Genomic DNA, 461,373 nt, shown 5'->3' with positions numbered 1-461,373 from the left:
CCTAATATAGCGTTGCCTTACAGACTGCGTCGGGACACAGCCCACACTTTTTGTTAGATTGTTTTCAAAAATGGGATGTACGTAATAAAAATCGAGGAAACACATGAAAACCCTACCCATCGTTTTCGCCAGCGCACTGTTGCTGGCCGCCACAACGAGTACTTCAGCACAAGCGACAACCGATAAAAATCATGAAGTTGCTGAAACGCTTGCCCAAAAAGCCCAGGCTTCTTCACTTGGCTTTGATATTGTGGAATCTCTGACAGTTGAAGTGGGCCCCAGACTGGCCGGCAGTGCTCAGGATAAAGTGGCCGTTGACTGGGCCATGGCCAAACTCACCGGCCTGGGCTTTGATAAGGTCTATAAAGAGCCGGTGACTGTGCCGGTTTGGCACCGCGGTATCGCCAGAGCCAGCATTAAAAGCCCTTTCCCACAGCCCATGGTGGTAACCGCCCTGGGCGGCAGTATCGCCACGCCAGAGGGCGGCATCAGCGCCCCTGTCGTCCGATTTGACTCGCTTGATGCGCTGAATCAGGCGCCAGCCGACTCTATGAAAGGCAAAATTGCCTTTATTGATGCCAAAACCGAGCGCCACCGCGACGGCGCAGGTTATGGCAAAACCGCCGGTGGCCGCAGCCGCGGCGCTGTGGCAGCCTCTGAAAAAGGCGCTCTGGCCATTATTATCCGATCCATCGGCACCGACCACGACCGCATGGCCCATACCGGCATGATGCGTTACAAGGATGGAGTTGAGCCCATTCCGGCCGCAGCCATCTCCAATCCCGATGCGGATTTAATAAACGCCATGCTAAAGCGCGACCCAAGCGTCGTGGTATCACTTGAGTTGGGTTCAGAGCGCCGCGGCGAAGCCACCTCCTACAACGTGATTGCCGAAGTCAGCGGCAGCAGCAAAGCCGAAGAGATTGTGTTGATTGGCGCGCACCTCGACTCCTGGGATGAAGGCACAGGCGCCATTGATGACGGCGCCGGTGTTGCCATTGTGACAGCCGCAGCCAAGCATATTCTCGACCTGTCACAAAAACCTGCGCGCACCATTCGGGTGGTGCTTTACGCAGCGGAAGAAGTGGGCCTGGTGGGCGGTAAGGCCTATGCCAGCGCCCATGAGGCTGAGCTTGCCAAGCATTACATTGCAGCCGAGTCTGATTTTGGCGCAGGACGTATCTATCAGATTGACTGGCGGGTTTCCGATAGCGCTCATCAGAGCATGGTGGCTGCCATGGCTGTCTCGGAAACGCTTGGTGTCGTGGCCGGCAACAACAAGGCCTCAGGTGGCCCGGATGTGTCTATGCTGCCTGCCCTTGGGGTACCGGTGGCGTCACTCAGACAGGATGGCAGCGATTATTTCGACTATCACCACACCCCCAACGATACCCTGGACAAGATTGACCCAGAGGCGTTGGCGCAAAACGTGGCTGTCTATGCCCAGTTCGCCTGGATGATGGCAAACAGCGATGTGGCGTTGCGCCCCTTACCTGCCAAGGAATAACTCCTGTTATCCCATAAAAAAACGCGGCCGATGGCCGCGTTTTTTATTACTTAACTCTAATCCCCATTACTTAACTCTATTCCCACTTTCGGCTGTTTTAGCGCTCTTCCCGCAAAAACACCGGCTGCAGCGGTTTTGACTGCTCGGGGCTGTAGTAGTAACCGTCATAATTGAAGTCCTGCAGCGCTTCAATGCTGGTTGGCCGGGTTGCCAGAATAAAGCGGGTCATTAGTCCCCTCGCCTTCTTGGCGTAGAAACTGATGATCTTGTACTGGCCATTCTTGGCATCTTTAAATACCGGGCTGACCACAGTGCCCTTAATATTTTTGGCAGACACCGCTTTAAAGTACTCATTGGACGCGAGATTCACCAGAATATCATCGCCCTGGGCCGCCAGTGCTTCGTTGAGTTTGTCGGTAATAATGGAGCCCCAGAACTCGTACAGGTTCTTGCCACGACCATTGGCGAGGCCAGTGCCCATCTCGAGCCGGTAGGCCTGCATCAAATCCAGCGGCTTAAGCAGCCCATAAAGGCCTGATAACATCCGCAGGTGGGACTGAGCATAACCAAGCTCGTCCGCGCTCAGGGTGTCGGCATCCAGGCCGGTATACACGTCGCCACGAAAGGCAAACAACGCCTGCTTGGCATTTTCCAACGTAAATTCAGGGGACCAGCTGGCGAAGCGCGCGGCATTGAGTCCGGCAATTTTGTCACTGACCGACATCAGGGAGGCAATATCCGCAGGAGTGAGGGCGCGGCAGACGTCGATAAGCTCACGGCTGTGCTCAGCCAACTCCGGCAGAGTGAACTCGCCCGTTGGGGCAGGATTTTCATAATCCAATGTTTTGGCGGGGGAAATAACAACCAGCATAGGTATCTCAGTCTCCTCTTGTCTGCGGTTATGATACCCAAGCGACATAAAAAAACCACGCTGGAGCAGCGTGGTTTTTTCAGATTAAGCTAATCGACTCAGCTTTCGCTTGTCTCAGCGCGGTCCTCGCGTGGCCAGATGTCGGTTTCAACCTGGCCATCAAGCTCAGGGAACTTACTGCGGTCGAATACCGGCATATCACCGTTTTTCAGCTGGTCACGGTAATCGTTGATCACCCGAATAGCCAAACCGGAAAGCAGTACCAGCGCGACGATATTCACAATCGCCATCAAGCCCATGGACACGTCGGCCAGATCCCACACCAGACCAATCTTGGCCATGGCACCGAACATCACCATACCAAGCACCGCCAGGCGGAAAACAGGCAGCGCGTTTTTACGGTTGCCGGACAGGAACATCACATTGGTTTCGGCGTAAGAATAGTTGGCGATGATAGAGGTAAAGCAGAACAGCAAAATCGCAAACGCGATAAAGGCGCCGCCCCAGTCACCTACATGGCTGGTTAAGGCATCGATGGTCAGTTTAATGCCATCGCTTTCGCCGCCCATATCACCGGCCAGCAAAATAATGGCCGCGGTGGCAGTACAGATCACCAGGGTGTCCACAAACACGCCCATCATCTGCACAAACCCCTGCGACGCTGGGTGATTTGGGTTAGGTGATGCACTGGCGGCCACGTTGGCGGCGCTACCCATACCGGCTTCGTTGGAGAAAAGACCGCGGGCGATACCGGCCTGCATGGCCTGAGCCACACTGTAAGCCACACCACCGGCAACCGCTTCCTGCCAGCCAAAGGCGCTCTTGATGATCAGCATGAACACATCCGGCAGCTTTTCAAGGTTGAAGAACACCACCACTGAAGCAATCAGCAGGTAGGCCAGCGCCATAAAAGGCACCACGATTTCAGAAACCTTGGCCACCTTGCGCAGGCCGCCCATGATCACAAAGCCACTGGCTATCACAATGGCAATGCCCACATACATAGGGTCAAAGCCGAATACCCGCTCCATGGCACCTGTGATGGTGTTGGCCTGTACGGCATTGAATACCAAACCAAAGGCAAGAATAAGGAACAGTGAGAACAGCACGCCCATCCAGCGCTGGCCCAAGCCCTTTTCCATATAATAAGCAGGACCACCGCGGAACTGACCGTCTTCATCTTTTACTTTGTAGATTTGCGCCAGGGTCGACTCAATCATGGCCGTGGCCATACCGAGCACCGCAATGGCCCACATCCAGAACACAGCGCCGGGGCCAGCCATACCGATGGCCACCGCCACACCGGCCATATTACCTGCACCCACCCGGGCCGCCATGCTGGTACAAAATACCTGAAATGATGACAAACCATCGTCGCCACCCTGGCGGCTGATGGTCATGACTTTAATACCGTGCTTGAAATGGGTCAGCTGAATAAAGGCGAGGCGAACCGTAAAGTAGAGCCCTGCACCTACCAGTCCGTAGACCAGCAGTTTTCCCCACAGCAGGGCATTCAGAAAATTGACAATAGTTTCTAACATAATGAGTACTTCTTTCCTTCTGCAACAGCCCGGAGATCCGTTCTTGGGCTGCTGTTGCGACTGATCTAAGCAAGATCATGATTAGCTGTAATTTTTATATCATTTTATCCTTTCCGTGCCTAAGTTTCAGCACGGTTACAGCTATGAGGCGCCCAACGGACGCGGCAAATTAGCACAGTATTTCAAAAAAACCGCGTGATCAAGCTCACAGTTGCGCATTTATACGACATGCGCATCACGCAACAAAAACAGAGATAAGATACTGTTAAAACTCGATTAACAATCGAATCACGACTATTTAAAGGGAGAAAGTCAGTGAATCTAACTTTGGAAAATTGGAGGTTGGGCACATTTTTGTAAAAAAATTACAAATATAGTAGCACCCAAGAAACACTTCCAATTAACCATTTTAAGCATCGAGAGGCTTATTATGACTCAACCGCACGAGATTAGCGCACTGAAGAAATTTGTGCGTGCCACCAACTTCCTGGCCACGTCGCAGATTTATCTCAAGCAGAATGTGTTGCACAAGCGGCCACTGGCCCATGGAGACATCAAACCCAGACTCCTCGGCCACTGGGGCACCTGTCCCGGCATCAACTTCGTCTATGCCAACGTCAACCGTCTCATCGTAAAACACAAGCGTCCTTTCCTTTATCTCGTCGGCCCAGGCCATGGTTTCCCAGCTGTACAGGCTAACCTTTTCATCGAAGGCTCACTGAGCCACTTCTATCCAGAAACCATCCCTTATAACGAAACCGGCATCGAAGATATCTGTAAGAAATTTTCAGCCGCATATGGTTATCCTTCACATGCCAACCCTGAAGCTCCAGGTCAAATCCTTGAAGGTGGTGAGCTGGGTTACTCCCTGTCTGTCGGTTTTGGCGCTGTATTGGATAACCCAGATCTGATTGCCACCGTGCTTGTGGGTGACGGTGAAGCAGAAACCGGTCCTCTGGCGGCGTCCTGGTATGCCAACCGTCTGATTAACCCGGCAACCTGTGGTGCCGTGCTGCCTATCGTGCACATTAACGGTTACAAGATCTCAGGTCCTACCCGCATGGGCCGCATGAGTCACGAAGAGCTGGACCTTGAGTTCCGTGGTCTGGGTTACCACCCAATTATTGTGGATGACCAGCAGGACGAAGATGTCTATGTGCAGATGACCAACGCCATGGACCTTGCCTACGACATGATTAACGACATCCAAACCCGCGCCCGCAGCGGTGAAGATGTGTGCAAGCCTCGCTGGCCTGTGATCCTGATGCGTACCGCCAAAGGCTGGACCGGAGTGTCAGAAGACAACGGTAAGAAGCTCGAAGGTAACTGTGAGTCGCACCAGGTTATTGTGAACAAGTGCGCCAGCGACAAGAAACACCTGGAAGCACTGGACAACTGGCTGGCAAGCTACGGCTTTGCTGATCTGTATAAAATCAACGACCAGGGCGTACTGGAATTCGATGCTGAAATCGCCAGCCTTATCCCACCAAAAGAACTGACCATCGGTCGTCAGCGTCTGTCTTACGGCGGTGAAGTGGTTCGTGCGCTGTCCAACCCGGATCTGACCAAGCTTGCCTATGGTCCTGAAGTACCACGCGGCCACCGCGGCTACTCCATGAACAAGATGGGTGAGTGGATGCGTGAAGCCTTCAAGCTGAACCGCGATCAGCGCAATCTGCGCATTTTCAGCCCGGACGAAACTTATTCCAACCAGCTGCAAGCGGTATTTGAAGAAACCGACCGCGCCTGGCAGTGGCCTATTGAGAGCTGGGATCAGGACATGGCTCGTGACGGTCGCGTACTGGAGCTGCTGTCAGAAAACCTGCTGTTTGGCATGATGCACGGTTACACAGTGACCGGCCGCCACGGTATGTTCCCAACCTACGAGGCCTTCTCTCAGGTTGTGTCCTCCATGGCTGACCAATACTGTAAGTACGTCTACGCAAGCCAGGGCGTGCATTTCCGTAAGCCGCTGCCATCTTGCAACGTGGTGCTGTCTTCACTGCTGGAGCGTCAGGATCACAACGGTTACTCACACCAGAACCCAAGCTTCCTCGGCGCCATGCTGGAAAAACACCCTGAGATTATCTCAGCGTACCTGCCAGCCGATGCCAACAGCACCCTGGTGTACACCGAACGTGCCTACGCTGACCGCGATAAGCTGAACATTATTGTAGCCGGTAAGAAAGAGCTGCCTCAGTGGCTGACTCTGGATGAAGCCCGCCGCCAGGCCAAAGATGGTCTGATGATTTGGGACTTTGCCTCAGATGAAGATCCGGATGTGGTTCTGGCCGGTTGCGGTGACTATGCGACTCAGGAATGTATGGCCTCTTTGGTTCTTATCCGCGAATTGCTGCCACGGGTACGAGTGCGCTTTGTGAGTGTGTCCGAGCTTAACTCCAATGGTCTGGGCAGCCGCAAGTTCCAGCAGAAGCCCTGGATGATGGATGAAGTCTTTACCAAAGATAAAGGCGTGGTGTTCAACTATCACGGCTATCCAAACACCATCAAGAAGCTGGTATTCGATTACAAGGGCAGCCACAGATTCCGCATCAAAGGCTACGAAGAGGAAGGTTCAACCACCACCCCGTTCGACATGGGCGTGCGTAACGGTACCTCCCGCTACCACCTGGTGATCGACATGGCTTACAAATTGTTCCAGCAAGGTGTGATTGATGAGACCCAACACGTGGCCATCACCACCGATATGCTGCAACGTTTGGTTGACCACAAAAACTATATTAAAGCCAATGGGGTAGACCCGATTCATATTGAAAATTGGGTATGGACTCGCTAATACAGTTAAAAAGATTATAAAACTGTGATCTGGAAGGCACTCAAATGGAGTGCCTTTCGTTTTTTTCCACTAAAAGAATGATGTACTGTAGAAATTCAGATATTTAGAATAGATAATATGTGCGGCTTGCTAGAAAAGAAAGGGATCACCACGCTAAGTGCAAGCTATGCTTTTTGAGCATTATGGTGGACATCATTAAACAATGGACTTGGAGAAATATGATGAAAAACTCATTGAAAGTTGCACTGCTCGCATCTGTACTGCCATTCGGTGTAATGGCATCTGATGAAGGCATGAGCCCTTGGTACGTGGGTGGCGGCGTAGGCGTTAACAACTACGAGCCTAACTGCGACCAAAAGACTATGATGACTTGTGGCGAAGACAGCCCTTATGCATGGGACGTATTCGCAGGTTATCTGTTCAATGACTACTTCGGTGTAGAGCTGGGTTACCGTGACCTGGGCCGCGCCGAGTGGACCGACTATTCTAACGCCCTGAACGACGTGGGCGCCAAGGGTACCACCCTGGGTCTGGTTGCCTTCTGGCCTTTCGCTAACAAGTGGAGCCTCTCTGCTGAAGCCGGTGCCATGAACTACCTGATCTATAACAACAAGCAGTGGGGTTCTGAATACTACAGCGACAGCGGTATTGCACCGTTTGTTGGTGCTGGTATCGGCTATAACTTCACCGACAACCTGAAGCTTTCTGCCAAGTATCGTCGTTATGAAAACCTCGACGAAGAAAAGTGGAACACCCTGGAAATGGAAAGCAACTACTGGGGTCTGGAGCTGAGCTACCGTTTCGGCAGCAAGGCTGCACCTGTGGTTGTCGCTCCTGTTGTTGTACCAGTTGACTCTGACAACGATGGCGTAAACGACGATCTGGACAAGTGCCCTGCCACGCCTTCTACTCACAAAGTAGACAGCTATGGCTGCACCATGTACACCGACGACGTGACTACCCACACTCTGGGCTCACTGCGCTTTGCCAACAACTCTTCTGTAATCCACTCTTCTTCTTACGATTCAGTTGAGAAGCTGGCTGGCTACATGAACCAGCACCCAGGTTCTACCGTAGAGATCGGTGGCCACGCCTCTAACGTAGGTAACCCAGACTACAACATGAAGCTGTCTGAGAAGCGCGCCAACGCCGCTGCCAAACTGCTGGTTGAAAAGTATGGCATCAGCGCTGACCGCGTAACTGCCAAGGGTTACGGTATCACCCGTCCAGTTATGGAAGGCAACACTGCCGAAGCTCACGCAGCCAACCGCCGCGTAGAAGCTGTTGTAACTGGTTCTGAGAAGGTACCTGTACTCAAGTAATCCTTGAGTAAGCCTTAAAAAGCCACTGCCCTGCAGTGGCTTTTTTCATTACCGCAACAGCGATACCAACCCAAGGCCGCCGCTTTTGGGAACTTTAAGTCGTTTTTGTAATTTTTTTTCATAGCGCGGTTGGAAAAAAGTGCAAAATCGCTTCTAATATTGTGTCTAGAACTCCGGCGCTCCGGCGGCTTTTCGAAAAGGACAAGATCCATGGCCAATACCTTAGAGCAACTCAAATCCTTTACCACCATTGTGGCCGATACCGGCGATATCGAGGCAATCAAGCGATCGCAGCCTGAAGATGCCACCACCAACCCATCGCTGATTTTGAAAGCGGCGCAAATTCCAGAATATGCAGGTCTTATCGACAACGCCATCGCCTGGGCCAAGACCCAAAGCGACAACCTGGAAACCCAGATTGAAGACGCCGCCGACAAACTGGCCGTAAACATCGGCCTGGAAATCCTTAAACTGGTGCCTGGCCGCATCTCCACCGAAGTGGATGCCCGCCTGTCTTTCGATAAAGCCGGTTCCATCGCCAAGGCCCATAAGCTTATCCGCCTGTATCAGGAAGCCGGTATCGACAAGAGCCGCATTCTGATCAAACTGGCTTCTACCTGGGAAGGCATCTGCGCCGCCAAAGAACTGGAAGCGGAAGGCATCAACTGTAACCTCACGCTGCTGTTTAGCTTTGCCCAGGCCCGCGCCTGTGCTGAAGCCGGGGTATTCCTGATTTCACCTTTCGTAGGCCGCATTCTCGACTGGTACAAGAAGTCTACCGGCAAAGATTACAGCGCCAGCGAAGACCCAGGCGTAGTGTCAGTTACTGACATCTACAACTACTACAAGCGTCACGGCTACAAGACTGTGGTGATGGGCGCAAGCTTCCGCAATACAGGCGAAATCATTGAGTTGGCGGGTTGTGATCGTTTGACCATAGGTCCATCGCTGCTCGAAGAAATGGCCACCAGCAACACCCCCGTGGTGCGTAAGCTGACCCCAGCAACCGAAACCATCGCCCCAGGTCCTGTGATGAGCGAAGCCGAGTTCCGTTGGGAGATGAACCAGGACGCCATGGCCGTTGAAAAACTGGCCGAAGGGATCCGTAATTTCGCAGTCGATCAAGGCAAACTGGAAGAAATGCTCAAGGCCAAACTGGCCTGATAACGCGGGGAAGCAACGAATGAGTCGAGTTACCAACACTCCTGAGTGGCAGAAACTGAAGGAATATTCCAACAATCTGCCCCATATGCGTGAACTTTTTGCGACTGACAGCGCACGTTTCAACAAAATGTCACTGAAAGCCTGTGGCCTGTTTTTGGATTACTCCAAAAACCGTGTGAATGAAGCCGTGCTCAGTGCCCTGTTTGGTCTGGCGCAGCAGGCTCAACTGCCAGCGCGAATTAAGGCCATGTTCGCCGGTGACATTATTAACACCACTGAAAAGCGCGCCGTATTGCACACTGCGCTGCGTGCCCCCAAGGGCGCTGTGGTGGAAGTGGATGGCGTTAATGTGGTGCCTGAAGTTCATGCAACCCTGGATAAAATCGAATCCTTCGTTGCTTCTATTACCTCTGGCGAGTGGCGCGGTTACACCGGCAAAGCCATCACTGATATCGTCAGCATAGGTATCGGCGGCTCCTTCCTCGGTCCTAAAATCGCGACTCAGGCGCTGCGTCCATACTGGACCGGTAAGCTGAACTGCCATTTTGTGGCCAACGTCGATGCCACCTCGCTGGTTGAGAAGCTCAAGCTGGTTGACCCGGAAACCACCCTGTTTCTGATGTCGTCCAAATCATTTGGTACCCAGGAAACCCTGACCAACACCCTGAGCGCCCGCGACTGGTTCCTGCAAAGCGGTGCAACTCAGGCGGATGTAGCCAAGCACTTTGCCGCAGTCACCTCCAACGTGGCCAAGGCAACCGAATTTGGTATCGATGAAGCCAATATCTTCCCGATGTGGGACTGGGTCGGCGGTCGTTACTCACTCTGGTCTGCCATCGGTTTGCCGATTGCGCTGATGGTTGGCATGGACAATTACCGCGCCCTGCTGGCCGGTGCCCGCGAGATGGATGAGCATTTCACCTCTGCACCACTGGCTGAAAATATGCCGGTTATCATGGGGATGCTGTCTGTTTGGTATGGCAACTTCTTCAATGCCCAATCCCACGTGGTACTGACCTACGATCACTACCTGCGCGGCCTGCCGGCATATTTCCAGCAGCTTGACATGGAAAGTAACGGCAAGTCCGTCATGCTAGAAGGCGAAACGGTCGACTTCAGCACCGGCCCCGTGATCTGGGGCGGCGAAGGCACCAACGGCCAGCACGCTTATCACCAGTTGCTGCACCAGGGCACAGCTCTGATCCCGGCCGATTTTATTATGCCGCTGCAAAGCCATAATCCGCTGGGTGAACACCACGCCCAGCTGGCGTCCAACTGCTTTGGCCAGACCCAGGCACTGATGCAGGGCCGTACCTTCGAAGAAGCCTTGGCGGAACTCGCCTCCAGCAAGCTTGCTGAAGAAGAGAAAACCCTTATTGCCCGCCACAAGGTGATGGACGGCAACAAGCCCAGCAACACCCTGCTGATGGATAAACTGACACCGGCAACACTGGGCGCCCTGATTGCGCTTTATGAGCACAGAACCTTTGTGCAAGGCGTTATTTGGGACATCAACTCCTTCGACCAATGGGGCGTGGAACTTGGCAAGACGCTGGGCAATGACGTGCTGGCCAGACTCGGCGCCGACAAGGCAGCCACCGAACTGGATTCATCCAGTAACGCCCTGATCAACCTGTTCCGCCAAGGACATATCTAAGTCCTTCTTCTGTATACAGAACCTAAAAAGCCGGCCTAGCCGGCTTTTTATTTATCAAGCGATATCAATTGATTAGTCTCAAACCGTACGAATTCACCCAAACGTCATACCTCCTTAACACACCTGAAACATTCTTCTTGCACCCTATTTGCGATGTGTGGTATTTAGTTGCTGAGAAAACATACAACAACAGGAGGTTGCCATGGATCGTTTAGATTATGGTAGTGCGCTAGATGAAGTCGTAGAAAGACCAGGTCGCTCCAAGGGCTCCAACAAGAAACGTAAATGGAGGGAAATCGAAGCGCTGAAGGATAAGCATCGCCTGCTGAAGGAATTGCAGGATATCGATTCCAACTTTGATTACGATGTCGACAGCCTCCTGGCATAAATCGCATTCAAAAAAAGAGCGCCTCAGGCGCTCTTTTTTAATGTCTGTTGGATCAGCAACAGAACTAGAACTCAACTGTTTAGTCGGACTGTGACAGGTAGTTTTTCAGCTCATCAAACAGCTGGTTATCGTTGTCGCTGAATAGCGGGTCTTCCACCAGCTTAATAAGACAACGCTCGTTGATTTGATGCCAGTCTTCGTCGGTCAGTTGCCGCGACAATAACGGAAACATTTCCCGTTCTTCAAACAGCATGTGCTCTTCCTGGCTTCGAACATAGCCAGACAGATCGTCAATCAGCTTCTCTTTGGCCACCACCACGTCACATAAAATAAGATTCAAGGTACCCATCAGGGCTGCCGAAGACTCCACCAGAGCCTGGTGTTCTTTACTTAAGCGGTCGAGCCTGGGTACCGACGGGTACTTTTGCAGGCAATAGTCGTAAATCACGTCTTCAAGGGGGTGATGGCTATGCTCGGCATAGCTTTGCATGTACTCCACGATGTCACGCACCAGGTTGAAATTAACGCTGTCCCCGTTTTCCAACATAGCGCGTTTCTTATTGAGGATCTTAAGCAAAATAGCGATATGCTTGTGATCTCTCATCAGTCGGTTGAGCATAGGTCGTCCCCCGTGCCAATGTCTGTTTCTCTAATACATAGTAGTCAACTGCCTGAACCTTAACCACTATAGCAAAGGCACCCAAAACCCCAATGTGATTGCGATCAAGCTTTTAGCCTACGCACTACTGCGTTCGAGCGCATCCACCACCGACTTAAGTGAGCCCTGCAGCCGCAGGAATGCATTACTGGCCGAGTTAGCCTCGCGCAGGTTTCGCTCCACCAGCCCGGTAAAAAAGTTCTCCTGCTCTTCGGTCATATCCAGCACATGGAAGCTGGCGCGGATTTCAGAAGTGATATTGGTCAGCGCATGGCAAAAGCGCTCATCGCTCTCCTGAATGCTGTTCGACAGCCCGCCAACCAACTGCTGGATATTGGCAATAGCCTTTTTCAGGGTTTGCTGGCGGGAGATGTCCAGGATCCGCGCCTCCAGCCCCTCTACGACCACCGCAATCACATCGCGAATTCGGCCGTAAAGCACCTCATCATTCAAGGGCATGTTTTTAATCAAAAAGGACACGTGCTTGTCGTTGCACACGGTGCGGGAGCCAAAGTCGTACAATCGTCCCTGATGGTCGAGCAGCTCAAAAATATTGGCCTCAATGGGGCTGATGGCGGTGTGCTCAGGCACAAAATACAGTGGCTCTTCCACCCGGATCTCAAGGCAGGTTTTCAGTTCCAGCTGATTCATCAAATCGAAAAAAGCATCCGCCAGCGAGCGATAGTCCTGACATAAGAAACACTGACGGAAAAACTGCAGTACGGCACCATACTGAGACGACTCATTCATCGACTGGAATGCCATATTGCGGGAAAAACTTTCCGCCTCGGCAAGCGAGCGCTTCTTGATTTGATAGGTCGCCACTGCGTGGGTTTTAGCCATCAGCTCTTTAAGTTCAAAGGGCTTGGCAATAAAGTCGACTCCTCCGGCCTCGTAAGCTTTCAGTCGCTCTTCAAGGGTATTCATACCCGAAACAAAGATAACTGCGCTGTCGATGCCTGCCTGCTGCAATTCACCGCAAAGGGCAATGCCCGAGGTGTCAGGCAGGCTGATATCCATCAAAACGATGTCGGGCTTTTTGCCGCTCAACGCCTTTTTGTAACTATCGGCATTGAAAAACAACTGCACCTCATAGTCATCCTGCAACACTTCACGCATCAGATGGCAATAATCGGTGTCGTCATCCACTATCCACACATTGAGTCGTTCCATCAGTTTACTTCTCCTTTTCCCGCAAATTTCACCCCGACTTCTGCCAGCGCATTGGCAAAGGCAGAAAGCTCGAAGGGTTTGTGTAGTACCTTGAATGGCATTTCTTCGTGTTTTTCCACGCCTATATCTTCAATAAAGCCCGATACCAGCAGCACCGGCATCGGGTGCAGCGCACTGAGTTCGCTGGCAAGCTCGTAACCGTTGATGCCACCGGGCATCAATACATCGGTTACCAGTAGCCCGGCGTCACAGGGATTGTGGAGGTATTTCTCGCGAATGCTGACCCCATCGCTGAAGGTTTCAACCTCCATGCCCATCAACTGACAATAATCACTGAGCACATTCAGCAGCTCCGGCTCGTCATCAACCAGCAACGCCCTGAGTGGCCCGGCTACCTGGGGTACGCTGGCATCGCGGGTAAGCTTGGGAGCAAGCGCCGCCTTTTTGGCCTTCACCGCAGGAAACCAGAGCCGAAACTCGGTGCCGCAGGGGCCGGTAGCGATGACATTCATATAGCCACTGGAGCGCTTCACAAAGCCGTAAATCATGGCAAGGCCAAGGCCGGTGCCTTTGCTTTTATCCTTGGTGGTAAAGAAGGGCTCGAAGATTTTCTCCAGCAAATGCAGCGGAATACCGTGACCCGAATCGGTAACTGAAATCCATACGTAACGGCCAGCCTCCACCATCACCTTGCCGCCAAGACCCGGCAAAAAACCAGCCAAATCCTGCTCGCCGGTGGAAATGGTCAGGGTGCCCTCGCCGTTCATTGCATCCTTGGCATTGATCACCAGATTAAGCAGCGCATCTTCCAAATCGCCACGGTCTACCATCACATCCATGGTTTGCGGGGCAGGCTCAAACTGCAGCCGGATCTGGCTGGTGAGCGATTTGGCGAATAGATCTTTCAGACTTTCAATAACTTCATTTACCTGACAATGCTGGGCATTAAACTGCTCCTGGCGAGAAAACTGCAGCAACCGACGGGTAAGCTCTGTGCCCCTTTGGCAGGACTTCAGCGCCGTATTCAGGTAACTCTCAAGCCGCTCGTCCCGGTTTTTGAGTTGCATCAGCTCGACATTGCCTTTGAGCACCCCAAGAATGTTATTGAAATCATGGGCAATACCGCCCACCAGTTGACCAATGGCCTGCATTTTCTGGGTGCGGGCGACTGTGTGCTCCATGGCGCGATACTCGGTGTAATCACGGCCTATCAGCGCAAACAAGCCTCCTTTATTGTCCTGCTCCAATGCCACCACGTGCATATGCAAAAAGGCGAGCTCACCGTTGGCTTTTCGACAATAAATCTCATCGTCAAAGTCCTGCCCGGCAGTTAATGAGGCACAGAGGTCCACTTCATTACCGTTGGCCTGGGTACCTTTGGGGAACAACTGCGCTAACGACATCCCCTGCAACTTGCTGCGCGGGTAGAGACTGATGCAAATAACCGCGGCATTGGCGTAAACGATTTCGCTGCTGCCTTCGTGGTACTGCTTTACCACCAGAATGAAATCATCGCTGTTGCTGACAATAGCGCGGAACATTTCCTGCTCTGACTCGCCCCCGGCGAGCTCCTGTAAGCGGTTGTGCCATTGCAGCGACTGGCGGGTAAGGATACCCATCAGGATATCGGCAATAAGCTCGCCGAAGCTCAGCATGAAGCCGAACCAGGCATCTTTGGGGGAATGGAAGAACACCAGCAAGTCGGTGTGTTTTACCGGCCATACCACGAACTTGTGCCAGCAATGCACCAGCCCTTCCTGCTCGGCGAAGGGCCAGTCTCGGATATCTTTCCACAGGGTGAGATAACGTACCGAGTCACGGCACCAGCAGGACGCAGATGGCGGCATTTCCTCGGCGTTAACATTGGATTTCTCGACCATCAATACGGCCTGGGAGCCGCTGTGTTCGGCGAGAATTCGACAAAGGGGCAGGATAACGTCTTCCCCGCGAATAAAGCGGGCCTGGAGCCGCCCCAGTTCAGCTAGCAGGGCAGGATCAAAAACGGCTTGTCGGGCATCGAGCAGCATATTGTTGGCACCAGAGTCCATTCCAGTCGTTTCCTGTTAACCTTCTTTGATTTAAAGCTTAGTCAACTTCTGCCGCTTTGCAGAACAAGGTTCTGTATCCGATAAAAATATCCATGAAAAAAGGAGGCCGCAGCCTCCTTTTGATTAAAGATGTTGAGCACGGTTACTGACGCAGCACGGCAAACAAATGGCCCTTGAGCGCAGCAAAATCCGGCTTAAGTTCGGCAGACAGCACAGGCTTGTGCTCCACCGCCGCCAGTTCGGCGGGCAGCGGCAGCTTCAGCGACAGCTCGCGGTCGACCACATCCTTGAATTTGGCCGGATGGGCAGTGGCAAGGAAGATACCGCGCTCGCCTTCACCAAGCTGACGATTAAGCGCCTCGGCGGCGATGGCCGCATGGGGCTCAGACAAATAGCCCTGCGCATGCAGCACCTTGAGTGATGAACTGGTTTCGGCTTCCGTCAGCGCCTCACCAACAACCTCACTCAGCGACCAACCCATGGCCTTGGCAATGGCTTCCACACGGGGCCAGTTGCTGGGATCGGCCACATCCATAGCGTTGGACATGGTGGCCACAGTTGGGTTGACCTGCCAACTTGCACTTGCCAGATAACGGGGCACAGTGTCGTTGCTGTTGGTGGCAGCAACAAAACGCTTCACCGGCAGCCCCATGGCCTTGGCAAAGAAGCCCGCCGTAAGGTTTCCGAAGTTGCCACTGGGCACAGCAATCACAGGCGCATCAGCGTGCTGCTTACGATATTGGGCCACGGCCTCGAAGTAATAACAGATTTGCGCCAGCAAACGGCTGATATTGATAGAGTTAGCCGAATTAAGGTGCAGCCCTTCGCGCACATCGGCATCATCAAATGCCTGTTTCACCAACGCCTGACAGGCATCGAAATCAGATTCAACCGCCACCGTATGGATGTTGTTACCCAAGGTGGTGAACATCTTTTCCTGCAGCAGGCTGATTTTGCCCTTGGGGTAAAGCACACACACCTGCACCTTATCCAGACCATAGAAGGCATCGGCCACGGCAGCGCCGGTATCGCCGGAAGTGGCAGTAAGAATGGTCAACCGCTCATCACCGGCAAGCACGTTCAGGCACTGGGCCATAAAGCGGGCGCCAAAGTCTTTAAACGCCAGCGTCGGGCCGTGGAACAGCTCCAGACTGTATCGGCTGTCATCCACCTTCACCAGCGGCGCCGGGAAGGTAAAGGCCTTGTCGACCAGCCCATCTACCGCCTCTTGACCCAGTTCGTCGGCAAGCCAGGCGCCCAGCACCTTTTTGCTGCGCTCAGCAAAGGGCAAAGCCAGCAGGGCTTCAACGTCGTCCAGCTCAGGAATGTGGGTTGGGAAAAACAGCCCGCGGTCTTTGCCAAGCCCCAGCTTTACCGCCTGGGAAAAACTCACCCGCTCATCGGGATGTTTAAGATTGTAAAGTTCCATTGCGTATCCTTAACCTTCGCTCGCTACGACTCGGGTGCCCTGCATATCCAGACGGCACACATGGGCAAATCCGCCCTCAGAAAGATAGTTGGCTTCCAGCCAGGCCTTGGCCGCTTCGGCGGTCTCGAGGCTGGAGGTCACAGAAAAGAGTGTTGGGCCGCTGCCGGAAATGCCGCTGGTCAGCATGCCAAGCTGTGCCAGCGCCTCGCGCGCCTCAACATACCCTGGGATAGCGGGCGCACGGTATGGCTCGGCCAGCACATCCTTGAGTACCGCCAGCGCCAGCGCTTCGTCCTGACGATACGAAGCGTGCACAAAGGCCGACAGGTGACGACCAAAATCGATAACCACCGACTTGTCGTAGCTGTCCGGCATCAAAGCCCGCATCTTGGCGGTAGACAGAGAAATCCCAGGATAAGCCACCACCCAATACCAATGCTCGAAGCTGGGAATTGACTCGCAGATCCGCCCGGGCAAATCCAGCATCAGCTGCATACCACCGAGATAACATGGCGCCACGTTGTCATAATGCACCGAGCCGCTGATTTTGCCCTCAAATTCGCCCATCAGCGCCAGCAGCGCCTGTTCATCAAACGGCTTGTCGAAGTACTCATTCAGGGCATAAAGTGCCGCCACCACAGAGCTGGCGCTGGAGCCAAGACCACTGCCAACCGGCAGGTTTTTCTCCAGCGTCAGGGCGATGCCCTGCTCTTCTTTCCCCAGCCGCTGCAAAAAGAACTCGGCGCACTGCCACACTATGTTCTCTTCTGGATTGGCTGGCAGCTTATGGGCCCAAACACCTGTGGTATTCAGGGCGAGGCCAGCATCGGCCCTGGTTATCATCACTCTGTCGCCGAGCAAATTGCCATCGATGGGCGCCAGCGCCGCACCGAGCAAATCGAATCCTACGCCCACATTGCCCATGGAGGCCGGGGCATACACGGTCAAACTCATAAACTCACCTCACGGGTCCAGTTCAGGGTACGCAGCAAATCGGCAAAGGCGCCGGCCGCAGTCACATCAGTACCCGCACCATATCCCCGCAGAACAAACGGAATAGGTTGATAGTAACGGCTATAGAAGGCGAGCGCATTCTCGCCGCCTTTCACGCTGAAAAGTGGGTCCTCAGGCCCAACAGCCTGAATGCTCACCCGGCAGCCTGACTCATCGATTTGCCCCACGTAGCGCAGCACCTTGCCCTCGCTGCGGGCATTTTCCACCATAGCGGCAATCTCGGCGTCCGCCTTGGGCAGATTCGCCATAAAAGTATTTACATCGCCGCTGGCATCGAAAGTGGCTGGCAGCACCGAATCCACCACCACATCCTCAAGTTCAAGCTCCATTCCCACCTCACGGGCGAGAATAAGCACCTTGCGGGCCACATCCATACCTGAGAGATCGTCTCTTGGATCCGGCTCGGTAAAGCATTTGTCACGGGCGATGCCGGTCGCTTCCGACAGGCTCATGCCCTCATCCAGCTTGCCAAAGATAAACGACAGCGAACCTGAGAGTATGCCATTGAATCTGTGCAACTTATCACCGGCGCAGAGCAGCTTTTTCAGATTATCGATAACCGGCAATCCGGCGCCGACGTTGGTCTCATACAGGAACTGACGTCTGTTTCTGAGCGCCGCTTCGCGCAGCGCCCGGTAGTAATCCAAATCACGGGTATTGGCCTTCTTATTAGGCGTCACCACGTGCATGCCCGCTTCCATCACCTCAAGATATCGGTCGGCTACGGCTGAAGACGAGGTGCAGTCCACCAGCACCGGATTCAGCAGCTGCTTTTCTTTGGCCCACGAGAGCATGGCGCCCAGATCGCAATCGGTTTCACTGTCAGCGAGCAGCCCCTGCCAATTGCCAAGGTCAATGCCGCGCGCATCGAGCAGCATCTTGCGCGAATTGGCGATACCACAAACACGGATGCTGATATGCAGCTCTTTGAGCGCTTCGGCCTGGTTCTTCACCTGTGCCAGCAGTCCGGCGCCCACATTACCTGCGCCTACCAGGAACACATCCAGATATTGCTGCACATCGAAGAAGCGCTGATGACAGGCGCCGATGGCATTCTGTACCTTGCGCTGCTCCACCACCGCAGAGATAGAGCGCTCAGAGGAGCCCTGGGCGATAGCAACAATGTTCACGCCCGACTGAGCCAGCGCCGAGAAAAACTTGGCCGCTACGCCCTTGTGGGTGCGCATGCCATCGCCGATAAGTGACACGATCGCCAGGCCGTCACGGGCCTCCAGCGGCTCAAGCAGTTCGCTCTTGAGTTCAAGTTCAAACTCGAGCTGCAGCGCCGATTTCACCTTGGCAGCATCGTTACCGGAAACGCAAAAGCTGATGGAGTATTCACAGGAGCTTTGGGTGATAAGCGACACAGATACACCGGCACGGGCGATGGCGCCCAGGGTGCGGCTGGCCATACCCACCATGCCTTTCATGCCGGGGCCGGACACATCGAACATGGTTTGGTTGTCGAGGCTGGAGATGGCTTTTACCTGCAGCCCGGTCTCATCGGCGGCGTTGGATACCAGGGTGCCCGGCGCCGACGGATTAAAACTGTTTTTGATGTAGCAAGGGATATGGAACTGAGCGATGGGCGCTATGGTCTTGGGGTGCAGCACCTTGGCGCCAAAGTAAGACAGCTCCATGGCCTCCTGATATGAGAGCTGCGACAACAGCTTGGCATCGGCAACCACCCGGGGGTCGGTGTTGTACACCCCATCCACGTCGGTCCAGATCTCACAGCTTTGGGCATCGAGGCAAGCGGCCAGCACAGCGGCGGAATAGTCAGAGCCATTGCGCCCGAGGGTCACGGTGCGGCCCTGCTCGTCGGCGGCGGTAAAGCCAGGCATTACCCACACACGTTTACTTTGCAGCGCCAGAGCCTTAAATCTTGGCTTACTGACAGCGATATCCACCACAGATTCCAGCGGTGTGCCATGGGCCAGAAACAGGGCTCTGGGGTCCAGCTTATCGGCGCCGGGGCCATCGGCATTCATCAGGGCAACCATCAACTCAGTGGACAGCCGCTCGCCGGAGACCACGATTTCAGCGCGCACCCCATCAGGGCACTCCCCCAAAAGCGACACCCCTTGCAAGCGGGTTTGCCAGACACTGACCTGAGATGCGAGCGCGTCGGCCAGCGCCTTGCTACAGACCTTGGGACGATGGCGACAGGCATCGGCAAACAGGCTCTCAAACACGCCCTTTACCCTTCCCAGCACGGCCTCAAAATCGCCGCCGGCCACGGCCACATCCACCATTTCCAACAAACCGTTGGTTACAGTAGCGGGTGCAGACAACACGGCCGCCACCTGAGACGCTTTAGCCGCATCGGCGACGATATTGGCCGCCATTTCGAAACGCTGCCAGTTGGCCAGCGAGGTACCCCCAAACTTCATGACTTTCATCTTTGCTACTCCAATCTGCCTCGCTTGCCCCAGAAACAAAAAACCCGCTCCTTTTGGGGGAGCGGGCCTTTGTTTTGAATTTTTCTTCAGGGTGTAATCAGCCCGCCCCCATTATGGTAATGGTGGTGGTAGTAATAATGGTGGTCACTACGAGCTGCTGATACATGTGAATAGTTCACGTCCTGATTAAGGTGTGGACACAGAATTGCTTGTTTTAGCCATCCTTGTCAAGCCCCGAAATCAAGTATTTTTTACAGATTGGCAACAATATTTCAGATACTGCAATCATTGCTTTCTTAAGATGAAAATACTTCAGTTTTTATCGTAAAAGATTGGCGCTAAACCCACTTAACGTAAAGGTTAACGAACGCCGCATGGAAATAGGTAATTTATTGATTATATTTAGGTTGTACTGTGGTTCGAAGCCGATAACCCACAGCCCCCTGGAGCACAGTCCGATCTGCAGCCAAATTCCCCACAATGCAGAAACGTAAAAAAAGCCGTTTAAGTTAACAATCACTGATGTAAATCATCGCCAGCCCCCGAAAAGCGGGGTATTATGCCGCCACATTGCGTATATGGAGGCAGTATGAAGATCACTAAGCACAGCGCGGTAACCATCCACTATCGCTTGAGCGATCAGCAAGACCAGCTGATTGAAAGTTCCTTTGAGGCCGACCCCATGGTGTACCTGCACGGTGCCGAGAATCTGATCCCTGGTCTGGAGTCCGCTCTGGAAGGTAAAGCTGCCGGCGAAAACCTGGAAGTAACCGTAGATTGCGAACAGGCCTACGGTCCATACCATGACGGTCTGCGTCAGGAAGTGCCACTGGAAGCCTTCGGCGGCATCGAAGACATAGTGCCCGGCATGCGCTTTATCGCTGAAACCGAAATGGGTCAGCGTCCGGTTCAGGTAACCGAAGTGCTGGACAACAGCGTGATTGTTGACGGTAACCATCCGCTGGCCGGCCAATCACTGACCTTCTACGTTGAAGTGGTTGATGTACGCGAAGCCAGCGCTGAAGAAGTTGCCCACGGCCATATCCACGCCCACGGCGGCTGTGGCGGTCACCACCATCACCATGATGAAGGCGGTTGCTGTGGCGGTCATGATCACGACCACGGTCACTGTGAACACGACCACGAAAAAGAAGCCAAGCCAGGCTGTGATGGCAACGGTGGTTGCGGCTGCCGGGGCTAAGGCGCCAACCATTAGTTGGAAATCCATCGAAAATACCGGTCATTTTTTGGCCGGTGTTTTTTTTATGGCGTAAACTCATTGTTGGCAGGGATTGCCAACTTAACCCGCAACAAGGAGTGTCCCATGTTGAGTCGAGCCCTTTACGAACCCCTACCCCACGCCTGCATGCTGGCTGCGGCCATCACCCTGATCTGGCATCAGTCGACTTTGAGCCTGGCCGCCGGATTGCTGCTGTTTTTTATGGGGGCGCGCATCTATATCATGCGCTCGGAAAACCGCCGCACCGATCCTGCACGCAAACGCAAAAAAGGTCGTCTGCCCAAGTTCATGTACGAGCTTTTTCCATTCGCCTGTTTGGCGCTCAGCGTGCTGTTACTGGGAATGAGTGGCAACGGATGGCACATAATGCCGTCGCTGGCTTTGATGGCCTACGGTCTTTACGTGTTGGCAAGCCGCGCCAACTACCGCCACCACCAGATACCAACCCCCTGAGCTGGCACTGCTGACGACAGTAAGACTATTGGCGTCAGCGAATATCGGCAGGATCGGTCACGATAAGCTTGGCAATGGCGGCGCGCTCGTCGTCGCTCATGTGCTTCAGGTAATTGGAGCAACGGGTGATGGTGGCAATACTTATCTGGTATTCAGCGGCAATCTGGCGCTGACTGAGCTCACCTGCCAGCAGCAACTGAAACACCTTTAAGCGGCCGGCAATCGCGCCGCGCTCTTCTTCAGTCAGCAAGAGTTGAAACAGGGTCACCAGCTCGCCCTTGTCAGGGTGAGTCAGGATTTTCTCCAATACCAGGTTCCAGGATGCCCGCATAATGTCCTCTTGCTTCGGCGTAGTGACCAGCCCAGAGTGTATCAAGCCCCCCCGCCACAGACAATTCCACTGCGCTCACTCCGGCATCACACAAAATCTAACAAATTGCGCTGTTTAGTTTGCCTTGGTTGTGGGTAGAATGGTGCGCTTTCATCCCTTGAATCATTCTGCACAAGGAAGAATAACAATGAAAAAAACACTGCTTTGCCTGAGCGCACTGCTGGCCTTCAGTGCCACCGCGAACAACTTTGAGAACACCGACGACGCCATCCACTACCGCGAGTCAGCTTTCGGTCTGATTGCTTACCAATTCGGTGACATGGGCGCCATGCTGAAAGGCAAAAAGGAATTCAACGCAGAGATTTTTGCACAGCGCGCTGCCAACGTGGCCGCCCTGTCAAAGCTGCCTGCCGAAGGTTTTATCGATGGTTCTGACAAAGGCAACACCGAAGCCCTGCCCAAAATTTGGGAAAACAAGGCCGACTTCGACAGCCGCATGACCGAATTCCAGAATAACGCTGCCAAGCTTGCCGAAGTCGCCCAAGGTGGTGACAAGGACGCCATCAAGGCGGCCTTTATGAACACAGGCAAGAGCTGTAAAGGCTGCCACGACAACTACAAGAAAGACTGATCTGACGTTGTCACATAAAAAAGCCTGCGAATGCAGGCTTTTTTATTGCGAAAAACAGTACTCACAAACTCTGAATCGCCGGCCACAGCAGCAAGTAAGCCACCGGCAAGGCCACCAGCAGCAACAGGATGGCGGCTTTCCACAAAGGCGCAAAGCTGATATCTGAGTTCACGTTAATCTCGTCACGGCGTCTGCGACCGGTCACCATGGCGCCAAGTAACTTATCGCCCTTGAGCAGATGCCACAGCACTGCCAGCACATGCACGCCAGCGAGAATAAGCAGCAAATCGAAATTGCGCTTGTGCAACCAGGTAAGCCAGGAGGCAGTATCGCTGCTGACCATGCTCACCAAAGGCCCTTCGGTAAATACTTCATCGGTAGCAAACAGCCCAGATACCAGCTGCACTGCCAAGCAAACCAGCAGCACCAGAACCATATAGCCACCGAGCGGGTTATGGCCATGGTGCCCCTTCACGCCGCGACTGAGGGTAGTTTTGGCATATTGCAGTACCGTCACAGGGTGGTGCAAAAAGTGTGAGAAGCGAGCTGTATCACTGCCGATAAAGCCCCAAACAATCCGAAACAGCAGCAGCGCCATCAAACTATAAGCAAATACCTGATGCCATTGCATCTCGCCCACTTCGGCACTCCACCAAAGCAAACCGAGCAAGGTCACCATCAACCAATGAAAAAGCCTGACTGGCAAATCCCACACCTTGGCGTGCGTCATTACGTCCTCCGCATACACAGGAAATAGCCTGAAAAAGTATCGGGATGGTAATCAAATCGAGGGGGAAAGAGAAGGAAATGAGTGTAAGCAGGGGTGAGTTATCCATTCGAATATGCGCCTCTTTTGGGGCACATTCAAGCAAATCAGAGGCTTTTTTCGGCTTTTTGATTCAAGCGTTCAAATATAAAGCGAACGATATTCAGGCCTTGATAAAACGTGATTTTACTCACGACTTTCGCAGGGCAGGTTGGTAGTCTGAAACCACGGAAACAGAAAAAGAGGTTCGACAATATGTTGAAAATCACCAGCAAACAGTTCGAAGTTACCACTCCCATCCGTGAACGCGTAGAAAGCCGCTTTGAAAAGCTTGAACGCCACGATGTCCAGCTGATTAACCCTCACGTGATTATCAGCCAGGAGAAAGCCCTCTTTAAAATCGAAGCCTCTGTTGGCGTACCTCAAGGAGATTTATTTGCCCAGGCGAAACACGAAAACCTGTATGCAGCCATTACGGCCATGGGACAAAAGCTGGAGAAACAGCTCAATCGCCTGATCCACAAACCCGAAGCCAAGCGCAATGAAGCCGCCCCTGCGGCACCCGAAGCCGACTTGGATGATGATTACGAGAAAGAATACGCAGCTTGACCGCATCTAGTCTCAACCACAGCGCACCTCCGGGTGCGCTTTACTTTTCTGCACAGGTTGCAGATTTTTTGATTGACACCCCAAGGCTCGCCCATTAGTTTTAAAGGCCATGAAAACACCCGTATTTGCAGTTTTTACTTTCTTTTTTATTCACTTCCCTTGAGGAGGCGGATTTTCTGTGTAAAAACGAAAGTGAAAATTCAAAAGCCTCCCGCCAAACCGGGGGGCTTTTTTGTTAGGCGATGCAGTTAACACAAACAGAGGTCAGCATGGAGAAACCACAGCCCCTGAGCGAAACCCGGGAGCAGATCACCGACATCGACAACACAGTGCTGCAATTACTGGCCAAGCGCCGGAACCTCAGCCTCGAAGTTGCCCGCAGCAAAGAGGTGGATGTACGTCCGGTGCGCGACACCCAGCGCGAGCGCGAACTGCTGTCTCGACTGGTGCAAAAAGGCCGTGAACAGGGTCTCGACCCCCACTTTGTGATGCAGCTGTACCAGAGCATCATCGAAGACTCGGTGCTGAACCAACAGGCCTATCTCCATGGCCGAGCCAATCCTGAGACCCAAAAGCAGCAATATTGCATCGCTTATCTGGGCGCCCGAGGCTCCTACTCTTACCTTGCCGCCAATCGCTACTGTCAGCGCCGTCAGGTCGACATGGTGGATTTGGGCTGCCAGAGCTTCGATGAAATCGTGCACGCAGTTGAGTCTGGCCATGCCGATTATGGCTTCCTGCCGATTGAGAACACCTCCTCAGGCTCCATTAACGAAGTCTATGATGTGCTGCAGCACACCAGTCTGGCCATCGTCGGTGAAACCACCATTGAAGTGGGCCATTGCCTGCTGGCCAAGCCCGGCACCAAGGCGAGCGACATCAAGACGCTGTACGCCCATCCTCAGCCCATCAGTCAGTGCAGTCGCTATCTGGCCCGCCATCCCGGGGTAAGGCTTGAATATTGCGCCTCCAGCGCCGAAGCCATGGAAAAAGTGCAGGCGGCAGACAGCAAGGATGTTGCCGCCATCGGCAGCGCCGAAGGTGGCGCCCTGTACCAGCTGGAAGCCATCGAGAAGGGGCTTGCCAACCAAAAGGTCAACCAGAGCCGCTTTATCGTTGTGGCCCGTAAAGCGGTGGCCGTGCCCGAGCAACTGCCCGCCAAGTGCACCCTGATCATGGCCACCGGCCAGAAGCCCGGCGCCCTGGTGGAAGCTCTGCTGGTACTCAAGGCCAATAACCTCAATATGAGTAAGCTGGAAAGCCGCCCCATTCCCGGCACGCCATGGGAAGAGATGTTTTATTTGGATATCGACGCCAATCTCACCAGCGCGCCTATGCAATTGGCACTGAAAGAGCTTGAGCGCATTACCCGCTTTATCAAAGTATTGGGTTGTTACCCCTGCGAAACTGTGGCGCCCACCCAGCTCTCCAATGCCCAACTATTGATAGAGCCTGAGCATTTCCGTGCCGATGCACCAGCGTCCGCCAAGGGCCAGTCTCAGATCACTGATGCTCCGGCCCGCCACAGCCTTGGCTATAAAGAATCTGTCAGTGAAGTGCAGGCAGGCCCGCTACTGATTGGCAATGGTAATACAGGTGCTCTGGCTCAGCTTGCGCTGCCGGACACCCTTAAGGGCTTCGAGCCTTTCCTCAAGCAGCTTAAGGCCGCCGGCTTTGCCGGGCTTGTGCTGGATAAGCTGTCGGAGCGGCCGGATCCCGCCAAAGCGCTGGATGCCTGTGCCAAAGCAGCCGAGAAGTTCGGCCTTGTGACGGCGGCAGCCGTGGACAGAGAAGAGGAGCTTGAGCATGCCATCTCCCGGGTCGAGCTTATCCTGATTAAAGGCAAGCAGATGTTCAACAGACCGCTGCTGGAGCGCGTAGGTAAGCTGCATCTGCCGTTGGTGCTTGAGCGCAATACCATGGCGGATATCGATGAGCTGCTGGCTGCGGCCGATGTGATCCTGGGCGCCGGCAATCAGCAGCTGATGCTGTGTGAGTCAGGGGTCAGTAGCTTTAATAGCAGCAGCTTGGCCACGCTGGATTTGGCAGGTTTGGTGGAGCTTAAAGCCCGCAGCCATCTGCCAGTGCTGGTGAATCCAAGCTATGCGGTCAGTCACGACGCCTGTCCCCGCCAGGCCAAGGCGGTAAGAAACCTTGGTGCCGATGGCTTGCTGCTGGAAGTGCCGCTGGATGCCGCTATCGCAGAAAGTCATTACAGCGATACCCTGCGACAGTTTTTTATCTAAGTCATGACCCGACTGTTTGTGAACTGAACATGTGAAAAAGGGGCCAATTGGCCCCTTTTGCTTAGTGCGATTATCCGTTACTCGATAGAGTTGGCCGCTTGCTCCCGGCGCATCGTCGACTGAATCGCAACCCCATCAATCAGGCTGACCCAGCCCTTTACAATCCGCAGCACAAACCAGGCAAGCACAGCCACCAAAGCCGTAGCCGCCATCCACCCTGTCGGCAACCAATACCAGGCAGCTGCACCAAGCACCAACCCAAACATGGAGTTACGCTGCCACTTAAGGTGGGTAATGCAGATACTGCAGCAATCACTTTTGCGCAGCGACAGATTGAGCACCAGCGCTGCCAGCACCGGCAGCAACAGGGGAAAGGCACTCATCAGCCCATACTGCAAATGAATAAGGCTGGTATCCTGGGCGGTGGCGTGGGGCAAACTCAATTGGGCCATGGCGTGCTCCGGTAAGGCTGACGAGAGTCGGTAAATTGAACCGTTTGCAACATATTGGTCACGGCCCTGATTTAACCTTACTTTCCCATTGGCAAAAGCGCAACCAAGGCCCGAAAAAACAGCCCGAGTATATCTTTCGATGCTGAGCGCAAACTTAAGCCAGTCGACGCTCAGCAACGGTATCAGCTTCTAGCTGCCCGTCGGTTACACCGACCGCATATCGTTGACCGATTGCAGCATGGCACGGCTTTCGGTGAGGAACTGCTGGGAGTAATTGCCAAACCAGTTTGAAACTTCGTTGAAGCGCGTGATAAAGCCTGCTCTGTCACCTGTTTTCAACAGCTCCAGCGCATCGCGGTAGTTATCGAGGAAGTCAGCAATGGCCGTCAGACTCTCTTGCTGGGCGAAGATAATGTCAGCATACAGCTCGCCGCTCTGGGCAAAAAGACGCCCTACCATCGCAAGCTCCAGCCGGTAAATGGGCGAGCTGAACTCGAGCAGGGTATCGATGTCCGCCTGCTCACGGCAAAGGTTCAAGCCATAGACGAACGACGAGAAGTGACGCATGGCCTGCACCAATTGCATTGCCTTATCGTGGCGACCGGCGTCGGCCTCCACCAGGCGTGCACCCCAAATGCCAATCTGCTCCATCAGCCACTGGTACTGGTTTGGCTCACGGCCATGGCACACCACCACCACCTGCTTGGCAAGGCTGCCCACATCCGGGCCGAACATGGGGTGTAGCCCGACAACCGGCCCTTTGTGAGTTTCCAGCATGGCCTTGAGTGGCGCCCCCTTGACGGAGGTCAGATCCGCCAGTATGCAGTGCTTTGGCAAATTACCCAGGCGCTCACGGATAAGCGAACAGGTAGCGGCAATAGGCACAGTCACCAGCACCAAACCGGCGCCTTGAAACAGCTCGTCGGCATGGTCCCAATCCTCTTTGTCCAAGAGGCGCACCTCATATCCAGAGAGCGCAAACATCTGGGCGAACAATCGCCCCAGCTGCCCCTGACCACCTATGATGACGATATGGCCAAGCTCAGGGTTCACCTGTTTGAAGCCCACATCCTTCTCGCTCATGTAGGATTCACGCATCAGCCGTCTCAAGATGTCTTCAATCAGCTGCGGGCTCACCCCCATGGCCTCGGCTTCGGTGCGGCGCTTGCCGAGCATGGCCGCCTCCCGCGCCGGGGCATAAATCGGTAGCCCAGCAGCGTGTTTGACGGTACCGACCTGGGCCACCAGATCGAGACGTTTTCTCAGCAGCGACAGAAGCTGGCTGTCTACACCATCAATAAGGTCCCGTAAATTCTCGAGTTCGGCGGTGGTCTTTTCGCTCATATCAAATATCCTGTCAGCCATTGGCGGCCCTTGGGATGGCAAAACGGCCTGGGATCACCCCGGCAAGGGTCTTGGCGCCATCACGAAGCAAGGTTTCGGTGGTCTGCCAGTCGATGCAGGCATCGGTAACAGATACGCCGTATTTAAGCTCAGACAGGGGTTTGTCACAAGGCTGGTTACCGGCATTCAGATGACTCTCCAACATCACCCCAATGATGGCGTCACTGCCGGCGGCAACCTGGTCGAACACGTCACGGCACACAGGGTCCTGACGGTTATGATCTTTGGAGGAATTGCCATGGCTGCAGTCAATCACCAATTTGGGATCAAGACCCGCCCAGCGCACCTGAGTTTCACATTCGGCTACGCTGACGGCGTCGTAGTTGGGCTTGCTGCCGCCGCGCAGAATGATATGGCCATCGGGGTTACCATTGGTTTGCAAAAGCGCCACCTGGCCCTGCTGGTTAATGCCCATAAAGCGGTGACCACTGGCGGCGGACTTCATGGCATTGATGGCCACATCCAGCTTACCGTCGGTGCCGTTTTTAAAGCCAACCGGCATCGACAGACCTGAGGCCATTTCCCTGTGGGTCTGTGACTCAGTGGTGCGGGCACCGATGGCTGACCAGGTGATAAGCTCTGAAATGTACTGGGGGCTGATAGGGTCGAGCGCCTCGGTGGCCACCGGCAGTTCAAGCTCGGCGAGGAAAATCATCAGCTCGCGGGCAAGGCGTAAGCCCTTCTCCACATCGAATGACTCATCCATATCCGGGTCGTTAATCATGCCCTTCCAACCTACTGTGGTTCGGGGCTTTTCGAAGTAGACCCGCATCAGAATGAAGAACTCGTCTTTGAGCTCATCATGGAGCTTTTTAAGCTTAAGGGCATACTCCTTGGCGGCGGCGATATCATGGATAGAGCAAGGACCCGCCACCACCAACAAGCGAGGGTCGCGTTTGTGCACTATGTCGGCCACGGTGCGGCGGGAGCGCAAAATATACTGGTACCCATGCTCCGACAATGGCAGTTCGCGTTTTAGCTCTTGTGGCGTGATAAGCACCTTCTCGGCGCTGATGTGCACATTGTTGATGGTATCTTGCTGCATGGGTTCACCTTTTATGTTTAACGGCGCTGACATTGCCCCATCGACAACCTCAGCTGACATCTATACATTCAAAACTGTATTTTTGTAATGCTACACCATTACACTTGAGAGCACAGTGTGCCTGTTTAGTCGGCGGCCTGCAAGCGCAGTTGATAAAAATTCATTCAAAATTCGTGGGGATGCCGTCAGAAGGCGGGAGGAAAGCCGTGGCAGCGGCAACTTTACGATGGCGACAAAAACAAAAAACCGCCACGAGGGCGGTTTTCTGTGCGAACACTTGCGTCTTTTTTGGGCGATTACTTGGTCGCCAGCTTCTCACGGATACGTGCAGACTTACCTGAACGCTCACGCAGATAGTACAGCTTGGCGCGACGAACGCGGCCACGACGCTTAACTTCGATGCTGGAAATCAGAGGGCTGTGAGTTTGGAAAGCACGCTCAACACCTTCGCCGTTAGAAATCTTACGAACGGTAAAGGCAGAGTGCAGACCACGGTTACGCTTGGCGATTACAACGCCTTCGAAGGCCTGCAGACGCTCTTTGTCACCTTCTTTAACACGAACCTGAACCACTACGGTATCACCTGGGCCGAAATCAGGAACGTCGTTTTTCATTTGCTCATCGTTGAGCATCTTGATGATGTTGTTCATGTAAACTCCATACTAGATTTAACTGAGCTACGACTACTGTGGATTATCCATTTCGTCGACAAACTGGGCCAAAAGGCGGGTTTGTTCGTCAGTCAGAGCTAGATTTTCAAATAATTCTGGTCTTCTTAAAAAAGTTCTTCCGAGACTTTGTTTAAGACGCCAGCGTCTAATATCTTCGTGGTTGCCACCGAGCAACACTGCCGGCACATCCAGTCCATCCAAAGATTCGGGCCGGGTGTAATGAGGACAATCGAGCAAGCCGTCGGAGAAGGAGTCCTGCTCCGCCGAAGCCTGTTTACCCAGCACGCCGGGCACCAGGCGGGACACTGCATCGATCAGGGTCATTGCCGGTAATTCACCGCCCGAAAGCACGTAATCACCGATTGACCATTCCTCGTCCACTTCAGTCTGAATGATGCGCTCGTCGATACCTTCGTATCGTCCACACACCAAAATCAACTTCTGCGAACCTGCCAGTTCAGTTGCGCCACGCTGTGTCAGCTTGCGCCCCTGAGGCGACAGATAAATTACCTTAGCACCTTCACCAGCCGCCTCACGGGCAGCTTGGATGGCATCTTTCAGTGGTTGCACCATCATCAGCATTCCCGGTCCGCCGCCATAAGGTCGGTCGTCCACGGTTCTGTGCCGGTCATGGGTGAAATCACGGGGATTCCACGTGTGCAACTCCAGCAGGCCATTCTTGATGGCCCGACCCGTGACCCCAAAATCAGTGATGGCACGAAACATTTCGGGAAACAGGGTTACTACCCCTAACCACATGTTTAGTACCTCGATTTAGAAGTCAGGATCCCAATCCACAATAATCTGTTTTTCCGCCAGTTTGACCTCAAGGACGAACTGGTCGGGAAGAAACGGAATCATACGTTCCGTTTTGCCGAAAGCATCTTTGGCGTTGGCCTTCACCATGAGTACGTCGTTGGAACCTGTTTCCAGGATCTGGTCAACCACACCCATGTTGTAGCCCTTGGTGTTGATAACGTCACAGCCAATGAGATCGCGCCAGTAGAACTCGTCTGAGGGCAACTCGGGCATTTGGTCCGCCAGGATCCCAATCTCACAGTTAGTGAGCATCTGGGCCTGATCCCTGTCATTCACGCCTTCAAGGGCAGCCACAACTGACTTCCCATGAAAACGCCACTGGGACACCTTCACTTCGCGCCACTTTCCCTGCTCGTTAAGAAACCAGGGAGAGTAGTCAAAAATACCTTCAACGGAATCGGTATAGGCCGTGATCTTCAGCCAACCTTTAACGCCATAGCAGGAGCCGATTTTGCCCACTACTACCGGCTGTTGGTTACTGCTCATCAATCTATACCTTTACGCCATTAAGCAGCAGCTTTACGGGCGTCTTTGATCAGCTTGGCTACGCGATCGGTAGTAGAAGCACCGTTGCCTACCCAGTGATCAACACGGTCCAGATCCAGACGCAGAGTTTCTTCCTGGCCTTTGGCCAGAGGGTTGAAGAAACCAACGCGCTCGATGAAACGGCCGTCACGGGCGTTACGAGAGTCAGTAACTACGATGTTGTAGAATGGACGCTTTTTAGCGCCACCGCGAGCTAAACGAATGGTAACCATGCGTTTTTTGTCCTCTAATGATTTGCACGAAGCAAAAATAAAAACTGGAACCCCGTGTTCGCGGAAGAGTCCCAGCAAGAAAGCCGAAGAATTTTACCTGAGTTTCAGGCGAATGCAACCGGATTTGGCCATTTTTCCGGCTGCACCTTACCGGGATTAGCGCCCGGGTAACTTCATACCGCCGGGCATCATACCGCCCATGGCGCGCATCATTTTCTGCATGCCACCCTTGGAAGACATCTTTTTCATCATCTTCTGCATCTGGGTGAACTGCTTGAGCAGACGGTTAACGTCTTGAATTTGTGTGCCAGAACCCGCTGCGATACGACGCTTGCGCGAGCCCTTGATGATATCCGGGTTACGGCGCTCACCCGGCGTCATTGAATTGATGATAGCTTCCATCTGACGGGTCATCTTGCCGTCCTGAATTTGTGCCATCGCCTCGGGCGGCAGCTGGCCAACTCCAGGCATTTTCTCCAGCAGGCCCATCATGCCGCCCATGTTCTTCATCTGCTGCAGCTGCTCGCGGAAGTCTTCCAGGTCGAAATTGCCACCGGACTTGACCTTGGAGGCAAGCTTCATCGCCTTTTCTTTATCAACGCCGCGCTCAACCTGTTCAATCAAGGAGAGCACGTCGCCCATGCCGAGGATGCGCGAGGCCACACGGTCTGGGTGGAATGGCTCGAGGGCATCGGTCTTCTCGCCAACACCGAGGAACTTAATAGACTTGCCGGTAATGTGGCGGATAGACAGGGCAGCACCACCACGGGCATCACCGTCGACCTTGGTCAGTACCACACCGGTCAGCGGCAGGGCTTCGTTAAATGCCTTGGCGGTGTTGGCCGCGTCCTGACCTGTCATGGCGTCAACCACAAACAGGGTCTCAATGGGCTTCACCGCTGCATGCAGTTCTTTGATCTCGTCCATCATGGCATCGTCTACGTGCAGACGGCCGGCGGTATCGAGAATGACTACATCGATAAACTTAAGCTTGGCGTGGGCAATGGCAGCATTGGCAATGTCGATGGGCTTTTGGCTCACATCGGAGGGGAAGAATTCCACTTCCACTTCATTTGCCAGGGTCTCAAGCTGCTTGATAGCGGCCGGACGGTAAACGTCGGCACTGACCACCAGCACAGATTTCTTCTGGCGGGTACGCAGGAACTTGGACAGCTTGGCCACCGAGGTGGTTTTACCGGCACCCTGCAGACCTGCCATCATGATTACGGCGGGTGGCTGGGCTGCCAGATTCAAGGCCTCATTGGCCTCGCCCATGGCTTTTTCCAGTTCGCTTTGAACGATTTTGACGAACACCTGGCCAGGGGTCAGGCTCTTGGCAACCTCCTGCCCTACCGCACGCTCTTTAACGGCATTTACGAATTCACGGACAACCGGCAAGGCCACGTCGGCCTCCAAAAGCGCCATGCGCACTTCGCGCAGGGTGTCTTTAATGTTGTCTTCCGTTAAGCGACCGCGACCACTGATATTCTTCAGCGTACGCGACAGTCTGTCGGTCAGGTTCTCAAACATCGTCCAGTGCTAACCTATAAGAATTGTCAAAGTTGGCCTGTATTATAGCGATGCCAGCGGTTTATGCTACCTGCCAAAAGCGACCAACACCCACCACGGCCAATAAAGCAGAGCTAACAATCAGAATTGGCTAAAATTTGCAACTCACATCACTGCCCATTTGTGCAAGGCTCGTGTTATTCTAATTCCCGAATCGCCAATCCCGCTTTCGCTACGCGAAGCCCAAGAGTAATGAATAAGTAGGTTGATACCCCATGGTTCTTTTTTCTGCGTCAGCCATGTTTTTTTACTGTATCGCCCTGGTACTGGTCACCAGTCGCCTGTTCCATGCAGAAGGCCCCAACCGCCGCGCGGTTGCCGCTGTGGCCTCAATTGCAGTGGTTCTTCACGCCGCCGCGCTGCAACAAGCCATCTTTACCGATGATGGTCAGAACTTCAGCCTCACCAATGTGATCTCCTTGGTGAACTGGATCATTGCCTTCACCTTCAGTGTGCTGATTTTCCGTCTCAAAGTGATAGTAGTGGTGCCGGTGGTGTATGCCTGCTCGGTGCTGTCGGTAGCGCTGCTGTGGCTGGTACCACCCAAGTACATCACCCATTTTGAGCACAACCCAGAGGTGCTGGCCCACGTGGTGCTGTCGCTGATGGCCTACAGTGCGCTGATGATTGCCGCGCTCTATGCCATTCAGCTGGCGATGATCCAGAAAAAGCTCAAGCAGAAACAGTTTATGTTGAGCCCGGCGATGCCGCCGCTGATGACAGTGGAAAAGCAGCTGTATCACCTGGTGATTATTGGGGTGATTCTGCTCAGTCTGGGGCTTGCCACCGGCTTTATTTTCCTCGATGACATGTTTGCCGAGGGCAAGGGCCACAAGGCCATTCTGTCGATTATCGCCTGGTTTGTGTACATCATTATGCTGTGGCAGCAGTACTCGGTAGGTTGCCGCATTCGCACCGCCATCGCCTACACCCTGACAGGGGCAACCCTGCTCTCACTCGCCTATTTTGGTGCCCGTATCGTCAAGGAACTCATCCTTCACTGATACTCAAGGCGGGGGCTTCAGGCCCCCGCTTCTCTTGACACCCCTTTAAAATGCCAGTATTTACTAACTTCGCCCGGCATTAATGGAGCCCCTGCTTGGAATCGATATCGACCGGAACACTTCTGCTGTCCCTGTTAGTGTTAATCCTGATCTCTGCCTACTTCTCAGGCTCAGAAACCGCGATGATGTCCTTAAACCGCTACCGCTTGCGCCATCTGGCAAGCAGCGGCCACAAGGCAGCCAAAAGGGCCTCCAAGCTGCTTGACCGTCCAGACCGTTTGATTGGTCTTATCCTGATTGGCAATAACCTGGTAAACATTCTGGCATCGGCCATTGCCACCATTATCGGCATCCGTATTTGGGGCGATGTGGGCGTGGCAATTGCCACAGGTGTACTGACTGTCGTGGTGCTGGTGTTTGCCGAAGTGACCCCAAAAACCGTCGCCGCATTGCATCCTGAACGTATCGCTTACCCGTCGAGTTTGCTGCTCAAGTGGCTGCTGGTGATACTGCAGCCGCTCGTGAAAGTGATGAACATCATTACTTCCGGCATTCTGAGGCTGATTGGTATTCGCAATGTGGCAACCAACGATGCCCTGAGTCAGGAAGAACTGCGCACCGTTGTACACGAGGCCGGCGCCCTTATACCCCAACGTCACCAGGACATGCTGCTGTCGATTCTGGATTTGGAGAAGGTGACGGTGGAAGACATCATGATCCCCCGCGCCGAAATCTACGCCATTAACGTCAATGACGATTTCAAAGTGATTAACCGCCAGGTGGTTACCAGTCCCCATACCCGGGTGCTGGTTTATCGCGACACCATCGACGATGCGGTCGGCTTTATCCACCTGCGTGACGCCCTGAGACTGCAATCCAAAGAGCAGTTCAGCAAATCCACCCTGCTGCGGGCGGTAAAAGAGCTGTACTTTATTCCAGAAGGCACCCCGCTCAATGTGCAGCTCGCCAACTTCCAGCAAAATAAAGAGCGCATTGGTCTGGTGGTGGATGAATACGGTGATATTCAGGGTCTGGTTACCCTGGAAGACATTCTTGAAGAGATTGTCGGCGACTTCACCACCTCCATGGTGCCCACCGCCAGTGACGAGATTTTCCAGCAGGAAGACGGCAGCTTGCTGATTGATGCCGGTATCAACATCCGTGAATTGAATAAAGAAATGAAGTGGGACTTGCCCACCGATGGCCCTAAAACCCTCAATGGGCTTATTCTCGAATACCTGGAAGAAATCCCCTCGCCCAACACCAGTATGCGCCTCGAAGGCTACCCGATTGAAGTGATTGAGGTGGCGGAGAACATGGTCAAAACGGTGCGGGTGATGCCAGACCTCTACCAGGCACCGATAGCAGCAAAAAAGACGCCTTGAGCGTCTTTTTTCTTATCTCTTTCCAGACAACGTTTCCAATCAGGCCAGCAGACTCAGCCGCCTTTTCTGGCCGCTTCCAACGCCCTGCGTGCAGCAATCGCCCTGGGAGTGATTTCCTTATCAAGCTCTTTTTCAAGCCCCATGGCAAAGTAAAGCTCGGCCATCAAAAAGAAAGGGCCTATCAGCAGCTGGGTTAAATCATCAATAAAGGCCGGCTTGGCTTTCTCGTATTGATGGCCAATTAGCTGAAACACCCAGCCAATCACAAACACCGCCGCGGCAATCCAGCCTGCGTGAGGTACAGCCGCCATCTTATCTGAGGTATAAAGCACCGGCAGGATAAAAATCAGCATGCCGACTGCGAGGCGCAGATGCAGCCTAAGGTAGTAAGCGAGCACTATCAGGGTAAACACCATGGCGGCACTGGCCTGGCCAAAGCTGCCAAGCTCAAACCGGATCAGCCCAAGCCAGACAAAGGCCGACCAGATGATAAGCGGAATGCCAACAAAGTGGGTTTTGATGTTGGTCGGGTTCAAATGCACGCTCTTGTAGCGCGCCAGCTGCTCGACAGCGGTCTTCATAATACTCTCCTTGGCATGGGTTCTTATTGTGGTTTTACTGCCTGACGGGCCGACTGCGCCCGTAACAAATGGTACGAATGTACCAGTAGAGCAAAGAAAGCCGTCATTGACAAGCCACCTTTCACCAGCCACAAAAAAGGGAGCCAGGCTCCCTTAATCTCATGCACTCAACAGAGTATGGCGGTTGCCACCGCATAATGCCGCTCATCGGCTATGGACAGGCGTATTTGACTGCCGCCGAGCTGCTGCATCCGCTCGAGCGCACCGTCGGTGAGGCGCACACAGGGCGCGCCAAAGTCGTCACTGTAGGTCTCGATATGCTGAAACGACACACCGCGGCCTATACCCGTGCCCAGCGCTTTGGCCACCGCTTCTTTGGCGGCAAAGCGTTTGGCCAGATACAGCTCCCGCTGACCGCTGGCAACAAAGATAGCCAGCTCAGACTCGGTCAGCACCCGCCGCGCAAGGCGATCGCCGCCGCGCTCAAGCTGACTTCGAATGCGCTCAATCTCAACAATATCCGTTCCCAGCCCCAGCACTGACATTACTCGCCCCGGCGACCTTCAAGCATCAGTTGTTTCATGTCGCGAACGGCTTTCTCAAGACCGTCAATGGCGGCGCGGGCCACAATCGCATGGCCGATATTGAGCTCATACAACTCGGGGATGGCGGCAATGGGCTTCACGTTGTGGTAGTGCAAGCCGTGACCGGCATTCACCGTGATACCAAGGCCGTGGGCGTATTTGGCCATAGAGGCGATGCGCTCAAGCTCGGCTTCGGCGTCTGCCTCGGTGTGGGCATCGGCGTAGCGGCCAGTGTGAATTTCGATATAGGGCGCTCCCACTTCATGGGCGGCATCGATTTGGGTCTTGTCGGCATCGATAAACAGCGACACCAGAATACCCTGGCCAGCCAGGCGCTCAACTGCGGCGCGGATTTTATCCTTCTGCCCTGCCACATCCAAACCGCCTTCAGTGGTCAGCTCTTCGCGTTTTTCAGGCACCAAACACACATAAGTGGGTTTTACCTCACAGGCGATATTGAGCATCTCTTCGGTCACGGCGCACTCGAAGTTCATCCGGGTTTTGAGGGTTTTGGCCAGCAGGTAAACATCGCGGTCGATGATGTGGCGTCTGTCTTCACGCAGGTGAATGGTGATGCCATCGGCACCGGCATGCTCGGCCACGGCAGCGGCGTGCACTGGATCCGGATAATTGGTGCCACGGGCCTGACGCAGGGTGGCGATATGGTCGATGTTCACGCCCAGAAGAATGCGGCTCATCGGGTACTCCTTCACTTTTGTGTTAGCGGTTTTGGCTGGCATTGTACTAAATACGCCCCCGCCCTTGATATAGCCAAGGGCGCAATTTGCCATCGACCTCAATGAGAGTTTTGCAGCTAAAGGCTTGCCATGGAGCCAGGGGGATTACTCCGGGCGGGCACGGCTGGCAAAAAGCTGGCGACTGACCAGCGGCTTGTCGCCAACAAAGGGCGCAAGCAGGCTGCGAAGAAGCTGCTTGGCGGCGGCAAAGTCCTCACTTTCCAGGGTTTGATTGGCGAGCGCCAGCAGTGTCCGGCCGGGAATGGCGTTGGCCTGCAATGAGGTCACCAGACCGCCTTCACTGCCGGGGCGATACCCGAGTGCGGCTTCAATGGCGTCGCCGCTGGCATCGCGGATAAGTGACGGACAGGCCCCAAGCTCGGTCAGCAGCTTCAGCTCAAAATAGCGCAGCTGCGGCTGACTGAAGCTTCTCGCCATGGCCATCAGGGTTTGGTGATAGTCGAAAAACAGCCCTTCTGCGCCGTGGCTGTGGCTTAGACAGCGCATCAACAGCTCGTTGAGGTACATGGCAGCGTAGAGGGCGTCGCCCTGCAGCGGAATGGCAGGTGCGTAGGCTTCGGGCTGGTTCAGGGTTCTAAGCTCCCCCTTGCCCGAGAGTGAAAACAGCAGTGGCTGAAAAGGTTGCAGCAGCGCCCGACTGGAGCGCTTGCCGCTGCCGAGCCGTGCCACCGCATCGACCCGGCCTGCGCCATCCACCAACAGGTTAACGATGGCACTGTTTTCCCGATATGGGCGCGAATGCAGCAGGTAACCCCTTTCCATCGCGGCCCCGGGATTAATCTTCGCCGTAACCCAGGCTGCGCAGCGCCCGTTCGTCATCGGCCCAGCCGGATTTCACCTTCACCCACACTTCGAGGAACACCTTGTTATCGAACAGGCGTTCCATGTCTTTGCGGGCCTCGGTGGCGATGGTGCGAATGCGCTCGCCTTTCTTACCGATCACCATGCGCTTCTGGCCGTCACGCTCAACCAACACCAGGGCGTTGATTTGATAAACGCCGTTTTCCATCATCTTGAACTGCTCGATTTCCACAGTGGCATCGTAAGGCAGTTCGTCGCCGAGGAAACGCATCAGCTTTTCACGGACGATTTCAGAGGCCATAAAGCGCTGGCTGCGATCTGTTACATAATCTTCCGGGAAGAAGAATACTGACTCAGGCAGTGACTCACGGGCCAAGTCCAGCAAACGCTCAACGTTGGTGCCCTGCTTGGCACTGATGGGCAATATTTCATCGAATTCGTATTTCTTTGATACTTCAATCAGATAAGGGAAAAGCTCGCCTTTCTCCTTAATGCCATCCACCTTGTTGATGGCCAGCACCGTCTTGCGGTGTTCACCGCCACGGCGCAGCTTGTTCAGCACCATTTCATCGTCGGCGGTCCAGGTCATGCCGTCCACCACGAAAATCACCATGGACACATCGGCCAGCGAGCTGGCTGCCGCACGGTTCATCAGGCGGTTGATGGCGCGCTTTTCTTCGATGTGCAGGCCGGGTGTGTCGATAAACACAATCTGGTTCGGCCCTTCAGTATGGATACCCATAATGCGGTGACGGGTGGTCTGCGGCTTACGGGAAGTGATACTGATTTTTTGATTCAATAACTTATTGAGCAAGGTCGATTTGCCCACATTGGGGCGCCCCACGATGGCGACCATACCGCAGTAGGTAACATCGTAATGCTCTTCGGGCTGATTCTGGCTGTTCATGCGTGCCAGCAGATCGTCCAAACTGGGTTCAGACTCGGGCACACCTGACTCGGGTTTCTTGCTCATTGTTTCAATAATTCCAACACTTGAGCCGCAGCCATCTGTTCGGCTTTGCGGCGAGAACTGCCTACGCCCACCACGGGCTCAGCAATATCGATAACACGACATTCAACGGTAAAGGTTTGGTCGTGTGCCTCGCCTTCCACCAGGGTAACCTGATATTCGGGCAAAGGCTTCTTAACGCCCTGCAAATATTCCTGCAGCAGGGTCTTGGCATCCTTTTGGCCAACGCCGGGTTTAATCTCGGCGAGGCGCTGCTGATACCAGTTCAGCAGCAGCGCGCGGCAGGTTTCAAGGTCGGCATCCAGATAGATGGCGCCAATGATGGCCTCTACCGCATCGGCGAGAATGGACTCGCGGCGAAAACCGCCGCTCTTGAGCTCACCCGGGCCGAGATTCAGGTAATCACCCAGTTTGAACTCCTTGGCGATAATCGCCAGGGTGTCGCCGCGCACCAGAGTGGCACGCATGCGGCTCAGATCGCCTTCGGTGGCCTTAGGAAACTGATGGAACAGCGCATCCGAAATCACGATGGAGAGAATGGAATCGCCCAAAAACTCCAGCCGCTCATTGTGCTGATTGGAGGCGCTTCTGTGGGTCAGCGCCTGCTCCAGCAGTTTGACATCGCTAAACTCGTAACCCAGGGTACGGCACAATCTGGGCAGATTTTTGATGGGCTCCATACTCACTGGATACCACCTACGCGGTTAAAGCGCACGCCGGAGGGCACCCAGGTCGGCAGGGTATCAGACGGCTGACGCTCGAACTCGAAGCTTATCCAAATAGCCACGGCCTTACCCACCAGGTTTTCTTCAGGCACGAAGCCCCAGAAACGGCTGTCGGTACTGTTGTCGCGGTTGTCGCCCATCACGAAGTACTGGCCTTCAGGCACCACAAACTCACCTGCTGGCAGGTTGCCTTTGCGATAAAACATACCACGCATATCGGGGCGGGCCGGGTTAATAAGAATATTGTGCTCAACCTTGCCCAGGGTTTCTTTGAACTGCTTGAGGCGCATTCCATCCTGCATAAACTCGCTGTCGCCATCGGCCACGCGGGTAACCTTGGCAGGCACGCTGTCGCACACCTCGCCTTCGATGCAGGCACGCTGAATGTAGAGCTCTTTATTTTGATAAAACACGCGGTCTCCCGGCAGGCCCACCACACGCTTAATATAGTCCTTAACCGGGTCTTCTGGGTACTTGAACACTATGATATCGCCGCGCTCAGGGCTGCCGGTTTCAATCACCTTGTTACGCCACATGGGTTCGCGAATGCCGTAGCTGAACTTCTCCACCAGAATAAAATCGCCCACCAGCAGGGTTGGCATCATGGAGCCAGAGGGGATCTGAAATGGCTCATACAGGAAAGAGCGCAGCACCAGCACAAAGGCAATCACCGGGAATACCGAATGGGCCGTCTCAACAATGTAAGGCTCTTTGGTGATGGCCTCAGCGGCCTCTTCAGTGAGTGAGGCATTGGACGACTGAGCCACCGCCAGCGCAGCCTTGCGCTTGGGGGCCTGGAACAGGACATCGAACAACCAAATCAAGCCTGAAACCAGGGTGACTATCACCAGAATTTGAGAAAAATACGCAGCCATTAACGGGGTTACTCCTTGGCGTTAAAAGTGATTGGCTTAACTCTTCATATCGCGTTATCGCCTGTGATGAAGAGCCAGTCGCTTTGGTGAGCATACCCACTGAACTTTCAATTCCTGTGTCGGGATTTGCTAACCAAAGCGCCGCAAACTGCGGCGCCTTATCGATGTTTTACTAAGCAGGGCTTAGGGGTGCAAGCAAAAGAATGTGATCAATCGTTAAGCTTGAGCACTGCGAGGAAGGCTTCCTGCGGCACTTCCACGTTGCCCAGCTGCTTCATCCGCTTCTTACCTTCTTTCTGCTTCTGCAGCAGTTTCTTCTTACGCGACACGTCACCACCGTAACACTTGGCGGTTACGTCTTTACGCAGCGCCTTCACGGTAGAACGGGCTACCACCTGGTTACCCACTGCGGCCTGAATCGCGATATCGAACATCTGCCTTGGGATTAGCTCTTTCATCTTCTCCACCAGGGCAATACCCTTGTGGCGGATGTTGGAGCGGTGAATGATCATCGCCAGCGCGTCAACGCGATCGCCATTGATCAGCACGTCCAGACGCACCATGTCAGCAGGCTCAAAGCGAATGAAGTTATATTCCAGCGAGGCATAACCGCGGCTGGTTGACTTCAGACGGTCGAAGAAGTCCATCACCACTTCGGCGGCAGGAATATCGTAAGTCAGTGCCACCTGATTGCCGTGGTACACCATGTTCTTCTGAACACCGCGCTTCTCCACACACAGGGTGATAACGTTACCCAGATACTCTTTAGGGACCAGAATGTTGGCCTGAACGATAGGCTCGCGCATCTCTTCGATGTGGTTAATGGCCGGCAGATCGGACGGGTTATCCACGTACACGGTTTCGCCGTTGGTCAGTACCACTTCGTATTCCACGGTTGGCGCCGTGGTGATAAGGTCCAGATCGTATTCACGCTCCAGACGCTCCTGAATGATTTCCATATGCAGCAGACCCAGGTAACCGATACGGAAACCAAAGCCCAGCGCAGAGGACGTCTCAGGCTCAAACTGCAAAGACGCATCGTTGAGGCTGAGTTTGTTCAGCGCATCACGGAAGCTCTCATAATCGTCGGTGGAGATGGTAAACACACCGGCATATACCTGGGGCTTAGCCTTCTTAAAGCCTGGCAGCGGCTTGTCGGCACCATGCTTGGCCAGGGTCAGGGTGTCACCCACGGGGGCGCCGTGAATTTCCTTGATGCCGGCGATAACATAGCCTACCTGACCGGTTTTCAGCTCAGCCTGGTCTTTCATCTTCGGGGTGAAGATACCAACGCGATCGGCGTTGTAAGTCTGGCCTGTGCTCATTACCTTGAACTTGTCGCCCTTCTTGAGCACGCCATTCTTGATACGCACCAGCGACACTACGCCGAGGTAGCTGTCGAACCAGGAGTCGATAATAAGAGCCTGCAGTGGCCCTTCCTGCTCGCCTTCCGGCGGCGGGATCTGCGCCACTATGGTTTCAAGCACATCTTCGATACCTACGCCGGTTTTGGCGGAGCAGCGCACCGCGTCCTGGGCTTCGATACCAACGATGTCTTCAATCTCGGCGGCAACGCGCTCAGGCTCGGCCTGGGGCAGGTCGATTTTGTTCAGTACCGGCACCACTTCCAGATCCATTTCCAGCGCGGTGTAACAGTTGGCCAGAGTCTGGGCTTCTACGCCCTGACCAGCATCCACCACCAGCAATGCGCCTTCACAGGCAGCCAAAGAACGGGATACTTCATAGGAGAAGTCCACGTGGCCAGGGGTATCAATAAAGTTCAGCTGATAGGTCTCACCATTTTTAGCGGTGTAGTCCAGAGTCACACTCTGGGCTTTAATAGTAATGCCGCGCTCACGCTCAAGATCCATGGAATCAAGGACCTGTTCAGCCATCTCACGGTCCGTCAGACCACCACAAACCTGAATAAGACGGTCAGACAGGGTGGACTTGCCGTGGTCGATATGGGCAATGATGGAGAAGTTTCTAATGTGTTTCATTCTTCGGTAATGACCAAACTAAAAATGGAAGACAAAATCAAAGGTGCGAAATTGTACCCGATTACGGGGGCAATACCAATCTGATCCGCAGGAAAGTCAGACTGCTTTGGTCAGGCAAGTAGGTTCCACAGCTTTGCCCAGGCGGGCGAGGATGACAGGTTGAGTTTGACGCTCAAGATTTTTGGCAAGCCGCTTGCCCCAAAGCCAGGCAACAATGGCGCCAAGCAGTGAAAACACCACACTGGCGGTTTCACTGCCAAAGCTTAAGGCTGAGCCCGCCAACTTGCCGCCAAGGGCTCCCAAAAGTAAACCCGCCAGTGGCAGCAAGTACACCAAGGCCGCAGCTTTCAGCAGGCTGGATTCCGGCAGGCCGAGGCGGATCAGCTCACCTTCTTCGAAGGCTTCGGCGCTTTTGATGGCAAACTGCTGGGTTTTACCGGCAAAGGCACTGGCAATAGCGCCAGTGCCACAGTTTTCGCTGGCGGCGCAGTGGCCACAGGCGGTTTTGACTTCCACCTCGACCCTGACCCAACCTGAATTTTCGACCCGAATGACCCGGGCCAGTTCTTCCATCATGAGGGGTTATCCAGCGCCAGACTGCGAATGATACGGCTCAAGGTCGCCATCGGCACCCGGCCAACAGCAACCACTTCGGCGTTGCCAACCTTTTCAGTCACCAGCCCCAGACCATTGCGGGTCATAAGCTCATCGGGCATGGGGATTTGCCCTGCACGGCCCACGTATACCGAAATGTTGGCCACACCGTCAGTAAGTGCCACATATTCAACCGGCTCCTGAGAGCCCATCAAACGGTGATGATCCCGCGCAACAATGCGGAAGCCTTCCGGCAGCCAGGAGAAAGTCCAATTCTGGCCATCGTGGCGGTCGAGCTGGCTTATTACCGGCGGCCAATCCTGCTTGGCGGCTTCCACCAGCAGCGGCGCGGGCTCTTCAAGTACTATCAGTTCCACCACCATGATCTGCTCAAGCAGCTCTTTCTCTTCAGTGAGCAGTTCGTAGCGTAGTGGCAGGAAGGTTTCCATATCGACCCAAACCTGCAGCGGATAGCGGTGCGGATCGTTGGGAATGAACCGGATCAGCTGCCCAGGACGCCCGGCAATACGACTGCGGCCACCAAGCACAAACTGATAGCCTGCCTCGATGTCGGCAATGTTCCCGGCAAACACAGCGGGCCACAACCCCTGAATACGGTCGGCATTGACGCTGAAAGCCGGCTGATCATGCTCGATAAAGGTAACTGTGTGGCCGATACGGACCGCATTTTTGATAGGGCCATTCAAGTGCTCAAGAAAGGCCACTTCCTCATCGGCAACCTTGCCATGCAGGTACACCAAGGGGCGGATATGATCGGCCTGCAAATGAATGACCGACATCTTGAATTGTTCTTGATTGAGCGCCCGGCTCATGGATTCGAGCCAGGCTTTGGCGGAGAGGTCCTCGGCCGCAGCCGGCAGGACCAAGGCCACGAGGGCCAGGAGAATGGATCGCAAGCTAACTCCTTCAGCGATTGACTGGAACTGGGGTCACCTCGCTATTGTCGTCCACAACCACACCGCTGTTCAATCTCTGCTGCAACATATGATCCTGCAAATAGGCATTAATGCGACGACGCTGCTCGAGAACCTGCTCATTATTGAAACCCTGATTCTGATTCACCACAGGACCTGTTTGCAGGCTAACTGGGGTGGCAGAGCCCACCAGAGGACGGGTGTTGAAGACCGGCATTGGCTGAGTTTCATCGGCAGCCTGATAATTTTGCACCCCAACCACGGCCATCAGCGCCACAGCGGCGGCAATGCCGTATTGGCCAATCTGGCGCATAAAGGGCACCACAGTGGCTTTCCTGGGCTGGGCGTCTTCCATGGTTTCAGTTTGCGGAGCCAGAATAGTTGGTTCATCTTCCAGCGCCGCAGCGATACGGGAAGACAAATCAAGATGCAGGCTTTCAGGCATATCACCGCGCATGGCATCGCCAATCAGATGATAACGCTGCCACTGGGCGCGAGAATCTGTATCTGCGGCAAGTTCAGCCAGGGTTTGGCGATCGGTTTCGCCATCAACACTTGCAGATACCCATTCCTGTCCAATCTTTTCCATTACTCATGTCTCTCTAAAGGGTGTAAAACATGGCTGATGGAGCCTGGGCTCCTCAGGATTCCAGCAGTGGCTGCAGCTTCCTGTCTATCACTTCCCTTGCCCGGAAAATCCGCGAACGTACCGTGCCCACAGGGCATTCCATCACGTTAGCGATATCCTCGTAGCTCATACCATCAAGCTCACGCAGGGAAATGGCCATCTTCAACTCCTCGGGCAACTCTTCCAACGTTTCAAACACCACGCGTTTGATTTCGTCGGACAACATCAGTCGCTCCGGTGAGGCAAACTCTTTTAATGCATCGCTGCCGTCATAATATTCGGCTTCCTCGGCATCCACATCGTTGGCAGGCGCACGGCGCCCCTGGGATACCAAATAGTTTTTCGCCGTATTGACCGCGATGCGGTACAGCCAGGTATAAAACGCACTCTCTCCACGGAAGTTGGCCAGTGCCCGGTAAGCTTTGATAAAGGCTTCCTGTGCTACATCGGCCACATCGGCCTGATTACGCACATACCTTGATATCAGGTTTATCACCCGGCTCTGGTATCGCAATACCAGCAGATTAAAGGCGTTTTTATCTCCCCGCTGAACCAGCTCTACGAGCTCTTGATCGCTTTTTTGTCCACTCATCCGAGCCGACTTCTCCCAAATCTAAAACACTGATTTTTCAGTCGCTCGAATCATAACTACCTATGTAGACCAGCGTATCTTGAAAAAGTTCTGCGATTTTTATTAAAAAATCCCCGACCGGGGCAAGTACCCTAAATACCCAACATTGTTTATCATAGCGGGACATTTGAATCCGTCATGATACCCGATGAAACAAGCAGTTGAACACCAGTCAGACATTCTGGTTATTGGCAGCGGCGCCGCTGGCTTGACCTTGGCTCTCCATCTTGCTGAAAAAGCAAAGGTTATTCTGATCTCGAAAGGTCCGCTCTGCGAAGGCTCGACCTACTATGCCCAGGGCGGTATCGCATCGGTATTCGATGAGGATGACACAATTGAGTCCCACGTGGCCGACACTCTGGTCGCCGGGGCAGGCATTTGCGATGAAGGGGTTGTGACCTACACCGCAGAAAATGCCAAAGCCGCCATGCAGTGGCTGATTGAATGTGGCGTGCCCTTCGATAAAGAAGAGAACATCACCAACGAAGCCCAGCCATATCACCTTACCCGTGAAGGCGGCCACAGCCACAGACGGATTCTGCACGCCGCCGATGCCACCGGCAAAGCGGTACAAACCACACTGCAGGAACTGGCGGCGTCGCACCCCAATATTCAGGTGCTGGAGCGTTACAACGCCATCGACCTAATCACCACCCGCAAGCTGGGCCGTACCGGCAACCGGGTGCTGGGCGCCTATGTCTGGAACCGCAGTCTGGAGCAGGTTGAAACCGTAAAAGCGCGCTTTGTCGCGCTCGCCACCGGCGGCAGCTCCAAGGTATACCAGTACACCTCCAACCCGGATGTGGCCAGCGGTGATGGCATTGCCATGGCCTGGCGCGCGGGTTGCCGGGTGGCCAACATGGAGTTCAATCAGTTCCACCCCACCTGCCTGTTCCATGCCGAAGCACGTAACTTTTTGCTGACCGAAGCCCTGCGCGGTGAAGGCGCTTTCCTTCGTCGCCCCGACGGCAGCCGCTTTATGCCTGACTTTGACGAGCGCGCCGAACTCGCTCCCCGCGACATAGTTGCCCGCGCCATCGACTATGAAATGAAGCGCCTGGGTGTCGACTGCATGTATCTCGACATCAGCCACAAACCGGCCGACTTCATCATCAAGCACTTCCCTACCATCCACAGCCGCTGCCTGGAATTGGGTCTGGATATCACCAAAGAGCCGATCCCGATTGTACCGGCCGCTCACTACACCTGCGGCGGCGTGATGACCGACCTGCACGGCCAGACCGATCTCAACGGTCTGTATGCAATTGGTGAAGTGGCTTACACCGGCCTGCACGGCGCGAACCGTCTGGCCAGTAACTCACTGCTGGAATGCCTGGTGTTTGCCCGCGCTGCCGCTCAGGATATCGAAAGCCTGATGGGCAAAATCCCCATGCCGGGCCCCTTGCCTGCCTGGGATGAAAGCCGGGTGAGTAACTCAGATGAAGAAGTGGTAATTGCCCACAACTGGCACGAATTACGCCTGTTTATGTGGGACTACGTGGGCATAGTGCGCACCGACAAGCGCCTGGAGCGGGCCCTTAGGCGGGTAACCATGTTGCAGCAGGAAATTCAGGAGTACTACTCCAATTTCCGCGTCAGCAATAACCTGCTTGAGCTGCGTAATCTGGTGCAGGTGGCGGAGCTTATCATCCGCTGCGCCATGGCCCGTAAAGAGAGCCGGGGGCTGCACTGCAACCTCGACCATCCAGAGAAGCTCGAGCACTCCGGCCCGACTATTCTAAGCCCGGAGCGCTGATGAGTAAGCGGCACAGGTCGCGATAATCGCCATCGGCGAGCATATCGGCAAACACCCATTCAAGACGGCGCCCGCCGTCTTGATTTTTTAGCATAATCAAACACACAAAAGGCGTCACCCACTGGCGGCTTAAGGTGTGTTTGCCACGCTCATCTTCAAGGCAGCCCAGGGCATCTACACTGAATTGCCACTGCCAGCGTTTAAGGCTCAGCAACTGATACGAAAAATAGAAACAGATAACGCCAAGAGCGCCAAACTGTAACAAGCGAAATGGAAAGGATAAATCGGCCGGCCAGGCAAGCAGGCTGGTGAGGAAAAGCGCCCACAGGATCAGCAGGCTGAAGTACTGATCCCGCGAGGCCTTAAGCGAAAATCTATGGCGCCTCGCGTCCACGAACCGTAACCACCATGGCGGCAAGCTCGGGATCCTGGCAAATTTCATGGCCCATAAACCAGGCAAACAGCTCAGGGTCTTCACACTCAAGCAAACGCACGAATGTCGCTTTGTCGGCGTCGCTCAAGGCTTCGTAGTGCTTTTCAACAAAGGGCTGAAACAACACGTCCAGCTCCAACATACCGCGGCGACAGGCCCAGCGAACCCTGGCGATACTCATAACTTCAGTCACTTGATGCTTCCTTAAACCTCGGAAAAACTGCGGCTAAGTCTAGCAGGATTGGCGGGGCCCTGACCAGCGGCTCAGAACTTTTGCACCTGACTGTCGAGGCCGCCGAACAGATCGATAAAATCGGTTTCCAGCAACCGCTTAACCGCCGGATGCTGGATCATCCGTTCGGCAAACATCACGTGGTATTCCTCGCGCACATCCAGGGTTTCCCCCAGTAACTGCATACCATGGCCAAGGATGTCCTGCCGGTAGATGGACGGCGCCACAAAAATCCCTTGCCCAAAAAAGCCAAAGGCTTTCATCATGGCCGCATCATCGAATTCACCGAGAATACTCACGGTCAGGTTTTTTTCGGCAAACCAGCGATGCAGCTGCTGGCCAAGGCTGGTGCGCTTGCCGGGGATCAAAAGCTTGTCCTGCTCAAGACAGGCGGGAAAGGGCTTGCTGTACTCACGGGCGGAGAAGAAGCTCACGCCACATTCACCGAGCTTTTTGGAGAGGATTTCCGGGTATTTGAGCGACTCACCGGCACAATCAGACAAAATCATATCCAACTTGTGCTCCCGCAGGCGCGTCATCAGGCTCTCGTGGGTCGCTTCATAACAGGCCAGACGCATGGTGCCGTCGGTAGGCAGCACACTTAACAGTACCCGGCTGGAGAGCGCCTTGGACAGCGCATCGGCAATGCCCACCTCAAACAGCATAGCGGCATCTTTGCGGTAATTGAGGATATCCAGAAGCTCATAGCTTAGGTTGAACATCTTGTCGGCGTAGCGGTACACCAGCTCACCCAGATCCGTGGGCTCCAGCTGGCGACCAACCCGTTTGAAAAGCGCGCCCCCCAGACGATCTTCCAGCGCTCTTATCTGGCCGGTTACCGTTTGCGGGGTCAGGCACAGGGCTTCGGCGGCCTTGGCCACCGAGCCCTTGCTTTGCACCATCCAGAAGTAATACAGATGGTTATAGTTGAGGTGCTGCATCAGTTAACCGGCAGCCTTACTTGAGGCGCTGGCAATCGAGCAGGCTGTACATGGCCTGGGTCAACCCCGCCTGGTCCTGCACTTCACCTGAGTTCACCGCTTCAGTAAGACCCTCAAGCAGCACCTGCCGGTCAGGGATGCGGTCGGCGCAGAAACGGCGATTGGCATCCTGGAAGCGGCTGCCGCCTCGGTACTTGAGCGCCCGGCTCTCAAAGCCATTGGTTTCGGGTCTGGCACCAAGGGCACTGGTTTTGTACATCAAGGCGCCATCCACCACACCACCCAGATAGCTTTGGCAGGCCTCACTCTTACTGTCTTTAACACAGGTATCCAGCGATGAGGCGGCCGCAACACCAGACACCAGGGACAGGGCGATAACAGAGACTAATTTGATCTTCATGCTTTTTCTCCCGCTTGAGGCAGTACTTTGGACAACCAGAAGTACCCGATTACGGCTGCAAACAGCGAACCGAGCAGAATGCCAAGACGCGCCAGGTCGCCATAGGCTTCGCCGCCATGTTCAAAGGCCAGCGAGGCGATAAACATCGACATGGTAAAGCCGATACCACACATCACGGACACAGGTGCAATCTGGCGCCAGCCAATGCCCTGAGGCAGCTCAGCCAAACGCAGTTTGACGGCGATATAACTGAACACCATCACACCAATTGGCTTGCCCAGCAGCAGACCCAGCGCAATACCGACAGGCACGGGCGATGTCAGGCTGTCCAGCCCCATGTTGCCAAGCGGCACACCGGCGTTGGCAAAGGCAAACACTGGCAGAATAAGGAAATTACTCCAGGGGTGCAGGCTGTGCTCCAGATGCTCTGAGGGCGAGCTGCCGTCTTTGGCACGCAGCGGAATACAGAAGGCAATCACCACGCCGGCCAGAGTAGCGTGCACGCCGGATTTCAGCACCGCGATCCACAGGATGATACCGAGCACGCCATATGGCGCGAGGGCAGTAACACCCTTACGGTTCAGCGCGACCAGGCCGGTCACTGCCACGGCGGCAATGATAAGGCTCAGCATCGACAGATCCGTGCTGTAGAACAGCGCGATAATCACAATCACGCCAAGGTCGTCGATAATGGCCAGCGCCAGCAGGAACACCTTGAGCGCCACGGGCACGCGATTACCCAGCAGCGCCATGATCCCCAGCGCAAAGGCAATATCGGTGGCGGCCGGAATGGCCCAGCCTACCTTGGTCGCAGGATCGGCATAGTTGAAGAACAGGTAAATGGCCGCCGGAACCAACATACCGCCGATGGCGGCAAAGGTAGGTAGCGATGCCTTTGACGGGCTCGACAGCGCGCCTTCCAGCAGCTCACGTTTAACTTCCAGACCAATGAGCAAAAAGAACAGTGCCATCAGGCCGTCGTTAATCCACAACAGCAATGGCTTATTGATGTCCAACGCGCCAAAACGCACCTGCATCTCGGTGTTAAGAAACCCCTGATACAGACCGGAAAGCGGCGAGTTGGCGAGCAACATGGCCAGTGCAACGGCCACCAGCAGCAAGATGCCACCGGCAGACTCCTGGCTCAAAAAATTACGAATAGCCTTATCCATTTCGTTACTCCCAAAGAAACCTAATGTCCTGAGTGTAGCGAAATCAGATTAACAAACATAATCGTAAGTTTCTGCCTGATACCTCGATATTTCCGAGGTATCAGACGAAAGTTTCATCAACTAGATGGCAACAGGGGCCTTGATGTGGGGATGAGGGTCATAACCGCTGAGCTCGAAGTCCTCGAAGCGGTAGTCAAAAATCGACTCGGGGCGGCGCGCTATGGTCATGGTGGGCAGCGGACGTGGCTCACGGGACAGCTGCAGCTGGGTTTGTTCCATGTGATTGCTGTACAGGTGAGTATCGCCACCGGTCCAGACAAAATCCCCCAGTTCGAGATCGCACTGCTGCGCCACCATCATGGTCAGCAAGGCATAGCTGGCAATGTTAAATGGCAAGCCCAGGAACACGTCGCAGGAGCGCTGATACAGCTGACAGCTCAGCTTGCCATCGGCCACATAAAACTGGAAAAACGCGTGGCAAGGGGCCAGTGCCATTTTGTCGAGCTCACCCACGTTCCATGCCGACACAATCAAACGACGTGAGTCAGGGTTGGATTTAATCTGTTCAATCACCTGGGTTATCTGGTCGATATGGCGGCCATCAGGAGTTGGCCAGCTGCGCCACTGAGCGCCGTATACCGGACCAAGATTACCGTTCTCATCGGCCCATTCGTCCCAAATACTCACTTTGTTTTCATGCAGATAAGCAACATTGGTGTCGCCCTGCAAAAACCACAGCAATTCATGAATAATCGAGCGAAGATGGCATTTCTTGGTGGTGACCAGCGGGAAACCTTCGTTAAGATCAAAGCGCATCTGATAACCGAAAACCGAGCGGGTGCCGGTACCGGTTCTGTCACTCTTATCGGTGCCTTTATCGAGAATGTGCTGCATTAAATCGAGATATTGCTTCATCAGCGCGCTTCCTGTTTACGCAAAATCAAATACAGGCCGAAGAGGATCATCGGCAATGAAAGAATTTGTCCCATGGTTAAAAAACCGAGGTATAGGCCGAGGTGAGCGTCGGGCTGACGCACGGTTTCCACCAAAATTCGAAACAGCCCATAACCGAGCAAAAACATCCCGGAAACCGCCCCCACCTTGGTGGTGCGTTTGGCATACCACCACAGCAGCAGGTACAGGGCAACTCCCTCCAGTGCAAATTGATACAGCTGCGAGGGATGGCGCGGCTCGGGGCCGCCCGTTGGAAATACCATGGCCCAGGGCACATCCGACACCCGTCCCCACAGCTCACCATTGATAAAGTTGCCGATGCGCCCTGCCCCCAGGCCTATGGGCACCACAGGCGCTACCATATCGGCCACGGCAAAGAAGGGCCGACGCTGACGCCAGGCAATGTACACCATGGCGCTAATCACCCCAATCAGGCCACCATGGAACGACATGCCGCCTTCGGAAATCTTAAACAGATACAGGGGGTCGGCCATAAACAGGTCGAAATGGTAAAACACCACATAGCCAATCCGGCCACCGAGCACTACCCCAAGGAAGCCGTAAAACAGCAGATCGGACACCTGCTCCCGACTCCAGACACCGCCGGACTGATCGGCCTTGCGGTTCAAAAGCCACAGCGCTGCCAAAAAGCCCACCAGGTACATCATGCCGTACCAGCGCAGTGCAGGCTCGAAGGTTTGACCAAAAAGCTCAAACGGCCCGAAACGGGCAATCACAGGGTCGATATCAGGAAACGTCAGCGGCATAACATACTCGGTTTTTTGGGTGTGGCGTCAGCCCACCACCAGGCGCAGTCCAATTATGGTCAGAAGCAGCGCAAAAATTTTCTTCAGGATAGCGGTTGGCCAGCTGCTGGCGGCTTTGGCGCCAACGGGGGCGGTCAGCACCGAGGTACACACAATCCCAACCAGCGCGGGCAGATAAACGTAACCCAAGGTGTAATCGGGCATGCCTTGGGCATTCCAGCCGGCAATCACGTAACCTGTGCTTCCGGAGAGTGCAATCAGCAGGCCGGTTCCGGCCGACACGCCGACGGCGGTGCGCATGGCAACACCAAAAAAAGTCAGTAGTGGCACCAACAGGACGCCGCCACCAATGCCCATCAATCCGGCAATCAGCGCGATGAAAAACACTATTACAAACAAGGCGGCCGCAGATGGCAAACTGCGGTTTGACTCCGTCTTGAACGGATAGGTCATTTGCAGCGCCATCAGGATGACAAAAATTGCGAAGGCCTGGCGCAGCTGCTCCGCCGGAATACGTTCAGACACAAACCCTGAGGCAAGTGCACCTAGCAGTACCGCCGGAGCCAGCACTTTAAGCAGTGAAAAGTCGATATTGCCACGGCCATGGTGGGCCTTGGCGGAGGAAAGCGAAGTAAGAATAATCGCCGACAGTGACGTGGCGATGGCAACGTGAGGCAAATAGTCGGCGCCAAAGCCCACGCTTGGCAGTAAGTAGAGCAGCGCAGGCACTATCATCAGGCCGCCGCCAATCCCCAGCAGCCCTGCCATAAAGCCAACAAAGGCTCCCAGGAGCACACACCAGCCTATCACCCAGATGACTTGTTCCACGGCAAAACCTTGTGATTCTTCAATGGCCAGATAGCTTAAAGCATTACGGCCTGTGACGCGACCCAAAAGCTGGGCGCGGTGGCAAACTCAAGCGGTCCTGAACGACTCGGTCGTGAACCAGGCAGTCCTATTCCAATCAGTCTTAATATAAAGAGCCTTAACCTGAATAGTCTTAGCCCAGAATGGACACCAGCTCGCGGGTATCCAGATATTCCCGCACCAATTCACGCACATCCTGACCATTGGACATCTGCAGCACCAACTCGAGCAAGGCTTCAAGCTCAGCACGCTCCACCCGCCGCAGCAGGTAGTTAATCCGTGCCAGACTGCCCTGGTTCATCGACAGCTGATCGTACCCCATGGCCACCAGCAGCAGCGCGCCCATGGGCTCACCGGCGAGCTCACCACAGACGCTGACTTCCAGATTGAGCTGACGACAGTCAACCAGTGCCCGTCTAAGCGCCCGCAAAATGCCGGGATGGAAGGAGTCGAACAGGCTGCTGACCCTGGGATTGTTACGGTCCACCGCCAGCAAATACTGAGTCAAATCGTTACTGCCCACAGAGACAAAGTCGACCCGCTTTGCCACTTCAGCAAGCTGGAACAGCAATGCCGGCACCTCAAGCATTACACCAATCGGCGGCCGTTTCAGCGCCGGATTCACATCGGCCTGAAGCTCACTGAATGCCTGCTCGAGGTACAACAGCGCCTCATCAATTTCATCGATACTGCTCACCATCGGCAGCAGAATTTTCAGGTTATCGCCATCACCGCCGGCTTGCATCATGGCCCGCAGCTGCACCAAAAACAGCTCAGGATGATCCAGCGACAAGCGGATACCACGCCAGCCAAGGAAAGGATTTTCTTCAGAAATCGGGAAGTACGGCAGCGGCTTATCCCCCCCCACATCCAGGGTGCGCATGACCACAGGGCGCCCGGCAGCCGATTGCAACACCGTCTGGTACACCTTGACCTGCTCGGACTCGGAGGGGAAGCGCTGCTGCAACATAAAGGGGATTTCGGTGCGATACAGGCCAATACCATCGGCGCCATCGGCAATTTCGCTGGCAACACCGCTCATCAGCCCGGCATTGAGGTACAAATGAATGCGGTGGCCATCTTTGGTGACCGCAGGCTCGTTAAGCTCCTCAGCATACTGACGTGCCAGCGCCTTTTGAGCGCTGATAAGATTGCGGTATTCATCCACCACCGACGGCGATGGCGATACCATCAGCAGCCCGCGGCTGGCGTTCAGCACCAGCTGTTTTTTATCAAGATTGGCCTGCAGCACCTGCTCAACGCCAATAATGGCGGGCACTCCAAGGGCACGGGCCAGAATTGCGGCGTGGGAGTTCACCCCGCCAAGCTCGGTCACTATGCCCGCCAGCTTTTGGCGCGGAAACTCGGCCAGCATGCTGGTATCGGCTTCACGGGTCACCAGGATCACCGGTTTGTCCGGGTCAAGCGCCATCCGGCCAGGTTCAATCAGTTGCCGCAGAACCCTTTGTCCAAGGTCTCGGATATCACTTGCCCGCTCACGAAGATAGCCATCTTCCATCGCCTCAAACTGGGCGATGTAACGCAGCGACACCCGACTGACCGCCGATTCGGCGCTCCAGCCACTGGCAAGCTCGCGCTGATATTCGCCGCCAAGGCTCATGTCTTCGAGCAGCGATTGCAGCGAGGTAAAAATAGAGCTCAGCTCGTCGTCCTGATCGCCATCGAAGCGCTGGGCAAGCGCGGTGAGTGCATCGCGGCTGCGACCGATGGCATGCTTAAGGCGCTCGGCTTCGATTGCGACATCATTTACTTTGATGTCCGGCTGCTGCAGCGAAATCTCACCGCCCAGCACCAGCGCATGGGCAATCGCCACCCCGGGGGAGGCACTGGTACCGGTAAACAGCACCTGCTCATCCAGCGAGTGCACTTCGGCGCGCCGTTTCAGGCCGCGAATGGCCATCGCAAGCTGCGCCGCCAGGGTCATCAGGAAGGCTTCTTCACCTTCAGTAAACTGACGGGCCTTGGCCTGCTGCACCACAATTACGCCAAGCAATTGTTTTTGGTAGATAATTGGAGCCGCAAGGAAGGCGCGGTATTCGTCTTCATTGGCTTCGGGGAAGAGTTTGAATCTGGGGTGCAGATGAGCATCTGCCAGGTTAATGGCTTCTTCGCGCTCGGCGACCAGTCCCACCAAACCTTCGCTGACCGGCATACGCACCCGACCAACGGCGGTTTTCTCAAGGCCATCGGTGGCGGACAACACCAGTTGTTGCTGCTCGAGGATATAAACAGAGCAGCACTCGGTCTCCATGGCGGCCTTGGTTTGAGCCACCAAGGATTCGAGCGCCAGCTCCAGCGTATGAGCCGAAGCGACTGACTGCGTAATATCCCTGAGCGTGTTGAGCACTGGCAGATCCCCCTTGACTGTCGGCGCGCTGATTAACGTCTGTTGTTGCGTTTGCCTCTGGGTGGCTCGCGGGATTGCAGGGCCAGCGCAGTGGGCGCGAACTCCTTCATTACCTTGCGATACACATCCCGCTTGAATGACACCACCTGGCGCACCGGATACCAATAGCTGACCCAGCGCCAATCATCAAACTCGGGATGACCGGATGAATTCAGGTTAATGGCATTTTCCGGACTCTTGAGCATCAGCAAAAACCACTTCTGTTTCTGGCCGATACACACAGGCTTGCTGTCCTGACGCACCAGGCGTTTTGGCAAACGGTATCTGAGCCAGGAACGGGTAGAGGTCAGGATCTGGACATGCTCAGGCCTGAGGCCAACTTCCTCATACAGCTCACGATACATGGCATCTTCGGCACTTTCACCGTCATCTACCCCACCCTGTGGGAATTGCCATGAATGTTGTCCAAATCGCCTGGCCCACATGACCTGGCCGAAAGAGTTACAGATGATGATGCCCACATTTGCGCGAAAGCCGTCGCTATCAATCACATGGACTCCAAAATACACAAATCGTAATAGAAGGATTGTTTCACAAAGCCAAGCTGGCAGCAAACCCCTATTTCTGCGCCACCTTTGGATAAATTTCAGTCCTTTTTGCGATTATCAACAGAGAGCGATATTAAAACGGGATCATATCCACAAAAACTGTGGATATCTCTGTAGGCAAGTCGAAGGAAACCGTGAAAATGTTCATTATTAGTGCAGATCGGCAAAGATCACTTTATTCATAAATGCCTTCTAAGTGACTATTTTATATGACTTACGCAAAATGATCGTTTCACAACTGCTGTAATTAACCACAGATCGAACAAAAATAAACCAGCCAATGATGAAGGCTAAATAACTGCGGAATACTGTCAGTTTTATACACAAGCCAAGGCAGTTTCGCCCTATTACAACCATAAAAATAGCGCACATTTTTCGTTGACAGTGATATTTAGCTGGGGTAATGGGCTGGATTTATCCCAGTTATCCCATGATTCTGTGGATAAATTTGTGGGGAATGTCGGGGAAATCAGCGGGTAACTTTAACGGCTGAGGATAATACGATATACACAAAGATAAATACCTTTATTTTACATGATGTTAGATAAGCAAAGTCAGTAAAAACTTATCCAAGCCAAATTTACGAACAAAAAATAGCCAAGTTGGATCTTATCCCCAAAGGGCGTAGAATCCGCCCCATGAATGCCCCCCGATCGCCACAAAGCCTGGAAGAACTATTGGATCGCGCCCACCAGATGGCGGGGTTAAGTCTTGGCCAACTGGCAGCAGGTCTCGGCTGGCCGGTTCCGGCCAATCTAAGGCGAGATAAAGGCTGGATTGGTCAGTTAATTGAGCAAGAGCTGGGTGCGCTGGCCGGCTCCCGCCCGGAGCAGGACTTTCTGCACCTGGGTGTTGAGCTTAAAACCATTCCCATCGATAGCCGTGGCAAGCCATTGGAAACCACCTATGTGTGCGTGGCACCGCTGATGGATGTCGGCGGCCTCAGGTGGGAGCAGAGTCTGGTGAAGCATAAGCTGGAGCAGGTGCTGTGGATCCCTGTGGAGGGCGAAAGAAGCATTCCGCTGACAGACAGGCGTATCGGCACCCCCGTGCTGTGGCGCCCTTCCACGACCGAGAGCGAGCAGCTCAGGCAAGACTGGGAGGAAATCATGGAACTGATTGCCATCGGCAAAGTGACTGGTCTTACCGCTCGCCACGGTGAAGTGCTGCAACTGCGTCCCAAGGCCGCCAACGCCGCGGCCAAAACCGAATGCATTATGGAAGATGGCACTGTCGGACTCACCAATCCCCGGGGCTTTTACCTGAAAACCAACTTCACTCAGGCCATATTGCGCCAGGCATTTGGCGAATAGTAGCCAATCACGCCAATATCGCCCCAAGCATTGATTCAGATCACGCCAAGGGCTGGTAATGAGGCACAGGTTTTCTATACACTAGCTCATTCTTCGTAATACCTTATAACTTCGGATACTGAAGCTACCGTGAGAGCGAGTCGTCAGGCTAAAAAGCTGTTATTTGCCATCCTGGCCTGGGGCATTGCCATGGCCGCGTTCGTCTTCTTTCGATACGCCCAGACTCAGGATCTGCCTCAATGGGCCGTAGGTTCGGCCGATCTTGCGACCCTCGCGATTTACATGGGAATTATTTTTGGCAGCCTGCATTGGATGTCGAATTTGATTGCCGATTTCAGCGCCATCAATCGCCTGCCTTATTTATTCTCGGTTTTGTTCAAGGGGCTGTTTTTGCTGCTTGGCGCCACCACCCTCGCCTATATCACTCAGTTTTTGAATATGTGGGCGATTGAAAACCACATGACCACCCTGCGACAGATGCTCACAGTGCATGTGCTCTACAGCCCTTCATTCCAGGCATTGATTGTGTATTTGGTGGTGGTGCGTCTGGGACTTGCCTTTATCGAGCAAATGGCGCTGCTGGTAGGTCCGCGGGTGCTTTTGAATATCGGCCTTGGCAAATATCACAAGCCAAGGTACGAGCAGCGACTGTTTTTATATCTGGACATGGTCGCCAGTACCACTCACGCAGAATCCCTCGGCGATTATCGTTTCAGCCGCCTGATCCAGGACAGTTTCAGCCTGCTGTCCGATACTGTTGCCAGCAATGAAGCCGAAATTTACCGCTACATGGGCGATGCGGTGCTTATCCACTGGCCGCTGCATGAAGGGGTGAAGAACGACCGCTGCATGAACATCTATTGGGAATTCAGTCAGCAGCTCAACTGGCAACGGCAGTATTTTGAAGAACATTATGGCTTTGTGCCCAAGTTCAAGGCGGCAGCACACTGTGGTCAGGTGGTGGCAGCCGTGGTGGGGGTGCAAAAGCAGGAGATCAGTTTCTTCAGCGACGTACTGAACACATTGGCGCGCCTGCAGGACCAATGTAATCCACTGGGACAGCGGATGCTGATTTCCGGTGCATTGGCAGCAAGACTTGAAACCGAAGACAGCGGTTATAACCTCTCCGCCCTGGGGCCGGTAAAGCTTAAGGGCAAGCAGCACTCCATTGAAGTGTTCGGTGTGACGCCCAAGCGCGTCGGCTAAGCCAACATCTACAGCCCCGAACACTTGCTCCTTGCTTAGCAGGCCAATCATATGGCTAAAAAACGGCGACTTCTGAGAGTCGCCGTTTTTTAGCTGTAATTAGCGCAGGCTCACGCCCTTTCCTTGCTGAGCAGCTTTTCTATTTCCAGCCCCAGGGTTCGGAAGGTACGGATCCGGCTCGTTGTTTGACGCCACACCAGGCCAATATCGCGATAAGGCGAGCTGCCGGGTGGGTCCATTACCTGCAGCTCGGTATCATTCAGGATACCGGCATCAATCGCCATTTGTGGCAGGAAAGTGGTACCCAGCTTACTGTTCACCATCTGCACCAGGGTGTGCAAACTGGTGGCAGCAAACGGGTTGATTTTGTTGGAATCTCCAAGCTGGCAGGCACTGATGGCATGCCCGGTAATGCAGTGCTCGCTTTGCAGCAAAAAGATACTCTCATCCGGCAGAGTCTGATAATCAATAGGCTCGTGGATCTCAGGTGACAGATCGCCATGCACTACCATTTTGAACGGGTCGACCCCCACCTTCATGCTGTGGAAACCACTGGTGTCCACCGGCAGCGCCAGCAGCAATAAGTCCAGCTCGCCCTTGCCGAGGGCATCAAGCAGACGCTCGGTGGTGTCTTCTTTCAGTAAGAGCACCAATTCTGGGTAGTTTTGTTGGCAGTGGCGTACCACCCGGCTCAGCAAAAACGGCGCTATGGTGGGAATACAGCCCAAGCGGATCTCGCCGGTCATGGGTTCGCCCTGATTGCGTACCAGCTCAACCAAGTCGTCCACATCGGTCAGAATTTTGCGGCAACGCCCCACCACCTCTTCGCCAATGGCAGTAAACATAAAAGATTTATGGTCGCGCTCAATCAATTGGTGCCCCAATTGTTCTTCAAGGTTTTGAATACCACTTGAGAGCGTCGACTGACTGACATTGCACACCTTGGCGGCGCGATTAAAGTTTTGTTCCTGATACAAATTCACCAGGTAGTAGAGATTTTTGAGGCTGGGGAGATGTTTCATTTTTTCGATTACCACCGCACGAATGGATTGAAACTACCAAGCAACTGTAACACAGGAACCCTGAGTGCGCATAAGACCTGCGTACAGTTATGTGAGCAATATCTGCCCAATCACTTGCCACTACACCCCAATGGGCTACACTTTTTCGGATTGGCAATTGAAGGATGCGCCGATGTCAGGGCTGAAAGGGATTTTGTATTTCCTGCTCTTGTTCCCGCTCTTACCCGTTTGGGGTGAGGGAATAACTCTGTCTGATGCCAACCGCCAATTACCCCTTGCACCCTTGTATCAAACGCCGCTACTGGCTTCCTTCGAGTCTCTGAACTTACCGACACAGCTCGACAGCCACGGCCACGAATTGCCGTGGCAACAGCTCCCCCTTAAAAATCAATCCGATGAAGTGAGCCATTGGGTTCTCACCCAGCCACTGTGGGTTCCGCCGGCCAAAATTTATCTGTTGCGGCACAGCTCTGGCAGCGTTTCTGAACTACCACTGGAGCAATTGCCCGCCCCGATGCCGGCACGGCAATTAGCGCTTACCCTTGACCCCGGTGAGTCAGTCACCTTTTACCTGCAAGGGAAGCAATTGCCGCAAACGCTTTGGAAGCGCAGTTGGTGGCAACATTGGGATCAGGTGCAGCGCAGCATCCTGTTGCTGATCTTCGGCGCCGAGCTCACCCTGATGTTGTGTCTGGGGCTGATGAGCTTACTGCCGCAGCTGCGTACGCCACTGGCGGCGGTGCCTTTATTGGTCTCCATTCCGCTGCTGCTGTTGATGCTGCCGCCCTCAGCGTTGCTGCCAACACCGCCATTCTGGCCGATTGCCCTCACACTTGCCCAAGCCTGTGCCAACTACCGTCTGTTCCAGCACGAGCAATTGTCCACCAGCCTGAAGAAAATGCTGATAATGCAGACCCTGTGTGGGCTCAGTATTGGCGTTGCCGCCCTTGGAAGCGTCGAATTTGCGCTGCCGCTGGTATTACCTGTGCTGCTGATTGGCTGCCTGCTGAGCGCCTTGTCGCTGCTGCAACTGCTGATGGTTGAGCATCAGGGGCAATGGCTGTTGCTGGCTGGATTGCAGCTGATGATAGGTACCCTCGCCACCAGCCTGGCATCAGGGCCGGAGCTTGAAAACTTTGCGCTGTGCGCAGCCCAGCCGCTTTTGATGTCCGTACTGGTATTTCTATATTTGTGCCAGCAGTTGATGCAGCCCAGGGCGCGCAGCGCCAATCCCAAGGCCACCCTCAAGGACCTGGTACGGCTGAAGGAGTCTCACCTGCTCGCCGAGCAGTTTGACCTGCTTCAAAACCAATATCGGGAGCTGGAACTGCAACACAGATTGCTGCAGGAGAAAAACGCCATCGATTTTCTCACCGGCCTGCGCAACCGGCAGTTTTTCGATGAGCGCTTCAGCGCCGAAATGGCCCGCAGCGCGCGGGAGTCAACCCCCATCAGCCTGCTGCTTATCGATATCGATCACTTCAAGGATGTAAATGACAAATATGGTCACAGAGTGGGAGACGAAGTGCTCAAGTCGGTTGCCAAGCGCTTTTATTACGTGTTGAAACGCCCATCGGACGCCATTTGCCGTTACGGCGGAGAGGAGTTTGCCATCATTTTGCCCAACACCCACGGGCAAGGGGCACTGCATATTGCCGAGCTTATCCTCAACAATATCCGCTCAAAACCGGTGACCACGGCCCAGGGCGAGATCCACTGCACCGTCAGCATAGGTATTGCCTCAACTGTACACAGCTATCAGCAAAACGAAGGCCGCCTGATTGAAGATGCGGACAAAGCCCTGTACAGGGCAAAGCAAAACGGCAGGGACAGAATTGAACTGGCGCCCTCCAAGCCCTATGTGGTCAAGGACGAGCGCCCGATGAAAGCCTGATCAGGCTTTGGATTGCAGAAAATCTTTCAGTGCAGCAAGGTCGTCAAAAGCATTACTTGAAATGGCCTGCAGCCATTCATTGTGACCGGTTTCCCAAGCTGAGTCTTCGCCGTGCTGCAACAGCTGAGCATATTGCTGGATACGCTTCAGGCCCACACTGCCGGCTGCGCCTTTAAACTTATGTGCTTCAGAACACAGGGTATCTTTGTCGCCTGCTTCCTTCGCCTTCACCAGGTTGCCCACATACTCGGGCATCAACTGTTCAAACAGTACCACACTCTTGAGCAGGGTCCCGGCACCGATAGCGCTGCAGTATTGTTCCAGCGTATTGAGATCCAGGATCTTGTCCAGTTCAGCAGTTGCCATCAAGGCCCCCTTAACAGTCAGTGAAGTTTTAAACCGGCGAGTTTACCGGTGATGCTATGGCACATAATACCCTCTCTGCCCCGCTGTGCAACCGTATGGCGTTTGACTTCGTTGGATATTTCCCGCTTTTAACATATATTTAACCATTTACCGTACTTCACACCCTAAATGTAGACTTTCGATTTAGGGTCAAGAAGATAGCCATTCTGTCGCCGCTATCAGGCTATTTTCAGCAGACAATCTCAGACTGAGTCGCGGCGATAAAAGGCCTGTCGGAGAGACTGCCCTGACCACCCAGTCTGGCCAAGCGTTCGGTGATGGCCGTCAGTCCCAACCATTTGTGGCCACACCAGTCGGGCGCCAGCAACAGTGGCGCACGGGCATGGGCAGTTACCCTGTGATAGATGATATTGGCGGGGGTGCGACGAATAAGCTCGGCGGCGCTGTCGGCATAGTCAGGCAGTGACAGGGGCGTCAGCCGACCGGCACGCCACTGCCTGGCCATGGTGCTGCCTTCAACAATATGCAGTGGATGTAACTTAAGCCCATCCACGCCCAGCTCCAGCACCCGGCGATGGCTGAAAAGGTAATCATCATGGCTTTCGCCCGGCAGCCCGAGAATAAGATGGGTACAAACCTTAATTCCCCTGGCGCGGGCGCGCAGCACCGCATCCTCATAGGCGGCAAAACCATGGCCACGATTAATACGTCTCAGAGTGTCATCGCGGGCAGACTGCAAACCAAGGTCGAGCCAGACATCAATACCGCAGTCACGGTAACTGCCGAGCAAATCCAGCACCTCATCGGGTACGCAATCCGGGCGGGTGCCGACAAATAACCCGGCCACCTTACCGAGCGACAGCGCTTCGTCATAGCGGGCTTTCAGTACCGAAACTTCATCATAAGTGCTAGTATAAGCCTGAAAATAAATGAAAAACAGCTCATCCTGGCGCTCTGCCATTTGCCGTTTTAACTGCGCGCTGATGTTATAACGCTCGCCATCGTCGCTGTTAAAAGAAGGCACATGGCAGAAGGTGCAGCCACCAATGCCAAGATTGCCATCCCGGTTTGGGCAGGTGAAGTGTGCATCCAGGGTCAGTTTTCGCACCCGGCGCCCATAACGCTGCCGACAATCATTGCCAAAGGTATTCACCAGTGCATCAAGGCCTGGAGACACAGATACAGATTGGGCCACGCCAAACTCCGCTAATTCGAACACATCAAAGAATAAGCGGGCACTCTAGCTGCTTCCCCTTGGCAGGATCCGGATCCAGGTCAATTGCAGCCGATTTAATCCCTTTTTGTGATACACATTCGCACCCAATGCACCCAAAAGTGGATCTTAATCACGCTTTTTGAATAGTTAATCAATCCAGATGTAACACAAGCGAATTACTGTATTTGCAAAAAAAATCACTATTCCCAAACCCAAAACAATGGCTCATTTTGTTACATTTTGGTAAAGCCAAAAATACGATATTTTTAAAATTCCTATTATTCATAATGTTATACATCAACTTTATCAGTTGACGTTAACGTAAAGCAATTATCAAAAGTGTATGAAACATGATTTTTTACCCATGTTTTATGCAATCTTTAGGTTTGACCTTTGTAAATTCTCGGGATAATTTGGGAAATTCGGGTGCATATCTATCAATGTTTTTTGCGTGATTCCCCGAGCAGTATCAATCAGAGGTTTTAGGTGGGGGATTTGTATGAGCTTGTATCATCCCAGTTTTGAGCGGGACAATTGTGGATTCGGTCTGATAGCCCAGATGGACGGAGAGGCCAGCCATCGCATTGTGCGTACCGCCATCACGGGACTGGATCGCATGAAACACCGAGGCGGTATTGCCTCAGATGGTCGCACCGGTGACGGCTGTGGCCTGCTCATGCAGCTGCCCATCAAGTTCTTTGAGGCCATTGCCGCCGAGAACGACTGGCACCTTTCCCGTAAATTTGCCGTGGGCATGTTCTTTTTAAGCCAGGATGAAGAACGCGTTGCCGCTACCCGTTTCCTGCTCGAGCGTGAGCTGGAAAAAGAAACCCTGTGCATTGCCGGTTGGCGCGAAGTGCCGGTTAACCCGGACGTGCTGGGTGATATCGGCAAATCCAGTCTGCCCCGCATTGTACAGGTGCTGATCAACGCCCCCATCGGCTGGCGTGAAAAAGATCTGGAACGTCGCCTCTATATGGCCCGTCGTCGCCTCGAGCAGCAAATGACTGCCGACCCCGACTTTTATGTGGCCAGCCTTTCCGGTCAGGTGATTGTGTACAAGGGCCTGATGATGCCCGCCGATCTGCCTGCCTTCTATCCAGACCTGGCCGACATTCGTCTGGAAAGCGCTATCTGCCTGTTCCACCAGCGCTTTTCAACCAACACCTCGCCCAAGTGGCCACTGGCGCAGCCATTTCGCTACCTGGCGCACAACGGTGAAATCAACACCATCACCGGCAACCGTCAATGGGCCCGTGCCCGTGCGTACAAATTCAACTCGCCACTGCTGCCCGATTTGCAGCAGGCAGCGCCCTTTGTAAACGAAACCGGCTCCGACTCATCCTCACTGGATAACATGCTGGAAATGCTGCTCTCCGGCGGTATGGATCTGTACCGCGCCATGCGTTTGCTGATCCCGCCCGCATGGCAAAGTAACCCAGAGATGGACGAAGAGCTGAAAGCCTTCTACGACTTTAACTCCATGCACATGGAGCCCTGGGACGGCCCGGCCGGCATTGTAATGACCAATGGCCGCCACGCCGCCTGCGCCGTGGACCGTAACGGCCTGCGTCCATCACGTTATGTGATCACCAAAGACCGTATCCTGACCCTGGCTTCGGAAGTGGGCATTTGGGACTACCAGCCCGACGAAGTGGTCGAAAAAGGCCGTGTGGGCCCGGGCGAACTGCTGGTGCTCGATACCCTTAACGGCCGTCTGTACCAGTCGTTTGAGATTGATAACGACCTCAAGCGCCGCCACCCCTACAAGGAGTGGATGGCGAAAAACAGCCGCACCCTGAAACCGGCCGAACAGATGACCGGCGAGCAGCACGGCGCAAGTGAGTTCAGCCGTGACACCCTGCTGCAATATCAAAAGCTGTTTGGTTACAGCCGTGAAGAACTCGAACAGGTGATTTGGGTTCTGGCTCGTCAGGGCGAAGAAGCCGTGGGCTCCATGGGCGACGATACCCCCATGGCAGTGCTGTCGAAAAAGCAGCGTTCCCTGTACGACTACTTCCGTCAGAAGTTTGCCCAGGTCACCAACCCACCTATCGATCCACTGCGTGAAAAGCACGTGATGTCGCTGGCCACCTGCGTTGGCCGTGAGCAAAACCTGTTTAACGAAACCACGGGCAATGCCTACCGGGTGATGTTCAACTCTCCGGTACTGCTGTACTCCGACTTCAACCAGTTGATGTCGCTCGATAAAGCCTACTATCGTGCCAATATCGTGGATCTCAACTACGACCCGGCCGAAGGCCTGGAAAACGCCATTCGCCGCATCACCGACGATGCCGAGCGTCTGGCACGTACCGGCACCACGTTGCTGGTGCTCTCAGACCGCGCTGTGGCCAAGAATCGTCAGGTGATCCCTGCCGCCATGGCCGTGGGTGCAGTGCAGCAGATGCTGGTGTCCAAGAGCCTGCGCTGCGACACCAACATCATTGTTGAAACCGCGTCTGCCCGGGATCCTCACCACTTTGCGGTATTGCTGGGCTTTGGTGCCACGGCCATCTACCCCTATCTGGTGTATGAATCAATCGCTGACATGGCCAAGCGCAACGACGCCGACGACATGGTCGCCCTGATGCTGAACTTCCGTTACGGCATCGAAAAGGGACTGCGCAAAATCATGTCCAAGATGGGGATCAGCACTGTGGCCTCTTACCGCTGCAGCCAACAATTTGAAGCCATTGGTCTTGCCCGTGACGTGATTGAGCTCTGCTTCAAAGGCGTAGTGAGCCGTATCGAAGGCGTCAGCTTCGATCATCTGGCCAGGGATCAGAAACAGCTGCATCTGGCAGCTTTCCGCCCCCATGTGGCGCTGCCTCAGGGCGGTCTGCTCAAGTACGTGGAAGGTGGCGAATACCACGCTTTCAACCCGGATGTGGTTAACACCCTGCAGGCCTCCCTCCATGGCCGCGACTACGACAAATACAAGGAGTTCGCCCGCCTGGTGGACGAGCGTCCGGTGGCCATGCTGCGTGACCTTTTCAGCGTAAAAGGCACAGACGCCGCCATCGAACTGGCCAAGGTAGAAGAGGCCAAGTCACTGTATCCGCGCTTTGACAGCGCCGCCATGAGTATCGGCGCCCTGAGTCCGGAAGCCCACGAGGCGCTGGCCATTGCCATGAACCGCCTTGGTGGCCGCTCCAACTCAGGTGAAGGTGGTGAAGATCCACGTCGTTTCGGCACCGAGAAAAACTCTGCCATCAAGCAGATTGCCTCTGGTCGCTTTGGTGTCACCGCCCACTATCTGGTTAACGCCGAAGTGCTGCAAATCAAGGTGGCACAGGGCGCCAAGCCCGGTGAAGGCGGTCAGTTGCCCGGCCATAAGGTGAGTGTTGAGATTGCCGGTCTGCGGTATGCGCGCCCCGGTGTGACCCTGATTTCGCCGCCGCCGCACCACGATATTTATTCGATTGAAGATCTGGCGCAGCTGATTTTCGATTTGAAGCAAATCAATCCCAAGGCACTGGTAAGCGTCAAGCTGGTATCTGAACCCGGCATCGGCACCATTGCCACCGGTGTGGCCAAGGCGTACGCCGATATGATCACCGTATCCGGCTATGACGGTGGCACGGGCGCGAGCCCCATCACCTCGGTGAAATATGCCGGCTCCCCCTGGGAGCTGGGTCTGGCCGAAGTACATCAATCTCTGGTGGAAAACGGCCTGCGCCACAAAATCCGCCTGCAGGTGGATGGTGGTCTCAAGACCGGCACAGACGTTATCAAGGCTGCGCTGCTGGGCGCCGAGAGCTTCGGTTTCGGCACTGTGCCCATGATTGCCCTTGGCTGTAAGTACCTGCGTATTTGCCACCTGAACAACTGCGCCACCGGCGTGGCGACTCAGGACAAGAACCTGCGGGACAACCACTACCACGGCTTGCCTGAGCGGGTAATGACCTACTTCGAGTTCGTGGCCGAGGAAGTGCGTGAGTGGATGGCCAGGCTGGGCGTAAGCCGCTTTGAAGATCTGGTGGGCCGCAGCGAATGGCTGCAGGCGCTTCAGGGCGAGACCGAGAAGCAACATGGTCTGGACTTGTCTCCGATCCTGTATCAGCCGGACGTGCGCGAAGGTTCTGCCCGCACCTGGCTGGAAACCAACCCGCCCGCCGACAATGGCGAGCTGAACCAGCGTCTGGTGAAAGATGCCGAAGCGGCCGTGGCCGCTGGCGAGAGCTTCAGCGCGGCCTACAGCATCAACAACACCGACCGTTCTGTGGGTGCCACGCTGTCGGGGATTATCGCCAGCCAGTGGGGCCTCAGCGGTGCCAAGGCGCCAATCAGCCTGTCGTTTAACGGCACCGCCGGTCAAAGCTTCGGCGTATGGAATGCCCCCGGCCTTGATATGAGCCTGTGCGGCGATGCCAACGATTACGTCGGCAAAGGCATGTCCGGCGGCAAGCTGTCTATCTACCCGCCTATCGGCAGCGCCTTCCAGAGTGAGCGCACCGCCATTGTGGGTAACACCTGCCTCTATGGCGCCACCGGCGGCAAGTTCTTTGCCGCTGGTCAGGCGGGCGAGCGTTTCGGCGTGCGTAACTCCGGCGCCGTCGCCGTGGTGGAAGGTCTGGGTGACAACGGCTGCGAATACATGACCGGCGGCATAGTGGTGGTACTCGGCAAGACAGGGGTGAACTTCGGTGCCGGTATGACAGGTGGTTTTGCCTACGTATTCGACCAGTTCGGCCGCTTTAACCGTCGGGTGAATACCGAGATGGTCGACACCCAAAAGGTGGAGTCTGTTATCCATCAGAAGCACCTCAAGGGGCTGATTGAAGAGCACGTGGCCGAAACCGGCAGCGAACACGCCCGGGCCATCCTGAGCGACTTCGATAACTGGCTCGATTGCTTCGTGCTGGTGAAACCCAAAAACGTGGCGGTGGCCGACTTGCTCAAGCTGGAAAAGCCAAACCCTGAACTGGCAGTAAAAGCGGGATAATGCACTATGAGTAACGATTTTCAGTTCATTGAAGTGGGCCGCAAGGATCCATCCAAGCAACCAATCAAGTTGCGCTCTACACAGTTTATTGAAATTTATCAGCCCTTTACTCAAGGCCAGGTAAATGAGCAGGCGGACCGTTGCCTCGATTGCGGCAACCCTTACTGCGAATGGAAGTGCCCGCTGCACAACTACATCCCCAACTGGCTCAAACTGGCCAAGCAGGGACGCATTATGGAAGCGGCGGATCTGGTGCACGAAACCAACACCCTGCCGGAAATTTGCGGCCGGGTTTGTCCTCAGGACAGACTCTGTGAAGGCGCCTGCACCCTGAACGACGACTTCGGCGCCGTGACCATCGGCAACGTGGAAAAGTACATCACCGACACCGCCATCGCCCAGGGCTGGCGCCCGGATATGAGCAAGGTCACCCCTCGCACTGAGAAGGTCGCCATTGTGGGTGCCGGCCCTGCCGGTCTTGGCTGCGCCGATATCCTCGCCCGCAACGGCATCAAGGCGGTAGTGTTCGACAAGTATCCGCAGATCGGTGGCCTGCTGACCTACGGCATTCCCTCGTTCAAGCTGGATAAATCGGTGATGCAAACCCGCCGTCAGGTACTCGAAGGCATGGGGATCGAGTTTCGTTTGGGGGTCACCGTTGGCAAAGACATCGCCTTCAGTGACTTGCTGAAAGACTATGACGCCGTGTTCCTCGGCATGGGAACCTACAGCGCCATGAAGGCCGGTTTACCCGGTGAAGACGCCGATGGCGTGCTGCAGGCGCTGCCCTACCTTATCGGCAACACCATGGAGCTGCTCGGCCAGCAGAGCGAGCAAAACCCCTACATCAACCTCGCCGGTAAGAAGGTTGTGGTGCTGGGCGGCGGTGATACCGCCATGGACTGTGTGCGCACCGCAGTGCGTCAGGGCGCAAGCCAGGTAACCTGTGCTTATCGCCGCGACGAACAAAACATGCCCGGCTCCCGCCGCGAGGTGCAAAATGCCCGCGAAGAAGGCGTAAACTTCCTGTTTAACCGCCAGCCAGTGGCCATCAAGACCGAAAACGGCAAGGTGGTGGGCATCGAATGCGTGGAAACCCAAATGGGCGAAGCCGATGCCAATGGCCGCCGCAGCGCCGAGCCCATCCCCGGCAGCGAGCAGCTGCTTGAGGCCGATGCCATCATCATCGCCTTTGGCTTCCAGCCAAGCCCCGCCCCCTGGTTTGCCGACTTTGGCATCCAGCTCGATGACAAGGGTCGGGTCAAGGCGCCCAAGGTGGCCGACAATCCATTCCAAACCAGCAACCCCAAGGTGTTTGCCGGTGGCGATATGGTGCGCGGCTCAGATCTGGTGGTAACCGCTATCGCCGAAGGCCGCGATGCGGCACTTGGGATCCTCAACTTCCTAGAGACGGCAACCGCCTGATCCGGCACCCTTTGCTTGTGTATTGCGCATCCGAAAGGTCTTCCTGAGGATGCGCTTTTTTTGAGCCTGTATACCAGTCATACCTGTGTGGTATATTGACTGCCATTCCCTATACACGCTCAAAGGCAAGTTATGAAAATCGGTATTATCGGCGCCATGGAGCCGGAAGTAGCCCACCTGATTGCGGCACTGCATTCCCCCAAGTCCAGCACCATCGCCGGCATCGAGTTCACCGAGGGTGAACTGCACGGCAAGCAGGTTATTGTAACCCGCTCCGGCATCGGCAAAGTGGCCGCCGCCCTCGCCACCACCCTGCTTATCGACAAGTTTGCACCTGATTTTGTTATCAATACCGGCTCTGCCGGTGGTTTTGTTGACAGCCTGACCATTGGTGATGTGGTGATTGCCAGCGAAGTGCGCTACCACGATGTGGACGTTACCGCCTTCGGTTATGAAATCGGTCAAATGGCCCAGCAGCCAGCCGCATTCGTCAGTGACGCCCGCCTGGTGAACGCCGCCAAGGCCGCCGTTGCCAGCCTCGGTGAAGTGAAAACCATTGAAGGCCTTATCTGCACCGGCGACAGTTTTATCTGCGACCCTGTGCGCACCGCCAAGATGCGCGCTGACTTCCCCACCATGGCCGCCTGTGAAATGGAAGGCGCCGCCATCGGTCAGATTTGCCATCAGTTCGGCACCCCCTTCGTGGTGATCCGCTCGCTGTCTGACAATGCCAATAATGACAGTCCGGTCGATTTCGACTCATACTTGGTGAAAGCAGGGCATCACTCCGCCCTGATGGTCATGGCGCTTATCGAGGGTCTTTAATGACCAACGGCCAGTTTGTAAACCAGCTTATCGCTCTGGATGGAGCCCTGTTTGAGGGCTTCCTTATCCTGTTGTGCGCCCTGCCGCTGGCCAGACTGGCCCCCCTGCCCCGTGAAATGCAGCCGCTGGTGTGGTTTGGCTTTTTGGCCAAAGAACTGGCCCACAAGGTCAATCACCCCGAGCGTGGCCCCAGGCAGCAAATGATTGCCGGTGTTATGGCCGCCGTGCTGCTGGTCCTGCCCTTCTGGCTGATTGTGACCTTTCTTTTGGATATGGCCGCCTTCCCGTGGTTTTTCGAGTTTCTGATCCTCTACCTTTGCCTGTCCGATGCAAGTTTTGTCCAGGTGGCCGATGAGGTGCATCGCACCCTGGCCCACGGCAATAAGGAGCAGGCAAAAAAGCTGCTGGGGCAGTATCTTTCACGGGATACTGCCGAGCTGTCCGAAGTGGGGATTGCCAAGGCTACTATTGAAAAACTGGTGACGGCGCCCATCTACGGCACCGCCTCGACAGTGTTTTTCTTTGCCATTGCCGGCGCTCCCATGGTGCTGCTGGTTCGCATGCTCAAACAGCTGGAACTGGTGTGGCCGCCGATGGTGCCGAAGTTTCGCTTCTTTTGCGCCCCCATCAACCTGCTGGTGTCGGTGCTGCTGTATATCCCGTCATGGCTGTGGAGCCTGAGCCTGGCGATTCAGGGCGGCCCTGCGGGCCTTGGCGCCCTGTTTAGCCACAGACGCTGGCAACCCCTGTCCAATGCCATTCGCAGCGCCTATGTTGCGGCCACAGTGCTGAATATAGAACTTGGCGGCCCGCAGAAGTTCCATGGCAGCCGCGTCGCCATCGATAAAGTGGGCGCCGGGCCTCTGCCGAGGGCTGCCAATATCGGCGATGCCATTAAGCTTTCCAACCGCGCCTGTTTTACCTGGTTTTTGTTCCTGGTATTTATGCCCATCGCCTGGGTGGTACTCAGGTATCTGCAAACCCTGTAGATTAGTGCAATTGGATGGAAATAAATCCTGCGCCTGCGCTGCATGAGGATTGTTAGCACCTTGTCCAAGTTGACACTATAATGTCGCCCCTTATGGCTCAGTCATTTTCAATTCGGTAACGGACATCAATCTTGTTAGAACATCTGCACATATCGCTGACAACTCCGGCGCTGCTGTTTCCAGCTATCTCCCTGTTGCTGCTGGCATACACCAATCGATTCTTTTCGCTGGCGGCCTTGATCCGCAGCCTCTCCAGCGACGACAAACCGGTGCACAAAAGCCAAATTGAAAACCTGAAAAAGCGCATCGTGATTATCCGCAGAATGCAGGAGGCGGGCGTTACCAGCTTTGCCCTGTGCGTACTCTGTATGATTTTTATCTATGTCGGCATGAATAAAACCGGCTCGCTTATCTTTGGCGCCAGCCTGCTTCTGCTGCTTTATTCGCTGATCCTGTCGGTGATTGAAATCCGCATCTCGGTGGATGCCCTCAATATTCACCTGAAAGAGATGAGCAAATGAGCTGGATTTACTTTTTTGACCTCTGCGGCACAGCCGTATTTGCCTTAACCGGTGCCCTGGCTGCCGGGCGACATCGCATGGATCCCTTTGGAGTGACGGTACTGGCGGCAGTGACTGCCGTGGGCGGCGGCACTATCCGCGATGCCATCATCGGCGCCACGCCGGTGTTTTGGCTTAGGGATCCCAACTACGTCATAGTGATCCTGGCTACAGTGCTGTTTACACTGATTTTTATCCGCCGTCCGCGCAAGGTGCCCCAGTACACCCTGCCGATTGCGGATGCCTTGGGGCTGGCACTCTTTACCTTCATCGGTGCACAAAAGGCGCTCAGCCTCGGCTTAAACGGCATGTCGGCCGTTATCATGGGCTTGATTACCGGCGTGGGCGGCGGCATTATCCGGGATGTGCTTTGTCGCCAAATTCCCATGGTGCTTCGCACCGAGATCTACGCGACCGCTTCCATCATCGGCGGCATCGCCTACACCCTGAGCCTGCAACTGGGCATGAATGCCAAAACGGCCATGTGGCTGTCGATGTTGAGTGCGTTGATGTTAAGGCTCGCGGCTATTCGCTGGCATCTGTCATTGCCGGCCTTTGACCTGAAAACCAAGAGAGACTGACGTGTGCGAAAGATAGGGTTACTGCTGTGGATGTTCTGCTTTGGGGCTGCTGCCAGCACTGGCGAGATGCCCCAGGAGCAGCAAATGGCAGTGAACTACATTCAGGCGCTCACTGAGCACGACTACGACAAGCTTGCCAGCTTCTACAACCGCGACAGCGTGTTTCAAGACCGCACCGCCGGGCGTAAATACAAGGGCGGCCGCTTCATTATCGAGTTTTTCGAGCGCGCCCATGCCGGGGTGCTGGAATACAGTTTCAGCATAGAGCACATGTACAACTCAGGCTCGCTGGTGGTGATGATTGGCAACTACCGTTTTAAAGGGCCGGGTGAGCAGTTCGGCAAACCGGGCAAAATCATCGACGTGGCAGTGCCTGCGGTAACCACCCTCAGGCTGGATATGCGTAACCACAGGGTAACCGAGCATACTGACCTTATCGACTACCAGACCATGGCTGATCAGCTGTCGGTGCAGTAGTCGCTTTTCAGGCATAAAAAACGGGCGCTGCGGGCGCCCGTATTTATTGGCAATAGCCTTTAAATCAATATCAGCTTAGCTCAGGGTCACTTTGGCAAACTTACGTTTACCTACCTGGAAGATGGCGCTGTGGCCCTGCTCAAACACCTGTTTGGTGTCATCAAGCTTCTCGCCGTCCATCTTCACGGCGCCCTGCTTAATCATACGCATGGCATCAGAAGTTGAGCCCACCAGACCGACTTCTTTGAGCAGATTGGCAATCGCCATACCTTCACCGGCGGCCAGAGTCACTTCTTCGATATCCTCTGGCATGGCGCCTTTTTGGAAACGATCGATAAAGTTCTGATGCGCTTTGTCGGCAGCGTCCTGGTCGTGGAAACGGGCAATGATTTCCTTGGCGAGTTCAATCTTAACGTCGCGTGGGTTGGCACCGCTTTCCACGTTGGCCTTGAACTGCTCGATTTCACCCAGCGGGCGGAACGACAGCAGCTCGAAGTAGCGCCACATCAGCTCATCGGAGATGGACATGATTTTACCGAACATTTCGTCCGGCGCTTCACTCACACCAATGTAGTTGTGGGCAGACTTGGACATCTTCTTCACGCCGTCCAGACCTTCCAGCAGCGGCATCATGATAACGGTCTGTGGCTTCTGGCCTTCGGCCTTTTGCAGCTCACGGCCCATCAGCAGGTTGAACTTCTGGTCGGTACCACCAAGCTCAACGTCGGCCTGCAGTGCAACCGAGTCCCAGCCCTGCAGCAGCGGATACATAAATTCGTGAATGGCAATCGGCTGACCGCTACCGTAACGCTTTTTAAAGTCGTCACGCTCAAGCATACGGGCAACGGTCTGGTGCGAGGCCAGACGGATCATCCCGGCCGCGCCCAGTTTTTCCAGCCAGCTGGAGTTGAACTCGATGCGCGTCTTAGCCGGATCCAAAATCTTGTACACCTGCTCTTTGTAGGTTTCGGCGTTGGCCAATACCTGCTCACGGGTCAGCGGCGGACGGGTGCTGTTTTTACCACTTGGATCGCCCACCATGCCGGTGAAGTCACCAATCAGGAAGATCACCTCGTGGCCCAGCTCCTGAAACAGGCGCAGCTTATTGAGAATGACCGTGTGGCCCAGATGGATATCGGGAGCGGTTGGGTCGGCACCCAGCTTCACCCGAAGCGGACGACCTTCCTTCAGTTTTTCCAGCAGATCCGCTTCAAGCAGGATCTCATCTGTGCCCCGTTTAATTTCTGCTAATACCTGGTCCAAATCAGCCATGTTGGCAGCTACCTCTGTCAGTATCCGAATTCAATCAAAGAGACTTATGTTACTTGTTAGCCTGGGCAAATGAAAGTGTGTACACTAGGCTCAGTTTATAGAGTCAGGGAATTGGTACCCGGGTCAAATGACAAAGGTTATTACGCTATTCAAACTGCTTCCCAAAAAGCACCAGATTGTTCTGAGTATTCTTGTACTGTTAACCGCAGTCACCCTGTTTTTCCCCTCTGAAGATGCCCAGGCATCGCGCCAGACTCCCGAAGCCAGCAGCGATATGGCATTTACCCTGCCACTGTCCCAGCGCGTACCCACGCCGCCCGCAGGCGAACCCTCCGAGGTTGATATTGCCGCGCCCAATGGCGAAAGCCAGCCTGAGCCAGCAGCCAGCGCTAACAAGGCCACGGCCACCAGCCAGGAACCCTCTTTGGAAGTGGAACACTTTGAAGTGGCCAAAGGCGACACCCTGGCGGCGCTGTTTCAGCGCGCGGGCCTCAGCAGCCGTGATGTCTATGAAATTACCAGGTTGCCGGAAGCCAAAAAGAACCTGCTGAAAATCATGCCCGGCGAAGAAATCGTAATTGCCAAGGACGATCAGGGGCAGCTGGTCAAACTGAGCTACCGTATCGATGCCATCACCACCCTGATGATTGCCAAAAGCGATAACGGCTACAGCGAATCCCTCGATGTGAAACAGCTGTCGACCCGCACCGACTTTGCCCAGGGCAATATTCGCAGCAACTTCTGGAACGCCGCCGTGGATGCCGGGCTGAACCCCGGACAAATCATGGATTTGGCCACTATCTTTGGCTGGGACATCGACTTCGCCCAGGACCTGCAAAAAGGCGACAGCTTTGCACTGCTCTTCGAGAAGCACTACGCCGACGACAAGTTTGTTCGAAACGGCGCTATTCTCGCGGCAGAATTTATCAACGACGGCCACAGATACACCGCCGTGCGTTACGATGACGGCAACTACTATTCCGAATCCGGCCAAAGCATGCGCAAGGCGTTTTTGCGCTCGCCGGTGGACTTCAAATACGTCAGCTCCAACTTCAACCCCAAGCGCCTGCACCCGGTTACCGGCCAGGTCAAAGCCCACCGCGGTGTGGATTATGTGGCCGCCATCGGCACCCCGATTAAATCGGCAGGCTCCGGCAAGGTAATTGAAGCGGGTTACAACCAATACAACGGCAACTATGTGTTTATCCGCCATAACGGCACCTACACCACCAAGTACCTGCACCTGAACAAACGCAAGGTGAAAAAAGGCGACTCGGTAAAACAGGGGCAGATCATTGGCACCCTCGGCAAAACCGGCCGGGTGACCGGCGCGCACCTGCATTACGAATTTATCGTTAACGGGGTACACCGCAATCCGCGCACCGTTAATTTGCCCAAGGCCGAGTCCATCGGCAAGAAAGAGCTGGGTAAATTCAGCCGCATCAGCAAGGATCTGATGGCGAAAATTGCCTTTAACAAACAACAGCAACTGGCCATGGCGCCAGAGGTAACCCAAACACCATGAGCCAATCCCTGTTTATCGGACTCATGTCCGGCACCAGCATGGACGGTGTCGATGCCGTGTTGGTCGACTTTGCCGGTCCCGAGCCCAAGCTTATCGCCACCCATACTGAACCCTTTCCGCAGCATTTGCTTAAGGGTTTGCAGCGGCTGTGTCAGCCGGGGCAGGACGAAATCAACCGCCTGGGCCGACTCGATCGCAGCGTTGGCAGCCTGTTTGCCAAAGCAGTGAACACCCTGCTGGCCAATGCCGGGGTTGATAAAAGCCAGGTAACGGCCATCGGCAGCCACGGCCAAACCGTGCGCCATATGCCAAACCTCGAAGTCGGCTTTACCCTGCAAATTGGCGACCCCAACACCATCGCCGCCGAAACCGGCATAGATGTAATTGCCGATTTTCGCCGTAAAGACATCGCCCTTGGCGGTCAGGGCGCGCCGCTGGTGCCAGCCTTCCACCAGCAAGTGTTTGCCAAGGAAGGTGAGTGCCGGGTCATTCTCAACATCGGCGGCATTGCCAACATTACCTGGCTGCCAGGCAATGCCGATGCTGTGCTGGGGTTTGATACCGGCCCGGGCAACACCCTGATAGATGCCTGGATCCAACAGGTGAAAGAGCAGCCCTTCGACATGGACGGCGAATTTGCCGAAAGCGGCACCACCGATGAAAAGCTGCTTAAACAGCTGCTGTCACATCCCTATTTTGCGCTCTCTTATCCCAAAAGCACCGGCCGGGAGCTTTTCAATGGCGCCTGGCTTGAGCAGCAGTTGGAGAACTTTGCCAATCTGGATGAGGCGGATATTCAATCGACTCTGCTGGACTTAACCTGCCGCAGCATTGCTCAGGACGTGTATAAGCTGTCCTGGGAGGGCGAGCTGTATGTGTGCGGTGGCGGCGCGCTCAACGCCGCCCTGATGCGCCGTTTGGGTGCATTGCTGCCGGGTTACAGTATTCAAACCACCTCGGCGCTTGGGGTCGACCCCAAGTGGGTGGAAGGCATCGCCTTTGCCTGGCTTGCCGAGCGTCATCATCGGGGACAGCCTGCAAATCTGCCCGCAGTGACAGGCGCAAGCCGCGAAGCCGTGCTGGGCGCCCGCTTCCCCGCCGCCTGAGCATTATTAGCTTTGGCAGCTCGAAGCTAAGCAGACCAAATGCTGACCTAACGAGCACACAATAAAAAACGGCCAAACGGCCGTTTTTTATTGCTGTTATCTGAGCTGCGCTACTGCAGCGCCGGGTGTCGCAGCAGCATCACATCCCGACGCGGGTAGTTCCAGGACACCAGGATCAGCTTCTCTTTGTCGGCTATCCAGGCCATGTTTTCCTGACGGCTGATGCTGTTGGGCGGCAGCTCGAGGAAGGGCCTGGTCTCGTCGCTGGCAAAATCGTGGAATCCCAGCAGCGTGGCACCCGAGCGGCGCATCCTGAAAAACACCCCGGTTTCAGTCACTGTCCAGTTATAACCGTCATACATTTCTTTCGATGCCAGTACCCGCTCAGGCACGGCGCCGCCGCGCCATGGCATACGCCACAATCCCTTGGGACCATCGCTGTAGCTGAAGTAGAGCCAATCCCCCAGCACCTGTAATCGTCGCAGCATCGAGGGTTTCATCAGCACAGGCGCACGGTTATCGAACTCGAAACGCATCAGGCCATCCACCGTGCTGGCCATCAAAAAGCTGTCATCACCGGACCACTCGGGTCTGCCGTGGTTAATGTAGGGCGAGGCAATCACCAGAATGCTGTTGTCGCGGGTATCGAGCACATGCAGCTTATTGCCTTCATGATTGGTATCGGCGGCGATAAAAGCGATGCGGGTGCCATCGTGGGACCAGGCCGGAGAGGTAGCCTGACGCCGCAGCTCGGTATGCATCTGCCTTCGGTTGCCGTCCACATCCGAGGTCCAGATTTCATTGTGGCCCGACTCGTTGGAGACGAACACCAGCCGACCGGCCTCGGCCGAATAATCCACATAGCGCTGGCTGAAGTTGCCGTAAATCATCGGAAACGGCGCCTGAGGTACCTTGGCAAAAGGATGCTGCGACACCAACTGGCGATGATTGTCGTAGTGATAAAACACCAGCTCATCCTCACCGGGCACAAATCTTGGGTAACTCAGGCCATCCACGTGCAGCGCGGTTATCTCACCGCTTTGCACATCCAGTACAAAGCCATCACGATTGCCGGCTTCTTCGGTGCTGAATGCCAATCTGCGGCCATCACGATGCCAGGACAAACCACGAATATCTTCAATGCCCTGGGTCAGGCGCCGCTCAGTGCCATCACTCAGGGTGCGTAAAAAAATGTCTTCCGAAATATCGCCAAACCGGCGGGCGATGGCGAGGTACTTGCCATCGGGGCTGAAGCTGAAATCGCGGTCACGGTAAGGGCAATCCACATCGCAGGACAGCCGCTGCGGTTTGGCGCCCTCCTGGTTCAGTTTCAGCAGGTATATGCCCGAACTTCGGTCATCTTTTTGCTGGGTGATATACGCCAGGGTGTCGCCATCAGGGGAAATTTCAATGGCGGTGGTCACGCTGGTGCAGGGCGCGAGGGATTCAAAAGTGCCATCTTTCAATGCCATGCGGGTGATATGGCAATCGCCGTTTGATTCACTTGGATAATAAAGCGACTTGCTGTCGCTGGACCACACGGCCCGCAGCTCATCGCTGGCGGAGGAAGTAAGTTGCCGTGGGCTGGCATCGGGCTCATTGAGTTCGAGCTGGAACAGGCTGCCTTTTTTGCCCGGTTGCTGGCCGCCATACACCAAAAAACGACCATTGGGCGATACCGCCGGAAAGCGCTCAGAACCGCCATCACTGGTAAGACGCTCGACCCCAAACGGACGATGCAGCGAGTCCCGGTACCAGTGGTTGGCAAATATTGCCACCAGGGTTGCCAGGCTCAGCAGCGCCAGTGACAGGCCCCTGCCAAGCATCTGCACCCGCCGTCTTAAGGTGAGCTGCAAGTCCTCAGTTACGCTCTCAAACTCAGGCGCAATACAAAGCCGGTAACCGGTCTTGCGTACCGTTTCAATCGGGTCGCCGCCTTCCAGCCGCGCCAGTTGCTGGCGTAAATGCCACACCGCGTTGGTCAGGGCTTTTTCGCCCACATAGGCATTGCCTTCCCAGATATGGGTGATCAGCTCATCCCTGGTCACAACTCTGGGATACTGACGGGCAAGATAAGCGAGCACCTCAATAAATTTGGGCTGCAGGGTGATGCGCTCGCACTCCTCCCCGGGCTGGGCTGGAAAGCTCAGGCTGTTGTCGCTGACATCCACCCGGCAGTAGCCAAGGTGGAAAACGCTCTGTATGGTCTCGCTCATAATCGGCCAATCAGGGTCTTGTGTTATAACAAGTATTCTAAATTTGCCAGCGGTGTTGTTACAAGGCAAATTACACTCACGCTCTATTTTCAAACTTATGTTTTTAAAAGAAATAGAGATTAAATAGAGATATAAACAAGCAAGAATCGAGGCCGGGGCAATTGCTGCAACCGCTGGATTTTTTTACAACCTTTTCATCTTATTGCTTTTATCAGGGTTTAACTCCCATGCGCCGCTCACCGTCCACCACAGCGATTGTCACAGCCAAAAGGCCTGCTGCACTCTTTTTTGCATCTCGTCGGCTTAACCGCGCCCCGGCGCCCATTACCAACATGATTGCCGCACTGATGAGCCTGTGGCTACCCATAGGCATGGCCTCAGCGGTGGATATCGACAACGAGTTCGACGGGAGCGGCGGCGCTGCATTCCAGCACAACCAGGCCGCCGCTCAGCTTACAGGCTATCAGATGCCGAGCGACCAGCTTGCCGCTGTGGTGAGTCAGCCTAAAACTGCCAGGGTATTGGTATCGCCCGACAATCAATGGCTGCTGCTGGCAACGCCCCAGGGCGCGCCATCGGTAACCGAGCTTGCACGGCCACTGCTGAAACTTGCCGGCGCTGAAATCGATGCCGAGCGCGCCCTGCCCGGCCGCCTGAGCCTTTACGATGATATGCGTCTGATGAGCACCGATGGTACCCGCCAGTTGCAGCTGCCGGGGCTCGCAGCCTTAATGCCGATAACAGCGCCCAAATTTTCCCCGGATGGCAAGCAACTTGCGCTGGTGAGTCTGGCGCGGGGAAGAGCGGTGCTGCATTTTATCGATTTGAGCCTCGGCACCATTCGCGCTCAGCCAAATTTAAAACCCAACTTCAGCCTCGGTGTTGATTATGTCTGGCTGCCAGACAGCTCGGCCGTGGTACTGCCGCTGACATCAGGCAGCCGCTCGGATGCGGGCATGAGCATTACCCCTGCCATTAAGCAAAGTCAGCCCGGGCAGGCCGCCAAACGTACCCACACCAACCTGTTGAAAAACGCCGCCGATAAGGCCCGTTTCGCCGCCCAAATCCGCACCCAGCTTACGCAGGTATCACCGCTGGGGGAAGTGAGCCCCATAGGTGCACCCGGCGCCATTGTTGATGCAAGCCCCTCGCCCGATGGTCGCTTTTTGCTTATCACTGAGCTGCGTGAGCCATTTTCGCTGCGGGTGCCTTATCGTGGCTTTGCCAAGACTTTTTCCGTGATTGAACTTGGCAGCGGCGATATTCGCTACCAGCTGCAAAGTCGCAGCAGCGAAAGCGAAGGTGACGATGATGAACATCCAGCGCCCAATCCACGCCTGCTGCACTGGCAGGGCGAGGCCAATCTGGTGTGGGCGCAAAGTGAGCCAGGCAGTAAAACGGATAAACAGAGCAAAGATCCGAAAGACAGCAACACCGGTTGGCGCGATAACATCTGGCAGCTGCCGCCACCCTTTAGCGCCAAACCCACGCTGGTTGGCAACACGCCCTGGCCTATTCGCAGCCTGCAGTGGCGCGACGATAACAAGCTGCTGATCACCCAATATCGTCGCAGCAAGCAGCAGATCCGCCGCAGCCTGCTGACGCCGGCAACCGCCAAGGCTCCATTCACTTTGCAGGATTGGTATCAAATCAGCAGCCGTGATACTTACCGCGATCCCGGCACCCTGCACAGCCACTGGCAAGCCGGTAAGCATGTACTCACCACCCAAAATGGCGCCCTGCTGCACTATGGCCTGGGTTACTCTGACAGCGGCATGCGTCCTTTCCTCAAGCAAACCCGGGTTGGCGAAGACAGCAGCCTCCTGTGGCAAAGTGAGGCTGATGCCTTTGAGCAGGTAGAAGAGGTTATTTCCCTTGCGCCTTTAACCCTGCTGATTCGTCACGAGACCCCCAACAGCCCCCCCGCCCTGTACTGGACCCGTCCAGCCAGCGGCGAGCGGCGCTTTTTAACAGCACTTGGCAAGCGTCAGCCCTGGCTTGAAGGCGTCAGCCGCGAGCAACTGCTGTTTGAGCGCGCCGATGGCCAGCGGCTTTCCGGCACCCTGTATCTGCCCGTCGGATACCGCCCCGAACAAGGACCGCTGCCGGTGCTTATCTGGGCTTATCCGAGGGAGTTTCGTGATAACAGCGTGGCCGGACAGCTGAGCTTTAACCCGCTGGCGTACCCCACGGTGTCGGCCAGCAGCGCCCGCGCCATGCTTGCCAGTGGTATTGCCGTGTTCGACAGGGTTTCCATGCCCATTATTGGTGAAGGCAAGGCGCTGCCCAACGACAGCTTTATCCAGCAGCTGACCGCCAATGCCGAGGCGGCGGTGCAGGTTCTCAAAGCACGTGGAATAAGTGATGGCAGCCAGATTGTGATTGGCGGTCATTCCTACGGCGCCTTTATGGTGGCCAACCTGTTGGCGCATACCGATTTATTTGCCGCAGGCATTGCCCGCAGTGGCGCCTACAATCGCAGTCTCACTCCTTTCGGATTTCAGAATGAGCGGCGCAGCTACTGGCAGGCGCAATCCCTGTATCAGGCCATGTCGCCCTTTAATGTGGCCGATAAAATCAACGAGCCATTATTGTTAATCCACGGCGAAGCCGACACTAACTCAGGCACTTATCCGATGCAGTCGACCCGCCTCTTTGATGCGGTATCTACTCTGGGCGGCAACGTCAGGCTGGTTACCCTGCCCTTTGAAGGCCACAGCTACCGGGCAAAGGAATCGCTGCAGCATCTGCTGTGGGAGCAGGAGCAACTTATCCGCTCAGTCTCCAAAAAATCGGCAAGTCACACAGAAAAAACCGCCAACAATCAGCAGGGTGATAATATTAACCACTGATTTTTATCACCATTAACAGCAAATCAAACCAAAGACTGATACCTCGATTGCCACGCAGGTGGCAATCATAGGACAGCCGGAAAGCGGTAGCCCAAAAGGATCCGGTCAGTGCGCTACATAAAAAGCTCCTGTGCCACCGGCACCACTTCTAAGGATGATTTGCGATGAACATGACACAGAAAATGCTGGCCGAGTTTCTCGGCACCCTCTGGCTGGTTCTGGGCGGCTGCGGCAGCGCCGTGCTGGCAGCGGCCTTCCCGGAACTCGGAATTGGTTTTGTCGGGGTCGCCCTGGCATTCGGTTTAACCGTGCTGACTATGGCGTTTGCCATTGGCCATATCTCAGGTTGCCACCTCAACCCGGCGGTGTCTTTCGGCCTCTGGGCCGGTGGCCGCTTCCCGGCATCTGAACTGCTGCCCTATATTGCCTCTCAGGTGGCAGGCGCCATTGCCGGTGCCGGCATTCTGTACCTGATAGCCTCGGGTCAGGACGGCTTCTCCCTCGCCGGCGGCTTTGCCTCCAACGGCTTTGGTGAACACTCCCCCGGCGGCTACAGCCTGACGGCGGTGCTGACCAGTGAAATCGTGATGACAGCCTTCTTCCTTATCATCATTCTCGGTGCCACCGACAAGCGTGCGCCCGCAGGCTTTGCGCCAATCGCTATCGGCCTTGGCCTGACCCTTATCCACCTGGTCAGCATTCCTGTGTCCAACACCTCGGTGAACCCAGCCCGCTCCACTGGTCCTGCGCTATTTGTAGGCGACTGGGCCATCTCGCAGTTGTGGGTGTTCTGGGTAGCGCCCATCGCAGGTGCCATCATCGCCGGTTTCATCTATCGCATGTTTGATGACAAGAGTACGAACTGACAGCGCCTTCAGTGCAGCTCACCAAGCGCCGCCTTTGCGGCGCTTTTTATTGGCCGCCATTTGCCAACGGCCACCAAGGCATGCTCTTTTGCATCCTGGCCACAAGTGGTACCATGCCGCCATTAAGCGCCTGGGCAATACACAGGCGTTGCACGGGCCAAGGCCCCCCAATGAGAGTGTTACCCATGAGCAAAAAGACGCTGGCGCAAATCACCACCCTGAATCCGGATGCCCGCTACGACTACCTGGTTGAACAGGTGAAAGCCAATCAGGAAATCTGGACCCTGCAGGATGCGGACGGTTGCGTTATGTTGACCACCGAAGAAGACGACTGCATTCCAATGTGGCCAACCGAAGAAGCCGCTGCCCTGTGGGCCGTGGATGAATGGAAAGACTGCGAGCCGCTGGCCATTCCGCTGAACGAGTGGCTGGAGCGCTGGGTGACCGGCATGGAAGATGACGAGTTGCTGGTTGCCGTGTTCCCGGTACAGGATGATTTGGGCGTTGTTGTGCCGCCCTGGGAACTGGAAAACCGTTTAAAGCCAAAAACCCGCCACTAATACGGAGCCAAGATGACTGACAACACCACCAACAGCCCGATGCCAAAACGCCTTATCGTATTGATGTTGCTGTATGTTGCTGCCGCCGTCAGTGGTCTGGTCGCCAAACAGGGCGTGCTGTTTTGTCTGCTCACCCTGCTGATGGTAGTCGCGGTGTTTGCGCGCCAGAAGGCCGGATTATGGTTCCTGCGAGGCTACACCCTGGTGCAGCTTGGTATGGTGAGCCTGCTGCCGTTTATTCTGGATCAGGGCGATGATGTGGCCACAGGCCCCAACACCCTAAACCTGGCAGGCATGCCTTTTGAGGCCTCGGATTACGCGATATTCGCGGTCCTGATTGGCTTTTGTGCCCTGCAGGTTTGGCTGGTATTTACCCCCAAGGTGGGTCAGTTTTTCAACCGGGCACAGAACTTCAATCTGATGAGCTAAGCCCTGCTGACGCCAAGCTGCCGACGCCAAGCCATGAAAAAAGCCGCCCTTGGGCGGCTTTTTGCTATTTATCTTTCTTACTCACTTACTCAGCGGCTTATTACTCAGCAGCTTACTCAGTTCTTACTCTGCATCTCAGCCAATCATTCAGGCTGGCTGAATAGCCGCTGGGCTTGCTCTGCTTGTCGGGGTTATACCGAGAAGCTGGCACCACAACCACAGGTGGTGGTCGCGTTGGGGTTTTTCACAAAGAAACGTGAACCTTCCAGGCCTGAGGTGTAGTCCACTTCGCCACCCATCAGGTATTGCAGGCTCATGGGGTCGACCACCAGCTGCACGCCCTGTTTCTCAACGGTGAAATCGCCTTCGTTCACTTTCTCATCGAAGGTAAAACCGTATTGGAAGCCAGAGCAACCACCACCTGTTACGTACACACGCAGTTTCAGGGCGTCGTTCTGCTCTTCGTCGAGAAGGGCCTTAACCTTGGCAGCGGCCGCATCGGTGAAAGAGATGGGCATGGCTACGTCAGCTTGTTCAGTCATTACTACCTCGTACTTCAGATTGCTGGTCGGAATTATCCGTTACCTGACTATTTTGTTCAAGTATTATACCGGGCTCTTTTGTCTCACCCGTGAGCATTGGCAAGCTGAATTCCTGTTCTGCCTGTGCCGCTTTGTTGTGCTGGCCTTTAGTGACTTTCAGTTTGGCCTTGATGCCGGTCAGCTGAAAGCCTTCAGGCAGGCTCACCGGTGTTTCCAGCACCTGGAAATAACGAAAATCAAAGGGTTCCAGCTGGCCACCCACATCTTCCAGCGCCAGATTGGACGGCTGGTTGTCTACCAGTCCCGTGAACGTCAGCTCCAGTTTGCCTTTGATGTTTTGCCGACGCTTTTGCAGCTGGGTGAGCACCACCTTGATACGCTGCTGGCCATCGGCCGCCGCAGGCAGCAGCTCCATCCCGTGGATAGTCACCCCTTCGGCGTTCTCATTGGGGGCCATTACCGCGCGGTAAAACGCTAACTCCCGCTCCAGCTCACGCTGTTTGGTGGCCTGCTCGGCAAACATGGCCTGCATCTGGCTGTTGGCTTCTTTCTCCAGCGACAGCTCCAGGGTACGGCTCGCCAGCAGCTGATTTTGCTTGTTGAGCTGCTCGGCCAATTGTTTGCTTTTACCGCCGCCCAAATTCAGTACTGGCTGATCCAGCGACAGCGTGAGATGGTAGCTGAGGGCACCAAGCAAAAAAGCGACCAGCATCAACAAAAATAAATACCAGCTCGAAGGGCGGAATTTGCGCTCCATCACTTGCAGCCGATCGAGCCAACGTTGATAATTCGCCATTGAATAACAGCCTCTTAGTCGAACAGTAAGGCTCCGGAACAATCCGGAGACGGGGCAGAATAGCAGCTAAGGCAGGGCAAAGGCCAGCGCCCGAGGCCACAAGGCAGGCATGAAGATCAAGACCCGGCTCGAGGCGATGCGCCGCCTCACCCACAGGTATGTTAACACTGAACTCAGAGACAAGCTGTCCGAGGCACGGATCAGCTTGCAGCTTTGTGCGCTGGCGCTGTGTTTCGCCATCATCGCCTCGCTGGTGATTATTGTGTTCCGGCTGATGCTGGAGGGAGCCAACCACTACACGGGTGTCGAGAACATGGACATCAACGATGTGGTCTATGACTGGCGGGCGCTGCTGCCACTGCTCGGCGCGCTGCTGATTTGGTTGGTGGCGACCATTGGCTCCAAACGTTACCGGCGGATGGGCATTGCCTATGTGCTGCACCGCTTCAAGATGCATTACGGCAAGATCCCGCTGCAATCGGCCCCGGGTCAGTTCTTCCAGGCGCTGTTTGCCCTTGCCACCAACTTCTCCGTTGGCCGCGAAGGCCCGGCTATCCACCTGGGCGCCGTCAGTGCCAGTGTGCTGGCCGAAAAATTCAAACTCCCCGATAACAGCGTGCGTATCATGTGCGCCAGTGGCATTGCAGCTGGTATCGCCGCCACCTTTAACGCCCCGCTGGCGGCGGTGGTGTTTGTGTTCGAAGTGGTGGTGCGGGAGTACAAAATCCACTACTTCTTCCCCATCATGATTTCTGCCATCTGCGGCGCGGTGTCGAGCCAGCTGGTGTTTGGCAACGTGCACGAATACGACAGCATTCAGGTTATTCATATTCCACTGGACCACTATCCACTGCTGGCATTGGGTGGCCTGGGGCTTGGGCTGGCTGCCGCGGCCTTTAACTGGACCTTGCTAAAAGTCACCGCCACCGGCCAGCACTGGCCCCTGATAGTCCGCTTGCTGCTGGCAGGCAGCATCACCACCATCATAGGCATAGCCCTGCCCCAGGCGCTGGGCTCAGGGGATTTGGCCATCAATGCGGTGATTGCCGAAAACCCCGGCCTGTTGCTACTGATTGCCGTGCTGATTGGCAAGATGGCCGCCACCATAGCCGCCATTGGCCTGGGTATTCCCGGCGGCCTTATCGGCCCCCTCTACGGCATAGGTGCGCTGCTTGGGGGCATTCTGGCGCTTATCAGTGCCATGCTGTTCCCCTCCATTGCGCCTTACGTGGGGCTCTACACAGTAATCGGCATGACCGCCATGATGGGGGTGTGTTTGAGCGCGCCGCTGGCGGCTTTGGTGGCGCTGCTGGAGCTCACCAACGATGCCTCCATTATTTTGCCGGCCATGTTTGTGACCATTCCGGCCTTCCTGGTCGCCTATCAGTGGTTTCAAACCGAGTCGGTGTTTTTCCGCCAGCTGGACATCATGGGCCTTGGCTACAAGGTGCCGCCGGTGAATCAGGGGCTGCAAAAAACCGGCGTGCGCGCCCTGATGGACAGGCGCTTTGTGGTGGTGAAAAATGATGATGAGCTGCTGCTGGAAGTGATGAAACGCGCCGAGGGTCGCCCGGTGATGGTGCGAAGCGCTGAGGGCGAAATTCAGATGCTGCGCCTCGAGATGCAATCCTTTGAAGACAGCACTACCTTGTCGCGCCAACCGATGCAGGGACTGCCGGATACCGCAACCCTCAACGAAGCCTACGAGATCCTTTCACCGAAACGAACTGGCGAAGTTTATATTTATCAGGGAGATAAAGATAATCTTGTTGGGGTGATCAGCTGGACCAAGCTGCAACAGGAAATCCGTTCCGGTCAGGTGTGATAACCCGCAGGTAATTTAGCTGCCGCCATTTCAAAGCGTGCGCCCTTCTGCTATAGTTGCGCCTCAGCCAAACCCTACATAACCCAGGGTCGGAATCGCCCTTGTGCGCTCCGGTCCGCAGCAATTGGAAAGCCGGCTGATGACTCAGTTCAAGGGATCTCACATCCTCTCCGTAAACCAGTTCAATCTGGACTCCATTCAAACCATTTTCAGTGTTGCCGAGCGTATGACGCCCTATGCGTTACGGGAAAAGCGTACCCGGGTGCTGGATGGTGCGATTTTGGGCAACCTGTTTTTTGAGCCAAGCACCCGTACCCGGGTCAGCTTTGGCTGTGCCTTTAACCTGCTGGGTGGCCGGGTGGCCGAAACCGTGGGTATGGCATCTTCGTCGCTGTCCAAGGGTGAGTCGCTGTACGATACCGCCCGGGTGCTTTCAACCTATTCTGACGTGATTGCCATGCGTCACCCCGATGCTTACTCGGTGCGTGAGTTTGCCGAAGGCAGCCGGGTGCCGGTGATCAATGGCGGCGATGGTCCCAACGAGCATCCAACCCAGGCGCTGCTGGACCTGTTCACCATCCAGAAGGAACTGAGCCACGCCGGTATGGGCATCGATGGTATGCACATCGCCATGGTGGGTGACCTTAAGTTTGGCCGCACAGTGCACTCGCTGTCGCGCCTGTTGTGCCTGTACAAGAACGTCAGCTTTACCCTGATTTCACCCAAAGAACTGGCAATGCCCGATTATGTGATAGCCGACATTGAAAATGCCGGTCACAAGGTCACAATAACCGATCAGTTGGAAGGCAATCTGGACCAGGCCGATATTCTGTACCTGACGCGCATTCAGGAAGAGCGCTTCCCGTCTCAGGACGAAGCCAACAAGTATCGCGGCAAGTTCCGCCTTAACCGCAGCATCTACACCCAGCACTGCAAATCCAATACGGTGATCATGCATCCACTGCCACGGGACTCACGTGCCCAGGCCAATGAGCTGGATAACGATTTGAACAGCCATCCTAACCTGGCCATCTTCCGCCAGGCCGATAACGGGCTGCTCATTCGCATGGCGCTGTTTGCTCTGACCCTTGGGGTAGATGAGCAGCTGGAAAAGTACGAGTGTCCGGTTAACTGGTATTCACGCAAGGCTGACTTCTAAGCGTCGGCCACTGACTTAAAGGATTGATACATGACCCGTTCCGAAACCTTGTTTGAACAGGCTAAAAAAACCATTCCCGGTGGCGTTAACTCACCGGTGCGCGCCTTCAATGGCGTGGGCGGTACCCCTCGCTTTATCGAAAAAGCCGATGGCGCATACATCTATGATGCCGACGGCAAGGCCTATATCGATTACGTGGGTTCGTGGGGCCCGATGATCCTCGGCCACAACCACCCTGCTATCCGCGAAGCCGTGCTCAAAGCCGTTCACAATGGTTTGTCTTTCGGCGCACCGACTGAACTTGAAGTCATCATGGCCGAGAAGGTTATCGAGATGGTGCCTTCGATGGATCAGGTGCGTATGGTGAGTTCAGGCACTGAAGCCACCATGAGCGCCATCCGTCTGGCCCGTGGTTACACCAAGCGTGACAAAATCCTTAAGTTTGAAGGCTGCTACCACGGCCACGCCGACTGTCTGCTGGTAAAAGCAGGTTCCGGCGCCCTGACTCTGGGTCAGCCAAGCTCACCGGGCATTCCGGAAGACTTTGCCAAGCACACTCTCACTGCTGTTTATAACGATCTGGAGTCGGTGCAATCTTTCTTCGACCAGTATCCTGAAGATATCGCCTGTATCATCATCGAGCCGGTTGCCGGCAACATGAACTGTATCCCGCCCGTGCCTGGCTTCCTGGAAGGCCTGCGCGCCCTCTGTGACAAGTACGGCGCCCTGTTTATTATCGATGAAGTGATGACCGGCTTCCGCGTCTCCAGAAGCGGTGCCCAAGGCCACTATGGCGTGACCCCGGATCTCACCACCCTGGGTAAGGTCATCGGCGGCGGTATGCCCGTTGGCGCCTTTGGCGGCAAAAAAGAAGTGATGCAGTACCTGGCGCCGGCCGGCCCTGTGTATCAGGCAGGTACCCTGTCGGGTAACCCTATTGCCATGACTGCGGGTCTGGCGCAGCTCGACGCCCTGTGCGCCGACGGCCTGTATGAAGAACTGGCCGCCAAGACCAAGCGCATCGCCGAAGGCTTCAAGGCCGCTGCCAACAAGCATGGCATCCCGATGGCCATCAACTACGTTGGCGGCATGTTCGGCTTCTTCTTCACCGACGAGCAGCACATCACCCGTTTCGACCAGGTGACCCGCTGCAACATGGATCACTTCCGCGCTTTCTACCACGGTATGCTGGATGAAGGTGTGTATCTGGCTCCGAGCGCCTACGAGGCAGGCTTCCTGTCCATGGCACACGGCGACAAGGAAATCGAAGAAACCCTGGCCGCCGCTGACCGCGTGCTGGCGAAGATGAAGTAACGCCGCGAAGCTTCTGCTAACACGAAAAAGGACGCCGATTGGCGTCCTTTTTTATTTTTAAAGATTTGCTTTTAAAGCTTTCGTTTTCAATTACTTGGTTTCAAACAAGCCTGATGGTTTCAGTCGGCTTATTTTTTATAAGCGCATGTTTGGCTTGCAGGCCACAAAGCCAGTACAGCCCTCAGTAGCTGTCTCGCTTACTCTTGCTGGTCAGGCTTCGCAGGATCAGCAAGGCGGCCACCAATTGCACCAACACCAGCAAATGGTCCTTCACAACCGAAGGGTTCTCCATCACCCCGAGAGCCAATAGCGTCTTGGCGCTGACAATCAGCCAGACCAAGGCTCCCAGCAGCAAAATGCTCTTCAGCAAAAATTGCATTCTCAGCGCCTCCCCACTACAGCTAGTGGTTTATTGATTATTGGAGGCACAATTTACCGCTCACTTATTGTGCGGTCAATATTTTGACGATGACAAATTTATGTCATTTCTGCGCAATTTTGCTGCAGTTGGAATAAGCAATTTTTACCGAACGAACAACCCTTTAGCAAACGACGGAAAAATAAAAATAAAGTTTTTTCAGGCGCGCACATGCAGCAGATCTGCCCGAGTGCGTCACTGCTCAGTTTTTCATCCAGCATAAGCTGCTGACACATCGGATGAGTTCAGGATCTTGTTCGGCATTGCTGCCAATTTTGCGTGACACTGATCACAAGACCCCGACTAATTGTGTAGAGGCTAACGGTTGCGTTATCCCAGCGGTTATGGTCTGATCCGCACGCCCGAGGCGGCTTTAGCATAGCCGGCTTAATCATTCCTTGATTTAATCCGGCATTTTGGCCCTCAACCGGGGCCCAATACGAACCCGTATCTGCAGCAGGACGTGCGTTATGCTCCATACCTTTTTGATTATTCTGGCGGTACTGGCATTGCTCAGTATCATTTTTGAAGAGGTGACTCACCTCAACAAAGCCAAGACCACCCTGTTTTTAGGCTGTGTGTCCTGGGTTGCCCTGTTTATGGCTGCCGGTGGCGGTGAACACACCGAGCTGGTCGCCCACGAGCTTAACGAAAACCTGCTGGAAATCGCCACTCTGTGGCTGTTTTTGATGTCGACCATGACCTTTGTGGCCTATCTGAACGCCAAAGGCATGATCCAGATTATGGTGCAGAAAATCTTCCCGCAGCGGGTGTCGGTGCGGATGCTGATGATCCAGGTGGCACTGTTTGCCCTGGTGCTGTCGGCCTTCTGTGATAACGTGACCGCCACCCTGGTATCCCTCGGCCTGCTTACCACCTTCAAGCTCGATAAACAGATGCGTCGACGCATGGCAGTATTGATTATCTTTGCGGTGAACTCAGGCGGTGTGGCCCTTATTACCGGTGACGTGACCACCCTGATGATCTTCCTCTCTGGCCACGTACATATCTCCGAGCTGCTTATTTTGTTTATCCCCGCCGCTGCGAGCGTGTTTTTGCTGGCAATCCTGTTCTCCATGAACGCCAGGGGCGAAGTGAGCACCACCCCCATCAATCGTGCTTATCAGCCGGTAGATATTGCCATTGCGGCCATTTTCTTTATCACCATCATCATGACCATGGTGCTGAACGTGCTCTTTGGTATTCCGCCGGTGCTGACCTTCCTTACCGGTCTGTCGGTGATGTTCCTGGTGGGCCACACCATTCGCTCCGATAAAGAAGAAACCAAGATCCTCGAGTACATACGTCAGGTGGAATACGACACCCTGCTGTTCTTCCTCGGGATCCTGCTGTTGGTGGGCATGCTTAAAGAAATCGGCACCCTGGAGCTGCTGACCGAGGTGTACGCCATGCACGACCCCAACATCTCCAACTTCGTCACAGGTATGGGTTCGGCGATTCTGGATAACGTGCCTCTGACCGCGGCGCTGCTGAAAGCAGAGCCTGTGCTGTCGACTCCTGAATGGCTGGGCCTGACCTATGCGGTGGGCGTGGGTGGTTCGCTGCTGGTCATTGGTTCTGCGGCCGGTATCATCGCCATGAGCAAGGTGAAGGAACTGACCTTCGTGACCTACCTCAAGTACGTGCCTTCACTGCTGCTGTCCTACGTCGTGGGTTACGCCCTGACGCTGCTGATTGCCTACCAGTTCTACGGCTAACCGCATGATACTACGCTAAAAAGAAAGGCGCCTTGGGCGCCTTTTTTGTTTGCTGGTGTTTGTTAATGCTTACTGATGCCAGCCGATGCTTAGCCGTTAAATGGCGGGCACCTTAAAGGCGGTGCCTTCGATATCCAGCACCACGTCTCTTGGACGAATTTCCACAATCCGCAGCTTGCCCTGAATGCTGTCACCCTCCTGCAGCTCCTTGCCATCCACATTGAGCCAACGCTGGGCTGGGTCGTTGGAGTACACATGGGCCATGATATTAAATTCAGGCACCATGAGTTGCAGTCCGGCAGGCAGGTCGCCATAGCGTGGATAATCTGAGGTTTTGGGGATTGTGGACAGCGGCTCGGGGGTCACATCCTGATTGACGGACTGGGAATATTCCACCTCTTTCAGCGCCGCTTCAAAGGCCTGTACCAAGGCATCACCACTGAGCGGCTTGCTCTGCTGAGGTGCCTGGCTTGGCGAAACCGGCTTGGGCTCAACCCGATGCAGCCCAAGTTCGGCGGCAGCTTTATCCACTTCGGCCTGCAGTGCCGCCACACCCTGCTCTTTTGGCGGCGTGGCGGTTTGCCGTTGAGTAAGCACCTGGCGGGGGCGCGACTCCTCTACCTGCATCACTTCATCAAAGGCGCGGCGCTGCTCGTCGGTCACACCGGCAGCCATCAGGGCTTCCAAGCGTGCCGCTCTGGCTTCTGCGGTTTCTTCTGCCACCTCAAAACTGAGTCCGGCGTTGGGATCCTGCAAGCCTGCATTGACCCCGGCATTATAGTTTGCCACGGGTGCCAGACTCACAGGCGCAGGCAGCGCCGATTTCCCGGCAAGGCGCACCCCATCTGCCTCAAAGCTGCCCTGAGACATCTGGGCTTGCTGCGATGAAGCCTGACTGACAAGCGCCTGAGCGGCTTGCCCGGTAGCCGGCTGCATCGCAACCATTTGCGGGCTACTCAACTGTGCCTTGTCCGGCACAGCCTGGCTCAGCGGTGAATTCATTACGGGCTGCAACGCCTGGGCTGGCATCAGCCACTGATTAACACCCCAAGCTGCGGCGATAGCGACGGCCAGCGCCCCTGGCAGCAGTAACGCCTTCCCTAGTCGGCGATTAGCGGCGGGCGCCGAATACAAAGGCCTCGGGCTCGAAATCGGGTCAAACTCGGTTTCGTGTTGCTGTTTACTGCGACTTACCGCATCGAGCAGGATGGACATCAGTAGCGTCCTCCCTGCACCAGCCGTGGACCTTCCTGACTCAGATACAGATTAAGCTGCGCGAGGGTTTGACTGCCGGCAATGCCATCGGCCTTAAGCCCATGTTGGCGTTGGAATATTTTCAAGCGAGCCTCGAGATCGGCATCGAACTGGGACACCAGTCGTGGGGTGGCATTTTCCACCCGGGCAAGGCCATTTTCGAGCCACTGCACTTCGGGTTGCGGCGATGAAACACTGATTTCCCGTGGGCTGTAGGAAGGCGCCTGCCACAACAGCTCAAAGGTGCCGGTGAAATGGCGGTTGAACCAGTCACGGTTTACCCACAGTTGCTGCTCGGCCAACTGCACCAGCAGTTCATCGCCATCACGCTCAATCACAGTGGCAAAAAACTCAGCGCCGGCATCGTCCATCATGTACGCCACCGCCGGGTAGTTCAGCTTAACCAGATTGAACCAGGTGCCCTGCTGCTGAAAACAGGACAATCCCTGTTCACGGGCCGACTCGCAGGGACTGAGATCCTGCACAGGCGCCAGCCCCCAGGCACCAAAGAGTGCGGCGAAGGCGGTATCCAGTCTGCGGCTTTGAGCCACAGCGTCACCCAGTACCCGGTCACGTACCCTGGCCTGACGGGCCTCGAGCTCGGCAAGCTGTGCATTAGCATCAGTGGCACGGGCAACCGGTGTAGATTCAATAGTCTGGCCCTGCTGACTCTGGGTGCCAGATTGCTCTTTTGGCTGTACTTGCTGGGCGACTTGCACCGAAGGGCTCTGCTCAGTCGATGCGCCACTGGCTTGCGTGCCGGTATTCGCAGGAGGCTGCGAGGTCTGCGGCGCCGATGCCATAGCGGCAGTTGGCTGGCCTCCTGGGCTATTGTTGGCCTGGGAACTTGCGGCGCCGGCCGAGCCAGCGCTCCCCAAATGATTAAAGCCGTAGAGCGCAGCGCCAAAGGTGAGCGCGGCCGCAACGCCAATTACCACCGGGCGTTCGTACCAGTGGTGTTTGGGCTCATCCAGCCCCAGGACTTCCACTGCCGCCTGACGCACCATCTGTTTATTGATAGGCACCTGACTACGGGCAAAGCCTGCCATCAGGGCTCGTTCACACAATAGATTGATGATCCTGGGTATGCCGCCACTGGCATCGTGCAGCGCCTTGATGGCAGCAGCATTGAACAGAGGTTCAAACCGACCCGCCACCTGCAGCCTGTGCTGCACGTAGAGGCCAACTTCTTCGGCGGTAAGGGGTAGCAAGTGATAACGGGCAGTAATGCGCTGTGCGAGCTGTCTGAGCTCCTGACGCTTAAGCAATTGCTGCAGCTCAGGCTGACCAATCAAAATCACCTGCAGTAATTTTTTGGTATCGGTTTCGAGATTGGTCAGCAGCCTCAGCTGCTCCAGCACTTCGGCTTTCAAATGCTGGGCCTCGTCGATAATCAATACGGTATTACGGCCGGCATCATGATTTTTAAGCAAAAATCCACTTATAAGGTCGGTCAGTTGCTTCAGGCTTGGTGACTCGCCATAGGGAATTTTAAGCTCATCGCAAAGGGTAGCCAGCAGCTCAAGTTCGGTCAGCGCCGGATTGAGGATAAAGGCGGTATCTGTGGTCTCGGGCAACTGGCGCAGCAAGCAGCGGGACACAGTGGTTTTGCCAGTGCCCACTTCGCCGGTAAGCAGCACAAAGCCACCGGTTTCGCCAAGGCCGTAGGTCAGGTGGGCCAACGCCTCCCTGTGCCTGTCACTTAAAAACAGGTAACAGGGATTGGGGGCGATGGAAAACGGGTTATCCTTGAGCCCATAAAACGCCTTGTACATGCCTTGCTATTCCTCCTAATAAGCCGTACCGCGCACCCTATATTCTTGCTTTTTGTGGTTATCGGCCTGCGCAGTGCAGCCAAGGTAATGCCAGCGCCGGGTAAAGTCAAAAACTCTGCCCGGGAGCCTCGGCGCTATCACGAAAGCGCGCCACGCCGTGTTAAGCTAAAACAAACCAGCTTTTGGAATTAACGCATTGAAAACATATCTGGTTGGCGGCGCCGTGCGCGACCGCTTGCTCGGCCTTGAGGTCAAAGACAGAGATTATATGGTGGTGGGTGCCAGTATCGATGACATGCTGGCCGCCGGGTTTCGCCAGGTCGGGCGCGATTTCCCGGTGTTTTTACACCCCAAAACCCAGGAAGAATATGCCCTGGCCCGCACCGAGCGAAAGTCAGGCACTGGCTACGGCGGTTTTGTCTGTCACGCCAGCCCAGAGGTGACTCTGGAACAAGATCTTAAACGTCGCGATCTGACCATCAACGCCATCGCCATGGATGATGAAGGCAAGCTTCACGACCCCTGGGGCGGACAGAAAGATATCGAGGCCCGCAGCTTAAGGCATGTATCTGAGGCCTTTGTGGAAGACCCGCTGCGGGTGCTGAGGGTGGCACGCTTCGCGGCCCGCTTTTCGCCCCAGGGCTTTACTGTTGCCCCCGAGACACTGGCGCTGATGCGGGAACTTGCCCAAAACGGTGAGCTTTTGCATCTGACCGCCGAGCGGGTATGGCAGGAGCTTGACAAGGTGCTTGGCTGCGAGCGGCCAGAGGTATTTTTTGAGGTGCTCAAAGACTGCGGCGCGCTGGAAGTGCTGTTCCCTGAAATTCATGCGCTGTTTGGTGTACCCCAACCTGAAAAATGGCACCCGGAAATCGATACCGGCATCCACACCCTGATGGTGCTGCGTGAGGCCGCCAGGCTTACCCCCAATCGCGCCGTACGCTTTGCCGCGCTGGTGCACGATCTGGGCAAAGCCTTGACCCCGGAGGCACTTTGGCCCAAGCATCATGGCCACGGTCAAAAGGGGCTGAAACCCATCAAGGCCCTGTGTGAGCGGCTACGGGTACCCGGCGATTACCGGGATCTGGCGCTGTGGGTCAGCGACGAGCATCAAAACATCCACAATGCCTTTGAACTTAGGGCTGAAACTGTACTCAAGCTGTTCGACAAGCTGGATCTGTGGCGCAAGGGAGAGCGGCTGGAATGGGTACTGCTTGCCTGCGAGGCCGATCTGAAAGGCAGAACCGGTTTTGAGCAATCGCCATACCCTCAAAAAGACTATTTGCAAGCCTGCTTCGAAGGGGCATTAAAAGTTGACGTTAGTGGAATAATTGACGCCGGTTTTAAGGGCGCCGAAATCCGAACGGAATTAAGTAAAAGGCGGCTGGCGGAAATAAGTTTGATAAAAAACTCTGTCCAATTTAAACCAAAAGCTTTACCCGTGAAAAATTCTGACCCAAAGTCGTGAAATTTCTGCTCAATCCCTACAAAATCAGGACTTGAAACTTGCAATTGACTGAATTTTCGATAAGGTAATTGGGCGAATCGATGGATATTCGTAGCAAAAAAAAATGGCTATGACATAATTAGCCGGCTTCAGTTGCCAGGCAGCTGAAATGTCAAATCCAACCTATCTTAAGGGATGTTTTCATGAAAAAAGTACTGCTGATCGCCGGTGTTGCCATGACTGCTCTGCTGGGTGGCTGTGCCAACACTACCGCTCTGGAAGAAAGCGTTGCCAACCTGAGCAACAAAGTAGACCAACTGTCTGCTGACGTGAGTGCTCTGAAGTCTGAGCAAGGCCAGATCGCTGCAGATGCCAAGGCTGCCAAAGCTGCTGCTATGGACGCTCAAGCTGAAGCCAAGCGCGCTAACGACCGTCTGGACAACGTAGCTTCTTCTTACAAGAAGTAATGTTATGTTGGTACCGGCAATGCTCTCGGGCGTTGCCGGTATTTTTTTGCCCAAAATTTGCCATAAAAAAATGGGCCGGTGCCAAGCACAGACCCAACAGTGTTCACAGCGATATCATCAGGCTTTTTTGCGGGCCACGATAATTCTGAAATCCATCTCCAGCGCCTCGAAGCTTGCCTTGGCAATGGCTTTACGCACGCCTTCTTTAACCCGCCACGCCCAAGGCGCCATATCCATCAGTACCATCGCATCCTGCGACTGAATGGCTAAAGGCCAGGACACAGCCTCTTCTGCCAGCAGTTCAAAGGCTTGCGGCAACTCCAGCGAAAACGGCTTTTCATCGAGCTCTGGATAAACAAACTCCCGCAACTGCCATAAGTGACGCGGCCCCGGCACCAACATCAGCAGCAACCCATCAGGCTTGAGAATTCTAAGCCACTCTTTGCCCTTAAGCGGCGCTTCAAGCATCCACACCATATCAACCGAGGCATCGGCAAACGGCAGGCCTTTGAGCGAAGTAAAACACACGTTTTCCATACCAGCCTTGGCGGCAGCAAAAGCTTCGTTTTCGGCTTCCAACGGACTGAACAGCGACACCTGGCAACCCTGTTCATCCAACGCCGCCTTGAGCTGCTTGCCAAGCCAGGCATGGCCGGCCCCCTGCTGCACGCACGCTGGCGCCTCAATAGCTGAATACTGACGCGCCGCCTTTGCCAGCGCCTCAATAGCGGCGTTGTAGATGCCCGATGTCAGCAAAAATTGTCTGGCTCTTAGGGTGTCGCGGCTTTCGGCGTTTTTGGGCTTACGGGTTGGGAAAAAGTCCCAGTAGCCGATGGCATGACGGTCAAAGTGATGTTTTCCATCGCAATACCATCCCTTGGACTCTTGATGGGCGTGCAGCGGCTGGCGGCAAAGTGGACACTGAAATTGCATTGGAACTCCTTAAGGAAGGTGCGAACAAGTCCTCGCACAGCTCTGGCTTTGATAGCGACGACAGTTCAAGGCATTCAACTGAAAGCATGCCGAGGCCTGCTGAAGTTGAATAACGCCGAAATGGTGTTGCTATTAAAGCCCCGTAGGGCGTGGCTTACAGCGGTATCTGCGACGTTACAGTTCTTGCGAAGGACTAGGGCCATTCGCTGCAAACTGTGCCTTGCATCTATCCACTGTAAGCTCACGCAGAGCAAGCACGGGACTTGTTCGCACCTTCCCTTAAACAAAAGAGGCGCCAGGCCGCCTCTTCACGCCTTAAACTCTCAATTACAGGAAGATAAACCCACAGAGAAATACCCCAAGGGCCAGGCGATAAATCACAAAAGGCGTCATGCCCATGCGGCTGATAATTTTAAGGAAGAAATAAATACAGGTATAGGCCGCCACAAAGGAAAGCACCACGCCCAGCCCCAGCGCATGCCAATCAACGGCATGACCTTCGCTGATAATATCCTTGGTCATCAGCAGCGCCGCACCCAGGATCACCGGAATAGACATCAGGAAACTAAAGCGGGCCGCCGCCTCGCGCTTAAGGCCGAGCATCAGCGCCGCGGTAATGGTGATACCGCTGCGGGAAGTACCCGGAATAAGCGCCATGGCCTGGGCAATACCAATCAGCAGCGCCTTGCGCCAGCCGGTCTGGTATTCGGTGAGCTCATCTTTGGCAATGCGATCGGCAAACCACAGCAGCAGGCCAAAGATGACCGTGGTCACCGCAATCACGCCGGGGCCGCGCAGGTGGGTTTCCACCAGATCTTTTGCGGCAAATCCCACCCCAACGGCGGGAATGGTTGCGAGGATAATCCACCAGGCGAGTTTGCTGTCGTCGCTTTGCTTGCCTTTGAAGATGCTGGCAAGCCAGGCGGTGAGCATGGCGACGATTTCTTTACGGAAATAAATCACTACCGCCAGCAGCGAGCCAATGTGCACCGCCACATCGAACGACAGCCCCTGATCTTCCCAGCCAAACAGCTGCGCCGGCAAAATCAGGTGAGCCGAGCTGGAAATGGGCAAAAATTCGGTCAGGCCCTGAATGAGGGCAAGAATGATGACCTGCAAGGTATCCATAATATTCCTTTATTGACTGAGGGAGTCGTTATCCCAGGAAAATGCCACCGGCCACAGGCGCTGGCTTTGTTTATCAAACGCCTGCCAAAGGGACTGGTAATCTCGTCCGGCGAGCGGGTGCACCTCAGCGGGCGCAATATCGGCCAGGGGCCAGAGCACAAAGGCGTTGTGCAAAATTTCGGCCCTTGGCAATTCAATCGGCGTCTGACAAACCCGGTCGCCATAGAGCAGCAAATCCAGATCCAGCGTCCGGGCGCTGAACTTTTTGGCGCCGGGCTTGCGGCCATTATCCAGCTCAATTTGCTTGAACAGGGCAACCAGAGCAGCGATATCGAGGTCGGTGTCGGCACCAATCACCATATTGAGGAAATGCTCGCCCTCAAAGCCCACGGCTTCCGACTGATACACAGGCGACAGACTGAGCGCACCCAGTTGCGCCTCAAGGGCTGTGCGGGCGTTTCTTAAGTATTTTTCCGGCTCTATGTTACTGCCGACGCTGATATAAATCCGGGCCATGCTCAGCGCTCCCCGGCGCGGCGCTCGATTTCAACGCCCACGGCTTCGGCCGCTTTCACGGCGCCGGGTTTCATCACTCTCACCCGCACCCAGGACACGTTGAATTCGTCCATCACACAACGGGCGGCCATGTCGGCCACGGTTTCAATCAACTCAATGGGCTTTTCAGTGATAAGGGCTGTCAGACGATTTGAGACAGTCTCGTAGCACAGGGCGTGGCTGTAATCATCGGTTGCCGCTGCGGGGGCGATATCCCACGCCATATCCAAATCCAGCAGCAGACTTTGCTGCCTGGCTTTTTCCCAATCGTAGATACCGATCACAGTATCGATACGCAGGGCGCGGATCAGCACTTTATCCATGGTATTTCCTGAGGTCTGACAAGCTTTGGCCCGCTTTCCCGGTATAATCCGCTCGCCGATGAGGGCAATCGATGGATTGCTCTTTCTCATTGGCGCCAAGGGCGTTAGGATAACGCCTTAAGAATCAATATTTACCGGCATGCGTGCCCAATAATGAATCGAGTCCATCACCGGACATATTTCGCTGTCCGGGGACAGGCGGCGATAATACCTTAAGACGCGTAAGGAAACCAATTTGACCAGCGAATTTGCATTGACGGCTTTTATGATCCTGTGCGCCTATCTGGCAGGCTCAGTATCCAGTGCCGTGCTGGTTTGCAAGCTGCGCGGCTTACCGGATCCCCGCACTCAGGGCTCGGGCAATCCCGGAGCCACCAACGTGCTGCGCATCGGTGGCGCCAGTGCGGCGGCCATGGTGCTGCTGTTTGATATGCTAAAAGGCGCAGTGCCCGCCTATATCGGCTTTAAGCTGGGTATAGATGCGGTATGGCTGGGGGTGATTGCCATCGCCGCCTGTCTTGGACATATCTTCCCTATCTTCTTCGGCTTTAAAGGCGGCAAAGGTGTAGCCACGGCCTATGGCGCTATTGCGCCTATCGATGGCTACCTGACATTACTGCTGATTGCCACCTGGGTTTTAACCCTGCTGCTGACCCGCTACTCGTCGGTGGCTGCGCTTGCGACCGCCCTGCTCGCCCCTGTGTACACCTGGTGGCTTGATGACAGGTTTACCATTCCAGTGGCCATGCTCTCGACTCTGATCCTTATTCGCCATAAGGACAACATTAACCGCTTACTCAAAGGCGAAGAGTCCAAAGTATCGCGCAAGAAAAAGCCAAAAGACTGAGCTTGGCAGCCGCCAGCAAAAGGTAAAAATAACAATGGCGCCCGAGGGCGCCATTTTAGTGTGAGCAATTAGCCTGAGCATAAGCCGCTTGAATTATACTGCCGGCAAGCTGTCCAGCGGCCAGCGGGGCTGACCTTTTACTGCCAGATCTTCAACCTGACCGGCTTTCAGGCGCTGCAAACCGGCGTAGGCAATCATGGCGCCGTTATCGGTACAAAACTCGCCGCGGGGGTAGTACACCTTGCCACCGACTTTCTCCATCAGCTCAGCAAGCCCGGCGCGCAGACGCACGTTGGCACTCACGCCACCGGCGATAACCAGGCGCTTGTAACCGGTTTGCTCCAGCGCGCGGCGACACTTGATAGACAAGGTATCCACCACGGCTTCTTCGAAGGCGCGGGCGATATTGGCGCGGGTCTGCTCATCGTCAGGCTCGGCGGCAATGGTGTTGGCCACAAAGGTCTTCAGGCCGGAGAAACTGAAATCCAGTCCGGGTCTGTCGGTCATAGGGCGCGGGAACTTGTAGTTGGCAGGCTGACCGGATGCGGCCAGCTTGGCAAGCCGCGGACCACCTGGGTAATCCAGGCCCATCAGCTTGGCGGTTTTATCGAAAGCTTCACCGGCGGCATCGTCGATAGACTCGCCCAGCACTTGGTACTGGCCAATACCATCAACCTTGACCAGCATGGAGTGACCACCGGAAACCAGCAGTGCCACAAAGGGAAACTCGGGTACATCGTCTTCCAGCATAGGCGCCAGTAGATGCCCTTCCATATGGTGCACGCCCACGGCAGGCAAATTCCAGGAAAATGCCAGCGAGCGACCCACACAGGCCCCCACCAACAGGGCACCAATCAGCCCTGGGCCCTTGGTGTAGCAGATCCCATCCAGATCCTCGATGCGGGTATCGGCGCGCTGCATGGCTTCGCGGATAAGCGGAACTATCTTGCGGACGTGGTCACGGGACGCCAGCTCGGGCACCACACCGCCATAATCGGCGTGCAGTTTTACCTGACTGTAGAGGGTGTGGGCCAGCAGGCCTTTCTCTTCGTCATAGATGGCAATACCTGTCTCATCACAGGATGTTTCGATTCCCAGAACCCGCATTTTCCGTCTTTACCTCCGCATAAAAGGGCGGCCAATTCTACCTGCTAAGCTACTATTACACCAGTAAAGCCGCGCTTCAGATCCTGTTGCGATCCTTTTTAAGGCGGGTAGGGCTTTACATTAAATACGGGTTCGGTTTAAAATTCCGCACCATTTTAATCCTTACTTGGAGAAGTTGTGGCCAAATGGGCATGACCAATCCAATGCAACTTACACCTAAGGGGTGATGGCGTATGCCAATCGTTAAAGTACGTGAAAATGAACCATTCGACGTAGCTCTGCGTCGTTTCAAGCGCTCTTGTGAAAAAGCAGGTATCCTGGCCGACGTGCGTGCTCGTGAATTCTACGAGAAGCCAACTACTGCCCGTAAGCGCGCCAAGGCCGCTGCGGTTAAGCGTCTGGCCAAGAAGCTTTCTCGCGAAAACGCACGTCGCGTACGTTTATACTAATCCCTTATGAACCTGACAGAGCAGCTTAAAGACGAAATGAAAAAGGCCCTTGTCGCCAAAGACAAGGCTCGCCTCGGTACTATTCGTCTGGCACTGGCCGCCATCAAGCAGATCGAAGTGGATACACGCGAAACGCTGAATGACGAGCAAGTTTTGGCTGTCCTGACCAAGATGGTTAAGCAGCGTCGCGACTCGATTGCCCAATATGAGGCTGCGGATCGCAACGATCTGGCTGAGGTTGAAGCGGCGGAAATTTCGGTTATCGAAACCTTCCTGCCAGCCCCACTGAGTGAAGACGAAGTTGCTTCACTGATTGAGGCAACCATCGCCGAAGTCGGAGCCGCCTCCATCGCGGACATGGGTAAAGTAATGGGAGCACTTAAGCCGAAAGTTCAGGGACGTGCCGATCTGGGGGCCATAGGCCAGAAGATCCGCGCCAAACTGCAATAATCGACTTATGTGTATGAACAAGCCGTGCATTTGCGCGGCTTGTTTGTTTAACTGAGCTTTTGGGGAATTGAAGCAAGCAACGTGGCCATACCTCGTGATTTCATCAATGATCTGATAGCCAGAACGGACATAGTCGAGCTTATCGACCGTAAAGTGCCGCTCAAAAAAGCAGGTAAGAACTATTCTGCCTGTTGTCCCTTCCACAGCGAAAAATCACCCTCATTTACTGTCAGCAGAGATAAGCAGTTTTATCACTGTTTTGGCTGTGGCGCCCACGGCAATGCCATCGACTTCGTAATGGAGTACGACCGGCTGAACTTTGTCGACGCCATTGAGGACCTGGCTGGTCAGCTGGGGCTGGAAGTCCCCCGGGAACAGGGCACAGGCCCGCGCCGGGATGAAGGACTGGCCCGCGATTTATACCAGTTGATGGAAGAAGCGGCCCGATACTACCAGACACAGCTTCGCCAACATGCCGACAAGCAGAAGGTGGAAGACTATCTGGCATTTCGCGGTCTGTCCAAAGAGGTTATCGAAGATTTCGGCATCGGCTTTGCGCCCGATGGCTGGGACGGTTTGCTCGGCCGTTACCGCCAGAGCCAGGATGCTCAGGACAAACTGCTCACCGCCGGCATGCTTATCGAGAATGACGGTGGCAAGCGTTACGATCGTTTCCGCGATCGCTTAATGTTCCCGATCCGCGACCGGCGCGGGCGGGTCATCGGCTTCGGCGGCCGAGTGCTGGGTGACGGCACACCAAAATATTTGAATTCGCCGGAAACGCCCATATTTCATAAGGGGCAGGAACTCTACGGTCTCTATGAGCTGAAGCAAAGGCATCGCGACCCCGAGCGGGTGATGATTGTGGAAGGCTACATGGACGTGGTGGCACTGGCACAATACGGCATCGACTATGCCGTGGCGTCGCTGGGAACATCCACCACCGCCGAACAGTTCCAACTGCTGCTGCGCAGTGCCAAAGAAGTTATTTGCTGTTACGACGGCGACAGAGCCGGATCTGAAGCTGCCTGGCGGGCCATGGAAACAGCCCTGCCACTGCTTAAACCCGGTGACAACGTAAAATTTATGTTCCTCCCCCAGGGAGAAGATCCGGACTCGCAAGTCCGCAAGGAAGGCAAAGACGCCTTCGAAGTTCGCGTTCAAAACGCACAGTCGCTGGCCGAATATCTGTTTGAGACCCTGTCGCAGAAATACGGTACCGACAAAGGCAATCTGGCCAAGCAGGCCATTGCCCTGATTGAAAAAATTAAAGACCCGGTGCTGACGAATCTGCTGCTTGAAAACCTTGCCCACAAATTGGGTATGAACAGCAGTGAGGATTTAAAGAAAAAGCTCGGCATTGGCGGTCAAACCGGCGGGGCAAAGGTGATGGCCCAAAAGGGACTCAAAGGACGCGGCACACCGCTGCGTCTGGCGATTGCCCTGTTGGTACAAAGCCCCGAGCTGGGTCATGGTCTGGCAGTGCAACCTGCACTGGCCCATATCCGTATGACTGGAATTGGGCTCTTGATAGAGCTGCTCGAACTGACCCGGGACAAGGCGCTGACCACAGCGCAGCTGTTGGAACACTATCGGGAAACCGAGCACTGGAGCCCCCTAACCAAGCTGGCCCAGTGGGAACACCAGATAGCCGAAGATAATGTGGCACAGGAATTTCGCAAAGCGCTGATATGGCTCAATAATCAATATATTGAGCAGCGCTACCAGGAGCTCAGCATCAAGCCCGACCTCACCCGGGAAGAAAAGCTGCAACTCCAAAAGCTTATCGTCGTGATGAAGGGCATGAACTAGGGCAAAAAACCGCCCTGCCCCTCTGGCACAGGCATAGGCAGATGGCTATAATTGACGATTTGCGCGACTTTGTGGCTCCACCGCAATCGCCATCGTTGTAACACTTACCCAAATTGGATGATATCTATGGATCATACTCCGCAGTCGCAACTCAAAATGTTGCTCGCCAAAGGTAAAGAGCAAGGTTACTTAACCTATGCAGAAGTGAACGATCACTTGCCTGCAGATATGGTCGATTCAGACCAGATCGAAGATATTATCCAGATGATCAATGACATGGGTATCCGCGTATTTGAAGAAGCGCCGGATGCCGATGACATGATGATGTCCGAGGACAACACCGACGAAGATGCAGCCGAAGAAGCTGCTGCGGCACTTGCCACAGTAGAAAGCGAGCTTGGCCGCACCACAGACCCAGTGCGTATGTACATGCGTGAAATGGGTACTGTTGAACTGCTGACCCGCGAAGGCGAAATCGTTATCGCCAAGCGCATCGAAGAAGGCATCAACACAGTTCAGAGCTCTGTGGCCGAATACCCACAGGCTATCGCCATGATCCTCGAGCAATTCGACCAGTTCGAAGCCGACGCGATCCGTCTGTCTGACATCATCTCTGGTTTCGTTGATCCCAACGAAGAAGACGTAGGCCCCACTGCGACCCATATCGGTTCCGAACTTTCAGAAGAAGAGCTGGAAGATGAAGACGATATGGACGAAGAAGAAGACGAAGACGAAGATGGCGACAGCAGCGACGACGACGGTGCCAAGGGTCCAGACCCTGAAGTCGCCCGTGAGCGCTTTGCTGCCCTGCGTATCGCCTACGACAACGCCCTGAAAATCATCGAAGTCAAAGGCCGTGCTCATCCTGAATCCACCGTAGCCCTGTTCGAGCTGGGTGAGATCTTCAAAGAATTCCGTCTGGTGCCCAAGCAGTTTGACCGTCTGGTCAAGAGCATGCGCGAAATGATGGACAAGGTTCGTGTTCAGGAACGTCTGATCATGAAGCTGTGTGTTGAACAGGCCAAGATGCCGAAGAAGAACTTCGTCAAGCTCTTCACTGGTAACGAAACCGATCTGACCTGGTTCCACAAAGAAATTGAAGCCGGTCGTCCATACTCAGCCGATCTGAAACTGGTTGAAGACGACGTGCAGCGCTGTCGCAGCAAGCTGGAAGCCATTGAAGTGGAAACCGGTTTGTCTATTGAAGCCATCAAAGACATCAACCGCCGCATGAGCATCGGTGAAGCCAAGGCTCGCCGTGCCAAGAAGGAAATGGTTGAGGCCAACCTGCGTCTGGTAATTTCTATCGCCAAGAAATACACCAACCGTGGCCTGCAGTTCCTCGACCTTATCCAGGAAGGTAACATCGGCCTGATGAAGGCGGTGGACAAGTTTGAATACCGTCGTGGTTACAAGTTCTCGACCTATGCGACCTGGTGGATCCGTCAGGCCATCACCCGCTCTATCGCGGATCAGGCCCGTACCATCCGTATTCCGGTACACATGATTGAGACCATCAACAAGCTGAACCGCATCAGCCGTCAGATGCTGCAGGAAATGGGCCGCGAGCCATCCCCTGAAGAACTGGCTGAGCGCATGGCCATGCCTGAGGACAAGATCCGCAAGGTACTGAAAATCGCCAAAGAGCCTATCTCCATGGAAACCCCAATCGGTGACGATGAAGATTCGCATCTGGGGGATTTCATCGAGGATACCACCCTCGAGTTGCCACTGGACAGCGCCACCAGCGAGAGCCTCAAGCAAGCCACCCACGAAGTGCTGGCAGGCCTGACCGCCCGTGAAGCCAAGGTACTGCGTATGCGTTTCGGTATCGACATGAACACTGACCACACCCTCGAGGAAGTGGGTAAGCAGTTCGACGTAACCCGTGAGCGTATCCGTCAGATTGAAGCCAAGGCCCTGCGCAAGCTGCGCCACCCAAGCCGCTCTGAGATCCTCAAGTCGTTCCTCGACGATTGATAGTCAGCGAAAGTCACACAAAGCCACCTTCGGGTGGCTTTGTTATTTCCGGGCAACAACCGAGGCTGATTACCCATTAACCAATTGAACATCAAGCTGGAATTTTGCTCCAATTGCCCCGTGACAAGCCCTGGCAAACTTCGTATACTGCAAACCGCTTGGGGTAAAGCCCCCGGCAAATCAGCAAGGCCCCTTAGCTCAGTTGGTTAGAGCACACGACTCATAATCGTTAGGTCCACAGTTCAAGTCTGTGAGGGGCCACCAAATTCAAAACAAAAAAGCCCATGTCATCATGGGCTTTTTTGTTTCTGTTTTTCGCGGTCGACGTTAATCGTCCCGGGTCAGCACTTCCAGCAATTCAATCTCGAAGCTCAGATCTGAGTTTGAGGGGGATCATAGCGCCAATCCTACGCCCGCCACAGGCCGGTAGGCCTTTTAATCATCCCGGGTCAGCACTTCCAACAATTCAATCTCGAAGGTCAGATCTGAATTAGGCGGGATCATATTGCCAATCTGGCGCTCGCCATAGGCCAGGTGCGCCGGCACCTGTAAGCGGCGCTTACCGCCAACCTTCATGCCGATAATTCCCTGATCCCAGCCCTTTATTACCCTGCCAGTACCAATCACACACTGAAATCCCTGACCACGTTTATGGGACGAATCAAACTCGGTGCCATCGGCTAGCCAGCCCCGATAATGGGTGGTAATAAGCGCGCCTTTTACCGCGGCCTTGCCTTCGCCTTCTACCACATCTTCAATCACAAGTTCAGACATGCTCTATCCACTCGTTTGCCTGTAAAGGCCTGAGTTTACCACAGTCCCTTAACTGAAGCGGAGACAGCGGACACAGCCGGACACTGCGGACAGTTTTTAGTGTCCACAAATGGTGAAATCGGCCAGATTTTAGTGTCCGCTATCCAGTGCCGCTAACCACTTAAATAAATTAGCCTTTTAAATCACACACATAAAACTTGGCACAGCCTGTGCTAACTAATATCCCACACAGTGACAACACATTAAGAACAAGGAATTCACCATGAAACTCAGCCTCTCCGTTATCGCCCTCTCACTGGCCATGTCTTCAGCTCTGGCAACTGCCGATGAAGAGCGCCGTGAACTCACGCTACCAACATCCGGGCTTTCAACCCTGAATGCCAGCACCGGCGCCGGTAAATTTGTCCTGGAAACCTCGGCAGACTCAAGCAGCATTGAAGTTGTGGCCATGGTTTACAACCCCACCGACAAGGCCCCGGAGTTGACGCTGGAAAAGCGTGGCGATACAGCCTATTTGGTGGCCAAGTTCCCAGATTCAGTCTCGAAGTTTGGCAGGTCGCCCTACATCGACCTCACACTAAAAGTACCTGCCAGCTTTAATCTGTCGCTCACCGATGGCTCCGGCGATATTGAAATCAGCGGCCTTGACGGCGATATCAAGCTCACCGATGGCTCAGGCGACCTGCGGATCCAGGGCGGTAACAGAGTCACCATCAACGACGGCTCAGGCGGCATCTGGCTTAGCCAGACTCAGGGAGATGTAAAAATCACCGATGGCAGCGGCGATATGCAGGTATCTGATATTCAGGGCAATGTCAGTATCAAAGATGGCTCTGGCGATATTGAAGTAAGCCAGGTGCAGGAACAGGTTGAAATCACCGATGGCTCCGGCGACATCGAGGTGAATGACGCAGGCCGTCTGCTGCTGCATTCAACTGGCTCAGGCCAGGTCACCAGCAAGAACATTCGCGAAGGCGTCACCCTTCCCTAACCCACGCTGACCCCACCTTCCCGGCGCTGAAGCGGTCCAGGGCTTGCCTTGGCCGTTTCGGCCCACCCTTTCGCCGTAGGCTTAGGCCATTGTTGTTCTCGCCGTGGCGGCCATGGTTGCTTGACCAGTGTTTGGAGTAACCATTAACGCTTGCGAATAACCAGGGTCACCTGGCCAACGGTGATGCCAAACTTATTGATATCGCTTTTGTTAAGCAGGGTGTTTTCATCTATCAGATAGAGCCAGTCGTCAAAAGCTACCTCAACTTCGCTGCCATCCACGGTAAGACGCATATCGTAGCGCCAGCGCAGGGCAAAGCCTTCGAGCTGCCCCTCTGCGACACCTAAAATATCATCGGCACGACCAAGCCAGCGGCCACCGCCCTGTGGTTCGAGTTGCCATACCCGGCGCTGCTTTTCGCCATCATCAAACACAAAGTCTTCTTCGAGTATGATGCGATTGTCTTCGAGTCGCCCCTGCATGGTGACCACAAAGCGGCGGGTGACCTTGCCACTGATATCCTGCACCATCCCATGGGCATCGAGCTCTCCCACGAAAAATTTATCCAGCTTCAGCTCGTTATTTACGCCGCGGTAATCGTCGATGTCAGCGCTCTCGCAGCCCAAAAGCAGGGTTGCACTCAAAAGTAACGCTAGCAGTCGCATGAGGATTCTCCCAAAAGCTGTGCCCTGAGGCTGGGCTCGCTGGTGTCATCTCTAAGCCAAATCCCCAAAAAGGCCTGCATCAAGCCTGTGTCGTTCACGCTGCCAAGGGATTGGCCGTTATGGAAAAACTCGCCCTGGCTTTCATTGTTCGCCACCAAAAGCAGGGTATCGCCGCGCTGCACATCCACCCACAAAGGCGCAAGTTTCGCCAGATAGGCCTGAACCTGAGCATCAGGAACCCCCTGCTTTTGCCACTCACTGCCGGTGGCATCGAGCAGGTCTTTGGCTTTGATGTCCCGCGAGTATTGAATCTCAAGCGCCTGGGGATAGCGGCCAATCTGATAGCGGCCATCCACGGTATAGAGACTGGCATGGTAGAGCTCAAGCCAAAGCCAGTTCATCTTGCCTTTGCCCACCCGGCTCATGCCATCGAGGGGACCTGAAGCGCTGCCAGCCGTAGCCGCAAAGGCACTGAGCGTTATCATCATTAGCGCTATCAGCAGCTTGGACCTTGAGGGGGTTCTGATGGCCTTGACGGCCGAGGTTATCGCCATGATGCGTAGTCTCCATTGCCTGGCAGTCGCTGCTGCAGCCAAAAGAAGCCGGGGATGACGGCTGCCCAGAGGGGCGCCAAAAGCAAAAAGGTGAGCAGGTTGCCAAGGGGCAGAACCACGGCGCCAAGCTCGGCTCCGGCTATGTAACTGCCCGCACCGCCCACGACACCGGCAAACGCCTGCACCCACAGGGGCTGATTGCCAAGCCAGGCAAGACAATGCCCCATCGCCAGCAGGAAGTGCAGCCACAGCAGCATCAGCCAAACCGGCATGGCGCTGAATTGGAACAGGCCCGAGTACATCAGCAGGGTGTCCATGGTCATGCCAATCAGCGCCAGTGGCAGCAACTGGAAGTCCTTAAGCCGTGTTGGGCTCAGGGCAAAATGCACCAGAAGTAATACACACAGCCAAATGAGCCCCTCGCCGCGCCACAGCACCGCAAGCCACCATGCGGCGGTGTAAATGGCTGCACTGACAAGCAAAAACCATTGCCGGGTCATAGGGGGCTCCTTTGATTTTTAAGGGCGCCAGCCAAGTCTTGCCGCCACCAGATGCACCGCACTGGTGGTACGTTCCCAGAAGCCGCCTTCGCAGTAACTCAGGTAGAATTTCCACAAGCGAATGAAGCGTTCATCGTAGCCCAGGCTGCGAATTTGCGGCAACTCACGGTCGACGTTCTCGTGCCAGTGCTTGAGGGTGCGGGCGTAATCCTCACCAATATCATCCAGGCTCAACATCACCATGTCGGTGCGCTGTGCCAGCAGGTTTGCCATCCGGCTGACCGAGGGCAAGCAGCCCCCCGGGAAGATGTATTTTTGAATAAAATCACAGCCTTTTCGGTAACTATCGTACCTTTGGTCGGCGATGGTAATGGCCTGGAGCAGCATCAAACCGTTGTCTTTGAGCAGGCTTTCAAGTTTGCTGAAGAACCCCGGCAGGTATTCGTGACCCACAGCTTCAATCATCTCGATGGAAACCAGACGGTCGTATTTACCCTCCAGCAACCGATAGTCTTTTTTAAGCAGCGTGATTTGACCTTCGAGCCCGGCCGCACGAATTCGTGCCTGAGCATAGTCGTGCTGCGCATCCGAGATGGTCGTGGTGGTCACCTTCACCCCGTAATGGCTGGCCGCGTAAATAGCCAGTGCACCCCAGCCGGTACCAATCTCCAGAAGCTCCATGCCCGGCTCCAGCTTCAGGCGCTCACAGATGGTGGCAAGCTTGTGTTGCTGCGCCGCCTCCAAGGTCGCGTTGACGTCGGGATAGATGGCAGACGAGTACAGCATCGACTTATCGAGGAAGCACTCGTACAACGCATTGCCCAAATCGTAGTGCGCCAGAATATTGCGCTTTGAGCCTTCAATACTGTTGCGGCTAAGCAGATGACTGATCCGGTTGGTGACTCCTGAGAGGAAGGCAAAGCGCTTCTCCAGTCGGTCCAGCAAGGGCAGATTGGCGGCAAAGAGACGCACGACCTCTGTCAAATCCGGGCTGTCCCAGTGGCCGTCGATAAAGGACTCCCCCGCCCCAACGGAGCCTGACAGCAGCACTTCGCGGAAGAATCGGGGCGACTTCACATGGATCACCGCCTGAGGCCCCTCATGGCTGCCAAACACCAGGGTTTCGCCATCACAAATCAGTCGAAGGCCACCGTATGATAAGCCTTTAAGCGCGGTCAGCAGGATACGCTGAGCCATAGATTCCAGAGTCGATGAAGTGCTCTTATTGGCAACTGCGGTATTGTCCATGGTTATTTCTCCACCGGCCCGGGGTGGGCCACAAAAGTCACACCTTTTCGAAACAGGCTCAGCGCCTGCCGATAAATGCCATACAGGATATAAGCTGTAAGAATCGGAAAACGTTTAAAAAAGCTTTTTAGGCCGGCCTTATCAAAAGCCTGACCGCGCAGCTGCAAACCGGCGCGAAACAGCCGCTCGCCACCTTCACGCTCGGTATCTATTTGAAGGTGAAAGCGTTCGTTATTGACCTCGACCTGCCAGCGATAGCGCATATCCAGGGTCATAAAGGGCGAGACATGAAATACCTTGTCGTTCAGCGCCTGGCCCTTGTCATGGGCTTCGTTGATATCAACCAGATAGCAGTGGCGCTCATTCCAGGGGGTATTGCTCACTTCCGCCAGCAGGTAGCGCTGCTTATTGCCATCACAAACAAAAAAGAAATTCACCGGGCTGAAATAAAAGCCGAAATGACGCACCTGACCGGCAAACACCACCCGGTTCAGCTCACCCGCAGCGCCAAGCTCACGGGCCTTATCGAGCACCCGCCCTTTTAACGCCTGCACGGCTTGCTCCGGGTCTGTTTGCTTGCGACCTGACTCAGCAGGGCCATTCGCAATCAGGTAGTCTTCAGCGCGAAATCGCAGCGGCCGAAACCACGACAGACCAAATACGCCACTCAGGTTTGCCAGCCGTGGCAGCTCATCCAAATCCATCACCAACATGGCCATGGGGTAACTGAAGCTGTGGCGCACCTCCCCCAGCCGCTGATGACTCACATGGCCAAAAAAGATGCCACTGTTCATGCGCTCTCCAGGCTGACACCAAAGCGCTGGCACACATCCAGCGCGCTTCTTACACCATCTTCATGGAAGCCGTTGTACCAATAGGCACCGGCGAAATGGGTGTGATGCTTGCCGCAGATATCCGCTCTGCGCGCCTGTGCGGCCATAGCGGCCGAGGAAAACACCGGGTGGGCGTAGTTGAACTGGCGCAGAATTTTGTCTTTGGCGATGGCGTCGGTCTGGTTCAGGGTGACCATAAAGTCCGGTGAACCTGCTGGCAGTCGCTGCAGGGTATTCATGTGGTAAGTCACGGCCGCCGGACGCTGATTGTCTTCATCGAGGCGATAATTCCAACTGGCCCAGGCAGCCCTGCGCGTTGGCAACAGCCTTGTATCGGTGTGCAGCACCACCTCGTTGCGTCTGTAGGGCAAGGCCCCGAGCACATCGCGCTCGGCCTCGGTGGCATCGGTGAGCAACCTGAGCGCCTGATCGCTGTGACAGGCCAGAACCAACTCATCGAAGTCGAGCCAGTCCTGACCATTTATCTCAATCGCCACCCCATCTTCGTGGCGTTTTACCGCCGTGATGGGGGTTGAGAGATGTATGCGCTCGGCAAAGGGCGCCACCAGCGCCGGAATATAGCTGCGTGAGCCGCCCTGAAGCACATACCATTGGGGGCGATCGCTGACATTCAGCAGGCCGTGATGGTGGAAAAAACGCAGGAAGAACTTAAGCTCGAACGCCGCCATATCATCCAGGCTCGATGACCAAATGGCCGCGCCCATGGGCAATATGTAGTGGCGGGCGAAAAATTCGGAAAACTGCTCTTGTGCCAGAAACTCTCCCAGGGTGTTGCAGGGGAATTGATCGGTTTCAATGCAAGCCTTGCCAAGCTTATTGAATTTGATGATTTCACTCAGGAACCCCCAAAACCGGGGATTGAGCAGATTGCGTTTTTGGGCAAACAGGGTTGCCAGAGTATGGCCGTTATATTCAAGGCCGCTGTCCAGGTTTTGCACCGAGAAGCTCATTTCGGTGGGCATAGGACTCACGGCAAGCCGCGACAGGAGCTTCAAAAAGTTGGGGTAGGTGCGGTCGTTAAAGACGATAAAGCCGGTATCTATCGCGTAATCTTTGCCATCGACGCTCACATCTACGGTGGCCGTGTGTCCGCCGAGGTAATCATTGGCCTCAAACAGACTCACCTCATGCTGGCCTGAAAGCAAATGGGCAGTGGTGAGGCCGGATATTCCCGAGCCGATAACGGCAATTCTTTTCATCTTATCTTCCAGTGTTGAATACTAACGCCCAAATGGGCCACATCGGATATCACGCCAAGGCCTATTTCAGGCCGACTGGCGACTGAGACTGCCTTTGGCAATCAGCCCCCAGAGGGCATCTGGCAGCAGGGCCAGCAGCCGCATCGGCCACAGCAGTCTGCGTGGAAACTGGATCCGGTCTTTCCCGTTTGAGAGTGCGCTGACGATACGGCGCGCCGCGTCTTCAACCTCAATCCGCCCAGGCATCGGGAAATCGTTTTTATCGGTGAGCGGCGTGCGCACAAACCCAGGCTCAATCAGGGACACGCCCACGCCAGTTTGCGCCAGATGCAGCCGCAAGGTACTGGCCAGATACGCCAGTGCTGCCTTGGAGGCTCCATAGGCTTCGGCGCGGGGCAGTGGCAGCAGCGCTGCACTGGAACCCATCAGTGCAACCCTGCCTTTGGCAGCCACTAGCGGTAAAAAGGCTTCCAGACAGAAACCGACTGAAACTAGATTGGTTTCAATAACCCTTGCGAAGAGCTTGCCGTCGAAGGCCCTGGGATTATCGATATACTCGCAGCTACCGGCATTGAGAATGACCAGATCAAGCTCGCCATCGAGCGCCGAAGCGGTCTCAAGGCAGGCAAGCCGGTCACAGACATTAAAAGTTAGACAGGACAGCTGGCTGGCATAGCGCGGATGTGCGCTCAGCATGGCGTCGAGACGGGCCTTGTCACGGCCGCAGGCAATGACCTGCCAGCCGGATTTAAGGTATTCAAGCGCCAAAGCCTGCCCTATGCCGGAGCTTGCCCCGGTAATCAGCACCCGACCACAGAGTGTTGTCATCACTTGCCCGCCCTGCGTTTAACCAGCCGCACCAAGGCGCCGAGCCCGGGAATATGTTCGTACAGCATGGCGCCCACATCGAAATAGTCGCGGTGGAAGTCCACCTTGTCGCTGTAGTCAATCTGGCTTACCCCTTCAACGCTGATGGGCTTGCCAGCGGCAAGCCTTGGGTAGGTGAACGTCATGGTCCACACCAACATGGCGTGCCTGCCATCATCCATCACCCGATGAAACTCAAAGTCGATACTGCCAAGGTTTTGGTACAGATTGGCAAAGTAGGCTTTCAGCGCAGCAATCCCCTCAACGCGGTGCATAGGGTCACAAAAAATCACCTCAGCGCCGTAAACCTCATCAAGCAGTTCGAGGTTGTTTGCACCGAGTTTTTGATAAAGGCCGATAAGCTTTTCGATTGGCGCCGACAGGGGCACACTCATGTCGCTCGTCTGCTGACGCTTATCAAACGCACTGCTATCAACTGGATTGTGCACACCTGCATTCATTCCCTAGCCCTTCTTCATCACGGCCATCACTTCCAGCGCCCGTTTACGGGCACTGGCATGCTCAACGATTGGCGCCGGGTAACCACTGGTATCAAACAAACCAGGGCCACTTGCCTGATGCAGCGACTTGGTAGGCCACTGCGCAATTTCTGGTAAGTACTTACGGATAAAGCGAGCGTCGGGATCAAATTTTTCCGACTGACTCATAGGGTTAAAGATGCGAAAGTAGGGCTGGGCATCACAACCTGTGCCGGCAGCCCACTGCCAACCGCCGTTGTTTGCAGCAAGGCAGCCATCGATAAGCTGTTCGCGGAAGTAGCGCTCACCCCAGCGCCAATCGATAAGCAAATGCTTGGTGAGGAAGCTGGCTACCACCATCCGCAGGCGATTGTGCATCCAGCCGGTTTGATTGAGTTGCCTCATGGCAGCATCCACCAGCGGGTAACCGGTGCAGCCGTTTTTCCATGCTTCAAACTCAGTTTCATCGTTTCGCCAGCGAATGCCATCGCCAAGCGGATTGAAATTCTTCGCCATGCTGAGCCCAGGAAAGGCCACCAGCAAATGACGGTAGAACTCGCGCCACACCAGCTCATTAAGCCAGGTGCGACCTGGCGAGGCTTCGTTTACAAACACATCTGGAAAGTCTTGCAGCAGCGCAGCCAAACATTGACGCGGCGAAATCACTCCAAGCGCCAGATAAGGCGACAGGCTGCTGGTACCGTCGATGGCAGGAAAATCACGCTGCTCACCATAGCGGGCCATGGCAAGCTCTCGAAAGCGGGACAGTTTTTCAAGGGCGGCTTCCTCGCCAGCGAGCCAGTTATCGAGCGCCGGGTCAGCATCGGCGTCGTTGCCCCAAAACGCAAATGGGGAAAACGCTACCGGCTCGGCAACCGGCGCGGGAGCTGGGATAGGCCACAATGGGCGAGAAGCGGCGATGTCACGCCAGCGGCGGGCGAAGGGCGTAAACACCCGATACATGGCGCCGCCCTCCCCCCGTTGTCCCTGGGTGACTACACTGCCTGGCGGCAGCATACAGTGCTCATCGGTCAGTTGCAGCGGAAAACCTTTGTCCAGCAACGCCTGATCGCGCCGACGCTCATCAATCTCGATTTGTGCCCCGGCAAAAATAGTCGAAATGCCATTGGCCTTGCAGAATGTCTTCAGCGCCGCCGCGGTTTGGTTAAAGAAATCCACCTTCAGCAAGGACAGCTCAATACCCAGTCTGGCAAGCGCCTCGCCAAGTACATTAAGGTTTGCCAGCAAAAAACGCTGCTGACGCTGCCCCATATCATGTTGTTGCCACTGCCCTGGGCTGGCAATAAAGAGCGCATAAACCTTGCCGCCACGTGCCTTGGCGTCCTCGCACGCCAAGGTCAGCGCCTGGTTATCCAGGGTGCGCAAATCCTGTCTGAACCAGACAAGTGTATTCATTCTTTTTTTCCGTTTTTCAGTATCTTGTCAGTAAGCATATCGCAAACGCAGAGAATCCGGGTGCGGATTCAAATACACCTGCGCCGCGATGTAGTCATTGGGGTGTTCCCGCAGGTAATGGCGGATAAGGGTAATGGGTACCAACAGCGGTTGCAGTCCCTGACGGTAGGCAAGTATCGCTTCGGTCAACTCGGCCTTCTGGCTGCCTGAGAGGAATTTTTTGAAGTATCCCTGAATATGCTGCAGTGCGCTGGTGTGGTTGCGGCGGCTCGCCTTGTGCTCCAGCGCTGTCATAAAGCCGTCGAAGTAAGCATCAGCCACGGCATCAAGCTCACCCTCACCGGCCAGCAAGGGGCCAAGGGTGCGATAAATCGCCGGGCTGTGTGACAGCAGCAGATACTTGTAACGGGCATGGAAGTCGGTCAGCGCCTTACGGCTTAGGCCCTTTAAGCGCATGCAGTGCCAGTCATGGAAGGCGTAAACCCGGGTGAAGAAGTTCTCGCGAATGACCATGTCATGCAGCCGCCCTTCTTCTTCCACCGGCAAGTGGGGGAAGCGGTTCATCAGCGCGCGGGCAAATACCCCGGTGCCTTCTTTGGAGCCGCCGGTGCCATCTGCTTTGTAAACGGTTACCCGCTCCATCCCGCAGGAAGGCGATTTGCTACAAAACAAAAAGCCGCCCAAAAAGCCAAGCTCAGCGCTCTTTTTTTCACTGAATTCGGTTAAAGCGTCAGTGACATCCAGGGTACCATCGCCACTGCGAACCCGGATTTCGTTGCCAATCCGCACCTGACGGATACTCTTGCGCGGCGCGCCCAGGCCAATGGCCATTTCGGGGCAAACAGGCACGAACTCAAAATGCTGTTTCAGCTCTTGCTGACAGTAGGCGGAATTTTTATGGCCGCCATCAAAGCGCACCTGTTGCCCCAGCAAACAGGCGCTGATCCCAATCTGAATTTTGTCTGGATTGAATGCGTGCATGATGTCTCTCCCGGCATTTTTGTTGTAATACGCAGCGCAGGAAAAAAAGATCACTGAAGGGAAAGCTTTTCATCCGCGGCAAGCCCCGCGGGAATGGCGCCTGGCGAGCAATTTTTGGCCGCTGAAACCAGGCTGAAAAAGTAAGGCTGGCCTAATGGGTCAGCCCGCTTGGCAGGGGAACCACCTTGTTGCTGCTATCTACCTTGTGGCGCACATTGAGCCAGCGCATCAGCTCGCCAAAAGGTTTGGGGCGGCACACCAGATAGCCCTGTACGATAAGATTGGGGATCCCTTCCAGGAAGGCGAAATCTTTGGGATCTTCCACCCCTTCAGCAACCACACTGACCCCCAGCTGATTGCCTATATCAAGCAGCGACTTAAGAATGGTCTGCGCCAGCGGATCCATATGGATCCCCCTGACCAAACTGATATCCAGCTTGAGTTCGCTGATTGGCAAGCGGCACAGCTGCGACAAATTGGTGTAGCCGGTACCGAAATCATCAATGGCTACACCGAAATTATGCAGCCGCAAGCGGGAAATACTCGAGTGCTGGGATTGTTTATCAAGTGCCTGATTTTCGGTTATTTCAACCGTTACCCGGTTCATGTCCATGTCCCACTTGTTGCAGTAACTAAGCAGCCTGGTTGGCCAGTAGCTCTGCCCTAGCTGCCGAGGTGTCAGGTTAATGGACATATGGGCTGAGCTGCAGTCGGGATGGCGGCCAATCTCGCCCCACTCTTTCAAAGCAGCGGAGATCAGCTGCTCCGACACCGCATTAAGCAAATTGTTTTGCTCAGCCAGTTCAATAAAGGTGTCCGGGGTCATCAATTTAAGCTGCTCCCCCTGTTGCAGGCGGCACAGCACCTCAAAGCCCTGAATGCGACCACTGCTGATTTCAACCTGGGGCTGATAATAGGGCACTACCTTACGGTGCATAATTGACTGGCGAAGAGAACTCAGCTCCATCGGCCGTTTCGGACTGGCGAGTTCAGGGGACATCATCAGCAGCCGCTCGATACAGATTTGCAGCTGGGTGCGACACACAGGCTTCATCAGCGCCCCAAGCAGCCTAAGCCTTGAGCCTATCACCACCTGAGACGCCGCCTCGATAATGCGACTCTCCATACCGGAGGCGATAATCACGCCGCCACGAAACCCCTGGCGTGCCAGCCTCCCCAGCAGTTCTATGCCATCCATGCACGGCATATGCAGGTCAACAACCAGAATTTGATACATATCGCGATGAGCCGACAACCTGGCCAGCGCCTGGGCACCGTCGTGACAGTAATCCACCTGATCCACATTGAGTGCGTTGAAATAGCTGGCAAGCAGTTGGCAACAACTGAGGGAATCATCAATGATAAGAACGTTTAACGACATGCTGCGGCTCCGCTGTAGGTTTGTTCTCGGGCCACAGGAGTGGACAGTTTCTTCCATGAAACCCGAACTCACGAACAGGTACGCTGTACCTTATACAGCAAAGCCTAGTTCAGCCCCCTGGCAAGTCAAACACTCAGGCTTGATAAAAGGGCGAGCCGGGAACAAAAAATCTGCTATAATTCGCGCCCCTTTGTGAAAAGGCATATTCCGACCAAGGCTGGGATTTACGTAAAACGCCTTGTTAATCGTCTGTTTACGCCCAGGAAAGACCATGAAATTCGAATCTTACAGTTTTGCACCCGAAATTCTGAAGGCCGTTGCCGAATGCGGCTACGAGACCATGACCCCGGTTCAGCGACTCGCTATTCCACCGGTACGCCGTGGCCAGGATGTGCTTGCTTCTGCCCAAACCGGCACCGGCAAAACCGCAGCCTTTGCCCTCCCTATTCTGCAAAAGCTGTTTGAGAACCCCAAGCCGCTGGAAGCCACCAAGGCTCGGGCGCTGATCCTCGCCCCGACCCGCGAGCTGACCGAGCAAATCGCCAAAAATATCCAGGCCTATGCCCGTTATCTGGAACTGTCGATTGTGACTGTGTTCGGTGGCGGCAAAACCGATACCCAGGCGCAAAAACTGCGTAAGGGTGCCGACATCATAGTGGCCACACCGGGCCGTTTGCTTGAGCATCTGCTGGCGGGCAATTTATCACTGGCGAGCATCGAATACCTGGTGCTGGATGAAGCCGACCGTATGCTCGACATGGGCTTTATCGCCGATATTCAAAAACTTATTCAGGCCGCCAATAAAGAGCGTCAGACGCTGATGTTCTCAGCCACCTTCTCTGGCGGCGTGCGCAAGCTGGCTGATGAGATCATGAAAAAGCACAGCGTGCTGACCGCCGATCGCCACAACACGGCTGCCATTACCGTTAGCCAGGTGGTGTATCCGGTCGAGCAGCGCCGCAAGCGCGAGCTGCTGTCTGAACTCATTGGCCGTAAAAACTGGCAACGGGTACTGGTGTTTTCTGCCACCCGCGAAGACTGTGAAAAGCTCACCGAAGAGCTGAATCTTGACGGTATTCCTGCCGCGGTGATCCACAGTGAAAAGACCCAGGGCACCCGCCGCCGGGCGCTGAAAGACTTTAAAGAAGGCAAACTGCGGGTATTGGTATCCACCGAAGTAGCCGCCCGTGGTCTGGATATTCCCGACCTTGAATACGTGGTGAACTACGACCTGCCCTTCCTGCCGGAAGACTATGTGCACCGAGTGGGCCGTACCGGCCGCGCAGGAAAGAGTGGTGTTGCAATCAGCTTTGTCAGCCGCGAAGAAGAGCGCACCTTAGCCGATATTGAAAAACTTATCGGCCAGCGCCTCAAGCGCATCGTGATGCCAGGCTACGAAGTATCAAACCGCGACTTGCTGCTCAAGCAGCTGCAAAAGCGTCGCAGCTTTGCCAAAAAGACCCGGGTTGAGAGCGATGCCATCGCACAGGTTGCCGCCGAAAAGAGCATGGCCGGTCGCCGCGTGAAGGTGAAGGTAGGCTCAAAAGGCAGCGACAAGAAAATTAAATAACCACCTGATACAGTTTGATAAAAAAGCGGCCTTGGGCCGCTTTTTTATTTTCCGCTGAGGCTTTTTTCCCGTCTGCTGAAAGTCTTGCCAGCCAGCGCCGGTCTTTTGGGCAAACACAAACCATGCCCAGGGGATTTTTACATGCGCACCTTAACCCAACCGCTTCGCCGTCTGGCAAGCCGCTTTGGCTCTTTGGCCAATCTCAGTTCCAGCCTGCTTGCAGGTGTGTTATCACTCGGCCTGCTGATGCCTGCCTCAGCCAATCCTATCGCCAGCGATGAAGTGTCCGTCTCGCCGCTGCTCAACGGTGAAACCATTCCCGACGTTCGCCTCAGCGACAGCAAGGGCAAGACCGTCAGCCTCAAAGCCCTCACCGAGAGCAAGCCCACGGTGTTCTTTTTCTATCGCGGCGGCTGGTGCCCATTTTGTAATAATCAGCTCGGACAGCTGAAAGAAATCGAGCCCAAGCTGATTGAACTTGGCTATCAACTGGTGGGAATAAGCCCCGACAGCCCTGAGAAACTTGCCGCCTCAGCGGGCGAGCGCAAGCTCGACTACCTGCTGTTGTCAGATGCCAATATGGAAGCGGCCAAGGCCTTTGGTCTGGCGTTTTTCACCAGCGAGAAAACCACCCAAACCTATCTGAGCCGTATGAAGCTTGAAAACCCACTGTTCAAAACCCCGCAGGGGGATGAGCGTTTGGTGCTGCCGGTTCCTGCGGTGTATATCGCCGATAAAGACGGCCTTATCCACTTTCAGTACGTGAACCCCAACTTCCGCGTACGCCCTGCGCCCAAACTCATTTTGACCGCCGCCGAGCTGGCGCTTCAGTAACCCCACCCGCCGCCCGCTGCTGCGGCGCGGCTAAGTGCAATAGCCGCTTTACAGCCGGGAGTCGCTGTTCCTAAAATAGGCCGCCTTTTCAATTTGGATACGCCTATGTCGACTCCCGGTTATAACCAAACCCTGCTCAGTATGGCCAGCGATGCCCTGGATGCCCTCGCCGCCTCCAGCGCCGGCAGCAGCCATGCCACCGCCGCTCAGCAGAGCCATTTTCTCTGCAGTTGGATGGCACAGGCCCTGAAAGACAGACGCTACGCCAAATGTATCGCCGACGATCTCACCCAGTGGGTACGCCAGGGTCGAAGCCAGGGCGCCGGTGCCAACCTTACTTCACTCCTGGAGCGCATTCGCAGCCAGTACACAGCGCTGATGCAATCGCCAACTGCCCTGGGCAGCGCGCTTGCAACTATGCTGGATGCCGCCCGCGAGCAGGACTTTATCGTCTACAGCGACACCCCGATTAAAACCAAACTTAAACTCGATGCCGATGGCCAGTCCTCCATGATTGTCTGTGCCGATGAGTTTGAAGCCAACATTCACGCTGGCGAACTTATCAAACCCATTACCCTTTACGTTCGCTGTGACGAACAGGCGCTCGCCAGGCTCGCGTTTGAACATGGGTTGATGCTGACTTTGGGCGATAAAAAAGCCTCTTTGATTAAACATCACAAGGCATACCGGCTGTATCCGGGCAACGAGCTTCCCTCACTGGCACTGCTGACAAATCATTAACAAAGGCGTAGAGTCGGATACAGTACTTCTGACAGGAGCCTTGTGGATGAATCGCATTTTGTTACTCTGCATTCTGCTGATGCCGGTGTTCGCGTTTGCAAATAGTCCTGTTCATCCCATTTTGAAATACAGCGTCTCCGGCTCAAGCAGCTGGTACCCTTATTACATTCCCAATAACCCCGAGAGCCCGGGGCTTATCTCCGAGTTATTGCCCAAGCTGTTGGCCCATGCCCACATTCAGGGGCAAAACATTCCCCTGCCCCCCAACCGAACCAACCAGGCGCTGGATAAAGGCACGCTGGATTTCGATATTGTCAGCCCCAGCTGGTTCGAACAGGGAGATTTTGGGCCACTGTTTGTAAAATCAGACCCAATAATGACCATCACAGAGCGCATTATCACCCTGCCCAAACACCAGAGCCGCTGGATGGACATTGCCAATATCAAAGACAAGGAAATCGGTACCGTAATGGGGTATCTGTACCATGATGATGGCGACTTTATCCGGGCGGATTTCAAGTCGGAGCAGGAGCTTATCAAGGCCTTGCACAGGGGGCGGATCCAGGCTGCCATCAGTGGCGATTACACCGCGCTCTACTGGTCGGCCAAGTTAGGGCTGCCGATTGCCCTGGCCGCCGAGCATTCCACCGGCGATCTGGTGTTTCGCTTACGAAAGGAGCGCGCCGAATTGCTGCCCGCCATTAACAACGCCATTGCCGCGCTGAAGGCTGACGGCACCATAGATGGGCTGATAGACAAGTACACCCATACTTTGGAGACCAGCGAGCACAGCAACTGAGGTGATATCGTTTGCCTAATATGAGTGCATTCTTGGACGAATAAACAGGATAGCTATTGAGCAAAAAGCCCGGCACCAATGCCGGGCTTTTCAGTCATGGAGTTCAAGTTCGCTGTAATCCGGCTGCGACTGCCTCAGCACCAGGCGCTTGCCCTGATTGAGCCAGGTGGTACAGGCCACCCGCAGCAGTGAGGCAAAGTTATTCACCTTGCCTTCCCGGGCGATTACCTCGCGGTAAATGCGGGTCAGGAATACGGCCACACTGATGTCCGCATCCTCGGCAATCTCTTCAATTAACTGCCAGAAAATAGCTTCCAGCCGGATGCTGGTAACCACCCCATCGATACGGATTGAGCGGGTCCTGAGCTCAAACAGTTCAGGCTCCGCGCCGGAATAGATTTCACACATCACTTATCTCCCTTAAGCCTGTAGCCACGTTAGCACAGGCCGGGAGCTTATTTCAGCTGTGCGTTGAACTGTTTCAGCCACTCGGGGTGAGCCGGCCACGCAGGCGCCGTCACCAAGTGACCATCGGTAATGGCATCCGTGACCGCAATATCGCAATACTCGCCGCCAGCGAAGCTGACCTCCGGGCCACAGGCTGGATACGCCGATACCTTTTTGCCCCGGATCACGTTGGCAGTGCACAGCAGTTGAGCGCCATGGCAAATGGCAGCCAGCGGTTTGGCAGCCTTGTCGAAATGACGTACCAGCTCGACAACGGCGCTGTTCAGACGCAGATATTCCGGGGCGCGGCCACCGGGGATCAGCAGGGCATCAAAATCTTCACCCTTGATAGCGGCAAAACTGCCATTGAGGGTAAAGTTGTGGCCAGGCTTCTCTGTGTAGGTCTGGTCGCCTTCAAAGTCGTGGATGGCGGTTTTAATGGTCTCGCCGGCGAGTTTGTCGGGACACACGGCAATCACTTCATGCCCCATGGCCTGCAGCGCCTGAAACGGCACCATCAGCTCGTAATCTTCCACAAAATCACCGGCAATAATCAGTACTCTGGCCATAGTTCACTCCCGAAGCTTCAATTGGACTGGGTTACCCACCCAAGATACGCAAGCCACCTGTTGGCGGGTAACAGCCCACTACTACGGCGACAATTAAGCCAAGGCCAAGGGCAAGCCATCATAAAAAAAGCGCCCACAGGCGCTTTTTGCTTTGAGTTTAAATCCGTGCGGGTTTAATCCGTGCGGGTTTAATCCGTGTATGTTTAATCGCGCGGCTCGTCGAGCTTCACCTCTGCCTGGTACCCGTTGAGATGCACCTTCGCCTGTTCTACCACCTGCATTGCCTGGGTGGTCAGGACATTGTTGCCGGTGAGCAAATCATTCAGGCCGCCTTTGTCTTTGTCCACCAGCCCGAGTTCACGCAGCATGGCATCCACCACAGGGGCATTGGCACGATAGTTCAGTGCCGCCTGAGTCACCTGCTCGGCAATGCCGCCATTGGCAGCGCCTTCGCCGTTAGCCAAAGTGGCACCATTTGCACCATAACCCTGCAAAATCTTAATCCCTTCAATGTTTTCCAGAGGCTTAACCGCATTAGCCACAATTTCCGGCAGGGCACGCAGAATCGCAAGCGACTTTTGCAGCTCTATCTGTTCGTCACGCAGCACGTTTTCGGCTTCGTACAGAGCCTGCTTACCGGCCGCTTCCACCGCATACACCTTCTCATCGGCCTCGGCCTTGAGCTTCTTGGCATCGGCATTGGCACGGGCTTCGGTGAGGATGGCAGACGAGCGGTCTTCTGCAGCGCGCTTTTCCGCTTCGGCCTGAACAGTAACGCCCACGGCCTCACGCTCAGCTTCTTTACGGGCGTCAATCACTTCGATTTCTTTGCGACGGTTGGCCTCGGCCACCTGACGCACAGTAATAACCGCTTCTTCTTTTTCCACTTTCAGCTTTTCAGCTTCGGCGGCGCGGGCACGGGCGGCGGACTCTTCTTCCGACTTGGCGGCTACCGCGATTTGTTTTTCCTGCTCTGAGACTTCGATGTCGCGCTGCTGTTGAATACGCGCCTGCTCGATGGTTTTGCGCTTTTCAATTTCGCGGGTTTCGATTTCGCGGGTCTTTTCAATCTCGGCCGCTTCTACCGCACGTTCTTTGGCGATTTCCGCTTCGCGCTCTTCACGGGCCTTCTGCTCCCGCTGCTTGATAATTTCCGCCTTCTGCTCGGCGCGCTTGAATTCCAGCGCCTGCTGCTGAACCAGCTTGGCCTCTTCTTCCGACTTCTTGATTTCCAGCGACTCTTTTTCCGCCTCGAGGTTTCTCATCTCGATCTTGATGCGGTTTTCCTGCTGAATATCGTTGGTTTCTTTACGCTTTTCTTCGATGATTTTGGCCAGACGCGCACGACCTTCAGCGTCGAACGCATTATTTTCATTGAAGAAATCAAGTTCAGTCTGGTCAAAACCGGTCAGGGAAACCGACTCCAGCTCCAAACCGTTTTTCTCAAGGTCGTTGGCCACGTTGTTTTGCACCCGCTGCACAAAGTCAGCGCGCTGCTCATGCATCTCGGTCATGGTCATTTCAGCGGCCACGGCACGCAGCACGTCAACAAACTTGGATTCCATCAGCTTTTTCAGCTCTTCTACCCGGGTAGTACGGGTACCCAGGGTTTGCGCCGCCATGGAAATGCCCTCGGCATGGGGCGCCACCCGCAGGTAGAAGTCCGCTTTCACATCCACCCGCATGCGGTCTTTGGTGATAAGCGCATCTTTCTGGGTCTTTTCCACTTCAATGCGAAGGGTATTCATATTCACGTGGATGGTTTCATGCAGCACCGGCAGCACTATGGCGCCGCCATCCTTGACCACCTTCTCACCACCAAAGCCGGTCCGCACAAAGGCGGTTTCTTTGGTGGCACGGCGATAGAGCTTGGCAAAAATCAGCCCGATGACCAGCAGTCCGAGCACAGCCACACCGGCCATCACGAACATGAAGGTGCCACTGTCGGCAAAATATTGAGTGTTTTCCATGTAGCTTCCTTGTTATCTACAGCAAAGTATTTTTACAGCAACTTATTGATTGTTATTGATCGAATTTACTGGCAGCCCACACGCGCCCTTGCCGGCGCAGCAACACTACCTGGGTGCCCTGGATAAACTCCGACTCCTGTTCGTCGGGCTCAACCAGCACATAATGTTTTTGTTGATAGCGGTCGCGCACCAGGGCTTCGGAAGGATTGCCCTTGACCGCCCGGCCCAGGGTAATAGTGGCAATGCAGCCACTGAGGTCGTCAATGGAGACGGCACTGGTTTCATTTTTTGGCAGCAATCGTGCCAGCGGCGAGCCCAGATAGCGACAGCCAAAAGCGGCCGCCAGCAGCGCCAGAGGCACCGACATCCAGGTGGGCAGGAAGTAGCCCAGTACCCCCGAAAACAAAAAGTTCAGGGTAAAGCCTGCGATGACAAAGCAGGTCATGGCAAGCACCAGCCAGATAAGCAGCGGCAAGCGATTGAGACACAACCAGCCCAAAAGTCCGGTCAGACCGCCCCCGGCCACATCGGCATCGACATCGGCCAGATCCAGGTCTTTAAGCATCCCCATCAGACTTAAGCCTGTCACCAGCGCAAGCGCTTCGATAATCCCGAGCAGTAAAATAACCGTCAGGACTATGCTGAAAGGAAGGTTGGCATCAGAAAAGAAAAAGCCAAGCATTATCAACTCCTTGTACAGAATGCTGTTCCATGGCTACAACTTTGTATTTAACAAGGGTCGAGCATATCAAAGCCTGAGTCTTTGCCAAGTGTTTTTACCCGCGGCCGGGAGATGGATTATCATGGCGCTATTCTTTCTGCTCCATAGTGCCGAGACGCTCCCATGACCCAGGATTACCAGTCCCTTCGTAAACACTTTGCCCAAATTGCCCACTTCGAGCATTTCAGCGCGCTGGGCGATTGGGATCAGGCCACCATGATGCCCATGGGTGGCAGTGAAGGCCGCAGCGACGCCATGGCCACCCTGGCAGGCCATATCCACGCCATGCGCACCGCGCCCTGGTTGATGGACGCCATAGCGGCAGCAGCCGATGAAACGCTTAGTCTGGCCGAACAGGCAAATCTCAGGGAAATGAAACGCCAGTGCCTGGAAGCCACCGCCGTGCCCCAGGCATTGGTTGAGGCTAAAACCAAGGCCGCCTATCAGTGCGAGAACGCCTGGCGCAGCCAACGTAAAGACAATGACTGGCAAGGGTTTAAGCCCAACCTCGAGGCCGTGATGGCACTGGTACGTGAAGAAGCCGCTCACCGAGCGGCCGCAACCGGTCTTGCCCCCTACGATACCCTGCTGGATAAATTCGAACCCGGGATGACCGCCGCCAAAATCGAGTCCACCTTTGCCCAGGTGCGCCAGTTTCTGCCGGGGCTTATCCAGGAGGTGTGCAGCCGTCAGGCCAACGAGCAACAGGCCACTATCGAAGGCCCTTTTGATATTCAGGCGCAGGAAGCTATTGGCCGCGAAATCATGCAAATTCTCGGCTTTGACTTTGAACAGGGGCGGCTCGATGTGTCCAGCCATCCGTTTTGCGGCGGCGTGCCCGGCGATGTGCGCCTGACCACCCGCTACCGCGACGATGACTTCACCGGCGCCCTGCTTGGCATCATCCACGAAACCGGTCACGCCCGCTATGAGCAGGGGCTGCCGCTGTCGCTTCGCGGCCAGCCCGCCGGCGCTGCGCGCTCAATGGGGGTGCATGAAAGCCAGAGCCTGTTTTTCGAGATGCAGCTTGGCGCCAGCCAGGCCTTTGTTGAGCTCATTACCCCCAATATCAACCGTCACCTGAAGCGCGACTTCAGCCCGGCGCAGCTTATCCATCAGGCCACCAGGGTAAAGCCAGGGCTTATCCGGGTGGATGCCGATGAAGTGACTTATCCGTGCCATATTCTGCTGCGATTTGAGGCCGAAAAAGCCCTGGTGGATGGCAGCCTGAGCGTGGCCGACCTGCCCGACTTCTGGTCTGCGCAAATGCAGCAACTGCTCGGGATAAACACCGACGGCGACTATCGCAACGGCTGTATGCAGGACATCCACTGGACTCTGGGCGAGCTCGGCTACTTCCCCAGTTACACCCTGGGCGCCATGTATGCTGCCCAGCTGAGATTCGCCATGGAAGCAAGCCTCGGGCCCCTCGATGGCCTTATTGCCAATCGTCAGCTCGAGAAAGTGTTTGCCTGGCTGGATACGCACATTTGGTCGCAAGGCTCACTGCTTGAGACCGATGCCCTTATCAGCGCCGCCACCGGCGAGCCCCTTAATGCCCGTTTTCTTGAGCGCCATCTCAGACAACGTTATCTGGGCGAGTAAGGCGCATTGGGGTATAATCGCGCCCTTTGCAGTGGTTTATCAAAGGGCAGCAGATGCAACTCAGGGCAATTCGGGCCGAAGATTGGCCGATGATCCTCGATATTCAGGACGAATGTTATCAGGCGGTGGATCCAGAGCCGTTACATGTGCTTAAAAGCAAATGGAAAGTCTCGCCAGACTCTTGTTTTGTAATGGAAAAAGACGGCCAGGTGCTGGGTTATTGTTTGGCACACCCCTGGGTGGAAACCACACCGCCTCCCCTGTATCACGCCCTGACCGAGCTGCCCACACCCAATACCCTGTATCTGCACGATATGGCAATTTCTGCCCGCGCCCAGGGCCTGGGTGCCGGTGGCAAGGCACTGTCCAAACTCAAGCAGCTGGCAGAGCGCTGGTCACTGAGCTCTCTGTCTCTTGTGGCGGTTCAGGGCGCCGACAGCTACTGGCGCCGTCAGGGCTTTGCCGACAGCCAAAGCCTCAAATGCCTTGGCAGCTACAGTGACGATGCCAGCTATATGATACTGCCCCTGTGAGGCAATAATGCACCCAGCACTCACCACGGTTGCTCTGCTCTGCCTGTCGAATATCTTTATGACATTCGCCTGGTATGGGCACCTCAAGTCGCTCAACCATAAACCATGGATAATTGCGGCACTGGTCAGCTGGGGCATCGCCCTGTTCGAGTACCTCTTGCAGGTACCGGCCAATCGCATTGGCTACACGGTAATGAACGTGGGCCAGCTTAAAATTTTACAGGAAGTGATTACACTGAGTCTGTTTGTGCCCTTTGCCTATTTCTATCTCAAAGAGCCATTGAAACTCGACTACCTCTGGGCAGGCCTGTGCATCCTCGGGGCTGTGTATTTTATTTTCCGCAGCGAATTCAGCTAAAAACAACGAAAGGGTTTTACCATGGCACGTCAGGTTGCATACACCTATAAAGGCCAGGCAAAAGTGATTAACTTTGCCTACGACAAGTACCACGATATGTACGAGGCCGCAGCCGCCGCCGAAGGGGTGGACCTCACCCGCTTTCTGGCCATGGAACAACAGGTTGCCATGACTGCCAAGGGCAAGGGCGCGCTGAAAAGCTATCGGTTGAATGAGTTTGCCCGCATGGGATTTAAAGATATCCGCATGCTGCGAGACGAAGAACAGGGTTAAACAATGATAAATCATGAACATGCCAACTTTCCCCGCGCCGGATTCTTCCGTCGCCTGGGTGCCATGGTGTACGACCTCATGCTGGCCGCAGCCGTGTGGATCCTGGCGGGTATCGTCAGCTTCGTGGTGTTTGCCGTATTGGTGAATGTGGGGCTTATCGACCGAGCGGGTCATGAGCATGTGATTGATGTGCTGAACGGTAACGAGCTGTATCGTAACCTCAATTTTGCCTGGATCCTGTTTTGCGTGGCCAGCTTTTACGTGGTGTTCTGGACCAAGGGCGGCCAAACCCTGGGCATGCGTGCCTGGCGCCTGAAGGTGCAGCATCCCAACGGCCAGAATCTCAGCTTTATCGCCGCCGCAGCACGCCTGGTATGGTCACTGTTTGGCTTGGGTAATCTGTTTATCCTTATCAATCCCGACAAACTGGCGCTGCAGGACAAGATGACCCGATCAGAAGTGGTGGTGTTATCGGCGGAAGCCAACCAAATGCGCAACTGGCACGGCATGAGCTAACCCCTGCTCAGCCCTTGGTTTACAGCTAAGCCGACCTGCCCGCGGGTACCGAAGCAAGCCTGGTACCCGCCTTCTGAGTCGTTTCCAACTTAAATACCGACATCAGCTTCGCGAGCCGTTCAACCTGCGACTGCATACTGGCAGCGGCAGCCGTCGCTTCCTCCACCAGCGCCGCATTATGCTGAGTCACGCTGTCTATCTGATCGATAGCGCCCCGTACCTGCACCATGCCCTGCCCCTGCCGTTGGGATGAGGATGCAATCTGCTCCAGCAGCCCTGCTACCGCCTGCACACTGTCATCGATTTCCTTCATGGCGCGTCCCGCCTTGGCGGCCTGATCATTGCCGGCAGCGATTCGGCTGGCGGCAGCGTCGATAACTTCACGGATTTCCCGCGCCGCTTCGGCAGAGCGACTCGCAAGGCTTCGCACCTCGGCGGCCACCACACCAAAACCGCGACCCGAATCACCGGCCCGGGCTGCTTCCACCGCTGCATTCAGTGCCAGAATGTTGGTTTGAAAGGCAATAGAGTCAATCATGCCGGTAATATTGGCAATCTGTGCCGAGGTTTCACCTATGTTGCTCATGGTGTTTTCTACGTCGGCAACAATTTTGGCCCCCAGAGATGCCTGCCCCGCCGAGGCACTGGCAAGACCCGCTGCCCGCACTGCGTTGTCGGTGTTGGCGCCTATGCTGTCGCTGAGACTGCGGAAATTGGCCACAGTCTCTTCCACTGAATGCGCCTGGGCCTCGGTGCGGTTGGAAAGATCCATATTGCCCGAGGCAATTTCCCGCGCCGACACCTGCAATGTTGCCGCCGCATCCTGAATTTCCCCAACCATGTTGCTCAGTCTCACCACAGTGCCATCGAGTGCGCTCAGGGTTTCGCCAAACAGTCCCGGAAACTGGCCGGACGCTTTGGTGGTCAGCTCCCCGTCGGCGATGGCGCTGGCAATGCGTTTCACCTGGGTCAGACCGTCACGGGTCACCCGGGCAAGCTCGTTTAGACGGGTCGAGAGTTCCAGCAAAAAGCCTGAGCGGCCCTCCAGCGGGATCTGACCGCTGAAATCACCGTGACGGGCGGTGGCGTTGACCATGGTGTCTATATCATTGACGAAATCCGCCAGCGCATCCACGGTGCCATTGACCCCAGCCTGGGTTGCGCCAAACAGTCCGGGGTAGTTGCCTTCCATGCGCCTGTCGAGCCGGCCGGTAGAGAGCGCGCTGACCACGGCGTTGATTTCCTTGAGTCCCGACTCGGTCACCGCCGAGAGACTGTTAAGCTGCCCGGCAAGACGTAACCGATACCCCGCCAGCCCCTGCTCTGCCATACGCTTGCCAAAGTCGCCCTGGCAGGCCGCAGCCACCATGGTATCGACATCACCCAGCGTTTGCCTGAGGCTGGCCAGGGTGCGATTAACCGACTGCGCCGCCGCACCAAATACTCCGGGGTACTGGGCCTCGATGCTTTGGCTTAAGTCTCCATCGGACAGGGCTTCTGTCACCCGGCGAATATCGCCAAAGCCCTTATCGCAGGTGGCGAGCAGGCGATTGAGATCTTCAATGGTTTCCCGAAACAGGTATTGATAGCCGGAGGCATCCACCCGGCAGGAAAAGTCACCATCGGCTCCGCTTGCGGCCATCTGTTTGATGTTGCGACTTATCCCAAGCAGGGCCGCTTTTACTTCAGCTAAGGCCTCCGTAATCGCCGCCTGCTCGCCGGGCAGCGCATCCATGTCGACACTGAAATTGCCTTTGGCGTACTCGCGGCTGACCGCCACCAGCTTGTTTTCTACATCCAGATGACAGGCCACCAGCGCGTTCACTTCGCTGGCGATATCGGCATAAGCACCATCGAACTGACTGGGATCAAGCACGGCACTGACCCGGCCTTCGCGGTGGGCACGGGCCATATCCTGCTGACCATGGATGATGGCGCTCACGGCGTCCTGCACCTGACCGAGTGCTGACAGCAGCTTGCCTGCTTCGTCTTTGCCGCTGCGATCGATTTGGTTATTCAGATTGCCGCTCGCCACGGCATTAGCCAATCTCAGCGCCTGTTGCAGCGGTGAAATCACAAATCTGAACAGTACCCAGATAGCGGCAATGGCAAGCAGACCGCCGGCTAGCATCAGTCCAGTGCTGAAGGTGCGCACCTCGGCGTAGACCGCTTCTGAGGCATCAAATTCGGCCCGGGCCACGTCCAGTTGCAGGTTGATAAGCTCACCAATCTTGTTACTGATAGGGTCGATATCCTGGTACAGCTCGCCATCAAAGTCATCGAGCTGACCGCTGATGTTACCACTGAGATTGGCGGCGAAGCGGCCAAGGCGCGCCATGGCGGCATCGGCCTTTTGGAACAAAGCCCTGGCCTCATCGGCAAGCAGGGCTTCTTCGGTGGTAAGTTGGGTAGCCGAGTAGGCCTGCCATTCGCTCGCAATAAGGGTGCTGGCGGACGTCAGTTCGGCGCGCAGCTCCTCGGCACTCATCAGTCCGGCATTGGCCTTGTTCACCGCATCAATCACGCTCACCGCATAGGCATCGGCAATCAATTTCAGCTGCTTTAAGGGAACGACTCTGTCCTGATAGACGGTACCGAGGGAGTTATGCATGCTGTCGGTGCCACGCATGCCCATGGCTCCGATAAAAAGCAGAAACAGCGTCATCAAGGCGACTATGGCGATCAGCTTGGCTTTGATACTCATGGCACGACTTCCTTGTGTGAAACCAGAATCCAAGTTAAACGAGTGATGATAAGCCAAAGCCTAGTACAAGGCGGGAAATTGCCCAGTTATCAAACGCAGGAAAGCGTTATCCGGGCCGAGGTTCATGCAAAAGCATGAGGGCGCCAACCGGCGCCCTCATCGTTAAGTCTCATCCTGCTCACAAGTCTCAGCGGCGAATGTAGTACACCGCAGCACCGGCAAAGATAATCGCGGGCGCGCCCGCACCTATGAAGGCTGGCAGCTGATATACCAGTGTCATGGGACCAAAGATTTCGTTGCAGATATAGAAGCCAAAACCGGCCACCACACCCAACAGCACCCGCGCGCCCATGGTTACAGTGCGCAGCGGCCCGAACACAAAGGAAAGCGCCACCAGCATCATCACGGCAACTGTCACCGGCTGCAGCAGCTTGCGCCACAGCGCCAGCTCGTAACGGCTCGGATCCTGAGTGTTGACCTTCAAATACTCAAGATAGCCAAGCAAACCCTGCACCGACAGCGACTCAGGCTTAACCGATACCACGCTGAGCTTGTCCGGAGTCAGGGTCGACTCCCAAGGCTCGCTGGCCAGCTCATCGCGGATAATTTTATCGTCCTGAATATGGGTTTTGCTGACATCGCGCATCATCCACACCTTGCCGTCAAACTCGGCGCGACGGGCGTTAACAACGTGGGTGAGATGCTGTCTGGCATCGAACTCATACAGGGTGATATTGCCCAGGGTGTTGAGGTCTTCCACCTCACCGATGTTCACAAAGAGGTCGCCGTCTTTGGCCCAGATACCGCGGTGAGATTTAATCAGGCTGCCGCCGGAAATCATGGTGGCCTTAAGCTCATTGGCGCGCTGTTCGGCCGCAGGAGCAACCCACTCACCCAGCGCCATCACCAGCAGCATCAAGGGTACCGCGGTCTTCATCGCCGACAGGGTAATTTGCAGCCGCGACTGACCCGAGGCCTGCATCACCACCAGCTCAGAGTTGGCGGCCATCATGCCAAGGCCAATCAAGGCGCCCAGCAGCACCGCCATCGGGAAGAACATTTCAATATCACGGGGGATAAGAAACAGCACATATATCCCGGCATCCATCATGGTGTAGGTACCGCGGCCAACCAGACGCAGCTGATCCACCCACTTGATAATGCCGGAAAGACCGGTCAGCACCAGCAAACACAGCGATGAAGTGCTGATAAGTACCCGGGCAATATACCAATCAAGAATACTCATGCGGTGGCCCTCCGCTTGAAGCGACCACTGAGACGGGCCCCTAAAGGCCGCTCCTTGCCAAGCAGCATTATCCCCATCACCAGGGCCGACAGGTGTATCCACCACATCCCCAGGAAGGCGGGCACGACCTCATCTTCCAGCGCCTTGCGTCCGGCCACCATCAGGCCGAAATAGCCCAGATACAGCAAAATCGCCGGCAGCATTTTGGCAAACTTGCCCTGACGCACATTCACCCGCGCCATGGGCACAGCAATCAGGGTCATCAGCGGAATCGCCAGCGGAATAGCCAATCGCCAGTGCAGCTCTGCCACAGCTTCAGGGGTGTCCTGATCCATCAGCTGCCCCAGCGGCAAGGCCGACATCTTACGTCTGCGCTCGTCCACTTCCTGCTCTTTGATTTGCATGCCGTAGCCGCCAAACTCCAGCACCTGATAATCGAGGCGACTGGGCGAGCCCTGATAACGCACGCCATCACTGAGTTTCAGTTGCTGACCGCCACTGGCATCTTCCACAACCTTACCGCCCTTGGCAGACACCAGATTAACCTGGCCTTGCTCATCTTCTGGGTCCGGCAGTTGTGCCACGAATACTTTTTCCAGCTCGTTGTCTTTCCCAATCTTTTCAACAAAGAGCACCGCACGGCCATCGGGACTGGTTTGAAAACGCCCCTGCACCAATGCGGCAAGACCAGCTTCAGACTGAGCCTTTTCCAGCACCTGATTTTGGCGCTCTTCCGCCCAGGGGGTAACAAACAGGGATAAATAGCCGGTAAACAGCATATTGAGCACGGCAAGCAGCAGAGTGACCCGGGTGACATACCACTCACTCACCCCCACGCCATGGAAAACCACCATTTCGTTTTCGGCGTACATACGGCCGTGGGCGAGCAAGATCCCCAGAAACAGGCTGAGCGGCAACACAAGTACCGCAAGATAGGGCAAATTAAGCCCTAATAAGGTAACAACCAGAGAAGCAGGAAACTCACCGTCCGATGCATCGGCGAGAACGCGGACAAAATGCTGGCTGATAAAGATAGTCAACAGCACCAAAAGTACCGCGATTTGTGCCTTGAAAACTTCTCGGAACAGATATCTAAATACAATCACAGGCAGGATCCGGTATCAAAACTTATCATTTTGCTGGTATCAGCCTAACTTTCATGTAAACTGTCTACTTTTGATAGTTTTCTGACCAATACCATCGCAAGGCGCCATTGAAAAAAGGCGCTGATATCAGGCCTTGGCGCGGAAACTTAGGCCCAAATTTGGGCACAAGCAGGCATTATCCAATAAATATAAAAATTTGTCTTTAAGAATCTAGGAGTGCTCATGGAGTTTAGCGTAAAGAGCGGCAGCCCGGAAAAACAACGCTCAGCGTGTATCGTGGTGGGAGTTTACGAACCCCGCCGTTTGTCCGGCATTGCAGAGCAACTGGACAAAATCAGCGAAGGCTACATCAGTAATCTGCTGCGTCGTGGCGATCTGGAGGGAAAACCCGGTCAGATGCTGCTTCTGCACCATGTCCCCAACGTGCTCAGCGAGCGTGTTCTTTTGGTGGGCTGTGGTAAAGAGCGTGAACTGGATGAGCGCCAATACAAGCAAATCATTGCCAAAACCATCAACACCCTCAACGAAACCGGCTCTATGGAAGCAGTGTGCTTCCTGACTGAACTGCACGTTAAGGGTCGCGACACCTACTGGAAAGTCCGTCAGGCCGTAGAAACTACCCAAAACAGCCTCTACAGCTTCGATGCACTCAAGAGCCGCAAAGGCGAAACCCGCCGTCCACTGCGCAAACTGGTATTTAATGTACCAACCCGCCGCGAGCTGACCGTGGGCGAGCGTGCCATTGAGCACGGCGTGGCCGTGGCCTCCGGTATGCACCTGTGCCGCGACGTGGCCAACATGCCACCGAACATTTGTAATCCTGCTTATCTGGCTTCTCAGGCGCGTCAGCTGTCTGAAGTGTATGAGAACCTGAAAGTCACCACCATCGGTGAAGAGCAAATGGCCGAACTGGGCATGAACTCTTACCTGGCCGTGGGCCGCGGCAGCGCCAACGAGTCCATCATGACTGTAATGGAATACAAGGGCGCCGTGGACAGCACCGCCAAGCCTATCGTGCTGGTGGGTAAGGGCCTGACCTTCGATTCGGGCGGTATTTCCCTCAAGCCAGGCGAAGCCATGGACGAGATGAAGTACGACATGGGCGGCGCTGCAGGCGTTATCGGTACCATGAAAGCCATCTGCGAAATGAAGCTGCCACTGAACGTAGTCGCAATTCTGGCCGGCTGTGAAAACATGCCTTCCGGTAATTCATATCGCCCCGGCGACATCCTCACCACCATGAGTGGCCAAACCGTGGAAGTGTTGAACACAGACGCCGAAGGCCGTCTGGTACTGTGTGACGTGCTGACCTATGTTGAGCGCTTCGACCCTGAGCTGGTAGTGGACACCGCCACCCTGACCGGTGCCTGTGTGATTGCCCTTGGCAAACACGCCTCTGGCCTGTTCTCTTCTCACAACCCGCTGGCCCATGAACTGCTGAGCGCCGGTGAGCAGAGTGGCGACCGCGCCTGGCGTATGCCGCTGTGGGATGAGTATCAGGACATGCTCGATAGCCCCTTCGCCGACATGACCAACCTCGGTGGTCGTCCGGCTGGTTCTATCACCGCGGCCTGCTTCCTGTCGCGCTTCGCCAAGAAGTACCACTGGGCTCACCTCGACGTGGCCGGTACTGCCTGGAACAGTGGCGCCAACAAGGGTTCTACCGGTCGTCCGGTACCTTTGCTGAGCCAGTTCCTGTTAAACCGCGCTGGTGTAGAACAGGGCGAATAAGCCTATCGCCAAAGATGCACATAAAAAAGCGAAGCCTCGGCTTCGCTTTTTTGTTGTGTTCAATCCGTGATTGTCAGGAAGCCTTGTCGATACGCAGGTCCTGATCATTGCCGGCACGGCGACGGCAGGCCTCACCAAAGGCCTTGAAAATCTTGATTGAATCAGGGTTTTCCATGGCTTTCCACTCCGGATGCCACTGCACGCCCAAGGTGAACTGTGGCAACGCAGGCACATGAATTGCTTCCACCAGGCCATCTTCGGCGTGTGCCAAAGGCTCAACGCCCTCACCCAGGTTATTCACGCCCTGGCCGTGGAGCGAGTTCACCGAGATGGTGTCGCCCAGCAGCTTATGCAACCATGTTCCCTTCACCATGGAGATGCTGTGGCTTTCGCCGTACTGCACTTCCGGTGGCGTCTCAGGATCTTCACGGTGATCGTCCAAATGCTCCTCGGCATACACCTTCTGGTACAGGTCACCGCCAAAGGCAATGTTCATTTCCTGCATACCACGGCAAATACCAAGCAAAGGTAATCCGCGTGCCACAGCGCCTTTAATCAGCGCCAAATCCACCAGATCGCGAGCCTGATCCTGCTTTTTCTCCGGGGTCAGGTTTTCCTGGCCATAGAGTGTCGGGTCAATATTGGAGGCGGCGCCCGACAGATAAACCCCGTCGGCCATATCCAGATATTGCTCAATATCTTCAGCACCAAAGCAGGTAGGTACCAGCAGAGGAATGCAGTCTGAGATTTCCACCACGGGCTGCATATATTTGTGGGTCATCACCTGGTAGGGGTGGCCATTTCTGTCCTGTTGCCCCATGGACATCAATATAACCGGCTTGTTCTTTCTTCCACTAACTTCTTGTTTTAAAGGCATAGATCACCTGATAGTCAAAACGCTTGAGTTCGCGTTTTGGGCATAGCCTGCTACTGCAAAAACTGGTCAGGACATGCGCAAAACCCGTACCTGCTACGTCCTCTTCAGGACGGCAATCACAAATCCAGCATGCCCAAAGGTGTTCAATATGTCAAACGTATAACAATATATTATTTACAACAGCAGACTGTAACCACGCAGGAATAAGCACAGGGTGAAGCCAATATCGGTGCAAAGAGGATAAAAAATGTGCGCCCTGGTTAAATAACATTGAATATTCCCGCTGATTCACCAATATTCGGCTTCGTATTCCGCAAGGAATCAACAAGGATAGCCGGGACTGTCTTCGCAATCAGCGCCAGAGTGATGCGAAGACCTGTTCGCACCTTCCTAACACTGCACGGAGCAAAAATTATGTCTCTTGGACTTAAAATCAAAGACTTCCGCCAGACTGCTGGCATGAGCCAGCCACAGCTTGCCGAGGCAATCGGCATTGAGCAGTCCTATCTGTCAAAACTGGAAAACGATAAGTCATTGCCCTCTGCCGACGTGCTCAGTCGGCTGTTAAGTGCCATGGGGATAGATCTCGAGACACTGCTCAGCGATCCCCTGCTTGGCACCGATAAGCAACGTTTGGCGCAGCTGCCGGAGGTGGCTGACAACCTTAAACAACAGCGTGGACGCAGGCTGAACGAGCGCAAAGGTATTTTGCTCGCATCAAGCCTGTTGGTTGCCATCAGCAGCGCCTTATTTTATGCCGGTGAGAGCAAGTTGCTGTTCAGCGAGGATATGCATATTTACAGCTCGCGCGGCATTGAGCTGGCGGGCGAGCCTAACGGCATATTCGACGAGGATGTGTTTTTGGCAATGGTGCGCGCCACTGACGCAAAGGACTACCGCAAGGAAATGGATGTAACACGGGCCCAGATGATGAGCCGCGAAAGTCTTGAGACCCGCATGCTGGCAACTTTCCAGGGCAAGCGCTTTACAGAAGCAGTCGAAGGCGGTAAACGCACCTTTGGCTTCGACGGAATCAAAAAGATATCCCGTCCCGTCAACGCCTGGTTGAGAATGGTGGGCGTTTTCGGTTTTTGCCTCGGCCTGCTTGGCTTCTTTATCGAGTGGCGCCTGGGGCGCATGGCCAAAGGCTAATCGGCGCACATCCCTTCGCGCTGGGGCTCACTGCGAAGCTCCCAGCCAGCCCATGAACGATAGCGCCTCGCACCAGGCGATAGACTGGGCCGAAACACTCAGCGTGCATCCAGGATTTCGCCACGGGTGTTAACGTCAGGGATTTCGCCGGCTTGCTCAACCATGGCGAGATTCCACCACTCCCGGCCTTGTCCGGGCGTTTGCAAACTCAGTGCCTCACCAAAAATGGGGGTGGCAATTTTTACCGACCGCTCCCAGGCCAGCGCCCGAATACGCTCCAGCGGTTCGAACCAATCGTGCAGCGCCAAATCGAAGGTGCCGTTATGAATGGGCACCATCACCAGCCCTTTCACGTCCAGATGCGCCTGCAAACTTTCTTCTGGCATCATGTGAATATCACGCCACAGCTCGTTGTAGGCACCGGTTTCCATCAGAGTCACATCGAATGGGCCAAGGCGCTCGCCAATCTCGGCAAAGCCTAGGAAGTATCCGGAGTCACCACTGAAAAACACCCGCGCCTGCTCCCCTCGAATCGCCCAACTCGCCCACAGGGTCTGGTCCCGGTCAAACAGACCCCGACCGGAGAAGTGCTGCGCGGGAGTTGCCGTAAGCTCTATGCTGCCAAGGTGCGCCGACTGCCACCAGTCGAGCTCATCAATGCGCGAGGCTGCAACCCCAAGTTTAGTGAGCCGCTTACCAAGCCCCAGCGGCACAAAGAAACGGGCCTCGGTTTTTGCCAGATAACGGATAGCATCGCTGTCCAGATGGTCGTAATGGTCGTGACTCAGCACAATCGCATCGAGGGCCGGTAAGTCTTTAAGGGCAATCGGGCTTTGATGAAAACGCTTGGGACCAAAGGCGCGAAACGGCGAGGCGCGTTCGGCAAATACAGGATCGGTCAGCAGGTACTTGCCATCAAGCTTTATCAGCACTGTGGAGTGCCCAAGCCGATACAATCTGGGGCTTGGATCGGCAAGTTCGGCTGCTGTGATTGGCGCAAGCGGGATTGCCTCTTTAGGGACAGGCGCCTCACGCTTGGCACCGAGGTAAGCTGCGATGATGCGAAACAAGTCAGACAACCCGGATTTATAGGCTTTTTCACCGTTCACAAAGCGGTTTTTGAGCCGTTTGGCGCCCGGGCGGCCCGCACGAACCGGGCTATTGCCATTGATTGAAACCGCTTCGCTCACCAATCCTGCGTCGTTCTGCGCCGGGCTCTTGCCTAAGCTGTTCATTGCCACACTATCCTTCACTTCACTGTTGCCGCTTACTTCACTGTTACCGTTCACTGGGCTTGTGCTGTTCATACAGCCTCCGACAAATGTAAACTACACTGTGCAGTTTACATTTGAATTTGGAAAAGTAAACTACTCAGTGTAAAATTTCTCCACCAAGGGCACACAGACTGGAAAACTCAGGTGCAAACTCCAAAGCGAAATCGCAGTGAAATCAAACGTGAAGCCATAATGCTCGCCGCCAAGGAGCTGTTTCAGACCCAGGGCGTGCAAGGCACCAGCATGGATGAGCTGGCACGGGTGGCCGAGGTTTCCAAACGCACCGTGTATAACCACTTCGCCAGTAAAGAGGCGCTGGTGCTGGAGCTGGTTGCCGAGCTGTGGCAATCGGCCAATGCCGATATTCAATTTAGCTTCGCCAAAGACACCCCCGTGGGAGAGCAGCTGCTTGAGGTGCTTAACGCCGAAATAGCCATCATGACCAACCCGGATTATCTCGAGCTGGTGCGGGTCGCCATTGGCCACTTTATGTTTCATCCCGGCGCGCTCAAATGTGAGCTGGAAAGTAGGGTCACCCACGAATCGGCGCTGCGCCGCTGGCTGTCTGAAGGCATCAAGTCCGGCGCCCTGCCCAAGCTTGATGTGGATGAAGTGGAAGCGACGCTGCACGGCATGATAAAGGGCGTGTGTTTTTGGCCGTCGCTGATGCAGCTGTGTGAGCCGCTGCCCAAGGGCGAGCTTGAGAGCCTTGGCGCCGATATTGCCGCCTTTTTCGAGTTCAAATACTTAAGCTGCCGCCGCTAATCAGCAGCCAGGTCGCTATTAACGTTGGCACCCCACACCGATCAGCCACGCTGCTTTATGTCGGGCGTCTATCTAAGTTAGAATGCGGCTTTCGTTTTCTTTAGCCGGAAACTCCATGACCCAGGCACTTTTTTACGTACTTCCGCCATCCCAAATGAGGGATGCTGCCGAGCTGCTGGCCTGCCGTCTGGCGGCGTTTCATTACCGCCGCGGCGCCTGGGTCTATATTCACTGCAACGATGAATCCCAAAGCTTTGCCATCGATGAGCAACTTTGGCAGTTTGACCCCAACGATTTTGTGCCCCACAACCTCAAGGGCGAAGGGCCTCAGGGGGGGGCACCGGTGGAAATCGGTCACGATCGCCTCGGGCCGTCAAAAAACCGCGGCATTCTGATAAATCTTGCAGAAAAAGTACCGCCTTTTGCGGTACACTTTGGCCACTTTATCGACTTTGTCGCCGGTGACGAGGCCACCAAGGCACTGGCACGGCTGCGCTTTCGCGAGCTTCGCGGCCTTGGCATAGAGCCATCCACTCAGGATTTGGCGACACAACCCCTTAATCTAGTTTGAGAAAATCTGATCCCCATGGAAAAGACATACAATCCACAATCCATCGAACAGGCCCTCTACCGCGTTTGGGAAGAAAAGGGTTACTTCAAGCCACACGGTGATGCCAGCCAGGGCAACTACTGCATCATGATCCCGCCGCCGAACGTCACCGGCAGCCTGCACATGGGTCACGCCTTCCAGGACACCATCATGGATACCCTTATCCGCTATCAGCGCATGAAGGGCAAAAACACCCTATGGCAAGTGGGTACCGACCACGCCGGTATCGCCACCCAGATGCTGGTTGAGCGAAAGCTTGAAGCCGAACAGGGCAAGAGCCGCCATGACCTTGGCCGCGACGCCTTTATGGAAAAGGTTTGGGAGTGGAAAGCCCAGTCCGGCGGCACCATCACCAGCCAGCTGCGCCGCATGGGCGCCTCTGTGGATTGGGACCGTGAGCGCTTCACCATGGATGAAGGCCTGTCCAACGCGGTGCAGGAAGTATTCGTGCGCCTGTACGACGACAAACTGATTTACCGCGGCAAGCGCCTGGTGAACTGGGATCCCAAGCTGCACACCGCCATTTCCGATCTGGAAGTGGAAAACAAAGAAAAGCAGGGCCACATGTGGCACTTCCGCTATCCGCTGGCCGGCACCGAGCTGACCGCCGATGGCAAAGACTATCTGGTAGTAGCCACCACCCGTCCTGAAACCATGCTGGGCGACAGCGCAGTTGCGGTACACCCCGAAGATGAGCGTTACGCGTCACTGATTGGCAAAGAAATCATTCTGCCTATCGTGAACCGCCGCATCCCCATCATCGCCGATGAATACGTGGATAAAGACTTCGGTACCGGCTGCGTGAAAATCACCCCGGCCCACGACTTCAACGACTACGAAGTGGGCAAGCGCCACAGCCTGCCGATGTTCAACATCCTGACCCAGGATGCCACTATCCGCGCCCTGGCCGAGGTACTCAACACCGACGGTAGCCACAACAGCGAGCTGGATGCCAGCCTGCCCGAGCGCTATGCTGGCCTCGACCGCTTCAAGGCCCGCGATGCTATTGTTGCAGAGTTTGAGACTCTGGGTCTGCTTGAGAAAATCGAGCCACACGCCCTCAAGGTGCCTTATGGCGATCGCTCAGGCGTAGTGATTGAGCCGCTGCTCACTGACCAGTGGTACGTTGCGGTGCAAAAGCTTGCTCAGCCTGCCATCGAAGCGGTGGAAAACGGCGACATCAAGTTTGTGCCGCAGCAGTACGAAAACATGTACTTCTCCTGGATGCGCGACATTCAGGACTGGTGTATCTCCCGCCAGCTGTGGTGGGGTCACCGCATTCCTGCGTGGTACGACGAAGCCGGTAAGGTGTACGTTGGCCGCAGCGAAGACGAAGTGCGCCAGAACCATAACCTCGGCGCCGACGTGAAACTGCGTCAGGACGATGACGTGCTGGACACCTGGTTCTCTTCTGCCCTGTGGACCTTCTCCACGCTTGGCTGGCCGGAAGAAACCCCAGAGCTCAAGACCTTCCACCCCACCGACGTGCTGGTGACAGGTTTTGACATCATCTTCTTCTGGGTTGCCCGGATGATCATGATGACCATGTACTTCGTTAAAGACGAAGACGGCAAGCCGCAGGTACCGTTCAAGACGGTATACGTGACCGGTCTTATCCGCGACGAACAGGGCAACAAGATGTCCAAGTCCAAGGGTAACGTCCTCGATCCATTGGATATGATTGACGGTATCGACCTTGAATCCCTGGTTCAGAAGCGTACCGGCAACATGATGCAGCCACAGCTTGCCGCCAAGATTGAAAAGAGCACCCGCAAGGAATTCGAAAACGGCATCGAGCCACACGGCACAGACGCGCTGCGCTTTACCCTGGCGGCCATGGCCTCTACCGGCCGTGACATCAACTGGGACATGAAGCGCCTCGATGGCTACCGCAGCTTCTGTAACAAGCTGTGGAATGCCTCACGCTACGTGCTGATGAACACCGAAGAGCAGGATTGCGGCCAAGGCGGTGGCGAGATGAAGCTGTCGCTGGCCGATCGTTGGGTCATCGGCAAGTTCCAGGAAACCGTCAAGACCTTCGATGAGCACATCAATGCCTATCGCTTTGACTTGGCCGCCAACACCCTGTACGAGTTCACCTGGAACCAGTTCTGTGACTGGTATCTGGAGCTGACCAAGCCAGTACTGCAAAACGGCTCTGAAGCCGAGCAGCGCGGCACCCGTCATACTCTGGTGACTGTACTTGAGCAGCTGCTGCGCCTGATGCACCCCATGATGCCGTACATCACCGAGACCATCTGGGATCGCGTTAAGCCGCTTGCCGGTGTTGAGGGCGACACCCTGATGCTGATGTCCTTCCCCGAGTTCGATGCCGCCAAGGTAGATGCCAAGGCAATGGCCGATCTCGAGTGGGTTAAGCAGGTGATTGTGGCCGTGCGCAATATTCGCGCCGAGCTCAACATTGCGCCAAGCAAGCCGCTGTCAGCCCTGCTGCGTGGTGTAAGCGATGAAGACAAGGCCCGCATCGAAGCCAACCAGGCTTTCTTCGCCACCTTGGCCAAGCTTGAGAGCATGACCATTCTCGCCGAAGGCGAAGCCGCCCCCATGGCCACCACTCAGCTGATTGGTGAAATGGAGCTGCTGATTCCTATGGCAGGCCTGATTGACGTTGCCGCCGAGATGGCCCGTATCGACAAGCAGCTGGAGAAGCTGACCGGTGAAGTGGCCCGTATCGAAGGCAAGCTGTCCAACCAAGGCTTTGTGGCCAAGGCCCCGGCCGAAGTGATTGAGAAAGAGCGCGCCAAGGCCGCCGACATCAAGCGCGACATGGACAAGCTGACCGAGCAGAAAGCCGAGCTTGCCAAGCTGGAAGCCTGAGACGGTGTAAAGCCAAGTCTCTGACGCCGTAAAAAGCAGTAAAAAAGCAGCCATCAGGCTGCTTTTTTTATTGGTCAATTTTTACTGAGATCAAAAGCCTTTGTCAGTGCGCCGCTCAATCAATGCGCCTTGGCACCAAGGCCAGTCAGCTCCACCGGCGTAACCATGGCGGCCGGGCTTAAGATTTGGCTTAAGGCATCGTCGCTCAATAGCCCATCGCGGCGCACCAGTTCCGCCACACCGGCGCCACTCAGCAGGGCTTCACCGGCGATACGGGTGGCGTTCTCATAACCGATATGCGGCACCAGCGCCGTGACTATACCGATGCTGGTATTCAGGTGCTGCTCGCATTTGGCCTCGTTGGCTTCGATACCCTGAATACAGCGGCTATCGAGCATGGCGATGGCGCGGGTCAGCAAGGCGCAGTTATTCAAAAGGTTATAAACAATCACCGGCTCCATGGCGTTCAGCTGCAGCTGCGCCGCCTCGGCCGCCATGGTGATGGTCATGTCGGTGCCAATTACCTGAAACGCCACCTGATTCACCGCCTCCGGAATAACCGGGTTTACCTTGCCCGGCATAATGGACGAACCCGGCTGCATCGCAGGCAAACGGATTTCCCCAAGGCCGGTGCGCGGACCGCTGGAGAGCAACCGCAGGTCGTTACTGAGCTTGGAGAGCTTCACCGCCAGGCGCTTCAGCACAGATGATAAAGTCACAAAGGCGCCCATGTCGGTGGTGGCATCGATAAGGTTATCAGCCTGAGTCACCGGCAAACCCGTGATATCGGCAAGGGCCTTCACCGCCAGCACGCCGTAGGCCGGATGGGTGTTGATGCCGGTGCCAATGGCCGTGCCGCCAAGGTTCACCACGCAAAGCTCAGCGCAGGCATCATCGATGCGGGCGATGTCCGACTTGAGGCTTGCAGCAAAGGCTTCAAATTCCTGCCCCAGGGTCATGGGCACGGCATCCTGCAGCTGGGTGCGGCCCATCTTGAGGATATGGCCAAACTCGCGGCCCTTGACCTCAAGGCTTAAGCAAATGGCCTCGATGGCAGCCTTGAGTGGCTCTACCGCTTCCACCATGGCCAGACGCGCCGCCGTCGGGTAGGCATCGTTGGTTGACTGGGAGCAGTTCACATCGTTGTTGGGGTGCAGATGGCGATACTCGCCCTTGCCGTGGCCAAGCTTGGCAAGGGCCAGATTGGCAATCACTTCATTGGCATTCATGTTGGTGGAGGTGCCGGCGCCGCCCTGAATAAGGTCAACCACAAACTGGTCGTGCAGCGCGCCCTGGATAATGTCATCGCAGGCGGCGGCAATGGCGCTGGCCTTGGTGTCAGATAATAGTCCCAGCCCATGGTTGGCGCGGGCGGCAGCGGCTTTTACCCTGGCGAGCGCGCGGATAAGCTCGGGGAAGGCGCTGATGGGGGTGCCGCTCAGGCTGAAGTTTTCCAGCGCCCTCTGGGTTTGAATGCCATACCAGGCGTGGGCAGGAACCGGGGCATCCCCCAGCAGGTCGTGTTCAATACGTGTATCCATCTTTATGGTGCGCTCCCGGACGCGGTTTGAGCAGGGCTTGTTTCAAGTGGGCTTGTTCTGGGCCAAGCCTGATTATTTCGCGCTATTACAGCAGCCTGCGCTGCAATAAGGGAGTTGACGCACTGATGCAAATTGGCGCTGATTGGCGCAGTTTTGGCGACAAACAACATCTGACGCAGTCTGTCGCACTTTGCCGCTTTTAGGTACACTGGGCGGACTGTTTCGAGCGATCCGCGCGCCAATTGCCGCCGGGAATAATCACAGGTCTGCCATGCATCAGGAATTTGCCAAAAATCTTCGCCTCCTTTGCAGCTACTACCGTTCGGTGGCCGAGGTCTGTCGTCGCCTCGATATCAACCGGCCGCAGTTCAACCGCTATTTAAGTGGCAAGTATCGCCCCTCGGCCCATAGTCTGCGGCGCCTGTGCGACTTCTTCGGGGTGGAAGAGCATGAAATCCTTATGCCCCACAGCCAGTTTCAACTGCTTATTCAGGTGCGGCCGCGCCCCAGTGAGCCTGTGAGCGAGGCACCCGAGCTTGAGCATCTGGCCAGGCTGCAAAGCCTGAGTCAGGGGCTCGATAAATACCTTGGCTATTACTTCGAATACCACCTGTCGATGGCCTTTCCTGGCAAGATTTTGCGCAATCTCATTTGCCTTGAGAAACAAGGCGGCAAGGTGTACTACCAACGCACCGAGCGCCTGCAGCAGGGCCCCGGTGAAAAGGTCTATCACAGCAAGTATTTCGGGATGGCACACCTGTTGGCTGACCGAATCTTTTTAATGGATTATGAGTCGCTTACCGGCAATCAGCTGACCCAGACCATCCTTATCCCCACCTTCAAGAGTCGGGTTGGCCGCTTAAGCGGTTTGCGCCTTGGCGCCTCGGCCAGCGGCGAGCGGATCCCGAGCTGCACCCGGGTGGTGTTCGAATATCTGGGGCATCAGCTGGATATCCGCAAGACCCTGAAGCTTTGCACCACCTTAGACCCCGACAGCGGCCAGATAAGCCCCCGGATCCTGGAAGCCATTCAAAACGATATGGCGCCGGGCGAGCGCCACTTTCGCGCCCGCCACAGCTTCTAACTGGCATTTTATGCCTGTGCCTATACACAGCGGGAAAACTGGCGCCGATACTGGCTGGGCGTAATGCCCAGCTGCTTTTGAAAATGCAGCCGTAAATTCAGCGCCTGACCAAGCCCCGCTTGAGCTGCCACGGCATCCAGCCCCAGATTGGTTTCTTCCAACAGCCGTTTGGCCCTATCCAGCCGGTGCTGCAACAGCCACAGCTTGGGGCTGGTACCTGTGGCAAGCCTGAAGCGCCGGTCAAAACTGCGGCGCGACATATGGCTCTTTGCCGCCAACTCTTCCACACTGATGGCGTTATCGAGCCTTGATAACGCCCAGTCCAGGGTAGCGGCAAACGCATCGGGGCGACTTGGCATCGGGGTTTGCACAAACTGCGCCTGACCGCCACTGCGGTGGGGCGACAGCACCAGCCGCCTGGCTACCTGATTGGCCACCTCACGGCCAAAGTCGTGGCGGATCAATGCCAGCCCCAAGTCCAATGCCGCCGCGCTGCCGGCCGAGCAGCCGATACGGCCATCGAAGGTGTAAAGCACCTCATCCTGCACAGTTACATTGGCAAACCTTTCCCTGAAAGCTGCGCCATAGCGCCAATGGGTGCTGGCGACTTTGCCATCAAGCACCCCAGCTTCGGCCAGCAAAAAGGCGCCGGAGCAAAATGAAATCAGCCTGCCACCGCCCTCAAAAAAGCGCCGTATGGCCATCAGCAGCGATGGGGGCGGCGCCACATCCACAGGCCAGCTCGGCACCACCAGGATATCGACCCCATCGAAGCGATTACCGCTTTGGACGCTTAGCCCAAGGCCGCCGGTGGCGGGCACCGGCGAGCTGCCAGCATCGCCTGCAAGGCCGTCTTCATCCTGCCAACGCATAAAGCGTGTTTGATACCAGTGGTGCAGTTCGGGCCTTGGCAGCGCAAACAGCTCGGCGGCGCAGCCAAGCTCGAACAGCGACACCTGCGGCGGCACCAGGATCAGCAGCTGATGGCCAGCAGCTGAATCAACTTTTACAACGCCAGAACGCATGGCACCTCCTCATTGTTCCCAGATTCTATGATCTGGATTCTAGGATCTGGATTCCAGGATCTGGATTCAGGGATTTAGGGGTTGGGACGCCAAACGTCGAAGCCTGGTGCCCAGACAGTTATTTTCGGGGTTCACTCGGGCGACACAAGTCGCCTGCAACGCATTGGCTTAAAACTATCTAACAATGGCGATAAAGCCAATCACGATTGATGCCCGGGTGGCGCAAACTGACAACATTCCCCAAGACCAAGGAGCTTTGTATGTCATCAGTTGTCAGTCGTCCGCCCGCCGCCGAATCGCAGCGCGCCGCCAGCCATTTCGCCGCCCTGCTTGCCTTTGAAACCGATTGTTGGGATGTAAACCACGCCATCACTCAGGGGCGGCAGGACTTTGTTCTTTTGGACGTGCGCGGCGAGGCGCTGTACGGCGAAGGCCATCTGCCCGGCGCCCTCAGTCTGCCCCACAGCCGCATCAATGAAACGACCCTTGCAGACTTTCCTGCCGATACCCTGTTTGTGGTGTACTGCGCCGGGCCACACTGCAATGGCGCCGACAAGGCAGCACTCAAGCTTGCCAGCCTCGAGCGGCCGGTGAAAAAGATGATTGGCGGAGTAACGGGTTGGCTCGATGAGGGTTTCAGCCAGAGTGCTGACTGACCCAGCGCTTATGTACCGCTCACCTGTGAGCGGCTGTCTGCGGGCTTGACCCGCAGCACAGGACAAGGGCAAACTCCTAAAAATACTGAATTTTTATAGAGTGGCCTTATCGTGCCAGACAATGCCCCAATGACCGCCAAATCAAGCCCTGCTTTGGCCAGGCCTTTGGCACTGCCGCTGACCAATCTGCTGGCCGAAGGCGGCTACACCGCCAGCCTGACGATCGGCAGCGAAGCCCAGCCCGTTAACCTCATCATAGATACCGGCAGCTCGACTCTGGTGGTGCACGAAAGTGGTTATCAGGCGACCAGGGACACTGAGCTTAAAGCCACCACCCTGGCGCAGGAAGTAAATTACGGCCTCGGTGGCTGGCTTGGTGCCGTGGTGCACACCCGCATACATGCCGGGGAGCTTGCCATGGCCGACACCCCGCTGGCACTGGTGCACGCCGAGGCCGAGCACACCTTTTTGGATGCCGATGGTATCTGGGGTATGGCCTATCATCCGCTCAATCGCGGCTACGACCTGACCACTTACCTCACAAGCCACGGCATAGACCCGGCCAGCACCTTCCCCTGGCCCTTTCCCGATGAGGCGCATCCGCTGGTTAAACAGCAGCTGGATGACTTTAAGGCGCTGCTCCCGCAACTGCCCGAAGAAGACGTGGCCACCTGCTTTACCCTGATGGAGGAGCGGGGCCTGTGCGCCAACCGCTTTACCCTGATAACCCGCCGCTCCAGCATCCATGTGGCGAGCGAAAATGCCTGTGCGGATAGCCTCGCGGCCGATCCCCTCAATCAGGGGCTGTTGATTTTGGGCAGCCATGAAGAAGATGCGGCGCCCAACCATGGCAGTGCGGTCGACCTCAAGGTGGTGCACGACCGCTATTACAACGTCAACCTAAAGGCGGTGCGCTGGCAAAACGATATCGATATTGCGCTGCCAACGGCGCAGGCAGCCCACCTGCAACGGGGCTCCAGCAATGCCATTGTCGACTCTGGTGCTTCGCTTATCAGTCTGCCTGCAGTGGCCTTTACCCCGCTGATGCAGCGGCTGTGGGCACTGTTACCAGACAGCAAGCAGCTGACTTCGCCTTTTCTGGGCGATATCAGCCAGATAATTGCAGCGCAAAAACAGGGCATCGACAGCAAGCTGCTCAAGCTCGAGAGCTGGCCACAGCTTGAGTTGGTATTTGAGGGCGCCAACGGCGAAGAGGTCAGCCTTGGCGTGGATGCCCACCACTACTGGCAAGTGAATGCCCCAGGTCATGGCAAGGCGGTGTTTAAACTCATGGGGCAGTTGCCCCACTGGCCCGCTCAAAGCGTACTTGGACTGCCGCTTTTCAATCCCTACCGGGTAGTGTTTCGCCGCGACCTTGGCGAGCAGGGCGTTATTCGATTTATTCCCTGGACTGAATAGCATGTACTCAACCAACAGACTCACCATCAGGCCCATGCAGCTGCAAGATGAAGCACTGTTTTGTGAGCTTTTTTGCAGCAACCGCATCATGGCCAATATCGACACAGCCTTTCATCTCGAACGGGCGCAAAAAGCCTTTAAATGCACGCTTAGAGAATCAGAAAAAACCACGTCAGCCACCCTTTGTTGGGTAATACAACTGGGGCACAGTTCGCTGGGACTCGTCAGCCTGAACAACATTGAGCCAAATCAGGGCGCGGATGTGGGGATCATGATGCTGACATCTGCCCAGGGCAAATTAATTGCAGATGAAACCATTGATTGGCTGGCAAAACACGCCTTCGGCCAGCTTGGGCTAAAGTATCTTAGAGCCGAGTTTTCATCCAACAATTTCGCAACAAAAAGAATTACCAAAAAGTTTGGATTCTCAAGCCCAGTCAATCTCACTGGAAAGACCAGCTGGCAAGAATGCATTCTCCGTAATGAAAACTTTAAACCAATGTTTTAATTGCATAAAAAAATTGATAACTTCGGACGGTCTATTATTCAACATCGAACGCCAATGACAGGAAGCCTCGTCTGTGTCGGCACCGGTATCTTGCTGGGCGGACACCTAAGCCCCCTCGCCCAAAACCTGATTGAACAGGCCGATGTGGTATTCAGCGGCATGTCAGATGGCTTTACCGAACTCTGGATTGAAGGGCTCGCCAAGGATACCCGCAGCCTGCAACAGCACTACGCCGACGGCAAATCCCGTAACCTCACCTACAAGGAGATGGTCGATGCCATGCTCACTGAGGTGCGCTTGGGTAAAAAGGTAGTGGGCGCCTTTTATGGTCACCCCGGTATTTTCGCCAAGGCGCCCCACGAGGCCATTGCCACCGCCCGCGCCGAAGGCTTCGATGCGCGGATGATCCCCGGCATTTCTGCCGAAGATTGCCTCTATGCCGATTTGGGGCTGGACCCCGGCAAGACCGGCTGCCAACACTTTGAAACCACCCAGCTGATGCTGTATCAGCGCCGAATAGACCCAAGCGCGCTCCTTGTATTGTGGCAACCGGCACTGGCCGGTGACCTGAGCATGGGCATTCGCCCCACAGGCAGCGCCGAGCGCGAGCTGTTGGTGGAACTCTTAAGCCAGGACTACCCGCTTAATCATGAGTGTATTCTCTACGAGGCCGCCACTACGGCGCTGCATCACACCCGTATCGAGCGCCTGCCATTAAGTGCCCTGCCCCAGGCCAAACTGGAGCTGCACACCACCCTGGTGCTGCCTCCAAGTCAGCCGCTCACGCCCAACAGCCAGCTGCGTGCCCGGCTGCAAGCGCTGGCAGACACACAAACGCAAGGAACCCCGCAGGGCGCCACTGTACTGCCCTTTTCACGCAAAAAAGCGAACTAACCATAAGGAAGATAAGATGAATCAAGCTGTTGAAATTTTAGCAAAACTGGGCACAGACACTACTGTGTCACTCGATACTCTGCCAGCCCACATCGCCGCCATGATCGAGGCCAAAGACATTCAAGCTCTAAAGGCTGAGCTGGATGTAGTGCCTGACGTCGTTTGCATCATGCTCCCAGCCGAAGATGAAAATGACCAAGGCGAAGATGAGCAGGAAGAAGCACCGTCAAAACAAGAGATTTCTGCTTGTGCTTAAGCAATTGGCATTGCTACTGATAACCGGGCTCAGCCTGGTTATCAGCAATTGGTCTCTTGCAGATGGCTGGTACCGAGAACTCGAATTAATCGATGAGGTTCGCTCCGCCGACCCTGCAACATTCGCTAAAAAACTCACTGCGATTGAAGCGCATCTGCAGGAGATGAATCAAAGTGAACTCGACTACTTTGAATATTTAAAAGCTTACGCACTGACTTATAAGGGTGATTTAGCCAAGGCCCTGGAGATACAGAGTGGGCTATCCCAAAATGCTGAATCGAAGGAGATGAGATTTCGGGCCCTGCTTACAGTAATTAATATCCATGCCATCCAACGCAACTGGAATGATGGTCTTTCATCTTTAAATCATGCGCTTACCATACTTCCCGAGATAGAGAGTGACAAACTGAGAGCGATGGTCTTTGGAATCGCGAGCATCTTTTACAACCAACTCGGCCAATATTCCCTCGGTCTGGAATACAGTCAACGCTTTAAAGAGACTAAAACCGATCTCAGAAACCAATGTGCAGCCGAGCAGTTGAGACTTGAGGCCATGCTGCAATTGGGAGAAGCCCCGAAAGAACTCGCCAGCATTTACAATAGCGGCATCCAGCTCTGTGAAGCCGCTAATGAAAAGGTAATACAATCAAATATTGTCCGTCTCTATGGACGACACCTGCTCGAAACCGATAACCAACCCTTGGCCTCCAAGGCCCTATTGGATGAAAACGAAGCCCTGGTACTGTCCGCCAAATATGCTCCTGTAATAGCCAGTTACCAAAGCCTGCAAGCCAAGGCGAACTGGGAGCTGGGGCAGCAGGAAAAAGCCTATCAACAGGCGTTGGCGGTAAACCAATCGCCGGCGGCTGCCAATGCGCTGGAAGCTCTTATTCGTGCCAACAAGGTGCTGTTTGACTATCACAGCAGCCGCGGCAACAGCGAGGCGGCCCTGGAGGCCTATATCAAGTACGCCGAGGCCGACAAGGCCTATCTGGACGAGGTGAAAGCCAAGACACTGGCGTTTCAGTTGGCCCAGCACCAGAGCCTGGAGCAGCAAAACAAAATTGCCCTGCTGGATGAGCAAAACAAGCTGCTCAAGGTGCAGCAGCGACTCGACACCGCCGAGAGGTTCAATAGCCGGTTGATGATAGGCGCGCTCCTGAGTGTGATTTTGGGGCTTATTACCTGGGGTTGGCACTCTCTTAAAAATCAAAGGCGTTTAAAGCAGTTAGCCGAATACGACAGCCTGACAGGCCTCCTTAGCCGAGGCCACTTTACCCAGGTGGCCCAAAGCGCCCTCACCCATGCCCAAACCCTCAAGGCACCGGTCAGCTGTGTGCTGTTCGATGTCGACCATTTCAAGCGGATTAACGACTGTTTCGGTCATGCCACCGGCGACTGGGCATTGAAACAGGTGGCGAGCCTGTGCCGCGAACAGGTACGGGAATTTGAGATATTTGGCCGTATTGGCGGCGAGGAGTTTTGCCTTATTCTGCCGGAATGCGACAGTGCCCATGCGCGGGTGATTGCCGATAAGCTGCGCCGAACTCTGGCAAGCTGCGACACCAGCGCCAGCGGCAATGACTTTGTGCTGACGGCAAGCTTCGGCCTGACCGACTCCCAACAGGCGGGTTACTCGCTGGACCAATTGCTGGCCCAGGCCGACAGAGCCATGTACAGCGCCAAACGCGCCGGACGTAATCAGGTAAAGGCCTACAGCCGCGACGATGATGAAGCGTCTATTGACCAGACGGACGAGGAGCAGACTCAGGCTGGCCCAGGCCGACAGAGCCATGTACAGCGCCAAACGCGCCGGACGTAATCAGGTAAAGGCCTACAGCCGCGACGATGATGAAGCGTCTATTGACCAGACGGACGAGGAGCAGACTCAGGCTGGCGATGCGCGAACCCAAACAAGTGCAGATGCGGAACTCGGGCACAGCCCGATACGTTGAAACAGTGAATTCAATAAGACTTAATGAATAAGACTTTGAGTACATTAAGGGTTTCATTGCCTAAGTAAAGGTACAAAAAGGCCGCTCAGTGAGCGGCCTTTGAATTGCTGCTGCAGTACTTTGCAATGTCAGTGAAAAGCGGCTTAGTCTTTCAGCAGCTCTGCAATGGTCAGCACCCCGTGGGTGGTGGCACCGGCGGCCCACAGAGGGCCTGCGCTGTCTTCAAAGGAGCCGGCAAGGTCGATGTGCAGCCACTTGGCATCTTCACGCACAAAGCGCCACAGGAAACCAGCGGCATTGGACGCACCACCGGCGCCGCCACCTTTCACAGGGCGGCTGTTGGCAGTATCGGCATAGGCTGATGGGCACATGTCTTTGTGCCATGGGTCCAGTGGCAGCGGCCACACCCGCTCGGCCACAGCGCTGGCCTTGGTTTTGGCAAGCTCAAGCACGGCGGTATCGGGTGAGAAAATAGCGTTGTAGTTACCGCCCACCGCCATCACGGCGGCGCCGGTCAGGGTAGCGGCATCGATAATAAAAGGCGCGCCTGTCGCAGAAGCCGCCTGCAGGCCATCGGCCAGCACCAGACGGCCCTCGGCGTCGGTGTTGACCACTTCCACGGTCACGCCGTTTTTGTAGGTGAGTATGTCACCCAGCTTATAGGCGCGGCCGCTGACCAGGTTCTCGGCGCAGCACAAAAACAGCTTCACGCGCTTGTTCAGGCCGTTTTTGATTGCCAAACCCAGCGCGCCGGTAACAGTGGCGGCGCCGCCCATGTCACACTTCATGTTAAGCATGCCTTCACTGGCTTTAAGGCTGTAACCGCCCGAGTCGAAGGTAATGCCCTTGCCAACCAGTGCCACAGACACAGGGGCGTCGTCGCCCAGCGGGTTGAAGTCCAGCTCCAGCATCGCCGGTGGACGCTCGCTGCCGCGGCCAACCGCATGCACGCCAATCCACTGCTCTTCGAGCAGCTGCTCTCCTTCGATAATACGGAAACTCACCTTGTCACCGCCAAGCTGTTTCAGCCAATTGGCAGCCAGAGTCGCCAGCTTCACCGGCGGCAGGTTTTCCGGGGTTTCGTTGGTGAGCTGACGCACAAAGCGGGCAGCTTCCATACGCTGCTCCAGCGCTTCGCGGGTGGCGTCATCGCCGGTCCACTCGATGCTCCAGCCGGGTTTGGCAGTCACAAAGCCCTGAGCGAACACCCACTGACGGTTTAAATCCCAGCCTTCGCCATCGAGTACCACGGCACTGATGCCCTGAGCACGCAGTTTGCGGGCCGCCATCTGGATTTGACGCAGGGTATCTGCCCCCTGCAGGTGGATACGGGCAATGTCACCTTCGAAACTGATATCGGCTTTGCCCCAGTGGGCGGCAGCGGCTTCAGAGGTGAGACAAACGCGCATTGCTTGAGTCATCTTACATCCTTCTTATGTCGTTCTTATATCGTGGTGGCGGGCAAACCGGGAGCCGCAAGGGCCATCGAGAGTGCTTGCCGAGTCTGTCAATCAGTGTACCCCATCGGCCCTCTTGCCCCAAGGGGCCAGACACAAGCGCCAAAAGGCACTGAATATGGGGTACACTCACGGCCTTGGTTTCAACTTCCCAGGACAACCCATGAAGTACCCGGCGCCGCTGACCGAGGCGACACTTATCACCCGCTACAAACGCTTCCTGGCGGATGTCACCCTGAGTGACGGCAGCCAAATCACCCTGCACTGCCCCAACACAGGCTCAATGAAAAACTGCCTCTACCCCGGCAAACGGGTGTGGTTTTCCACCTCGGATAACCCCAAACGCAAATACGCCAGCACTTGGGAACTTGCCGAAGACGACAATGGCCATTTGATTGGCATTAACACCGGCCGCGCCAACGCCCTGGCCGAAGAAGCCATTGCCACAGGTGCAATCAGCGAGCTTTGCGGTTACCAACATATTCGCCGTGAAGTGAAGTATGGTAATGAAAACAGTCGCATAGATATTCTGCTCAGCGCTGATACCAAAGCGGACTGCTATATTGAAGTGAAGAGCTGTACCCTGCTGGAAGGAGAGATGGGCTTTTTCCCCGATGCGGTGTCGGCCAGAGGCCAGAAACACCTGCGGGAACTGATGGAAATGAAAGCCCAGGGATTTCGGGCAGTACTTTTATTTGTAGTGCAGCATCAAGGCATTAAAGCAGTAGCCCCCGCCGACCATATTGATGCCAAATACGGTGACCTGCTTCGGCAAGCCATGGCGGCCGGTGTAGAAGTTCTGGCCTATGGTTGCACCATGAACAGTGAGTCGCTGCTGCTTGAGAACCCCTTGCATTTTCAACCACAAATCGTCGAAAAATAACCGTTAGAATTTGAAAAGTTCAGGATAAGCGCACATCATCAAAGAATTCGCTGAACCGTGGGTAAAAAGTTTGCCACCCCGTTTTTATTCTGATATAGATAGCGGCCGTTCTAATTGACGCCCGAACAACGCAAAGAATACAGGAGATGCGTTATGCCTGAAGGCACTAAAAAACTTGGCGTACTCGCTATCGCAGGTGTTGAGCCTTACCAGGAGCAACCTGGCGAGGAGTATATGAACGACAAGCAGATGGGCCATTTCAAGAAGATCCTTGAAGCTTGGCGTAACCAGCTGCGCGAAGAAGTCGACCGTACTCTCTCACACATGCAAGACGAAGCCGCCAACTTCCCCGACCCAGTCGACCGAGCCGCTCAGGAAGAGGAGTTCAGTCTGGAGCTGCGTGCCCGCGACAGAGAACGTAAACTGATCAAAAAGATTGAAAAGACGCTGCAGAAAATTGAAGACGACGATTTCGGCTTCTGTGATTCCTGCGGTGTTGAAATCGGTATCCGCCGTCTCGAAGCCCGTCCCACTGCGGACCTGTGCATCGACTGTAAGACGCTGGCCGAAATCAAAGAAAAGCAGATGGCCGGTTAATCTTAACCAGCATGCAATTGAGCGGGGCTTAGGCCCCGCTTGGTATTTCTGCGCTTTACATCATGATTAACACTGCATCCCCCGCGCCCATGCCATCCTCAATCTCCAGCCCCTATATCGGTCGTTTTGCCCCATCGCCCTCCGGCGCGCTGCATTTTGGCTCTCTGGTCGCCGCCCTTGGCAGCTACCTGCGAGCCCGCTCGCTTGGCGGTAAGTGGCTGGTGCGGATTGAAGACATAGACCCGCCGCGGGAAGTCGCCGGTGCCGCCGATGACATACTGCGCACTCTGGAAGCCTTTGGACTTTGCTGGGATGACGAGCTTGTTTATCAGAGCCGTCGCACCGAGGCCTATCAGGCCAAAATCGATGCGCTGCTGGCGAGTGGCGACGCCTACTATTGCCAGTGTACCCGCAAACAAATTCAGGCAATGGGCGGCGTTTACGATGGTCGCTGTCAAACCCTTGGTCACGACAGCGGCGCCATCCGCATTAAAAATCGCGCCCGGGTGAATCATTTTCACGATGGCTTGATGGGCGAGATTGTGGTGGCCGATGAGTTTGCCGCCGAAGACTTTATCATCAAGCGCAGCGATGGCCTGTATGCCTATCAGTTGGCGGTGGTGATGGACGATGCCGACGTTGGCATTACCGAGGTGGTGCGCGGCTGCGATCTGATTGAAGCCAGTTGTCGTCAGCTCAGTCTGTTTGCCCAGTTCGGTTTCAAGGCCCCCGGCTATATTCACCTGCCGCTGGCCTGCGCCGATGTGGGATTTAAGCTGTCAAAACAAAACCATGCCACGCCGGTTGATAAGGCCGCGCCCATGCCGGCACTGCGCGCGGCACTGGCATTTTTGGGGCAAAAGGTGCCCGATGCTTCCAGCCCCGACAGCCTGCTGGCACAGGCGGTATTGGAGTTTTCCCTCGACCGCATCCCAACCCAGCGCGAAATCCTGATTGGCAGCGGCAGCTAAGGCGCTGGCACGCTGTCAATTGACCCCATTTGGGGTTATCATAGCCGCCAGATTTTTAACCCCTAGTTAAGCTCAAGAGGTGTACCATTTTTCGCCGTATCACTCAGTTCTGTAAGCAACTGTTCACCGAGGGTGAGCAGCATCCAACGACAGAATCGATTCAGCAGGGTGCCGACCTGGCACAAGGCCTGAGTCTGAGCATCACGCCCCGAAATGCCCACACCATCTCGCGCAAGAACATCAGTGAAAATGCGCTCAAGGTGCTCTATCGCCTGCACAAAGCCGGCTACGAGGCCTTTTTGGTTGGCGGCGGTGTCCGCGACCTGCTGCTGGGCATGGAACCCAAAGACTTCGACGTGGTAACCAACGCCACCCCGGAAGACATCAAAAAATTGTTCCGCAACTGCCGTCTGGTCGGTCGTCGTTTCCGTTTGGCCCATATTGTATTCGGCCGTGACGTGATTGAAGTTGCCACCTTCCGTGGCCACCATTCCGACGAAGCAGGCGACAAGATTTCCAAGGCCAACGCCCAGGGCCGTCTGCTGCGTGACAATGTCTACGGCAGCATCGATGAAGATGCCGAGCGCCGCGACTTCACAGTTAACGCCCTTTACTACGACATCAGCGATTACTCTATCCGCAGCTATGGCGGCGGCATGGAAGATCTCAACGATGGCGTGCTGCGTCTGATTGGCGATCCTGAAACCCGCTACCGCGAAGATCCGGTGCGGATGATCCGCGCCGTGCGCTTTGCCACCAAGCTGGGGATGCGGATTGAAGAAGTGACCGCTGCGCCTATCCGCAAGCTGGCCCCGCTGCTCAAAGACATTCCCGCTGCGCGCATGTACGAAGAAGTGCTCAAGCTGTTCTTCGCCGGTAAGGCCCAGGCGAACCTGCAAATGATGCAGGAATACAACCTGTTTGCGCCGCTGTTCCCGCTGCTGGACGACATGATGCGCGAAGCGCCCAAGGGTGACTGCGCCCGTATGGCAACGCTGGTCATGCGCAGCACCGACCTTAGGGTAATGGAAGACAAGCCGGTGACTCCGGCCTTCTTCTACGCTGCGCTGCTGTGGTATCCACTTAAGCGCCGCGCCGAAGAAATTGCTCACGAGAGCGGTCTGAGCCTGTACGACGCCTACTTCGCCGCCATGGGCGATGTGCTCGAACAACAGTGCCAGTCCATTGCGATCCCTAAGCGTTTCAGTGTGCCTGCCCGTGATATCTGGCAGCTGCAGCTGAGATTTGAGCGCAGCCAGGGCACCCGTGCCTTTAAGCTGATGGAAAATCCGAAGTTCCGCGCCGCCTACGATCTCTTGCTGATGCGCGCCGAAATTGAAGGCGGCAGCCTGAAGAAATCCGCCCAGTGGTGGCAGAACTTTGTGGAAGCCTCCGAAGATGAGCGCGGCGACATCGCCCGCAGCGGCGCCAAGTCTGATGCACCACGTAACCGCAAGCGCCGGGTGCGCCGTCGTCCCCGCAGCGAAGGCGGCAAGGGCGAAGGTTCAAAAGCCCAGCACAGCGGCAGCGAAGCATGACCAAGGTTTTCGTGGCCCTCGGCGCCAACCTCGCCGAGCCCGTGAGCCAATTAAACAGGGCCTGTGAGGCCCTGTTGTCTTTAGCTGCGCCGGGTAGTTTTGCGGTGTCGCCCTATTACGCCAGTAAGCCCATGGGCGAAGTGGTTCAGCCTGACTATGTCAATGCCGTGGCAAGTTTCGATACCGAGCTTGCGCCACTGGCACTGCTGGACGCCCTGCAAGCCATTGAGTCGCAGCAGGGCCGCGAGCGTCTGGTTCGTTGGGGCGCCCGTACCCTGGATCTGGATTTGCTGCTGTATGGCGATATGGTGATGGACAGTGAACGCCTCACCCTGCCCCATTACGGCATGAAAGCGCGCAGTTTTGTGCTGATACCACTTGCCGATCTCGACCCCGGGCTGATCCTGCCCTGCAACACCGCTGTAAGCGACCTCATCACGGCTTCAATGCGCGATGAACTTCAACCATTGGCCAGCGAAGATTGAAGTCCGACCTCAGTTGGCTTATAACTCCACTTCTCTACCGTTGTTAAGAAAGAAGATTATGTCCAAAGTCACCACCGCAACCCTGTTGAAGTTCAAGCAGGAAGGGAAAAAGTTCACGGCACTGACCGCCTACGACGCCAGTTTTGCCGGCGCCTTCGACAGCGAAGGCATCGACGTGCTGCTGGTTGGCGACTCGCTGGGCATGGTGCTTCAGGGCCACAGCGACACCCTGCCAGTGACCGTTGAGGATATTGCCTATCACACCCGCTGTGTGCGTCGTGGCATTGAGCGTGCACTGCTGATAGCCGACATGCCTTTTATGAGCTATGCCACCCCTGAGCAGACCATGACCACCGCCACAGTGCTGATGCAGGCCGGTGCCAATATGGTCAAACTGGAAGGCGGCGAGTGGCTGCTGGAAAGCGTGAAAATGCTTACCGAGCGCGGCGTGCCCGTGTGTGCTCACATTGGCCTAACTCCCCAGTCGGTGCATGTATTTGGTGGCTTTAAGGTACAGGGCCGCGATGCCGACAACGCCCAGCGCATTCTGAACGAAGCCAAGGCGCTCGAAGCCGCCGGTGCCCAGCTGCTGGTAATCGAATGTATTCCTGCTTCACTGGCCAAAACCATCAGCGAAGCCCTGACCATTCCGGTCATAGGTATTGGCGCAGGCAAGGATACCGACGGCCAGATCCTGGTAATGCACGATGTGCTTGGGATCTCCAGCGGCTACATTCCGCGCTTCTCCAAGAATTACCTCAAGCAGACCGGCGAAATCCGCGCCGCCGTGCGCGCCTATGTCGACGAAGTCGCCAACGGCAGCTTCCCCGGTCCAGAACACACTTTCAACTGAGCCCAAGATGTACACAACCGCTGTAATCGCTGAAATTCGTGCCCAGGTGCGCGCCTGGCGCGCCAAAGGGGAAACCGTGGCCTTTGTGCCAACCATGGGTAACCTCCATGCAGGTCACATCACCCTGGTAAAAGAGGCCAAGCGCCGCGCCGACCATGTGGTGGCCTCCATCTTCGTTAACCCCATGCAGTTTGGCAAAAACGAAGATCTGGATGCCTATCCGCGTACCCTGGCCGACGATCAGGCCGGCCTTATCAGCGCAGGCTGTGAGCTGCTGTTTACCCCAACGCCGGACATCATCTACCCCAAAGGGCTGGACGCTCAAACCTTTGTGGAAGTGCCGGGTATTTCAGATGAGCTGTGCGGCGCCAGCCGTCCGGGGCATTTCCGCGGCGTAGCCACGATTGTGCTTAAGCTGTTCAACATAGTGCAGCCCGATATCGCCCTGTTTGGCCGCAAAGACTTCCAGCAACTGCTGGTGATCCGCACCATGGTTGAAGACCTGTCGCTGCCGCTGGAAATCATTGGGGTTGAGACAGTGCGCGAGCCAAGTGGCCTGGCCATGAGCTCACGCAATGGTTATCTGAGTGCCGATGAAAAGCATCGCGCTGCTGCGCTCAAGGCCGCGCTGGATACCCTTGCAAGCCAGATTGGCGATGGCGGTCAGATTAGCGAGGCCATTGATGACGCCAATCAGCGTCTGATAGATGCCGGTTTCCGTCCGGACTATCTGGAAGTCCGCAGTGCCACTACCCTGGCCCCTGCCACCGATGCCGATAAAGAACTGGTGGTGCTTGCCGCCGCTTACATGGGCAAGGCCAGGCTGATTGATAATCTGGTGTTTAGCCGCTGAAGGCGGCAGCAACTTAAGCAAAGGGAGCCTGGCTCCCTTTTTTGTTGCCTTTTTCAGCAAACCACTCCAATTACGCAACAAGTGTATACATTTTCTGGATATTTCGGTCGTCATACGTCATATTATTGACAGCTGTGCCCGGTTTATGACGGACGATGTCGGGTGCTATTTTCACACCAATATCAAAAGGATGTGCCATCAATGCGACCCTTTGCCCTGTGTTTGCTATTTGCCCTGCCGCTGTCGGCCTCAGGGGCTGATACCATCTACAAGTGCATCAAGGGTGACAAAGTGGTGTATTCCCAGTCCGTATGCCCCACCGAATACAATCAGCGCGAGCTGGAATTTGAACTCGGCCTGACCCGCGAAGTTGATTCAGACCGCCTCAAAGATCCCGACGATCCCCTGATGGCGCTGATGAGTGGCAAAACCATCTCCACCGAAAAGCTGTTGCTGCTTATCGACGGCGAAATCTACCGCCTAAAGCAGGAAAACAGCTACATCGAAATTCTGCGTACCAGTGAAAAACAAAAGCTCGACCGCAAGCGCTTCTGGCGCGGCGCGCCTGAGAATGATCCTGAGTATTTAAAAGACGTGGATGAGATGAATCAGCGCTTCAATGAAATGAAGACCAATAACGAAGGCACAATTGCCATGCTCAAAGAGCGGCGCCAGCAGGTTGCTGACGCCGAGAAAGAAAACGCCAAGCCCTGATTAGCTTCTAAGGCCTATGCCTCTGGAAATCAGGTAATAGGCCAGATACCAAAGCCCCGCGCAAAAGCCCAGCATCACCCCGAACGACAGCCACAGACTCAAATCAGCCGTGCCCAGAAAGCCGTAGCGGAACAGGTTTATCATGTAAACCACCGGGTTCAGCGCAGAGACGCCGCGCCAGAAGTCAGGCAGCAGAGACAGCGAATAGAACACCCCGCCAAGGTAGGTCAGCGGCGTCAGCACGAAGGTCGGAATAATGCTGATGTCATCAAAGCTCTTGGCAAACACGGCGTTGATAAGGCCGCCGAGGGCAAACAGCACCGAAGTCATAAACACGGTCACCGCCACCAACCCCAGGTGCTGCACGCTTAAATCCACAAAGCACATGGCCACCAGGGTCACGATAAAGCCCACACACAGGCCACGGGCCACACCGCCGCCCACATAGCCCGCAATCATCACATAATGAGGCACGGGCGCGACGATAAGCTCTTCGAGGTTGCGCTGAAACTTGGCGCTGAAAAAGCTTGAGGCCACGTTGGAGTAGGAGTTGGTGATCACCGACATCATGATAAGACCCGGCGCGATAAACTCCATGTAGCTTACGCCGCCCATCTCGCCGATACGGCTACCCACCAGATTGCCAAAAATCAGAAAATACAATGTCATGGTGATCGCGGGTGGCACCAGAGTTTGCACCCAAATGCGGGTGAAACGGGTGATTTCCTTGATAAGGATACTTTTGAATGCGGTCAGGTACAGCGCCTTCATGATACGGCTTTCTCCCCTTGTTGCTGGCTCTGATTTTGAACGCCTGGGGAAGGCTTGTTTTTGGCGCCTTCCACCAGCGCTACGAACAGCTCTTCCAGTCGATTGGCCTTGTTGCGCATCGACAGCACTTCTATGCCCTGGGCCGACAGCTGAGCAAACAGCTGATTGAGGCTGTGCTCCTTGGCAATATCCACTTCCAGGCTATGAGCATCGGTGACACGGCACTGAATGCCCTCAAGGGCGGGGGCAGCCTTAAGCTCCTGACGGATATCCAGCACAAAGGTTTCCATGTTCAGCTTGGACAGCAGCTTTTTCATGCTGGTGCACTCCACCAGCTCACCCTTGTCTATGATGCCGATATTGCGGCACAGCATCTCGGCTTCTTCCAGGTAGTGGGTGGTGAGGATAATGGTCACGCCCTGGCGATTAAGCTCGGTCAAAAAGCTCCACATGGAGCGGCGCAGCTCAATGTCCACCCCGGCGGTAGGTTCATCCAGAATAAGCAGCTTGGGTTCGTGCATCAGCGCGCGGGCAATCATCAGTCGGCGCTTCATACCACCTGAAAGCTGGCGTGATGGGCTGTTCCGCTTCTCCCACAAATCCAGTGCAGTAAGGTATTTCTCGGCACGTTCCAGCGCCAGCGGGCGGCTCACACCATAGTAACCGGCCTGATTGACCACAATTTGCAGCACGGTTTCAAACTGGTTGAAGTTAAATTCCTGCGGCACCAGCCCAATGCAGAGTTTGGCGGCTTCGAGTTCGCTGTCGAGATCGTGGCCAAATACCTGCACCTTGCCGGCACTCTTGTGTACCAGCGAACTGATAATGCCTATGGTGGTGGACTTGCCCGCCCCATTGGGGCCAAGCAGGGCAAAAAAGTCGCCCTGGGCAACCTCCAGGCTAATGCCTTTAACGGCTTCAACGCCGCCCTTGTAGGTTTTTTTAAGCCCCGCAATAGCAAGCGCGGCTGGTGTGTCTGTCATCTTTATCCCCCAACAACAGGCTTAAACCAATTCAATTGAAACAAAAACGGGGGCCAAGCCCCCGAACTGCAACCGCACAGATGTTATTCCAGCGGAATTACCTTGGCGATATAAGGCAGATTGCGATACTGCTCAGCATAGTCGATGCCGTAACCCACAATAAACTCGTCCGGAATGGTAAAGCCGACGAAATCTACGTGCACATCCACTTCGCGGCGCTCAGGCTTGTCTAGCAGGGTACAGAGCGCCAGGCTCTTTGGTTCGCGAACCATCAGCAGCTCGCGTACCTTGGACAGGGTGTTACCCGAGTCAATCAGATCTTCCACGATCAGCACATCGCGACCGGCGATATCTGACTGCACATCCTTGAGGATTTTCACGTCACGTGAGCTGGACATGGCATTGCCGTAGCTGGAAACGCACATAAAGTCGATTTCCACGTGGCCATGAATACGGCGACACAGATCCGCCATAAAGACCGCAGAGCCCTTGAGCAGGCCTACCATCAGCAGGCGTTCGCTGTTTTGGTAATGGGCGTTAATACGCTCGGCCAGTTCATTGAGTTTTTGGTCAATCTCGGCGGCCGAGATCATCTCTTCGATGGTGTGTTTCATAATACTCTCAATTATCAGATGCTTGTGTGGCACCTTCGCCACCATAGCCCCAGCGGTTGGTCAGGCTGTGGTCTATGCCCAAATGGTCAAGTATGCGTGCGACCAGGAAGTCTACCAGATCCTGCACCGATTTGGGATTGTGGTAAAAGCCAGGCGCTGCCGGCATCACTACGGCGCCAAGCTGGGTCAGCTTTAACATATGCTCAAGATGGATGGCATTAAAGGGGGTTTCCCTCGGCACCAGCAGCAACTTGCCGCGCTCCTTGAGCACCACATCGGCGGCCCTTTCCAGCAGATTATTGCTCATGCCGGTAGCCACTGCGGCCAGTGTGCCGGTGGAGCAGGGGCAAATCACCATCTGTTTGGGCGCGGCCGAGCCAGAAGCTGGCGGCGAGAACCACTCATCCTTGCCAAGCACAATCAGCTCACCAGCCTCAGAGCCAATAAAGCTGCGGATCTGCGCCTCAGCCTTGGCGCCATCGGCCGACAGTTTCAGCCCTTCTTCGGTGGCGAATACCACCCGGGCGGCGCTGGAGATCATCAGAAATACCCGATAATCGGCCTCGAGCAGACATTTGAGCAGCGTCAAACCATAGGGCGCACCAGAGGCGCCGGTCCAGGCCAGGCTGATGCTGTTTTTCTTGGGTGTGAGCGGCGCACTCATGAATCGTCCTCTTAAACCTTATCCAGCGTCTCGGCGATAGCCTGTTTCAGCTTGCCATGAATACCGCCAAAGCCGCCGTTACTCATCACCACCAGATGATCGCCGGAACGCACCTCTGAGGCCAATTTGGCCACCAGGGTATCAATATCATAGTCCACATCCACCGGCAGCGGCGCGGCATCCATAGCCTGACGGATATCCCAGTCGATATTGTCGGCCTGATACAAAAATGCCTTGTCGGCCAGAGTCATCGAACGGGCCAGGGTATCCTTGTGCACACCGCGCTTCATGGTGTTGGAACGAGGCTCCAGCACCACCAGAATACGGGCATTGCCGACCTTGGCTCTAAGGCCCTTCAGGGTAGTCTCAATGGCCGTGGGATGATGGGCAAAATCGTCATACAGGCTCACGCCGGCCACTTCGCCCAGAAGCTCCAGACGACGCTTGGGAGGGGCAAATGCACTGAGCGCCTCGATGGCAGCGGCAGGCTTCACGCCGACATGACGCGCGGCCGCAATGGCCATAACGGCGTTTTCCATGTTGTGGGCACCAATAAGCTGCCAGTCCAGCACGCCCTGCACTTCAGCGCCGAACAGCACCTCAAACTCGTGGCCGTCCGCCGCAAGGGGGCGCACCGACCAATCGGCACCATCGTTGTGACTGAAAGTCTCCTGCTCGCTCCACAGGCCCTTGTCGATAACCTCGGCCACAGCCTTGCTGTCTTTGGGCCAAATCACCTTGCCACTTCCCGGTACGGTACGAATGACATGATTGAACTGGCGCTGAATATCAGCCAAGGAGTCGAAGATGTCGGCGTGGTCAAACTCGAGGTTGTTAATCACCAGAGTGCGCGGCTGATAGTGGACAAACTTGGAGCGCTTATCGAAAAAGGCGCTGTCGTACTCGTCGGCCTCCACCACAAAGAAGGGTGAGTTACCGAGGCGTGCCGACACGCCAAAGTTTTGCGGCACGCCGCCAATCAAAAAGCCCGGCTCATAGCCACAGGATTCCAGAATCCAGGCCAGCATGCTGGAGGTAGAAGTTTTGCCGTGGGTGCCGGATACCGCCAGGACCCAGCGGCCCGGCAGAATATGATCGCGCAGAAACTGTGGCCCTGAGGTATAGGCAAGGCCCTTATCCAGCACAGCTTCCACACAGGGGTTACCACGGCTCATGGCGTTGCCAATCACCACCAAGTCCGGCGCAGGTTCCAACTGAGATGGGTCAAAACCCTGAATTAAATCAATGCCCTGCTCTTCAAGCTGGGTGCTCATTGGCGGGTAGACGTTGGCATCCGAACCCGTGACCCTGTGGCCCATGGCCCGTGCCAGCAGCGCCAGGCCGCCCATAAAGGTTCCGCAAATTCCGAGAATGTGTACGTGCATAGATACTGTCCATAGCGGCCTTAAGGCCCAACGCAATGAAAAATCAGCGTCATTGTACAGACCCGAACCGGCAAAGGCGAAACTTGTCGGCAGAAATGCCGCCCACCTCCCCCGCGCCCAGAATCACAACCCTAAGCCAACGGGTTTCCCATATGGTCATATCCTGTTCCCCAAATCGGGAAAAACCAGACTCACTAAAACTATAACCAACTGTTTTATTAGCAAATATTTTTTGGCATAGAGTTTGTCTTTATTTATGGAAGGTGCGAATAAGTCCCGTGCTTGCTCTGCGTGTGCTCAAAGTGGATAGATGCAAGGCACAGTTTGCAGCGAATGGCCCTAGTCCTTCACAAGAACTGTAACGTAGCAGATACCGCTTTAAGCCACGCCCTGCGGGGCTTTGATAGCAACACCATTTCGGCGTTATTCAACTTCAGCAGGCCCCGGCATGCCCTCAGTTGAATGCCTTGAACTGTCGCTGCTATCAAAGCCAGAGCTGTGCGACGACTTGCTCGCACCTTCCTTAACTTTATTCAAATGAAAAGGAACCTTCATGAAAGTCGTCTTGTCCATGCTGCTGATAGCCTCAGCAGCCAGCACTAGCCTACCGATTAACGCTTTGGCCACAGAACTACAAAAGCAATCCACCTCAGAAGGCATCAATCTGTGGACCGATGGCACCGGAGACAGCGAGCAGCTGAGCCATGATTTGCAGCAAGCAAGAACCAGCTTTGCCAAATACCTTATGGAGCCAACGCCGCTGGATGTGGTGTTGGTGAAAGACAGTGCAGCCCTGCTGAACCTGAAAAAAACCTCCGAAAGCACAGCTTCGGTTTTGCATCTCACCGGGGAGATGCTGGCGATCAAGCCAGACCGACAAGCGCAGATAGTCCGCCATGAAGCCTGTCATGTGATGGCTATAAATGGTTGGGCTATGGCGGGGTTGGCAACGGGGGACACCAAAGGTCTGGCTTATGGTCATCCCGAGGTTGCCGATTGGCTGGATGAAACCTTGGCAGTAATGTGTGAACCCGAAGGCAGCCGCCTCCGAGAGGAATTCAGCCCCATCCCCCTGGAAAAGTTTATGGCAATGCCCCATCCGGTTATGGCGCAGATGCAGCAACAAATACTGGCCATGCAACAGCAGAGGGAAGACGAAAACAGCCCCATGGTCATGGTGTTTGAGCAGCAAAAGACCACCAACAATGCAATAGACTTCTATATACAAAGTGCCTGGATAAGGGAGTTCATCCTGGCCGAGGTGGGCACTTCGGGCCTCAAATCCCTTTACCTTGCCGTGGCACAGGGGCAGGACCCGGCCGAGTATTTAAAGGCAGCCATGAATGCTGACAATTGGCAACGCCTGGATCAGAGATTCCACGCTTTTCTTGCTGATAAGGCCAGACTCAGCAGCCCCGACCCAATAGAGACGAGTCTGCAATCTGCACTCTGACCCAAGCTCTCAATAAAGCAATACACAAACTGCCCTTTGTGCTGCCCGTCGGGAGACTCTGTTTCCCGGCGGACACCGCGTGATGGGGTAGCGCAGCAACATCGGCACCAAGAGTAAGCAGCCGATTTGAACGTGATCGCGGCTGTGGCAAAGCTGTCAAAAGATTTCAGCCCCTGAGCGTACGTTCAGTACGTGATGGGGTGAAATCTTGCAGAGAAAGCAGTCTCATACACCAGCTGCGGGTAACATTCAGCACAGTGATTGGTGTTTTTGGCAAAGCCGCCGAGCGGCGACAGACCTGAGCGTGGCAGCGCTGGGTGATGGGACAGAGTGACGAAGACAATGACGTCAGCCGCGAGAGTAGGCAGCACAAATAAACGTCATCAATGGGAAGTGAAACATCCTGCAAGCTGATCTCCCGACTGACAAAGCCGTCGAGTCAATGTGGCCCTGAGCGTAGCAGCGCTACGTGATGGGACAGAGTGACGAAGACAATGACGTCAGCCGCGAGAGCAGGCTGCAGGATCAGTAGTCAAAGCCGGGCTGGGCTTTTATCCCTGCCTCAAACGCATGCCTCACACACTCAATCTCACTCACCGTATCTGCAAGCTCCAGCAGCTGCCGGTGGCAGTTGCGACCGGTGACTATCACATGCTGCATTGGCGGGCGGTTTTTAAGGGCACTGAGCACCCGCTCCAGATCCAGATAGTGGTAACTGAGCATGTAGGTGAGCTCATCCAGCAGGATAAGGTCGATGCGCTCGTCTTTAAGCCAAATCTCGGCCTGGGCCCAGGCCTTTTCGGCCGCCTGGGTATCGGTTTCGCGGTTTTGAGTATCCCAGGTAAAGCCGGTGGCCATCACTTCGAAAGGCACACCTGCGCCTTCGAGCAACTTACGCTCACCGCAGTCCCAGTTGCCCTTGATAAATTGCACCACAGCCGCCTGTTTGCCATGGCCAACAGCGCGGGCAACAGTACCGAAACCGGCAGTGGTCTTGCCCTTGCCGTTGCCGGTAATCACCATCAGCACGCCTTTCTCTATGTTGGCGGCGGCCACCTTGGCGTCCACGGCCTCTTTCACCTTCTGCTGGCGAGCCTTATGGCGTTCATCTCCACGGGCCTTGGCGTTGTTGTCGGTCATGCTGTTTCCTAACTGGTTATCGCGTTGATAATTATAAAAAGATGGCCTTAAGCCGGTTCATATCCAGATGCTGCTCCAGGGTATCGGCGAGGCGATTGAGCTGCTGCTCACGGTGCGCATCCAAAGATACTGCTACTTCTTCGCCCTGATAACCCGCCCAGGCAAGCACAGCACTCAGCGCCTCGGGAGTATCAAAAATACCGTGCAGGTAAGTACCGAACACCGCCTCATCGTCGCTGATGCGGCCCCTGTCTGAGGCCGGGTTACCGGCGTCATCGGTCAAAAACAGCGGCCGGGTCAGCTTGCCGAGCACACTGGTGTGGCCGCAGTGAATTTCATAACCCTTCAGCGCCACATGGCACTCGCCCAGAGTCAGTTCACCGGTCACATTGGCCAGCACCTTGCCGGGCTTAAGCTCAGTGATAAGCGGCAAAAACTCCAGCCCCTCGCTGCTGCCGGGGGCCTCCTCTACGCCCAGAGGGTCATCGATTTCCAGCCCCAGCATCTGATAACCACCGCAAATGCCCAGCAGTTTGCCGCCGTACCTTAAGTGCTTTTTAAGCGCCTTATCGAACCCCTGCGCCTTGAGGCATTCAAGATCCGCCCGCACATTTTTGCTGCCGGGCAGTATCACCAGATCGGCACCCGCCAAGGCATCCGGGCTGGCGCTCTGGATCTGCAGATAATCGAAATCCACCCCGGGGTGCAGCCGCAGCGGGTCAAAGTCGGTGTGATTACTGGTTCTTGGGTACACCAGCACCCGCACTTTAAGGCGCTGGGCTTCGCGCTTCTCCGGCGTAAAAGGCACCAGCGCATCTTCGGCATCCAGCAGCAAATTATGCAGATAAGGCACCACACCCAGCACAGGCTTACCGGTATGGGCCTCAAGCCAGTCGAGCCCGGATTGAAGCAGGCTGATATCACCGCGAAAGCGGTTGATGACAAAGCCTTTAACCCGCACACGCTCCGACTCGGACAAGAGCGCCAGCGTGCCCACCAGCTGAGCAAATACCCCGCCTTTGTCGATATCGGCCACCAGGATCACCGGGCAATCCACCGCCTCGGCAAAGCCCATATTGGCGATATCGTTTTCACGCAGGTTAATCTCGGCAGGACTGCCGGCACCTTCCACCAAAAGGCAATCATATTGCCCGCACAATCGTTGATGGGAGTCCAGCACAGCCTCCATCGCCATGGCTTTATAACCCTTGCCAGCCGGGCCAAAAAACTCGGCGGCTTCCAGATGAGATAAGGCCTTGCCCTGGACTATCACCTGGGCGCGGCTGTCGGAGGCGGGTTTGAGCAGAATCGGATTGAAGTCTGTGTGTGGCTCAAGGCCACAGGCGATAGCTTGCAGCGCCTGGGCGCGGCCAATCTCACCGCCGTCCTGGGTGACGGCACTGTTGAGCGCCATGTTCTGTGGCTTGAAGGGTGCGACCTTAATGCCCTCGCGGGCGAGTATTCGGCACAGACCGGCCACCAGGGTGGTCTTGCCGGCATCCGAGGCTGTGCCCTGGATCATGAGTGTGGCGCATGCCATGGGTTATCCTCCCATTTGGGGCAACTTCTTTGCTTTCCTGATAGTTACCGTTTCATCCTTGAGGCTTAGCGGCAATCCGGCCACCACCAGGGTGACCTTGTCGGCGAGGGCGGCGATGGCCTGATTAAGCCTGCCCGCTTCGTCCACAAACTGCCTGCTGAGCTCGCCAAGGGGTACTATGCCCGAGCCCACCTCATTGCTGATAAGAATAAGCTGCCCCTGAAATCCTGCCAGTGTGGCCAGCAGTGTATCGCGGGCATCGGCAATACCATTGGGGTTCGAAACAAGACACTGGGTGAGCCAGAGCGTCAGGCAATCCACCAGTACCGGTTTCTCGCTACGTGCCAGCTCATCGAGGCGCTTTGCTAAATCAAATGGCGCTTCAATTACTTGCCAGTTAACGCCCGACTCGAGCCTATCGAGTTTATGGCGCTCGATGCGTGCGGCCATCTCGCCATCACCGGCAAGCGCAGTGGCAAGATAAATGCCTTCATCCGCCAGTTCGCGGACACAGTTTTCGCCAAAACGGCTCTTGCCGCTGCGGGCACCGCCAAGCAACAGATGGATCACGACTGGCTCCAAAGAAGCAGCAGCACCAGATACAACGCCAGTTCGAGTATTTGCTGGCAGGCTCCCAGGGTGTCACCTGTGTAGCCGCCGATATGACGCTTCTGCCAGCGGCCAAGCAGGCTGCGGGTGATAAAAAGGGTCGCCAGAATCACCAGTGTGGCACCAATGCCGGTCAGCAGCAGACACACCACGGCGGCGCTCAGCATCAAAAACAGCACCTCGTCCCAGTGCATTGACTGCGCCAGCGGCTTGGATTTACTGGCATCGTCATCCCGCACATAGGTGTGGCTGAAAATAAAACTCGCGGCAAAAGCACGGCTCAGGGTATGGCCCAAAATCAGCGCGCCCACCACGCTGGACGCTGAATAGAGCGCGAGTTCACTGAGTAGCTGAAACTTAAACAGCAGCGCCAATATCAGCGCCAGAGCACCATAACTGCCAAGACGACTGTCTTTCATGATGTCCAGCTTGCGCTCACGCTCAAAGGCACCGCCAAAACCGTCGGCGGTGTCGGCAAGGCCATCTTCATGAAACCCACCTGTGATGAGCACCGACGCCACCATGGCCAGCACCACCGCCACGCTGGGCGGGAACGCCAACTGCGCCAGATAAAACACCAGCGCCGACAGCAGCCCAACCAGGGTGCCCACCAGCCCGAAATAACGGCTGGCGCGGCTAAGACCTTCGAGGCTGTATTCCAGCCGTACCGGCACCGGGATACGGGTAAAAAAGGTGAGCGCCAACAAAAACAGCTCGAGTTCACGCTTGAATGACATACGTCTTATACCTTCTCAATCCCTGCATCATCGAAACTGGCCATTTCGCGGTAGAAGTTGGCCGCCGCCTGCACCAAAGGCAGCGCCAGCGCCGCGCCAGTGCCTTCGCCCAGTCTGAGCCCCAAGTCCAGCAAGGGTTCGGCCTTGAGGTGCTCAAGCATCAGCCCGTGGGCACGCTCGCCGGAGCGGTGGGCAAAAATCAGATAATCGCGGCACTCAGGGTGCATCTTCACCGCCGCCAGCGCCGCGGCCGTGGCAATAAATCCATCGATAATCACCGGGACGCCAAGCTCTGCCGCCGCCAGTACCGCGCCGGTCATCTCCACAATTTCAAAGCCGCCGACACAGGCAAGCACAGATTGCGGACTGGTTAAGGTGTCCAGATGTAACAGCAGCGCCTGCTCCACCAGCATTTGCTTGCGCTTGAGGGTGGCGGCATCCACGCCGGTACCGCGGCCGACGCAGTCTTTGGCTTCAAGCCCCAGCAGCGCGGCCATCATAGCCGCAGCGCTGGAAGTGTTGCCAATGCCCATCTCGCCCAGACCAATCAGGTTGGTGCCCTCGGCAACATGGGCTCGGACCCGCTCGCGGCCGAAATTAAGGCCGTGCTCCACCTGACCCAGGGTCATGGCAGCACGCTTGTGGATAGGGCCAGTGCCCGCCCCCAGACGACAATCTGTTACCCCAAGACTTGGGTCCGGCGCCGTTAATATACCGGCATCGATGATTTCGATTTCCCAGCCAAGCTGGCGGCAAAACACATTGATGGCCGCCCCGCCACGGGCAAAGTTCGCCACCATCTGCGCCGTCACTTCCGGCGGTGCAATCGACACGCCGGCATTGGCTATGCCATGGTCGGCGGCAAACACCAACATGGCCGGCCGACGGATCTGCGGCTCATCCCCAAGCAGACGCACCAGCGAAGCGGCGAGCCCTTCAAGTTGCCCCAAGGCGCCGGGAGGCTTGGTTTTGCCATCAATGCGCGCCTGAATGTCCGCATCCCTTTGCCTGTCCGGCGGTGTTATTTCAAACATTGCCTATCCTTATTCAAATCCTTTTTAGGCTTGTTATTGGCCTTTGCGACCAAGCAACAGCAGCAGGAAAAAACCACTGCCTATCACGGCGGTAATCACGCCCACCGGCAGTTCCTGAGCGGGCAGCAGCGAACGGGCCAGCACATCCACCCACATCATAAACAGGCCGCCCATCAGCACCACTATCATAAGCGACTGGCGCCCGGGAAACATCAGCCGGGTGATGTGCGGGATCATTAAGCCGACAAAGCCAATGCCACCGCAACTTGCCACCAGCACGGCAGTCATCAAGGAACACATCAGCAGACTGATGATCCTGAGCCTCGCCACCGGCACCCCAAGACCATGGGCGGTTTCATCCCCGGCCGAAAGCGCCAGTAACTGGCGACGCATCACAGATAAAAAGCCAACAAACACCCCGAAGATGGTCCAGGGCAACCAGAGCAGATCCCAACTGGCGCGGGCAAAACTGCCCAGACTCCAAAAAAGCAGTGAAGCTGTTACCTGCGGGCTTGAAAAATACAGCAGCAAACTGCCAAGGGCGCCAAACAGAAACGAGATAGCCACCCCCGAGAGCAACATACGCTCCACCTGACTTTGCAGCCCAAAGCCACTTAAGGCCAGCACCATAAGCACCGAAGCCGAGGCGCCGGCAAAGGCTCCCAGCGGCAAGCTGATACCATCCGCCGCTTCCACAAAGGCGCCGCCGAGCAGGCTGCCTAGGCTCATTACCACGATGGCGCCGAGGGATGCCCCTGAGCTGATGCCAAACAGGTAAGGGTCGGCAAGGGGGTTACGGGTCACCAATTGCAGCGCCCAACCGGCCAGCGCCAGACCTGCGCCGCAGACAAATGCCAGCAGGATCCGTGGCAATCTGAGTTCCAGCAGAATACGGCTGTCAAGATATGGCACGTCCGCCGGGCGCTCACCAATCAGGGCATGCAGGTACACCGACATGGCTTCGCTGAAGTGAATATCCGCAGCGCCAAACATGCTGGCGAGCGCAGGGGAGACCAAACAGGCCAGTACCAGAGCGGCCAGCAGATAATCACGCCGCCCGAGGGGCGTAAACAAGGCGCGGATGCCACTCATATGTGCGCCCCCAGGCTTCGGTCGTAACCGTAAAAGTAATGAATAAGCGGCTTGCCGTGCTGAGGATGGGGCTCAACGGTACAGCACACCCCAAATACGTCGCCAATCAGGGATTCGGTCAACACCTGTTTTGGCGTACCTTTGGCAATCAGCCGGCCGTGATCCAGCAGTAACAGCTCATCACACAGGGCACTGGCAAGGTTTAAGTCGTGAATGGTGCAAAGCACAAACACATCGAGCCGTTTCAAAAGCTCCAGCACTTCAATTTGATAGCGCACATCCAAATGGCTGGTTGGTTCATCGAGGATGAGAATCGTCGGCCGCTGCACCAGCGCCCTGGCAATCAGCGCCCGCTGCTTTTCGCCGCCGGACAACTTGCCAAAGGGCTGCTTGCCGTAACCTTCAAGACCAACCTTGGCAAGCGCTTCGGCCACAGCCTTCTTGTCAGCGGCGCTGTCGGCGCCTAGCCAGCCCTTGTGGGGGATCAGCCCCATGGCGACCACGGTTTCGGTGGCAAGATCAAAAAGCGGCGGCAACTCCTGGGGCACCACGGCCACCAGCCGGGCAAAGGCCTTGCGGGAAAAGGCATCGATGTCCTGACCATTAATCACAATGGTGCCGCTGTCGGGGCGGATAAAGCGGTATAAACAGCGCAGCAGCGACGACTTGCCCGCACCATTGGGGCCAATCACGCCGTACATGCCACGGCCGTTCAGGGTAAAGCTGAGCGAATCCAGCAGCGCCCGGCCGTTCACCTGCCAGCACAGCTCATTCACCGTGATGGCGGTGTTCATAACAGAAGATCTCCCACGGTATCGCCCGGGGGAGCAAAATTGATAGGCATAAAACTCCTCCGGATAACCCGTCCGGATGCATAGGTTAAGTTGCGACAGATAAAGGCAGGTATCCTGACTCGAAGCACGGCTATTAACCCATAGCACACTCGCTTCACACAGTTGCGGGCACAGTCCGGGCTGGCACCAACAGGCACTCCCCGGTTCCCTTTTCACGTCGGGTTGGCTTAGCCCCCGACACCTTTACCCAATAATGTTCAAATTTGTGGCGACCACACGGCCACTAAACTGCAGATTATCCGCGCTTTAGCGCACAAGTTCCATATCCTGCCAGATAAGCTGCCCCTGCCAACCCTGTGCAGTGGCAAACCAACGGGTTCGGACACAGGCGCCATGGGGAATATCAAGGCGGTTATAAAAACCGGCGACTCTGTTCGCCCCAAGCAGGGAGGCCATCATGCAGCGGATCACGCCGCCGTGGGTCACCAGCCACAGCCGCTCGCCATCCCGTGCAGCCAAGAGTATTTGCGTAATGGCATCATCAACCCGCGCCTCGAAGGCCTGCATGGTTTCACCATTGGGGGGCAGCTGGTTGCTCGCATTCTGGCCCCATGGGTCCTGCCACCAGGCTTCCATGGGTTCGTGCTGCCACAGCTCATTAAGACTGCGGCCATCCCAGTCGCCAAAGTCCATCTCGGCAAGGCGGGGCTGCAATTGCACCGCTTGCCCCAAAGGCTGTGCCATCGCCTCGGCCAGCTCACGGCAACGACGCAGTGGCGAACTTAAAATGGCATGGGGCGCAGGCATGTTGGCGGCGCGCCCGGCAATGGCTTCAATCGCTGCTGCGCTGGGTTTACTGTCGGTTTTGCCCCGCAGCACGCCCTCATCTTCGCAGTTGCCGTGGCGCCAAAATATCAGCTCACAGGAAATCATACTGACGCTCGCCTCTGGTTGTTTATCCGCACTCTTTATCCGCGCTGTTTATCCGTGCTGTTTTTCTGCGCTGTTTTTATGCGCCGTGGCCTGCTTGCCCGTTACTTGCTCCGGGGCGGACTTTTCGCGTATTATGGACGTCTATACGTATAAATGTCCAAATCAAATTTCTGCCCCGGCCAAAGGCTGCGCAGAAATCCAGCGCAGCAGCCTCGCCACAGCCTGTTTCAGGTCGTAAACTGGCTTTTGGCTCCACCGGCACTGCCGTTTAAGCAGCCAAAGCCCCACGGGGCGGCGCATTCAGGACTGAACCTTTTTGTACTTTGCAGGTGTTTTTATGGCAACTCCAGTGTTATCCCAGGCGACCAAGGCGCTTGCCCACAGCCGTCAACAGCGACTGAACGAGGATCTCTCCAAACGCATTCTTATCCTCGACGGCGCCATGGGAACCATGATCCAGGGCCACAAACTGGAAGAAGAACACTATCGCGGCAGCCGCTTCGCCAACTGGCACCGCGACGTAAAAGGCAATAACGACCTCTTGGTGCTCACCCAGCCTGAGATAATCAAGGGCATCCACCGCGAGTATCTGCTGGCCGGTGCCGACATTATCGAAACCAACACCTTTAACGCCACCACGGTCGCCATGGCCGACTATGAGATGGAGGCGCTCTCGGCCGAAATTAACCTTGTTGGTGCCCGCATCGCCCGCGAAGTGGCCGATGAAGTGGAAGCCCAAACCGGCATCCCCCGCTATGTGGCCGGGGTACTTGGCCCGACCAACCGCACCTGCTCCATCAGCCCGGATGTGAATGACCCGGGTTACCGTAATATCCATTTCGATGATCTGGTGGCTGCCTACCGCGAGTCCACCGCCACCCTGATTGAAGGCGGCGCCGATATCATCATGGTGGAAACCATTTTCGATACCCTGAACGCCAAGGCGGCGCTGTTCGCCATCGAATCGATTTTTGATGAAGTTGGTCTGCGCCTGCCGGTGATGATTTCCGGCACCATTACCGATGCCTCCGGCCGCACCCTTACCGGCCAGACCACCGAAGCCTTTTATAACTCGCTGCGCCATATCAAACCCATCAGCATGGGGCTTAACTGTGCGCTGGGGCCAAAAGAGCTGCGCCCTTATGTAGAGGAACTTTCCCGCATCAGCGAATCTTATGTGTCGGCCCACCCCAATGCGGGTCTGCCGAACGAGTTCGGCGGCTACGATGAAACGCCCGAAGAAATGGCCGACATCATAGTGCAGTGGGCCATCGAAGGCATGCTCAACATAGTCGGCGGCTGCTGCGGCACCACCCCGGATCATATCCGCGTTATCCGCGAGGCCGTTGGAAAACACGCCCCCCGCAAACTGCCGGATATTCCGGTCGCCTGCCGTCTGGCCGGGCTTGAACCCCTTACCATCAGTGCAGATAGCCTGTTTGTAAACGTGGGTGAGCGCACCAACGTCACAGGCTCAGCCAAGTTTTTGAAGCTGATTAAAGAAGGCCAATACGAGACCGCGCTGGATGTGGCCCGGGATCAGGTGGAAAACGGCGCCCAGATCATCGATATCAACATGGATGAGGGCATGCTGGACGGCGAAGAGGTGATGACCACCTTCCTCAATCTGGTCGCCTCCGAGCCCGAGATCAGCAAGGTACCCATCATGATTGACTCCTCCAAGTGGGAAGTCATAGAGGCGGGCCTTAAGTGCGTGCAGGGCAAGTGCATCGTAAACTCCATTTCCCTTAAAGAAGGCGAAGACAAGTTTATCGAGCAGGCCACTTTGGTGAAGCGCTACGGCGCCGCCGCCATCATCATGGCCTTTGATGAAACCGGCCAGGCAGATACCCGTGCCCGCAAAATTGAAATCTGTACCCGCGCCTATCGCATTCTGGTGGACAAAGTCGGCTTCCCGCCGGAAGACATCATCTTCGACCCCAACATTTTTGCCGTGGCCACCGGCATCGAAGAGCACGACAACTACGCGGTGGACTTTATCGAGGCGGTGCGCGACATCAAGGCCACCCTGCCCCATGCGATGATTTCCGGAGGCGTGTCCAACGTATCCTTCTCGTTCCGTGGCAACAACCCGGTGCGCGAGGCCATCCACGCCGTGTTCCTCTACCATGCCATTAAAGAAGGCATGGACATGGGCATTGTCAACGCCGGGCAACTGGCGATTTACGACGACATTCCCGCCGAGCTTAAAGAGCGGGTGGAAGCCGTGGTGCTTAACCTGCCCTGCCCGGTGGCCGACTCAAGCAACACTGAGCAACTGCTTGAGATTGCTGAAAAGTATCGCGGCGGCGGTGGCGGCAGTGCCGGTAAAAAAGAAGATTTGGAATGGCGCAGCCTGCCGGTGAACAAGCGCCTTGAACATGCGCTGGTAAAAGGCATCACCGAATTTATCGACGCCGACACCGAAGAAGCCCGTCAGCAGGCCACCCGGCCGCTGGATGTGATTGAAGGCCCGCTGATGGACGGGATGAACGTGGTGGGCGACCTCTTTGGCGAGGGCAAGATGTTCCTGCCCCAGGTGGTTAAATCCGCCCGGGTGATGAAAAAGGCCGTGGCCTATCTAAATCCTTTTATCGAGGCCGAAAAGGTCGCCGGCCAAAGCAACGGCAAGGTGCTGATGGTCACGGTAAAAGGCGACGTGCACGACATCGGCAAGAACATCGTCGGCGTGGTGCTCGCCTGTAACGGCTACGAAGTGATTGACCTGGGCGTTATGGTGCCGGTGGAGAAAATCGTCGAAGTCGCCAAAAAAGAGCAGGTCGACATTATCGGCATGTCGGGGCTCATCACCCCAAGCCTCGATGAAATGGTGCATAACGTGAAAACCTTCGAGCGCGAAGGGCTCACCATTCCCGCCATCATCGGCGGCGCCACCTGCTCGAAAATCCATACCGCGGTCAAGATTGCGCCCCACTACCCACACGGCGCCATTTATATTCCGGATGCGTCCCGCGCCGTGCCCATGGTGAGCAAGCTCATCAACGATGAGACCCGCGATGCCACCATCAAGGCCACCTACGATGAATACCATGTGATGCGCGAAAAGCGCCTGTCACAGGCCAAGCGCAAGGAGATTGTCTCCATCGAGGCGGCGCGGGAAAACCGCTGCCAGCTCGACTGGGCCAACTACCAGCCAAAAGTGCCCAACAAGCTTGGCATTCAGGTGTTTGAAGACTACCCACTGGATGACTTGGTCGACCGCATCGACTGGACGCCGTTTTTCCGCGCCTGGGAACTCCACGGCCACTTCCCGCGCATTCTCGACGATGACGTGGTAGGCGAAGAGGCCCGTAAGCTGTATGCCGACGCCAAAGCCATGCTGCAAACCATCATCGATGAAAAGTGGCTCACCGCCAAAGGGGTGATTGGCCTGTTCCCGGCCAATACCGTGAACCATGATGATATCGAGCTTTACACCGACGAGAGCCGCAGCGAAGTGCTGATGACCACCCATCATTTGCGGATGCAAATCGAGCGAGTGGGTAACGATAACTTCTGTCTGTCGGACTTTGTTGCCCCCAAAGACAGCGGTGTGGCCGACTACACCGGCGGCTTTGCGGTGTGCGCAGGCCACGGTATCGATGAGCATCTGGCACGCTTTGAAGCCAACCACGACGACTACAACGCCATCATGCTCAAGGTGCTGGCCGACCGTCTGGCCGAAGCCTTCGCCGAGCGCATGCACGAGCGGGTGCGTAAAGAGTTTTGGGGTTATGCCGCCGACGAAAACCTCGACAACGAGGCGCTTATCCGCGAGAAATACCGCGGCATCCGCCCCGCCCCCGGCTACCCCGCCTGCCCGGATCACACCGAGAAGGGACTCTTGTGGGATTTGCTGAAACCCAACGAGTGCATTGACCTCAATATCACCGAAAGCTTCGCCATGTACCCCACTGCTGCGGTAAGCGGCTGGTACTTCGCCCACCCACAGGCACGCTACTTTGGCGTGACCAACATCGGCAAGGATCAGGTAGAAGACTACGCCCGCCGTAAAGGGATGACAGTAGCAGAAGCCGAGAAGTGGTTAACACCAGTGCTCGATTACGATCCTGAGTGATCGAGAGCACTCTTTGAAGCGGCCAAGCTGCGCTTGGCTAAGATCGTGGGGCTTCACCCCACACCCGAGGAAAGGGGGCAGTTTCGACTAGCCCCCTTATCCAATCCCCCTGCGACCCGCAACGAAGCGGACAGCCCCTCCGGCACTCGATGCCTTCCCGCTAGCGCGTCAGACGCTCATCCCTGATTCGACTGACGCTGCCTCGGCTTCCTTGCCTCGGCCACGCTTCAGGCATCAATGCCCTCGGCCGCTTCGAACGGGATTGGTGTATTCCTCAGCAAAAGTGTTTAGGGTGTCCTAGCTCTTGTTCTTGTCTTTTGTGTATCTTATTTTCTGTCCTTTTCATTTTTTATACTTTTATAAATTAACTCTCTCTCTGGCAAAGCACTTGACATAAATAACCAAAAACGCCCACTCGTATGCTGGAACTGTTTGTAAATCCTATAGGATTGATAAATATCAATAGGCAGAAATAACAATGACACTATAGAGAACGTGCAAGACAAATATATCCACGCCATAAAATGTAGTGTTAACGACTTTTCTGAGTCATATGACAAAAAAACAATAAACGCACATGTTAAGCTAATTATAAATATAAATGTAATAGTATTCGTGAATAAATTTATAATCAATCTAAGAAACTTAATGAAGATCACTTCAGAAATTCCTCTACTTTTTCGGCACCAAATTTAACAAAATCACCGGAGTTACCGACACAACTTCCTGCTGCCTCTGCCACTCCCGTTCCAATATTTGTCATTTCATTTGCCCTTCCCCATACCGAACCTGTAGCTCTCATCGCAGACTTAGTCGCCAAAGCACCCGCTGCAGTAGCCGCCGCGGAATATAACGCCCCGTCTTTTGCACTTTGTCCCAATTGACTCAAAGTTAGTGTGCCATCTGAATCACCTTGCAAACCATCTATACCTGCATTTGCAATCGCAGATGTCGCCCCTAAACCAGCACCAACTGCTGCGTTGGCACCGACATTTGCAGCAAGTGCACTTACTCCTGTTCATCCGGCATTGGTTACCAATAACTGAGACGCCCATAATTGTTGATGTCTGATGGCGTTGGCTTGAAACTGCCGTTGCCATCCTAAATGCCGTGCATAATACCTATAGAATAATACCTATAGAGTGATGACTGTCCTCATTCTTCGTCATTCTTCGTCATTCTTCGTCATTCTTCGCCACACAATCAACACCATAGCTACAGTAAACAACAGGGAAGAGAGGACTGCCAGACCGTTTTGAAATTTCGCAGCCCCAACTGGACGAACTTTGAAAATTGAGAAACAGGTAAAGGGGTCGGAGTGAATTAAAATGCGAAGGAGACAGGACAGGCATAGCCTTCCTGCGCCCCAACTAGAGCTTCTGCAGCCAGGCTATTTCCCCGAGCGGTTGAGTACGACTAGTGCGATGCCGCCGAGGACTGCGGTGGAGCAGAGGATGAGTCTGAGGCTGAGTGGTTCGCCAAGCAGTAACAGGCCGCCGAATGCGGCTATGATGGGTACGCTGAGCTGTACGGTTGCCGCAGTGGTGGCTTCAATGCGCGGCAGTACCGCATACCAGAGTGCATAACCTAGCCCGGATGCAATAGCGCCTGAGCCAATGCCGTACAGCACGCCAATGGCGGAAACGCTGAAAATCTCTCCCCCGCCTCCCTGTCCGGCGATTTCTCCGTGAGAATCAAAGCCCACCGCCGCTATCACCCCATACAGCAGCAATGCCAGGGGGACGCTGCGGACAAAGTTGCCGGCAGTGGCGCAAAGCGGCGATGCAGCGCCGCGCCCTAGTAACGAATAAACGCCCCAGCAAACGCCTGCCAGCAGCATTAACAAGGCGCCGACGCTGTCGGGCGCTGCAACCCCCGGCAGTAAAAACCAGCCCAAGCCGAGCAGGGCCAGTAGCATTCCAAACAGCTGCAACCGATTTGGCCGCTCACCCGCCCAAAGTCCATAGCCAATCATGGTGGCCTGCACCGCCCCAAACAGCAGCAGGGCGCCGGTGGCCGCAGTGAGACTGTGGTAGGCAAATGAAAAGGCTGCTGCGTATCCCAGCAGCGCCAGCGCCGAGCGCCAGTTGCCGCCAAGCCACGCCTGCTTTGACTCTTGTTTTGGATCTGGCTTTGGTTCTGGCGCCGAAGCGGTTCTTGATTGCAGAAAAGCAAGCAGCATAAGTACCAGAGCGCCGCTCACCATCCGCACCAGGGTAAAGCTCGCCGCATCGATACTGCCGGACACCAACGCCTCGCGGCAAAGGAGCGAGTTGGCCGCAAAGGCAAGCATGGTCAGCGCCGTGAGCAGCCACAGCCGACTGTTATCCTGGGTTGATGCAATCTCTGGCTTTTTGTTCATTCGGCCTTTCTGCTCAAGTGGATTTGCTGGTTATTGACGCTTTCACCTTTTGAAGATGACGACATCTGGCGATAAGCATAATGACAATGGCATCGGCCATGTCTTTGATGTTAGCCCGCTTCTGGCGGCAAATTCCTGGCGTAAGGAAATCAGCCCGCATTATTGCTACAATAGCCTCGCCCCGGGCACATGCCCAACCCGATTAAGCACATTTGCTGCTGACACAGGCTAAGCACACAGGTGTAGAGTCAGACCGGCCAAAAGCAGATATAATTCCGGGGCAAGTCGCAAGACGACACAGTAACAACCGATTCAGTTGAATCATTGCAGTAACCGCTATTTCAATAGCTTTCATCAGCCGTGCCAACGCCCGGTTAGCCACCACAGGACACCTTCCTTGAGCAATTCAGATCTCCAGCCGTCACTGGCTTTCTCCACCCTTAAGCTTAAACCCGAACTGCTTGAGAACCTGTCCTCCATGGGCTACCACGAGATGACCCCCATTCAGGCCCAGAGTCTGCCGGCCATCCTGGCGGGTGAGGATGTGATTGGTCAGGGCAAAACCGGCTCGGGTAAAACCGCCGCCTTTGGGCTCGGGCTACTGAACAAGCTGGATGTGAAGCGTTTTCGCATTCAAACCCTGGTGCTGTGCCCAACCCGCGAGCTTGCCGATCAGGTAGCGCAGGAAATCCGCACCCTCGCCCGTGGCATCCACAACGTGAAAGTGCTTACCCTGTGCGGCGGCGTGCCCATGGGGCCACAGGTGGGTTCGCTTGAGCATGGCGCCCATATCATTGTGGGGACGCCGGGGCGGATTGTGGACCATCTGGAGCGCGGCCGTCTGGATTTGAGCAACCTTAATATGCTGGTGCTCGATGAAGCCGACCGCATGCTGGAAATGGGCTTTCAGCCTCAGCTGGATGCAATTATTGCAAACGCCCCGCGCGAGCGCCAAACCCTGCTGTTCAGCGCGACCTTCCCCGAGCAAATTCAGTCTATTGCCCAGCAGGTCATGTACAAGCCGGTAATGGTAAAAGTGGCAGTCACCCACGAGAAGAGCACCATTGCCCAGCACTTTTTCCATCTGGAAGACGATAGCGCGCGAATGCAGGCACTGCGACTGTTGCTGCTTGAGCATAAGCCAGAGAGCGCCGTGGTGTTCTGTAATACCAAGCGCGAAACCCAAAAGGTGGCCGATGAGCTCAGCAATGCCGGTTTCAGCGTGCTGGCGCTGCATGGTGACCTGGAGCAGCGCGACCGCGATGAAACCCTGCTGCAGTTTGCCAACAAGAGCGCCTGCGTACTGGTGGCCACTGACGTAGCCGCCCGAGGTTTGGATATCGATGCCCTCGATGCGGTATTCAACTACCACGTGGCCCACGACACCGAAGTGCACATTCACCGCATTGGCCGCACCGGCCGCGCTGGCAGCAAGGGCGCCGCCTTCACCTTCTATAACGACAAAGATGGCTACAAGATGGCGCTGCTGGAAGAGTATCTGGAGCGTGACATTCAAAGCGAGCCGCTGCCATCATCGAGCCTACTGGGTAAAACGCCCCAGGCGCCAACCATGATCACCCTGCAAATCGATGGCGGTAAAAAGGATAAGCTGCGCCCCGGCGATATCCTCGGTGCCCTAACCGGCCAGAACGGTATCGAAGGCGGTGAGGTGGGCAAGATTTTAGTGACCGACTACCGCGCCTATGTGGCGGTGAACCGTAAGGTTGCCAAAAAGGCACTCGGTAAAATCACCTCTGGCCGCATTAAAGGCAAGTCGTACCGCGCCTGGCTGATGAAGTAAGCCAATGCCGCCACTTGCTCAACATAAAGCCCGCATGAAGCGGGCTTTATTTTTGTGTTGGCTTTGGGCGCTTATTCAGAAGCAGGCGGGCTATCGAAACTCTTTAACGACCGTAAAAACAGCCCCAGGCCACCGAAACTCAGCACCAGGATCACGATTAAATCGAAGGCGGTTATGGCTCGTAAGCTGAAATGCACCGAGGTGATCACCCCGAACAGCAAGGCTGCGAGGGAGCCAAAGGTCAACAGCCAGCCAAAGGGATTCTTGGCATTGTAAAACATGATGCCCACGCCAAAGATAAAGGGCACCATCACCATGCCAGTGGTGATACTGACATTCATCCCCATGGTCTGAAACCCATAAAGCGACATGCCAAAACCAAAATGTGACCTGACCTGAATGGCATTGAGCAGCAAATACACACCAATCACCATCATCGCCAAGCCAATAAAAAAGTGGCCCAAACCACCATTGCTGCCGCCTGCACCGCGCATGCCCCTCTCCCTTTTCCGCTGAAATTATCCCTGAACTCTATCGGTTCGCTGAGATAGGGGTTGTACCCCTTCAACGGGCGGATGTAAATAGCGCTGGCAGCTGAGATGACTCAAGGACGAACGTCGCCACCTGCACTCACGGGCCAAGTCTGTTAGAATCCGCCCATCTTGATGTTTGACCGATGTTGAAGGAAACGCGATGAACCCCATTATTGCGCTGCTCAAAGAGCACAATGTGAGTGATGAGCAGGTTAAAAGCCTGTTCCAAACCCTGACCGAGAGCCCACTGATGGCCATGGGCGTGCTGGGTCAGCTTGGTATTGCCCCCGAAAAACTGCAGGGCATGATGATGCTGGTCATGCAAAACCCCGGGCTGATTAAAGAAGCAGTTGAAGAGCTGGGGCTGGATTTCTCCAGGGTGGAAGCGGCCAAAGCCAAGATGGATGAGCAGTCTGGCGCAGGCAACTGATCTGCCGCTGTGAGCTGAAGCAGTCCGGTGCTCCCTTTAAGTTGAAAGTTAAGCGCATCTGAGTCCAATCTTATGCACCCAGTGCAAACAGCCTTAACTCAGCCGGACTGGTTCTCCCTTTAATATCAAAACATTAAAACCTATCGCCAGCGCTTATCAAGCGTCTGCCTCATCCCATTAAATCTCTGGAAAATACGGTTTAAGCAAGGCCTCAAGTTCAACCACCTGAGCGGCAGCCTGCTCCAGAGCCGCCAGCACCCGCGCATCGGCAACCACCGGCTCGTTGCTGCTTTTATCGCACTGATGCTCCGCTTCCCGCAGCAAGGCTGACAAGGCACCAAAACCACAGGTTGCGGCGGCGCTCTTCAAACTATGATATTGAATTCGCGCATCTTTCATATTCAGTTTTGGCTGTACCAATAAGGTTTGCGCAAGCTTGATATCGGCCAGAAACTGGGTCAGTACCATGCTGTAAAGTGCGGTATCCCCCAGCCGTTTGCAGGCCACATCCAGCTCCAGTCCGAGTCGTTCACTGAATTGCAGCACCTCTTCTGGCAGGCCATCTGCCGCCAGCGGCACTGATGTGCCTGTATCCGATGTTGCTGCCAACGCGGCAGAGGAGCCCTGGCCATTACCGCTGGATTGGCTGGGTGAGGCGCTTTCAAGATACTGGCGCAATTTGTCAGCAACCTGTTCAATATCAAACGGTTTGGCAATGTGGTCATTCATGCCTGCCTGCTGGCAAGCCTGTTTGTCCTGGGGCATGGCATTGGCCGTCATGGCGATAATCGGCAGCGCGGTGAGTTTCAACTGCTGGCGAATACGGCGGGTGGTTTCATAGCCATCCATACCCGGCATCTGAATATCCATCAGCACCAGGTCAAAGCTCATCGACGCCAGGCGTTCCAACGCCTGAAAGCCATCCACGGCATCGGTCACCCGGGCGCCAAGCTGCGTCAGTAAGGTGGTGGCGACCAGCCGATTGGTGGCATTGTCCTCCACCAGCAGCAGATGCTTGCCCTCAAGCGACGCGCCGGGCAGTGCCAGTTGCTGGCCGTCTTTGGCTTTGGGGTGCTCACCGGCCACATCACGCAGGGTGGTGTACAGCATCTCCCGGGTTATGGGTTTAATCAGGGTGGCATCGTAACTGCCATCGGCCTGCTGCAATTGGGCCTCAAGGATCCTTTCACTGAAGGCGGTCACTATCACAATCGCCGGTTGCTTGGGCAGGGCGGTTAATCTGCGGATGGTGGCCGCCAGCGTCAGACCGTCGATATCAGGCAATTGCCAGTCAATGAGCAGCACATCAAACCCGGCGGTCTCCGGCGCCTGTACGCTCCAAAGCGCCGACTCGGCATCTTTGCAAAGGCTAATGTCACAGCCAAGCTTTTGCAGCATTTCCTTCAGTACCAGCCGGGACGTGTCGTTATCTTCCACCAGCAGCACCCTGAGATTGGGCAGCTGCGGCTTTTGCGCGGTTTCAGCAGGGATGTAACCCAGCGGCACCCTCAGGGTAAAGGTGCTGCCCTGACCAGGGATGCTGGCGACCTCAATATCACCATGCATCAGGCTAATTAATTCGCGGGTGATGGCAAGCCCAAGGCCGGTGCCGCCGTAGCGGCGGGAAATAGAGGAATCGGCCTGCTGAAAGCCTTTAAAAATAATCGCTTGCTGCGACTCCGTCATGCCGATGCCCGAGTCCTGAATGGCAATATTCAGCTCACAGCGCTGCTCATCGTCGAACCGCACACCAATCCGGGTTATCACATCGCCTACCTGGGTAAACTTAATGGCATTGCTGAGCACATTAAGCATCACCTGCCGTAGCCTCAGGCTGTCCCCCACCAGGGTATCAGGCACCTCATCGTCCACCTGATACACCAGCTCAATGGCCTTGTGCTGCGCCTGGGACGACAAAATACTGCCCATCTCGGTTAAGAGCTGCTGCAACGAGAACGGATGCTGCTCAAGCTCTATCCTTCCTGCCTCGATTTTGGAGAAATCCAGAATATCGTTCAGCAGCGCCAGCAGTGATTTGGCCGCCTGCTGTGTCTTCAGCAAATAGTCACGCTGCTGCGGCTCAAGTTCGGTGTACAGGGTCATCTGCAGCAGCCCCAGCACCGCATTCATCGGGGTGCGGATTTCATGGCTCATATTGGCCAGAAAGTCCGATTTGGCCTGACTGGCCTGCAGCGCCTGCTCCCTGGCATCGGCCAGTTCCTGCTCGCGGGCAAGCTGCTCGGTAAGATCGTAGGCAATACCAAGATAACCGCTCAGCTCACCGTCTTCACTGCACAGGGCCGTCACACTCAACCGCACCGGGATCTGCCTGCCGCTCTTGCTGATGTAGGTCCAGTTATTGGTATCGGGCTTGCCACGCCTGGCCTTGGCCACAAAGGCCTCGAAACCGGGCTCGACGTTTTGCCCAAGCTCCTTGCTGAGCACGGCGGCACGGCGCACAACCTCTTGTTCTACATGGAATATGGCCGGGGTTTGCCGACCTATCATTTCATCAGCACTGTACTCCAGCAGCCGCTCGGCGGAGGGGTTAAACACTGTGATAATGCCCTCGGGATCTGAGGCGATAATGGCGTAAGCAGCGGCATTAAAGATGCTGCGCTGCATGGCAGCCATCTGCTCAAGCTGGGCGGTACGCTGTTGCACCAAGACTTCCAGCTCGGCCTTGGCAGCAATCAGGGCATCTTCCTTGGCTTTGGCAAGCTCGGCGCTGTGCCTCAGTACCGTTAAACGCCTGAGCCACATCAGCTGCGCCAAATACACCAGCACGGCCAAAAGCCAGCTCGAGATCCAGGCATTCCACAGCCGGGCGCGGGGCGCAGGCAGTGCCATGGCGCTGATAAATGCCTGGGTCGGGGTCAGGTTAAGCTGCCAGTTGCGTCCAAAAAGCGAGATGGACTCACTGACTTCCAGCGCAGCGAGGGTATCCAGTTGCTCGCCGCGAACAAAAAACAGCTCTTTGCCTTCAGGGGTGACATCCACAATCGACAGCGCCAGATTGTCATCAAGCCCGGTCACAGTGCTCAGCACTTCATCAATCAATATCGGCGTATAGGTCCAGCCCACCAGGTTCGCTGGCGCTTCGCCACTGGCTGCCGGGCTACCCGTCGCCTGCTCATCCAAAGGGCTTGGCATGGAGCCTGTCGCCATGGCGGCCTCCGGCCGGTACACCGGCAGCAAAATCAAAAAGCCATGTAAGCTTTTTTGGCTTGCCTGCACCAGTGTAATCGGGCCGGTGATCCGGGCGGTGTGCTCCCGCGCCGCGCCCATGGCAGCCTGGCGCCGATTGGGCTCAGAGCCAATATCCAGTCCCACCGCCTGCTTATTGCGATACTCGGGCTCAATAAAGCGGATCACCAGCACATCGTCGTTATGGGGCTGCAGTTGCCGCAGATTAAAGGTGCCATCGGGCCGCTCTGCCGCCGCTTGTTCAAGGAATTCAGTAAGTTGGTTTTGGGGCACATATTGCACAAAGCCAAACCCTCTGGCGCCGGGGAACTCCACATCGTAGTCCCGGGTGCCGGTGTAGGTTTGCATATGTTGATAATTGAAGTTGTCGGGGCCAACGGTCACCATGGTGCCCCTGAGTCCGCGCAGGCCGTGTTCGTACAGCGAGACCTTTTCGGTCACCCCGGCGGCAATTTCCTGAACCCGGATGTGCAGGGTCTGGGCTATTCTGGCGTCGTTTTCAGCATGCTGACGGGCGGCAAGCTCGCTGCCCATCCAGTATCCCAACAAAATGATCAGCAATGGCAGCCACAGCGACAATAAGGATTGCTGCGAAAAAGAGCTTTTGAACAGTCCTGTGCCTTGCATGAATTCCTCTGCCAGTGTTGCCTGAGTGGGTAGGGGAAAAGCGCTTTAAAAACATGTGGTTTTTAAATACAAAGCATAGTCGGCTGAGCCGATATCGCACTGATTTTTTCGCCCCCTGCTGATTTCCCTTTGAATTTCATAGTCCTGCCGGCAAGCGCCTCTGAGGCGAATACAGCCAGGCGGTGCCCAAGGCCAATTGTGATGGCTGCGGCAAGTGTTGCAAAAGCCAACTCAAGGCTGACTGAATCCTGTAAAAACATACAAATACATCGACTACACTCTTAAGAGATATGCCTAAGGACGGTCTATGAAAGAGCGCATCCAACAAACCCTGCTGGAGCAGTACAAGATCTCAGAGCTTGAGATCCAAAGCCGCAAAAAGCTGTTTGAACTCAGCGATCGCGAGCTTGAGGCGCTGCACGACTACCGTTTTTTGATTGAAGAGCACTCGGGCTCGATCATCGGCCGCTTTTACGAACTGGTATCGCAGGATGAACATGCCACCCTGCTGATTGGCGACACCGACACCTTTGAGCGGCTCAAGTTGGGGCTGAATAAATACATTCTCGATATGTTTTCAGGCTTTTACGACAGCGAATACGTTAACAACCGCCTGCGTATCGGGCTGGTGCACAAACGCATTGGGCTGGAACCCAAGTACTTTATTTCGGCCCAGCGTTACCTCACCAGCGTAATTCAGGAGTCCATCCGGCAGATCATTGCCGATCCGGACGAAGCCTGGCGTATAGGGCTCCTGGTCGAGCGGCTTATCTCCTTCGATACGTCCTGGATTTTCGATACTTACATCACCTCGCTGGTCGATGAAATGCGCTCGCAAAACGCCAAGAATGACCTTTACGTGCGCTCACTCGAAAGCAAAATCAAATACCTGGAAGGGCTTGCCAATAAGGACGTGCTTACCGAGCTTTACAACAAACGCGCGTTCCGCGAACTACTCAGGCGCGAGATGCTGCTGTCGAAGCGCACCAATAGCACCATTTCCATCATCTATATCGATGTCGATTCTTTTAAGGGCATCAACGACAGTCGCGGCCACGAAACCGGCGACAAGGTGCTGGGCACACTGGGGCAAATCATCAAACAGGTGGTACGGGAAACCGATATTCCTTCCCGTCAGGGCGGCGATGAGTTTTGTATCGCCCTGCTCGACTGCGCCCTGAAAGAAGCCAAAGCCAAGGCAGAGCTCATTATCGAGCATTTCAGCAGCACCTTCGCTGAGTACAGCATCAGCATTGGCATTGTGGAAATGCTCGACAAGGTCGATGTGGATGTCGACAGCCTGCTGCACCGCGCCGATCAGAAGATGTATCTCGCCAAAAAGAGCAAGGGCAACAAAATTTGTGAATAGCCCGGCAAGCGCACAAAAGTCTTGTTTAATCAGCCACTCTTAAAGCGCTGCTTTTAGGTGTGAGTAATCCAAACCGCTGACTGCCTTTAACAAAGCCGCCTGCAACTAGTCGCTTTCGATATGAGCTGCCAGACAGGCAAACTCGGCCTCCAACCGCTGCTCGCTGAACCGCGGCGCCAGTTTCAGCAGCCACTGCTGCCACAGCCTGCGGGCATCCAGCATCTCTCCCTGCCAGAAGAATCGCGCCGCCATGCCATGTCGCACCGCCTGCCAGCGGTTTTCGCGCAGTTGCCAATCGGCAAGCGAAAGCGGCAGCTCGCCATCCAACAGACCCCGCAGCAACTCGGTTGCCAACAAAGCGCATAGCGTTGCCACTGAAGATGCCAGCATGGGGTCGGGCTGCATATCCATCACCCTGATTTCTATGGTGCGATGCACAGGATGCAGCCGCGCGTCGGTCCAGATACAGGTAGGTTTGTGAATAAGCCCGGCATTCAGTAATTCGCTGATGGTTTCAAGTTCGCGCTCAAAGGAAACCACCTCTGGCGGCGTGCCGCCGCGGGGCAGTTGCCCGAGTGCGGCACAGCGATAACTGGCAAGCCCGGTGTCACGGCCTGCATACATCCGGGAGTTGGCACAAAGTGCAATCAGCGGCGCCAAAAATGGCCGCAGTGCATTAAAAAGTCGGCTAAGCCAGGGATCGGGGCAGGAGCCAATATGGCAGTGCATGCCAAAGGTGAAGAGCTGACGCAGCAGCTCCTGCAGCTCATCCACACTGGCTCGATAGCAATCACGAATGGCCATCTCCCGCCAGTCCAGAGTGGGATGGGCGCCGCCCACAAAAAGCCGCAGCTGCGGTTTACCGAGCCGCAAGGTTAAAAAGTCGCGGCAGCGCCGCAGGTGCAACGCCTGCTCGCGGGCATTGTGAAACACAGGACTGCTGTGCTCAAGCATGCCAATATGGGCTTCGGGGCTCCACAGCCCAGGCGGCCCATCCGTGCAGATAAGCGCCTCAAAGGGCAGCTCAGCCACCTGCCCGCTGGCATCCAGCAGCAAATACTCTTCTTCGAAGCCAAAGCTCAAACCGGCCAGCAGCGCTTTTGCATCCATTGCCGTATCGAGTTTTGTACCAACATGGCCCGCGTTTCCCGGAATGTCGCCCTGTATTGAAAGCCTTTCCATGGCTCATTCACCCCAGCCGATAGCTGCAGGACCCGTCACCAAACAGGCACCAGCCAAAGGATGGCGATGACGGGTGGCGCTGACCATGCCCTCCACCGAAGTGCGACCCATCAGCCCTGAAATTTGTGGGCCTGGTGCGCCTTTGGGCCACAAACACAGGGCTCGTACTTCAAGGCGCAGACTCAGGTCTTCCGGCGCCAGATACACGCAAGGCGCGTACTCTACCCGCTGCTGAGCAAGCACAGGGCCACGGGGTAAGTCATCAGCTGGTGTCAGCGCGGGGTTTAGCACCACACCTGCACCGCCATAGCCAAAAAGCGGCTTGATGACCTGCTGTGGTGCAATAGTATCTCCGGGCAAATGCAGCATGCGGCAAGGCAGCACACTTGGATCATCCAGCAGCGGTAGCATGGATTTGGCAAGCAAGTAGTACCAGTCGGGGTGCCCGGCAAAACTCACTTCAGCGCCGAGAAACAACTCTCGGCAATGGGCCGCTTGCTCGGGGCTGGTGACTATCAGGCGATTGTAAATGCGCTCAATCGGCTGCAGTGCGCCGCCTGCCTTGGGGCTGTGATAGAAAAGCCGGTTGCCGCGGCGCACAATATTTGAGAGCGGCTGCGGCGAAATGCCGTATTGGCGCGCCATCAACTCAAAACAAAACCCTGTGGCCTGCGTCAAAGGCGCCTCATCAAGCATGACCACAGCATCGGTAGAGGCAGCCTGCCCCAACACAATTTGCCCAAGGGCACGGCGTCGCTCGCTCAAGGGGGCAAGCCCAAACGCAGCGCATGAAAGCGCGGCTTCCTGGCTGTGTGCCCAGGCATAGAGAGATGGAAAGGCCTGCAACTCAATCAGTCGATGGCTGAGGGTACCGGCAGTTTCACAGATGGCAAAATCGACCGCAAAGAATTCGCACCAATCCGGCGCATCGCCAATCAGCAGCGCTTTGGGTACCCACTGACGGGCCCTGGCAAGCCGCTCAGGCGCCATGGCCTGCTGCAACAGCGCAACGGCACTTTGGCAAATCCCCTTAAAAAGCGGCCCGGGAAGCTGCAAGGCATAGGGCGCCAAGTGGCCAGATGAAGTTTGAACACAGGGCAAAACCCCGTGCTGCCCGGCGCTGCGGACAACGGATACGTGATGCATGGTGTTGGCCTCCCCTGGCCCAAGATCCTTTTCCCTGCAACAGGGCGGCCGCTTACAGCGGTTTCAGGTAGACGTGGCTGGTTTTGTTGGCTTCAAAGCCGATGGCGCGATAAAAACGATGGGATGCTTCGCGGCGGATATCTGAGCGCACCAGCAACCTTTCCAGTCCTCGCTGACGGGCCCAGGTCTCGGCCTGAGCGACCAGGGCTTCCCCCAGTCCTTGCCTGCGGGCATGGTTCCCCACCACCAGGCCGGTGATCTCGGCCTTAACGCCGGTTTCGAGGGTGAGTCGTTGCTCAACCACCAGCCAGGCGGCCACCCGCCCCTGCCACTCGGCAACAAAAATAGCGTGGTCCTGCGAAGCAAGGAGCGCAGCAAGACAGACGCCGGTTTCCATCACAGTGGTTTGATAGCCAAGCTCCAGAGTAAGGGCGGCAATTGCACTGACATCGGCTGGGGTGGCGGCGCGGCAAGGCACCTTGGCGAGGGTCTCGGTCATGACACTTCTGCCGCCGTCTTTTTGGGAAGGGTGTCGTTGATGCTGACCCAATCGACATGGGTATCGTAAAACACATGGGCCATTGGCTCGGTTTCGATGGCCTGGTGCAGGCAGGCGCGCACTATGTGCAGTTCACCTGGCCAGCGGCTGGATGTGAAAAAGAGGCTGCTGCCACAGCGGCCACAAAAGCCCCGCCGGGCAGGGGCGGAAGAGGCAAACCAGATTAACATGCCTTCAGGGTCGCCAATCTGAGCCTGCTGCTCATCGACCCCAAGCCAGGTGACAAAGGCCGCACCATGGGCGCGCTGACATTGGCTGCAGTGGCAGTGAGCAACCCACTTCACCGGCGTATCAAAGGCCACTGTCACAGCGCCGCACAGGCAACTGCCGCTAATCTTGTCGTTGGCCATAACCTTCCCCCAAAGGCGATACATACTGGAGCCATTGTTGGCAGACTGGTCACTGATTGTCCAGCCTGCCGTTATCCAGGCGGGGATCCGGCGTCAGATTAACCTGCGCCCCGGTCTGGCATACGCTGTCAGTCCAGTCCTTTCATCAGATCGTTGCCAGCGGCAATGCGTTCCTGACGAAGTTGTTCGCCAAGTTTTCTAAGCTCTGCCTCTTCGCTGGCCGTGGGCTCACGCTCGCCGATTTTGTCCATCATTTCCATCAACTTGCGCTCAGTAGGGCTCATTTCGGCCATGTGCAGCCCGTTTTCCGCATCATTGAGCCTTTGCCCCAGCGAGTCATACTGAGCTTGCAATTGCTCAAGGCGCGCATCATCAGCCTCGCTCCTGTCTTCCATGTCATAGAGCGCATCTATACTGGATTGCAGTGACATCATCTGCTCACGGAGCGCTTCCACATCTGACGCCAGCTGTTCTTCGGCTGTTTCCTCTACAATGAAGCCTTTTTTAGCCATACAGGCGTCGATTTCCTGCTCAGACAAGCCCAGCGCAGTTTGCGGGCCTTTATCCAGACATTGCTCAACCTGGGTGCCGTCACCGGTCTTCAGATATTGGTCGTAACACCCCCTGAAGGCTTTTTCCAGCGCCTTACCGGCTTCTTGCTTGCTCATGCCGGCACAGGCGGCAACGGCTTCAAAACCAGGCTGGTTCATGCCCTGGGCAATCATGGATTTCAAGGTGTTCTCAAGATATTCCGGGGTCAGCCAGGAGGTATCATCTTTGGCAAAAACCGCTGTGCTGACCAAGGGGGCCAAAACCAGTGCGGCAATGAGAGTGCGATTTTTCATGCTGTAAATTCCTTTTACTCAGGGAGCGGGACATGGGCTGCCCCTATGGGAATAGGATCCTTCTAAGGCAGGGCAACTGCAAAGGGCAAACTAAACAAAGTTAACGGCTTTGCCTATCAGTCATTTGTATGAGAGTCATCAGGCGATGCTGCGGGCGACAGTGCCAATCACTGTACGTTCGAGCCAACGCGGAGGCTGACGTTAGGCTATGCTTTAGGAGTCGCAAACACTGTCAGATTGCGGCCGAAACTGTCTTCACATGCCCGACAAAGAGACAACACCATGGCCAAATTCGGCATTGCCCTTCTGTGGTTGGTAAGCTGCTTGTCGCAGGCGCAAACCCAGATCCTGGTCTTTGCCGATCACCCGATTGATATTCATCTCAGCCAGGAAACCCTCAATGCCAATATATTGAATGCACTTGAAAAACATGCGGACGGCCAACTGCGCTTCAGTTATCAGCTGGTACCCCAGAACCGCAGTTGGCGCATGCTTGAGAAAATGCCGGCCTGCCTTATCAATCAAATCAAGACCCCGGAGCGGCAAGCCAAAGCCTATTTCACACACTTCCCGCTGACGCTGTATCCGCCGCTGCGCTTGATAGTGGCACAGGCTACAGCCACAAGCTGGCCGGCAGAATTTACCCCAGCCAATTACAACCTGCCGGGCGATAACCTTATAGGGCTGGTAAAAGGCCGCAGCTACGGCGAGGCGCTCGATAGTGCCTTTGCCGCCACGCCGCAACATTACTTTGTGCGGGGTGGCACCGAGCCTGCCGAGCGCACTTTGGATATGTTGATCGCCAGGCGCATCAGCGCCACCGTTGATTACAGCCGTTCGGTGCGGGTGTATCTGGATGAAATCCAAAGCCCTTTTGCATTCAAAGCGATACCCATCGCCGGTGAAACTTCTGCGGTGGCAGGTTTTATTGCCTGCAGCAAGGATAATCAGGGCAAAGCCATGGTGGAGGCGCTTGATATGGCCTTTGCCAAGGACGCCATGCTGGAAGACTACATTAAATTTCACCGCGCTTTTTTTGGTGATGAAGAAGGCGCGTTTTTGGAAGCCGATATCCGCGCACGCCACCTCAGTCTGAAAGCCTCCCACTGAGACAATGCACCCAGACTCGACTGGCATCAGGCTCGGCTTGCTTCAGACTTGGCTGGGCTAGGCTGGGCCAGACTCACCGCTATTTGGCATTCCCCCTGCCAAATAGCGGTAACATACTGCAATTACAGCTGCTTTTTCAGCGCTTTGACTTCTTTGGTGAACGCCTTATCATCGGGCGCTATCTGCGCGGCGCTGTCGAGCCAGGTGCGGGCTGAGGTCTTATCCCCCATCAGTGCCAGCAGCTGCGCCCGACGAAGCTGAGCCCAGGGACGGTACTTATCCGGCAAGTTGGCAAACAGTGGCTCCATGCCTTCGCTCGCTTCCTTCAGATACACCCCGCCCTTTACCGCATGTTTTAACAGCTGGTATCTGAGCTGTGGATCCAATTCGGCATCTTCATCGGGCTGCTTGCCCCAACCAATGGCTTCACTGAGCACAGCCGCCGCCTTTTCATGGTCATCACCCATGCGCACCGAGTGGCGCAGGCTCAGCTGCCTGTCAGTGCGAAACGCCTTGCGGGCTTCGGCGAGCTGAGCATCGAAGGTCTTGTTATCCTCCTGCTTAAGGGCAACATCCAGTAAAGCCAACTGTCCTTCCAGTGGAGAAATAGCAGCGATATTCAACGCCACTTCCCGCGCCTTGTTTTCATCGCCCCCCACAATGCCGGGGGCATGAAGGTAGAAGCCAAACAATGCCTTGGCAATCTCCATATCCCCGGGGGCAAGTTGCTGCGCGCCCTGATAATGTTCGAGGGACTTTGATGCCAGCCCCGGCGCCGAAAACACCGAGGCACGCATCGCCATATTGGCGTAAATATCGCCGGCCATTTTCAGCCCCTGCGCCCTGGCAGAGGTCGGTGCCATGGCATTGCCGGTAAGCCAGGCTGTGAGCTCATCTTCGGCCTCATCTTCACGCTCGAGTTTAATCAAACTTTTTAAGCGAAAGGCCATCAGATTGGCGGGTGCATCGGCATCAATCAGCCCCAGCAGCGCCTGGTATTCACCTGCCTGATAACGGCTCTCAACGGTATCTATCTCGGGGGGAGGCAAGTCGGTAAGTCTGGCGTGGGCAATGGTGGAAGCGCCGCAAAGAAGCAGCGCTGAAAGCAGCGAGAAACGCAGAGTGCGACGCTCAAAAAGGTTCAAAGTCAGCATAGGGTGGCCAGGTTAATTATTTTGGCTTTCGACCCATCGCCAAGAATTAGAGTTCCATGAACTAACTGAGATCAGTCAAAAGCATTAACCCCAATCACCGCAGCAAGCTCGCCGCTAATCCAGCTCCTTCAGGGTGGCGGCACCAAGCTGTCCCATCTGGCGGCTAATCCAGTCGGCACGGCCGGACATATATTCGGTGGGCGGACTGATACGGTATTCCCAAGGGTTTGGCAACAGCGCCGCCAGCAGCGCCGCTTCACGTACACTGAGCCTGGAAGCACTCTTGCCAAAGTAATGCACCGAGGCAGCCTCGGCGCCATAAATGCCGGGGCCAAACTCCACAATATTCAGGTAAAGCTCCAGCGTCCGGCGTTTACCGGCAATGGTATCCAGCAGCAGCGCAAACCAGGCCTCAAGGCTCTTACGCAGCAAACTGCGGGATGACCACAAAAACAGATTCTTGGCTGTTTGCTGGGTCAGAGTGCTGGCGCCGCGCAGTCGCTCTCCGGGCTCCCTGTCTGCCAAAGCGATTTTTATCGCTTCAAAATCAACCCCATAATGCAGTGGAAACCGCTGATCCTCAGAGGCAATCACCGCCAGTTGCAGATTGGGGGAGATATTCTCCAGCGGCCGCCAGCTGTGGCTGACCTCTATCCCCGCCTTGGGTGGAAACAAGCTGCGGTCGATACGCCAGGCCCAGGTGGGCGGGTCGAAGAAGGTAACGGCCGCAACCAGTGCGACGCTGAGCAGCACAAAAATTACAGTCAGCTTAAACAGCCAACGCCAAAGGCCGCGCCAGATGCGGCTTAAAAAGGATCGTTTCGGCTCGCTGGGCACAGGGACATCACTTCCATTCATCGCATCACCAGACATGGGCAAACTCCCTTTCTACCTTCCGCTTGTGTCGCATTAATCAGACGGGCAAACAATAAAGATCCACTTGGGATCCCGGCTCCATGGTTTGATAATTTTACGCTTTTTATCTTTGGTATAGAAACACTTGCCGAACAGGATAATACCGGCGCCCTCAAACTCCCGACGCTCTTTGATGCCGAAGCGTTTAAGCAGGCTGTCACGGCTCTCTGAAATGGCGATGCCGGTTTCACGGCTCTCGCTGGGGTTAAGCCAGTTCATGTCTTTATCTGAGTGCGACAGTGTGCCCCAATACATCCGGGGCGCACCGTTTTCGGTCGGCTCAGCGTCGGCAAAATTCACAAACAGGTTTTTTGCCCGCCAGCGGTGCACTTCATCGGTATAAACCCACAGATCTGAGCTGGCAAGTTCACTGCCGCGCAGCAAACTTTGCAGCACTTTCTTCAGCCCCAGCTTGGGCGCTGAGACAGCGGCTTGTGCCACATCGGCGGTTTGGGGCTCAGTTTTGCCTGTCTGGCGGGAGGCGGGTTGATAATCCGCTTTAGGTTCACGAACGCCTTCATCACGGGCAGCCGCTCTCTTTTGCCGTGGTAAACGCACAGGCGCATCAAAGTCGATACTGAGGCCATCTTCCCGCTCAATGGCTACCCGCACTTCGGCAGCCGCGCCTTCTTCCTCTTTACGCGCCGTCGATGGCCGGTATTCGGGGCAATCATCGGCGTGGTAGAGCGAGCCAAAACAGGCCGCCTTACCGTCGCTGGAGGCACGGCGAAAGTAAGCACGCGCGCCGCAACCGATGCAAAAAAGTGACTGACGCAGCAGCTCCTGCGTGGCTTCATCAAGCTTGGCAAAGCCATAAACGGAAAACACCCGTTCGACTTCACCTTCCGGTTCACAGCGTACGTCCAGCACCTTTCACCTCCAAGCCACCAGTCCAAATACAGGGCCTGAGCATGATGGTAAAGACTGCTGATTAATCAGGCAAATTGTTTGAGCCACTGGGTAAATGCCTGCTTGGGTAAGGCGCCGGCCTGCTGTGCCAGCACCTTACCACCCTGGATCACCATCACAGTGGGAATGGAGCGGATCCCAAACCTGGCCGCCAGCGCCTGCTGACTTTCGGTATCCAATTTGCCAAAGCGGAACCTGGGTTCAAACTCGGCCGCCGTCTGGACAAATACCGGCGCAAAGCTCTGACAGGGGCCGCACCAGGCCGCCCAAAAGTCCACTACCAGCGGCAACTCGGATTTAACGGCATGGGCGTCGAAGTTGGCAGCTGTCAGCTCAAGCGGCTTACCAACAAACAGGGGCGATTTACAGCGGCCGCAACTGGGGGCGTCGCTGAGTCTGTCTTCAGGCACCCGATTAAGGCCGTGGCATTGGGGGCAAGCAAGGATCATGGCTATGGCTCCAAAAATAAAGGCTGGATAAAACCACACATGGGGGCGCTGTAGCGCCATTACAAGGCGAAAAATCCAGCATCCTTCACTTTTGACGCCAACTCTGGCAGGGTAAAACACTGGATATAAGATGATTACAATAACAAGGACCTCAGATGACATCAGGAATTCAGCCGGGCAAGTGGCAGTATCTGCCCCGCAGCTTGCTCCTTGGGCTGCTGCTGACCACTGCCGCCCCCCTGGCCACTTTCGCCCAAGCCGAAACTGCCGAAACCAATAACTCTGCCAGCGCCGCCATTGCCATGCCACTGACCTACGGCAACAGTTATCAGGCCCCATCACGCCATTTTGGCGAAGACAGGCGCTTTATGGTGGCGTTGCCCGAGCGCTATCAGGCCAGCGAACGCCGCTATCCCGTGCTCTATGTTATCGATGGCGATTTTCAGTTTCGCCATGTCTCTGCGGCGGTAAATAACCTCACCCGCATGGGCAAGATCCCGCCCATGATAGTAGTGGGCGTTGCTACCCAGGGGCAGGCGGACTATATCAAATCCACCACCTGGGCCTCCGAGCGCGAAGGTGATGAGTTTGGTGGCGCCGAAACCATGATGGCCTACCTGAAAGACGAACTGGTGCCGCTGATTAATAGCCGATTTCGCACCAGCGGCAAGAACGCCATCGCGGGCTATTCATTGGGCGGCCTCTTTACCCTCGAGGCCTTAATGGCCGACAACACGCCCTTCTCCGCCTTTTTGGCCATGAGTCCCAGCGCCTGGTACGACGATTACGGCATCAAAGGCCGCATGGCGGCTTACATCAAAAAGCACAAGTCGCTGCCACCGCTGTTTTTATCGGTCGCCAACGAAGAAGGTATGGGGGTGCAGCCGCTGTTTAAGTTGATTGAAAAGTCAGTGCCACACTCCGGGGTGGTGTTCAAGCGCTACCCGGATGAAACCCACTACAGCACCGCCATGCCTGCGCTGTTGGATGCCCTGGAATACCTGGCTCCGGCCTACTACACCGACCTGGACGTGCTGGTGCCAATGGATAACTACAAAGACGTGTTGAACCACTTTGAGGCCAAGCGCAGCCAATGGGCCGGATTTCGCTTCGAATGGTTACAGTCCTACTATCTGGCCAAGTATTTTTTCATTACCAAACAGCAAGATAAAATAGGTATCTTCCTCGATGAAGCCCAAAAGCGCTTCCCCGAATCCAACACAGAGTTATGCGTTGCCATGGCCAAAGCCTATTTGAAAAAGCAGCAGCCAGAGGAAGCGCAAAAAGTGCTGCTGCGGGCACAGAAAGAAGGCGAGCAAAGCGCCGACTGGCTGGCACAAATGAGTGAGGCCAAAAAGGCCATGGGCGCCATAGCCGAAGCCCAGGCCCTGCACAGTCGCGCCATGGCGCTGGCCGAAGCTCAGGGGCTGGAAAGCTGGGAATACTGGGAGCTGAACCCAAGGCGCTTTTAATATCCGGCGCAGCCCAAATGGCAACAGGAGCATTAAAAAAGGCGCCTTGGGCGCCTTTTTCATTGAGCTTAACGGCTCACCCTCACTTCCGGTGAGTTCATCAGCGCCAACATGGGGTTGGCGGCCATCACCTGCTGCTGCATCAGCTTTCCGATGATAAGCCCCGCCACAAAGCCGCCGATATGCGCCCAATAGGCCACGCCCTCACCCGCCATGTACAAGCCAAAGATATTGAACGCCAGCCAAATGCCGAAGAACACCAGCGGCGATACCTTCTTTTGGTAGACGATGAACATAAAGGTCAGGCTCGCGTAGCGGAACCACAGCAGATACATACCGAACAGACCGGCGATGGCACCGCTGGCGCCCACCATGTAGATATCGCTGCCAGGCTCGGAGATGATCTGCGCCGCCGCAGCCGCAAGACCACACACCAGATACAGCCCCAAAAAGCGCGCCCGACCCAGGGCATCTTCCAGGTTGTCTCCCACCACATAGAGGAAGTACATATTGCCCGCCAGGTGCAAAAAGTCGCCGTGGAGGAACATGTGGCTCACCAAAGTCCACACATGGCTGCCGTGGAGGACATCCCGCGGCACCAGGGCAAAGTTTTCAAACATGGGGTCGGTCATCGACAAGTCGAAGCCGTAAATGCCGAAAATCACCATATTCAACGCCAGCAGCCACCAGGTAACCACAGGTTTGGACTTGGGTTTGAGGTTAAACTCCACCGGCATTTGCGACAAAAACTGAAACAGCCAGGTTTTTACACTCACCTTGCCATCCAGTTCGGTCAGCGCCTGACGCACCAGGGGTGATTGCACCACCTTGTCGCATTCGGCCTTGTCGAGCCACACGCCTTTACAGCTTGGGCACACATCCACTTCAATCTCGAACTCGTTCATCAGATGATAACGCTCAAGGGTGGTGTCGCAGCTGCAGCAGCGACGGCTCGACTCGCCCAGGTGGCGCCCCAGGCTCTGCTCCAGCGCCACGTTACTGTCGCCGTTATCGGCACTGGACAGTGCCTTGTTCAGCTCACCGTGCTCAAACCACAGCCCACCGCATTGCTGACAGGCATCCACCTGCTCGCCATGAAAATCAAACTCACGAAACACATCATGGCCGCAGCCGGGACAACGCATCTTCTTCATGGCTTACTCCACCATCACGCCGGCGTCTCTGAGGCTCACGCCCAACGCCTCATAGTTTTGCTTAAGCTGTGGCAGGGTATCCTGCTCGAGTTTGAGGGTCACTTCCCGCAGCAGTTTTACCCCATGGGTGGGGCCATAAAACTTGGATTCCATCTTGCTCACCACGTCGTCGCTGTTCGCATAAAAGCGGCGCGCGGCAGACAGAATATCGGCGGGAGTCTCCAGCGTTGCCTGAGAAAAGCGCATGTTTTCCCAGATAAAAGTGGCGACAGCCGGATGATGCTGTTTGATGTCGTAGGGGCGCTCTTTTTCCACCTTGTCGGCATAGGCGTTGAGAATGGCTACGTTGTCCGACAGCTCTTCATACAGCGCCCGGCGCAGGTGGTAGTTGTTCTGCTGACTCATCAACGAGTCAAAGGCGATGGCCTGACTCAGACCTTCTTTGGCGGCCAGATAGACACCGGCCACGGTGGCGATAATCATAAAGATCTGGCTTATCCAAAAGCTGCTTTTTACCAGCTCCTGATTGTCCAGACGCACGTTGTGGCGCGCCGTGCCAGTGGCCGTTTCAGCGGGCCTGACCTTGTTGTCGACTTCCATATCCATGAACTCCTAAATTATGGATTTATATAAGAAATTAATCTTGCTTCGTGCAAAGGCATAAGGATACCCATCCACGCCGCACAGCGCCACCCTTTGGCGAAAGTTACGCCAAACTGATAAGACCAGTACGGACACGGCGCCAAACAGCATTATCCACCAACAAAACCAACAAGATAGCCAGTTTCATCCAAACCAGCCCGACACTGATAGTATTCAGCGCCAAAATCCCTGTTTGCCCCGTCGGTTGGTTGGGGTATAACAGAAGGACTGCCACGGCAGTGTTTGGGGTCATAGTTGGAGGCACGACATGATGCAGGTAAGCACCAACCATGGCGGCCACAGGGAGAAAGGCGACCGCCGCAGCAAGCCCCTGTCCAGTTTGGAACATTGGAACAGGTTATCCACGGCTCAGAGGTTTGCGTTTTATACGCTGGCCAAACTGGGTTACCAACTCTTGTTCGTTCGCAGCCAGGGTGACAGGGCATTGGCGATAGCGCGCCAGGATGCCCGACTGGCGACCATAGACGAATGGGGAGAGGTAAACTTCGAGCCCGTGATCACGCTGAGGCCTTAGCCGGAACGTAAAAAAGGAGCCAATTGGCTCCTTTTTTATCTCATCACGTCGAAGTTCAAGCCGCCTGGCTGGTCACCGCGGTTTCAGATTCGGCCAACAACATCACCGCTGTGCGACCCAGCAGTTGGTTGATGGTCTTTTCACCGATGGCACCCAGCTCAATGACTGCGCTCTCGCGGGCACTGCTGATGGCACGGAACAGCGTAATGTCTTTATCGTTGCTGCCACACAGGCTGAAAAACAGCTTCAGCACGGCACGGTAATGCGATTCACGCATCGCCGTCATCCATGAGCGCTCCAGCGCTTCAGGACCGGAAAAATCCAGTGCAGCCAAAAACAAACGACCAATACGCGCATCTAACCTGACCAGAAAGTCCGTTTTCTTGGGGAAATGGTGACTGATACCAGTCCGACTGATCCCTGTCGCTTCAGACAAGGTAGTGTAGGACATAGCATCAAAACCAATACTCAGGATTTGCTTGAGCGCCTCATCCATAATCTGATTGATGGTTTGCTCAGTCTGTACTTTGGAACGTTTCGCCATGAAATGTATCCCCCCTTGTTATTTTTGTTGCAGAGAGCTTATCAAAGCATTAGAGGGATTACTGCCAAAAAAACGTCGTTCCCAAGAGTATCTGACTTTTGTTCAGCTAGGGTTCAGCTTGAAACAGCATAGCGTACGCCTGCGTTAACCTTTGATTAACAAGTGTTGCTTTGCGAGCCAATCAGACGCCATTGAGGGTCCCATCAGCTGATTCAGGGTGGGCTCGAGCACCGGAGCCAGCTCAGGTTTTCGCCAATACAGGTAGTCCGGCAAAACCGGCAGAGTGGCCGAGCCGAACAAATATTGCAGCAGATGGGAAAACTCGGTCAGATCCGCGTCAGACCAGCGTCTTAGCTTTGGATAGAAACTCTGGCAAAACTCGCCAAAACCAGTGAATAACACCAGATCTTCAACTTTATAGCTGTTAAGCAGAGGAAGGAGGTAAAGCGAACTCCAATGAGACAAATGACTGACATCATTCATCACTTGCAGGTTGCGGCGGTGAAATTGTTGCCAGGCCAGTTGCAGTGAACCCTGCTCTTTGGCGAGATGCCAATAGAGATACGCATCGGCCAGCCATTCCTGCTCCCTGAGGCTCAGCCGCTCGGGCAGCACCTTACCCTGCAGCGCCCCCACCTCAAGGTGCCCGACCTCGTGCCAGAAGGTCAGCATCAGCTGCTGGCTGAGCTCAAGCTCCAGCAGTTGACTGCCCACCAGCGCGCTTTGGGAAAACTGCTCGCGCCAGGGTGCCCACAGAATAAGCCCTGCCACCTCGGCGCTGCTTAAGGGAAACACCATGGCCGAGCGATAACCCAGACGGAAGCTGATATCGTCCGGCAACTGGGCGCGGGTCGATTCAGGCAGACGTTGCAAACAGGCTGGCAGAGTCGCCGGCTCACAAATGAGTACCGGCTTGCCCGCCACCTTAACCTCAGGCGGGCTAAAACCTTGTTGGCCCCATGCCAACCAGGGCGCTGCAAGCAGCGCCAGCGTCAGCATCCAGGGCAGCCCCCACGCCAGCACAGACCATTGCGTGGGAGCAGGTCGCATCAGTGACGGCTCATGATGTTTTGAATAATGGCGGTGGTGGACACCCCGTCTTCAAAACCCAGCACCTTCACCTGACCGCCATTGGCAAGCACTTCGGCGCCGCCGGCAATGTCTTCCACTTTATAGTCGCCGCCTTTCACCAACAAATCCGGCAGCAAACGGGCGATAACCCGCTGGGGCGTATCTTCACTGAAGGGCACCACCCAATCCACAGAGGCAAGCCCGGCTAGCACCGCCATGCGTCTGTCCACCGAGTTCACCGGGCGGCCATCGCCCTTGAGGCGACGCACAGATTCATCATCGTTTACAGCCACGATCAGGCGGTCACCCAGCGCCTTGGCCTGGGCAAGATAGCTCACATGGCCGGCATGCAGAATATCGAAGCAGCCGTTGGTCATCACCACCCGCTCGCCGCGAAGTCGTGCCTGCTCCAGTGCATACACCAGCTGATCTTCACTCACCACGCCCACACCGGACTCACCCTGATGGCTTTTAAGCGCCTCAATCAGTTCAATACGGCTGACGGTGGATGTACCCAGCTTGCCCACCACCACTCCGGCGGCGGTATTGGCAATGGCACAGGCCTGGGGCAGCTCGGCCCCGGCGGCAATGGCGGTAGCCAGCGCCGAAATCACGGTATCGCCAGCGCCGGTGACGTCGTACACCTCGCGAGCCACGGTGGGAATATGTAGCTCAGGCGCATCCGGGGTGATTAGGGTCATGCCTTTTTCAGAGCGGGTCACCAGCAGCGCATCCAGCGCTAAATCGTTAAGCAGCTTATGGGCTTTTTCCACCAGATCCGCTTCGCTGGTCACAGCGCCCACCACGGCCTCAAACTCGCTCATGTTGGGGGTCAGCAAAAAGGCGCCGCGATAGCGGGAAAAGTCGCTGCCCTTGGGGTCCACCAGCACCTTTACCCCCTGAGCACGGGCACTGGCGATAAAGTCTGCCGGCTCGGCAATGGCACCTTTGGCATAGTCAGACAGCACCACCACATCCACATTATTCAGCGAGGCTTCGGCCTGACTCAGCAGCGCCTGGCTGTGGCTTTTGTCGAACGACTCTTCAAAGTCGAGACGGATAAGCTGCTGATTGCGAGACAATACCCTGAGCTTAGTGATGGTGGGTTTGTCTTCAACCGCCAACCAGCGAGGCTCAACGCCAAGCGCCTGCACCCCTCTGGTGAGCGCAGCGGCTGTGTCGTCCTGGCCGACCAAACCGGCCAACTGCACCTGACCACCCAGGGTGGCGATATTCAGCGCCACGTTGGCCGCGCCACCGGGCCTGTCTTCAATCTGATTGATACGAACCACGGGCACAGGGGCCTCGGGGGAGATGCGGCCGGTTGGTCCCACCCAGTAGCGGTCCAACATCACATCGCCCACCACCAGAACCCGGGCCTTTTCAAACGCTGGCAAGGTAACCTTCATATCTCTCACATCAAATTCGGCTAAATTAATGCTGGATTGTACCCAATTTTCTCCGGCTGTTGTGTGTGTTTTGCGTTAGAATAGCCACTAATTTTTGTCTGTGAGTGAACCCCAAGTGGTAGAAAGCGCGCAATTTTCCAATCACCTGTATCACCCCAAGTATTGGCTGCTGTGGCTGGGCGTTGGCCTGATGAGGCTGTTATCGGCTTTGCCTTTGTCATGGCAAATGAAACTCGGCGCCGGTCTTGGCACCCTGGTGAGAAAGCTCGCGGGCAGCCGCAGCAATACTGCCAGACGCAATCTGGAGCTTTGCTTCCCCGATATGCCCGCCGCTGAGCGCGAAGCCTTGTTCAAGCGTAATTTTGAAGAAACCGGCAAGGCAGTGTTCGACACCATCAGTGCCTGGTGGTGGAGCGATGAGCGCATTCAACAGCATATGACCATCAAGGGCACCGAGCATGTGGAGCAAACCATTGCCAATGGCCAGGGGGTTATCCTGTTTGCGGTGCACTGTTTGCCGCTGGAGATGGGCGCGCGGATTTTCGGTCAGTTTCAGCCGGGAATTGGGGTTTATCGCCCGCATAACAATGCGGTGATGGAATACCTGCAAGTGAAGGGACGCTTGCGCTCCAACAAGGGGCTGGTACCCAAGCGCGACCTGCGTCAGATGGTGCGTTGCCTGCGCAGCGCTGAAGTGATTTGGTATACCGCCGATCAGGACTTTGGCCGCTCATCGGCGGTGTTTATTCCGTTTTTTGCGGTACCAGACGCCGCCACCATCACAGGTGCCACCACCCTTGCCAAGCTCGGCAAAGCCAGGGTGCTGCCGTTTTTTGTGCAACGTAACGACGATGACAAGGGCTACCACATCGAGATCATGCCGCCGCTGGAAGACTTCCCCGGTGAGGATGAGGTATCAGATGCCATCCGTGGCAATCAGGTGGTTGAGCAGCTGATTTCACGCAATCTGCCGCAATACATGTGGCTGCACCGCCGCTTCAAAACCCGCCCCGATGAGAACGCGCCGTCGCTGTATAAGTAACGCGACTCAGCGTCCTGCCTGCAGCCTCAGGCCCAGGCAGGACGGACAATCCCCCTCAAGCTGTGCCACCACCCATTCACGTCCCTGCCAGACAAACACGTCACCTTCGATGGGAGTTTTGCCCAGCATCCGCTCGCAAAGCTGCGCCAGCGTCAGCTCACTTTCATCCTCGGCCAGCGCCAGTCCGTACAAGGGCGCAAGCTCGGCCAGCCTAACCCGGGTATCCAACATAAAGTCGCCGAAAAAGCCCGACATGGCAGCCGTTGCAGGCGCTTCACTGAACAGCTGACTCAGCGCCGCCAGATCTTTCTCCTGACCGAGCACACACAGCACATCGTCCGCTTCCAGCACAGTGCTGCCCGAAGGGTGCAGCAGGGTGTTGTGGCGAAACAGCGCGGCAATACGGGTTCCCTCAGGCATGTCCAGCCGCTTCAACGGCTCGCCCACACACCATTTGTGCGCCTTGAGGCGATACACAAAAATCTCCCACTCGCTGGCGGGGAAGATATCCACCCCGGCGCGGCTGATGGGCTCAGGTCTGGCAGGCAGCTCTACCTTTGCCAGACGCATCGCCAGCGGCAGGCTGGTTCCCTGCAGCAGCAAGGACACCAACACCACACAAAACGCCAGGTTGAAGTAAAGCTCCGCATGGGGCAGTCCGGCCATCATAGGGAACACCGCCAGAATAATGGGCACGGCGCCTCGAAGCCCCACCCAACTGATAAACCAGCGCTCCCGTGAGGTAAAACGCTTAAATGGTGCCAGGCTCAACCAGACCGCCAGTGGCCGGGCGAACACTATCATCCCGATTGCCAGCGCCAGCCCAGGCAGCAGCACATCCAGCAAAGAGGACGGCGTCAGCAGCAGTCCCAGCACCAGGAACATACCGATTTGTGCAAGCCAGGTCAGGCCATCCATCACCGCCAGGGTGCTGTGTTTGCCGCGCATGCCACGATTGCCCAAAAACAGGCCATAGAGGTAAATCGACAAAATACCACTGCCGCCGAGGCTGTTGGACAGCGCAAACAGCAACAGGCCACCCGCCAGCACCAGAATGGGGTAAAGCCCATCGGCCAGCACACTGCGATTAACCAGACGCCACATCAGATATCCGCCACCGAGTCCGGCGGCAAGGCCCACTCCCGCCTGCAATATCAAGCTTTTCAGCAGTACAGGTAAATCGAAGTTGCCGCCAGCGGCTATCATGGCAATCAGGGTAACGGTTAAGAACACCGCCATGGGATCGTTACTGCCCGACTCGATTTCCAGCGTCGAGCCCACCCGCTCGTTGAGCGCCCGCCCCTTGAGCAGTGAAAACACAGCGGCTGCATCGGTACTGCCGACGATAGCGCCAATCAGCAGGCCACTGAGTAAATCCAGATTAAACAACCAGGCCGCCAACATGCCGGTCAGCGCCGTGGTGACCGCCACGCCAACCGTGGCCAGCGACAAGGATGGCCACAGTGCCAGTCGAAAGCTCGCCATCTTGGTTCTGAGGCCGCCATCGAGCAAAATCACCGCCAGCGCCAAATTACTTACCAGGTAGGCGGTCGAGAAATCATCGAACTGAATACCGCCGGGGCCGTCCTCTCCGGCCAGCATGCCCACCCCCAAAAATACCAGCAGGATCGGTACCCCAAGGCGCGAAGACAGGGGACTGAGTACCACACTGAGACCCACCAGCGCAGCGGCTACCAGAAAAAACAGATTCATATTTTCAGCGCCCATATCCCCTCCTATAAAAATTACGCGGCAATTATACCAGCCAGCATCATCATTAAGCTGTGGGTTAACGATTTTTAATTAAAATTTGAAGTCAGTAAAACCCAATTTATTTAAGCCATTAAGTGAATTTTATCTAAAATATTCAGCATTCATTCAAGAAGTAAACGTAGAGCAACAAAATCAACAAATTACACAAAAAGCATCTTGGTATCAAAATGACAATCAAAGTGTAATTTGCACAATAAAAATCACTGTCTTAATGACACCATTTGGTTAAGCAAAAACCTCATCACATTGTTATTTATCACTTTTTCACTTTGGCACACAAACTGCCTTGTAGGAATGACATTAGAACAAGCGCTAGAGAGGCCAGAATGAGTTCACTTCGCAAAACGGCTATCGCACTGTTAGTAGTGCTGATTGCCTCCTTCACAGTACTGCTCAGCTTGGGCAGCGAGATTTATCGGGAGATGCCCCCCATCGCCGATGCCTATACCAGCGAAAGCGGTCAGGTGGTATTTGATAAGCAGGACATACTGCGCGGCCAGCTGGTGTGGCGCTCCATGGGCGGCCATCAACTGGGTTCCATTTGGGGCCACGGCTCTTACGTTGCCCCCGATTGGTCAGCCGATTGGCTGCACCGCGAAGCCCAGGCCTGGCTCGATATCAGCGCCAAGGCACAGTATGGCAAAGACTTCGCCAGTCTGGACAGCAGCCAGCAAGCTGGTCTGGAGCAGGCGCTGCGCGATGATATGCGCCGCAATAGCCTGTTCAAAAACGGCGACAAACTGGAAGTGTCTTTAAGCGCTACCCGTATCAAGGCTATTCAGACAGTGGCAGATCACTATGTTGCCCTGTTCGGTGACGATGCCGCCATGCAGCCACTGCGTGAACAGTACGCCATGAAAGAGGCCACTGTACCCGATTTGGAGCGCCGTCAGCAGCTGACGGCCTTTGTGTTCTGGAGTGCCTGGGCCGCCATCACAGAGCGTCCCGGCGAGACCTACACCTACACCGCCAACTGGCCGTACGATCCCCAGCTTGGCAATACCCCAACGTCGGACAACATCGTCTGGTCGATTCTGAGTATCGTTACCCTGATCGCCGGGATTGGTGGTCTGGTGTGGTATCACGCCGCCGGCCGTGAACAGCCGCTGCCCACTCCGGCCAAAGAAGACCCGCTGTTCCGCTTTAAGCCCACGCCGTCACAAAAGGCGGTTGGAAAGTACTTCATTACCGCTATTGGGCTGTTTTTACTGCAAATAGTGCTGGGTGGGATCACGGCGCACTATGCGGTGGAAGGTCAGCAGTTTTATGGTATTCCGCTGTCTGAAATTCTGCCTTATTCGGTCACCCGTACCTGGCACACTCAGCTGGCAGTGTTCTGGATTGCCACCGCCTGGCTTGGCACCGGCCTGTATATAGCGCCGGCGCTTTCGGGCCATGAGCCCAAGTATCAACGCCTTGGCGTGAACGTGCTCTGGGTTGCCCTGGTGGTGGTCGTGCTCGGCTCCATGGCCGGTGAATGGCTGGGTGTTCAGCAATACTTCAACCTCGACAACAACTTCCTCTTTGGCCATCAGGGCTACGAGTACGTGGATTTGGGCCGGGTGTGGCAAATCCTGTTGCTGGTCGGGCTGATGATCTGGCTGGCGCTGGTTACTGCGGCCATTCGTCCTGCGCTCAATGATCAGGGCGAAATGCGCCCCGTGGTGTGGGTGTTGTACGCATCCTGCGTGGCCATCGGCCTCTTCTACGGCGCCGGTCTCTTTATGGGCAAGCACACCAACCTCGCCATGGCTGAATACTGGCGTTGGTGGGTGGTTCACCTGTGGGTAGAAGGCTTCTTTGAAACCTTCGCGACCTCAGTTATCGCCCTGCTGCTGGTGCGTCTGGGACTTATCCGTGCCCGCAGTGCCAACGCAGCCGTGCTGTTTACCACGGTGATCTTCCTCACCGGCGGCCTTATCGGTACCCTGCACCACCTGTACTTCACCGGCACCACCAACTCCATTATTGCCTGGGGTGCTATCTTCTCGGCGCTGGAAGTGGTGCCACTGGCTCTGATTGGTTATGAGGCTGTAGAAAGCTATCGTCTGCGCAATGCCGCTCCCTGGATGCAGCGCTACCACTGGGCCATCATGTTCTTTGTGGCTACCGCCTTCTGGAACCTGGTTGGCGCCGGTATGCTTGGCTTCCTGATTAACCCTCCGATTTCGCTCTACTTTGTGCAGGGTCTTAACACCACAGCCACCCACGGCCACGCCGCCTTTATGGGGGTATATGGCATGCTGGGGATCGGCCTGATGCTCTCCTGTGTCCGTGGTCTGACACTGGAAATGCAGTGGAACGAGAAACTGCTCAAGGGCGCCTTCTGGAGCCTGAATATCGGTCTTGCCGCCATGGTGTTCATGTCGCTGCTACCGGTGGGGATCACTCAGTTCTTCGCGGTGATTGAAAACGGCTACTGGTTTGCCCGCTCCCCGGAAGTCATCCACAGCAGCACAGTAGAAACCCTGGTGTGGCTGCGGGTGGTCGGTGATGTGATCTTTGCCTTCGGCGGCATGTTGCTGGCCATGTTCCTTTGGGATGTTGTTCGCAAAGCCTTTGCCGGTAAAAAAGCCGCGGCAACCCGCCCGGTAACAGCCTGACAAAGCCTGAGCCAGGTAAACAAAACCTAAACTCAACCCATCAACACTGGTCAAATAGACAATGGGGGCGCCCAGTGCGCTCCCTGTCAAAATGACAATTCAGAATGATAAGCGTATGCTGACAGACACACTTTTCCCCAAGGGTCAGCATACGCCCATGTCCTTAAGTCAAACCCTGCTTACCCGTATTGCCCTGGATATCACCTCGGGTCTGTCCCATCGCGACCGCTTTGCCCGCCTGGTCGATACGGTGAAAACCAATCTTGGCTGCGATGCCACCGCACTGCTGGAGTTTCGCGACCGTCACTTTGTGCCGCTTGCCACCGCAGGCCTTGCCGAAGACGTGGCCGGGCGCCACTTTGCCATTGACGATCACCCCCGACTTGAAGCTATCGCCCGCGCCGGCGATCTGGTGCGCTTCCCCGCCGACAGCGAACTGCCCGACCCTTACGACGGCCTCATTCCCAATCAGGACGACCGCCTGCACGTGCACGCCTGCATCGGTCTGCCGCTGTTCGATGGCGAGAAACTGATTGGCGCGCTGACGCTGGATGCCTTTTCCCCCGAGCAATTCGACAATCTGGGGCTGATGGATCTGCGTGCTCTGGGGGCGCTGAGCGCCGCCTCCCTCAAGAATGCGCTGCTGCTCGACAAGCTTGAACGGGTATCCCTGCTTGGACCCGCCAGCCGTGAAACCACCGATGACAGCCAGCCGATGGTGGGCAATGCCGCCGCCATGGAAAGCTTGCGCCAGGAGATCCTCGCGGTGGCAGGTACCGACTTGAGCGTGCTTATTCTCGGCGAAACCGGTACAGGTAAAGAGCTGGTAGCCCGCTCGGTCCATCAGGCCAGTACCCGCGCCGCCAAGCCGCTGGTGTATTTGAACTGCGCCGCCCTGCCCGAATCGGTGGCCGAAAGCGAACTCTTCGGCCACGTCAAAGGCGCCTTTACCGGCGCCATCAGCCATCGCAGCGGCAAGTTTGAAACCGCCGACAAAGGCACCCTGTTTTTGGATGAAATTGGCGAGCTGCCCCTTGGGCTGCAGGCCAAGCTGCTGCGGGTGCTGCAATATGGCGATGTGCAGCGTATTGGCGATGACAGAAGCCTCAAGGTCGATGTGCGCATCATCGCCGCCACCAACAAGGATTTAAAGCAAGAGGTGCTGGCGGGGCGCTTTCGGGCCGATTTGTACCATCGCCTGAGCGTGTTTCCGCTGCATGTGCCAACGCTCAGAGAGCGGGTGGAAGATATTGGCCCGCTGTGCGGTCATTTTCTTGAGCAAAGCCGCAAGTCATTGGGGCTGTCGGTGCTGCGCCTTAGCCCCGAAGCGCTGTCGCGGATTAAAAAGCATGACTGGCCCGGCAATGTGCGCGAGCTTGAACACGTAATCAAACGCGCAGCCACCCTGGCGCGGGCGGCATCGGAGCAAGGGGAAGTACTGATTTTGCCACAGATGCTGGCAATTGGCGGCGCGCCTGTATCCCCCCAGAGCCTTGGCAGCAAGGCCGCCGAGCCCGAATTTGAAGGTAAGGCATTGAAAGAAGCGACCGATGGATTTCAGGCGCGCTATATCCAATCCTGCCTGAATGCCCACAAGGGCAACTGGGCTGCCACCGCTCGGGCGCTGGGACTGGATCCCGGCAACCTGCACCGGCTGGCACGCCGCCTTGGCTTAAAATAGTGATTGCGGCCAGAGTTCAAATAAGAGTTGAAATTCTGGCCGAATTCTATGAGGATGCCAGCTTTGCCACGGAGCGAAAACAGGCGAGTCGCAGGCTCAGGACAGAGCGAATGCCAACAAAGAGTCAGATGAATTTAATGAAGCGTTTTTTACAGTTAGCCGTATTTATTGGACTCACCGGTCTGTGCCAGGCGGCGCTGGCGGTTGTCTATCCCTTGCCGGCCAAAGATAGCCGTCTGGTGGGCGAAATTCAGTATTATGTGGTGCCGGACGACAAGCGCACCCTCGAAGACATTGCCGCCCAGTTCCAACTGGGGCTGTCGAACATCATGGAAGCCAACCCCGGGGCAGACCCTTTCCTGCCACGTCCCGGCAGCACCCTGATTATTCCCCATCAGTTGATCCTGCCCGACGCCCCCCGCGAAGGCATAGTGATCAACATCGCCGAGATGCGCCTGTACTATTACCCCAAGGGTAAAAACATCGTCGAAGTGCTGCCTATCGGCATAGGTCAGGTGGGTCGCGATACCCCGGAAAACTGGGTCACCAAGGTGCAGCGCAAGCGCGCCAACCCAACCTGGACTCCCACCGAGCGCATTCGGAAAGAATATGCTGCCAAGGGTGTGACCCTGCCACCGGTGTGGCCGGCCGGTCCGGATAACCCCATGGGGCTATTTGCGCTCTACATCGGTAACCTTTACGCAATTCACGGCACCAACGCCAGCTTCGGTATCGGCCTGCGGGTAAGCCAGGGCTGTGTGCGTTTGCGTGACACCGACATCGAACACCTGTTCAACAGCGTGCCCGTGGGCACTCGGGTGCAATTCGTGAATCAGCCTATCAAGGCCACCGAAGAGCCCGACGGCGCCCGCTACCTTGAAGTGCACCAGCCGCTGTCACGCACCCAGGAAGAGTTTGACTCGGCCACGCCTGTGCCCCTGTCACTGCCTGCCAACATCACCCGTTTTGTGGCCCACGCAGAGACCAACTCCTTCGTGCTCAAACGTCTGCTCGAGCAGCGCACCGGCATGCCAACCCGCATCAATCCCTGATGCGGATTGCTGGATAACAAAAAAGCCGCCCTTGGGCGGCTTTTTGTTTTAAAATCTGTCACTTAGTGACTACATCCAGCTACGTTCACATCCTTTTTAAACACCAATACCGCTACAAAAATCAATGCTAAAGGAGGAATAAGTGAAAGTAGCATACCTAAAACAGCAGTCAAAATCGGGGTCTGAGTTTTACGGCAGCCCAGGTAATAACTCACAGCGCCCATGAGCAGCGCGAAGACCAAGATAACCAGGCCTGCTAAAGTGGCATCAATATTCAACGGAACTCTCCCTGTAGTTGTAAGTGCCACCAACCCGGCGGCAACTGATTGTTAAACTCTTGTGAACTCAATCTATCGTAAACATCTCTCTAAGTACATGCCAGCAAAAACCTCCGCAAAAAACTGGAAATTTAATCTGCGCTGATATGCACGCTAATCATGGGACAAGCAACAAATAGAGTGTAGGTCAAAAGCACCTCTGGCTGAGATAACATCTGCCGACCATTGTCTTTCGCGGCTACCGATGCTTAATGAAGGCACTCAACACTCTACTCCCCACCGGTTTAGACCAAGTATCACGTGTATCATTCAGCCGCTGCCAGCATATCCAAAAATGCGCCCATGGCGGCGGCATTGGCGAGAATACGCTGATCCAGATTCTGCTGCCCGGGGGTCTCACTGCAGCAGCCAACACGTGCACCGCTGCGCACCAGGAAAGACTCGAACGAGGTATCGAAGTGATTGAAGATTACCCCGTCACGCACCGGGCAATCGTCAATGCTGCCATCCTGGGCAATCGGGAAGTAATGCCCAAGCGCATCCCGCAGGGTATGACTGAAGCGGCCCGGCGCCTGGCTGGGCTCGAAGGTGTACACGTAGGTGTCTTTCAGCAGCACGTCTTCATGGCAGGTGAGAATGCCATCGCGGCTCGCAACCTGCAGCAGATGGGCGTGTTCCAGCAAAATCTTGCCTTCATAAGACGTATCGTCACCCGCTTTGGCCTTACCGTTTTCAACGAAGAAACCACGATTGGGGTTTTCGCCCAGCTCGTTGAACCTGTGCCCTTTGGCAAAGCCCGTGGGGTTCACCAGTGGCAGCAGGCTCAGATTCACCCGCTCGAACAAACTGGCGTCGAGCTGCGACAATAAATACAGCAGCCCCCATGGGCCCGCAGCCTCTTCGCCGTGAAAGCCTGCGCTGATGAGCAGGTTTGGCAGTCCCGCTTTTTGTCCGGGCGATTGCATCAACCACAGTGGATGGCCTCCGGCACTGCCAAGTTTTTTGGCACTCAACCCCAGGCGGGTCTTTTCCTGCTCCAACAAGGCGTAAAAACGGCTGATATCCGTGCTGTTGCACTCGAAAATCTCGCTGTGCCAGACAAAAGACTCGAAAGGGGAGCGGCTCATTGAACACATCCTTGCAATTACAAAAGGCGAAAAGGGAAGCCTTGCCATCATATCAGCAAAGATGAAAAACTGAATGACATGCCTAGGGACTGTTTATCTTTCGCGGTTAAATTTTGTTCGATGCAAAAGCGTTTTAATCAAGGTGAGTGCTCTGCCGCCCAGAATCCTAAGCAAGGAGCGCTCAACACAGAGTACAACGCTTTTAGCCGAACCCTTCGGGCAGCGTTTGTGGGTCCTTTCTACGGCGTTATCGGCTTATGAGGTAGAATAACTACCTTTCAAACCCTCTGCCTTGTATAAAGAACCCACAAACCGCTGCAAAATCAGCTCAAAAGATAAACAGCCCCTTGGCTTGGAAATAACAACCATGAACCTGCTTGGCCGCCTTCGCCCGCTGTTGCCGACATCCCTGCCAGCCATGCCACTGGCCATGCTGCTAGCTGTGCCCGTTGCCGCACATGCAGGCGAGTGCCGCCTGGACGACAGCCACCTCAGGCAACTGGACCAGGCCATCAGCTACAGCCAACTGGAGAATGGCATGGGTCTGTATCTGCTGCCCCGCGAAGGCAAGCAGAGCATCGCCATGGCGAGCCGCTTCGCGGTGGGTTCGCGCCACGAACTGGTCGGGCAAACCGGCTGGGCGCATCTTTTTGAGCATCTGCTGTTCAAAGGCAGTGCGCTGGCGCCGGGGGATGATTACAGCAAGCTGATGAATGCCATGGGCGCCAGTTTCAATGCCAGCACCAGTTTTGATGATACCCGCTACTACAGCCGCATTCCCGCCGAAGGGCTAAGCTTCAGCCTGGCATTGGAGCGCGACCGCTTCTCCCGCCCCGAGCTTTCCGAACAGGCGGTGCTCAATCAGCAAAAAACTGTCCTTGCGGAAATGGCACAGACCATTGATAACCAGCCTTATTTTCGCGCTGCAATGGAATACCTGCTCACTCAGGCAGCCGATACCCCCTACCGCCATGCGATTATTGGCACCAAAGCCGATATTCAGGCCGCCACGCCCGAGCACTTACAGGCATTTCACCGCCGCCATTATCGTCCTGCCGCCATGACCCTCGCTCTGACAGGTAAACTGCCGGACAACACAGGCGCCCTGGTGCAGCAGTACTTTGGCGACTGGAGTAATCAAATTGACTCTGACACCGGCGACAATGCCAGCCCAAACGTCAGCAACAACGCCACCGCCTCGGAACCCCCGCTCTGGCGGCCAAGGCCTGCAAGCCATGGCGAAGTGGTGGATGAACGCGCTCCCTGGCCTGGATTGCTGCTCGCCTGGCACACGGTCGGTCGCAGCCACCCGGATGCTGCTGCCATTCGGCTGCTGGAACTGCAGCTGTTTCAGCGCATTGCATCCAGCCTTGAGCGCGCCGGCATCAAGGGGGATCAAACTATGTTCAGCCAGTCTCTGCCGCTGGACATGGACCTGCACGGTATGACCAATCTGGTGTTGGTACCAAGGGCGCGGGTCAGCCTGGACACGCTGGCAAAGGGCGTTGGCCAACTGCTTCAAGCCGCCGCAGACAAGCCGCTGAGCGAGTCAGAACTGTGCGGGCTTAAATCGCTGTGGCTGACTCAGTACCAGCAGCGACTCGAGCGGGATGAGTTGCTGGCGCAGCAACTCGCCGCCACCCCAGCCGCAGACAACCCAAGCCCGCTGCAGGCGCCGTGGCGGGCAATTGAATCTGTCACGGCCGCCGATTTACAGCGGGTGGCCGAGCAGTATTTCAATGGCCATACCGTGAGACTCGATTTGCTGCCCGCCTGGCATACCCGCTTTGGCAAGGGGCTGCTGGAATGGCTGCCGGATGGCTGGGCCGATGGACTAGAGGAGCTGGCACTGTGAACGCTTTTGTGAATCCGCGCCGGGCGCCGGGGTTCCGGACGTTGCAGACAGCTGTGCTGCTGATAGCAGCGCCACTGCTTTGCAGCTGCCAACAAACCCAGCTGAGCTTTGAGCCGGTGGCAGCGCCTACGCTGGCCGACTTTGCCAACACCGGCGGCAGCGCCAATCTTGCCATCGAAACCGGCTTGGCCGATGCCAGCAGTGACCGTCAGACCAAGCCAGTTTCCGGGCTGCCACCATTTCCACAAATTGGCGCTGAGCCGCTTGACGAGCAACAAACTGAAACTCTTATGCGCTCAGGCATCCGCCAACAGGGCGCAGTCACCGTCGATGCTCGCCTAAAGGCTGCCCATTTCATCTTGGTTAGCCCAGGCAGCACCCTGGCCCACGGCGACTTGCTTGCCCGCGCCCTGAACGCCCAAGCAAGGCATGCCGCACTGAATGGCGACGCCTGCGCCGAAAACCTTGTCGTTGTGGCAAGGCTGCACAGCTTAAGCTTCTCAAGCCGCTGTGACTCGGCAGCTGTACTTAAACAGCGGGCACTTGCATTGATGGACGGTCTTTGCCAAATGACCAGCGCCGACTTTAACCGTATCGTGCGGGAACAGAAGCTTGCGCGTCACATAGATGCCTTCACCGGCGCCGATATCGACCGGCTGTGGGCGCAAAAGGTGCTGGGTGAAGGCCACCCGTATCTTGGCTACAACCGCCCTTTTGATGGCAACCTGGATGAGCTGAGCGCAAGCCTGCAGGCGTTCCGGGCGCAGGCCCAAACCCATTTACTCAGTCATAGCGCAGCGACCCAGGATGACAATGCGCCTCACTCTTTCCGTGCTCAGGCGGAAATGATTGCCCCGCCACAGCGCCACGCCGAGCCCGATAAGCCAGCTCTGCTGACCCCGCTGTCTCAATCGGGCAAACGCCTCTATTTGCTGGACGCCCCCGGACAGGTTCAGGCCCAGGTCCGCATCGGCTACGGCCTTAGCCCCTCAGGCGACAGTAGCAGCTGCAAGGCGGCTGCCGCACTCCTTGGCCGCAGTCAAAGTGGCAGGCTGTTTTACGATCTTCGCAGCCAGCGAGGCCTGACCTATGGCGTGTACGGCAGCTGCATCGACAACCCACTAAGCCGCACCCTCAAGTTTTACGGTGCCAGCGCCAATGAAAGCAGCGGCGCTTTCGTGCGCGGCATTGTTGACCACCTGGCACTGCTGGCAAAAGACGACGCGGGCACAGAGGAGCTCAATGCGCTGCAAAGCTATCTGGCCGGACAGCGCATACTGAGGGCCGACAGCCCGGGTGCCGCCCTGGCTGATTGGCTGGATGCACTGGAGCGGGGGCAATCGCAGCCAAAGGCTGCGGGCACCTTGCTGAATCGCCCTGCTCTGGCCGGGTTCAACCGGCTGGTGTTCAGTCAGGCGCCGCTGATTGTGGTCAAAGGCGATGCCAGCGTGATCCGCGCCGATCTTGGCGCCAAACTCCCCGATTGGCAGATAGAAGTGCTCGAGAATATTCCTTAAAAAGCCACCAACCCCAAATGGAATACCATACGGCAAAATGCACACCAATTTGTATCCTCAAACAGACCGAATCCCGCTATGGGCAAGGGCTAAAAGTCCAAAAGGGTATTTAGTCAGGCTGGTGGCAGCACACTAAAATTGCCTGAAAGGGAAATTTAGCCACCACAGAGGAAATCCAAATGTGTCATTTTTCACGGGTCCTCGTTGCCACCGACGATGGGCTACACGCCAAGCCTGCGCTCAGAAAAGCAATTCACTTTGCTAATCAAAGCCATGCAGACCTTACGGTACTCAGGGTTCAGCTCCCAAAGCAGGCGGCTATCAGTCAATGGTTACAGCACTTGTTGATGATGGCGCCCGGCATCAGCCATCAGCGACAAAAACAGCCCAGCTACCCGGACAAAGACCTGCATCTGATCCTCAAACACTGCCATGCCGCCACCCTGGCCAATGCAGTGCTGAATGAGCTCGAACACAACGAATACGACTTACTGATCCTGGAACACCACGAATACTCCACCTTCAGGTGTGAATTCAGCCACACCGATGATTGGCTGCTGTTGCAACAGGCGCCGCTGCCGGTATTGTTTGTCAGCCGCGAGCCCTGGGAAAACGACGGTAAATTACTGACGGCGCTGGAAGTAGACGAAGAGAGCGACCCCCATCGTCAATTCAATCGCCAGCTGTTGGATGTGTCAGATGAACTGGCCAAACTCTTTAGCATGGAGCTGCATTTGCTGACCTGCTATCAGGCGCATGATTTGAGTGTGTCGTTTGAAAACAAAGATTTGAATCATCACACCTGGGTTGCCGAGCAGTGGCGACGACTGCGGCAAACCGCCGAGCCGTTGGCGCTGGAGGATAAACGCCTGCATCTGGCCGCAGGCCTGCCCGACGACATGGTGCCCGAAGCCGCCCGCCGCTGGCACAGCAATCTGGTGGTCATGGGCGCAGGTGAACACGCCAGTTTACTGAGCTCGCTAAAAGGCCGTGCCTCGGAGCAACTGCTGAATCAACTGAGGTGCGATGTGCTGGCCTTAAAACCTCACGCCCAGCAGGCGCTGCTGCACTGATAAAGCGCATCATGGCAATAAAAAACGCGGCTTAAAGGCCGCGTTTTTACTCGACAAGACAATGGCTTACATGCGATTAACCGGTGCATTCACAGGTACATCGGCTGCGCCCTGGGTGCCAACTGCACTGGCGTCGCTATCTACCACCACAGTGCCGCTGCCAGTCACATTGGCGGCAGCGCCTGTCGCAAGACTGTCGGCAGCAGTGCTTTCTTGCGCACTGTCTGCGGTTTCACCTTCCGAAGGCTGAGGCTGCAAGCCCTGTTCTGCTTCGGCATCAGCATCGGCGGCGCTGTTTTCGCTGAAGGACTGCTCCAGCAGCATGGCATTGGCAGCATCCATGGCTTCGCTGTCTTCAGCAAAATAACCGGCTGCCGGCAGAGAGCCGGAAGCTTCAAGCACAATCCCCGCCTGCGATGCATCACTCTGAGCCATACCTGCCGAGGTTTCGGTGGCAATCAGGTTATCGAGTACGGCCCTGGCTTTCTCATCACCGGCGTCCGTGTTGGATGCACTCAGCGTCTGTAAGCTGTGGCTGATATTGGCAATCAGCGGCGTTTTGGCCACCACCAGCCAACCAATACCAATGGCGGCGGCAAGTCCCACAACCAACTTCAGATGGCTCTTGCCACCTTCCTGTGGCAACACGGCATTGGCCGGCATGGGCATATCCACTGCATCCGGACCACGGGTGCGGCTGCCCACAAACTGGCCACCGTCGAAAATTTCCATTTGATTGCTGGCCACTTCACCTTCGACCACACCACCGTGGACTATGGTGAGTTTCTGGCAGCGCAGCTTACCGCGAAAGGTGCCGCAAACTCTGAGTTCGTGGCAATTCAGTTCGCCATCAATCAACCCTTCCGGCTCAATTTTGATTTGTCCGGCGGAGCTGATTTTGCCTCTGAGCTCGCCGGAAACCAGCGCGGCGCTTTCCAGCGTCAGCTCGCCTTCCAGGCGGGTGCCGGCGCCAATAAAGGTGATCCCTTGTCCCTTGTTCATTATCCCGTTACTCGTACTTTCGTCAGGCTGTTATTTTTGTGGCGCAAATGTTAAACACATTTGCCGTCAAGGGCAAAGAATAAAAAACGTACATTTTATACTCTGGCGTCTCAGCCTTCGGCAATCGCCTTGTCGCTGAAGTCGGCCAGCTGGTTCCCTGCCGCTAACATGGTGGATTTGTGGCCCGAAAGCAGCTCAACGCGCTCACCATTTTTGCACAGGGCAATCAGCACGCAGCGGCGGCTACTAAGGCCGTTGGCCACCATAAAACCCTGAATATCATTGAGCTTTAGCTGCATCACCCAAATCGGGTACAGGCTGCTTATCCGCCGGGTGAGCAGCCCTTTGCCCTTATCGAGAACAATCTGATGCCGGGCAAACAGACAGTGCCAGCTCAAGCTTGCCGCCACCGCCCAAATCAGTACCCGCTCGGTATCACCATCAAACCCCAGCAGTCCAAAAATCAGCGTAGGGATAAGCGGTATCGCCCCCACCACCAACAAGGCGGCGCGACTGCCAAGTTCCAGGCGACCTTGGGCCGAATTCTCTGACGTCCATTTCATACAGGTATTCGCTCTTGTCAGTGGCCAAGCAACATCAGTGCAAAACCGAGGGCAAAAAACAGCGGAAGCGGCAACAGCAGCAGCCACAGGGAACCGGCGCGCCAGGCAAGGGACTGACCAGACTGTGGACCTTCCCCCACATAGCAAGCGGCCACAGATGCTGACGAGCCGATATCCGCCTCAGCTGCTGCCAGCGGGCACAATTCGGGCCAGCGGCTTATCCGCTCGAACCCTTTGGCACCGGTCGCCTGGGCCAGCGCCCGCACCAGGGCCTGCGTTTGGGCCTGCTCGCCTATGCTGTAACGGGCTTTGGATTCTCCGGCATAAAGACTGAGCCAACAGCCCTTTCCAAGGGCGCCAATAGGCTCGGCCACCAGTTGCACCTCGGCCATGGGCCAGCGCTGCTTTACCCTGGTGGACAGGCCGTAAAAGCTGCGCTCGCGCACCAGCGCATCAGTGCGAAACACCCAGTGTTCACGTAATCCAAGCAGCCCCAGAGCCAGCAGCAACAGCAGCGGCGCAATAACGCCATACATGCGTGCCTCACTGCCATCGAGCACCAGCGCCATGACCAAAGACGAAGCCATGGGCACCAAGGCAATCACCCCAAAGGTTATTGCTTTGATTTGCCACTCGCTGCGCAGGTACAGCTCGCCGCTGCGGCTGCGTTTAAGGTGCATTCGTGCTCCGGGTCCCAATACCTGAATATTCAAATCGGCGGCCGCTGGGCCTGACTGGAACTGGTTCACCGCTTGGTCCCTCCCGGCAGCTCTGCCAGCTTTGCGGCCCCGAAACTACAGCGGGTCATGACAGTCGCCACACCCGACTGCTCCGAGCGCGCCATGCGCCCGGCGAGCTCGCGGCTATCAAGCCCTTTATGAATAAGCACCAGATCGTCCCGACCATCGAGAGCAGCCAGGTCGTCACAATTGCCGGACTTGATACTCACAGTTGTACCTTTTAGCGCTGTCAGACTCAGCCAGTCGCTAACGTCGGCATTGGCAAGCTGTATGCTGCTGACATCGTGAAGACCCTTGAAACCAGCCAGGGTGACGTTCGACAAAATCAGGTTATCGATACCTGATAGCGGCGTGAGGTCGTCGATGTGGGCATTTGACAGCGCCAGCATCGACAAGGCAGGAAACTGGCGTAAATCCGCGAGCTTGACTGATTTTCCGCTCAAATCGCATCGCAGCAACTCAAGTTCGTCCGTCATGGTCACTGACATCGACCTGGCAGCCTCCTTAATGCAGCCGCCCAGCGCAGCATCCGTAAACGTCACTGCACTGACTGGCTGAGGTGAAGCAGCCGAACCAGAGGGCGCCTGCGGCGCATCTGCCACGGTATTATCTGCGACGGTATTATTGTCTGTGCCTTGAGTGTTCTGCCCGGCAGCGTCTGGCCCTGCCGTCAAAGACTTGGCCATCAAGGGCTGGGCTATCAAGGGCTTGGCTATTGAGGCGTTGGTCTTATCATCGGCTGGCATCTGCCCGGCTTGTGCTGCCATCAGCGCCGCCAGCACTTCGGCGTTGTCGCCCTGGCCTGCCTCGGCCATCAGCGCAGACATATCCTCTGCGGCCAATGTGGAAATTAGATTGATGGCAAGGGCATCACCTTCCTCACCACTGAGCCCCCTGGCAAGCGCAGGCGCCTCATCCAGCAGCACGCAATGTCTGAAGGTGGCACCAAGGGAGATGACCGACACTACCCGGGCGTGGCTGATATTCATATCCATTACCGCCGGATAAGCTTGTTCCAGACTGCTTAGCCCCTGATAGCCCTGGAGGCGCTGAATATAGGCATCAATGGCCGCAAGTTCGGTATCCATTTGGGTAAGCGGGGCCTGACTTTTGCAATGGCTGCCAGCCGGCATAGCGGCAATCATGCTGCCAAGATGGGCGCGATACTGACGCGCCAACTGCTGCTGGGCATTGGCATCCTGCAAAAAGCGGCTGACCCAACCCTCCCGCAGCAGCGCTGTTGCATCACCATTGTGACGCTCAAGTCCATTACGAAACGCTTTGTCATCCCAGCCATGCTCAATGGCCTTGCTCTGGCGCACCAAAGGCGCAGTGCTGGCATCAAACTCGGCAATCAAGGCATCGCGATCGGCAGCAAAAGCAGTGCCCGCCAGCAGCATGAATGCCAGCGTAGCGAAAGTGGGAGGGCGATTTGGCATAGTGTCATCCTTGATATTGCAATGCCCAAAGGCATACTCAGGGGCTATTGGTATTCGGCTTTCCATAAAGCCAAAGGCTCTGCTGAGCACCATTGCCAGAAGCTTTTCTCTACCAAATCACTGGCCTCGGTCGCATCCCGCCCCTCAAACAGGCGCCAGTTTTCCTCGGCAGACTTAAGCGCATGTTGCCTTAAATGCCCGGTAACCCTTTCGAAGTCAGCCGCTTCCAGCAAAAACATGCTGCCATCGCGATAAGATTCCCATGGCACTTGATCTTTGGGCGCTCTTTGGTGGTTTTGAAAGAATGCCTCGGCGTAGATACTGGCCGAACCGCCTGCAGCAGCGCAGTCATTCCAACGTTGACAGCGGTAGAAGAACTCTTCTTCCTCTTCCTCGGTTCCGCTGAGTTCCTTATAAGGACAACTGGTTTCAAAAATGTCCCAGGGGCGTTCGATATGGGTTTCAGCCATGCGTTTGCGGGCAAGCTCTAACTCATTTGCCTTGGGCAAGGTATCCATCATAGCGCCTAAAAGGGCCTTGCCCTCATCTGCCATCGATGTGGACTGCGCCAACAGCAGCAGAATGCCAGCCAAAGCCCTGATGACCAGTGTCTGGGGAATTGAATGTTCATGATTCGATTTCAACGCTGGCATCCTTATTTTCCACACTTCAATGAAAATCAGGCGCCTGAAGTAAGGCGCCTTTAAATTACAAGCCGTTCAGATGAGCACGGATGACAGGCGTAAAGGCGGGGTCATAACTTAACCACAACCAATTAAGCGTCTCGGTATTAAATGCCTTGTTCAGATCAACTTCACCGATTACGCCCGCTTCTACCAGCCAATATTCGCCTTCATCCAGGGATAATGCCTGCTCAGGCGCACCACTGATGGTTTTCAGATGCACCAGGGTTTTACCCGCCACACTGTTATCAAGTGCCCAGCGATAGCCGATATCTTCACCCGGCCCCATGGCATCTTTTATCACAAACTCATCATCACCCTGGATTTCATATAACCCATCGGCAAACTCGTAAGGCCACAAGGCCGCCACTATAGCTTCGCCGTTAATCTCGGCCGCAGCAACGGTAAAGGGATAGCTGATAGCCCCTTGCGATCGGCACAGCACATCGGCGGTTTGATGGTAATTAAGACGATAAACGGTATTTGGCCAGTCCAGCGAGCCCAGTTTAAGCTCAGGCGGCAAAGCTGCTATCAGGGTTTGGAACTCACTGTCATCGCTGCGGAATTTATCCACTGTGGTCTCAACCGCTACCATGGTTCCTTCATACACCCGGGTCAGGCGGTTGTCCTGAAAAATTGGTTCAGGCATTTGATACCCTTGGGCCCCCTCTTCCCCAACCCAGCGGGAAAGCTCGGTATTCCAGCACTCAGATGCCAACTCATTACCATCCAAAGTGGTCCGCATAAGCTGGCCGTTGATTAGGGTCAACCAAAGCCCGTTCGCTTCGGCGCCCGCGCGCAGTTCAACCACCTTGGTATCCCCCAGTTGGGCGATACTGAGCAAATGGCTGTCGCCGTCATCATCACTTTCGTTGTCCAAAAGTTCAGACCAATTGGCCTCAGACATCAGCCGCTCGTCAATTGGCGAACTGATATAACCGAGATTTTTAAGCACATCGCTGACCCGATAACGCAGGTTCAGCGGATCGCTCGCCAGCCAATCGGTCACACTCAGGCCAGCCTCATCGGCAAGACCGGTAAAGAGACTTTTGCCAACAAACATGACTTCTTCAGCCGCCAGTATTTGCGGTAACTGGCCATCTATCAGCATTTCAATATGGTCCAGCAGCGCCAACGCGTCTTTAAATTCCGGCTTGGCCGTGTCGGCTGCGGTGATTTGATAAGGGCTGGTGGCAGAAACGGTGAAAATACTGGGCAGAAGCAACCCAAGGCGCGCTTCAACAGCGGCCTTATCATCACTGCCAGCAGCATTCATCCGCCTGGCTTCAAGATCGGTCAGCGGATTAATAGTACCGCTATGCTTGCTATGGGCGAGCAAACTGGTGCGTGTGCCGGCGGCAGAAGCCTTTGCAGCCCCCACAGACGATGGCATTGCCAGCCGCAGCGGCTGTTTAACGGCGCTTGCCACCGGCAGCACTGCAACCAGTTGATATGCTTCTGTTTCATTACTGCTTTGCCAGTTCAGGGTAAAAGCACCATCGCTATCGGTGGTAGCGCTGGGCTCCCCGCCGTCGCAGCTGGCATTGAAATTAAGATCTGCGCAAACCTGTGCACCAACCAAAGCCCCGGCAAAACTGGCTGTGCCCACTTGCTCATGCGCAAACTCTACAGGAGGGTTTGGCTCAATGGCGTCGGGGGCATCGGTATCGGAGCCGCCACAGGCGGACAACATAAGGGTAGCGGCCGCTATGGCCGTCAGGCGAAAATCTGGGGGATTCATGAAGACTTCCTGTTGGGCGATAAAGCCCTAATCCATTTCTCTCAAAAGGTGCTGCCGGAGGAAGCCCTCCGGCTATCCGCATCACAAACTGCGGTTAGAAGTACAGATTTTCAACCTGCTTGCCGTTCACCACCAATTCGCACTTGTCCGCAGTGCTGTTTTTGGAGGATTGAATGGCACCGGCGATGGCACCGAAGGCGCCGCCTTGCTTACCAAGTACAGAGCCAAAGTAGCAGTTACCCTTGATATTCATGTCCTTGTATTTGGCATTCAGGTTCTGGGTGGGGGTGTATGGAGGGAAAGAGCCCTGCATGATGGGGTCACCATTAACCTTAAGCACCAGCAAGTTTTTGCGCTCATCGAAACTGCCACCGAAGGTCAGGTCAACGCCGTCAATGGCAACCTTTTTCTCCTGCGCCACCCGAGGCGCCGGCTCAGTGGAAGAACAGGCTGCAAGACCCAGAACAACTGCGACCAAAGAAACATACTTCAACTTCATCATTTTCACTTCCTGTTGTTAAAAAACTTATCCTTTTAAAGCACCACCGGTAGCGCGGATTACTTGTAAAAATGGCGCTAGCGGGCAAATCCAAACATCTTATATTTCATAGAAATACCAGTTACCTTCAGACTCAAACCAGTTACAAGAGTAAGTCCCAACGGATTTGACCTCATACTTATACTTAATCCTCACCATTCTGGTGGCATTGGGATACAGTTGCATAAGTTTCTTGGGCAAGGGCATGATTCCAGAGTTTGAAACATCCAAGGTAAAACTTTCCAATGGCGCTTTAATCACATTAAAGTGCGCGATTTTACGAGCGACCATTTTCTTGGCTGATTTCCCTTCGTTCCATGACTGCCGCATTGGATAATCGGTCAAAGATGGCCTGCTCATCTTTGGCTTTAAGGTCAAGCATCACCTGATCGCAACGGGGTTTAAAAACTTCAATAAGGGTTTGGTCATCAGTCGCAGCCCAGGTATTGAAAGACAGAGCCGCCAACAAGATAAAATATCTCATCGCCGCGACACTCCAATACTGAAAACGGGGCATACAGGTGAGCTCGGGGCCCAGGCAGCATTCGATGCCCTTGAGCCAAAGCAGGCAGATAAGGGGCCAAAGAAAGCCCCTTTGAGGATTCGATTCATTTAACACACTTCCATGTACTGCGCAGGCGCGCTAATTCCAGTAAGTATTCCCTACAACCCAAACCTCTGTGCAATCAAGTGCCTTTGCAACCAGGCAGCTTTGAAAAGAGAGGGTAAAGCGGCCAAGAAATGATTACCTCAAGATGGAACAATGCAACACCTAAAAAACAGCCTAGTTGTTTCAGTTGAGTTGTTCCAATCAGGTTAACCCATTGTTCGCCTCTTACCTAGTCAGCCCCAATTTATACAGCCGTAAAACACACCCTAAGTAATTAGGTCGTTAGCATGACGATATTAACTGAACCCGCCCTCTAAGATTATTTTTACGGTATATATTCTGTAAGTGCATTTTTACAGTATTAGGCGAAATATTCAGAGTATCGGCAATCTCCAGGTTACTCATTCCTTTTAATAGGCAATCAACCACCCTGCGCTCCTTTTTGGTCACATCGAGGGACACACCTCTGGCATCTAAAACATCGCTATTATCGTTCATTTCAGTAATGAACAATGACATCGCCTTCCTGGAAAAATACATTTCGCCACGGATCAAACTGTCAATAGCTGAGAGCTGCATAACCAAAGAACTTTTCTTAATTATCAATCCATTAAAGCCAGCCCTCAATATGCTTAGCTCAGTATCCAAGTCCTGATGCTGGGCTATAGCGATATATGCTGTTAATGGCTTACGCGCTAGAGTTGTTGAAATTTTGTTGCCACCTGTGCAGTCAACAAAAATAATTCTGACACAGTGTTGCTCGTCCGTGTTTAGCAGCGCCTTTCGTAAACACCCACCATTTGCAAGGTAAAGTTGTTTCAACTCAGGTAATAAGTCGAAGCCCTCGCCTTCCAGGTGAATGCTGGCACGGGTTTGTATATCCATATTGCGTTTCTCAGGGGTAAAATTACTACTGGGTACTACGACTACAAGAGGCGGACATTTTAATTGTTTTGTCGTATCATCCTGCTCTCTTAATTAATACGCTAAAGTAAGATTCGCCCGCTGAAAAGGATTTTTTATGGGACAAAATACTTTATTGAGTGCTGTATTTTTGGCTGTTACCGCCTTCAATGCCTCTGCCAGTACGCTTTTCAGCACCTTCCCGGATGCCAAATATCCCGCAGAAAAACGCATTCATTTTACGCCGCTCGATCTCATTACCGCCGTTGATGATGGCAAGCTCTCGGTTTTGCCGGTGTCAGGCAAACTTACCCAACAGAGTTTCGAGCTGCCAGACAGCTATACGCTGGAGCTGGTTATCAATAACTATCTGGCTCAGCTTAAAAAACTAAATGCAGAAATCCTGTTTCAATGTCAGCAGCAAGCCTGCGGCGATCCCTATGCTCTAAGGGATCGGTTAGCACCGAGGATAAGCGTAGATACCAGTTATCCGGGGGCCTACGTGGCGGCAAAGCTCAATGGTGCCAGCGGGGATGTTTACAGCGTCATTTATGCCTTTCATCGTGAAGGCAGTTACACCAAGGTGCAGCTTGTTACCCTTGAGGGCATGCCCGAGCCACTGGGTCTGATTGAAGCAAATCAGGCGTTTTTGCAGCAGGCTCCAACAGCCGTGGAGATAAAAGACAGACGCAGTGAAGATAGTAAGGACTCGGCCGATCATCCGCTGCTTGGCCGCATGCACGGCAGTTTTATCAGCCGCTATAAGCAAACCAATTTCACCCAAGTCCCTGTGATTGTGGGTGTATCTGCAGCCGGTTATCAGACCCGGCCACTCGATGCCAAACTCACCGAGATCCGTTATCGGATGCCCGAGGAATACTCGCTGTTTGAAATCAGCAGTAACTACGCCGCCGCAGCCAACAAGCTGGCCGCTGAGCCTGTGTTCCATTGCAAGGGTAAAGCCTGTGGTGACGACGCAGCACTGATAAAGGCCATGGGGTTACATCAGGATGATGAAACCGATGAATGGCAAGACTATCAGCTATTTAAACTAAGCCACTCTGGCGGTGACCTCTATTTCGATATCTACGCCCAGGGCCGCTACGATGGCACGCCGGCCGACACCACTGTGCGAGTGATGGAGCTCTCGGTACTGCAAGATGACAGGGTTGCCATTGACCTCGACGCCCTCACCAAGGCCATTAGCCAATCCGGCAAGGCTACTCTGGAAGGCCTGCTGTTCGACTATGACAGTGAGCAGATGCTGCCGGAGTCCAGGGGCATACTGGAAGTACTGGCAAGCTACCTTAAGCAGCATCCGAAGCTGGATTTTTACGTGGTCGGCCACACCGACGATAAGGGCGATAACGGCTATAACCAGAGCCTGTCTCAGCGCCGCGCGGCAGCAGTGATAAAGCGGCTCACCGAGCAATACCAGATCCCCTTAAGCCAATTAACCGCCCATGGCAACGGCGAGTACAGCCCCGTTGCCAGCAATGCCAACGAAGCCGGTCAGCGGCTGAACCGGCGGGTGGAACTGGTGCTCCGCTCTGATAAAAAGTAATTGTAAATCAAAATAATACTAAGGATATAAAAGGATGCGTACCCTTGGATATTCCCTCGCCTTTGGCCTGCTGATGGGCCTTGGCGCTACCCCGGTCATGGCAACCGATGCAGCCGAACTTTTTAGCACGCCGCCCGATGTGCAATCGACGAAGAAGGAGCTGCGCCACTACATCCCCTTCAGGCTTATCACCGATGGTGATGGCAAGGGATTTGGGTTTACCGAAGTGGGCGGCGTACTTAGCCGTACCAGCTTTGAGCTGCCACGCAGCTACGAGCCGCAGCACCTTATCAACAACTATAAGGCCGAGCTGCAAAAGCAGGGCGCCGAGATCCTGTTTGAATGTGCTGAGGAAACCTGTGGCAACGATGAAAAGTTCAAGCGCATGATTGCGCCGCTGTTTTCGGTCAGCAAATACCAACCGAACTATCTGTCAGCCAAGCTCAGCCGCCCAAATGGTGCCATCTATGTGGGGCTTTATGCCGCCAATTGGCATAATGGCACCGACATTCAAATCGATGTGTTGGAAGAGACGCCCGAACCATTGGATCTGGTGCAGATAAACGGAGCACTGCTTAACGCTCAGCCCACTGAAATTACCATGGCGGACAACAGTAAAAAGGACGCCCGCAACAGCGCCGACCATCCGCTGATGAAGCGCCTCCCCGGCGCTTATATTTTTGAATACACCCAACAGGGCTACGCCAAATCGCTGGTACTCACAGGTTTTAACGACAACAAAGCCGTGACCGAGGCGCGGGAAGGCAAACTGACCCAAATCGCTTACAGCCTGCCACGCACTTACTCGGAGTTTGAAGTCAATGCCAACTATGTGGCCGCATTGAAAAAACTCGGGTTTCAGGAGGTTTTCAGCTGCGAAGGCAAGGCCTGTGGCAGAAAGGATTCGCTCTACTATGCGCTAAAGCCCTTAGTCTCCAATGGCACCGACGAGAGCCAGTTCTACGGTCTGTATCGCCTCAGTCGCCCCGAAGGCGACATCACAGTGTCCAGCTACACCCTTGGCTTCTCCGGGGCGCTGTGGAACGAGCTCAAGGTAATTGAAGAAACCGGCCTTAAGGACGACCGGATTGGCATTAATCTCGAAGCCCTCACCGATGCCATCAGCCAAACCGGCAAGGCTACCCTGGAAGGCCTGCTGTTCGACTACGACAGCGACCGCATGCTGCCAGAGTCCAAACCGGTTCTGGAAGTGCTGGCAAATTACCTCAAGCAAAATCCGGCACTGTATTTTTATGTGGTGGGCCACACAGACGATCAGGGTGACAAAGCCTACAACCGCAGCCTGTCGGAGCGACGTGCCGCAGCCGTGGTTAACGCCCTGGTGAAGGACTATCAGATCAAGCCTGCGCAGCTCGAAGCCCATGGCATGGGCGAATTCAGCCCTGTTGCCAGCAACGCCAACGAGGCAGGTCAGAGCCAAAACCGCCGGGTAGAGCTGGTACTGCGTTCTGATAAAAAATAGCCCATTAACGCTTCGCAGCCGATTGCATTGTGCTGCCATCAGCTGCGAAGATAGCCCGCTGGTTACATAGGGAAATAGACCATGAGATTACAGATCACTTTGCTCGGACTGATATTAGGCCTGAGCCTTACCCAGGCCGCGCAGGCAGAAAACGTCTACAAGTGGGTCGATAAAGACGGCAAGGTACACTTTGGCGACCGGCCACAGGCAGAAGAAGCTGAAGAACTGAAAGTTACTGATAAATCAGCTCCGGTTCGCGCCAGCAGCCGCTATAACAGAGTAGATGATGAAGCCGATTTAGATGAAGCCAGCCCTGGGGCAAACCTGATGGCCGATGCCAGCGATACAGCTCCTCAAGGCTCCTTCGATGCCAAACAATTGGTGGGGCGTTGGCAGGACGATATGATGGACGACGCTATTGATACCTTTGCCGCCGATGGCAGCTACACCCGCAATGCGAGTATTTTTGGGGCAAGCATTACCTTGAAGGGTAGTTGGAAACTGGTTGGCGATCAGCTGCATATTCAAATTAACAGCGAGTCCATGGCGTTGCCAAACGGCAAGACCAAAACCGAAGCCAAATCTCAAAGCCGCAAGTGTAAGCTGCTGAGCCTTTCTGGAAGCGAAATGACAGTGCTGCAAAATACCAAGGGCGGCGAACTCGAGTTCACCTATAAAAAGGTGGGTAGCTGAACCATATCATTCCCCATAAAAACAAAAATGCCCTGTATGACAGGGCATTTTTAGTTGCTCCCAATAGCGGGCTCAGCTCGCGTCAGGCCGCTTTGGCCTCTGCCACTGGTACCACAGTTGCCTTCGGCTTGAGCTCGCCAATCGGCAGCACAGTGCGGCCATACTCACCGTTGATCACCTGCGCCATGGCAAAGTAAATGGCCGATGCGCCGCAGATAATGCCTTCCCACGCGGCTATGGTGCCAATCAGTTCACTGCCGGTGAAGTCGCGGGCCGCCAGCAGGAAAAACAGCAGCGTCAGCGAGCCGAAAATAAACTGCTTGATGCGCGCATAACGCAGCGAGCCGATAAACATAAAGCCAGTGAAAACGCCCCACAGCGCCAGATACCAGCCCATAAAGGACGCTGGGCTCGCCGCTACGCCTGCGTTTGGCATCAAAATCAGCCCAACCAGGGTGAGCCAGAACAGGCCGTACGAGGTAAAGGCTGTGGTGCCAAAGGTGTCACCACGCATAAAGCACATAATGCCAACGATCACCTGCCCCAAACCGCCGTAAAAAATCCCCATGGCCAGGATCATGGCATCGATGGGAAAGAAACCGGCATTGTGGATATTGAGCAAAATGGTGGTCATGCCAAAGCCCATCAGCCCGAGGGGGGCGGGGTTGGCCAGAGGGGTGGACATAGTTAACTCCTGAGTAAAATAACCGCCGGCAAGCTGACGCCAACGGTCGGGATCTGCTGTGCCTGCTCCAAGCTGGGAAGGCTTGAAGGGCGGCGCATTCTAGAGGAGGGGCAAGCAAAACACAATTGCAGAAAGCAGTGGCATTGATCTATCTCAAATCACACAATTTCAACAAGTTAGATACATGTGTATTTATGTTTTCAAAATCATCAACCTGCACACAGAGCAGCTGAAGCCCAGTGCCCGTCACTTGCTGAAAAGGCCGGTGCAGGCAGGCGAATAAGCGCCCAAACAGCGACCCGCAAAAAGCCGCCTTTGTCGATACTCATCGCAGATATCTTGGTCATCCAGCCACAAAAAACGCCCATGGCGGGCGTTTCGGAAGTTGGCAACAGGCTATTTTCGTGCCCCCACCGGCACCATGATGTGGGCGTAAGGGGTTCCCTTCCACATCACGTAGGGGCCGCCCTCATAGGGGTCAGTGGGCAGGCTGTCCAGCATGGCTGGATCCGGCACAATAATCATCAGGTGCGGGCCTTCAACAATCCATTGATTATCATCCGTTTTACCTTCGGCGAAGGGGTCGGTATTGCTGGCACCGCCGTCACCTCCCAGCATGTAGGAAATCCCAATGGATTTGGCCTGAAACGGCTTTTTATGGGTCCAGGCATCGGCCCACATCATCTAGGGACCATCCATACACATGGGCGCCTTGCCGGTTAAACTGGGCGGCGTGGGGAAACAGGTATAGTTGCTGCTGCCCTGTTGCAGCACATTTTGCTGCCAATCCATTACCGTGACCTTATCACGCAGGGTGGGTGGTGCGGCGCTGAGCGCATCCTCCAGCAATGCCTGATTGTCGGCGGCCTGGACAGGGGTGATTCCAGCGGCCAACGCCAAGCCCAGAACGCAGGGCAAGCTGTGCCGCAAGGGGTTCTTGATGGTCATAACACTATCCTCTGATAAGTGAAACGTCCGTGACCAAGCGTCCCTGAGCCCGTTAAAATCCGCATCAGGTTGGGGTTTCCGGCGTTATGGCATGCAAAACGGCAACATGGAGACAAAACGGACCGGCGCAAGCGCGGGCTGCCGTTTCAGGCAGGACTCGATGGCGGCGCTGAGCCAAAGATTGCACGCTGAAGTATAGTCGCCACCGGCTTATACAACCAAAGTACGAGCATGCTGAATCAGCGGGTTTGGGTAAACACCTGATCCAGCGACTCAATATTGTCGGCCACGTATCTGGGGTCGATACAATCCCCCAGATTTTCGGCCATAAAACGGATAAGCCGCAGCGCACTCTGGGGCAAACGCTTATCGCGTCGAGCCACCAGATACCAGTTGCTGCGCAGGGGAAAATCCGCCACATCCAGTACCGTGGGTTTCTCCGGCCCCATGTCCCCTTCGCTGAGGGTATGGGCCGAAATGACCGACAGCCCAAGCCCCGAAGCCACGCTGAGGCGTATCGCTTCGTTGCTCTCGATTTGCATGGTGTCACTGAGCTCAATCCCTCGGGCACTGAGCCAGCTTTCAAACATCATCCGGGTTGCCGAGCCCGGCTCGCGCATAATAAAGCGCTCAGTCTTAAGAGCATCAAAACTCAAGCCTTTTTGCCCCACGGCCCAGTGATCCGCCGGTGCAATCAACCTCAGCGGGTTGGAAATGATCCGTGACGCCAACACCCGCTCACCGGCCGGCGGGTGACTGAAGAGGTACAAATCGTCTTCCTGCTGCTCAAAACGATTCAGCACGTGGGCACGGTTACCTATGCTCAGGGTGACCTGCACCCCGGGGAAGCGGCGATAAAAGGGCCCCAGGATCCGTGGCATCACGTACTTGGCGGTGGTTACCAGCCCAATGCGGATATGGCCGGAGCTACCTTCGCGGATCCCGCCAAGGTAGCTGTCCAGATCATCCAGCCGCGACAGCACATCGCAGGCCGCCCTATATACCTCCGCGCCCACTTCGGTGGGCACCATGTTGCCATCGCGGCTCTCAAGCAGTGGCTCCCCCACCAGCTCGGCCATTTTTTTCAGCTGCAACGACACTGTTGGCTGGGTAAGGTGCAAGCTGCGCGCCGCTGCCGACACCTTGCCAAGACGAACCACAGTAATGAACACTTCCAGCAACCGCATGCTGAGGTGTTTGAGTCGGGGATTGATCATAGATATTTATCTATACATGACTGACTTAAAATTTATTTTTCAATATAACCAATTCAAGGCAGAATCGCCATCCGCTGAACCTGAGTCTTTTACCAAGCCATGCAAGCTGTGGCACCAGAAACAGAGGATAAAGAGAGACAGTCATGCCGGATATCGTTATTGCCTTTTTTGCCCTTGGTCTGCTGGCCGGGGTGATCAAATCGGACCTCAAGGTCCCTGAGTCCATTTACGAAACCCTGTCGATTTTGCTGATGCTGACCCTGGGTCTCAAAGGCGGCATGTCGCTGCACGGCCAAACCGCCACCCTGGAACCGCTGGAACTGGTTGCCGTGGTCGGCCTGGGTTTTGCCATCCCGCTGCTGCTGTTTCCGGTGCTGAGGCTGCTGGTGAAACTGAGCACCTCAGATTCGGCCAGTATCGCGGCCCACTACGGCTCTGTGAGCGCAGGCACCTTTGCGGTGGTCATGGCGCTAACCGAAGCGGCAGGCTGGGAACTGAGACCCGAAACCACCCTGTATCTGGTGCTGCTGGAACTACCTGCCATCGTCATCATGCTTTGGCTGCACCGCAAGCTGAGCCAGAACCAGCAAGATGCAACAGCAGGCAGCAAGCCCCAGGGCGGCAACATCCTGCATGAGGCGCTGACCAGCCGCGGCGTGGTGCTGCTGCTCGGTGGCGTATTTATCGGCTGGCTGTACGGTCCGGCCGGTCTTGAGCCACTGGCACCTATGCTGCTGGGCGGATTTAAAACCCTGCTCGCACTGTTCCTGCTGGAAATGGGTCTGGTTACCGCCAAAGTGTTTATCCCGCTGCCGCTGAAACAATGGCGTCTGCTGGCATTCGCCGCCACCGTCCCCTTTGTGCTCGCCTGGGTCGGCATAGGCACAGGCATCACCCTCGGGCTGCCTGCGGGCACAGTGCTGGTGTTGGCCGGCCTGACCGCCAGCGCCTCCTACATTGCCGCACCGGCCGCCATCCGCGCTGCGATTCCCGATGCCAATATCGGCCTGGCGATGCTGGCCTCCCTCGGCATTACCTTTCCGGTGAACGTGCTGATAGGGATCCCACTCTACAAACACTGGATTGAGGCGCTGATGTTCTGACACGGGTAGCCTTTCGTACAAATCATCGCGAGCCACTGGCTCGCGATTTTGTTTTCATGCTAGGCTGATTCCCTTGCTAATCAACCTGATGGAAGACAGTGGATGTCTGAAGTTCGCCGTACTCGAAACCCCAGTATCGATGCCGTCCGTGGCCTTGCGGTGCTCGGGATCTTTTTCATGAATATCCTGTTTATGGGCAACAGCCTGTTTGGCTATGGCGCCACCGACCCGGCTGCGGCCACGGATACTGCCGTTGAGCTGTTTTCGCGGGTGTTCCTCGAAGGACGCTTTATCGGGCTGTTTACCCTGCTGTTCGGGGTGGGATTGGCTATCCAATTCGCCAGTTTCAGCCGCACCACAGACAACCCCTTTGTTCCCATCAAAAGGCGGCTCAAAATACTGATGCTGTTCGGCCTGCTGCACGGCGTGTTTATCTGGCCCGGTGATGTGCTGCTGACTTACGGCCTGTCGTCGCTGCTGGCCATCAGTTATCTGAACGCGGATATGCACACCCTGCGCGCCCGCTCGGCACTGTTTATCGGTATTTCGCTGGTGTCCATGGCCGCCCTTTCTCAGATAGATATCGAATCCATTAACCAAATCCGTACCAGTGAAGAGTTCCAGGAAATGCTGGCGCCCTGGGTTGGCAGCTATCCCGATCAACTGCTGCAACACCTGATGATGATGGCGACCATGAACATGTTCATCCTGCCGCTGGCGATGCTTTGGTATGTGGCAGGTATGATGCTGCTGGGGATGTACTTGTATCGCTCGGAGTTTTTCAGCTATGGCTTCTCCAGCAGTCACAGGAGCCGGGTGTGGGCGCTGGCCTTGCTTCTGGTGGCCATCGACCTGATGCTGTTTTTAAGTGATTCACCGCGGCTGCATTCGCTGTCTCAGGCCTCGGTGATTTACAGCGCAATCCCGGTTGCCCTGCTGTATGCCGATGCCATTATTCGCCTTTGCACTTCTGGCCCCTTGCGGTTATCCGCGCTGCAGGTAGTGGGTAAGCTTGCACTGTCGCTGTATATTTTGCAGTCTGTGGTGGGGATTTTGTGTTTCCGCTACCTGTTCCCCGAGTGGCTGATGGACTTCGATCGCATCCACTATTTGGCCGCAGCCATCGTCTGGGCTCTGTGTCAGTTGCTGCTGGCGAGCCTGTATCTGAAAGTGTTCAAGCAAGGGCCGCTGGAAACCTTGTGGCGCTATCTGGCCTTTGGCAGACAGGCAGGTCGCAGCGGCACCTCTGAGGTAAGTTCATGATAGTGTTTGCCTTGCTGTTCTATTTGTTGCTGGCCATCGCGGTGGCACTCAATCTGCTGCCGCTGTGGCTGCTGGTGAGCTACGGCGTGCTGGGGCTGTTTACCTTTGCGGTGTACGGCCTCGACAAACGCGCCGCCAAAAAAGAGCTGCAAAGAACCGCCGAGGTCAAACTCTGGCTGCTGGCGCTTATCGGCGGGTTTGCCGGTGCCATGTTGGCCATGGGGCTGTTTCGCCACAAAACCAGCAAGCGCAGTTTTTTATGGCCGTTCTTTGTGGCAACCGCAGCGCATTTGCTGCTTGCCGCCGGGCTGATGTGGTATCTGCATGGGCAGGGTAGCGTCAGTTAACTCTGCTGGCACAGGCTGGTTGTAATCCCAGCCCAGCATAGCTCAGCCCATATCAGCAAAGCATCAGGGCAAAGCACTGGGGCAAAGTATCGAGGCAAAGTGAAGTCAATTGCACCTGAGATCTGCAACCTGAGCCCCGCCGCATCCAACAATAAAAAAGCCACCCAGAGGTGGCTTTTTCGCACTGGTTTCACGCATTGCACGGTTTCAGACCTTGCCCCTTTCAAACCGCTGCAGCAAATGCACAAGCAGCGGCTTTAAAGGCACTGATTTATCAGGGCACTGACTTATCAGAGCAGTGGCTTATCAGGGCTCTTATCTATCAAGGCAGTACTGTGAGTTTCGCCTCACCCGTCACCATATCGAGGCGCGCCCTCAGTAGGGTTTCACCAGGCGCCAACCCTTCAAAGGTGCCATTGCCGTACACATTCACCAGGGTGTCATCGTCGGCTGTCACCTCAATAAAGCGGGTGTAATCCTCTTCATGACCATCATCGAACACTGCCCACAGGATATAGCTGCCAACCTTGCCGACTTGCACTTCAAGCGTGCTGGGCTCGAAGCGGAAGTAGTCAATCGGCTGAACGTACACACTCACCTCAGCAGTATCGGTCATTCCCTTATAGGTGGCGGTTATGATGGCATACCCGTTGTCCTTGATGCCGGTGACCAAACCGGCCTGGTCGGTGCCGGTTTCAACCGTAGCCTCCTGCGGATCGTCACTCTGCCAGCTGGACTCGAGGGTGACATCACGGCTGCTGCCATCGACATAAAACACGGTCGCCGTAAGCTGGGCCTGCATTCCAGGCTCAACCCCCAGGTAATCTGGAGTCACTTCAAAACGCTCGGCCACTGGCTCGTATACGCCAACATCGGCCGAGGCACTCATGCCGCCATACTGGGCAGTGATGGTGGCCGAACCTTGTTTCAGCGCAGTGGCGTCACCGCCGCTCACGCCAGAGGTCACCACATGCACCACGTCCGCCGCACTGGATGACCAGGTGGCGTATTGGCTCACATCGAAATGATAATAACCATCGAAGGTTGCCGTCGCGGTAAAATGCCCCTGGGTGCCCAGTGGTACCTGTGCCGAATCCGGGGTGACCTTCAGCGCGGTCAGCACGCCCGGGCGAACCACCAGCTCGGCAGTCGCCTGCTTGCCAAAATAGGTCGCCCAAATCTGGCTTATCCCTTCACTCAGCCCGGTGGCACGTCCCACCTTGTCGATGCTGGCCACAGCGGGGCTGCGCGATTCCCACAGGACATTGAACACTTCTTCCTGACTGCCATCACCGTAGACGGCGTAGGCGTGAAATTGTCGGCTGGAGCCGATAAATACCGACGAGTTGGCAGGCTCAATCAACAGACCATTGAACACCTTGTCGGTAACCGTCAGCTGGGCGCTTGCGCTCATGCCAAGGTAGTCTGCCCAAATGGCGGTGCTGCCCGCAGCAAGCCCGGTCGCCTTACCGGCATCGGTGCCACTGGCAGCGATTGAAGCTATGGCGCTGTCATCCACGCGCCAACCCACCACGCCGGTTGCATCCTGAATATAACCGTCACTGAAAATGGCACTGGCCTTATACGCCTGCATACCATTTACCGGTACCGAAGCCTGTGCAGGTGTCACCTGCAGCTGAACCAAGACCGGCTCGGTTACCGTGAGCTCGCCAAGGGCCGTGTAGCCAAGGTAACGTGCCTGCACCTGGGTTTTATCGGCATACAGGCCCTCCGCCAGACCGAACTTATCGATACGGGCGATATTGCTGTCTGCCGTGATCCAGGCGGCTTCCCGGGTGACATCTTTACTGCTGCCATCGGAGAAGCGGGCAAAGGCCTGATATTGAAGCGTCAGGCCAGTTGGCACCTGTGCCAGCGCCGGGTTCAGTGTCAGCTCCACCAGCGTGGCCGGGGTCACTTCCACCGAGGCACTGGCGCTCAATCCGGCAAAGCTCACTGTCACTTCGGTCGTGCCGACCGCCAGCGCCTGGGCACTGCCGCCGCCAACGCCGTTGACCACACTGACCAGCACAGGGTTAGCCACTGTCCAGGCGGCAACATCGTTCACCACCTCCTGATGGCCATCGGTATAGATGGCGGTAGCCTCGAATTGCCCTAGGGTGCCAACCGGCACCTTCACGCTTTGCGGGGTGAGCAGCAGTTGGCTCACCTCGGCGGCTGTGACTGTGAGAGAAGCATCATCGGCATAACCTCGATAGCTGCCGTGGATGCTCACCTCGCCTGCCACATAGCCAGTTGCCGCGCCTTTGCTGTTGATGGACGCTATGCCTGTATCGCTGCTGAGCCAACTGGAGCCCTGGGTCAAATCCACCACAGAGCCATCGGTGAAGACACCGGTCGCCTGAAAGGACTGGCTCAAACCTGCCGCAACAGTCGCGGTGGCCGGGCTAATGCTGTACTGCTTAAGCTCGGCATTGGTAACAGTAACATCGCTGCTGGCGGTCAAACCGGCAAAGCTTGCCGTGACCTCAGTGGCGCCAACGGCAACGCCCTTGGCACTGCCGCCAAATTCCCCGAGGGCAACCAGAGTCACCACAGACTCATCGCCACTTTGCCAAAGGGCATCCTGGGTTACATCCTGACTGGTGCCGTCACTGAAATGAGCATTGGCACTGAAACGTCCTTCATACCCCAGCGGCACCCGCGCTTCGCCGGGCGTGACCACCAGCGATGTGGCCACCGCATCGGTTACCGTAAGCTGCGCCTGAGCGCTGAGCCCCTGCACACTCGCCTGGATTTGTACTGAGCCGGTTTGCAGCCCAACTGCGATGCCGGCCCCCTTTACCGTGGCAATGACCGGGTCACTGCTTTGCCAGCTCGCCACCTGCCCAAGGGGATGGATGCTGCCATCGCTGTAGAGCCCCATCAGTTGATAACTCTGAGTACGGCCAACCGGAATACTCGCCTGCGCCGGAGTCAGCGACAAGGATTCAAGCACTGCGTCTGTGACTGTAATGCTCGCTGAGTCAGTTAAAGAGCTCCCGGCAAAGCTGAGGGTGGCAGTCACGGCGGTTTGGCCAGGCTGCTGTGCCGAGACGAAGCCGGCATTGTCTACCGTCGCCACAGAAGGCGCGGCCGCTTGCCACTGGCTTTGCGCTGTGACATTCAGGCTTAGGCCATCTTCGAGCAGCAGATCCGCTTGCAGCGCCACACCCGTGCCTTTGGGCAGAGTGTGATTTTTGGGGCTGACCACCAGGGCTTTAGGCTGGCTCGCCAGCACGATAAGCTCGCCGCTGGCAGCCTTGGCGCCGAAACTCGCCTGGATAAGCGCATCCCCCACGCTGATACCGCGGGCCACCCCCTTACTGTTTTCGCTGTTGGTCACAGTGGCAACGGCGCTGTTCAGGCTCGACCAACTGGCATCCTGAGTGACATCCTGACGATGGCCATCACTGAAAAGCGCCTCGGCCATAAAGGCCTTATCGAGCCCGACCAGCGTCAGCGCCTCTGCCGGTGTTACCACCAGCGCGTCCAGCGCAGCATCGGTAACACTGAGATTGGCATCGTCCGTCAGGTCGCTGGCACCTGGCGTTGTGGATGTGAGGGTTGCGCTGATACGGGTACTGCCTGCGGCCAGCGCCAGTGCCTTGCCACCGGCGGCTATGCTGGCCACATTAGTGTCAGCAGCTTGCCAGCTGACACTGGTGGTCACATCTTTTTCGCTGCCATCACTGTAGGTAGCAAGTGCCTGATATTGAAGCGATGTATTCACCGCAAGCCGACTTTCCTTCGGGCTCACACTCAGGGAAACCGCATAGGGTGGGCAGGGATTGTCCGGCCCGCCACATTCGGCGGTGGGGAAGCCGTCGTTATCACCACCGCAGGCGCCAAGCAGCATCACCAATGGCAACAACAGGTGTTTTTTCAATCGATTGAACAAAGTCACCCAAGCCTCCTTAGCGTGCATTGGCATCGTTGCTGACCGGAGTCACATCGACTTCAATCACAATTGACGGCGAAAACACATCCACCCGACGATTCAGGTGACGGTGCTCGGCGCTGTCGTTGGCCGCTGCGGGGAAGTCTTCACCAAAGGCCTGGGTTTGGATACGCTCGGCACTGACTCCCCTTGCCATGAAATAGTCGGCCACCGCCTGCGCCCGCCGCTCGGAGAGCTTAAGGTTGTAGGCATTGCTGCCTTTGGCATCGGTGTAGCCTTTAAGCTGCACCTTGGCGGTGGGGTAACGCTGTAATCTTTCGAGGGCGACATCGAGCGCTGCGGTATCGGTCAGGGTGCTGCTGTCGAAGGCGAACAGGGTCACCAAATGCAGCGCCTCCAGAGTGTGATTGACCTTGGTCGGCATCACCGCCACTGGCTCAGGGACAGGTTCCGGCGTTTTGGCCACCACGGGCTGAGGCTCGGCGCCAAAGCGATAGATAACCCCAAGGCTGGTAAAGTGGCCGTTGCTGCCGCCCAGCTTATCGCTGCCGAGGCTGTCGATATATTGGTATTCGAGCCGCGCACTCCAATGCCTGGCAAACTGATATTCAAGGCCAACACCAGCCATGGGCGCCGTGCCTGAGTCGGTGTCGGTGCGTCTTGGGCCCTGGTTTTCACCATCCCAAACAAAGGCACCGGCCTTGATAAAGGCATCGAGGTTATCGGTCAGCCCAAAACGGCCCAGGAACGAGAATTCCCACCCGGCCATGGCGCCTGTGTAGGTTTGGTTGACCCCGCCCTCTGGGTAAATCCCCACGGCATTACCCAGATCAAGCCAGGCTGCTTCAAAGCCGAGGAACGGGGTAATCTGGTAACCGGCAAAGCCACCGAAGGCATTGTCATCGCCATCGCAGCCAACATTCCAGTCTTCGCAGGCATGTTGATAATGCATCCAGCCGGCTTTGGCTCCCACATAGGGGTACGGGCTGAAGGAAGTGTCATCGGGGGTGTCGGTCAGTTCTCCTGCGCGAAGGGCGCCGGACGTGAGCAGCGAACAAAGAAGCAACAGATGTAATACTGCATTTCCTGTGGGGCGCAACATAGGTAAAATCCTTGCAACATACTGTTTGAATGGAATATTTTACACCAACAGCCAGTATTATCCAAATTCACTGGTCAAAGTTTCAACTTATCATACTCCCGTACCTACCGCAGACGAATACGTCGGCAGATGGCTATTCCAGATATAAATGCCGGGGCTGAGCCCAAGCCAATACCCGATAAAAAGGCAGAATAGACAAGCCGCAAACGTTCAGCGCCAGCTTCAGGTTCGCTGCGACAACCGCTTCTAATTAAAGGCTTGTTCGCTCTTCATTCCCCCCGTACCATACTGCACAGGTTATTAATCCGGACACTGGAACCCACCCATGAGAATTGCCCTCGCTGCTGTCGTTATTGCCTGCGTTATCTTTTACTTTTTCACCACCATGAACGGCCAAAAGGCCGCCAAAGCCAACGAAGAAAAAGGTGCCCTGTATCTTGCCGACAACGGCAAACGCGATGGCGTGGTAACCACTGCTTCCGGCTTGCAGTATGAGGTGTTGGTTGCAGGCAATGGTGAACGTCACCCCAGCGCCAGTGACACAGTACGGGTGCACTACCATGGCACCTTGACCGATGGCACAGTGTTCGATTCTTCGGTTGATCGCGGCGAAACCATCGCCTTCCCACTGAACCGGGTTATCAAAGGTTGGACCGAAGGGGTGCAACTGATGAAAGAAGGCGACAAGTTCCGCTTCTTCATTCCGGCAAGTCTGGCATACGGCAGCCGCAGCGTGGGCAAAATCCCGGGCGGCTCGGTACTGATTTTCGATGTCGAACTGATTGCCATCGAGTAATTACTGACTGACGCAAAATAAAAACGGAGGCCTGAGCCTCCGTTTTTTGTTTACCGACACTTGCGTGCAAGATGCGCTAATTTAGCTGCACGTTAAGCTCACTTAGCTGCAATTTACACCACTGACAACTTACAACGCTGACGACTTACAACGCCTGCCAGGCATCGCTCCAATAGGCACCTACCCCTGGCTCATAGGCCCAGGCTGAACCACTGCACCAGCCGCTGTAAGGGTATGGCTTACACTCATAGTTTTTGCCCTGATTGCTGACCCGGCTGCCGGCCTGATAATTCGCGCCTGGCTGATAGCCAGGATAGGCTGGTGTTTCCCCGGTGCCCGCCTTCAGCAGCAGCCCATGGCTGACACTGTGGCTCGCGCCTTCGGGATCTGCGACTGTCACACCTATGTTCAAGCTGGTATCGGCGCTTACCTCAGGCAACGACAGGGTGATGAGCGCGCCATCGACACTGTCTGCCGTCACGCCCGCCGGTAAACTCCAGGCGAAGCTTAACGCTTTGCCTTCAGGATCGCTGGATTGCTTCGCCGACAGCTGCACCGAAGCGCCGCTGTCAGCCTCGGATGGACCACTGATTTTCGCCAGTGGTGGCTGATTGGCTGGCTCACCGCCGCCGTTATTCCCACCGCCATTGTCTCCACCGCCACCGGAGCCATCGCCTGCCTCAATCACCAGTTCCGGGAAGAAGTGGCTCAGACAGCGGCCATAATCCCCATCGCGGAAGGCGCTGAAACGGGTTTGATAGCCCACCAGCTTACAGGCATAGCTCTTGCCGCCATTGGGATTGCCGGGCACATAACTCCAGTCCTGCTCCCAATAGATGTTCATGGCGCCGCTGCCGCCCACGGCAAAGGCCTTCATATCCTTACAGCCCAGCACCTCAGAATCGGCAACCGGCACACCGAGATTGGCCGCATGGGCACGGTAATACTCGATACGGTTGGCAGACTGAGGCTTCTCTGTGCCCTGCCCGCACTCGATGCCACCATTGATAATCATGGTGGTCACGCCAAATCCCGGGGTCAGATTGGCGGCCAGATCCTGGGCATTGGGCTGCCAGGTGCCATCTATCACATGCAGCATCGACGGCTTGGGCGGCTGGGGATAGCTAAAGAAAAACACCGCGCTGGCGAGGTTGAGCCAGCTGTCAGCCACTAACTCCGGGCTGTCGAGCAGGGTGCGCACAGTGCCGAACATGGCCTCTGAGAAGGGGCCATAGTTATAGTTGTACGACAACTGCTTGGCGCCGCGGCCAAAGTAACTTTTGTATTCACCGTTGGCGAAGGTGCCACAGGGCCACTCCTGCCCCTGCCAGGTACCCGGGCTGCACTCGGCGTTGTAGCCGCCACGCTTGGTTTCATCCCAGCCCACTTCCCGCACCCAATAAAGCCCCTGACGCCACTCTGGCTCAGGGCGCCACACATCATGGGCACCGGTTTCCTGGGCAAAATGGGCGAACATGGTTGCCAACGACTTGCGGCAAATGGCCTCGGCATTACGGCCATCATCATAGTCACCGCAGAGCGCCGGAAACTTGGCCGCCGCCTGCAACAGGCCGCGGTAGCTATACTCCGGCGCCCGGACCGGGAAGATAAACTCAAACTCGGCTTCAGGCAGTATCGCCTCGAGCCGCTTCACGTTGGCTGGATTTTCGGCGCGGCCGGGGAGAACAGCCTCAACAATGGCATTGTCGCGGGTGGCGATGGAGGCTTTAACGGCATGCATCAGGGGGAAGTCGGTAAGACTCGCCTCTTTCGCCGCCACCTCGGCAGCCGTCATGGTAACAGTGCCATCGGCATTGGCGCCGCCACTACCACCTGCGCCGCCGCTCTCTGTGCCACCGCCGTTCTCTGTGCCACCGCCAGAATCTGTACCGCCGCTCGCGCCGCCGGTATCTCCCGGGTCGTCCCCAACCAGGCTCCAGGGATTATCCCATTCGTTGGGATAGCTGTTGCCCGGACTTTGTCCGGGGTTGGCATACCATTTGGCCTCATAGAGCTTGCCATTGAAGCTGACCTGGCTGCCGCCGCCATAGGCTTTATTGATGTCGTACAAGTCAGCCGCATACAGGCTGGCCGTGAGCAGTGCGCCCATAGCGCCTGCCAAAATCGATAATTTATTCATGATGTTATTCCCACGAACAGCAAGCCCGGCCGAAGCCGGGCTTGTATTGGGTTAGTCGTTATCGCTCAGGTCTCAGTTGCAGCTGGCAGGGCCCACATCGACCCAAACGCTGGCAACACCCGGCTCTTCGCCCTTGGTCCACCAGGACGCTTTCCAGTTGCGGCCATTGTGGGAGGTCACAGCGCCGCCGTTGTAGGCGACAGCCGCATCCCAGCCGAGGTCAACATTGCTCTCCAGCGCCCAGGCATCGGCGCTGCGGCTTGGCTCGTTGCCCTGAGTCCAGTACTTGGCGCGCCATACCAGCTGGCTGTGGCTCACCTTGTCACCGCCGTTGTAGATGGTAGTTGCTGACCAGGCAGGGAAGTTACCGGCGTTGGGGTCGGTGGCATTACAGCCGCCGTTGTCACCACCGCCTGACTTGGGCTTCACGGTCAGCACTGTAGCTGCACTGGCATCGAGCGCACCATCAGACACCAGCACGCTGATGTTGTACTGGGTATCGGCAGTCACTTCAGGTGCAGTCACCAGCAGGGTGGCACTGTTTTGGCCGGACACACTGAGGCCCGCAGGCACTGTCCACTGATAAGTCAGCGCATCGCCATCGGCATCAGCAGCGCTGGCCGCTATGCTCACAGCGGCGCCGGACTCAGCGCTGAAGGCTGCATCCACAGTCACTTCAGGGGCACGGTTTGGCGTTTCTGCCTTGTTGATGACAGTCACTGAGTCAGTGCTGGCAAGCCCCTGTGGGTCTGTCACTGTCAGGCTGAAGACATAGCTGACGTCTGCCTCGGTTGAGCCAAGGGAAATACTGGCATTGGCACTGTCGCTGCCGCTGATGGCGACAGCCGGGCCTGAGGTTTGGCTCCAGGCGTAGCTCAGCGCGCCGCCTTCAGGGTCGCGGGATGCTGAACCATTCAGCGCGACATCGGCAGGGCCGGTAACACTGACGTCAGCACCTGCATTGGCAATGGGCGCCTTGTTGGCGGGCGGGTTGGTGCCTTCGCCGTGGCCCAGGCCTTCGTGCATGGCATTGAGGATATCGCCATTATCGGCGTCGATTTCCCAGGCAAACAGACCACCCAGCTGATTGGCAAGCACATACTGGCCCTTGGCTTTGACCGAGCGTTCGTTATCGAAGGTGATAAGGTCGCCACTTGATGGGTTAAACAGCCATGGTGCCTCGGCCGCTTCGTCATAACCTTGTTGCCAACCACTGCCCATACGGTTGTTGACTATGTCGCGGTAATCCACCACGCCATTTTCCCAGGTGCCTTTTACCGGTCCGCTGGCGGTGCCGGTGAAGGGGTTGTCGTTGCTATAGTTGCTCACGCCGGTCCAGCCGCGGCCATACATGGCGGCGCCCACCACCAGCTTGCCCGGAGTCACACCCTGTGCCAGCAGTGCCTGCACGCCCTTGTCGGTGGTGTAACGGGTGTTGGGATCCCAGGAGGCATCGTAAAGCGCAGTCTGGTGGCCAAGCTCGGTGTTGCTCCAGGCGCCGTTGAAGTCATAGCTCATCACAAAGATGTGGTCCATGTACTGCTGCGCCTGCAGGTAATCGACCTTGGCAATCTTGTCGTCACCGGCGCTGATGGCCGAGGTCAGTTGGAACTCGCGGCCGGTTTCGGCTTCCAGCTCATCGAGCATGGCGCGCAGCTCTTTCATCAGGGTCACGTAGGTGGCGCCATCTTCGGGGCTGCCAAGGTTGGGGTTGGCGCCCAGGCCACCCGGGAATTCCCAGTCGATATCCACGCCGTCGAAGAACTTCCAGGTTTGCAGGAACTCCTTCACCGAGGCGACGAAGGTGTCGCGCTTGGTCTTGTCACCAAGGAAATAGAAAGGATCGGACAGGGTCCAGCCACCGACGGACGGCAGAATTTTCAGGTCCGGATAGGCCTGTTTCAGCGCCATCAGGTTGCCAAAGTTGCCCTTGTAAGGCTCGTCGTAGGCCGACAACTCGCCCTGTGGCATCTGCACTGCCGCCCAGGGGTCGTGAATCGCCACTTTGAAATCTTCACGGCCGGAACAGGCGCGCTGCAGCGCTTCAAAGCTGCCTTCGATTTCTTTGAGGCTGTCGTTGATGCCATTGCCGCCACAGATTGGCGTAAAGCCGTACAGCAGGTGAGTCAGGTTTTGCGCCGGAATATCGTCCACGGTGAACTTGCGACCATAGACGCCCCACTCCACGTAGTAGGCGCCCACCACCTTGCCGGACTTATTGGCGTAGGGTTTGTTATTTTCCTTGAGCGGCGCAGTCAGTGGCGCCAGATGGCTGCCATCGGTATCGGCAACCAGAATTTCACGGGCATCACTGGCGGTGCAGCCATCGGCATTACACAGAGCCACGGTGAGCTGATAGCGGCCGCCCTGGCTGACAGGGAAGGTTGCGGTGCCGGACGCGCCCGACGGGCCGCTCCAGTATTCCACGCCGTCCAGCAGCACCTTGGCGGTATCACCCACATCGCCGCTCCACAGGTTCCAGCTTACCGACACATTGGCGGCATCCTTAACCGTGACCAGCTGATTGTAGGCGGTGGCCGCCTGATTGATTTCGATGATGGAAAACTTGGTTTCGCCCCATGCAAGAGCCGGTTTTCCAGGTTTGGCGGCCATGGCAGGCGCGGCCAGCGCCGACGCCACCACGAGCGCGGTTACTGAGGGTTTAGTTAGAAACATGTCTTTGTCCTTATTGGTTTTTATTCTTTTCAATAAGGCAAGGCAAAGCGCCTTCAGGAACGGCAGATGCCGACAACAAGCATGGGGTGCGACCAAACACCCGCTTAAGACATCATCCTGTGGTATCCCCGCTGTCGTAGCCTCTGTCTTTACAGAGCGCCCTTAGACCGGTGGCTTTGCGTCCCGGCCTTTCGACCGGTTTGCCTTTTTCACAAATGACTATTTGGCAGAACCAAATGACAACGTTGTCATTCATAATTCAGCATAGGCTAATTATTTTTAAGGCGGCAACAACTTATTTACAGAACGCTATCTGTTTTGGTGAAATTCAGCGGAAAGTGGATATAGGTTGGAGTGAAAGCTTTAAATAATATCGATTTTATTCATAAGCTTAAAAACAAACGGCGCCGATTGGCGCCGCACCGCATAACTGGTCAGACCTCGAGTCCGAACGGGTCATCAATGGAGTAAGAAGGCTGAGTAAACCACTTTGGCCCCAACGCCGTCATATAGAAGTGATCCTCGTGGCGCACCCCAAATTCCCCCGGCACACACAACATGGGCTCGTTGGAAAAACACATGCCCGGCGCCAGCGGCGTGGTGTCGTTTGCCACCAGATAAGGCCATTCGTGAATATCCAGCCCTATGCCATGGCCGGTGCGGTGTGGCAGACCCGGCACGGCGTAGCCGGGGCCAAAGCCTGCGGCCTCGAGCACACTGCGGGCGGCCTTATCGACGCTGCCACAGGGCGCGCCCAATCTTGCTGCTTCAAAAGCCGCTGCCTGCACCTGCTTTTCCAGGTTCCACAGCTCACGCTGACGCGCACTTGGGGTGCCATAGACATAGGTGCGGGTGATATCTGAGTTGTAACCATAGAGCTGACAGCCGGTGTCAATCAGCACGGTATCGCCCTCAGCCAGCGCTTTGGGATCCTTAACGCCATGGGGATAGGCGGTGTCTTCGCCAAAAAGTACGATGCAGAAATAAGAGCCCGCCGCCGCCCCAACCTTGCGGTGCGCGGCATCGATAAAGGCTTCCACTTCACCAACGCTAATGCCGGGGCGCAGCATGGCCGCAGCCGCCTTGTGCACTTCCAGGGTCATGTCCTTGGCACGCTGCATCAGCGCAAGCTCAGTGGCGGATTTTTGCATCCGGCATCCGGCAGTCACGCCCTTGGCACTGACGACCTTAAGTTCCGGGTTGGCATCACGAATGCCTTCGCTGATAAAAAAGGCCGCCGACTCATCCATGCCCACCCTGCCCTGCGTGAGACCGAGGCGCGCAAGCACTGCGCCAAACAGCTGATATGGGCTTTCATCCTCATGCCAGGTGTTTACCTCACCCTTTATGGCCATGTAGCCTTTGAGGGTATCGAGCTCAAAGGCCGGCGCTATGTATTCCAGCGCCCCTTCGGCGGGCAGAATGGCACCCACCATGCGTTCGCTGGCGTACCAGCGGGTGCCGGTGAAGTAGTAAAGATTGGTGCCTGCATTGAGGTAAACCGCATCCAAACCCAGCGACTTCATCAAGCCCTGCGCCTTGTTGATACGCTCCTGGAACTCTGCCACCGCGATGGGCTCAACCCCGTGGGTCATGTCACTGAGCCTGGCCAGTGCCTGCTCTGCGGTTAACCCGCCTACACCTATGGTCATACTTCACCTCTTGTTAGCGTTACGAAAGGCCGCTGGTCGCGCTTCCTGATTGCCGCCTTTTTAGCATAAAGTATACAAACAGTGAATCAGAATTCATTTCATCAAGGCCGATTTTGGGTGTCAGCCGCTGGAGATTATCACCTTGAGGTATGATTTTCGGTCAGATTTCACCTGAGTGGCTCACATATCCATCGCCGTCTGCTGGCACAGCGCTGCGCAAGCTGCTAAAAGGTCAACAGGGTCACGATTTGTTAACCCTGACAAGCGGCGACAATCCGGTACCAACGAACTGCTAATCGCTGCCTTCACAGAGGCTTGCGATAAGCCACAAAGCAGAGGATTCAGGCAATCCCTGCCACCCCAAACGGGGCTTTTGTGCGATAAATCGGCGCCGGAGATCACGCAGGGCAATCCAGCCCCGTTCAGGGGCCAATTTCGATTGCCAGATGAAGCGCTTGTGGGTATTGTGACGCCAGTGTTGCGTGGTTCGACCATTCAGGGCCGAAAACGCTGCGCAGTTACCCCGGGGGAAAAGGTGTCAGAGGGAGCCATGGCGGCCAATTGGTTCAGGTACAGCCTGTGTTTATCAGCAGCTGATGGCGAGCGCGCCAGGCAGCAGGTAAACGCGTTGACGCCAATGCAGGCTCTGGATCTGCTCGGGCTGTCCCAATGGCTCGACAATCATGAAACCCTCGACGATTTCAAAGCCTTCAGTAATCACCTCAGACTCGATATTTCCAGCGACGCCGGGATCAATTTCCGCCTGATGCGGGCCGCCAAAGCCCTGGGGGTGGAATTTATCAAGGTTCACGCCCGTTGCGGTGCCCTCGAAGCCAGTCAGGACAGTTTTTTCTTTCACGGCCGCCGGCCGCAGGATGCCGAACTTGCATCGCTGCTTGCGCGCTATCTACCTGAAGATACGCTGGAATCCCTTATACGCGAGCACAGGGCCGATGAGTTGGCGCGGCTGCTGACCCAGGGTCTGAATCCCAATACCCCCATTGGCGATGAGCCACTGATTTTCAACGCCGTTTTGCATCGCAGTCTGGAGATATTCACTCTACTGCTGCGCCGCGGCGCCGACCGGGAAGAGCGCGACCGTCAGGGACAGGATTTAATGGCCCACCTGTTTGCCCTGGCCGACAAAAAGCTGGCTCCCTTTATTCAGGCGTTAATCGATGCCGGCTGGGACAAGGCGCGGCGCCTGGACGATGGCGGCTCGATTTTATGGCACAGCTTTGCCCTCGACTATGAACTGGCGGGCAGCCTGCATCGTCAGGGTTTTCCCTATTTACGCCCGGAAGCGGCCTACCGCGACGGCAATGTTGAGCAGCAAATCAAGCGCGCCATCCGTCATCACGATAAACCCGTGCTGGAGCGACTGCTGTCGACGCTGGTGCTCAATCACGATCAGCTGATGGTGCTGGCGGGCATTTGTGCCCAGGTCGACAATCTGGTGGGCTTTAAACATCTGGAGTCGCTCGGACTGGAGTTTGGCGGCCATGGCGATGACATGGTGGAACTGCTGCAGGGTGCGGCGTCCAGTGGCGCTTTCCGGCTGGTGGCCTATTTGCTGCTCAAGTCAGAATCTCTGGGGCTGAATATCGATGATTGCTGCGCCGATCTGGTGGAATATCTGGTGGCAGACGACAGAGCGAGCCGGCTTATCTCCATCATCACCCGCCGCATCCAGCACTTCGACCACAACCGGGCGATTGGCACGGCAATTCATCACAACGCACTGAATAACCTATCGATTCTGCTGAAGGCTAATAAGCCGTTTCGCTACCGCACGCCGCTGCTGCACGACTATCTGGAAGAGTTAAGCCCCATGGCCGCGCGGATGCTGCTGGCCTCGGGAGAAAACCCCGCCGAAACCAATTTCGATGGCGAAACCGTATTTGAAGCCATGCTGCGGCTGCGTCCCAAGGATGACGAGCTGCATCAGGTCTTTCACGATGCGCTGTTTGAGCTGCCGGTGAGCGAGCATATCTGGCTGGTGATTGCCCTTGGCGACACCGCCGCGTTCGAGCGCAGCTGGCTAAGGCTCAGAGACAAACGCATCATCAATCATCAGGGCGATACCCTGCTGATTCACGCCTGTCGCCACGGCGCCCGCGAGATAGTCGCCTTTTTGGTGGGCAAGGCGCAAAGCCTCAACCACGCCAACCATGAGGGCAACACGGCACTGGCAATGGCGGTGATAAGCGGCAACACCGACATCTGCCGTATGCTGCTCGATGCCGGTGCCAGCACTCGCGATCTGCTCAGGGTGCCCAGGCTCAAGGCCACCGGCAGCCATCGCAGCCTCGAGGTGTTATTGGGCCCACTGAGCCGTTTACGTCAGGAAGCCGATGCACTGCGCGAGCCCTTAAGACCACAGGGACGTCAGGCGCTGCTGAGCTGGGCGGCCTATTTGGGGGATGTCACCCTGGCGCGGCTGTTGGTCAGCCACAAGGCCCGCCTCAATGCCCGCGACAAAGATGGCGCCACCGCGCTCTATTTTGCGGTGGCCAATGGCCATTTGGCCCTGACCGAATACCTGCTGGCGGAGGGCGCCGATCCACACAGCTGGTTTGAGGGAGAATCCTTACTGCACACCGCCTGTTATCGTGGCCATGGCGAACTCATCCCAACTCTGCTGTCGGCGGGCTTGTCGCTGGATATGCCGAGCGAGCATGACAAAGACACCCCGCTGCACCTCGCAGCCCGCATGGGTGCGATGCACGATGAGGATCTTTGCCCCTTGTTGCTGGATGCCGGTTGTGATGCCGACGCCCTCAACCGCGAAGGCCAGACGCCGCTGATGAGCGCGGTGCTGATGCTCAACCACAAGGGCGCTGCCTCGCTGCTGGCCCGCAGTGTGGATATTGGCGTGCTGGATAAAAGCGGCAAGAGCGCCTTCGACCACTATGAGGCCCTGGGGATCCCATCACCACTGATTGATATCAACGCCTTGAAACCAAGAGGTTTTTGGTATCGGCTGCATAAACTCACCCTCGGCCTTGGCCACGTGAGCCTCTGGTACCTGCTGCCGGGTTCTGTGCTGATGGCACTTATCTGGTATTTCGCCCCCGATTGGCTGCTGTACACCGGCCTTGGGGTGTTTGGCTGGTGGCTGGTGAGCCTGATAGTTGGCCTCAAACACAGGGCACAGGAAGAAGCACGACGGCCAAACCTGCTGTCGCCCCTTGGCAACTTCAGCCGCGACGAAGATGAAATTCGCTTTATGGCCAGCTGGGATGACGAGCGCCAGGATCTGCCGCTGGAGCCGCCCCGGCTGCAGGCATAAAAAAACGCCGCGATTGCGGCGTTTTTTCTCACTTTAGCTTTCCTGCTTATCCAGCATGGCGGCCAATCCGCGGCACACCAGGGTTTCCATATCATCCACCCTGTGCACCTGGCAGTTGGCCATGGGCGCGCCCAATGCCATATCCCGCAGGCTGCTCATACAGCCCTTGTAGAAATCGGCACTGTTCATCATGCTGCCCGCCAGCCAAATCCGGTTGGGATTGAACAGGTTGACCACCCACGCCAGCCCCATACCCAGGTACATACCGCCCTGGTTGAGTTCATCGGCAGGTGCCTGTTTGCGGCCACGCAGCAGTTCGGCCGATGCCAGCTGCTCAAGGGAAAATTCACCGCCTTCCGTCATGATCCGGCAGTGTCCCAATTCGCCTGCAAAGCCGCTGGCGCCGCTGAATACCCGGCCGTTCATGGCAATCGCCATGCCCAGCCCGGCGCCGCACATCACCAGCACTTCGCAGTCGTGACGGGGATCGGCAATGGCTTGTATACCCGCGTCCATATCGTTGACGATAAAGGCGAGCTCACCACTGCATTGGATGTGTGATGGATTCAGCCCGGTCAGCCCGGGCAGCGACTTGCAGGTGACCAGGCGGTTGTCCCGCACCAGACCGGGCACGGCAATGGCGAGGCGATAATTGCCAAGGCCAAAGTCCTGCTCGAACGCCTGGATCTGCTCGTTCAAATCACGGATTGAGAAACCATCACCGGTGGGGAATTTGTATTGTTCTGTGTGACCTTCGTGCCTGAGTTCAAACAGGCCGTTGGTTCCCCCCACATCGAGTGTTAACCTTTGCATCATTTACTCCACTGATACGCCCTGCTCTGACCCCGAGCAGGGATAGTGAAGTTTAACACAGTGTTGTGGGTAAGGAGATTGAATAAATCAATTGTTATCACCCTGTAACACCCTGCTTTTACTGAGTTTCCACCAAGCCATCAACATCAACTGCACCCCAATGAAGGGCAGACAGGCCACCAGCAATATCTGCCAGCCAAGGCCGGTCAGCAGCGCCCCGGCCCCCAGCGATGCCATCGCCTGAAAACCGAATACCGAGAAGTCGTTAAACATCTGCACCCTGAATTTCTCGCCGCCGCGATAACAGGACGGCAGCAGCGAGGTGCCGGAAACGAATAGGAAATTCCAGCCAATACCGAGCAGTACAAGCGCCGTCCAGTAGTTCAGCAGCTCACTGCCCGACAATGCCATGGCGATAGTTGCGCCGTAGGCCGTCAGTCCCGCCAACATCATATTGCCGTGGCCGAAACGGGCAATCAGCACGCCACTGAACAGCGACGGCAGATACATGGCCACGATATGGCTTTGGATAACCCACTTGGTGTCTACCAGCGAGTGGTGTTCCATATGATGCATATGCAGCGGCGTGGCGGTCATAATAAGGCTCATCATGCCGTAGCCTATCGCGGCCGCTCCGAGGGCCACCCATAACTGGCTCTGCCCAAGCAGCTCAGTCAAACTGCGATCTGCCTCGGTGGCAGACGCCAGGCCGCTGGCTTGCCACTGGGATTCATTACGGTAGGCAAGCAGCACGCCCCCTGCTGCCAGCGACACACAGGACAATAAGAGGAAGGCTCCGGCATAGGAGCCTTGCACCAACTCGGCCCCCAGCACCGCAAGCTCAGGCCCGAGGAAGGCCGCCACCAGACCACCAAGCAGCACCCGCGATGCCGCTTTGGGCGCAAGCTCAGGTGACACCGCCTCCATGGCGGCAAAACGGTATTGCTGCACCACTGCCCCTGCCGACCCCAAAAACAGCGCCCCTAAACAAAAGAGCGCAAAATTCTGCTGATGTACCCCGGCCGCGGCGGCAAGCCCGGCAATCGCGCCGAGCACACTGCCGAGCAGAAACACCCGCCTGCGACCATACCTGCGACCAATCAGCCCCACCGGGATAACCGACGCCGCCAGCCCCACAATCATCATGGCGATGGGCGCGGTGGCAAGCTCCGCTGAAGGCGCGATTTTGGCACCCACCAGGCCCCCCAGCAGCACCATAATAGGGGTGGCGCTCATGGCCAGCGCCTGGGCCAGCGTCAGCAGCCAAACGTTTAGCGGCATGGATTCTCCAAAAAGCAGCAACAAAAAGACCACACAGCATAAACACTCCTCCAAGTGGAGAGTCAATAGCCATAGACAGTCTCAATACTTTTCACGTTCGCCTTGGTTGCAGCCGTCAACATCGGTTGCGATAATCCCTGCATATCTATAAGCCCCGGCCGAAGCCTGTGGGCAACTCACAAGCAGTCAAACAAAAAGGTCTCCCATGTCAGCCATCCCAACAACCGAAATTGCCAAGCGCCTCGATGCCATTCGCACCGAAATGGCCGCTTCGCGCCTCGATGCTTTTATCATTCCCCGCGCCGACGAATATTTGGGTGAGTATGTCCCCGAGCATAACGAGCGCCTGCTATGGGCCACCGGCTTTACCGGTTCGGCTGGCATGGCGATTGTGATGAAAGACACTGCCGCGATTTTTGTGGATGGCCGCTACACTGTGCAGGTGCGCGATCAGGTTGCCCAGAGCCTGTATGCCTATGAAAGCCTGACCGATACTCCGCAGCCACAGTATCTGGCCGAGACCTTGGGCGAAGGCGCCCGGGTGGGTTTCGATGCCCGCATGCATACCCTCGCCTGGTATGAGCAGGCCAAAGCCGTGCTGGAAAAAGCCGGTATCGAGCTTGTGGCCGTCAGCGAAAATCCAGTCGATAAACACTGGCAGCAACGCCCCATCCCCGAGGCCAAGCAAGTGATGCTGTTTTCCGATGCTTCTGCGGGTAAGACCAGCCTGGAGAAGCGCCGCGAAATAGGCGTGCTGGTGAAAAAGGCCGGCGGCGATCTCGCGCTTATCACAGCGCTCGACTCCATCAGCTGGCTTTTGAACATTCGCGGCTTCGACGTGCCCCGCTTGCCGGTGGTGCTGGGCTCGGCGCTCCTGTGGCAGGATGGCCGGATGCAGCTCTTTGTTGATACCGCCAAAATTCCGGATGGTTTCCATCAGCACGTGGGCGAAGGCGTTACAGTGGCCGCAGAGGCCAATCTTGAAGCCGAACTCAAGGCGCTGGGCGGTAAAAAATTATTGGCCGACCCGGCCAGCAGCAACGCCTGGGGCCAGTTGATTGCCCGCGACGCCGGTGCCAAGCTGCTTGCTGTACTCGATGTGGCTGCGCTGCCCAAGGCCGCCAAAAACGATTCTGAGCTTAAAGGCATGCGCGAATGCCATATTCGCGATGGCGTGGCCGTAAGCCGCTTCCTCGCCTGGCTCGACGCCGAAGTGGCTGGCGGTCGTCTGTATGATGAAGGCGAGCTTGCCGATAAGCTCGAAAGCTTCCGCCTCGAAGATCCACTCTACCGCGAGCCCAGTTTCGACACCATTTCCGCCGCTGGCGCCAACGCAGCCATGTGCCATTACAACCACAACAATGGCACCCCAGCCAGGCTCACCATGAACAGCATCTATCTGGTGGACTCAGGCGCCCAGTATCTGGACGGCACCACAGACGTGACCCGTACACTCGCCATTGGCGAAGTGACAGACGAGCACAAAAAGATGGTGACCCTGGTGCTCAAAGGCCATATCGCACTGGATAAGGCTCGCTTCCCCAAGGGCACCACCGGCCAACAGCTGGACGCCTTTGCCCGCCAGTATCTGTGGCAGCATGGCTTCGATTATGACCACGGCACCGGCCATGGTGTGGGCCATTTCCTCAGTGTGCACGAAGGGCCACAGCGCATCGCCAAAAACAGCAATGGCGTGGCCCTGCTGCCGGGCATGGTGGTCTCAAACGAGCCGGGTTACTACCGCGCCGATGGCTTTGGCATCCGTATCGAAAACCTGATTGTGGTGCGTCACTGTGACGCCCTTAAAGGTGCCGAGCGTGAAACCTATGAGTTTGATGCGCTGACGCTTATTCCTATCGACACCCGCCTTATCGAGAAGGCGCTGCTGAGCGCAGAGGAAGTCAGCTGGCTCAACGATTATCACGCGAAGGTGTACGCCACCCTGTCGCCGCTGATGTCCGGAGATGAGCTGGCCTGGCTTAAACAGGCCACCCAAGCAATCTGATGAAAAGCGCCTGCGGGCGCTTTTTTATTGCTGTTTTAATGGAGGAAAACCATGTTTGCCGTGATCTTTAAAGCCACTGCCCGCGCCCAGGACAGCCAGTATTCCGCCATGGCGGCGAGCCTCAGGCAGCTGGCATTTGAGAAATTCCGTTGCCGCGACTTTATCGCGGTCACCGAAGGGGAGCAGGAAATTGCCATCTCCTACTGGGACAGCGAAGCAGACATCGAGGCCTGGAAGCAGGAGAGTCGGCACCTGATGGCACAAAAGCTGGGTCAGGATAAGTGGTACAGCGACTACACAGTGGAAGTGGTGGAAATTAAGCGCCGCTATCAATCCCGCTGAATAGGGGCTGCTGACGTTTCGAGATTAAATTTTGTTCGCTCTGGCAAGCCCGTGCTCACGAAGCGAGAAATGATGTGTAGTTATTCTACTCAAATGACGAGTGACAAAGAGCAAGGGCGTACCAGACGAACCCTTCGGGCACCATTTGGCTGACGTTTCTGCTGCGTTAGCGCCCGTTTATGTAGCGTCACTACACTGCACGGACTTCGCCTTGCATAAACACCAGCCAAATTGCTGCAAAAATAACCGTGAAACGTTAACAGCCCCTAAACACGCCACCTCTCGGTGGCGTTTTTGTTTGCGTTAATGAAATTCAGCGCAGATGGAAGCGGCTTAAAACAGCCCCAATGAAGGCAGGCAATAGTCGCTGCCATCTTTGGCGGTAAAGCGGCGATCGTGGCTCTGGCGGCAACTGTCGTTGCAAGGCTCGGTGTGCAGCAAGCTCAACCAATTGCGGCACTGGCTCACGGCTTCCGTGGCACACTCATCGCTGTCACGCAGACAAAAGCCGGGAGATTCAACCTGAATATCGTCGATGTGAGCCGGATTGGCGGCGCCCATGGAGCCGTTTTTATCCAGGGTCATTTCAACGTGAATGTCGCCGGATTTCAGTAAGATGGCTGCTGGGCTTTCCTTGTGGCCACACAGGGCGACAAACTGCGAAGGGGTTTCCAGGCCACTGTGGCTGCCATCTTCAAAGAAGGCCAGCAGGTGCTGATAGTAAACGACATAGCTTTTTACGGCCTTGTGGGAGCCTCGGGTCAGCGGAAAGCGTCTATCCAGAAACTCGGTAGCACTCTCCAGGCTCACGCCCCGTTTGGCGCCATTGACCACGGCGGCAATGGCTTCCCCGATGAAGTGTGTCAGATGTTGCTGATTGCTATGGGTATTCATCATGGTCATATTCATTGCCTTGTCCTCTGTCACAGGAGTAAATGTCAGGTCTTGTTCGGTCTGGGTAAAATCCGGCCTGTTTTGCTGTCGGGCGGCCTGTCGATTTCGCTTGATTTTTAGTCTAGGTTATTTTTTACTACAATTTCACAATAAAAATTTCACAATGTGAATTTTACAAAATGGCCAGTGAAAAAAGTCTGATGCGCAAGTCCCATTTTATGGGCACAAAAATTAGAAACTTAAGGAAACGCAATCACTTAACCATGGAGGACTTGTCTTCCCGTTGTGTGCGAGTGGATCCTGAGTCGGCGCCCTCTGTGTCTTATCTGTCGATGATAGAAAGAGGCAAACGGGTACCCAGCGCCGCCATGCTGGAGGTGATTGCCAAGGTTTTTGAAAAGTCACCTGACTGGTTTTTGGACGATGCTCCCGAAGAAGAGGCCATTACCCCGGACAAGGGGCGCCGTGGCGGTATCAGCGGCATGGCACTCGAACCAAGCTTTTTGTTCTCCAGGGATATTTTGCAAATCGCCATTCCGGAGATGCTGTCGCAAACCGGGATCAGTGGCCGTCAGTTTGCCCATCTGCTCATTCGTGCCCACCAGGAGCATCATCAAAACCATTTTCCGGATCTGGAGCGGGCCGCCGAAGAGGTGGGTGACAAGCAACTCAATCTGAGCGGCGAGGATCTCAGCGCCATCTGCAAACGCATGGGCATGAAAATTCGCTATTTTTCAGAGCCATCTCAGCAACAGGTAGACGATTACGGCGTTCCGACCCATCAGCTGGTGACCTCCTATTTCGAGCCACCGGGCACCATTTTTATCAATGAAGCGCTGAAGAAAAACCCCGAGCGCCTAAAATACGACCTGGCGGTGCACATTGGCCACAGTGTGCTGCACAACAAAGACGGCCTGAAGAACGTGCTGGCGGTGGGCCGGGGCATAGGCAGCACCCAGGAGCTGGATACCCTGTCCTCCACCGTGAATGCCCAGGATATTCTCAGCGCCTGGCGTGACTTTGAATCCAGCTTCTTTGCCGGCGCCCTTTTGTGCCCCAAGGTGCCATTCCGCCAGCTGTTGGAGCGTGGCGGCTATGAAATTGATACTCATAAGAAAATTGGCGTTTCTGCCTCGGTGGCAATGCGCCGGATGACGGTCGTATCGCCCTATCCGCACTGGCATTACTTTGATGCTTATGCGCCGGGCAAGCTCAAGGCGGTGTACCGTGGCAACGGCATTCCCCTGCCCTGGGGCAATATGCGCCAGGTACCGGATCCCTGCCAACACTGGGCAGTGTTTCGGATGATAAGCGAGCCCACCAGCGGCAGTTCGGCGCAGATTTCCATTTTGGATGTGGAAGGCAGCCCACGCATCTACTGCTGTGAATCCACCAAGGTGGTGGATCTGGCCGGTAACCACCATGTGCTGTGTGCCGGTATCGACTTAAACCCTGCCATCGATGCCCAGGGCACGGATGCGCTGACACTGGCCGAGTCCCTCAAAACCCATTGTATTGAGGCTGGCGGCCAGGGCGAAATCCCGCCCACTATACGACGCCAACTGATGAGCATTGCCCGCATTCTCAATATCAACTGGGTCGAGCGCGGCATCGAAAAAGGCGCCAGGCTTATCTGTTCCCGGGGCGCCGTGTGCCCGCGCAAACCCAGCTGCTATGGGGGGCAGTGCCAGGGACTATAAGGCGCAATGACGTTTCAGGTTGGTGTTACAAGCCCTTACTCAGTGTCATTTTTAATTTGTCATTTGAGTAACTGCAGATACTTCCCCAACGCGCGAGCACGGGTTTGCCAGAGCAAACCCAATTTAATCTCGAAGCTGCGGTACGCCCTTAACTGGCGTCCCCAGAGACGCTCTGGCACACTGAAGCGATTTTCAGTGCGCCGGGGCTTTTATGCTGACCACCTTAGCCATTCAACATTACCGCAGCCTGCGGGATCTGGTATTGCCACTTGGGCAACTCACCCTGGTCACAGGCCCAAACGGCAGCGGTAAATCAAATCTATACAAAGCCTTACGACTGCTTGCACTGACCGCACAGGGCGGCGTGACCTCGGCACTGGCGCGGGAAGGCGGCATAGACTCCTGTTTTTGGGCAGGCCCTGAATATTTCAGCCGCGCGGTAAAGCAAGGGGAATACCCCATAGAGGCAACCGTGAGGCAAGACAGCAAACGGGTGCGCCTCGGCTTTGCCGGCACCGACTACAGCTATCTGATTGAGCTTGGGCTGCCAAAGCCCGACGGCACCACGCTGTTTGGCCTCGACCCGGAAATCAAGCGTGAGGCCATTTGGCACGGCCCCAAGTATCGCCCCTCCAGCGCCTTGATTGAACGTCGTGGCCATGTGGTCAAAAGTCGCGATGCCCAGGGGCGTTGGGAAGTGCTCAGTCAGCACCTCGCCCTGAGCGACAGCATCTTTACTGAACTTGCCGATCCGCATAAGGCACCTGAGCTGTTGCGCCTGAGGGACGATATCCGCGCCTGGCGCTTTTACGATCACTTTCGCACCGATGCTGCGGCGCCTGCCCGCCAGGTGCAGCTTGGCACCCGCACCCCGGTACTGGCCCATGATGGCAGTGATTTGGCCAGCGCCATTCAGACCATTTTTGAGATTGGCCACGGCGATACCCTGCACAGGGCCGTGAATGACGCCTTTCCCGGCGCCCGGGTGAGCATAGCCGCGCTGGAAGGTGGCATGCTGGAGCTGCGCTTTCATCAGCAGGGGCTGCTAAGGCCATTGAGAGCCGCCGAACTCTCGGACGGCACCTTAAGGTATCTGCTGCTTACTGCGGCGCTGCTGACCCCCAGACCTCCCGCCTTAATGGTACTTAACGAGCCGGAAACCAGCCTGCACCCGGATCTGCTGCCCGCACTGGCACGGCTTATTCGCCACGCCTCGGGAAAAAGTCAGCTGTGGGTGGTCTCCCATGCCCAGCGGCTGATTAATGCGCTTTCAGAAGATGACAACTGCCAGACGTTGATGCTGGAGAAGCCCCTCGGGGAAACAACGCTCTACGGCCAGGATTTACTCACCACCCCCAGCTGGAACTGGCGCCTGGACAACAGATAAAAAAAGACCGCTTCCCGGGAGATGTGGGAAGCGGTCTTGCGCTTGCAATAACACTTTTATTCAGCGGCAAGGACCTTACTGCCCTGCCGCTCCACTATCAGAACTTGAGTTCGGCACCCAAGTAGGCGTAGCGACCCACACCACCGCCGTAGAGGCTGTCGTAGTTGCCGCGGCCTGTGTTGTACACTCCCGACGCGGGGATCCATGGCCCCTGATTATCAAAGATGTTACGCACACCGCCGTAAAGGCGAAGCTCTGTTTGCTTAGCCACATCCATGGTGTACGAAACGCTGAAGTCATGGGTGATGTAGGAACCATAATCATAGAAAGCCAGTGTTGTTTCTGGATCTTCTACACCGCCAGTGCCCGCATCCAACGCCTGTTGGTTTTCCACCAATGCCTCTTCCAAAGACTCCATACGACGATAGTCATCAACCATTGGCCCTTTGTACTTGGTGGTCCAACGCAGACGCAGATCTTCGTACTGCCAGGTAAGCGATACCGTGGCCTTGTCTTCAAAGATGCCACTGCTGAGCTCACCAACATAGTCTTCTTCAAAGTAAGTGCCATCTACCGCTGTATATGCCACTTTGTAGGAGAGGACATGGGTCCAGTTAGCTCTGAGCTTCAAATCGCCCCATGAGTCCATGTCGAACTTGTAATCCATGGCAACGTCATAGCCGCGCGTTGAGATCTCATCCAGATTCTGTTCACGTTGAATAATTTGAGTCAGTTGCCCTTCTTCATCGCGCTTGATGTCTGCGCAATAAGGATTCTCTGCTCCATAAGCCAGATCTGAGTCATAGCAAAGCGCCTGGATATCTTCATTTGAGAATGAGCTAATGGCGTTCGTTACAGTGATGTCGTAGTAATCCACCGCAAACTTGAAGCCAGGCAGAAACTCTGGGGCCATGGTAAAGCCCAAAGTATAGGTGTCTGCTTTCTCCTCAATCAGCTCTTCATTACCCGCGTTAGGCGAGTATTTTGAGCCGCCCTCATCCTCATACACTCCGTTGGCAGCAATTGCTGCAGCAACACCGGGGTCTTTGCGACAGTTCTCTGCAAATCGTCCCTCGGTGCCAGCTTCCACACCGTCACAGATATCGGTAACAGAGTCATAGTCGCCACGGGGAGGTGACATAAGCTCTGTGATACCTGGAGCACGGTGCGCGGTTGCATAGTTTGCGCGAAGAGCATAGTCGGCAGCAGGTTCCCAGAAGAGGCCCAATTTATAACTTGGCAGAATGCCATCAATATTTTTCTGGCTGTACTGTGCCAGACGCAGCGATACGTCCAAATCCAATTTGTGCGCTGCGGTTACATCTCTGAGTAAAGGCAGGGTTGCCTCACCGAACGCTTCATAGACCTCAACATCACCTTTAAAGGGAGGAACATCGTTGAAGGTTATTGCGAGGCTTCTCAGCTCATTGTCTACCTTAATTTCCTGAGTATCTTTGCGATATTCGACACCGAAAGCTGACTGAACTCCACCAGCTGGCATTTCGAATAGCTCGCCACTCATATAGGCCAGGAAGTTGAGTTGACTGATATCGGTGTGAATATAAGGATTTACACGAATGTAATCGGCAGCGTCAGCGGTAATAGAGCCTTCACCGAATATGTTGATAGGCACACAGCCATCGGCCTGAGCTTCTTCACCAATACATTGAATAGTTGTGCCATCTTCCGCGTATTCGGCTTTCAATGCACGGTTTAGCTTAACAATACTGATTTCGTTATAACGCTGCTGGCGTTGTTTGAAGGTGCCGTAGCCAACGGAAGCATCCCAGGTCCAGTCGCCAAACACATAGCCCTGCAAGCCAGCCCAGGTACGAATGGTTGTCCGCTCGTTCTCTGTCTCAACGGGACCGACTTCATTGAAGCGTCTGTCCCAGGACACACTGGAGCCAGCCATATCACCAATCACACTTGGTACAAAGGGATTGTTTGGCTTGATGGAGCCAGGAGCAATCGTTTTGGCCTCTCCCGTTACAGGGTCAAAATACAGTTCGGCATCATTGTAATCCTGCCCCTCGGCATCACCGCCTCGGAAGGAGTTGTTCTTACTGAACTGTACCTGCGCATACGACTTCAAATCATCAGTTAAGTCGAAATCCACTTTAACTGCTGCTGCCAGAGAGTCTTCGGGTACTTTAAGGATCACGTTTTCGAAGGTGTTGAAGCCGTCTCGTTCCTCTTTAAAGCCTTCTTTAAGCTCAGTGCCGTCATACCACCATGCATTACTTTCGAAACGACCACCGGGAATATCGTTGCTGCGCTCACGCCAATCATCGGGGGTGATATCTCGCATACAACGATAGCCATCTTCGGTCTTCATGGCATTACACATTTCATCGGTATCATAGGCATAAACAGACTCGTACAGGCCACGATCCCTGTCAGAGGCCATCAGACCTTTCTGCTCTTCATAGGTAGCGCTCGCGTACAGATAGCCCCTATCGCCCGCAAAATCAGTACCATAGCCTAAGTCGAATGTGTACTCTCGACCGCCGCCATTCGTGGTTTCACCACCACGGGCATTGAACTCAAAACCCGTTTTGTCTTGCTTGGTGATGATGTTTACCACGCCGGCAATCGCGTCAGAGCCATACACAGCAGAAGCGCCGCCGGTGATGATTTCCACTTTTTGAACCATTGCGGTTGGGATAGTGGACAAGCTTACATAGTTGCCTGAGTAACTGTTGGACACCACGCGGCGACCATCGATAAGAGTCAAGGTTCTGTCTGTACCCAAATCACGCAGATCGATGGTCGACAGACCCGTGTTTTGCACGCTTGACTGGGAATTGGTGTTACTCACCCCTTCAGCAATTGAGGGCACCTGATCAACCAAAACTTCAGCCAAAGACCCCAAGCCCGCATCTGAAATATCATCCGATGTCAGACCCACGATTGGTGTGGTCAAAGAAAAGCTGTCCCGCTTAATGCGCGAGCCGGTTACGGAAATTTTTTCAATGGTTTGCTGTTCAAGTTCAGCGGTTTGCTGTGGCTGATTTCCCTTAACCTGGGAAACCTCCACTTCGTCGGCCGCCAGTGCAGTCATGGACACGCTGCCCAATACCGCCGCCTGAATGGCCATTGTCAGAATGGTTTTCTTCATGCTTCACCCTTCCCTGCTTGTCTTTGCTTGCAGTGTTTTTGCTGTTCGTTTTCGATGCGCATAAGGGCACGGCAACAAATGACGGCCCCCTCCCCGCCGTTACATTCATTAACCTGATTAACAAAGAGGTAACGGTCTGAGTCGTTTTTACGGGTGCAGCAAAGTGAGGGCAATCAATGGGGAGTCGTTTCTATCCCACTTTTATCTCTATTTAAAATCTATTTTTTTATATTCAGTCAGTTAAGTTAAATTCACTACAACTTTAAAAGCGGAGGTTCAGGGCGATAGAGATAAAATAGAGACGCACTAAAGCAGCAAAAAGCCGCCCTGGGGCGGCTTGGGTATCGGCGGGTACTACTGACTTATCCGAGGATAAAGCGGGCAATGGTCTTTTGAATGCCAACCACGTCGGTGCCACGCTTAAGTTCTTTCACCAGCGGATCGTGCTGGCCTGAGATCCACAGTTTCAGTTCAGCATCCATATCGAAGGTCCCGGCGGTTTCCACTTCAAAGTGAACAATCGCCTTGTAGGGGATCGAGTGGTAGCTCACCTTCTTGCCGGTCATGCCCTGCTTATCAATCAGGATCAGCCGCTTGTTGGTAAATACAAACATATCGCGGACGATTTTGTACGCCAGCTGCAACTCTTCGTTATCCCCCATAATGGGCGACAACTCGGCGGTCAACTCCGCCAAATCCACTTCACTGGCATTCCCCATCAGGGCATTCAGAAATCCCAAGCTACACCTCCCTTGTCTTGCATTATGCATTCTGCGGCAGTTCTTGGCCGCGTAAAGCCACAGCATACTGCAGATAGGGCCATGGATTCAAAGCGGTTAAAAACCAATCGCAATATATTATATCCAATCGATATATATCAGATTTAACTTGAGAAACTTTCACTGTAAGCCAAGGCGTACGCTTTTTACACAATCCGCAATGGGCCCAAAATGGCGGCTAAAACTGCCTTTATCCTGATGAGCATAAAAGCGGCACGAATTTGTTACACATTTGTAAACAAGAGCCTACACCCAACCTGCCCCAGCATAAAAAATACAATTTGATGAATTTTTATGTCAGGCATATGGTAAAAACCGCTTCCATGCTGAAGCGTCCCGGGCTACCCGGGAGTCACTATAAATCGGCCTCGGCCGTTATAATTTGCCTTTTATCAGTTGCAGTTACGGATGACGGCATGTGGTTTATTTCGGTTTGTGCGCCCAATAACAACAGCAAAAATCGGAGTCAAACATGCATTTCCATTCAAGGCTCGCACTCTGTGCCCTCGCAGTAACCAGTATCCTTTCCACTCAGGCCGTGGCCGCAGAGCGGGTGAAACTTCACCAGAGCAATGCCGCCAACAAGGCCTCACAGGCCCACAAGATGTTTGCCGCGGTCGATAGCGGCGATTATCAAGCGGTCACCTTTGCCGCCACTCCCGGCGGGGATGAGAAAGGTCGTTTTCAGCAGTTCCACCAGGGCATCCCTGTGTATGCCGCATCAGTGGTTGCCAGCCGCTCGGCCATGAAGCAGCTTCATGGCCTCTATGGCGAGCAAATCGTTGGGATTGAAAAAGATTTGCCGTCACTCAAGCCCAAGTACGATCTGGAAGCCGCGGTGGAGCAGGCCCTGGGTCACACCGGGGTACAGCTCAGCCGCGATGAAGTAGAAAACCTGCAAAGTCAGTTATTTATCTGGCTTGATAACAAAGATAAGGCGCACCTTGCCTGGCAGATTTCTTACGTCCACCTTCAGCCCGGTCAGGCCCCGGTTCGCCCTATGCTGTTTATCGATGCCCACTCAGGTGACGTGCTCGACAGCTGGGATGCCATGGCGTTTGCCTCTGGTACCGGCCCTGGCGGTAACCAGCGCACCGGCCGCTATACCTTCGGCCCCAACGGCACCTTCCCGGCGTTTGAAGTCACCGGCAGTGGCAGCAGCTGCCGCCTCGACAGCACCAATGTGGAAACCTGGGACATGAACCACGCCACCTCAGGTGGCAGCGTGCATACCTTCCCCTGCTACGAAAACACCGCCCGTGAAGTGAATGGCGGCTACTCGGCGCTGAACGATGCCCACGCCTTTGGTCAGGTCACCTTCAACATGTACCGCGATTGGTACAACAAAGCCCCCATCAGCCAAAAACTCAGAATGCGGGTTCACTATGACCGCAATTATGAAAACGCCTTCTGGGATGGCCAGCAGATGACCTTTGGCGATGGCAACACAGTGTTCCACCCACTGGTTGACCTTGGCGTAGTAGCCCACGAAGTCAGCCACGGCTTCACCCAGCAAAACTCCAACCTTGAATACCAGTATCAGTCAGGCGGCCTGAACGAGTCCTTCTCAGATATCGCAGCGGCAGCGGCCAGCTACTACCTCACCGGCAGTTTCAGTTGGCAGATTGGCGACAAGATCAAAAAAGGCAGTGGCGCCATGCGCTACATGAACAACCCACCCCAGGATGGCCGCTCTATCGACCATGCCAGCCAATACAACAGCAGCATGGATGTACACCACAGCTCAGGCGTGTACAACAAGGCGTTTTATCTGCTGTCGACTACCTCCGGCTGGAACATCCGCAAGGCATTCGACATCTATGTGCGCGCCAACCAGCTGTACTGGACTGCCAACGCCACCTTCAATAGCGCGGGCCAGGGCGTCTACAAGGCGGCCAAGGATCTGGGTTACTGCGTGGATGATGTAGTGGCTTCACTCGAAGGCGTCGGCATCAGTGGCAGTGGCGCCAAAGATGGCTCAGGCTGTGGCGGCGGTGGCAGCAATCAGGCGCCCAATGCCAACTTCAGCTACAGCATCAATGGCCTGACCGTCAGCTTCAGCGACAGCTCCAGCGACGACAAGGGGATCAGCAGCCGCAGCTGGAACTTTGGCGACAACAGCAGCAGCACCGCCACCAACCCAAGCCACAGCTATGCCAGCGCGGGCAGCTACACAGTAACCCTGAAAGTGACCGATGCCGAAGGCCTCAGCGACGAGCATCAGGTAACCATCAGTGTTGGCAGCACCACTCCGGGCGAGTGTACAACCGCAGCCTGGAACGCCACGACCGCCTATAACCTTGGCGATCGCGTGTCATACAAGGGCTACAACTACGAGGCCATCTGGTGGTCAACCGGCGCTGCGCCCGATGTGTACACCAACGTGTGGCAAAAGCTGGACAAGTGTGACGGCGGTAATGGTGGCGACAATCAGGCCCCGCTAGCCGATTTCAGCTACAGCGCCAATGGCCTCGCGGTGGATTTCACCAGCCTGGCACAGGACGACAAAGGTGTGGCCAGCCACAGCTGGAACTTTGGTGATGGCAACGGCAGCTCGGCCACCAACCCAAGCCACAACTACGTCGCCGCAGGTAACTATCAGGTACAGTTGACCGTTACCGATGCTGAAGGCTTAAGCCACACTGCCAGCAAAATCGTCAATGTCAGCGGCGGTGGCAACGGCAGCTGCAGCGCCCAGCCATGGGACGGCGTGACAGTATATCTGGCAGGCGATATGGTTTCACAAAACGGCAAGGAGTACTTTGCCAACTGGTGGAACCAGGGCCAGAGCCCTGAGGTGTTCTCAGGTCCATGGGACGTGTGGACCCTGCTGGGAAGCTGCCAGTAATACTCTGAAGTAATGCTGTAAAAGTAAAAAGGGCGGTGAAAATTCACCGCCCTTTTTGTCGTTTTAATCCATGCTTGCTGCCGGAGTTAACCCACCACCAGCATTTCGCACTTGTGGCAGTCGAATACCAGCTTGAATTGCTTGCCGCCAAGCTCCATTTCCAGCGGCTCGGCCTTGATGCCTGGTACTTCCTTGGGGCACATGTTGTAGCTGTAGCGGATACAGTGCTTGGTGATCATCAGGGGCGCATCACCTTTTACCGGCCGCACTTCATAGGCGTCGCGAATCGATACCACCCCATGACGGGTAAAGAAGTCCTTGGCCTTTTGGTTAGCCACGTTGGCAAGGTAAGTCATGCTTTTTTGTGGATAGCGCACACTGTCGTCACGCTCCCAGGGGGTTGGCCGCTGATAGCCATCAATCCGCGCCTTGGACAGCGCTTCTACCGCATCACGGCGCAAGCCATTGATAATGGATGCTGGCGCAAACACGCCGCCGGCATTGCCCACATTCACCTTGCCCAGCATAAAGTCGGTGTTGCCCAGCTTGCCGAGGTTCTTTTTCAGCCCTTCGCAGTTGCGGGCAACATCGTTGGCCTGCTGCTTTTCAAAATCGGCGCTCACAGTCACGCAGTGGCCGTGGCGATCGGCGGCGGTCAGGCTCAGGCCAGTGGCGGTTTCTTCCAGCGCGAAATCGACCGTAACCAGACGCTCGGCAGACTCTTTGGCCAGCAACATTTCAAATTGCTGATCGTGGTTGCGATACAGGGTCACACCCACCCGCAGCTCTTCTGGAATACTCTTCAAATACAGCTGCTTGCCTTCGGCGCGGTTTACCCGAAACCCGGTAAGCTTATCGTCCGACAGACGCGCCTTTTCATAGTTGCGGGCAAAGAAGCCAAGGCCATCGCCATTGTGAAACTCGGTATCAGAATCCACAACAATATGATCTTTGGCGATTTTACTGACTTTACCTACGGCAACACCCAGGTACTTAGGGGTGCGGAAGTCGGCAATCTCGGGCTTGCGCTCATGAACAAAATAGTCGGTCTTGCCACGGTTAAAGCTTTTGTCCGGGTCCGGTACAAAGCTGTAGCTGCAACGACCGTGGGAGGCGCTCTCAAACTCAGGGCGACGGGCGATAATGGCATCGAGCTGCTGACGATAGTGGGCAGTCACGTTCTTCACGTAACTTAAGTCTTTAAGACGCCCTTCAATCTTGAACGAACGGATACCGGCATCAATCAGCGCTTCGAGGTTTTCGGTCTGATTGTTGTCTTTAAGCGACAGCATGTGCTCGTTGGTGGCAATGGTTTCACCCTGACGGGTCTTGAGATTCCCAGGCATACGGCACTGCTGCGAGCATTCACCGCGGTTGGCACTGCGGTTGTCGGTATAGGCTTCACTGATATAGCACTGGCCGCTGAAGGCCACGCACAGGGCGCCGTGGATAAAAAACTCGAGGCGCAGCTTGGTTTCGGCGGCCACATCGCGGATCTGACTCAGACTAAGCTCACGGGCAAGCACCGCCTGGGAGAAACCCACGTGCTCCAGAAAGGCCACCTTGGCTGGCACCCGGTTGTCCATCTGGGTACTGGCGTGCAGCGCGATTGGCGGCAGATCCATTTCCAGCAGACCAAGATCCTGCACGATAATGGCATCGGCACCGGCTTCATACACATCCCAGATCAGTTGACGGGCTTGTTCCAGCTCAGAGTCAAACATGATGGTGTTGACGGTAACAAACACCTGGGCGTGGTAGCGGTGGGCAAACTCGCACAGACGGGCGATGTCGGCAATGCTGTTGCCGGCGGTATGTCGGGCACCAAAGGCAGGGGCGCCAATGTACACAGCATCGGCACCGTGACGAATGGCTTCAATTCCGTAGTCGGCGTTTTTTGCCGGGGCCAAAAGCTCCAGCTTATTGTCGGCAAGTTTTACCGGCTCAGGGGTCGCCTGGGCCTGTGATTTGCCTGGAATGAAAATCTCAACGCCTTCTGTACTCATGAATCAAACTCGTCTGCTGGCCTGACTGAATGGCCCGGTAGAAAAATCGGACGCAGAGTATAGCAGAGCCAGTCTTTCAGAAAAGACTTATGAGCCGGCGTTTAAAAAATAATCAGCGGTCGTCTGCGCCGGATGGACTGTAAAACACCGCCAGCCATACGCTGGGGCTATCCTTTGCCGTGGCTTCGACTCGGTGGCGCACATGGGCGGGGATATTGACATAGTCGCCGGGTGCCAATGTCAGCCGGCTGCCATCTGCATAGGCCAGCACGGCACTGCCACTGAGCAGGATCACCCACTCGTGGTCGTCCTGATCGTACCATTGGCCTTCGGCGGTGCTGTGACCAAAAGAGACAATCCGCTCGATGCGGCAAGCGGATGAGCTGGCGAGGGTTTCAAAGACTTCGTTGGCAAGGTTGCTTGGCAGCGGTGAGAAGAGATTGGCCATTATCCGGGAGTTAAGTCCTTGTAAAGGTCGGCATAGAGTGCCCGGTGACGTCCAAACAGGAAGCGCCTGAGGGCTTCGCGGGCTTCCCGGCTTGCCAGAATACGGGCGGCGACCACGCCGTTTTCATTGCGTACCGGCTCAACGGCCAGAGGCACCAACTCGCCGCCGGGCAGCTCCAGCTGCATCTCGCTGGCACTTTCCAGCTCACCCTGCTCTTTCAGGGTAACTCCGGAGCTCGACAGCGACAGCACCTGCAGCGGTTTACCACCCTCGGCGGCCTTCACCACAACACCATCCAGATCTGTCAGTCGCCAGCTGCGCTCGCTGCCACGGGTATCCAGCACTTCGGGAATGCCCAGTTCCGGGCTGAACTGCCCCAGTTCGTCTATGTGCATCGACAGCGGGAAAAAGAGTTTGTAGTGACTGACTTCCGCCAGCAGGGTGAGTTTGGCCTTCCCGAGCAGGCGCGCAACCAGTTCAGGCACTTCTGTGGTAATTGTCAGCCGATGTGCATCGGGTAATTCGTCTCCCTGATCGATGGCAAACAGCTCTTTAAAGCTGTCCAGCTCTTCGCTAGAGAGTTTATATCTGTCCATGGTCGCTTTAATCGCAAAGTGTTTCGCTAATCCGCTTTCAATCTACCATGAGCCATCATTTGTGTTCAAATTTCCACCAGCAAGCAGTCATAAATATCCATAGTAGGTTGTAAATATTACACAGGTGTAATACAGCTGGCCCCGGTCAGGATTTGCCAAACTCCCGGTAAGAGCGATAAGGGATACGGAAGAAAATCAGGTAAAACACCGGCACTATGATAAGGGTGAGGATGGTCGCTACCCCCAAACCAAACATCACCACCGCCGCCATGGATTCAAAGAAGGCGTCGGTGATCAGCGGCAACATCCCCAAAATGGTGGTAATGGCCGCCATACACACAGGTCGCACCCGGCTGACGGTGGATTCAAACACCGCCTCGAAGGGCTCTTTGCCTTCATTGATTTCAAGGTTTATCTGATCCAGCAGCACAATACCGTTTTTCAGCAGCATTCCCGACAGACTTAACATCCCCAGCAGCGCCATAAAGCTGAACGGCTTATCCAGCACCAACAGCCCCAGGGTGATGCCTATGATGGCCAGCGGCACACAGGCCCAAATCACCAGCGGCTTACGCACCGAGTTGAACAGGAACACTGTGATAAGGAACATAAACAAAAAGCCCAGCGGCAAGGTGGCGAACAGCGACTCCTGGGCATCGTGGGAGGACTCAAACTCACCGCCCCACACCAGCTCGTAGCCTACCGGCATCTCGATGGCTTCCACCTCAGCACGCATCTTCGAAAACAGCTCGGCTGGCAGAATGTCGTATTCAAAATCCGCATCGGCAAACACAGTCAGAGTGCGCTTGCGGTCACGGCGCTGCACTATGGGGTCTTCGAATTTCACTTCAAAGCCATCCACCACCTGCTGCAAAGGCACCAGAGTCTTCAGCACCGGACTCCAGATGCGGATACTTTCCAGCGACTCGATATCCACCCGCTCATCATCGGGCAGGCGGCCAACGATGGGCACCAGATTCGTGCCTTCGCGGTAAACCCCAATCTGCAAACCTGCGAATGCAAATTTCAGTGCCTTGTCGACTTCGCTTTTCACAATCCCAAGGCGACGGGCCTGGGTTTCGTTGAACTTGGGCGCTATGTATTTCACCCGCTCACGCCAGTCATGGCGCACGTTTACCGTGCCAGGCGTGGCGGCAAACACCGCCTGAACCTGAGCCCCCAGGGTGCGCAGCACATCCGGATCGGCCCCGGAAATACGGGCCTCAATCTTGGCATCGGTGGAAGGTCCAACTTCCAGACGCTTGAACTTAAGCTGGGTCTGCGGGAAGCCCTGCTCCATCTCACCGCGGAAGGTAGTCATCACGCTCACCAGCGTCTCAAAGTCACTGGTGCGAATGGCAATCTGGCCGTAGGCGGCGTAGTTTTTCTCGGGTGAGTAGGTAAGCATAAAGCGGGGGAAGCCGCGGCCAACCGAGGTGGCCACAAACTCCACGTTTTCAAGCTTGGTCGCCTTTTGCTCCATGGCGCCCAGCACCTTTTGGGTTTCGCGGATGTCGGTGCCCTCTGGCAGCCACACGTCTACCAGGAAGATGGGCGTGGTGGATGGCGGGAAGAAGGACTGCTTCACATAACCAAAACCCACCACAGCGGCCACAAAGGCGATGATTACCGCAATCACGCTGACATAGCGGTAACGCATGCACACATCCAGCATCGCCTTGTAGAAGGTGAAGAAAGCGCCGCCGTAAGGGTCTTTGGCCTCGCCTTCGTTTTGTGGCTCCCCTGCTTCACCGAAAAACAGCTTGGCAAAGAAAGGAGTAATGGTGATGGCGGTGATCCAGGATAAAAACAGCGAAAACAGCAGTACCCAGAACAGTGAACCGGCAAATTCGCCGGTGGAGTCAGGCGACAGGCCGATGGGGGCAAAGGCGGTAATGGCAATCACGGTCGCCCCCAGCAGCGGCCACATGGTTTGCTTAACGATAGCTTCGGACGCTTCCAGGGTGGTTTTGCCCTGCTGGCGACCGATAAGAATGCCCTCCACCACCACAATGGCGTTGTCCACCAGCATCCCCAGCGCAATAATCAGCGCCCCGAGGGAAATCCGCTGCAGCTCGATTTGCGCCTGCAGCATCAGGATAAAGGTGCCAAGACAGGTTAAAAACAGTATAAGGCCAATCAGGATGCCGCTTTTTACGCCCATAAACAGCAGCAGCACCCCAATCACAATCACCACAGCGGCAATCAGGTTCCACACAAAGCTGCCAACGGATTTATCCACTTCCACCGGCTGGTTGTACATGGATTCGATTTTCATCCCCGCCGGGCGGGCCGAATCGATTTGCGCCAGACGCGCATCCACCGCCTTGCCCACTTCCACCACGTTGACACCGCTGGAGAAGGAAATTCCCAGATTGATCGCGCGCTCCTGATTGAAGCTGAGCACATTGGTGGGGATCTCCTGATAACCGCGGCGAACTGTGGCAACGTCTTTAAGATACAGCAGCTTATCGCCTTCAGTGCCGGGGATAATCAGCTCCTGCAATTCTTCGACGCTGCGGGAACCGCCGCTGGTGCGGATCCGCAGGTTGTCGCCTGACACCTGAATATTGCCCGCATCCGACACCATGTTCTGTGAGTTCAACAGATCGGAGATCAGGTTCGGATCCAGATTGGAACTTGCTGCCTTGTTAAGGGACATCTCAACAAAGATTTGCTCTTTCTGCTCCCCGGCCAGCGACACCTTGCCCACGCCGGGCACCAGTTCCAGCTCGCGCTTCACGTAGTCGACATAGTCTTTCAGATCGCGGTAGCTGTAGTCTTTGCCGGTGATCATCAGCATGATGCCAAACACATCGCCAAAGTCGTCATTGACCATGGGGTGCTGTGCTCCCGGCGGCAGGCTGGAGGCCATATCATTGACCTTGCGCCTGAGCTCATCCCAAATCTGCGGCAGCTCTTCGGGACCATAGTTGTTTTTCATAGTGACGGTGATCTGCGACAGCCCCGCCGTGCTCAGCGACTTGATTTTGTCCACGTAGGGCAAGGCCTGAATGGCCTTTTCCACCGGATAAGTCACTTCTTCTTCCACCTCGGTGGAGGTGGCGCCGGGGTACAGGGTAACCACCACGGCGTCCTTGATGGTAAATGGCGGGTCTTCCAGCTGGCCAAGGCCAAGGAAGGCAACGCCGCCACCAATCAGCAGAATAAGGGTGAACATCCAGCTGATGACCGAGTTTTTGACGAAATAGCCTGCAACGCTCATGGTCTGTCCTTATCCTTCGATGAGTTCTACTTTCTGACCGTCGGTCAGGCGAGATTGGCCCTGCACTACCACCACCTGGCCATCTTCCAGCCCTGAGGTGACTTCGATGCTCTGCCCAACGATGACGCCGAGGGTCACGTTTTGAAAACGCACCGAACCTGTGGCGGGGTCAAACAGCCATACACCGGCATCCTGCAGGTCGATGTCGCTGCCATCGCGCATGATCACCGCACTCACAGGGATAAGGTATTCGCGACTATAGGTGTAGGTGACCTTGCCCAAATCCACTGTTACCTTGGCGGGCATACCTTCGAGAACCTTAAAGCCAGGCTCGAGGTCTGCGGCAATGGTGGCAACATAGGTGTGGGAAACCGGGTCTTTTTCCGTGCTGACTTCCAGCAGACGCCCGGCAAAACGTTTGTCGGGAAAGGCTTCGAAGGAGACGTCAAACACCTGCTTATGCTCCTTGGTGTCACCGCGGCGTGACACAGCAATCAGCAAATCCGGCACCTGCACATCCACTTCGATGCGCTCGGTGCGGTGAATACTCATCACCGCCGTACCTGGCTGGACGTTCTCGAATGAGTCGAGGAACACATCACCGATAACACCATCAAATGGCGCCTTGAGTTCGGTGTAATCCAGCATCAACTCGGCCTGACGGGCCTCGGCGCGGGCCACCAGATACTGGGCATTCATCTGATCGTATTCCGCCTGCGCCATCAGCTTTTGATCCACCAGCACCTTGGCACGCTCTGCCTGCTTGCGGGTGACATCCAGCCGGGCTGCGCGATCGTTAAGCACAATCTGAAAATCGCTCTTTTCCAGCACCGCCAGCACATCACCGGCCTTCACCTGCTGGCCCTTGGTCACAGGAATGCGGGCAATACGGCCCTCAACCCGAAACGCCAGTGAGGTCAGATCCTGAGCACGGGCCACGCCATTGAAGACGCGATTAACCTGATTGTCAGTGTGCGGAATGGTATAAACCGCCACCCGAACCGGCTTGGCTTCAATCTCAGGCGCCTGGCGGCAACCTGCGAGTATCATCAATGGCAATGCCACATAAAACCATTTCATCATTACAGCCCCCGCTCCTTGACCCAGCGCACTGCGGCCTGGCCATCCTTGAGTTCATCGGCACCGGCAATAACCAGAAAATCGCCGTCCTGAAGGCCGGAAATCAGCTTACCGTCCTGCAACAACACCTCGACTTTCTCGACTTTTTGCTCTTTGGCGAGCCAGCGGAACACCCAGGTTTTGCCCGCTTCTTCCAGCAGAGCCCCGGCGGGGATTTGCGGCCCCTGCATACCGGATTCGGCCGGCAGCGACACCCTGACCGACGCCGACATTCCCGGCAGAATGTTAAGCTGCTCCGGCATCGGCAAGGTCAAAATCACCGTGTAACTGCCGGTGCCGCTGTCGGCCACAGTACTCATTTCTTTCAAACTGGCGGTGTACCAGGCATCGCGGCTGTCAAAACGCACTTCCGGCGGAAGGATGCGGCCGGTATTGGCCTGATAACGCTGGATGGCGCCGATAAACTGCTCCGGCAGCTGGAAGCTCACATCAATCAGGTTTTCGCTGCGGATCCCCAGCACAGTTTCCTGAGCGCGGACATATTCATACTGGCGCTTGTCGCGCTTGGAGATAACCCCATCGTAGGGCGCCAGCAGGCGGGTATAGGCCAGCTCAACCTCGGCCTTATCGAGGGCGGCTTTGGCCACATCATGGTTGCTCTTGGATTTATCAAAATCGTTGCGGGACACCACCCCTTGCTCCACCAGGCTCAAGTTGCGCTGATACAGCACCCGGGCGAGTTCATATTGGGCGCGGGCCACTTCGAGTTGCTGATCGTAAAGCGCAGGATCCAGCAGCGCCAGCACTTGCCCCGCTTTCACCTCTTCACCGGGGCGCACCTGAATGTCCTGAATTTCACCACTGACCCTGAAAGACAAGCCCGCCCGCTCGGAGGCGCGGACCTCGGCAGGCAGCAAGCGCTGGCTCATGCCGTCGGCGAGGGCAATCTGAGTCACCTTTACCGGCCGCGGTGCCTGGGTGACGCTGGCGCTGACACCTGCCGCGCCGCACAGGCCCAGCAGTACCCCTATTCCCAATCGGGAAAACCGCCTGAACTTGGTCATTGAAAACTCCTGTAAATTTGGGCTGCCCCATGGCTGTGGCTGAATAACATTTCAACAACAATGCTAACAGCTTTGCCGGATGATGCACACAATACCAATCTATATAGGAGGTTAGTCACTCGGCGGGTGTGTAAAAGCGTGACGGTAATTGGGAAATCAAAGCGCTGCCCGGGTAAATCAGCTGTGGATTTAACATTGGATTCGGTGATGGTCCGCGCCTTTACAAGGTGCCCTTCGTGGCCTGTCAGGCCTGGCAAATTTGAGGCATAAAAAAACGGAGCACCAGGCTCCGTTTCTTCACATCTGCAAGACTTACTTAACGAAGTCTACACCCAGCTGGATGTCACCCTTCAGGGTATCCAGCATGGCGTCGCGGGCGTTGGCTTCGAACGCGCTCACATCGCCATAAGGCAGTACTTTTTCTACGCCGTTTTTACCCAGCAGCACTGGCTGAGCGAAGAACACAGCGTGCTCGCTGCCGCCGTCAACATAGGCACATTCAACCACGTTGGCTTCGCCCTGCAGACCACGGATAAGAGACATACCGAAACGGAAAGCCGCCTGACCCATAGACAGGGTCGCGCTGCCGCCACCGGCCTTGGCTTCAACTACTTCAGTACCGGCGTTCTGGATGCGCTTGGTCAGAGCAGCCACTTCTTCATCACTGAAGCTTACGCCTTCGATTTGAGACAGCAGAGGCAGAATGGTCACGCCACTGTGGCCGCCAATCACGTTTACTTTCACGCTGGCTACGTCAACGCCTTTGGCTTCAGCAACGAAGGTCTCAGCGCGGATAACGTCCAGAGTGGTCACACCGAACAGACGGTTCTTGTCGTAAACACCGGCCTTTTTCAGCACTTCAGCAGCGATGGCAACAGTGGTGTTTACTGGGTTGGTGATGATACCAACCAGCGCCTTTGGACAGGTAACCGCCACTTTTTCAATCAGGTTACGCACGATACCGGCGTTGATGTTGAACAGATCAGAACGGTCCATGCCAGGCTTACGGGCAACACCGGCAGAAATCAGTACCACATCGGCACCTTCCAGCGCAGGCGTTGGATCTTCACCGGCAAAACCTTTTACCTCAACGGCGGTAGGGATGTGGCTCAGATCTACGGCAACACCTGGAGTCACAGGAGCGATGTCGTACAGAGACAGCTGTGAGCCGGCAGGCAGTTGGGTTTTCAGAAGTAGGGCGAGAGCCTGGCCGATACCACCGGCGGCACCAAGAACAGCAACTTTCATAGTAATCTCCGTTATATCTCGGAATTTGTGAGGTAGATCCGTATTTGATGGCGCAACATTAAAGCATAGTCACACAAATTTCAATTATCCCTTAGTCGCGCAGGCTGCGGGTTTGTGGCATTTTGGACGCGTATTGTCAGCATTTTGAAACACCTGTTTGACCAGCCGTCCGGATGGCCGCACAAACCTGCATTTTTATTCACAAAAATTGGTGCAATGTTGACTTTTCGCCGAAAAATATGCAGAATGCGCTGGATTTTTGAATAACAACAAAGCCGCCCACTATGCAAAAAAATCAAGATGATCTCGTCAGAACGTTCAAGGCGCTGTTAAAGGAAGAGCGCTTTGGTTCCCAGAGTGAGATAGTCAATGCGCTGCAGGCCGAAGGCTTCAGCAATATTAACCAATCCAAAGTCTCCCGAATGCTGAGCAAGTTCGGTGCTGTGCGCACCCGCAATGCCAAGCAGGAGATGGTGTACTGTTTGCCCGCCGAACTTGGCGTGCCCACCGCTGGCAGCCCGCTGAAAAATCTGGTGCTGGATGTGGACCACAATCAGGCCATGATTGTGGTGCGGACCAGTCCGGGCGCGGCACAGTTGATTGCCCGTCTGCTGGACTCCATCGGCAAGCCCGAAGGGATCCTGGGTACCATCGCCGGTGACGATACCATTTTTATCTGCCCATCCAGCATTAAAACCATCGAAGAAACACTGGATACAGTGAAGTCGCTGTTCAACTACACCGACTGACACAAGGCAGCCAACAAGACCTAAAAAAAAAACGCCTCCACACGGAGGCGTTTTTATTTAGGCTCGCTTTCGCAAACGTATTGAGCCGAGGTTTGGCTGCTTCAGTCGAGTTCGCGGATCAGAAAATCCAGCGATGGCGCAAAGAACGAAGAGCCCGATACCGCTTTGGTAAAGTGCATCAGGTGGTCGTGGTTACCCTCTCCGTCGCCGTGCACCATAGAGGCGAGCATCTTCTCAAAATGCCCCGGAGTGCGGCACACAGAGATAAACATCAGCCCCTGCTCTTTTACCGAACCAAAGGGCATGCTCTGGCGCAGGATTTCCATCGACTTGCCATTCTCGTCTTTCAGGTTCACCCGCTTGATATGGCTGGTGAGCGGCTTGTCGGCGGAGGCGTACTCGATATTATCGACCTTGGTGCGGCCAATGATATCTTCCTGTTTTTTCACCGGCAGACGATGCCACTTCGACAGGTTGTGGGCGTACTTTTGCACATGCACATAGCTGCCACCGCGAAACTCAGGGTCTTCATCGCCCACCAGCGCCACGTCCTGACGCTGACGACCCTTGGGGTTTTCAGTGCCGTCGACAAAGCCGGTCAGATCGCGATTATCCATAAAGCGGAAGCCGCGCTCTTCTTCAATCAGTTCAACCAAATCTTCCAGCATCTGGTTCACTTCATTGGCCACCAGGTGCAGGATGTCCAGTCGGTCGCAGCGCAGATGTACGAACAAATCGTACTCAATCGCCGGCGCATCGCGGTTACCTTCATGCATCGCCGGAAACGGCTTGAGCTGCGCCGGACGACCATCGGCGAACAAATTATCCCAATAATTGGCGCCCACCGCCACAAAGCCATTGAAGGCACTGTCGGCATACTGATCTGTGAGGTCATAGAGGTACTGGGCAACGCTGGCCAGAGAAGAGCGCAGTGACGCCTCAACGCCATCGTTGGCATTGAACATCAGATAAACGCTGTGAAGATTCCCCTCAGCGCAAACCCCCAATTGTTCACGTGGCATAGCCTGTTTATCCATACTATTAAGACCTTACTGAATATGTCATTGTCGGTCGTATTATCCCTTACTTTAGCGAAAAATATCACCGACCGACGCACATTACACTAGATTGGTTGAGATTCATCCTAGAAGCCGGCCGCCTGACCGTCTTTGCGGCTCTCGGATGCGCCGCGGTAAACGCCGGTTTTCACATCCACACCAATGGCCTGATAGCCGCCAAATTCCCCCAGCGCATCCCGAAGCACATGGCCTTTCTTCACCAGCTCGCGGCGGGTTTCCATGGAAAATCCTGACTCCAGGCTCACATAGCCGCCATCGCTCATCACCTCACCGGTAGGCTCGCTGGAGCCAGAGTGCAGAATACGCGGCGCATCCCCGGCTTCCTGCAGGTTCATACCGAAGTCGATAAGATTGATGATGATCTGCGCATGCATCTGCGGCTGGGTAGCGCCGCCCATCACCCCAAAGCTGAGCCAGGGCTGGCCATCTTTAGTGACAAAAGCAGGAATAATAGTGTGGAACGGCCGCTTGCCCGGGGCGTAGGAATTGGGCCTGCCGGGGGTTAAATCAAACAGCTGCCCGCGATCCTGAAGCACAAACCCCAGATCCGGTGGCGTCATCCCCGAGCCCATACCGCGGAAATTGCTCTGAATCAGCGACACCATGTTGCCCTCGGCATCGGCGGTAGTGAGATACACGGTATCCCCCTGCTGCAGATTGGGATTGCCGGGCTCCACCGACTTGGCGGCGCGGGGGCCAATCAGGGCGGCACGCTCGCGGTTGTATTTCTCGGAAATCAGCTCGGCCACCGGCACCTTGGTAAATGCCATATCGGCATAGAAGCGAGCCCTGTCGGCAAAGGCGAGCTTCTTGGCTTCCACAAAATGATGCACATATTCAGGACTGTCGTGGCCCATGGCGGCTATATCAAAGCCTTCGAGGCTCTTTAAGATTTGCAGCGCAGCTATGCCCTGACCATTGGGCGGCAACTCCCACACATCATAGCCACGGTAATTGACCGACACAGGCTCAATCCACTCACTGCTGTGGCTCGCCAAATCGTCATAGCTTAAGTAGCCGCCGTTGGCCTTGATATAAGTGTCTATGCTGCGGGCGATATCGCCTTTGTAAAAGGCATCGCGGCCACCTTCGGCAATCTTGCGGTAGGTATTGGCAAGGGCAGGATTTTTCATGATTTCGCCCACAGCGGGCATCTTGCCGCCGGGCATATAGGTTTCTTTAAAACCAGGAAACTGCCCCAGTTTACGGGCACTGCCCGCCAGGTAATAGGCGATAAGTTCTGAGACGGGGAAGCCCTGCTCAGCATAGCGAATCGATGGCGCAAGCAGCTGTTTCATCGGCATGTGGCCAAAGCGGTCATGGAGCTCAAACCAGCCATCCACTGCGCCTGGCACCGATACCGGCAAAGGACCATAAGGGGGCAGAAACTCAAGCCCCTTTGCCTGCAACATCTCCAGAGTCAGGGACTTGGGGCTGCGGCCCGAGGCATTGAGGCCATAAAGCTTTTTGTCCCTGGCACTCCAGACAATGGCAAAGAGATCGCCGCCGACACCGGCCCCCGTGGGCTCTACCAGCCCGAGCATGGCATTGGCCGCAATGGCCGCATCCACGGCATTACCACCGCCTTTAAGCACATCCAGCGCCACCTGAGTTGCCAGTGGCTGACTGGTGGCCGCCATCCCGCCGGTGGCGTATACCTCAGAGCGGGACGCAAATGCTTTTCCGGTGATCCTGTCCATGGCGCAAACACCTCCTGAAACCAATACCGAGCCCAGAGTCAGGGCTGCGGTCAGCGTAGAAAATCTGTTCATGCGAGTACCTCCGTGCTCACAAACTACACAGTTTTCAGCTGTAAATCACCTGTTTAAGGAAAGATGACCGGCGAAACTGCCTCCGCCTTCAGTCGTACCCGACTGCCGGTGGCCAGATGGGCCAGATGGCTGTGAATATCCAGCACCTGCTCCCCAAGGCGCACCAGATAGTGGCAGCCATTACCGAGGAAGCGCCGTTCAAGGATTTCACCTTCGCCATCATCTGCCGCTTCAATCTCAATCTCTTCCGGCCGCAGCAGCCACTGACCGGCAGCGGGCAGATTGTGCTTGCCCCCGCCAAGCTGGTGACTGCCAAGGGGGCTATTAAGACCATGGTCACTGACGGTAACCGCCAGATAGTTGCTGGCGCCGAGGAAGTCGGCCACATAAGGGGTTTTCGGCTGCTGATACAGCACCTCCGGCACCCCGTGCTGCACTATGCGGCCCTCTTCAAACAATGCCAGGGTGTCGGCAAAGGCAAAGGCTTCATCCTTGCTGTGGGTTACGAATACGGCGCTGACATTGCGGGCCTTGAGGATGGCACGGATTTCGAGCATCAGTGCCCGGCGCACCTGGGCATCGATGTTGGAAAAAGGCTCATCCAGCAACAGCAACTGCGGCTCATAAGCCAGCGCACGTGCAATCGACACCCGTTGCTGCTGGCCGCCGGACAGCTCGTGCGGGTAACGACTGCCGAGCCCATCGAGCTTGACCAGAGCGAGCATTTCATCGAGCCGCTGCGCTCTGGCTGCTTTATCAAGGCCCCGTACACCAAAGAGAATATTGTCGGCCACTGTCAGATGAGGAAATAGCGCATAATCCTGAAAAATCATACCAATACCGCGCTTCTCCGGCGGTACAAATACCCCATCACCACTCACAGCGGCGCCATTGATGGCAATCTTGCCCTGGCTGATATCCTGAAGTCCGGCAATGGCACGCAGCAGCGTGGTTTTACCGCAGCCACTGGGGCCAAGCAGGGCGACGATTTCCCCCTGGGCCAGGGTCAGCGACAGCCCTTTGAGCACGGCGGCGCCGCGGTAGTCACTGTGCAGATTGTCGATTTGCAGGGTGGACATTTCAGCCCTCCTTCTCAAGACTTCGATTCAGGAAAATCAGTGGGATAAGCCCCACCAGCACGATCACAACCGCGGCAAGGGCCCCCTGCTCAAGCCGCTCGTCCGAGACGAACTCAAATACATGGGTGGCCAGGTTTTCAAAGCCAATGGGCCTGAGCAGCAGCGCCGCTGGAAGTTCTTTCATGGCTTCGATAAACACCAGCAGCAACGAGGCCAGGATCCCGGTGCGAAGCAGCGGTAAATGCACCTTGAAAAAGAGCGCCACCGGTCCCTTGCCCATGGAGAGCGCCGCCATATCGAGCGACGGCGACAGTCTGCGCCAGGAGTTCTCAATTCCACCAATGGCGATGGCGGCAAAGCGCACACAAAAGGCAAACACCAGCGCCGCGCTGCTGCCGGTAAACAGCAGCCCCGGGCCATCAAGGCCCAGCCAGGCACAGAGGTCGTTGATGCCGAAATCAAGCCAGGTCAGCGGCCCCAATACCCCAATAGCCAGCACTGTGCCCGGCAGCGCATAGCCAGTGGCACCGAGCCTGGCAGGCCAGCCGTCCTGCGGCCTTGGGCTTATCCTTCCGACAAACAGCAGCACCAACGCCAGCACCACACACAGCAGCGCCGTCAGCGCCGACAGAGAAAAACTGTTCCAGCTGTATTGCCAGAACGCGCTTTGCCAACTCACATCGAAGTAATCGATGGCGTAGCCAATCAGGATCCCGAGCGGCAGCAGGAAAGATGCAAACAGCAGCGCCCCGCAGTAAGCCGCCCCCAGCCAACGCCAGGGGCCAATGTGCAGACGGGGGATTTGCCCGGTCAGCGCTTGACGCTGAAACAGCTGTTGCCGACGTCTGGCGAAGCGCTCAAGGTAAATCAGTAAAAATACTGCCACCAGGATAATCATCGACAGTTTGGATGCCGACGCCAGGCTGCCGTAGCCAAGCCAGGTGTCGTACACCGCTGTGGTGAGTGTAGGCACCGCAAAATAGCTGACGGTAGCGAAGTCGGCGGCGGTCTCCATGGCCACCAGAGCGACACCGGCGGCGATGGCAGGCCGTGCCATCGGCAGTGCCAGTCGCCAGAAACTGGCCTTCTCGCTGGCGCCCATGATGCGGGATGCCTGCAGCAGACTTAACGACTGCTCCATGAAGGCGGTGCGGGCCAGCAGGAACACATAAGGGAAGAGCACCAGCGCCAACATCACAGTAGCGCCGCCAAGACTGCGGATTTCAGGGAAGTAATAGTCGCCGGGACCAGTGGCATCCAGCAGGCCCCGCACAAAGCGCTGCACCGGCCCGGGGTAATCCAACAGGTCGGTGTACACGTAGGCGACCACATAGCCGGGCATGGCGAGGGGCAACAGCAGCGACCACTGGAAAAACTGCCTCGCAGGCAGTTCGCAGCGGGCCACCAACCAGGCGGCGGGCACGGCGAACAGCACCGACAGCAGCGATACCCCCAGCATCAGCAGCGCCGTATTGGCCACATAGGTGGGCAACACAGTTTCCAGCAGATGCGAAAAAACCTCGCCATCGGGCAAGGCAGCGGTGACCAGCAGAGCAAGCAGCGGAGTCAGCAGCAGGAATGCAATAAAAAAACCCAGAAACGACCAGCGCTTGGGCAATCCAACAACCATAGAAATTTCCGGTTACGGCGCCTTCCCGTGGCGCCGCCATGAGTTGGGGAAGGCCTAAGCCCTCCCCTGGCTATCCCGCCATTAAAGATCGAACTTCACTTCATCCAGCAGCTTCACCGCCGCACCATGGTATTCGGCCAGTTTACCGATTGGCAGGCTATCGGCCTTGAACTCGCCCCAGGAGGCCACCATCTCAGATGGCTTAACATCTACCTTCACCGGGTATTCCATGTTCACTTCGGCGTAGGCCTGCTGAGCCTTGTCAGAGGCCAGGAACTCCATCAGCTTAACCGCCTGCTCGCGGTGGGGAGCATGCTTGGGCAGTGCCATACCCGACACATTGATGTGGGTACCGCGGTTTTTCTGATTGGGGAAGTTAATGTAAACGGCTTCGGCCCAGCTTTTTTGCTCGGGGTTTTGCATCATGGCGCCGTAGTAGTAGCTGTTACCGATGGCGATATCGCACAGGCCTTCTTTCACCGCCTTTACCTGCGCCCGGTCATTACCCTGAGGCTTACGCGCCAGGTTGGCCTTCAGACCTTCAAGCCAGGTGCGGGTCTCGGCCTCGCCTTTATTGGCAATCATGGATGCCACGAGGGAGATGTTGTACGGATGCTTGCCGCTGCGGGTGCAGATTTTGCCTTTGTACTCAGGCTTGGCCAGATCTTCATAGTCAATATCCAGCTTGCCCAGACGCTCTTTCGAGGAGTAGACGCTGCGGGTACGGACGGTCAGGGCATACCAGTCGTCATCGCCGGAGCGCAACTGCGCCGGAATGTTCTCTTTGAGCACCTCGCTGTCGACCTTATCCACCAGCTGCTTATCCACCAGCTCCATCAGCTTGGAAAATTCGGACGTCAGCACCAGATCGGCTGGCGACAGGCGTCCTTCACGCTGCAGACGCTCAGCAATGCCGTCTTTGGCAAACACCACCTGAGTTTCAATCCCGGTTTCCTTGGTAAATTCCGCCAGAATCGGCTCAATCAGGAATGCCTGACGATAGGAATAAACAGTCAGCTTGTCAGCAGCCATGCTCGAGCCAGCAAAACAGGCCAGACCGGCCAGCAGAACTCCCTTGGATATTTTCATGACGAACTCCGGTGATAGGTGTGCCAGTGAAAGACGAAGCTGCGGATCGGCCCATTCGGCCCAAGCGAACAGCGCAATCTCCGTCCTCTATCAATCTAACTAATGATAATTATTATCACTTCGATAAAGGGTAATTCAAGGGCTGGAACCTGGCAACAAAAAAACGCCGAAATGTTATCTTACGTCATGATTTAAAAAGATTTTGATCTGAATCTTTTGGGAAGGGTAAAGCCGATAACCGCACAGTATCGCAAACTAAACTAAACTGAAGCTTAATTGTTTAGGACTCAGGAGTGAGACCCCATGGCACTGTCGTTGCTGATCCTGGCCTCGGTGCTGACACTGGGCTGGTTTCTCTACAGCCGCTACCAGTCAGATCACTGGCATCAGCGCCACCGCAAACACAGGCACAATCATCATCAGCAGGATGCGCACGCCGCCAACCACTTTAAAGACCATGCCCTGTGTGAAACACTCGAGGACGTAAAAGAACACGTGCGCCATAGCGAAAGCATCCCTCAGGGTGAGCATCCGTTTCACTGTGTTGCCGTGGCACCCGGCAATCAAGACTGCGATGCCAGACAAGCCATAGATGGAAAACGTTTTTTATCCGCCGATGCCCCGCCCCTGCCCTTACCGGGTTGCCAACAGGCCCATTGCCAATGCCATTACGAACACTATGAAGACCGGCGGGTGCCCGGTTCTGACAGGCGGGCACGATATGGCCTCACGGAAGAACTCTACGGCCACTTCGGCGAAACCAATAAGCGGCTGATGCCAAGGGGGCGCAGGCGCAGCGATATGTAGCCAGCACCGTTAAGGGCGCAAACAGAATCTGTCTCCAAAACACATCAGGCCTGCATATCGCAGGCCTGATGTGTTATCCCAAGGCAGCGCTAAACGCTCAGTTCGGCCGGGTTTCGGCAAAAATAGGCAGCTCGCGGATATCGTCAAACCACAGCGCCAATGCCGGAGCCAGGTTGCGCCACTCCAGCGAGGGGTGGCGGAACTCGACATATTCAATCAAACACACCAGCGCCATGGCGCGGATATCGATACGCCCTGAACTGCCGGCTCCCTGACGCTCAAGCTCCCTGAAGCCCCGCAGCAACGCCTGCTCAAAACGGGCTGTCCAGAATGGCGAGCGAACGCCTTCATCTTCGCGCATTTGCTCCTGACGCAACTTCACCGCGCTGTCGATAAGGCCTTTTATCAGCGAAAACTGACACTGCGCCTGCCAGTCGGCGGCCGGGTCGCCAAACAGCTGTCCCTTGGCATAGGTCACATCCAAATAGCGACTGATCACTTCACTGTCGTACAGGGCGGCGCCATCGCTCAAAAACAGGCAGGGGATCTGCCCAAGCGGATTGCCAGAGAGCAGTTCATCGCTGTTATCAAAGGGGTTGGTGCCAATCTCTTCTACCTTCAGATCCAGATAGCGCACCACAATGCGCACCAGGCGGGAATAAGGTGAAGGCGCAGAGCACAGAAGTTTCATGGTTATATCCTTATTTTGGAGCATGTGGACTTTTCACAGATGTTTTACAGCAACTTGGTTGGTGTTTCTGCAAGGTTAGAACGAGGACCCGCCAGTGCAAACAACACTTAATCCCGAAACGTCACAACGCACTAATTACCAATATTTTTCGACCGTGATATTGCCGGGCGCCCGGCGCAGGTTTTTGGCCAATCCGCGCTCAAGCAGCAGTGTCTGACACTCGGCCACCATGCCCGGATTGCCGCAAATCATCACCTGAGAGTGTTCGGCCGAGAGGGTAAGCCCGGTCATGGCCTCCAGTTCACCCGAGCTCAGCGCCTGCGGGATCCTTTGTTGCAGTGCCCCCGTCATAGGCTCACGGGTGACGGATAGCACCAAATGGAAATCAGGGTTGGCCTTGGCAAGTGCCTGTAAATCCTCGAGGTAGGCCAGGTCCTCTGCGTACCTCACACCATACACCAGCACCAGATGTTCAAAGCGCGCAGCAGGCTCTGGGGTCTTCAACATTGAGATAAAGGGGCCAACCGCGGTACCGGTGGCCAGCATCCACAGCTGACGCCCGGCGCTTTCGGCCTTGGGCAACTCATCAAGGGTCATAAACCCAGTGGCCGTGGCCGAGACTTCCAGCGTATCGCCGACGTTCAAATCCTGAAGTTTAGGGGAGAGTTGGCCGTCTTCAACGGCAACGGCAAGAATTTCGAGATAATCGCTGCCGGGAGGATTCACCAGTGAGTAAGCCCGGGCCACCCGCCGCTCCTCGTGCTGAAGGCTGAGCTTGATAAACTGCCCGGCAATAAAAGGGGATATGTCTGCCGCTATCTGCAGACTGAAGAGTTTGTCAGTCCAATCACGCCGCGCCAGAATGGTGCCTTCAACCCACATGTTCGCTCCCGCTACTGTGTACCAGGCTTCCAGCATAAGCACAGGGCCGCGAAATAAAAACCCTTTTTATTGAAGACCTTTATTTACGCAGCCCGACTGCCGACGCAGGCCAAAGTTTACTCTGTTTGCTCCGGCGACTCTTCGGTGCTGAAGCTGTCCGCAAAGTCTTTCAGCCCTTGCTGCACCAGCTCATAGGTTTTGTCGACTCCGGCAGCAATATCGCCTTCAAGCACCTTAAGACCCGAGAGGATGTCGCGGGCTTCTTTAAAGCCCTGGTCGATAGCGCCGCCTATGATGTCCATAAATCCACTGAGCTGTTCATCAAAGCTTTGGCTGGCATTTTGCGACTGATGCAAGGCAAAGAACTGGGTGGCAAAGTCGACGATGCGACCAGCGGTGGCCTCGGGCGAGGTATCCACACCTTCGTCCGCCAGACGCTGAATGGCCTGCTCCCCCATGGCGGGGGCCAGTTCCTCGTTGATGGCCTCAATGGCGGCACGGTACAAGAGTACCATGGGCTCGTCGGCGGCACTGAGGTTAACTTCTTGCTGCGCCGAGAGGATCGCGGCATTCATCAATGCCCGGCTGGAATGGGCAGCGGTTTTTTGGCTGGCAACCACGGCCACGTCCTGGCCATGATTGCGGCCGGTCTGGGTCGATTTGTCCTTGGCAACGGCCGATACTTCGGCGCCGTGATTTTGCGGACTGGGACGGATTTCCATAACTCACCTCGATAACGGGATCGCATATCAACTTATTATCGGCGATTTTTTGCACAACTTTAGCGATTAACGCTGCAAAGTGGCATATCGCTGGTGATTTGGGGTTTAGAGTTTAGACTTAAGTTTTAATTTAAACTTAATTTCGCTTGGGTATAATGTGCGGCCTATGATTGATTTGCCTCACATGAACGGATTAAAGTGAGAGGTGGATCAACAACAATCAGCTCAGGATCCTGTTTGTGAACAACCCAAAGTTACCCGAGGCAAAAACCCGCAGTAACAGTTGCAAGAATTGTGACCGACTGACGGAAATCGAAGGTGAGCAGCTGTGCTTCAGGGATGGCCGCATTATCCGCCTGCTTCCCGCCGATGACAGTAAGCAGCCCCCTATTCTGTGTGAGGGATGGCGCCAGAATCCGCCCCTCACCCGCAAAACCGATTAATAAAAGCTGACGCTGGCCTGCCGTGCAGGCTGGCTGTCGCGAATAATACCGTCCAACATCAGGTCGGTATTCAGCTTCGCCAGGGTTAACCCCCGGGTCGACACCTTCAGTCCGGCACACAGTTGGGCATAAATATCCAACAGACCTTCCTGAGTTACCTGACGTTTTTTTAAGGTTGCCGCAACCGCGTTCCAATCCGTGGTTACTTTCTCCGGCATGCCTTCCAGATTGACCAACAAAGCGATATTTTTCATAGCGACTCCGTTACAACTCCCACGTTTTTTAAGGGATTATGCGAGCCGCTTGCTGAATCGCACCTGAACTTCACTTCATCTTTTGTTCATGCTGAATGTGCCACAGACGGCTGTACAAACCGCCTTTGGCGAGCAGTTCACTGTGGCTGCCCTGTTCAGCAATTTTGCCCTGACTGAGCACCACAATACGGTCGGCATCCACTATGGTCGACAGCCTGTGGGCGACCACCAGACTGGTGTGCCCCACCGCCACTTCCCTGAGGGCATCAAGAATGGCTTTCTCGGAGCGGCTGTCCAGCGACGAAGTGGCTTCATCAAACACCAGAATGGGCGAGCCCTTGAGCATGGCCCTGGCAATGGCCACCCGCTGCTTTTCACCGCCGGAGAGTTTAAGTCCTCGCTCACCCACCTTGGTCTCGAGCCCTTGGGGCAAGGAGGCCACAAACTCGGCCAGATGGGCATGTTGAATCACTTCCCGCACTTCATCATCGCTGGCGCCCGGGCGACCATAGCGGATGTTTTCCAGCAGCGAGTCGTTAAACAGCACTGTGTCCTGGGGCACGATGGCGATGGCGCGGCGCAGGCTGTCCTGGGTCATGTCCCGGATATCGACGCCATCGATTAAAATACGCCCGCCACTGACATCGTAAAAGCGGAACAGCAGCTTAATCAGGGTAGATTTACCGGCGCCGCTGTCGCCGACCACCGCCACCTTTTCGCCCGGAGCCAGGGTAAAACTCACCTCGTTGAGGATAGGGCGCTCGTCATAACGGAAGGACACCTGCTCAAAACGCACCTCGCCGCGCCGGCACTGAAATGCCTGTGCTGTGTCTTTATTCAAAATCTTCGGAGTCTGATCCAGCAGCCCAAACATGCGCTCGATATTGGCAAGCGCACCGCGGATTTCACGGTACACAAATCCCAGGAAGTTCAGCGGCATAAACAGCTGCATCATAAAGGCGTTTATCAGCACAAAGTCACCGAGGGTCATCTTGCTCTCGGTGACCTGAGATGCAGCCAGGGCCATCATGGCCGTCATGGCGGCGGCGATAATAAAAGCCTGACCACCGTTCAGGGCAAACAGCGACAAACGGTTGTTACGCTTGGCAGTTTCCCAGGTTTCCAGCGCCTTGTCGTAGTGATCGGCTTCGTACTTTTCGTTGTTGAAGTATTTTACGGTTTCGTAGTTCAGCAAGCTGTCGATGGCGCGGGTGTTGGAAATGGAGTCGGCCTTGGCGGCCTCGCGCACGTAGCCGGTACGCCACTCGGTTGCCACCACGCTGAAACCGATGTAGGCCACCACGGATGCCAGGGTAATGGCGGCGAACTGCCAGCCATATTTTACGAAGAAAATGCCCACCACCAAGCCGATTTCCAGCAAGGTCGGCACTATGTTGAACACCATAAAACGCATCAGGAAGCTAACGCCACTGGTGCCACGTTCTATGTCCCGCGACAGACCGCCGGTGCGCCGCTCAAGGTGAAAATCCAGGTCCAGCCGGTGTAAATGCTCAAACACCGCGAGCCCCAGCCGCCGGATGGCCCGCTCGGTTACCCGGCCAAACAGGGTGTCGCGGATCTCCCCGGTCAGCGCCATCAACAAACGCGCGCCGCCATAAGCCAGCACCAGGCCAATGGGCACAGCCACCAGCGCCTGAGCCCGTCCCTCATCCATACCATCCACCAGCTCCTTAAGCAGGAACGGCATGCCAACACTGGCAAGCTTGGCCACCACCAGACAGGACAGTGCCAGCAAAATGCGCCCCTTGAACTCCAGTAAATACGGCCAGAGCAGCTTAAGCACTTTCCAATTGAGTTTATCGATGGGACCTTCGAAATAGGCAGATGGACGCATGGCTCATTCAGCTTGGGAATTTGACAGGCATTCTATCATCCCGCCGAATACTTGCCTCTAGTTCGAGTCACGAAATGCCCGCCACCTTTGGTATGAGCAAAACCAGCTGACAAAGGCACTTTATAGAACTTAGTACTGTATAATGCGCGACATCATCATACTTTTGACTTATTCAAAATGAATTTGTATAACCACTTACTACTAGCTGATGCATTTTTTTTCAGTATCGCGGCAGTTCGTGGTTATGCAAAAAAAAAGAATTTGCTAATCTGTGACCACTTCAGCGGGTCGCTCAGTGTTCCCTACTGACGCCCAGAGCAATAAACAGAATTTATTTCTGTTAGATACAAAGACTTAAGGAAGTTTTATGTTGGATTCTTCAAAAGTTCAGTACCCGCCGCTTACGTTGATCCAGACTTGGGTATGGATGATGATGGAATCAGGCAATCCCGAGATCCAGGAAAAAGGCCGCCGAAACCTGATTAACTCCTTCGGCAGTCTGGCCAAAGCCAACGAATATCTGGCTGAACATTTAAAGAAGTGATACTCACAAAAAAGGCGCCCAGGGCGCCTTTTCGGTTTTTGAAGAACCGCTTCTGATTAACGGTTTCTGCGGGCCAGTACGGCCTGGTTCAGTATCTCCAGCAGGCGGGCACTGTCGTCCCAGCCAAGGCAGGCATCGGTGACACTCTTGCCGTATTCCAATGGCACACCGGGCTGATGATCCTGGCGGCCTTCTTTGAGGTGGCTCTCCACCATCACCCCAAAAATACCCTGATTACCCGCAGCCAGCTGCGCGCCAACATCTTCGGCCACCAGCATCTGGCGGGCAAACTGTTTGGAACTGTTGGCGTGGCTGAAATCAATCATCACATTGTCGGGCAAACCAGCCTTAACCAGCTCGGCCTGAATTTGCGCCACGTGCCCGGCACTGTAATTTGGCTCGCGGCCACCACGCAGGATAATGTGGCAATCGGGATTGCCCTTGGTCGATACAATGGCGGAATGACCAAACTTGGTCACCGACAGGAAGTGGTGCGGCGCTGCCGCGGCGCCAATGGCGTCGATGGCAATCTTGATGGTGCCGTCGGTTCCGTTTTTAAAGCCAACCGGACAGGAAAGACCTGACGCCAGCTCACGGTGAACCTGAGACTCTGTGGTGCGTGCCCCGATGGCACCCCAGCACATGAGGTCGGCCACATACTGCGGCGTGATCATATCCAGAAACTCACCGGCGGTGGGCATGCCCATGTCGTTCAAATCCAGCAACAGCTTACGGGCGGTGCGCAGACCATCATTGAGTTTAAAGCTGTTGTCCATGTAGGGGTCGTTGATAAGCCCTTTCCAACCCACTGTGGTGCGCGGCTTTTCGAAATACACCCGCATCACGATTTCAAGCTGGTCGGCGTATTGCTCTCTGAGCGCCAACAGCCGCTGGCCATATTCCAGCGCTGCAGCCGGATCGTGAATGGAACAAGGACCAATCACCACCAACAGGCGATCGTCTTTTTTCTCCAGCAGACGATGAATATTGCTCCGGGCATTAAAAACAGTGGCAGATGCGTTCTCTGATGCAGGAAATCGCTCGAGGATAGCGATAGGGGGCAGCAATTCTTTTACTTCATTAATGCGAACGTCATCATTTTGGTAATACATAGGCTTTATCAGCTCCGGAGTAAGTTAAATCGAAAGTCTCTCTATCTGTTATGACTCAGCCAATTTAGCCATTAATAACCTCCATAGCAATCAAGATATGATTTATTTAAAAATTCTTTTTTAGTCATCTGAATTTAATCACTTTTTCTAAGTTGAAAATTCATAATTTGCTAATTTCCCTTTTGCGGTAGCAGCTTGCATTCCCCCATACATGAATTGAGGCCATGCCCAGCGCATGGCTCTGAGCATGAGTTGCCAACGGGATCGAGTACATAGACCGAGTACATGGAGCGAATGCCAGAACACAGCCCCTGTAGCGGCCCTGGGCAAAGCCATTAAAGTGTATGGCCATTTCAGGGTAAAGCGGTTACAGCACAAAACCCTGTATAAATTTTACTCAGGGGAGGCAGCAAGTTTTAAACGCCAGCATGAATGTTGCCGCCAAGGCTTGGCTCGGCAACATATCGCAAAACAACCACAGCTCACAGCGGTCATGACTCCTGTCCTTAGCGGCCTGTCATCCCTGCGAGCGCAAGCCAGATCAGGCTGTTTCTCGGCAATTAGAGTAAATACCTAAAACCTATATATTGAGCGAACACCCTAATATGGACAAACGTACCAATTAAAGTGCTTGCGCCAGTGAAAATGTTAGCGATAGGTTAACGAAGCAGGTCGGACGTCCTACCTGTTCAACAAGACCATACAAGAAGAAACTAAAGAGATCAGACAAATGAAGACAGCCAAAACGCTTATGCTTCTGGGTCTGTTTGCCGTCAGCCCCCTGAGTCTGGCCGCGTCAGGAATAGCTTTTATTCATGGCACAGGTCATCAAACCGATGCGCTTAACGATTACTGGACCTCAGAGTTTGTGAACTCGGTGCGCCAGGGTCTGCCAAACAGCGCCAACTACACCGTTATCAATTGCGACTTCGACCAATACATGTGGGACGAAGCCGCAGCCGGTTGCCTGGCCACCCAGCTCGGCAGCTTTATCGACAGTAAAAACATCACAGATCTGGTGCTGCTCACCCACTCCAATGGTGGCAACGTAGTGCGCTGGGTGTTGTCCAACCCCACCTGGGATGCGCGCTACCCCAAGGTGATCAACGCCACCTCGCGGGTGATTGCACTGGCGCCTTCCAGCGCTGGCACGCCGCTGGCGGATGCGGTAACCGAAGGTAATATCTTCGAAACCACCCTGGGCTGGATTTTGGGTTACGGTAGCGATGCCGTAAAACAGCAGCAAGTGAGCTGGATGGCCTACTACAACGCCAACTGGCTCAATGGCACCGCAGGTCGCCCCGGCCTCGGCAAGCCGTTCGAGGCCATGGTGGGCTCCGATGTGGACTCCGCCTTCTGGGACAGTGACAGCTACTGTGGTGGCTACCAATATCAGGTCGCGCTGGAAACCACCCAGAACTGGCTCGATGACTGCTCCGACGGCTTCCTCGAGTGCAGTTCGCAAAGTGCCGCCGGTACCGTCTGGTTCAAAGACAAGCAGAAGACCTGGGGCTCTGAGCCTTTGAGTCATCAACAAAGCCGCCGCGCCTGTTTTGGCCTGGACGTCTTTATCCGCAACCGCATCTAGGAGACAGCCCATGAATAAGCATAATAAGCTGGCCGCTGCGGTGCTGATGGCGCTGCTGCTTGGCGGCTGCCAAAACGACGGCGACACCAATGTGGCCGAGGCCATCAGTGTACAAACCACTTCCCTGAGTGCGCCCATTTCATCGGATTTCGCCCCGATGCAGGTGCAGGCGCCAACGTCGGTCGGCATCAATACCAGCCGCGATACCATTGGCTTTGTTACGCCCTTGTCCGGCGAATACCAGAGCAAGCTGCCGCAAACCAGCCAAAGCCTTGCCAGCAATGAGTACTGGTTCAGTGTCAGCGGCGAGGAGCTGAACCGGGGTGTGATGCTGAATGTCAGCCAGGGCGGCGCGGTGATCCGCATTGCTCCCCGCGCCGACATGAGCTCAGGCGCCCTCTATCACGCCGACCCCATCAGCCCCGAACAGCTTGAGTTGCAAGCCCCCAAAGGCGCCAAGGTGCCTAATCTGTTGCGCTCCATGGCAAGCAGCGAGGCACTGGCCACAGCGGGGATGACGGATAACTCCAGCGCCCTGCTGTTGTCGGCAGCGGCACCTGCAGGCGACTACCGCTTGAGCGCACGTCAGGCGCTCGATAGCCGCGCCCGCTATCTGGTCAATGTGAAAGAGAAAGGCAGCCCCTATAACCTGACCCTCTCAAGCCCGATGCTGGTCAGCACCAACAGCGACCGCCTCGAGCTGGCCATGGGTCTTGATGGCATGAACGCCGGCATGAACGCCAGCGCCCGCCTCAAACAGGGCGACAGCGAACTGCAACTGGCACTGGAGCAGCAGGGCGATAAGCTGATGCTGAACCTGCCTGACAACCTCAGCGCCGACTCACCCATGGGTCTTAACGAGCTGGTGGTTGATGTTGAAGCCAGCGACGGTAATCGCACTGTACGGCGCACCATCAAGAGTGCCTTTAAGCTGTACACCCCGAGCGCCCGGATCAGCCCAGAGGTGGAAACCCAGTGGCAGGATGGCGTGCCGGTGGGCCTGAACCTGAGCCTGGAGCTGGCAGACGCTGGCCGTTTTGCCGCCTCAGCGGTACTGACCGGCACCGATGCCAGTGGCAGGGAAGTGGCCATTCTGCGCACCGAAGCCGCCGCCTGGCTCGATGGCAGTGGTAGCCTCAGCTTACCCCTCAGCAAAGAAATGATTGCCGCCTCAGGCGTTGGCGCCCCATTCCATGTGCGGGAGCTGGAGCTCAAAGATCAGGGCCAGATGGCAAGGCTTTCATTCCAGGATAAGGCTTTGAGCCTGTAATCCTGGTAAGCAACTGCAGTAAAAAAAGGCGCCATCCGGCGCCTTTTATTGTGGCATTTCGCTTATTCAATAACTTTCTATCAATGGCTTGCCATGGCATTCAGCTTGGCCTGATAGCGACGTTTGTTGTTTTCATCGCGGCTGAGGGCCATGGCCTTTTCCATGCTTTGCTTGGCCTTTTTGGCATTACCCGAGGCCCAGTAAGCCTGGGACAGGCCAAAATAAAACTCGTGCCGATAATCGGCCTTTTCCACCGCCCGCAAATACCAGCTCACGGCCTGCTGGTATTCATGTTCCGACAACGCCTGCTCGGCCATATCGTAGTAGTAATAAGGGTTTCGAATACGCGCCAGCTCCAGCACCTTGTGTACTTCGGCCCACTCGTCCAGGCGGTCCTGGGCCGACAAAATCAGCGCCAGATTATACAGGGTGGTCATATTATCGGGCTCAAGCCGCAGCGCCTCGCGGTAAACCGCCTCGGCCAGGTCTTCCCGCTGATGGTAACGATACAGGATTGCCAGGGTATTCAGCGCAGGCACAAACGCCGTGCTCTGGGTCAGTGACATGCGGATAAGGCCATAGGCGCGGTCATGCTCGCCTTTCACCAGCGCCTCGGCAGCAAGGTTGTTGTAAAACATGGCCAGCAGCATCTGCCGGTCGATACGCACCCGCTCATAGCCGCGCACTGCACGTTCGGGCAGGAAATCCACCAGAATGGGACCTTTGAAATGCACTACATTGGCCTGGGTCGGTGCCAGCAAGCGCAGGTTCACGTGGCCATTGACCAGGTAGAAGTCGCCCTGTCTGTCCCACACCGGCTGCACCAGTACGTCCTGAAAATCAACCTGCACCCCAAGCGCATCGGCCATGGCAGCAGCGAGCACCACCAGCGACATGCAGTTACCGGCCCGGTCGTAATAGGTGTCGGCGGCAACGCGGGTGTCATTGTCCTGATAACGGAAACCACCTTTGCTGGCATTGAGCTGTTCAGACAGCCAGGTATGGGCCAGTTCGCTATCGCCGGGCGCCATCCGCTGACGTTCAAACTCCCGCTTCAGGTTTTGGGCAACACCCGGGGGTAAGGCAAAAACCTGCTCAGGCGTTGGCAAGCCACTGACAGCGCTGAAAATATCGTCATGAAATAAGGTGTTGGGATTAGCTTTGGGAGGTGATTTTTCGGTGGAGGCGCAGGCCACCATCAGAGGCAGTAACAGACAAAGCAGCATTCTGGCAGACATGGCGGCCTCCCGGTTTCAACTTTCCTTAATCTGAGAGTACGCCAAAAAGTCGCCAAAGACCCAGTCAATAAGTAACAAAAGATTAACGCTGCTCCCGCGCAGGCTTGCTGTTTTTGTGCTGAGGATGGTCGCCCTGCTGTGGATTGGGCACCGAGATATACAGCTCCTTGTCGTGCCAGGGATAGGGGCGGTAAAACAGGCCATCGCAGCGAAAATGTCGATATGGAGTGGGTAGCAGCAGGCAACCCACTGGCAGGCGCTCAAGAATTTGCAGTTGCTGCTGGGCTCTGATGGCCTCCTGCCAGTCGTGCTGACGGGCCAGTTCATCCCGCACCGCAAAGGCATCGAAGGGCTCGTCACTGTTTCGCACCACCACCTGCCCGGCCAGGGCTGGCAGGGTCGAACCCAGGACAAACATTACTGGCATCATTCGCGTAAGCCGTTTCATGGGGGCTCCTGTGTATGCGCTTTGAGCCAGTATCCCGCTGCCAGGCAGTAGCGGCAAGCCTTATTCCCCGCCTTAACGCAAAACAGCAGGCCAATTGCGTGGCCTGCTGTTATTGCTGAGACTGTTGGTGCTTAGCCTGCAGTCTTAACCGTCACAAACTCAGGATAGGCATCGATACCGCAGTCGGACGCATCCATGCCGTTGTACTCTTCCTCTTCGCTGACGCGGATCCCCATGGTCTTTTTGAGCACCAGCCACACCACAAAGGAAGCGCCGAACACCCAGGCAAAGATAGAGACAATGCCAAACAGCTGACCTGTGAGGGTGGCGTCGCTGTTGGACAGAGGTACCAGCAGCAGCCCGAAGATACCGGCTACGCCGTGCACCGAAATGGCGCCCACTGGGTCATCGATACGCACACGGTCAAAGCCCACGATGGAAAAGACCACCAGACCACCGGCCACCAGACCAATCACTGCCGCCAGCCCCAGTGAGGGTGACAAAGGATCGGCTGTAATGGCCACCAGACCAGCCAGGGCGCCGTTTAAGATCATGGTCAAATCAGCCTTGCCCCAAATCATTTTGCACACCACCAGCGCCGAGATGGCACCAAAAGCCGCAGCCGAGTTGGTGTTCACGAAAATCTTACCTACCGAGGTAGCGTTGGCCGCATCAGATACCATCAGCTGCGAGCCGCCGTTGAAGCCAAACCAGCCCATCCACAGGATAAACATACCCAGCGTGGCCATCGGCAGGTTGGAGCCAGGAATAGGGTTTACCTGGCCTTTGGGACCATATTTGCCTTTGCGTGCACCCAGCAGAATCACCCCGGACAGCGCCGCTGCCGCACCGGCCATGTGCACAATGCCGCTGCCGGCAAAATCCACAAAACCTGCCGCGCTGACAAAGCCGCCACCCCAGGTCCAGAAGCCTTCAACAGGATAGATAACCGCGGTCATCACCACAGAGAAGGCCAGGAAGGCCCACAGCTTCATGCGTTCAGCCACGGCGCCGGAGACGATGGACATGGAGGTCGCCACAAACACCACCTGGAAGAAGAAGTCAGATTCCAGCGAGTGGTCGGCATCTGCCGCCTGGCTGCCAATCAGGGCACCAAAGCTTGGCAACCAGCCGCCTTCAGGGTTGTCCACGTACATGATGTTGTAGCCCACAATCAGGTAGGTGATACAGGCAATGGAGTACAGGCACACGTTTTTGGTCAGGATTTCAGTGGTGTTTTTGGAGCGCACCAGGCCAGCCTCCAACATGGCAAAACCCGCTGCCATCCACATTACCAGCGCGCCGGATATCAAAAAGTAAAAGGTATCCAGTGCAAATCTCAGTTCGGCCACGGTCAGGCCCAGTTTGCTTAACTCTTCCATTTCCCCTCCCCCTTACAGTGCTTCGTCGTCGGTTTCGCCGGTACGAATACGCACCGCCTGCTCGAGATCGATAACAAAAATCTTGCCGTCGCCAATCTTGCCGGTGTGAGCCGCCTTCACGATGGCTTCCACCAACAGATCAACGTTTTCCGCCTTGGTGGCGATATCCAGTTTGATCTTGGGCAGAAAATCCACCTGATATTCGGCGCCCCGATACAACTCGGTATGCCCCTTTTGACGGCCAAATCCTTTAACCTCGGTTACCGTCATTCCCTCTATTCCCATGCCCGCAATGGCTTCACGCACATCGTCGAGCTTGAAAGGTTTGATGATTGCACTCACCAGTTTCATCCCGGCCTCCAGTTTTCGTTGTCAGTCTGTTCTGGCATAGGAATTACAAGCATCAGGCCAAGATTTCATCTCACTGTTTTTATTGAAAATACCTTTTACCCACCCCAAAGTTGGTGCATAAAAACGCACATTTGAAGTGCAGCTATGCAGCCTATGCACCAAGCTGGTGCATATGACTTATGGCTTATTGGCATCGACGGGGAAAAGGAGTTTACTGGAGCAAAAAAGGAGATAACCCATGCTGACCCCAAACGAAACGGCCCTGGTTGTGGTAGATGTTCAGGGAAAACTCGCCCGCCTGATGCAAGGCTCGGAAGCGCTGCACCAACAACTGATCACCCTGATAAGCGGCGCGCGTATTTTCGATATGCCCATACTGTGGCTGGAGCAGCTGCCCGAAAAGCTCGGCCCCACCTCAGAAGAGCTGCAACTGGTGCTCGAAGGCCTAAGCCCCATCGCCAAGGAACACTTCAGCGCCTGGCCCTGCGATGCCTTTCGTGACGCGCTGCAGGCCAGCGGCCGTAAGCAGGTACTGCTGTGCGGCATCGAAACCCATATCTGCGTGTATCAGACCTGTCGCGACCTGTTAGACAATGGTTTTGGGGTGCATCTGGTGGCCGATGCCATGGGCTCTCGCACCAGCGAAAACAAGGCGTTGGGACTGGAGATGATGCGCGAGGCCGGTGGCCTGCTCACCAATGTGGAATCGTTGCTGTTTGAGCTGCAACACCACGCGGTGGGGGACAGCTTCAGAGCGCTGCTGAAACTCATTAAATAAAGCCTGCACGCCACAGGCCCGATGTGGCAGCGCAGCCAAAGAAAAGCCCCCGCAATGCGGGGGCTTTGAGTATGCAGGCTTGGGGTTTGCTGCTTACTTATAGGTCGCTTCGCGAGCCTTGGCTTCTTCTTCCCACTTGGGCAGCAGTTCTTTCTTGAACTTCTCTTTCTCAGCCTTCATCTTGTCCATGTCCATACCCAGGGCAGCCTGAGCTTTGGCCTTGGTAGAGATATCAGGCAGTTCGATAGGCTGTTTCACACCCTTGGTGGCCAGCAGCTGCGCCAGCTGTACGCGGGCATTGGCCGCCTTGTCTACCGCAGTACCCAGGACACGCAGGGCTTCGGCAGGAGCGTGAGCAGACACACCGTGAGAAGCAATCGCGTAGTCCCAGCGCCACTGAGCGTGACGGATGTTGGTCAGGATTGGCTTCATTTCTTCTTCGGTCGCACCAGCTTTCCAGGCGGCACCGGCTTCGAAGTGTGCGGCTACCAGCTGAGTTTCAGCTTTGCCTTTGAGCTCCATCACTTTTGACTTGTTGTCTTTGTAGACGGTCAGCATGTGCTCTTTGTCCTGGCTGTGACAGGTACCACAGGTTTCTTCGAAGCGATCGAATGGGTTACCCACTTTGTGATCGGTGAACTTCTTGCCCTGCTCGTTGGTCACTTTTGGCATGTGACAGTCAACACAAGACACATTGTTCTGACCGTGAGTACCCAGCTTCCAGGTTTCATAACCAGGGTGCTGCGCTTTCAGCATGGGGGTCTTGGATACCGCGTGGGTCCAGTCAACAAACTGGATAGCATCGTAGTAGGCTTCCATGTTTTCAACAGTGGTGCCACCGTCCCATGGGAACTTCACGAAGCCCTTGCGGCCGTCAACTTTCTCGAAGTAGTACTCAACGTGACACTGGGCGCACACCATGGACTCTTTGTCCTGCTTGGAGGCTTTGTCGAATGGAGTACCAATGGCTTCCATCGCGCGCTCAGCGAATGGGCGGGACAGACGCAGTTTAGGTGAGCCTTTCTCGTGGCAGTCGGAACAACCAATGGTATTGGCCACTTCGGCGCCGCCCTTGGCCCACTTACCGGTAAAGTAGCCGTCCTCGCCCTGCTCTTCGATCAGGCGGGGTACGTCAGGGCTCTTACAGCTCCAGCACGCCATTGGCATTGGGCCGTCTTCTGCAGAAGTCGGGCCGCCGGTACGCAGGGTGTTACGTACGTCGCTCAGGGCATACATGTGACCGCGTGGTGCATTGTAATCTTTGGCAAAACCATAACCGGCCCACAGAATAACCAGCGCAGGATCCTGACCAAGGGCGTCGGTCAGAGCTTCGCTTTCGGCAGTGGCATGCCAGCTGTTGTATTGCTTACTGAATTTGTCTTTGTATACTTCACTGCGTGGCTCGGTTTTTTCACTGGCCATCGCGCCGGCAGCTACAAAGCTGGCGGCGACCAATGCGCTGAGCGCAAAGGATTTTCCGTTAAGCTTTTTCACCATCTCATCTCCGTGTTGCGTTATTGTGTTTCTGAATATCCACGACATCTCCAGGGTCAAAGTTAGACCCGATCCCCCCCTTATTACATACCCCATAAGGGGTATCAGAGCTAAAGTTTGCACAAGATCAACATATGGATGTGTCTTTGTTCACACTTTTGCTGCTTAAGGGATGTGATAAAGAAAAAGCTAATGTAGAACATACACTTTAGTCGTAAACACTCCGACACCGAATTACAGGGAGCGCCATGAAACGCGGCAGCCTGACGTCCAAAATTCTCGGCCTGATGATGATCCTCATCCTGCTCTCCAGCGGCCTGTCGATTTTCGCTCTCGCCAACCTGTCTTACAGCTTGGGCGATGCCCGCGCCATCAACGCCTCGGGCTCGCTGCGGATGCAAAGTTACCGGCTGATGTTCTACGCCAATTCCGGCAGTGAAGAAGCCGCCGAGAAAATCCGCGAGTTCGAAACCACCCTGTATTCTCCCGCCCTGAAACGTTCGCTGGACTGGAGTACGCCCCAGCGGCTGAAAGACCAATACCTGCTGGTTATCGATAAATGGAAGGTGATGAAGTACTTCATCGAAGAGGAAAACTCACGCCTGTACGCCTCATCGCTGAAGGACTTTGTCGACACCATTGACCTGCTGGTGCTGGAAACCGAGCACCACGCCGCCTTTAAACTGCGACTGCTGGCGGCCAGTCAGCTGATTGGCCTGGGGCTGATGCTGGCCATCGCCCTGGTGGCGGTGCGCTACACCAAGCGCAAGGTGGTAGAGCCTTTGAATCAGTTGATGATTTCGGCCAACACCATCTCCAAGGGCAACTTTGATGTGGACATGCCGCAGACCGAATACATAGAGTTGCAGGCGCTGGCCGATGCGCTGGACTCCACCGCCAAGGAACTCTCAGCCCTGTATGGTGACCTCGAATCCCAGGTGCAGGAAAAGACCCTCGCCCTCACCCGCGCCAATCAGGAGCTGAGTTTCCTGTACGATAATCTGGTGATGCTCCACGGCAAGAGTCTCGATTACAAGGCGCTCAAGGGCGCGCTGGATCAGCTCAAGGAATATGAGCATCTGGATCATCTGCGCCTGGTGATCCAGTACGAAGACGATACCGACGAAGCCATTGAAGCCGACGGTGGCTGGCCTGCGGATACAGAGGCGTCCTGCCGCTTCCCGCTCACCTTCGAGCATACGGATCTGGGGTACCTCGAGATGGTCTCAGATAAGACTCCCAACCGCCCCTTATTTGAAAACTTCGCCATCATGCTGGCGCGCTCCATTCTGATCCATCAATCGGCCGAGCAGCGTCAGCAACTGGCACTGATGGAAGAGCGTGGCGTGATTGCCCGCGAGCTGCATGACTCCCTTGGCCAGGTATTGTCGTTTCTGAAAATTCAAATCAGCCTGCTGCGCAAAGGCCTGGATGACAGCTGCCGTAATCCGCAGGTAGAAGAACAACTTAACGAGATTAACGAAGGGGTCAACAGCGCCTATGCTCAGCTCAGGGAACTGCTGTCGACCTTCCGTCTGACCATCAAGGAGCCCAACCTCAAGCACGCGCTTGAGACCATGCTCGAGCAGCTTCGCAGCCAAACCGATGTGAAACTACGGATTGATTACGGCATTCGCGAGCAGCTGCTGGGTGCCAACCAACACATTCACATTCTGCAGTTAACCCGCGAAGCCACACTTAATGCCATCAAGCATGCCAATGCCAGAGAAATTGTGATTCAGTGCTGTAAAAACACCGAAGGTATGATTAACATCAGCATCAGCGATGATGGCATCGGTCTTGAACATCTGAAAGAACGTGACCAACACTTTGGCATTGGCATCATGCACGAACGGGCCAGCAAACTGGATGGTCAACTGAGTTTTTCAAGCAACGAAGCCGGGGGCACCACAGTCACCCTGACGCTTCCCCCACATCAGGAGCCTAGTCAACATGGGTAAACCCTATTCAGTTCTGGTCGTTGACGACCATCCCCTGCTGCGCCGCGGTATTTGTCAGCTTATTACTTCTGATAAGGATTTTACCCTGTTCGGTGAAGCTGGCAGCGGCCTTGATGCCTTAAGCGCCGTGGCCACCGATGAGCCGGACATAGTGCTGCTTGATCTGAACATGAAAGGCATGTCGGGGCTCGACACCTTAAGCGGTCTGCGCCAGGAAGGGGTGACGTCACGCATAGTGATCCTCACGGTATCCGATGCCAAACAGGACGTTATCCGCCTGCTGCGCGCCGGCGCCGATGGGTATCTGCTCAAAGACACAGAGCCGGATCTGCTGCTGGAAAAACTCAAAGAAGCCATGCTGGGCCACCGGGTGATCAGCGAAGCAGTTGAGGAATATCTGTTTGAGCTTAAGAATGCCACCGACGAAAACGAGTGGATTGACTCCCTCACCCCGCGCGAGCTGCAAATTCTTGAGCATCTGGCCGAAGGCATGAGCAACCGCCTGATTTCAGAGCAGCTGCACATCAGCGAAGGCACGGTAAAGGTGCACGTGAAAAACCTGCTGCGTAAGGCCGGCGCCAAGTCCCGCACCGAAATGGCCGTGCGTTACTTAAACCGTTAACAAAGGTTTTTCTAATACCACAAAGGCAGCCGAGGCTGCCTTTTTTATTGAGTCTGCTGTAAAGCGGCTTATGCGCCCGCAGCGCAATTTCGTCGGCTCAGCGGCTGTCTTTTAAAAATTGCTGCCAGCTTGTCAGCGCCGTCTGTAAATCCTCCAGACCGCAGCTTGCTTCCAGCTCGCTGTCGTACAGCGCCATGCCGTCATCCAGCGCTTCATCGTGGCTGACGCCCAGCACATTGGCAAACACTCTGGCCTGCTCGGTATCCAGCTCAACGCTGAACTCGCGGCCGGTTTTGCGCCATTCGCGCTCACCGCCGTTGAGCAACGCCTCGATGGCCGTCAGCACCTCGGTAATTGCCGTTTGATTGTCACCGAGCTCTTCACCAAACCAGCGCCCCATGACCTCATGTTCCATACTGAAACGCGCCAAAACCGAGCCATCCAGCCCGTTGCGGCGAAATTCATACTCCATCGGAATATCCACAACCATTAATCAATAAGCCAATTTTATCCCATTGCGGCCAAGCTTTCCTCCATCGCCATCACGCAGGTCGCTTGAAACCTGGCGCCGGTATAGGCTAGTGTCTGAAAAACCGTTGAAAAGGAATGCACTATGTCCCATGGCTTTGTGTACAGTCTGTGGCTCAGTGGCGAGCGGGCCGGTGAAGCCCTAAGCGCCGAGGCACTGGCACAGTGGACGCCGGAGCAGGGCAATATCTGGGTTCACCTGAACTACCACTCCAAAGATGCCCGCGAATGGCTGCAGGGCACAGATCTGCCGCCGCTGGAAATTGATGCGCTCTTGTCCCGCGATACCCGTCCCCGCGCCATCGCCAATGAAGGCGGCATTCTGGTGGCTTTGAGGGGCGTAAACCTGAACCCGGACGCCGCGCCGGAAGACATGGTGGCGCTGAGGCTCTACGCCGATAAGCACCGTATCGTTAGTGCCTGTCGCCGTGGCTTGCAGTCGGTTAAAGAACTGGCCGAGCAGATTGGCAAGCGTGCAGGCCCAGCCACGCCGGCAGACTTTATTTTGTCACTGTGCGATAAGTTAACTCTCAGAAAAACCGACTTTATCAATAGTCTGGAAGAGAAGCTTGACGATCTCGAAGAGCAAATCGTCACCGGCAACAGCCGCGATCTGCGTAACGACATTGCGGAGCTCAGACGCCAGACCGTAATGGTGCGCCGCTATCTCGCGCCCCAGCGGGAAGCCTTCGCCGCGCTGCAAACCGAAACCGGCCACCTGTTTAAAAAGACTGAGCAGCTGAAAATGCGCGAGATCCGCGATCGCCTCACCCGCGCCATTGAAGATCTCGATGCCCTGAAAGACAGAGCCAGCGTAACCCACGAAGAGCTGATGAGCCGCCAGTCAGAAGAGTTAAACCAGCGACTGTACTTCCTGTCACTGGTAACGGCGGTGTTCCTGCCTCTGGGCTTTTTGACCGGGCTGCTGGGGGTCAATATTGGTGGCATCCCAGGCGCCGATACCCCCTGGGCCTTTGGTGCCTTTTGCTTACTGCTGCTGGTATTGGTGCTGGGGCAGCTGTGGCTGTTTTACCGCAAACGCTGGCTGTAGCCGCCGGGGCCTGGCGCCATCACCTGAGCACCAGCCACAAAAAAGACGCCATCAGGCGTCTTTTTTATTTCAGCTCAGTGAGTTATCAGTGAGCGTGAGTATCTTCAGCTTTGGCTTCAACAGCTGGGGCTTTCTCGATAGACACCAGCTCAACTTCGAATACCAGGGTAGAGTTGGCAGGGATGGTGCCGTTGTCACGCTCACCGTAAGCCAGCTCAGCAGGGATAACGAAGCGGTACTTTGAGCCTACTGGCATCAGCTGCACGCCTTCAGTCCAACCGGCGATAACGCGGTTCAGCGGGAACTTGGCAGTTTGGCCGCGATCGTAAGAGCTGTCGAACTTGGTGCCATCGATCAGGGTGCCAACATAGTGCACTTCAACCACGTCTTCGGCGGCTGGCTTGTCACCGCTACCGGCAGTCAGCACTTCGTACTGCAGACCGGATTCAGTGGTGGTTACGCCTTCTTTGGCCTTGTTGGTTTCCTGATACTTCTTGCCTTCTTCCAGGTTCTTGGAAGCCATGGCTTCAGCTTGTTCGATACGCTTATCGTTCAGCTTCTTGTCCAGGTTTTGCAACACGGTCTGCATTTCTTCTTCGGTCAGCTTGAGGTTGCTGTTCAGGCCATTGGCGAAGCCTTCGATGATCAGAGCGCGATCAACTGGCAGACCCAGATCTTCCTGCTCTTTGATGTGACCAGACATGTAGCTGCCGATAGAGGCACCCACGCTGTAAGCTTCTTTTTGCGCTTCGGTGGTCAGGGTAACAGCTGGAGCAACTTCAGTTGCTTTTTCTTCTTGATTACAAGCAGTTAAACCTACTACGGCCAGGGCGACCAGTGAGTATTTATAAATAGATTTCATTGAAGCTTCCTTAGCATCCTCAAGTGGTTACAATAACCTTTGTAATAAATCGAACCGACCCACTTTATACTAGTTACTAAGCTTATGCCATGGGCAGCGCCAAGTGAGGGCCGTCCGGGAACCCAGACAGCAGTGAGACCGAGGCATGTGGAATAAGTTCATCACTTTTTTTCTGTGGCTGCCCCTGCTGGCAAGCCTGCTTTTTGGCTGTGCCCCCAGAGACGCAGACAAGGTCATTACCCTGACCGACTCCCCCCTGTACGGCGCGGCGCTCAGCAAAGATGCCTCGCTGGCACTTATCAGCACCGAGAGCGGAGGCGTTGAGCTGTGGCAGCTCGCCCCGCAAACCCTCAAATATCGCTGGCAACATGGTGAGGCCAGCAACGAGTCGATGGAGCTGGCGCTGTCGGATAACGGCGCTTTCGCCGCTTCGTTAAGCCGGGATTCAGTTGCCCTGTGGAGGATAGAGGACGGCACCCAGGTGGGCTGGTGGAGCTTACCTTCCCCAGGGCAAGCGGTGGCCGTTGCCGATCAGGGTAGTCTGCTGGTGGGGCTGATTGATGGCTCAGTGATGTCACTGGTCGCCGGACAAACCAAGCTTATTCGTTTTCTAGGCCACAGCGAAAAGGTCAACAGCGTGGCCCTGTCTGCCGACGGCACCCTGGCCCTCAGCGGTGGAAACGATTACCGCGCCATTCTGTGGCAGGCCACCACGGGTCAGCCCTTGCATGAACAAAGCTTCGATGCGCGGGTATTGTCAGTAGCACTCTCATCCGATGGCGAACTGGCCTTTGCCGCCGACGCCAAAGCCAATGCACGGATTTTTGCCAGCCGCAGCGGCAAAACCGTCAGCGATCTTCGGATAAAACAGCGCAGCATGACCTTCTCGGCCACCCGCTTTACCAAAGACAATCAGATATTGCTGACCGGCACGCCCTTTCGCGAAGTGCTGCGTTGGCAGACAAAAGATGGAAAATTGGCCGGTCGCTGGCAAGTTAGCCTGGCAACCCGCCCCCAAATCAAAGGTGCCGTTGTATACTCGGTAGCCGAAACCACCCAGCCAAGTCCTGTTGTCAGTATCAGCAGCACGGGCAGGGTCGAATATTGGTCACAGAGGTAGTAATGCAAACAGATTTACAGGCACTGCAACGGGAAATTGAAGAGCTGCAAACCAAGCTCGCTTTCACCGAAATGACGGTAGAAGAGCTGAATCAGGAGGTTATCCGCCTCAATGATCTGGTGGCCAGGCAGACCTATACCCTGGAGTTGGTTGTCAACAAACTCAAGGCCATGGAGCCGAGCAATATCGCCTCAGAATCTGAAGAAACGCCCCCACCTCACTACTGATTGGAAGAAGGCCAGGGATGACCCAAGTTCAAGTCGCAGCCATAGTTACCACAGGTGCCGAGGTGCTCTACCGCCAGGCACTGCCCGTGACCGAGTTCAACGCCGCTCTTGGTGAGCTGGCAGGTACCCTGATGTTGACCATGGAGCAGGCCAGTGGCGTAGGGATTGCCGCGCCGCAGATTGGTGTCAGCCAGCGGCTGTTTATCGTGGCGTCACGTCCGAACGAGCGTTATCCCGATGCGCCGGAAATGGCGCCACTGCTGATGGTAAACCCCGAGCTGCTGGGTCATAGCGAGGAGACTGAGGATGGTGAAGAAGGTTGCCTGTCGGTGCCGGGCACCCGCCTCAGTATTGCGCGCTACCGCTGGGTAGATGCCCGTTGGCAGGATGCGCAGGGTAAACACCACCAGCAAAGGCTCGATGGCTTTATTGCAAGGATTTTCCAGCATGAGCTGGACCACCTCGACGGCATCACCTTGCTGGAGCGCATCCAACTGCAGGAGCGCAGCCCGGCATGAAGCGACTTTCCTCGGTACTGCTCACCCTCACATTGCCCTTTGTGCTTGGCGGCTGCGCCATGGGCAGCCTGTTTATCAGCTATCCCTCGCAGATGGCACCGGTCAAACAGGCGCTGTCCGGCCCCACTCCCTTGGCTGCGTTGCCGGAGCTCGCATCTGAAATCAGCTCCCGCGATGGCCTTCTGTATGCTCAGGAAGCAGGACGGGTGGCCCAGGTGGGCGGCGACTTCAAGGCCAGCCAGAGCTACTACCAGGCCGCCATTGCCGCCTATGGTCGCTTTGATGACAAAGCATTGGTGAGCGTAACTGATCTGGGGGCCAGCGCTGGCAGTCTGGTGCTGAACGATAATGTTATCCCCTATCGCGGCCCCGGCTTCGAGCGCATCATGGTGCACCAGTATCAGGCGCTCAATTATCTGATGCAGAACGACTTTGATGGCGCTTTGGTGGAAGTACGCCGCGCCAACGAGCTGCAGGCGCTGGAGCAAAAGCGCTACGAGAAATCCAAAGATTCCGTCAAAGCCATGGCCAATGGCACTGTGGATGCCGAGATGAACCGTCTCGGCCAGCAGGCAGGCTCTGTCACCAGCTCTTTTCTGAACGCCTACAGCTACTACACCACGGGGCTGTTGCACGAGCTGCTGGGGGAAGAAAACGACGCCTTTATCGATTACCGCAAGGCGGCGCAGATTTTCCCTGGCAATCACTATCTTGAGCAGGATTTGGTGCGGCTGGCAAAGCAACTTTCGATGCCGCAATACGATGAATTCAAGGCCCGTTTTGGCGACGCCAGACTGCCAAAGCAGGACGAAGGCCAGCTGGTGGTATTGATGGAGCGCGGTTTTGTGCCCGAAAAGCAGGCGCTGACAGTGCCCTTTACCATCGACGGCAACTGGCTGACAGTCTCACTGCCAACCTACGGCCCCGGCTTTGGTGCGGTTCCACCGGCCAGCATTGCCGGTCTGGATAAGCCGCTCACCACGGCGCCCATCGCCAACATCGACGTCCTGGCCATCAACGCCCTGAAAGAAGAATTGCCTATGCTGCTTTTGCGTCAGGCCGCACGGGTTTACGCCAAGTCGGAGCTGACCCGCAGCGTCGAGAGTGACTCCAAGAAAAGGCGCAATGATTTTGATGGCGCGGCAGTGGCGATGCAGATTTTCAACGTGCTCAGCGAGCAGGCCGACAGACGCAGCTGGCTTACGCTGCCAAGGCAGGCACAAATTGCCAGAAGCTACGCCAAAGCAGGCCAATATCGGCTGAGCTTCGGCGGCGCCAACACAGATATCGACATCACGCCCGGCCAAACCACGCTGGTCTGGGCGATTGACACAGGCAACAACATCCGGTTTTATTCAATCAACATCAAGCGTAAATGGAACTGACTATGAAACACTTTAAACTGATTTTCATCCTGGCAGCGTCCCTGGGACTCGGCGCCTGTCAATCCAAGGTTGAGTACGGCGATGCCACCGAAGTGGAAACGGTGAACGAGAACTTCGGTTCCACCGATCTGCAGGCGATCACCTCCAAGATGGTCGACAGCATGCTGACCTTCCCACCTGTGGTGGCCATTACCGCCAACGAGCGTCCAATCATTTTTGTGGACAAAATCAAGAACAAAACCTCCGAGCATATTGATACTGAGTCAGTCACCGACTCTATCAGCAACAAGCTGCTGCGCTCAGGCAAGTTCCGTTTTATCGACATGACCAAGGTAGACTCAGTACGCAAGCAACTGGATTACCAGAACAATTCCGGCATGGTTGACCCATCCACCGCTATCCGCTTCGGCCGTCAAATCGGCGCCCAGTACATGCTCTATGGCAACCTGTCGAGCATTGTTAAGCAGGAAGGCAGCACCAAGGATGTGTACTACAAGATGACCATGCGTCTGATGGATTTGGAAACCGGCCTTATCGAATGGTCTGATGAAAAAGAAATCCGCAAGACCAAGTCCAAGTCATTCCTTGGCATGTAACTGGCTAACAGCTAAATAAAAAACCAGCGCAATGCGCTGGTTTTTTTATTGCTGTGGTTTACATGACTATCGCTACTTCCGCCACAACCTCAGCGGCTATATCCAAGCGGCTACAGCCAAAGGCCACCGACCAGCGCAAATCCTGCCACCAGCGCCAATATCGGCAACCTCAGCACTTTGAGTGCGGCAAAACCCGCTACCACCAGCGCCATGTCAATTGGCCCTGCGACCGCAGAGAGCCAAATCGGCTGATACAAAGCACTCAGCAGCAGCCCGACCACGGCGGCATTCACCCCCGCCACGGCGCCTGCAATTCTTGGACGCTGACTAAGCCCTTCCCAGGCGGGCAGGAAGGCCAGCAGCAACAAAAAGCCCGGCAGGAAGATGGCCAGGGTGGCAATCAATGCACCAAACACTGCATCGCCCGTGGCCGCATCGGCGCCCAAAAATGTCGCCAGGGTAAACATGGGGCCAGGAATGGCCTGCGCCGCCGCGTACCCGGTTAAGAAGCGGTCGGCCGACATCAGCTCGCTGAAGTGTCCTTCAAGCAAAGGCAGCACCACATGGCCACCACCAAACACCAGCGAACCGGCCTGGAAGTTCACCGCCCCCAGCCAGGCTTCGCTGCCGCCACTGAAGGCATCGACGCCATAAAACGCGCCGCCAAGCAGCAGGGCAAAGGCAAGCAGCCAGCCCCAGCCAATCCCGGCCAGTTTGCCGCCCGCTTCACCGGCCGGCGACAAATAGCCAACGCCCACCACAGCGGCAAGCCCCAGCACCACAAACTGCACCCAGCTGAGGCCAAACAGCAGCAGGGCTATGGTGCTGGCCGCCATAATCAGCCTGGCAACCGTGTTTTGGCAAAACTGGCGAAACATGCCCAGACAGGCATCCATCACCACCACTACCGCCAGGAGTTTCAGGCCGTGGATAAGCCCCTCAAACCAGGATTGCCCCAGAAGGTTGGCGCTGGTCACCGCCAGCAGGTACATCAGCATCGCCGACGGCAGCGTAAAACCAACGAAGGCGGCAATGGCGCCGCCCAAGCCACCGCGGGTCAGACCAATGGCAAAGCCCAGCTGGCTAGAACCAGGCCCCGGCAGAAACTGCGACAGGGCTACCAGCGCCCCAAAGCGGCGCTCATCGACCCAATTGAGTTCATTGACAAAGGTGTGTCTGAAGTAACCGATATGAGCGGCAGGACCGCCAAAGCTGGTGAGGCCCAGCATGAAAAAACGCACAAAAATCTGCCACATAAATACGCATCTCCCGCAAAGATTCGGCCTCAGATTATGACATCTTTATTGCATGGAGTTGACAGAAAAGACCACCGCCGAAGCGGTGGGTTCCAACATGGAATCACAGGACAATGAAATGCGGTTGCCAGGGACAACCCGGTGCAGTCGCTCCCTTGCCGTGCAACTGCCGACACTCACTACCGGCAGTGTGCCCAAAGCACATCCATTGCACTTTTTAGCGGGCATAGCCGGAACACACCGGCTGGCCCATAGGTATAAGGTGAACAGCATGGAAATTGCTGTAGCATTTTGTACGCTCTTTGTTAATTTTGCTTAAATTCACAGTCGGCGGTGGTAGGCTGTGCATAAGAAGGCGTTCAGAAAAGAAACGCCCACAGTTCCACATAAGGCACCGACATTAGATGAAGTATTTCCGATTGTTGTTGATCCTGCTGCCCCTGTGTAGCGGCGCCCGCGCCGAGGAATTGCAGCAGGTCACCCCGGGCGACTGGCAGGTTTCCCTGGCGCTGGGCTACGGCATGCTGGAAAACCCCAGAGCCAAAACCGAAAACATCACCACCTATGTGTTGCCGAGTTGGTATTACTATGGCGATCGTTTCTATGTGGAAAACTTCACCCTGGGTTACAGCCTGTATGAAAACGACTGGATCTCGGTCGATCTTCAGGGCCAGCTCAATGATGACGGCATCTTTTTCGAATACGACGGCGTAGGTAAGCTGCTGCTGTCCGACATCATGGGCTTTACCCCCATTCGCGAACCCATAACCCGCCCTGGCCGGGAAGTAGAGCCGCCACCTGCGGTCGAGCGCAAACTCTCTTACATGGCCGGAATAAGCGCCACCTGGTACACCCCGGCGTTTGATCTGACCACGGGCGTCTTTCATGATGTCACCGGGGTGCACAATGGCTATGAATGGCAATTGAGTGCCCGCAAAGCCTTCGGCTGGTCCTGGGGCGCCCTCGGGCTCGAAGCTGGCGGCGTCTACAAAAATGCCGACCTGGTCGACTACTACTACAACGTCCGCCCGGAGGAATTCGCGCGTCCCATTCGATTAAAACCGATGGAAGCGGCCACCAACTGGTATGTCAAAGCCGTGCTGAACGTTCCCATTACCGACAGCCTGACCTTTGTTACCACCCTTAAACACACCCAACTCGGCAAACCCATCCGCGACAGCGTCCTTATCGATGCTGACAGCTATTTCGCCGGGTTTGTCGGTGTCAGTTACAGCTTTTAAGGAGACTGCATGAAAAACATTGTCCGCCTTATCCTGCTGTTACTGAGTCTGCCGCTGACGGCGGGCGAGCTTCAGGTGGTGCCCAAGGCCTGCGCCACCAGCAGCGATCAACTGCCCTGCCGCTTCGATGTGTCTGTGTCTTACGAGGGCGAAACTGAGCAAAACCTGTGTCTGTGGCTCAGCCACGAAGCCAGCCCCAGACGCTGTTATATTGGACTCAAGGCTTTGAATGAACAGCTATCGTTAGCGCTGGAAGAAGACACCATGTTGGAAATCCGCGATATGAACTCACGGGTTATCATGCGCACCGAGATTTCGGTCGCCCTGTTCCAGCCGGCACCCAAACGCAAACGGAGGGGACTCAATTGGGATCTGCTGTAACTCATACCCTGCTGCTGATAGAAGACGATCTGCCGCTGGCAGAGCTTATTGTGACTTTCCTGTCGAATCAGGGATTTGAAGTACTTCATGCGCCCTCGGTGGAACTGGCACTCAAGCTGGTGCAAGGCAAAACCATCGCGCTGGCACTGTGCGATGTCATGCTGCCCGGCCAGGATGGCTTCAGTGCCTTTCCTACCCTCAGCGGCCACCTGAACGCGCCGATTATTTTTATGACCGCCCTTGCCGACAGCGAAGATGAAATTCGCGGCCTGGAGCTTGGCGCCGCCGACTACATCAGCAAACCCGTGGTGCCAAGCCTGCTGCTGGCGCGGATAAAAGCGCGTCTTAAAACTGCGCCCGGCGAAGATAAACAGCTTTGGCAGCGCCGCGGCCTGAGCTTACACAAGGCCCACCAGCAACTGTGTTTTGGTGAGCAAAACTACCCGCTGACTACCCAGGAAACCGAGCTGATGTGGATTTTTGTCCACCGGCTGGACGAGGTACTGAGCCGCGAATATCTGTTCGAGCAATTTATTGGCCGCGAGTATGACGGCCTCGATCGGGCGATGGATCTTAAGATCTCCCGCCTGCGGCGTAAGCTTGAAAAAATTGCCGTGCCCGGCCTCAGTATCCGCACCGTCCATGGCCGGGGCTACTTGCTGAGCTTCAGTCTGGATGAGGCAATATGAGGCGTCAGCTGATCCGGCTGTTTGTGCTTATCATTGCCTCCTGCGCGCTTATCGTCTGGTCATTCAACCTGATTTACAGCGCCTCGGAAGAGGCCTACGGCTACAGCCTCGATGTAGAAGCGCTGCTGGCAGAAGGGCAACTGGAATTCAAAACCCTGCCTGCCAATACCATCGCCTTCTCAAAAGAGCTCACCGATAAACTGGCAAACGGCAAAATCATTTCCCTGAGTCTGGATAGCGGCGAGCAGTATTTCTATCAGCAAAATCCAGACGGCAGCTTAAGGCAAATGGGGCCAGTGCCGATGCGCAATGGCAGCGGCGATATCACCCCGCTCATCCCCCTGCTGTATGCCAGTCTGGCGCTGGCGATATTGCTGCTGATTGGGCGGGTGTTTAAAGACCTAAGCCTGCTGCAAAGTCAGGCGGTGGATTTTGGCCGTCATCCCAAGCGGCTGAAAACCGGTATTGGCCCACGCTCGGCCATTTATCCGCTGGCGCAGGGATTTGAAACCATGACCGCGCAAATCATGGATTTTTTAAGGCTGCACAGGGATTTATCGCGCACCATGTCCCATGAGATCCGCACTCCGCTATCAAGAATGCGCTTTGTGTTGGAGCTGTCGAAAGACAATCTGCCGGGGGACTATTTAAACCGGCTCAGCCAGGATATCGACCAGATTGAAGAGCTCACCAAAAACTACCTGTCGTTTGCGCGGGTTGAGCATCAACAGGGCGAGCAAACCCGTGACTGGCAGGATGCCGATGCCTTTATCTCGGCGCTGCTGGAGAAGTTTTCCGTGTATCAGAGCGCGATAACGCTCGAAGGAGAAGTCGACTGCAAGCTGACGGCCGGCAAGGTGCTGCTTGACCCCCTCAGCATGGATTTGGCCGGCCAGAACCTGATTGCCAATGCGCTGAAATACGCCGATAAACAAATACGCATCACCCTGGTAGCCGAGCCGCGTCATTGGTGCCTTACCGTGGAAGATGATGGCCCCGGCATCGCCGATACCGACAAAGACCTGCGCCAGGCATTTCAGCGCGGCAGCAGCCCAAACAGCTCAGGCTACGGCCTGGGGCTCTATATTGTCCGCAAAATTGCCATCTGGCATCAGGGTAAGCTCAGGGTCGACAACTCAGGGCGCCTCGGCGGCGCCGCCATCAGCCTGCGCTGGCGCAGACCTGTATTTTAGTCAGTTGAAACGCGGGCTTTATTGCTGTTTGAGCAGCAGACACAGCACCTCAAAGTGGTCGCTGTGGGGGAACATATCGAAAAGCTGCACCCGGGCGATGCGATAGCCCGAAATCAGTGCCAGATCCTTGGCCAGGGTCTCGGGATTACAGCTCGAGTACAGAATGGCCCTGGGGGCAAACTCAGACAGGCTGTGGCACAGTGCCTCGCCAATGCCGCGCCGGGGTGGATTAACAATAATCACCTCGGGCACCTGCGCAGCTTGCTGCCCTTTGGCAAAGTCAGTGGAGTCGAGCGCGGCAAATGACAGGTTCTCAAGCCCCAGCGCCCTGGCAGAGGTTTTGGCACAGTCGATGGCTTCCGCCTCAATCTCGATGCCCGTTACCGGCAAGTCGGCACTGGCACAGTGCAGGCCAAAGCCGCCCACACCACAGAACAGATCCCACAGGCTTTGAGGCGCAAGTTCATCCACCCAATTTGCCGCAGTGGCATAAAGGCTTGCTGCCACTTCTGGATTGGTCTGGAAAAAGCTCTTGGGCCGGATAAACAGTGGCACCCCATTAAAGACTTCCTCCAGCCGGGTCGCTTCGGTCAGGAAGATTTCCTCGTCCCCTTCAAGCCTTGCCATATGAACCGGCTGCAGATTCACCGACACCACCTTGATGGCGGGAAACGCAGTCAGCAAGGCTGGCAGTTCCCGCTCAATACGGGCAATGGCATCTTTGCTGCGAAGCACAAAGCGCAGCATAAACTCGCCACGCACCGCACTGCGGGTCAGCAGAATAAATTTAAGCTCGCCCTTTGCCTTGTCGACCCGGTAAGGCGGGATCCCGGCGCGGCGCACAAAGCCCTCAAGCTCTGCGAGTAAGCTTTGCATATCAGATGGATACAGGGGGCACTGGGTCAAACTTACCGGCGTGCCATCAGGCCCTGGGATCCCCAGTACCGGCTGGTGCGCAGCCCCCATCACCACCATTTTGGCTTTGTTGCGAAAACCGAACTCAGCGCCGGACACCGCAGGCAAATACTGCTCCACCGGCAATTCAGCCAGCAAAGACTGCAGCCGCTGCTGCTTATCCTCCAGCTGTTTATCAACGCTGGTTGGCATTAAACGGCAGGACTGGCAAAGGCCTTTGGCAAAGTAATCACAGCTCACTGACGGTTCTCCTCACAAAATCGGCGCACACTTTAGCCTGTTTGCGAGGCAAAATCATCCCGGGATGGCGCAGCATGCAGCATCAGCTTATCGACATCGGCGACACTGGGGCGGGATCCCAGCCGCGCTTTAATCCAGTCGAGCACTTCAGCGCTGCTGGCTCTGAAGGTGGTGAGCTTACCGCCATAGATACTGAGCAGCCTGGGATGGGACACATTGGTGTGCATCAGGGTATCCCGCGGGGCGTTAAAGGCATCACCATTGACCTTGGGCAGCACCCGCACCCCACAGAAGCTGCCGCAAATCTTGCCCGCAACCTCGTCGGCACTGCCGGCGCCGGGGAAATAGCGGCAGTAAAGCGCCAGTAAATAGCGCCGCTCAGCCTCGGTGAGCTCGGGCCTGGCATCCAGGCTGGCCAGACGGGTTTCTGTGGTGCCAACCAGCGTTTTGCCGTACCAGGGCATCACAAACACCACCCGCTGATCGACCGGGGACTCCAGATACATGATGCCGCTCGGCGGCGCTATCTCCAACAGCAGATGCGAGCCCTGTACCCAGTCAATTGGCAAGCTGGTTGTGGGCGGCGACACGCAGCCAAGCAGCTCATTGACCCAGGGGCCGCAAGCGTTAACCACCAGTCCGGCAGAGATGGCGAGCGATTGGCCCTGAGCAAGGATATCGATTTCGCAGCCATCGCCGCGATGACGAATTTGCTCTACCCGGGATTGCTCCCATACCTCGGCCCCAAGCAGCCTGGCGCTGTGGGCTACCGCCTCGCACAACAGGCTGTCGTCGGTTTGCGCATCCCAATACTGAAATACGGTTTCAAGACCATCGGTGGCAAGCCCATCGAGGGTTTGCCATTCGCTGCGTGGCAGCTTTCTGAAGCGGCCAAGGGGGTCAAATTCAGATAAAAGCCCGTACAAAGACAGCCCGGCACGGATGGTCAGGGCGCCGCGCTGGCTGTGACGATAGATGGGAATATAAAAGGGAACGGCTTTGACCAGGCCGGGCGCAAGCCGAAGCAATGTGCGTCGGGCTGCGAGGGATGTTCGCACCAAATCAAGTTGGAAGCTTTCAAGATAACGCAGGCCGCCGTGGATGAGCTTGCTGGAGTTGCCCGAGGTTTCGCCGCCAACGCGCCCCCGCTCGACCAACAGCACGCTGTAGCCTGCGGCAGCGGCAAACTGGGCTACGCCCACACCGTTAATGCCCCCGCCAACCACCAGCACATCCACGTGTTTGCTCACGATATTTCCCGCTCCAGCAATTTGGCCGCTTTATCACACAGGCGCTTAAGTTCGGTCAGCTCATCCAGACCGGCCCCGACCATGCAGCGCATCCTGTCGGGAATATCCCTGGCGCCCAGTTTAAGCATGCGACCTTCATCGGTGAGGTGCAACACCCGCACCCGCTCATCCTGTTCACTGCGGCCACGACTGACCAGCCCCTTGCTTTCGAGCCGCTTAAGCAGCGGTGTCAGGGTGCCGGAATCCAGATGTAGCCGTTCGCCCAGAGACTTCACGCTGAGGCCCTCCTCTTCCCACAACACCAACATCACCAGATATTGCGGATAGGTCAGCCCCAAACCGTCCAAAATCGGGCGGTACGCCCGGATCATTGCATTGCTCGCCCGGTAAAGGGAAAAACAGACCTGTCGGTCCAACGCCAGAGAATCTTGCACCGTCTTGCCTCACATGCGTTAAGTTGTGCACAAATTAGTTGTGTTATAGCAAAAAAAACACTGGTCTGGCGAGTTTATTATCAAGGGTGTAAAAAATTTTTTTCAGCCAAAATAATGACACCTCTGTCGGCTGAAAAGCCTGCATCCCAACAACCATGGGATGTTCGATTTCTGACGTTTCAATTTAAGGGCACGTCAGACCCTAAACCCCTGTCAGACAAATTGAAATCAGCGAAGTGATCGCTTACATTGACTCACCAAAGAACAGTAGTTATACAGGATTTTGTTCTTTAAAGGTGAAGGATGTTAAAATATATTACCGCACTATTCTGTTTTGCAGCATTCACAGCCAGCGCAGCCTGCGAGGACAGCACAGTACTCGGCAGCGTGGGTTTTGATAAAAACAGTTCGTACTTCAATGCCGAGGGCAGCAATACCCTCAAGCAGCTGCTCGAAACCTACCAAAACAGCGCCGATACCCGCGAAGGCTATTTGCTGCTGGAGTTCGAGTTCAACCGTAATCAGGGTGACGAAGCGCTGCAGAAGTACAACATGTGGCTGGCCGAGCGCCGCATTGAACGGGTAAAAGAATTTCTGGGCAAGGAAGGTTTTGGTGGCCCCATGGTGAGCCGGATCCGAACCGCTGTGGATTCAGAAACCCGTGAACTCACCCTTAAGTGGTGCGCTCAGGAATCCCCTGCAACCCAAATGTTGGCGGGTTCCACCGCAAACGACAACGCCCTCTGACAAGATAAATGCAGCCAAATCACCCCATGCCTTGTTCGCATAATGGGGTGATTTTCTGATGCAATTTACAGTTTTGACAGGCCGATTTAGTTCGCCGGATGGTTTTCAGTAAAGTAAAGACAGAGAGTTTTGTCTTTGCTCCCCGCGGGAAGCGGGTTTGGAGGCCATATGGTCCGCGCACTGTTAATCCCACTGCTTTTCTTTATTTCTCTTTTCGCTTTACCCGTCAGCGCCCACGAAGGGCATGATGATAACGGGCCGATTTGGCATCAGGTCGATGACAACGGCAAGCCGGTGGTGAAGCTGTATTTCTTTTGGTCCAAGACCTGCCCCCACTGCGCCGAAGCACACCCGTTTATCGACGCCTTACCCGAGAAGTACCCATGGATTTCGCTTGAGTCCTATATGATCACCGCCCACGGCGCACGGGACAAATGGCTGGAGGTAGCCAAAGCAACAGGAACTGACACCCGTTCAGTGCCCTTCTTTGCCATTTGTGGCAAGGCCAGCGTGGGGTACAGCAGCGCCGAGGTAACCGGCCAGTTTCTGCTTGGCAGACTCAAAGACTGCTATCGCAGCCTGGGCGGCGTAGTTGCCGATGACGAAGGCGTGATGGCCACCACCGCCGGAAGCGGCTCCGGGCAGCCACTCTTTGGCACCTGCAGCTCATCGTCCGAGTCGGGCACCTGTGACTCAGGCGCCGATAGCGGCGGCAGTGCCAGCAGTGATGTGCAGCCGGTAGAGCTGCCCTTTATTGGGGTAGTGACCCCGGATCAGCTGTCGCTGCCACTGCTCACACTGGTGCTGGCCGGGGTCGATGCCTTCAATCCCTGCGCCTTCTTTGTGTTGCTGTTTTTGCTGTCGATTATGGTGAATGCCAAGAGCCGCAGCCGTATGTTGATTGTGGGCGGTATCTTCGTGTTCTTCTCAGGCTTTATCTACTTCCTGTTTATGACTGCCTGGCTGAACATGTTTGAATTGCTGGGCGCCGACGGCGATGGCGGCACCATCATACTGGCGGCGGGCTTGCTGGCCCTGGTGGCCGGCACCATCAACGTCAAAGACTTCTTCTTTGAGAAAGGCGAAGTAACACTTTCGATGTCGGCCGAAAAGCGCACGGGCCTGATTAAACGTATGGGCAAGCTCTCCAGCGCCAGCTCCATGACCGCCATGATTCTCGGCACCACAGTACTGGCCATTCTGGCCAATGCCTACGAGCTGCTGTGCACCGCAGGCTTCCCGATGATTTATACCAGCGTGCTGGCCATGCACGAGCTGCCTGCTGCCGAGCGTTATTTCTATCTGGTGATGTACAACATCGTTTATGTCATTCCGCTGGCGCTGATTGTGCTGGTGTTTGCCATGACCCTTGGCAAGCGCAAGTTGAGTGAGAAAGAGGGCCAAACCCTGAAGCTGATGTCGGGCATCATGATGGTTGGCCTTGGCGCCATGTTGGTGTGGGATCCAACCTCACTGCAAAATGTGGTGTTGGCCGTTGGCTTAATTGTCGGCGCTATCGTACTGACAGCTATCCTGATTTTTGGTCGCAAGCTGCTGGCAGGGCGTGAATCGGCCCAGTAACAGGCGCCCCGCGCTTGCAAACACAGGCTGCGGGGCTAAAGTTTAGGGATACGGAGCCGATAACTGGATCTGACCAAACGAAGAGGTAATTCATGGCTATCAGCATTAATTCAGGCAGTATCGAACCCAATCTGAGCCACGGAGCCATTGGGGTAAAGGTTGCTCAGATGGCAAAGGATCAGCAAAAGGTAGAGGGGCAAATTGCTCTCGATCTGATCAGCGCCGCCACCGCACCTGCACCCAAGTCAGCACCGGTTGGTAACATAGGCCACAATATCGATACCACCGCCTAAGCCCGGAAAGCAGCCGCCTAGCGCGTCCGCCGTCCAGATAAGGCTTCATTCAAAAGCGCCTGTTGCTCTGCATCCTGGCGCTTTTGCTTTTCTGCAGCCCGGCTATCCATATAGTCTTCCACTTCCTTTTCGCAGCTGCGGCGATCCGCTTCCGGATCGTATGGGTCTGTGTCGGTGCGAAGCTCACACAGGGCCTGCGCGCAGCCCCCCAACAAGGAGCCCATTATCATGACTGCGGCAAGCTGCCGAGCCGTTTGCATGGTTTTCATGTTTCACCCAATAGCAGAATTTACCGCCAGTAATAACAAACTCTGGCTGTATTCAGGCTGACTGGAATAACGGCTTTGGAAAAGCGGAACTCATCCCTGAGTTTCCACGGAGAGAAGATTAGAGTTTGAACTGAGAGGTGGCGCTTTGCAGCTCTTCAGCAAAATCAGACAGCCCGGATGACACCTGATGCACCTGATTGAGGATAATCAGGGTCTGCTCGAATGAAGCATTCATATCCACCACATTATCAACCACTTGTGAGGCAACCTGTGACTGTTCGTCGGTCGCCTTGGCAATATGGGTATTCATGGCATTGATACTGACAATCTGTTCCTGAATCGTCTTTAGTGCCTGACCGGTTTTCTGGGCGTGCTCTTCGTTTTCAGACGACTTGGACATGGCCACCGTCATGGTGCTGACCGAGGACTCGGCCGCCGTTTTAAGCCGCGAAAGCACTTCACGGATTTCCTTGGTGGCATCGGCAGTCTTGGATGCCAGCGCCCGCACCTCATCGGCTACCACAGCGAAGCCCCTGCCCTGCTCACCGGCACGGGCCGCCTCAATTGCTGCATTCAGTGCCAACAGGTTGGTCTGCTCAGCAATGGAGGTGATCACATTCAGGATGGAACCCACGCTCTCGGTATCTTTGGCCAGCTCATTGATGGAACTGGAAGCCACTTCGATTTCGGCGTTGAGTTCCTGAGAAATATCTATGGTGCGCTGCACCACCGACATGCCCTCCATCGCCTCACGCTCTGCTATCTGCGCCGCCTCAGCCGCCTGATTGGCATTGTGGGAAATGTCTGTCACCGAATGACGCATCTCTTCCATTGAGCCCTGCACCGCCTGAGCATCCTGGCTTTGGCGTTCGGTTGCTCCGGTGGCGACATCCATCTTGTTTTTCAGATCGTGGGCACTGTCCAGCAAGGGAGAGGTCACATTCACCACCCGCTGAATGGATTCAGCAAGCAGCCCAAGGAAGCGATTGAAATTATTGGCAACCTGTCCCAGCTCGTCATTGCCACTTACCGGCAGTTGATGGCTTAAATCGCCCTTGCCGTCGGCAAGTTCCCCCAAGGATCGGGCCACATCTTTGGCACTGCGACTGATGGCGCGGGCAATGGAAATGGTGACTATGGCCATAAGCAGCAGCAGCGCAATACCCACGCCCATGGTCATCCACAGGCTGTTTTCAGAGCGGTCTCCCGCCTCTTTAATGGTGTTTTTGAATTCGGCAATTTTGGCTTGTTTGTAAGCCTGAATTTTCCCCAGCACCCCTTCATAGGCGGCGGTTTTTTTCTGGCTTATCACGCCGATATTGGCCATGTCCGCAGTGCCATCAAGCATGCTTTTGGCCAGATCGAAGGTCATGCCGTTATAGGTACTCAAATCCGTCAGCATCGCCTGCAGCTTATCGGCTTCGCCCTTGTCCGTGCCCTGCAGCTGTTTCAAGTTGGTAGCAAGATTTTCATGCAGAGTACCGGCTTGCTCCAGCAAGTCTTCATCGGCAAATGACACGGCCTGGGTATACACCTCCTCCAGCCGCTGCACCAACATAACGTTTTGATTTGCCAGCTCAACCCTTTGATAAATCTTATCTTCCATAAAACCAAGGGTGTCGCGGTTTTTGCTGATAGATACAATGCTGATGCCGAGGTTCACCATGAATATGGCCACTGACAGCACAAAGATGACCCCGACCTTTTTGAAGATAGAAAGGTTGTTAAACCATGTCATAAGCAGCCCCTTGAGAGGGGTGCCGGCAGGCGCCGGCACCGGCAGTTAGAACTCGGCAACCACCTTCACCGAGCCATTTACCTGACTACTATCAATATAGCCAATAATGTTGGGGTTGGAGGAAACCAGGCCTATCACTTCATCGGCACTGGCAACTTCTTTTGGCGGGGTGCCTTTACCGGTAAATACCTTCTGCGACCAGTAAGACTTGAGCTGGCTGGACGATTTACCAAGCACATTGGTATCAAACGCCTCCCGAACCGGGCCAGTCTCAAGGTTTACCGGCACCGCCTGTCCGCCGCCGGGGAAGGACTTGGTTTTGCCGAGGTAAATGTTCTCGATGGCTTTTTTATCGATACTGTCGCCATTGCTGGGGTGAACTATCACTGCCACGCCAGCCCAGGCCTGCACTGAGCACAGGCACAATAGGATTGAGTAAATTACTTTTTTCATGGCTCTCTCCTAAAATACCAGGTCAACGCCGAAGCTGATGGACTTGGAATCCCCCGCTACACGCCAGGAATCAGGGGTGCCTGCGCCCGTGCCGTTGTCTTCCACATCGTCATACTGGATTTTAAATGCGGCTGATGGATGGAAATCCCAGCGAAGCCCCACAGAAGTGGTGTTGTGGATTTCGCTGCCATCATCGAAATCGGAATAAGACACGAAGGGCATAAAGTCTTTGATCCGATAGCCAACAGTTACCAGATAGGTATCCAAATCAGAGTCTTGCAGAGTCAGGCGGTTCATCTCGCTGAGCACCACCAGATTATTCCAGTCGATATTCACTGACAGGCCATAAAACTTGCCGTCGCGCTCAGTTTGTCCGTCCCATTCCACCTGCTCACCACCTATGTAGCGCTCATTGGTGTATTGCATGTGGGTGAGTCGGATATCGAGCCATTCGTAGTTCAGCTGGGCCACGATACCGACAATATCTTTCCAGATCTCCCGGGTGGAATCGCCGAAAAAGAACTCCGACAGCAGCTTGTTGGGTTCATCATCCTCACGGCCAAAGTACACCTGACCGGTCAGGGTCCAATCGCCAATCAAATAGTTATAGAGGGCACTCACGCCTGTGTAGTTGAAGATCTGCCAGGTGTAGTTATCTGCGGGCGGACGGATCCACGGATAGGCATAGCCCACATCGAAGAAGTCACTGTAGTAGTACAGCGGCAGGCGTTTTTTACCGGCCTGCACCGTCCAGTGTTCGTTAAGTTCGTAGGAAAGGTAGGCCCACTCAAAGTCGGCGGAGAAATCATTGGCCCCCCGCGAAACTATCTGCGCCGTGGCCGACAAGCCGTCCATCAGATCCGCCGATATCTGTATGCCAAACAGCGTATCGGGCTCGAAACTGATTTCTTCGGTATAGGCCCCCACCAGCGGATAATCGGCGAGGAACGTGGGTTCAAGCCCAAACTCCTCTACCCCACTGCCTTCCAATACCTTGCCCCCGACTACAGAGGCAAACCCAGAAATATTGACCTCAGCCGACGCCGTCCCGCTCAACATCAGCGCGCCGAGGCAGATTGCCAGCTTGTGCTTCATACAAAACCCTTTATTTGTCAGGTGTATCCGACTTTAAGACTAGGACACAGCAACAAATTGGCAAACTTTTGGGCTAGATTTTTGAACAAATCACCAGAGGGGATGTCTAAGGGGGAGAATTATTCTGCTGAAATGCTGGCCACCCGGTATTGGTTGCGGCCCATTTCCTTGGCTTCGTACAGGGCTTCATCGGCTGCGGCCAGCAGTTTTTCACTATCCATACCCGCCTGCCACTTCACCAGCCCCTGAGACACACTCACGCTCTGGCTTACGTCCGATGCCGGATGGGCAATATTGGCCTCAACCAAAAGCCGCGCCACTTTGTTGGCGATATCCTCGGCCCCGGCAAGGTTAGTCTCTGGTAACAGCATAGCAAACTCTTCCCCGCCGTAACGGACCGCCAGATCCCGCGGCCTGCTGGCGGCGCCCGACAGCAGTTTGCCCATTTTTTTCAGGCACTCATCACCGGCCTGATGACCCAGGGCATCATTCAGGCGTTTGAAGAAATCGATATCCATCAGAATAAGGCACAGCGAATGGCCGGTGCGGGTCGCGGCTCGAATTTCCTGCTCGAGGATTTCATCAAAGTGGCGCCTGTTACTGAGCCCTGTGAGCCCATCCACCAGCGCCATCCGGCGAAAGTGTTTGAGTAGCCGATGTTTTTCCACATCGCGGCGCACGGCTTTTCGAAACCAGCTGTAGATAACCTGACGACCGCTGAGCAGCAGCACGGTTAAACTTAAGGTGCGCACCAGGTTGAACAGCCAGCTTTCCGGCACCAATTGATAACGGTAAAACGCGGCAAACAGCAGCAGCGGCAACACCGCGGCCAGCATTAATGTCAGACTGGGGAACAGCGCTATTGCCATCAGCAGCGTCAGGATATCGCACAGGGTTTCCACCGCCGTCAGCATCGCAGTGCCGGCGTTGGAAAACAGCGCCATCACAATCAGCCAGCCGCACACCAGTGCCACCAGGTGACCATAGGCCCACTCTTTGCCGCCACTGTGTTGAAAGCGAGTCCAATAGAGCAAAATAAACAGCAAACACAGGCCGCCAAATGGCAGAATAACCTTCAGCGCTGCCAGGAACTCCACCCCCATATGGGGTGACAACAACACGCTCAGCAAGGTCACCAACAGCAACACCAGGCTGGCCGAGCTTAGCCAGAGCATGCCGCGCAGCAGATATTGCTGGGTTTCTTCCCTGAGGGCTTCGTCAAAGGAGCGGGCGTCTTTATCCACCTGAAGTTCCTGCATTTTCAACTCGATAAAACACAATATAGCACGAACGGCCGACCTCGCCTGTGCGACCGGGGAATGAAAAAGCCGGCACTGGCCGGCTTTTTCACTGCGCATCAATAAGCGGTTAAATCAGGCGGCCTGGGTTGAAGCCTGCTCACCGTGACGGATGAGGTAATCAAAGGCACCAAGACTCGCCGTTGCACCACTGCCCATGGCAATGATGATTTGCTTGTAGGCTGAGTTGGTGACATCCCCGGCGGCAAACACACCTGGCAAGGAAGTCTGGCCGCGCTCATCCACGATAATTTCACCGCGGGGAGTCAGCTCCAGAGTGCCCTTGAGCCACTCGGTGTTCGGCACCAGACCGATTTGCACGAAGATCCCGGCCAGTTCCACACTGTGGCTGTCGCCGCTGCGACGGTCGGTATACACCAAGCCGATCACCTTGTTGCCATCGCCGCTCACTTCAGTGGTTTGCGCCTCGGTGATGATGTCGATATTGCCCATGGAACGCGCCTTGCGAACCAGCACTTCGTCGGCGCGCAGCTTGCTGTCAAACTCAAGCACAGTCACGTGTTCCACAATATTGGCCAAATCGATGGCGGCTTCAATACCTGAGTTACCACCACCAATCACAGCTACGCGCTTGCCCTTGAACAGTGGGCCATCGCAGTGCGGGCAGTAAGCCACGCCGCGGCCACGGTATTCTTTCTCGCCGGGCACGTTCATTTCGCGCCAGCGGGCACCGGTTGCCAGCAGTACGGTTTTACCTTCCAGCGTCGCGCCGCTTGCCAGCTCAACCTGATACAGGCCATTGCCATCGGCAGACTGACTCAGACGCACCGCTTTCTGGCTTTCCATGATATCCACTTCGTAGTCACGAACGTGGGCTTCAAGGCTTGCCACCAGCTTGGGGCCTTCGGTCGCTTTCACCGAAATAAAGTTCTCGATACCGACGGTTTCGGTAACCTGACCACCAAAGCGATCGGCAACCAAACCTGTGCTCAGACCTTTGCGGGCCGAGTAGATAGCGGCTGAGGCACCGGCAGGGCCTGCGCCCACAATCAACACCTCGAAAGGCGCTTTTTGCGTCAGCGCCTCGGCTTCGCGGGCACTGGCCTGGGTATCGACCTTGGCCAGAATTTCTTTCAGGCTGATACGGCCCTGGGCAAAGAGTTCACCATTGAGGTAAACCGATGGCACCGCCATGATCTGCCGTGATTCCACTTCGTCCTGGAACAGGGCGCCATCCACCATGGTGTTGCTGACCTTGGGGTTAAGGGCGGCCATCATGTTCAGCGCCTGCACCACATCGGGGCAGTTTTGGCAGGTCAAAGACACAAAAGTCTCGAACTTAAGCTCGGTCGGCAGGGCTTTTATCTGCTCAATTACCTCGGCATCCAGTTTCAGTGGATGACCGCCTGTGTGCAGCAGCGCCAGCACCAGCGAGGTAAATTCATGGCCCATGGGCAGACCGGCAAAACGAATGTCAGTGCCCTGGTCATTGGTCACCTGCATGGCAGGGGAGCGCTCGAGCCTGGCCTTGGTCACTGAAACCAACGGAGACAAGGAGGCGATGTCGTTGGCCAGGTCGAGCATTTCCTGTGACTTTTTGCTGTCATCGGCAGACACCACGAGTCTGACGTGCTGCCGTAAATTTTGCAGATAAGTCTTAAGCTGCTGTTTCAAATCCGCATTTAACATAGTGGCTCCAGATGCAAGCAAAGAAATTTGGGGAGAAAAGCTCCGGGCCAAATCAGGGGGCGGCCCGGAGCAAGGGTTGACGCGGTTTAGGGCTTAGATTTTGCCAACCAGGTCCAGTGAAGGAGCCAGAGTTTCATCGCCTGGCTGCCATTTGGCTGGGCATACTTCGCCGTCGTGGGTAGCAACGTACTGAGCAGCCTGGATTTTACGAACCAGCTCGCTGGCGCTGCGACCAATACCCAGGTCGTGGATTTCAGCTACTTTTACCTGACCTTCTGGGTTGATGACGAAGGTACCACGCAGGGCCAGGCCTTCTTCTTCAATCATCACGCCGAAGTTGCGGCTGATGATGCCGGTTGGGTCGGCCACCATCGGGAATTCAATCTTGTTGATGGTGTCAGAAGTGTCGTGCCATGCCTTGTGGGTGAAGTGGGTGTCGGTAGACACTGAGTACACTTCAACGCCCATGGACTGCAGCTTGGCGTAGTGGTCAGCCATGTCGCCCAGTTCAGTTGGACATACGAAGGTGAAGTCGGCTGGGTAGAAGAACACCACAGACCACTTGCCCAGCAGATCCTGCTCGGTCACAGGCACGAATTCGCCCTTGTGGAAAGCTGTGGCTTTGAATGGCTTGATGGTGCTGTTGATGATTGATTGAGTCATGTTTTGCTCCTTTATAAACAAACGCTTGGTTCAGTGAATTTGTCAGGGCAACTGGCTGGCGCCCCGTCGATGGAGAGCATATTAGCCAAGGACTTCAATCATTGATAACGGATAAAAGCTATCACCTTAATCGATTTTTTATTTGAACCAATCGAAAAAAAGGGAAAACCCTGGTTTTCCCTTTTTAATGATTAGCGATTGCGGTTTCAGTTACCGGCTTGCCCGGTCAACCAGTGGCTCAGCAAGCGCACGCCAAAGCCGGTGGCACCGGCCGGGCTCAGCGGTTTTTCTGCAGAGGACAAAGCGTTACCTGCGATGTCGATGTGGGCCCAGGGCTGCTCCCCGGCAAAACGCTGCAGGAACATAGCGGCAGAGGATGCGCCCGCACTGCCTTCGGCGCCGGTGTTTTTCAGATCGGCAATGCTGGATTTGAGCTCATCACCATAGGCTTTATCCAGCGGCAGACGCCACAGCTTCTCACCCACGGCGGCACCGGAAGCCGTCAGACCTGCAATCAGGCTTTCATCATCACTGAACAGACCCGCATATTCACGGCCCAGGGCACGCACCTTGGAGCCCGTGAGGGTAGCCACATCTATCATCAGCTTGGGCTGATACTGGGTACGGGCATACCACATGCCATCGGCCAGAATGAGACGGCCCTCAGCATCGGTGTTCATCACTTCCACGCTCAGGCCCTGGGCGGTTTGCACCACGTCACCGGGGCGCAGCGCATCGCCGGACACCATGTTCTCTGCCAGTGGCAGCACCGCCACCAGATTGACCTTGGCCTTTTGCATCGCCATGGCTTTCACTGTACCCAGAATGGCAGCGGCACCGGCCATATCGGATTTCATGTGCGAAATAGAGCCGCCGGACGCCTTGATGTTATAGCCACCCGAATCGAAGGTGATGCCTTTACCCACCATGGCCACAGGTGCGCCTTCGGCACCTTCCCAGTGCGCCACCACCAAGCGAGGGCCGCGCAGGCTGCCCTTACCCACACCCATCAGGGCCCCCATGCCCAGCTTCTGGATGCCCTTGGGCTCGATCACTGTTACTTTTACACCCAGGGACTTGAGCTTTTTAGCCTCAATGGCAAAGTCTTCCGGCGTCATATCCCCGGCAGGGGTGTTCACCAGATCCCGGGCTAATGCGACACCGGCTTCAACTGCCGACAGGCGGGCATACTCAGCACTGGCAGCTTTGGCCTCGGTCAGAGCAAAGCGCAGCTTGCGCTCGCTCGCTTCTTTAGTGACATAACGGCCGAACTCATAACCCTTCAATTTGACGCCATGGGCCACTTCCGCAGCCAGATTGGCGGCATTGGGCGTTCCCTCGGCAATCAGGGTGATGCGGGTGTCTTTATGGGCTGCCAGCTTATCTGCGAGCTTACCGCCCAGATTATTGAGTTCGCCGTCGGTCAGCTTGCCATCACCCAGCCCCATCACCAGGATCCGGTTCAGCTGACTGCCGGCAGGCGCCAGCACTTCCAGCATTTTTCCCTCTTCGCCATCGAACTGATTAACCTGCATAGCCCGCTCGAGGTGAGTCAGGCTGCCGTCATTCAGCACCCGGGCGCCGGGGAAGTCGGTATTTTGTACTTTGAACAGCACCAGGGTCTCGCCCTGAGTATTCAATTCATTGGAAAAGCTCACTTTGTCGGCCAGAGCAGGCATGGACAACAAAGAAGCAAACAGCACAGCAAGTGTGGATTTGGAGGTTTTAAGCATGGGGTTCACACCTTGTTATTATGGGACGCGCAAGCATAACAAAGGTGTATTTTGAGGTTAACCCGCGAAGTGCCGCCCTTAACACCGGCTTACAATTTTCTACCTGGGCGTAACCTTTAACATCTGCCCCTAAGGATTAGCCGCCCCAGGGACCAAAGCTCATGGAAGCGCGTCCAACGGTGAAACCAAGACGATTGGACAGCTCGGCCCGGGCCTGTTTAAGGCCTTCTTCACGCAGCACGCCCGGGATTCTTGACGCAAATATTACCCAGTTGCCACCACTCGACAAGCTGGCATACACCTCAGCAAACTCCTGTTTCAGCAGCGTTTGCAGCGCCAAATTGTCTCTGTGCTCTTTCCAGCAATTGAGCACCAACATGCCATCGGCCTTGAGCAATCGCAGCGCGCCGGCAATAAAAGCCGGGCTCATCTGCTGCTCGTCCACCCCATCAGCGCCATAGATATCGGCATACACAATATCGACCCGTTTGTGCTCGGCTGACTCGAGAAAAACCTTCGCATCCCCTTCAAACAGCTGCAGTTTTTTACCTACCGGCAGGAAAAAGTAGCGCTTGGCCACGTCGATGACTTCGTGCCTCAGCTCCACCGCACTGATCTTCATCGCCCCATCGGCATGGCGTAATGCATGCACCAGAGCACCGCCCCCAAGGCCAAGCACCAAAGCGCTGCGGGGCGACTTATACATCAGGGATTCGAGCATCACCTGCACGTAGGAGTGTTTGGGGATATGAGGGGTACGGATGTCGAGCTTACTCTGCTCATCGTTATCGCCAAACGACAGCACCCGCAGGCCATCGCCTTCGAGTACCAGCACTGGCCCGTGGGCATCCTGGCTTTGGTAAATCAGCTTATAGTCGGACAATTTATCGCGGTTCCGGGCAAAAAAGCACTTCTCTATCGGCCGCAGCACTCAGTAAAATCTGCGCTTTATGCCAAGGGTTTTCGGGGCCTCCATTTTATGACAAATCAAATCCTTCTTGCCTGTTTTTATTTGGCTGCTTTCTATTTTATCCAACGAAACCTCAAGTATATGGTGCAGCGACTGGCGGACAAAAAGCAGGTCAGCGCGGCCCGCACCAGCATGGTGACCCGTTTTCTGACATCGGTGCTGTTTTTTATCACCCTGTCGCTGATGGCGGTGTCTTTGGGGCTGGGCTATCACGATGTGGCGCTGTTTGTGTCATCCGCCTTTGCGGTGCTGGGGGTGGCGCTGGTTGCCCAGTGGTCGATTCTCAGTAACCTTACCGCCGGTGTGCTGATTTTCTTCGTATTTCCGTACCGGATTGGCGATCGCATCAAGGTGGTGGACAAGGATGAGGACATCCGCGGCATTATCGAAGAAATCGCCCTGTTCCATGTGCTGATAAAAAGGGACGATGGCAACCTTATCACCTACCCCAACAGTCAGATCTTGCAAAAGTCGGTAATTAAGCTTTTAAATCCAGAAGCTTACGAACCCAAACCCCAGGTGCTGCCTCAGGTGGATGAAAAAAAGACCGAGAGTGCGCCTGCCGCTACAACCGCAAATGCAGCCAGCAACACAGCTTCTTCGGGTACACCTGTACCGCCATCAGTACCGCCAAGCGCCTCCTGAAACCACGACAAGGCATTCTGCTCAAACAAAAAACGCGGCCACCGGCCGCGTTTTTCATCAGGAAAGACTCAAAGGGTATTTTTAAACAGCGCTATCGCCTTTTGGTACATCTCCAGCGCCAATGCCGGGTCGTGGCGGGCATCGCCATCGCGCATAAAGGCGTGCTCTCCATTGACCTCAAGCCAGGTATAACGGCTCTGACAGTCCTCGAGATTTTGCTGAATGCGGCGCCGGCCTTCGGCGGGCACATGGGGGTCTTGCTTGCCAAACACCATATAAAGCTCACCGCGGATGTCTCTGGTGCGCGACAGCGAATCATTGCCCGCCTGGCTGGGAATGGTGCCTGAGTGAATGTCTGTGGCATACAAACAAAAAGCTGCTGCCACGTCCGGATTTACCGCAGCACGGTAAGCCAGATGGCCACCGATACACACTCCCATGGCGCCCACTTTGCCGCGGCACCAGGGCTGGCTGCGGGCAAAGTCGACCATGGCGACTGTGTCGCTGTCATGACTTTCCAGCGGCTTGGTGGCTTTGTCGCTGTTGCCCTTGTCCTTGCCGACATCATCGTAACCAAGCACGGTTCCGGCCGGATTAAGCTCGTGGAAAATCTCGGGGACCAGCACCGCAAAGCCATGACCGGCAAGCACCGTGGCCATGCGGCTGATGGGAGCGGTTTCCTGAAAGATTTCAGAGTAAAAGATGATGGCAGGAAAACTGCCTTCGGCCACAGGACGATAGACACGGGTCTGCATTGGACCCGTTGCCGTGGTGAGGGTGTAAAGTTCGCTAAGGACGCGCATAAGACCTCCAGGGCTTGAGATTGCCAACAATCTAGCAAGCCCAAGGTCTTGTGTCAGCGCAGAATGTCAGAAAAGTTCGTTTCCGCTGCGCTCGCCACTGAGTGCCGCCTGCACATTGGTTAAGGTAGTATGGGCGATGGCGCCCAGGGCTTCTTCAGTTAAAAACGCCTGGTGGCCCGAGAAAACCACGTTGTGGCAAGCCGACAAGCGGCGGAACACATCGTCCTGGATCACTTCGTTGGACTTATCTTCGAAGAAGAGTTCCTTTTCGTTTTCATACACATCCAGACCCAAAGCGCCGATTTGACCGGTTTTGAGCGCTTCCATGGCATCTATGGCATTGAGCAGCCCACCACGGCTGGTATTGATGACCATGGCGCCGGGCTTCATTTTAGCGAAGGTATCGGCGCGCAGCAGGTGGTGGTTCTCTTTGGTGAGCGGGCAATGCAGGCTGACCACATCACACAGGGGGAAGAGCTCATCGAGACTCAGATATGGCACGCCCAGCGCTTCAACCGCCGGGTTGGGGTATGGGTCAAACGCAAGCACCTTACAGCCAAAGCCCAGCAGGATGCGGATGGTCGCCAGACCAATCTTGCCGGTACCAACCACCCCCACGGTTTTGCCATGCATGTTAAAGCCAACCAGTCCTTCGAGGGAAAAGTTGGCGTCGCGGGTACGCTGATAGGCCTTATGGATCTTACGGTTAAGGGTTAGCATCAGCGCAACCGTGTGCTCGGCAACAGACTCAGGCGAGTAAGCAGGTACGTTCACCACTGTCATTCCCAGGCGTTTGGCTTCATCGAGGTCGACATTGTTAAAACCGGCGCAGCGCATGGCAATGACCCGGGTGCCATTGGCATGCAGCTCATTCAGCACCTCGGCCGACAGCTCGTCGTTAACGAAGGCGCAGATCACCTCAAAGCCATAGGCCAGTTTCACCGTTTGCATGCACAGCCGCGAATCGAAGTATTCGATGTGGGCACCGAAGCCCACATTGGTCCGGTCAAAGTGCTGCATATCGTAGTGTTTGGCGCTGAAGAATCCGATTTTCATGGGAAAGTCCTGAGAATTGCGTGAATGGCCGCAGTGTAAGCCAATTCTGCATGGCTGTCGTCGCCAGAAAGGTGAAGCGGATCACCTTTGCTGCGCAAGGGCCATAAAAAAGCGGCCCCGAGGGGCCGCCTGACGTTGGGCAATCGAATGCCCCTCCGTGCTAAGGGAGATTAGTGATCTTTGGCGTATTGGGCCGCCTGGGCACCGGCGATACGACCGAAGGTCACGATATCGGAGATGGCGTTACCACCCAGACGGTTGGCGCCGTGTACGCCACCGGTCACTTCACCGGCTGCATACATACCGCCGATAAGCTTGCCGTCTTTGCCGACTACTTCAGCCTTGGTATCGATTTTCACGCCGCCCATGGTGTGGTGCACCGCAGGCGCCACTTCGATTGCATAGAAAGGCGCAGTGGCCAGTTCACGCGGCAGGTTGGCGCGCTCGAACTGCTCATCCTTACCGGATTTCACAAAGCCATTGTAACTGGCAATGGATTTTTCCAGCTCGGCAGCTGGCATAGCCAGTTTATCGGCCAGCTCTTTCACGGTTTTGCCTTCGTTAACAATCTTCAGGTGGATGTAGCCTTCGATTTTGCTCAGGCTCTTACGCACTGAATCATCGAACACCAAATACGCACTTTCACCTTTCTGAGCCAGAATGGCGGCAGAGGCTTTGTCGCGGGTGGTGATTTCGTTGACGAAACGCTTACCTTCACGGTTCACCAGAATGGCACCGTTACCACGCACAGCTTCGGTCACCATCACACCGCCCACAGGGCTGTAGGTTGGGTGAGCCTGCACGTATTCCAGATCCACAGTGTCAGCACCGGCGTGGGTTGCCACGTCCAGACCGTCACCGGTCGCACCCGGATGGTTGGTGGCCTTGAAGCCTTTGAGTTTGGCATCGTACTTGGCAACGCGGTCGTTGTTCTTGGCGAAACCACCGGTAGCAACCACCACAGCGTCAGCCTTGATCACGTAGTAACCAGTGTAAGCACCCTGAACCAGTACGCCAGTTACCTTACCACTGCCATCTTCAAGAATGCGTACCACACGGCTGTTGAGGCGGATATCCGTGTCGCGGGCCACTGCGGCATCCCACAGCACCTGCGCCACGTGGGCACCCACACCGGCACCACCGGTTGGACGGTGACTGCGGTTAACACTGGCGCCACCCATGCGACCCACGTCGTTCATATCGGCACCCAGTGCGGTGAGCCAATCGATGGAGTCGGAAGAGTTGTTGGCCAGCACTTTTACCAGCTCAGGATTGTTGATGTTACGGCCACCTTTCATGGTGTCGTCAATCATGATCTGTTTCTTGTCCTGGATACCAAGCTTAGCCTGAGGCTTGGTTTCGGCGGCGTTCATACCACCGGCAGCCAGCTTGGTGTTACCACCTGGAACCGGCTCTTTTTCAAGCACAATAACTTTTACGCCGGCGTCACGGGCAGAAACAGCTGCGGCCAGACCCGCACCACCTGAGCCTATAATGACAACGTCGGTGCTCTCGCGTGGGCCAGCGGCAATGGCTTTGTCCTGGGCTGCTTTTTCAGCATCCACAGGTACAAACTTGCGTTCCCACTTGCCACCGAAAGGCATGTCATAACCGAAGTTATGGCAAGCATCACAGTAGGTCACTGATTTTTCGTGACCTTTGTGGCAGCTGGTACAAGCAATATCACCGATGAGGTGAGATTGGTGAGGAGACACTATGCCTTCGCGCTCTCCACCGGCCACTTCTTTCAGATCGCCGTGACAGCTCACGCACTGGGCGTTTTCATGGGTCAGGTTATCGTTGGTTGGGCCCTTGTCGGTTTGGTGACAGCTGTCGCAGCCGTTATCACCATGGAAATCGGCCAGATTGTCTGCATTGGCCCAGGCAGTGCCGGCCATGACCCCAGAGATCATGACAGCCAGCATGGTTTTTTTCATCGCTCCCGTGAACATAAGTGTTCCTCCAAAACTACTTATTAAGAGGTATTTTTGCGGCGTGTTTTACACTTAATTAATGGTTATATACGGAGTAAAACGCTAACCTGCGATGAAATGGTAGCACTATCTAAAGAGGTATTTTTCTCGGTGCCGTCACAGTCTTTCCCAACTTGTATCAATCATTGTCAGTATTTGCTGGGTACCCCGAGGTTTTGTCGTGTTGATTGAACAAGATCACAGCGACTTATATAAAAATGCCTGACAGGCAACACTTTACAAAGAAAAGATGGCTCGGAGTTCAGCAAACTGCCGACAACAACTCCCCAGCAATGTCTCATGCTGTTATGCTGCGTTTTTTAGCGCGTGGGGGCAGCACTGTGGCCGACAAAGAACTCTCTGAAAAACGCTTTTGGGTGCAACGGATAAGCAAAACCGCCTTGCGGGCCGTGCACCTGCTGGGGATTTGTGGCGTGGGTGGCGGAGTGCTCCTGGGAGTGGCCAAGCCCGAGTGGCAGAATTTCTGGCTGCTGGCCATGCTCAGCGGCAGTGCCCTGATGGGCTGGGAAATACTCCGCGACTGGCGCTGGCTTATCCAGCTCAAAGGCGTACTGACGCTACTTAAGCTCCTGCTGCTGAGCTTGTTTATTCCCTTCCCCGACCATAAAGCCGAGATTTTTGTGGCGATACTGCTATTGTCGGTACTGGTATCCCACGGCCCGGCGGGGCTTAGGCACTATTCAATCTGGCACAGAAGACGCATTGAAAGCCGGAAGGAAATCAAGGGATGAACGCGCCTGCATCCCCTCTGTTTGACAGGTTTGCACATCTGTTTTCGGCAGATACTCCCCTCACAGTGCTCGATGTGGCCTGCGGCAGCGGCCGCAATGGCGCCTGGTTTCTGGCGAGGGGCCACGAGGTGTGCTTTCTGGATATCGACCTGCAGCGACTCGAAGACGAGCTTAAGCAGCATACCCGCAGTCAACTGCTAGCACGCGATTTGGAAATGCCTCCTCAGGCGCCGCTTGGTCAATTCGACCTGGTCCTGGTATTCAACTATCTGCACCGGCCATTGTTTGCGCTGCTTGAAGCGGCGGTGAAACCCGGCGGCTTGCTGATTTATGAAACCTTTACTCATCAACAGGCGCTGATTGGCAGGCCGCGCAACCCTGATTTTTTGCTTGAAGACGCTGAACTCAAGCAGCGCTTTGCCCATTGGCAACAAGTGTATTATGGTGAGCAAACGCCGGTTGAAGGCGACGGTGCCTTCAAGGCAAGCATCATTTGCCGTAAACCCATGGACTGAACATGTTTCCTTACCCAGAACAATACCGAAACGCGCTGCCACCGCTTATTACCGCCTTTATCGTGGTGTGGGCCATACTCGGGCGCGCCATCACCGGCCAGGGTAACCCACTGTTTTACTATCCTCTGCTGGTGATGTACCCCGTCATCCTTTGCGCTCATCTTTGGCTGATTTGGCATTCCAAGGGGATGAAACGGCTCGATCAGGGCTTTTATGCGCTGGTACACGGCATCCTGGCATTTGTGGTCTGGACCTTTGCCATTATGCATCTGCGGGATATGGGGATTTAAACGCTGAAAATAAAAGTGGCACCCAGGTTACCCAAGGTGCCCACTTTGGCGGAAAGGGAGATTTAGTCGTCCTGTTGGTCAAGCAAACATGATTCCTCGGACGCAAGAACCACATTGATAAACACGTAGTAGATTATGAATAATCCACTCAGTGTCCCCACGACATAAAGACTGATAGACCACATCTGCTATCCTCCTGAATCTCGCAGGTATTTAATTAACAACCAAGGCCATTAACTAACATTCGTGAATAATTAAAATTACAGTTCGTTATTTACCGCTGGTGCTTCGTCAACACGGTAGATATAGCACTCAGGGAATGGCTCACACATAGAAACTTTTATCGTTTGCTCTTGCTCTGCAGCATCTTGCTTAACAAACATAAAAGGCATGGCTACGGCTGAAGTAAAAACTGCACCAGCCAAGAGGTGATTGATATACTTTTTCATTGCGTTGACTCCAACCGATTAATTTATAATTTACGAACAGAATTATTATATTTTTCGTAACATTCAACGCTTGCTGTTAAAGCGTTGAACGAAATTTAAGTGTCAACCAACTTGGCCACGGGGATGCGCCATTGCTTTTTGCGACCAGCGGATTAGCAAATCAAAGCGACTCAGGGTAAGGCGTCTTTGTTGTGCGCAACCAAGTCGGCTGACGGGGATAACGATAGGAAACCCAGCGCAGAAACGCGACAATGAAAAGATGATGAAAACCTTACTAACCAGTAACTAACTGATTAGTTTAAATAAACAACGTCAGTGTTTGAGTTGGTGAGAACTGAAAGTAAGATTTTCCTGTCCTTAGACATCGACATGTTTCGAAGAGAAAGGTGTTTTACATTGATGTCCACGCGAACTTTTTCGTTAGTGTTAACTGACTGGCGAGTTAGGTAGAATTGCCCATCATCCTTTTCCAGGTACCACATGTCTTTATTATCTACGAGCCAAGACTCAGAAAACACTGGTGTAAAATCCTCAGTAATAAGCTTCTCCACACCATTCTTCAGCGACCAAGTACCACGCACATGTTTCTTTGAGAAGTAGAAATCACCAGTAGCCCAATCATATTTTCCTGAGTAACCACCAATCACCAAAACTCTCAACTCTTCTCCAGAAAATGCATTTACGAGTTTTATTTTTCCGCTGGAGTCAGAAAGATCTGTCATGACTAATTCGCCATGCTTAATGCCAAAAGATATATTTCTTACCATTGTCATATTGGGGACCATATTTAAATGAGCCGTAGCCAGGTCTAACGTAAAGGCCGCGCCATTGATAGAACCTGCAACCATGCTGCCATCCATTGAGAAAGACAACTCATCAATATATGAGAAACGTTTTAAGTCTGTTAGCTTGTGCTCTACCCCATCAAACTCTCGCATCCAAATCTGAGGTAAGCCAGTCTTGGTGGAAACGAAGACTGCTCTGCTGCCATCCGGGCTTATAGCCCCTCTATAATCTCTGCGACTTGAAGAAATCCACGGTTTGGGGCTGGAGTCGGTGGTCATTGGGGAGTCCCACAGCCAGATTTCTTCTTCCACCAGTTCACCTACTACCGCTGTAACCTGCCCCCGGGCGTTGGACTTGGGTGAATTGATTTCCTGCAAAATTTTAGTAATACGGGTGACCTGGCCGGAGGCTAAATCATACTGGTGTAGCTGCCCTTCTTCAGCACGATAGATGAGGCTTTTTCCGTCACCACTCCAGGCGATACTGCGAAGTGGATAGCCCACCTTATGCAGGCTGCGCCACTCTCCGGATGAGAAGGTAAACAGCATAATTTGGGTATCTGACCAGCCCGAGTTACGCAGTACCGCCAGCTGGCTTCCGTCAGGAGACAAAGCAAAGCTCAGGTCTCCTCGTCCGGTAATATGAGGTTGACTTATCTGCTCTTTTTGCAAGGTATCCAAATCAAGACGGTAGATTTTCTTGAAGTCCTCGATACTGGCTGAGTCTATGTAAAACAGCTGCCGTCCGTTGAAGGTCAATGCGCTTGATTGATTGGTCGCTCCGCAGGAGCCCACTATCTGCTCATCTTGAGAAGCAATATCGACCAGCACTAACTCGCACCTTGCTACTCCATCATAGCGAAGGTAGGCCAGATGACGCCCGTCCTCCGCCCATGCCGGATATCGACCATTCATCTTTCCGAGAAAGCTGCCTGCTACGTGAGAAACAACGCCCGTACGTAAATCCTGGACCAGCACTCGCCATCTTTCTTCATTCAATGGCCGAAATGAAAACGCCAGCAGAGATCCATCCGGAGACAAAATCGGGTCAACCTCTTGCCCATCCAGCGAAGTCAGCGGCTCAAGAGAGGCAATCACATCTTTAATAGGGGAGATATTTTCAATCGGCGGCGCTTTGCTGAAATACTGAATACCACCCATGATAGCCAGTGACACCGTAAGGCCTGCCAGGGCATAACCCAACAATCTGCCACTGCGGGAACTGCCATGCCGGGGAGTTTTAACAGGAGTAGCAAGCTGCTGGTTGATATGGTTTGGTGCCTGGTCATAGGTTACAGCTTCAAAGGCAGGCTTGTTTTCGGTTTCAGCCTTGCCGGGAAGCGTCGCGGCTGTATGGCTCTCAGGAACAGAAACTGCCGGCTTTAGCAGAGGCGTATTGATTTGCTCAATCTCGGCCACCACCAGATAACCCACCTTGGGCACGGTTTTAATGACTTTCTGACTGCGGGCATCATCACCGAGGGCGCTGCGAAGCAGGGCAATGATTCGATTGATAGCGTTGTCAGAAACAACACCACCGCGCCACACTTCTTTAATGAGCTCATCCCGGCTCACAGGGCGACCGGCACGTTCAAGCAGGCACACCAGCACCTGCATTACGCGCAATTCCAGCTTGGTATCTATGCCTTCCCGAGAAACCACGCAACGCTCGGGCACAACAAGGTACTCGCCCAAGCGATATTTATTATTATTAAACATGCCGTTCGCTTTGTTACTTTAGTTTTATCTTTCTGTATTTAATCAATATCGGTGCCTGAGGGGAAGCGGCAGCACACATCTATCTTTTCATTGAACTTGCCGCTGTGGTTACCCTTGGGTATCTTTAGCGCCCCAAAGACCGTATCGAGACCGCAAATGGACGATTTTGTTTACAATCCACCCTGCGAACCCTGGCTGGAAATTTTGCACCAGGACAAGGACATCATCGTTATCAATAAGCCCAGCGGCATCCTCTCGGTGCCGGGTCGCGATCCTATTCATTACGACAGTATCTGGTCACGGATAAAGGCTGAACACCCCAACAGCCAGGTCGTGCATCGTCTGGATATGGCCACCTCCGGTGTCATGGTCTATGCCCTGCGAAAAAGTGCCGAAAGCGAACTCAAGCGCCAGTTCCGTGACAGGGAAACCCACAAAATTTACTATGCGCGGGTTGCAGGCCACGTTAAGCAAGACACCAGCGTAAATCTGCCACTTATCTGTGATTGGCCCAACCGCCCCAAACAAAAGGTCGATCACCAGATAGGTAAACCTTCACTCACCCATGTGGAAGTCGTCAGCTACGGCAAGCGCTCCACGCTGGTGAAGCTCACCCCCATCACCGGCCGCAGTCACCAGCTCAGGGTACATATGATGGCCCTTGGGCACCCCATCCTGGGTGATGGCTTCTATGCTGACCCGCTGGCGAAGTCTCTTGCAGACCGTCTGCTGCTGCATGCAGCCAGTCTCAGCTTCACACATCCTTATTCGGCCGAGCCACTGACCTTCGAAGCCGAAGTGCCGTTCGCCGAGCCGATTGGTGAGCAGTAAAGTCACCTTTTCGCTGGAAAATTCACACTAAAGCCCGTAAATTATTGTTCAATCATTTGGTAGTTAGAGCAGTAAGCAGTGGATACATCATTTCAGCGTGACCAGTTGGACAATCAGATCCTCGAGGCCCTGATGGCCGATGCCCGCACTCCCTTTGCCGAACTGGCCAAACGATTCGGCGTCAGTGCGGGTACCATCCATGTGCGGGTCGAAAAGATGAAGCAGGCCGGCATCATCACCGGCGCGCAAATTACGGTAAACCCCAAGGCACTGGGCTACGATGTGTGCTGTTTTATCGGCATTAATCTGAAAAGTGCCGGCGATTACCCTGCCGCCATAGCCAAACTCAATGCCCTCGAAGAAGTGGTAGAAGCTTACTACACCACCGGCAACTACAGCATTTTCGTCAAAGTCATGTGTCAGTCTATCGACAGCCTGCAACATGTGCTGATTAACCGCATTCAATCCATTGCCGAAATTCAGTCCACCGAGACCTTAATAAGCCTGCAAAATCCGATTGTCCGAGCGGTAAAGCCCTGATCCAACTCAGGCACTACAAGGCTTAAAAACAAAAACACCGGCACTATGTCCGGTGTTTTTGTTTAACTGACTCAAAGCTCAAAGACTTTGGTCATCACCTTATAAAGCTCGGTGCCCTGGTGTACCGAGGCCGATGCAAAATGCAGTATCGGCACCCCGTCCTCAGGCAATTTAAGCGGCGTCAGTTCCTCGCCGGTGCCGTACAAATCCAATCTGAGCAGATTCACCAGCGGCTCACCCGCCTTCATCGGCACGCCTACCTTTCCGAGATACTCCACCATCCCTGCCTTGGGCGCATGGAATTTACGGTAATTCTTCAGAAAGCAGCCAAAGCGCTTCATTGGCTTGGGCAGCACTTTCTCGGCAATCACCCCGCGGTGGCTAAGATACGCCAGAATACCTTCGGCATCTTCCAGGGCATCATCAAGATCGATACGCTCCTGACTGCCAAGCTCCAGAGTAAACGCCGAGACTTTCACCCCCAGTTCGCGGCCACGGCTCGAGGCCACCTCCGCCAGCGTCCACCAGGGCACAAAAGCCGCCTCATCCATGGCGCCGCCGAAACTGTTGGGGATCAGCAAGGTATAAGGAATCGAGAAAAACTGCGCCGCATCACGCTCATATTCAGGGCAATACAAGTGTTTGCACGACTTGGGGCCGGTATGCAAATCCAGCACTATATCGGCCCTGTGCGCCATCGACTGCAAGGTTACCGCAAGCCGGTGCCCTGTGGTCACGCCCCAAGGATCCCCAAGCTTTCGGGCGCACTCTTCCACCAAAGTGGCCCGAAACGCCGTTACCAGCGCCTCATCATCCAAATGGGCATGTTCCTGATACCAGACTTCGATATTAAAGCCATGGTCGAGATACTCGCGGTTCCAGTTCACGCCAGTAATGGGATCAAAGCGGCCCAGGGTAAACTCGCCACTCTTCTGATTTATTCCCAAAGGATTTGCCAGCGGCACCAACTGGATATCTCCCAGCAGCTCGTAGTGCTCCAGCAGCTTCATCAGCTGATAGATCACGGCGTTGCCCTGTACCTCGGCGCCGTGCACATTTGCCTGAATGTAAACACTCGGGCCCTTGCCCTTACCACTGAAACGGTAAACCGGCAGCGACAGCGGCTGACCTGCAGCCAGCTCGCCCACCCGGACTTCGTGCTTATCAACCCGCATCAGGCCTGACCTTCAAACAGATTTTCGTGCAGTGCTTTCACCACCTGCGCCGCTTCGCTCTCAGCCACCAGCACGCACAGATTATGTGGGCTGGCGCCCTGGCAAATCATCCGCACATTGTGGGGCTCGAGCACGGTAAACACCTGACGGCAAATGCCCGGCGTGCTGGCGATGCGGTTACCGATAATGGCCACCAGCGCCAGGTTATCTTCAACCCGCACCCGGCAATGCTGCGACAACTCCTGCAGCAGCGCCTCACTCAGCAGGCCGCTGCCGGTGGAGTCTGAACCGGTTTTATCCAGCGTCAGCGACACGTTCACTTCAGAGGTGGTGATAAGGTCAACCGAAATCTTATGACGCGCAAGAGTGGCAAAGGTTTCCGCCAAAAAGCCGCGGGCATGCAGCATCTGCAGGCTGTGCAGGTTCAACAGCGTCTGATCGCGGCGCACCGCAACGGCACGATAGGTCGGCGGATTGTCCACCTGATGACGGATCCAGGTGCCACCCTTTTCCGGCGCCTTACTTGAGCCCACAAACACCTGAATTTGCTGACGAACGGCTGGCAAAATCGTCGCTGGATGCAGTACCTTGGCGCCGAAGGTGGCCATTTCTGCCGCTTCGTTAAAACTGATTTCGGCGATAGGACGCGCATTGGGCGCAAGGCGTGGGTCTGTGGTGTAGATACCAGCCACATCGGTCCAGATCTCTACCGCATCGGCCCGCAGCGCCTCGGCCAACAAAGCCGCCGAATAATCGCTGCCACCACGGCCAAGGGTGGTGGTTTGGCCGTCGGCATCGGCACCGATAAAGCCCTGGGTCACCACAATCTGGCTTGCCAGTAGCGGCAATAAAAAGTCACGTGACAGCGAAGCAATGTCTTCAATCTGCGGCTCTGCGCGGCCAAAGTGGCTATCGGTACGCATCACCTGCCGCACATCGAAGCTAACACTACTGGCGCCCTTTTCACGCAGCACGGCGGCAAAAATCAATGACGAGCACTGCTCGCCCATGGACAGCAGCTCATCCATAATCGATTTGCTGCGATTAAGGATAAGTGACTCACTGAGCACAGAAATACGCGACAGCAGGCTGTCGAGCGCAGCAGCCACATCCTGTGGGCGGCTCAGTTTGTCGAGGATCGCGTATTGGATTTGGGCAATTTGCTTCAGCAGTTGCAACCGACGCTCATCGGTCACAGTGGCCTGGGTGAGTTCCACCAGCAGGTTAGTCACACCGCTGGATGCACTGACGACCACCAGCCGGGTCGCAGCATTGGCCAGCACTATATCGGCGCAGCGGGACATAGCGTCAAAATCGGCAACAGAGGTACCGCCAAACTTGGCAACAACAAGAGACATCAGCACACCTCCGTCGACGGCGAATAGACGAAAGCAGCAAATTGATTGGTAAGGGTTTTCATGTGTTAGCTCCGAACTGACTTCGTTCGAAGAGCCTGGTGCAAAGATTCGGCACCCCAAAAGGAGGGAAAAGCGATCGTCACCAGAAGCTCTCCACCAAATTACAGGTGACAATCGTCAGGATTCAGCCTGAACGACCGACATGGACCGCTTACCCCGCAGTGCACGCCTCGGCGCCAATCTCCCTCGCAAGCCGTCGTTGGAGTGGGTACTCCTCTGACTCGCTACCTAGTTGACGCTCCTCTTCTGTGCCTTCCATTGGAAGGGACGAAAAAAGTAGCAATAAAGACCTAATCAAGTCAATCCGAAATTACCCAACTTGATAAAAACTGTGTTTGGCTGAGCAATCGCGCTACCGGCCAAGATCCGGCAGCTCGCTCACCAGCCGCACCCGCTCGCTGAACGCCCCCATTGGCGCCGGCGTTGCCTGCATCAGGCATGGCAGCAGCTCAAGCTGGTTTTCGGCCACATAATAAATCGCGTTTTGTTGATGGCGTCTGGCAAGCGCCAGGCTATCTTCTCTGGACAAAAACACCGCCCAGCTTTTTTCCATATGGGACAAATCACGGCTCGCCCCTATCATGGCTCGGTAAGGCACCCCCAGAGATTCAATGTCTCTGAGCAGAGCCCGATCCCGCAAACGGTTCTGACAGGCAGTCAAAATCCGCCCCTGAGGATTGTGGGCTGTGATAATGGCGAACTGAGAAAAAGGAGAAAGTTGCTGAGTCAACAGAAATTCTGTCGACTGATAGAGATGCCAAAGCTGTTCGAAATGACTGTCCATGCGTGTGATAATCATTCAAAAGAACCCGATACAGTTTAGCAGACTCTTTTACGCTGCCTAGTCATGTGAGGGAGATCTCATTTACAAAAACACCCATCACCTTACATTTCATCGACTTAGAGAAAATTAATCATAATTAATCGGCCTTTCGGCTGGATTTGTTAACATTTCAATTGTTAACAAATGCCTAAAACGAGTACAATTGCCCCCGTTAGCCTTCCACCCATCCAGCCGTTCATTTGATACAGACTGTTACAAATTTTCCGCTGATGTCAGTGACTTGGCTAATCAACTGTACGAAATGTGATCCATATTCAATTTAACATTTATACTTTGCAAAAAACGGGTGTCTGAGGAACTTTAGCAAGGCATTGTTTATCAAAGTAAGTACAGTTCGCGTTCCCCAATGTGGGGCAACTATTGGACTAATCGTAGAGTGTGCCGGCTATCAGGCGCTGTCTCTTTACCACACAGGTTTTTCAGGTCCTGCCCAGCTAGCAAGCAGGCCCTGTCCGACAGTCGACCGGCACATCCGGTTAGCACAGAATTTGTTTTAAATTTAGGTACTTAATTATGCAAAATCCGCACATTCTGATCGTAGAAGACGAAGCCGTTACCCGTAATACCTTAAGGAGTATTTTTGAGGCCGAAGGATATGTGGTAACTGAAGCCAACGATGGCGCAGAAATGCATAAAGCCTTGCAGGAAAACAAGATCAACCTGGTAGTGATGGATATCAACCTGCCAGGTAAAAACGGTCTGTTGCTGGCACGCGAACTGCGTGAAATCAACAACATCGGCCTTATCTTCCTGACCGGTCGTGACAACGAAGTCGACAAAATCCTGGGTCTTGAAATTGGCGCGGACGATTATATTACCAAGCCGTTCAACCCACGTGAGCTGACTATTCGTGCCCGTAACCTGCTGACTCGCGTAAACAGCACAGGCACTGAAGTTGAAGAAAAGACCGCCGTCGAGGTTTATCGTTTCAATGGCTGGAGCCTGGAAATCAACAGCCGCTCTCTGGTCTGCCCATCCGGCGAATCTTACAAGCTGCCTCGCAGTGAGTTCCGTGCCATGCTGCACTTCGTCGAAAACCCTGGCAAAATTTTGAGCCGCGCCGATCTGCTGATGAAGATGACCGGCCGCGAACTCAAGCCACATGACCGTACCGTAGACGTGACAATCCGTCGTATCCGTAAGCACTTCGAAAGCCAGCCGGACACGCCAGAAATCATTGCCACCATCCACGGTGAAGGCTATCGCTTCTGCGGTAACCTGGACGAATAAGGGTTAACCCCTCTTTAAAAAAGCCAATCTTCGGATTGGCTTTTTTTATTCTATTTTCCGAAAGATACAAGCCTCTGCACTGTTCAGCACATGCTCGCAAAGCCAATAACGCCGCACAAAAAAGCCTGTCGATGACAGGCCTTTTTATTAGGGTTGGAGCGCAGTGTTCGCTCAGCGCTTAAGCTCGCTGTCGAGGAAATCTGCCAGGGTGCGATACAGGTGGGTACGCACCTTCTCACCGCGCATCGAGTGCTTGGAACCGGGGTAATCCACCATACGGAACAGCTTGCCTTCATCCTGCAGCGCCTTGTAAACCCGGGTCGAGTTTTCAAACAGCACGTTATCATCCGCCATACCGTGGTACATCAAAAGCCCGCCCTGATAGCCGCCGACGTGGGGGAACACGCTCGCCCTGTCGTAACCCTCGCCGTTGCGGTCCGGATGACCCATATAGCGCTCGGTGTAATGGGTATCGTACAGGCGCCAGTCGGTCACAGGGGCGCCCGAAATGGCCGCTTTAAAGTGGCTTGGCGCCTTAAAGAGACTCATCAGCGCCATGTAACCGCCATAGCTGTGGCCGTAAATCGCCACCTTATCCCCTGCCACAAAGGGCAGCGTGCGCAGGTAATCCACCCCGGCCATCTGGTCGCGCACCTCGGCATCGCCGAGGTTTTGATAAATGACGTACTCGAACTTAGTACCACGATTGGCCGAGCCGCGGTTATCCAGCTGAAACACCAGATAATCCTGTTGCAGCAGGTACTGGGTAAAGTAATCCTGCTCACTCCAGCTGTTGGTCACCAGCTGCGCATGGGGGCCGCCATAAACCCGTACCACCACGGGATACTTTTTGGCGACATCGAAATTCACCGGCTTGAACAGGCGGTAATGCAGCGCCTGACCATCGTCGGCCTTCAGAGTGCCAAACTCGGGCAACTGCCACAAACCGGCAAAGGGATACAGTGGGTGGCCAGCTTTAACGGCGTTTTCTTCCACCCAAGCCAGATGCTTACCGGCCGAATCGTGCAAACTCACCTGAGGCGGCTGCGACAGGCTGTTGAAGTAATCCAGATACACAGGGCTGTTTTCAGCAAACACAGTGCCGTGCATACCGGCTTCGGTTGACAGCCGTTCAATCTCGCCGCCCTTGAGGCTCACCCGGTACAGATGACGCTCGGTAACCTTATCCTTGCGGCCACTGAAGTACACAAGGCCTGCCTTTTCATCAACATAGGCAATACCATCCACAGTCCAGTGACCATTGGTAAGCTGACGCTTAACCTTGCCCCTGGCATCGAACAGGTAAATATGGCTGAATCCATCTCGCTCTGAGGTCCAGAGGAAATCGCCGCTATCTTTTAAAAAGCGCAGGTCGTTATTGAGGTTCACCCAAGCCTTGCTGGTTTCTTTTACCAGCAGCTCTGTCTTGCCGGGGGTTGCCACCGCCACTTTACGCAGCTCCAATGTCTGCTGGTCACGGCTTTGCCATTGGAAGCTGAGCTCAGAGCTGTTTGGCAGCCATTTCACCCGCGGCAGGTAGATATCTTTCTCTTTGCCCAGGTCCACCCACTCGGCCTTGCCATCACCCAGGGCAACAATGCCCAGGGCAATTTCCACGTTGGCCTTGCCGGCATAGGGGTAGCGCTGCTCGGTAAGCTTAATGCCGTCGGCATAAATTTCATTGCGGGTCACCAGCTCCACCGGCGACTCATCGATACGGGTAAAGGCAATGCGCGCTTCGTCAGGCGACCACCAGTAGCCAGTCATGCGATCCATTTCTTCCTGAGCCACAAATTCGGCCATGCCGTTTTTGATTGCGCCGCCACCGTCTTTGGTGAGCTGTGTGAGCTTATTGCTTGCCAGCTCATACACATAGAGGTTTTGCTCCCTGATAAAGGAGACATAGTTGCCCTTGGGCGACAACTTGGCGTCGGTGGCAAAACCTTCGCCGGTGGTGAGCAGACGCACATCGCCGCTCTTGGGGGTAAAGTAATACAGCTGCCCGGCGGCAGGGATCAGCAGCGCCTCGCCGTCTTTGGCCCAGAAGTACTCCATAATACCCTGGCCATAGATGCGCTGGCGCTCGCGGCGGGCCTTCTCTTCATCGGAAAGCTCACCGCCCGCCAGCTTGTCGGCATCCAGTAGCAGGCTGACTTTGCCGCTCGCCACGTCCATCTGCCACAAATCATAGAAGTGTTGATTGTCGTCGCGGCCCTTCAAAAAGGTAACCTTGCTGCCATCTGGAGACAGCGCCAAGCCACGTGGGCTGCTGCCTGCCAATGCAGGAGAAGCGTACATGCGCTCGATTGCCAGAGGTTCAGTCCCTGCGCCCGGAAAGGCCGGCGCCGCCTGGATGGAGGCTGCTACGCCCGCCAACATCAATGAAGCCACGATTTTTTTAATCATTGTTTTTTCCATGTGTGGTTCGTGAGGTGTGTATTTCAAATCAGTTATCGACTGTAAGCCAACCATTCTGCCCGAAAACTTTGCCGCTGCCAAAGTAATCGCCGATGGCAAAGCCACTGAAAATATCACCAATCTCAGGTATCATTAGCGCCAGAATTATTCCAAAGACCTCCCCAAATTTGTCTAACCAGAAGGACACAAGATGCAGACCCTGTCCCAATCCCTCAAACAAAGCGCTATCAGTGAGGAACTTGCCAGCCTGTTAACCGTGCTGGCCAATACCTCCAAAGACATCAGCCAGGCCGTGCGCCGTGGCGCCCTCGCTGGTGTGCTGGGTGTAGCCGGCACCGAAAACGTGCAGGGTGAAGATCAGAAAAAGCTCGACGTTATCACCAACGACATGCTGAAAGACGCTTTGGCTGCCCAGGGCTCGGTGAAGGCGCTGGCCTCTGAAGAAGAAGATGAGATAGTACCGCTGGCGCAAGATGGCCAGTTTCTGGTGTGCTTCGACCCGCTGGATGGTTCATCCAATATCGACATCAACTCACTGGTAGGCACCATTTTCTCGGTGCTGCCCGCCCCAAGCGGTGATGTGAGCGAGCAAAGCTTCCTGCAATCCGGTCGCAAACAAGTGGCCGCAGGTTATGTGCTCTATGGTCCTTCCACCATGCTGGCGCTTACCACAGGTCAGGGCGTGCAGCTCTTCACCCTCGACCCGGTAAGCGGCGACTATCTGCTGACCGTAGATGGCGTGCAAATAAGCCCAGACACTGGCGAGTTCGCCATCAATATGTCCAATCAGCGCTTTTGGGAGCCGGGCATGCAGGCTTACATTGCCGACCTGATTAAGGGCAAAGAAGGCCCGCGCGGCAAGAACTTCAACATGCGCTGGATTGCAGCCATGGTGGGCGATGTGCACCGGGTGCTGTGCCGCGGCGGCCTGTTCACCTACCCTACCGACACCAAGGACCCGAAGAAGCCGTTCAAACTGCGCCTGATGTACGAAGCCAACCCCATGGCATTCCTGGTTGAACAGGCAGGCGGCAAGGCCAGCACCGGCTACGAGACCATTCTGGATATAGCGCCCAGCGAAATTCACCAGCGCGTGGCAGTAATTTTGGGCTCGGCCAACGAGGTGGATGCCTGTCTCGGTTACCACAAATAAGGCTCAAGTTAGTCTTTAGTGCAATGGCGGCGGCCTTTGATTGGCAAGCCGTCAAATCGCGCTATAATACGCGCCAACCGATTTTCTGAAATCTGATTTCAAATACCGTTAAAGGATATGCAAATGAGCTTGAATGCAGTGCCAGCGGGCAAATCCCTGCCAGATGATATCTATGTAATCATCGAGATCCCACAGAACCACGATCCTATCAAGTACGAAGTGGACAAGGACAGCGGCGCCCTGTTTGTTGACCGCATCATGACTGCTCCTATGTTCTATCCTTGCAACTACGGTTATGTGAACCAGACTCTGAGCCTGGACGGTGACCCAGTTGACGTGCTGGTACCTACCCAGTACCCACTGCAGCCTGGCAGCGTGATCCGTTGTCGCCCTGTTGGCGTGCTGAAAATGACCGACGAGTCAGGTGAAGATGCCAAAGTGGTTGCCGTTCCTCATGAGAAAGTGTCTAAAGAATACGGCCACATTCAGGACGTGAACGACCTGCCAGCTCTGCTGAAGGCCCAGATCAAGCAGTTCTTCGAACACTACAAGGATCTGGAAGTTGGCAAGTGGGTGAAAGTTGAGAGCTGGGAAGACGCCGCTGCTGCCCGCGAAGAAATCCTCACCAGCGCCGAGCGCTACAACAAGCAAGCCTAATCGGCCTGTTTGCGACATATTGCGTAAAAGCCGACCTCAGGGTCGGCTTTTTTGTGCCTGCCGCTTGGTAACGTGCGGCATACTCACAGTAAAAAGCCGCCCTAGGGCGGCTTTTGGGTCAGGCATTATTGCCTTATACCGGCTCAGTCATCATCGCTGGCAACCTGATGGGGGCGCTCGGTCTGATCGACAATCGTCAGCACCGCGGTGTCGCCCACCACGTTACAGGAAGTCAGTACCATATCGATAAGCCTATCCAGCGCGGCCACCAGCGCAAAGGCTTCAACCGGCAAGCCCATCTGGTGGATAAGCACGCCAATCATCACCATGCCGCCGCCGGGTACACCGCCAGCGCCCACAGAAAGCAGGAAGATACTGAATACCAGCGCCGGCAGCTGCTCCATGGTAATAGGCATGCCAAAGGCGTTGGCGATAAAGAAAATTGCCACAGTAATGTAGATGGACACGCCGCCCATGTTCATGGTGGCGCCCAGCGGCACCCCAAATCCGGCCACGGCGCGATTCACCTTGAGTTTTTCGGTGAGGGTTCGCATGGTCACCGGAATGGTGGCATTGGAGCTGGCGGTAGAGAGGGAAAACAGGATTTGCTCCTGGGTTTTCTCACGAAACACACTGGCCTTCACCGGGGTGAACAGCTGCACAGCATAAGGGTAGACCACGAAAATCCACAGCAGCAGCAAGCCAAGAATAAGCACCAGATATTCCATCACACTGAGGAACACCCCGGCTTCCAGGGTAGCGCCCAGTTTGAACATCAGTGCGCCAACACCAATGGGCGCCAGATGCATCACTACTGAAATCAGCTTCATCATGATTTTATTGGCGGTTTGGAACGCCGATACGGCGCCGGCCACGTGCTCGCCCAGCGACTTGATGACACCGCCAAGCAGCAGCGCCATAAAAATCACCTGCAGCATATTACCCGACATAAAGGCCGCCACCGGATTGCGGGGCACTATGTCCACCACCAGCGCCATCAGGCTCGGCAGTTCGGTGGCGGTAATGGCCAGCTCTCCGCCGCCGGTCATGTCCACGCCCTTGCCGGGTTCCAGCAGCAGGGCCACGGTCAGGGCTGCGAATATCGCCACCAGGGTATTGATGATGTAAAAGCCGAAGGTCTTGCCGCCGAGACGGCCGAAGCTCGAGAGATCTTTAAGCTCACAGACGCCGCAAACAATGCTGACAAACACCAGCGGCACCACCAGCATCATGATCATGTTGACGAACATGGTGCCAAGGCCAGAGGCGATTTCAACCAGGGTGCCGGAGAAGAAATTGATATCGTGCAGCACATACTGCACCAGAGTGCCGGACAGGAGTCCGATAGCGAGGCCAAGGAAGATCCTGGCCGACAGAGATTTGAACATAGATTGCATGCCTGTGTTGTTATTGTGTCTGGGGTCTGCTGCCCCGTTCGCTCCCGGATAGTGAAACATGCCAGCGGCAATTTCAACGAAAATGTATGGACACAATCCTGCAACCCTATAACAAGTAGAACATAACCAGCTGAAATTTAACAGCTATCACTCAAAAGCAGAAATTTCTGCCTTTACACAGACGCAGCCAATGTTACCAATGGCAAACACTTCCAAAACAACCACTTAAAAACAGCCAGCAGATAAAACCAAAAACACCAAGCCATGCAGTCAATATCACCAGCCAAAACCCACCTTACTCAGTAATTCTCTACATCTACCGCCACAGCCAGCCCGGCACGCCATGTTGCAGCCAATAAAAAGGCCACACTGAGGTGGCCTTGGCAAGACAAGGGGATTAACTGAGCCACAGCTCCACGTCGCGGATAATAAAGTTGCCGGTATACACAGGATGAGGCTCACCCAAAGGCTCCAGTTCGAAGAAGGACTTATGCTCTTCGCTCAGGCCCTCAAAGCCGCCAATCACCTGATAAATCCAGCTTTCTGAATCCCATGGCAAGGCTTTTTCCTGCAGATATTCCAGCGCAGACTGGCGCTTGCCCGAATCGATGACCGCCACAAAGTAGTCTTCTACATCCTGCTTGAGCGGGTTTTCCGGAATATCGAAGTCTTCCGCCGCACTCAGCACCACGCTGGTTTCTGCCGCCTTGGCAGCAGGCTTCAGATCGAGGCGACTGATGGACTTGATGCGCGCCACCATCTCCATCAGCTCCTGCTCCTGGCTCTGGTTATGCACATCCACGTGGGCATCGGTCAGCATGGCCTCGGCGCGGTTAAACAGCATGGGCACCTTGCGGTGAGCCACATGCTCCATGGGCTCGTAGTCAGGGTGCATATCTGTGTACAAAAGCCAGCCCTTGAGCAGCCTGGTACGACCCTGAATTTGCCGGAAGCGGCCAAGCAACTCCAAAAGCCTTGCCTGCACCACGCTGAGCTCCTGAGTACAGTCACTCAGGGTCTCCTGCAGGGTAGTCACCAGCAGCTTTCGAAGCTCACGGATATCAGAGGCGATCTCCCCAAGTTCGCTGAACTGAAACAGCTCCAGGCCATTTAAGAGCTCAGACACCTGGCTCTGAGCCAGTTCGTTCTCGCGGATTTTAGCGCTGATGGTACCGACATAACCGAATTCGTTGTTAATCCGCCCCCACAGCACCCGAATTGAGTAGCGCAGGTTCTCGGTAAAGGCGTACACATGCTCACTGAGATCGGCCAGATACGCCTCGGCGGCGCTGTAGTCCGAGTGGCTGCGCGCCTCCTTGTAGTGGTCGGCCAGGGTCTTGATGGTGGCAAGCGCCGAGCCTACGTTGGCATTGATCTGGCGATTGCGCTCATCTTTAAGGCCCTCTTCGAGCAGTGCCCGCACGCTGCGGGTAAGCCTTAGGCCCTCATCTTCCTCGGGGCGCCACAGAATGCCCGCCTCGGTGAGCTTTTTCAGCACACCTGCATCGGCGTTGGCCTCGTCCACGGCGCCGCTCAGGTACACATCCATCACTGTCTCGGCGTGACGGCCAAGCATCCTCAGCAGCCGCACCCCGGACTGGTGCAGGTTGCTGCTCATATCAGCTCCCTCTGGGTGGCGGTTTCGGCCTGCGCCTCCAGGTTCAGCCCTTCGGTTTCATCGATAAAACGAATCACTTCATAGAGATAATCAAGCTTACCGGTGGCGATGTAGATTTGTTTTTCCACGTTGGGGCGGGTCAGGAAGCCAAGCTCCACCAGACGCTTGAACACCAACTTAAGCTGGGCATCGACGTTGCTTGAAGTGGAGCCGAACAGCCGGTACTGGCTGAGTTTGCCAAGCTGCTCGCGAAACGCCGGGGTTTCTTCGATACGGCCCTGAAGTTCGGTCAAACGCACTGGCGCGCCTTCGGTAAGGGGCGCATCCTGGCCGGAGGCTTCCTGCACCAACACCAGCCATTCCACCAGCGGAATCAGCGCCTGGCAGATGTCTTTAAACTGGCTGGAAATCACCTTGCGCTCAGCATCACCCAGCTGGGCATAACCGCAGAAAAACACTTCACCTTCGCCGGCGCTGGCAACGGTACGGTTGATTTGATTGAGGTAGGTTTCGATACGCTCGCGCACTGCAGGCGACTTGAGTGCACGCCAGCCGTCTTCATCAGTCACACGGCAGATAAACTCGCCCCGCAAAAGCCGTTCGATCAGGGCACCATGACCCACTAAGCCTGTACCAGTTCCTGAAAAGTTTGCGTCAGACATTACACCGCCTCCCTGGAAATACGGCTGGCCAGCTTATCGGCGATGGGGTTGCTCTTTGGCTTCACCACCTGCAGCTTGCGGGTTTGCTTGTTGATGATATAGCGGTTTTTGAACAGACTCAGCACCTCAGACTCGGGGTTCGGGAAGGCCCCCAGCACCGAGATATTGTTGTTCTCGCAGGCATCGAAAATCTTCTTCACGTTGTTGTGGTGCAGGGTACCCAGCTCGTCGATGGGCCAGTGCACTGTCACCTGGGCCGAGCCCCGCAGCAGACGGGTAAAGGCCAGCAGGAACTTACACAAAATCAGGTATGCCATACCGTGGCTCGAAGATTCATTCAGCTGACGGTCGGTGCGAATAATCAGATCCGAGTTACCTTCACGCAGGCGCAGCTCGATTTCCAGCAGCTTGGCGATACCGCCACTGAGCGCCGCCTTGCCGATGATATCCAGCGCCCGGCGCATACTGTTGGTGTAATGCTCGTCCGGCAGACCGGCAAAGCCATCGCTCTTCCAGCGGCGGAACGCAGCCACAAACACTTCCAGCTCAGGCCAGAACTCAAGCTCGCTGATCCGCGAGCGAATACGTACCGCAGATTCAGACACCCCATCGAGGAAGAGCTCTTCGCCCACCTCGCGGGTGATGCGGGCGCTTTGAGAAGCAATACGGCGGTCGATATCGGCCAGCACGTCGTAGAAGGCGGTGAGATCCACCCCGAAGATCCGGCCCTGCTCCCGCAGCGCCATAATCGATTGGGGCACCATCACGTTCAAAAGCTGCTCCAGACTTGGCACCAGCTTGCGGTAATCCAGAATACGGATGCCCTTGTCGTTAATGGAGGTGGCCTCTTCCCGGGCACGCTCCCAGGTTTCGGCAAGGCCAGAGCCCGACTTGGCGGCAATCACGGTATCGAAGTGCTCTACATATTGCTTCACCGAGCCCACCAAATAGTCGCGTTTGAGCAGCAACTCTTCACCCTGACGCAGTCGCTCGCCAATACTGCCCTGGGCCTCATCGTCGGTGGGCGCCAGCTTAAGGTCGGCAAGTTTACGCAGCAGTGAGCGCAGCTTGGTGAGGTTTTCCGAGGCTTCCACCTGGGCGGCATCGGAGGCCTTGCGGCCCGACTCCAGTTCACTGCGCTGGGTTTTCACCTCGCTTGAGAAACGGGCGAGCTGCTGCTCCAGCTCCGACTGGGCGCGGCGCACCTTGGCCAACTCTTCGGCGAGCCGTGGCTTGCGGCTAAGCCAGGTATGCTGATACCAGTCTTCGTAGCGCAGTACGTCGGCGCGGCGGCCTTCTGCATCGGCAATCCGGCGCTCGAGAGTGCGGATATCGGCCTTGAGACCCACAATCTTGTCTTCGTCCACACCACGGGACTTAAGCTCGTTTTTGTACCACTGCTCACAGGCCTTGGTTTCGGCCTTGGCGTTGGCGCGGCGGCTCTCGATACCCGTCTTGACCGAAGCAATCTGGGCATCCAGTGCGCCCACCACTTCCTGCCAGTAGGCATTCTTTTCCATCCGCGCTTCGAGGGACTCTTCTTTGGTCTCCTCCAGCCAGTCCTGATGGTCGCGGCCAAGCTGCTTAAGCTGATGCTCAATGGTCACCAAACGCTTACCGGCCAACTGCTTACGCTCGGCCAGCGCCTTGTTGACCCTGTCCTGCTCGGCGCGCTTTTCATCAAACAAACGGCGCAGGTCTTCGCGGGCGTTTTTAAAGGCGGTGCGGGCAAAGGTGAGTTCGCGGGAGAGCTTTTCCAGCTCGCCGTTGATTGTCACCAGCTGCTCTTCGGCGGCTTCCTGCACTTCGCGGGCACTGCCTAGGGCTTCTTCTGCCTTGGCAAGACGGCTTCTTAGCTCCTGCTCGCTCTGGGCATACTCGGGAATATCCAGCGCCTTTAAGTCCAGCCCTATGCCGAACAGGCTATTGCCATCGGCGCCGCTGTTGGCGTTAAAGGGATGCAGATCGGTGCGGTGCAACAGCTCCGGGGCAATCACCTTACCCAGGTGCTCTTCCCAGCCGGGGGCTTCTTTACGCAGAAACTCCAGCAGGGTGTGCGACTGAGGAAAGAGCATGGTCTTGAGCTCGTCCAGAGCATTCTGGCGCTCGCTGACACGGATGCTGGCGAGGCGCAGGGCTTCGCTGGCCTGATCGCGGCGGGAGCGCAGACGACGCTCTTCCAGCGCCAGACGCTCCACATTGGCGTTGCTGGCTTCCTGCTCTTCATCGGCACGTTCGATGCGCTCATCGAACACCGCCAGATTGAGCTTTTCCTCTTCGGTGTAGGTCACCGCATCCTGGCGCAGCTTTTCTTCAGAGGCGGCGAGCTTCAGCTCATATTCCTCTTCGCGGAAACGATTCTTGCCCGCTTCCAGCTGATCGCGCCAGAACTGCTCGAGTTTCTCAAGATCGCTGCGGGCAGCCGCGGCCTGACGCTCACGGGCGTCGCGCTGCTTATCCAGATCCTGATCCAGCACTTCCAGATCGCGGTTTAGCTGCTCAACAATCTTGGAGCGGCGGGCGTTATAGGCGGCCTCTACGTCCTGGTGTTTGTCGGTGAGCAGCTTATGGCGCTCGCTTAAGTTTTCAAGGTCGGTGCGCCACAGCGGCAGCTGCTCGAGGTCACCCTTGGCGGTTTCGATATCGGCATCGAGGAAGGCGCCGTGCTGATCTTCAATCACCTCAAGTTCGTGCTCGAACTTGCTGACATCACCACGGGCGGCGGAGATTTCCTGGTTCAGCTCGTCGCGCTTTTCCTTCCACTCGTCATCGAGCTGGCGCAGACGGAAGTTGCATTCCTTGGAGGCGGTCTGACAGCGCTCCAGGCGCTCGGCCTCCAGCACTTCGTCATCCTTATAGCCCTTGTGCAGCCCGGCCAGACGCAGCTCGGCAGACAGCAGCTGATTGAACTCCTGCTCCAGCTTGTCGAACTCGGGACGAATTTCTTCAAATCCGGCAATAAGTTGGCACTCGCGGATCCAGTTTTCCACCTGCTGCGGATTGATGCGCGAAGTAGGCGGATTTACCCCGTCTTCTTCCAGAATGGCGGCAATCATGGACTTCACAGTTTCCATCTTGCCTTCTTTGGAGTGCACCGCTTTGGCGAGTTTTTCGATGTGCCTTAGGGTGTGCTCGGCGTCGCACAGGGCAAACTGACGGGCATAGCTTCTGAGCTCAACCCTGTTGGTGCCGCTCGACAAAAGAGTGCGATCGTTTTGAATAATGGCGCGGTATTCGCGGGTATTGAGCAGATTGGTGTGGGCAATGCCGGCACGCTTCATTTCGCGGCCAAGCTCGGCGGCGGTGTGGCACACCAGGGCATCACCGTTACGGGCCTTAACATAATCGTCCAGCTCGAAGCCCTTGGCGATAAAGCGGTAACTGATGCCCTTGCCATCGCCGTTGGAGCTTAATACCGCCTGATACAGCATGCCATCGCCACGGCGATATTCGTAAATGATATAGCTGCTGTCGTGGGGCAGGTACCAGCGCTCAAAACTGTCACGGGTGGAGGGCACCACCCGGCTTGGGTATTCGCCATAAAACACCGGCACCAGTCGCTGCAGTGTGGTCTTGCCCGAGGCATTGGTACCACAGATATTGGTATGGCCGTCGAGGGCCAGCTCGACCACCCCAGGCAGGTGGGTGTCGATAAGCACGATTCGTTGCAAGCTAGACATCTTTATCCTTAAAGCAAAGCGGCCGCAATCTGGCGGCAAGAGGTCGGGATCACGACCAAGGCCCATGGATGGAATACACGTGTTTAGAGGTAAACACCTGAGCGGAGCGAACACACACGGGAAAGGATTATTAAGGTAAAGGAAAGCCCCGTGGATGGCAATCACACGGGGCCTTGAAGCGGCGCCATATCAGGCTTTGTGAGCTGTTTGGCGGGAATTTAAGCCAAGCTGTGCGTTACAGGGTGGCGCGGCGCTCTTCGTAGAACTGTGCCATGCCATCGAGGGCAGCTTCATCTAGCTGACGCAGGCCACTCATTACCAGGGTCTTAACGCCGGTGCCAACCTGCTTGCCGTCGCTGATAAGAGCAAATTCCAGCGTCACGTCACCACGCTTGCCATCCACGCTGAGGCGGGCATCACTGAGCTCGAGTGCTACCTGATCAAAATCCAGGGTAGTGAGATCGAACGCCATGCTCTCGTAGATAACCAGTGGACGGTCGGGGTTAATCATGACCCCGTGCTCACGCATCATGGGCACCAGCACGTGAATAAAGTTAAGCCCGGAGAAAGACACGTAGCTGCGCACGAAAGACTCGATTTGGGTCTCGCAGCGGCTCACATCGCCCTGGCGGCTGACACTGAGGTAGGTCTTATCGCGGCTGTCGCAGATAGGGAAGCTGTCGCCCACCTCGGCCGGGAAGTTCAGGCTCACGCCCTCGCCCACCATGCCTTCGAACTTGAATTGCATTTTCTGGCTGAGGCCATAGTGGCTCAGAACCAGCGCAAACAAAAGGTCGCCGGGCACACAAAAGCGCTTGGCACTTTCGTCGTGAATAGGGTTGAAATCTTCTGCGACCCGCTTGGCAAACTCGCTGGCCTGGAAAGGAGAAATCGTTACAGTTTCATCAGTTTGAGTAAAAAAAGGCTCGAGAAACATAGGCTGTGATACACCTGAAATCTTGTTGTGTCGTTTTTTTAGGCCAAGCAGTCTACCTCAATTATGACAATTAACTCACCCGATGACTTGCACCAGTAAGCAACACCTGCGATAGCGGCGAGATAAAAGGCTTTGCCAGCAAGGTTTTACCTTTTTATTACAAAGGTAAAGAAATCGGAAATTAAGCTAGTCTTAAGCACTACTCCCTAACCTCAAAACACAAATGATAACTATTGTCATTATCGACAAAAGGGAGAAACCATGACCACCATCGCCAAGCCAGCCATCAAGCTGAGCCTGCTGACCAGCGCCCTGCTGGCAAGCTTTGCCGCCACTGCAACCGCCAATGCCGACATCGAGCAGATCAGCATTTTCGGTAAAAAGAACCCCATCAACACAGTGCCAGGCAGCGCCCATCAGCTGAGCCAGGAAGAGCTGGATACCTTCAAGTATTCCGACATCATGCGCACCCTGGCCTCGGTGCCCGGTGTCTATATTCAGGAAGAAGAAGGCTATGGTCTGCGCCCCAATCTTGGCATGCGCGGCACGGGTCAGAACCGCTCAGAAAAAATCACCGTGATGGAAGATGGCGTGCTGGCAGCACCGGCGCCTTATGCTTCACCAGCGGCCTATTACTTCCCAACCTCTGGTCGCATGCAGCAGATTGAAGTGCTCAAAGGCTCTTCTACCGTGAAATACGGCCCACGTACCACCGGCGGCGTGGTTAACATGGTTTCTCGCCAAATTCCTGATGCCGAACTGGCTGGCGCGCTCGATGTCGCCCTGGGTCAGGACGGTTACGGCAAGCTGCACGCCCACGCCGGTGGTCAGGGCGAACGCATTGGTGCCGTGACCGAAGTGTACCGCTATCAGGCCGAAGGTTTTCGCGACATCAACGGCGTTGGCGGTGACACAGGTTTTGTGAAAAACGATCTGCTGGCCAAAGTGGCCATCGACAGCGTTAAAGATGCCAAATATGCCCAGCGTCTGGAACTCAAACTCAAGTACGCCGATGAAGTCTCCAACGAGACCTACATGGGTCTGAGCGATGCCGACTACGCAGCCAAGCCATTCAGCCGCTATTCGGCCTCGCAAAAAGATGAAATGACCACTGAACACAAGCAGCTGCAACTGAGCCATATCATCGACTTTGGCAGCAGTGTCAGCCTCGCCACTACCGCCTATTACAACGACTTCAAACGTAACTGGTACAAAGCCGACAAGGTTGATGGCAAGAGCCTGTCCAAGGGTGGCATTGACGCCGCCAGCGCCTTCGATGCCAACCCTGAAGGGGCGATTGATGTCAGCGTAAAGGCCAACAACCGTGGTTATCTGTCTCAGGGGATCCAGACCGAACTGGGGCTGCTGCTTGGCGATCACCAGTTGGATATCGGCCTGCGCCTGCATCAGGACGAGATGGACCGCTTCCAGTGGGCCGACACCTACAGCTTGGACGCCAATCAGCACATGAGCCTGACCAAGGCCGGTGTGCCGGGTACCGACTCTAACCGCATCGACAGCGCCGAAGCCATTTCAGCCTACGTACAGGACAGATTCACCCTGGGCGCCTTCACGCTCACCGCCGGTGTGCGCTACGAAGATGTGACCGTAGAGCGTGAAGACTGGGGCAAAACCAACCCAGGCCGTAACGGCGAAGGAAAGCTCAAGGAAAACAGCTTCTCGGCGCTGCTGCCATCGCTGTCTGCCACCTGGCAGCTGACCGACAACACCCTGCTGCTGGCCGGTGTGCAAAAAGGCTTTGCCCCTGCCGCCCCTGGCAACACTGAGGGCCAGGAAGAAGAGAGCTGGAACTACGAGGCAGGTGCCCGCTTTGTGAACGGCAACTTCAATGCCGAAGCCATCGCTTTCTACGGTGATTACAGCAACATGCACGGCAACTGCACCGCCGCCCAGGGCTGTGATGAAGACAAGCTGGACAACCAGTACAACGCCGGCGAAGTAGTAGTGAAAGGGCTGGAATTGTCAGCTGGCCACCAATTCAACACCGAAGGCGCTCTGAGTTTCCCGGTGAAGCTGGCGTACACCTACACCAGCACCGAGTTCCAAAACAGTTTCGACTCTGAGTTCGATACCTGGGGTTCAGTACAGGTGGGCGACGAGTTCAGCTATACCCCCAAGCATCAGCTGTACCTGAGTGCCGGCATCAGCGCCGAGCAGTGGCAGCTGACCCTGGCTGGCCGTTATACCTCGGATATGCGCGCCACAGCGGGTCAGGGTGAGATTGCTGCCGATGACCTGATTGCCGCCAAGACTCTGGTTGATCTGTCCGGCCGCTACTTTATTGATAAGCAGCAGGAAGTTTACCTGACTGTGGACAATCTGCTGGATGAAACCTACATGACCACCCGTGCCCATGGCTCGGTGTTTTCCGGCAAACCACGTTCGGTGACAGTCGGTTATTCATATAAGTTCTAATCATATAGACAAACGTTCTACAAGGCGGGGCTCAGGCTCCGCCTTTTTTATGCCTTAAAAATAAACCTTAAATTTCAATTAATTATCAATTAATGAAGGTTAAAAACAAAAAGCCTTACAAATCAAAAGGCTTTACTTTGGCTTTACATTTGTTGATCTGGATCATTAATCCCAATACGAATCGTTTGCATTTGCTTAATCGATTGTTAGAATCCGCTCCGTTCGATAACCCTCAGATAATAAAACGGGAAAGGGAAATGATGAAAAAGACTCTGATCGCCAGCGCCTTGCTGGGCCTGTTTGCCAGCCAAACTGCCATTGCCGCCGACGACACCGCCGAACTGCGTAAAGTGATTGAACAGCAGCAACAGGTACTGAAGGATCTGGAAAAGCGTCTGGAAGAAACCGAAAAGCGCGTTGAGCAAACTGCCGATGCTGCCGAAGCCAACGCTGAGGCCAAGAGCGCAACCACCATCGGTGGTTATGGCGAACTGCACTACAACAACATGGATGACGAGAAAGAAATCGACTTCCACCGCTTTGTGCTGTTCTTCGGTCATGAGTTCACCAAAAAGACCCGTTTCTTCTCTGAGCTGGAACTGGAGCACTCGCTCTCAGGCGAAGGCAAGAAAGGCGAAGTGGAACTGGAACAGGCTTATATCGAGCATGACTTCAGTGATGCCCTGACCGCCAAAGCCGGTCTGTTCCTGCTGCCAGTGGGCATCCTGAACGAAACCCACGAACCCAACACCTTCTACGGTGTTGAGCGTAACCCGGTTGAAAAAGACATTCTGCCTACCACCTGGTGGGAAGGCGGTCTGGCACTGAACATCAAGGCCGCCCCAGGCCTCACTTTCGACGCTGCCGTGACCTCCGGCCTGAAAGTAAAAGATGATTACAAGGTGCGTGGTGGCCGTCAGAAGGTGTCTGAAGCCAATGCCGACGCCCTGGCCTACACTGGCCGCGTGAAGTACACCGGCATTGCCGGTCTGGAACTGGCTGCCACCGCCCAGTACCAGAGCGACCTAACCCAGGGTAAAGACGGCGTAGATGAAGCCTCTGCCACCCTGCTGGAAGCCCACGGTATTTACACCATTGGTGGCTTCACCGTGCGTGCCCTGTATGCCCAGTGGAACATCGATGGCGCTGAAGCCGAACTCTTGGGCCGCGACAGCCAGAAGGGCTGGTACATAGAGCCTTCTTATCGCTTCAACAATGAATTCGGTATCTTCGCCCGTTACAACGAGTGGGATAACGAAGCCGGTAACGACGATGACACCACCAAGAAGGTGACCAGCGTCGGTATCAACTACTGGCTGCACGAAAACGTAGTGTTCAAGGCCGACTACGAGAAGCAGAGCGGCGCCCTAGATGCCGACGGCTTCAACCTGGGTGTTGGCTACCAGTTCTAAGTTTGTGATTCCAAGGGGCTTCGGCCCCTTTTGCTTTACAGGTCAACACCATGAAAAAACGGCTATTTCTTTGCCTTAGCTTACTCTTCCCCCTGGCACAGGCAGAAACGGTTTATCAGAGCAACGATGCCTTTATCAGCGCGAGTTTGGGCACCCTGCCCAAGGCGCAGGTGCTGTGGCTGAATGACACCCAAAAGGCCGACATCGAGTCCATTCTGGCCCACAGGTTCAATAAGCTCAGGTTGCGTTACTGGCGCGACGATGGCCAAACCGTGTGGATCATGGATGAAATTGGCAAGGAATCCCCCATTACTGTGGGTATTCATGTCAGCGACGGCAAGATTATCAAGACCCAGGTGCTGGTCTATCGCGAAAGTCGCGGCGATGAAGTCAGACACGACTTCTTTACGGATCAATTCAAATCCGCCACACTGACGCCCTCATTGGAATTGGATCGCAGCATCGACGGCATCACGGGTGCCACCCTGTCGGTAAAAGCCCTTACCAAGCTTTCCCGCATTGCCCTGTATCTGGATGCAGCCGTACAAACTCAGCCTTGATTGACCGGATGAATCGACGCCATCACAACCGGGCCGCCACCCACACAGGCCATCAAATACGAAAATCCATTCGCCCCTGGCATCGCCGCCTTGGCTTGCTCGGGGCGCTGTTCCTTATGCTGCTTACCCTCAGTGGCGTGGCCATTAACCATGCCAACGGCTGGGGGCTTGCCCATGCCAAGGTGCGCATTGGCTGGCTGCTGGACTACTACGGTATTCAGGCGCCTGCCCACAGCCGCCAGTTCGATGATTTAGGGGTAACCGATAATCTGCTGTGGCAACAACAGCGGCTGCTGTTGGAAGCCAGACGCCCGCTACTGGCTGCGGGGCACGTAAATTCTATGATTGTCGCCATCGATGCCGAGCAGCTGTATTTGCTGAGCAGCGACGGCGAACTGCTGGAAACCCAGGATAAGAGCACCGGCCTTCCCACACCCTTAAGTGGCCTTGCCATCGAAGGCAGCACCCAGGTGTGGCTTAAAGGCGAGAAAGGCCAGTATCTGGCCGATGAAGACTTTATTGAGTGGCGTCAGGCCACAAGCTTTGTGCCCCTTAACTGGCTTGAGGGCAGCGCCGCTTCTGAGTCGCTGCTGCTGCAGGCCCGCAGCGCCAACATGACCTGGGAACGACTGCTGCTTGACCTGCACAGCGGCCGCCTGTTTGGCAGCTGGGCCATCTGGCTTTGGGATCTGCTGGCAGCTTGCTTTGTCTTTTTATCCTTAAGCGGACTCTACATCTGGTGGAGCCAGCGCCCGAGACGCAAATAGCCGTCGGCAGGCAGATAAAAAAAGACCCGGCTGCAAGAGCCGGGTAAAAGCAACAGGGCACTAGGCCCAATTGAGGCGATGGTGGATGTGCGCAGCACATCAGGAGGCCGGAGTTGGCCGCCGCAGCAATCGACGCCACAGGGAAGGCCTGGTCACTTCCGAAGCATGAACTTCCAGAGCTTGCACTTCCTTTTTGGGCGAGGCCGCCAGCCACAGGCTGCTGACCCACACACTGCGATAGGCTTTCATCGAAAATCCTCCAAAGCTGAGATGTGGCTCAAGGTATCGCCGCCGCTGGAATAAGTAAAATGAATCTATTCCATTGCAGCCATTCCAAATCGGCATGAACATTCCTATCAAGAACTTACACTGCTTTGTGACCCTGGCAGAGACCGGCAGTTTTACTCAGGCCGCTGAAAAGCTGCACCTGACTCAGCCGACGCTCAGCAAAATGATCCAACGGCTTGAAGATCATTGGCAGCAACAACTGGTGATCCGCGCCACCCAGGGGCTGGCACTGACCCAGGCAGGAGAACTGCTGCTGGCGCGATCCCGTGAGATCCTTGGCCACTGGCATTTGCTCGATCAGGATCTGTCACACCTCAGTGGCGTACAGCGGGGATATTTGCGCTTGGGCGTGTGCCCCATGATGAGCAGCCTGGTGATAGAGCACCTCACCGCCTTTCGCGCCCGTTACCCCGGCATCAAGCTGGAAATGTTTGAATACGGCGGCTTTGGCTGCGAGCAGGCGCTGCTGGCCAACACCCTCGATATCGCCTTCACCGCCCTGCCGGCCACCCATGAAGATGAACTGACCGCTCAGCCGCTGACGGCCTATCCACTGCTGGCGTGCCTGCCACACTCTCATCCACTTGCAGAAAAAGCGGCGCTGGACTGGGGCGATTTTGGCTCTTACCCCTTCATCATGTACAACCAGGACTTTGCGCTGGCGAAACTGCTGGACAGGCTGGCAAAAAAGGCTGGAGTCGAGCTGAACGTGGCCTATCGCAGCGGCCAGTGGGACTTTCTGGCCACCATGGTGGAAGCCAAAATGGGGCTGGCGATTCTGCCTGCCCCCATTTGCGAGAAGTTAACCGATAAGGCGCTGAGCTTTCGGCCGTTAACCGGCGGCCACACCTGGGATCTGGCGCTTATCTGGCGCAGCCATATGCGCCTGACCCCAGCGGCTGACGCCTTCCTCTCACTGAGCCGCGAGCGGCTTAAGACCAGCGTCTAAAGCAGCCACTGCTCGTCAGGTGGCAGAATAAGCAGGTTGCAGCGCACCCTATGCACTATGGCCTCGGCCGTGCTGCCAATCATGGCGCCAAACAGGCCTTCACGCTTACGCGCCCCCAGCACCAGATACTTGACCTTGAGGCTCGAACTTAACTGATACAGGCACAGCTCAGGCGAGCCGGTCACCAGATGGATTTGCTCCGCCAGCAACCCGGTTTGCTGCAAAATGTGCTGATATTTATCGTGGGCGGCCTTCAGGATTTCCTGGGGCGCGACCAAATCCATATCGCGCAAAATGGTAGGCACTCTCACCACGCAGGCCAGATGCAGCGGTAAACCCTGCGCCTCGGCGAGCTGCTTGCCATGGCTCAGTACCAATCGATTGAGCAACTGCTTATCTTCACTCTGTGCACCCAGGTCCACTGCCATTAATACACAGCGGCCACGGGCGAGCGGATTGTTGGTCAGCAGCATCAAGGGAGTGCGGGTGTGGCGAATGAGGTGCCAGTCGTTAGGCTCGGGGGCCTCTGCGCCCTCGATGCCTTTGATAATCAGGGAATAACCCTCTTTGGCAGCGCAGTCGATGGCATGTTCGTGCAGCCGCTTGCACCACAGGGTTTCCAGCGGCGTATCGCCCTGTCCCAACTCACCGAGATGAGCAGCGACTTCATCGTGGCGCTGCTGGGTGAGTGTTTGCTTGGCAGCGCCAGCCAGGCGCGGATTATAGTATTCAGCTCCGGAAAAATAGGCGTGGGTGTATGCATACACCTTGGGTGCCATGTTCAGCGCGGCGGCGAGCGCCAACCCATCTTTCAGCGTATCGGTTTTGCCTTCCTGACACTGAGCTACAACAAATGCTTTGTCCATATGAATCCCTCCCGTACAACCCTGGTATTCAGGCGCCTGGCGCCCTCTCCGACGCGGGAATAGTCCTTCCCCCAGTATCCATACTAGGCGCAGTTGCTTGATTTAATCTGAATTTCCCTTGTTTATTTGTGGAAATTGGCCATAAAAAAACCCGCCACAGGGGCGGGTTTTTATTCGCGGAAGTATTAATTACTTCTTAGCGGCGTTCTTGGCCTTGGTCTCAGCAATCACAGTCTCAGCAACGTTGGCTGGACATGGGTTGTAGTGAGAGAACTCCATGGAGAACTGACCACGACCAGAGGTCATGGTACGCAGGTGACCGATGTAACCGAACATTTCGGCCAGCGGTACGTCTGCCTTAACGCGTACACCAGTCAGACCAGCTTCCTGATCCTTGATCATACCGCGACGACGGTTCAAGTCACCGATTACGTCACCTACGTGATCGTCTGGAGTGAACACGTCAACCTTCATGATAGGCTCGAGCAGCTGTGGCTTGGCCTTAGGCATAGACTGACGGAATGCACCTTTAGCGGCGATTTCGAACGCGATGGCAGAGGAGTCAACTGCGTGGTAAGCACCGTCAAACAGTTCAACTTCAACGTCCAGCACTGGGAAGCCAGCCAGAGGACCTTCGCTCATCATGTCTTCGAAGCCAGACTCAACAGCAGGCCAGAATTCACGAGGAACGTTACCACCTACTACGGCAGACTTAAAGGTGAAGCCGCTGCCCACTTCGCCTGGACGGATACGGTAGTCAATCTTACCGTACTGACCAGAACCACCAGACTGCTTCTTGTGAGTGTAGCTGTCTTCGATGGCGGCAGTGATGGTTTCACGGTAGGCCACCTGAGGAGCACCTACAGTCAGGTCAACACCAAAGGTACGCTTCAGGATGTCTACCTTGATGTCCAGGTGCAGTTCACCCATACCTTTCAGGATGGTGTCACCGGTTTCCTGGTCGGTTTCAACCTGGAATGATGGATCTTCAGCAACCATCTTACCCAGAGCAACGCCCAGCTTCTCAGAAGCACCTTTGTCCTTCGGAGTCACAGCAATAGAGATTACTGGAGTTGGGAAGATCATAGGTTCGAGAGTACATTCGTGCTTAGGATCACACAGGGTGTGACCAGTCTGAACGTTCTTCATACCTACAACCGCGATGATGTCACCAGCTTGTGCGCTGTCGATTTCGTTACGGTCGTTAGCGTGCATCTCAACCATACGGCCGATACGCTCGGTCTTACCGGTAGCAGAGTTCAGGATGGTGTCACCCTTCTTCAGCTTACCAGAGTAGATACGGATAAAGGTCAGGGCGCCGAAACGGTCATCCATGATCTTGAACGCCAGAGCGCGGAAAGGCTCGTCTACAGAAACAGTAGCAACTTCGCCAGTCTCTTCACCGGTGTCTGGGTTGGTCAGAGGCTGAGGCTCAACTTCAGTTGGAGAAGGCAGGTAGTCTACTACCGCATCCAACAGCAGCTGCATACCTTTGTTCTTGAACGCAGAGCCACAGAAAGTGGGGAAGAAAGACAGGTTGATGGTACCCTTACGGATACAACGCTTCAGGTCTTCGATAGAAGGCTCTTCACCTTCCATGTAAGCTTCCATCAGGTCGTCGTCCTGCTCAACGGCAGTCTCAACCAGCATTTCACGGTATTCTTCAACCAGGTCAACCATATCAGCTGGGATATCGGTCACAGTGTAGTTTTCTGGCAGACCAGAATCATCCCACACGAAAGCCTGACGGTTCAGAACGTCTACAACGCCGGTGAATTCGTCTTCGCGGCCGATAGGCAGAGTCATAACCAGCGGGTTAGCAGCCAGTACTTTCTTAACCTGGCCAACAACGCGCAGGAAGTCAGCACCGATACGGTCCAGCTTGTTTACGAAGATCAGACGAGCTACTTCAGACTCGTTAGCATAACGCCAGTTGGTTTCTGATTGTGGTTCTACACCGCCGCTACCGCAGAATACACCAACACCGCCATCCAGAACCTTCAGAGAACGATAAACTTCAACGGTGAAGTCAACGTGGCCGGGGGTGTCGATTACGTTAAAGCGGTGACCTTTCCAGAAACAGGTGGTGGCAGCAGACTGAATGGTAATACCACGCTCAGCTTCTTGATCCATGAAGTCCATGGTAGAGGCGCCGTCGTGTACTTCACCCAGTTTGTGGATTTTACCGGTCAGCTTAAGGATACGCTCGGTGGTCGTGGTTTTACCCGCGTCAACGTGAGCGAAAATACCAATGTTTCTGTATTTTGATAAATCGGTCATGATTCAACTTTTTTGCTTGGTTTATAAAGTAGACGGAGTATGCCACAAAAAAGCAGCAGACCACACATCAGGATTCGAGGCGCATATTGTAATTGGGAAGGACGCCCGGCGCAAACTGCTTAGGCATTTTTTAGCTGACAAAACAGAGGCTACAGAAAACAGCCAAATAAAAACGGTTAAAAATCAACCTTAAAGGCTGCTTGGACATACTAGAAATTTGGTGGAATTTTTAAGCAACACTGTGACAGGACACAGCTTTTCTCATGCTTTCGTTGCTGATCAGGCGGCACCGGATGAGATGCGGCCGAAGCGGAAGTTGCCCCTGCCCTGCTCTTTGACTTCGTACATTGCCACATCGGCAGCTTCCAGCAACTCTTCCAGACTGTGGCCATGATGAGGGTACACGGCGATACCGACACTGGCGCCAACATCGCAGGTAAGATTACCTCGTACCATTACCGGCTTGGACACCTGCAGCAGTATTTCCTGCGCTAACTGCCTGAGTTTGTTGTAATCCTTATCGACACCATTCACGCCAATCAGGAATTCATCACCACCCCAACGGATTGCCACGCCGTCACCGGCGAGCCGCAGTAATCTGTCTGCCACCGCCTTGAGCACGGTATCGCCAGCCTCGTGACCATAGATATCATTAATGGGCTTGAAGCGGTCCAGATCGATAAGCATCAGCCCCATCATGCCGCGGGTCTGGTCGGCTTTGCGCATCATTTCAGACAAAATCCGCTCACCGGCACGACGGTTTTTCAGCTGGGTCAGCAGGTCGTGTTCAGCCTCAAAGCGGATCATCCGCTCGCGGTAAGTGCGCTCGGTAATGTCGTACATCATGACTTCTATCAGCAGATCCGATACCCCTTCGGTATCCTCCACCTTGGAGAACAGGCAATGCACCCACTTAAGCGACTCGGCCTGCTCGGTACGCAGCTGCAGCTCCATCTCCACATGGTTTAAGTTGACGTTCTGCCGCAGCTCCTTAAGGAAGGTTTCAAGCTCGAACTCCTCTTCAAACCAGCTAACCAGAAACGGTTTGGATTCCAGCGACTTGGTTCCGCACAAACGCTCAAACGCCTCGTTGGCCACCAGCAGCTGATTCTGCTTGTCGATAAGGCATATCCCGGCGCTGGCACGTTCGAAAATCAGCCTGAATTTACGCTCCAGCAGCTCGGTTTTTTCCCGCATGCTGCGCTCTTTGTCGATGGACTGATTCAGGTTGCCAACAAGGGCATTAATCCCCCGTACCAGACTGCCAATTTCATCCTGCTCGTGATAACGCGGCACCTGCAGCGGGTCGTCCTGCCCCGGGCTGATTTGCTCAAAATCGCCGGTGAGCTTTTTTAAGGGCGCGGTCAGGGTTTTATGCACCAGAATCGATACCAGCACCGCAATCAAAGCCGATTGCAGCGCCAATACCCAGGCCTGTTTGAGCGCCACCTCGGTGGCCCGCGACTCAATGTAACGGCTGTTGGGCATCAGCTTCAGGCGGCCAAGCACCTCCCCGGCGAAGAAGGGATGGGGGATTTCGTATTCCAGCAGCGCATCGGCACCATCGCGGTTAAAGCCTTTGGAACTGACCCAATCTCCGCTGCCGGTGGTAAGCAGTGCGCCGGCAATCAAGTCGTTGACTTCAAGGCCTTCAACAATCTCGCGCCCAAGTTCTGCATCCTGCACATACAGGGCGATGGAGGCGGTTTTCTGCACCGTGAGGGCGATTTGGGAGATTTGACTGCGGGCCTCAAGGTACTTGCTGCTTTTGGCGTCCATAAAGAAATACAGACAGGCCACCACCGCGGCCACAAATGCTCCCAGGCCGATGGAAATTGCCACCTTGATGTACAGCTTCTGGCGATTAAGGATCAAACTTATGCACCACCTTCAAGCTCTGATTCAGCTCACTGCCACGGACAAAGGTAATGCCCGAGGGCGTGCTTTGCATCTTCTCGGCCAGCGCCTCATCCGAGTCCACTTCCTGGGGCTGGGTTACCCGCCCGGAAAACTGCAATCGGGCCCAATAGGCATTAACCTGGGCCAGGCTGCGGTCTACCAGCTGGCGATAAAACTCTTCCCGCAGCGCTTCATCACTGGCGTTGTCGAATACGGTCACTTCGTCACCATTGGGAAAGGTGTCGTAGCGGCCCATAAAAATATCCACCAGCTCATGGTGACTGAGCTGCTCAACCTTGCTGCCGGCATTGACGACCACGTAAAGCGAATCGTCTCCCCTCGCAGGAGCCGCGACCAACCAGGCAATCATGATATGCGTCAATAATTTCATGGCTAGAACGTAAAGCTCAGGTTGATTGAAAACAGATCCACCGAGTCGTCATGACCCATAGGTAAATCCCGCACCCACAAGCTGGAGCCCTTCTCGCCGACGATGGTGTGATCCCATTGCAGCTTGAGCGCCATATCTTCGTAAAAGTCCCAGCGTAACCCCAGGGTGTAGCTGGTTTGGTCCAGCCGTGACAACTCGTAGGTGTACTGCGCCGCCTGATACAAACCCATCAATTGCGCCTGCTGCTGTGCTGGCAGCAACGGCAATATTTGCGGCTGGGGCAATACATCCGCATCTTCGGTATTTTGGACACTGGCGACCACGCCGTAGAAGGTGAAATCCTCAACCCGTCGGCCCAGGCTCACATAGCCTGAAACATAAGCTTGTAACAGTTTCCAGTCGGTTTCTGTGTAACCGAGCTCAGATTGTAAAAGCCAGGTGCCATCATCGTACTGGGCACCCAGGGCGTAATAACGGGAAGTGCGATCTACGAACTCGATTTCGTCGGCGATGGCCGCAGCATCGGGCCACAACTGGGAAGGCAAAGTGCGAAGCGCATACAGCAACTGTTCGGCTTCATGGTTGGTGCCCGTGGTCGATGCCTCGGCCACGGCCGCCCTCACCAGCCAATCGGTGCCGGAAAGCGACAGGGTTAACGCCTTGATATCTTCAAGTTTCAGCTCGATTTGCTGCTCAGCGCCCTGCAGGGCGGCATCGGTATTGCCATAGGCGAGCTTGGCTTCAAACATGGTGTCGCCAAAGCGGGTGCGATAGCTGATGTCGGCGCCATCGTAGCGGGAGATAGAGGAGATAAGATTGTAAAACTCGGGCACAGGCCTGACCCACGGATAGGCGTAGGATACGTCCCGGTATTCGGTGAGCATGTAAAGATCCAGCCCCAGACGGCCGACCCGGAACGCCCAGTCACGATTGGGCCGATAGCGCAGAAACAGCCATTCGAGATTATCAGCAGTCTCGTCGCTGACTCTGTCTTTGAAAACCATTTGCGCGACTGCGTCAAAACCGGCCGGAAGATCGGCGTTCAGCTGCAGCCCCAACATGGTATCGCCGGCGGTGGACCAACCCTGTCCCACGGCTTCCATGGTGTAATCACGGTGAAAACCCAAACTATCACTGCTGTTGTACAGGGCGCCAATACTGCCAAAGCCACTGAAGCTGATGTTGGGTTCCGCGTATGCCATTCCCGCTGACATCGTGCCAAGCAGGCCGATCGTCAAGAATTTATACAAGGTGACTCTCCCCGGTAACAACGCGATCTTTATGTCATTCTTAAGCTTAGAAGCTTTCCCGACAGATGGGTAAAACTGTTAAGAAAAGACGCATCTTTGTGTCACGTTTTAACATCGAGTGTAAATGTTTGTTGCAACGGAAGAAAGTCAACGCTGTACGGTTTGTGCGCGATTCTGCGGAATTTTGTCACATATTTGACGAAGGATGGATAAATGGCGCGCCAAATCCCCACGCGCGCCCATAAAAAAGCCCGCCATCAGGCGGGCTTTTCAGTGAATGACGCTTAGTCTTCCACTGGCGATACCACAAACAGCAGATCGCCCTGAGACACCTGTTGACCATTGGTGTTCAGGATACGCTCGATGCGGTACTTCTTGTCTTCCGGATAGAGCACTGCGCCCTTGCGGTTGAAGCTTGCCAGAGTAACCTGGGAGAACATCTTCATCGCTTCGGTCAGCGCCAGGGTGGTGTCGGTGGTCACAATGTCACCTTCACGGACAAACTCCGGCTCGCCTGGAGCAGGTGAGCTGTAGAAGATACCCGCGCCCTGAGCCAGCACTTTCAGCTCGTTGGAGTCACCCACTCGCAGAGACTCGGTATCCACGCCCTGGGTTTCGGCAGCCGCTTCCATTTCGGCGATAAGCTCTGGGATATCCAGCTCAGCCATCAGACGAGGCAGGTAGTTGGTGTCGTACACGCCTTCGTTAAAGGTGGCATCCTTGAGGATACGCTTGAGCAGCGGAATGTTGGTCGCAATACCCTTGAGAACCACACTGTCCAGATAGTCGTACATCTTGGCTACCACGTCTTCACGGGACTCACCACGGATGATGATCTGGGCAATCAGGCTGTCGTAGTATGGCGATACTTCCTTGCCTTCGGCGGCGATGGAGATGATTTCCACATCGTCACGCTCTGGCATCACGCACTCGGTGATCTTGCCAGGGTTTGGCATCAGCTGCAGTACCCCGTTGCTGTCGAGGGCGGCCTTCTCGGCAGTCACACGCACTTCCATGGCGTAACCGATTTCCTGAGGCTCCAGGTTTTCGATGGAGCGACCGGCGGCGATGTCAAACTGGGCAGAAACGATGTCGATACCGGAAGTGGCCTCGGTCACAGGGTGTTCTACCTGCAGACGGGTGTTCATTTCCATGAAGTAGACTTCGTTAGCATCCAGGTTGTAGATAAATTCCACAGTACCTGCGCCCATGTAGTCCACGGCATCGCCCAGCGCCTTGGTGTATTCCATCACCTTCTGCTTCAGCTCTGGCGGCAGCATGGTAGAACCGGACTCTTCAATCACCTTCTGGTTGTTACGCTGCACCGAGCAGTCACGCAGACCCAGTACCTTGGTGTTGCCGAACTTATCACGCAGCAGCTGCACTTCGATGTGACGCAGTGAGGTCACGTACTTCTCGAGGTACAGGTCACCGTTACCAAACGCCGCAGCGGCTTCGGTAGAGGTCTTCATAAACAGCGGGATCATATCCTCTGGGCGTTTCACCACCTGGATACCCTTACCGCCACCGCCTTGTACCGCTTTGAGCAGCACTGGGTAACCGATTTCGCTGGCCACATTCACCGCCTGCTCGGCGTTGGACAGAATGCCGTGGGAACCGGGAACCACAGGCACGTTCTGCGCCTGAGAGGTCTTGATTGCGTTGGACTTGTTACCCATGGTGGTCATGGAGTGCACGCTTGGACCAACGAAGTTCACGCCATTGTTCACACACAAGGCGGCAAACTGTGGGCTCTCGGACAGGAAGCCGATACCTGGGTGCAGGGCGTCTACGTTTTCGTATTCAGCCACTTTCAGTACCGAGTAAGCGTTCAGGTAAGATTCGTCAGAGGTGTTACCACCCAGACACACCAGCTTGTCGTTTTCCTTGAGCATGTCGGCCGGTACGGCAGTCATGTCAGGGTCGGAGGCAACCAGCACCACGTTGATGTTGTTGTCGTGAGCCTTGCGGATAAGCTTCACAGCGGTACAGCCACGGGCATGTACCAGCACCTTATCGATTGGCTTCATCAGCGCACGTGGGTCGTCCTGATGCAGTTCATCGTCAATCACCTGCGCTTCTGGCACCAGGCTCGACAGAGCGCCCTTGATCACTTCTTCAATCTGCTGGTTAGGCATTGGCATCAGCGGGTCGATGCTGGACAGCTGAGAGTCCAGAGTATCGCTGAAGGGGTTAGCCACCAGACCGTTCATGGCGCCAGGCACCTTGGACAGGTAGTTAGACAGAGTGGCAGTTGACGGCAGATACGCAGGTACCACCATCTGACCGGCGAACGGCATGTTGGTGCCAGACATGTAATAGGTCTGTACCAGCGGGTGAGTCACGAAAGATGCCTGAGCACCACCGGTACAGTCACCGAAGCCGAACATCAGCACAGGCAGTTCGTTGTCACGGATAAAGCGGGTGATACGATCGTTCACCACCGCCATGGAGAACAGCGCCGCAGCACCTTCTTTGGTCTGCATACCACCGGAAGAGATAAAGCAGATCACTGGCATGTGACGCTTGGCACACTCGATCAGCAGCGCAGAGAATTTCTCGGCAGAGGCCATATCGAAGGCGCCGGCCTGGAAGGCGGTGTTGGACACAGCCACACCCACCTTGAGGGAGGTACCATTGTGTTCAAAGTCGGCCACACCGGTGATCAGACCGCAAGGACGAATGCCCTTGTCCAGCGCATCTTCAATCGACAGACGGAAACCGGGGAAGTTGAGCAGGTTGGCGCTCATCTTGTCGCTGTTCAGTTCATCGAAGTTGGCGAAGAAACGGTTGATGACGTTTTCCCAGGTCATCTTGCCGGCTTTCTTCTCGTCGCGCAGTACCTTCTGGATCAGCAAATCCTGATAACCCATGGTCAGACGGTTCCAGAAGTCCTTACGACGACCGATGCGCACCGGGTTGATGGCGCCCGTGTACTTGCCGGTGTCTTCTTCACTGTCGAAGTATTCAGGCAGCAGACGCTCGAAGAAGTAGGTCAGGATCACGAACAGAGAGTCGTTAAGCTGTGGGAAACCCACACTCTTCCACTGTTCGGTCTTGGTCAGCAATTCGGCACGGTTTGACTGAGACATGAAGTACTTCAGCCACTTGTAGAACTTGCTCTTATCGTTGGCAATGTCCTGAGTCGACAGGGCGCGGTCGATGGCCTTGTGCAGCAGGCTGTCTACCGAGGCGCGGGACAGGCTCTTGCTCATCATGGCTTCTTTGGCGATAGAGGCCAGGCTGCCCACCACGTTGTCGTACAGAGCGTTGAAGATCAGGATGTTGTAGCACTGCCAAATAAAGTCTTCACGCAGTTCTTTATTCACTACCACGTCCAGCACTGTGAGGTTGTTCAGCTCAGGCCAGTCGGCCTCAGTCACCTCGGCAGGCAGGGTTTCCAGATAGTGGATAAGACCCTTGAAGTTGTTGGCGGCATTGGCCTTCCAGCGGTGGTACAAAGACCAGCCGATGTTGAACAGCAGCGCCTTCTTGGCCTTCTTGTAGTTCTCTTTTGGTTCACCCAAAATCAAACGGGTCAGCATGTTACGTTCGGTGCTGACTTCGCTGCGCTTGTTAACGAAGTTATTCCACAGCTTGGACAGCTCTTCGTCGTAAACCACTTTATCGGGGCTTGAGAGCCAGGCCTGGAATACCTTTTCCTGTTCTTTCTGAATACGCTCCAGCAGATCGCCTTCAGGCACGCTCACCTTGGACAGACGACCATATTGCTCCATGGAGATGGAGTGGATACGGCTGCGCAGAGTCAGGTAACGCAGGTAACGGTAAGCGCTACCGAACAGGTTTAGGTGCATGGTTGGGCTGTTGGCCACGGCCAGATCAGCGGTATTTTCCAGCGCCTTGAGGTTCTTGGACGGGTTCAGGAAGCGGGTCAGACTGCGCTCGTAGTGCTCACGCAGATCTTTGGATTCTTTAACGAAGTTAACCGCAGCGCGCTCAACCGCTTCAATAGAGCTGATGATGGCACGGCGCAGGTTGTGCTGACGCTCATCACGGTCGGACGGCGAAAAGTCGATAATGCCATCGATACAACCGGCGGTGTACAGCTCCTCAGGAGACACACCCACTGACTTGGCACATTCCTGCCAGGACAGGTTGTATTTACGGGCAATACTCTGCAGACCCTGTGGCTGGATGGTGTTGAAGATACCATCACGCAGCGACAGCAGAATGTTGGCCGCAGCCAGAGGAATAGCACCACCCGAGTAACCGGCACCAATGACGATACCTACGGTTGGCACATCAACGTTGGCACTCTCGGCAATCGCCTTGGAAATGGAGTGTGCCTGGTTGTTGCTGTTGGCAATCTCACCGGCGTCCGCACCGGGTGTGTCGATGAGATAAACAATCGGCATGGACAGTTCGGCAAAATGACGAATGGCCTTGCAGGCGGCCAGGTGATGCTCAGGCATCCAGGCGCCGTTGGCGGTGGTACGCTCCTGGGCAACAAAACCCACGCGACGTACGCGGCTGCCGAAGTTCAAATCCACTTCAGCGCTGTAGAAGGAACCCATGTGGGTTTCGGTGATGACCTTACCCTTGAGATCGGCAATAATGCGCTTGGCGCCGGGGCGGCCCTTGTCCTGGGTTGGCTGGATAACCTTGGCAACATAGCCATCCACATCCAGATTCGCCAGTTCCTTCAGGTTGGCCTGGATGGCGGTGTCATCCAGCAGACCTTTAATTTCTTCTGATAAACTCTGTTTGCTGTGCTCAGGGAACAGCGAAAAATCCTTGGCCAGGTGCTCCGCTTGCAGAAACAGCGGATCAGGCTTTTGTGCTTGAGTCATGTTAGTGGGCTGCTTGTTGGTGGTCATTAAGAGATCCTCTGCTAAGCCTCTGAAAATTTTTAGCCATCAAATATACCTTTCTTCGGTTTGCAAATACCATTAAACTGCCTTGGACGCTTTGTTCCATTTTTGAGACGATAGAAAAAACATGCCAGATTTGAATGGGATGGCGCTGTTTGCAGCAGTGGTCAGATCTCAAGGATTCAGTCAGGCGGCCCGTGATACCGGCATGCCAAAATCCACCATAAGTCGCAAAGTTGCACAGCTCGAAGAAGAGCTTGGTGTACGTTTGCTACAAAGGGATACCCGCAATCTGAGCCTCACCCAGGTGGGCGCCCTCTTCTATCAGCACTGCGAAACCATAGTGAACGAGCTCGAAGCCGCCAAAGCGGTGATTGAACACACCCACGCCGATGTCTCCGGCTCACTGCGAATTGCCATTCCGGTCTCCTTCAGTCAGGAGCTTATCTCCAATCTGTGCAGTGGCTTTTTGCGCCTGTATCCCAGCGTAGAGCTCGATGTGCAGTTTACCGACTCTGACGTGGGTCTGGTGGGTGAAGGCTATGATATCGCCATCAAATACGGCCCACTGCAGCCGTCGGATAACGTTGCCAGACTGCTGTTTGAGCGTCAGCCGATTTTGGTGGCAAGCCCCGGTTATTTAAAGCAATTCGGCACCCCGGCTACCCCAAAAGAGCTGGGGCAGCACGCCGGCATTTTGCTTGGTACCACCCGCTCGGCGCCCATCTGGCCGCTGGGTAAAGGCGGTCGTAAGACCATGGTTGCCTTTAAGCGGCGGGTACGGGTAAACAGCGCCGTGATGGTGCGGCAGCTGGCGCTGGACGACTTTGGCATAGCCATGCTGTCCCATGCCCAGTGCAAAAAAGATCTCGCCAGCGGCGCCCTGGTACCCATACTGCCCGAGTGGCCAATGGAACCCTTTAAAGTTTACGGCGTGTATTCAAGCCGCAAGCAGCTCGCCACCAACATCAGCGTGTTTCTCGACTTCTTTACCAAGCGCTTTGGCAGCCAGGAGTCACTGCTTGGTCTGATGGGCTGAATTCAAAGACGGCAGAGACTCAGAAAGCCTGATAGAGGGTCAACTGCCATCTGCGTGACACGGCTGCAGGGACGCCAAAATCCAGCCTCCTCATACACAACACCTAATCCACCAAAAGCGGCAAAAAGTTGTATGCCAACCTCGCTTTTCCATGACAGCTGTGGTACCCCTGTTTTTCTACTAAAATCTGGCTAATCAACTGATTGAAACCGGCTGATTAAAACCGAGCCAACTGATAGAACCGAAATCATCGAGAAAAGGACGCCCCCTATGTTCAAGCGAATACTCCCTGCGCTCTTTATGGCCTCCCTCCCCATGGCCGCCATGGCCAGCCTCGACGTGGAAGAGCTCCGCGTTGATAAGGCCAAAGCCGAGTTCCCGGATGTCGCCAACCGTTATCAGGGTTTTGTGACGGGTCTGCAGGAAAAGCTTGCCGCAGGCAATGAAGAAAAGCAGGTGACCCAAATGACCGCCGCTCAGGGCATTCGTTTGTGGCAACAGGCGGTGCGGGATGTGCAGTCCGGCAACATTGACGATCGCAGCCTGTATTGGGCCAGACTGGCCATGCGCAGCCACCTGAAAACAAGCCCCGCAGGCTATAACATAGTGCCCTGGCAGCGCGACATTCTGGTGCGCGCCGTTGAAGCTGCATCACGGGGCTTCTCCGACATTCAGTTTGGCGACGATGTGCAAATCCGCATTCTGCTGACCGGCTTTGACCCCTTCTTCCTCGACCGCAATATTCAGCAAAGCAATCCCTCCGGCATCACAGCGCTGATGCTCGACGGTTATAAATTCAAGGTGGGCGGCAAGCAGGCACAAATCGAGACAGTGATGATCCCGGTACGCTTTGCCGATTTCGACCAGGGCATGATTGAGTCGCTGCTCACCCCCTTCTATCGCAAACGCTCCATTAGTGCGGTGTTTACCGTCAGCATGGGCCGCGATGATTTCGACCTCGAGCGTTTCCCCGGCCGCAACCGCAGCGCCGAGGCGCCGGATAACCTGAACGTGCTCACCGGCGCCAGCAAGACCCGCCCCATTGCCCCAATGCTCAACGGCAAGACCCTGAATGGCGATGAGTTTGTGGAGTTTTCACTGCCTGCCTCGGTAATGCAGGCCGCGCCCGGCAGTTACAAAATCAACGACAATCACAAGGTCACTACCCTGTCCAAGGGCAGCTTTGAGGCCCGCTCCTTGTCTGAGCTTTATAACGAAACCTCGGTCGAAGGTTCCGGCGGCGGCTACCTGTCCAATGAGATTTCTTACCGCGCGGTGCTGCTGCGGGATCAGTTCGGTTTGAAGATCCCGGTGGGCCATATCCATACCCCGAAAGTGGCCGGTTACGATGCCGAAGCGGGCAAAGCCATTGCCGAGCAGGTGCGCGCTATGGTGGAACTGGCGGCATCCACGCTCTGAATCAAGTAGCGCAGATAGCAACAGCGGGGCAAATGCCCCGCTTTTTTATGTTTGCTGTAGCACAGCCAAGCCCGTATTTGCCCCCAGTATATTTGCCCGCAACGGAGCCCCGGGGGTAAAATGTCAGCGCATTGGCTCAGGGATCTGTATGTTCAGCTTTTTACGCCCCAAAAAAACAACAAAGGCAATCAAACGCCCAGTAAAAGCCTTATCCGGCGTGCTCGCCAACTGTGAAAACATGGCGCCGCGCAGCGCCGTGGAAGAAGATGCCTTTTTGCATCTCGAAAGCGCCTGTCTTCGAGCGGAGGCGGGTCTTGGACTGAGTTTGCCCCGCCCTAATCTCAGGTTTGATGTTCGCGGCAAAACCGCTGGCATGGCCTATGGTCAGCTGAATCTTATTCGATTAAACCCCAAGCTGCTGGAAGAAAACCCCGACATCTTTTTTACCGAGGTCATTCCCCACGAGCTTTGTCATTTGCTGGCGCATCGACTGCACGGCAAGGTCAAACCCCATGGACATGAGTGGCAAACGCTGATGCGCACCCTGTTTGGCCTTTCCCCGCGCACCACCCACAGCCTGGATACCCGCAGCGTCAGCAAGAGCATCAGCTACCAGTGCGGCTGCGGCCCGGTGGAACTGAGCGTTCGCCGTCATAACAAAGTCAGCCGCGGTGATACCCGCTATCTGTGCCGCCGCTGCCGGCAATATTTACAGCCTGCCACTGCCTTGCCCACCTCAGTCGATTGATTTACCATCCAGCTTCTTTCAGAGCGGTCAAAGCCGCCTTTTTCACAATTAAAGTCATAGATTATTTTGCGCTATCTCATTGTATTACTGATTTTTATAGCAAGTTTCACCCAGGCTGCCAGCCACCCTGCCAACTTCTCAGACGCCAAACGCAAGGCACAGAAAATCTACCGCGATCTGCCGATGCGCAGCTTCTACTGCGGCTGCGATATTCGCCTCAATGGCAAACGCTGGGAGGTGGATTTGCCATCCTGTGGCTATCAGGTGCGTAAACGTGCCGAGCGTGCCGAACGGATCGAGTGGGAACATCTGGTACCTGCCTGGGAATTTGGCCACCAGCTGCAATGCTGGCAACAGGGTGGCCGCAAGGCATGTGCCGGCAACGACAAGCAATTCATGCGCATGGAAGCCGATCTGCACAATCTGGTGCCTGCCATCGGCGAGGTCAATGGCGATCGCAGCAACTTCCGCTTCAGCCAGTGGAACGGTCAGCGCGGCCAATACGGTCAGTGCGATATGGCCATCGACTTCAAAGGCCGCCGTGCCCAGCCACCGGCGCACGCCCGCGGCGCCATTGCCCGCAGCTACCTTTATATGAAGCAAACCTACGGGCTTAAAATTGCCTCCGCCCAATTAAAATTGTTCGAGGCATGGGATAAAAGCTATCCAGTTGATACTATTGAATGCCAGCGCGACGCCCTGATTGCCAAAACCCAGGGCAACCATAATCCCTTTGTCTCACGGGGCTGCGCCCAAGAGGCAAACAAGCGTGCGGCGGACTAGTCAGTAACCAGCGTCAGGACACCCAATGAGAATCCCAAGAATTTTTCAGCCCTTTCCTCTGTCTCCTTCACAACAGTTTGATCTGGATGAAGACGGCTTTGCCCACGTAGGCCGGGTGCTGCGCATGGGAGAAGGACAACACCTCAGCCTGTTCAATGGCGATGGCAAAGACTATCTGGCAGAAATCATCACTGCCGGTAAAAAGTCGATGACAGTCAAGGTGTTGTCGGCCACCGACAACCAAAGCGAGTCACCGCTTAATCTGCATTTGGGGCAGGTTATTTCCCGCGGCGATCGCATGGACTTCACCCTGCAAAAGTCGGTGGAACTTGGCGTAAACACCATCACGCCGCTGTTTTCAGAGCGCTGCGGCGTTAAGCTCACCGGCGAGCGGCTGGAGAAGAAAATCGCCCAGTGGCAAAAAATCGTGATCAGCGCCTGCGAACAATGTGGCCGCGCCACTGTGCCAGAGGTTCGTCCAGCAATGGAGCTGGCAGACTGGTGCGCCGAGCCTTCCAGCGCATTGAAACTGAATTTGCACCCCAGAGCCAGCCACGGCATTGCCGGGCTCAAGCTCGACAATCCCAGAGTCAGACTGCTGATTGGCCCCGAAGGCGGACTCTCGGCGGAAGAAATTGCCATGACAGAAACCCATCAATTCAGCGAGGTTCTGCTTGGCCCCCGGGTGCTTCGCACCGAGACGGCGGCACTGACCGCTATCACGGCACTGCAAATGACATTTGGCGATCTGGGTTAACCGGCTCGCTCAGCAAAGAGGACGCAAGATGATTAAGCTTGGCATAGTGATGGACCCCATCAGCGACATCAATATCAAAAAGGACTCCAGCTTCGCCATGTTGCTGGCCGCCCAAGCCCGGGGCTACGCCCTGTATTACATGGAGATGCAGGATCTTGCCATGGTCAAAGGCGAGGCCCGCGCCCGCATGCATCCACTCAAGGTGATGCAAAACGCCGACTGCTGGTTTGAGCTGGGTGAAGCCGTTGATGCGCCGCTGGCCGATCTTGACGTGATTCTGATGCGTAAAGACCCGCCATTCGATACCGAATATATCTACGCCACATACATGCTGGAGCGCGCCGAAGAAGCCGGTGTGCTGATAGTAAACAAGCCACAGAGCCTGCGCGACGCCAACGAAAAGCTGTTTACTGCCTGGTTCAGCGAGTTTACCCCCCTGACCATGGTTACCCGTGATGCCGCCCGTATTCGCGCCTTCCATGCCGAGCATGGCGATATCATCTTAAAGCCACTGGACGGCATGGGCGGCGCCTCGATTTTCCGGGTAAAACAGGACGACCCCAACCTCGGCGTTATCATCGAAACCCTGACCAACCACGGCAACTGCTACGCCATGGCGCAGGTGTTTATTCCGGAAATCACCGCCGGTGACAAGCGCATCCTGGTGGTGGATGGCGAGCCAGTACCTTACTGCCTGGCGCGCATTCCAAAGCAGGGCGAAACCCGCGGCAACCTTGCTGCCGGTGGCCGTGGTGTTGCCCAGCCGCTGTCTGAGGCAGACTGGCGTATCGCCAAGGCCCTGGGGCCAGAACTTAAGCGCCGCGGCCTGATTTTTGTCGGCCTGGATGTGATTGGTGACAAGCTCACCGAAATTAACGTCACCAGCCCAACCTGCATCCGTGAAATTGAAGCCGCCTTCGAGGTGGACATTACCGGCATGCTGATGAATGCCATCGAAGCACGCATCAAAAAATAACCAGTGCAGGGGCGCAACGCGCCCCATTTTGGGGAAGACTATGTCATCGAAATTCCTGGCAGTTTTATTGCTTTCGCTGCCGTTTGCCGTCACCGCCACCACAGATCCGCTCAAGACACCCGCCAAACCCAAAAACATGGTGATCATGGTGGGTGACGGTATGGGACCCGCCTACACCTCGGCCTACCGTTACTTTAAAGACAACCCGGACACCGAAGAAATTGAGCAGACCGTGTTTGACCGTTTGTTGGCAGGCATGGCCAGCACCTACCCGGCCAGTGTATCGGGTTATGTGACCGACTCAGCGGCAGCGGCCACCGCCCTTGCCACAGGTCACAAGAGCTACAACGGCGCCATTTCGGTGGATGTGAACAAGTCTCCCCTGCCAACCCTGTTTGAAAAAGCCCGCGAGGCAGGCCTTGCCACCGGCGTTGCCGTATCAAGCCAGATAAACCACGCCACACCGGCGGCCTTCCTGGCCCACAATGAAAGCCGTAAAAATTACGATGAGATAGCCAAAGCCATTCTCGACAGTAACGCCGAGGTGCTGCTGGGCGGCGGTCAGCGTTATTTCGATGACGCTTTGCTGGGGCAATTTGCCGCAAAGGGTTATACCCATCTGACGGACATTCAGGCCCTGAGCGCCGTTCAAAGCGGCAAGGTCATTGGTCTGTTTGCCGATGTTCAGCTGCCCTGGGTAATCGATAATCCGGGGGCCAATCAACTGTCCACCCTCACCGCCAAGGCACTGGAGCTGCTGGCACAAAACGACAAAGGCTTTGTACTGCTGGTTGAAGGCAGCCTGATTGACTGGGCTGGCCACAATAACGATATAGTGACTGCGATGGGTGAAATGGATGAATTTGCCCGTGCAATCGAAGTCGTGGAAGAGTTTGTGCGTACTCGCGGCGATACCCTGATGGTGGTGACTGCCGACCACAACACCGGCGGTCTCAGCATAGGTGCCGATGGGCAATATGAGTGGAATGCCGCGCTGCTGCGCGCTGTCAGCGCAAGCCCGGATCTGATGGCGAGTAAAGCCATTGAGTCAGATGACTGGCAAGCTCCGATGCAGGCAAGCCTGGGCTTTGAGCTGAGTGATGATGAACTCAATAGTCTCACCAAAGCCAGACCTCAGGGCCAGGGCGTGCTGGCCGATGCTATCAAGAAGATTATCGATACCCGCAGCTTTACCGGCTGGACCAGCGGCGGCCACACAGCGCTGGATGTGCAGGTGTTTGCCCAGGGACCGGCGTCGGGCCTGTTTATCGGTCATCAGGACAATACTGAGATTGCGCAGAAGATGATGAGCCTGCTGCCAAGGCCAAAGAAAGCCGCGGTGGCGCCAACCGCCCCCACTGTGACACTGCCTCCAGCCGTGGAAGAACCTAAAATGGACGTGGCTCCGGCGGCTCAGCCTGCTGCACCTGTGGCTGCACCTGCCGATATGGTAAAGCCTGCGGAAGATGTACAAAACGTGGCTGCATCAGAGGTGTCCCAAGCCGCGACTGGATCGGCGCAATCAGCGAAAGAGCCAGCAACAGATACAGCCGCCAATGCTGAGGGCAATGCTGAGGCCAGTACTGAATCCAAGCAGGCCGTCAATCTTTGATCTTTGGTCTTTGACCTCTAACCCGCCTTTTGGCCCAGGGGCACGTGATCGGCGCCTTTGGGCCAACGGCGGGTAATGGCAATCGATTCCAACACTTCCAGGGTTTTCTCTTCAGTGATGGGCTTGGAGTAAAGATACCCCTGCGCCAGCTCGCAGCCTGCCGCCTCCAAAAACTCGCACTGCAATTCAGTTTCAATCCCTTCCGCCACCACAGTTCTGCCAAGGTGGTGCGCCAAATCAATCACAGTAGTCACAATATGGGTGTCGGCGCCATTCTCCAGCACTCCCGCGGTAAAGCAGCGGTCAATTTTCAGCACGTCAAAGGGCAACTGCTTGAGGTAGCTGAGTGACGAATAGCCGGTGCCAAAGTCATCAATGGCGATCCGCACGCCAAGCAGCTTAAGCTCGCGCATGACCTCCATCGCCTTGTCGACCTGTTCGATAACGCTCTCTTCGGTCACTTCCAGCAGCAGGCTTTGTGGCGGCACCATGCTGCTGCTCAGCAGTTTTTTGATGTAGTCACTGAGGCCCGGCGTCAGGTAGTGGCGCGCCGACAGGTTAACGGCGATGTAGATATCATCCCAGCCCAGCAGCCTGAAGCGTTTGAGTATTTCCACCGCCTCAGCCAGCACATAGTTACCCAGCTTGATGATGGCGTCACTCTCTTCAATATGAGGGATAAAGTTGCCGGGCATGATTAGGCCCCGGCTTGGGTGGAACCAGCGCACCAAGGCCTCGAAGCCTTTGATATGACCATCTTTAAGCCCAACAATCGGCTGCAGGAACAGCGACAATTCGCGCTCGGCAATGGCACTGTTGATATCCTGCTCCACCATCAGACGGTTGTTGGCATGGTGCAGCATGTCTTCGGTAAACACCCGGAAATTGGAGCGACCGGCATCCTTCGCCTGATACATGGCAAGATCGGCATACTTGATAAGCTCTTCGGCATTCACCGACGGCGAGTCGCACATGGCGACCCCAATACTGGTGGTGACAATCAGCTTGTGATTGCCAAGCACCACAGGTTGCTGCAAGGCGGCAAAAATCTTATGGATCACCCGCCGAATGTCCTGCTCATCACGGATACCGCGCAGCAGGATCAAAAACTCATCCCCGCCCTGGCGGAACACCGTGTCCATGCTGCGCACGCTGTTACTGAGCCGCGAGGCGATAATTTTCAGCAGCTCATCCCCTTCGTTATGGCCCAGCGCATCGTTGATCCGCTTAAATGCATCGAGATCCAAAAACAGCAGCGCAATACGGTCGTGCACCCGCCCCACACAGGCAATGGCCTTATTGAGTTCGTGAATTAGCATGGCCTTGTTGGGCAAGCCGGTGAGCACATCCAGCATGGCCATCCGCTCAAGCTCGCGGGTGTAAACATCGACATCCTGCTCCAGGCTTTGCTGCCGGTCGGCCAGCTCCAACATGGAGCTGCCCATCATGTCTACTTCATCGAGAAACAGTGCGGTTCTGGGTTTCAGAGAAGTGCGCACCTCGTCGAAACGGCGCTCAGCGATGAGCGGCAGCATTCGGGTTTGGCCCTCAAGCCGCCGTATCGGAGACCAGGCTACCAGCGCCATCAGGGCGCCGGTCAACAGTAAGGCAATCAGCAGCAGCCCAAGAATGTTCTGCTGGAAGGCTTTTAACAGCTGATGCCATTCATCGAGCTGCCACAGCACCACTATGCCGGGACCATCATCACTGGCATCCAGCGAGAAGTACCACAGGGCATAGGGTTCGCCGTGTAACCGGTACAAACGCTGCTTGGCGGTAACATCCTGCCAGGACAAGCTGGCGCTGGCCTCTTCAAGCAGCGGCAGACTGGATTGGCGGTTACTGATATTGAAAAGCTTGCGGCCCCAGAAGCGGGTGCCATTGGTTGAGTCTTCACGACCACTCAGCACCGCCAGTTCAAACTCCTCCTGGGAGCGAAAACTGGTGAGCAGCGAAGTGAGTTCCATTTCAAGATAGAAGCGATGGGCAACCTTGTTTTTCAGCACAGGCACCTGCACTTGCAGCAAACAGCGCTCAACACAATGAATACGCCAGATGGGCACACTGGCGCGGCTCCAACGCTGAAACCATTTGTATTCATCATCCCCGGGCAGGCGTCCAAGGTAAAAACCACTGTGACTGTTTTGGGCTATGCGGCCAAAGGCATCCAGCCCCCAGGCCAGCTGCACCTCGCCCCAAAGCGCTTCAAATTCGCTGTGGCTGAGCTTGGACTCAAACACCCTCGGGCCCGCCAGCAGCAGCACCTGATGTGCACTGGAAACAGCCACGTCCACTGCCTGCGACACTGCATGGCTTAAGTTTTGTTGTAATGTGTGCTGCTGGGATTCCAGCAAAAAGCCCTGCTGGCGCCCCAGCTCACGGTAGGCAAAGTTGCCAAGCACCAGGGTCAGCACAGTCATCAGGAAGAATACGGTGATCAGTACCTTCCATCTGAGACTCAAAAACCAACTGCCGGGGGAAACTTTCGTCATAGGTTCACCACTGCATTCGGTAGGACACTTCAAGGGCCAGCACAGACCAGTGTTCGTCCTGGGTCATTGGGTCCTTGTTCAGAATGGGCGGCACCCAGGAGGCGCCCTCGACCCAATGATATTCAGCGCTGAGCAGCCAGTTGTCGGCAAAGCGCCAGCGGCCGCCCAGGGTCCAGTCACGGGCATAGCCAAAGTAGGCCGGGATCCCGGCCTCAGCCAAGAGTTTGCCGTCGGGATCATCAAGGTTTTCAACCGAATAGTCATAACGGACAAAGATATCCAGGGTGTCACTCAGCCCATAACGGGCATCCACATAATAACCCCGGTATGGCTGCTCTTGCTGCCAACCAGCCAGTGGTGTTCCCCGCAGGGTGCGCTCCCCCTGACTGAACTCCGAGGTCAGCTCCAGCGCGCCCACCCGGTACTGCGCCGACAACACCCAGGTCAACAGCTCAAGCTCGGCAAAGGCCCCCGGCAAGCCACCATCGTAGGTCAGTAAGGTTTGATACACATTGGCGCCAAGGCGCAGCGAGTCAGTGCTGTAGTCCAGATCGATTGAATAGAAGTAGTCGGAATCCAGGGTGCCGAAGTCGAGGGTGCCGATGGTGTTGCGGGTTAAATCGTCGGTGATATTGAGCACCCCGCCGGTGAGGTGCCAAGCAAGTTCTCCATCGGCCAGATGGTGGCGCCCAAGAATTTCACCGCCATTGATATGCAGCTGGGTATCACGATAGTAATCAGCATAAATGGATTGCGGCAGCAAAATGCCCGGGCGGGAAAAAGGCACGTCACGGGTGCTGGAGAAAAAGCCCACTTCATTTTTCACCCGCCCAAGACGCATCCCCAAAAAGCCCGACTCAATGGGGCTTAAGTATTCCAAAAACAGGTAATCGGCTTGCAGATGTTCGTCAATCAGGGTGCCACGCTGGCGATAACTGAGGGCACCGGCAAAGCGCAGGTTTTCCCAGGGCCGCCAGGAGGCCATCAGGGTTGCTTCTGTTAATTCGAGGCTGGTATCGTCCTTGCCGGTAAAAAACTCACTGCCATCCACTGCCACCAGCCCCTGGCTGATAAAGCCATTAAACTGCCACTCTTCTGCGCAGGAGACACCAGGCCCCAGCAGCAGCAAGCACAACAGGCCGTTATTGCTTTTCATGCGCATCATCCTGTGCAGTGATTTCATCCGGCAGATATCCAATTGCCCCTTGTGTTTGTTCCACCTTCACCCGCATTTCCGCCAGCGTGCTGACAATCTCGGGGCGGTCAGCGGTGCCGGAGTAAACCAGTCGATCCCAGTTCCGTTGCAGCACGTAGGGCAGGACTTCCAACGCATCGGTGCAAAAACGTTTGTGCAGTTCGGAGTCGGGGGGCAGCACGAATACCCTGATGGGAGTGCCATCAGGCCAAAACAGACGCTGCCGGGAAAATATGAGCCTTAAATCAGATACGGTCAGCGCCTCGGTCTCGACTTGTTCGTGGGCAATGATCTTGGCGTCCACACCAAGACTTATCATCATCAGCCACATCCATGTCATATAACGGCGCATCAAAACTCTCCGTAAGTTTGCTTGCGTTGCAGGCTTGTGGCCGCAGCACCTTCCGTCGGCGGTTAGCCTTAGCTAAAGCTTAGGCAAGGAATCGAGGCGCTGCACAGTAAAATTGGCTGATGCATCAAGGGGCATGGGGTATAATTGCGCCAAATTCTCAGCTCAAGACCCGGCCTTGCTTACCAATCCTTCGCAACTTCTCATCAGAAACAGTGAGTTACTCGAAAATCAACGGGTGCTCGTACTCAATTTTGAGTCAGATACACTCTGTAAAACGCTGCTGGAACATTGCCCGGAAGTGAGCGGACTTGCGCTGGATTTCAATCACTTCCTGCATCAGAACGCAGCCACCAATAGCAGGCTTAAGCTGCACTTTGGCCATGAGCTGAAAACCGATGACAAGTTCGATGCAGTGATAGTGTATTTCCCCAAGGCCAAGGCACTGGCGCCCTACCTGTTTGCCCTGGCGGCCTGGCATCTGGCACCGGAAGGCCTGCTGCTGGTTGTGGGTGAAAACAAGGGCGGGATCAAATCGGTAGACAAGCTCACTGGCGCGTACTTTTCCAAGCCGGTGAAACGGGACAATGCCCGTCATTGCCTGCTGTACACCGCGGTGCTGCTGGACGAAGCGGCGAAGCCGAAGGTCGATGATTTTGTCAGCCAATATCAGCTGAGCCTGCCCGGCGGCGATGTCACCATCTGCAATATGGTTGGGGTATTTTCCGATAAACGGCTCGATGAAGGCACGGCTCTGCTGCTGGATAATCTGCCCGCATTGTCGGGCCGGGTGCTGGATTTCGGCTGTGGCGCCGGCGTGATTGCCATTGCGCTGCTGAAAGCCAACCCGGCGCTGCAACTGGATTGCGTCGACATCAACGCCATGGCGCTGTTGTCCTGCGAGTTATCGCTTAAGGCCAACGGCATGAATGCCAGAGTGTATGCCTCCGATGGGTTGGCGCAGGTCGAAGGCCAGTTCGATGCGGTGATCTCCAATCCGCCATTTCACGACGGCCTTAGCAGTACCACAGATATCGCCACCCGCTTTGTAGCCGACAGCAAGGCCCAGCTTAAGCCCCATGGCGACTGGTGTATTGTCGCCAACCGCCACCTGCCCTATTCCGACACCATTGCCAAGGTTTTCGGCAAGGTACACACCCAAGCAGAAAACAACAAATACAAGGTGTATTACAACAAAAACAGTTGATACCACCAGCAAGCAGCATTGATGCAAAATTAGTCGCCAAATATCCCAAGCTGGTCAGTTTTAAGAAAAATAACTAAACTGAAAACCAGTGCACAAATTAGTCGCTGCACACTTTTTTGGCGAAAGTTTATCTTGTTATACTCCGAAGGCTTGATACTTTACTAACCCCCTACCGGGAATAAGTTTTTTAGGGTTAGTTGTGACTTAAACCGAAGAAAAATAACTACAGATAAACGGGTATACACTTATGTTGGCTCCAGAACTGCTTGAGCTGAGCTCGGATGGCACCAAGGCGGAACTTCGATTAATTCCCGCCGAGCACGGCCCCGTCACCGAAACCGATCTGCGGGAGTTACTGTCACTGCCGGGATTTGACGATTTGTACCCCCTCGATCCTGTCATTCAAAAAGCCGTTATCAGCATCAATAAACTCTGCGGTCAGGACGACGGAAAATTTGAGCAGTTTTTTGCCATTGCCGAAAAACGTGACGGCAAAGTTGAAATAAAAATCAGCCCCGACAGAATGCAGGCCGAAATGGTCATTACCGCTGCGTTCGGTGGCAAACAGATTTCCCTCCCCGATGTACTCATGGCTCTCAAATCCGAAGGGGTGTCCATGGGGCTTAGCAAGGTGCGCATTGAGCAGTTGCTGAAACAAATCCCTCTGCTCGAACCCGGCGCCAGCTGCCAACAGGTGATTGCTATCGGCAAACCGGCCGTTAACGGCGAAAACGCCATTCTCGAGCGTAAGGTGGCACTGGCCCGTGAGCGTTTGCTGCAACCCCAGGAGCGGGAAGACGGCACAGTCGATATGCGTAACCTTGGCTCGGTGATCACCGTAAAACCCAACGATGCGCTGATGGTTAAAATCCCCGCCACCGAGGGCAGCGCAGGTTACACAGTGAAAGGTGAAGTGCTGCAGCCCAAGCCCGGCAAGGATGTCGCTTTGGTGCCCGGCGAAGGCACGGCGATTTCACCCAAAGATCCCAATAAGCTGATTGCCACTGTGGCCGGCCAACCGGTGGAAACCCGTACCGGCATGCAGGTTGACGATGTGCTCCAAATCAAAGAAGTGGACGTGAAATACGGCCATGTAAACTTTAAAGGCTCGGTGCTGATCACCGGTGATGTGCACGAAGGCATGCAGGTTCGGGCCAGCGGTGACATTACCGTGATGGGCTTTGTCGACTCGGCCCAACTTGAAGCCGAAGGCGACATCATTGTCAGCAAAGGGGTCATTGGCCGTCAGCTCGCCGAAGGCAAACATTCCACTGTGCTTAAGGCCAAGGGGCAAATTGCCGCCCAGTTCGTGCAGTATTCCGATCTGATTGCCGACGGCGATATTCAGGTGACCAAACAGCTATTGCACAGTCACAGCCAAACCCGCAGCAAACTGATTGTGAGCGACAACAACGGCCGCCGCGGCGATTTGGTTGGCGGTCAGGCCCATGCCGCCAAGGGCGTGCGTGCCGTGGTGATTGGTGCTACCGCCGGTACCAAAACCGAAGTATTCTGCGCCATGGATCTTGGCCAGCTGAAATCCGACCTTAAAGCCCTCGATGAAAGCGTGAAATCCATGGTAGTGGCCTGCCTCGATATCGATGCCCGCATCCGCAAACTGCCGCCCAAGAGCGAATGGCAGGACGATCCTGTGATGTACGAGCAGGTGAAGATGATGATGGAAGAGAAGAAGCGCATGGCGGAAGAACGCACCCGCGAAGAACTCGAGCACGACGCGGTAAGGCAGGAAGTAGACAACTACTACAACAACTACCGCATTGAAGTGCTGAAACACATTTTCGCCAACGTCGAAATTCATATAGGGCAGGCATTTAACCGCACCCAACGTGAACACGGCACCTGCATAGTTACCAATCAGGGCCAGGAAGTAAACTTCGACTACAGCGTCAAAGCCTGATGCCAATTCCTCAGCCACAGTGGCCAGCCCTGCTCCAGCAGCAGGGCTGTGACGAACTTCTGCCATTGCCTCTACAAGCCGACTGGCAAAAGTATCAGTTGGAATGCCGCCACCTGCTGTGCCCGGGCGATGTGCTGATTGATGCTACCCTCACGCGCTTTACGCTCACAGAAGACCATAGCCTGCTGGCGGACGGCGCTATCTCTACCGCTGAGCTGACGCAACTCCTTCGCGCCCATCTGGCAACTCAGGGGCACTGCTGTCTGGCCAAATTGCAGTTGAATTCACTGGCAGATGCCATTGAACTCATCAGCGCATTAGACAGCTGAAAAACGCCCCGTTTCCCGTTATGATGCTGGCCAATTTGTTGCGTACGGCCATTTTCCGGCCCGGCGCATATTCAGAGCAGGGAAACGAGGTGCATTTTGGAATTGCTCAGGGTTCAGTGTCTTGGGAAAACCTTACGACTGGAGGGCTCACTCGCCGGATGGCAGGAGCTCTACTGGGACAACCAGCTGGTGTCGCAAAAAGTCGCGGGAGTCGATAATCAGGGCCTGCGGGTACACGAATTTCATCTGCAAACCCAAACGGCTGAACAGGACGAGCCGCAAAAAATTGCGGTAAGGCTGGAAACCGATCTGATTTGGCAACCCTTTAAGCTGGATTATCGGCTGCTGGTTGAAGATCAAATTCTTGCCGAAGGCAGTCGTGATGAAAAAGACATGGAGCGGCAGGAGCCTGAGCTGCCACGGCAGAATACTCAAAAGCTGAGTCTGGTGGGTTTGGCGTCGCTGGGCTTTAAGCTGCTCAAAAGTGCCAAAGTCATCAAGGCAGTGCTCGCGGGCGCCAGCCTTGCCGCCTACAGCTGGCTGTTTTCATTCCAGTTTGCCCTGGCGCTTATCGCCTGTCTGGTGGTGCATGAATACGGCCACGTACGAGCCATGAAGTACTTCGGCATGAAAACCAAAGGCTTTTACCTTATCCCCTTTATGGGTGGTCTGGCGCTGTCGGAAGACAAAATAAACACCCGCTGGCAGGATGTGGTGATTTCCATCATGGGACCCACCTTTGGCCTGTTTATGTCGCTCGCCTGTCTGGTAGGTTGGTGGCTGACTGACAACCCATTTTTTGCCGGTCTCGCTGCCTTCAACTCATTGCTGAACCTGTTTAATCTGCTGCCAATTCTGCCACTGGACGGCGGTCATGTGATTAAAAGCATCAGCTTTTCAATGAACAGCAAAACCGGGCTACTGATCTGTGTGCTCGGCGCCGTGTTCGGGGTGTGGCTGAGCTACAGCTTGGGGCTCGCCCTGCTGGGCTTTTTGCTGCTGATTGGCAGCGCCGAAATTCTGTTTGAGTGGCGTGGTCGTCATCACAGCCACCTGATCCCCCTCGACCGTTACGGCCAAATCTTCTCTGCCGTGTGGTACCTGCTGACCCTCGGCGCCTTTGTCGCCATCATCTGGTACTTTGCCGGTATGGGCGATGGCCTGCTGGGGCTGCCACTGCAAATTCTGCAAAGCTGACGCAAAACTGACAAAACAAAGGGCGCCAAGGCGCCCTTTTTTATGCCTGATGGCAAACTGTAGCTGCTGAGGCTGCACATGAAGCGCAAACCCTTCGCTGCATCACAGCAACAGCTCAAAAACCCACAGGCAGCAGAGCTGCATCATCAAAATAACAACCCAATCATTAAAAGTGGATCTTGATCACTGAACGGCCCAAAACCCTTTCAATATGGGCATGTTCGGCCTTGCCGCTGGCATTTTTCGGTACCCTCATTGCTTATAAGTTGTTCAGGCAGGGAGCGTATTTTTATGAACAGATCAAGGCTGCGCCGAGCGGGTTTCGGCTTCGCTGTATCTATCCTTTTCATCCTGACTGTGTTGCCTGTTTCGGCAGAAGAGCCCCCGGCAACCGACGCCATTCCGGTCACCGCCCAGCCGGTGAAAAAGGCATCCTTTCGCGATGTCAGCAACGAAGTCGGCAAGATTTCCGCCATCGATTCGGTGGAGCTCGGCTTCAGCCTAAGCGGCAGCGCAAGGCTGGTTGCGGTTTACTTTAACGACGGTGACAAGGTCCAGCAAGGAGAGTTAATTGCCGAGCTCGACAGCACCAAGGCCAGGGCGGAGCTGGACATGGCCCGCAGCAATCTGGCCCTGGCCAAATCCAAACTGGTACGCACCCGCGAGCTGCTGGCCAAAGAGCCTGGCTCGCTCTCCAAACAGGATGCCGACGAGCTGGAAGAGGCGGTGAATCTAGCCAATGCCGAGTTCAAACTCAAGGCCGCCGAGCTCAATGATTACTATCTGCGCGCCCCCTTCGATGGCCAGCTGAGCTCCTTTAAACCTTCCATCGGCGCCCGGCTTAAGGAAGCCGATCCTCTGGTCACCCTCTACCGGGTGGACTCGGTGGAAATCCGCTACGCCCTGGGCCAGGAGGATTTTGGTAAGGCCGCCAGCGGGCAAAAGGTACAGGTCAAGGTCGAGACCTACAAAGACCGCAGCTTTGAAGGCATCGTCACCTATGTCGCGCCCGTGGTGGATGAAAGCTCCGGCCGGGTAGCTGTGCATGCGTCGCTGTCGAATCCGGACTACGCCCTCGCCCCCGGCATGTTCGCCAGCGTCAAACAAATCTTTCGCGAAAACATCGAACGCCTGTTGGTGCCGCAAAATTCCGTGGTCGCCAAAGACAAGGAGCGCTTCGTTTGGGTGGTCAGCGGCGATAGGGTGCAAAAGCGCAATGTCACCCTGGGAAATAACACCAACGATGGTGATGTTGTGGTTACGGCTGGCCTGCAGGCCTCTGATATGGTGGTGAAAACCGGCATTCAGAACCTTACCGAGAATGCCAGGGTCAGGTTAGTGCCAGACAAACCCGCCGACACACAGGAGAAGCACTGATGCGTCTGCCGGAAATTTGTATTCGTCACCCTATATTTGCCACTGTGATCAGTATCATGATGGTACTGCTAGGGCTGGTTTCATTCGATAAGCTGCCGATTCGCTACTTTCCCGATTACAAGACCCATTCGGCCTCGGTGCACGCCAGCATAGATGGCGCCAGCGCCGAGTTTATGTCGGAAAACGTAGCCAACAAGCTTATCGATGTGGCCTCAGGCCTCGATAAGGTCAACACCACCAGCACCGATTGCCGCGAGGCCAGCTGCACCCTGTCAATTAAGTTCAATGACGATGTCGACGATGTCGAATACACCAACTTAATGAACAAGTTGCGCTCCAGCGTCGAAGCCATTGAAGACTTCCCCCAGAGCATGACCGACAGGCCCAGGGTGACCGACGACACCTCAGCCAAGAACGCCACCAGCAATATCATCAGCTTTATCAGCCTTGGCAATACCGATAAACAGGCGCTGGCAAATTACATTCGCCAGCAAATTGTGCCCAGATTCAAGAATCTGCAAGGTGTTGGCGGCGTATGGGGGCCCTATGGGGGCTCACCTCAGGCGGCACGGGTTTGGCTCAATCCGGCGCAAATGAAGGCGCTGAATGTCACCACGGCGCAGGTGGTGCAGACACTGCGCGCTTACAACAGCGCTTTCACCTCGGGCACCATTGTTGGCAAATCACGGGATATTTCGATTAACCCCTTAAGCCAGGTGAAAAATATCGATGATATCCGCGATCTTGTTATCCGGGTCGACAACGGCAACATAATCCGCATCAAGGACGTGGCAGAGGTGGTGATGGGCGAGCGCTACCTGCGGCCAAGTCTGCTGAGCATCAATGGCCATCCGGGAATGTCGTTGCAGATCCTGCCGCTGGCCAACGCCAACCCGGTTGCTGTGGCCCGAACCATCAAGGCCGAAGTGGAAAAGATCCAACAGGATCTGCCCAAAGATCTCAAAATGGAGATGGTTTACAACCAGGCCAACTTTATCGAAACAGCGATTGATGAAGGCTTTTCAGCACTGGTGGAGGCCGTGGTGCTGGTGTCACTGGTGGTGTGGCTGTTTCTTGGCTCGCTGCGGGCGGCCTCGATCCCGATTGTCACTATTCCCGTGTGTGTGATTGGGGTGTTTGCCGTTATGGCCTGGCTGGGGTTCAGCATCAACGTGCTCACTATTCTGGCCATCATTCTGGCTATCGGTCTGGTGGTGGATGATGCCATTGTGGTGGTGGAAAACTGCTATCGTCACATCGAAAAAGGCGAAACGCCCTTTAATGCCGCCATTAAGGGCTGCCAGGAAATTATCTTTCCAATCATAGTCATGACCCTGACGCTTGCCGCCGTCTACCTGCCAATTGGGTTGATGTCAGGCCTCACCGCCGATCTGTTCCGTCAGTTCTCCTTCACCCTGGCAGCCGCGGTGCTTATCTCCGGCATTGTAGCGCTCACACTGTCACCTATGATGAGCGCCTACCTGATAAAACCGGCAGAAGCGCATCCCGACTGGTTCCAAAAAGTAGAGCAAACTCAGGAGCGGCTGATTCGTCTCTATGCCGGCGAGCTGGAAAAGTGGTTTGAGCGCAAGCGTTTGATGGCGGGCATTGCCCTGCTGCTGGTATCTGTGGGCGCCCTGCTCTATTGGGCTATGCCCAAGGTGCTGTTGCCCGCCGAAGACACCGGTTTTATTGAGGCCGTCGCCAAAGGCCCCACCGGGGTTGGCCGCGAGTACCACCTTAACCACAGAGATGAGTTGAATGCGCTGATGGATGGCAATGCCAATGTGGCTGCCAATCTGTCTTACATCGAGGGCAGCCCTACCAACCATGTGCTGTTGAAGCCCTGGGATGAACGCAGTGAAACCGCCGCCGACGTCATAGACCAGCTGATAACCAAAGCGCAGCAGCTCCCTGCCTACAACATGTCGTTCAATGTTCGCGCCGCCGATGGATTGAATATTCCCACCAATCTGCAATTGCAGCTGACCACATTGAATCGTGATAAAGAGGCCCTGGACGCCACAGCCGCCAAGGTGGTGACCCTGCTGGAGCGCTACCCGGGGCTGACCAACGTCAACAACTCCACAGTGCGGGATAAAATTCGCTTCGACCTGTCCATCGACCGCAATGCCGTTATCCTCTCCGGTGCCAGCTATGCCGATGTAACAGACGCGCTATCGACGTTTCTTGGTTCGGTAAAGGCGGCCGATTTGCATGCGCAGGATGGGTTTACCTACCCCATTCAGGTTCAGGTGAACCGAAAAATGCTCGGCGATTTCCACGTACTGGAAAAGCTGTATGTGATTACTGAATCCAAGCAGGCACTGCCGCTGTCGCAGTTTGTCACCATCAAACCGGCAACGGCCGAGTCCAATATCAAGACCTTTATGGGCCGCGACAGCGCCCTTATCAGCGCCAGTTTGATGCCGGGCTATTCCCCGGATGAAGTGAAGCAATGGCTCGATGAACAGTTGCCAAGCGTACTGGCCCCATCGCAAAGTTACGCTTACAACGGCATTATCAAAGAGCTGATGAACGCCCAGGCGGGTACTCAGTCGCTGTTCCTGCTGGCTCTGGTGTTTATCTACCTCATTCTGGCGGCGCAGTTTGAAAGCTTTGTCGACCCCCTGATTATCCTGCTGACGGTACCCCTGTGCCTGGTGGGCGCCCTGCTTACCTTAAGCCTGTTCGGCCAGAGCATGAATATCTACTCGCAGATAGGCTTGCTGACACTGGTGGGGCTGGTGACCAAACACGGTATTCTGTTGGTGGAGTTTGCCAACAAGCAGCGTCTGGCGGGCAAGAGTGCCAGAGAGGCAGCCATTGCCAGCGCCCGTTCGCGGTTAAGACCGATTCTGATGACATCGCTGGCAATGATCCTGAGCGCGATCCCGCTGGCAATAGCTTCGGGGCCGGGCTCGCTTGGACGGGTCAATATCGGCCTGGTGTTGGTGGGTGGTCTGCTGATGGGCACCTTCTTTTCGCTGTTTGTGGTGCCGGTGGCATACCTGGCAATGAGCGAACTGAAGCAAAAAGACGTGCTGGCTAAAGTTAGAGGCAAAATTTAGCAGCGAATGTCTTACGCAGGCGCCCGCTTCGGCAGGCGCTTTTTAACGTGGATAAACGACTGACCGGGGCACTTGGATTTAAGCCCCGGCCAGCTCAGTTACTTTTTCGGGCTTGAGCCGCGCACATTCAGCGCCACCGGCAGCCGCTGTAACCCGGGCACCTGCTGGCCGTGGCGGATATTGTCCAGCACGCTGCACACGGCGGCGCCTATGGCATCGGCATCAATGGCGATGCTGCTCAGGGCCGGCGTCATCAGTTTCGAGTCGTCCAAATCGTCAAAGCCGACAATGGCCATATCCTCACCGGGCTTAAGCCCCTGCTGACGCAGCTGCTCAATGGCGCCGTAGGCGACAATATCGGTAAAGCACACCAGCGCCTCGGGGCGTTGTGATGATGCAAGCAGCTCAGCCATGGCAAGGCGGCCACCATGACGATTGGTCAGTGCGGTTTCCCACACACCGGCGGGTTCGAGTCCGGCTTCTGCCAGCGCGGCCTTAAAGCCTGCCAAACGCTCACCATAGTCTGAAATACGCTGATTACCGCCAAAAAAGCCGATACGGGTATAGCCCTGGCTCAGCAGATGGCGGGTCGAGGCCAGCGTTCCGGCCTGGTTATCGGGCAGCACTGTGGGCACGCTCGCCCCCGCCACTTCCCGCATGATATGGATAACCGGCACTGTGGCGGCGAGCCTATCCACCCAGTCCGCATCTGTGCCGGGCGCAGGACAAATCACGAAGGCCGCCACATTGTATTCTTTGAGGCTTTGCACCAATTGGCTTTGGGTATCTTTGTCTTCACCCGAGTTCACCAACATGGAAAACAGCCCCATCCGGCGGATATTGGCTTCAAGCCCCACCGCCAGCTGCGCCGAGTAGGGGTTGGTCAGGTCGTTGATAACAATCGCCACCAGATTGGAACGTTTACCCCGAAGCGATGCCGCCTCACGGTTGTACACATAGCCCAGTTCGGCCATGGCCGCCTGCACCTTGTCACGGGTGGCAGGGTTGACCTTGTCACTGCCCTGCAGCACCAGAGATACCGTGGATTTGGAGATGCCCGCCGCCTTGGCCACATCAATTACAGTGACATTTTTTCTTGTGTGTTTTGCCTGCATGCCAGTTCCCTGAGTCTGGTCTGAAGAGTCGCCTGAGCGTGAAAAAGGATTGAATTATAACCAGTCAAAATTTATATTAACACAAATTGGAACGTTCCAAATATGTTTTATACATACTAACCCATTGCCTAAAAAAGAAAACAGCAAGGAGCCCTGCGGATGGGAATGTTAACAAAATGGTCGCTGCTGACCGGCGTAATGCTGGGCAGCCTTCAGGTGCAGGCCGGGGATCTGACCCAGTGGGTCGACCCCTTTATTGGCACCGGCGGTGATGGCCATACCTTTCCCGGCGCCGTGGTGCCCTTCGGCATGGTGCAGTTAAGCCCCGACACCGACAACCCGATGCGCGGCGTCTCGCCCCAAAGTGAAATCTACAAACGCTGCGCCGGTTACCACTATGACGACAGCACCATAGTCGGTTTCTCCCACACCCATTTCAGCGGCACCGGCCACTCGGATCTGGGCGATCTGCTCATCATGCCAATGACCGGCACGCCCAAAACCGAACCTGGCACGGCCGCCGACCCTGACAGCGGCTACCGCTCCCGCTTCAGTCACGACGATGAAGAAGCCTCACCCGGCTACTACAGAGTAAAACTCACCGATTATCAAATCGATGCTGAGCTTACTACCACAGCCCGCACCGGCATGCACAGGTACAGCTTTCCCAAAACCGACCAGGGCCATGTACTGATTGATTTGACCCACGGCATCTACAACTTCGCCAATAAGGTGATCTGGAGTGATGTGCGGGTGGTGGATGACAGCACCCTTATCGCCTCGCGCCGCTCCAACGGCTGGGCGCATGAACGCCCCATGTTCTTCGCCATCCGCTTCTCCCGCCCCTTCGACGATATTGAGCTGATAAACGAAGATAACGCCCGCTACCGCTGCATGGGTTGTCTCGATAACAAAAATGGCAAGCACTCCACCATAGTCAACAGCCGCATTCCTTTCACTGCAGGTAAGGCTGTTAAGGTGCTGGCCCGCTTCGATAATCCCCATCAGGCGCCGCTTTTGGTCAAGGTAGGCGTATCCGCGGTGGATAAAAGCAATGCGTTGGAAAACTTAAGCAGCGAGTTGCCCCACTGGGACTTTGATAAGGTACGCAGCGACGCCAAAGCCGCCTGGCAAACCGAGCTTGAGCGCATGGAGGCCAAGGGCGACAAGTCACAAAAACGCCAGTTCTACACCGCGCTTTATCATGCGCTGCAGGCGCCAAGCCTGTATCAGGACGTTAATGGCGAGTATCTGGGCGTCGATGGCGAAATCCATAAGGCCGACTTTACCCATTACACCCTGTTCTCGCTCTGGGACACCTACCGCGCCCTGCATCCACTGCTGACGCTGGTATCCCCCGAGCGCGTACCCGACATGATTAACTCCATGCTGGCCCACTATGACCAGAGCTATGACCGCATCCTGCCGATCTGGTCGTTCCACGGCCACGAGACCTGGACCATGATTGGCTACCATGCGGTGTCTGTGATTAGCGACGCCTGGCAAAAGGGCATTCGCGGCTTCGATGGCAAGCGGGCGCTGGATGCCATGACGGCCACCGCCAACCACCCCAATTACGATGCCATTCCCGAGTACCTGAAATACGGCTACGTGCCCATGGATGTGCTGCCCGAGTCTGTGTCCATCACGTTGGAATACGCCTACGATGACTTTGCCATCGCCCGTATGGCCGAAAGCATGGGCGAGACCACCATTGCCAAAAGCTTCGATAAGCGCGCCCAAAGCTGGCGCAATGTGTTTGATCCAGAAACCAAATTTGCCCGCGGCCGCGACAGCAAAGGCAACTGGGATAAAGACTTTGATGTGGAAGAAGCCAAGTACATGGGCCCCTTCACCGAGGGTAATAGCTTCCAGTACAGCTTCTACGTGCCCCACGATGTGGCAGGCCTAATCGACATCAAGGGTGGCGATGATGCCTTTATCGAGCGTTTGGATGAGCTTTTCACCCGCCCACTGCATGCCGACAAAATCAAGGAACACGAAGACATTGCCGGCCTGATTGGCCAGTACGCCCACGGCAATGAACCGAGCCACCATATCGCCTATTTGTACAACCACGCCGGCGCCCCCTGGATGACCCAGGCACGTATTCGTCAGATCATGGACACCCTCTCCAACGACACCCCATCGGGCCTCGCCGGTAACGATGATGTGGGCCAGATGTCGGCCTGGTATCTGTTCTCTGCCATGGGCTTTTACCCGGTTACCCCGGGCGACATGACCTATGTGATAGGTGCGCCGCAGCTGCCGGAAGTCACCCTCAAACTCAGTAACGGCAAGCGCTTTAAGGTTATCGCCAAGGGGCTTTCACAGGACAATTTGTACGTTGCCAGCGTGAACCTCAACGGCAAGCCGCTAAGCCAAAGCTATCTGCACCATAACGACATCATGGCAGGTGGTGAACTGGTGTTTGAGATGGCCGCAACGCCAAACAAAGCCTGGGGCAAAGCAATTGATGCGCGCCCCAAGGCGATGAGCCCTTACAAAAACTAAAAGCGTCCACCGTCAAAAGCGGGAAAGGACACACAAGGACTGACAATGCACACTTACCCTACCCTCATAGGCCTCGCCGTCACAGCCGCACTGGGCGCCATCGCGCTCAGTGGCTGCGGCAGCTATGACTCAGACACAAATCGCAGCCAGGGTGGCAGCATCGCCGCCAGCGAGGCGACCAAAGGCCCGAACTGGATTACCCAGCCGGTGGACTTTGTTAATCCGCTGATTGGCAGCCAGGGCGTCTTCAACCATCGTCAGGCGGCCAACGTGGCGGTAGGCGCCTCGCTGCCCTTTGGTATGTTCAATTTTGGCCCCGAGCACGCCTACACAGAGGCGCTGCTTAATGAAAGCGAAGGCTTAAAAAAGCGCGTACTGGAAGAGAAGGTGCGCATTCCCGTCTCCCCCGGCGGTTACAACTACGACGCCACCCGGGTTAAGGGATTCAGCTTCACCCGCCTGTCCGGCACCGGCTGCCTTGGCGCCTCGGGCGAAGTGCCTGTGCTGCCATTCCTGGAGCCCATCAGGCACTCACCCGACACAGACTTGATGGACGCCTACTACAGCGTGGGCTACAGCCATGCCAATGAAAGCGTGCGCCCCGGCAGCTACCGCCTCACGCTTGATAACGGTGTTGGTGTGAATTTAAGCGCCACTGAGCGCAGCGGCATCGCCGAGTTTGATTTCCCTAAAGATGCAGATGCCAAGCTGCTGTTCCGCACCGCCTACAACCAGCTTGGCAGCGAAAAAGCCAGCACCCGCTTTAATCCCGAAACCGGCGAAATCACAGGCTCAGTCACCAGTGGCAACTTCTGCGGCTATCTGGGCGAAGCCAACCGCTACAGCTATTACACCCTGCACTTTGTTGCCAAGCTGGACGTGCCCGTAATCGCCAGCGGTGGCTGGCAGGATGATAAGATGCTGCCGGGCGCCAGCTACAGCGAAGGCGGCACCGGCTACGGCCCCAAGGGCGTGCCTGAGCTTGGCAAGGGCTCTGGCCTGTGGCTTGAACTCGATACCGCCGCGAAGCAGAAGGTCACCATGAGGGTAGGTATCTCTTACGTGAGCGAGGCTAACGCCCGCCAAAACCTGATTGCCGAGCAGGCGCACAAAGACTTTGCCGCCATCGAAACCCAGGCCAATAGCCGCTGGAATGAGACCCTGGCCAAGGTCAAGGTTGCCGCCGACCCAGAGGCCGACAAAGACCGGCTCACCACCTTTTACACCGCACTTTACCATGCGCTGCACCACCCCAATCTTTTCAGTGACGTCAACGGCGAGTACACCGGCTTCGATGGCAAGGTGCATAAGCTGAGCGCAGGTCAAGCCGCGCAGTACGCCAACTATTCCCTCTGGGATGTGTACCGCTCGCAGTTGCAACTGATAAGCCTGATGGAGCCCAAAATCGCCTCCGACATGGCACAGTCGATGCTCAATCAAGCCAATCAATATGGCGGCGTGTGGGACAGATGGACCCACAACTCGGGCGCGACCTCGGTAATGTCAGGCGACCCCTCCACCATCGCCATCGCCAACTTTGTCGCCTTCGGCGCCGATGATTTTGCGGTGAAAGAGGCCTACGAGTCGCTTTACAAGGCCGCCACCGAGCCGACTCAGTTTGACCTTAGCGACACCGGCTGCCCTGTGTTCTGCCGTGGTCAGCGGCCTTCGCTGGATCAGTGGCTGTCGCTCAACTACATTTCCGACCAATCCAACGCCTGGGAAGGCGCCAGCGAAACCCTGGAGCAGGTGAGCGCCGACTTCGCCCTGTCGCAGCTTGCCGCGAGCCTTGGCCATGAGAGCCAGAGCAAGCAGCTGCTTAAGCGCGCAGACTACTGGAAAAACCTCTACAACCCCAAGGCCACCGCCGAGCTTGGCTACATTCAGGGCCGCAACAAAGACGGCAGCTGGAAGGCCGATTTCGACCCGGCGAGTCCGCATCTGTTTGTTGAGGGAAGCCCAGCCCAATACCTGTGGATGCTGCCCTTTGATGGCGCAGGTATGTCGGCGCTGCTTGGCGGCGACGCCGCCATGGAAGCAAGGCTCGATAGCCACTTTATCAAGCCAGACGGCAGCTATGTGCTGTTCCGCGATGATGCCTTTTTTGCCGATGTGAGTAATCAGCCCTCCATCAACAGCCCCTGGATGTATCTGCACACAGGCACCGCCCATAAAACCCAAAAGGTGGTGCGCGAGACCCTGAACACCCTGTGGCTGCCAACACCCAAGGGTATTCCGGGGCAGGATGATTTAGGGCAAATGTCGTCCTGGTATGTGTTCTCGGCGCTGGGGCTTTACCCCATGCTGCCGGGCCGCGCCGAGCTGGTACTGGCCGCCCCTGTGTTTGAAGCCACCGAGATAGGCAAGCTCAGCATCCGCGCCCCCGGCGCCAGCAACGACAACGTCTATATCGATGAAATAGTGCTTGATGGCAAACCCAGCCTGAAAAGCTATATTCCGGCCGATTACGTAGAGCGAAAAACCAGCCTGGAATTCAAGCTTTCAGACAAGCCGAATCCGGCCTTTGGCCAGGCCAAGACCGACCGTCCGCCTTCATTTTCACTGACAGGAAACTAAGCCATGGCCTTCGTTTCATCCACCTCATCCCACAGCGAAAGCGCCTTGCCAACCCAGAGCCATCAGCAGCTGCTGTTTGGCGCCATGACCAGTTTGTTTTTCATCTGGGGCTTTATCACGGCGTTGAACGATATTCTTATCCCGCATTTGAAAGGGATATTCGAGCTCAGCTACACCCAGGCGATGCTGGTGCAGTTCTGCTTCTTTGGCGCCTACTTTCTGGTATCACCACTGGCGGGGCTTATCATTGCCCGCATCGGCTACCTGCGGGGCATCATCTTTGGCCTGTGCACCATGGCTACGGGTTGCCTGCTGTTTTACCCGGCATCGAGCCTTGAAGAGTATGAGCTGTTTCTGCTGGCGCTGTTTGTGCTGGCCTCGGGCATCACCATTTTGCAGGTGTCGGCCAATCCCTTCGTGGCCCGCCTCGGCCCAGAGCGCACCGCCGCCAGCCGCCTGAATCTGGCCCAGGCGCTGAACTCCCTCGGCCATACGCTGGGGCCTCTGTTTGGCAGCCTGCTGATTTTCGGCGCTGCCGCGGGCACCCACGAAGCTGTGCAATTGCCCTATCTGCTGCTGGCCGCCGTGATTGGCATTATTGCGGTGGGCTTTATCTTCCTTGGCGACAAGGTCAAACACACGGATATGGGAGTGGACCATCGCCACGCAGGTTCGCTTCGAACCCATAAACGCCTGTTGCTGGGCGCGCTGGCGATATTCCTCTACGTGGGCGCAGAAGTATCGATTGGCAGCTTTTTGGTGAACTACTTTGCCGAGCCCAGCATTGGCGGTTTGGATGAAAAGAGCGCTGCAGATCTGGTGGCCTGGTACTGGGGCGGCGCCATGCTCGGTCGCTTTGCCGGAGCGGCCCTTACCCGCCGCTTTAACCCGGCCATGGTGCTGGCGGCCAATGCCGTGTTTGCCAACCTGCTGCTGATGCTCACCATCATCTCGACCGGCGAAATGGCCATGGTGGCCGTGCTGGCGGTGGGCTTTTTCAACTCCATCATGTTCCCCACCATCTTCACCCTGGCCATTGAAGGCCTGGGCGAGCTTACCAGCCGTGGCTCGGGGCTGCTGTGTCAGGCCATTGTGGGCGGCGCCATTCTGCCGGTTATCCAGGGTTTTGTGGCCGACAGTGTCGGCATCCAATTGAGCTTTATCGTACCAACACTTTGTTATCTCTATATTTGTTGGTATGCCTTTTTTGCCCGTCAGCGGCCACACGGAGAAACTGCGTCATGAGTAAAAGGGTGCTGTGCTTCGGTGAAGCCCTGATTGATTTTTTGTGTACCGGCAGCGATGAAGACGATGGCCTGATGTTGCCCTGCTTTCGCCAATACCCCGGCGGCGCCCCGGCCAATGCCGCTGTGGCGGTGGCCAAGCTCGGTGGCCATGCCCGCTTTGCCGGATTGGTTGGCAAAGATAAATTCGGCGACTTTCTTGCCAACTCGCTGGCGCGCTATGGCGTGGATATCAGCCTGCTTGGGCGCCACGTTTCTGCCCCCACCTCACTGGCATTTGTGCATTTGAACGATGAGGGCGACCGCAGCTTCAGCTTTTACCGTGATGGCGGCGCCGACACCCTGTTTGATGCCGCCGCAGTGGATAACAGCTGGTTTGACAACACCGCCGTCTTACACCTGTGCAGCAACACCCTGACCACGCCCCAAAGCGCAGAAGCCACCCTGTCGATAGCCGACAAAGCCATTGCCGCCGGGCTTTACGTGAGCGTGGATGTGAACCTGCGCCACAACTTATGGCAAGGGGGCAGCGCCTGCAAAGAGACAGTGATGGCGCTGGTTAGTCGGGCCCATGTGCTTAAGTTTGCCAGGGAAGAACTTGAGTATTTGGCAGACAGCACTCAGATCGACTTTATCCAAACCCTGCTCGACTCCGGCTGCAAGTTGCTGCTGGTTACTGATGGCGGCAATCCGGTGCGTGCCTTTTTCGGCAAACAAAGCCTCACCTTAGCAGCGCCCAAGGTGGATGTGGTGGACACCACCGCCGGCGGCGATGGTTTTATCGGCGGCCTCTTGTATCGCATCGCCCGCGATGGACTGGATAGCCTGCTCGAAACCGAAGCCACCCTCAAAGATGCCCTTGGTTTTGCCATTGGCTGTGGCGCCCTGGCAGTGAGCCGCCCCGGCGCCTTCCCGGCACTGCCGGGGCTCGCCGAGGCCGAGGCGTTTCACGCCTCAAAAAGCGGTGTCTGAGGCGCCACCGTTGACGATTATTGATCCCACAAGCCCTGCCTACGTTGCTGGCGGGGCCTGATTTCAAGGAACACTATGAACTTCTACAGCCGTGACTTTTTACTGTCCCATTCCCAAAGCATTCTGGACTTTTACGACCCGCGGGTACTGGATGCCAGCGGCGGTTATTTTCACAACTACTATGATGACGGCAGCCTGTTTGACCCGGGATTTCGCCAGCTGGTAAGCAGTTGCCGCATCATAGTGAATTACGCCCGCGCCGCCGAGGTGCTGGATAAACCTGAGTATCTGGCCCACGCCCGCCATGGTCTGCAATATCTGCTGGAGGTGCATCTGCAAGCGGATGAGCGCTTTGCCTGGACACTGAAAAACCATCAGCCCGAGGACATGACCCAGCAGGCCTATGGCTATGCCTTCGTACTGCTCGCCTTCGCCGCTTGCCGCAAGGCCGGGATTTTACCGGACAACGACAAGCTGCTGTGGATCTACCGCCTGCTCGAGCAGCGCTTCTGGCAACCTGAGTATGGTCTCTATGCCGATGAAATCAGTGCCGACGGCGTGCTGTCTGACTATCGCGGCCAGAATGCCAACATGCACCTGTGTGAAGCCATGATTGCCGCCTTTGAAGCCAGCGGCGAAGGCCGTTTTCTCGACCGAGCCATGGAGATTGCCGACAAGATTGCCAACCGTCAGGCGGCGCTCACCGGCGGCATCATCTGGGAACACTTTACCCCGGAATTCGCCATCGACTGGAACTACAACAAGGACGACCCCAAGAACCTCTACCGCCCCTGGGGCTTCCAGGGCGGCCACCAGACCGAGTGGGCCAAATTGCTGCTGTCACTCGCCCGCCACAGCCATCAATCCTGGCTGATAAGCCGAGCCAAAACCCTGTTCGACACAGCCTTTGACAAGAGCTGGGATAAAGAGCACGGCGGCATGGTGTATGGCTTCGGCCCGGATGGCGACTGGTGTGACGACGACAAGTACTTCTGGGTGCAGGCAGAGAGCTTTGCCGCAGCTGCCATGCTGTATCAGCAAACCGGCGAGCAAAAGTACCTCGATGCCTACAACGCCCTGTGGGACTACGCCTGGCAACATTTTGTCGACCATGAACACGGCGCCTGGTTCAGGGTGCTGTATCGCGATAACCGCAAGTATTCCAACGAGAAAAGCGCCGCCGGTGCCAAGTGTGACTACCACACTCTGGGCGCCTGCTTCGATACCCTGCGGGATCTTGAATAAACCGCAGCATCACTGACAAGCAAAGCCTAAGTATCGAAAAAAACAAGAACTTTAGCCCTGCATTACCGAGCCCAAGTTGAAGCGGCACCCCTCCCGCTTCTCTCTTTGCCGCCTCTTTTAACGAAGAGGCGGCTTTTTTATGTTGGGGCAAGAGAAACCAAGCCAGTGGCGCACCACACTAAAAAGACGCATCAACCGGACCAAGCCAAGTTACCGCGGTTATTATTGGCAAGAACCCTAAAAACAAAAAAGCCAGCTCAAGGCTGACTTTAAAGTTGGTACCAGAGGTCAGACCGACGGGGCTGGCCATCCAGCCGACACGCGGCGGGTCGGTTTGCTTTTCCGCGCCCAAAAAACAAAAAAGCCAGCTCAAGGCTGACTTTTAAGTTGGTACCAGAGGTCGGACTCGAACCGACACGCTTTTAAGGGCGGGGGATTTTGAATCCCCTGTGTCTACCAATTTCACCACTCTGGCATCATATTGTGTGGTCGTAACCGAATTCGGTCATCGACTCTGGGCATGGATTATACCTGTGCCCAATCACTTGGCAAGCCCTTTGCCCGAGTTTCAAAGACTCAGGTCATCAATCGCTTAAAAAACGCTCCAAGATACTCAGTCTGCCCCCATGCGAACCAAAAAGTCGCTGTAGGCCCGGTCGCTGCCCTGAATGTGGTCGAGCAGCCAGGCCTTGAGGAAGCCCATCAGCTCATCCGAGACGTCCTCGCCGCGGCCCACACGACGCTGGAACTCCAGTACCTGGGTCACCAGCTTATGGTGCTCGGCAATGTGCTCCTGGCTGTGGGGGTAGCCGAAGCGGGCAAACAGCTCTTCTTCATAGCTGAAGTGGTTGGCGGTGTAGTCCACCAGCCCCTGCACAATCCGTTTGATCACTTCGATACCGTAGCCTTCTTGCATGGCACGGTGCAACTCGTTAATCAGCGAGATAAGCCGTTGATGCTGGCGGTTAATTTCGGCCATGCCCACATCCAGCGCAGGCCCCCAACTGACAAAGCTTTTAATAGTGTCTTTACGGCTTCTGTCGATATGGAAACGATTGAGCAGCGAGCCAATTTCCTGCGACATATTAAACAGCTTCAGGCTGGCCAGGTTGTTGCGATTGGTGTTTTGGGCATTGTCGGCCGCCTGGCGCGAAATAGAAGAAATGGAGTCGTTGATAAGCTCAGCTACCTGCTGCTGATGCTCGGAGGCACTGGCTATCTGATGGCTCATTTGCGTGATTTCCGACACCTGCGACACTATCACCTCAAGGGCTTCGCTGGCTTCGGTAACCAGGGTGCGGGTTTCTTCGGCCAGACTCACCGACGCATGCATGACGCTGACACCTTCACGGCTGCCCGCCTGCAGGGTTTGAATTTGCTGCTGAATTTCCACCGTGGCTTCTGAGGTACGCTTGGCAAGGTTACGCACTTCGTCGGCCACCACCGCAAAGCCACGGCCATGCTCGCCGGCGCGGGCACTTTCAATGGCCGCATTCAGCGCCAGCAGATTGGTTTGTTCCGCTACCTGCGAAATGGTATCGATAATGCTGCTGATATTGGCGGCATCATGGGCCAGACGCTCAATCACCTGTTCGCTCTGGCTGATTTGTTCGGTCATGGCATTGATTCGGCCTACCGCCTCGGTTACCACCCTGCCGCCCTGCACGGCGCGGGATTTGGCTTCATCCACGGACGAGGCAACCCGGGCGGCATTGGCCGAGATGTCATGCACGGTATTGACCATTTGCGCCATGGAAGACGCTGCTTCTTCGGTGCGCTGCTCCTGAGAGGCCACACCTTTGGCCGCCACGTCACTGACCTGCTTCAAATCGGCAGCCACCAGATTCATCGATTCGCTGGTGTCCATCAGTGCTGAAACGGTACGGCCAACGTCTTCGGACATCCTCGCCAAGCCGCGCGCCACCAACTGGTATTGGCCCTGCTGCTCCACTGGGATGCTGCGGGTGAGATCGCCGTCCCCCAGATGTGATGCATCCTGTTCCAGCGCCGCCAGCAACTGACGACTCCGCCAAAGCCCACCGGCAGCCAGTAATCCGGCAACCACAATTAGCAAAGGCTCAAGCCAGAGTCCGTGCGCCAACAAAAGCAGAGTTGCTATAGCCAGCACAATGGCGGCAAAAAGATAAATGGCTTTGTGTTCAAGCAGTGCTGACATGCCTAATCCCTCAGAAATTTATACCCATAAAGAGGTATATGCTAATGAGTTTGGAATCCATCATCACGGCTAAGTATGGTTCAGGGTTCCAAAATTAAGCAAAACTTGATTCACATCAAATTATTAACACTTGTTTTTCAGCGATGTAATGAATCAGGGTGCTTTATTGATCGAGATCAGAAAAGCCTAAAGCGGCGGGGAGTAATTTAGCTGTGACTTCACAGGAAAGAGGATTTCAATCATGGCGTTTTGGCTTGATCTGATGTTTGGTAACCCGATTGGGTTACTCTCAATGATCGTTATCTTCACCACAATCGGAATCGTTTCCTACATCACGTGGATGCTGTTTGTGAAGTCTGCAAAGCCTTAGTTTTTGCTTTCAATGTTCTTAACTGTGCATGTTTCAAGAGTGAATTAGGGGGCCAGATGGCCCCCCTTTTTTGTGTCTGATTTTTGACGTTTGGCTGCGGCGCGCACAATGTCTGCACGCCTAAGCTGGACCAATCAAGCCGATGCGTGACTCAGCTTCATCGCCCAGGCATACCAGCGCTCGCTTACGCCGCCCGCTGTGGCGGTTTACGGTGTGAAACCACGCTGTTGGCAAACCCCGGACGCGCCTTGATAAGGTTTTGCATATCTTCCTGGCTAAGCTCGCCATTGGGCAGCCTGAGCACACTGCGGTTCAGATACACCCGCGCCAGCATGCTTATCTTGTAATCTGCGGTAGAGCCTTGAATAGCATAGTGTTTGATGTTTCCCAAACACTCGAGAATATTGGTATCGACCAAGCTGCGAACCGCCAGTTCATCCACCGGCAGGGTGAGAATGGTTTTGCCCTGCAGGAAGAATTCGCGCAGCAAGGCGCGCTCGGCCGGGTCCAGCAGCTGCACCTTGTGTTCAATGATTTCCTTTTTCCGCTTGGTACCTAAGTAGCCGATGGCCTCATCAAGCAGAAAGTTCGCCAGCAAGGCGACAAAAAAGGCAATGGAAACAATCAGTCCCAATCCCACAAACGCGGAATTGGTGGCAGCCCAGGCATCCAGATGCAGCAGTGCCAGCCAGTCAGCCGGTGCAAACTTCAGCGCGGCAGAGGCTATCAGCAACCACAACATGGCCCTGAATCCCCACTCTTTGGCCGATAACCCTTTTAGCGACTCCCAATTTGGCTTGTACATGGCAAACCCCGTCCGTCAGAAAATTGAACACAGACGCTAACAAGCAAATTGAATGCCACAGTGAAAATGCAAGATAAGTCCAGAAAATCTGTGTTTTTTTCGCATCCCAACTATGCTTATACATAATCAACGGCAGGCCAGGATACAAAGGGACAAATGCTGGGTTTCTCTCGCCAGGCGGTAAGCAGCAAAATCGGTCGAAAACTGATGATTTCCATCGTGCTGTTCAGTTCGCTGATCACCCTGATCACCACTGGCTACCAACTTTACAACGACTATAACGGCGATTTGCACCGCATCGACCGGGCATTTTCCAATATCGAAAAGGTCAGCCTGGATGTGCTGGCTGCCAGCATTTGGGTTATCGACGAGCGCCTTATCAACACCCAGCTCGAGGGCCTGATTCAACTGCCCGACATCACTTATATTTCCATCGACGATGACAGCGGCCAGCACTGGAGTCGCGGCAGTCCCATCGATAAGAACATCATCGAAAAGGTGTTTTCCCTCAATTACAACTCGGGCACCGAAAGCATCTCCGTGGGTAAGCTGACGATTCAGGCGGATTTGAACGAGGTCTACCAGCGCCTGTACGACAAAGCCATTGTTATTCTGCTGTCCAACGCCATTAAAACCTTTCTGGTGGCGGGGATGATCCTTATTCTGGTGTGGATAAACATTACCCGTCACCTCAATACGCTGGCCAGTTACTGCCAGAACATAGACGTCGAGAAAGACTACAACCCGCTGATCTTCAATAAGCGCGGCTCGCAAAACGAGTTTGATCAGGTGGCCCTGGCCATCAATGAGATGCAGGAGCAGTTACACCGCTCCTTCGGTGCCCTGAAACGCTCCAAATCCGAGCTGCAAAATGCCCTCGAAGACAGAGAACGCTTGCTGGAGCTGGAGCGCTCCTACAAGGACGAGCTGGCAAAACAAGTAAAAGAGCGGACCATAGAGCTGGAGCAGTCGCTGATGATCCTCAAGCGCGCCCAGGAAGCCCTGGTCGAGCAAGAGAAAATGGCGGCGCTGGGGGGACTGGTGTCAGGGGTTGCCCACGAAATCAACACCCCCATTGGCATTTGCCTTACCGCGGCCAGCGCTCAGCTTGCGCATATCGACGAGCTGGTAAAGCTTATCCACAGCGAAGATGCCACCCTGGAAGAAATCAATGCCATTTTGGAAGAGTACCAACAAAGCTGCGAACTGATTGTCAGCAACATTACCCGCGCCAGCAATTTGATCCAGAAATTCAAGACCATTGCCGCCGAGCAAAGCCACGAGGCCCACGAAGACATTTTGATCCCGCAGATGTGCCGCGATATCTACGAGGCAACTCAGGTGATTTACGCGCCCATGGCGGCCACCATGGAGCTGGATGTGAGCGGGGATTTGCAGGTTGAAACCAACTACAGTTTGCTCAATCAGATCCTGAGCAACCTGATGTCCAATATCTATGCCCACGCCTTCAGCCCGGATCGCGACAACCGCTTTCGGGTGGAAGCCTATCTGGAAAACCGGCTGCTGGTCGTGCGTTTTGAAGATAACGGCAAGGGCATCAGCCCGGAAGTGGCCGAGCACATGTTCGAACCCTTCTATACCACCAGCCGCTCCAAAGGCGGCACCGGGCTTGGTTTGTCGGCCGCCTTTAATGCGGCGACGCTGCTCAAAGGCAGTGTGAGATACGAAGGAAAGTCATCGTTGGGCGGTGCCACCTTCGTGCTCAGCATTCCCATCAAACTCGATGATTATCAGGGCGGTACACCACCGCCCGAAGGCTATCAATACACTATCTGACCTATCCGGACTGGGGCAGGCGCTTACTGCTGAGCCAGTTGGCGCAGCTTGCTCAGCACCCGGCTGACCGCCATAAAGCCAAAGGTGCCGGTGACCACGGTTACGGCGCCAAATCCTGACGAGCAATCCATTCGCATACTGCCGCCGCCCTCGGGCTTGGTGGCACACACTTCGCCATCGCTGCCGGGGTAAGTTAATGGCTCGGTGGAAAACACAGCTTCAATGGCAAACTTGCGCTCGAGGTTACGGGAGAAGTTGTATTCACGGCGCAATATGTTGCGCACCTTGGCCAGCAGTGGGTCCTGAATGGTGCGCGATAAGTCGGTAACCTGAATTTTGGATGGGTCCATCTGTCCACCGGCGCCGCCAATGGTCACAATGCGGATTTTATTGCGCTTACACCAGGCAATCAGCGCCGCCTTGGGTTTTACCGCATCGATACAGTCCACCACATAGTCGATACTGCCATCACGGAGCAGGTACTCGCCGAGGTTGTCGGTGGTGAGGAAGTCTTCAAGCTCATTGACCTGGCATTCGGGGTTTATCTCACAGATACGCTCTGCCATCACCGCCACTTTTGACTGGCCGACCGTGCCTGCCAGCGCATGGATCTGGCGATTGGTGTTGGTTACGCAAATATCATCCAGATCCATCAGACTGATTTGACCAATACCACTGCGGGCCAGCGATTCGGCCACCCAGGTGCCAACGCCGCCAATCCCCACCACCATGACATGCGCCTGATGGAAACGGGTCAGCGCCTTTTGGCCATAAAGCCTGCCGATGCCGCCAAAGCGGTTCAAATACGCCTCTGAAAGTTGCTGTTCCACCCTGTTACCCCGTGCCGTAAAAAACGCCGCATTCTAGCCTAAAGCGCCCCGGGCATAAAGCCTGCCATGGCGCTGGAACTCCCGGATACAAGCCTTTGCGCCTGTAGCCGAACTGTTGCCGCTGTCACCTGTGGGATCCAGCTTGGCACCGCCACAGTTACTGCGCAATGAGCCTTATGTTTTATCCAAGTAAAACAAAATGATAGAACAAAGCCCCTTTTGACTCGATGTGATCCTGATCACAATCAAAGCCATTTTGCCCTGCCAAACTGCCGCCGGTTCTAAGGAAGGTGCAATTGCGGCCATGCCACGGTGGACTTTGGTTTCACCCAGTGCCGACACAGCCGTTATTTGCCCCTTCCCGAAGTTAACGGGTGCCCAAAATCGCACCCTTGAGCATCTTATTCAATGCAAGGAACACACCTATGAAAAAATCCGTTCTGGCCATGGCCATCGCTTCTTCAACCGCCCTGTCTTCTTTCGGCGCGCTGGCCGAAGGTCCTGATTTTTATGGCCGCGTAGACCTGGCTCTGACCAACTCCAACGAGGGTTACGCGACTCAAAACCAAAAGGACGGCACCGTGTTTGAGAACAACTTCTCCTGGTTAGGGGTTAAGGGTTCTGAAGCGCTGAGCGAGAACATCGCGGTGATCTATCAGATGGAGTTCGGTGTTAACAACTTCGACAACTCAGGCGATACCTTCAACGCCCGTAACACCTACGTGGGTCTGCAAACCCTGGCCGGTACCGCACTGGTTGGCCGTAACGACACCGTGTTCAAGCAGTCTGAAGGTGGTTTCGACCTGTTCGGCAACACCAACGCCGATATCGACCTGCTGGCCGCCGGTCAAAGCCGTCTGGGTGATGGCATCACTTATTACTCACCCAAGATTGCCAACATCCTGACCCTGAACGCCACCTACGTGATGTCTGACAACTACAGCGAAGGCAGCTGGTACAACCCAGGCGAAAACGATGAGTGGAGCAGCAACAACTACGCCCTGTCTGCCACCCTGGGTGACAAGGCGCTGAAGGCGCAAAACTATTATGTTGCCGCCGCGTACAACGACGGTCTGGATGGCATCAAAGCTTACCGTGGTGTGGCACAGGTGAAGTTTGGCGAGCTGCTGCTGGGCGCCCTGTATCAGAACTCTGAGCATGTGGCCGACCGTTACAGCAACCTCGAAGGCGATACCTGGTTTATCAACGCCGGTTACAAGCTGGGCAATACCACCCTTAAAGCCGCCTACGGCCAGGATGACTCGGGTCTGGGTAAATACGTGGGCCGCTTCGTTGGCGATACCCAAAGCGGTATGGAAGATGTGAGCGATGTGGATCTGAAACAATACACTGTGGGTGCCGATCATCGCCTGAGCAAGAATACTCTGGTTTATGGCCATTACACCCGCTTTGACGGCGATATGTCCCTTGGCGGTGCAAAAGTGGATCTGAGTGACGATGTGGTGACCCTGGGTCTGCGCGTTGACTTCTGATTTTTAAAAACCAAATCAAAGATAAGAAGCGGCCTTCGGGCCGCTTCTTTTTTGTGCAAAAAAGATGTCAGTTTTATTGCAGATACATTAAGCACTGCTAAAGTTAGATGACATTACACGGATTTTTTATGCCTTTTTAGGTATGCAATACCGTGTTTTTACAGGATTTAAGCATAAAGTGTGGCCAACGAGGGACTCAGTCACAAAATTGTCTTAAATCCTTCAAAGGAGGCCCAAAACTTTGATCCACTCCACAACTTGCAATCGACAAACCTGTAAAAATCGACGGCAACTTTGTTACGCGCCTTCACAGCCGTAGCAAAAATAGAGGAAAACAATTTAATAACCATAAAAATGGATTAGAACTTCGGTTCTAGGGAGCATGAAAAAATGAAGAAGACCCTTATCTCTGCATCAGTTGCATCGGTAATGGCCCTGGCATCATTCGGCGCGCTGGCCGAAGGTCCAAGTTTCTACGGCCGTATCGATCTCGCTGTAACCAACTCAGATGCCAGCTCCACCCTGCAGGGCGGCACCAACGGCGTGACTGTTGGCGAAAGCGGCACCTACTTTGAAAACAACTTCTCTCACCTGGGTGTGAAAGGTTCTGAAAACATCAGCTCTGGTATCGACATCGTTTACCAACTGGAATTCCAGGTGGAAAACACCTCTTCCAAGGGCGACACTTTCAAGCCACGTAACTCATTCCTGGGTATCAAGACCGCTGCCGGTACTGTACTGGTAGGTCGTAACGACACTGTATTTAAGCAGTCTGAAGGCGGCATCGACCTGTTCGGTAACACCAACGCGGATATCGACCGCATGCTGGCTGGCCAAACCCGTAGCGCCGACGGTATCTGGTACTACTCTCCAGTGATTGCTGACCTTATCACCTTCAACGCCACCTACCTGATGGAAGACAACAACAACAGCGACGACGCTCAGTACGCGCTGTCTGTGACTGTGGGTGACAAGAAGCTGAAAAAGCAAAACTTCTACCTGGCCGGTGCTTACAACAAAGGCATCAGCAATGTTGACGCTTACCGCGCCGTAGCTCAGGTTAAACTGGGCGAGTTCAAGATTGGTGGTCTGTTCCAGAACACTGAGAAAGTGGACAGCGGTAACGACAACAACACTTACTTCGTGAACGTGGCTTACAACCTCAACGGTGTAAACCTGAAAGCCGAATACGGTAAAGACGAAGCTGGTCTGGGCAAATACTACTCTTCTCTGAAGGGTGCCGATCCTGCAACTGACGTGAACGTAACCAACATCACCGTGGGTGCTGACTACCGTGTAGCCAAGTCTACCCTGCTGTACGGCCACTATGCCATGTACGAAGGTGACCATGTGGTTGGCGGTACCAAGGTTGATCTGAAAGATGACAACGTGTTCACCGTAGGTGTTCGCTACGACTTCTAATCACCCCTGAGGTGACAATAAAAGGCGGCCAGAGGTCGCCTTTTTTATTGCTTTTTTCAGGAGCTTGCCGCCTTAAAAAGCGGCGGATTTCCACCCAGGGCGCACTCTGTTTCAGGCGGCATTCCACCCAACTAAACCGCACGCCAAGCTATAACATTTCACAAACATCTTAATAACCATCCACTTAATTAACGGTGCACCAGTTGGCCTGCAACTTGCCTTATCAGTGCGCTCGTAGAGCAGAGGAAACAAGACAATAAACAGACCTTTAGGGAGACCCTATGAACAAGACCCTCATCTCAGCCAGCCTGCTTGGGCTTGGCGTATTCAGCGCTGCGGCCTTTGCCGAAGGCCCCGCTTTTTATGGCCGTATCGACCTTGCAGTAACCAATTCTGACGCCGGTTCAACCCTGCAAAGCGGCACCAATGGCGTGACAGTTGGCGAAAGTGGTACCTACTTCGAAAACAACTTCTCCCATCTGGGGGTAAAGGGCAGCGAGAACATCAGCAGCGGCCTTGATATCATTTATCAGCTGGAGTTTCAGGTAGAAAACACCTCCTCCAAGGGCGATACCTTCAAGCCTCGTAACTCCTACCTGGGGATCAAAACCGCCGCCGGTACCCTGCTGGTTGGCCGTAACGATACCGTGTTCAAGCAATCTGAAGGGGGCATCGACCTCTTTGGCAATACCAACGCCGATATGGATCGCCTGCTTGCCGGTCAGACCCGCAGCGCCGACGGTATCTGGTACCACTCGCCGGTGATTGCCGACCTCATCACCTTCAACGCCACCTACCTGATGGAAGACAACAACGGCAGCGACGATGCCCAGTACGCACTGTCTGTGACTGTGGGTGACAAGAAGCTGAAAAAGCAGAACTTCTACCTGGCCGGTGCCTATAACAAGGGCATCAGCAATGTCGATGCCTACCGCGCAGTGGCGCAGGTTAAGCTGGGTGAATTCAAGCTCGGCGGCCTGTTCCAGAACAGCGAAAGTGCCAGCGGCGGCGATGACAACAACACCTATCTGCTGAACCTGGCGTATAACCTCAATGGCGTGAACCTGAAGGCCGAATACGGCAAAGATGAGGCGGGATTTGGTAAGTATTACAAATCGTTAAGCGGCACTGCCGGTACAGATATCAGCGTCACCAACATCACCGTGGGTGCCGATTATCGGGTGGCCAAATCCACCCTGCTCTATGGTCACTACGCCATGTATGAAGGCGACCATGTGGTGGCGGGCAGCAAGGTCGATTTGCAGGACGATAATGTCTTCTCAGTTGGCGTGCGTTACGACTTCTAATCCCGGCAATTTTGGCAATGCCAAACACCTGGGCTGAATAGCGGCTTTGCGCCGCAGACATTCGGCAAACAGCGTAAAAAAGGCGACCCCAGGGTCGCCTTTTATTTTTGTATCACTTTGGTTTTAAAGCGGCTTTTTAACGGAATTTATTTTCGTACTAACAGGAAGGCCGCTTCATTCAGCCAGGGCACTTCCTTTTTAACAAAGCGGGGGTTTTCCGCCAGCACGTCCTGACATTCCAGCGGCGTCACTTCAAACCAGGGACCAAGATGGGTCTGCACCCAGTCAGGAGATACAGCAAACGGCGGGCCACTCAGGGCTTCCTGCGGATAATCCAGCGTAACCAGCAAGCCGCGGGCGCCGGAAGGAATGAGTGCGGCGAGCTTTTTGGCATAATCGATACGCATCTCGGCAGGCCAGGCGATAAGCGCAGCCCTGTCGTAAAAGCCCTCACAGCCAGCCACCAGCTCTTCAGGCAGAGTGAAAAAGTCCCCCTGCACCAGCTCAATGCCCTTGGCGCTGTGATGCACATGCTCAGCTCGGGTTTCGATATGGGCCTCAGTTCCGGCCGTTTCGAAAAACTGCTGCACCGCCAGCGCGGAGAGCTCACAGCCCAGCACCTCATGCCCCTGGGCGGCGATAAATTCCATATCCAATGACTTGCCGCACAGGGGCACAAACACCTTGCTGCCCTGTGGCAAATTCAATTGCTGCCAATGCCTTACAAGAAATGGGTTAATGTCGGCCTGATGAAAGCCAATCTGCTGCAATTGCCACTTATCGTGCCAAAATCCGGGCTCCATAGTCGTCCCCTAAGATGAAAAAGACGACTTACTCTAACGGCAAAGCCCGGGGGATGCAAAAGGCAGCCAGGGCAAAAGGCACATCCGCGCTCAGGGGTTACCCAGCACTTCATTCACCTCTCGAAGCCACAGGCAATTTTCGCACTGACACTTGCGCCGGGTCAGGTGGTAAGGCGACAGATTGGAGTCAACAAAGTCGACCGCAATCAGCAGCTGCTGTTTCAGCTCGTCTTCGGTCTTCTCTTCCAGCGTCACCAATTCGTCGTTGTGGTTCATCCACACGCATTCCATGCCCTGATGACAGTAGATGCAGCGCTCATCGACACTGTTGTAAAAGCCCGCGTGGGGGCAGTGCCTCAGCTCCATCGACTGAATAATGCGCCGCCTGGCAAAATCAAATAACTCGATGAGTTTCTCTTTGTTCTGGGCTGTCATATCGCCCTCCTTGTCCGTCGCTTGACGACACTTAATTGAATTATGGAAGTTAAAAACAGGGTAGCGAGAAGTGAATGGCACAGGATTGATTTCAATCAAAATGGCAGGCAAAAAACTTGGGTAGGCAGAGGGTAAACTCCTTGCCTGTGACATCGCGATATGGCTTAAATGAAAGTTTGGATACAGTAACGGGGAAGTCCTTGTCCGCCCATACGCCTCAGCTGCAACACTTTTACATTTCTGAAGAACAATCCATCTACCTGCTCAAGGCCGACGATGCCCGCAAGCACAAGGCCTGGGTGCGTTTGTGTAAGCAGCAGTTGTCAAAACTCGGCTACCGCGACATCGACTTTATCGGCAAGGGGGCTTATGGCTTTGTGTTTGCCGGCGTCAACGAGGCCGGAGACGCCCACGTGTTCAAGTTCTCCCGCATAACCCTGCCACAGCACATTCAGGATCGCCTCGAAGAAGAGGCCTTTATGCTGTCCCACTGCCGCCATCCCAATGTACCGCCGCTGGTGAAGTTCGAACGGGTAGGCAAACAGGGGATTCTGGTGATGGCGCGGGCCCCGGGGGAAGAACTGGAGCAGCTGTGCCGTAAACGCGGCGCCCTGCCGGTGCCCATGATTATGAGTATTGCCCGGCAACTGGCGGATTTATTGGTGTATTTACGCACCGGTCGACCGTTGGTGCATGGGGATATCAAACCCTCGAATCTGGTGTTCGATGAGGCCACAGGCCACCTGTCGCTGATTGATTGGGGCTCGGCAGTATTTGCCCAGCGCGACGAACATGGCCGCCCGGTGGAAGAGCACGTGATGAACCTGCTCTCCAGCGACCAGCAGCACACCAATGCCCGCATGGGCGACGTCTACTTTATCGGTGACGAGCAATTAAACGGCGCCCTCTCCACCCCCCGTTTCGACGAGCAGGGCGTGGCAGCCACCCTGTACGCGCTGGCGTCTGGGCAGGCAAGCCGCTTCGGCTCTCGGGTTATCCCGCCCACCAGTATCGGGCTGCCCCTGGAGCTTGCCCGCACCCTGGAAGCCATGCTGAGTGAAGATCCGAACGTGCGCAATCGCGGCGGCGACTACTTCCTTCGCAGCATGCGCCACAGCCACCGCCTGCTGCTGCCGGATATCCCCAGACCCGAGGCCATGGCCGAAATTCCCGTGTGGGTGCAAAGCCGCGGTAAAGAGGTGGATACTGTTACTTACAGCTCGCGCAAATCCTTCCTGCGGGAGCACAACGCAGAAGAGCCTATTGCCCGGGTGGACGATGTGCAGCTCGACAAGTACTACCGCAACTTCCTCGCCGGTATGGGCGACACCGAAAAAGGCTTTATCGCCGCCGTGGGGCGCCTGGGGCAGTATCCCATCGTGGGCGGGCTGGCGATTCACTGGCAGCAGGAAGGGGTGTTTATCGACTCCAACCTGGCGCTGCACGATGCCGGACTCAAGCAGGCGCTGGTGCAGGCGGTGAACAATATGGTGCTGATGGCCCGGGGCATTACCCGGCTGGGTACCTTTAAGGCCTGCTTCTTTAATGCCAGGGATACTCTGCACATCAGCAGGCACCCCGACACAGGCGCCTTTGCCGCCAGCGCCGATCAGCAGTTGCCGTTTGAAGTGGGCGACGTGCCGATGCTGGAAGACAAATCCCGGCTGCACTCTTACTTTGAAGACGGTAAAGATCCGGATGAAAACCTGGAACTACCCAGCGAAATCATGACCGAGCTTGGCTGGATAAACCAAATTCACCACACCGGCTGCATCATTTTCGAATCCCAGGGTGGGCACCTAAAAATTCACAGCTACCTTAAGCTGCTTAACCCCCGCAAACAGGCGGCGTTTCGTGCCAGCCTCGATCGCATTTTGCACCACGTGGACAAAATTCAGGGCAGTGGTGTATCAGGCTTTATGAAGCTACCCTACAAAAACACCCGCCGCTTTGAGCGTATTACCCGCAAGCCAGATGACTTTTATCCCAAGGATCCGCGGATGCTTCAGGAGTAACCAAAACAAACCCCGCTGAGGCGGGGTTTGTTATTTCCAAGCGTCAGATGCGTTAGCGAAGGTGCGAGCAAGTCGTCGCACAGCAAGCACGGGACTTATTCGCATCTTCCTTAGCGTTTGGGCTGCTCGTCATCATCCTGAGGCGGCTTGGTGTCGCCGTTGTCGAGACGCTTACTGCCATCCACAGGCTCGTCCTTACGCTCGAAGTCGCCTTCAAAGGTGTTGCCACCAAAGGGATTCTGACCGCCAAAAGGGTTCTGGCCGCCGAAGGGGTTTTGGCCATTGGCACCAAAACTACCATTACCCATCACCTTGAATTGCATGCGCTTTTGCACCAATGCCGCCAACGGCTTGCGGGTAATGGGTGTCAGCAGTAACAGCCCAATAAAGTCGGTTACAAAGCCTGGGATCAGCAACAGCACCCCGGCCATGGCCAGCATCATGCCCTCCACCAGCTCGCCGGTGGGCGCTTCGCCGCGGGCCATTTTCTGCTGTGCCTGCATCAGGGTCGACAGTCCCTGGCTTCGCACCAGCGATACCCCCACCACGGCGGTGAAGATAACCAGTGCTACTGTGGTCAAACTGCCGAGAGCTTCTCCTACCCGGATAAGCACCGACAGCTCAACCACGGGTATGACGATAAATACCAATAATAAAACAAAAAACATCTCGCCCTCGCGCGCTGAAGAAGGGACAAGCCGGCCGGACATTAGCGCCCGCTGACCGTTTTCCCTTGCTTGGGTTGTGCAATATAAATGGGGGTTGTCCGGTCAAAGCTCAAGCCCGCAAGCATGGCTTCGGGTAGAAACAACCGGTATCACTATTTCAGCTTTCTCTTAATGCAAGCCTCGGTTAAAACACGTAAAGTGTTTGCCAGCTTCACCCCTGAGGTCCTTTGCTGCTGAATGCCGTGCCAAGGCACGGTTTCAAGACTAACAAAGCCGCCTTAAGGGAGGTTTAAACCTTGGGAGAGATCATGGCCACGCCCATGGAAGACTATATCCTGATCATGACCAGCTGTCCCTCACGGGAAGTCGGTCTTGAGATTGCAAACCATTTGGTGACCGGCAAACTGGCCGCCTGCGTGCAGCTTGGCAGCCCAATCACCTCTGTCTACCCATGGCAGGGGAAAGTGTGTGAAGACAAGGAGTATCCCTTGTTTATCAAAACGAAACAGGCGCTGTATGCCGAGGTGGAAGCGCAAATCCTGACGCAGCATCCCTACGAGCTGCCCGAGATTATCGCCTTGCCCATTACCCAGGGACTCCCCGGCTATTTGAACTGGATTAAAGACAACACCCAATGATGAAAAAAATCACCACCCTGCTGCTGAGCACCCTGCTATTGCTCGCGCCCACGGCCTTTGCCGACGACCTGTTTGGCAAAAAGTTTGATTTTCTGAAGGGCGAACCCGAACTGATGCCGGTGGATCAGGCCTTTGTGTTTGATGCCAGCCAGCAAGACAATAAGGTCACCCTGTCATTTGTGATTGCCGATGGCTATTACCTGTACCGCGACAAGCTTAAGTTTGAGCTTGAAAACGGCGAGCTGGGTGATATCGCCCTGCCCAAGGGCAAGATGCACGAAGACGAGTATTTCGGCAAACAGGAGGTGTATTACACCTTCGTTGAACTGCCTGCGGCCGTAAAAGCGGCGGGCGACAACGCCAAACTCACAGTCACCTTTATGGGCTGCGCCGAAGGCAAACTCTGCTTCCCACCCACCAAGGTCAGCACAGATATCAAGCCGGTAGCCGATAATGACGGCAAGCTGGATATGGCAGGAAGCGCGCCTGCCGCCAATGTCTCCCAGCCGCAATCCTCAGGGCCGCTGACCCAGCAGGACAGCCTGGCGCAAATGCTGACCGAGGGTAATCTCGGTTGGACCTTACTGATTTTCTTTGGCCTTGGCATTGGTCTGGCGCTCACTCCCTGCGTCTTCCCCATGTACCCGATCCTGTCGGGCATTATCGTCGGTCAGGGCGAGAAGCTCTCAACCGGCCGCGCCTTTACCCTGTCCATGGCTTATGTACAGGGTATGGCCATTACCTACTCGCTGCTGGGGCTGGTGGTTGCATCTGCCGGTATGAAATATCAGGCGGCACTGCAACACCCCGTGGTGTTGATTGGCCTGGCTATCCTGTTCTTTATCCTCAGTTTGTCCATGTTTGGTCTATACGACCTCAAGCTGCCTTCCTCCTGGCAGGAGAAGATGAACAGCCTGTCCAACAACCAAAAAGGCGGCAACCTCACCGGCGTCTTTATGATGGGGGTTATCTCGGGTCTGGTGGCATCGCCCTGCACTACGGCGCCTTTGTCCGGCGCGCTGGTGTATGTGGCCCAAAGTGGCGATCTGCTGATGGGCTTTGCTGCCCTGTACGTGCTCAGTATGGGCATGGGTCTGCCACTGCTGCTGATGGGCACCTCCGGTGGCAAGCTGTTGCCAAGGGCCGGCGCCTGGATGGAAATCATCAAGACCATCTTCGGCTTCCTGCTGATCGCCGTGTCTGTGATGATGATTGGCCGCATCTGGCCGGGCATGGTATCTGATCTGCTCTGGGCCCTGTGGGGCGTAGCGCTGGCAGGCTATCTGCTACATCAGAACAAGAAGACCGAGTTCAACTGGAAGCAAACCGTACGTTCGGTGCTGCTGATGTTGGCTCTGCTGGCGGCCTTCTCCTACGGTTTCCAGGCGGTAATGGGTGGCCTTGGCTATCAAATGCCCACCAACAAGGCGCAGCAAGCCAAGGAAGGGGTTGAGTTCAAACGCATCAAGTCGGTGGAAGACCTCAATGCCGAACTCGCCATCGCCCGTCTGGAAGGCAAGTTTGTGATGCTGGATCTCTACGCCGACTGGTGTGTGGCCTGTAAGGAATTTGAGCACATCACCTTCCCGGATCCGGAAGTGAAAAAGCGCCTCGACAACATGGTGCTGCTGCAAGCCGACGTAACCAAATCCGATGCTGTGGATGTGACCCTGCTGGAAACCTACGGCGTGCTGGGTCTGCCTACCCTGCTGCTGTTCGATCCACAAAGTGGCCTCAGGGATGACCTGCGGGTGACCGGCTTTATGTCGCCCAAGGAGTTTGCTGCTCATCTGGATCTGCTGAACCAGCACTGACCACCAATATTCCGCGCACTGAAAGGCAAAGATTTCATTGAAGTCTTTGCCTTTTTCATTTGTTATTAAATATTCTGCTGTAAACTAAATGATTTGCACCATCCAAGTCAGCCAACGCCATAAAGGAGCATCATGGAACCGGCCATCCTCGTCATCACCCTCGCCTGCGGCCTTCTGGTCAACCGCGTCGGTCTGCCGCCCCTCATCGGATATCTGGTCGCCGGATTTGTGCTCTATATGTTTGGCATCGAAGAGTCGAGCCTGCCGCTGCTGCAGCAATTTGCCGATTTGGGTGTGACCCTGCTGCTGTTTGCCATTGGTCTGAAACTCGATTTACGCAGCCTGTTCAAGGCTGAAGTCTGGGCCGGGGCCAGTTTGCATCTGCTGGGCACCATGCTGTTTTTGGTGCCTGTGCTCAAACTGCTGGGTGTTCTGGGGCTCAGTCAGCTCACCGACTTAAGCTTTAACCAGCTGACCCTGCTGGCCTTTGCGCTCGGCTTCTCCTCCACGGTGTTTGCGGTCAAGGTGCTCGAAGACAAGGGCGATATGCAGACCCTCTACGGCCGGGTCGCCATTGGTATCCTGATTATGCAGGACATCTTCGCCGTAGCCTTCCTCACTGCCTCCAAGGGCGAAGTACCGTCCATCTGGGCGCTGTCACTCTTGCTGCTGCCACTGGCGCGACCACTGATTTACCGCGCTTTCGACCGGGTTGGCCACGGCGAGCTGCTGGTGCTGTTTGGCCTGGTAATGGCGCTGGTGATGGGTGCCTGGCTGTTTGAGGCCGTGGGCCTTAAGCCCGACCTCGGCGCCCTGATTGTCGGTGTGCTGCTGGCGGGACACCCCAAGGCATCAGAGCTTGCCAAATCGCTGTTTTACTTCAAAGAGCTCTTCCTGGTGGCCTTCTTCCTCACCATAGGTCTCAACGGCTTGCCGACCCTGGAAGACGTGGCGCTGGCAGGGCTTTTGGTGGCACTGCTGCCCTTTAAGATTGCCCTGTTTGTAATGCTGCTGACCCGCTTCAAACTGCGCTCGCGCACCTCGATGCTGGCCTCGTTCAACCTGGGTAACTACAGTGAATTCGGTCTGATTGTGGCTGCCGTTGCCGCCTCCAAAGGCTGGCTGCCGTCCCAGTGGCTTATCATTATCGCGGTGGCGCTCAGCTTAAGCTTCCTGATTGCGGCGCCGCTGAACAACCTCGTGGGCAAGATTTACCAGAAGTACCAGCAGCCACTGAAGCGCATGGAGCGCCCACCACTGCACCCCGAGGACAGACCCATTCCCATTGGCAACCCACGCTTTTTGATTTTGGGTATGGGCCGTATCGGCTCCGGTGCCTACGATGAACTGGCCGCGCGCTTTGACGGCGAAATCCTCGGCATCGAGCACAAGCAGGAACTGGTGGAGTTTCACCGCTCTGAAGGACGCAACGTAGTGCAGGGCGATGCCTCGGATACCGACTTCTGGGAAAAGCTCGACCGCGCCCCCAATCTGGAACTGGTATTGCTGGCAATGCCGCACCACACAGGTAATCTGTTTGCGGTTGAGCAGCTCAAGAAACAGGATTATCAGGGCAAGATCAGCGCCATTGTTCAGTATGCGGAACATACCGAATCCCTCAGGGAGTGTGGCGTCCACAGTGTCTACAATCTGTATGAAGCGGCGGGTGCCGGTTTTGTGGATCATGTGGCCAATGAACTCATGCCTTCCTCTGCAAAAACCGCCGAGGCCAACGCCTGATAAAAACGCCGCAAAATCGCGGCGTTTTCTTTGTTCGCGTCACGCAAAAATCTCAGTTTGCCACCTCCTTCAGACATGATATAACGGAGAAAAGCCCCCGCCGTCAGAGGGGCGTCCGGTTATCAGTGGGATCAGTGAGCATGTCGAACCCTGCGCAGCGCGCCACCAAGCTGTTTGTCCAAACCTTCGGAACCAAGGCCGATGCCTGCTATCAGGCACCGGGCCGGGTCAATCTTATCGGTGAACACACCGACTACAACGACGGCTTTGTGCTGCCGGCTGCCATTAATTTTCATACAGTTATCGCGGTAAAGCGCCGTGATGACCACAAATTCAGGGTGATCACCGAAGCCTTTGCCGGCGAGCTTGGCGAATGGAGCTTTGGCGAAGAAGGCGAAGTGACCGCCGGTGGCGACTGGGTTAACTACCTTAAGAGCTTTACCCAGGCGCTGGGCCACGCAGGTCTTAAGCCCAAGGGGCTGGATTTGGCCGTGGTCAGTTCTGTGCCCATGGGCGCAGGGCTCTCCTCTTCCGGCGCCCTTGAGATTGCCTTTGGCACCGCAATTAACGACACCAGCCAACTGCACCTCTCCCCATGGCCATCGCCCAGCTGGCACAGCGCGGTGAAAGCCGATTCCAGGGGTATGCCTGCGGCATCATGGATCATATGACCAGCGCCCTTGGCGAACCCGACTCAGCGCTCTTGATTGACTGTCTGGATCTGGATGTTGAAGCCGTGCTGATCCCGGACGATCTGAGCCTGATGATTGTGCACTCGCCACTGGATCCCAAACTGCTGGACGATACCTACCGCCAACGCGCCGAAGAGTGCCGTGCTGCCGCCGACTATTTCGGACTGGATTCCCTTCGGGATCTTGAACCCCATGATCTGGACGCCGCCCAAGGCTCCCTCGACGCCACCCTGCACAAGCGGGTACGCCATGTGATCAGTGAAAACGCCCGCACCCAAAGCGCTGGTCGCGCCCTGAAACGGGGCGATGTGGCGCGTCTGTCGGAGCTGATGGCGCAGTCCCATGCTTCACTGCGGGACGATTTTGAGCTGATGGTGCCCGAAATTGAAACCCTGGTGCAGGTGATTGCCAAGGCCGTAGGTTCTCGCGGCGGCGTGCGCATGACCGACGCCTGCAGCGTGGTGGCACTGGTGGAACACGACCTGACCGATGCCGTTATTCAGGCCGTGGAATCCGAATACCCCAAATTGACCGGGCTGGAACCCATGCTCTACATGTGCGCCGCCAGCGGTGGCGCCGGGCGCATCGACAACTAGGCAAATACATCCCCGCCATGGCCGCACGCCTGTGCGGCATCTGTGTTGCCGTTTGTGCCGTCAAAGCATACGAATGCAGTCGCTGTTGCCCTCCCGGACTTTCGTTTATAGTGCGTTGAAATTAAATGAATAAGGAAGGCAATTCATGGTGCGTCATACGGTACTCGACCCCTGGCAGGATCCCAGGGGCGGCGAGATTGAGCGGGTACGGCTGGACAATGGCCAACTGGCCATTGAGGTACTGAGCCTGGGCGGCATTATCCGCTCTCTGTGGACCCCCGATCGCCATGGCGAACGCGCCAACATAGTACTGGGCTGCGACAGCGCCGAAGACTACCTCATCCAGCAGGCCCATTTGGGCGCTATCGCCGGGCGTTTTGCCAACCGCATCGCCAAGGGCAAACTCGACTATCAGGGCCAGCAAATCCAGCTAGATGTAAACCAAGCAGGCAACTGCCTGCATGGCGGTCACGAAGGCTTCAACCGCAAGAACTGGGATCTTGGTCTGCTACCCGATGGGGTGCGCCTGAGCCTTAAGAGCCCAGATGGTGACATGGGTTTTCCCGGCAATTGCTCGGTACAACTCGATTACCGCCTGGTGGGTAACAACCTGTTTGTGGAAATCATGGCCGCCACCGACAAGGCCTGCCCGGTGAGCCTGACTCAGCACAGCTATTTCAATCTCGATGGCCAGGCCGACTGCGCCAGCCACAGGGTTGCCATGCATGCCAACAGCTATCTGGAAATGGACCCAACCGGCATCCCCACCGGCGTCTACCCGGTCGAAGGCACGGCGCTGGATCTGCGTCAATTGGATAACCTTGGCAGTCGTCGCAGCCACAGCGCGCTGGCAGCCACCCAGGGGTTTGACCATTGTTATCTGCTTGGCAATAACAGCGAGCTGACGCTTGCCGCAACCCTGGCATCGCCATTGTCTGGGCGCCAGTTACAGCTTTATACCAACCAGCCGGGCATCCAGCTGTATGGCGCCAACTTCCTCGGCGGCGAAACCGGCCGTGGCGGCAAAATCTATGGTCGCTATCAGGGGGTGTGTCTGGAGCCGCAACTGATCCCGGATTCGCCCAATCAGCCAATGTTGGGCAAAGGCTGGCTGCAGCCGGGTGAGATTTATCATCACATCAGCCGTTATCAGTTTGATATTGCGGAATAAAAGACAGGCTCTGAAAGAGCCGGGGGAAGGCAATAAGTCCGCGTCGGCCCGAATGGGCCGACTGCGCTACCGCAAGGCGGTGTTAATCGTCGAAATCGTCTGACCAGTCGTCGCTGAAATCGTCGCTGCTGCTGCCACCGCCGCTCAAATCTTCATATTCAGGCTCAGCTTCGGCCTTGGCTTTACGGGCCGGGGCTGGAGTGTCCTTCATATTATTCAGATTGATCCGTGACTGCTGCTTGTCCAAAAAGTCCGAACGCGCCGCTTTCCACTCGCTGCCAAATTTGCCTTCTGCGGCCTTGAGGGCTGCGTCATCCAGCTCGTGCAGGTTGGGCTTCACTATGTCCTCTACGTACTCAACGATGGCTTTACGTTCAGTGTTATAGAGATAGATACGTCCAGCCGAGGCTTCGGGCAACTGGTTGTCGTGGATGACGATGGCGGTTCCACGGGACGTCTTTAACTCACCCCACCAAACCTGTTTCTTCGCCGTGTTATACATATATGCCAATACCTTTTAATCAACACATACACTAAGAGTTTTCGGTCTTTTAAACTCGCCGGGGAAGCGCTCCACCCCTGCGATAAATCGTACGAATAGTTCGGACGTTTCAAGTTGGGTATTCTTACAGAATCTTTCCGAGAATCAATGCCAAAATTAGCGAATTTTTTGAGATATTGCGTTTAATTTTCACCTCTTTATTTCATTTTTCCGTTCAATCCCGACTTTAGTCGAAAAAAAACACCATATCAAGGCACAAGTACCAATTTTCCGTTGTGGCTTCCAGCCTCCATCAGCGCGTGCACTTTCACCACCTCCGATAACGGATATTCACCAAAAAGTGGCACCCGGCACTCCCCCTTTTCCAGCAGCGGCCACACCAGCTGTTCGAGCTGCCGGGCAATCTCAGCCTTGGCGGCAATGCTCTGGGGTCGTAGGGTCGAGCCGGTCCAGCTGATGCGCTTCATCATCAGCCGGAAAATATCCACCTCGGCCCGGGGGCCTGACTGCATCGCCACAGACACCATGCGTCCATCCATGGCCAGCAGCTTCAAATTGGTATTGATCATGGCGCCACCCGCCATATCCAGAACCACGTCCACGCCGCGACCATCGGTGGCGGCCAGCACCTTGTCCACCAGCGCCTCGTCTCGATAATCAAAGGCGTCGTCAGCGCCAAGGCTCAGGCAATAGGCACGCTTGTGTTCACTGCCGGAGGTCACCAGTACCCGGCTTCCCAGCGCTTTGGCAAGGACGATGGCGGTGGAGCCTATGCCACCACTGCCACCCTGGATAAGCAGCGTCTCGCCCGATTTAAGCCCCGCCCGCATAAACAGATTGCCCCACACGGTAAAGAAGGTTTCCGGCAGCGCCGCCGCCTGTGCCATAGACATCCCCTGCGGCAACGGCAAGCAGTGCAGCGCAGGGGTAAGCACATACTCACCATAGCCGCCGCCCGGCACCAGGGCACACACCTTGTCACCAAGCTGCCAGCGGCTGACGTCCTTCCCGAGGGCAGCTATCTCGCCGGCCACTTCCAATCCAAGCACAGGCGACGCCCCCGGCGGCGGTGGATAAGCCCCGCGCCTTTGCGCCAGATCCGGACCGTTCACCCCCGCTGCCCGCACCCGGATCAGCACTTCACCCTCGGCGGGTTCAGGCATGGGGCTTTGCACCAGTGTCATCACCTCCGGCGCACCGGGAGATGCAAAATCAACATGGGTATAAACAGATGTCATCGGGCAGGGTCCAGTAGCCAGCAAAAGTTGTTCCCAGCATAGCAGCTTAGTGAAAGGACGAAAGACTGAAACCTTTTGGTGAGCGCTTACATGAATGGCATACAGTATAAAATTTACACATACGGAGTGTTTTTATCCTGTTGTTTTAGTTTCTGTTATTGAAAAATCACCTCCCTTTCGCCTTTCGAAAGCATAAAAACCCTACAGTTTATATATTGTATATTTTATTTATGTGACTATATTGTTACACCTGATTAACAACTGACCGGTGTGCCTTACCGCCGGCAATAACAAGCATCTGCCCTGCAGACATTTCACTACTTGGAGTCATTATGAAACTCAATACCCTGGTCGTTGCCCTGGGGCTGTTCGCCGCCCCGGTCGCCCTGGCAAGCCACACAGGCCTGACCCAGCTGCACCAAGCCGAGGTGCAAAAAGCCCTCAGCAAACAAGGTCCAATGGGCATGCCCGGACTGCCTGGCCCCATGGCTGCCGCCGAATGTGAAAACTTCATCGGCCTGTCCGGCTCGGCCCTGGTCAGCAAGCTGGCCGCCTCAGCGCCGGATTGTGTCAGCAGCCTGTATAACCTCAAAGGCAGCGATGCCACTGCGCTGTTTGCCGAAAGCAACATGCGTGCAGTCATGCAAGGGGTGAACAGCCGCGCCGCCAGCTACACAGGTACAGACAGCAGCGGTATCGAATCACTGATTTACTTCCTGCGCGCCGGTCTTTACGTGCAGTGGTACAACCCTGAGTTAGTGCCCGCTTACTCCAGCGCCTTTGGCAATGATGTCAAAACCGGCCTGACCACCCTGTTTAACAACAGCAATGCCTGGATTGCCGCCGACAGCAACGCCGGGGTGCTCAAAGAAGCGCTGATCCTGGTGGATTCGGCCGGACTCGGGGCGCACTTCAATTGGGTCACCATCAAGGTGCTCAACGAATACAACGCCAACTGGCAGGCAAGCTTTGGCATGAACGCCGCCGCCAACGCCGTCTTCACTACCCTGTTCCGCGCCCAGTGGGACGAACCAATGAAGACCCTGTTTGCCAGCGACCAGAGCATCCTCGATGCCCTCAATGGCTTCCAGAGCCGCAATCGCAACCTGCTTGGCACCAATGCCGAATACGTGCTGGTGAACGCGGTGCGTGAAATGTCGCGTCTTTACTACATCCCCCAAATGGAGTCACGGGTACGCACCCTGGTAAAAGCCGTGCTCAGCTCCAGCAACAAGAATGACGCCAGCAAAACCATTTGGATGGCCGCCGCCGAAATGGCCGATTATTACGATCGCGCCAACTGTAACGACTACGGCATTTGTGGTTTCAAGGCCACACTGGAAGCCGAAACCTTAAGCTTTAACCACAAGTGTTCCGACACCCTGAAAATGCGTGCCCAGCAGCTGTATGTGGATCAGGCCAACTGGGCCTGTACCGTGCTGACAGGTCAGGAAAGCTACTTCCACCAGATGCTGGAAACCGGCCGCCAGCCAGTGGTCAACGATAACAACGACGATCTGGAACTGGTGATTTTCAACAGCTCTGAAGACTATGGCTCCTACGCCGGCACCTTCTTTGGTATCGACACCAATAACGGCGGCATGTATCTGGAAGGCTCCCCTGCCGGGCTGAAAAATCAGGCGCGCTTTATCGCCTATGAAGCCGAGTGGCGCCGCCCCGACTTCCACGTCTGGAACCTGCAACACGAATACGTGCACTACCTCGACGGCCGCTTTAACCTGCACGGCGACTTTGCCCGTGGTATGTCGGCCAACACCGTATGGTGGGTTGAAGGTCTGGCGGAGTACATCAGCTACCGCGATGCCAACCTGCGTGCCATCGAGATGGGCGAAACCAAGGCCTATGCGCTGTCCACCATCTTCAAAAACAACTACGAGTCGGGTCAGGACCGCATCTACCGCTGGGGTTATCTGGCGGTGCGCTTTATGTTTGAGAACCACCGCGACGATGTGCGCACCATTCTTAACTACCTGCGCAACGACAAGTACACCGAATATCAAGCCTTTATGGACAACATCGGCACCCGTTACGACAACGAGTGGTACGGCTGGCTCACCAGTGGCCTGTCCACCGCCAACGATGGCATAGTCGACAAGGGCCCGGATGACACCGCCGCCGAAGCCAGTGGCACCACAGGTAACTGGTCGGGTCCGGGCAGCAGCATCAGCACCGACTACAGCCCGTGTGAGGTAACCAACGAAGCTTACCGCTACACCAAGGACGCTGAGCTCAAAATCGATCAGCCGATGGAATGTATCGACGCCCAGAACGGCCGTGCCAGCTTCGCCTTTGCCAACGTGGATCACAGCGATGCCGAGATCTGGATCAAGATCGGCGGCGGCTGGGGCGATGCCGATATTTACTTCAACTCCGGCAGCTGGGCCAGCGGCGAAAACAACGAAGGCTATGGTATCGGCAACGGCAACCATGAAGTGATTAAGGTTCGCCTGAACCCCAACGAATACTGGCACTACCTGACCCTGGATGGCGACTTTGGCGGCGTGGATCTGCTGCTGTCGACCACCGAAGTGGTGGCCGATCCCGACCCTGCCCAGGGCGGTGGCGACAATGGTGGCGGTGACAATGGCGGTGGCGACAATGGCGGCGGTACCCCACCAGCCGACTGCGGCGCAGCCACCAGGGACTACGGCAAGCTCGAGTTCGGCGTGGATGAGTGCATCGCCGGTGGTCGCAGCAGCTTCTACTTCTGGGTAGAAGAAGACAACACCGAAGTGACCATCAGCACCGCCGGTGGCAGCGGCAACGCCAACCTCTACTTCCATGCCGACAGCTGGCCGGATGCCGGTAACGCTCAGGCCCGCAGCGAAGGCAGTGGCAACAACGAGCGCATCAGTGTCACTGTTAACCGCGGCTGGCGTTATCTGTCGGTCAATACCGACAGCGAATACAGCGGCGTGACCCTGCGTCTTGCCCTTGGCAGCGGCGGTGACACAGGTGGCGATAATGGCGGCGACAACGGTGGCAACCCCCCAGGCAGCCTGACCAACGCCTGTGCCAGCCAAAGCCCGGTAAGCTACACCACCCTCACCCCGGGTGAAGCCGTGTGTGCCGATCAGGGCCGCAACGACTACTACGTGTGGGTTCCCGAAGGCACCAGCAAGCTGACGCTGCACTCAGCCCACGGCAGCGGTGATGTCAGCCTGTACGGCGCCAGCGGTTACTGGCCAACCGAGTCCAACTATCAGGCCATCTCCGCCACCAGCGGCAGCAACACTGAATCCATCAGTGTCAGCAACCCAGGCAGCGGCTGGTACTACTTTATGGTTCAGGGCGACGCTGGCACCAGTGGCGTGACTGTGCAGCTGGATCTGCAATAATCCCAACACCCCGGCGCTTCATCGCGCCGACAGCAATAGGCCCGCGATTGCGGGCCTTTTTATTGGCAATCAGGGAAGCTGCGAGTAAGTCCCCTGCTTGCTCAGCATGAGCTTTAAGTGGATAGATACAAGGCACTGTTTGCAGCCAATGACCAAATTGCAGCGAATGACTGTATTCCCTTCCTAGAACGGATGATCCACCATCAGCCACAGGTTTGTGCCTTCATCGCTCTTGGCCAAATCGGCGCGCACCACCAGCCCTGCAGTCATGGCCCTGAGCGACACCCCATAGTCAAACTTCATCTCGTCGGTAAGGGTGCTCAGCTTATATTCCGGCGCCACCCGCCCTGCTTCGACAAAGCCCACCAGCTGGAACCAGTCCAGCCGCAGGAACCGCAGCCAGTTTACATCTGCCAGCGGATTGTATTTCAGGGTGTAACGGTACTCGGCGCTGGCATACAGGGCGGCCTTATCGTGGAAGCGGTTCAGGTCGTAGCCGCGCATCCGGGTGAAGCCGCCAAGGGTGGCTCCTTCGTTGTAGGGGGCGCCGCCGCGCACAATGCGGGCGCCGTCATTTAGGGTTTCCAGCTCCCAACTGGGGGAATAGCCACTCCACAGATTCAGTGCCAGCACCCGCTGATGGGCGTAATCCGACTCGCCGAAGGAGAAAAACTTGCTGGCAGAAAATTGCCAGAAGTCCCATTCAAAATCTGAGTCAACAAAGCCAAGGTCCGTCGACCAGGACAACCACTGACGACTGCCGTAGCTGGGGTTTATCGCGAAGTCGGTGTTGTCGTACAAAAGCCCCAGCTCAACCGCGCCAAAGTCGCCATCCAGCTGGCGCTTTTCAAATTCAAAACTTTGATAACGCGAGAAATACCTCAGCATGGCCACGGTGGCACCGCTGGTCATGGGGTTCCATTCTTTACCGCCGCTGGGCTCGGAGATAAGCAGCCCCTGCTTAAGCCGATAATTCACCATGCCACTGTTTGCCGTGGCACCTATGGGCAAGGCATATTCGAGCCGCATGTCCAGCCAGTTGGAATTGCCATCGGCCTCGAAGTATTGGCTGTTTGACGACTCGTTGCTGCCGGGGATGGGCGTGCCCTCAGGCACAGGCACTATGGAGCCACCGGCATAGGCGCGCTGATCCGGATAATAGGCCCACAGCCCGTGAGCACTGGCGAACCAGCGCTCGGTGCCTTCAATCCGATAGTTGAATACCCCGGCCCAGACGCCACGGCTGACATCGCCGCCAAAGGCGGTGGCCCCCAGGGTCATCTGATCCTGATGCCAGCCCTTTATCATGCCGCCGACACCGAGATTCAGCCCCATGGTTTCGGTACTGAACAGGTACGGCAACACCAGATTCTCCCGCACCCGATCCGGGCTTTCGGCCCGATCGACTGTGTTCTTCACCCTGGGGCTTGCGGCGCTTGCCAGGCTGCTGTGCAGCAGCAGAGGCACTGCAATGGCGGCCAGCTTGGCCAACGTTGATCTCATGGAGTCTTCCTTGTGCTTCAATGCCTGTGGATGCCCAAACACAGTCGCCTGTGCTCGGCTGATGGCGCCGGCGGCTTGCACTCAGCTGCTGGCGATGGCGACAAAACTGCCACGGCACAACCTGGCAAGCGCGGCCGGCGCCAAGCAGATTTCCAGCCCGCGGCGGCCGGCACTCACATGAATACGGGGCTGCGCCTCGGCACTGTTGTCTATCAGGGTCGGCAAGGCCTTCTTTTGCCCAAGCGGACTGATGCCCCCCACCAGATAACCGCTGGAGCGCTCGGCCAGCGCCGGGCTTGCCATCACCAGCTTCTTTTGCCCCAATGCCTTGGCAGCGAGCTTAAGGTTAAGCTGACAGGCCACAGGCACCAGTGCCACGGCGATTGGCATAGACTTTTCATCCGGCGCCACCAGCAGGGTTTTAAACACACTCTCGGGCGCCAGCCCAAGCTTGTCTGCCGCTTCCAAACCGTAGGACCCGGCGCGACTGTCGTGCTCATATTCAAACACGTCAAAGGGAATACCGGCCTTTTCGGCCTGCTTGATTGCTGGGGTCATAACTGCGGCTCTGATGGTAATTTTATTCAGTGTGCCAGCAGCTTGGCTCGGGGTAAAACCCACAAAGGTGCAAAAACGCCGAATGTGAGGCTGCGCCCCGGCGCACAAATCAACCTGTGAAGCACCGCACGCTTTGATGGGGGTAACTCAGCCGCCCGGCGATGCTCAAAATACCTGGCTGAGTTCCATGCCATTGTGGAAAGCCACCCGATCGCGGCCACTCTGCTTGGCGTGGTACAGCGCCGCATCGGCACGTTCCATCAATTGCAGCCAGTTGTGATCCCGCTCGCGCCGCTGAGCCACACCTATGCTGACCGTCAGCAGCACTTGGGTATCGGCCAGAACCAGAGGCTCGCCCTGGATTTTCTGCCGCAGACGGCTTGCCAGGGAGCGGGTGCAGTCATGGTCACTACCCGGCAGCAGGATCACAAACTCCTCGCCGCCAAAACGGAACAGGTAATCGTAACCCCGCAGCAATCGCTCGCAGGTTTGGGTCACATGCTTAAGCGCCGCATCACCATAAACGTGGCCATGGGTGTCGTTGATTTTTTTGAAATGATCTATATCCAGCACCAGGAGTCCAAGCTCGGATGAGGTGCGGGCGCTGCGTTCAAACTCACGCACGGCAATATCGTTCAACGCACGGCGATTGAACCAGCCGGTGAGCGGATCCTTGATAGTCAGCTCCCGCAGTTCCAGCTCCTGACGGCGGATCACCATCAGGGCGCAGGCCATGGTGCCCAAGCTCAGCAACACAAAAATCGCCAGGGTGCCGGAGGTCTGGAAAAATTGGCTGCCGGTCATGGTCAAATTCAAATCGGCATCCAGATGCAAAATCGCGGTGCGCAGCAGCAACTGTAAAAAGAACGCCAGCTCCAGCAGCATCAAGGGCATACAGGCCAGCCTGAGCTCGCCGGGGGCATGACGCCACAGGGTGGCGACCGTGGCCAGATTCAGCACCATCAGCATGGGCAGCAGCACAATCTGCCGGTTGTTCACCGACTCCTGCAACCAGGGCAGCAGATGCAAACTGGCGGCAAACACCGCCAGAGCCAGTGCCAGCAGCCAATAGGTTTTGAGGCCAAAATAGCGACGAACGCCCATCAACAGGGCACAGTGACCGGCAAAATAGCAGGCGTTGATGATAGTGGGTGCCACCCAGAAAGGCTGGGGATAGTGGAAAACCAATACGGTGAGGCTGTTACCAGTGAAAAAGCACATACCGGCAAATGACCAGTCGAGCAGACTGTATTCGCGGGGGCTGGCGATGAATAACCCCAGCAGGCTGATGGTCATCATGGCGCTGGCAAAGGCCGTGGCTATATGAAGGGTGTAAGCATCCATTCTCACTCGCTTGCACCGCGCGATTATCCGCATGCGATGCACTATAACGCTATGGCCGCCATATTACCCCAGCCAAACAGGCAACTCCATCAAACTTTGCGATGTATTTCATTCGGTTAAATACGATTTGCTAATATACATTCCAGCGGGAGCCAAAAAACAGGGCCGCTCTGTGGCGGCCCTTTGATTGAATTAACCCATTAAGGTTTGAGCTTGATATACAGCTCACCGTCGCGGATTTCGATATCCTCCACCCCATCGGCAAAGGCGTTCCAAAAGCCGCTGTCGCCAAACTCGCTCACCAGATTCACCTGCTTCATATTACCAAGCCAGGCGTTGGGAATGGGCACCCCCATCAGGCTAACCCCCGCCAGCGACACCACAGGGCGGCGGCGCTGATCCAGATGGATATTGAGCCCGGCGTTCACTCTCAGGGTTTCACCGGCCATGATGGGAAAATCTTCAGGGATAGGAATAAGCATCTTGGCGCTGGCCAGATTGCTGGAAAAGTCGATGGCGAGACGCTGGGCAAAATCAGGGCTGCGGCCAATCATGGCGTTGACTTCTTTTTCGCTGAAGGTCACCTGACGATCGCCATCCAGCTCCCGGTATGGCTCGGGGGTTAAATCATCGCTGCCGCCCTTTTGGCTGCCATTGCTTTTGTTCTGGCTGCCGCTGCTTTTGTTCTGGCTGCTCTGGCTGCTGGATACGTCCCAGCCCAGGGTTTCCAGCTTGGCTTCGAGCTTCTTTTCCTCTTTGGCGCTTAAGGTCACCGGGGTAAAGGGGCTCGGGAAGATATAACTGCGGATAATAAAAAAGCTCACCACTGCGGTCAGCAGCATCACTGCCAATACAATCAGCAGTACCTGAGCGCCGCTGAAGCCACGTTTGGCCTGATTGTCTCTCGTGTCCATTAAGGCTCCCCCATTTGTCCTTTGACAGGCATGTTAACCGCCCGCAAGGCGGAGCACCAGCCGATGTTTTGCGCCTCAATCGACATGGGAAACCATTTTAAATGGTTAAAAACGTTAAAGCAGCGAAATAAAAAACGGGGCAGATGCCCCGTTTTTAGTGCTTCAACAAGCTCAATTGGCACACTGATCCTGGTTGTAGGTAATGGTCAGCGCCGCACCATTGCCCGACTCCTGATCGTTGATATCAATGCCATTGCGGGAACCGGCCGATGAAATCACCAGCCCGGCGTTGGCGCTGCTGCCAAGCCAGGTCTGAACCGCGGCAATACCGGCACTGTTCAATGCCAGCTTATATTGCCCGGTGCTTGCCGGGACGAAGCTTGCCACCTGGCTGCCCTGATGGGCCGCGCCAGACACACTGTTCCAGCTGGCATTGGCGGCAGCCCAGCCATTCACCCCGGCATAAACCACATAGGTGCCGGACGACTTGTCGAACACATTCACCGTTAGCTCGGCCGCTTCTACCCGGGCACAGCTGGGGATGGCGCTCAAGTCCCACTGCATCAGGGCCTTCATTTCACCGTAGGTGGCATCGTAACCGTCGGCGAGCAGCTGAGCAGCTGCGCCGTTAAAGTTGCTGCTGGCCTGAGTGCTGGAAATAAAGGTGTCGCCTGCCACAGGCAAGGTAACCGTGATTTGGCTCTGGGGCGGCGCGGCCGACACTGTCAGTGTCTTACTCACGCTGGTACTGGCGCCATCGTTGTCGGTCACAGTGAGGGTTACTGTGTAGCTGCCGGCGGCGCTGTAGCTGTGCTGCGGATTTGACACAGTGGCGCCATTACCATCGCCAAAGTTCCAGGCCCAGCTGGCAAGGTTACCGTCGCTGTCGCTGGACGCATCGCTGAAGCTCACCTGCAAATAGTTGGCACTGAAGCCAAAATCCGCCACCGGCGCATTGTTGCTGCTGCCGCACTGTTCCTGGTTATAGGTCACCGTCAGCACAGGGCCATTGCCGGACTCGCGATCGTTAATATCGATACCGTCGGAAGTACCCGCAGAGCTGATGATGATGCCGTTATTGCTGCCCTGCAGCCAGCCTTGCACCGCGGCGATACCAGTGGCGTTAAGCTGAATACCGTAATTGCCGTTGGAGCCCGGGGTAAAGCCACCGACTTGACTGCCCTGCTGGGCAGCGCCCCCCACCGACAGCCAGGTCGCCGTCGATTCGCTCCAGCCGTTCACCCCGCTGTAGAGGTTGTAGCTGCCCGCCGAGGGGTTGAAGATATTCAGCTGTACCTTGGCCACTTCCACGGTGGCGCAGCCCGGGATCGATGCCAGATCCCATTTGATCAGGGTCTTCATCTCGCCGTAAGTGGCATCCACCCCATCGGCCAACAGCTGCTCGGCGGAGCCGTTATAGTTGCTGCTGCCATTGGTGCTGGAAATAAAGGTGTCGTCGGTGGCGGTCAGATTCACAGTAACGCTGTTTCCACCGCCGCCATTGTCGCCACCGGCCAGCACAGTGCGGCCGTTGCTATCGGTTTCCAGCAACATGGCCTCACCCACACCATTGGCCAGCCACCAGTTGATATTGGCGGGCAGCAGGGTGCTGTCGGCGTCGCGCTGGGCCTTGGTGAGGGTCGATGGCGAGCCATCAAACTGGGCGGTACGCAGCTGCATCTGCCCGGCAGATACGGTTACCACTTTAAACTGCTGAATACTGGCCAGATCCACAGTCCAGGGCTTGGGGTCGTTGGCAGAGCGGGCTGGTGCGCCCCAACTGCCCTCACCCACATAGACGGTTCCGGCACTGATGCCTTCGGCGCTGCCCACAAAGGTGCTGCCGCTGGGCGCCACCACCTCGGTGATCTTGGTCAGGTGGGTGTCTGACTCCACCACCAGATTCATGCCATGGTCAAAGAATCTCTGCGCCCACCAGTTAAACAGGGTTGGGTTATCGGCCTTGCCACTGTAATGAGGAAACATGGGCTTATGGTACTGGGCCACCCGCCAGGCGGCGCTGCCGCCGTTACCGCTGAGATCCGCATCCAGCCAGTTGTTCTGGGCATTCTGCATCGCCGAGCTCTGGCTCATAAACTGAGAGTTAAGGGTATAAACCCGCAGCAGCGGCGACACGGCCACCCCGTAGTAGGTGTCGTTGGCCGAACAGCTGCCATTGCCATCGGCATCTATGCCGAACATGTTGCAGATGGTGGCAAAGTCACCGTCTTCATGGTTGCCGTGGGTGCCCAGCATGGGGTAGATGCGCTTGTAGGCCAGGCCATCTATGGTGTCGCTGGAATAAGTCAGCTCCCAGTCAATCAGCCACTGGGTCCACTGGGAGTTGTTGTTACTGTCGGTAAAGTCGCCGCCATGCATCACAAACAGCGGCCGGATTTTACTGATAAGACGGTTACCATCCTGACGATTGGTCCAGCCGGTGCGGGTATCGCCACCAGCCACAAACACAAAGGGGCTGTTATCGGTGGGGGCTGTTTTGAACCAGAAACGCTCGCCGCAGCCGGCATCGTCACAAATGCGGAAATAGACTTCCGAGTTCGGGGTCAGGTTTTCCAGCCGCGCGTGCTTGCTGGTGATAGAGACCATGGTGGTGGTCAGCGCCACCGGCTGGAACGACCAACTGCTTTCGTTGGTACTGTATCCCCAGGCCACATAGGGGTTGTTGTTGGTGCCATCGGGGGTAAAGCTCACAATGGCTTCGCTGCTGGCATCGCCAAGCCATCCCAGACGAACCCATTTACTGCCAGCCGTGGCCTGGGGTGCCATCAGCAGGGTACTTACGAGTGAAGCTGTCAATAAGAGTGTGTTTCTCATCACATCCTCCTTGAAGTTTTTTTATTATATCGGCGCCGCGGGGCGTCCACTGCGCCGAGCTCAGGGTAAGGGACTGACGTCCCGATAAAGCATTTTTGAGTTGTGGAACTGCGTCCCGGTAAAGCATCCTAGAGTATAGACATGACAATCCGGTGAAGAATGGTTTTAACAAATAAACTACAAAGCAGCGTGCGAAAAATTTTCACCTGACACATCAAGGTGTTATTGAGATGAGATAGCGGCGGGTTGGCTGGATGATACCAGGCGTACAAAGGCGGCATTGCGATAGGGAATAGCGCGGGGCTCACCGGTAATAAAGTCCAGTGCCAGGGCCCCCTCTCCCAGATGGGCATAGACGCCACTGAGGGGCACCCGGTGATCCTGGCTCCAGTAATCGCCGCGCTTGGTGTGCAGGAAGTAATCATTGTGGATGCTGGCCATGCCGGTCTTGGGGTTGGCCTTCACCAGGGTCGAGAGCTCTTTGAGCGTCGGCAGGCGCCAGTCGCTGATGCCGCAAATGGCCTCGCGGTTGGCGCGGCGCAGCAGATCATCTGTATCGCAGCGATCTTTCTCGAAATAACAATCGCCGCCGTTGCTTACCCCGGCGCCGTCCCGGTACCAGGAGTAGGTCCACAGCGCATCGTGGATAGATTCATCATCGGTTTTATTCTCCCACACCAGCTGGGTTTGGCTGTCATACACGCAGCTCCAAGGGCCCTGCCAGGGCGCCAGCGGCGCCCCCTGACTATCGAGCTTAATAAAGCGCGATGCCTCGGGCGCCGAAGGCTCATGGCGATAACCAAACAGCAGCGCCGTGGCCAAGGTCAGCGGCGGCAATAATATCAGCAGCAGTCGACGCGGCCGTTTCATTGGAACTCCAGCGCTATGGGTCTGACATGGCGGGTGTGGCGAATTTGAGCTCGATCGAATGCCGCCACCCACAGACATACCCCATCCCTGAGCGCTACATCTTTATCCGAGCCTGTGTCCAGACGGCGAAACACTTCCAGCGACCAATAGCCGTCCTGCCAGCGGGCATAGGCACGTACATGGGCCCGGTCGCCCTCGAACTGATTGGAGCTGTAGAGAATAGACGGCATCACAGTGCCTACGGGGTAATTGTCTTTCCCCTGCTGATAGGGCTCAGTATCGAACCAGGGCATCACCCAGGGTATGTCTGCCGCAACGGGCGTCGTAGCGGGCGCCACAGCTGCGCCTTCTTGTGCTATGCCAGCGCCTTCTTGTGCAGAAGCTTGATAGAGCGATAGCTGCTCAGCCGCAAGGGGCAGTCGCTTGGGCACTATGCCCGCCGCGCTGTACCAGCGCCAATTCATCTTATAGGCCCCGGACTCGTTGGCATCCTGCTGATAACCCGCGGTATAACGCCTGTCACCGGCGCGGGCCTCGGCCGGGGTTGAGATGTAATTATCGTCCATCAGCTTCATGGCATTGGTGCGCACCGCCTTCCACTGCCACAGGTCCACCAGCCCTTGCTCGCGGTAATGATAGCCCTGGCCGGTCCAGTGTTTGGGCTTATCATCAAGGGGCTTTGGTCCCAGATGGGCGGTGCCGGCGGCATCCCATTCACAGCTGTTTGAGACTATTACCGCAAACTTGTCTTCGTACCATGACTTCTCATCGAAGTCCTGAAAACCATCCTGCCTCACCTGCCAGCCGTTGTCGGTTTTCACCAGTGGCAGATGCTCCAGGCTCTCGGTGGCGTCCTGCCAGCGAAAATGCATAAACATATCGCTGCCATTTTGCAGCGCCCGCAGGGTAACCGGGGTGGCGCCCTCATCGAAATTGGCGCCGCCGTGGGTGGTCAGGGTCAAGGGCTTAGCCTGCGACCAAACCGCTTCATCGGCGCGGCCATCTATCTCGATAAAGATATCGTCTTTGATAGTGGCTACCTGCAGCCTGTGGTTTGTCTCCCGCGCAAGCAGCGCCATGGCCCCCGCCCCGGCCACACACAGCAGCAAGGCGCCCGCGAGCAGGGTAATTCTGGCCTGCTGCAGCGGCTGAAACAGCAGCCTCAACAGACGCCGACCCGATTGCAGCAGAAAGCCGCTGCCATGAAGAAACACCACCAATACTGCGCACAGGGCGCAAATGAAATGCAGCAGCTTGGCCGCACCTGCAGCCAGCCAGGGCGCCTCGATGTACAAAAGCCAGCCGCTGCCGAGCAGAAGCAGCACAACAAGCCGCAGTGCCCAGCCCACGTTGAAATGAAAACGGCTAAAACCGCCGGGCTTTTTATGGGGCATGAGCCCCGCCTGACGCCCAAGCAGCAACAAGCCGGTATAAGTGACGAGCAGCAAGGTCAATGACCAGCCGGCAATCAGATGCAGCCCATGCATCTCCCCCTGTGGCAGCAAGGCATTGAGCCGCAGCAGCCAGGGATATTCCAGCACGGCGATACGCAGCCCGGAGCCCAGACTGACCAGCACGGCCGCTATCGCCAACCAATGTAAGATTGCCCAAACCGACTTTTGCGTTAACGACATAAGCCCAATAAAAAGAAATAAATAGCCGCCATCCTAGGCGGGAAAAATGACGGATTTATGATGGGGCATTTTTGGCAACAGAACAACTGCCGATATAACAGACCACAAGCCGATTAGCATTTGCGGCCGCGAGGTCGGGTCCAGCAATTGCAGTGAAAAGTTGTAAAGCCGCTCAGGCACGGCGCTTTGCTGTTGTCTTTGCCAGTGGATTGTTAGCGCCAGATCGGCTTTTGGTAGAAAATCCAATAAGCTAATGGTGCATTCTTGTTATACTCTCCCAGGCATTTTTACAAGGAGCGGTAGATGACTAACCCACTGCGCACCTTCGCGTCGCTGTACAGTACCACCCTGTTGACGGTTCTTGCCGGGGGTCTGTTGACCACCTATCTGGGCCTTAAGCTTTCGGCCATGGCTGTGCCCCAGATTTGGATTGGTGCCATGATGTCGGCCTATTACGCCGGTCTGGTGGCGGGCTCCAAAATTGGCCACAAACTCATTGCACGGGTTGGCCATATCCGCGCCTTTGTCGCCAGTGCCGGGATAGTCACCGCCTCGGCGCTTGGGCATGCACTGGTAGACGACCTGTCGATTTGGATTGTGCTGCGCCTCTTGGTCGGCCTTGGCATGATGTGCCAGTACATGGTGCTGGAAAGCTGGCTCAACGAGCAGGCCGACAACAGCCAGCGCGGCGCCGTGTTCGCAAGCTATATGATTGTCTCGTACCTGGCGCTGATTTTGGGTCAGGGCGCCATCAGTCTGTATCCGGATCTGGGCCTTGAGCCACTCTTGCTTATCGCCATCTGTTTTGCCCTGTGTATTGTGCCCATTGCCATTACCCGCCGCATTCACCCGGCGCCGCTGGTGCCTGCGCCGCTCAACGTAACTCACTACTTTAAAAAGGCGCCCCAGGCGCTGACCACAGTTGCCATCGGCAGCATGATTGTGGGCTCTTTTTACGGCCTGGCGCCCGCCTACGCCAGTAACCTTGGACTGGACCCTCAGCAGGTGGCCACCTTTATGACCGCCACCATAGCCGCAGGCCTGCTGGCCCAGTGGCCCATGGGCAAGCTGTCGGACAAGATGTCCCGCAGCCGCCTTATTCGCAGCAACTGCCTGTTGCTGGGCGTGCTCACCCTCGGCATTGCCATCACCCCTTACCAGCCCACGCTGGCGCTGGTGATGACCTTCCTGTTCGGTATTCTCGGCTTTACCCTGTATCCGCTGGCCACGGCGCTGGCCAATTCGCGGGTAGAACAAAGCGAGCGGGTGGGACTGTCGGCCACCATCTTGCTCACCTTCGGTCTTGGCGCCTGTATCGGCCCATTAATCGCCTCTACCCTGATGCAGTGGTTTGGCAACAGCATGCTCTACGGCTTTATGTCTGCCTGTACCCTGGTGCTGTTTGCCGGGCTGAATTACATCAGCGCCCGCCAGAAAGCCGAAGTGCCCTCCACCGACGACTACATTATGGCAACGGGCGATCTGGTATCCTCACCGCTTGCCGCCGCCCTCGACCCGCGGGTGGATATTGAATCTGTGCAGGAACAGATGACCCCAAACAGCGACGATAGCGCAGATGCCGACAGCCAGGCCGACACTGACGACAGCACTGATAACAACTCAGACGAGCATGATGGCGATGACGACCAAGACAGTGGCCATGACAGTCGCGATGACATTGACAGCGACAGTGTTCGCGATAACAGCAGCGACAACAGCAACGGCTTTATCGAAGCGCAGGACTTTGTCACCGAACAAGCGCCCTCGGCCGAAGCCGCACAGGATAAAGCACCTGAAGCAGAGCCCGGCGCCGACAAGACCGGGACGCTGAGCCCCAAAAGCTAACCGCCAGACTCCTGCCATCAATAAAAAACCTCGCCGCAGCGAGGTTTTTTATTGGCTTAAGAATCAACGGGTCAACGGGTCAACGGGTCAACGGGCCACGTTGGTGTAATCCGCCATATCCCGCTCACGCTCTATGTTGATACGGGCGGGAATAAAGGTGCGAAAGCCGGGGGCACGACCATAGACCTCGCCATCCCGCTCCTCACGCTCCACCACATAAAACACCCGCTCACCATCAATCATCTGGCTGTTAATCGGGTACCAGTAGCGCTGCGCGAAGGGTAAGCGATCGATTCGCACATAGTCAGTTTCGACCTGATAGGGCACAGGTGCGGCCTGAACGAAGGGAATACTGCTGAGGCCATTTTCATCCGGCGCGCTCCAATCGCCGCTGGCAAAGGTGTTTTGCACTTCAGCGCCATTGAACTGCCAGCCCCACAGGCGCTCGTAACTGAGCAGCCCCATGGCATCCACCGAGCCCGGCAGCCAGCTGTTGATTTCCCCCACCCAGAAACGGCTGGCGGAACTGGGCTGCAACTCGGCCGCCCCCAGTTGCATGCTGGCATCGCCCTTCACCCAAATGTCATACACGGCAAAACGCTGACCGCCGTGCTCGAATACCGAAAACACCCCCAACTCAATGCCGAGCTTATCGAGAATTTGGCTGGTCTGGGTCATGCCATCGGCGTAAGTGATAACCAGCCTTCCTGCCCCATCCACCTGCCAATTGGCGCTCACGTTGGAGTGCTTGCCCATTACTGTGCCGTTGGCAGCAAACTGCAGTGCATCGGCGTAGGCAGTATGGGGGAACAGATAGTCGTCGTAGACCCTTAACCCTTCAGAATAATGGTATTGCCCGCCCCAAAGCCCAGCCAGGCAGGTATCACCCGAGCTGCAGCCGGTAACGAAGGGAATATTGTCGATATCGTAGTTGGCCCGGAAGTTTTGGGTCGCAGTTTCCAGCAGTAGTTTCGGCTGAGCTATGGTGAGGGTGCTGCCATCGTTAAGCAAAATCGGTGGGGTGTTAATTTCACTGCGGGACTCCACCGACACCAGATCCACCAGGCTGCCATCCACCACCCGGGTGTAGGCCCGCTGGACCAGGCTGCGACGGGTCACAAACAGATCTGTCACGCCGCCCCCGGCATAGTATGCGGCGATTTCTGCCGGGTCGTCGGTCACATATTCGATACTGTCGGTCAGCTCCTCGGTCACGGTCGCATTGGGGTAGCTCGCCTCGATGCGGCCATTCGCTATCTGCCAGTTAAAGCTTTCGTTGATGGCCTGCCCGTTCCACTGCTGAAACCTGAGATCTGTGCCCGTCATAGTGACATTATCAAATTCCAGCGCCGCACCACTTCGCGCCATAAAGCCTGGGCTGGTGGTGCTGATGGCGTAATAGAGGCTGGGCACATCGGCGGCACTGAACCCGGCCACCAGATTGCTGTCGGCCAGAATGTCCGCAAGCGCCTGCTCCAGCGTCTCAGGTGGCGTACTGGCGACAAAGGTCTCTACTGCGGCGTCGTCAGCGATAAAGCTGAGGATACTGTCAAAGCCTTCCGGCAGCTGATAATTGGGGTCATCCACAATCAACTTGATAATGGCCGCCAGCTGAAACAGCTCGGTGGCGTCCACCGCGGTTTCGGCCTGTTCCAGTTCCGCCAGCGTGGCCGGTTGCTCGCCGCCATTGGCCTCAAGCACCAGGCTGTATTTGGCCGTGGTCAGGTTAGTCACATTGATGGGGTCATCTTCACTGAGCACCCTGGAAAAGCTGCCCACCAGATTGACAAAGTCGATGCTGTCGCCGGTTTCGGCATTGGTGGCCGACGACTCAATCAGCAACAGCTGCTCAATGTTGGTGGTGAGCACATCCAGGCTGTACGCGCCGTTTTCATCCGCCACCGTGGTAAAGGTGTTGCCATTGAGGGTGACAGACACTGTGGCATAAGGAATAGGCTCGTCGGTCACCAAGCCGGTGATGGTGGCCGCAAAACCGCCGCAACTGGCGGGCACGTTTTTCACATCGGCAACCGCCATATTGGCCATATCGCCATTAACCACTATGCCGACCTGGCACGGCAGAAACGCGAGACTCGCGGCATCGATTTTACTGTGGATTTGCTTTGGGGTTTGAAAGGCACTTAATACAAAGCCCGGATTGGCCGCATCCACAATCTCGATATAGGCATCACCGGCGCTGTCCTGCCTGTGGTGATGACCATCGATTTTGGCTTTCACCAACAGTTGATTAGTGTCGGCATCAAAGTGCACATTCTGGATTTTGATTTGCTCGGCAAGCGCAGCGCCGCTGAATGTGAGGCCGGAGCAAAGCGCCAGCGCACCCAGCCCCCATGCCGTGGAGAGTGATTTGACTTGCATACTGATTTCCCTTTTCGTCTTTGAATAAGCTCCTGCTAACCAGACGAATGCAGGTCAGAGTTTCGCGAACGCATCCTGCCACAACAACCCCTCCTGCCTTGGTCAAGGAGAACGGATAAGGGTAGTCGACATCGGCGGGATTGCCACTTAAGGGCTAGACACTAGCACTTTCGTACATATGGCTGCGGGTGTTGCCAGGATCTGGTCCTGACAGCCAATTCGGCAACGGCTAACCAAAACTGCCGCTGGCCCTGAGCTTGGCAACCGCTGTGACTGCTGATTACTGGGGTTCCATGGCGCCACTCGATTACTGGGGATCCATCGCGCCGCTCAGCACTTGCTCTCACAGGCTGCGCTATGCCTAACGATACTCAGGCACCCGCCACACACCAGCCGGCCCAGCCTATATCAGGCCCTCGGTGGCGAGGTGGGCGTCGTCCAGATTGTCGATGGATTACTTGAGCGGATCGCACGGGATCCCCGCATAGTGCACCACTTCGACGAAACGGATATTGCGATATTCCGCGAGCGCCTTATCGAGCATCTGTGTGCTGTTACCGATGGTGGCTGTGTCTATCAGGGCGAAAATATGGCCGACAGCCATCGGGGTTTGAATATCACTCAGGCCGACTTTGATGCCCTGGTGGGGCACCTGATTGAATCCATGAAGGATGCAGACGTTCCGACATCGACCCGCAACGCCCTGTTAAAACGCCTTGCCCCCATGTATGGCGACGTGACCTATCAGTAGCCACTTTTAAGCCGCTTGCGACAGATTCTATATCGCAAGAGTCAGGTTTTTAGTGGCAAGTACCAGCGCAACTGCGGCGACGCAGACGAACGCAGGCGGCTAACCAGATAAGCGTATGCGGCTAAGTGGATAAGCGTATGCGGCTAAGTGGATAGCGCGGGGGAATAAGCAAAGAGCGAAGGCGGAAAAGCAGATGCACGCAGGCGCGTGAGTTTAGAGCAGTAAGGACTCATCGATGGGATGAAAGCGGCTTGCCGCATCCATCAGGGATTTTGCGGTGAGCGTAGGCACGCCATACACCTCGGCTTCAACGCCATATTTTTGCCTTATCTTTGAAAGCAATAGGGCAAAATCACCATCGCCCGACAGCAGTATCACGCAATCCACCTCGGGCGCTGTCTCCAGCACATCTATGGTAATGCCCACATCCCAATCGCCCTTGGCCGAGCCGTCGCTGCGCTGAATAAAGGGTTTAAGCTTAAGCTCAAACCCAATATGCCTCATGGCATCCTGAAACTTTAACTGGCCATCGTCGCCGCGATGAATGGCGTAGGCAAAGGCGCTGACAATTTCCCCCTCAGCACAGAGCTGCTGCCAGAGTTTGCGATAGTTAAACTGGCGCTGATACGCCTCACGGCAGGTGTAATAGATGTTTTGTACATCGACAAACAGGGCGATTTTTTTCACGGGCGATTCTTATAACAGGCCGATTCATATTAAAGACGAGTAGGCTTTCAGCATTTGGCTGTCAGCGGCGAGACTCTGCGCACTTTAGCACAGCTAGAAACTGATGGCGCGCACCGGACAAGCTGCACCTTCCCTAATCCACAGGCCTCAACACAAACGACAGCAGCCAGCCCTACGCCTGTGGCTCGCCAAAAAACACTCGATTTCGCTGGTGCCACAGTATTATTAAGGCGCGTCTTTATATTTTTATGGCTACCAAGCATTCATCAAGGTTTAATTTAATAATCCAGACAAGACGTTTTATAATCACAATGCTGACTAAAATCAAACCAACTTAATACACAACACCTTAGTAGCAAGATAAAAGTTCAATACGCCATATAGAGCTTGGCGAGCCACAGCCATCTTACTCATTAAAAATATAACAATCCGATCCCACCAATTAATAAAAACTTGATAAAACCAAAAAAGAAATCCGATATAGCACTGATATCATTTAATTTTTAATTAAATTTACCCTAAACAATCACACATTAAATACCTGCAACCTTGATAGCAAAAAAAAGACGCAGCACGACTCAGGCACTTTACCTAACGGGTTTAAACACCCTAAAGCTTAAATCAACCTTAAATTAAACTGCAGGGTTTTTAATATTCAGCGTTTTCTTATTAATGCGACTTTTATCACCATTGACATGAACTAACATGACGTTATGATGCCTGCCATTCGGCGTTCAAAATAGAGATGGAATAAATGAAAAAGTTATTCATTATGCTGGCGATGTTTTTTGCCGTCAGCCTGGCAACCAGCCCTGTGGTGGAAGCAAAGAAATTCGGCAGCAATAAATCTGCCGGTAAGACTCAGCAAACGGCACAGTCGCAGCCTGCGGCCACCAATACCACTGCTACCAATACCCCTGCTGCACCTGCCACGGCAGCACCTGCGGCTAAAAAAGGCATGATGGGCGGTATGCTCGGCGGCCTGCTGGCGGGTGGCTTACTGGCGGCACTCTTTATGGGCGAAGGTTTTGAAAACATCCAGATTATGGACATAGTGATCATCGCCTTGCTTGCCTTCGTGCTGTTTAAAGTCATCCGCATGCTGATGGCCTCCAAAGCACAGGCGCAGCCAAGACCAGCCTATTCAGGTGTAGGGCAAGCCAGCGCCGCACCTGGCCAGGACCTTTATCGCCAGCAGTCTGAGCCTGCCGCCTTTGGTGGCCATAGCGGCAACAGCGGTTTTGCCCAGCCCCAGAGCACAGTGCCATTTCACTTGCCGCCGGGTTTCGATTTAGCCGCCTTTTTGGAAGGCGCCCGCGGCCACTACAAAACCCTGCAACAGGCCTGGAATGAGGGCGATCTGAACAAAATTCAGGAATACGTGTCGATTGAGCTCTTTAACGAACTCAGCCAGCAACGCCGTGAACTCGATGGCCAGCAGCACACCGAAGTGATGTTCCTCGACGCCGAACTGGTGCGCGCCACCTACAACAACGCGCTTGCCGAAGTGAGCGTAAAATTCAGCGGCCGCTACCGCGATGCCGTTGAAGGGGTAGAAGAAGACATCAAGGAAGTCTGGCATTTGGAGCGAAACCTGCTGCATGCCAACGCCCCCTGGCTGATTGTGGGCATCCAGCAATAAAAGCGCGCAGTAGCATGCTCTTTGCCACACAGTGACACCAAGCAAAACCCCGGCACAGTCCGGGGTTTTCTTTTTACGGTCCGAAAGTCGATAGCAGCCGTTTGCAGAGCCGCCCTATCTCAAGGAAGGAAGAAAGAAATAAACAAAGAAAGAAGCACTCACCAGCTCCTTAATCTGCTTCGTGATTTACCGCAGCCAACACTTGCCTGTTAAAACACCATACGGTAGTCTGGTTCCACTTTTTGATTGATGTACTTTCAGCTGATAAGCATCTGATTATTAAGCCAGCTTAAGGGTTTGCTAAATCAACTTGCAGTTCAGGTCAGCCATAGGCTTTGCAGGTCGCAATCAAGCTATCAAATCAACAGTGTGGATCAGGGAAGATGCGCAGCGCCGTTAGCGTCTGGCTATTCGGCTCTAAGCAGCAAGGAAGGCTTTCTGTTACTTAACCTCCTCGTTTTTCCCTCCAATCAGCCACTATGGGCTTTGGCGTGTTTTTTGACCTCAACCAAGGTTTCGCCACCGCCAAACTGTTAGCTTTGATGTTGTTTTAAAAATGTTTTTTGTTGAAGATGCGTTTCACAGACGAAACGCGCCGTGCGGTAGCTATGCCTGGAGATAAGGGTTACCGCCCTAACTACGGTTTAGGGGTTAATGCCAAGTTGCGCTTGGCGAAAGTCGTGAGCTCCGCTCACACAGGGCAAGAGGGAATCAACAGCAATTCCCGGTGACGCCGACAGCCCCTTGGACTTATGGGCTGAAACAATCACAAACCAATATGGCATCTTGGTGCAACCTGTAGATTCGGTACAATGGGGCAAAAAATAGGAGTACTTACTTTTGTAGTTAAATAGTACACCGTAGGCCCCTGTTACCTTTTTACATGAGTAAAATTAAATGAAGATTATCAAAAAAAATGCGATACAGAAAAATCGACTGTCTTTTAGGGATTAATAAATAAGTATGGCAATTAGACAAAAAACTAAACTAGGACAATACCACATCGGAGACTCAATTAAGCTCCTCAGTGGAAACCTCGGGAAGAAAATAGAAGGCTCGGTAAACCTAATTTTAACCTCACCACCTTATCTATTAAATAGAAAAAAGAAATATGGAAATTTAACTGAAAAAGAATACTTAGAGTGGTTTATAAGTATGGCTCCTATATTTTCACGCCTGTTGACTGATGATGGTTCTGTTGTAATTGAGTTGGGAAATTCATGGGAGCCAAAGCGACCTGTGCAATCCCTACTTCCATTAGAATCTTTAATGGGTTTTGTCAAAAATGAAGAAGCTGGATTTCGTCTATGTCAGCAATTTATCTGCTATAACCCATCAAGATTACCTTCGCCAGCTCCTTGGGTCACTCAAAAAAGAATAAGAGCGACTGACAGCTATACTAATGTGTGGTGGATGTCTAAATCGGATTTTCCTAAAGCTGATAACAGTAAGGTCCTTAGACCTTATAGCAAAAAGCAAAAACAGCTCCAAGCAAAAGGTTCTTACAATGCGGGAAAACGTCCATCTGAGCATGATATAAGTGAAACAGGATTTTTAAAAGATAATGGTGGAAGTATAGCTCATAACTTCTTTGAATTAGAAGTAATGGATTCAAGTAGAGATGTGCGATTACCGAACTCATTTGCATTTTCGAACACCAGTTCTAATGATTACTATCATAGAAAGTGCAGAGATCTAGGAATCATCCCCCATCCAGCGAGAATGCCTGAGGGGTTAGCAGCATTTTTTATTCAAATGCTTACAGACGAAAATGATCTTGTCTTAGATCCTTTTGGAGGAAGCAATACAACAGGATATACAGCCCAAACTCTAGGAAGGCGATGGATTTCAATAGAAGCACAAGAAGAGTACTTGAAACATTCAAAAATAAGATTTAGTCAAAGGAGATAAGACTTATGGGGATCTTCAACGAAGTAATTAATCTTGCAAAAACAGATATGTTTCAGCGAGAACAAGATGGAACGTACGCAACAGGGATAGAGGTTGGCAGACCATTTTACATTGACTATGACAAGGTAAATGTATTGGTTGCTGATGCTAGAAAATACAAGGCGAATGGGATCCCTCAAGGTTGTTTTCTTTTGGCTTATTATGAGCATGATATAGATGTAAAAGAAGCAGTGCTGTTAAGAGTTATTGGTCCGGCAAAATTACCGACGGACAATGACGTTATCGCGTCAATGATTGACTACTACAAAGAGGGAGTGGACCTAAAGTCTGAACCAGATAAGATTGATAGTTTCACCAGATATGAAATGGGCTTTTCAGGAATAGAATGCCGTGTACTGGGAACTTTCTACAATGAGGGAGATGACACTTTATTTGGTGCTGATTTAGAAAATTTTTTTAGTGCTCATAATTACACTGTAGTGAAGCCCAATGTTCGTGTATTAACATTGCTAGCAAACTTCAGGGACGATAATATCGTAGGGAGACCAACTGATATTGAAATCGGAAAAGTAAGATACAGTTCATCAAGAAGATTCTCTTCTGCTGAAAAAGATGTACCTGTTTATGTAACTCCTACTGACTTTCTAGGTAAAAGAACTGCGTTATTTGGGATGACTCGAACAGGTAAGTCTAATACGGTAAAAACCATTATATCAGCATGTTGTGATATGAGCGACAAAGCAACTCTGGACGTTGAATCTTATAGACCAAGCAATCCTTTAGAGCTACTAGAGCCATTTACTGAAGATGGCACTCCAAAGTTCAAATCCGGTCAACTAATCTTTGACATCAATGGTGAGTATGCCAATCCGAATGCCCAGGACAAGGGTACTGCAATATTTGAAATTTACGAAAATAGGACTGACAGATTTAGTACAATAGAGAAAGATGGTTTTAAAGTCATGAAGGTTAATTTCTTTAAAGACCTCAGTGACGGATTTGAACTTATATGCTCTCATTTTAGCCAAAATGGTGAAAGCTCACATTATATTGGGAGCTTCACCTCGATAAGTCTCGATACTCCGGAAGGATATGGCAAGAACGATGACGAAGGTAGATCTATAACAACGCGGTACGATCGACTAAAAGCTGCCTATATTTGCTGTCTATACAAATCAGGATTCAAGGTACCCGATAACTTTACAACAATTAAGTTCTCTGGCAACAAAGATCTCAATAAAATTGCCTTTCCAGACGACGAAAAAGATCCAAGTAAAGGGATTAGTTTGAGCGCCGCATGTACTTGGTTTGAAAATGTTTGGACAAGCATGCTAGAAGGGAACGAATTTTTTACAAAATATAAAAATAAAAATGGAAAAGATTGGGCAGATGAGAGCCTGAAAGCTGTACTAGTTATGCTTACAGGAAAGAGACAGTTAAACAACTCCGTCAGCGGCTTCAAAATGCTTTCACCACTTAAAGGTCTGCACACATCGAAAAGTGACATTAGTTTCGACATCGACATATTAAAGTCATTACGTAGAGGAAAAATTGTTATTGTCGACCTTTCTCAAGGTGATCCTGAGATACAAGCAACATACTCAGAGCGAATATGCCGAGCTATATTCAATGACGCCATGGAAAACTTCATTAGTATGAATGCAAATAATTTCATACAATTTTACTTCGAAGAAGCTCACAACCTATTCCCCAAAAAAGACGACAAAGATCTAAAACAAATATACAACAGAATCGCAAAAGAAGGAGCCAAGCTTAATTTGGGTATGGTTTATGCCACGCAAGAAGTTAGCTCAATAAGTTCCAACATTCTTAAAAACACACAAAACTGGTTTATTGCACATTTGAACAATGATGATGAAACAAGGGAAATTAAAAAATACTATGACTTTGCCGATTTCACTTCAGCATTAACAAAATTCAGCTCTGGAAATGATAAAGGTTTCGTTCGAATGAAGACCTACTCTAGTGCTTTTGTTATTCCTGTTCAAATCCACAAATTCCCTAAAGTACACGACGAAAAAGGATGCTAACATGGCCTACTCCAGTGGAAAAGGATACAAGCCATTTGAATCTGCCAGCAAATCTGCCCATAGTCAGCTTATAAATGATCCAAAAATGAAGTCTCTGTTAGAAAACTGTAGACTTCCGATAAAGAAGAATGACATTGAGCTGCAGAGTATAGAGCACCATTTAATCAGAGGTGGTAGCACGGGCATTGACCAAATTGTTGTAATTGACGGCGGTTACACTGATGTTGAAGTAGATAAGGGATACCCATCTTCAAATGTCTGTTTCTTTCAATTTGGTGCGATGATGTTGAAGATGTCTGATTTAAAGGAATTAGACAGTAGTAAGTTTATTGATCCTGAAGATATTGCAAAATTAAATAAAATCGATAGATTGAAACTAGTGTTACCATCTAATCATGTATGTAGAAAAGATTGCAGAACACTTACAGAGACAATATCAAAAACTTTGTTTGAGTTTTTTCTTTCTTCTGATTTAGGTGATAGTTCAAATCTATGTCAAACTTTAAAGTGGTTACTTTTTTCTGAATATCTTCCAAATGAAGAAAGAAAAGACGGAAGCACGTTCAACGACCAAGAGCGGGATGATAAATGGATATTGGCATCTTGCCCTCACTGCTCAACAAAGGATATAGAATTATATAGAAGCAACTTTGAGGGTAAATTTTTAACTCCCTGTACTGCATGTGGTGAGGAAATAAGAATTACAGATGTATTCCGATTACATGAAGCGGTAGATGACATCCTAGGTGCTGGGGGCGTTATGGGTTATGTAACATCGGCAACAGAGCAGTTAATGCTAGCCCACATTTTTAAGTTATTAAAAGCTGTAAAACCAGATTTACTTAAGAACACTTTATTTTTGAAAGATGGTCCACTCAGCTTCCCAGGGCAAACAGCCAATATTCATAAGCCAATGAGAAGAATGGTTTCTTACTTGGAGATGAAATATGGTCTCAAGCTGGCTGGAGTAGAGAAAAGTGGCCAATGTGTTGAGCACGCATCGTTAATTGAAGGATATGTAAAAAAAGGAACAGCTCTTATATTATCTACACCATATCTTTATAAATATGTATATCCAGGTGACCCAAATTCTAAAACTCCATTTGGTAGTACAAGCTATTACGGTGGAAAAATAATATTCAAATCTGATTCTGAAAATATGTATGTAGTCACACTACCTATGCAACAAAAGAAGTTAACACCTTCAGTTAGTGATTATCGATATTTAGACAAAGTTTTGAATACAATAGCTAGATTGAAGTGCGACATGTATGATAGCGCATTAATTCCAGTAGCTATGGCTAATAAGCTTGTATCCCTTGCTGATTTGCCAAGCTCAAAAATACTTCAGCGTTTTGCCAAAGAAGCTATAAACGGAAACTCAGGTTAGTACCAGAAACAAGTCAAAAGAAAACTCAGGACAGCCATAGCACTTCTGTCGAGGAATACACAAATCCCGCTGCTTGAAGCAGCCGCTGGGCGTTTGAGCACATGGCTTAGCTGCGACAAGACTTCGAAGTGTTGTAGGTGTCCTCTCTCTCTCCCCATGCGCACTATACAACTGTTAGTTGCCTCACCCATCAATTTACGGTATTTCATTTGGTTTTTTGGTGGTTAACTTGTAAAATCCCCCAAAAAATAAAGGTGTCTAATTTCAATGAAACTAACTTACTATTCTTATCACTTTAAGCGTAATGATAATAAGTATCGTCATACCGTCTTAGACTTACTGCGAGCATACGTTCAGAATGCTCCTGCACATTTGAAGCGGTCATTTGTATCTCGTTCAGGTGAAACAATTTTCTTGATTCCTAGCAATAATGCTCATTTGTTTACCCTGATTACTACAAAAAATAACGAGCTTATAAAAATCATAAATTCCGAAAGCTTTACATATGAAGACATCAGAGATGACTTAGACGACAACGAAAAAGTAGGTTTCGCCAGCTATGTCTATATCGAGAATGATCATTATGCGATTGCATCAACTAGCCAAGGACCAAAAAACTCTAGTTTTGTTTACTTCATAGAACAACTGCTTTCAACGCTGTCATTGACGTATGAATTTATTGCTACTCCATTTCCTGTGCAGGTTAGCTCAAGTGATGTCATGACTATGAACTCAGTTGGTAGAACAACTTTTGAAGTATCTGCCTCAAATAATGCGTTCGTGCAGTTTGGGCAGTTTTTTGGCGGTACTCTTCCTGATGAGATTGATGCTATAGAAGTTACATTTAAACCGCGTCGCGGTTGTGATATTAAGGAACATATTCCAGCTCTAACAAATGTGATTTCAGGTGATGGTCTTGAGAAGTACATGGTTAGGGCCAAAGAGTCGTTAGATGAGTCGTTGTCAGACTTTTATATCGCAGGTAATGGCTTTATAAACGATTACCTTGAATCGTCTGAAATGAGTATAGCGACTAGGATTGCAGAGAAAAAGCTAGCGAATCAACCATTGAGCTTGAAGCTGGCAGAATATAGAAACGATGAAAGGTATTCAAATGATAGGCTTGAGGATGTTGCTAGTTACTGTAATGCTAGCGCCTGGGATCGGTTTGCACTTCCTTCTGAAAGCGGGGATATCGAAGCCTCTGCTGGGGAAGCTAGCTAGCAAATCAGATGTTTTGCTGACAATACTGGCAACATTCAGCTTTACGATGTTAGGTTTCTTGATCACGGCTTTAGCCGTGATCGTGGGTATGAGTGATAAACCAAGAATATTGAGCTATGCAAAGTACGGTTACTTCAGAGTTTTTGGTGAACTTTACTTAGTAACGCTGATAACGTTACTGTTAACCTTCATACTCTCATCAATAACTGTTGTGTTTACCGGTTTAATGCCATGGGTAGTAGTGGCTGTTGCTATATCTCTAGTACAAATTTTAATGATCTCTATTGCATCTTATAGCCTTATATTCCATAAAAAAGGCAACTAACAAACTCGTCGAAAAGCTAGGACACCCAAAACGCCTTTGCCGAGGAATACTCCCAATCCCGCTCGAAGCGGCCGCAGGGCGTTGCTGAAAATGGCGTAGCGAGGCATGGCCGTTCACGGGCGTCCTGCCCTTCACGGCATTGGGACTCCTGTCCGGCAGATGCTTACCAGCGCCAGTCAATCAGGGGCGTGTGTCACGCAGTGACAAGCTCACGAGCGCGAGGCACTGACGCCGAGCCGGGATGGATGTAAATCCGAGCGTCTGACGCGAGAGCAAAAGGACACCTGATGCCCAAGGGGTCGTCCGCTTCGTCGCGCAAAAAAGACAGGACACCCATAACACTTATGCCGAGGGTTACGCCAATCCCGCTCGAAGCGGCCGCAGGGCGTTTGAGCACATGGCGTAGCTGAGACAGGACGTCGAAGCTCGAGGGTCGAGCAGGATGCGAGTCTCTCGTGTAGCCAATGGGCTCAAAAACGCACAAGGAGTCGTCCGCTTCGTCGCGGGTGTCCTTTGGGATGCAAGGGGCTTTGTACAAGCAAAGCCCCTTGCCCGGAGGCGGCGATTTTGGGCCGCCGAGAACGGCCAAATCTCACACTCCCCCGCCCTCGGCAGATACCACTGAAATGGAAAAGGCCCGCGTTCAATACGCAGGCCTTTTCCTTAACTACAGAGGCTTAACCCTGCCTGGTTCTACCCTTTTGGCTTAAAAGAACACGTCTTCATAACTGAGGTGCTCGTTGAGCTAATGCGTAGATCATCTGTGAGTTTCATACTTAGCACTATGTGATATTCACAGCCTGCATCTCTATCGCTGGGAATACTTTCCAACTGTAAATAGGTGGGAACCTTATTCGAGTAATGTTCGAAACGAAGCGGCTCAACACCATATTCGTTGCTTATCCAGAGCAAGAAAACATCATGCTTGTTATCAAATCTCAGCTGCTGATCGACACGTTTTTGCCAAAGAGCCTTTTGCGCCATGACTGCTCCCATTTGGGGATCGGGTGTTTCACACCCAATAACAAGGCCACATATCAGCAGTATCAAAAGCACATGTTTCAGCATAGACAGCAAGATTCTCGTTTAGCGGTGTTTTCAAATATGCTTGGAAGCTACTCCGATTACCAGACAAAATTTGCCTGCTTTCCTTTGAAATCATAGGGGAAAGTAAGGCCAGCCATAGCACTTCTGCCAAGGAATGCACCCAATCCCGCTCGAGGCGGCCGCAGAGAATTGTGGATGTCCTCGTGGTGCGTGATACAAACTCTAAATATTCATTTAAAAGGAATTAGTATGAAAAAAACACTGGCACTGAGCACCTTGTTCTTGGCAATAACGTCGGGTTGCAGCAGCACAAATCAAAGTTCACAGACTTCCTCGGTTCAGCAGTTGGCTCCTCTGACTGAGTTAGCGGTCAGCCCCAATGACCAACGTGGTTATCGCACCTTGAAGCTGGACAATAACCTTGAAGTGATTCTGGTATCTGATCCTTCCACAGATAAGTCAGCTGCAGCATTGACTGTGGGAGTGGGTTTATTACAAGACCCCATGACTCAGCAGGGGTTGGCACATTACCTGGAGCATTTGCTGTTTCTGGGCACTGAGAAGTACCCGGGTACCGCTGAATATAAAGAGTTTTTGTCTCAAAATGGCGGTACGTCCAATGCCTCTACCGGGATGACCGGCACCAGTTACATGTTCAAGGTGAAGAATGACGCCTACGATGAAGCGCTGGACCGCTTCTCCGATTTCTTTAAGTCTCCCAAGCTTTATCCTGAATCCTCTGAGAAAGCGAAGAGTGCGCTGAATGCCGAATGGTCCATGCGCCGTGAGCTGGATTATTTCGGTCAGTTCAAGCTTTCACGGCAAATGATGGGAGAGCATCCCGCCAACCGTTTCCTGATTGGTAACCTTGAAACGCTGGGTGATAAAGAGGGCAGTAAGTTACACACCGAAACAGTAGCCTTCTACGACAAGTACTACTCGGCCAATATTATGAAGGTGGCGCTGATCAGTAATCTGCCACTGGATGAAATGGAAAAGTTGGCGCGCAAACACTTCTCCCCAATCAAAGACAAGCAGATAGACAAACCTGGCATTACCGCTGAAATAAACTTTGCGGATGTGGGCGGCAAGAAGGTGTATTACAAGCCCAATAAAGACGTGAAACAGCTAAAGCTGGATTTCACCATACGCAACAATATCCATGAGTTCATGTATCAACCCAATCGCTTTGTGACTTATCTGCTGGGTTCTGAAATGCCGGGCACGCCTGAACAGCTGCTGAAAGAGAAGGGCTGGATAAGTTCGCTTTATGCCAGCTCCAGCCCTAAGAACTACGGCAACTATGGCGAACTGAGTATCACCATGGATCTGACCGATGAGGGCATGAAACACAGAGATGAAGCTCTGGCGTTGGTGATGCAGTACATAGAACTGGTGAAGCAACAGGGTGTGGATAAAAAGTATTTCAACGAGATCAAAACCTCGCTGGATAACGATTTCCGCTTCCTACGCAAGGTGGAAGAGTTCGACTATGCCTTCGCCCTGGCTAACACCATGCAGGACTATCCAATTAATTATGCGATTAATGCCAATTACTATTACGGTCAGTTCAATGCAGACGCCATTAATCGGCTGCTTGAGCAGCTAACCCCGCAAACGCTCAGAGTTTGGTATATCAGTAAAGATGAAGAGGTTGCTGATAGCCAACACTTCTACACTGGCGAGTACCGAATTGAGGATATCCCACAAAGCCAGTTTGACAGCTGGCAAGGAACAAATACCGCGTTGGCTCTGCCCCGGGTTAACCGCATGATGCCGGAGCGCTTTACTTTGAAAACCCAGGGGATGCAGCAGGCAAAACCTGAGCTTAAAGTGGATAAAGACGGCGTGAACGTGTGGCATTACCCCAGTCAGCAATTTTCTCAGCAGCCCAAAGGGGGGTTGGTTGTTCATCTGAATGTCGGCGACGCCATTGAACAGATAGAAAACCAGGTGGCGCTGGAGTTGTGGGAGGATCTGTATGAACTGCAGCAAAGTCAGCTGACCGCTGAGGCAAGAGCGGCAGGTATTTATGCCTCGCCCATTGTCGGTCAGGGCATGTATTTGCAGATTTTTGGCTTTACCGACAAGCAGCCGCTGCTGCTCCAGGAGATGCTGAGGCTGCAACCCACAGTGGATGAAACCAGTTTCGAGCAAGCTAAAGACAGATATGTGCGGGCATTGGCCAACAAGCAAAAGCAGCTTGCCATCTATCAGCTATTCCCGGTGCTTCAGAAATTGACCCAACAGCATCAGTTTGAAGATAAGGCGCTGAGTGCTGCGGCTGACAAAATGTCACTGGCAGATTTTAACACTAGAGTTAGCGGGCTAATTAAGCACAACCAACCCCGTATTCTGGCCTTTGGTAACTATGACAATGCCGAGCTTGAACTGGTGGCCAAAGAGGTTACCAATGCTCTGGGAGCTGAGCACCAGCAGATTGATTTCGTTAAAGGGGTGGGGGTGGTGCCACAGCCGGGACAGGTGCTCAGCTATCAGCAGGATACCGCAGTGGCAGATATCGCACTGGCCGATTTGACGGTACATGCCCAACCGGGTGTGGAGCAAAAGGCGATGGCCAAGGTGCTGGCAGCGCATTTCCGTCATGAGGTGTTTAATCAGCTCAGGACAGAAGAGCAGCTGGCCTATTCAGTAGGCGCGCGGGACTACCCCATCGATGAGTACGCAGCTGTGGGTATCTACATTCAGTCTCCGGTAATGGACTTGTCACAGGCTCAGGACAGGTTTGACCGCTTCAAAAAAGAGTATCAGGCCAAGTTGGATACATTGTCTGAGCAGGAGTTTGCTGACATCAAGAATGGTGTGCTGGTGGGACTGAAAGAGGCACCCAAGAATATGCTTGAGGAAGTGGAACCACTAAGGGGGGATTGGTTCGCTGAAAAGTGGCAATACGATTCAAAAGACAAGCTGATTGCAGCGATTGAGCTGGTGAGCCTGGATGATATCAAAGCCTTTTATGCACAGACCATGCTTAACCCCAAAGCTGCCCGTATTAATGTGCAGCTGCGGGGCACTAAGTATCAGGATAAGCCTTTTGCCAAACTGCCTAATCAGCTGAAGGTAACGGATGTTGCTGAGTTAAAGGGTAAGCTGAAGTATCAACTGTAACTTATGAAAGATAGGGTGAATGACAATAACTCAGACACCCATAATTGTTGGCGCCTTCGTCATGAAGGAAAAGACAGGAAAAGAGTGCCGAAAAGAGTGCGGACACCCACAACACTTTTGCCGAGGAATACACCCATCCCGTCCGAAGCGACCGTATAGAGAGCTGTGAATGTCCGTACTCTTATACAAACCTTGATAAGCACCTGTTCTTTTTCAGAATGTTGGTTAAAGCAACTGACAACTATCTGGCTCAGATATAGACATCTTGGGTATTCAGCCCAGCCGCCAAAGCGGCATCGATAGGGCTGTAAGGAAGTGAAATCTTTGGGCGCGGGTTTAAGAAAAGGTGTGGGTGTCCTCACTCTTTTCTATTCCTTGGGCATTGACCAGGTTGAAGATGTGTAGCACCTGATTGGGTTTAATTAACTCCGACCGCTTTATCCGTAGCATGCTCTTTGCCACGCAGTTACACCAAGCAAAACCCCGGCACAGTCCGGGGTTTTCTTTTTACGGTCCGAAAGTCGATAGCAGCCGTTTGCAGAGCTTCCCTATCTCAAGGAAGGAAGAAAGAAACAAAGTAAAAAGCAAAGAAAGCAGCAAGCACCAGCTCCTTATCAGCTTCATGATTTACCGCAGCCAACACTTGCCTGTTAAAACACCATACGGTAGTCTGGTTCCACTTTTTGATTGATGTACTTTCTGCTGATAAGCATCTGATTATTAAGCCAGCTTAAGGGTTTGCTAAATCAGTTGCAGTTCAGGTTAGCCATAGGCTTTGCAGGCAAAAGCGAAGGTCGCAATCAAGGCTCTTCACTAAGAGTCAGGCAATTAATAAATCAACAATGTGGATCAGGGAAGATGCGCAGCGCCGTTAGCTTCGGCTCTAAGCAGCAAGGAAGGCTTTCAAATACCCCCTCCTCGATTCCTGCCACTTAAACGCAACTGCTGATGTTGCTGATAAGGGCGTGCTTTTTTGACCTTTACCAAGGTTTAGCCACCGCCAAACTGTTAGCTTTGACGTTGTTTTAACATGATTTTTTGAAGAAGGTACGTTTCACAGACGAAACGCGCCGTGCGGTAGCTATCGCTAAAGTGATGTTTGCGTCCTTCGGCGGTAAGAGTGGGTGCCAAGCTGCGCTTGGCGAAAGTCGTGGGTCTCCAACCCACACCCGGGGAAAGGGGACCGTTTCGACTGGCCCCCTTATCCAATCCCCATCGACCCCTGACGAAGTCGAGCACTTTGGCCTTATAGGCTGAAAACGACCACCATGACCGATTCGCTCCCAGCTCACCGGTCATTGCCTCGATATCCCTATCTCGGCTTGGCCGTTTCACTCAGCCCAACCGCCAAAGCGGCTTCGATGGGGGTAAGTGCCGGTGCAATCTGTGAGTGATATGTTTTGGCTGTCCTGACTTTTTGCGATTTGTACTAAATTTAAAACGAAAAATAACAATCAAATTATGGCATGCACCAAAGCAGCACAGGGTCCCAAACAGGCTAGCGGTATCGCCACCTGTTCGCCCCCAGGTATAAACATTAGGCGCTGTAACGCCTACCGCGACCAATACACTTACACCAGGATGGAGAAATAGAGAATGAGAACCTGCCTTAAAATGGCTTTTGCGTTTACGTTGAGCGTAACTACGCCATTCATTGCATTTGCGCAGCACTACGATGTTGTCATCCAGAATGGCCGGGTCATGGATCCGGAGACGAAATTTGATGGCGTCCGCAACGTCGGCATCAAGGATGGTCAAATAGCTGTTATTACCTCAAACAGCATCAGCGGAAAAAAGATCATCGATGCCACCGATCATATTGTCGCGCCCGGCTTTATCGATCTTCACGCCCACGGGTTGAATATCGGCGACTACCGCATGCAGGCTATGCAGGGTGTAACGACCATGCTCGAGCTGGAGTCGGGCATTCTGCCGGTCTCAGACTGGTACGAAGGCCAGGCGAAGAAGAAGCTCCCGCTTAACTATGGGGCAGCCGCAGCGTGGACCTATGCCCGCATAGCCACGTTCACCGAAAAACCACCTGAGGCGACAGCCGAGTATTTTCAGGGCGTTCAAGGGCGGGCAGACTGGAAAATGAACATTGCCACACCAGAGCAGCAAGATAAAATCATGAAGCTTGTCGAGCAGGGCCTTGATGAAGGCGCCCTCGGCATTGGCATCAACGCCGGTTATGCGCCGGGGTATGGGCAGAAAGAATATTACGCCCTTGCAAAGCTGGCCGCGAAGCGGGGGGTCGCCACCTTCACCCATGCCCGCTACGCCAGCAATATGGAGCCCCAAAGTTCCTTTGAGGCGATTCAGGAACTGATTGCCAACGCCGCGCTCACGGGCGCGCACATGCATATCTGTCATATCAACAGTAACTCTCTGAAAGACATTCATTCCACACTCGAACTGGTGGACGATGCCATCGCGAAGAACATTAACATTACCGTCGGTGCCTACCCCTGGGGAGCTGCCAGCACTGTGGTGGGCGCTGCCATGTTTTCCGGCGACGGCTGGCGTGAACGAATGGGCTCAACGGCGCAAAACTTTCAGTTGGGTACCCAGCGTATGACAGAAGAGCAGCTGAGTGACTACCAGAAAAATAAACCTGGCACCTTCATTACCTGGCATTTTCTCGATGAGAGCAATCCAGATGACCTGGCTCTTCTCGATGCATCTATCCTTCACCCGAATGTGCTGATCGAGTCAGACGAGATGTTCTGGATGTCTATGGACAGTAAGGGCAATGTCGAAAATTACGCTGGCGACAACTGGCCGCTGCCCGAAGATTTATTCTCGCATCCGCGATCAAACGGTACATTCGCGAAAATACTGCGTTCGTACGTTAGAGAGCGCAAGCTGATGAGCATGCAGGATGCTCTGCGCAAAATGAGCCTGATGCCGGCGCAGACCATAGAGGGCTTTGTGCCACAGATGAAGAAGAAGGGACGCCTTCAAGAAGGTATGGATGCCGACATTGTGGTTTTCAATCCTGAAACCATTAGTGACGTTGGAACCTATGAAAAGCCAAACCAGCCTGCCGTGGGTGTGCAAACGGTGGTGGTGAATGGCGAGCTCGTGGTAACAGATGGACAATTAGTGCTGGATGCTGCGCCCGGTAAACCGATTCGCCGCGCGATAGCGAATAAATAAACAGGAGGATTCAAATATGAATAAGCTGACAGCCATGCTCATGGTTTCACTTGGCTTGCCTTCCATGGCGCTCGCTAATGACTACGACCTAGTCATCAATAACGGCCGGGTGATGGACCCGGAAACCAATTACGATGCCGTGGCGAACGTCGGGATTAAGGATGGTGTGATCACGGCAATTACCAAGGAAAAAATAAAAGGCAAACAGACCATCAATGCAAAAGGTCTGGTAGTT

At 55.2% G+C, this 461,373-nt stretch carries 389 protein-coding genes, 2 tRNA genes, 2 pseudogenes, 3 riboswitches and 1 other annotated feature (1 of these 397 cut by a window edge); of the genes and pseudogenes, 176 read left to right on the top strand and 217 right to left on the bottom strand.

Annotation, left to right across the window (positions count from 1 at the left end; genetic code table 11):
* Nucleotides 1-103: 103 nt before the first annotated feature.
* Nucleotides 104-1,507: a M20/M25/M40 family metallo-hydrolase gene (locus STH12_RS02205; RefSeq protein ID WP_126166049.1), complete on the top strand. Its 1,404-nt coding sequence runs from the start codon at nt 104-106 to the stop codon at nt 1,505-1,507.
* A gap of 97 nt (nt 1,508-1,604) precedes the next feature.
* Here the strand turns inward: STH12_RS02205 and yaaA are convergent, their stop codons facing one another.
* Both yaaA and STH12_RS02195 read right to left on the bottom strand, forming a co-directional pair.
* Nucleotides 1,605-2,378, bottom strand: a complete 774-nt coding sequence (gene yaaA / locus STH12_RS02200; RefSeq protein ID WP_126166048.1) for a peroxide stress protein YaaA — start codon at nt 2,376-2,378, stop codon at nt 1,605-1,607.
* A gap of 98 nt (nt 2,379-2,476) precedes the next feature.
* A complete protein-coding gene (locus tag STH12_RS02195) occupies nt 2,477-3,919 on the bottom strand; it encodes an alanine/glycine:cation symporter family protein (protein ID WP_126166047.1) in 1,443 nt (480 codons plus the stop codon).
* A gap of 430 nt (nt 3,920-4,349) precedes the next feature.
* Between STH12_RS02195 and STH12_RS02190 the strand changes: the two genes are divergently transcribed.
* The 5 genes from STH12_RS02190 to STH12_RS02170 all read left to right on the top strand — a co-directional run bounded on the left by STH12_RS02190 (nt 4,350) and on the right by STH12_RS02170 (nt 11,247).
* Entirely contained in the window at nt 4,350-6,716 is a 2,367-nt protein-coding gene (locus STH12_RS02190; RefSeq protein WP_126166046.1) for a phosphoketolase family protein, read from the top strand.
* Between the two features lie 218 nt (nt 6,717-6,934).
* Nucleotides 6,935-8,038 carry an OmpA family protein gene (locus tag STH12_RS02185; protein WP_126166045.1) on the top strand — a complete coding sequence of 368 codons (1,104 nt, stop codon included), beginning with the start codon at nt 6,935-6,937 and terminating at the stop codon, nt 8,036-8,038.
* Nucleotides 8,039-8,248: 210 nt separating this feature from the next.
* Nucleotides 8,249-9,202 carry a transaldolase gene (gene tal / locus STH12_RS02180; RefSeq protein ID WP_126166044.1) on the top strand — a complete coding sequence of 318 codons (954 nt, stop codon included), beginning with the start codon at nt 8,249-8,251 and terminating at the stop codon, nt 9,200-9,202.
* 19 nt (nt 9,203-9,221) lie between these two features.
* Nucleotides 9,222-10,859 carry a glucose-6-phosphate isomerase gene (gene pgi / locus STH12_RS02175; RefSeq protein ID WP_126166043.1) on the top strand — a complete coding sequence of 546 codons (1,638 nt, stop codon included), beginning with the start codon at nt 9,222-9,224 and terminating at the stop codon, nt 10,857-10,859.
* Between the two features lie 202 nt (nt 10,860-11,061).
* A complete protein-coding gene (locus STH12_RS02170) occupies nt 11,062-11,247 on the top strand; it encodes a DUF3545 family protein (protein ID WP_126166042.1) in 186 nt (61 codons plus the stop codon).
* Nucleotides 11,248-11,326: 79 nt separating this feature from the next.
* Here the strand turns inward: STH12_RS02170 and STH12_RS02165 are convergent, their stop codons facing one another.
* The 6 genes from STH12_RS02165 to thrA form a co-directional block, all read right to left on the bottom strand.
* Entirely contained in the window at nt 11,327-11,866 is a 540-nt protein-coding gene (locus STH12_RS02165; protein WP_126166041.1) for a hemerythrin domain-containing protein, read from the bottom strand.
* 117 nt (nt 11,867-11,983) lie between these two features.
* A complete protein-coding gene (locus STH12_RS02160; protein WP_126166040.1) occupies nt 11,984-13,078 on the bottom strand; it encodes a response regulator transcription factor in 1,095 nt (364 codons plus the stop codon).
* Entirely contained in the window at nt 13,078-15,126 is a 2,049-nt protein-coding gene (locus tag STH12_RS02155) for a hybrid sensor histidine kinase/response regulator (protein WP_126166039.1), read from the bottom strand. The genes STH12_RS02160 and STH12_RS02155 overlap by 1 nt, the downstream gene beginning before the upstream one ends.
* A 142-nt stretch (nt 15,127-15,268) precedes the next feature.
* Nucleotides 15,269-16,555, bottom strand: coding sequence for a threonine synthase (gene thrC, locus STH12_RS02150; RefSeq protein WP_126166038.1), 1,287 nt, complete (start codon nt 16,553-16,555; stop codon nt 15,269-15,271).
* Between the two features lie 9 nt (nt 16,556-16,564).
* Nucleotides 16,565-17,509, bottom strand: a complete 945-nt coding sequence (gene thrB, locus STH12_RS02145; protein ID WP_126166037.1) for a homoserine kinase — start codon at nt 17,507-17,509, stop codon at nt 16,565-16,567.
* A complete protein-coding gene (thrA, locus tag STH12_RS02140; RefSeq protein ID WP_126166036.1) occupies nt 17,506-19,971 on the bottom strand; it encodes a bifunctional aspartate kinase/homoserine dehydrogenase I in 2,466 nt (821 codons plus the stop codon). The genes thrB and thrA overlap by 4 nt, the downstream gene beginning before the upstream one ends.
* A gap of 589 nt (nt 19,972-20,560) precedes the next feature.
* On the opposite strand from thrA, the gene slyD reads away from it, so the two are divergent.
* Both slyD and STH12_RS02130 read left to right on the top strand, forming a co-directional pair.
* Nucleotides 20,561-21,172, top strand: coding sequence for a peptidylprolyl isomerase (gene slyD, locus STH12_RS02135; RefSeq protein ID WP_126166035.1), 612 nt, complete (start codon nt 20,561-20,563; stop codon nt 21,170-21,172).
* 123 nt (nt 21,173-21,295) lie between these two features.
* Entirely contained in the window at nt 21,296-21,664 is a 369-nt protein-coding gene (locus STH12_RS02130) for a hypothetical protein (RefSeq protein ID WP_126166034.1), read from the top strand.
* Between the two features lie 34 nt (nt 21,665-21,698).
* Here STH12_RS02130 and STH12_RS02125 read toward each other — a convergent pair whose 3' ends face one another.
* A complete protein-coding gene (locus tag STH12_RS02125) occupies nt 21,699-21,995 on the bottom strand; it encodes a Trp family transcriptional regulator (RefSeq protein WP_126166033.1) in 297 nt (98 codons plus the stop codon).
* A 187-nt stretch (nt 21,996-22,182) separates the two neighbouring features.
* Between STH12_RS02125 and STH12_RS02120 the strand changes: the two genes are divergently transcribed.
* Nucleotides 22,183-22,626 (top strand): c-type cytochrome, encoded by a 444-nt coding sequence (locus tag STH12_RS02120; RefSeq protein WP_126166032.1) that lies wholly within the window; start codon nt 22,183-22,185, stop codon nt 22,624-22,626.
* A gap of 61 nt (nt 22,627-22,687) precedes the next feature.
* Here the strand turns inward: STH12_RS02120 and STH12_RS02115 are convergent, their stop codons facing one another.
* Complete coding sequence (locus STH12_RS02115) at nt 22,688-23,356, bottom strand: cytochrome b/b6 domain-containing protein (protein ID WP_126166031.1); 669 nt, start codon at nt 23,354-23,356, stop codon at nt 22,688-22,690.
* Nucleotides 23,357-23,647: 291 nt separating this feature from the next.
* Here STH12_RS02115 and hpf point away from each other — a divergent pair, with 291 nt between their 5' ends.
* Together hpf and STH12_RS02105 are read left to right on the top strand one after the other, a co-directional pair.
* Nucleotides 23,648-24,001, top strand: coding sequence for a ribosome hibernation-promoting factor, HPF/YfiA family (gene hpf / locus STH12_RS02110; RefSeq protein ID WP_126166030.1), 354 nt, complete (start codon nt 23,648-23,650; stop codon nt 23,999-24,001).
* 111 nt (nt 24,002-24,112) lie between these two features.
* Nucleotides 24,113-24,238, top strand: a sequence feature (Phe leader region).
* Between the two features lie 32 nt (nt 24,239-24,270).
* On the top strand, nt 24,271-26,247 hold the full coding sequence (locus tag STH12_RS02105) for a chorismate mutase (RefSeq protein ID WP_126166029.1): 1,977 nt from the start codon (nt 24,271-24,273) through the stop codon (nt 26,245-26,247).
* Nucleotides 26,248-26,324: 77 nt separating this feature from the next.
* On the opposite strand, the gene STH12_RS02100 is transcribed toward STH12_RS02105, so the two are convergent.
* The 8 genes from STH12_RS02100 to ffh all read right to left on the bottom strand — a co-directional run bounded on the left by STH12_RS02100 (nt 26,325) and on the right by ffh (nt 32,926).
* Complete coding sequence (locus STH12_RS02100) at nt 26,325-26,699, bottom strand: hypothetical protein (RefSeq protein ID WP_126166028.1); 375 nt, start codon at nt 26,697-26,699, stop codon at nt 26,325-26,327.
* A gap of 204 nt (nt 26,700-26,903) precedes the next feature.
* Nucleotides 26,904-28,043, bottom strand: a complete 1,140-nt coding sequence (tyrA, locus tag STH12_RS02095) for a bifunctional chorismate mutase/prephenate dehydrogenase (protein WP_126166027.1) — start codon at nt 28,041-28,043, stop codon at nt 26,904-26,906.
* Between the two features lie 13 nt (nt 28,044-28,056).
* On the bottom strand, nt 28,057-29,148 hold the full coding sequence (locus STH12_RS02090) for a 3-deoxy-7-phosphoheptulonate synthase (protein ID WP_126166026.1): 1,092 nt from the start codon (nt 29,146-29,148) through the stop codon (nt 28,057-28,059).
* Nucleotides 29,149-29,444: 296 nt separating this feature from the next.
* A complete protein-coding gene (rplS, locus tag STH12_RS02085; RefSeq protein ID WP_126166025.1) occupies nt 29,445-29,798 on the bottom strand; it encodes a 50S ribosomal protein L19 in 354 nt (117 codons plus the stop codon).
* Between the two features lie 33 nt (nt 29,799-29,831).
* Nucleotides 29,832-30,578 (bottom strand): tRNA (guanosine(37)-N1)-methyltransferase TrmD, encoded by a 747-nt coding sequence (gene trmD, locus STH12_RS02080; protein ID WP_126166024.1) that lies wholly within the window; start codon nt 30,576-30,578, stop codon nt 29,832-29,834.
* A gap of 15 nt (nt 30,579-30,593) precedes the next feature.
* Nucleotides 30,594-31,124 carry a ribosome maturation factor RimM gene (rimM, locus tag STH12_RS02075; RefSeq protein WP_126166023.1) on the bottom strand — a complete coding sequence of 177 codons (531 nt, stop codon included), beginning with the start codon at nt 31,122-31,124 and terminating at the stop codon, nt 30,594-30,596.
* A 20-nt stretch (nt 31,125-31,144) separates the two neighbouring features.
* The gene (gene rpsP, locus STH12_RS02070) at nt 31,145-31,396 is read right to left on the bottom strand and encodes a 30S ribosomal protein S16 (RefSeq protein ID WP_011759006.1); all 252 of its coding nucleotides are present in this window, start codon (nt 31,394-31,396) and stop codon (nt 31,145-31,147) included.
* A gap of 156 nt (nt 31,397-31,552) precedes the next feature.
* The gene (gene ffh, locus STH12_RS02065; RefSeq protein ID WP_126166022.1) at nt 31,553-32,926 is read right to left on the bottom strand and encodes a signal recognition particle protein; all 1,374 of its coding nucleotides are present in this window, start codon (nt 32,924-32,926) and stop codon (nt 31,553-31,555) included.
* A 254-nt stretch (nt 32,927-33,180) separates the two neighbouring features.
* Here ffh and STH12_RS02060 point away from each other — a divergent pair, with 254 nt between their 5' ends.
* Entirely contained in the window at nt 33,181-33,969 is a 789-nt protein-coding gene (locus STH12_RS02060) for a cytochrome C assembly family protein (RefSeq protein WP_126166021.1), read from the top strand.
* Between the two features lie 95 nt (nt 33,970-34,064).
* Nucleotides 34,065-35,354, top strand: a complete 1,290-nt coding sequence (locus tag STH12_RS02055) for an HlyC/CorC family transporter (protein ID WP_126166020.1) — start codon at nt 34,065-34,067, stop codon at nt 35,352-35,354.
* A 53-nt stretch (nt 35,355-35,407) separates the two neighbouring features.
* Here STH12_RS02055 and STH12_RS02050 read toward each other — a convergent pair whose 3' ends face one another.
* From STH12_RS02050 to rpoE, 12 genes are all read right to left on the bottom strand, one after another.
* Complete coding sequence (locus STH12_RS02050; protein ID WP_126166019.1) at nt 35,408-35,935, bottom strand: Mpo1 family 2-hydroxy fatty acid dioxygenase; 528 nt, start codon at nt 35,933-35,935, stop codon at nt 35,408-35,410.
* Between the two features lie 167 nt (nt 35,936-36,102).
* On the bottom strand, nt 36,103-36,480 hold the full coding sequence (gene acpS, locus STH12_RS02045) for a holo-ACP synthase (RefSeq protein ID WP_126166018.1): 378 nt from the start codon (nt 36,478-36,480) through the stop codon (nt 36,103-36,105).
* Nucleotides 36,480-37,217, bottom strand: coding sequence for a pyridoxine 5'-phosphate synthase (gene pdxJ, locus STH12_RS02040; RefSeq protein ID WP_126166017.1), 738 nt, complete (start codon nt 37,215-37,217; stop codon nt 36,480-36,482). The genes acpS and pdxJ overlap by 1 nt, the downstream gene beginning before the upstream one ends.
* A 144-nt stretch (nt 37,218-37,361) precedes the next feature.
* Nucleotides 37,362-38,039: a DNA repair protein RecO gene (recO, locus tag STH12_RS02035; RefSeq protein WP_126166016.1), complete on the bottom strand. Its 678-nt coding sequence runs from the start codon at nt 38,037-38,039 to the stop codon at nt 37,362-37,364.
* 13 nt (nt 38,040-38,052) lie between these two features.
* A complete protein-coding gene (gene era, locus STH12_RS02030; protein WP_126166015.1) occupies nt 38,053-39,051 on the bottom strand; it encodes a GTPase Era in 999 nt (332 codons plus the stop codon).
* Nucleotides 39,048-39,728, bottom strand: a complete 681-nt coding sequence (rnc, locus tag STH12_RS02025) for a ribonuclease III (protein ID WP_126166014.1) — start codon at nt 39,726-39,728, stop codon at nt 39,048-39,050. The genes era and rnc overlap by 4 nt, the downstream gene beginning before the upstream one ends.
* Before the next feature lie 2 nt (nt 39,729-39,730).
* On the bottom strand, nt 39,731-40,648 hold the full coding sequence (lepB, locus tag STH12_RS02020; protein ID WP_126166013.1) for a signal peptidase I: 918 nt from the start codon (nt 40,646-40,648) through the stop codon (nt 39,731-39,733).
* A 209-nt stretch (nt 40,649-40,857) separates the two neighbouring features.
* Nucleotides 40,858-42,648, bottom strand: coding sequence for a translation elongation factor 4 (lepA, locus tag STH12_RS02015; RefSeq protein WP_126166012.1), 1,791 nt, complete (start codon nt 42,646-42,648; stop codon nt 40,858-40,860).
* 96 nt (nt 42,649-42,744) lie between these two features.
* Nucleotides 42,745-43,224 (bottom strand): SoxR reducing system RseC family protein, encoded by a 480-nt coding sequence (locus STH12_RS02010; RefSeq protein ID WP_126166011.1) that lies wholly within the window; start codon nt 43,222-43,224, stop codon nt 42,745-42,747.
* The gene (locus STH12_RS02005) at nt 43,221-44,159 is read right to left on the bottom strand and encodes a MucB/RseB C-terminal domain-containing protein (RefSeq protein WP_126166010.1); all 939 of its coding nucleotides are present in this window, start codon (nt 44,157-44,159) and stop codon (nt 43,221-43,223) included. The genes STH12_RS02010 and STH12_RS02005 overlap by 4 nt, the downstream gene beginning before the upstream one ends.
* 10 nt (nt 44,160-44,169) lie before the next feature.
* Nucleotides 44,170-44,766, bottom strand: coding sequence for an RseA family anti-sigma factor (locus tag STH12_RS02000; protein ID WP_126166009.1), 597 nt, complete (start codon nt 44,764-44,766; stop codon nt 44,170-44,172).
* 52 nt (nt 44,767-44,818) lie between these two features.
* Complete coding sequence (rpoE, locus tag STH12_RS01995) at nt 44,819-45,397, bottom strand: RNA polymerase sigma factor RpoE (RefSeq protein ID WP_126166008.1); 579 nt, start codon at nt 45,395-45,397, stop codon at nt 44,819-44,821.
* Nucleotides 45,398-45,584: 187 nt separating this feature from the next.
* Here rpoE and nadB point away from each other — a divergent pair, with 187 nt between their 5' ends.
* Entirely contained in the window at nt 45,585-47,192 is a 1,608-nt protein-coding gene (gene nadB, locus STH12_RS01990; protein ID WP_126166007.1) for an L-aspartate oxidase, read from the top strand.
* On the opposite strand, the gene STH12_RS01985 is transcribed toward nadB, so the two are convergent.
* The 10 genes from STH12_RS01985 to rppH all read right to left on the bottom strand — a co-directional run bounded on the left by STH12_RS01985 (nt 47,170) and on the right by rppH (nt 55,877).
* Nucleotides 47,170-47,586, bottom strand: a complete 417-nt coding sequence (locus STH12_RS01985; protein ID WP_164551127.1) for a protein YgfX — start codon at nt 47,584-47,586, stop codon at nt 47,170-47,172. The two genes, nadB and STH12_RS01985, sit on opposite strands and share 23 nt — an antisense overlap.
* Entirely contained in the window at nt 47,567-47,806 is a 240-nt protein-coding gene (locus STH12_RS01980; protein WP_126169389.1) for an FAD assembly factor SdhE, read from the bottom strand. The genes STH12_RS01985 and STH12_RS01980 overlap by 20 nt, the downstream gene beginning before the upstream one ends.
* 83 nt (nt 47,807-47,889) lie before the next feature.
* On the bottom strand, nt 47,890-48,798 hold the full coding sequence (nhaR, locus tag STH12_RS01975; protein ID WP_126166005.1) for a transcriptional activator NhaR: 909 nt from the start codon (nt 48,796-48,798) through the stop codon (nt 47,890-47,892).
* 16 nt (nt 48,799-48,814) lie between these two features.
* Nucleotides 48,815-49,198 (bottom strand): hypothetical protein, encoded by a 384-nt coding sequence (locus STH12_RS01970; protein WP_126166004.1) that lies wholly within the window; start codon nt 49,196-49,198, stop codon nt 48,815-48,817.
* Nucleotides 49,195-50,370 carry a Na+/H+ antiporter NhaA gene (gene nhaA / locus STH12_RS01965; RefSeq protein WP_126166003.1) on the bottom strand — a complete coding sequence of 392 codons (1,176 nt, stop codon included), beginning with the start codon at nt 50,368-50,370 and terminating at the stop codon, nt 49,195-49,197. Before nhaA ends, STH12_RS01970 begins: the two co-directional genes overlap by 4 nt.
* Before the next feature lie 120 nt (nt 50,371-50,490).
* Entirely contained in the window at nt 50,491-51,285 is a 795-nt protein-coding gene (gene thyA, locus STH12_RS01960) for a thymidylate synthase (protein ID WP_126166002.1), read from the bottom strand.
* Nucleotides 51,285-52,091, bottom strand: coding sequence for a prolipoprotein diacylglyceryl transferase (lgt, locus tag STH12_RS01955; RefSeq protein WP_126166001.1), 807 nt, complete (start codon nt 52,089-52,091; stop codon nt 51,285-51,287). The genes thyA and lgt overlap by 1 nt, the downstream gene beginning before the upstream one ends.
* A 27-nt stretch (nt 52,092-52,118) precedes the next feature.
* On the bottom strand, nt 52,119-52,859 hold the full coding sequence (locus STH12_RS01950) for a sulfite exporter TauE/SafE family protein (RefSeq protein WP_418856601.1): 741 nt from the start codon (nt 52,857-52,859) through the stop codon (nt 52,119-52,121).
* A gap of 232 nt (nt 52,860-53,091) precedes the next feature.
* Nucleotides 53,092-55,326: a phosphoenolpyruvate--protein phosphotransferase gene (ptsP, locus tag STH12_RS01945; RefSeq protein ID WP_126165999.1), complete on the bottom strand. Its 2,235-nt coding sequence runs from the start codon at nt 55,324-55,326 to the stop codon at nt 53,092-53,094.
* Nucleotides 55,327-55,358: 32 nt separating this feature from the next.
* Nucleotides 55,359-55,877, bottom strand: a complete 519-nt coding sequence (rppH, locus tag STH12_RS01940) for an RNA pyrophosphohydrolase (RefSeq protein WP_126165998.1) — start codon at nt 55,875-55,877, stop codon at nt 55,359-55,361.
* A 695-nt stretch (nt 55,878-56,572) separates the two neighbouring features.
* On the opposite strand from rppH, the gene mutH reads away from it, so the two are divergent.
* Nucleotides 56,573-57,247 carry a DNA mismatch repair endonuclease MutH gene (gene mutH, locus STH12_RS01935; RefSeq protein WP_126165997.1) on the top strand — a complete coding sequence of 225 codons (675 nt, stop codon included), beginning with the start codon at nt 56,573-56,575 and terminating at the stop codon, nt 57,245-57,247.
* A gap of 129 nt (nt 57,248-57,376) precedes the next feature.
* On the top strand, nt 57,377-58,453 hold the full coding sequence (locus STH12_RS01930; protein ID WP_126165996.1) for an adenylate/guanylate cyclase domain-containing protein: 1,077 nt from the start codon (nt 57,377-57,379) through the stop codon (nt 58,451-58,453).
* A gap of 110 nt (nt 58,454-58,563) precedes the next feature.
* Here the strand turns inward: STH12_RS01930 and oxyR are convergent, their stop codons facing one another.
* Entirely contained in the window at nt 58,564-59,475 is a 912-nt protein-coding gene (gene oxyR, locus STH12_RS01925) for a hydrogen peroxide-inducible genes transcriptional activator OxyR (RefSeq protein ID WP_126165995.1), read from the bottom strand.
* A gap of 172 nt (nt 59,476-59,647) precedes the next feature.
* On the opposite strand from oxyR, the gene STH12_RS01920 reads away from it, so the two are divergent.
* On the top strand, nt 59,648-61,369 hold the full coding sequence (locus STH12_RS01920) for a GGDEF domain-containing protein (RefSeq protein ID WP_164551125.1): 1,722 nt from the start codon (nt 59,648-59,650) through the stop codon (nt 61,367-61,369).
* Here STH12_RS01920 and STH12_RS01915 read toward each other — a convergent pair whose 3' ends face one another.
* Nucleotides 61,370-61,735, bottom strand: a complete 366-nt coding sequence (locus STH12_RS01915) for an Hpt domain-containing protein (RefSeq protein ID WP_126165993.1) — start codon at nt 61,733-61,735, stop codon at nt 61,370-61,372.
* 229 nt (nt 61,736-61,964) lie between these two features.
* Nucleotides 61,965-62,930, bottom strand: a complete 966-nt coding sequence (gene mnmL / locus STH12_RS01910; protein WP_126165992.1) for a tRNA modification radical SAM protein MnmL/YtqA — start codon at nt 62,928-62,930, stop codon at nt 61,965-61,967.
* A gap of 520 nt (nt 62,931-63,450) precedes the next feature.
* On the opposite strand from mnmL, the gene gltB reads away from it, so the two are divergent.
* The 7 genes from gltB (at nt 63,451) to STH12_RS01875 (ending at nt 72,756) form a co-directional block, all read left to right on the top strand.
* Nucleotides 63,451-67,899, top strand: coding sequence for a glutamate synthase large subunit (gene gltB / locus STH12_RS01905; RefSeq protein ID WP_126165991.1), 4,449 nt, complete (start codon nt 63,451-63,453; stop codon nt 67,897-67,899).
* A 6-nt stretch (nt 67,900-67,905) separates the two neighbouring features.
* Nucleotides 67,906-69,324, top strand: coding sequence for an FAD-dependent oxidoreductase (locus STH12_RS01900; protein ID WP_126165990.1), 1,419 nt, complete (start codon nt 67,906-67,908; stop codon nt 69,322-69,324).
* Between the two features lie 132 nt (nt 69,325-69,456).
* On the top strand, nt 69,457-70,149 hold the full coding sequence (locus STH12_RS01895; RefSeq protein ID WP_126165989.1) for a 5'-methylthioadenosine/adenosylhomocysteine nucleosidase: 693 nt from the start codon (nt 69,457-69,459) through the stop codon (nt 70,147-70,149).
* The gene (locus tag STH12_RS01890) at nt 70,149-71,138 is read left to right on the top strand and encodes a cobalamin biosynthesis protein CobD/CbiB (RefSeq protein WP_126165988.1); all 990 of its coding nucleotides are present in this window, start codon (nt 70,149-70,151) and stop codon (nt 71,136-71,138) included. Before STH12_RS01895 ends, STH12_RS01890 begins: the two co-directional genes overlap by 1 nt.
* 143 nt (nt 71,139-71,281) lie before the next feature.
* Nucleotides 71,282-71,659, top strand: coding sequence for a DUF2721 domain-containing protein (locus STH12_RS01885; RefSeq protein ID WP_126169388.1), 378 nt, complete (start codon nt 71,282-71,284; stop codon nt 71,657-71,659).
* A complete protein-coding gene (locus STH12_RS01880; protein WP_126165987.1) occupies nt 71,656-72,279 on the top strand; it encodes a trimeric intracellular cation channel family protein in 624 nt (207 codons plus the stop codon). The genes STH12_RS01885 and STH12_RS01880 overlap by 4 nt, the downstream gene beginning before the upstream one ends.
* Before the next feature lie 30 nt (nt 72,280-72,309).
* Nucleotides 72,310-72,756, top strand: coding sequence for a nuclear transport factor 2 family protein (locus STH12_RS01875; RefSeq protein WP_126169387.1), 447 nt, complete (start codon nt 72,310-72,312; stop codon nt 72,754-72,756).
* A gap of 75 nt (nt 72,757-72,831) precedes the next feature.
* Here the strand turns inward: STH12_RS01875 and tyrS are convergent, their stop codons facing one another.
* Complete coding sequence (gene tyrS / locus STH12_RS01870; protein WP_126165986.1) at nt 72,832-74,028, bottom strand: tyrosine--tRNA ligase; 1,197 nt, start codon at nt 74,026-74,028, stop codon at nt 72,832-72,834.
* Nucleotides 74,029-74,155: 127 nt separating this feature from the next.
* On the opposite strand from tyrS, the gene STH12_RS01865 reads away from it, so the two are divergent.
* The gene (locus STH12_RS01865) at nt 74,156-75,553 is read left to right on the top strand and encodes a peptidoglycan DD-metalloendopeptidase family protein (protein WP_126165985.1); all 1,398 of its coding nucleotides are present in this window, start codon (nt 74,156-74,158) and stop codon (nt 75,551-75,553) included.
* Nucleotides 75,550-76,659: an anhydro-N-acetylmuramic acid kinase gene (locus STH12_RS01860; protein ID WP_126165984.1), complete on the top strand. Its 1,110-nt coding sequence runs from the start codon at nt 75,550-75,552 to the stop codon at nt 76,657-76,659. The genes STH12_RS01865 and STH12_RS01860 overlap by 4 nt, the downstream gene beginning before the upstream one ends.
* 110 nt (nt 76,660-76,769) lie before the next feature.
* On the opposite strand, the gene STH12_RS01855 is transcribed toward STH12_RS01860, so the two are convergent.
* On the bottom strand, nt 76,770-78,875 hold the full coding sequence (locus STH12_RS01855) for a winged helix-turn-helix domain-containing protein (protein WP_126165983.1): 2,106 nt from the start codon (nt 78,873-78,875) through the stop codon (nt 76,770-76,772).
* Nucleotides 78,876-79,102: 227 nt separating this feature from the next.
* Here STH12_RS01855 and STH12_RS01850 point away from each other — a divergent pair, with 227 nt between their 5' ends.
* The 4 genes from STH12_RS01850 to STH12_RS01835 all read left to right on the top strand — a co-directional run bounded on the left by STH12_RS01850 (nt 79,103) and on the right by STH12_RS01835 (nt 83,582).
* Nucleotides 79,103-81,727, top strand: coding sequence for a S9 family peptidase (locus STH12_RS01850; protein ID WP_126165982.1), 2,625 nt, complete (start codon nt 79,103-79,105; stop codon nt 81,725-81,727).
* A gap of 164 nt (nt 81,728-81,891) precedes the next feature.
* The gene (gene aqpZ, locus STH12_RS01845; protein ID WP_126165981.1) at nt 81,892-82,593 is read left to right on the top strand and encodes an aquaporin Z; all 702 of its coding nucleotides are present in this window, start codon (nt 81,892-81,894) and stop codon (nt 82,591-82,593) included.
* 185 nt (nt 82,594-82,778) lie between these two features.
* Nucleotides 82,779-83,153: a DUF2750 domain-containing protein gene (locus STH12_RS01840; protein ID WP_126165980.1), complete on the top strand. Its 375-nt coding sequence runs from the start codon at nt 82,779-82,781 to the stop codon at nt 83,151-83,153.
* A gap of 12 nt (nt 83,154-83,165) precedes the next feature.
* Entirely contained in the window at nt 83,166-83,582 is a 417-nt protein-coding gene (locus STH12_RS01835) for a hypothetical protein (protein ID WP_126165979.1), read from the top strand.
* 191 nt (nt 83,583-83,773) lie between these two features.
* Here the strand turns inward: STH12_RS01835 and erpA are convergent, their stop codons facing one another.
* Together erpA and STH12_RS01825 are read right to left on the bottom strand one after the other, a co-directional pair.
* Entirely contained in the window at nt 83,774-84,124 is a 351-nt protein-coding gene (erpA, locus tag STH12_RS01830; protein WP_126165978.1) for an iron-sulfur cluster insertion protein ErpA, read from the bottom strand.
* Nucleotides 84,117-84,920, bottom strand: coding sequence for a DUF6776 family protein (locus tag STH12_RS01825; RefSeq protein WP_126165977.1), 804 nt, complete (start codon nt 84,918-84,920; stop codon nt 84,117-84,119). Before STH12_RS01825 ends, erpA begins: the two co-directional genes overlap by 8 nt.
* A 109-nt stretch (nt 84,921-85,029) precedes the next feature.
* Between STH12_RS01825 and STH12_RS01820 the strand changes: the two genes are divergently transcribed.
* The 3 genes from STH12_RS01820 to hemL all read left to right on the top strand — a co-directional run bounded on the left by STH12_RS01820 (nt 85,030) and on the right by hemL (nt 89,218).
* On the top strand, nt 85,030-86,745 hold the full coding sequence (locus tag STH12_RS01820; protein WP_126165976.1) for a chloride channel protein: 1,716 nt from the start codon (nt 85,030-85,032) through the stop codon (nt 86,743-86,745).
* Nucleotides 86,746-86,884: 139 nt separating this feature from the next.
* Nucleotides 86,885-87,904, top strand: a complete 1,020-nt coding sequence (locus STH12_RS01815; protein WP_126165975.1) for an aspartate carbamoyltransferase — start codon at nt 86,885-86,887, stop codon at nt 87,902-87,904.
* Between the two features lie 30 nt (nt 87,905-87,934).
* Complete coding sequence (gene hemL, locus STH12_RS01810; RefSeq protein WP_126165974.1) at nt 87,935-89,218, top strand: glutamate-1-semialdehyde 2,1-aminomutase; 1,284 nt, start codon at nt 87,935-87,937, stop codon at nt 89,216-89,218.
* A 181-nt stretch (nt 89,219-89,399) separates the two neighbouring features.
* Here the strand turns inward: hemL and STH12_RS01805 are convergent, their stop codons facing one another.
* Entirely contained in the window at nt 89,400-89,597 is a 198-nt protein-coding gene (locus STH12_RS01805; protein ID WP_126165973.1) for a hypothetical protein, read from the bottom strand.
* 509 nt (nt 89,598-90,106) lie between these two features.
* Between STH12_RS01805 and nhaD the strand changes: the two genes are divergently transcribed.
* Nucleotides 90,107-91,354, top strand: a complete 1,248-nt coding sequence (gene nhaD, locus STH12_RS01800) for a sodium:proton antiporter NhaD (protein WP_126165972.1) — start codon at nt 90,107-90,109, stop codon at nt 91,352-91,354.
* Between the two features lie 96 nt (nt 91,355-91,450).
* Here nhaD and STH12_RS01795 read toward each other — a convergent pair whose 3' ends face one another.
* Together STH12_RS01795 and STH12_RS01790 are read right to left on the bottom strand one after the other, a co-directional pair.
* On the bottom strand, nt 91,451-92,569 hold the full coding sequence (locus tag STH12_RS01795; protein ID WP_126165971.1) for a general secretion pathway protein GspB: 1,119 nt from the start codon (nt 92,567-92,569) through the stop codon (nt 91,451-91,453).
* Entirely contained in the window at nt 92,569-94,383 is a 1,815-nt protein-coding gene (locus STH12_RS01790; protein ID WP_126165970.1) for an ExeA family protein, read from the bottom strand. The genes STH12_RS01795 and STH12_RS01790 overlap by 1 nt, the downstream gene beginning before the upstream one ends.
* 196 nt (nt 94,384-94,579) lie before the next feature.
* Between STH12_RS01790 and STH12_RS01785 the strand changes: the two genes are divergently transcribed.
* Nucleotides 94,580-95,851 carry a multifunctional CCA addition/repair protein gene (locus STH12_RS01785; protein ID WP_126165969.1) on the top strand — a complete coding sequence of 424 codons (1,272 nt, stop codon included), beginning with the start codon at nt 94,580-94,582 and terminating at the stop codon, nt 95,849-95,851.
* 182 nt (nt 95,852-96,033) lie between these two features.
* Nucleotides 96,034-96,297, top strand: coding sequence for an Lpp/OprI family alanine-zipper lipoprotein (locus tag STH12_RS01780; protein ID WP_011758950.1), 264 nt, complete (start codon nt 96,034-96,036; stop codon nt 96,295-96,297).
* A gap of 117 nt (nt 96,298-96,414) precedes the next feature.
* On the opposite strand, the gene STH12_RS01775 is transcribed toward STH12_RS01780, so the two are convergent.
* The 4 genes from STH12_RS01775 to folB form a co-directional block, all read right to left on the bottom strand.
* Nucleotides 96,415-97,230 carry a putative RNA methyltransferase gene (locus tag STH12_RS01775; RefSeq protein ID WP_126165968.1) on the bottom strand — a complete coding sequence of 272 codons (816 nt, stop codon included), beginning with the start codon at nt 97,228-97,230 and terminating at the stop codon, nt 96,415-96,417.
* 327 nt (nt 97,231-97,557) lie between these two features.
* Nucleotides 97,558-98,358 carry an undecaprenyl-diphosphate phosphatase gene (locus STH12_RS01770; protein ID WP_126165967.1) on the bottom strand — a complete coding sequence of 267 codons (801 nt, stop codon included), beginning with the start codon at nt 98,356-98,358 and terminating at the stop codon, nt 97,558-97,560.
* A 9-nt stretch (nt 98,359-98,367) separates the two neighbouring features.
* On the bottom strand, nt 98,368-98,874 hold the full coding sequence (folK, locus tag STH12_RS01765) for a 2-amino-4-hydroxy-6-hydroxymethyldihydropteridine diphosphokinase (protein WP_126165966.1): 507 nt from the start codon (nt 98,872-98,874) through the stop codon (nt 98,368-98,370).
* A 2-nt stretch (nt 98,875-98,876) separates the two neighbouring features.
* The gene (folB, locus tag STH12_RS01760; RefSeq protein WP_126165965.1) at nt 98,877-99,236 is read right to left on the bottom strand and encodes a dihydroneopterin aldolase; all 360 of its coding nucleotides are present in this window, start codon (nt 99,234-99,236) and stop codon (nt 98,877-98,879) included.
* 265 nt (nt 99,237-99,501) lie between these two features.
* Between folB and plsY the strand changes: the two genes are divergently transcribed.
* Complete coding sequence (gene plsY / locus STH12_RS01755) at nt 99,502-100,083, top strand: glycerol-3-phosphate 1-O-acyltransferase PlsY (protein ID WP_126169386.1); 582 nt, start codon at nt 99,502-99,504, stop codon at nt 100,081-100,083.
* 93 nt (nt 100,084-100,176) lie between these two features.
* On the opposite strand, the gene tsaD is transcribed toward plsY, so the two are convergent.
* On the bottom strand, nt 100,177-101,190 hold the full coding sequence (gene tsaD / locus STH12_RS01750) for a tRNA (adenosine(37)-N6)-threonylcarbamoyltransferase complex transferase subunit TsaD (protein ID WP_126165964.1): 1,014 nt from the start codon (nt 101,188-101,190) through the stop codon (nt 100,177-100,179).
* A gap of 233 nt (nt 101,191-101,423) precedes the next feature.
* Between tsaD and rpsU the strand changes: the two genes are divergently transcribed.
* From rpsU to STH12_RS01725, 5 genes are all read left to right on the top strand, one after another.
* Nucleotides 101,424-101,639 (top strand): 30S ribosomal protein S21, encoded by a 216-nt coding sequence (gene rpsU / locus STH12_RS01745; protein ID WP_011758943.1) that lies wholly within the window; start codon nt 101,424-101,426, stop codon nt 101,637-101,639.
* 6 nt (nt 101,640-101,645) lie between these two features.
* Nucleotides 101,646-102,089, top strand: a complete 444-nt coding sequence (locus STH12_RS01740; RefSeq protein ID WP_126165963.1) for a GatB/YqeY domain-containing protein — start codon at nt 101,646-101,648, stop codon at nt 102,087-102,089.
* An 81-nt stretch (nt 102,090-102,170) separates the two neighbouring features.
* On the top strand, nt 102,171-103,901 hold the full coding sequence (gene dnaG, locus STH12_RS01735) for a DNA primase (protein WP_126165962.1): 1,731 nt from the start codon (nt 102,171-102,173) through the stop codon (nt 103,899-103,901).
* 126 nt (nt 103,902-104,027) lie between these two features.
* Complete coding sequence (rpoD, locus tag STH12_RS01730) at nt 104,028-105,881, top strand: RNA polymerase sigma factor RpoD (RefSeq protein ID WP_126165961.1); 1,854 nt, start codon at nt 104,028-104,030, stop codon at nt 105,879-105,881.
* A gap of 187 nt (nt 105,882-106,068) precedes the next feature.
* Nucleotides 106,069-106,145 (top strand) — tRNA-Ile (locus STH12_RS01725).
* Nucleotides 106,146-106,316: 171 nt separating this feature from the next.
* Here STH12_RS01725 and STH12_RS01720 read toward each other — a convergent pair.
* Nucleotides 106,317-106,655 (bottom strand): FKBP-type peptidyl-prolyl cis-trans isomerase, encoded by a 339-nt coding sequence (locus STH12_RS01720; protein WP_126165960.1) that lies wholly within the window; start codon nt 106,653-106,655, stop codon nt 106,317-106,319.
* Nucleotides 106,656-106,917: 262 nt separating this feature from the next.
* On the opposite strand from STH12_RS01720, the gene STH12_RS01715 reads away from it, so the two are divergent.
* A complete protein-coding gene (locus STH12_RS01715; RefSeq protein ID WP_126165959.1) occupies nt 106,918-107,646 on the top strand; it encodes a DUF4097 family beta strand repeat-containing protein in 729 nt (242 codons plus the stop codon).
* A gap of 143 nt (nt 107,647-107,789) precedes the next feature.
* On the opposite strand, the gene STH12_RS01710 is transcribed toward STH12_RS01715, so the two are convergent.
* From STH12_RS01710 to STH12_RS01660, 11 genes are all read right to left on the bottom strand, one after another.
* Entirely contained in the window at nt 107,790-108,311 is a 522-nt protein-coding gene (locus STH12_RS01710) for a DUF3833 domain-containing protein (protein ID WP_126165958.1), read from the bottom strand.
* Complete coding sequence (locus STH12_RS01705) at nt 108,299-108,865, bottom strand: chalcone isomerase family protein (RefSeq protein WP_126165957.1); 567 nt, start codon at nt 108,863-108,865, stop codon at nt 108,299-108,301. Before STH12_RS01705 ends, STH12_RS01710 begins: the two co-directional genes overlap by 13 nt.
* Nucleotides 108,856-109,365: a DUF2878 domain-containing protein gene (locus STH12_RS01700; protein ID WP_126165956.1), complete on the bottom strand. Its 510-nt coding sequence runs from the start codon at nt 109,363-109,365 to the stop codon at nt 108,856-108,858. The genes STH12_RS01705 and STH12_RS01700 overlap by 10 nt, the downstream gene beginning before the upstream one ends.
* 18 nt (nt 109,366-109,383) lie before the next feature.
* Nucleotides 109,384-110,613: an SAM-dependent methyltransferase gene (locus STH12_RS01695; protein WP_126165955.1), complete on the bottom strand. Its 1,230-nt coding sequence runs from the start codon at nt 110,611-110,613 to the stop codon at nt 109,384-109,386.
* A gap of 2 nt (nt 110,614-110,615) precedes the next feature.
* Nucleotides 110,616-111,407: a DUF1365 domain-containing protein gene (locus tag STH12_RS01690; RefSeq protein WP_126165954.1), complete on the bottom strand. Its 792-nt coding sequence runs from the start codon at nt 111,405-111,407 to the stop codon at nt 110,616-110,618.
* Complete coding sequence (locus tag STH12_RS01685; protein WP_126165953.1) at nt 111,404-112,666, bottom strand: NAD(P)/FAD-dependent oxidoreductase; 1,263 nt, start codon at nt 112,664-112,666, stop codon at nt 111,404-111,406. The genes STH12_RS01690 and STH12_RS01685 overlap by 4 nt, the downstream gene beginning before the upstream one ends.
* A 66-nt stretch (nt 112,667-112,732) precedes the next feature.
* Nucleotides 112,733-113,494, bottom strand: a complete 762-nt coding sequence (locus tag STH12_RS01680) for an SDR family NAD(P)-dependent oxidoreductase (RefSeq protein WP_126165952.1) — start codon at nt 113,492-113,494, stop codon at nt 112,733-112,735.
* Nucleotides 113,494-113,994 carry a nuclear transport factor 2 family protein gene (locus STH12_RS01675; protein ID WP_126165951.1) on the bottom strand — a complete coding sequence of 167 codons (501 nt, stop codon included), beginning with the start codon at nt 113,992-113,994 and terminating at the stop codon, nt 113,494-113,496. The genes STH12_RS01680 and STH12_RS01675 overlap by 1 nt, the downstream gene beginning before the upstream one ends.
* A 3-nt stretch (nt 113,995-113,997) precedes the next feature.
* The gene (gene phrB, locus STH12_RS01670) at nt 113,998-115,428 is read right to left on the bottom strand and encodes a deoxyribodipyrimidine photo-lyase (protein WP_126165950.1); all 1,431 of its coding nucleotides are present in this window, start codon (nt 115,426-115,428) and stop codon (nt 113,998-114,000) included.
* Nucleotides 115,429-115,455: 27 nt separating this feature from the next.
* The gene (locus STH12_RS01665) at nt 115,456-116,409 is read right to left on the bottom strand and encodes a YbgA family protein (protein WP_126165949.1); all 954 of its coding nucleotides are present in this window, start codon (nt 116,407-116,409) and stop codon (nt 115,456-115,458) included.
* 151 nt (nt 116,410-116,560) lie between these two features.
* On the bottom strand, nt 116,561-117,790 hold the full coding sequence (locus STH12_RS01660; RefSeq protein ID WP_126165948.1) for an EAL domain-containing response regulator: 1,230 nt from the start codon (nt 117,788-117,790) through the stop codon (nt 116,561-116,563).
* 271 nt (nt 117,791-118,061) lie between these two features.
* Here STH12_RS01660 and STH12_RS01655 point away from each other — a divergent pair, with 271 nt between their 5' ends.
* The 4 genes from STH12_RS01655 to STH12_RS01640 all read left to right on the top strand — a co-directional run bounded on the left by STH12_RS01655 (nt 118,062) and on the right by STH12_RS01640 (nt 121,734).
* The gene (locus STH12_RS01655; protein WP_126165947.1) at nt 118,062-119,360 is read left to right on the top strand and encodes a DEAD/DEAH box helicase; all 1,299 of its coding nucleotides are present in this window, start codon (nt 118,062-118,064) and stop codon (nt 119,358-119,360) included.
* Nucleotides 119,361-119,606: 246 nt separating this feature from the next.
* A complete protein-coding gene (locus STH12_RS01650) occupies nt 119,607-120,194 on the top strand; it encodes a peroxiredoxin-like family protein (protein ID WP_164551276.1) in 588 nt (195 codons plus the stop codon).
* 105 nt (nt 120,195-120,299) lie between these two features.
* Complete coding sequence (locus tag STH12_RS01645; RefSeq protein WP_126165945.1) at nt 120,300-120,935, top strand: DUF2913 family protein; 636 nt, start codon at nt 120,300-120,302, stop codon at nt 120,933-120,935.
* A 79-nt stretch (nt 120,936-121,014) separates the two neighbouring features.
* Entirely contained in the window at nt 121,015-121,734 is a 720-nt protein-coding gene (locus tag STH12_RS01640) for a transporter substrate-binding domain-containing protein (RefSeq protein WP_237158841.1), read from the top strand.
* Between the two features lie 90 nt (nt 121,735-121,824).
* Here the strand turns inward: STH12_RS01640 and STH12_RS01635 are convergent, their stop codons facing one another.
* From STH12_RS01635 to STH12_RS01620, 4 genes are all read right to left on the bottom strand, one after another.
* The gene (locus STH12_RS01635; RefSeq protein ID WP_126165943.1) at nt 121,825-122,142 is read right to left on the bottom strand and encodes a ribbon-helix-helix domain-containing protein; all 318 of its coding nucleotides are present in this window, start codon (nt 122,140-122,142) and stop codon (nt 121,825-121,827) included.
* 47 nt (nt 122,143-122,189) lie between these two features.
* On the bottom strand, nt 122,190-122,750 hold the full coding sequence (locus tag STH12_RS01630) for a DJ-1/PfpI family protein (protein WP_126165942.1): 561 nt from the start codon (nt 122,748-122,750) through the stop codon (nt 122,190-122,192).
* A gap of 203 nt (nt 122,751-122,953) precedes the next feature.
* On the bottom strand, nt 122,954-124,681 hold the full coding sequence (locus tag STH12_RS01625) for a flotillin family protein (protein WP_418856600.1): 1,728 nt from the start codon (nt 124,679-124,681) through the stop codon (nt 122,954-122,956).
* A 91-nt stretch (nt 124,682-124,772) separates the two neighbouring features.
* The gene (locus STH12_RS01620) at nt 124,773-125,402 is read right to left on the bottom strand and encodes an OB-fold-containig protein (RefSeq protein WP_126165940.1); all 630 of its coding nucleotides are present in this window, start codon (nt 125,400-125,402) and stop codon (nt 124,773-124,775) included.
* A 162-nt stretch (nt 125,403-125,564) separates the two neighbouring features.
* On the opposite strand from STH12_RS01620, the gene STH12_RS01615 reads away from it, so the two are divergent.
* The 5 genes from STH12_RS01615 to STH12_RS01595 are packed head-to-tail and all read left to right on the top strand — an operon-like array spanning nt 125,565 to nt 128,726.
* On the top strand, nt 125,565-127,046 hold the full coding sequence (locus tag STH12_RS01615) for a carboxypeptidase M32 (protein WP_126165939.1): 1,482 nt from the start codon (nt 125,565-125,567) through the stop codon (nt 127,044-127,046).
* A 53-nt stretch (nt 127,047-127,099) separates the two neighbouring features.
* The gene (locus STH12_RS01610; RefSeq protein WP_126165938.1) at nt 127,100-127,579 is read left to right on the top strand and encodes a GNAT family N-acetyltransferase; all 480 of its coding nucleotides are present in this window, start codon (nt 127,100-127,102) and stop codon (nt 127,577-127,579) included.
* A gap of 7 nt (nt 127,580-127,586) precedes the next feature.
* The gene (locus STH12_RS01605; RefSeq protein ID WP_011758917.1) at nt 127,587-127,937 is read left to right on the top strand and encodes a DMT family protein; all 351 of its coding nucleotides are present in this window, start codon (nt 127,587-127,589) and stop codon (nt 127,935-127,937) included.
* Between the two features lie 21 nt (nt 127,938-127,958).
* Nucleotides 127,959-128,210, top strand: a complete 252-nt coding sequence (locus STH12_RS01600; RefSeq protein WP_126165937.1) for a DUF2960 domain-containing protein — start codon at nt 127,959-127,961, stop codon at nt 128,208-128,210.
* Between the two features lie 3 nt (nt 128,211-128,213).
* Complete coding sequence (locus STH12_RS01595) at nt 128,214-128,726, top strand: RDD family protein (RefSeq protein WP_126165936.1); 513 nt, start codon at nt 128,214-128,216, stop codon at nt 128,724-128,726.
* A gap of 25 nt (nt 128,727-128,751) precedes the next feature.
* Here STH12_RS01595 and STH12_RS01590 read toward each other — a convergent pair whose 3' ends face one another.
* The 3 genes from STH12_RS01590 to lptF form a co-directional block, all read right to left on the bottom strand.
* Nucleotides 128,752-131,430: a methyl-accepting chemotaxis protein gene (locus STH12_RS01590; protein ID WP_126165935.1), complete on the bottom strand. Its 2,679-nt coding sequence runs from the start codon at nt 131,428-131,430 to the stop codon at nt 128,752-128,754.
* Between the two features lie 187 nt (nt 131,431-131,617).
* A complete protein-coding gene (gene lptG / locus STH12_RS01585) occupies nt 131,618-132,676 on the bottom strand; it encodes an LPS export ABC transporter permease LptG (protein WP_126165934.1) in 1,059 nt (352 codons plus the stop codon).
* Nucleotides 132,673-133,782 (bottom strand): LPS export ABC transporter permease LptF, encoded by a 1,110-nt coding sequence (lptF, locus tag STH12_RS01580; RefSeq protein ID WP_126165933.1) that lies wholly within the window; start codon nt 133,780-133,782, stop codon nt 132,673-132,675. The genes lptG and lptF overlap by 4 nt, the downstream gene beginning before the upstream one ends.
* A 222-nt stretch (nt 133,783-134,004) precedes the next feature.
* Between lptF and pepA the strand changes: the two genes are divergently transcribed.
* On the top strand, nt 134,005-135,513 hold the full coding sequence (gene pepA, locus STH12_RS01575) for a leucyl aminopeptidase (protein ID WP_126165932.1): 1,509 nt from the start codon (nt 134,005-134,007) through the stop codon (nt 135,511-135,513).
* Between the two features lie 73 nt (nt 135,514-135,586).
* Here pepA and STH12_RS01570 read toward each other — a convergent pair whose 3' ends face one another.
* Nucleotides 135,587-136,390 (bottom strand): gamma-glutamyl-gamma-aminobutyrate hydrolase family protein, encoded by an 804-nt coding sequence (locus STH12_RS01570; RefSeq protein ID WP_126165931.1) that lies wholly within the window; start codon nt 136,388-136,390, stop codon nt 135,587-135,589.
* Between the two features lie 414 nt (nt 136,391-136,804).
* Between STH12_RS01570 and STH12_RS01565 the strand changes: the two genes are divergently transcribed.
* Nucleotides 136,805-137,542: a helix-turn-helix domain-containing protein gene (locus STH12_RS01565; RefSeq protein ID WP_164551123.1), complete on the top strand. Its 738-nt coding sequence runs from the start codon at nt 136,805-136,807 to the stop codon at nt 137,540-137,542.
* Between the two features lie 98 nt (nt 137,543-137,640).
* On the opposite strand, the gene STH12_RS01560 is transcribed toward STH12_RS01565, so the two are convergent.
* A complete protein-coding gene (locus STH12_RS01560; RefSeq protein ID WP_237158714.1) occupies nt 137,641-138,849 on the bottom strand; it encodes an MBL fold metallo-hydrolase in 1,209 nt (402 codons plus the stop codon).
* A gap of 111 nt (nt 138,850-138,960) precedes the next feature.
* Between STH12_RS01560 and STH12_RS01555 the strand changes: the two genes are divergently transcribed.
* The 3 genes from STH12_RS01555 to STH12_RS01545 all read left to right on the top strand — a co-directional run bounded on the left by STH12_RS01555 (nt 138,961) and on the right by STH12_RS01545 (nt 143,029).
* A complete protein-coding gene (locus STH12_RS01555; protein ID WP_126165929.1) occupies nt 138,961-139,581 on the top strand; it encodes a TetR/AcrR family transcriptional regulator in 621 nt (206 codons plus the stop codon).
* Nucleotides 139,582-139,696: 115 nt separating this feature from the next.
* Nucleotides 139,697-140,152, top strand: coding sequence for a DNA polymerase III subunit chi (locus STH12_RS01550; RefSeq protein WP_126165928.1), 456 nt, complete (start codon nt 139,697-139,699; stop codon nt 140,150-140,152).
* 15 nt (nt 140,153-140,167) lie between these two features.
* Nucleotides 140,168-143,029, top strand: a complete 2,862-nt coding sequence (locus STH12_RS01545) for a valine--tRNA ligase (RefSeq protein ID WP_126165927.1) — start codon at nt 140,168-140,170, stop codon at nt 143,027-143,029.
* Nucleotides 143,030-143,148: 119 nt separating this feature from the next.
* Here STH12_RS01545 and STH12_RS01540 read toward each other — a convergent pair whose 3' ends face one another.
* The gene (locus STH12_RS01540; RefSeq protein ID WP_126165926.1) at nt 143,149-144,570 is read right to left on the bottom strand and encodes an aspartate ammonia-lyase; all 1,422 of its coding nucleotides are present in this window, start codon (nt 144,568-144,570) and stop codon (nt 143,149-143,151) included.
* Between the two features lie 271 nt (nt 144,571-144,841).
* On the opposite strand from STH12_RS01540, the gene STH12_RS01535 reads away from it, so the two are divergent.
* Nucleotides 144,842-145,654 carry a helix-turn-helix domain-containing protein gene (locus STH12_RS01535; RefSeq protein WP_126165925.1) on the top strand — a complete coding sequence of 271 codons (813 nt, stop codon included), beginning with the start codon at nt 144,842-144,844 and terminating at the stop codon, nt 145,652-145,654.
* Nucleotides 145,655-145,674: 20 nt separating this feature from the next.
* On the opposite strand, the gene STH12_RS01530 is transcribed toward STH12_RS01535, so the two are convergent.
* Complete coding sequence (locus STH12_RS01530; RefSeq protein WP_126165924.1) at nt 145,675-146,679, bottom strand: helix-turn-helix domain-containing protein; 1,005 nt, start codon at nt 146,677-146,679, stop codon at nt 145,675-145,677.
* A 260-nt stretch (nt 146,680-146,939) separates the two neighbouring features.
* Here STH12_RS01530 and STH12_RS01525 point away from each other — a divergent pair, with 260 nt between their 5' ends.
* The 6 genes from STH12_RS01525 (at nt 146,940) to STH12_RS01500 (ending at nt 152,234) form a co-directional block, all read left to right on the top strand.
* A complete protein-coding gene (locus tag STH12_RS01525; protein WP_126165923.1) occupies nt 146,940-147,335 on the top strand; it encodes a rhodanese-like domain-containing protein in 396 nt (131 codons plus the stop codon).
* Between the two features lie 111 nt (nt 147,336-147,446).
* Entirely contained in the window at nt 147,447-148,754 is a 1,308-nt protein-coding gene (locus STH12_RS01520; RefSeq protein WP_237158712.1) for a pepsin-like aspartic protease, read from the top strand.
* A gap of 1 nt (nt 148,755) precedes the next feature.
* Nucleotides 148,756-149,262 carry a GNAT family N-acetyltransferase gene (locus STH12_RS01515; protein ID WP_126165922.1) on the top strand — a complete coding sequence of 169 codons (507 nt, stop codon included), beginning with the start codon at nt 148,756-148,758 and terminating at the stop codon, nt 149,260-149,262.
* Between the two features lie 54 nt (nt 149,263-149,316).
* Nucleotides 149,317-150,156, top strand: coding sequence for an SAM-dependent methyltransferase (locus tag STH12_RS01510; protein WP_126165921.1), 840 nt, complete (start codon nt 149,317-149,319; stop codon nt 150,154-150,156).
* A 16-nt stretch (nt 150,157-150,172) separates the two neighbouring features.
* Nucleotides 150,173-150,412: a hypothetical protein gene (locus STH12_RS01505; RefSeq protein WP_126165920.1), complete on the top strand. Its 240-nt coding sequence runs from the start codon at nt 150,173-150,175 to the stop codon at nt 150,410-150,412.
* A gap of 415 nt (nt 150,413-150,827) precedes the next feature.
* On the top strand, nt 150,828-152,234 hold the full coding sequence (locus STH12_RS01500) for a GGDEF domain-containing protein (RefSeq protein WP_237158710.1): 1,407 nt from the start codon (nt 150,828-150,830) through the stop codon (nt 152,232-152,234).
* 276 nt (nt 152,235-152,510) lie between these two features.
* On the opposite strand, the gene pepB is transcribed toward STH12_RS01500, so the two are convergent.
* Entirely contained in the window at nt 152,511-153,788 is a 1,278-nt protein-coding gene (gene pepB / locus STH12_RS01495; protein WP_126165918.1) for an aminopeptidase PepB, read from the bottom strand.
* A 199-nt stretch (nt 153,789-153,987) separates the two neighbouring features.
* Between pepB and sfsA the strand changes: the two genes are divergently transcribed.
* From sfsA to STH12_RS01455, 8 genes are all read left to right on the top strand, one after another.
* A complete protein-coding gene (gene sfsA / locus STH12_RS01490) occupies nt 153,988-154,707 on the top strand; it encodes a DNA/RNA nuclease SfsA (protein ID WP_126169383.1) in 720 nt (239 codons plus the stop codon).
* A 153-nt stretch (nt 154,708-154,860) separates the two neighbouring features.
* Nucleotides 154,861-155,304 carry an RNA polymerase-binding protein DksA gene (dksA, locus tag STH12_RS01485; RefSeq protein WP_126165917.1) on the top strand — a complete coding sequence of 148 codons (444 nt, stop codon included), beginning with the start codon at nt 154,861-154,863 and terminating at the stop codon, nt 155,302-155,304.
* Nucleotides 155,305-155,393: 89 nt separating this feature from the next.
* On the top strand, nt 155,394-156,275 hold the full coding sequence (gene gluQRS, locus STH12_RS01480; protein ID WP_126165916.1) for a tRNA glutamyl-Q(34) synthetase GluQRS: 882 nt from the start codon (nt 155,394-155,396) through the stop codon (nt 156,273-156,275).
* Nucleotides 156,276-156,535: 260 nt separating this feature from the next.
* On the top strand, nt 156,536-157,813 hold the full coding sequence (locus tag STH12_RS01475) for a polynucleotide adenylyltransferase PcnB (RefSeq protein WP_335925349.1): 1,278 nt from the start codon (nt 156,536-156,538) through the stop codon (nt 157,811-157,813).
* Complete coding sequence (folK, locus tag STH12_RS01470; protein ID WP_126165914.1) at nt 157,810-158,298, top strand: 2-amino-4-hydroxy-6-hydroxymethyldihydropteridine diphosphokinase; 489 nt, start codon at nt 157,810-157,812, stop codon at nt 158,296-158,298. Before STH12_RS01475 ends, folK (STH12_RS01470) begins: the two co-directional genes overlap by 4 nt.
* Before the next feature lie 58 nt (nt 158,299-158,356).
* Complete coding sequence (panB, locus tag STH12_RS01465) at nt 158,357-159,151, top strand: 3-methyl-2-oxobutanoate hydroxymethyltransferase (protein WP_126165913.1); 795 nt, start codon at nt 158,357-158,359, stop codon at nt 159,149-159,151.
* 7 nt (nt 159,152-159,158) lie between these two features.
* A complete protein-coding gene (panC, locus tag STH12_RS01460) occupies nt 159,159-160,004 on the top strand; it encodes a pantoate--beta-alanine ligase (RefSeq protein ID WP_126165912.1) in 846 nt (281 codons plus the stop codon).
* Nucleotides 160,005-160,205: 201 nt separating this feature from the next.
* Nucleotides 160,206-160,718, top strand: coding sequence for a DUF4124 domain-containing protein (locus STH12_RS01455; protein WP_126165911.1), 513 nt, complete (start codon nt 160,206-160,208; stop codon nt 160,716-160,718).
* On the opposite strand, the gene STH12_RS01450 is transcribed toward STH12_RS01455, so the two are convergent.
* The 5 genes from STH12_RS01450 to mpl all read right to left on the bottom strand — a co-directional run bounded on the left by STH12_RS01450 (nt 160,719) and on the right by mpl (nt 165,135).
* Nucleotides 160,719-161,489, bottom strand: coding sequence for an ABC transporter permease (locus tag STH12_RS01450; RefSeq protein ID WP_126165910.1), 771 nt, complete (start codon nt 161,487-161,489; stop codon nt 160,719-160,721).
* Nucleotides 161,486-162,472, bottom strand: coding sequence for an ABC transporter ATP-binding protein (locus STH12_RS01445; RefSeq protein WP_126165909.1), 987 nt, complete (start codon nt 162,470-162,472; stop codon nt 161,486-161,488). Before STH12_RS01445 ends, STH12_RS01450 begins: the two co-directional genes overlap by 4 nt.
* 83 nt (nt 162,473-162,555) lie before the next feature.
* Nucleotides 162,556-163,086, bottom strand: a complete 531-nt coding sequence (gene hpt, locus STH12_RS01440; protein ID WP_126165908.1) for a hypoxanthine phosphoribosyltransferase — start codon at nt 163,084-163,086, stop codon at nt 162,556-162,558.
* 7 nt (nt 163,087-163,093) lie between these two features.
* Nucleotides 163,094-163,750, bottom strand: coding sequence for a flavin prenyltransferase UbiX (locus tag STH12_RS01435; RefSeq protein ID WP_126165907.1), 657 nt, complete (start codon nt 163,748-163,750; stop codon nt 163,094-163,096).
* Between the two features lie 11 nt (nt 163,751-163,761).
* The gene (gene mpl, locus STH12_RS01430; RefSeq protein WP_126165906.1) at nt 163,762-165,135 is read right to left on the bottom strand and encodes a UDP-N-acetylmuramate:L-alanyl-gamma-D-glutamyl-meso-diaminopimelate ligase; all 1,374 of its coding nucleotides are present in this window, start codon (nt 165,133-165,135) and stop codon (nt 163,762-163,764) included.
* 553 nt (nt 165,136-165,688) lie between these two features.
* On the opposite strand from mpl, the gene STH12_RS01425 reads away from it, so the two are divergent.
* Nucleotides 165,689-166,588, top strand: coding sequence for a hypothetical protein (locus tag STH12_RS01425; protein WP_126165905.1), 900 nt, complete (start codon nt 165,689-165,691; stop codon nt 166,586-166,588).
* A gap of 525 nt (nt 166,589-167,113) precedes the next feature.
* Here STH12_RS01425 and cobO read toward each other — a convergent pair.
* The 8 genes from cobO to STH12_RS01385 form a co-directional block, all read right to left on the bottom strand.
* Nucleotides 167,114-167,728 (bottom strand): cob(I)yrinic acid a,c-diamide adenosyltransferase, encoded by a 615-nt coding sequence (gene cobO / locus STH12_RS01420; RefSeq protein WP_126165904.1) that lies wholly within the window; start codon nt 167,726-167,728, stop codon nt 167,114-167,116.
* Between the two features lie 31 nt (nt 167,729-167,759).
* The gene (locus STH12_RS01415; protein WP_126165903.1) at nt 167,760-169,268 is read right to left on the bottom strand and encodes a cobyric acid synthase; all 1,509 of its coding nucleotides are present in this window, start codon (nt 169,266-169,268) and stop codon (nt 167,760-167,762) included.
* 3 nt (nt 169,269-169,271) lie between these two features.
* On the bottom strand, nt 169,272-169,838 hold the full coding sequence (gene cobU, locus STH12_RS01410; RefSeq protein ID WP_126165902.1) for a bifunctional adenosylcobinamide kinase/adenosylcobinamide-phosphate guanylyltransferase: 567 nt from the start codon (nt 169,836-169,838) through the stop codon (nt 169,272-169,274).
* Nucleotides 169,835-170,614 carry an adenosylcobinamide-GDP ribazoletransferase gene (locus tag STH12_RS01405; protein ID WP_126165901.1) on the bottom strand — a complete coding sequence of 260 codons (780 nt, stop codon included), beginning with the start codon at nt 170,612-170,614 and terminating at the stop codon, nt 169,835-169,837. Before STH12_RS01405 ends, cobU begins: the two co-directional genes overlap by 4 nt.
* Nucleotides 170,615-170,619: 5 nt before the next feature.
* Nucleotides 170,620-171,648 (bottom strand): nicotinate-nucleotide--dimethylbenzimidazole phosphoribosyltransferase, encoded by a 1,029-nt coding sequence (gene cobT / locus STH12_RS01400; protein WP_126165900.1) that lies wholly within the window; start codon nt 171,646-171,648, stop codon nt 170,620-170,622.
* Nucleotides 171,649-171,681: 33 nt separating this feature from the next.
* The gene (locus STH12_RS01395; RefSeq protein ID WP_126165899.1) at nt 171,682-172,740 is read right to left on the bottom strand and encodes a FecCD family ABC transporter permease; all 1,059 of its coding nucleotides are present in this window, start codon (nt 172,738-172,740) and stop codon (nt 171,682-171,684) included.
* A complete protein-coding gene (locus tag STH12_RS01390; protein ID WP_126165898.1) occupies nt 172,737-173,534 on the bottom strand; it encodes an ABC transporter ATP-binding protein in 798 nt (265 codons plus the stop codon). Before STH12_RS01390 ends, STH12_RS01395 begins: the two co-directional genes overlap by 4 nt.
* An 87-nt stretch (nt 173,535-173,621) precedes the next feature.
* Nucleotides 173,622-173,794: riboswitch (cobalamin riboswitch) on the bottom strand.
* 46 nt (nt 173,795-173,840) lie between these two features.
* Nucleotides 173,841-174,467 carry a histidine phosphatase family protein gene (locus STH12_RS01385; RefSeq protein ID WP_126165897.1) on the bottom strand — a complete coding sequence of 209 codons (627 nt, stop codon included), beginning with the start codon at nt 174,465-174,467 and terminating at the stop codon, nt 173,841-173,843.
* Between the two features lie 337 nt (nt 174,468-174,804).
* On the opposite strand from STH12_RS01385, the gene metH reads away from it, so the two are divergent.
* Nucleotides 174,805-178,545, top strand: coding sequence for a methionine synthase (metH, locus tag STH12_RS01380; protein WP_126165896.1), 3,741 nt, complete (start codon nt 174,805-174,807; stop codon nt 178,543-178,545).
* Nucleotides 178,546-179,200: 655 nt separating this feature from the next.
* On the opposite strand, the gene STH12_RS01375 is transcribed toward metH, so the two are convergent.
* Together STH12_RS01375 and STH12_RS01370 are read right to left on the bottom strand one after the other, a co-directional pair.
* A complete protein-coding gene (locus STH12_RS01375) occupies nt 179,201-179,464 on the bottom strand; it encodes a hypothetical protein (RefSeq protein ID WP_126165895.1) in 264 nt (87 codons plus the stop codon).
* Between the two features lie 471 nt (nt 179,465-179,935).
* Entirely contained in the window at nt 179,936-180,907 is a 972-nt protein-coding gene (locus STH12_RS01370) for a DMT family transporter (RefSeq protein ID WP_126165894.1), read from the bottom strand.
* A 397-nt stretch (nt 180,908-181,304) separates the two neighbouring features.
* On the opposite strand from STH12_RS01370, the gene dbpA reads away from it, so the two are divergent.
* Entirely contained in the window at nt 181,305-182,708 is a 1,404-nt protein-coding gene (dbpA, locus tag STH12_RS01365) for an ATP-dependent RNA helicase DbpA (protein ID WP_164551122.1), read from the top strand.
* A 71-nt stretch (nt 182,709-182,779) separates the two neighbouring features.
* Here dbpA and STH12_RS01360 read toward each other — a convergent pair whose 3' ends face one another.
* Nucleotides 182,780-183,202, bottom strand: a complete 423-nt coding sequence (locus STH12_RS01360) for a hypothetical protein (protein ID WP_126165893.1) — start codon at nt 183,200-183,202, stop codon at nt 182,780-182,782.
* 199 nt (nt 183,203-183,401) lie between these two features.
* Between STH12_RS01360 and STH12_RS01355 the strand changes: the two genes are divergently transcribed.
* Nucleotides 183,402-183,671, top strand: a complete 270-nt coding sequence (locus tag STH12_RS01355) for a DUF2999 family protein (RefSeq protein ID WP_126165892.1) — start codon at nt 183,402-183,404, stop codon at nt 183,669-183,671.
* Between the two features lie 177 nt (nt 183,672-183,848).
* Here STH12_RS01355 and STH12_RS01350 read toward each other — a convergent pair whose 3' ends face one another.
* Nucleotides 183,849-187,505: a response regulator gene (locus STH12_RS01350; protein WP_126165891.1), complete on the bottom strand. Its 3,657-nt coding sequence runs from the start codon at nt 187,503-187,505 to the stop codon at nt 183,849-183,851.
* A gap of 307 nt (nt 187,506-187,812) precedes the next feature.
* Between STH12_RS01350 and STH12_RS01345 the strand changes: the two genes are divergently transcribed.
* Nucleotides 187,813-188,874, top strand: coding sequence for a GGDEF domain-containing protein (locus STH12_RS01345; protein WP_126165890.1), 1,062 nt, complete (start codon nt 187,813-187,815; stop codon nt 188,872-188,874).
* A gap of 105 nt (nt 188,875-188,979) precedes the next feature.
* Here STH12_RS01345 and STH12_RS01340 read toward each other — a convergent pair whose 3' ends face one another.
* From STH12_RS01340 to STH12_RS01320, 5 genes are all read right to left on the bottom strand, one after another.
* A complete protein-coding gene (locus STH12_RS01340; protein WP_126165889.1) occupies nt 188,980-190,056 on the bottom strand; it encodes a carboxylate-amine ligase in 1,077 nt (358 codons plus the stop codon).
* 3 nt (nt 190,057-190,059) lie between these two features.
* The gene (locus STH12_RS01335; protein ID WP_126165888.1) at nt 190,060-191,202 is read right to left on the bottom strand and encodes a hypothetical protein; all 1,143 of its coding nucleotides are present in this window, start codon (nt 191,200-191,202) and stop codon (nt 190,060-190,062) included.
* 52 nt (nt 191,203-191,254) lie between these two features.
* A complete protein-coding gene (locus STH12_RS01330) occupies nt 191,255-191,701 on the bottom strand; it encodes a GNAT family N-acetyltransferase (protein ID WP_126165887.1) in 447 nt (148 codons plus the stop codon).
* A complete protein-coding gene (locus STH12_RS01325) occupies nt 191,698-192,111 on the bottom strand; it encodes a GFA family protein (protein ID WP_126165886.1) in 414 nt (137 codons plus the stop codon). The genes STH12_RS01330 and STH12_RS01325 overlap by 4 nt, the downstream gene beginning before the upstream one ends.
* A gap of 128 nt (nt 192,112-192,239) precedes the next feature.
* Entirely contained in the window at nt 192,240-192,956 is a 717-nt protein-coding gene (locus tag STH12_RS01320) for a hypothetical protein (protein WP_126165885.1), read from the bottom strand.
* Nucleotides 192,957-193,238: 282 nt separating this feature from the next.
* Between STH12_RS01320 and STH12_RS01315 the strand changes: the two genes are divergently transcribed.
* A complete protein-coding gene (locus tag STH12_RS01315; RefSeq protein WP_126165884.1) occupies nt 193,239-194,066 on the top strand; it encodes a hypothetical protein in 828 nt (275 codons plus the stop codon).
* 122 nt (nt 194,067-194,188) lie between these two features.
* On the opposite strand, the gene STH12_RS01310 is transcribed toward STH12_RS01315, so the two are convergent.
* From STH12_RS01310 to trxC, 4 genes are all read right to left on the bottom strand, one after another.
* Nucleotides 194,189-195,220, bottom strand: coding sequence for a hypothetical protein (locus tag STH12_RS01310; RefSeq protein WP_126165883.1), 1,032 nt, complete (start codon nt 195,218-195,220; stop codon nt 194,189-194,191).
* A gap of 114 nt (nt 195,221-195,334) precedes the next feature.
* A complete protein-coding gene (mtgA, locus tag STH12_RS01305) occupies nt 195,335-196,093 on the bottom strand; it encodes a monofunctional biosynthetic peptidoglycan transglycosylase (protein ID WP_164551121.1) in 759 nt (252 codons plus the stop codon).
* Nucleotides 196,094-196,129: 36 nt separating this feature from the next.
* Nucleotides 196,130-197,005, bottom strand: coding sequence for a hypothetical protein (locus tag STH12_RS01300; protein ID WP_126165882.1), 876 nt, complete (start codon nt 197,003-197,005; stop codon nt 196,130-196,132).
* 65 nt (nt 197,006-197,070) lie between these two features.
* Entirely contained in the window at nt 197,071-197,493 is a 423-nt protein-coding gene (gene trxC / locus STH12_RS01295) for a thioredoxin TrxC (protein ID WP_126165881.1), read from the bottom strand.
* 155 nt (nt 197,494-197,648) lie between these two features.
* Between trxC and STH12_RS01290 the strand changes: the two genes are divergently transcribed.
* Nucleotides 197,649-198,965 (top strand): alpha/beta hydrolase-fold protein, encoded by a 1,317-nt coding sequence (locus STH12_RS01290; RefSeq protein WP_126165880.1) that lies wholly within the window; start codon nt 197,649-197,651, stop codon nt 198,963-198,965.
* A gap of 68 nt (nt 198,966-199,033) precedes the next feature.
* On the opposite strand, the gene STH12_RS01285 is transcribed toward STH12_RS01290, so the two are convergent.
* A complete protein-coding gene (locus STH12_RS01285) occupies nt 199,034-200,119 on the bottom strand; it encodes a rhomboid family intramembrane serine protease (protein WP_126165879.1) in 1,086 nt (361 codons plus the stop codon).
* A 3-nt stretch (nt 200,120-200,122) separates the two neighbouring features.
* The gene (locus STH12_RS01280; RefSeq protein WP_418856593.1) at nt 200,123-200,725 is read right to left on the bottom strand and encodes a hypothetical protein; all 603 of its coding nucleotides are present in this window, start codon (nt 200,723-200,725) and stop codon (nt 200,123-200,125) included.
* Between the two features lie 304 nt (nt 200,726-201,029).
* Between STH12_RS01280 and STH12_RS01275 the strand changes: the two genes are divergently transcribed.
* The gene (locus STH12_RS01275; RefSeq protein ID WP_237158708.1) at nt 201,030-201,296 is read left to right on the top strand and encodes a hypothetical protein; all 267 of its coding nucleotides are present in this window, start codon (nt 201,030-201,032) and stop codon (nt 201,294-201,296) included.
* Between the two features lie 55 nt (nt 201,297-201,351).
* On the opposite strand, the gene STH12_RS01270 is transcribed toward STH12_RS01275, so the two are convergent.
* The 3 genes from STH12_RS01270 to hldE all read right to left on the bottom strand — a co-directional run bounded on the left by STH12_RS01270 (nt 201,352) and on the right by hldE (nt 204,320).
* Nucleotides 201,352-201,840 (bottom strand): TetR family transcriptional regulator, encoded by a 489-nt coding sequence (locus STH12_RS01270; RefSeq protein WP_126165878.1) that lies wholly within the window; start codon nt 201,838-201,840, stop codon nt 201,352-201,354.
* 144 nt (nt 201,841-201,984) lie between these two features.
* Entirely contained in the window at nt 201,985-202,890 is a 906-nt protein-coding gene (locus STH12_RS01265; protein WP_126165877.1) for a hypothetical protein, read from the bottom strand.
* Nucleotides 202,890-204,320, bottom strand: coding sequence for a bifunctional D-glycero-beta-D-manno-heptose-7-phosphate kinase/D-glycero-beta-D-manno-heptose 1-phosphate adenylyltransferase HldE (hldE, locus tag STH12_RS01260; protein ID WP_126165876.1), 1,431 nt, complete (start codon nt 204,318-204,320; stop codon nt 202,890-202,892). Before hldE ends, STH12_RS01265 begins: the two co-directional genes overlap by 1 nt.
* Nucleotides 204,321-204,435: 115 nt before the next feature.
* Between hldE and STH12_RS01255 the strand changes: the two genes are divergently transcribed.
* Nucleotides 204,436-205,362, top strand: a complete 927-nt coding sequence (locus tag STH12_RS01255; protein ID WP_126165875.1) for an LpxL/LpxP family Kdo(2)-lipid IV(A) lauroyl/palmitoleoyl acyltransferase — start codon at nt 204,436-204,438, stop codon at nt 205,360-205,362.
* A 6-nt stretch (nt 205,363-205,368) separates the two neighbouring features.
* Here STH12_RS01255 and STH12_RS01250 read toward each other — a convergent pair whose 3' ends face one another.
* Nucleotides 205,369-207,090, bottom strand: a complete 1,722-nt coding sequence (locus tag STH12_RS01250; RefSeq protein WP_126165874.1) for a potassium/proton antiporter — start codon at nt 207,088-207,090, stop codon at nt 205,369-205,371.
* 371 nt (nt 207,091-207,461) lie between these two features.
* Between STH12_RS01250 and STH12_RS01245 the strand changes: the two genes are divergently transcribed.
* The 3 genes from STH12_RS01245 (at nt 207,462) to STH12_RS01235 (ending at nt 212,471) form a co-directional block, all read left to right on the top strand.
* Nucleotides 207,462-209,738 (top strand): nitric-oxide reductase large subunit, encoded by a 2,277-nt coding sequence (locus STH12_RS01245; RefSeq protein WP_126165873.1) that lies wholly within the window; start codon nt 207,462-207,464, stop codon nt 209,736-209,738.
* Nucleotides 209,739-209,895: 157 nt separating this feature from the next.
* Nucleotides 209,896-211,419: a nitric oxide reductase transcriptional regulator NorR gene (gene norR / locus STH12_RS01240; RefSeq protein WP_126169378.1), complete on the top strand. Its 1,524-nt coding sequence runs from the start codon at nt 209,896-209,898 to the stop codon at nt 211,417-211,419.
* A 137-nt stretch (nt 211,420-211,556) separates the two neighbouring features.
* Complete coding sequence (locus STH12_RS01235) at nt 211,557-212,471, top strand: L,D-transpeptidase family protein (RefSeq protein WP_126169377.1); 915 nt, start codon at nt 211,557-211,559, stop codon at nt 212,469-212,471.
* A 62-nt stretch (nt 212,472-212,533) separates the two neighbouring features.
* On the opposite strand, the gene STH12_RS01230 is transcribed toward STH12_RS01235, so the two are convergent.
* Both STH12_RS01230 and STH12_RS01225 read right to left on the bottom strand, forming a co-directional pair.
* Entirely contained in the window at nt 212,534-212,749 is a 216-nt protein-coding gene (locus STH12_RS01230; protein ID WP_126165872.1) for a hypothetical protein, read from the bottom strand.
* 305 nt (nt 212,750-213,054) lie between these two features.
* Nucleotides 213,055-213,876, bottom strand: a complete 822-nt coding sequence (locus tag STH12_RS01225; RefSeq protein WP_126165871.1) for an N-acetyl-ornithine deacetylase — start codon at nt 213,874-213,876, stop codon at nt 213,055-213,057.
* A gap of 367 nt (nt 213,877-214,243) precedes the next feature.
* Here STH12_RS01225 and STH12_RS01215 point away from each other — a divergent pair, with 367 nt between their 5' ends.
* From STH12_RS01215 to STH12_RS01205, 3 genes are all read left to right on the top strand, one after another.
* Nucleotides 214,244-215,731 carry a M16 family metallopeptidase gene (locus tag STH12_RS01215; protein WP_237158706.1) on the top strand — a complete coding sequence of 496 codons (1,488 nt, stop codon included), beginning with the start codon at nt 214,244-214,246 and terminating at the stop codon, nt 215,729-215,731.
* Entirely contained in the window at nt 215,728-217,248 is a 1,521-nt protein-coding gene (locus tag STH12_RS01210) for an insulinase family protein (RefSeq protein WP_164551120.1), read from the top strand. Before STH12_RS01215 ends, STH12_RS01210 begins: the two co-directional genes overlap by 4 nt.
* Nucleotides 217,249-217,427: 179 nt before the next feature.
* Nucleotides 217,428-218,321 carry a universal stress protein gene (locus STH12_RS01205; RefSeq protein ID WP_126165869.1) on the top strand — a complete coding sequence of 298 codons (894 nt, stop codon included), beginning with the start codon at nt 217,428-217,430 and terminating at the stop codon, nt 218,319-218,321.
* 66 nt (nt 218,322-218,387) lie between these two features.
* On the opposite strand, the gene STH12_RS01200 is transcribed toward STH12_RS01205, so the two are convergent.
* The 9 genes from STH12_RS01200 to STH12_RS21385 all read right to left on the bottom strand — a co-directional run bounded on the left by STH12_RS01200 (nt 218,388) and on the right by STH12_RS21385 (nt 226,522).
* Nucleotides 218,388-219,323, bottom strand: coding sequence for a bactofilin family protein (locus STH12_RS01200; protein WP_237158704.1), 936 nt, complete (start codon nt 219,321-219,323; stop codon nt 218,388-218,390).
* A 110-nt stretch (nt 219,324-219,433) separates the two neighbouring features.
* Nucleotides 219,434-219,886, bottom strand: coding sequence for a hypothetical protein (locus tag STH12_RS01195; protein ID WP_126165867.1), 453 nt, complete (start codon nt 219,884-219,886; stop codon nt 219,434-219,436).
* Between the two features lie 17 nt (nt 219,887-219,903).
* Entirely contained in the window at nt 219,904-220,635 is a 732-nt protein-coding gene (locus STH12_RS01190) for a hypothetical protein (RefSeq protein ID WP_126165866.1), read from the bottom strand.
* Nucleotides 220,632-222,065 carry a hypothetical protein gene (locus STH12_RS01185; RefSeq protein WP_126165865.1) on the bottom strand — a complete coding sequence of 478 codons (1,434 nt, stop codon included), beginning with the start codon at nt 222,063-222,065 and terminating at the stop codon, nt 220,632-220,634. The genes STH12_RS01190 and STH12_RS01185 overlap by 4 nt, the downstream gene beginning before the upstream one ends.
* Nucleotides 222,066-222,109: 44 nt before the next feature.
* Nucleotides 222,110-222,709 (bottom strand): hypothetical protein, encoded by a 600-nt coding sequence (locus STH12_RS01180; protein WP_237158703.1) that lies wholly within the window; start codon nt 222,707-222,709, stop codon nt 222,110-222,112.
* Nucleotides 222,710-222,773: 64 nt separating this feature from the next.
* Nucleotides 222,774-224,489, bottom strand: coding sequence for a hypothetical protein (locus STH12_RS01175; protein WP_126165864.1), 1,716 nt, complete (start codon nt 224,487-224,489; stop codon nt 222,774-222,776).
* A 94-nt stretch (nt 224,490-224,583) separates the two neighbouring features.
* Nucleotides 224,584-224,991, bottom strand: coding sequence for a hypothetical protein (locus STH12_RS01170; RefSeq protein ID WP_418856592.1), 408 nt, complete (start codon nt 224,989-224,991; stop codon nt 224,584-224,586).
* A gap of 313 nt (nt 224,992-225,304) precedes the next feature.
* Nucleotides 225,305-225,511: a hypothetical protein gene (locus tag STH12_RS01165; RefSeq protein ID WP_126165863.1), complete on the bottom strand. Its 207-nt coding sequence runs from the start codon at nt 225,509-225,511 to the stop codon at nt 225,305-225,307.
* A 408-nt stretch (nt 225,512-225,919) separates the two neighbouring features.
* Nucleotides 225,920-226,522 carry a helix-turn-helix transcriptional regulator gene (locus tag STH12_RS21385; protein ID WP_164551119.1) on the bottom strand — a complete coding sequence of 201 codons (603 nt, stop codon included), beginning with the start codon at nt 226,520-226,522 and terminating at the stop codon, nt 225,920-225,922.
* A 136-nt stretch (nt 226,523-226,658) separates the two neighbouring features.
* Here STH12_RS21385 and STH12_RS01155 point away from each other — a divergent pair, with 136 nt between their 5' ends.
* From STH12_RS01155 to STH12_RS01145, 3 genes are all read left to right on the top strand, one after another.
* Nucleotides 226,659-228,104: an OmpA family protein gene (locus tag STH12_RS01155; protein WP_126165862.1), complete on the top strand. Its 1,446-nt coding sequence runs from the start codon at nt 226,659-226,661 to the stop codon at nt 228,102-228,104.
* A gap of 34 nt (nt 228,105-228,138) precedes the next feature.
* The gene (locus STH12_RS01150) at nt 228,139-229,587 is read left to right on the top strand and encodes an OmpA family protein (RefSeq protein WP_126165861.1); all 1,449 of its coding nucleotides are present in this window, start codon (nt 228,139-228,141) and stop codon (nt 229,585-229,587) included.
* An 81-nt stretch (nt 229,588-229,668) separates the two neighbouring features.
* Nucleotides 229,669-230,280, top strand: coding sequence for a DUF4124 domain-containing protein (locus STH12_RS01145; protein ID WP_126165860.1), 612 nt, complete (start codon nt 229,669-229,671; stop codon nt 230,278-230,280).
* An 82-nt stretch (nt 230,281-230,362) separates the two neighbouring features.
* On the opposite strand, the gene STH12_RS01140 is transcribed toward STH12_RS01145, so the two are convergent.
* From STH12_RS01140 to STH12_RS01130, 4 genes are all read right to left on the bottom strand, one after another.
* Nucleotides 230,363-230,965, bottom strand: coding sequence for an acetate uptake transporter (locus tag STH12_RS01140; protein WP_126165859.1), 603 nt, complete (start codon nt 230,963-230,965; stop codon nt 230,363-230,365).
* A gap of 396 nt (nt 230,966-231,361) precedes the next feature.
* Entirely contained in the window at nt 231,362-231,649 is a 288-nt protein-coding gene (locus STH12_RS21605) for a hypothetical protein (protein ID WP_237158702.1), read from the bottom strand.
* Nucleotides 231,650-231,913 carry a hypothetical protein gene (locus STH12_RS21600; RefSeq protein ID WP_237158701.1) on the bottom strand — a complete coding sequence of 88 codons (264 nt, stop codon included), beginning with the start codon at nt 231,911-231,913 and terminating at the stop codon, nt 231,650-231,652.
* A 239-nt stretch (nt 231,914-232,152) separates the two neighbouring features.
* Nucleotides 232,153-233,130: a LysR family transcriptional regulator gene (locus tag STH12_RS01130; RefSeq protein WP_126165858.1), complete on the bottom strand. Its 978-nt coding sequence runs from the start codon at nt 233,128-233,130 to the stop codon at nt 232,153-232,155.
* A gap of 143 nt (nt 233,131-233,273) precedes the next feature.
* Here STH12_RS01130 and STH12_RS01125 point away from each other — a divergent pair, with 143 nt between their 5' ends.
* From STH12_RS01125 to STH12_RS01115, 3 genes are all read left to right on the top strand, one after another.
* The gene (locus STH12_RS01125; protein WP_126165857.1) at nt 233,274-234,233 is read left to right on the top strand and encodes a sodium-dependent bicarbonate transport family permease; all 960 of its coding nucleotides are present in this window, start codon (nt 233,274-233,276) and stop codon (nt 234,231-234,233) included.
* Between the two features lie 102 nt (nt 234,234-234,335).
* Complete coding sequence (locus STH12_RS01120; RefSeq protein WP_126165856.1) at nt 234,336-235,496, top strand: DUF418 domain-containing protein; 1,161 nt, start codon at nt 234,336-234,338, stop codon at nt 235,494-235,496.
* Complete coding sequence (locus STH12_RS01115) at nt 235,493-235,843, top strand: DUF1294 domain-containing protein (protein WP_126165855.1); 351 nt, start codon at nt 235,493-235,495, stop codon at nt 235,841-235,843. The genes STH12_RS01120 and STH12_RS01115 overlap by 4 nt, the downstream gene beginning before the upstream one ends.
* 322 nt (nt 235,844-236,165) lie before the next feature.
* Here STH12_RS01115 and STH12_RS01110 read toward each other — a convergent pair whose 3' ends face one another.
* Both STH12_RS01110 and STH12_RS01105 read right to left on the bottom strand, forming a co-directional pair.
* Nucleotides 236,166-239,750, bottom strand: a complete 3,585-nt coding sequence (locus tag STH12_RS01110; protein ID WP_164551118.1) for an Ig-like domain-containing protein — start codon at nt 239,748-239,750, stop codon at nt 236,166-236,168.
* A gap of 10 nt (nt 239,751-239,760) precedes the next feature.
* Complete coding sequence (locus STH12_RS01105) at nt 239,761-240,846, bottom strand: OmpA family protein (RefSeq protein ID WP_126165853.1); 1,086 nt, start codon at nt 240,844-240,846, stop codon at nt 239,761-239,763.
* Nucleotides 240,847-241,171: 325 nt separating this feature from the next.
* Between STH12_RS01105 and STH12_RS01100 the strand changes: the two genes are divergently transcribed.
* On the top strand, nt 241,172-241,642 hold the full coding sequence (locus tag STH12_RS01100) for an FKBP-type peptidyl-prolyl cis-trans isomerase (protein ID WP_126165852.1): 471 nt from the start codon (nt 241,172-241,174) through the stop codon (nt 241,640-241,642).
* Nucleotides 241,643-241,787: 145 nt separating this feature from the next.
* Here the strand turns inward: STH12_RS01100 and STH12_RS01095 are convergent, their stop codons facing one another.
* From STH12_RS01095 to STH12_RS01085, 3 genes are all read right to left on the bottom strand, one after another.
* A complete protein-coding gene (locus tag STH12_RS01095; RefSeq protein WP_126165851.1) occupies nt 241,788-243,782 on the bottom strand; it encodes a glycoside hydrolase family 19 protein in 1,995 nt (664 codons plus the stop codon).
* 72 nt (nt 243,783-243,854) lie between these two features.
* Nucleotides 243,855-246,458, bottom strand: a complete 2,604-nt coding sequence (locus STH12_RS01090; RefSeq protein ID WP_126165850.1) for a glycosyl hydrolase family 18 protein — start codon at nt 246,456-246,458, stop codon at nt 243,855-243,857.
* Nucleotides 246,459-246,576: 118 nt separating this feature from the next.
* Nucleotides 246,577-246,673, bottom strand: a riboswitch (cyclic di-GMP riboswitch).
* Nucleotides 246,674-246,892: 219 nt separating this feature from the next.
* Nucleotides 246,893-248,110 carry a M24 family metallopeptidase gene (locus tag STH12_RS01085; protein ID WP_126165849.1) on the bottom strand — a complete coding sequence of 406 codons (1,218 nt, stop codon included), beginning with the start codon at nt 248,108-248,110 and terminating at the stop codon, nt 246,893-246,895.
* 535 nt (nt 248,111-248,645) lie between these two features.
* On the opposite strand from STH12_RS01085, the gene STH12_RS01080 reads away from it, so the two are divergent.
* Nucleotides 248,646-251,402 (top strand): ankyrin repeat domain-containing protein, encoded by a 2,757-nt coding sequence (locus tag STH12_RS01080; RefSeq protein ID WP_126165848.1) that lies wholly within the window; start codon nt 248,646-248,648, stop codon nt 251,400-251,402.
* A 33-nt stretch (nt 251,403-251,435) separates the two neighbouring features.
* Here STH12_RS01080 and STH12_RS01075 read toward each other — a convergent pair whose 3' ends face one another.
* Complete coding sequence (locus STH12_RS01075) at nt 251,436-252,215, bottom strand: ROK family protein (protein WP_126165847.1); 780 nt, start codon at nt 252,213-252,215, stop codon at nt 251,436-251,438.
* An 87-nt stretch (nt 252,216-252,302) separates the two neighbouring features.
* Nucleotides 252,303-253,496: an MFS transporter gene (locus STH12_RS01070; protein ID WP_126165846.1), complete on the bottom strand. Its 1,194-nt coding sequence runs from the start codon at nt 253,494-253,496 to the stop codon at nt 252,303-252,305.
* Nucleotides 253,497-253,701: 205 nt separating this feature from the next.
* Between STH12_RS01070 and STH12_RS01065 the strand changes: the two genes are divergently transcribed.
* Nucleotides 253,702-255,501: an aminopeptidase P family protein gene (locus tag STH12_RS01065; protein ID WP_126165845.1), complete on the top strand. Its 1,800-nt coding sequence runs from the start codon at nt 253,702-253,704 to the stop codon at nt 255,499-255,501.
* Between the two features lie 51 nt (nt 255,502-255,552).
* Nucleotides 255,553-255,843, top strand: a complete 291-nt coding sequence (locus STH12_RS01060) for an antibiotic biosynthesis monooxygenase family protein (protein ID WP_126165844.1) — start codon at nt 255,553-255,555, stop codon at nt 255,841-255,843.
* A 333-nt stretch (nt 255,844-256,176) separates the two neighbouring features.
* Here the strand turns inward: STH12_RS01060 and STH12_RS01050 are convergent, their stop codons facing one another.
* A complete protein-coding gene (locus STH12_RS01050; protein ID WP_164551117.1) occupies nt 256,177-256,740 on the bottom strand; it encodes an aldolase/citrate lyase/malate synthase family protein in 564 nt (187 codons plus the stop codon).
* A 176-nt stretch (nt 256,741-256,916) separates the two neighbouring features.
* Between STH12_RS01050 and STH12_RS01045 the strand changes: the two genes are divergently transcribed.
* Together STH12_RS01045 and STH12_RS01040 are read left to right on the top strand one after the other, a co-directional pair.
* The gene (locus tag STH12_RS01045; protein WP_126165842.1) at nt 256,917-258,437 is read left to right on the top strand and encodes a DUF3612 domain-containing protein; all 1,521 of its coding nucleotides are present in this window, start codon (nt 256,917-256,919) and stop codon (nt 258,435-258,437) included.
* 211 nt (nt 258,438-258,648) lie between these two features.
* Entirely contained in the window at nt 258,649-259,824 is a 1,176-nt protein-coding gene (locus tag STH12_RS01040; RefSeq protein ID WP_126165841.1) for an AAA family ATPase, read from the top strand.
* A 97-nt stretch (nt 259,825-259,921) separates the two neighbouring features.
* On the opposite strand, the gene STH12_RS01035 is transcribed toward STH12_RS01040, so the two are convergent.
* Together STH12_RS01035 and STH12_RS01030 are read right to left on the bottom strand one after the other, a co-directional pair.
* Nucleotides 259,922-262,945 (bottom strand): TonB-dependent receptor plug domain-containing protein, encoded by a 3,024-nt coding sequence (locus STH12_RS01035; RefSeq protein ID WP_126165840.1) that lies wholly within the window; start codon nt 262,943-262,945, stop codon nt 259,922-259,924.
* 362 nt (nt 262,946-263,307) lie between these two features.
* The gene (locus STH12_RS01030; protein WP_126165839.1) at nt 263,308-263,685 is read right to left on the bottom strand and encodes a PH domain-containing protein; all 378 of its coding nucleotides are present in this window, start codon (nt 263,683-263,685) and stop codon (nt 263,308-263,310) included.
* 511 nt (nt 263,686-264,196) lie between these two features.
* Between STH12_RS01030 and STH12_RS01025 the strand changes: the two genes are divergently transcribed.
* Nucleotides 264,197-266,572, top strand: coding sequence for a M4 family metallopeptidase (locus tag STH12_RS01025; protein WP_126165838.1), 2,376 nt, complete (start codon nt 264,197-264,199; stop codon nt 266,570-266,572).
* A gap of 86 nt (nt 266,573-266,658) precedes the next feature.
* Here STH12_RS01025 and STH12_RS01020 read toward each other — a convergent pair whose 3' ends face one another.
* The 7 genes from STH12_RS01020 to mdh form a co-directional block, all read right to left on the bottom strand.
* Complete coding sequence (locus STH12_RS01020) at nt 266,659-268,578, bottom strand: peptidase U32 family protein (RefSeq protein ID WP_126165837.1); 1,920 nt, start codon at nt 268,576-268,578, stop codon at nt 266,659-266,661.
* Nucleotides 268,579-268,690: 112 nt separating this feature from the next.
* The gene (locus tag STH12_RS01015; RefSeq protein WP_126165836.1) at nt 268,691-269,026 is read right to left on the bottom strand and encodes a cupin domain-containing protein; all 336 of its coding nucleotides are present in this window, start codon (nt 269,024-269,026) and stop codon (nt 268,691-268,693) included.
* Nucleotides 269,026-269,622: a hypothetical protein gene (locus STH12_RS01010; RefSeq protein WP_126165835.1), complete on the bottom strand. Its 597-nt coding sequence runs from the start codon at nt 269,620-269,622 to the stop codon at nt 269,026-269,028. Before STH12_RS01010 ends, STH12_RS01015 begins: the two co-directional genes overlap by 1 nt.
* A 145-nt stretch (nt 269,623-269,767) precedes the next feature.
* Complete coding sequence (locus STH12_RS01005; RefSeq protein ID WP_126165834.1) at nt 269,768-272,848, bottom strand: efflux RND transporter permease subunit; 3,081 nt, start codon at nt 272,846-272,848, stop codon at nt 269,768-269,770.
* Between the two features lie 9 nt (nt 272,849-272,857).
* Nucleotides 272,858-273,931, bottom strand: a complete 1,074-nt coding sequence (locus STH12_RS01000) for an efflux RND transporter periplasmic adaptor subunit (protein ID WP_218567769.1) — start codon at nt 273,929-273,931, stop codon at nt 272,858-272,860.
* Nucleotides 273,931-274,992 (bottom strand): efflux RND transporter periplasmic adaptor subunit, encoded by a 1,062-nt coding sequence (locus tag STH12_RS00995; RefSeq protein ID WP_126165833.1) that lies wholly within the window; start codon nt 274,990-274,992, stop codon nt 273,931-273,933. The genes STH12_RS01000 and STH12_RS00995 overlap by 1 nt, the downstream gene beginning before the upstream one ends.
* Before the next feature lie 312 nt (nt 274,993-275,304).
* Nucleotides 275,305-276,240 (bottom strand): malate dehydrogenase, encoded by a 936-nt coding sequence (gene mdh / locus STH12_RS00990; protein ID WP_126165832.1) that lies wholly within the window; start codon nt 276,238-276,240, stop codon nt 275,305-275,307.
* A gap of 284 nt (nt 276,241-276,524) precedes the next feature.
* Here mdh and argR point away from each other — a divergent pair, with 284 nt between their 5' ends.
* Nucleotides 276,525-276,989, top strand: a complete 465-nt coding sequence (gene argR, locus STH12_RS00985; protein WP_126165831.1) for a transcriptional regulator ArgR — start codon at nt 276,525-276,527, stop codon at nt 276,987-276,989.
* Between the two features lie 101 nt (nt 276,990-277,090).
* Here argR and STH12_RS00980 read toward each other — a convergent pair whose 3' ends face one another.
* The 5 genes from STH12_RS00980 to STH12_RS00960 form a co-directional block, all read right to left on the bottom strand.
* Entirely contained in the window at nt 277,091-278,026 is a 936-nt protein-coding gene (locus STH12_RS00980) for a Dyp-type peroxidase (RefSeq protein WP_126165830.1), read from the bottom strand.
* Nucleotides 278,027-278,133: 107 nt separating this feature from the next.
* Entirely contained in the window at nt 278,134-279,840 is a 1,707-nt protein-coding gene (gene ggt, locus STH12_RS00975; RefSeq protein ID WP_126165829.1) for a gamma-glutamyltransferase, read from the bottom strand.
* A gap of 53 nt (nt 279,841-279,893) precedes the next feature.
* Complete coding sequence (locus STH12_RS00970) at nt 279,894-280,919, bottom strand: ABC transporter ATP-binding protein (RefSeq protein ID WP_126165828.1); 1,026 nt, start codon at nt 280,917-280,919, stop codon at nt 279,894-279,896.
* Nucleotide 280,920: 1 nt separating this feature from the next.
* Complete coding sequence (locus tag STH12_RS00965) at nt 280,921-282,549, bottom strand: ABC transporter permease (protein WP_126165827.1); 1,629 nt, start codon at nt 282,547-282,549, stop codon at nt 280,921-280,923.
* Nucleotides 282,550-282,630: 81 nt separating this feature from the next.
* Nucleotides 282,631-283,638: an extracellular solute-binding protein gene (locus tag STH12_RS00960; RefSeq protein WP_126165826.1), complete on the bottom strand. Its 1,008-nt coding sequence runs from the start codon at nt 283,636-283,638 to the stop codon at nt 282,631-282,633.
* 303 nt (nt 283,639-283,941) lie between these two features.
* Between STH12_RS00960 and STH12_RS00955 the strand changes: the two genes are divergently transcribed.
* A complete protein-coding gene (locus STH12_RS00955) occupies nt 283,942-284,445 on the top strand; it encodes a hypothetical protein (RefSeq protein WP_126165825.1) in 504 nt (167 codons plus the stop codon).
* Between the two features lie 97 nt (nt 284,446-284,542).
* Here STH12_RS00955 and STH12_RS00950 read toward each other — a convergent pair whose 3' ends face one another.
* The 3 genes from STH12_RS00950 to STH12_RS00940 form a co-directional block, all read right to left on the bottom strand.
* Nucleotides 284,543-285,136, bottom strand: coding sequence for a glutathione S-transferase family protein (locus STH12_RS00950; protein WP_126165824.1), 594 nt, complete (start codon nt 285,134-285,136; stop codon nt 284,543-284,545).
* 135 nt (nt 285,137-285,271) lie between these two features.
* A complete protein-coding gene (locus tag STH12_RS00945) occupies nt 285,272-286,018 on the bottom strand; it encodes a ferredoxin--NADP reductase (protein ID WP_126165823.1) in 747 nt (248 codons plus the stop codon).
* A gap of 116 nt (nt 286,019-286,134) precedes the next feature.
* Nucleotides 286,135-286,740 (bottom strand): DUF5610 domain-containing protein, encoded by a 606-nt coding sequence (locus STH12_RS00940; RefSeq protein ID WP_126165822.1) that lies wholly within the window; start codon nt 286,738-286,740, stop codon nt 286,135-286,137.
* Between the two features lie 239 nt (nt 286,741-286,979).
* Here STH12_RS00940 and STH12_RS00935 point away from each other — a divergent pair, with 239 nt between their 5' ends.
* Nucleotides 286,980-287,183, top strand: a complete 204-nt coding sequence (locus STH12_RS00935; protein WP_126165821.1) for a hypothetical protein — start codon at nt 286,980-286,982, stop codon at nt 287,181-287,183.
* Here STH12_RS00935 and STH12_RS00930 read toward each other — a convergent pair.
* Both STH12_RS00930 and STH12_RS00925 read right to left on the bottom strand, forming a co-directional pair.
* Entirely contained in the window at nt 287,180-287,437 is a 258-nt protein-coding gene (locus tag STH12_RS00930) for a hypothetical protein (RefSeq protein ID WP_126165820.1), read from the bottom strand. The two genes, STH12_RS00935 and STH12_RS00930, sit on opposite strands and share 4 nt — an antisense overlap.
* Before the next feature lie 70 nt (nt 287,438-287,507).
* The gene (locus tag STH12_RS00925; RefSeq protein WP_126165819.1) at nt 287,508-289,292 is read right to left on the bottom strand and encodes an ABCB family ABC transporter ATP-binding protein/permease; all 1,785 of its coding nucleotides are present in this window, start codon (nt 289,290-289,292) and stop codon (nt 287,508-287,510) included.
* Between the two features lie 367 nt (nt 289,293-289,659).
* Here STH12_RS00925 and STH12_RS00920 point away from each other — a divergent pair, with 367 nt between their 5' ends.
* The gene (locus STH12_RS00920; protein WP_126165818.1) at nt 289,660-289,836 is read left to right on the top strand and encodes a hypothetical protein; all 177 of its coding nucleotides are present in this window, start codon (nt 289,660-289,662) and stop codon (nt 289,834-289,836) included.
* A gap of 56 nt (nt 289,837-289,892) precedes the next feature.
* On the opposite strand, the gene aroG is transcribed toward STH12_RS00920, so the two are convergent.
* On the bottom strand, nt 289,893-290,948 hold the full coding sequence (gene aroG, locus STH12_RS00915) for a 3-deoxy-7-phosphoheptulonate synthase AroG (RefSeq protein ID WP_126165817.1): 1,056 nt from the start codon (nt 290,946-290,948) through the stop codon (nt 289,893-289,895).
* Between the two features lie 730 nt (nt 290,949-291,678).
* Between aroG and STH12_RS00910 the strand changes: the two genes are divergently transcribed.
* Nucleotides 291,679-292,536 carry a lipase family protein gene (locus tag STH12_RS00910; protein ID WP_126165816.1) on the top strand — a complete coding sequence of 286 codons (858 nt, stop codon included), beginning with the start codon at nt 291,679-291,681 and terminating at the stop codon, nt 292,534-292,536.
* Nucleotides 292,537-292,546: 10 nt separating this feature from the next.
* Entirely contained in the window at nt 292,547-293,806 is a 1,260-nt protein-coding gene (locus STH12_RS00905; protein ID WP_126165815.1) for a DUF4785 domain-containing protein, read from the top strand.
* Nucleotides 293,807-293,886: 80 nt separating this feature from the next.
* Here STH12_RS00905 and STH12_RS00900 read toward each other — a convergent pair whose 3' ends face one another.
* From STH12_RS00900 to STH12_RS00885, 4 genes are all read right to left on the bottom strand, one after another.
* Nucleotides 293,887-295,044, bottom strand: a complete 1,158-nt coding sequence (locus STH12_RS00900; RefSeq protein WP_126165814.1) for a tetratricopeptide repeat protein — start codon at nt 295,042-295,044, stop codon at nt 293,887-293,889.
* A gap of 82 nt (nt 295,045-295,126) precedes the next feature.
* The gene (locus tag STH12_RS00895) at nt 295,127-295,492 is read right to left on the bottom strand and encodes a hypothetical protein (RefSeq protein ID WP_237158700.1); all 366 of its coding nucleotides are present in this window, start codon (nt 295,490-295,492) and stop codon (nt 295,127-295,129) included.
* 131 nt (nt 295,493-295,623) lie between these two features.
* On the bottom strand, nt 295,624-296,874 hold the full coding sequence (locus tag STH12_RS00890) for an ammonium transporter (protein ID WP_126165813.1): 1,251 nt from the start codon (nt 296,872-296,874) through the stop codon (nt 295,624-295,626).
* 12 nt (nt 296,875-296,886) lie between these two features.
* Nucleotides 296,887-297,225 carry a P-II family nitrogen regulator gene (locus STH12_RS00885; protein ID WP_126165812.1) on the bottom strand — a complete coding sequence of 113 codons (339 nt, stop codon included), beginning with the start codon at nt 297,223-297,225 and terminating at the stop codon, nt 296,887-296,889.
* A 238-nt stretch (nt 297,226-297,463) separates the two neighbouring features.
* Here STH12_RS00885 and STH12_RS00880 point away from each other — a divergent pair, with 238 nt between their 5' ends.
* Entirely contained in the window at nt 297,464-298,003 is a 540-nt protein-coding gene (locus STH12_RS00880) for a hydrolase (RefSeq protein WP_126165811.1), read from the top strand.
* Nucleotides 298,004-298,096: 93 nt separating this feature from the next.
* Here the strand turns inward: STH12_RS00880 and nrfA are convergent, their stop codons facing one another.
* Nucleotides 298,097-299,500, bottom strand: a complete 1,404-nt coding sequence (gene nrfA / locus STH12_RS00875) for an ammonia-forming nitrite reductase cytochrome c552 subunit (protein WP_126165810.1) — start codon at nt 299,498-299,500, stop codon at nt 298,097-298,099.
* A gap of 245 nt (nt 299,501-299,745) precedes the next feature.
* Here nrfA and narQ point away from each other — a divergent pair, with 245 nt between their 5' ends.
* Together narQ and STH12_RS00865 are read left to right on the top strand one after the other, a co-directional pair.
* A complete protein-coding gene (gene narQ, locus STH12_RS00870; protein WP_126165809.1) occupies nt 299,746-301,458 on the top strand; it encodes a nitrate/nitrite two-component system sensor histidine kinase NarQ in 1,713 nt (570 codons plus the stop codon).
* Nucleotides 301,451-302,080 (top strand): response regulator, encoded by a 630-nt coding sequence (locus STH12_RS00865; protein WP_126165808.1) that lies wholly within the window; start codon nt 301,451-301,453, stop codon nt 302,078-302,080. Before narQ ends, STH12_RS00865 begins: the two co-directional genes overlap by 8 nt.
* A 97-nt stretch (nt 302,081-302,177) precedes the next feature.
* Here STH12_RS00865 and STH12_RS00860 read toward each other — a convergent pair whose 3' ends face one another.
* The gene (locus STH12_RS00860) at nt 302,178-302,552 is read right to left on the bottom strand and encodes a YacL family protein (protein WP_126165807.1); all 375 of its coding nucleotides are present in this window, start codon (nt 302,550-302,552) and stop codon (nt 302,178-302,180) included.
* Between the two features lie 141 nt (nt 302,553-302,693).
* On the opposite strand from STH12_RS00860, the gene STH12_RS00855 reads away from it, so the two are divergent.
* Nucleotides 302,694-303,659, top strand: coding sequence for a zinc transporter ZntB (locus STH12_RS00855; RefSeq protein WP_126165806.1), 966 nt, complete (start codon nt 302,694-302,696; stop codon nt 303,657-303,659).
* A gap of 85 nt (nt 303,660-303,744) precedes the next feature.
* Here STH12_RS00855 and fkpA read toward each other — a convergent pair whose 3' ends face one another.
* Complete coding sequence (gene fkpA / locus STH12_RS00850) at nt 303,745-304,521, bottom strand: FKBP-type peptidyl-prolyl cis-trans isomerase (RefSeq protein WP_126165805.1); 777 nt, start codon at nt 304,519-304,521, stop codon at nt 303,745-303,747.
* Nucleotides 304,522-304,666: 145 nt separating this feature from the next.
* Between fkpA and STH12_RS00845 the strand changes: the two genes are divergently transcribed.
* From STH12_RS00845 to lpoB, 5 genes are read left to right on the top strand one after another with little or no spacing between them, the layout of a single operon-like run.
* Nucleotides 304,667-305,641, top strand: coding sequence for a WD40 repeat domain-containing protein (locus STH12_RS00845; RefSeq protein ID WP_126165804.1), 975 nt, complete (start codon nt 304,667-304,669; stop codon nt 305,639-305,641).
* A 2-nt stretch (nt 305,642-305,643) separates the two neighbouring features.
* Nucleotides 305,644-305,868 (top strand): SlyX family protein, encoded by a 225-nt coding sequence (locus tag STH12_RS00840; RefSeq protein WP_126165803.1) that lies wholly within the window; start codon nt 305,644-305,646, stop codon nt 305,866-305,868.
* 17 nt (nt 305,869-305,885) lie between these two features.
* Nucleotides 305,886-306,386: a peptide deformylase gene (gene def, locus STH12_RS00835; RefSeq protein WP_126165802.1), complete on the top strand. Its 501-nt coding sequence runs from the start codon at nt 305,886-305,888 to the stop codon at nt 306,384-306,386.
* Nucleotides 306,383-307,771, top strand: a complete 1,389-nt coding sequence (locus tag STH12_RS00830; protein ID WP_126165801.1) for a COG3014 family protein — start codon at nt 306,383-306,385, stop codon at nt 307,769-307,771. The genes def and STH12_RS00830 overlap by 4 nt, the downstream gene beginning before the upstream one ends.
* A 2-nt stretch (nt 307,772-307,773) precedes the next feature.
* On the top strand, nt 307,774-308,367 hold the full coding sequence (gene lpoB, locus STH12_RS00825; RefSeq protein ID WP_164551116.1) for a penicillin-binding protein activator LpoB: 594 nt from the start codon (nt 307,774-307,776) through the stop codon (nt 308,365-308,367).
* Between the two features lie 110 nt (nt 308,368-308,477).
* Here the strand turns inward: lpoB and chrA are convergent, their stop codons facing one another.
* Nucleotides 308,478-309,623 carry a chromate efflux transporter gene (gene chrA / locus STH12_RS00820; protein ID WP_126165799.1) on the bottom strand — a complete coding sequence of 382 codons (1,146 nt, stop codon included), beginning with the start codon at nt 309,621-309,623 and terminating at the stop codon, nt 308,478-308,480.
* 404 nt (nt 309,624-310,027) lie between these two features.
* Here chrA and STH12_RS00815 point away from each other — a divergent pair, with 404 nt between their 5' ends.
* From STH12_RS00815 to STH12_RS00800, 4 genes are read left to right on the top strand one after another with little or no spacing between them, the layout of a single operon-like run.
* Nucleotides 310,028-310,864, top strand: coding sequence for a MipA/OmpV family protein (locus STH12_RS00815; protein ID WP_126165798.1), 837 nt, complete (start codon nt 310,028-310,030; stop codon nt 310,862-310,864).
* A gap of 9 nt (nt 310,865-310,873) precedes the next feature.
* On the top strand, nt 310,874-311,245 hold the full coding sequence (locus STH12_RS00810; RefSeq protein ID WP_126165797.1) for a DUF3019 domain-containing protein: 372 nt from the start codon (nt 310,874-310,876) through the stop codon (nt 311,243-311,245).
* The gene (locus STH12_RS00805) at nt 311,230-311,934 is read left to right on the top strand and encodes a response regulator transcription factor (RefSeq protein ID WP_126165796.1); all 705 of its coding nucleotides are present in this window, start codon (nt 311,230-311,232) and stop codon (nt 311,932-311,934) included. Before STH12_RS00810 ends, STH12_RS00805 begins: the two co-directional genes overlap by 16 nt.
* Nucleotides 311,931-313,127, top strand: a complete 1,197-nt coding sequence (locus STH12_RS00800) for a sensor histidine kinase (RefSeq protein ID WP_126165795.1) — start codon at nt 311,931-311,933, stop codon at nt 313,125-313,127. The genes STH12_RS00805 and STH12_RS00800 overlap by 4 nt, the downstream gene beginning before the upstream one ends.
* A gap of 18 nt (nt 313,128-313,145) precedes the next feature.
* On the opposite strand, the gene rlmC is transcribed toward STH12_RS00800, so the two are convergent.
* From rlmC to ohrR, 3 genes are all read right to left on the bottom strand, one after another.
* Entirely contained in the window at nt 313,146-314,234 is a 1,089-nt protein-coding gene (gene rlmC, locus STH12_RS00795) for a 23S rRNA (uracil(747)-C(5))-methyltransferase RlmC (protein ID WP_237158837.1), read from the bottom strand.
* An 80-nt stretch (nt 314,235-314,314) separates the two neighbouring features.
* Nucleotides 314,315-315,532 carry a glycerol-3-phosphate dehydrogenase/oxidase gene (locus tag STH12_RS00790; protein ID WP_237158699.1) on the bottom strand — a complete coding sequence of 406 codons (1,218 nt, stop codon included), beginning with the start codon at nt 315,530-315,532 and terminating at the stop codon, nt 314,315-314,317.
* On the bottom strand, nt 315,529-315,966 hold the full coding sequence (gene ohrR / locus STH12_RS00785) for a transcriptional regulator OhrR (RefSeq protein WP_126165793.1): 438 nt from the start codon (nt 315,964-315,966) through the stop codon (nt 315,529-315,531). Before ohrR ends, STH12_RS00790 begins: the two co-directional genes overlap by 4 nt.
* A 303-nt stretch (nt 315,967-316,269) precedes the next feature.
* Here ohrR and STH12_RS00780 point away from each other — a divergent pair, with 303 nt between their 5' ends.
* From STH12_RS00780 to STH12_RS00770, 3 genes are all read left to right on the top strand, one after another.
* Nucleotides 316,270-316,713: an OmpA family protein gene (locus STH12_RS00780; RefSeq protein ID WP_126165792.1), complete on the top strand. Its 444-nt coding sequence runs from the start codon at nt 316,270-316,272 to the stop codon at nt 316,711-316,713.
* A gap of 168 nt (nt 316,714-316,881) precedes the next feature.
* On the top strand, nt 316,882-318,294 hold the full coding sequence (locus tag STH12_RS00775; RefSeq protein WP_126165791.1) for a TlpA family protein disulfide reductase: 1,413 nt from the start codon (nt 316,882-316,884) through the stop codon (nt 318,292-318,294).
* A 92-nt stretch (nt 318,295-318,386) separates the two neighbouring features.
* The gene (locus STH12_RS00770; RefSeq protein ID WP_126165790.1) at nt 318,387-318,587 is read left to right on the top strand and encodes a cytoplasmic protein; all 201 of its coding nucleotides are present in this window, start codon (nt 318,387-318,389) and stop codon (nt 318,585-318,587) included.
* A 17-nt stretch (nt 318,588-318,604) separates the two neighbouring features.
* Here the strand turns inward: STH12_RS00770 and STH12_RS00765 are convergent, their stop codons facing one another.
* The 9 genes from STH12_RS00765 to STH12_RS00725 form a co-directional block, all read right to left on the bottom strand.
* On the bottom strand, nt 318,605-318,856 hold the full coding sequence (locus tag STH12_RS00765; protein WP_126165789.1) for a hypothetical protein: 252 nt from the start codon (nt 318,854-318,856) through the stop codon (nt 318,605-318,607).
* 118 nt (nt 318,857-318,974) lie between these two features.
* Complete coding sequence (locus tag STH12_RS00760; RefSeq protein ID WP_126165788.1) at nt 318,975-320,594, bottom strand: methyl-accepting chemotaxis protein; 1,620 nt, start codon at nt 320,592-320,594, stop codon at nt 318,975-318,977.
* A gap of 45 nt (nt 320,595-320,639) precedes the next feature.
* Entirely contained in the window at nt 320,640-321,047 is a 408-nt protein-coding gene (locus STH12_RS00755) for a type 2 periplasmic-binding domain-containing protein (protein ID WP_126165787.1), read from the bottom strand.
* Between the two features lie 9 nt (nt 321,048-321,056).
* Nucleotides 321,057-322,142: a porin gene (locus STH12_RS00750; protein ID WP_126165786.1), complete on the bottom strand. Its 1,086-nt coding sequence runs from the start codon at nt 322,140-322,142 to the stop codon at nt 321,057-321,059.
* Between the two features lie 119 nt (nt 322,143-322,261).
* Complete coding sequence (locus STH12_RS00745; protein ID WP_237158698.1) at nt 322,262-323,401, bottom strand: GGDEF domain-containing protein; 1,140 nt, start codon at nt 323,399-323,401, stop codon at nt 322,262-322,264.
* A gap of 114 nt (nt 323,402-323,515) precedes the next feature.
* The gene (gene ahpF, locus STH12_RS00740; protein WP_126165785.1) at nt 323,516-325,090 is read right to left on the bottom strand and encodes an alkyl hydroperoxide reductase subunit F; all 1,575 of its coding nucleotides are present in this window, start codon (nt 325,088-325,090) and stop codon (nt 323,516-323,518) included.
* Nucleotides 325,091-325,183: 93 nt separating this feature from the next.
* Nucleotides 325,184-325,753: an alkyl hydroperoxide reductase subunit C gene (gene ahpC / locus STH12_RS00735; RefSeq protein WP_011758735.1), complete on the bottom strand. Its 570-nt coding sequence runs from the start codon at nt 325,751-325,753 to the stop codon at nt 325,184-325,186.
* Between the two features lie 206 nt (nt 325,754-325,959).
* Nucleotides 325,960-327,486, bottom strand: a complete 1,527-nt coding sequence (locus STH12_RS00730) for a leucyl aminopeptidase (protein WP_126165784.1) — start codon at nt 327,484-327,486, stop codon at nt 325,960-325,962.
* A gap of 136 nt (nt 327,487-327,622) precedes the next feature.
* The gene (locus STH12_RS00725) at nt 327,623-328,369 is read right to left on the bottom strand and encodes a spermidine synthase (protein ID WP_126165783.1); all 747 of its coding nucleotides are present in this window, start codon (nt 328,367-328,369) and stop codon (nt 327,623-327,625) included.
* A 96-nt stretch (nt 328,370-328,465) separates the two neighbouring features.
* Between STH12_RS00725 and STH12_RS00720 the strand changes: the two genes are divergently transcribed.
* Nucleotides 328,466-329,101: a mechanosensitive ion channel family protein gene (locus STH12_RS00720; protein ID WP_126165782.1), complete on the top strand. Its 636-nt coding sequence runs from the start codon at nt 328,466-328,468 to the stop codon at nt 329,099-329,101.
* A 68-nt stretch (nt 329,102-329,169) separates the two neighbouring features.
* On the opposite strand, the gene STH12_RS00715 is transcribed toward STH12_RS00720, so the two are convergent.
* The 3 genes from STH12_RS00715 to fccA all read right to left on the bottom strand — a co-directional run bounded on the left by STH12_RS00715 (nt 329,170) and on the right by fccA (nt 332,912).
* Entirely contained in the window at nt 329,170-329,904 is a 735-nt protein-coding gene (locus STH12_RS00715) for a dienelactone hydrolase family protein (protein WP_126165781.1), read from the bottom strand.
* Nucleotides 329,905-329,970: 66 nt separating this feature from the next.
* Nucleotides 329,971-330,960 carry a 2-hydroxyacid dehydrogenase gene (locus tag STH12_RS00710; protein WP_126165780.1) on the bottom strand — a complete coding sequence of 330 codons (990 nt, stop codon included), beginning with the start codon at nt 330,958-330,960 and terminating at the stop codon, nt 329,971-329,973.
* Nucleotides 330,961-331,130: 170 nt separating this feature from the next.
* Entirely contained in the window at nt 331,131-332,912 is a 1,782-nt protein-coding gene (gene fccA / locus STH12_RS00705; RefSeq protein WP_126165779.1) for a fumarate reductase flavoprotein subunit FccA, read from the bottom strand.
* Between the two features lie 362 nt (nt 332,913-333,274).
* On the opposite strand from fccA, the gene STH12_RS00700 reads away from it, so the two are divergent.
* From STH12_RS00700 to STH12_RS00690, 3 genes are read left to right on the top strand one after another with little or no spacing between them, the layout of a single operon-like run.
* The gene (locus STH12_RS00700; protein ID WP_126165778.1) at nt 333,275-333,685 is read left to right on the top strand and encodes a hypothetical protein; all 411 of its coding nucleotides are present in this window, start codon (nt 333,275-333,277) and stop codon (nt 333,683-333,685) included.
* Complete coding sequence (locus STH12_RS00695) at nt 333,682-334,200, top strand: class I SAM-dependent methyltransferase (RefSeq protein ID WP_126165777.1); 519 nt, start codon at nt 333,682-333,684, stop codon at nt 334,198-334,200. Before STH12_RS00700 ends, STH12_RS00695 begins: the two co-directional genes overlap by 4 nt.
* Nucleotides 334,201-334,202: 2 nt before the next feature.
* Nucleotides 334,203-334,490 (top strand): hypothetical protein, encoded by a 288-nt coding sequence (locus tag STH12_RS00690; RefSeq protein ID WP_126165776.1) that lies wholly within the window; start codon nt 334,203-334,205, stop codon nt 334,488-334,490.
* A 260-nt stretch (nt 334,491-334,750) separates the two neighbouring features.
* Here STH12_RS00690 and STH12_RS00685 read toward each other — a convergent pair whose 3' ends face one another.
* Together STH12_RS00685 and STH12_RS00680 are read right to left on the bottom strand one after the other, a co-directional pair.
* Complete coding sequence (locus tag STH12_RS00685) at nt 334,751-334,939, bottom strand: hypothetical protein (RefSeq protein ID WP_126165775.1); 189 nt, start codon at nt 334,937-334,939, stop codon at nt 334,751-334,753.
* A gap of 293 nt (nt 334,940-335,232) precedes the next feature.
* Entirely contained in the window at nt 335,233-337,443 is a 2,211-nt protein-coding gene (locus tag STH12_RS00680) for a winged helix-turn-helix domain-containing protein (RefSeq protein WP_126165774.1), read from the bottom strand.
* A gap of 156 nt (nt 337,444-337,599) precedes the next feature.
* On the opposite strand from STH12_RS00680, the gene rluA reads away from it, so the two are divergent.
* Both rluA and asnC read left to right on the top strand, forming a co-directional pair.
* Nucleotides 337,600-338,274 carry a bifunctional tRNA pseudouridine(32) synthase/23S rRNA pseudouridine(746) synthase RluA gene (rluA, locus tag STH12_RS00675; RefSeq protein ID WP_126165773.1) on the top strand — a complete coding sequence of 225 codons (675 nt, stop codon included), beginning with the start codon at nt 337,600-337,602 and terminating at the stop codon, nt 338,272-338,274.
* A 78-nt stretch (nt 338,275-338,352) separates the two neighbouring features.
* The gene (gene asnC, locus STH12_RS00670; RefSeq protein WP_126165772.1) at nt 338,353-338,814 is read left to right on the top strand and encodes a transcriptional regulator AsnC; all 462 of its coding nucleotides are present in this window, start codon (nt 338,353-338,355) and stop codon (nt 338,812-338,814) included.
* 71 nt (nt 338,815-338,885) lie between these two features.
* Here asnC and STH12_RS00665 read toward each other — a convergent pair whose 3' ends face one another.
* The 3 genes from STH12_RS00665 to STH12_RS00655 all read right to left on the bottom strand — a co-directional run bounded on the left by STH12_RS00665 (nt 338,886) and on the right by STH12_RS00655 (nt 342,206).
* Entirely contained in the window at nt 338,886-339,989 is a 1,104-nt protein-coding gene (locus tag STH12_RS00665; RefSeq protein WP_126165771.1) for a succinylglutamate desuccinylase/aspartoacylase family protein, read from the bottom strand.
* Nucleotides 339,989-341,347 carry a lysine-sensitive aspartokinase 3 gene (gene lysC, locus STH12_RS00660; protein WP_126165770.1) on the bottom strand — a complete coding sequence of 453 codons (1,359 nt, stop codon included), beginning with the start codon at nt 341,345-341,347 and terminating at the stop codon, nt 339,989-339,991. Before lysC ends, STH12_RS00665 begins: the two co-directional genes overlap by 1 nt.
* Nucleotides 341,348-341,485: 138 nt before the next feature.
* Nucleotides 341,486-341,661, bottom strand: a riboswitch (Lysine riboswitch).
* A gap of 98 nt (nt 341,662-341,759) precedes the next feature.
* Entirely contained in the window at nt 341,760-342,206 is a 447-nt protein-coding gene (locus STH12_RS00655) for a DUF3293 domain-containing protein (protein WP_237158696.1), read from the bottom strand.
* Nucleotides 342,207-342,764: 558 nt separating this feature from the next.
* Between STH12_RS00655 and arcA the strand changes: the two genes are divergently transcribed.
* Nucleotides 342,765-343,481 carry a two-component system response regulator ArcA gene (arcA, locus tag STH12_RS00650; RefSeq protein ID WP_126165769.1) on the top strand — a complete coding sequence of 239 codons (717 nt, stop codon included), beginning with the start codon at nt 342,765-342,767 and terminating at the stop codon, nt 343,479-343,481.
* Nucleotides 343,482-343,652: 171 nt separating this feature from the next.
* Here the strand turns inward: arcA and STH12_RS00645 are convergent, their stop codons facing one another.
* Nucleotides 343,653-345,860 carry a S9 family peptidase gene (locus STH12_RS00645; RefSeq protein ID WP_418856634.1) on the bottom strand — a complete coding sequence of 736 codons (2,208 nt, stop codon included), beginning with the start codon at nt 345,858-345,860 and terminating at the stop codon, nt 343,653-343,655.
* 229 nt (nt 345,861-346,089) lie between these two features.
* Between STH12_RS00645 and STH12_RS00640 the strand changes: the two genes are divergently transcribed.
* Nucleotides 346,090-347,052: a class 1 fructose-bisphosphatase gene (locus tag STH12_RS00640; RefSeq protein ID WP_126165767.1), complete on the top strand. Its 963-nt coding sequence runs from the start codon at nt 346,090-346,092 to the stop codon at nt 347,050-347,052.
* Between the two features lie 123 nt (nt 347,053-347,175).
* Nucleotides 347,176-347,709, top strand: a complete 534-nt coding sequence (ppa, locus tag STH12_RS00635) for an inorganic diphosphatase (RefSeq protein WP_126165766.1) — start codon at nt 347,176-347,178, stop codon at nt 347,707-347,709.
* 143 nt (nt 347,710-347,852) lie between these two features.
* Here the strand turns inward: ppa and STH12_RS00630 are convergent, their stop codons facing one another.
* The 5 genes from STH12_RS00630 to STH12_RS00610 form a co-directional block, all read right to left on the bottom strand.
* A complete protein-coding gene (locus STH12_RS00630) occupies nt 347,853-349,097 on the bottom strand; it encodes a dicarboxylate/amino acid:cation symporter (protein WP_126165765.1) in 1,245 nt (414 codons plus the stop codon).
* Between the two features lie 406 nt (nt 349,098-349,503).
* On the bottom strand, nt 349,504-350,724 hold the full coding sequence (locus tag STH12_RS00625) for a phosphoenolpyruvate carboxylase (RefSeq protein WP_126165764.1): 1,221 nt from the start codon (nt 350,722-350,724) through the stop codon (nt 349,504-349,506).
* A complete protein-coding gene (locus STH12_RS00620; protein WP_126165763.1) occupies nt 350,721-351,386 on the bottom strand; it encodes a hypothetical protein in 666 nt (221 codons plus the stop codon). The genes STH12_RS00625 and STH12_RS00620 overlap by 4 nt, the downstream gene beginning before the upstream one ends.
* Complete coding sequence (locus STH12_RS00615) at nt 351,386-355,066, bottom strand: ATP-binding protein (protein WP_126165762.1); 3,681 nt, start codon at nt 355,064-355,066, stop codon at nt 351,386-351,388. Before STH12_RS00615 ends, STH12_RS00620 begins: the two co-directional genes overlap by 1 nt.
* 235 nt (nt 355,067-355,301) lie before the next feature.
* Nucleotides 355,302-356,003, bottom strand: coding sequence for a DUF3581 domain-containing protein (locus STH12_RS00610; RefSeq protein WP_126165761.1), 702 nt, complete (start codon nt 356,001-356,003; stop codon nt 355,302-355,304).
* A 261-nt stretch (nt 356,004-356,264) separates the two neighbouring features.
* Here STH12_RS00610 and STH12_RS00605 point away from each other — a divergent pair, with 261 nt between their 5' ends.
* From STH12_RS00605 to STH12_RS00590, 4 genes are all read left to right on the top strand, one after another.
* Nucleotides 356,265-358,439, top strand: coding sequence for a TonB-dependent receptor family protein (locus STH12_RS00605; RefSeq protein WP_126165760.1), 2,175 nt, complete (start codon nt 356,265-356,267; stop codon nt 358,437-358,439).
* A gap of 260 nt (nt 358,440-358,699) precedes the next feature.
* Complete coding sequence (locus STH12_RS00600) at nt 358,700-359,851, top strand: porin (RefSeq protein ID WP_126169368.1); 1,152 nt, start codon at nt 358,700-358,702, stop codon at nt 359,849-359,851.
* A gap of 50 nt (nt 359,852-359,901) precedes the next feature.
* A complete protein-coding gene (locus STH12_RS00595; RefSeq protein ID WP_126165759.1) occupies nt 359,902-360,411 on the top strand; it encodes an FMN-binding protein in 510 nt (169 codons plus the stop codon).
* An 8-nt stretch (nt 360,412-360,419) separates the two neighbouring features.
* On the top strand, nt 360,420-361,178 hold the full coding sequence (locus STH12_RS00590; protein ID WP_126165758.1) for a PepSY domain-containing protein: 759 nt from the start codon (nt 360,420-360,422) through the stop codon (nt 361,176-361,178).
* A gap of 99 nt (nt 361,179-361,277) precedes the next feature.
* Here the strand turns inward: STH12_RS00590 and STH12_RS21380 are convergent, their stop codons facing one another.
* On the bottom strand, nt 361,278-361,427 hold the full coding sequence (locus STH12_RS21380; RefSeq protein ID WP_164551115.1) for a hypothetical protein: 150 nt from the start codon (nt 361,425-361,427) through the stop codon (nt 361,278-361,280).
* 94 nt (nt 361,428-361,521) lie between these two features.
* Between STH12_RS21380 and STH12_RS00585 the strand changes: the two genes are divergently transcribed.
* Nucleotides 361,522-362,415, top strand: a complete 894-nt coding sequence (locus STH12_RS00585) for a LysR family transcriptional regulator (RefSeq protein ID WP_126169367.1) — start codon at nt 361,522-361,524, stop codon at nt 362,413-362,415.
* Here STH12_RS00585 and STH12_RS00580 read toward each other — a convergent pair.
* From STH12_RS00580 to STH12_RS00555, 6 genes are all read right to left on the bottom strand, one after another.
* Complete coding sequence (locus STH12_RS00580) at nt 362,412-363,281, bottom strand: universal stress protein (protein WP_126165757.1); 870 nt, start codon at nt 363,279-363,281, stop codon at nt 362,412-362,414. The two genes, STH12_RS00585 and STH12_RS00580, sit on opposite strands and share 4 nt — an antisense overlap.
* 189 nt (nt 363,282-363,470) lie before the next feature.
* A complete protein-coding gene (fusA, locus tag STH12_RS00575; RefSeq protein ID WP_126165756.1) occupies nt 363,471-365,561 on the bottom strand; it encodes an elongation factor G in 2,091 nt (696 codons plus the stop codon).
* Between the two features lie 279 nt (nt 365,562-365,840).
* A complete protein-coding gene (locus tag STH12_RS00570; protein ID WP_126165755.1) occupies nt 365,841-367,436 on the bottom strand; it encodes a diguanylate cyclase domain-containing protein in 1,596 nt (531 codons plus the stop codon).
* A complete protein-coding gene (locus STH12_RS00565) occupies nt 367,426-367,851 on the bottom strand; it encodes a type 2 periplasmic-binding domain-containing protein (protein WP_126165754.1) in 426 nt (141 codons plus the stop codon). The genes STH12_RS00570 and STH12_RS00565 overlap by 11 nt, the downstream gene beginning before the upstream one ends.
* A 2-nt stretch (nt 367,852-367,853) precedes the next feature.
* Nucleotides 367,854-369,053: a hypothetical protein gene (locus tag STH12_RS00560; protein ID WP_126165753.1), complete on the bottom strand. Its 1,200-nt coding sequence runs from the start codon at nt 369,051-369,053 to the stop codon at nt 367,854-367,856.
* A gap of 332 nt (nt 369,054-369,385) precedes the next feature.
* Nucleotides 369,386-373,939: an ATP-binding protein gene (locus STH12_RS00555; protein ID WP_126165752.1), complete on the bottom strand. Its 4,554-nt coding sequence runs from the start codon at nt 373,937-373,939 to the stop codon at nt 369,386-369,388.
* Nucleotides 373,940-374,060: 121 nt separating this feature from the next.
* On the opposite strand from STH12_RS00555, the gene STH12_RS00550 reads away from it, so the two are divergent.
* From STH12_RS00550 to STH12_RS00520, 7 genes and pseudogenes are all read left to right on the top strand, one after another.
* Nucleotides 374,061-374,972, top strand: coding sequence for a LysR family transcriptional regulator (locus tag STH12_RS00550; protein ID WP_126165751.1), 912 nt, complete (start codon nt 374,061-374,063; stop codon nt 374,970-374,972).
* Between the two features lie 270 nt (nt 374,973-375,242).
* Complete coding sequence (locus tag STH12_RS00545) at nt 375,243-376,391, top strand: C15 family peptidase (RefSeq protein WP_126165750.1); 1,149 nt, start codon at nt 375,243-375,245, stop codon at nt 376,389-376,391.
* 148 nt (nt 376,392-376,539) lie between these two features.
* Nucleotides 376,540-377,139: a SprT family zinc-dependent metalloprotease gene (locus tag STH12_RS00540; protein WP_126165749.1), complete on the top strand. Its 600-nt coding sequence runs from the start codon at nt 376,540-376,542 to the stop codon at nt 377,137-377,139.
* A 66-nt stretch (nt 377,140-377,205) separates the two neighbouring features.
* Nucleotides 377,206-377,922, top strand: coding sequence for an endonuclease (locus STH12_RS00535; protein WP_126165748.1), 717 nt, complete (start codon nt 377,206-377,208; stop codon nt 377,920-377,922).
* Between the two features lie 25 nt (nt 377,923-377,947).
* Nucleotides 377,948-378,679: a 16S rRNA (uracil(1498)-N(3))-methyltransferase gene (gene rsmE / locus STH12_RS00530; RefSeq protein WP_126165747.1), complete on the top strand. Its 732-nt coding sequence runs from the start codon at nt 377,948-377,950 to the stop codon at nt 378,677-378,679.
* A 28-nt stretch (nt 378,680-378,707) separates the two neighbouring features.
* The gene (gene gshB / locus STH12_RS00525; RefSeq protein WP_126165746.1) at nt 378,708-379,655 is read left to right on the top strand and encodes a glutathione synthase; all 948 of its coding nucleotides are present in this window, start codon (nt 378,708-378,710) and stop codon (nt 379,653-379,655) included.
* A gap of 40 nt (nt 379,656-379,695) precedes the next feature.
* Nucleotides 379,696-380,988 (top strand): annotated as a pseudogene (locus tag STH12_RS00520) (alkaline phosphatase); the annotation flags it as partial.
* A 296-nt stretch (nt 380,989-381,284) separates the two neighbouring features.
* Here STH12_RS00520 and STH12_RS00515 read toward each other — a convergent pair.
* From STH12_RS00515 to STH12_RS00505, 3 genes are read right to left on the bottom strand one after another with little or no spacing between them, the layout of a single operon-like run.
* Nucleotides 381,285-383,759: a putative bifunctional diguanylate cyclase/phosphodiesterase gene (locus tag STH12_RS00515; RefSeq protein WP_126165745.1), complete on the bottom strand. Its 2,475-nt coding sequence runs from the start codon at nt 383,757-383,759 to the stop codon at nt 381,285-381,287.
* A gap of 4 nt (nt 383,760-383,763) precedes the next feature.
* The gene (locus STH12_RS00510) at nt 383,764-384,915 is read right to left on the bottom strand and encodes a TonB-dependent receptor (RefSeq protein WP_126165744.1); all 1,152 of its coding nucleotides are present in this window, start codon (nt 384,913-384,915) and stop codon (nt 383,764-383,766) included.
* Nucleotides 384,902-385,306 carry a type 2 periplasmic-binding domain-containing protein gene (locus STH12_RS00505; protein WP_126165743.1) on the bottom strand — a complete coding sequence of 135 codons (405 nt, stop codon included), beginning with the start codon at nt 385,304-385,306 and terminating at the stop codon, nt 384,902-384,904. Before STH12_RS00505 ends, STH12_RS00510 begins: the two co-directional genes overlap by 14 nt.
* Before the next feature lie 175 nt (nt 385,307-385,481).
* Between STH12_RS00505 and STH12_RS00500 the strand changes: the two genes are divergently transcribed.
* From STH12_RS00500 to STH12_RS00475, 6 genes are all read left to right on the top strand, one after another.
* Nucleotides 385,482-386,510 (top strand): class I SAM-dependent methyltransferase, encoded by a 1,029-nt coding sequence (locus STH12_RS00500; protein WP_126165742.1) that lies wholly within the window; start codon nt 385,482-385,484, stop codon nt 386,508-386,510.
* 247 nt (nt 386,511-386,757) lie between these two features.
* Complete coding sequence (locus STH12_RS00495; protein WP_126165741.1) at nt 386,758-388,428, top strand: DUF342 domain-containing protein; 1,671 nt, start codon at nt 386,758-386,760, stop codon at nt 388,426-388,428.
* The gene (locus STH12_RS00490; protein WP_126165740.1) at nt 388,428-388,757 is read left to right on the top strand and encodes a DUF4144 family protein; all 330 of its coding nucleotides are present in this window, start codon (nt 388,428-388,430) and stop codon (nt 388,755-388,757) included. Before STH12_RS00495 ends, STH12_RS00490 begins: the two co-directional genes overlap by 1 nt.
* 96 nt (nt 388,758-388,853) lie before the next feature.
* Nucleotides 388,854-389,954: a site-2 protease family protein gene (locus tag STH12_RS00485; protein WP_126165739.1), complete on the top strand. Its 1,101-nt coding sequence runs from the start codon at nt 388,854-388,856 to the stop codon at nt 389,952-389,954.
* A gap of 291 nt (nt 389,955-390,245) precedes the next feature.
* Nucleotides 390,246-391,331, top strand: a complete 1,086-nt coding sequence (locus STH12_RS00480) for an efflux RND transporter periplasmic adaptor subunit (protein ID WP_126165738.1) — start codon at nt 390,246-390,248, stop codon at nt 391,329-391,331.
* On the top strand, nt 391,331-394,402 hold the full coding sequence (locus tag STH12_RS00475; protein WP_126165737.1) for an efflux RND transporter permease subunit: 3,072 nt from the start codon (nt 391,331-391,333) through the stop codon (nt 394,400-394,402). Before STH12_RS00480 ends, STH12_RS00475 begins: the two co-directional genes overlap by 1 nt.
* Nucleotides 394,403-394,500: 98 nt before the next feature.
* Here STH12_RS00475 and STH12_RS00470 read toward each other — a convergent pair whose 3' ends face one another.
* Complete coding sequence (locus STH12_RS00470) at nt 394,501-395,517, bottom strand: LacI family DNA-binding transcriptional regulator (protein WP_126165736.1); 1,017 nt, start codon at nt 395,515-395,517, stop codon at nt 394,501-394,503.
* Between the two features lie 159 nt (nt 395,518-395,676).
* Between STH12_RS00470 and STH12_RS00465 the strand changes: the two genes are divergently transcribed.
* The 5 genes from STH12_RS00465 to STH12_RS00445 all read left to right on the top strand — a co-directional run bounded on the left by STH12_RS00465 (nt 395,677) and on the right by STH12_RS00445 (nt 404,069).
* Complete coding sequence (locus tag STH12_RS00465) at nt 395,677-398,031, top strand: GH92 family glycosyl hydrolase (RefSeq protein WP_418856591.1); 2,355 nt, start codon at nt 395,677-395,679, stop codon at nt 398,029-398,031.
* Between the two features lie 45 nt (nt 398,032-398,076).
* Nucleotides 398,077-400,608: a GH92 family glycosyl hydrolase gene (locus tag STH12_RS00460; protein ID WP_126165735.1), complete on the top strand. Its 2,532-nt coding sequence runs from the start codon at nt 398,077-398,079 to the stop codon at nt 400,606-400,608.
* 3 nt (nt 400,609-400,611) lie between these two features.
* Nucleotides 400,612-401,853 carry a sugar MFS transporter gene (locus tag STH12_RS00455; protein ID WP_126165734.1) on the top strand — a complete coding sequence of 414 codons (1,242 nt, stop codon included), beginning with the start codon at nt 400,612-400,614 and terminating at the stop codon, nt 401,851-401,853.
* Nucleotides 401,850-402,824: a carbohydrate kinase family protein gene (locus STH12_RS00450; RefSeq protein WP_126165733.1), complete on the top strand. Its 975-nt coding sequence runs from the start codon at nt 401,850-401,852 to the stop codon at nt 402,822-402,824. The genes STH12_RS00455 and STH12_RS00450 overlap by 4 nt, the downstream gene beginning before the upstream one ends.
* A 75-nt stretch (nt 402,825-402,899) precedes the next feature.
* Nucleotides 402,900-404,069: an AGE family epimerase/isomerase gene (locus tag STH12_RS00445; protein WP_126165732.1), complete on the top strand. Its 1,170-nt coding sequence runs from the start codon at nt 402,900-402,902 to the stop codon at nt 404,067-404,069.
* A 388-nt stretch (nt 404,070-404,457) separates the two neighbouring features.
* On the opposite strand, the gene STH12_RS00440 is transcribed toward STH12_RS00445, so the two are convergent.
* Nucleotides 404,458-404,544, bottom strand: a tRNA-Leu gene (locus STH12_RS00440).
* Nucleotides 404,545-404,682: 138 nt separating this feature from the next.
* Complete coding sequence (locus STH12_RS00435; RefSeq protein WP_126165731.1) at nt 404,683-406,245, bottom strand: bacteriohemerythrin; 1,563 nt, start codon at nt 406,243-406,245, stop codon at nt 404,683-404,685.
* 241 nt (nt 406,246-406,486) lie between these two features.
* Here STH12_RS00435 and STH12_RS00430 point away from each other — a divergent pair, with 241 nt between their 5' ends.
* Nucleotides 406,487-406,615 (top strand): DUF3149 domain-containing protein, encoded by a 129-nt coding sequence (locus STH12_RS00430; protein WP_126165730.1) that lies wholly within the window; start codon nt 406,487-406,489, stop codon nt 406,613-406,615.
* A gap of 184 nt (nt 406,616-406,799) precedes the next feature.
* Here the strand turns inward: STH12_RS00430 and STH12_RS00425 are convergent, their stop codons facing one another.
* Nucleotides 406,800-407,420: a superinfection exclusion B family protein gene (locus STH12_RS00425; RefSeq protein WP_126165729.1), complete on the bottom strand. Its 621-nt coding sequence runs from the start codon at nt 407,418-407,420 to the stop codon at nt 406,800-406,802.
* Between the two features lie 156 nt (nt 407,421-407,576).
* On the opposite strand from STH12_RS00425, the gene STH12_RS00420 reads away from it, so the two are divergent.
* Nucleotides 407,577-409,217, top strand: a complete 1,641-nt coding sequence (locus STH12_RS00420; protein ID WP_126165728.1) for a sensor histidine kinase — start codon at nt 407,577-407,579, stop codon at nt 409,215-409,217.
* Nucleotides 409,218-409,240: 23 nt separating this feature from the next.
* On the opposite strand, the gene tcdA is transcribed toward STH12_RS00420, so the two are convergent.
* Nucleotides 409,241-410,047, bottom strand: coding sequence for a tRNA cyclic N6-threonylcarbamoyladenosine(37) synthase TcdA (gene tcdA, locus STH12_RS00415; RefSeq protein WP_126165727.1), 807 nt, complete (start codon nt 410,045-410,047; stop codon nt 409,241-409,243).
* A 425-nt stretch (nt 410,048-410,472) separates the two neighbouring features.
* Here tcdA and STH12_RS00410 point away from each other — a divergent pair, with 425 nt between their 5' ends.
* The 3 genes from STH12_RS00410 to STH12_RS00400 all read left to right on the top strand — a co-directional run bounded on the left by STH12_RS00410 (nt 410,473) and on the right by STH12_RS00400 (nt 414,269).
* Nucleotides 410,473-411,540, top strand: a complete 1,068-nt coding sequence (locus STH12_RS00410; RefSeq protein ID WP_126165726.1) for a porin — start codon at nt 410,473-410,475, stop codon at nt 411,538-411,540.
* Between the two features lie 390 nt (nt 411,541-411,930).
* Entirely contained in the window at nt 411,931-412,962 is a 1,032-nt protein-coding gene (locus STH12_RS00405) for a porin (protein ID WP_126165725.1), read from the top strand.
* A 281-nt stretch (nt 412,963-413,243) separates the two neighbouring features.
* Nucleotides 413,244-414,269 carry a porin gene (locus STH12_RS00400; RefSeq protein ID WP_126165724.1) on the top strand — a complete coding sequence of 342 codons (1,026 nt, stop codon included), beginning with the start codon at nt 413,244-413,246 and terminating at the stop codon, nt 414,267-414,269.
* A 146-nt stretch (nt 414,270-414,415) separates the two neighbouring features.
* Here the strand turns inward: STH12_RS00400 and STH12_RS00395 are convergent, their stop codons facing one another.
* Nucleotides 414,416-415,072: a thiopurine S-methyltransferase gene (locus STH12_RS00395; protein ID WP_126165723.1), complete on the bottom strand. Its 657-nt coding sequence runs from the start codon at nt 415,070-415,072 to the stop codon at nt 414,416-414,418.
* A 90-nt stretch (nt 415,073-415,162) separates the two neighbouring features.
* Nucleotides 415,163-415,507, bottom strand: coding sequence for a hypothetical protein (locus STH12_RS00390; protein WP_126165722.1), 345 nt, complete (start codon nt 415,505-415,507; stop codon nt 415,163-415,165).
* 200 nt (nt 415,508-415,707) lie between these two features.
* Between STH12_RS00390 and STH12_RS00385 the strand changes: the two genes are divergently transcribed.
* On the top strand, nt 415,708-417,522 hold the full coding sequence (locus STH12_RS00385; RefSeq protein ID WP_126165721.1) for a protein kinase domain-containing protein: 1,815 nt from the start codon (nt 415,708-415,710) through the stop codon (nt 417,520-417,522).
* Nucleotides 417,523-417,632: 110 nt separating this feature from the next.
* On the opposite strand, the gene STH12_RS00380 is transcribed toward STH12_RS00385, so the two are convergent.
* Entirely contained in the window at nt 417,633-418,190 is a 558-nt protein-coding gene (locus STH12_RS00380) for an FxsA family protein (protein WP_126165720.1), read from the bottom strand.
* 308 nt (nt 418,191-418,498) lie between these two features.
* Between STH12_RS00380 and cutA the strand changes: the two genes are divergently transcribed.
* The 5 genes and pseudogenes from cutA to STH12_RS00355 all read left to right on the top strand — a co-directional run bounded on the left by cutA (nt 418,499) and on the right by STH12_RS00355 (nt 424,841).
* Nucleotides 418,499-418,828 (top strand): divalent-cation tolerance protein CutA, encoded by a 330-nt coding sequence (cutA, locus tag STH12_RS00375; protein ID WP_126165719.1) that lies wholly within the window; start codon nt 418,499-418,501, stop codon nt 418,826-418,828.
* Nucleotides 418,828-420,642 (top strand): protein-disulfide reductase DsbD, encoded by a 1,815-nt coding sequence (locus STH12_RS00370; protein ID WP_126169365.1) that lies wholly within the window; start codon nt 418,828-418,830, stop codon nt 420,640-420,642. Before cutA ends, STH12_RS00370 begins: the two co-directional genes overlap by 1 nt.
* Nucleotides 420,643-420,774: 132 nt before the next feature.
* Complete coding sequence (locus tag STH12_RS00365) at nt 420,775-422,382, top strand: cation:proton antiporter family protein (protein ID WP_126165718.1); 1,608 nt, start codon at nt 420,775-420,777, stop codon at nt 422,380-422,382.
* 140 nt (nt 422,383-422,522) lie between these two features.
* Nucleotides 422,523-423,670, top strand: a pseudogene (galK, locus tag STH12_RS00360) (galactokinase).
* A 145-nt stretch (nt 423,671-423,815) separates the two neighbouring features.
* Entirely contained in the window at nt 423,816-424,841 is a 1,026-nt protein-coding gene (locus STH12_RS00355) for an aldose epimerase family protein (RefSeq protein WP_126165717.1), read from the top strand.
* 82 nt (nt 424,842-424,923) lie between these two features.
* Here STH12_RS00355 and STH12_RS00350 read toward each other — a convergent pair whose 3' ends face one another.
* The gene (locus STH12_RS00350) at nt 424,924-425,343 is read right to left on the bottom strand and encodes a hypothetical protein (protein ID WP_126165716.1); all 420 of its coding nucleotides are present in this window, start codon (nt 425,341-425,343) and stop codon (nt 424,924-424,926) included.
* A 248-nt stretch (nt 425,344-425,591) separates the two neighbouring features.
* Nucleotides 425,592-426,581: an NAD(P)H-quinone oxidoreductase gene (locus STH12_RS00345; protein ID WP_126165715.1), complete on the bottom strand. Its 990-nt coding sequence runs from the start codon at nt 426,579-426,581 to the stop codon at nt 425,592-425,594.
* A gap of 332 nt (nt 426,582-426,913) precedes the next feature.
* Here STH12_RS00345 and STH12_RS00340 point away from each other — a divergent pair, with 332 nt between their 5' ends.
* Nucleotides 426,914-429,940, top strand: coding sequence for a M9 family metallopeptidase (locus STH12_RS00340; protein WP_126165714.1), 3,027 nt, complete (start codon nt 426,914-426,916; stop codon nt 429,938-429,940).
* Nucleotides 429,941-430,123: 183 nt separating this feature from the next.
* Here STH12_RS00340 and STH12_RS00335 read toward each other — a convergent pair whose 3' ends face one another.
* The 7 genes from STH12_RS00335 to STH12_RS00305 form a co-directional block, all read right to left on the bottom strand.
* Nucleotides 430,124-431,443 (bottom strand): BamA/TamA family outer membrane protein, encoded by a 1,320-nt coding sequence (locus STH12_RS00335; protein ID WP_126165713.1) that lies wholly within the window; start codon nt 431,441-431,443, stop codon nt 430,124-430,126.
* An 81-nt stretch (nt 431,444-431,524) separates the two neighbouring features.
* Nucleotides 431,525-432,001: a Cys-tRNA(Pro) deacylase gene (gene ybaK, locus STH12_RS00330; protein ID WP_126165712.1), complete on the bottom strand. Its 477-nt coding sequence runs from the start codon at nt 431,999-432,001 to the stop codon at nt 431,525-431,527.
* 165 nt (nt 432,002-432,166) lie between these two features.
* Nucleotides 432,167-433,345 carry a GGDEF domain-containing protein gene (locus STH12_RS00325; protein ID WP_164551114.1) on the bottom strand — a complete coding sequence of 393 codons (1,179 nt, stop codon included), beginning with the start codon at nt 433,343-433,345 and terminating at the stop codon, nt 432,167-432,169.
* A gap of 200 nt (nt 433,346-433,545) precedes the next feature.
* Nucleotides 433,546-434,259 (bottom strand): arginine N-succinyltransferase, encoded by a 714-nt coding sequence (locus tag STH12_RS00320; RefSeq protein ID WP_126165710.1) that lies wholly within the window; start codon nt 434,257-434,259, stop codon nt 433,546-433,548.
* A gap of 171 nt (nt 434,260-434,430) precedes the next feature.
* Nucleotides 434,431-437,094, bottom strand: a complete 2,664-nt coding sequence (locus STH12_RS00315; protein WP_126165709.1) for a DNRLRE domain-containing protein — start codon at nt 437,092-437,094, stop codon at nt 434,431-434,433.
* Between the two features lie 222 nt (nt 437,095-437,316).
* A complete protein-coding gene (locus tag STH12_RS00310) occupies nt 437,317-437,964 on the bottom strand; it encodes an Lcl C-terminal domain-containing protein (protein ID WP_164551113.1) in 648 nt (215 codons plus the stop codon).
* On the bottom strand, nt 437,961-439,541 hold the full coding sequence (locus STH12_RS00305; RefSeq protein ID WP_164551112.1) for an ethylbenzene dehydrogenase-related protein: 1,581 nt from the start codon (nt 439,539-439,541) through the stop codon (nt 437,961-437,963). The genes STH12_RS00310 and STH12_RS00305 overlap by 4 nt, the downstream gene beginning before the upstream one ends.
* A gap of 360 nt (nt 439,542-439,901) precedes the next feature.
* Between STH12_RS00305 and STH12_RS00300 the strand changes: the two genes are divergently transcribed.
* A complete protein-coding gene (locus STH12_RS00300) occupies nt 439,902-441,443 on the top strand; it encodes an MFS transporter (RefSeq protein ID WP_126165706.1) in 1,542 nt (513 codons plus the stop codon).
* 87 nt (nt 441,444-441,530) lie between these two features.
* Here the strand turns inward: STH12_RS00300 and STH12_RS00295 are convergent, their stop codons facing one another.
* Nucleotides 441,531-443,822 (bottom strand): carboxypeptidase-like regulatory domain-containing protein, encoded by a 2,292-nt coding sequence (locus STH12_RS00295; RefSeq protein WP_126165705.1) that lies wholly within the window; start codon nt 443,820-443,822, stop codon nt 441,531-441,533.
* A gap of 427 nt (nt 443,823-444,249) precedes the next feature.
* On the opposite strand from STH12_RS00295, the gene STH12_RS00290 reads away from it, so the two are divergent.
* On the top strand, nt 444,250-444,573 hold the full coding sequence (locus STH12_RS00290; protein ID WP_237158692.1) for a group I truncated hemoglobin: 324 nt from the start codon (nt 444,250-444,252) through the stop codon (nt 444,571-444,573).
* A gap of 213 nt (nt 444,574-444,786) precedes the next feature.
* On the opposite strand, the gene STH12_RS00285 is transcribed toward STH12_RS00290, so the two are convergent.
* On the bottom strand, nt 444,787-445,260 hold the full coding sequence (locus tag STH12_RS00285; protein WP_126165703.1) for a LabA-like NYN domain-containing protein: 474 nt from the start codon (nt 445,258-445,260) through the stop codon (nt 444,787-444,789).
* A gap of 754 nt (nt 445,261-446,014) precedes the next feature.
* Between STH12_RS00285 and STH12_RS00280 the strand changes: the two genes are divergently transcribed.
* From STH12_RS00280 to STH12_RS00240, 8 genes are all read left to right on the top strand, one after another.
* Nucleotides 446,015-446,902, top strand: a complete 888-nt coding sequence (locus STH12_RS00280) for a Tim44 domain-containing protein (protein ID WP_126165702.1) — start codon at nt 446,015-446,017, stop codon at nt 446,900-446,902.
* 963 nt (nt 446,903-447,865) lie between these two features.
* The gene (locus STH12_RS00275) at nt 447,866-448,813 is read left to right on the top strand and encodes a DNA-methyltransferase (protein ID WP_126165701.1); all 948 of its coding nucleotides are present in this window, start codon (nt 447,866-447,868) and stop codon (nt 448,811-448,813) included.
* Between the two features lie 5 nt (nt 448,814-448,818).
* Nucleotides 448,819-450,864: an ATP-binding protein gene (locus STH12_RS00270; RefSeq protein ID WP_126165700.1), complete on the top strand. Its 2,046-nt coding sequence runs from the start codon at nt 448,819-448,821 to the stop codon at nt 450,862-450,864.
* 1 nt (nt 450,865) lies between these two features.
* Complete coding sequence (locus STH12_RS00265) at nt 450,866-452,254, top strand: NurA domain-containing protein (protein ID WP_126165699.1); 1,389 nt, start codon at nt 450,866-450,868, stop codon at nt 452,252-452,254.
* Nucleotides 452,255-452,521: 267 nt separating this feature from the next.
* Complete coding sequence (locus STH12_RS00260; RefSeq protein WP_126165698.1) at nt 452,522-453,478, top strand: hypothetical protein; 957 nt, start codon at nt 452,522-452,524, stop codon at nt 453,476-453,478.
* 1,621 nt (nt 453,479-455,099) lie between these two features.
* Nucleotides 455,100-457,979 (top strand): insulinase family protein, encoded by a 2,880-nt coding sequence (locus STH12_RS00250; protein ID WP_126165696.1) that lies wholly within the window; start codon nt 455,100-455,102, stop codon nt 457,977-457,979.
* Nucleotides 457,980-459,575: 1,596 nt separating this feature from the next.
* Entirely contained in the window at nt 459,576-461,138 is a 1,563-nt protein-coding gene (locus STH12_RS00245) for an amidohydrolase family protein (protein ID WP_126165695.1), read from the top strand.
* 16 nt (nt 461,139-461,154) lie between these two features.
* Nucleotides 461,155-461,373, top strand: the 5' end (the start) of a protein-coding gene (locus STH12_RS00240) for an amidohydrolase family protein (protein WP_126165694.1). Its footprint extends 1,437 nt past the window's final position; 219 of the gene's 1,656 nt are visible here — the first part of the coding sequence; the start codon lies at nt 461,155-461,157; its stop codon lies beyond the right edge, outside the window.

Source organism: Shewanella khirikhana (assembly GCF_003957745.1).
Lineage (GTDB): Bacteria > Pseudomonadota > Gammaproteobacteria > Enterobacterales > Shewanellaceae > Shewanella > Shewanella khirikhana.
Note: the sequence above shows the minus strand (reverse complement) of the source record. Positions and strands in the feature narration are given on the sequence as shown.

Coding starts and splice junctions, on each gene's coding strand:
- STH12_RS01710 (WP_126165958.1), bottom strand. CDS start 108,311: ATGCGACTGCTAGCGTTACTTTTGAGTGCAACCCTGCTTTTGGGCTGC.
- STH12_RS00885 (WP_126165812.1), bottom strand. CDS start 297,225: ATGAAACTGGTGAGTGCAATCATCAAACCTTTCAAGCTCGACGATGTG.
- STH12_RS01175 (WP_126165864.1), bottom strand. CDS start 224,489: ATGAATCCCCCAGATTTTCGCCTGACGGCCATAGCGGCCGCTACCCTT.
- recO (WP_126166016.1), bottom strand. CDS start 38,039: ATGGAAAGGGGTTACCTGCTGCATTCGCGCCCATATCGGGAAAACAGT.
- STH12_RS02125 (WP_126166033.1), bottom strand. CDS start 21,995: ATGCGGGCATCCTGGAACCTGGTATTGGAGAAAATCCTGACTCACCCT.
- STH12_RS01090 (WP_126165850.1), bottom strand. CDS start 246,458: ATGTTTCTAACTAAACCCTCAGTAACCGCGCTCGTGGTGGCGTCGGCG.
- STH12_RS01715 (WP_126165959.1), top strand. CDS start 106,918: ATGAAACTCAGCCTCTCCGTTATCGCCCTCTCACTGGCCATGTCTTCA.
- STH12_RS00945 (WP_126165823.1), bottom strand. CDS start 286,018: ATGTGGGTTGAAGGCACCATTCTGGCGCGGCGTGATTGGACTGACAAA.
- STH12_RS01100 (WP_126165852.1), top strand. CDS start 241,172: ATGAGAATTGCCCTCGCTGCTGTCGTTATTGCCTGCGTTATCTTTTAC.
- STH12_RS01035 (WP_126165840.1), bottom strand. CDS start 262,945: ATGAAGAAAACCATTCTGACAATGGCCATTCAGGCGGCGGTATTGGGC.
- cobO (WP_126165904.1), bottom strand. CDS start 167,728: ATGACCGACAACAACGCCAAGGCCCGTGGAGATGAACGCCATAAGGCT.
- STH12_RS01835 (WP_126165979.1), top strand. CDS start 83,166: ATGACTGACAACACCACCAACAGCCCGATGCCAAAACGCCTTATCGTA.
- tyrS (WP_126165986.1), bottom strand. CDS start 74,028: ATGGCTGATTTGGACCAGGTATTAGCAGAAATTAAACGGGGCACAGAT.
- STH12_RS01840 (WP_126165980.1), top strand. CDS start 82,779: ATGAGCAAAAAGACGCTGGCGCAAATCACCACCCTGAATCCGGATGCC.
- STH12_RS01280 (WP_418856593.1), bottom strand. CDS start 200,725: ATGGATATGGAAGTCGACAACAAGGTCAGGCCCGCTGAAACGGCCACT.
- STH12_RS00730 (WP_126165784.1), bottom strand. CDS start 327,486: ATGCTTAAAACCTCCAAATCCACACTTGCTGTGCTGTTTGCTTCTTTG.
- cobT (WP_126165900.1), bottom strand. CDS start 171,648: ATGTTTGAAATAACACCGCCGGACAGGCAAAGGGATGCGGACATTCAG.
- STH12_RS01595 (WP_126165936.1), top strand. CDS start 128,214: ATGATAAATCATGAACATGCCAACTTTCCCCGCGCCGGATTCTTCCGT.
- STH12_RS00640 (WP_126165767.1), top strand. CDS start 346,090: ATGCAGACCCTGTCCCAATCCCTCAAACAAAGCGCTATCAGTGAGGAA.
- narQ (WP_126165809.1), top strand. CDS start 299,746: ATGAAACGCGGCAGCCTGACGTCCAAAATTCTCGGCCTGATGATGATC.
- STH12_RS01075 (WP_126165847.1), bottom strand. CDS start 252,215: ATGCAAAGGTTAACACTCGATGTGGGGGGAACCAACGGCCTGTTTGAA.
- STH12_RS01435 (WP_126165907.1), bottom strand. CDS start 163,750: ATGAGTGCGCCGCTCACACCCAAGAAAAACAGCATCAGCCTGGCCTGG.
- STH12_RS01825 (WP_126165977.1), bottom strand. CDS start 84,920: ATGGCGAATTATCAACGTTGGCTCGATCGGCTGCAAGTGATGGAGCGC.
- STH12_RS00480 (WP_126165738.1), top strand. CDS start 390,246: ATGAACAGATCAAGGCTGCGCCGAGCGGGTTTCGGCTTCGCTGTATCT.
- STH12_RS02120 (WP_126166032.1), top strand. CDS start 22,183: ATGAAAAAAACACTGCTTTGCCTGAGCGCACTGCTGGCCTTCAGTGCC.
- STH12_RS02000 (WP_126166009.1), bottom strand. CDS start 44,766: ATGGAAAAGATTGGACAGGAATGGGTATCTGCAAGTGTTGATGGCGAA.
- argR (WP_126165831.1), top strand. CDS start 276,525: ATGCAAAAAAATCAAGATGATCTCGTCAGAACGTTCAAGGCGCTGTTA.
- gltB (WP_126165991.1), top strand. CDS start 63,451: ATGAGCTTGTATCATCCCAGTTTTGAGCGGGACAATTGTGGATTCGGT.
- STH12_RS01450 (WP_126165910.1), bottom strand. CDS start 161,489: ATGAAGGCGCTGTACCTGACCGCATTCAAAAGTATCCTTATCAAGGAA.
- rluA (WP_126165773.1), top strand. CDS start 337,600: ATGGACGATTTTGTTTACAATCCACCCTGCGAACCCTGGCTGGAAATT.
- STH12_RS01590 (WP_126165935.1), bottom strand. CDS start 131,430: ATGAGTATCAAAGCCAAGCTGATCGCCATAGTCGCCTTGATGACGCTG.
- STH12_RS00580 (WP_126165757.1), bottom strand. CDS start 363,281: ATGGACAAAGCATTTGTTGTAGCTCAGTGTCAGGAAGGCAAAACCGAT.
- STH12_RS00400 (WP_126165724.1), top strand. CDS start 413,244: ATGAACAAGACCCTCATCTCAGCCAGCCTGCTTGGGCTTGGCGTATTC.
- STH12_RS00655 (WP_237158696.1), bottom strand. CDS start 342,206: ATGATTATCACACGCATGGACAGTCATTTCGAACAGCTTTGGCATCTC.
- STH12_RS01330 (WP_126165887.1), bottom strand. CDS start 191,701: ATGACCGAGACCCTCGCCAAGGTGCCTTGCCGCGCCGCCACCCCAGCC.
- thrB (WP_126166037.1), bottom strand. CDS start 17,509: ATGAGTTTGACCGTGTATGCCCCGGCCTCCATGGGCAATGTGGGCGTA.
- mutH (WP_126165997.1), top strand. CDS start 56,573: ATGAATGCCCCCCGATCGCCACAAAGCCTGGAAGAACTATTGGATCGC.
- STH12_RS01390 (WP_126165898.1), bottom strand. CDS start 173,534: ATGAACACCGCCATCACGGTGAATGAGCTGTGCTGGCAGGTGAACGGC.
- STH12_RS01675 (WP_126165951.1), bottom strand. CDS start 113,994: ATGAATGCAGGTGTGCACAATCCAGTTGATAGCAGTGCGTTTGATAAG.
- STH12_RS01170 (WP_418856592.1), bottom strand. CDS start 224,991: ATGATGAAGTTGAAGTATGTTTCTTTGGTCGCAGTTGTTCTGGGTCTT.
- STH12_RS01865 (WP_126165985.1), top strand. CDS start 74,156: ATGACAAAGGTTATTACGCTATTCAAACTGCTTCCCAAAAAGCACCAG.
- STH12_RS00865 (WP_126165808.1), top strand. CDS start 301,451: ATGGGTAAACCCTATTCAGTTCTGGTCGTTGACGACCATCCCCTGCTG.
- mtgA (WP_164551121.1), bottom strand. CDS start 196,093: ATGTCTGGTGATGCGATGAATGGAAGTGATGTCCCTGTGCCCAGCGAG.
- STH12_RS00970 (WP_126165828.1), bottom strand. CDS start 280,919: ATGTCCACCCTGCAAATCGACAATCTGCACAGTGACTACCGCGGCGCC.
- chrA (WP_126165799.1), bottom strand. CDS start 309,623: ATGTGGCAGATTTTTGTGCGTTTTTTCATGCTGGGCCTCACCAGCTTT.
- STH12_RS00475 (WP_126165737.1), top strand. CDS start 391,331: ATGCGTCTGCCGGAAATTTGTATTCGTCACCCTATATTTGCCACTGTG.
- STH12_RS00940 (WP_126165822.1), bottom strand. CDS start 286,740: ATGGAAATCCGTCCCAGTCCGCAAAATCACGGCGCCGAAGTATCGGCC.
- STH12_RS00615 (WP_126165762.1), bottom strand. CDS start 355,066: ATGTCTAGCTTGCAACGAATCGTGCTTATCGACACCCACCTGCCTGGG.
- STH12_RS01500 (WP_237158710.1), top strand. CDS start 150,828: ATGGTCTTTGGAATCGCGAGCATCTTTTACAACCAACTCGGCCAATAT.
- STH12_RS01020 (WP_126165837.1), bottom strand. CDS start 268,578: ATGAGTACAGAAGGCGTTGAGATTTTCATTCCAGGCAAATCACAGGCC.
- STH12_RS00925 (WP_126165819.1), bottom strand. CDS start 289,292: ATGCGTCCATCTGCCTATTTCGAAGGTCCCATCGATAAACTCAATTGG.
- nhaD (WP_126165972.1), top strand. CDS start 90,107: ATGCTCCATACCTTTTTGATTATTCTGGCGGTACTGGCATTGCTCAGT.
- STH12_RS01000 (WP_218567769.1), bottom strand. CDS start 273,931: ATGATGAAATGGTTTTATGTGGCATTGCCATTGATGATACTCGCAGGT.
- thrC (WP_126166038.1), bottom strand. CDS start 16,555: ATGGAACTTTACAATCTTAAACATCCCGATGAGCGGGTGAGTTTTTCC.
- STH12_RS01275 (WP_237158708.1), top strand. CDS start 201,030: ATGATGCAGGTAAGCACCAACCATGGCGGCCACAGGGAGAAAGGCGAC.
- hemL (WP_126165974.1), top strand. CDS start 87,935: ATGACCCGTTCCGAAACCTTGTTTGAACAGGCTAAAAAAACCATTCCC.
- STH12_RS21605 (WP_237158702.1), bottom strand. CDS start 231,649: ATGATGTGGGCCGATGCCTGGACCCATAAAAAGCCGTTTCAGGCCAAA.
- thyA (WP_126166002.1), bottom strand. CDS start 51,285: ATGAAGCAATATCTCGATTTAATGCAGCACATTCTCGATAAAGGCACC.
- STH12_RS00280 (WP_126165702.1), top strand. CDS start 446,015: ATGAAAAAGTTATTCATTATGCTGGCGATGTTTTTTGCCGTCAGCCTG.
- STH12_RS00425 (WP_126165729.1), bottom strand. CDS start 407,420: ATGTACAAGCCAAATTGGGAGTCGCTAAAAGGGTTATCGGCCAAAGAG.
- STH12_RS00810 (WP_126165797.1), top strand. CDS start 310,874: ATGAAAAACATTGTCCGCCTTATCCTGCTGTTACTGAGTCTGCCGCTG.
- STH12_RS01045 (WP_126165842.1), top strand. CDS start 256,917: ATGGCCAGTGAAAAAAGTCTGATGCGCAAGTCCCATTTTATGGGCACA.
- STH12_RS00720 (WP_126165782.1), top strand. CDS start 328,466: ATGACAAATCAAATCCTTCTTGCCTGTTTTTATTTGGCTGCTTTCTAT.
- STH12_RS00950 (WP_126165824.1), bottom strand. CDS start 285,136: ATGAAACTTCTGTGCTCTGCGCCTTCACCTTATTCCCGCCTGGTGCGC.
- STH12_RS00310 (WP_164551113.1), bottom strand. CDS start 437,964: ATGAAACGGCCGCGTCGACTGCTGCTGATATTATTGCCGCCGCTGACC.
- STH12_RS00680 (WP_126165774.1), bottom strand. CDS start 337,443: ATGTTTAATAATAATAAATATCGCTTGGGCGAGTACCTTGTTGTGCCC.
- STH12_RS00300 (WP_126165706.1), top strand. CDS start 439,902: ATGACTAACCCACTGCGCACCTTCGCGTCGCTGTACAGTACCACCCTG.
- STH12_RS01610 (WP_126165938.1), top strand. CDS start 127,100: ATGCAACTCAGGGCAATTCGGGCCGAAGATTGGCCGATGATCCTCGAT.
- STH12_RS00980 (WP_126165830.1), bottom strand. CDS start 278,026: ATGGATAAACAGGCTATGCCACGTGAACAATTGGGGGTTTGCGCTGAG.
- STH12_RS01980 (WP_126169389.1), bottom strand. CDS start 47,806: ATGAGTATCGCCAGGGTTCGCTGGGCCTGTCGCCGCGGTATGTTGGAG.
- STH12_RS01855 (WP_126165983.1), bottom strand. CDS start 78,875: ATGAGCGAGACCATACAGAGCGTTTTCCACCTTGGCTACTGCCGGGTG.
- STH12_RS00540 (WP_126165749.1), top strand. CDS start 376,540: ATGTTCAGCTTTTTACGCCCCAAAAAAACAACAAAGGCAATCAAACGC.
- STH12_RS01310 (WP_126165883.1), bottom strand. CDS start 195,220: ATGCTGACTTTGAACCTTTTTGAGCGTCGCACTCTGCGTTTCTCGCTG.
- gluQRS (WP_126165916.1), top strand. CDS start 155,394: ATGCCATCCTCAATCTCCAGCCCCTATATCGGTCGTTTTGCCCCATCG.
- STH12_RS00260 (WP_126165698.1), top strand. CDS start 452,522: ATGAAACTAACTTACTATTCTTATCACTTTAAGCGTAATGATAATAAG.
- cutA (WP_126165719.1), top strand. CDS start 418,499: ATGGCCACGCCCATGGAAGACTATATCCTGATCATGACCAGCTGTCCC.
- STH12_RS00345 (WP_126165715.1), bottom strand. CDS start 426,581: ATGACATCTGTTTATACCCATGTTGATTTTGCATCTCCCGGTGCGCCG.
- lepA (WP_126166012.1), bottom strand. CDS start 42,648: ATGAAACACATTAGAAACTTCTCCATCATTGCCCATATCGACCACGGC.
- STH12_RS00270 (WP_126165700.1), top strand. CDS start 448,819: ATGGGGATCTTCAACGAAGTAATTAATCTTGCAAAAACAGATATGTTT.
- STH12_RS00560 (WP_126165753.1), bottom strand. CDS start 369,053: ATGGCATACGCGGAACCCAACATCAGCTTCAGTGGCTTTGGCAGTATT.
- STH12_RS00920 (WP_126165818.1), top strand. CDS start 289,660: ATGTTGGATTCTTCAAAAGTTCAGTACCCGCCGCTTACGTTGATCCAG.
- STH12_RS01015 (WP_126165836.1), bottom strand. CDS start 269,026: ATGGCCAATCTCTTCTCACCGCTGCCAAGCAACCTTGCCAACGAAGTC.
- STH12_RS01780 (WP_011758950.1), top strand. CDS start 96,034: ATGAAAAAAGTACTGCTGATCGCCGGTGTTGCCATGACTGCTCTGCTG.
- STH12_RS01850 (WP_126165982.1), top strand. CDS start 79,103: ATGCGCCGCTCACCGTCCACCACAGCGATTGTCACAGCCAAAAGGCCT.
- STH12_RS01200 (WP_237158704.1), bottom strand. CDS start 219,323: ATGAACAAGGGACAAGGGATCACCTTTATTGGCGCCGGCACCCGCCTG.
- STH12_RS00250 (WP_126165696.1), top strand. CDS start 455,100: ATGAAAAAAACACTGGCACTGAGCACCTTGTTCTTGGCAATAACGTCG.
- STH12_RS01250 (WP_126165874.1), bottom strand. CDS start 207,090: ATGGGCGCTGAAAATATGAATCTGTTTTTTCTGGTAGCCGCTGCGCTG.
- STH12_RS01290 (WP_126165880.1), top strand. CDS start 197,649: ATGACATCAGGAATTCAGCCGGGCAAGTGGCAGTATCTGCCCCGCAGC.
- STH12_RS01455 (WP_126165911.1), top strand. CDS start 160,206: ATGCGACCCTTTGCCCTGTGTTTGCTATTTGCCCTGCCGCTGTCGGCC.
- def (WP_126165802.1), top strand. CDS start 305,886: ATGACCCAAGTTCAAGTCGCAGCCATAGTTACCACAGGTGCCGAGGTG.
- STH12_RS02050 (WP_126166019.1), bottom strand. CDS start 35,935: ATGAAGACCGCTGTCGAGCAGCTGGCGCGCTACAAGAGCGTGCATTTG.
- pdxJ (WP_126166017.1), bottom strand. CDS start 37,217: ATGAGCCGCATTCTTCTGGGCGTGAACATCGACCATATCGCCACCCTG.
- rpsP (WP_011759006.1), bottom strand. CDS start 31,396: ATGGTTACCATTCGTTTAGCTCGCGGTGGCGCTAAAAAGCGTCCATTC.
- lpoB (WP_164551116.1), top strand. CDS start 307,774: ATGAAACACTTTAAACTGATTTTCATCCTGGCAGCGTCCCTGGGACTC.
- STH12_RS01505 (WP_126165920.1), top strand. CDS start 150,173: ATGAATCAAGCTGTTGAAATTTTAGCAAAACTGGGCACAGACACTACT.
- STH12_RS00410 (WP_126165726.1), top strand. CDS start 410,473: ATGAAAAAATCCGTTCTGGCCATGGCCATCGCTTCTTCAACCGCCCTG.
- lysC (WP_126165770.1), bottom strand. CDS start 341,347: ATGTCTCTTGTTGTTGCCAAGTTTGGCGGTACCTCTGTTGCCGATTTT.
- lepB (WP_126166013.1), bottom strand. CDS start 40,648: ATGGCTGCGTATTTTTCTCAAATTCTGGTGATAGTCACCCTGGTTTCA.
- STH12_RS00455 (WP_126165734.1), top strand. CDS start 400,612: ATGGCCTTCGTTTCATCCACCTCATCCCACAGCGAAAGCGCCTTGCCA.
- tsaD (WP_126165964.1), bottom strand. CDS start 101,190: ATGCGGGTTCTGGGAATCGAAACATCCTGTGATGAGACAGGTATTGCC.
- STH12_RS00780 (WP_126165792.1), top strand. CDS start 316,270: ATGTTAAAATATATTACCGCACTATTCTGTTTTGCAGCATTCACAGCC.
- STH12_RS00380 (WP_126165720.1), bottom strand. CDS start 418,190: ATGTTTTTTGTTTTATTATTGGTATTTATCGTCATACCCGTGGTTGAG.
- STH12_RS00420 (WP_126165728.1), top strand. CDS start 407,577: ATGCTGGGTTTCTCTCGCCAGGCGGTAAGCAGCAAAATCGGTCGAAAA.
- STH12_RS00445 (WP_126165732.1), top strand. CDS start 402,900: ATGAACTTCTACAGCCGTGACTTTTTACTGTCCCATTCCCAAAGCATT.
- STH12_RS02170 (WP_126166042.1), top strand. CDS start 11,062: ATGGATCGTTTAGATTATGGTAGTGCGCTAGATGAAGTCGTAGAAAGA.
- STH12_RS01970 (WP_126166004.1), bottom strand. CDS start 49,198: ATGAAGATCAAATTAGTCTCTGTTATCGCCCTGTCCCTGGTGTCTGGT.
- STH12_RS01010 (WP_126165835.1), bottom strand. CDS start 269,622: ATGGACAGATATAAACTCTCTAGCGAAGAGCTGGACAGCTTTAAAGAG.
- STH12_RS01085 (WP_126165849.1), bottom strand. CDS start 248,110: ATGACCATAGGTGTAGGCGGGTTAACCGCAGAGCAGGCACTGGCCAGG.
- STH12_RS01285 (WP_126165879.1), bottom strand. CDS start 200,119: ATGAAGAAGATGCGTTGTCCCGGCTGCGGCCATGATGTGTTTCGTGAG.
- STH12_RS00755 (WP_126165787.1), bottom strand. CDS start 321,047: ATGAAAAAAGTAATTTACTCAATCCTATTGTGCCTGTGCTCAGTGCAG.
- STH12_RS00855 (WP_126165806.1), top strand. CDS start 302,694: ATGTCCCATGGCTTTGTGTACAGTCTGTGGCTCAGTGGCGAGCGGGCC.
- STH12_RS01655 (WP_126165947.1), top strand. CDS start 118,062: ATGAAATTCGAATCTTACAGTTTTGCACCCGAAATTCTGAAGGCCGTT.
- STH12_RS01335 (WP_126165888.1), bottom strand. CDS start 191,202: ATGCATCACGTATCCGTTGTCCGCAGCGCCGGGCAGCACGGGGTTTTG.
- STH12_RS00955 (WP_126165825.1), top strand. CDS start 283,942: ATGGCACTGTCGTTGCTGATCCTGGCCTCGGTGCTGACACTGGGCTGG.
- STH12_RS01070 (WP_126165846.1), bottom strand. CDS start 253,496: ATGCCGCTAAACGTTTGGCTGCTGACGCTGGCCCAGGCGCTGGCCATG.
- STH12_RS00895 (WP_237158700.1), bottom strand. CDS start 295,492: ATGAAACGGCTTACGCGAATGATGCCAGTAATGTTTGTCCTGGGTTCG.
- STH12_RS01320 (WP_126165885.1), bottom strand. CDS start 192,956: ATGAAAAATCGCACTCTCATTGCCGCACTGGTTTTGGCCCCCTTGGTC.
- STH12_RS01370 (WP_126165894.1), bottom strand. CDS start 180,907: ATGAACAAAAAGCCAGAGATTGCATCAACCCAGGATAACAGTCGGCTG.
- STH12_RS00515 (WP_126165745.1), bottom strand. CDS start 383,759: ATGACGAAAGTTTCCCCCGGCAGTTGGTTTTTGAGTCTCAGATGGAAG.
- STH12_RS01875 (WP_126169387.1), top strand. CDS start 72,310: ATGTTCTGCTTTGGGGCTGCTGCCAGCACTGGCGAGATGCCCCAGGAG.
- STH12_RS00770 (WP_126165790.1), top strand. CDS start 318,387: ATGGCTATCAGCATTAATTCAGGCAGTATCGAACCCAATCTGAGCCAC.
- STH12_RS02060 (WP_126166021.1), top strand. CDS start 33,181: ATGGTTCTTTTTTCTGCGTCAGCCATGTTTTTTTACTGTATCGCCCTG.
- STH12_RS01635 (WP_126165943.1), bottom strand. CDS start 122,142: ATGTGTGAAATCTATTCCGGCGCGGAGCCTGAACTGTTTGAGCTCAGG.
- STH12_RS01645 (WP_126165945.1), top strand. CDS start 120,300: ATGTCGACTCCCGGTTATAACCAAACCCTGCTCAGTATGGCCAGCGAT.
- nrfA (WP_126165810.1), bottom strand. CDS start 299,500: ATGGTGAAAAAGCTTAACGGAAAATCCTTTGCGCTCAGCGCATTGGTC.
- STH12_RS01355 (WP_126165892.1), top strand. CDS start 183,402: ATGAACCCCATTATTGCGCTGCTCAAAGAGCACAATGTGAGTGATGAG.
- lgt (WP_126166001.1), bottom strand. CDS start 52,091: ATGCCGCTGACGTTTCCTGATATCGACCCTGTGATTGCCCGTTTCGGG.
- STH12_RS02130 (WP_126166034.1), top strand. CDS start 21,296: ATGTTGAGTCGAGCCCTTTACGAACCCCTACCCCACGCCTGCATGCTG.
- STH12_RS01345 (WP_126165890.1), top strand. CDS start 187,813: ATGAAAGAGCGCATCCAACAAACCCTGCTGGAGCAGTACAAGATCTCA.
- STH12_RS00965 (WP_126165827.1), bottom strand. CDS start 282,549: ATGGTTGTTGGATTGCCCAAGCGCTGGTCGTTTCTGGGTTTTTTTATT.
- STH12_RS01920 (WP_164551125.1), top strand. CDS start 59,648: ATGTCAGGGCTGAAAGGGATTTTGTATTTCCTGCTCTTGTTCCCGCTC.
- STH12_RS01360 (WP_126165893.1), bottom strand. CDS start 183,202: ATGCGCGGTGCAGGCGGCAGCAATGGTGGTTTGGGCCACTTTTTTATT.
- STH12_RS01705 (WP_126165957.1), bottom strand. CDS start 108,865: ATGGCGATAACCTCGGCCGTCAAGGCCATCAGAACCCCCTCAAGGTCC.
- STH12_RS02105 (WP_126166029.1), top strand. CDS start 24,271: ATGGAGAAACCACAGCCCCTGAGCGAAACCCGGGAGCAGATCACCGAC.
- STH12_RS01560 (WP_237158714.1), bottom strand. CDS start 138,849: ATGAACAGCACAAGCCCAGTGAACGGTAACAGTGAAGTAAGCGGCAAC.
- STH12_RS00905 (WP_126165815.1), top strand. CDS start 292,547: ATGAATAAGCATAATAAGCTGGCCGCTGCGGTGCTGATGGCGCTGCTG.
- oxyR (WP_126165995.1), bottom strand. CDS start 59,475: ATGAAACATCTCCCCAGCCTCAAAAATCTCTACTACCTGGTGAATTTG.
- STH12_RS00610 (WP_126165761.1), bottom strand. CDS start 356,003: ATGTTTCTCGAGCCTTTTTTTACTCAAACTGATGAAACTGTAACGATT.
- gshB (WP_126165746.1), top strand. CDS start 378,708: ATGATTAAGCTTGGCATAGTGATGGACCCCATCAGCGACATCAATATC.
- tal (WP_126166044.1), top strand. CDS start 8,249: ATGGCCAATACCTTAGAGCAACTCAAATCCTTTACCACCATTGTGGCC.
- STH12_RS00645 (WP_418856634.1), bottom strand. CDS start 345,860: ATGTTGGCGGGCGTAGCAGCCTCCATCCAGGCGGCGCCGGCCTTTCCG.
- rimM (WP_126166023.1), bottom strand. CDS start 31,124: ATGAGCAGTAACCAACAGCCGGTAGTAGTGGGCAAAATCGGCTCCTGC.
- STH12_RS01415 (WP_126165903.1), bottom strand. CDS start 169,268: ATGGCATGCGCCACACTCATGATCCAGGGCACAGCCTCGGATGCCGGC.
- STH12_RS01795 (WP_126165971.1), bottom strand. CDS start 92,569: ATGTCCATCCTGCTCGATGCGGTAAGTCGCAGTAAACAGCAACACGAA.
- panB (WP_126165913.1), top strand. CDS start 158,357: ATGTCCAAAGTCACCACCGCAACCCTGTTGAAGTTCAAGCAGGAAGGG.
- rnc (WP_126166014.1), bottom strand. CDS start 39,728: ATGGAGCCCATCAAAAATCTGCCCAGATTGTGCCGTACCCTGGGTTAC.
- STH12_RS01605 (WP_011758917.1), top strand. CDS start 127,587: ATGCACCCAGCACTCACCACGGTTGCTCTGCTCTGCCTGTCGAATATC.
- folK (WP_126165966.1), bottom strand. CDS start 98,874: ATGGCCCGGATTTATATCAGCGTCGGCAGTAACATAGAGCCGGAAAAA.
- STH12_RS00715 (WP_126165781.1), bottom strand. CDS start 329,904: ATGCGCGTCCTTAGCGAACTTTACACCCTCACCACGGCAACGGGTCCA.
- acpS (WP_126166018.1), bottom strand. CDS start 36,480: ATGTCAGTGCTGGGGCTGGGAACGGATATTGTTGAGATTGAGCGCATT.
- arcA (WP_126165769.1), top strand. CDS start 342,765: ATGCAAAATCCGCACATTCTGATCGTAGAAGACGAAGCCGTTACCCGT.
- ppa (WP_126165766.1), top strand. CDS start 347,176: ATGAGCTTGAATGCAGTGCCAGCGGGCAAATCCCTGCCAGATGATATC.
- rplS (WP_126166025.1), bottom strand. CDS start 29,798: ATGAACAACATCATCAAGATGCTCAACGATGAGCAAATGAAAAACGAC.
- STH12_RS01095 (WP_126165851.1), bottom strand. CDS start 243,782: ATGAATAAATTATCGATTTTGGCAGGCGCTATGGGCGCACTGCTCACG.
- STH12_RS01315 (WP_126165884.1), top strand. CDS start 193,239: ATGGCCAAATTCGGCATTGCCCTTCTGTGGTTGGTAAGCTGCTTGTCG.
- ggt (WP_126165829.1), bottom strand. CDS start 279,840: ATGAACAGATTTTCTACGCTGACCGCAGCCCTGACTCTGGGCTCGGTA.
- STH12_RS00620 (WP_126165763.1), bottom strand. CDS start 351,386: ATGTCTGACGCAAACTTTTCAGGAACTGGTACAGGCTTAGTGGGTCAT.
- STH12_RS01815 (WP_126165975.1), top strand. CDS start 86,885: ATGACTCAGTTCAAGGGATCTCACATCCTCTCCGTAAACCAGTTCAAT.
- STH12_RS00265 (WP_126165699.1), top strand. CDS start 450,866: ATGGCCTACTCCAGTGGAAAAGGATACAAGCCATTTGAATCTGCCAGC.
- fccA (WP_126165779.1), bottom strand. CDS start 332,912: ATGTTCACGGGAGCGATGAAAAAAACCATGCTGGCTGTCATGATCTCT.
- STH12_RS01445 (WP_126165909.1), bottom strand. CDS start 162,472: ATGACAGACACACCAGCCGCGCTTGCTATTGCGGGGCTTAAAAAAACC.
- rlmC (WP_237158837.1), bottom strand. CDS start 314,234: ATGCCAACCAGCGTTGATAAACAGCTGGAGGATAAGCAGCAGCGGCTG.
- STH12_RS00815 (WP_126165798.1), top strand. CDS start 310,028: ATGAAGTATTTCCGATTGTTGTTGATCCTGCTGCCCCTGTGTAGCGGC.
- STH12_RS01225 (WP_126165871.1), bottom strand. CDS start 213,876: ATGAGCCGCTCCCCTTTCGAGTCTTTTGTCTGGCACAGCGAGATTTTC.
- STH12_RS01700 (WP_126165956.1), bottom strand. CDS start 109,365: ATGACCCGGCAATGGTTTTTGCTTGTCAGTGCAGCCATTTACACCGCC.
- STH12_RS00605 (WP_126165760.1), top strand. CDS start 356,265: ATGACCACCATCGCCAAGCCAGCCATCAAGCTGAGCCTGCTGACCAGC.
- STH12_RS00995 (WP_126165833.1), bottom strand. CDS start 274,992: ATGACCAAGTTCAGGCGGTTTTCCCGATTGGGAATAGGGGTACTGCTG.
- folB (WP_126165965.1), bottom strand. CDS start 99,236: ATGGATAAAGTGCTGATCCGCGCCCTGCGTATCGATACTGTGATCGGT.
- STH12_RS00510 (WP_126165744.1), bottom strand. CDS start 384,915: ATGAAAAGCAATAACGGCCTGTTGTGCTTGCTGCTGCTGGGGCCTGGT.
- STH12_RS01340 (WP_126165889.1), bottom strand. CDS start 190,056: ATGGAAAGGCTTTCAATACAGGGCGACATTCCGGGAAACGCGGGCCAT.
- rpoE (WP_126166008.1), bottom strand. CDS start 45,397: ATGAGTGGACAAAAAAGCGATCAAGAGCTCGTAGAGCTGGTTCAGCGG.
- STH12_RS00800 (WP_126165795.1), top strand. CDS start 311,931: ATGAGGCGTCAGCTGATCCGGCTGTTTGTGCTTATCATTGCCTCCTGC.
- dksA (WP_126165917.1), top strand. CDS start 154,861: ATGCCTGAAGGCACTAAAAAACTTGGCGTACTCGCTATCGCAGGTGTT.
- STH12_RS00405 (WP_126165725.1), top strand. CDS start 411,931: ATGAAGAAGACCCTTATCTCTGCATCAGTTGCATCGGTAATGGCCCTG.
- STH12_RS01805 (WP_126165973.1), bottom strand. CDS start 89,597: ATGCAATTTTTGCTGAAGAGCATTTTGCTGCTGGGAGCCTTGGTCTGG.
- STH12_RS00450 (WP_126165733.1), top strand. CDS start 401,850: ATGAGTAAAAGGGTGCTGTGCTTCGGTGAAGCCCTGATTGATTTTTTG.
- STH12_RS01625 (WP_418856600.1), bottom strand. CDS start 124,681: ATGTTCGTGATGGCCGGTGTGGCTGTGCTCGGACTGCTGGTCATCGGG.
- STH12_RS01915 (WP_126165993.1), bottom strand. CDS start 61,735: ATGGCAACTGCTGAACTGGACAAGATCCTGGATCTCAATACGCTGGAA.
- STH12_RS00550 (WP_126165751.1), top strand. CDS start 374,061: ATGCCAGATTTGAATGGGATGGCGCTGTTTGCAGCAGTGGTCAGATCT.
- STH12_RS00930 (WP_126165820.1), bottom strand. CDS start 287,437: ATGAAAAATATCGCTTTGTTGGTCAATCTGGAAGGCATGCCGGAGAAA.
- STH12_RS01510 (WP_126165921.1), top strand. CDS start 149,317: ATGACAGGAAGCCTCGTCTGTGTCGGCACCGGTATCTTGCTGGGCGGA.
- hpt (WP_126165908.1), bottom strand. CDS start 163,086: ATGAAACACACCATCGAAGAGATGATCTCGGCCGCCGAGATTGACCAA.
- STH12_RS01115 (WP_126165855.1), top strand. CDS start 235,493: ATGATAGTGTTTGCCTTGCTGTTCTATTTGTTGCTGGCCATCGCGGTG.
- STH12_RS00890 (WP_126165813.1), bottom strand. CDS start 296,874: ATGGAAGAGTTAAGCAAACTGGGCCTGACCGTGGCCGAACTGAGATTT.
- STH12_RS01720 (WP_126165960.1), bottom strand. CDS start 106,655: ATGTCTGAACTTGTGATTGAAGATGTGGTAGAAGGCGAAGGCAAGGCC.
- nhaA (WP_126166003.1), bottom strand. CDS start 50,370: ATGGATAAGGCTATTCGTAATTTTTTGAGCCAGGAGTCTGCCGGTGGC.
- STH12_RS01620 (WP_126165940.1), bottom strand. CDS start 125,402: ATGCTTGGCTTTTTCTTTTCTGATGCCAACCTTCCTTTCAGCATAGTC.
- STH12_RS21600 (WP_237158701.1), bottom strand. CDS start 231,913: ATGACCATCAAGAACCCCTTGCGGCACAGCTTGCCCTGCGTTCTGGGC.
- STH12_RS01900 (WP_126165990.1), top strand. CDS start 67,906: ATGAGTAACGATTTTCAGTTCATTGAAGTGGGCCGCAAGGATCCATCC.
- STH12_RS01740 (WP_126165963.1), top strand. CDS start 101,646: ATGAACCTGACAGAGCAGCTTAAAGACGAAATGAAAAAGGCCCTTGTC.
- ffh (WP_126166022.1), bottom strand. CDS start 32,926: ATGTTTGAGAACCTGACCGACAGACTGTCGCGTACGCTGAAGAATATC.
- slyD (WP_126166035.1), top strand. CDS start 20,561: ATGAAGATCACTAAGCACAGCGCGGTAACCATCCACTATCGCTTGAGC.
- STH12_RS01235 (WP_126169377.1), top strand. CDS start 211,557: ATGAAGCGTTTTTTACAGTTAGCCGTATTTATTGGACTCACCGGTCTG.
- STH12_RS01105 (WP_126165853.1), bottom strand. CDS start 240,846: ATGTTGCGCCCCACAGGAAATGCAGTATTACATCTGTTGCTTCTTTGT.
- trmD (WP_126166024.1), bottom strand. CDS start 30,578: ATGTGGTTAGGGGTAGTAACCCTGTTTCCCGAAATGTTTCGTGCCATC.
- hpf (WP_126166030.1), top strand. CDS start 23,648: ATGTTGAAAATCACCAGCAAACAGTTCGAAGTTACCACTCCCATCCGT.
- STH12_RS02185 (WP_126166045.1), top strand. CDS start 6,935: ATGATGAAAAACTCATTGAAAGTTGCACTGCTCGCATCTGTACTGCCA.
- STH12_RS02195 (WP_126166047.1), bottom strand. CDS start 3,919: ATGTTAGAAACTATTGTCAATTTTCTGAATGCCCTGCTGTGGGGAAAA.
- folK (WP_126165914.1), top strand. CDS start 157,810: ATGACCAAGGTTTTCGTGGCCCTCGGCGCCAACCTCGCCGAGCCCGTG.
- ahpF (WP_126165785.1), bottom strand. CDS start 325,090: ATGTTAAATGCGGATTTGAAACAGCAGCTTAAGACTTATCTGCAAAAT.
- STH12_RS01155 (WP_126165862.1), top strand. CDS start 226,659: ATGGGACAAAATACTTTATTGAGTGCTGTATTTTTGGCTGTTACCGCC.
- STH12_RS00490 (WP_126165740.1), top strand. CDS start 388,428: ATGCCAATTCCTCAGCCACAGTGGCCAGCCCTGCTCCAGCAGCAGGGC.
- STH12_RS00860 (WP_126165807.1), bottom strand. CDS start 302,552: ATGGAGTATGAATTTCGCCGCAACGGGCTGGATGGCTCGGTTTTGGCG.
- STH12_RS01565 (WP_164551123.1), top strand. CDS start 136,805: ATGTCTCTTGGACTTAAAATCAAAGACTTCCGCCAGACTGCTGGCATG.
- STH12_RS01550 (WP_126165928.1), top strand. CDS start 139,697: ATGACCCAGGCACTTTTTTACGTACTTCCGCCATCCCAAATGAGGGAT.
- STH12_RS00390 (WP_126165722.1), bottom strand. CDS start 415,507: ATGACAGCCCAGAACAAAGAGAAACTCATCGAGTTATTTGATTTTGCC.
- STH12_RS00690 (WP_126165776.1), top strand. CDS start 334,203: ATGTTTCCTTACCCAGAACAATACCGAAACGCGCTGCCACCGCTTATT.
- STH12_RS01680 (WP_126165952.1), bottom strand. CDS start 113,494: ATGACAACACTCTGTGGTCGGGTGCTGATTACCGGGGCAAGCTCCGGC.
- fkpA (WP_126165805.1), bottom strand. CDS start 304,521: ATGAAATCTATTTATAAATACTCACTGGTCGCCCTGGCCGTAGTAGGT.
- STH12_RS00630 (WP_126165765.1), bottom strand. CDS start 349,097: ATGTTCAAATCTCTGTCGGCCAGGATCTTCCTTGGCCTCGCTATCGGA.
- erpA (WP_126165978.1), bottom strand. CDS start 84,124: ATGACTGAACAAGCTGACGTAGCCATGCCCATCTCTTTCACCGATGCG.
- STH12_RS01245 (WP_126165873.1), top strand. CDS start 207,462: ATGAGTTCACTTCGCAAAACGGCTATCGCACTGTTAGTAGTGCTGATT.
- STH12_RS01790 (WP_126165970.1), bottom strand. CDS start 94,383: ATGTACAAGGCGTTTTATGGGCTCAAGGATAACCCGTTTTCCATCGCC.
- STH12_RS01880 (WP_126165987.1), top strand. CDS start 71,656: ATGAGCTGGATTTACTTTTTTGACCTCTGCGGCACAGCCGTATTTGCC.
- STH12_RS00315 (WP_126165709.1), bottom strand. CDS start 437,094: ATGAGAAACACACTCTTATTGACAGCTTCACTCGTAAGTACCCTGCTG.
- STH12_RS01640 (WP_237158841.1), top strand. CDS start 121,015: ATGCCGGTGTTCGCGTTTGCAAATAGTCCTGTTCATCCCATTTTGAAA.
- STH12_RS00545 (WP_126165750.1), top strand. CDS start 375,243: ATGTTCAAGCGAATACTCCCTGCGCTCTTTATGGCCTCCCTCCCCATG.
- rsmE (WP_126165747.1), top strand. CDS start 377,948: ATGAGAATCCCAAGAATTTTTCAGCCCTTTCCTCTGTCTCCTTCACAA.
- STH12_RS01060 (WP_126165844.1), top strand. CDS start 255,553: ATGTTTGCCGTGATCTTTAAAGCCACTGCCCGCGCCCAGGACAGCCAG.
- STH12_RS00710 (WP_126165780.1), bottom strand. CDS start 330,960: ATGAAAATCGGATTCTTCAGCGCCAAACACTACGATATGCAGCACTTT.
- STH12_RS02205 (WP_126166049.1), top strand. CDS start 104: ATGAAAACCCTACCCATCGTTTTCGCCAGCGCACTGTTGCTGGCCGCC.
- STH12_RS01265 (WP_126165877.1), bottom strand. CDS start 202,890: ATGCGACCTGCTCCCACGCAATGGTCTGTGCTGGCGTGGGGGCTGCCC.
- STH12_RS00245 (WP_126165695.1), top strand. CDS start 459,576: ATGAGAACCTGCCTTAAAATGGCTTTTGCGTTTACGTTGAGCGTAACT.
- STH12_RS01395 (WP_126165899.1), bottom strand. CDS start 172,740: ATGAGTGGCATCCGCGCCTTGTTTACGCCCCTCGGGCGGCGTGATTAT.
- STH12_RS00340 (WP_126165714.1), top strand. CDS start 426,914: ATGAAACTCAATACCCTGGTCGTTGCCCTGGGGCTGTTCGCCGCCCCG.
- aqpZ (WP_126165981.1), top strand. CDS start 81,892: ATGAACATGACACAGAAAATGCTGGCCGAGTTTCTCGGCACCCTCTGG.
- STH12_RS01540 (WP_126165926.1), bottom strand. CDS start 144,570: ATGGATACACGTATTGAACACGACCTGCTGGGGGATGCCCCGGTTCCT.
- nadB (WP_126166007.1), top strand. CDS start 45,585: ATGAAACAAGCAGTTGAACACCAGTCAGACATTCTGGTTATTGGCAGC.
- tyrA (WP_126166027.1), bottom strand. CDS start 28,043: ATGAGCGAAAAGACCACCGCCGAACTCGAGAATTTACGGGACCTTATT.
- STH12_RS01630 (WP_126165942.1), bottom strand. CDS start 122,750: ATGGCCAGAGTACTGATTATTGCCGGTGATTTTGTGGAAGATTACGAG.
- STH12_RS00600 (WP_126169368.1), top strand. CDS start 358,700: ATGAAAAAGACTCTGATCGCCAGCGCCTTGCTGGGCCTGTTTGCCAGC.
- STH12_RS00460 (WP_126165735.1), top strand. CDS start 398,077: ATGCACACTTACCCTACCCTCATAGGCCTCGCCGTCACAGCCGCACTG.
- STH12_RS02190 (WP_126166046.1), top strand. CDS start 4,350: ATGACTCAACCGCACGAGATTAGCGCACTGAAGAAATTTGTGCGTGCC.
- panC (WP_126165912.1), top strand. CDS start 159,159: ATGTACACAACCGCTGTAATCGCTGAAATTCGTGCCCAGGTGCGCGCC.
- STH12_RS00565 (WP_126165754.1), bottom strand. CDS start 367,851: ATGAAATTATTGACGCATATCATGATTGCCTGGTTGGTCGCGGCTCCT.
- STH12_RS01130 (WP_126165858.1), bottom strand. CDS start 233,130: ATGATCAATCCCCGACTCAAACACCTCAGCATGCGGTTGCTGGAAGTG.
- yaaA (WP_126166048.1), bottom strand. CDS start 2,378: ATGCTGGTTGTTATTTCCCCCGCCAAAACATTGGATTATGAAAATCCT.
- STH12_RS01145 (WP_126165860.1), top strand. CDS start 229,669: ATGAGATTACAGATCACTTTGCTCGGACTGATATTAGGCCTGAGCCTT.
- norR (WP_126169378.1), top strand. CDS start 209,896: ATGTCCTTAAGTCAAACCCTGCTTACCCGTATTGCCCTGGATATCACC.
- STH12_RS00595 (WP_126165759.1), top strand. CDS start 359,902: ATGAAAAAACGGCTATTTCTTTGCCTTAGCTTACTCTTCCCCCTGGCA.
- STH12_RS02160 (WP_126166040.1), bottom strand. CDS start 13,078: ATGGAACGACTCAATGTGTGGATAGTGGATGACGACACCGATTATTGC.
- STH12_RS00505 (WP_126165743.1), bottom strand. CDS start 385,306: ATGCGCCGTTATATGACATGGATGTGGCTGATGATGATAAGTCTTGGT.
- STH12_RS01150 (WP_126165861.1), top strand. CDS start 228,139: ATGCGTACCCTTGGATATTCCCTCGCCTTTGGCCTGCTGATGGGCCTT.
- STH12_RS01570 (WP_126165931.1), bottom strand. CDS start 136,390: ATGCCTTTAAAACAAGAAGTTAGTGGAAGAAAGAACAAGCCGGTTATA.
- STH12_RS01025 (WP_126165838.1), top strand. CDS start 264,197: ATGCATTTCCATTCAAGGCTCGCACTCTGTGCCCTCGCAGTAACCAGT.
- STH12_RS00760 (WP_126165788.1), bottom strand. CDS start 320,594: ATGACATGGTTTAACAACCTTTCTATCTTCAAAAAGGTCGGGGTCATC.
- STH12_RS01165 (WP_126165863.1), bottom strand. CDS start 225,511: ATGAGATATTTTATCTTGTTGGCGGCTCTGTCTTTCAATACCTGGGCT.
- STH12_RS00665 (WP_126165771.1), bottom strand. CDS start 339,989: ATGCGGGTTGATAAGCACGAAGTCCGGGTGGGCGAGCTGGCTGCAGGT.
- STH12_RS01270 (WP_126165878.1), bottom strand. CDS start 201,840: ATGGCGAAACGTTCCAAAGTACAGACTGAGCAAACCATCAATCAGATT.
- ahpC (WP_011758735.1), bottom strand. CDS start 325,753: ATGACTCAATCAATCATCAACAGCACCATCAAGCCATTCAAAGCCACA.
- STH12_RS01895 (WP_126165989.1), top strand. CDS start 69,457: ATGAAAATCGGTATTATCGGCGCCATGGAGCCGGAAGTAGCCCACCTG.
- STH12_RS00695 (WP_126165777.1), top strand. CDS start 333,682: ATGAACGCGCCTGCATCCCCTCTGTTTGACAGGTTTGCACATCTGTTT.
- STH12_RS01425 (WP_126165905.1), top strand. CDS start 165,689: ATGAAAGTCGTCTTGTCCATGCTGCTGATAGCCTCAGCAGCCAGCACT.
- STH12_RS00845 (WP_126165804.1), top strand. CDS start 304,667: ATGTGGAATAAGTTCATCACTTTTTTTCTGTGGCTGCCCCTGCTGGCA.
- STH12_RS02010 (WP_126166011.1), bottom strand. CDS start 43,224: ATGATGGAAGAACTGGCCCGGGTCATTCGGGTCGAAAATTCAGGTTGG.
- aroG (WP_126165817.1), bottom strand. CDS start 290,948: ATGTATTACCAAAATGATGACGTTCGCATTAATGAAGTAAAAGAATTG.
- STH12_RS00555 (WP_126165752.1), bottom strand. CDS start 373,939: ATGACCACCAACAAGCAGCCCACTAACATGACTCAAGCACAAAAGCCT.
- metH (WP_126165896.1), top strand. CDS start 174,805: ATGGCAACTCCAGTGTTATCCCAGGCGACCAAGGCGCTTGCCCACAGC.
- STH12_RS01820 (WP_126165976.1), top strand. CDS start 85,030: ATGAAGATCAAGACCCGGCTCGAGGCGATGCGCCGCCTCACCCACAGG.
- STH12_RS00395 (WP_126165723.1), bottom strand. CDS start 415,072: ATGGAGCCCGGATTTTGGCACGATAAGTGGCAATTGCAGCAGATTGGC.
- STH12_RS01125 (WP_126165857.1), top strand. CDS start 233,274: ATGCCGGATATCGTTATTGCCTTTTTTGCCCTTGGTCTGCTGGCCGGG.
- lptG (WP_126165934.1), bottom strand. CDS start 132,676: ATGAGTATTCTTGATTGGTATATTGCCCGGGTACTTATCAGCACTTCA.
- nhaR (WP_126166005.1), bottom strand. CDS start 48,798: ATGCAGCACCTCAACTATAACCATCTGTATTACTTCTGGATGGTGCAA.
- STH12_RS00840 (WP_126165803.1), top strand. CDS start 305,644: ATGCAAACAGATTTACAGGCACTGCAACGGGAAATTGAAGAGCTGCAA.
- STH12_RS01950 (WP_418856601.1), bottom strand. CDS start 52,859: ATGGCAGGGCTGCTGGGGATTGGCGGCGGCCTGATGATAGTGCCTGCG.
- thrA (WP_126166036.1), bottom strand. CDS start 19,971: ATGAAAGTCATGAAGTTTGGGGGTACCTCGCTGGCCAACTGGCAGCGT.
- STH12_RS01535 (WP_126165925.1), top strand. CDS start 144,842: ATGCATCAGGAATTTGCCAAAAATCTTCGCCTCCTTTGCAGCTACTAC.
- STH12_RS02165 (WP_126166041.1), bottom strand. CDS start 11,866: ATGCTCAACCGACTGATGAGAGATCACAAGCATATCGCTATTTTGCTT.
- STH12_RS01325 (WP_126165886.1), bottom strand. CDS start 192,111: ATGGCCAACGACAAGATTAGCGGCAGTTGCCTGTGCGGCGCTGTGACA.
- STH12_RS01690 (WP_126165954.1), bottom strand. CDS start 111,407: ATGAACAGTGGCATCTTTTTTGGCCATGTGAGTCATCAGCGGCTGGGG.
- STH12_RS01205 (WP_126165869.1), top strand. CDS start 217,428: ATGTGTCATTTTTCACGGGTCCTCGTTGCCACCGACGATGGGCTACAC.
- STH12_RS01600 (WP_126165937.1), top strand. CDS start 127,959: ATGGCACGTCAGGTTGCATACACCTATAAAGGCCAGGCAAAAGTGATT.
- STH12_RS01860 (WP_126165984.1), top strand. CDS start 75,550: ATGAGCCAATCCCTGTTTATCGGACTCATGTCCGGCACCAGCATGGAC.
- STH12_RS00430 (WP_126165730.1), top strand. CDS start 406,487: ATGGCGTTTTGGCTTGATCTGATGTTTGGTAACCCGATTGGGTTACTC.
- mdh (WP_126165832.1), bottom strand. CDS start 276,240: ATGAAAGTTGCTGTTCTTGGTGCCGCCGGTGGTATCGGCCAGGCTCTC.
- STH12_RS00765 (WP_126165789.1), bottom strand. CDS start 318,856: ATGAAAACCATGCAAACGGCTCGGCAGCTTGCCGCAGTCATGATAATG.
- STH12_RS00495 (WP_126165741.1), top strand. CDS start 386,758: ATGTTGGCTCCAGAACTGCTTGAGCTGAGCTCGGATGGCACCAAGGCG.
- STH12_RS00900 (WP_126165814.1), bottom strand. CDS start 295,044: ATGTCTGCCAGAATGCTGCTTTGTCTGTTACTGCCTCTGATGGTGGCC.
- pepB (WP_126165918.1), bottom strand. CDS start 153,788: ATGACTCAAGCAATGCGCGTTTGTCTCACCTCTGAAGCCGCTGCCGCC.
- STH12_RS00365 (WP_126165718.1), top strand. CDS start 420,775: ATGGAACCGGCCATCCTCGTCATCACCCTCGCCTGCGGCCTTCTGGTC.
- STH12_RS01385 (WP_126165897.1), bottom strand. CDS start 174,467: ATGATTTCCTGTGAGCTGATATTTTGGCGCCACGGCAACTGCGAAGAT.
- STH12_RS02115 (WP_126166031.1), bottom strand. CDS start 23,356: ATGACGCACGCCAAGGTGTGGGATTTGCCAGTCAGGCTTTTTCATTGG.
- STH12_RS00465 (WP_418856591.1), top strand. CDS start 395,677: ATGGGAATGTTAACAAAATGGTCGCTGCTGACCGGCGTAATGCTGGGC.
- STH12_RS01215 (WP_237158706.1), top strand. CDS start 214,244: ATGAACCTGCTTGGCCGCCTTCGCCCGCTGTTGCCGACATCCCTGCCA.
- STH12_RS02100 (WP_126166028.1), bottom strand. CDS start 26,699: ATGGCCCAATTGAGTTTGCCCCACGCCACCGCCCAGGATACCAGCCTT.
- STH12_RS00910 (WP_126165816.1), top strand. CDS start 291,679: ATGAAGACAGCCAAAACGCTTATGCTTCTGGGTCTGTTTGCCGTCAGC.
- STH12_RS00435 (WP_126165731.1), bottom strand. CDS start 406,245: ATGTCAGCACTGCTTGAACACAAAGCCATTTATCTTTTTGCCGCCATT.
- STH12_RS00325 (WP_164551114.1), bottom strand. CDS start 433,345: ATGGATGCTTACACCCTTCATATAGCCACGGCCTTTGCCAGCGCCATG.
- STH12_RS00370 (WP_126169365.1), top strand. CDS start 418,828: ATGAAAAAAATCACCACCCTGCTGCTGAGCACCCTGCTATTGCTCGCG.
- STH12_RS01660 (WP_126165948.1), bottom strand. CDS start 117,790: ATGTCGTTAAACGTTCTTATCATTGATGATTCCCTCAGTTGTTGCCAA.
- STH12_RS02090 (WP_126166026.1), bottom strand. CDS start 29,148: ATGCAGCAAGATACCATCAACAATGTGCACATCAGCGCCGAGAAGGTG.
- STH12_RS02155 (WP_126166039.1), bottom strand. CDS start 15,126: ATGGACTCTGGTGCCAACAATATGCTGCTCGATGCCCGACAAGCCGTT.
- pepA (WP_126165932.1), top strand. CDS start 134,005: ATGGAGTTTAGCGTAAAGAGCGGCAGCCCGGAAAAACAACGCTCAGCG.
- STH12_RS00775 (WP_126165791.1), top strand. CDS start 316,882: ATGGTCCGCGCACTGTTAATCCCACTGCTTTTCTTTATTTCTCTTTTC.
- fusA (WP_126165756.1), bottom strand. CDS start 365,561: ATGACCGATTTATCAAAATACAGAAACATTGGTATTTTCGCTCACGTT.
- rpoD (WP_126165961.1), top strand. CDS start 104,028: ATGGATCATACTCCGCAGTCGCAACTCAAAATGTTGCTCGCCAAAGGT.
- STH12_RS01525 (WP_126165923.1), top strand. CDS start 146,940: ATGTCATCAGTTGTCAGTCGTCCGCCCGCCGCCGAATCGCAGCGCGCC.
- rpsU (WP_011758943.1), top strand. CDS start 101,424: ATGCCAATCGTTAAAGTACGTGAAAATGAACCATTCGACGTAGCTCTG.
- STH12_RS00685 (WP_126165775.1), bottom strand. CDS start 334,939: ATGAAAAAGTATATCAATCACCTCTTGGCTGGTGCAGTTTTTACTTCA.
- STH12_RS00585 (WP_126169367.1), top strand. CDS start 361,522: ATGAACATTCCTATCAAGAACTTACACTGCTTTGTGACCCTGGCAGAG.
- STH12_RS01195 (WP_126165867.1), bottom strand. CDS start 219,886: ATGAAATGGACGTCAGAGAATTCGGCCCAAGGTCGCCTGGAACTTGGC.
- STH12_RS01685 (WP_126165953.1), bottom strand. CDS start 112,666: ATGAAAAGAATTGCCGTTATCGGCTCGGGAATATCCGGCCTCACCACT.
- STH12_RS00275 (WP_126165701.1), top strand. CDS start 447,866: ATGGCAATTAGACAAAAAACTAAACTAGGACAATACCACATCGGAGAC.
- ybaK (WP_126165712.1), bottom strand. CDS start 432,001: ATGACCCCAGCAATCAAGCAGGCCGAAAAGGCCGGTATTCCCTTTGAC.
- STH12_RS01770 (WP_126165967.1), bottom strand. CDS start 98,358: ATGGATACCTTGCAGGTCATCATTCTTGCCCTCATTCAGGGCCTGACC.
- STH12_RS01405 (WP_126165901.1), bottom strand. CDS start 170,614: ATGTCATTCAAGCGTGAACTCGAGCTGTTTTTGTTGGCGCTCACCTTT.
- era (WP_126166015.1), bottom strand. CDS start 39,051: ATGAGCAAGAAACCCGAGTCAGGTGTGCCCGAGTCTGAACCCAGTTTG.
- STH12_RS00830 (WP_126165801.1), top strand. CDS start 306,383: ATGAAGCGACTTTCCTCGGTACTGCTCACCCTCACATTGCCCTTTGTG.
- STH12_RS01615 (WP_126165939.1), top strand. CDS start 125,565: ATGACCCAGGATTACCAGTCCCTTCGTAAACACTTTGCCCAAATTGCC.
- mpl (WP_126165906.1), bottom strand. CDS start 165,135: ATGCACGTACACATTCTCGGAATTTGCGGAACCTTTATGGGCGGCCTG.
- STH12_RS01050 (WP_164551117.1), bottom strand. CDS start 256,740: ATGATGAATACCCATAGCAATCAGCAACATCTGACACACTTCATCGGG.
- STH12_RS00470 (WP_126165736.1), bottom strand. CDS start 395,517: ATGCAGGCAAAACACACAAGAAAAAATGTCACTGTAATTGATGTGGCC.
- STH12_RS01350 (WP_126165891.1), bottom strand. CDS start 187,505: ATGCAAGGCACAGGACTGTTCAAAAGCTCTTTTTCGCAGCAATCCTTA.
- STH12_RS00295 (WP_126165705.1), bottom strand. CDS start 443,822: ATGCAAGTCAAATCACTCTCCACGGCATGGGGGCTGGGTGCGCTGGCG.
- STH12_RS01545 (WP_126165927.1), top strand. CDS start 140,168: ATGGAAAAGACATACAATCCACAATCCATCGAACAGGCCCTCTACCGC.
- STH12_RS01140 (WP_126165859.1), bottom strand. CDS start 230,965: ATGTCCACCCCTCTGGCCAACCCCGCCCCCCTCGGGCTGATGGGCTTT.
- phrB (WP_126165950.1), bottom strand. CDS start 115,428: ATGAATACACTTGTCTGGTTCAGACAGGATTTGCGCACCCTGGATAAC.
- hldE (WP_126165876.1), bottom strand. CDS start 204,320: ATGAAGGTTACCTTGCCAGCGTTTGAAAAGGCCCGGGTTCTGGTGGTG.
- STH12_RS01890 (WP_126165988.1), top strand. CDS start 70,149: ATGACCAACGGCCAGTTTGTAAACCAGCTTATCGCTCTGGATGGAGCC.
- STH12_RS01695 (WP_126165955.1), bottom strand. CDS start 110,613: ATGGACAATACCGCAGTTGCCAATAAGAGCACTTCATCGACTCTGGAA.
- sfsA (WP_126169383.1), top strand. CDS start 153,988: ATGAAGTACCCGGCGCCGCTGACCGAGGCGACACTTATCACCCGCTAC.
- STH12_RS01005 (WP_126165834.1), bottom strand. CDS start 272,848: ATGAGCGTTGCAGGCTATTTCGTCAAAAACTCGGTCATCAGCTGGATG.
- STH12_RS01040 (WP_126165841.1), top strand. CDS start 258,649: ATGCTGACCACCTTAGCCATTCAACATTACCGCAGCCTGCGGGATCTG.
- STH12_RS00590 (WP_126165758.1), top strand. CDS start 360,420: ATGAATCGACGCCATCACAACCGGGCCGCCACCCACACAGGCCATCAA.
- STH12_RS00745 (WP_237158698.1), bottom strand. CDS start 323,401: ATGCAGGAACTTCAGGTGGATAAAGACGCCCGCTCCTTTGACGAAGCC.
- STH12_RS01775 (WP_126165968.1), bottom strand. CDS start 97,230: ATGCAATTTCAGTGTCCACTTTGCCGCCAGCCGCTGCACGCCCATCAA.
- STH12_RS01065 (WP_126165845.1), top strand. CDS start 253,702: ATGTCAGCCATCCCAACAACCGAAATTGCCAAGCGCCTCGATGCCATT.
- STH12_RS01120 (WP_126165856.1), top strand. CDS start 234,336: ATGTCTGAAGTTCGCCGTACTCGAAACCCCAGTATCGATGCCGTCCGT.
- STH12_RS01650 (WP_164551276.1), top strand. CDS start 119,607: ATGCCTGCCTCAGCCAATCCTATCGCCAGCGATGAAGTGTCCGTCTCG.
- plsY (WP_126169386.1), top strand. CDS start 99,502: ATGATCCTGTGCGCCTATCTGGCAGGCTCAGTATCCAGTGCCGTGCTG.
- STH12_RS01515 (WP_126165922.1), top strand. CDS start 148,756: ATGTACTCAACCAACAGACTCACCATCAGGCCCATGCAGCTGCAAGAT.
- pgi (WP_126166043.1), top strand. CDS start 9,222: ATGAGTCGAGTTACCAACACTCCTGAGTGGCAGAAACTGAAGGAATAT.
- STH12_RS00960 (WP_126165826.1), bottom strand. CDS start 283,638: ATGAAAATATCCAAGGGAGTTCTGCTGGCCGGTCTGGCCTGTTTTGCT.
- STH12_RS00350 (WP_126165716.1), bottom strand. CDS start 425,343: ATGTATAACACGGCGAAGAAACAGGTTTGGTGGGGTGAGTTAAAGACG.
- STH12_RS00880 (WP_126165811.1), top strand. CDS start 297,464: ATGCTGACCCCAAACGAAACGGCCCTGGTTGTGGTAGATGTTCAGGGA.
- STH12_RS21385 (WP_164551119.1), bottom strand. CDS start 226,522: ATGGATATACAAACCCGTGCCAGCATTCACCTGGAAGGCGAGGGCTTC.
- STH12_RS00320 (WP_126165710.1), bottom strand. CDS start 434,259: ATGGACACGAGAGACAATCAGGCCAAACGTGGCTTCAGCGGCGCTCAG.
- STH12_RS21380 (WP_164551115.1), bottom strand. CDS start 361,427: ATGAAAGCCTATCGCAGTGTGTGGGTCAGCAGCCTGTGGCTGGCGGCC.
- STH12_RS00335 (WP_126165713.1), bottom strand. CDS start 431,443: ATGAGATCAACGTTGGCCAAGCTGGCCGCCATTGCAGTGCCTCTGCTG.
- trxC (WP_126165881.1), bottom strand. CDS start 197,493: ATGATCCTTGCTTGCCCCCAATGCCACGGCCTTAATCGGGTGCCTGAA.
- STH12_RS01185 (WP_126165865.1), bottom strand. CDS start 222,065: ATGCCAAATCGCCCTCCCACTTTCGCTACGCTGGCATTCATGCTGCTG.
- STH12_RS01530 (WP_126165924.1), bottom strand. CDS start 146,679: ATGCGTTCTGGCGTTGTAAAAGTTGATTCAGCTGCTGGCCATCAGCTG.
- STH12_RS00355 (WP_126165717.1), top strand. CDS start 423,816: ATGGTGCGTCATACGGTACTCGACCCCTGGCAGGATCCCAGGGGCGGC.
- STH12_RS00750 (WP_126165786.1), bottom strand. CDS start 322,142: ATGAAGCACAAGCTGGCAATCTGCCTCGGCGCGCTGATGTTGAGCGGG.
- STH12_RS01665 (WP_126165949.1), bottom strand. CDS start 116,409: ATGCACGCATTCAATCCAGACAAAATTCAGATTGGGATCAGCGCCTGT.
- STH12_RS00625 (WP_126165764.1), bottom strand. CDS start 350,724: ATGAGCAGCAACCTGCACCAGTCCGGGGTGCGGCTGCTGAGGATGCTT.